Source organism: Mycolicibacterium helvum (assembly GCF_010731895.1).
In the GTDB taxonomy this organism is placed as follows: Bacteria; Actinomycetota; Actinomycetes; order Mycobacteriales; family Mycobacteriaceae; genus Mycobacterium; species Mycobacterium helvum.
Map to the genome: position 1 here is coordinate 1491209 of NZ_AP022596.1, position 461373 is coordinate 1952581.

General features: G+C 66.0%; 448 protein-coding genes, 1 tRNA gene, 4 pseudogenes and 2 riboswitches (2 of these 455 only partly in view). Of the genes and pseudogenes, 204 read left to right on the top strand and 249 right to left on the bottom strand.

What is annotated here, in order from left to right:
- Positions 1 to 342 carry the 3' portion of a menaquinone reductase MenJ gene (gene menJ / locus G6N38_RS06840; RefSeq protein WP_163746829.1) on the top strand. 942 nt of this gene lie to the left of the window's left edge, so 342 of the gene's 1284 nt are visible here — the last part of the coding sequence; its start codon lies off the left edge, out of view; it ends in the stop codon at positions 340 to 342.
- A gap of 149 nt (positions 343 to 491) precedes the next feature.
- Here the strand turns inward: menJ and G6N38_RS06845 are convergent, their stop codons facing one another.
- Together G6N38_RS06845 and G6N38_RS06850 are read right to left on the bottom strand one after the other, a co-directional pair.
- Complete coding sequence (locus G6N38_RS06845) at positions 492 to 1760, bottom strand: hypothetical protein (RefSeq protein ID WP_163746830.1); 1269 nt, start codon at positions 1758 to 1760, stop codon at positions 492 to 494.
- Positions 1761 to 2253: 493 nt separating this feature from the next.
- Positions 2254 to 2847: a TetR/AcrR family transcriptional regulator gene (locus G6N38_RS06850; RefSeq protein ID WP_407662950.1), complete on the bottom strand. Its 594-nt coding sequence runs from the start codon at positions 2845 to 2847 to the stop codon at positions 2254 to 2256.
- Between the two features lie 73 nt (positions 2848 to 2920).
- On the opposite strand from G6N38_RS06850, the gene G6N38_RS06855 reads away from it, so the two are divergent.
- Positions 2921 to 4486, top strand: coding sequence for a phytoene desaturase family protein (locus tag G6N38_RS06855; protein ID WP_163746832.1), 1566 nt, complete (start codon positions 2921 to 2923; stop codon positions 4484 to 4486).
- 11 nt (positions 4487 to 4497) lie between these two features.
- On the opposite strand, the gene G6N38_RS06860 is transcribed toward G6N38_RS06855, so the two are convergent.
- Positions 4498 to 5184 (bottom strand): demethylmenaquinone methyltransferase, encoded by a 687-nt coding sequence (locus G6N38_RS06860; RefSeq protein ID WP_163746833.1) that lies wholly within the window; start codon positions 5182 to 5184, stop codon positions 4498 to 4500.
- A gap of 56 nt (positions 5185 to 5240) precedes the next feature.
- Between G6N38_RS06860 and G6N38_RS06865 the strand changes: the two genes are divergently transcribed.
- On the top strand, positions 5241 to 6065 hold the full coding sequence (locus tag G6N38_RS06865; protein ID WP_163746834.1) for an SDR family oxidoreductase: 825 nt from the start codon (positions 5241 to 5243) through the stop codon (positions 6063 to 6065).
- 299 nt (positions 6066 to 6364) lie between these two features.
- On the opposite strand, the gene G6N38_RS06870 is transcribed toward G6N38_RS06865, so the two are convergent.
- Positions 6365 to 7504 carry a glycosyltransferase family 4 protein gene (locus G6N38_RS06870; RefSeq protein ID WP_163746835.1) on the bottom strand — a complete coding sequence of 380 codons (1140 nt, stop codon included), beginning with the start codon at positions 7502 to 7504 and terminating at the stop codon, positions 6365 to 6367.
- Positions 7505 to 7593: 89 nt separating this feature from the next.
- Here G6N38_RS06870 and G6N38_RS06875 point away from each other — a divergent pair, with 89 nt between their 5' ends.
- Positions 7594 to 8256 carry a DsbA family protein gene (locus G6N38_RS06875; RefSeq protein ID WP_163746836.1) on the top strand — a complete coding sequence of 221 codons (663 nt, stop codon included), beginning with the start codon at positions 7594 to 7596 and terminating at the stop codon, positions 8254 to 8256.
- Here G6N38_RS06875 and G6N38_RS06880 read toward each other — a convergent pair.
- The 7 genes from G6N38_RS06880 to G6N38_RS06910 form a co-directional block, all read right to left on the bottom strand.
- On the bottom strand, positions 8217 to 8741 hold the full coding sequence (locus G6N38_RS06880; RefSeq protein WP_163746837.1) for a DUF3592 domain-containing protein: 525 nt from the start codon (positions 8739 to 8741) through the stop codon (positions 8217 to 8219). The genes G6N38_RS06875 and G6N38_RS06880 overlap by 40 nt on opposite strands.
- Positions 8738 to 10414, bottom strand: a complete 1677-nt coding sequence (menD, locus tag G6N38_RS06885) for a 2-succinyl-5-enolpyruvyl-6-hydroxy-3-cyclohexene-1-carboxylic-acid synthase (RefSeq protein ID WP_163746838.1) — start codon at positions 10412 to 10414, stop codon at positions 8738 to 8740. Before menD ends, G6N38_RS06880 begins: the two co-directional genes overlap by 4 nt.
- Positions 10415 to 10455: 41 nt before the next feature.
- Positions 10456 to 11247: an alpha/beta fold hydrolase gene (locus G6N38_RS06890; RefSeq protein ID WP_163746839.1), complete on the bottom strand. Its 792-nt coding sequence runs from the start codon at positions 11245 to 11247 to the stop codon at positions 10456 to 10458.
- A complete protein-coding gene (locus tag G6N38_RS06895; protein WP_163746840.1) occupies positions 11244 to 11987 on the bottom strand; it encodes a DJ-1/PfpI family protein in 744 nt (247 codons plus the stop codon). The genes G6N38_RS06890 and G6N38_RS06895 overlap by 4 nt, the downstream gene beginning before the upstream one ends.
- A 12-nt stretch (positions 11988 to 11999) precedes the next feature.
- Positions 12000 to 12947, bottom strand: a complete 948-nt coding sequence (locus tag G6N38_RS06900) for a GlxA family transcriptional regulator (RefSeq protein WP_163746841.1) — start codon at positions 12945 to 12947, stop codon at positions 12000 to 12002.
- A gap of 62 nt (positions 12948 to 13009) precedes the next feature.
- Positions 13010 to 14155, bottom strand: a complete 1146-nt coding sequence (locus tag G6N38_RS06905) for an LLM class flavin-dependent oxidoreductase (protein WP_163746842.1) — start codon at positions 14153 to 14155, stop codon at positions 13010 to 13012.
- Between the two features lie 202 nt (positions 14156 to 14357).
- Positions 14358 to 15260: an SDR family oxidoreductase gene (locus G6N38_RS06910; RefSeq protein ID WP_163746843.1), complete on the bottom strand. Its 903-nt coding sequence runs from the start codon at positions 15258 to 15260 to the stop codon at positions 14358 to 14360.
- 78 nt (positions 15261 to 15338) lie between these two features.
- On the opposite strand from G6N38_RS06910, the gene G6N38_RS06915 reads away from it, so the two are divergent.
- Positions 15339 to 15893, top strand: coding sequence for a TetR family transcriptional regulator (locus G6N38_RS06915; RefSeq protein WP_163746844.1), 555 nt, complete (start codon positions 15339 to 15341; stop codon positions 15891 to 15893).
- Positions 15894 to 15902: 9 nt separating this feature from the next.
- On the opposite strand, the gene G6N38_RS06920 is transcribed toward G6N38_RS06915, so the two are convergent.
- A complete protein-coding gene (locus G6N38_RS06920) occupies positions 15903 to 16856 on the bottom strand; it encodes an o-succinylbenzoate synthase (RefSeq protein WP_163746845.1) in 954 nt (317 codons plus the stop codon).
- Entirely contained in the window at positions 16856 to 18421 is a 1566-nt protein-coding gene (locus tag G6N38_RS06925; RefSeq protein WP_163746846.1) for a long-chain-fatty-acid--CoA ligase, read from the bottom strand. The genes G6N38_RS06920 and G6N38_RS06925 overlap by 1 nt, the downstream gene beginning before the upstream one ends.
- A 94-nt stretch (positions 18422 to 18515) precedes the next feature.
- On the opposite strand from G6N38_RS06925, the gene fadD8 reads away from it, so the two are divergent.
- The 6 genes from fadD8 (at position 18516) to G6N38_RS06955 (ending at position 23781) form a co-directional block, all read left to right on the top strand.
- Positions 18516 to 20117 carry a fatty-acid--CoA ligase FadD8 gene (gene fadD8, locus G6N38_RS06930; protein ID WP_163746847.1) on the top strand — a complete coding sequence of 534 codons (1602 nt, stop codon included), beginning with the start codon at positions 18516 to 18518 and terminating at the stop codon, positions 20115 to 20117.
- 22 nt (positions 20118 to 20139) lie between these two features.
- Complete coding sequence (locus G6N38_RS30355; RefSeq protein WP_179968489.1) at positions 20140 to 20688, top strand: hypothetical protein; 549 nt, start codon at positions 20140 to 20142, stop codon at positions 20686 to 20688.
- Positions 20689 to 20774: 86 nt separating this feature from the next.
- Positions 20775 to 21464 carry an HAD family hydrolase gene (locus G6N38_RS06940; RefSeq protein WP_163746848.1) on the top strand — a complete coding sequence of 230 codons (690 nt, stop codon included), beginning with the start codon at positions 20775 to 20777 and terminating at the stop codon, positions 21462 to 21464.
- A gap of 136 nt (positions 21465 to 21600) precedes the next feature.
- A complete protein-coding gene (locus G6N38_RS06945) occupies positions 21601 to 22503 on the top strand; it encodes a 1,4-dihydroxy-2-naphthoyl-CoA synthase (RefSeq protein WP_163746849.1) in 903 nt (300 codons plus the stop codon).
- Between the two features lie 75 nt (positions 22504 to 22578).
- Entirely contained in the window at positions 22579 to 23379 is an 801-nt protein-coding gene (locus G6N38_RS06950; protein WP_163751851.1) for an SDR family oxidoreductase, read from the top strand.
- 15 nt (positions 23380 to 23394) lie between these two features.
- Positions 23395 to 23781 carry a VOC family protein gene (locus tag G6N38_RS06955; RefSeq protein WP_163746850.1) on the top strand — a complete coding sequence of 129 codons (387 nt, stop codon included), beginning with the start codon at positions 23395 to 23397 and terminating at the stop codon, positions 23779 to 23781.
- On the opposite strand, the gene G6N38_RS06960 is transcribed toward G6N38_RS06955, so the two are convergent.
- The 3 genes from G6N38_RS06960 to G6N38_RS06970 are packed head-to-tail and all read right to left on the bottom strand — an operon-like array spanning position 23778 to position 25663.
- Positions 23778 to 24089 (bottom strand): DUF3349 domain-containing protein, encoded by a 312-nt coding sequence (locus tag G6N38_RS06960; RefSeq protein WP_163746851.1) that lies wholly within the window; start codon positions 24087 to 24089, stop codon positions 23778 to 23780. The two genes, G6N38_RS06955 and G6N38_RS06960, sit on opposite strands and share 4 nt — an antisense overlap.
- A 7-nt stretch (positions 24090 to 24096) precedes the next feature.
- The gene (locus G6N38_RS06965; RefSeq protein ID WP_163746852.1) at positions 24097 to 24378 is read right to left on the bottom strand and encodes a hypothetical protein; all 282 of its coding nucleotides are present in this window, start codon (positions 24376 to 24378) and stop codon (positions 24097 to 24099) included.
- 28 nt (positions 24379 to 24406) lie between these two features.
- Positions 24407 to 25663 (bottom strand): inorganic phosphate transporter, encoded by a 1257-nt coding sequence (locus G6N38_RS06970; protein ID WP_163746853.1) that lies wholly within the window; start codon positions 25661 to 25663, stop codon positions 24407 to 24409.
- Positions 25664 to 25897: 234 nt separating this feature from the next.
- Between G6N38_RS06970 and G6N38_RS06975 the strand changes: the two genes are divergently transcribed.
- From G6N38_RS06975 to G6N38_RS06995, 5 genes are read left to right on the top strand one after another with little or no spacing between them, the layout of a single operon-like run.
- Positions 25898 to 26200, top strand: coding sequence for a DUF3349 domain-containing protein (locus G6N38_RS06975; RefSeq protein WP_163746854.1), 303 nt, complete (start codon positions 25898 to 25900; stop codon positions 26198 to 26200).
- Positions 26201 to 26250: 50 nt separating this feature from the next.
- Positions 26251 to 27396, top strand: a complete 1146-nt coding sequence (gene menE, locus G6N38_RS06980) for an o-succinylbenzoate--CoA ligase (RefSeq protein ID WP_220101383.1) — start codon at positions 26251 to 26253, stop codon at positions 27394 to 27396.
- A gap of 39 nt (positions 27397 to 27435) precedes the next feature.
- Entirely contained in the window at positions 27436 to 28305 is an 870-nt protein-coding gene (locus tag G6N38_RS06985) for an alpha/beta fold hydrolase (RefSeq protein ID WP_163746855.1), read from the top strand.
- Complete coding sequence (locus tag G6N38_RS06990; protein WP_163746856.1) at positions 28302 to 28703, top strand: TIGR03668 family PPOX class F420-dependent oxidoreductase; 402 nt, start codon at positions 28302 to 28304, stop codon at positions 28701 to 28703. The genes G6N38_RS06985 and G6N38_RS06990 overlap by 4 nt, the downstream gene beginning before the upstream one ends.
- 22 nt (positions 28704 to 28725) lie before the next feature.
- On the top strand, positions 28726 to 30081 hold the full coding sequence (locus G6N38_RS06995) for a hypothetical protein (protein WP_163746857.1): 1356 nt from the start codon (positions 28726 to 28728) through the stop codon (positions 30079 to 30081).
- A gap of 389 nt (positions 30082 to 30470) precedes the next feature.
- Here the strand turns inward: G6N38_RS06995 and G6N38_RS07005 are convergent, their stop codons facing one another.
- The 4 genes from G6N38_RS07005 to G6N38_RS07020 are packed head-to-tail and all read right to left on the bottom strand — an operon-like array spanning position 30471 to position 33552.
- Complete coding sequence (locus G6N38_RS07005; protein WP_163746858.1) at positions 30471 to 31577, bottom strand: molybdopterin-dependent oxidoreductase; 1107 nt, start codon at positions 31575 to 31577, stop codon at positions 30471 to 30473.
- A gap of 19 nt (positions 31578 to 31596) precedes the next feature.
- Positions 31597 to 32226, bottom strand: a complete 630-nt coding sequence (locus G6N38_RS07010) for a methyltransferase domain-containing protein (RefSeq protein WP_163746859.1) — start codon at positions 32224 to 32226, stop codon at positions 31597 to 31599.
- Position 32227: 1 nt separating this feature from the next.
- The gene (locus G6N38_RS07015; RefSeq protein WP_170314134.1) at positions 32228 to 32899 is read right to left on the bottom strand and encodes a TIGR04282 family arsenosugar biosynthesis glycosyltransferase; all 672 of its coding nucleotides are present in this window, start codon (positions 32897 to 32899) and stop codon (positions 32228 to 32230) included.
- Positions 32896 to 33552: a glycosyltransferase family 2 protein gene (locus tag G6N38_RS07020; RefSeq protein WP_163746861.1), complete on the bottom strand. Its 657-nt coding sequence runs from the start codon at positions 33550 to 33552 to the stop codon at positions 32896 to 32898. Before G6N38_RS07020 ends, G6N38_RS07015 begins: the two co-directional genes overlap by 4 nt.
- A 92-nt stretch (positions 33553 to 33644) precedes the next feature.
- Here G6N38_RS07020 and G6N38_RS07025 point away from each other — a divergent pair, with 92 nt between their 5' ends.
- Genes G6N38_RS07025 through G6N38_RS07035 form a run of 3 tightly spaced genes read left to right on the top strand, consistent with a single transcriptional unit; the run spans position 33645 to position 36034 of the window.
- Positions 33645 to 34349 carry a response regulator transcription factor gene (locus G6N38_RS07025; RefSeq protein WP_163746862.1) on the top strand — a complete coding sequence of 235 codons (705 nt, stop codon included), beginning with the start codon at positions 33645 to 33647 and terminating at the stop codon, positions 34347 to 34349.
- Positions 34350 to 34359: 10 nt separating this feature from the next.
- Entirely contained in the window at positions 34360 to 35358 is a 999-nt protein-coding gene (locus G6N38_RS07030; protein WP_163751853.1) for a sensor histidine kinase, read from the top strand.
- A 55-nt stretch (positions 35359 to 35413) separates the two neighbouring features.
- A complete protein-coding gene (locus tag G6N38_RS07035) occupies positions 35414 to 36034 on the top strand; it encodes a TIGR03085 family metal-binding protein (RefSeq protein ID WP_163746863.1) in 621 nt (206 codons plus the stop codon).
- Here G6N38_RS07035 and G6N38_RS07040 read toward each other — a convergent pair whose 3' ends face one another.
- The 7 genes from G6N38_RS07040 to G6N38_RS07070 form a co-directional block, all read right to left on the bottom strand.
- Entirely contained in the window at positions 36035 to 37168 is a 1134-nt protein-coding gene (locus tag G6N38_RS07040) for a nitronate monooxygenase (RefSeq protein WP_163746864.1), read from the bottom strand. It abuts the gene before it with no gap.
- Between the two features lie 106 nt (positions 37169 to 37274).
- Positions 37275 to 37808 carry an alkyl hydroperoxide reductase AhpD gene (gene ahpD, locus G6N38_RS07045; protein WP_163746865.1) on the bottom strand — a complete coding sequence of 178 codons (534 nt, stop codon included), beginning with the start codon at positions 37806 to 37808 and terminating at the stop codon, positions 37275 to 37277.
- Positions 37809 to 37810: 2 nt separating this feature from the next.
- Positions 37811 to 38398 (bottom strand): peroxiredoxin, encoded by a 588-nt coding sequence (locus G6N38_RS07050; RefSeq protein ID WP_163746866.1) that lies wholly within the window; start codon positions 38396 to 38398, stop codon positions 37811 to 37813.
- A 194-nt stretch (positions 38399 to 38592) separates the two neighbouring features.
- Positions 38593 to 39624 (bottom strand): NAD-dependent epimerase/dehydratase family protein, encoded by a 1032-nt coding sequence (locus G6N38_RS07055; protein WP_163746867.1) that lies wholly within the window; start codon positions 39622 to 39624, stop codon positions 38593 to 38595.
- Entirely contained in the window at positions 39621 to 40397 is a 777-nt protein-coding gene (locus G6N38_RS07060; RefSeq protein ID WP_163746868.1) for an S-methyl-5'-thioadenosine phosphorylase, read from the bottom strand. Before G6N38_RS07060 ends, G6N38_RS07055 begins: the two co-directional genes overlap by 4 nt.
- A gap of 41 nt (positions 40398 to 40438) precedes the next feature.
- Positions 40439 to 40852, bottom strand: a complete 414-nt coding sequence (locus G6N38_RS07065) for a MarR family winged helix-turn-helix transcriptional regulator (protein WP_246227965.1) — start codon at positions 40850 to 40852, stop codon at positions 40439 to 40441.
- Positions 40853 to 41037: 185 nt separating this feature from the next.
- Positions 41038 to 42210 carry a hypothetical protein gene (locus G6N38_RS07070; RefSeq protein ID WP_163746870.1) on the bottom strand — a complete coding sequence of 391 codons (1173 nt, stop codon included), beginning with the start codon at positions 42208 to 42210 and terminating at the stop codon, positions 41038 to 41040.
- 623 nt (positions 42211 to 42833) lie between these two features.
- Between G6N38_RS07070 and G6N38_RS07075 the strand changes: the two genes are divergently transcribed.
- Positions 42834 to 43703 carry a 1,4-dihydroxy-2-naphthoate polyprenyltransferase gene (locus G6N38_RS07075; RefSeq protein WP_163746871.1) on the top strand — a complete coding sequence of 290 codons (870 nt, stop codon included), beginning with the start codon at positions 42834 to 42836 and terminating at the stop codon, positions 43701 to 43703.
- A gap of 4 nt (positions 43704 to 43707) precedes the next feature.
- On the opposite strand, the gene G6N38_RS07080 is transcribed toward G6N38_RS07075, so the two are convergent.
- Positions 43708 to 44034: a DUF4229 domain-containing protein gene (locus tag G6N38_RS07080; RefSeq protein WP_163746872.1), complete on the bottom strand. Its 327-nt coding sequence runs from the start codon at positions 44032 to 44034 to the stop codon at positions 43708 to 43710.
- A 47-nt stretch (positions 44035 to 44081) separates the two neighbouring features.
- Between G6N38_RS07080 and G6N38_RS30200 the strand changes: the two genes are divergently transcribed.
- The gene (locus G6N38_RS30200) at positions 44082 to 44243 is read left to right on the top strand and encodes a hypothetical protein (RefSeq protein ID WP_170314156.1); all 162 of its coding nucleotides are present in this window, start codon (positions 44082 to 44084) and stop codon (positions 44241 to 44243) included.
- Here G6N38_RS30200 and G6N38_RS07085 read toward each other — a convergent pair.
- From G6N38_RS07085 to G6N38_RS07120, 8 genes are all read right to left on the bottom strand, one after another.
- Positions 44240 to 45415, bottom strand: a complete 1176-nt coding sequence (locus G6N38_RS07085; RefSeq protein ID WP_179968490.1) for a MinD/ParA family ATP-binding protein — start codon at positions 45413 to 45415, stop codon at positions 44240 to 44242. The two genes, G6N38_RS30200 and G6N38_RS07085, sit on opposite strands and share 4 nt — an antisense overlap.
- A 76-nt stretch (positions 45416 to 45491) precedes the next feature.
- On the bottom strand, positions 45492 to 46472 hold the full coding sequence (gene ccsB, locus G6N38_RS07090) for a c-type cytochrome biogenesis protein CcsB (RefSeq protein WP_163746873.1): 981 nt from the start codon (positions 46470 to 46472) through the stop codon (positions 45492 to 45494).
- Positions 46469 to 47998 carry a cytochrome c biogenesis protein ResB gene (gene resB, locus G6N38_RS07095; protein ID WP_163751855.1) on the bottom strand — a complete coding sequence of 510 codons (1530 nt, stop codon included), beginning with the start codon at positions 47996 to 47998 and terminating at the stop codon, positions 46469 to 46471. Before resB ends, ccsB begins: the two co-directional genes overlap by 4 nt.
- Positions 47999 to 48045: 47 nt before the next feature.
- A complete protein-coding gene (locus tag G6N38_RS07100) occupies positions 48046 to 48825 on the bottom strand; it encodes a cytochrome c biogenesis CcdA family protein (protein WP_163746874.1) in 780 nt (259 codons plus the stop codon).
- Positions 48822 to 49418 (bottom strand): TlpA disulfide reductase family protein, encoded by a 597-nt coding sequence (locus G6N38_RS07105; protein WP_163746875.1) that lies wholly within the window; start codon positions 49416 to 49418, stop codon positions 48822 to 48824. Before G6N38_RS07105 ends, G6N38_RS07100 begins: the two co-directional genes overlap by 4 nt.
- On the bottom strand, positions 49415 to 50023 hold the full coding sequence (locus tag G6N38_RS07110; protein WP_163746876.1) for a histidine phosphatase family protein: 609 nt from the start codon (positions 50021 to 50023) through the stop codon (positions 49415 to 49417). The genes G6N38_RS07105 and G6N38_RS07110 overlap by 4 nt, the downstream gene beginning before the upstream one ends.
- Positions 50020 to 51336 (bottom strand): glutamate-1-semialdehyde 2,1-aminomutase, encoded by a 1317-nt coding sequence (gene hemL, locus G6N38_RS07115; RefSeq protein ID WP_163746877.1) that lies wholly within the window; start codon positions 51334 to 51336, stop codon positions 50020 to 50022. The genes G6N38_RS07110 and hemL overlap by 4 nt, the downstream gene beginning before the upstream one ends.
- Positions 51337 to 51575: 239 nt before the next feature.
- Entirely contained in the window at positions 51576 to 51737 is a 162-nt protein-coding gene (locus G6N38_RS07120; protein WP_179968491.1) for a hypothetical protein, read from the bottom strand.
- A 22-nt stretch (positions 51738 to 51759) separates the two neighbouring features.
- Here G6N38_RS07120 and G6N38_RS07125 point away from each other — a divergent pair, with 22 nt between their 5' ends.
- Positions 51760 to 52140, top strand: coding sequence for a nitroreductase family deazaflavin-dependent oxidoreductase (locus tag G6N38_RS07125; RefSeq protein ID WP_163746878.1), 381 nt, complete (start codon positions 51760 to 51762; stop codon positions 52138 to 52140).
- Here the strand turns inward: G6N38_RS07125 and G6N38_RS07130 are convergent.
- The 3 genes from G6N38_RS07130 to G6N38_RS07140 are packed head-to-tail and all read right to left on the bottom strand — an operon-like array spanning position 52094 to position 53858.
- Positions 52094 to 52483: a hypothetical protein gene (locus tag G6N38_RS07130; protein ID WP_163746879.1), complete on the bottom strand. Its 390-nt coding sequence runs from the start codon at positions 52481 to 52483 to the stop codon at positions 52094 to 52096. The two genes, G6N38_RS07125 and G6N38_RS07130, sit on opposite strands and share 47 nt — an antisense overlap.
- The gene (locus G6N38_RS07135; protein ID WP_163751856.1) at positions 52480 to 53382 is read right to left on the bottom strand and encodes a metallophosphoesterase family protein; all 903 of its coding nucleotides are present in this window, start codon (positions 53380 to 53382) and stop codon (positions 52480 to 52482) included. The genes G6N38_RS07130 and G6N38_RS07135 overlap by 4 nt, the downstream gene beginning before the upstream one ends.
- 17 nt (positions 53383 to 53399) lie before the next feature.
- A complete protein-coding gene (locus G6N38_RS07140) occupies positions 53400 to 53858 on the bottom strand; it encodes a cupredoxin domain-containing protein (RefSeq protein WP_163746880.1) in 459 nt (152 codons plus the stop codon).
- A 130-nt stretch (positions 53859 to 53988) separates the two neighbouring features.
- Between G6N38_RS07140 and G6N38_RS07145 the strand changes: the two genes are divergently transcribed.
- The 3 genes from G6N38_RS07145 to G6N38_RS07155 all read left to right on the top strand — a co-directional run bounded on the left by G6N38_RS07145 (position 53989) and on the right by G6N38_RS07155 (position 55491).
- Positions 53989 to 54528, top strand: a complete 540-nt coding sequence (locus tag G6N38_RS07145; protein WP_163746881.1) for an RNA polymerase sigma factor — start codon at positions 53989 to 53991, stop codon at positions 54526 to 54528.
- Positions 54525 to 55238, top strand: a complete 714-nt coding sequence (locus G6N38_RS07150; RefSeq protein WP_163746882.1) for a Rieske (2Fe-2S) protein — start codon at positions 54525 to 54527, stop codon at positions 55236 to 55238. The genes G6N38_RS07145 and G6N38_RS07150 overlap by 4 nt, the downstream gene beginning before the upstream one ends.
- A gap of 76 nt (positions 55239 to 55314) precedes the next feature.
- On the top strand, positions 55315 to 55491 hold the full coding sequence (locus G6N38_RS07155) for a hypothetical protein (protein WP_163746883.1): 177 nt from the start codon (positions 55315 to 55317) through the stop codon (positions 55489 to 55491).
- Here the strand turns inward: G6N38_RS07155 and G6N38_RS07160 are convergent.
- The 5 genes from G6N38_RS07160 to G6N38_RS07175 form a co-directional block, all read right to left on the bottom strand.
- Positions 55488 to 56075: a TetR/AcrR family transcriptional regulator gene (locus G6N38_RS07160; protein ID WP_163746884.1), complete on the bottom strand. Its 588-nt coding sequence runs from the start codon at positions 56073 to 56075 to the stop codon at positions 55488 to 55490. The genes G6N38_RS07155 and G6N38_RS07160 overlap by 4 nt on opposite strands.
- Positions 56068 to 56931 carry an oxygenase MpaB family protein gene (locus G6N38_RS07165; protein WP_163746885.1) on the bottom strand — a complete coding sequence of 288 codons (864 nt, stop codon included), beginning with the start codon at positions 56929 to 56931 and terminating at the stop codon, positions 56068 to 56070. The genes G6N38_RS07160 and G6N38_RS07165 overlap by 8 nt, the downstream gene beginning before the upstream one ends.
- A 63-nt stretch (positions 56932 to 56994) precedes the next feature.
- Positions 56995 to 59106, bottom strand: coding sequence for a heavy metal translocating P-type ATPase (locus G6N38_RS07170; RefSeq protein ID WP_163746886.1), 2112 nt, complete (start codon positions 59104 to 59106; stop codon positions 56995 to 56997).
- A gap of 47 nt (positions 59107 to 59153) precedes the next feature.
- Positions 59154 to 59282: a hypothetical protein gene (locus G6N38_RS30985; protein WP_281357897.1), complete on the bottom strand. Its 129-nt coding sequence runs from the start codon at positions 59280 to 59282 to the stop codon at positions 59154 to 59156.
- Positions 59279 to 59932, bottom strand: a complete 654-nt coding sequence (locus G6N38_RS07175) for a GOLPH3/VPS74 family protein (protein ID WP_163746887.1) — start codon at positions 59930 to 59932, stop codon at positions 59279 to 59281. The genes G6N38_RS30985 and G6N38_RS07175 overlap by 4 nt, the downstream gene beginning before the upstream one ends.
- A 225-nt stretch (positions 59933 to 60157) precedes the next feature.
- On the opposite strand from G6N38_RS07175, the gene G6N38_RS07180 reads away from it, so the two are divergent.
- Positions 60158 to 61303 (top strand): amidohydrolase family protein, encoded by a 1146-nt coding sequence (locus G6N38_RS07180; RefSeq protein WP_163746888.1) that lies wholly within the window; start codon positions 60158 to 60160, stop codon positions 61301 to 61303.
- On the opposite strand, the gene G6N38_RS07185 is transcribed toward G6N38_RS07180, so the two are convergent.
- The 9 genes from G6N38_RS07185 to G6N38_RS07225 all read right to left on the bottom strand — a co-directional run bounded on the left by G6N38_RS07185 (position 61260) and on the right by G6N38_RS07225 (position 68346).
- Positions 61260 to 61547 (bottom strand): hypothetical protein, encoded by a 288-nt coding sequence (locus G6N38_RS07185; protein WP_163746889.1) that lies wholly within the window; start codon positions 61545 to 61547, stop codon positions 61260 to 61262. The genes G6N38_RS07180 and G6N38_RS07185 overlap by 44 nt on opposite strands.
- Positions 61544 to 62050, bottom strand: coding sequence for a transport-regulating membrane protein Mce1N (locus G6N38_RS07190; RefSeq protein ID WP_163746890.1), 507 nt, complete (start codon positions 62048 to 62050; stop codon positions 61544 to 61546). The genes G6N38_RS07185 and G6N38_RS07190 overlap by 4 nt, the downstream gene beginning before the upstream one ends.
- Positions 62043 to 62438 (bottom strand): hypothetical protein, encoded by a 396-nt coding sequence (locus tag G6N38_RS07195; protein ID WP_163746891.1) that lies wholly within the window; start codon positions 62436 to 62438, stop codon positions 62043 to 62045. The genes G6N38_RS07190 and G6N38_RS07195 overlap by 8 nt, the downstream gene beginning before the upstream one ends.
- Positions 62439 to 62458: 20 nt before the next feature.
- Complete coding sequence (locus tag G6N38_RS07200; protein WP_163746892.1) at positions 62459 to 62881, bottom strand: hypothetical protein; 423 nt, start codon at positions 62879 to 62881, stop codon at positions 62459 to 62461.
- Positions 62882 to 62942: 61 nt separating this feature from the next.
- Positions 62943 to 63932 carry a porphobilinogen synthase gene (hemB, locus tag G6N38_RS07205; RefSeq protein ID WP_163746893.1) on the bottom strand — a complete coding sequence of 330 codons (990 nt, stop codon included), beginning with the start codon at positions 63930 to 63932 and terminating at the stop codon, positions 62943 to 62945.
- A gap of 11 nt (positions 63933 to 63943) precedes the next feature.
- Positions 63944 to 65593 carry a bifunctional uroporphyrinogen-III C-methyltransferase/uroporphyrinogen-III synthase gene (locus G6N38_RS07210; protein ID WP_163751857.1) on the bottom strand — a complete coding sequence of 550 codons (1650 nt, stop codon included), beginning with the start codon at positions 65591 to 65593 and terminating at the stop codon, positions 63944 to 63946.
- Between the two features lie 16 nt (positions 65594 to 65609).
- The gene (hemC, locus tag G6N38_RS07215) at positions 65610 to 66581 is read right to left on the bottom strand and encodes a hydroxymethylbilane synthase (protein ID WP_163746894.1); all 972 of its coding nucleotides are present in this window, start codon (positions 66579 to 66581) and stop codon (positions 65610 to 65612) included.
- A gap of 5 nt (positions 66582 to 66586) precedes the next feature.
- Positions 66587 to 67954, bottom strand: coding sequence for a glutamyl-tRNA reductase (locus G6N38_RS07220; protein ID WP_163746895.1), 1368 nt, complete (start codon positions 67952 to 67954; stop codon positions 66587 to 66589).
- A 107-nt stretch (positions 67955 to 68061) separates the two neighbouring features.
- Positions 68062 to 68346, bottom strand: coding sequence for a glutaredoxin family protein (locus G6N38_RS07225; protein ID WP_246227758.1), 285 nt, complete (start codon positions 68344 to 68346; stop codon positions 68062 to 68064).
- A 30-nt stretch (positions 68347 to 68376) separates the two neighbouring features.
- On the opposite strand from G6N38_RS07225, the gene G6N38_RS07230 reads away from it, so the two are divergent.
- Together G6N38_RS07230 and G6N38_RS07235 are read left to right on the top strand one after the other, a co-directional pair.
- On the top strand, positions 68377 to 69306 hold the full coding sequence (locus tag G6N38_RS07230) for an HAD family hydrolase (protein WP_163746897.1): 930 nt from the start codon (positions 68377 to 68379) through the stop codon (positions 69304 to 69306).
- A 59-nt stretch (positions 69307 to 69365) separates the two neighbouring features.
- Positions 69366 to 69878 carry an FAS1-like dehydratase domain-containing protein gene (locus tag G6N38_RS07235; RefSeq protein WP_163746898.1) on the top strand — a complete coding sequence of 171 codons (513 nt, stop codon included), beginning with the start codon at positions 69366 to 69368 and terminating at the stop codon, positions 69876 to 69878.
- 30 nt (positions 69879 to 69908) lie between these two features.
- On the opposite strand, the gene G6N38_RS07240 is transcribed toward G6N38_RS07235, so the two are convergent.
- The 9 genes from G6N38_RS07240 to G6N38_RS07280 form a co-directional block, all read right to left on the bottom strand.
- Complete coding sequence (locus G6N38_RS07240) at positions 69909 to 70973, bottom strand: lysophospholipid acyltransferase family protein (RefSeq protein ID WP_163746899.1); 1065 nt, start codon at positions 70971 to 70973, stop codon at positions 69909 to 69911.
- Positions 70974 to 71003: 30 nt separating this feature from the next.
- Entirely contained in the window at positions 71004 to 72077 is a 1074-nt protein-coding gene (locus G6N38_RS07245; protein WP_163746900.1) for an SDR family oxidoreductase, read from the bottom strand.
- An 83-nt stretch (positions 72078 to 72160) separates the two neighbouring features.
- Positions 72161 to 72262, bottom strand: coding sequence for a 30S ribosomal protein bS22 (locus tag G6N38_RS07250; RefSeq protein WP_003402602.1), 102 nt, complete (start codon positions 72260 to 72262; stop codon positions 72161 to 72163).
- A 112-nt stretch (positions 72263 to 72374) separates the two neighbouring features.
- Positions 72375 to 72638, bottom strand: a complete 264-nt coding sequence (locus tag G6N38_RS07255) for a helix-turn-helix domain-containing protein (protein WP_163746901.1) — start codon at positions 72636 to 72638, stop codon at positions 72375 to 72377.
- 139 nt (positions 72639 to 72777) lie between these two features.
- A complete protein-coding gene (gene proC / locus G6N38_RS07260; protein WP_163746902.1) occupies positions 72778 to 73641 on the bottom strand; it encodes a pyrroline-5-carboxylate reductase in 864 nt (287 codons plus the stop codon).
- Between the two features lie 31 nt (positions 73642 to 73672).
- Complete coding sequence (locus G6N38_RS07265; RefSeq protein WP_163746903.1) at positions 73673 to 74470, bottom strand: thioesterase family protein; 798 nt, start codon at positions 74468 to 74470, stop codon at positions 73673 to 73675.
- Between the two features lie 15 nt (positions 74471 to 74485).
- Positions 74486 to 75331, bottom strand: a complete 846-nt coding sequence (locus tag G6N38_RS07270; RefSeq protein WP_163746904.1) for a sugar phosphate isomerase/epimerase family protein — start codon at positions 75329 to 75331, stop codon at positions 74486 to 74488.
- 7 nt (positions 75332 to 75338) lie between these two features.
- The gene (locus tag G6N38_RS07275; protein WP_163746905.1) at positions 75339 to 76355 is read right to left on the bottom strand and encodes an Rv0497 family membrane protein; all 1017 of its coding nucleotides are present in this window, start codon (positions 76353 to 76355) and stop codon (positions 75339 to 75341) included.
- A complete protein-coding gene (locus G6N38_RS07280) occupies positions 76352 to 77368 on the bottom strand; it encodes a Ppx/GppA family phosphatase (protein WP_163746906.1) in 1017 nt (338 codons plus the stop codon). Before G6N38_RS07280 ends, G6N38_RS07275 begins: the two co-directional genes overlap by 4 nt.
- A gap of 96 nt (positions 77369 to 77464) precedes the next feature.
- On the opposite strand from G6N38_RS07280, the gene G6N38_RS07285 reads away from it, so the two are divergent.
- Together G6N38_RS07285 and G6N38_RS07290 are read left to right on the top strand one after the other, a co-directional pair.
- Entirely contained in the window at positions 77465 to 78241 is a 777-nt protein-coding gene (locus G6N38_RS07285; protein WP_163746907.1) for a DUF3109 family protein, read from the top strand.
- 395 nt (positions 78242 to 78636) lie between these two features.
- Positions 78637 to 79983, top strand: coding sequence for a sugar transferase (locus G6N38_RS07290; RefSeq protein WP_246227760.1), 1347 nt, complete (start codon positions 78637 to 78639; stop codon positions 79981 to 79983).
- Here G6N38_RS07290 and regX read toward each other — a convergent pair.
- The 6 genes from regX to G6N38_RS07320 all read right to left on the bottom strand — a co-directional run bounded on the left by regX (position 79980) and on the right by G6N38_RS07320 (position 85983).
- Positions 79980 to 80666, bottom strand: a complete 687-nt coding sequence (regX, locus tag G6N38_RS07295) for a two-component sensory transduction protein RegX (RefSeq protein WP_163746909.1) — start codon at positions 80664 to 80666, stop codon at positions 79980 to 79982. The genes G6N38_RS07290 and regX overlap by 4 nt on opposite strands.
- On the bottom strand, positions 80663 to 81871 hold the full coding sequence (locus tag G6N38_RS07300; RefSeq protein ID WP_163746910.1) for a sensor histidine kinase: 1209 nt from the start codon (positions 81869 to 81871) through the stop codon (positions 80663 to 80665). Before G6N38_RS07300 ends, regX begins: the two co-directional genes overlap by 4 nt.
- A 133-nt stretch (positions 81872 to 82004) precedes the next feature.
- Positions 82005 to 82751 carry a phosphoglyceromutase gene (locus G6N38_RS07305; RefSeq protein ID WP_163746911.1) on the bottom strand — a complete coding sequence of 249 codons (747 nt, stop codon included), beginning with the start codon at positions 82749 to 82751 and terminating at the stop codon, positions 82005 to 82007.
- Positions 82752 to 82776: 25 nt separating this feature from the next.
- Positions 82777 to 83331, bottom strand: a complete 555-nt coding sequence (locus G6N38_RS07310; protein WP_163746912.1) for a type III secretion system chaperone family protein — start codon at positions 83329 to 83331, stop codon at positions 82777 to 82779.
- Positions 83328 to 84623 carry a D-inositol-3-phosphate glycosyltransferase gene (mshA, locus tag G6N38_RS07315; protein WP_163751858.1) on the bottom strand — a complete coding sequence of 432 codons (1296 nt, stop codon included), beginning with the start codon at positions 84621 to 84623 and terminating at the stop codon, positions 83328 to 83330. Before mshA ends, G6N38_RS07310 begins: the two co-directional genes overlap by 4 nt.
- A gap of 52 nt (positions 84624 to 84675) precedes the next feature.
- Positions 84676 to 85983: an ROK family protein gene (locus G6N38_RS07320; protein WP_163746913.1), complete on the bottom strand. Its 1308-nt coding sequence runs from the start codon at positions 85981 to 85983 to the stop codon at positions 84676 to 84678.
- A gap of 194 nt (positions 85984 to 86177) precedes the next feature.
- Here G6N38_RS07320 and G6N38_RS07325 point away from each other — a divergent pair, with 194 nt between their 5' ends.
- Positions 86178 to 86927: an SDR family NAD(P)-dependent oxidoreductase gene (locus G6N38_RS07325; RefSeq protein ID WP_163746914.1), complete on the top strand. Its 750-nt coding sequence runs from the start codon at positions 86178 to 86180 to the stop codon at positions 86925 to 86927.
- Here the strand turns inward: G6N38_RS07325 and G6N38_RS07330 are convergent.
- The 4 genes from G6N38_RS07330 to G6N38_RS07345 all read right to left on the bottom strand — a co-directional run bounded on the left by G6N38_RS07330 (position 86911) and on the right by G6N38_RS07345 (position 91615).
- Complete coding sequence (locus G6N38_RS07330) at positions 86911 to 88329, bottom strand: L,D-transpeptidase (RefSeq protein WP_163746915.1); 1419 nt, start codon at positions 88327 to 88329, stop codon at positions 86911 to 86913. The two genes, G6N38_RS07325 and G6N38_RS07330, sit on opposite strands and share 17 nt — an antisense overlap.
- Positions 88330 to 88401: 72 nt before the next feature.
- On the bottom strand, positions 88402 to 89382 hold the full coding sequence (locus G6N38_RS07335; protein ID WP_163746916.1) for a hypothetical protein: 981 nt from the start codon (positions 89380 to 89382) through the stop codon (positions 88402 to 88404).
- 163 nt (positions 89383 to 89545) lie between these two features.
- Positions 89546 to 90499, bottom strand: coding sequence for a hypothetical protein (locus G6N38_RS07340; RefSeq protein ID WP_163746917.1), 954 nt, complete (start codon positions 90497 to 90499; stop codon positions 89546 to 89548).
- A gap of 108 nt (positions 90500 to 90607) precedes the next feature.
- Positions 90608 to 91615 carry a UDP-N-acetylmuramate dehydrogenase gene (locus tag G6N38_RS07345; protein WP_246227966.1) on the bottom strand — a complete coding sequence of 336 codons (1008 nt, stop codon included), beginning with the start codon at positions 91613 to 91615 and terminating at the stop codon, positions 90608 to 90610.
- A gap of 122 nt (positions 91616 to 91737) precedes the next feature.
- Here G6N38_RS07345 and G6N38_RS07350 point away from each other — a divergent pair, with 122 nt between their 5' ends.
- Genes G6N38_RS07350 through G6N38_RS07370 form a run of 5 tightly spaced genes read left to right on the top strand, consistent with a single transcriptional unit; the run spans position 91738 to position 95323 of the window.
- Entirely contained in the window at positions 91738 to 92244 is a 507-nt protein-coding gene (locus tag G6N38_RS07350; RefSeq protein ID WP_163746919.1) for a DUF2505 domain-containing protein, read from the top strand.
- Between the two features lie 21 nt (positions 92245 to 92265).
- Entirely contained in the window at positions 92266 to 92778 is a 513-nt protein-coding gene (locus G6N38_RS07355; RefSeq protein ID WP_163746920.1) for a DUF2505 domain-containing protein, read from the top strand.
- Positions 92771 to 93556, top strand: coding sequence for a class I SAM-dependent methyltransferase (locus tag G6N38_RS07360; protein ID WP_163751859.1), 786 nt, complete (start codon positions 92771 to 92773; stop codon positions 93554 to 93556). The genes G6N38_RS07355 and G6N38_RS07360 overlap by 8 nt, the downstream gene beginning before the upstream one ends.
- 4 nt (positions 93557 to 93560) lie before the next feature.
- The gene (locus G6N38_RS07365) at positions 93561 to 94382 is read left to right on the top strand and encodes a carbon-nitrogen hydrolase family protein (protein ID WP_163746921.1); all 822 of its coding nucleotides are present in this window, start codon (positions 93561 to 93563) and stop codon (positions 94380 to 94382) included.
- Positions 94379 to 95323, top strand: a complete 945-nt coding sequence (locus tag G6N38_RS07370; RefSeq protein WP_246227762.1) for an LmeA family phospholipid-binding protein — start codon at positions 94379 to 94381, stop codon at positions 95321 to 95323. The genes G6N38_RS07365 and G6N38_RS07370 overlap by 4 nt, the downstream gene beginning before the upstream one ends.
- On the opposite strand, the gene deoC is transcribed toward G6N38_RS07370, so the two are convergent.
- The 6 genes from deoC to G6N38_RS07400 all read right to left on the bottom strand — a co-directional run bounded on the left by deoC (position 95320) and on the right by G6N38_RS07400 (position 99268).
- Entirely contained in the window at positions 95320 to 96021 is a 702-nt protein-coding gene (deoC, locus tag G6N38_RS07375; protein WP_163746922.1) for a deoxyribose-phosphate aldolase, read from the bottom strand. The genes G6N38_RS07370 and deoC overlap by 4 nt on opposite strands.
- The gene (locus G6N38_RS07380; RefSeq protein ID WP_163746923.1) at positions 96021 to 96413 is read right to left on the bottom strand and encodes a DUF2599 domain-containing protein; all 393 of its coding nucleotides are present in this window, start codon (positions 96411 to 96413) and stop codon (positions 96021 to 96023) included. The genes deoC and G6N38_RS07380 overlap by 1 nt, the downstream gene beginning before the upstream one ends.
- A gap of 23 nt (positions 96414 to 96436) precedes the next feature.
- Complete coding sequence (locus G6N38_RS07385; RefSeq protein ID WP_407662977.1) at positions 96437 to 96712, bottom strand: DUF2516 family protein; 276 nt, start codon at positions 96710 to 96712, stop codon at positions 96437 to 96439.
- Between the two features lie 54 nt (positions 96713 to 96766).
- On the bottom strand, positions 96767 to 97378 hold the full coding sequence (locus G6N38_RS07390) for a heparin-binding hemagglutinin (RefSeq protein WP_163746925.1): 612 nt from the start codon (positions 97376 to 97378) through the stop codon (positions 96767 to 96769).
- Between the two features lie 72 nt (positions 97379 to 97450).
- Positions 97451 to 97843 (bottom strand): helix-turn-helix domain-containing protein, encoded by a 393-nt coding sequence (locus G6N38_RS07395; RefSeq protein ID WP_163746926.1) that lies wholly within the window; start codon positions 97841 to 97843, stop codon positions 97451 to 97453.
- 90 nt (positions 97844 to 97933) lie between these two features.
- Positions 97934 to 99268 carry a DUF445 domain-containing protein gene (locus G6N38_RS07400; protein ID WP_246227765.1) on the bottom strand — a complete coding sequence of 445 codons (1335 nt, stop codon included), beginning with the start codon at positions 99266 to 99268 and terminating at the stop codon, positions 97934 to 97936.
- A gap of 98 nt (positions 99269 to 99366) precedes the next feature.
- Here G6N38_RS07400 and G6N38_RS07405 point away from each other — a divergent pair, with 98 nt between their 5' ends.
- A complete protein-coding gene (locus tag G6N38_RS07405) occupies positions 99367 to 100068 on the top strand; it encodes a TetR/AcrR family transcriptional regulator (protein WP_163746927.1) in 702 nt (233 codons plus the stop codon).
- Here G6N38_RS07405 and G6N38_RS07410 read toward each other — a convergent pair.
- The gene (locus G6N38_RS07410; protein ID WP_163746928.1) at positions 100061 to 100984 is read right to left on the bottom strand and encodes a DUF4344 domain-containing metallopeptidase; all 924 of its coding nucleotides are present in this window, start codon (positions 100982 to 100984) and stop codon (positions 100061 to 100063) included. The genes G6N38_RS07405 and G6N38_RS07410 overlap by 8 nt on opposite strands.
- 462 nt (positions 100985 to 101446) lie before the next feature.
- On the opposite strand from G6N38_RS07410, the gene G6N38_RS07415 reads away from it, so the two are divergent.
- The 3 genes from G6N38_RS07415 (at position 101447) to G6N38_RS07425 (ending at position 104963) form a co-directional block, all read left to right on the top strand.
- Complete coding sequence (locus G6N38_RS07415; RefSeq protein ID WP_163746929.1) at positions 101447 to 102820, top strand: hypothetical protein; 1374 nt, start codon at positions 101447 to 101449, stop codon at positions 102818 to 102820.
- Positions 102821 to 102951: 131 nt separating this feature from the next.
- Positions 102952 to 104073, top strand: a complete 1122-nt coding sequence (locus G6N38_RS07420) for a transporter substrate-binding domain-containing protein (protein WP_163746930.1) — start codon at positions 102952 to 102954, stop codon at positions 104071 to 104073.
- Between the two features lie 32 nt (positions 104074 to 104105).
- The gene (locus G6N38_RS07425) at positions 104106 to 104963 is read left to right on the top strand and encodes a polyphosphate kinase 2 family protein (RefSeq protein ID WP_163746931.1); all 858 of its coding nucleotides are present in this window, start codon (positions 104106 to 104108) and stop codon (positions 104961 to 104963) included.
- Between the two features lie 3 nt (positions 104964 to 104966).
- On the opposite strand, the gene G6N38_RS07430 is transcribed toward G6N38_RS07425, so the two are convergent.
- The 4 genes from G6N38_RS07430 to G6N38_RS07445 all read right to left on the bottom strand — a co-directional run bounded on the left by G6N38_RS07430 (position 104967) and on the right by G6N38_RS07445 (position 109358).
- Positions 104967 to 105842 carry a cyclopropane mycolic acid synthase family methyltransferase gene (locus tag G6N38_RS07430; protein WP_163746932.1) on the bottom strand — a complete coding sequence of 292 codons (876 nt, stop codon included), beginning with the start codon at positions 105840 to 105842 and terminating at the stop codon, positions 104967 to 104969.
- Between the two features lie 152 nt (positions 105843 to 105994).
- Entirely contained in the window at positions 105995 to 106855 is an 861-nt protein-coding gene (locus G6N38_RS07435; RefSeq protein ID WP_179968492.1) for a 3-hydroxybutyryl-CoA dehydrogenase, read from the bottom strand.
- A gap of 134 nt (positions 106856 to 106989) precedes the next feature.
- Positions 106990 to 108276: an isocitrate lyase gene (gene aceA / locus G6N38_RS07440; protein WP_163746934.1), complete on the bottom strand. Its 1287-nt coding sequence runs from the start codon at positions 108274 to 108276 to the stop codon at positions 106990 to 106992.
- A gap of 260 nt (positions 108277 to 108536) precedes the next feature.
- On the bottom strand, positions 108537 to 109358 hold the full coding sequence (locus G6N38_RS07445; protein ID WP_163746935.1) for an acyl-[acyl-carrier-protein] thioesterase: 822 nt from the start codon (positions 109356 to 109358) through the stop codon (positions 108537 to 108539).
- Between the two features lie 125 nt (positions 109359 to 109483).
- Here G6N38_RS07445 and ramB point away from each other — a divergent pair, with 125 nt between their 5' ends.
- Together ramB and G6N38_RS07455 are read left to right on the top strand one after the other, a co-directional pair.
- Positions 109484 to 110899 carry an acetate metabolism transcriptional regulator RamB gene (gene ramB, locus G6N38_RS07450; RefSeq protein ID WP_163746936.1) on the top strand — a complete coding sequence of 472 codons (1416 nt, stop codon included), beginning with the start codon at positions 109484 to 109486 and terminating at the stop codon, positions 110897 to 110899.
- Positions 110899 to 111435 (top strand): carboxymuconolactone decarboxylase family protein, encoded by a 537-nt coding sequence (locus G6N38_RS07455; protein ID WP_179968548.1) that lies wholly within the window; start codon positions 110899 to 110901, stop codon positions 111433 to 111435. Before ramB ends, G6N38_RS07455 begins: the two co-directional genes overlap by 1 nt.
- Here the strand turns inward: G6N38_RS07455 and G6N38_RS07460 are convergent, their stop codons facing one another.
- The 10 genes from G6N38_RS07460 to G6N38_RS07505 form a co-directional block, all read right to left on the bottom strand.
- Entirely contained in the window at positions 111436 to 111687 is a 252-nt protein-coding gene (locus G6N38_RS07460; RefSeq protein ID WP_163746938.1) for a hypothetical protein, read from the bottom strand.
- A gap of 114 nt (positions 111688 to 111801) precedes the next feature.
- On the bottom strand, positions 111802 to 112071 hold the full coding sequence (locus tag G6N38_RS07465; protein ID WP_163746939.1) for a tetratricopeptide repeat protein: 270 nt from the start codon (positions 112069 to 112071) through the stop codon (positions 111802 to 111804).
- Complete coding sequence (gene lpdA, locus G6N38_RS07470) at positions 112068 to 113462, bottom strand: dihydrolipoyl dehydrogenase (protein ID WP_163746940.1); 1395 nt, start codon at positions 113460 to 113462, stop codon at positions 112068 to 112070. Before lpdA ends, G6N38_RS07465 begins: the two co-directional genes overlap by 4 nt.
- Before the next feature lie 4 nt (positions 113463 to 113466).
- Positions 113467 to 114018, bottom strand: a complete 552-nt coding sequence (locus G6N38_RS30620) for a hypothetical protein (protein WP_246227768.1) — start codon at positions 114016 to 114018, stop codon at positions 113467 to 113469.
- Positions 114011 to 114289: a putative holin gene (locus tag G6N38_RS07480; RefSeq protein ID WP_163746941.1), complete on the bottom strand. Its 279-nt coding sequence runs from the start codon at positions 114287 to 114289 to the stop codon at positions 114011 to 114013. Before G6N38_RS07480 ends, G6N38_RS30620 begins: the two co-directional genes overlap by 8 nt.
- A gap of 29 nt (positions 114290 to 114318) precedes the next feature.
- Positions 114319 to 114867: a DUF779 domain-containing protein gene (locus G6N38_RS07485; protein ID WP_163746942.1), complete on the bottom strand. Its 549-nt coding sequence runs from the start codon at positions 114865 to 114867 to the stop codon at positions 114319 to 114321.
- Entirely contained in the window at positions 114867 to 116387 is a 1521-nt protein-coding gene (gene adh, locus G6N38_RS07490; RefSeq protein ID WP_163746943.1) for an aldehyde dehydrogenase, read from the bottom strand. Before adh ends, G6N38_RS07485 begins: the two co-directional genes overlap by 1 nt.
- Positions 116388 to 116400: 13 nt before the next feature.
- Positions 116401 to 117690, bottom strand: coding sequence for a GAF domain-containing protein (locus tag G6N38_RS07495; protein WP_163746944.1), 1290 nt, complete (start codon positions 117688 to 117690; stop codon positions 116401 to 116403).
- Between the two features lie 23 nt (positions 117691 to 117713).
- On the bottom strand, positions 117714 to 118508 hold the full coding sequence (locus G6N38_RS07500; RefSeq protein ID WP_163746945.1) for an acetoin reductase: 795 nt from the start codon (positions 118506 to 118508) through the stop codon (positions 117714 to 117716).
- Positions 118505 to 119557, bottom strand: a complete 1053-nt coding sequence (locus G6N38_RS07505; RefSeq protein WP_163746946.1) for a 2,3-butanediol dehydrogenase — start codon at positions 119555 to 119557, stop codon at positions 118505 to 118507. The genes G6N38_RS07500 and G6N38_RS07505 overlap by 4 nt, the downstream gene beginning before the upstream one ends.
- 118 nt (positions 119558 to 119675) lie before the next feature.
- On the opposite strand from G6N38_RS07505, the gene G6N38_RS07510 reads away from it, so the two are divergent.
- The 10 genes from G6N38_RS07510 (at position 119676) to G6N38_RS07555 (ending at position 129907) form a co-directional block, all read left to right on the top strand.
- Positions 119676 to 121496: an NAD(P)/FAD-dependent oxidoreductase gene (locus tag G6N38_RS07510; protein WP_179968493.1), complete on the top strand. Its 1821-nt coding sequence runs from the start codon at positions 119676 to 119678 to the stop codon at positions 121494 to 121496.
- Positions 121497 to 121521: 25 nt separating this feature from the next.
- A complete protein-coding gene (locus tag G6N38_RS07515) occupies positions 121522 to 123516 on the top strand; it encodes a prolyl oligopeptidase family serine peptidase (RefSeq protein ID WP_163746948.1) in 1995 nt (664 codons plus the stop codon).
- Positions 123517 to 123586: 70 nt separating this feature from the next.
- Positions 123587 to 123886, top strand: coding sequence for a DUF2563 family protein (locus G6N38_RS07520; RefSeq protein WP_163746949.1), 300 nt, complete (start codon positions 123587 to 123589; stop codon positions 123884 to 123886).
- Positions 123883 to 125400, top strand: coding sequence for a putative alpha/beta hydrolase (locus tag G6N38_RS07525; RefSeq protein ID WP_163746950.1), 1518 nt, complete (start codon positions 123883 to 123885; stop codon positions 125398 to 125400). The genes G6N38_RS07520 and G6N38_RS07525 overlap by 4 nt, the downstream gene beginning before the upstream one ends.
- Positions 125384 to 125713, top strand: a complete 330-nt coding sequence (locus G6N38_RS07530; protein ID WP_163746951.1) for a hypothetical protein — start codon at positions 125384 to 125386, stop codon at positions 125711 to 125713. The genes G6N38_RS07525 and G6N38_RS07530 overlap by 17 nt, the downstream gene beginning before the upstream one ends.
- A gap of 54 nt (positions 125714 to 125767) precedes the next feature.
- A complete protein-coding gene (locus G6N38_RS07535; RefSeq protein ID WP_163746952.1) occupies positions 125768 to 127129 on the top strand; it encodes a putative alpha/beta hydrolase in 1362 nt (453 codons plus the stop codon).
- A 43-nt stretch (positions 127130 to 127172) separates the two neighbouring features.
- Entirely contained in the window at positions 127173 to 127832 is a 660-nt protein-coding gene (locus G6N38_RS07540; protein ID WP_163746953.1) for a hypothetical protein, read from the top strand.
- 321 nt (positions 127833 to 128153) lie between these two features.
- Positions 128154 to 128615, top strand: a complete 462-nt coding sequence (locus G6N38_RS07545) for a DUF2563 family protein (RefSeq protein ID WP_163746954.1) — start codon at positions 128154 to 128156, stop codon at positions 128613 to 128615.
- 243 nt (positions 128616 to 128858) lie between these two features.
- Positions 128859 to 129563 (top strand): hypothetical protein, encoded by a 705-nt coding sequence (locus tag G6N38_RS07550; protein WP_163746955.1) that lies wholly within the window; start codon positions 128859 to 128861, stop codon positions 129561 to 129563.
- Between the two features lie 2 nt (positions 129564 to 129565).
- Positions 129566 to 129907: a hypothetical protein gene (locus G6N38_RS07555; RefSeq protein WP_163746956.1), complete on the top strand. Its 342-nt coding sequence runs from the start codon at positions 129566 to 129568 to the stop codon at positions 129905 to 129907.
- Positions 129908 to 129996: 89 nt separating this feature from the next.
- On the opposite strand, the gene G6N38_RS07560 is transcribed toward G6N38_RS07555, so the two are convergent.
- The 6 genes from G6N38_RS07560 to G6N38_RS07585 all read right to left on the bottom strand — a co-directional run bounded on the left by G6N38_RS07560 (position 129997) and on the right by G6N38_RS07585 (position 134501).
- Positions 129997 to 130836: a hypothetical protein gene (locus tag G6N38_RS07560; protein ID WP_163746957.1), complete on the bottom strand. Its 840-nt coding sequence runs from the start codon at positions 130834 to 130836 to the stop codon at positions 129997 to 129999.
- Positions 130837 to 130864: 28 nt separating this feature from the next.
- Positions 130865 to 131722 (bottom strand): polyphosphate kinase 2, encoded by an 858-nt coding sequence (ppk2, locus tag G6N38_RS07565; protein WP_163746958.1) that lies wholly within the window; start codon positions 131720 to 131722, stop codon positions 130865 to 130867.
- Positions 131723 to 131785: 63 nt separating this feature from the next.
- Positions 131786 to 132988 carry a hypothetical protein gene (locus G6N38_RS07570; protein ID WP_163746959.1) on the bottom strand — a complete coding sequence of 401 codons (1203 nt, stop codon included), beginning with the start codon at positions 132986 to 132988 and terminating at the stop codon, positions 131786 to 131788.
- A gap of 67 nt (positions 132989 to 133055) precedes the next feature.
- Positions 133056 to 133544: a phosphatase PAP2 family protein gene (locus G6N38_RS07575; RefSeq protein WP_163746960.1), complete on the bottom strand. Its 489-nt coding sequence runs from the start codon at positions 133542 to 133544 to the stop codon at positions 133056 to 133058.
- Positions 133545 to 133588: 44 nt separating this feature from the next.
- The gene (locus tag G6N38_RS07580; RefSeq protein WP_163746961.1) at positions 133589 to 134113 is read right to left on the bottom strand and encodes a mycothiol transferase; all 525 of its coding nucleotides are present in this window, start codon (positions 134111 to 134113) and stop codon (positions 133589 to 133591) included.
- Between the two features lie 10 nt (positions 134114 to 134123).
- Entirely contained in the window at positions 134124 to 134501 is a 378-nt protein-coding gene (locus tag G6N38_RS07585; protein WP_163746962.1) for a VOC family protein, read from the bottom strand.
- Between the two features lie 35 nt (positions 134502 to 134536).
- Here G6N38_RS07585 and G6N38_RS07590 point away from each other — a divergent pair, with 35 nt between their 5' ends.
- The gene (locus tag G6N38_RS07590) at positions 134537 to 136264 is read left to right on the top strand and encodes an N-acyl-D-amino-acid deacylase family protein (protein ID WP_163746963.1); all 1728 of its coding nucleotides are present in this window, start codon (positions 134537 to 134539) and stop codon (positions 136262 to 136264) included.
- Positions 136265 to 136373: 109 nt separating this feature from the next.
- The gene (locus G6N38_RS07595) at positions 136374 to 136706 is read left to right on the top strand and encodes a pyridoxamine 5'-phosphate oxidase family protein (protein WP_163746964.1); all 333 of its coding nucleotides are present in this window, start codon (positions 136374 to 136376) and stop codon (positions 136704 to 136706) included.
- A gap of 58 nt (positions 136707 to 136764) precedes the next feature.
- Here the strand turns inward: G6N38_RS07595 and G6N38_RS07600 are convergent, their stop codons facing one another.
- The 3 genes from G6N38_RS07600 to G6N38_RS07610 all read right to left on the bottom strand — a co-directional run bounded on the left by G6N38_RS07600 (position 136765) and on the right by G6N38_RS07610 (position 140181).
- Positions 136765 to 137637, bottom strand: a complete 873-nt coding sequence (locus tag G6N38_RS07600; RefSeq protein WP_163746965.1) for a type IV toxin-antitoxin system AbiEi family antitoxin — start codon at positions 137635 to 137637, stop codon at positions 136765 to 136767.
- 178 nt (positions 137638 to 137815) lie between these two features.
- Positions 137816 to 139441: a chaperonin GroEL gene (gene groL / locus G6N38_RS07605; RefSeq protein WP_163746966.1), complete on the bottom strand. Its 1626-nt coding sequence runs from the start codon at positions 139439 to 139441 to the stop codon at positions 137816 to 137818.
- Between the two features lie 182 nt (positions 139442 to 139623).
- Positions 139624 to 140181, bottom strand: a complete 558-nt coding sequence (locus G6N38_RS07610) for a TetR/AcrR family transcriptional regulator (RefSeq protein WP_163746967.1) — start codon at positions 140179 to 140181, stop codon at positions 139624 to 139626.
- Between the two features lie 100 nt (positions 140182 to 140281).
- On the opposite strand from G6N38_RS07610, the gene G6N38_RS07615 reads away from it, so the two are divergent.
- From G6N38_RS07615 to G6N38_RS07630, 4 genes are read left to right on the top strand one after another with little or no spacing between them, the layout of a single operon-like run.
- Complete coding sequence (locus G6N38_RS07615; protein ID WP_163746968.1) at positions 140282 to 141190, top strand: SDR family NAD(P)-dependent oxidoreductase; 909 nt, start codon at positions 140282 to 140284, stop codon at positions 141188 to 141190.
- 17 nt (positions 141191 to 141207) lie between these two features.
- Complete coding sequence (locus G6N38_RS07620) at positions 141208 to 141726, top strand: cupin domain-containing protein (RefSeq protein ID WP_163746969.1); 519 nt, start codon at positions 141208 to 141210, stop codon at positions 141724 to 141726.
- 44 nt (positions 141727 to 141770) lie between these two features.
- Entirely contained in the window at positions 141771 to 143468 is a 1698-nt protein-coding gene (locus tag G6N38_RS07625) for a DEAD/DEAH box helicase (RefSeq protein WP_163746970.1), read from the top strand.
- A 30-nt stretch (positions 143469 to 143498) separates the two neighbouring features.
- Positions 143499 to 144746 (top strand): amidohydrolase, encoded by a 1248-nt coding sequence (locus G6N38_RS07630; RefSeq protein WP_163746971.1) that lies wholly within the window; start codon positions 143499 to 143501, stop codon positions 144744 to 144746.
- Here G6N38_RS07630 and G6N38_RS07635 read toward each other — a convergent pair.
- Entirely contained in the window at positions 144736 to 145212 is a 477-nt protein-coding gene (locus G6N38_RS07635; RefSeq protein ID WP_163746972.1) for an SRPBCC family protein, read from the bottom strand. The genes G6N38_RS07630 and G6N38_RS07635 overlap by 11 nt on opposite strands.
- 51 nt (positions 145213 to 145263) lie before the next feature.
- Positions 145264 to 146079 (bottom strand): HAD-IIA family hydrolase, encoded by an 816-nt coding sequence (locus G6N38_RS07640; RefSeq protein WP_163746973.1) that lies wholly within the window; start codon positions 146077 to 146079, stop codon positions 145264 to 145266.
- 59 nt (positions 146080 to 146138) lie between these two features.
- Between G6N38_RS07640 and G6N38_RS07645 the strand changes: the two genes are divergently transcribed.
- Genes G6N38_RS07645 through G6N38_RS07665 form a run of 5 tightly spaced genes read left to right on the top strand, consistent with a single transcriptional unit; the run spans position 146139 to position 152037 of the window.
- Positions 146139 to 147062 (top strand): SDR family NAD(P)-dependent oxidoreductase, encoded by a 924-nt coding sequence (locus G6N38_RS07645; RefSeq protein WP_163746974.1) that lies wholly within the window; start codon positions 146139 to 146141, stop codon positions 147060 to 147062.
- Positions 147062 to 148285, top strand: a complete 1224-nt coding sequence (moeA, locus tag G6N38_RS07650) for a molybdopterin molybdotransferase MoeA (RefSeq protein ID WP_163746975.1) — start codon at positions 147062 to 147064, stop codon at positions 148283 to 148285. The genes G6N38_RS07645 and moeA overlap by 1 nt, the downstream gene beginning before the upstream one ends.
- 37 nt (positions 148286 to 148322) lie before the next feature.
- Entirely contained in the window at positions 148323 to 149018 is a 696-nt protein-coding gene (locus G6N38_RS07655; protein WP_163746976.1) for a phosphatidylserine decarboxylase, read from the top strand.
- 23 nt (positions 149019 to 149041) lie between these two features.
- Positions 149042 to 149860 carry a CDP-alcohol phosphatidyltransferase family protein gene (locus tag G6N38_RS07660; RefSeq protein WP_163751863.1) on the top strand — a complete coding sequence of 273 codons (819 nt, stop codon included), beginning with the start codon at positions 149042 to 149044 and terminating at the stop codon, positions 149858 to 149860.
- Between the two features lie 2 nt (positions 149861 to 149862).
- A complete protein-coding gene (locus tag G6N38_RS07665; RefSeq protein WP_163746977.1) occupies positions 149863 to 152037 on the top strand; it encodes an AAA family ATPase in 2175 nt (724 codons plus the stop codon).
- On the opposite strand, the gene G6N38_RS07670 is transcribed toward G6N38_RS07665, so the two are convergent.
- Both G6N38_RS07670 and G6N38_RS07675 read right to left on the bottom strand, forming a co-directional pair.
- Complete coding sequence (locus tag G6N38_RS07670) at positions 152034 to 152501, bottom strand: SRPBCC family protein (protein WP_407662951.1); 468 nt, start codon at positions 152499 to 152501, stop codon at positions 152034 to 152036. The two genes, G6N38_RS07665 and G6N38_RS07670, sit on opposite strands and share 4 nt — an antisense overlap.
- Before the next feature lie 120 nt (positions 152502 to 152621).
- Positions 152622 to 153203, bottom strand: a complete 582-nt coding sequence (locus G6N38_RS07675; RefSeq protein WP_163746979.1) for a TetR/AcrR family transcriptional regulator — start codon at positions 153201 to 153203, stop codon at positions 152622 to 152624.
- 406 nt (positions 153204 to 153609) lie between these two features.
- Between G6N38_RS07675 and G6N38_RS07680 the strand changes: the two genes are divergently transcribed.
- The 7 genes from G6N38_RS07680 to G6N38_RS07710 are packed head-to-tail and all read left to right on the top strand — an operon-like array spanning position 153610 to position 160674.
- Positions 153610 to 156507: a Na+/H+ antiporter subunit A gene (locus G6N38_RS07680; RefSeq protein ID WP_163746980.1), complete on the top strand. Its 2898-nt coding sequence runs from the start codon at positions 153610 to 153612 to the stop codon at positions 156505 to 156507.
- Positions 156504 to 156974, top strand: a complete 471-nt coding sequence (locus G6N38_RS07685; RefSeq protein ID WP_163746981.1) for a Na(+)/H(+) antiporter subunit C — start codon at positions 156504 to 156506, stop codon at positions 156972 to 156974. Before G6N38_RS07680 ends, G6N38_RS07685 begins: the two co-directional genes overlap by 4 nt.
- Positions 156971 to 158581 (top strand): Na+/H+ antiporter subunit D, encoded by a 1611-nt coding sequence (locus G6N38_RS07690; protein WP_163746982.1) that lies wholly within the window; start codon positions 156971 to 156973, stop codon positions 158579 to 158581. Before G6N38_RS07685 ends, G6N38_RS07690 begins: the two co-directional genes overlap by 4 nt.
- Positions 158581 to 159123 (top strand): Na+/H+ antiporter subunit E, encoded by a 543-nt coding sequence (locus G6N38_RS07695; RefSeq protein ID WP_163746983.1) that lies wholly within the window; start codon positions 158581 to 158583, stop codon positions 159121 to 159123. Before G6N38_RS07690 ends, G6N38_RS07695 begins: the two co-directional genes overlap by 1 nt.
- 26 nt (positions 159124 to 159149) lie before the next feature.
- Positions 159150 to 159395, top strand: coding sequence for a monovalent cation/H+ antiporter complex subunit F (locus G6N38_RS07700; protein WP_407662978.1), 246 nt, complete (start codon positions 159150 to 159152; stop codon positions 159393 to 159395).
- Positions 159392 to 159739, top strand: a complete 348-nt coding sequence (gene mnhG, locus G6N38_RS07705) for a monovalent cation/H(+) antiporter subunit G (protein WP_163746985.1) — start codon at positions 159392 to 159394, stop codon at positions 159737 to 159739. Before G6N38_RS07700 ends, mnhG begins: the two co-directional genes overlap by 4 nt.
- Positions 159736 to 160674, top strand: a complete 939-nt coding sequence (locus tag G6N38_RS07710) for an SAM-dependent methyltransferase (RefSeq protein ID WP_163746986.1) — start codon at positions 159736 to 159738, stop codon at positions 160672 to 160674. Before mnhG ends, G6N38_RS07710 begins: the two co-directional genes overlap by 4 nt.
- Before the next feature lie 86 nt (positions 160675 to 160760).
- Here the strand turns inward: G6N38_RS07710 and G6N38_RS07715 are convergent, their stop codons facing one another.
- The 6 genes from G6N38_RS07715 to G6N38_RS07740 are packed head-to-tail and all read right to left on the bottom strand — an operon-like array spanning position 160761 to position 164422.
- Positions 160761 to 161399 (bottom strand): LON peptidase substrate-binding domain-containing protein, encoded by a 639-nt coding sequence (locus G6N38_RS07715; RefSeq protein ID WP_163746987.1) that lies wholly within the window; start codon positions 161397 to 161399, stop codon positions 160761 to 160763.
- Between the two features lie 2 nt (positions 161400 to 161401).
- Entirely contained in the window at positions 161402 to 161737 is a 336-nt protein-coding gene (locus G6N38_RS07720) for a hypothetical protein (protein ID WP_163746988.1), read from the bottom strand.
- Between the two features lie 15 nt (positions 161738 to 161752).
- A complete protein-coding gene (locus tag G6N38_RS07725; protein WP_163746989.1) occupies positions 161753 to 162901 on the bottom strand; it encodes a glutamate--cysteine ligase in 1149 nt (382 codons plus the stop codon).
- A complete protein-coding gene (gene sodC, locus G6N38_RS07730) occupies positions 162882 to 163601 on the bottom strand; it encodes a superoxide dismutase[Cu-Zn] (protein ID WP_163746990.1) in 720 nt (239 codons plus the stop codon). The genes G6N38_RS07725 and sodC overlap by 20 nt, the downstream gene beginning before the upstream one ends.
- Before the next feature lie 10 nt (positions 163602 to 163611).
- Positions 163612 to 164073: a LytR C-terminal domain-containing protein gene (locus G6N38_RS07735; RefSeq protein WP_163746991.1), complete on the bottom strand. Its 462-nt coding sequence runs from the start codon at positions 164071 to 164073 to the stop codon at positions 163612 to 163614.
- Positions 164074 to 164113: 40 nt separating this feature from the next.
- Complete coding sequence (locus G6N38_RS07740) at positions 164114 to 164422, bottom strand: nucleoid-associated protein NapA (protein WP_047328743.1); 309 nt, start codon at positions 164420 to 164422, stop codon at positions 164114 to 164116.
- Positions 164423 to 164547: 125 nt separating this feature from the next.
- On the opposite strand from G6N38_RS07740, the gene G6N38_RS07745 reads away from it, so the two are divergent.
- Genes G6N38_RS07745 through G6N38_RS07755 form a run of 3 tightly spaced genes read left to right on the top strand, consistent with a single transcriptional unit; the run spans position 164548 to position 166877 of the window.
- A complete protein-coding gene (locus tag G6N38_RS07745) occupies positions 164548 to 165141 on the top strand; it encodes a peptide deformylase (protein ID WP_163746992.1) in 594 nt (197 codons plus the stop codon).
- Positions 165141 to 166043 carry an N-acetylglutamate synthase, CG3035 family gene (locus G6N38_RS07750; RefSeq protein ID WP_163746993.1) on the top strand — a complete coding sequence of 301 codons (903 nt, stop codon included), beginning with the start codon at positions 165141 to 165143 and terminating at the stop codon, positions 166041 to 166043. Before G6N38_RS07745 ends, G6N38_RS07750 begins: the two co-directional genes overlap by 1 nt.
- Positions 166044 to 166061: 18 nt before the next feature.
- Positions 166062 to 166877, top strand: a complete 816-nt coding sequence (locus G6N38_RS07755; RefSeq protein WP_163751864.1) for an exodeoxyribonuclease III — start codon at positions 166062 to 166064, stop codon at positions 166875 to 166877.
- Positions 166878 to 166890: 13 nt separating this feature from the next.
- Here G6N38_RS07755 and G6N38_RS07760 read toward each other — a convergent pair whose 3' ends face one another.
- On the bottom strand, positions 166891 to 167910 hold the full coding sequence (locus G6N38_RS07760) for an NADP-dependent oxidoreductase (protein WP_163746994.1): 1020 nt from the start codon (positions 167908 to 167910) through the stop codon (positions 166891 to 166893).
- Between the two features lie 176 nt (positions 167911 to 168086).
- On the opposite strand from G6N38_RS07760, the gene G6N38_RS07765 reads away from it, so the two are divergent.
- The 5 genes from G6N38_RS07765 to G6N38_RS07785 all read left to right on the top strand — a co-directional run bounded on the left by G6N38_RS07765 (position 168087) and on the right by G6N38_RS07785 (position 172646).
- Entirely contained in the window at positions 168087 to 169511 is a 1425-nt protein-coding gene (locus G6N38_RS07765; protein WP_163746995.1) for a hypothetical protein, read from the top strand.
- A gap of 126 nt (positions 169512 to 169637) precedes the next feature.
- A complete protein-coding gene (locus tag G6N38_RS07770) occupies positions 169638 to 170951 on the top strand; it encodes an ICP22 family protein (protein WP_163746996.1) in 1314 nt (437 codons plus the stop codon).
- A gap of 9 nt (positions 170952 to 170960) precedes the next feature.
- Positions 170961 to 171836 carry a DUF6159 family protein gene (locus G6N38_RS07775; protein WP_163746997.1) on the top strand — a complete coding sequence of 292 codons (876 nt, stop codon included), beginning with the start codon at positions 170961 to 170963 and terminating at the stop codon, positions 171834 to 171836.
- A gap of 89 nt (positions 171837 to 171925) precedes the next feature.
- The gene (locus G6N38_RS07780; RefSeq protein ID WP_163746998.1) at positions 171926 to 172207 is read left to right on the top strand and encodes a hypothetical protein; all 282 of its coding nucleotides are present in this window, start codon (positions 171926 to 171928) and stop codon (positions 172205 to 172207) included.
- 58 nt (positions 172208 to 172265) lie between these two features.
- A complete protein-coding gene (locus G6N38_RS07785; protein ID WP_163746999.1) occupies positions 172266 to 172646 on the top strand; it encodes a hypothetical protein in 381 nt (126 codons plus the stop codon).
- On the opposite strand, the gene G6N38_RS07790 is transcribed toward G6N38_RS07785, so the two are convergent.
- Positions 172606 to 174309, bottom strand: coding sequence for an MFS transporter (locus tag G6N38_RS07790; protein ID WP_163751865.1), 1704 nt, complete (start codon positions 174307 to 174309; stop codon positions 172606 to 172608). The two genes, G6N38_RS07785 and G6N38_RS07790, sit on opposite strands and share 41 nt — an antisense overlap.
- Before the next feature lie 403 nt (positions 174310 to 174712).
- Positions 174713 to 174821, top strand: a riboswitch (TPP riboswitch).
- Between G6N38_RS07790 and thiC the strand changes: the two genes are divergently transcribed.
- The 5 genes from thiC to G6N38_RS07815 all read left to right on the top strand — a co-directional run bounded on the left by thiC (position 174811) and on the right by G6N38_RS07815 (position 179713).
- Entirely contained in the window at positions 174811 to 176394 is a 1584-nt protein-coding gene (thiC, locus tag G6N38_RS07795; protein WP_163747000.1) for a phosphomethylpyrimidine synthase ThiC, read from the top strand. Its footprint overlaps the riboswitch before it by 11 nt.
- The gene (gene thiD, locus G6N38_RS07800; RefSeq protein ID WP_163747001.1) at positions 176391 to 177254 is read left to right on the top strand and encodes a bifunctional hydroxymethylpyrimidine kinase/phosphomethylpyrimidine kinase; all 864 of its coding nucleotides are present in this window, start codon (positions 176391 to 176393) and stop codon (positions 177252 to 177254) included. The genes thiC and thiD overlap by 4 nt, the downstream gene beginning before the upstream one ends.
- A complete protein-coding gene (locus G6N38_RS07805; RefSeq protein WP_163747002.1) occupies positions 177251 to 177892 on the top strand; it encodes an alpha/beta hydrolase family protein in 642 nt (213 codons plus the stop codon). The genes thiD and G6N38_RS07805 overlap by 4 nt, the downstream gene beginning before the upstream one ends.
- Positions 177893 to 177956: 64 nt before the next feature.
- Positions 177957 to 179435: a flavin-containing monooxygenase gene (locus tag G6N38_RS07810; RefSeq protein ID WP_163747003.1), complete on the top strand. Its 1479-nt coding sequence runs from the start codon at positions 177957 to 177959 to the stop codon at positions 179433 to 179435.
- Positions 179436 to 179452: 17 nt separating this feature from the next.
- A complete protein-coding gene (locus tag G6N38_RS07815; protein ID WP_163747004.1) occupies positions 179453 to 179713 on the top strand; it encodes a DoxX-related protein in 261 nt (86 codons plus the stop codon).
- On the opposite strand, the gene G6N38_RS07820 is transcribed toward G6N38_RS07815, so the two are convergent.
- Together G6N38_RS07820 and G6N38_RS07825 are read right to left on the bottom strand one after the other, a co-directional pair.
- Complete coding sequence (locus G6N38_RS07820) at positions 179691 to 180593, bottom strand: sterol desaturase family protein (RefSeq protein ID WP_163747005.1); 903 nt, start codon at positions 180591 to 180593, stop codon at positions 179691 to 179693. The genes G6N38_RS07815 and G6N38_RS07820 overlap by 23 nt on opposite strands.
- 54 nt (positions 180594 to 180647) lie before the next feature.
- The gene (locus G6N38_RS07825; protein ID WP_246227771.1) at positions 180648 to 181394 is read right to left on the bottom strand and encodes a helix-turn-helix transcriptional regulator; all 747 of its coding nucleotides are present in this window, start codon (positions 181392 to 181394) and stop codon (positions 180648 to 180650) included.
- A 302-nt stretch (positions 181395 to 181696) separates the two neighbouring features.
- On the opposite strand from G6N38_RS07825, the gene G6N38_RS07830 reads away from it, so the two are divergent.
- Together G6N38_RS07830 and G6N38_RS07835 are read left to right on the top strand one after the other, a co-directional pair.
- Complete coding sequence (locus G6N38_RS07830; RefSeq protein ID WP_246227972.1) at positions 181697 to 182881, top strand: APC family permease; 1185 nt, start codon at positions 181697 to 181699, stop codon at positions 182879 to 182881.
- A gap of 146 nt (positions 182882 to 183027) precedes the next feature.
- Positions 183028 to 184275 (top strand): uracil-xanthine permease family protein, encoded by a 1248-nt coding sequence (locus tag G6N38_RS07835; RefSeq protein ID WP_407662952.1) that lies wholly within the window; start codon positions 183028 to 183030, stop codon positions 184273 to 184275.
- Between the two features lie 30 nt (positions 184276 to 184305).
- Here G6N38_RS07835 and G6N38_RS07840 read toward each other — a convergent pair whose 3' ends face one another.
- Positions 184306 to 185796 (bottom strand): M28 family metallopeptidase, encoded by a 1491-nt coding sequence (locus tag G6N38_RS07840; protein ID WP_163747008.1) that lies wholly within the window; start codon positions 185794 to 185796, stop codon positions 184306 to 184308.
- A 57-nt stretch (positions 185797 to 185853) separates the two neighbouring features.
- On the opposite strand from G6N38_RS07840, the gene G6N38_RS07845 reads away from it, so the two are divergent.
- Positions 185854 to 186831, top strand: coding sequence for a permease (locus G6N38_RS07845; RefSeq protein WP_163747009.1), 978 nt, complete (start codon positions 185854 to 185856; stop codon positions 186829 to 186831).
- A complete protein-coding gene (locus G6N38_RS07850; RefSeq protein ID WP_163747010.1) occupies positions 186828 to 187523 on the top strand; it encodes a TIGR03943 family putative permease subunit in 696 nt (231 codons plus the stop codon). The genes G6N38_RS07845 and G6N38_RS07850 overlap by 4 nt, the downstream gene beginning before the upstream one ends.
- Here the strand turns inward: G6N38_RS07850 and G6N38_RS07855 are convergent.
- The 4 genes from G6N38_RS07855 to thiO all read right to left on the bottom strand — a co-directional run bounded on the left by G6N38_RS07855 (position 187514) and on the right by thiO (position 190311).
- Positions 187514 to 188284, bottom strand: a complete 771-nt coding sequence (locus tag G6N38_RS07855; RefSeq protein ID WP_163747011.1) for an SGNH/GDSL hydrolase family protein — start codon at positions 188282 to 188284, stop codon at positions 187514 to 187516. The genes G6N38_RS07850 and G6N38_RS07855 overlap by 10 nt on opposite strands.
- On the bottom strand, positions 188284 to 189042 hold the full coding sequence (thiG, locus tag G6N38_RS07860) for a thiazole synthase (RefSeq protein ID WP_163747012.1): 759 nt from the start codon (positions 189040 to 189042) through the stop codon (positions 188284 to 188286). The genes G6N38_RS07855 and thiG overlap by 1 nt, the downstream gene beginning before the upstream one ends.
- On the bottom strand, positions 189035 to 189232 hold the full coding sequence (gene thiS / locus G6N38_RS07865) for a sulfur carrier protein ThiS (protein WP_163747013.1): 198 nt from the start codon (positions 189230 to 189232) through the stop codon (positions 189035 to 189037). Before thiS ends, thiG begins: the two co-directional genes overlap by 8 nt.
- Complete coding sequence (thiO, locus tag G6N38_RS07870) at positions 189229 to 190311, bottom strand: glycine oxidase ThiO (protein ID WP_163747014.1); 1083 nt, start codon at positions 190309 to 190311, stop codon at positions 189229 to 189231. Before thiO ends, thiS begins: the two co-directional genes overlap by 4 nt.
- A riboswitch (TPP riboswitch) is annotated at positions 190306 to 190416 on the bottom strand. (Overlaps the previous gene by 6 nt.)
- A gap of 24 nt (positions 190417 to 190440) precedes the next feature.
- Between thiO and thiE the strand changes: the two genes are divergently transcribed.
- Positions 190441 to 191142: a thiamine phosphate synthase gene (gene thiE, locus G6N38_RS07875; protein WP_163747015.1), complete on the top strand. Its 702-nt coding sequence runs from the start codon at positions 190441 to 190443 to the stop codon at positions 191140 to 191142.
- On the opposite strand, the gene G6N38_RS07880 is transcribed toward thiE, so the two are convergent.
- Positions 191139 to 191720, bottom strand: coding sequence for an NUDIX hydrolase (locus G6N38_RS07880; protein WP_170314157.1), 582 nt, complete (start codon positions 191718 to 191720; stop codon positions 191139 to 191141). The genes thiE and G6N38_RS07880 overlap by 4 nt on opposite strands.
- A gap of 151 nt (positions 191721 to 191871) precedes the next feature.
- Here G6N38_RS07880 and glnX point away from each other — a divergent pair, with 151 nt between their 5' ends.
- From glnX to G6N38_RS07895, 3 genes are read left to right on the top strand one after another with little or no spacing between them, the layout of a single operon-like run.
- On the top strand, positions 191872 to 193191 hold the full coding sequence (gene glnX / locus G6N38_RS07885) for a protein kinase G-activating protein GlnX (RefSeq protein WP_163747016.1): 1320 nt from the start codon (positions 191872 to 191874) through the stop codon (positions 193189 to 193191).
- On the top strand, positions 193188 to 194159 hold the full coding sequence (locus G6N38_RS07890; RefSeq protein ID WP_163747017.1) for a glutamate ABC transporter substrate-binding protein: 972 nt from the start codon (positions 193188 to 193190) through the stop codon (positions 194157 to 194159). The genes glnX and G6N38_RS07890 overlap by 4 nt, the downstream gene beginning before the upstream one ends.
- Positions 194159 to 196411 (top strand): serine/threonine-protein kinase PknG, encoded by a 2253-nt coding sequence (locus tag G6N38_RS07895; protein ID WP_163751868.1) that lies wholly within the window; start codon positions 194159 to 194161, stop codon positions 196409 to 196411. Before G6N38_RS07890 ends, G6N38_RS07895 begins: the two co-directional genes overlap by 1 nt.
- Positions 196412 to 196459: 48 nt before the next feature.
- Here G6N38_RS07895 and G6N38_RS07900 read toward each other — a convergent pair whose 3' ends face one another.
- From G6N38_RS07900 to G6N38_RS07910, 3 genes are read right to left on the bottom strand one after another with little or no spacing between them, the layout of a single operon-like run.
- Positions 196460 to 197344: a cytochrome c oxidase assembly protein gene (locus G6N38_RS07900; protein WP_246227774.1), complete on the bottom strand. Its 885-nt coding sequence runs from the start codon at positions 197342 to 197344 to the stop codon at positions 196460 to 196462.
- A 55-nt stretch (positions 197345 to 197399) separates the two neighbouring features.
- Positions 197400 to 197834: an SRPBCC family protein gene (locus G6N38_RS07905; RefSeq protein WP_163747018.1), complete on the bottom strand. Its 435-nt coding sequence runs from the start codon at positions 197832 to 197834 to the stop codon at positions 197400 to 197402.
- Positions 197831 to 198166, bottom strand: a complete 336-nt coding sequence (locus tag G6N38_RS07910; protein ID WP_163747019.1) for an ArsR/SmtB family transcription factor — start codon at positions 198164 to 198166, stop codon at positions 197831 to 197833. The genes G6N38_RS07905 and G6N38_RS07910 overlap by 4 nt, the downstream gene beginning before the upstream one ends.
- Positions 198167 to 198261: 95 nt before the next feature.
- On the opposite strand from G6N38_RS07910, the gene G6N38_RS07915 reads away from it, so the two are divergent.
- The 3 genes from G6N38_RS07915 to G6N38_RS07925 all read left to right on the top strand — a co-directional run bounded on the left by G6N38_RS07915 (position 198262) and on the right by G6N38_RS07925 (position 201676).
- Complete coding sequence (locus tag G6N38_RS07915) at positions 198262 to 199005, top strand: DUF899 domain-containing protein (RefSeq protein ID WP_163751870.1); 744 nt, start codon at positions 198262 to 198264, stop codon at positions 199003 to 199005.
- Between the two features lie 101 nt (positions 199006 to 199106).
- Entirely contained in the window at positions 199107 to 200321 is a 1215-nt protein-coding gene (locus G6N38_RS07920) for a lipase family protein (protein WP_163747020.1), read from the top strand.
- The gene (locus tag G6N38_RS07925; RefSeq protein ID WP_163747021.1) at positions 200318 to 201676 is read left to right on the top strand and encodes an alpha/beta hydrolase; all 1359 of its coding nucleotides are present in this window, start codon (positions 200318 to 200320) and stop codon (positions 201674 to 201676) included. Before G6N38_RS07920 ends, G6N38_RS07925 begins: the two co-directional genes overlap by 4 nt.
- A 66-nt stretch (positions 201677 to 201742) precedes the next feature.
- Here the strand turns inward: G6N38_RS07925 and G6N38_RS07930 are convergent, their stop codons facing one another.
- From G6N38_RS07930 to G6N38_RS07950, 5 genes are all read right to left on the bottom strand, one after another.
- Complete coding sequence (locus tag G6N38_RS07930; protein ID WP_163747022.1) at positions 201743 to 202930, bottom strand: acetate kinase; 1188 nt, start codon at positions 202928 to 202930, stop codon at positions 201743 to 201745.
- A complete protein-coding gene (pta, locus tag G6N38_RS07935; protein ID WP_179968495.1) occupies positions 202930 to 204999 on the bottom strand; it encodes a phosphate acetyltransferase in 2070 nt (689 codons plus the stop codon). Before pta ends, G6N38_RS07930 begins: the two co-directional genes overlap by 1 nt.
- Before the next feature lie 187 nt (positions 205000 to 205186).
- Positions 205187 to 206875, bottom strand: a complete 1689-nt coding sequence (locus G6N38_RS07940) for a hypothetical protein (RefSeq protein ID WP_163747024.1) — start codon at positions 206873 to 206875, stop codon at positions 205187 to 205189.
- 99 nt (positions 206876 to 206974) lie between these two features.
- Entirely contained in the window at positions 206975 to 207736 is a 762-nt protein-coding gene (locus tag G6N38_RS07945; RefSeq protein ID WP_163747025.1) for a hypothetical protein, read from the bottom strand.
- Between the two features lie 99 nt (positions 207737 to 207835).
- The gene (locus G6N38_RS07950; protein ID WP_163747026.1) at positions 207836 to 209776 is read right to left on the bottom strand and encodes a hypothetical protein; all 1941 of its coding nucleotides are present in this window, start codon (positions 209774 to 209776) and stop codon (positions 207836 to 207838) included.
- A gap of 315 nt (positions 209777 to 210091) precedes the next feature.
- Between G6N38_RS07950 and G6N38_RS30625 the strand changes: the two genes are divergently transcribed.
- The 4 genes from G6N38_RS30625 (at position 210092) to G6N38_RS07970 (ending at position 214311) form a co-directional block, all read left to right on the top strand.
- Positions 210092 to 210979, top strand: coding sequence for a class I SAM-dependent methyltransferase (locus G6N38_RS30625; RefSeq protein WP_163747027.1), 888 nt, complete (start codon positions 210092 to 210094; stop codon positions 210977 to 210979).
- 314 nt (positions 210980 to 211293) lie between these two features.
- Positions 211294 to 212025 (top strand): FkbM family methyltransferase, encoded by a 732-nt coding sequence (locus G6N38_RS07960; protein WP_407662953.1) that lies wholly within the window; start codon positions 211294 to 211296, stop codon positions 212023 to 212025.
- Positions 212026 to 212122: 97 nt separating this feature from the next.
- Positions 212123 to 213259 carry a glycosyltransferase gene (locus G6N38_RS07965; RefSeq protein ID WP_163747028.1) on the top strand — a complete coding sequence of 379 codons (1137 nt, stop codon included), beginning with the start codon at positions 212123 to 212125 and terminating at the stop codon, positions 213257 to 213259.
- Positions 213256 to 214311 carry a cellulase family glycosylhydrolase gene (locus G6N38_RS07970; RefSeq protein ID WP_163747029.1) on the top strand — a complete coding sequence of 352 codons (1056 nt, stop codon included), beginning with the start codon at positions 213256 to 213258 and terminating at the stop codon, positions 214309 to 214311. The genes G6N38_RS07965 and G6N38_RS07970 overlap by 4 nt, the downstream gene beginning before the upstream one ends.
- Positions 214312 to 214320: 9 nt before the next feature.
- Here G6N38_RS07970 and G6N38_RS07975 read toward each other — a convergent pair whose 3' ends face one another.
- Genes G6N38_RS07975 through G6N38_RS08000 form a run of 6 tightly spaced genes read right to left on the bottom strand, consistent with a single transcriptional unit; the run spans position 214321 to position 220371 of the window.
- The gene (locus tag G6N38_RS07975; RefSeq protein WP_163747030.1) at positions 214321 to 214953 is read right to left on the bottom strand and encodes a YveK family protein; all 633 of its coding nucleotides are present in this window, start codon (positions 214951 to 214953) and stop codon (positions 214321 to 214323) included.
- Positions 214954 to 214955: 2 nt separating this feature from the next.
- A complete protein-coding gene (locus tag G6N38_RS07980) occupies positions 214956 to 215768 on the bottom strand; it encodes a glycosyltransferase family 2 protein (protein WP_163747031.1) in 813 nt (270 codons plus the stop codon).
- Between the two features lie 21 nt (positions 215769 to 215789).
- Positions 215790 to 216866, bottom strand: a complete 1077-nt coding sequence (locus tag G6N38_RS07985) for a glycosyltransferase family 4 protein (RefSeq protein ID WP_163747032.1) — start codon at positions 216864 to 216866, stop codon at positions 215790 to 215792.
- 37 nt (positions 216867 to 216903) lie between these two features.
- Positions 216904 to 218286: an O-antigen ligase family protein gene (locus G6N38_RS07990; protein WP_163747033.1), complete on the bottom strand. Its 1383-nt coding sequence runs from the start codon at positions 218284 to 218286 to the stop codon at positions 216904 to 216906.
- On the bottom strand, positions 218279 to 219673 hold the full coding sequence (locus G6N38_RS07995) for an oligosaccharide flippase family protein (RefSeq protein ID WP_163747034.1): 1395 nt from the start codon (positions 219671 to 219673) through the stop codon (positions 218279 to 218281). The genes G6N38_RS07990 and G6N38_RS07995 overlap by 8 nt, the downstream gene beginning before the upstream one ends.
- The gene (locus tag G6N38_RS08000) at positions 219670 to 220371 is read right to left on the bottom strand and encodes a YveK family protein (protein ID WP_163747035.1); all 702 of its coding nucleotides are present in this window, start codon (positions 220369 to 220371) and stop codon (positions 219670 to 219672) included. Before G6N38_RS08000 ends, G6N38_RS07995 begins: the two co-directional genes overlap by 4 nt.
- A gap of 474 nt (positions 220372 to 220845) precedes the next feature.
- On the opposite strand from G6N38_RS08000, the gene G6N38_RS08005 reads away from it, so the two are divergent.
- Entirely contained in the window at positions 220846 to 222204 is a 1359-nt protein-coding gene (locus G6N38_RS08005) for an ArnT family glycosyltransferase (RefSeq protein ID WP_163747036.1), read from the top strand.
- A 4-nt stretch (positions 222205 to 222208) separates the two neighbouring features.
- Here G6N38_RS08005 and G6N38_RS08010 read toward each other — a convergent pair whose 3' ends face one another.
- From G6N38_RS08010 to fgd, 5 genes are all read right to left on the bottom strand, one after another.
- Positions 222209 to 223183 carry a GDP-L-fucose synthase family protein gene (locus G6N38_RS08010; protein ID WP_163747037.1) on the bottom strand — a complete coding sequence of 325 codons (975 nt, stop codon included), beginning with the start codon at positions 223181 to 223183 and terminating at the stop codon, positions 222209 to 222211.
- A complete protein-coding gene (gene gmd / locus G6N38_RS08015) occupies positions 223180 to 224235 on the bottom strand; it encodes a GDP-mannose 4,6-dehydratase (protein ID WP_163747038.1) in 1056 nt (351 codons plus the stop codon). The genes G6N38_RS08010 and gmd overlap by 4 nt, the downstream gene beginning before the upstream one ends.
- Before the next feature lie 102 nt (positions 224236 to 224337).
- Positions 224338 to 225291 carry an NAD-dependent epimerase/dehydratase family protein gene (locus G6N38_RS08020; protein WP_163747039.1) on the bottom strand — a complete coding sequence of 318 codons (954 nt, stop codon included), beginning with the start codon at positions 225289 to 225291 and terminating at the stop codon, positions 224338 to 224340.
- Between the two features lie 28 nt (positions 225292 to 225319).
- A complete protein-coding gene (locus G6N38_RS08025; RefSeq protein WP_246227776.1) occupies positions 225320 to 226465 on the bottom strand; it encodes a glycosyltransferase family 4 protein in 1146 nt (381 codons plus the stop codon).
- A 59-nt stretch (positions 226466 to 226524) separates the two neighbouring features.
- Positions 226525 to 227535: a glucose-6-phosphate dehydrogenase (coenzyme-F420) gene (fgd, locus tag G6N38_RS08030; RefSeq protein ID WP_163747040.1), complete on the bottom strand. Its 1011-nt coding sequence runs from the start codon at positions 227533 to 227535 to the stop codon at positions 226525 to 226527.
- Positions 227536 to 227600: 65 nt separating this feature from the next.
- Between fgd and G6N38_RS08035 the strand changes: the two genes are divergently transcribed.
- Positions 227601 to 228335, top strand: a complete 735-nt coding sequence (locus tag G6N38_RS08035) for an MBL fold metallo-hydrolase (protein ID WP_163747041.1) — start codon at positions 227601 to 227603, stop codon at positions 228333 to 228335.
- Here G6N38_RS08035 and G6N38_RS08040 read toward each other — a convergent pair.
- The 4 genes from G6N38_RS08040 to G6N38_RS08055 all read right to left on the bottom strand — a co-directional run bounded on the left by G6N38_RS08040 (position 228317) and on the right by G6N38_RS08055 (position 232459).
- Positions 228317 to 229684: an NtaA/DmoA family FMN-dependent monooxygenase gene (locus tag G6N38_RS08040; RefSeq protein WP_163747042.1), complete on the bottom strand. Its 1368-nt coding sequence runs from the start codon at positions 229682 to 229684 to the stop codon at positions 228317 to 228319. The genes G6N38_RS08035 and G6N38_RS08040 overlap by 19 nt on opposite strands.
- Positions 229681 to 230793, bottom strand: a complete 1113-nt coding sequence (locus G6N38_RS08045) for an LLM class flavin-dependent oxidoreductase (protein WP_163747043.1) — start codon at positions 230791 to 230793, stop codon at positions 229681 to 229683. The genes G6N38_RS08040 and G6N38_RS08045 overlap by 4 nt, the downstream gene beginning before the upstream one ends.
- On the bottom strand, positions 230790 to 231893 hold the full coding sequence (locus G6N38_RS08050; protein ID WP_163747044.1) for an LLM class flavin-dependent oxidoreductase: 1104 nt from the start codon (positions 231891 to 231893) through the stop codon (positions 230790 to 230792). The genes G6N38_RS08045 and G6N38_RS08050 overlap by 4 nt, the downstream gene beginning before the upstream one ends.
- Before the next feature lie 80 nt (positions 231894 to 231973).
- Positions 231974 to 232459 (bottom strand): GNAT family N-acetyltransferase, encoded by a 486-nt coding sequence (locus G6N38_RS08055; protein WP_163747045.1) that lies wholly within the window; start codon positions 232457 to 232459, stop codon positions 231974 to 231976.
- A gap of 54 nt (positions 232460 to 232513) precedes the next feature.
- On the opposite strand from G6N38_RS08055, the gene G6N38_RS08060 reads away from it, so the two are divergent.
- Positions 232514 to 233377 (top strand): SDR family oxidoreductase, encoded by an 864-nt coding sequence (locus G6N38_RS08060; RefSeq protein ID WP_163747046.1) that lies wholly within the window; start codon positions 232514 to 232516, stop codon positions 233375 to 233377.
- Positions 233378 to 233483: 106 nt separating this feature from the next.
- Positions 233484 to 233702 (top strand): annotated as a pseudogene (locus G6N38_RS30630) (HNH endonuclease signature motif containing protein); the annotation flags it as partial.
- Here G6N38_RS30630 and G6N38_RS08065 read toward each other — a convergent pair.
- From G6N38_RS08065 to G6N38_RS08095, 7 genes are read right to left on the bottom strand one after another with little or no spacing between them, the layout of a single operon-like run.
- A complete protein-coding gene (locus G6N38_RS08065; RefSeq protein ID WP_163747047.1) occupies positions 233699 to 234142 on the bottom strand; it encodes a hypothetical protein in 444 nt (147 codons plus the stop codon). The pseudogene G6N38_RS30630 and the gene G6N38_RS08065 sit on opposite strands and share 4 nt — an antisense overlap.
- Before the next feature lie 2 nt (positions 234143 to 234144).
- Positions 234145 to 235356 carry an O-succinylhomoserine sulfhydrylase gene (locus G6N38_RS08070; RefSeq protein ID WP_163747048.1) on the bottom strand — a complete coding sequence of 404 codons (1212 nt, stop codon included), beginning with the start codon at positions 235354 to 235356 and terminating at the stop codon, positions 234145 to 234147.
- Complete coding sequence (locus G6N38_RS08075) at positions 235353 to 235766, bottom strand: rhodanese-like domain-containing protein (protein WP_163747049.1); 414 nt, start codon at positions 235764 to 235766, stop codon at positions 235353 to 235355. Before G6N38_RS08075 ends, G6N38_RS08070 begins: the two co-directional genes overlap by 4 nt.
- A 44-nt stretch (positions 235767 to 235810) precedes the next feature.
- Positions 235811 to 236248, bottom strand: a complete 438-nt coding sequence (locus G6N38_RS08080) for an Rv0361 family membrane protein (RefSeq protein WP_163747050.1) — start codon at positions 236246 to 236248, stop codon at positions 235811 to 235813.
- Positions 236245 to 237423: a formate-dependent phosphoribosylglycinamide formyltransferase gene (purT, locus tag G6N38_RS08085; protein WP_163747051.1), complete on the bottom strand. Its 1179-nt coding sequence runs from the start codon at positions 237421 to 237423 to the stop codon at positions 236245 to 236247. Before purT ends, G6N38_RS08080 begins: the two co-directional genes overlap by 4 nt.
- A gap of 21 nt (positions 237424 to 237444) precedes the next feature.
- Complete coding sequence (locus G6N38_RS08090; protein WP_163747052.1) at positions 237445 to 238563, bottom strand: AAA family ATPase; 1119 nt, start codon at positions 238561 to 238563, stop codon at positions 237445 to 237447.
- 50 nt (positions 238564 to 238613) lie between these two features.
- A complete protein-coding gene (locus G6N38_RS08095) occupies positions 238614 to 239927 on the bottom strand; it encodes an alkaline phosphatase family protein (RefSeq protein WP_163747053.1) in 1314 nt (437 codons plus the stop codon).
- Between G6N38_RS08095 and G6N38_RS08100 the strand changes: the two genes are divergently transcribed.
- The gene (locus tag G6N38_RS08100) at positions 239926 to 240249 is read left to right on the top strand and encodes a hypothetical protein (RefSeq protein ID WP_163747054.1); all 324 of its coding nucleotides are present in this window, start codon (positions 239926 to 239928) and stop codon (positions 240247 to 240249) included. The two genes, G6N38_RS08095 and G6N38_RS08100, sit on opposite strands and share 2 nt — an antisense overlap.
- 211 nt (positions 240250 to 240460) lie before the next feature.
- Here the strand turns inward: G6N38_RS08100 and G6N38_RS08105 are convergent, their stop codons facing one another.
- Positions 240461 to 240934: a MarR family winged helix-turn-helix transcriptional regulator gene (locus tag G6N38_RS08105; RefSeq protein ID WP_163747055.1), complete on the bottom strand. Its 474-nt coding sequence runs from the start codon at positions 240932 to 240934 to the stop codon at positions 240461 to 240463.
- Positions 240935 to 240994: 60 nt separating this feature from the next.
- On the opposite strand from G6N38_RS08105, the gene G6N38_RS08110 reads away from it, so the two are divergent.
- Positions 240995 to 243094: an MMPL family transporter gene (locus G6N38_RS08110; protein ID WP_163747056.1), complete on the top strand. Its 2100-nt coding sequence runs from the start codon at positions 240995 to 240997 to the stop codon at positions 243092 to 243094.
- A gap of 9 nt (positions 243095 to 243103) precedes the next feature.
- A complete protein-coding gene (locus G6N38_RS08115; protein ID WP_163747057.1) occupies positions 243104 to 244309 on the top strand; it encodes a cytochrome P450 in 1206 nt (401 codons plus the stop codon).
- A gap of 3 nt (positions 244310 to 244312) precedes the next feature.
- Here G6N38_RS08115 and G6N38_RS08120 read toward each other — a convergent pair whose 3' ends face one another.
- Genes G6N38_RS08120 through G6N38_RS08130 form a run of 3 tightly spaced genes read right to left on the bottom strand, consistent with a single transcriptional unit; the run spans position 244313 to position 246987 of the window.
- Positions 244313 to 245008: a hypothetical protein gene (locus G6N38_RS08120; protein ID WP_246227778.1), complete on the bottom strand. Its 696-nt coding sequence runs from the start codon at positions 245006 to 245008 to the stop codon at positions 244313 to 244315.
- Between the two features lie 18 nt (positions 245009 to 245026).
- Positions 245027 to 245692, bottom strand: a complete 666-nt coding sequence (locus tag G6N38_RS08125) for a PaaI family thioesterase (RefSeq protein ID WP_246227780.1) — start codon at positions 245690 to 245692, stop codon at positions 245027 to 245029.
- Positions 245689 to 246987, bottom strand: coding sequence for an adenylosuccinate synthase (locus G6N38_RS08130; RefSeq protein WP_163747058.1), 1299 nt, complete (start codon positions 246985 to 246987; stop codon positions 245689 to 245691). The genes G6N38_RS08125 and G6N38_RS08130 overlap by 4 nt, the downstream gene beginning before the upstream one ends.
- A 69-nt stretch (positions 246988 to 247056) precedes the next feature.
- On the opposite strand from G6N38_RS08130, the gene G6N38_RS08135 reads away from it, so the two are divergent.
- The 4 genes from G6N38_RS08135 to G6N38_RS08150 all read left to right on the top strand — a co-directional run bounded on the left by G6N38_RS08135 (position 247057) and on the right by G6N38_RS08150 (position 251385).
- Positions 247057 to 247665, top strand: a complete 609-nt coding sequence (locus tag G6N38_RS08135) for a peptidase M50 (RefSeq protein ID WP_163747059.1) — start codon at positions 247057 to 247059, stop codon at positions 247663 to 247665.
- Between the two features lie 36 nt (positions 247666 to 247701).
- Complete coding sequence (locus G6N38_RS08140; RefSeq protein ID WP_163747060.1) at positions 247702 to 248481, top strand: site-2 protease family protein; 780 nt, start codon at positions 247702 to 247704, stop codon at positions 248479 to 248481.
- 235 nt (positions 248482 to 248716) lie between these two features.
- Positions 248717 to 249613, top strand: a complete 897-nt coding sequence (locus G6N38_RS08145; RefSeq protein WP_163747061.1) for a cation diffusion facilitator family transporter — start codon at positions 248717 to 248719, stop codon at positions 249611 to 249613.
- A 5-nt stretch (positions 249614 to 249618) separates the two neighbouring features.
- Positions 249619 to 251385: an FUSC family protein gene (locus tag G6N38_RS08150; RefSeq protein WP_163747062.1), complete on the top strand. Its 1767-nt coding sequence runs from the start codon at positions 249619 to 249621 to the stop codon at positions 251383 to 251385.
- A 14-nt stretch (positions 251386 to 251399) separates the two neighbouring features.
- Here G6N38_RS08150 and G6N38_RS08155 read toward each other — a convergent pair whose 3' ends face one another.
- Positions 251400 to 251816, bottom strand: a complete 417-nt coding sequence (locus G6N38_RS08155; RefSeq protein ID WP_163747063.1) for a DUF3151 domain-containing protein — start codon at positions 251814 to 251816, stop codon at positions 251400 to 251402.
- Positions 251817 to 251907: 91 nt separating this feature from the next.
- On the opposite strand from G6N38_RS08155, the gene G6N38_RS08160 reads away from it, so the two are divergent.
- The gene (locus tag G6N38_RS08160; protein ID WP_163747064.1) at positions 251908 to 252639 is read left to right on the top strand and encodes an Rv0361 family membrane protein; all 732 of its coding nucleotides are present in this window, start codon (positions 251908 to 251910) and stop codon (positions 252637 to 252639) included.
- Positions 252640 to 252729: 90 nt separating this feature from the next.
- Here the strand turns inward: G6N38_RS08160 and fbaA are convergent, their stop codons facing one another.
- Positions 252730 to 253767: a class II fructose-bisphosphate aldolase gene (fbaA, locus tag G6N38_RS08165; RefSeq protein ID WP_163747065.1), complete on the bottom strand. Its 1038-nt coding sequence runs from the start codon at positions 253765 to 253767 to the stop codon at positions 252730 to 252732.
- Between the two features lie 136 nt (positions 253768 to 253903).
- Between fbaA and G6N38_RS08170 the strand changes: the two genes are divergently transcribed.
- A complete protein-coding gene (locus G6N38_RS08170) occupies positions 253904 to 254560 on the top strand; it encodes a VTT domain-containing protein (protein ID WP_163751875.1) in 657 nt (218 codons plus the stop codon).
- A 143-nt stretch (positions 254561 to 254703) separates the two neighbouring features.
- Positions 254704 to 254934, top strand: a complete 231-nt coding sequence (locus G6N38_RS08175) for a hypothetical protein (RefSeq protein ID WP_163747066.1) — start codon at positions 254704 to 254706, stop codon at positions 254932 to 254934.
- Here G6N38_RS08175 and G6N38_RS08180 read toward each other — a convergent pair.
- From G6N38_RS08180 to G6N38_RS08215, 8 genes are read right to left on the bottom strand one after another with little or no spacing between them, the layout of a single operon-like run.
- Positions 254931 to 256133 (bottom strand): vWA domain-containing protein, encoded by a 1203-nt coding sequence (locus tag G6N38_RS08180; protein ID WP_163747067.1) that lies wholly within the window; start codon positions 256131 to 256133, stop codon positions 254931 to 254933. The genes G6N38_RS08175 and G6N38_RS08180 overlap by 4 nt on opposite strands.
- On the bottom strand, positions 256130 to 256807 hold the full coding sequence (locus tag G6N38_RS08185) for an SRPBCC family protein (protein ID WP_163747068.1): 678 nt from the start codon (positions 256805 to 256807) through the stop codon (positions 256130 to 256132). Before G6N38_RS08185 ends, G6N38_RS08180 begins: the two co-directional genes overlap by 4 nt.
- A 10-nt stretch (positions 256808 to 256817) precedes the next feature.
- Positions 256818 to 257699 (bottom strand): AAA family ATPase, encoded by an 882-nt coding sequence (locus G6N38_RS08190; RefSeq protein WP_163747069.1) that lies wholly within the window; start codon positions 257697 to 257699, stop codon positions 256818 to 256820.
- Entirely contained in the window at positions 257696 to 258574 is an 879-nt protein-coding gene (locus G6N38_RS08195; RefSeq protein WP_163747070.1) for an XdhC family protein, read from the bottom strand. Before G6N38_RS08195 ends, G6N38_RS08190 begins: the two co-directional genes overlap by 4 nt.
- Position 258575: 1 nt before the next feature.
- A complete protein-coding gene (locus G6N38_RS08200) occupies positions 258576 to 260966 on the bottom strand; it encodes an aerobic carbon-monoxide dehydrogenase large subunit (RefSeq protein WP_163747071.1) in 2391 nt (796 codons plus the stop codon).
- Positions 260963 to 261439, bottom strand: a complete 477-nt coding sequence (locus tag G6N38_RS08205) for a (2Fe-2S)-binding protein (protein WP_163747072.1) — start codon at positions 261437 to 261439, stop codon at positions 260963 to 260965. The genes G6N38_RS08200 and G6N38_RS08205 overlap by 4 nt, the downstream gene beginning before the upstream one ends.
- A gap of 3 nt (positions 261440 to 261442) precedes the next feature.
- Entirely contained in the window at positions 261443 to 262342 is a 900-nt protein-coding gene (locus G6N38_RS08210) for an FAD binding domain-containing protein (RefSeq protein WP_163747073.1), read from the bottom strand.
- A 59-nt stretch (positions 262343 to 262401) separates the two neighbouring features.
- A complete protein-coding gene (locus G6N38_RS08215; RefSeq protein WP_163747074.1) occupies positions 262402 to 263571 on the bottom strand; it encodes an XdhC family protein in 1170 nt (389 codons plus the stop codon).
- A 23-nt stretch (positions 263572 to 263594) separates the two neighbouring features.
- On the opposite strand from G6N38_RS08215, the gene G6N38_RS08220 reads away from it, so the two are divergent.
- Positions 263595 to 264551, top strand: coding sequence for a LysR family transcriptional regulator (locus G6N38_RS08220; protein WP_163747075.1), 957 nt, complete (start codon positions 263595 to 263597; stop codon positions 264549 to 264551).
- A gap of 6 nt (positions 264552 to 264557) precedes the next feature.
- Here G6N38_RS08220 and G6N38_RS08225 read toward each other — a convergent pair whose 3' ends face one another.
- From G6N38_RS08225 to G6N38_RS08240, 4 genes are read right to left on the bottom strand one after another with little or no spacing between them, the layout of a single operon-like run.
- The gene (locus G6N38_RS08225) at positions 264558 to 265388 is read right to left on the bottom strand and encodes an oxidoreductase (RefSeq protein WP_163747076.1); all 831 of its coding nucleotides are present in this window, start codon (positions 265386 to 265388) and stop codon (positions 264558 to 264560) included.
- A gap of 1 nt (position 265389) precedes the next feature.
- Complete coding sequence (locus G6N38_RS08230; RefSeq protein ID WP_163751876.1) at positions 265390 to 266634, bottom strand: hypothetical protein; 1245 nt, start codon at positions 266632 to 266634, stop codon at positions 265390 to 265392.
- On the bottom strand, positions 266634 to 267785 hold the full coding sequence (locus tag G6N38_RS08235; protein ID WP_163751877.1) for a sulfotransferase family protein: 1152 nt from the start codon (positions 267783 to 267785) through the stop codon (positions 266634 to 266636). Before G6N38_RS08235 ends, G6N38_RS08230 begins: the two co-directional genes overlap by 1 nt.
- 28 nt (positions 267786 to 267813) lie before the next feature.
- Positions 267814 to 268257 carry a nuclear transport factor 2 family protein gene (locus G6N38_RS08240; protein WP_163747077.1) on the bottom strand — a complete coding sequence of 148 codons (444 nt, stop codon included), beginning with the start codon at positions 268255 to 268257 and terminating at the stop codon, positions 267814 to 267816.
- A gap of 62 nt (positions 268258 to 268319) precedes the next feature.
- Between G6N38_RS08240 and G6N38_RS08245 the strand changes: the two genes are divergently transcribed.
- Entirely contained in the window at positions 268320 to 269216 is an 897-nt protein-coding gene (locus G6N38_RS08245) for an SDR family NAD(P)-dependent oxidoreductase (protein WP_163747078.1), read from the top strand.
- A gap of 5 nt (positions 269217 to 269221) precedes the next feature.
- Here the strand turns inward: G6N38_RS08245 and G6N38_RS08250 are convergent, their stop codons facing one another.
- On the bottom strand, positions 269222 to 270085 hold the full coding sequence (locus tag G6N38_RS08250) for a class I SAM-dependent methyltransferase (RefSeq protein ID WP_246227789.1): 864 nt from the start codon (positions 270083 to 270085) through the stop codon (positions 269222 to 269224).
- A 167-nt stretch (positions 270086 to 270252) separates the two neighbouring features.
- Between G6N38_RS08250 and G6N38_RS08255 the strand changes: the two genes are divergently transcribed.
- Positions 270253 to 271560 carry a cytochrome P450 gene (locus G6N38_RS08255; protein WP_163751879.1) on the top strand — a complete coding sequence of 436 codons (1308 nt, stop codon included), beginning with the start codon at positions 270253 to 270255 and terminating at the stop codon, positions 271558 to 271560.
- 3 nt (positions 271561 to 271563) lie between these two features.
- Positions 271564 to 273675: an Rv1355c family protein gene (locus G6N38_RS08260; protein ID WP_163747079.1), complete on the top strand. Its 2112-nt coding sequence runs from the start codon at positions 271564 to 271566 to the stop codon at positions 273673 to 273675.
- A 1-nt stretch (position 273676) separates the two neighbouring features.
- On the opposite strand, the gene nhaA is transcribed toward G6N38_RS08260, so the two are convergent.
- Genes nhaA through G6N38_RS08275 form a run of 3 tightly spaced genes read right to left on the bottom strand, consistent with a single transcriptional unit; the run spans position 273677 to position 277248 of the window.
- A complete protein-coding gene (gene nhaA / locus G6N38_RS08265) occupies positions 273677 to 275491 on the bottom strand; it encodes a Na+/H+ antiporter NhaA (protein WP_163747080.1) in 1815 nt (604 codons plus the stop codon).
- Entirely contained in the window at positions 275488 to 276588 is a 1101-nt protein-coding gene (locus G6N38_RS08270; RefSeq protein WP_163747081.1) for a glycoside hydrolase family 76 protein, read from the bottom strand. Before G6N38_RS08270 ends, nhaA begins: the two co-directional genes overlap by 4 nt.
- 15 nt (positions 276589 to 276603) lie before the next feature.
- Positions 276604 to 277248: a TrmH family RNA methyltransferase gene (locus G6N38_RS08275; RefSeq protein ID WP_163747082.1), complete on the bottom strand. Its 645-nt coding sequence runs from the start codon at positions 277246 to 277248 to the stop codon at positions 276604 to 276606.
- Between the two features lie 682 nt (positions 277249 to 277930).
- Between G6N38_RS08275 and G6N38_RS08280 the strand changes: the two genes are divergently transcribed.
- Together G6N38_RS08280 and G6N38_RS08285 are read left to right on the top strand one after the other, a co-directional pair.
- Positions 277931 to 278683, top strand: coding sequence for a hypothetical protein (locus G6N38_RS08280; protein WP_163747083.1), 753 nt, complete (start codon positions 277931 to 277933; stop codon positions 278681 to 278683).
- A gap of 57 nt (positions 278684 to 278740) precedes the next feature.
- Positions 278741 to 280612, top strand: coding sequence for a putative bifunctional diguanylate cyclase/phosphodiesterase (locus tag G6N38_RS08285; protein WP_163747084.1), 1872 nt, complete (start codon positions 278741 to 278743; stop codon positions 280610 to 280612).
- 1 nt (position 280613) lies between these two features.
- Here the strand turns inward: G6N38_RS08285 and G6N38_RS08290 are convergent, their stop codons facing one another.
- Genes G6N38_RS08290 through ttfA form a run of 4 tightly spaced genes read right to left on the bottom strand, consistent with a single transcriptional unit; the run spans position 280614 to position 283510 of the window.
- Entirely contained in the window at positions 280614 to 281384 is a 771-nt protein-coding gene (locus tag G6N38_RS08290; protein ID WP_163747085.1) for a hypothetical protein, read from the bottom strand.
- A gap of 11 nt (positions 281385 to 281395) precedes the next feature.
- Positions 281396 to 281956: an orotate phosphoribosyltransferase gene (pyrE, locus tag G6N38_RS08295; RefSeq protein WP_163747086.1), complete on the bottom strand. Its 561-nt coding sequence runs from the start codon at positions 281954 to 281956 to the stop codon at positions 281396 to 281398.
- On the bottom strand, positions 281943 to 282719 hold the full coding sequence (locus G6N38_RS08300) for an SDR family NAD(P)-dependent oxidoreductase (RefSeq protein WP_163747087.1): 777 nt from the start codon (positions 282717 to 282719) through the stop codon (positions 281943 to 281945). The genes pyrE and G6N38_RS08300 overlap by 14 nt, the downstream gene beginning before the upstream one ends.
- Before the next feature lie 17 nt (positions 282720 to 282736).
- Positions 282737 to 283510 carry a trehalose monomycolate transport factor TtfA gene (gene ttfA / locus G6N38_RS08305; protein WP_163747088.1) on the bottom strand — a complete coding sequence of 258 codons (774 nt, stop codon included), beginning with the start codon at positions 283508 to 283510 and terminating at the stop codon, positions 282737 to 282739.
- 76 nt (positions 283511 to 283586) lie between these two features.
- On the opposite strand from ttfA, the gene G6N38_RS08310 reads away from it, so the two are divergent.
- Positions 283587 to 284402: an enoyl-CoA hydratase/isomerase family protein gene (locus tag G6N38_RS08310; protein WP_163747089.1), complete on the top strand. Its 816-nt coding sequence runs from the start codon at positions 283587 to 283589 to the stop codon at positions 284400 to 284402.
- Here the strand turns inward: G6N38_RS08310 and G6N38_RS08315 are convergent.
- Together G6N38_RS08315 and clpB are read right to left on the bottom strand one after the other, a co-directional pair.
- Positions 284399 to 285760: an alpha/beta hydrolase domain-containing protein gene (locus G6N38_RS08315; protein WP_163747090.1), complete on the bottom strand. Its 1362-nt coding sequence runs from the start codon at positions 285758 to 285760 to the stop codon at positions 284399 to 284401. The genes G6N38_RS08310 and G6N38_RS08315 overlap by 4 nt on opposite strands.
- Before the next feature lie 98 nt (positions 285761 to 285858).
- On the bottom strand, positions 285859 to 288405 hold the full coding sequence (gene clpB / locus G6N38_RS08320) for an ATP-dependent chaperone ClpB (protein WP_163747091.1): 2547 nt from the start codon (positions 288403 to 288405) through the stop codon (positions 285859 to 285861).
- Positions 288406 to 288585: 180 nt separating this feature from the next.
- On the opposite strand from clpB, the gene G6N38_RS08325 reads away from it, so the two are divergent.
- Entirely contained in the window at positions 288586 to 288888 is a 303-nt protein-coding gene (locus G6N38_RS08325; protein ID WP_163747092.1) for a hypothetical protein, read from the top strand.
- Here G6N38_RS08325 and G6N38_RS08330 read toward each other — a convergent pair.
- Positions 288885 to 289829: a putative antibiotic biosynthesis monooxygenase gene (locus G6N38_RS08330; RefSeq protein ID WP_163747093.1), complete on the bottom strand. Its 945-nt coding sequence runs from the start codon at positions 289827 to 289829 to the stop codon at positions 288885 to 288887. The genes G6N38_RS08325 and G6N38_RS08330 overlap by 4 nt on opposite strands.
- A gap of 352 nt (positions 289830 to 290181) precedes the next feature.
- Complete coding sequence (locus tag G6N38_RS08335) at positions 290182 to 290661, bottom strand: hypothetical protein (RefSeq protein WP_163747094.1); 480 nt, start codon at positions 290659 to 290661, stop codon at positions 290182 to 290184.
- Between G6N38_RS08335 and G6N38_RS08340 the strand changes: the two genes are divergently transcribed.
- Positions 290630 to 292228: a hypothetical protein gene (locus G6N38_RS08340; RefSeq protein WP_163747095.1), complete on the top strand. Its 1599-nt coding sequence runs from the start codon at positions 290630 to 290632 to the stop codon at positions 292226 to 292228. The two genes, G6N38_RS08335 and G6N38_RS08340, sit on opposite strands and share 32 nt — an antisense overlap.
- On the opposite strand, the gene G6N38_RS08345 is transcribed toward G6N38_RS08340, so the two are convergent.
- Positions 292225 to 292632, bottom strand: coding sequence for a hypothetical protein (locus G6N38_RS08345; protein WP_163747096.1), 408 nt, complete (start codon positions 292630 to 292632; stop codon positions 292225 to 292227). The genes G6N38_RS08340 and G6N38_RS08345 overlap by 4 nt on opposite strands.
- Before the next feature lie 61 nt (positions 292633 to 292693).
- Between G6N38_RS08345 and G6N38_RS08350 the strand changes: the two genes are divergently transcribed.
- The 4 genes from G6N38_RS08350 (at position 292694) to G6N38_RS08365 (ending at position 295839) form a co-directional block, all read left to right on the top strand.
- On the top strand, positions 292694 to 293362 hold the full coding sequence (locus G6N38_RS08350; protein ID WP_163747097.1) for a GAP family protein: 669 nt from the start codon (positions 292694 to 292696) through the stop codon (positions 293360 to 293362).
- A gap of 23 nt (positions 293363 to 293385) precedes the next feature.
- Complete coding sequence (locus G6N38_RS08355; protein WP_163747098.1) at positions 293386 to 294561, top strand: FAD-binding oxidoreductase; 1176 nt, start codon at positions 293386 to 293388, stop codon at positions 294559 to 294561.
- A gap of 108 nt (positions 294562 to 294669) precedes the next feature.
- Entirely contained in the window at positions 294670 to 294927 is a 258-nt protein-coding gene (locus tag G6N38_RS08360) for a hypothetical protein (protein ID WP_163747099.1), read from the top strand.
- Between the two features lie 9 nt (positions 294928 to 294936).
- Entirely contained in the window at positions 294937 to 295839 is a 903-nt protein-coding gene (locus tag G6N38_RS08365) for an aldose 1-epimerase (RefSeq protein WP_163747100.1), read from the top strand.
- 9 nt (positions 295840 to 295848) lie between these two features.
- Here G6N38_RS08365 and G6N38_RS08370 read toward each other — a convergent pair whose 3' ends face one another.
- From G6N38_RS08370 to G6N38_RS08395, 6 genes are all read right to left on the bottom strand, one after another.
- Positions 295849 to 296229, bottom strand: coding sequence for a heat shock protein transcriptional repressor HspR (locus tag G6N38_RS08370; RefSeq protein WP_163747101.1), 381 nt, complete (start codon positions 296227 to 296229; stop codon positions 295849 to 295851).
- Positions 296229 to 297413 carry a molecular chaperone DnaJ gene (gene dnaJ, locus G6N38_RS08375; RefSeq protein ID WP_163747102.1) on the bottom strand — a complete coding sequence of 395 codons (1185 nt, stop codon included), beginning with the start codon at positions 297411 to 297413 and terminating at the stop codon, positions 296229 to 296231. Before dnaJ ends, G6N38_RS08370 begins: the two co-directional genes overlap by 1 nt.
- A 34-nt stretch (positions 297414 to 297447) precedes the next feature.
- Complete coding sequence (gene grpE / locus G6N38_RS08380; RefSeq protein WP_163747103.1) at positions 297448 to 298092, bottom strand: nucleotide exchange factor GrpE; 645 nt, start codon at positions 298090 to 298092, stop codon at positions 297448 to 297450.
- Positions 298089 to 299939: a molecular chaperone DnaK gene (gene dnaK, locus G6N38_RS08385; RefSeq protein WP_163747104.1), complete on the bottom strand. Its 1851-nt coding sequence runs from the start codon at positions 299937 to 299939 to the stop codon at positions 298089 to 298091. The genes grpE and dnaK overlap by 4 nt, the downstream gene beginning before the upstream one ends.
- A gap of 270 nt (positions 299940 to 300209) precedes the next feature.
- A complete protein-coding gene (gene acpM, locus G6N38_RS08390) occupies positions 300210 to 300512 on the bottom strand; it encodes a meromycolate extension acyl carrier protein AcpM (RefSeq protein WP_163747105.1) in 303 nt (100 codons plus the stop codon).
- Positions 300513 to 300562: 50 nt separating this feature from the next.
- The gene (locus tag G6N38_RS08395; protein WP_163747106.1) at positions 300563 to 301915 is read right to left on the bottom strand and encodes an NAD(P)/FAD-dependent oxidoreductase; all 1353 of its coding nucleotides are present in this window, start codon (positions 301913 to 301915) and stop codon (positions 300563 to 300565) included.
- A gap of 73 nt (positions 301916 to 301988) precedes the next feature.
- On the opposite strand from G6N38_RS08395, the gene G6N38_RS08400 reads away from it, so the two are divergent.
- Positions 301989 to 302615, top strand: a complete 627-nt coding sequence (locus tag G6N38_RS08400; RefSeq protein WP_163747107.1) for a TetR/AcrR family transcriptional regulator — start codon at positions 301989 to 301991, stop codon at positions 302613 to 302615.
- Between the two features lie 242 nt (positions 302616 to 302857).
- Here G6N38_RS08400 and G6N38_RS08405 read toward each other — a convergent pair whose 3' ends face one another.
- The 4 genes from G6N38_RS08405 to G6N38_RS08420 form a co-directional block, all read right to left on the bottom strand.
- The gene (locus tag G6N38_RS08405) at positions 302858 to 303124 is read right to left on the bottom strand and encodes a F0F1 ATP synthase subunit C (RefSeq protein ID WP_163747108.1); all 267 of its coding nucleotides are present in this window, start codon (positions 303122 to 303124) and stop codon (positions 302858 to 302860) included.
- Between the two features lie 9 nt (positions 303125 to 303133).
- The gene (locus G6N38_RS08410; protein ID WP_163747109.1) at positions 303134 to 304384 is read right to left on the bottom strand and encodes a glycosyltransferase; all 1251 of its coding nucleotides are present in this window, start codon (positions 304382 to 304384) and stop codon (positions 303134 to 303136) included.
- Positions 304381 to 305010 (bottom strand): TetR/AcrR family transcriptional regulator, encoded by a 630-nt coding sequence (locus G6N38_RS08415; RefSeq protein ID WP_163747110.1) that lies wholly within the window; start codon positions 305008 to 305010, stop codon positions 304381 to 304383. Before G6N38_RS08415 ends, G6N38_RS08410 begins: the two co-directional genes overlap by 4 nt.
- A 143-nt stretch (positions 305011 to 305153) precedes the next feature.
- A complete protein-coding gene (locus G6N38_RS08420; protein ID WP_163747111.1) occupies positions 305154 to 305765 on the bottom strand; it encodes a TetR/AcrR family transcriptional regulator in 612 nt (203 codons plus the stop codon).
- Positions 305766 to 305945: 180 nt separating this feature from the next.
- On the opposite strand from G6N38_RS08420, the gene G6N38_RS08425 reads away from it, so the two are divergent.
- The 3 genes from G6N38_RS08425 (at position 305946) to G6N38_RS08435 (ending at position 310811) form a co-directional block, all read left to right on the top strand.
- Positions 305946 to 307058, top strand: coding sequence for a DmpA family aminopeptidase (locus G6N38_RS08425; RefSeq protein WP_163747112.1), 1113 nt, complete (start codon positions 305946 to 305948; stop codon positions 307056 to 307058).
- An 80-nt stretch (positions 307059 to 307138) separates the two neighbouring features.
- Positions 307139 to 308482, top strand: a complete 1344-nt coding sequence (locus G6N38_RS08430; RefSeq protein ID WP_163751880.1) for an APC family permease — start codon at positions 307139 to 307141, stop codon at positions 308480 to 308482.
- A 244-nt stretch (positions 308483 to 308726) separates the two neighbouring features.
- Positions 308727 to 310811 (top strand): CocE/NonD family hydrolase, encoded by a 2085-nt coding sequence (locus tag G6N38_RS08435; protein ID WP_163747113.1) that lies wholly within the window; start codon positions 308727 to 308729, stop codon positions 310809 to 310811.
- A 7-nt stretch (positions 310812 to 310818) separates the two neighbouring features.
- Here G6N38_RS08435 and G6N38_RS08440 read toward each other — a convergent pair whose 3' ends face one another.
- Genes G6N38_RS08440 through G6N38_RS08450 form a run of 3 tightly spaced genes read right to left on the bottom strand, consistent with a single transcriptional unit; the run spans position 310819 to position 313868 of the window.
- Positions 310819 to 312039, bottom strand: a complete 1221-nt coding sequence (locus G6N38_RS08440) for an MFS transporter (RefSeq protein ID WP_163747114.1) — start codon at positions 312037 to 312039, stop codon at positions 310819 to 310821.
- Between the two features lie 4 nt (positions 312040 to 312043).
- Entirely contained in the window at positions 312044 to 312796 is a 753-nt protein-coding gene (locus tag G6N38_RS08445) for a GAP family protein (protein WP_163747115.1), read from the bottom strand.
- A gap of 46 nt (positions 312797 to 312842) precedes the next feature.
- On the bottom strand, positions 312843 to 313868 hold the full coding sequence (locus G6N38_RS08450) for a TIGR03617 family F420-dependent LLM class oxidoreductase (RefSeq protein WP_163747116.1): 1026 nt from the start codon (positions 313866 to 313868) through the stop codon (positions 312843 to 312845).
- A 105-nt stretch (positions 313869 to 313973) separates the two neighbouring features.
- On the opposite strand from G6N38_RS08450, the gene G6N38_RS08455 reads away from it, so the two are divergent.
- The 3 genes from G6N38_RS08455 to G6N38_RS08465 are packed head-to-tail and all read left to right on the top strand — an operon-like array spanning position 313974 to position 316943.
- The gene (locus tag G6N38_RS08455; RefSeq protein ID WP_163747117.1) at positions 313974 to 315626 is read left to right on the top strand and encodes an alkaline phosphatase family protein; all 1653 of its coding nucleotides are present in this window, start codon (positions 313974 to 313976) and stop codon (positions 315624 to 315626) included.
- 37 nt (positions 315627 to 315663) lie between these two features.
- On the top strand, positions 315664 to 316521 hold the full coding sequence (locus G6N38_RS08460; protein ID WP_163747118.1) for an SDR family oxidoreductase: 858 nt from the start codon (positions 315664 to 315666) through the stop codon (positions 316519 to 316521).
- Entirely contained in the window at positions 316518 to 316943 is a 426-nt protein-coding gene (locus G6N38_RS08465; RefSeq protein ID WP_163747119.1) for a protease inhibitor I42 family protein, read from the top strand. Before G6N38_RS08460 ends, G6N38_RS08465 begins: the two co-directional genes overlap by 4 nt.
- 6 nt (positions 316944 to 316949) lie before the next feature.
- On the opposite strand, the gene G6N38_RS08470 is transcribed toward G6N38_RS08465, so the two are convergent.
- Complete coding sequence (locus G6N38_RS08470) at positions 316950 to 318689, bottom strand: acyl-CoA dehydrogenase family protein (RefSeq protein WP_163747120.1); 1740 nt, start codon at positions 318687 to 318689, stop codon at positions 316950 to 316952.
- A 138-nt stretch (positions 318690 to 318827) separates the two neighbouring features.
- On the opposite strand from G6N38_RS08470, the gene G6N38_RS08475 reads away from it, so the two are divergent.
- Both G6N38_RS08475 and G6N38_RS08480 read left to right on the top strand, forming a co-directional pair.
- Entirely contained in the window at positions 318828 to 321035 is a 2208-nt protein-coding gene (locus G6N38_RS08475) for a TPR repeat domain-containing protein (RefSeq protein ID WP_163747121.1), read from the top strand.
- A 182-nt stretch (positions 321036 to 321217) separates the two neighbouring features.
- On the top strand, positions 321218 to 321859 hold the full coding sequence (locus tag G6N38_RS08480; protein ID WP_163747122.1) for a hypothetical protein: 642 nt from the start codon (positions 321218 to 321220) through the stop codon (positions 321857 to 321859).
- A 3-nt stretch (positions 321860 to 321862) separates the two neighbouring features.
- Here the strand turns inward: G6N38_RS08480 and G6N38_RS08485 are convergent, their stop codons facing one another.
- Complete coding sequence (locus tag G6N38_RS08485; RefSeq protein WP_163747123.1) at positions 321863 to 322186, bottom strand: WXG100 family type VII secretion target; 324 nt, start codon at positions 322184 to 322186, stop codon at positions 321863 to 321865.
- Between the two features lie 138 nt (positions 322187 to 322324).
- On the opposite strand from G6N38_RS08485, the gene G6N38_RS08490 reads away from it, so the two are divergent.
- The 4 genes from G6N38_RS08490 to G6N38_RS08505 are packed head-to-tail and all read left to right on the top strand — an operon-like array spanning position 322325 to position 325070.
- Complete coding sequence (locus tag G6N38_RS08490) at positions 322325 to 322879, top strand: hypothetical protein (protein WP_407662979.1); 555 nt, start codon at positions 322325 to 322327, stop codon at positions 322877 to 322879.
- Between the two features lie 10 nt (positions 322880 to 322889).
- Positions 322890 to 323822 carry an LLM class F420-dependent oxidoreductase gene (locus tag G6N38_RS08495; protein WP_163747125.1) on the top strand — a complete coding sequence of 311 codons (933 nt, stop codon included), beginning with the start codon at positions 322890 to 322892 and terminating at the stop codon, positions 323820 to 323822.
- Between the two features lie 48 nt (positions 323823 to 323870).
- Positions 323871 to 324452: a hypothetical protein gene (locus G6N38_RS08500; protein WP_163747126.1), complete on the top strand. Its 582-nt coding sequence runs from the start codon at positions 323871 to 323873 to the stop codon at positions 324450 to 324452.
- An 18-nt stretch (positions 324453 to 324470) separates the two neighbouring features.
- Positions 324471 to 325070 carry a hypothetical protein gene (locus tag G6N38_RS08505; protein ID WP_163747127.1) on the top strand — a complete coding sequence of 200 codons (600 nt, stop codon included), beginning with the start codon at positions 324471 to 324473 and terminating at the stop codon, positions 325068 to 325070.
- On the opposite strand, the gene G6N38_RS08510 is transcribed toward G6N38_RS08505, so the two are convergent.
- Positions 325054 to 326553, bottom strand: coding sequence for a dynamin family protein (locus G6N38_RS08510; protein WP_163747128.1), 1500 nt, complete (start codon positions 326551 to 326553; stop codon positions 325054 to 325056). The genes G6N38_RS08505 and G6N38_RS08510 overlap by 17 nt on opposite strands.
- A 57-nt stretch (positions 326554 to 326610) precedes the next feature.
- On the opposite strand from G6N38_RS08510, the gene G6N38_RS08515 reads away from it, so the two are divergent.
- Complete coding sequence (locus tag G6N38_RS08515) at positions 326611 to 327051, top strand: hypothetical protein (protein ID WP_163747129.1); 441 nt, start codon at positions 326611 to 326613, stop codon at positions 327049 to 327051.
- Here the strand turns inward: G6N38_RS08515 and G6N38_RS08520 are convergent.
- The 3 genes from G6N38_RS08520 to G6N38_RS08530 form a co-directional block, all read right to left on the bottom strand.
- The gene (locus G6N38_RS08520) at positions 327023 to 328882 is read right to left on the bottom strand and encodes a dynamin family protein (RefSeq protein WP_163747130.1); all 1860 of its coding nucleotides are present in this window, start codon (positions 328880 to 328882) and stop codon (positions 327023 to 327025) included. The genes G6N38_RS08515 and G6N38_RS08520 overlap by 29 nt on opposite strands.
- A 92-nt stretch (positions 328883 to 328974) precedes the next feature.
- The gene (locus G6N38_RS08525) at positions 328975 to 329943 is read right to left on the bottom strand and encodes an IniB N-terminal domain-containing protein (RefSeq protein WP_163747131.1); all 969 of its coding nucleotides are present in this window, start codon (positions 329941 to 329943) and stop codon (positions 328975 to 328977) included.
- Positions 329944 to 330164: 221 nt separating this feature from the next.
- The gene (locus G6N38_RS08530) at positions 330165 to 330710 is read right to left on the bottom strand and encodes an Rv0340 family IniB-related protein (protein ID WP_163747132.1); all 546 of its coding nucleotides are present in this window, start codon (positions 330708 to 330710) and stop codon (positions 330165 to 330167) included.
- Positions 330711 to 330943: 233 nt separating this feature from the next.
- Here G6N38_RS08530 and G6N38_RS08535 point away from each other — a divergent pair, with 233 nt between their 5' ends.
- The 3 genes from G6N38_RS08535 to G6N38_RS08545 all read left to right on the top strand — a co-directional run bounded on the left by G6N38_RS08535 (position 330944) and on the right by G6N38_RS08545 (position 338476).
- On the top strand, positions 330944 to 332839 hold the full coding sequence (locus G6N38_RS08535; protein ID WP_163747133.1) for an Hsp70 family protein: 1896 nt from the start codon (positions 330944 to 330946) through the stop codon (positions 332837 to 332839).
- A 6-nt stretch (positions 332840 to 332845) separates the two neighbouring features.
- Positions 332846 to 335341 carry an isoniazid response ATPase/transcriptional regulator IniR gene (gene iniR, locus G6N38_RS08540; RefSeq protein WP_163747134.1) on the top strand — a complete coding sequence of 832 codons (2496 nt, stop codon included), beginning with the start codon at positions 332846 to 332848 and terminating at the stop codon, positions 335339 to 335341.
- A 159-nt stretch (positions 335342 to 335500) separates the two neighbouring features.
- Positions 335501 to 338476 (top strand): heterodisulfide reductase-related iron-sulfur binding cluster, encoded by a 2976-nt coding sequence (locus G6N38_RS08545; protein WP_163747135.1) that lies wholly within the window; start codon positions 335501 to 335503, stop codon positions 338474 to 338476.
- Positions 338477 to 338499: 23 nt separating this feature from the next.
- On the opposite strand, the gene G6N38_RS08550 is transcribed toward G6N38_RS08545, so the two are convergent.
- Positions 338500 to 339417, bottom strand: coding sequence for an acyl-ACP desaturase (locus G6N38_RS08550; protein ID WP_163747136.1), 918 nt, complete (start codon positions 339415 to 339417; stop codon positions 338500 to 338502).
- A 149-nt stretch (positions 339418 to 339566) separates the two neighbouring features.
- Positions 339567 to 339989: a hypothetical protein gene (locus G6N38_RS08555; protein WP_163747137.1), complete on the bottom strand. Its 423-nt coding sequence runs from the start codon at positions 339987 to 339989 to the stop codon at positions 339567 to 339569.
- A 187-nt stretch (positions 339990 to 340176) separates the two neighbouring features.
- Here G6N38_RS08555 and G6N38_RS08560 point away from each other — a divergent pair, with 187 nt between their 5' ends.
- Both G6N38_RS08560 and G6N38_RS08565 read left to right on the top strand, forming a co-directional pair.
- Positions 340177 to 341451, top strand: a complete 1275-nt coding sequence (locus G6N38_RS08560) for a pyridoxal phosphate-dependent aminotransferase (RefSeq protein ID WP_163751881.1) — start codon at positions 340177 to 340179, stop codon at positions 341449 to 341451.
- Positions 341452 to 341482: 31 nt separating this feature from the next.
- Positions 341483 to 342724 carry a YibE/F family protein gene (locus tag G6N38_RS08565; RefSeq protein WP_163747138.1) on the top strand — a complete coding sequence of 414 codons (1242 nt, stop codon included), beginning with the start codon at positions 341483 to 341485 and terminating at the stop codon, positions 342722 to 342724.
- Here G6N38_RS08565 and rfbA read toward each other — a convergent pair.
- From rfbA to dcd, 6 genes are all read right to left on the bottom strand, one after another.
- A complete protein-coding gene (rfbA, locus tag G6N38_RS08570) occupies positions 342675 to 343541 on the bottom strand; it encodes a glucose-1-phosphate thymidylyltransferase RfbA (RefSeq protein ID WP_163747139.1) in 867 nt (288 codons plus the stop codon). The two genes, G6N38_RS08565 and rfbA, sit on opposite strands and share 50 nt — an antisense overlap.
- Positions 343542 to 343546: 5 nt before the next feature.
- Positions 343547 to 343921, bottom strand: coding sequence for a nuclear transport factor 2 family protein (locus G6N38_RS08575; protein WP_163747140.1), 375 nt, complete (start codon positions 343919 to 343921; stop codon positions 343547 to 343549).
- A gap of 18 nt (positions 343922 to 343939) precedes the next feature.
- Positions 343940 to 344704: a maleylpyruvate isomerase family mycothiol-dependent enzyme gene (locus tag G6N38_RS08580; protein ID WP_163747141.1), complete on the bottom strand. Its 765-nt coding sequence runs from the start codon at positions 344702 to 344704 to the stop codon at positions 343940 to 343942.
- Between the two features lie 10 nt (positions 344705 to 344714).
- Complete coding sequence (locus G6N38_RS08585) at positions 344715 to 346043, bottom strand: UDP-glucose dehydrogenase family protein (protein ID WP_163747142.1); 1329 nt, start codon at positions 346041 to 346043, stop codon at positions 344715 to 344717.
- An 86-nt stretch (positions 346044 to 346129) separates the two neighbouring features.
- The gene (locus G6N38_RS08590; RefSeq protein ID WP_163747143.1) at positions 346130 to 347914 is read right to left on the bottom strand and encodes a DUF7159 family protein; all 1785 of its coding nucleotides are present in this window, start codon (positions 347912 to 347914) and stop codon (positions 346130 to 346132) included.
- Between the two features lie 155 nt (positions 347915 to 348069).
- On the bottom strand, positions 348070 to 348651 hold the full coding sequence (gene dcd, locus G6N38_RS08595; RefSeq protein WP_163747144.1) for a dCTP deaminase: 582 nt from the start codon (positions 348649 to 348651) through the stop codon (positions 348070 to 348072).
- 92 nt (positions 348652 to 348743) lie between these two features.
- Between dcd and G6N38_RS08600 the strand changes: the two genes are divergently transcribed.
- Positions 348744 to 348817, top strand: a tRNA-Gly gene (locus G6N38_RS08600).
- Positions 348818 to 348852: 35 nt separating this feature from the next.
- On the opposite strand, the gene G6N38_RS08605 is transcribed toward G6N38_RS08600, so the two are convergent.
- On the bottom strand, positions 348853 to 349521 hold the full coding sequence (locus G6N38_RS08605) for a site-specific integrase (RefSeq protein WP_246227793.1): 669 nt from the start codon (positions 349519 to 349521) through the stop codon (positions 348853 to 348855).
- A gap of 211 nt (positions 349522 to 349732) precedes the next feature.
- Between G6N38_RS08605 and G6N38_RS08610 the strand changes: the two genes are divergently transcribed.
- The 11 genes from G6N38_RS08610 to G6N38_RS08660 all read left to right on the top strand — a co-directional run bounded on the left by G6N38_RS08610 (position 349733) and on the right by G6N38_RS08660 (position 358929).
- Positions 349733 to 350332, top strand: a complete 600-nt coding sequence (locus G6N38_RS08610) for a recombinase family protein (protein WP_163747145.1) — start codon at positions 349733 to 349735, stop codon at positions 350330 to 350332.
- A gap of 409 nt (positions 350333 to 350741) precedes the next feature.
- Complete coding sequence (locus G6N38_RS31160; RefSeq protein WP_407662980.1) at positions 350742 to 351194, top strand: DUF4189 domain-containing protein; 453 nt, start codon at positions 350742 to 350744, stop codon at positions 351192 to 351194.
- A gap of 57 nt (positions 351195 to 351251) precedes the next feature.
- Entirely contained in the window at positions 351252 to 351707 is a 456-nt protein-coding gene (locus tag G6N38_RS31165; RefSeq protein ID WP_407662954.1) for a DUF4189 domain-containing protein, read from the top strand.
- 435 nt (positions 351708 to 352142) lie between these two features.
- Positions 352143 to 352331, top strand: coding sequence for a hypothetical protein (locus G6N38_RS08625; RefSeq protein WP_163747148.1), 189 nt, complete (start codon positions 352143 to 352145; stop codon positions 352329 to 352331).
- A gap of 14 nt (positions 352332 to 352345) precedes the next feature.
- A complete protein-coding gene (locus G6N38_RS08630) occupies positions 352346 to 353047 on the top strand; it encodes a hypothetical protein (RefSeq protein ID WP_246227795.1) in 702 nt (233 codons plus the stop codon).
- Positions 353048 to 353530: 483 nt separating this feature from the next.
- Positions 353531 to 353926, top strand: a complete 396-nt coding sequence (locus G6N38_RS08635; protein ID WP_163747149.1) for an XRE family transcriptional regulator — start codon at positions 353531 to 353533, stop codon at positions 353924 to 353926.
- Entirely contained in the window at positions 353923 to 354573 is a 651-nt protein-coding gene (locus tag G6N38_RS08640; protein WP_163747150.1) for an RES family NAD+ phosphorylase, read from the top strand. The genes G6N38_RS08635 and G6N38_RS08640 overlap by 4 nt, the downstream gene beginning before the upstream one ends.
- 143 nt (positions 354574 to 354716) lie before the next feature.
- Entirely contained in the window at positions 354717 to 355817 is a 1101-nt protein-coding gene (locus G6N38_RS08645) for a GGDEF domain-containing protein (RefSeq protein WP_163747151.1), read from the top strand.
- Between the two features lie 27 nt (positions 355818 to 355844).
- Positions 355845 to 356636 (top strand): SDR family oxidoreductase, encoded by a 792-nt coding sequence (locus G6N38_RS08650; RefSeq protein ID WP_163747152.1) that lies wholly within the window; start codon positions 355845 to 355847, stop codon positions 356634 to 356636.
- A gap of 157 nt (positions 356637 to 356793) precedes the next feature.
- Complete coding sequence (locus G6N38_RS08655) at positions 356794 to 357657, top strand: DUF4344 domain-containing metallopeptidase (protein ID WP_163751884.1); 864 nt, start codon at positions 356794 to 356796, stop codon at positions 357655 to 357657.
- A 171-nt stretch (positions 357658 to 357828) separates the two neighbouring features.
- The gene (locus G6N38_RS08660) at positions 357829 to 358929 is read left to right on the top strand and encodes a ferritin-like domain-containing protein (protein ID WP_163747153.1); all 1101 of its coding nucleotides are present in this window, start codon (positions 357829 to 357831) and stop codon (positions 358927 to 358929) included.
- A 45-nt stretch (positions 358930 to 358974) separates the two neighbouring features.
- Here G6N38_RS08660 and G6N38_RS08665 read toward each other — a convergent pair whose 3' ends face one another.
- Entirely contained in the window at positions 358975 to 359799 is an 825-nt protein-coding gene (locus tag G6N38_RS08665) for a glycoside hydrolase family 16 protein (RefSeq protein ID WP_246227978.1), read from the bottom strand.
- A 504-nt stretch (positions 359800 to 360303) separates the two neighbouring features.
- On the opposite strand from G6N38_RS08665, the gene G6N38_RS08670 reads away from it, so the two are divergent.
- The 4 genes from G6N38_RS08670 to G6N38_RS08685 all read left to right on the top strand — a co-directional run bounded on the left by G6N38_RS08670 (position 360304) and on the right by G6N38_RS08685 (position 365226).
- Positions 360304 to 361740: a hypothetical protein gene (locus G6N38_RS08670; RefSeq protein WP_163747154.1), complete on the top strand. Its 1437-nt coding sequence runs from the start codon at positions 360304 to 360306 to the stop codon at positions 361738 to 361740.
- A gap of 486 nt (positions 361741 to 362226) precedes the next feature.
- A complete protein-coding gene (locus G6N38_RS08675; protein ID WP_163747155.1) occupies positions 362227 to 362406 on the top strand; it encodes a hypothetical protein in 180 nt (59 codons plus the stop codon).
- A 2-nt stretch (positions 362407 to 362408) separates the two neighbouring features.
- Positions 362409 to 364145, top strand: coding sequence for a ubiquinone-dependent pyruvate dehydrogenase (poxB, locus tag G6N38_RS08680; RefSeq protein ID WP_163747156.1), 1737 nt, complete (start codon positions 362409 to 362411; stop codon positions 364143 to 364145).
- A 67-nt stretch (positions 364146 to 364212) separates the two neighbouring features.
- Positions 364213 to 365226, top strand: coding sequence for an alcohol dehydrogenase catalytic domain-containing protein (locus G6N38_RS08685; RefSeq protein ID WP_163747157.1), 1014 nt, complete (start codon positions 364213 to 364215; stop codon positions 365224 to 365226).
- Here the strand turns inward: G6N38_RS08685 and G6N38_RS08690 are convergent, their stop codons facing one another.
- A complete protein-coding gene (locus G6N38_RS08690; RefSeq protein WP_163747158.1) occupies positions 365227 to 365628 on the bottom strand; it encodes an Rv0313 family protein in 402 nt (133 codons plus the stop codon).
- 75 nt (positions 365629 to 365703) lie between these two features.
- On the opposite strand from G6N38_RS08690, the gene G6N38_RS08695 reads away from it, so the two are divergent.
- Positions 365704 to 366615 (top strand): hypothetical protein, encoded by a 912-nt coding sequence (locus G6N38_RS08695; RefSeq protein ID WP_163747159.1) that lies wholly within the window; start codon positions 365704 to 365706, stop codon positions 366613 to 366615.
- Here the strand turns inward: G6N38_RS08695 and G6N38_RS08700 are convergent.
- Positions 366502 to 367539, bottom strand: a complete 1038-nt coding sequence (locus G6N38_RS08700) for an NAD(P)H-dependent amine dehydrogenase family protein (protein WP_163747160.1) — start codon at positions 367537 to 367539, stop codon at positions 366502 to 366504. The two genes, G6N38_RS08695 and G6N38_RS08700, sit on opposite strands and share 114 nt — an antisense overlap.
- Before the next feature lie 3 nt (positions 367540 to 367542).
- The gene (locus G6N38_RS08705; RefSeq protein ID WP_163747161.1) at positions 367543 to 368778 is read right to left on the bottom strand and encodes a hypothetical protein; all 1236 of its coding nucleotides are present in this window, start codon (positions 368776 to 368778) and stop codon (positions 367543 to 367545) included.
- Positions 368779 to 368818: 40 nt separating this feature from the next.
- Here G6N38_RS08705 and G6N38_RS08710 point away from each other — a divergent pair, with 40 nt between their 5' ends.
- The gene (locus G6N38_RS08710; protein ID WP_163747162.1) at positions 368819 to 369412 is read left to right on the top strand and encodes a TetR/AcrR family transcriptional regulator; all 594 of its coding nucleotides are present in this window, start codon (positions 368819 to 368821) and stop codon (positions 369410 to 369412) included.
- A gap of 242 nt (positions 369413 to 369654) precedes the next feature.
- Positions 369655 to 369798, top strand: a complete 144-nt coding sequence (locus G6N38_RS30205; RefSeq protein ID WP_094477751.1) for a hypothetical protein — start codon at positions 369655 to 369657, stop codon at positions 369796 to 369798.
- Here G6N38_RS30205 and G6N38_RS08715 read toward each other — a convergent pair.
- Positions 369777 to 370634, bottom strand: a complete 858-nt coding sequence (locus G6N38_RS08715) for a DUF3159 domain-containing protein (RefSeq protein ID WP_179968497.1) — start codon at positions 370632 to 370634, stop codon at positions 369777 to 369779. The genes G6N38_RS30205 and G6N38_RS08715 overlap by 22 nt on opposite strands.
- Positions 370635 to 370722: 88 nt before the next feature.
- On the opposite strand from G6N38_RS08715, the gene G6N38_RS08720 reads away from it, so the two are divergent.
- Complete coding sequence (locus tag G6N38_RS08720) at positions 370723 to 371202, top strand: nuclear transport factor 2 family protein (RefSeq protein WP_163747163.1); 480 nt, start codon at positions 370723 to 370725, stop codon at positions 371200 to 371202.
- A 75-nt stretch (positions 371203 to 371277) separates the two neighbouring features.
- On the opposite strand, the gene G6N38_RS08725 is transcribed toward G6N38_RS08720, so the two are convergent.
- Entirely contained in the window at positions 371278 to 371940 is a 663-nt protein-coding gene (locus G6N38_RS08725) for a L,D-transpeptidase family protein (RefSeq protein WP_163747164.1), read from the bottom strand.
- 1826 nt (positions 371941 to 373766) lie between these two features.
- Here G6N38_RS08725 and G6N38_RS08730 point away from each other — a divergent pair.
- From G6N38_RS08730 to G6N38_RS08770, 9 genes are all read left to right on the top strand, one after another.
- Positions 373767 to 374936 carry a DUF5631 domain-containing protein gene (locus G6N38_RS08730; protein ID WP_163747165.1) on the top strand — a complete coding sequence of 390 codons (1170 nt, stop codon included), beginning with the start codon at positions 373767 to 373769 and terminating at the stop codon, positions 374934 to 374936.
- Complete coding sequence (locus G6N38_RS08735; protein ID WP_163747166.1) at positions 374933 to 375895, top strand: hypothetical protein; 963 nt, start codon at positions 374933 to 374935, stop codon at positions 375893 to 375895. Before G6N38_RS08730 ends, G6N38_RS08735 begins: the two co-directional genes overlap by 4 nt.
- Positions 375896 to 376001: 106 nt before the next feature.
- On the top strand, positions 376002 to 376301 hold the full coding sequence (locus tag G6N38_RS08740) for a DUF2563 family protein (protein WP_163747167.1): 300 nt from the start codon (positions 376002 to 376004) through the stop codon (positions 376299 to 376301).
- Positions 376298 to 376843 (top strand): putative alpha/beta hydrolase, encoded by a 546-nt coding sequence (locus tag G6N38_RS08745; RefSeq protein WP_163747168.1) that lies wholly within the window; start codon positions 376298 to 376300, stop codon positions 376841 to 376843. The genes G6N38_RS08740 and G6N38_RS08745 overlap by 4 nt, the downstream gene beginning before the upstream one ends.
- Entirely contained in the window at positions 376833 to 377384 is a 552-nt protein-coding gene (locus tag G6N38_RS08750) for a hypothetical protein (RefSeq protein WP_163747169.1), read from the top strand. The genes G6N38_RS08745 and G6N38_RS08750 overlap by 11 nt, the downstream gene beginning before the upstream one ends.
- Before the next feature lie 4 nt (positions 377385 to 377388).
- A complete protein-coding gene (locus G6N38_RS08755) occupies positions 377389 to 377739 on the top strand; it encodes a hypothetical protein (protein WP_163747170.1) in 351 nt (116 codons plus the stop codon).
- 169 nt (positions 377740 to 377908) lie between these two features.
- The gene (locus tag G6N38_RS08760) at positions 377909 to 379432 is read left to right on the top strand and encodes a putative alpha/beta hydrolase (protein WP_163747171.1); all 1524 of its coding nucleotides are present in this window, start codon (positions 377909 to 377911) and stop codon (positions 379430 to 379432) included.
- A 3-nt stretch (positions 379433 to 379435) separates the two neighbouring features.
- Entirely contained in the window at positions 379436 to 379780 is a 345-nt protein-coding gene (locus tag G6N38_RS08765) for a hypothetical protein (protein ID WP_163747172.1), read from the top strand.
- 207 nt (positions 379781 to 379987) lie between these two features.
- Positions 379988 to 381478 (top strand): bifunctional phosphatase PAP2/diacylglycerol kinase family protein, encoded by a 1491-nt coding sequence (locus tag G6N38_RS08770; protein ID WP_163747173.1) that lies wholly within the window; start codon positions 379988 to 379990, stop codon positions 381476 to 381478.
- Here G6N38_RS08770 and G6N38_RS08775 read toward each other — a convergent pair.
- Complete coding sequence (locus tag G6N38_RS08775) at positions 381432 to 382100, bottom strand: phosphatase PAP2 family protein (protein WP_163747174.1); 669 nt, start codon at positions 382098 to 382100, stop codon at positions 381432 to 381434. The genes G6N38_RS08770 and G6N38_RS08775 overlap by 47 nt on opposite strands.
- Before the next feature lie 39 nt (positions 382101 to 382139).
- Between G6N38_RS08775 and G6N38_RS30635 the strand changes: the two are divergent.
- From G6N38_RS30635 to cysC, 5 genes and pseudogenes are all read left to right on the top strand, one after another.
- Positions 382140 to 382265, top strand: a pseudogene (locus G6N38_RS30635) (hypothetical protein); the annotation flags it as partial.
- Between the two features lie 163 nt (positions 382266 to 382428).
- Positions 382429 to 383820: a sulfatase family protein gene (locus tag G6N38_RS08780; protein ID WP_163747175.1), complete on the top strand. Its 1392-nt coding sequence runs from the start codon at positions 382429 to 382431 to the stop codon at positions 383818 to 383820.
- Between the two features lie 67 nt (positions 383821 to 383887).
- Positions 383888 to 384691 carry a trehalose 2-sulfotransferase gene (gene stf0 / locus G6N38_RS08785; RefSeq protein WP_163747176.1) on the top strand — a complete coding sequence of 268 codons (804 nt, stop codon included), beginning with the start codon at positions 383888 to 383890 and terminating at the stop codon, positions 384689 to 384691.
- The gene (gene cysD / locus G6N38_RS08790; RefSeq protein ID WP_163747177.1) at positions 384688 to 385614 is read left to right on the top strand and encodes a sulfate adenylyltransferase subunit CysD; all 927 of its coding nucleotides are present in this window, start codon (positions 384688 to 384690) and stop codon (positions 385612 to 385614) included. Before stf0 ends, cysD begins: the two co-directional genes overlap by 4 nt.
- Positions 385614 to 387491, top strand: a complete 1878-nt coding sequence (gene cysC, locus G6N38_RS08795; RefSeq protein WP_163747178.1) for a sulfate adenylyltransferase subunit CysN — start codon at positions 385614 to 385616, stop codon at positions 387489 to 387491. The genes cysD and cysC overlap by 1 nt, the downstream gene beginning before the upstream one ends.
- Here cysC and G6N38_RS08800 read toward each other — a convergent pair.
- The gene (locus G6N38_RS08800; protein ID WP_163747179.1) at positions 387476 to 388243 is read right to left on the bottom strand and encodes a trans-aconitate 2-methyltransferase; all 768 of its coding nucleotides are present in this window, start codon (positions 388241 to 388243) and stop codon (positions 387476 to 387478) included. The genes cysC and G6N38_RS08800 overlap by 16 nt on opposite strands.
- Positions 388244 to 388272: 29 nt before the next feature.
- Between G6N38_RS08800 and G6N38_RS08805 the strand changes: the two genes are divergently transcribed.
- Complete coding sequence (locus G6N38_RS08805) at positions 388273 to 390174, top strand: ArnT family glycosyltransferase (RefSeq protein WP_163747180.1); 1902 nt, start codon at positions 388273 to 388275, stop codon at positions 390172 to 390174.
- Between the two features lie 55 nt (positions 390175 to 390229).
- A complete protein-coding gene (locus G6N38_RS08810) occupies positions 390230 to 391417 on the top strand; it encodes an alpha/beta hydrolase (protein ID WP_163747181.1) in 1188 nt (395 codons plus the stop codon).
- On the opposite strand, the gene G6N38_RS08815 is transcribed toward G6N38_RS08810, so the two are convergent.
- Complete coding sequence (locus G6N38_RS08815; protein WP_163747182.1) at positions 391418 to 392317, bottom strand: class I SAM-dependent methyltransferase; 900 nt, start codon at positions 392315 to 392317, stop codon at positions 391418 to 391420.
- 33 nt (positions 392318 to 392350) lie between these two features.
- Entirely contained in the window at positions 392351 to 393244 is an 894-nt protein-coding gene (locus tag G6N38_RS08820) for an oxygenase MpaB family protein (protein ID WP_163747183.1), read from the bottom strand.
- Positions 393245 to 393327: 83 nt separating this feature from the next.
- On the opposite strand from G6N38_RS08820, the gene G6N38_RS08825 reads away from it, so the two are divergent.
- Positions 393328 to 393948, top strand: coding sequence for a TetR/AcrR family transcriptional regulator (locus tag G6N38_RS08825; protein ID WP_163747184.1), 621 nt, complete (start codon positions 393328 to 393330; stop codon positions 393946 to 393948).
- On the opposite strand, the gene G6N38_RS08830 is transcribed toward G6N38_RS08825, so the two are convergent.
- Positions 393945 to 394523, bottom strand: a complete 579-nt coding sequence (locus tag G6N38_RS08830) for a VOC family protein (RefSeq protein WP_163747185.1) — start codon at positions 394521 to 394523, stop codon at positions 393945 to 393947. The genes G6N38_RS08825 and G6N38_RS08830 overlap by 4 nt on opposite strands.
- Positions 394524 to 394644: 121 nt before the next feature.
- Between G6N38_RS08830 and G6N38_RS08835 the strand changes: the two genes are divergently transcribed.
- The 4 genes from G6N38_RS08835 to G6N38_RS08850 are packed head-to-tail and all read left to right on the top strand — an operon-like array spanning position 394645 to position 400274.
- Positions 394645 to 395766: an alpha/beta hydrolase gene (locus tag G6N38_RS08835; protein WP_163747186.1), complete on the top strand. Its 1122-nt coding sequence runs from the start codon at positions 394645 to 394647 to the stop codon at positions 395764 to 395766.
- Positions 395742 to 396728, top strand: a complete 987-nt coding sequence (locus tag G6N38_RS08840; RefSeq protein WP_163747187.1) for a 2-hydroxyacid dehydrogenase — start codon at positions 395742 to 395744, stop codon at positions 396726 to 396728. Before G6N38_RS08835 ends, G6N38_RS08840 begins: the two co-directional genes overlap by 25 nt.
- On the top strand, positions 396706 to 398022 hold the full coding sequence (locus G6N38_RS08845) for an MFS transporter (RefSeq protein WP_163747188.1): 1317 nt from the start codon (positions 396706 to 396708) through the stop codon (positions 398020 to 398022). The genes G6N38_RS08840 and G6N38_RS08845 overlap by 23 nt, the downstream gene beginning before the upstream one ends.
- A gap of 53 nt (positions 398023 to 398075) precedes the next feature.
- Positions 398076 to 400274 carry an acyl-CoA dehydrogenase family protein gene (locus G6N38_RS08850; RefSeq protein ID WP_163747189.1) on the top strand — a complete coding sequence of 733 codons (2199 nt, stop codon included), beginning with the start codon at positions 398076 to 398078 and terminating at the stop codon, positions 400272 to 400274.
- Between the two features lie 5 nt (positions 400275 to 400279).
- On the opposite strand, the gene fadD2 is transcribed toward G6N38_RS08850, so the two are convergent.
- Positions 400280 to 401959 carry a long-chain-fatty-acid--CoA ligase FadD2 gene (gene fadD2, locus G6N38_RS08855; protein ID WP_163747190.1) on the bottom strand — a complete coding sequence of 560 codons (1680 nt, stop codon included), beginning with the start codon at positions 401957 to 401959 and terminating at the stop codon, positions 400280 to 400282.
- 66 nt (positions 401960 to 402025) lie between these two features.
- Here fadD2 and G6N38_RS08860 point away from each other — a divergent pair, with 66 nt between their 5' ends.
- Positions 402026 to 403231: a DNA polymerase domain-containing protein gene (locus G6N38_RS08860; protein WP_163747191.1), complete on the top strand. Its 1206-nt coding sequence runs from the start codon at positions 402026 to 402028 to the stop codon at positions 403229 to 403231.
- A gap of 96 nt (positions 403232 to 403327) precedes the next feature.
- Positions 403328 to 404359, top strand: coding sequence for a CopD family protein (locus G6N38_RS08865; protein ID WP_163747192.1), 1032 nt, complete (start codon positions 403328 to 403330; stop codon positions 404357 to 404359).
- Here the strand turns inward: G6N38_RS08865 and G6N38_RS08870 are convergent.
- From G6N38_RS08870 to G6N38_RS30990, 17 genes are all read right to left on the bottom strand, one after another.
- Entirely contained in the window at positions 404325 to 405062 is a 738-nt protein-coding gene (locus tag G6N38_RS08870; protein ID WP_163747193.1) for a siderophore-interacting protein, read from the bottom strand. The genes G6N38_RS08865 and G6N38_RS08870 overlap by 35 nt on opposite strands.
- A gap of 15 nt (positions 405063 to 405077) precedes the next feature.
- Positions 405078 to 405944: a type VII secretion protein EccE gene (eccE, locus tag G6N38_RS08875; protein ID WP_163747194.1), complete on the bottom strand. Its 867-nt coding sequence runs from the start codon at positions 405942 to 405944 to the stop codon at positions 405078 to 405080.
- Positions 405941 to 407314: a type VII secretion-associated serine protease mycosin gene (mycP, locus tag G6N38_RS08880; RefSeq protein WP_163751887.1), complete on the bottom strand. Its 1374-nt coding sequence runs from the start codon at positions 407312 to 407314 to the stop codon at positions 405941 to 405943. Before mycP ends, eccE begins: the two co-directional genes overlap by 4 nt.
- Positions 407311 to 408705, bottom strand: coding sequence for a type VII secretion integral membrane protein EccD (gene eccD, locus G6N38_RS08885; RefSeq protein WP_163747195.1), 1395 nt, complete (start codon positions 408703 to 408705; stop codon positions 407311 to 407313). Before eccD ends, mycP begins: the two co-directional genes overlap by 4 nt.
- A gap of 18 nt (positions 408706 to 408723) precedes the next feature.
- Positions 408724 to 409569 (bottom strand): ESX secretion-associated protein EspG, encoded by an 846-nt coding sequence (locus tag G6N38_RS08890; RefSeq protein ID WP_163747196.1) that lies wholly within the window; start codon positions 409567 to 409569, stop codon positions 408724 to 408726.
- Between the two features lie 3 nt (positions 409570 to 409572).
- Positions 409573 to 409860 carry a WXG100 family type VII secretion target gene (locus G6N38_RS08895; protein ID WP_108054962.1) on the bottom strand — a complete coding sequence of 96 codons (288 nt, stop codon included), beginning with the start codon at positions 409858 to 409860 and terminating at the stop codon, positions 409573 to 409575.
- Entirely contained in the window at positions 409860 to 410153 is a 294-nt protein-coding gene (locus G6N38_RS08900; protein ID WP_163747197.1) for a type VII secretion protein EsxS, read from the bottom strand. Before G6N38_RS08900 ends, G6N38_RS08895 begins: the two co-directional genes overlap by 1 nt.
- Before the next feature lie 13 nt (positions 410154 to 410166).
- On the bottom strand, positions 410167 to 411696 hold the full coding sequence (locus tag G6N38_RS08905; protein WP_163747198.1) for a PPE family protein: 1530 nt from the start codon (positions 411694 to 411696) through the stop codon (positions 410167 to 410169).
- Positions 411696 to 412007: a PE family protein gene (locus G6N38_RS08910; RefSeq protein ID WP_163747199.1), complete on the bottom strand. Its 312-nt coding sequence runs from the start codon at positions 412005 to 412007 to the stop codon at positions 411696 to 411698. The genes G6N38_RS08905 and G6N38_RS08910 overlap by 1 nt, the downstream gene beginning before the upstream one ends.
- The gene (gene eccCa / locus G6N38_RS08915) at positions 412004 to 416002 is read right to left on the bottom strand and encodes a type VII secretion protein EccCa (RefSeq protein WP_163747200.1); all 3999 of its coding nucleotides are present in this window, start codon (positions 416000 to 416002) and stop codon (positions 412004 to 412006) included. The genes G6N38_RS08910 and eccCa overlap by 4 nt, the downstream gene beginning before the upstream one ends.
- Positions 415999 to 417537 (bottom strand): type VII secretion protein EccB, encoded by a 1539-nt coding sequence (eccB, locus tag G6N38_RS08920; RefSeq protein WP_163747201.1) that lies wholly within the window; start codon positions 417535 to 417537, stop codon positions 415999 to 416001. Before eccB ends, eccCa begins: the two co-directional genes overlap by 4 nt.
- Before the next feature lie 61 nt (positions 417538 to 417598).
- On the bottom strand, positions 417599 to 419428 hold the full coding sequence (eccA, locus tag G6N38_RS08925; RefSeq protein ID WP_163747202.1) for a type VII secretion AAA-ATPase EccA: 1830 nt from the start codon (positions 419426 to 419428) through the stop codon (positions 417599 to 417601).
- Between the two features lie 97 nt (positions 419429 to 419525).
- Complete coding sequence (locus tag G6N38_RS08930) at positions 419526 to 419723, bottom strand: MbtH family protein (protein ID WP_163747203.1); 198 nt, start codon at positions 419721 to 419723, stop codon at positions 419526 to 419528.
- Entirely contained in the window at positions 419704 to 420996 is a 1293-nt protein-coding gene (gene mbtG, locus G6N38_RS08935) for an NADPH-dependent L-lysine N(6)-monooxygenase MbtG (protein ID WP_163747204.1), read from the bottom strand. The genes G6N38_RS08930 and mbtG overlap by 20 nt, the downstream gene beginning before the upstream one ends.
- A complete protein-coding gene (locus G6N38_RS08940; protein ID WP_163747205.1) occupies positions 420993 to 425294 on the bottom strand; it encodes a non-ribosomal peptide synthetase in 4302 nt (1433 codons plus the stop codon). The genes mbtG and G6N38_RS08940 overlap by 4 nt, the downstream gene beginning before the upstream one ends.
- A complete protein-coding gene (locus G6N38_RS08945; protein WP_163747206.1) occupies positions 425291 to 431722 on the bottom strand; it encodes a non-ribosomal peptide synthetase in 6432 nt (2143 codons plus the stop codon). Before G6N38_RS08945 ends, G6N38_RS08940 begins: the two co-directional genes overlap by 4 nt.
- 37 nt (positions 431723 to 431759) lie before the next feature.
- Positions 431760 to 432392: a phosphopantetheine-binding protein gene (locus G6N38_RS30990; protein WP_163747207.1), complete on the bottom strand. Its 633-nt coding sequence runs from the start codon at positions 432390 to 432392 to the stop codon at positions 431760 to 431762.
- A 161-nt stretch (positions 432393 to 432553) separates the two neighbouring features.
- Here G6N38_RS30990 and G6N38_RS08955 point away from each other — a divergent pair, with 161 nt between their 5' ends.
- The 6 genes and pseudogenes from G6N38_RS08955 to G6N38_RS08975 all read left to right on the top strand — a co-directional run bounded on the left by G6N38_RS08955 (position 432554) and on the right by G6N38_RS08975 (position 440076).
- Positions 432554 to 433273, top strand: coding sequence for a glycosyltransferase (locus G6N38_RS08955; protein WP_163747208.1), 720 nt, complete (start codon positions 432554 to 432556; stop codon positions 433271 to 433273).
- A gap of 40 nt (positions 433274 to 433313) precedes the next feature.
- Positions 433314 to 434243 (top strand): efflux ABC transporter ATPase subunit, DrrA-related, encoded by a 930-nt coding sequence (locus G6N38_RS08960; protein ID WP_163747209.1) that lies wholly within the window; start codon positions 433314 to 433316, stop codon positions 434241 to 434243.
- Entirely contained in the window at positions 434240 to 434980 is a 741-nt protein-coding gene (locus G6N38_RS30210) for an ABC transporter permease (protein ID WP_170314158.1), read from the top strand. Before G6N38_RS08960 ends, G6N38_RS30210 begins: the two co-directional genes overlap by 4 nt.
- The gene (locus G6N38_RS30215; protein ID WP_246227801.1) at positions 434977 to 435771 is read left to right on the top strand and encodes an ABC transporter permease; all 795 of its coding nucleotides are present in this window, start codon (positions 434977 to 434979) and stop codon (positions 435769 to 435771) included. The genes G6N38_RS30210 and G6N38_RS30215 overlap by 4 nt, the downstream gene beginning before the upstream one ends.
- 269 nt (positions 435772 to 436040) lie before the next feature.
- Positions 436041 to 437273 (top strand): annotated as a pseudogene (locus G6N38_RS08970) (glycosyltransferase); the annotation flags it as partial.
- 160 nt (positions 437274 to 437433) lie between these two features.
- Positions 437434 to 440076 (top strand): alpha/beta hydrolase, encoded by a 2643-nt coding sequence (locus tag G6N38_RS08975; protein ID WP_163747210.1) that lies wholly within the window; start codon positions 437434 to 437436, stop codon positions 440074 to 440076.
- Here G6N38_RS08975 and G6N38_RS08980 read toward each other — a convergent pair.
- The 4 genes from G6N38_RS08980 to G6N38_RS08995 all read right to left on the bottom strand — a co-directional run bounded on the left by G6N38_RS08980 (position 440073) and on the right by G6N38_RS08995 (position 446021).
- Positions 440073 to 441311 (bottom strand): cation:proton antiporter, encoded by a 1239-nt coding sequence (locus tag G6N38_RS08980; protein WP_163747211.1) that lies wholly within the window; start codon positions 441309 to 441311, stop codon positions 440073 to 440075. The genes G6N38_RS08975 and G6N38_RS08980 overlap by 4 nt on opposite strands.
- Before the next feature lie 4 nt (positions 441312 to 441315).
- Positions 441316 to 443109, bottom strand: coding sequence for a flavin-containing monooxygenase (locus G6N38_RS08985; RefSeq protein ID WP_163747212.1), 1794 nt, complete (start codon positions 443107 to 443109; stop codon positions 441316 to 441318).
- 168 nt (positions 443110 to 443277) lie between these two features.
- Entirely contained in the window at positions 443278 to 444810 is a 1533-nt protein-coding gene (locus G6N38_RS30995) for a hypothetical protein (RefSeq protein WP_163745675.1), read from the bottom strand.
- 353 nt (positions 444811 to 445163) lie between these two features.
- Positions 445164 to 446021, bottom strand: a complete 858-nt coding sequence (locus G6N38_RS08995; protein ID WP_163747213.1) for a sugar phosphate isomerase/epimerase family protein — start codon at positions 446019 to 446021, stop codon at positions 445164 to 445166.
- A gap of 135 nt (positions 446022 to 446156) precedes the next feature.
- Between G6N38_RS08995 and G6N38_RS09000 the strand changes: the two genes are divergently transcribed.
- The 3 genes from G6N38_RS09000 to G6N38_RS09010 are packed head-to-tail and all read left to right on the top strand — an operon-like array spanning position 446157 to position 449124.
- Positions 446157 to 446432, top strand: coding sequence for an acyl carrier protein (locus tag G6N38_RS09000; RefSeq protein ID WP_163747214.1), 276 nt, complete (start codon positions 446157 to 446159; stop codon positions 446430 to 446432).
- Complete coding sequence (gene mbtM / locus G6N38_RS09005; protein WP_163747215.1) at positions 446429 to 447979, top strand: long-chain-fatty acid--ACP ligase MbtM; 1551 nt, start codon at positions 446429 to 446431, stop codon at positions 447977 to 447979. Before G6N38_RS09000 ends, mbtM begins: the two co-directional genes overlap by 4 nt.
- Positions 447964 to 449124 carry an acyl-CoA dehydrogenase family protein gene (locus G6N38_RS09010; protein WP_163751889.1) on the top strand — a complete coding sequence of 387 codons (1161 nt, stop codon included), beginning with the start codon at positions 447964 to 447966 and terminating at the stop codon, positions 449122 to 449124. Before mbtM ends, G6N38_RS09010 begins: the two co-directional genes overlap by 16 nt.
- On the opposite strand, the gene G6N38_RS09015 is transcribed toward G6N38_RS09010, so the two are convergent.
- Entirely contained in the window at positions 449091 to 449690 is a 600-nt protein-coding gene (locus G6N38_RS09015) for a GNAT family N-acetyltransferase (RefSeq protein WP_163747216.1), read from the bottom strand. The genes G6N38_RS09010 and G6N38_RS09015 overlap by 34 nt on opposite strands.
- Before the next feature lie 66 nt (positions 449691 to 449756).
- Between G6N38_RS09015 and G6N38_RS09020 the strand changes: the two genes are divergently transcribed.
- Together G6N38_RS09020 and G6N38_RS09025 are read left to right on the top strand one after the other, a co-directional pair.
- Positions 449757 to 450218, top strand: a complete 462-nt coding sequence (locus G6N38_RS09020; protein ID WP_246227804.1) for an SRPBCC family protein — start codon at positions 449757 to 449759, stop codon at positions 450216 to 450218.
- A 1-nt stretch (position 450219) separates the two neighbouring features.
- The gene (locus tag G6N38_RS09025) at positions 450220 to 451980 is read left to right on the top strand and encodes a sulfatase-like hydrolase/transferase (protein ID WP_163747218.1); all 1761 of its coding nucleotides are present in this window, start codon (positions 450220 to 450222) and stop codon (positions 451978 to 451980) included.
- On the opposite strand, the gene G6N38_RS09030 is transcribed toward G6N38_RS09025, so the two are convergent.
- Positions 451977 to 453161 (bottom strand): cytochrome P450, encoded by a 1185-nt coding sequence (locus G6N38_RS09030; protein ID WP_163747219.1) that lies wholly within the window; start codon positions 453159 to 453161, stop codon positions 451977 to 451979. The genes G6N38_RS09025 and G6N38_RS09030 overlap by 4 nt on opposite strands.
- A 75-nt stretch (positions 453162 to 453236) precedes the next feature.
- On the opposite strand from G6N38_RS09030, the gene G6N38_RS09035 reads away from it, so the two are divergent.
- Both G6N38_RS09035 and G6N38_RS09040 read left to right on the top strand, forming a co-directional pair.
- Positions 453237 to 454355, top strand: a complete 1119-nt coding sequence (locus G6N38_RS09035; protein WP_163747220.1) for a VOC family protein — start codon at positions 453237 to 453239, stop codon at positions 454353 to 454355.
- Positions 454352 to 455290 (top strand): fumarylacetoacetate hydrolase family protein, encoded by a 939-nt coding sequence (locus tag G6N38_RS09040; protein ID WP_163747221.1) that lies wholly within the window; start codon positions 454352 to 454354, stop codon positions 455288 to 455290. The genes G6N38_RS09035 and G6N38_RS09040 overlap by 4 nt, the downstream gene beginning before the upstream one ends.
- Here G6N38_RS09040 and G6N38_RS09045 read toward each other — a convergent pair.
- The gene (locus G6N38_RS09045; protein WP_163751890.1) at positions 455281 to 455865 is read right to left on the bottom strand and encodes a TetR/AcrR family transcriptional regulator; all 585 of its coding nucleotides are present in this window, start codon (positions 455863 to 455865) and stop codon (positions 455281 to 455283) included. The genes G6N38_RS09040 and G6N38_RS09045 overlap by 10 nt on opposite strands.
- Positions 455866 to 456043: 178 nt before the next feature.
- Here G6N38_RS09045 and mhpA point away from each other — a divergent pair, with 178 nt between their 5' ends.
- Positions 456044 to 457594 carry a bifunctional 3-(3-hydroxy-phenyl)propionate/3-hydroxycinnamic acid hydroxylase MhpA gene (gene mhpA / locus G6N38_RS09050; RefSeq protein WP_163747222.1) on the top strand — a complete coding sequence of 517 codons (1551 nt, stop codon included), beginning with the start codon at positions 456044 to 456046 and terminating at the stop codon, positions 457592 to 457594.
- Here the strand turns inward: mhpA and G6N38_RS09055 are convergent.
- The gene (locus G6N38_RS09055; RefSeq protein ID WP_163747223.1) at positions 457538 to 457786 is read right to left on the bottom strand and encodes a hypothetical protein; all 249 of its coding nucleotides are present in this window, start codon (positions 457784 to 457786) and stop codon (positions 457538 to 457540) included. The two genes, mhpA and G6N38_RS09055, sit on opposite strands and share 57 nt — an antisense overlap.
- Positions 457787 to 457831: 45 nt before the next feature.
- Positions 457832 to 458440, bottom strand: coding sequence for a helix-turn-helix domain-containing protein (locus G6N38_RS09060; protein ID WP_163747224.1), 609 nt, complete (start codon positions 458438 to 458440; stop codon positions 457832 to 457834).
- Positions 458441 to 458551: 111 nt separating this feature from the next.
- On the opposite strand from G6N38_RS09060, the gene G6N38_RS09065 reads away from it, so the two are divergent.
- From G6N38_RS09065 to G6N38_RS09075, 3 genes and pseudogenes are all read left to right on the top strand, one after another.
- On the top strand, positions 458552 to 459895 hold the full coding sequence (locus tag G6N38_RS09065; protein ID WP_163747225.1) for an NAD-dependent succinate-semialdehyde dehydrogenase: 1344 nt from the start codon (positions 458552 to 458554) through the stop codon (positions 459893 to 459895).
- Between the two features lie 3 nt (positions 459896 to 459898).
- A pseudogene (locus G6N38_RS09070) lies at positions 459899 to 461100 on the top strand (acyl-CoA dehydrogenase family protein).
- 1 nt (position 461101) lies between these two features.
- Positions 461102 to 461373, top strand: partial view of an aldehyde dehydrogenase family protein gene (locus G6N38_RS09075; RefSeq protein WP_163747226.1) — the 5' portion only. It continues 1174 nt past the right edge of the window; 272 of the gene's 1446 nt are visible here — the first part of the coding sequence; the start codon lies at positions 461102 to 461104; its stop codon lies beyond the right edge, outside the window.

The following is a 461373-nucleotide window of genomic DNA, read 5'->3' on the forward strand; positions in this document are numbered from 1 at the left end:
AACCCGCTCAACGGCGAGGGCATCGATTACGGGCTGGAGACCGGGCGGCTGGCCGCCGAGATGCTGGGCTCCGGAGATCTGTCCCTGGCGTGGCCCGCGGTACTGCAGGCGCATTACGGGCGGGGCTTCTCGGTGGCCCGCCGGCTTGGGCTGCTGCTGACGCTGCCGAGGTTCCTGCCGCTGACCGGGCCGATCGCGATGCGCTCTCGCTCGATGATGGGCGTCGCCGTGCGGGTGATGGGCAACTTGGTGACCGACGAAGACGCCGACCTGGTGGCGCGGGCATGGCGGGTGGCGGGGCTTGGGTCGCGAATCCTGGACCGGCGCAAACCTTTTAGCTGAGTGCCTGGGGCGTTGAGTGAGCGAGTGGATCCGCGACGCACGGACAAGGCCGGTTGCGAGCCAGAGCATCTCGCGGAGGGTGCCGCCAAACCGGAATCGGCCCCTCCTTCTGCGTTGGAAGGAGGGGCCGATTGGTCTAGCCGATACAGTTACTCGCTGCCACCACCGGCGCCTGCAGTGCTGCCGGCGCCGTCACTGCCACTCTTAGTGGGCTTGCCCGACTTGCCGAAGCCGCTCTTGTGCCCGCCGCGGGTTTTCGGCCCGCTGGCGTCCGGTCCGTTTTGCGCGGAATCGACCTTGGTCGAACCGCTTTCGGTGTTGCCGCTGTTGAGGCCAGCAGTGCCGGTCCTGGCCTTGACGCCGGCGCGGACGGTAGTGCCGGGTGTCGGCGCGGCGGACGCCTCAGTATCGCCGGTGTTTGCCTCCGTCGATGGCGTGCTTGACGCCCCAGCGGCAGGGCTGGAGTTTCCTGGCCCCTCCTCACCGACGGCTGGAGTCCCTTCGCCGGTTGCTTCGCCAACCGTGCCGTCTGTCGCTGCGGCAGGTTGGTTCAGCGCCACGAGCCGCGCCTGTGACTGCTGCGGAGCGATCGCTGCCGCGATCGCCCTCGGCAGGTGCAGGAGCAGCGACGGGATGAGACCGGGGATCTGGTCGGGGATATCGGTGAACAGCCCTGGGAATGTGGTCCACTCATTCACGTAGTAACCGTTGAGCGCTGCGTCAGCGATGACGGCAGGCATGCTGATCAAAGTGCTGATGGCGGTTCCCAGGTCGCCAGCCTTGATGGCGCCCAGAACTTCGTCGGCGCTGTAGCCGAAAGCAAGGTTGACACCGAAGGCAGTCTGCAGAGCGCCCAGCCCGACGAACATGACCTGGGTGTTGACCGCCTCCAGCACCGCGGTGACGTTCTTCGAGATGTTGACGGGGATCTGCAACATGCCCATCAGCTGGGCGGGACCGCCGAGAAACATCATGATCAAAGTGGTGTTGAGGTTGGTCATGGCGTCGGCCACCTGGCCGGCGGCGAGGTCGTCGGCTATCAGCTTCAGCGACGGCAGCAGTGCGCCGTACCCGTCGCCGGTGGCCCAATCGATCATGCCCTTGACAAAGCCCTCGACGGATTGGCCGGCGCTCTCTGCATAGCCGATCTGGTTGTTGATGACCTGCCGCAATGCCGGCAACGGATCGGAGACCAGCTCGCTGCCGATGTGAGCCACGCTGTTGAACGTGTTCGCCACGAGATCGACCCACGGCACCAGCGGGTTGACCGCTGCGGAGAGTTCGACCGACAACGCGGCGATCTGCGACGCAGGCACCTGCACACTGGGCAACGTCGGCTGTATCGGCGCGGCGACGAGGGCGGTGGCTCCAACAGCGGCGACTCCGGCCACCAGATATGAGCGGACAGCTATCTGCATCGATCCTCTTCCTGTCAATTTGCTGTGAATCACGACACCGGGGACTGTAGCCAAGAGACTCCCGGAAAAAGCGCGATTCGATAAATGAAACGTGTTCCTTTCTGGTTGCACCAGGTCAGACACGTGACTCATTGAAGCTGGTAGACCCGACAACAAAGGCCGCCGCATTAGGTGATATGTTCTCGTGCCGATCTCGCCCCGCGAGGACCGCCTGGCGGCTGCAGCCCGATGTCGCGGATATCCAACCAGGGGTAGATGCCACTTTCCTGTGAAGATGGCCGATGGTTCAGCAAATAGTCAGTACTTGGCTCGTCAACTTGCTGGACTCGATCCGATTCCGATACTGCATCAGCGCGCGGCGCAGGTGCGTACCGGCGCAGGCAGCCGAGACGGGAGCCGGCAGCACAGGCGGGTGGCCGTCGCACCGCAGACCAAGACGCGTTTGCTGGCCGTTGGGCGAGTCAAGATCCGGCCATGGGACCCGAATCAGCAGTTAGCTCAGTGTCGCCAGCCCCGAACGTAATAGGTCCAGGCTTTCGGCGCTGACCTGGGACAGATCGCCCTCGCACTTGTCGCGACCCCACTTCTCCAACGCGACGATCAACGCCGCGGCCACCGTCGCCCCAGCCACCTCGGCGGCCAGGTCGACGTCGGGTACGTGGCGGTAACGGTCGCGGACGAAATCGGTGATCACCGCCGCGAACGACGCCTGCACCAGCCGGATATGTCCGGCGGCGCGGTCCCCGTCAATCAGGCTTGCGCGGGCCAGCGCCGCCTGCCGCACCACTTGAATGTCATGCGGGAAGCTGTCCATCGCCGCCAGCACCGCGTCGATCAGTGGTTCGTGGACCGGCCTGCGGGCCAACGCCTCCTCGAACCACTCGAAATGCGTTTCGTAGTCGGCGAACAGCACCGCTTCCTTGGTGGGGAAATGCCGGAAGAACGTGCGCTCGGTGACGCCGGCCTCCTCGGCCAGTTCGGTGACCGTGACATTGGCGAACCCGTCTCGGGCGAACCGGTCGAGCGCCACCCGGCGCAAAGCGTCACGGGTGGAGCGACGCCGCTGCTCGCGCAGGTTGCCGGACATGATCACCTGATCCTAATGACAAATTTGACAAAACTTGTTCAGATCGCGTCAGTACTGACATAAGGTACGCCGCATGACGGATTACGACGCGATCATCGTGGGGGCGGGACACAACGGGCTGACCGCAGCGGTGGTGCTGCAACGCGCGGGCCTGCGCACACTGTGCCTGGAGGCCAACACTTATAGCGGCGGGATGTCTGCGACCGTCGAGCTGATCGACGGGTTCAAATACGAGATCGCTGGATCGGTCCGCTTCCCCACCGCGCAGAAGATCAACAGCGAGCTGGGCCTGGACACCCTGCCGACCATCTCCTCGGAGATCATGTCGGTCAACCTCGGGGAAAACGGCGAGGAAGCGATGATCTTCCACAGCGACCCGATGGCGATGATGACCCACCTCAACGAGAAGCACGGCATGGACGCCGTGATGGCCATGGCCAACCTGTATGCCTGGAGCGCGGGCCCCGGCAAGGCGCTTGGCCGCTTCGATGCGCTGGCGCTGCCGAAGACCATCGACGAGATGTACGCCTGTGCCGCAGACGAAAGCGAGCGGCGCGCCATCCACGAGATGCTATTCGGCTCGGCGATGGACGTCGTCGACCGATTCCTGCCCGACAAGGAGAAGCACGCCGTGATCCGCGGAATGCTGGCCTTCCTGGCGGTGAACTCCACCTACCGCGGGCCGTACACCCCGGGCAGCGCAACATGTTTGGCGTTCGCGATGGCCATGCCCCCGGAGGGCGGCCAGATGACCACCAAACTCAAGGGCGGCATCGGTGTGCTCGCCGAGCATCTGCGCGACTTGTTCGTCGACGCCGCCGGCGAGATGCGCTACCGCACGAAGGTCGAACAGATCCTGGTCGAGGACGGCCACGTCACCGGGGTACGACTCAAGGACGGCGAGGTGATCACCGCGCCGATCGTGGTGTCCAACCTCGCGCCCGAGACAACGCTGCTGGATCTTGTTGGTGTCGACTATCTTCCGTCGTCGTTGGTGACCCGCCTCGGCGGTCGCGACCACCGGGCGTCGTTCATGCAAATCCACTTCGCGCTGGACGGACTGCCGCAGTACGCGGCACCGTATGACTACCTCAACCAGCCCGGCATGCAGATGTCGGTAGGCATGTTCGGCTCACCCGAAGAGCAACAGCGCCAATGGGAAAAGTGCCGCCGCGGCGAGGTACCGGACAACCCCGCACTGTCGATCCAGATGCCGACCGTCGGCGATCCCGAAATGGCTCCCGAGGGTAAGCATGCTGCCAGTGTGTACGCCTACGGGTTCCCCATCGAGGCCCCCCGCGAGCAGCACGGTCAGCTGAAAACCGAGATGGCTCAACAGGTTGTCGACAAGATCACCCGCTACGCCCCGAACTTCAAGGACATCCTGATCCGCGACATCACCTTCGCGCCCTACCACATGAACACCATGTTCGCCGCGCCCAACGGCGACTTCTGCCACGGCCTGCTGCAGCCCGAGCTGATGGGCGTGAACCGCCCCGGCCCCAAGGGATTCATCGACGAGCCGATCCCGATCGAGGGCCTCTACCTCGGCGGCGCGGGCTGCCACGGCGGGCCGGGCATCACGTTCATCCCGGGCTATAACGCCGGCTATCAGGTGTTGGCCGACGCCGGCCGCTAGCTCGTGAGAAGTTAGGGCTTGACGGCCGCGTGCAGCGCGACAATGCCACCAGTGAGGTTGCGCCAGCACACATCTGACCAGCCGGCAGCGCGAATCTGGGCGGCCAGAGCCGCCTGGTCGGGCCACGCCCGGATGGACTCGGCCAGATACACGTAGGCATCCGGGTTGCTCGACACCGCGCGGGCCACCCGCGGCAGCGCCCGCATCAGGTATTCCTTGTAGACGGTGGAGAACACCGGCACCACCGGGGTGGAGAACTCGCACACCACCAGCCGCCCGCCGGGGCGGGTCACCCGCGCCATCTCGCGCAGCCCCGCAGGGTGGTCGACGACATTGCGCAGACCGAAGCTGATGGTGACCGCGTCGAACACCTCATCGGCGAATGGCAGCTTGGTCGCGTCGGCGGCGACCTTCGGCACCGGCCGCGCGGCCCCAGCCCTCAGCATGCCGACCGAGAAGTCCGCGGCCACGCACCACGCACCGGAGCGGGTCAGCTCCACCGTCGACACCGCCGTGCCGGCCGCCAGGTCCAGCACCCGGTCGCCGGGCCCGATGCCCAGCGCCGATCGCGTCGCCCGCCGCCAGGAGCGGTCCTGCCCCAGCGAGAGCACCGTGTTGGTGATGTCGTAGCGGCGCGCAACGGCGTCGAACATCGACGCCACATCGCGGGGATCCTTGTCCAACGTCGCGCGGCTCACGGTGCCGACGCTACCCGAGTGGGAATCATGGGCCTGCTCACGCGTTGCAACCAGCCATGAGCGAAAAAGTTTGGTTCATCACCGGCACCTCACGTGGCTTCGGCAGGGAATGGGCGATCGGCGCCCTGGAACGCGGTGACAAGGTCGCCGCCACCGCCCGCGACACCGGCACCCTGGCCGATCTGGTCGACACCTACGGCGACGCCATCTTGCCGATCCAGCTCGACGTCACCGATCGCGAGGCCGACTTCGCCGCGGTCAAGCAGGCCCACGACCACTTCGGCCGGCTCGACATCGTGGTGAACAACGCCGGATACGGCCACTTCGGTTTCATCGAGGAGCTGTCCGAGAAGGACGCCCGCGACCAGCTGGAGACCAACGTGTTCGGCGCGCTGTGGATCACTCAGGCCGCGCTGCCGTATCTGCGCGCCCAAGGCAGCGGCCACATCATTCAGGTGTCGTCGATCGGCGGCATCACCGCGTTCCCGCTCGTCGGGATCTATCACGCGTCGAAGTGGGCACTGGAAGGCCTCTCGCAGGCGCTGGCGCAGGAGGTCGCACCGTTCGGCATTCACGTCACGCTCATCGAGCCGGGCGGCTTCGACACCGACTGGTCCGGGCCGTCCGCGAAGCGGTCGGTCGAACTGCCGGACTACGCCGAGTTACATCACCAGGTAGACGAGATGCGCGCCAAGCGCTGGGCCAAGCCCGGCAACCCCAAGGCGTCGGCGTCGGCGATCCTCAAGATCGTGGACGCAGCCGCCCCTCCCCTGCGGGCGTTCTTCGGCGAGTCACCCCTGCAGACAGCAAAGGCCGACTACGAGAGCCGCCTTGCCACCTGGGAGCAGTGGCAGCCGGTCGCCATCGAGGCGCAGGGCTAGTTACATCGCGTGCGCGTCGACGCGTGGTAATTGACGCGCACGACGCGCCATCCGTTCGCTGAGGTGAATGAGCCGATCCTCATGCCCGGCGGGCATGGTGTAAGCCAACTTACGGAGTTCGACGGCAAATTCACTGAGATCTTGGTGATACGACGCGTCATCCATCAGGGGTCCCCGGTCGTGGAGAAGTGGTCTTGTCATGTGCGATTAACGTTCCCCCGCTTGGCTTTCAGTGTGCTCCAGCCCAGAAGGGATGGAAAGGTCTCTCAGGAACAATTAAGGGTATGGTTCGGTGCCGTTCAGGCCGCGTGGCTACGGCGCCGGCGGCGCCCCTCGATCCGCACCGCCTCGTAATGACCGATTAGCTGGTCGCAGATCGCCGGCCACGTCCGACCGAGCACACTACGACGGGCGGCCAGTGAATAGCGAGCCCGCTCGTCGAGCAGATGGTCCACCGACTGCGCCAGCCGCGCCTCGAATTCGTCGACCCCCAGCAACAGTCCAGTGCGGTACGGCGCCACCAGGTCGCGCGGGCCACCCGCGTTGGGCGCGATGACCGGTAGACCGGATGCCATCGCCTCCTGCACGGCCTGGCAGAAGGTCTCGTGCTCGCCCGGGTGCACGAACACGTCCATGCTCGCGTACGCGGCGGCCAACTGCTCCCCGTAGAGGGCGCCGGTGAACACCGCCGATGGCAGCAGGGCCCGCAGTTTGTGCCGGTCGACGCCGTCACCGACGATGACCAGCTGCAGGTCGTCGCGGTGGGCCAGTACCGCGAGCCGTTCGACATGCTTCTCCGGCGCAAGCCGTCCGACGAACCCGACGATCGGCTTGCCCGCCGGTGACCAGCTCGCACGCAGCTCACCGTTGCGTGCCGATGGAGCGAAGCCCGTGATGTCGACGCCGCGGGCCCACTGATGCACGCGGGGGATGCCATGGGCTGCAAGGTCTTCCATCGCAGCAGTGGACGGCGCCAACGTACGGTCGACCCGGGTGTGCAGATGCCGGTTCCACGCCCACGCCGCGCGGGAGGCAGCGCCGATGCCATAGCTCTGGGCGAACCCGGCGATATCGGTCTGGTAGACGGCCACTGTCGGCACGCCGAGGAACCTCGCGGCCTGCAGACCGCCGTAGCCCAGCAGCGCCGGGGAGGCCAGGTGCACCACATGCGGGTCAAAGCCGCGCAGGACCCCCACCATGCGCGGCCGCGGCACACCCAACGGCAACGACGTCACCTTGGGGAACATCTTCGACGGCACCCGGTGCACCCGGATTCCGTCGTGGATGCGCTCGGCCGCCGGCTCACCGCGTGGGGTGTCCGGGGCGATGACGAGCGCTTCATGTCCGGTGCGCCGCAGATGCTCCAGCACCCGCAGCACCGAGTTGGTGACTCCGTTGACGTTGGGCAGGAAGGACTCGGCGACAATCGCAACGCGCACCCAACGAGGGTCTCAGGAGCGCCTGTCAGCAAGGTTGCGTCCAGGCATACACAACACGAAAAACAAGTGGAACGGGGTACCGTGCCAGCATGCGGTACTGGTCTGCGGTCGTGGCGGCACTGGTGATGTTAGTTGCCGGCTGCAGTACGGAAATCGCCGGTGTGGCACAGGTGGATCCGCGCGGGCCGGCGACCGCGGTGAGCAAGGACGGCTTCGGCATCGTGGCCGGCGACCCGGACGCGCGGGTGCATATCGAGATCTACACCGAACCCCAGTGCAGCCACTGCGCCGATCTGCAGAAGGACTTCGGCAATGAGTTGTCCCGCTATATGAACCTCGGCCAGCTCGTCGTCACCTACCGGCCGTTGACGTTCCTGGATGACAAGCCCGGCGGCTATTCCGATCGGGTGAGCAACGCGATGTTCCTGGCCGCCGGACCGGAAACATCAGCCAAGGCGTTTCAGGCTTTCGTGCAAGACCTTTGGGGCCACCAGGACTCCCACGGCAAGGGCCCCACCGACACCGAGATCGCCGATATGGCCCGGGACAGTGGTGTGGCGCCGACCGCCGTCGAGGCGATGCGGGCGGGCAAGAACGCACTGGATCTGGCCGAGATGGCCGATACCAACTTCGAATATCTCTACGAGATCGACCCGATCAACACCGGTACCCCAACGGTATTCGACATGACCAAGAACAAAGCCGTCGACATCTACGACAACAACTGGCTGTCCAAGTTGATGTCCACCTGAGCCAGCCGGCGCTCCAGCACCACCAATCCGGTCAGCACCAGCCCGCCGATCAGCCACGCCACCACCGCAATCGAGCCGGCCGGGATGATCGCGAGCGCGGCGGTACGGTGTTGCACCCGAACCAAATCCGGATCGCTACGGTCGTACTCGACGTAGATGCGCATCCCCTCGGCCAACTCCGAGGGGTAGAGCACCCCGAGCTCGGGGCGGTAGGTGACGCGGTCCGGGGTGACGAACTCGATCGTCGAGCGGCGCGGGCCGGCCGAGAGCACCTCGGCCTGCGCGACGCCCATGTTGCGTTCGATCTGGCGATCGTTGCGCCACGCGCCCGCCACCAGCAGCACCGACTGCAAGGTGACCAGACCGATCAGGATCCATACCGCACACTTGCTCCAGCGCAACAGCTTTCGCTGCGTGGTGTCGACGACGTCGGGATTACGCCGGGGCAAAGCCGATTTCAGCAGGGCGAGCGGGCGGGCGATCACAATGCCGCCCTGATCGCGGCATGCAGCTGCCGCAGCGACGACCGGTCGGCTTTGACCTCCAGCACCCGCATCCCTTCGTGCGGTTCGGCCAGCGCGGGACCCAGCTCGTCGACTTCGATCTGGCGGGCGTCGATGTGGTAGGCGCGGCACAATGCGCCGACGTCGACATCGTGCGGGGTACCGAAGATCCGCGCCGACACGTCGGAGAACCGCGGGTCACCCTGCTCGAGCAGCTCGAAGATGCCACCGCCGTTGTCGTTGGACACCACGATCGTCAGGTTCTTCGGCGTCGGCTCGGTGGGGCCGATCAGCAGCCCGGAGCTGTCATGCACAAAGGTCATGTCACCGATCAAGCCGATGGTCCGGCCGGATCCGATGTCGCCGGCCGTCCGGCTCCGCTCGTGTGCCAGGGCCGCGCCGATGATCGTCGACACCGTGCCGTCGATCCCGGCCACCCCGCGGTTGGAGCGCACGTTCACGCCCTCGGTGTTCAGCCCGACCAGCGCCGCGTCGCGCACCGGGTTGGACGCGCCGAGCACGAGCTGATCCCCCGGGCGCACCGCGTCGGCCACCGCCGCCGCGACATGCAGCCCGGTGGTCAGCGGGTGGGCGGCCAGCTGGTCACGCACCGCGGCCACCGCCTGTCGGTTGACCTGCGCGCAGCGCTGCAGCCACGCGGGGTCCGGGACACCGCTGGTCTCGGCCCGGGTTCCGGTGGCCTGCGAGTTGCCCGAGACATCGGGCCAGCGCGGGCCGGTGGTCAGCGCGAACACCGGCACCGTGGAGTCGGCCAGCAGCGCCGACACCGGCCGGTGCAGGGTGGGCCGACCCAGCATGATCACCTGGCGGGGCCGCAGCAGCGGCAGCGCGAGCGGGTGCAACGGGTTCGCCGCGTGCGGAGCGGTCGGCTCGGCGACCGTGGGCAGGGCAGCCAGGTTGGGGTGCACACCGGCACCGTGCCCGGCGATCACCACGGTGTCGGGGGTGAGGTCGATGTCCAGGGGCTGGTCGAACACCACCGGCGGGCTGTAGGTCCACGGCTTGCCGTCGGGCCGCCCTGGCGGAAATTGATCGCCGCCGGGGCCCGGATCCTTGGCACCGGGAACCAGCGGTTCGCGCAGTGGGATGTCGAATTGGACCGGGCCGGCGTTGGCGGTGCGAGCGCCGGTGGCCGCGGCGAGCACGCGGCAGGTGGCCGAGCGCCACTGCGCGTTGAGCGAGCCCAGATCGCCGGCTCCGGCACCGGTCAATTCGGGGGCCAGGCCCAGGCTGATCGACGTGCGGACCTGGGTGCCGAAGTAGCCGAGCTGCTCGAACGTCTGGTTGGCGCCGGTGCCCAGCAGCTCGTAGGGCCGGTTGGCCGACAGCACGATCAGCGGCACGCGAGCGTAATTGGCCTCGACCACGGCCGGTCCCATATTGGCCACCGCGGTGCCCGACGTCATCGCCACACAGACCGGAGCACGCTCGGCCACCGCAAGCCCAATGGCCAGAAAACCGGCGGTGCGCTCGTCGATGCGGACGTGCAGCCGCAGCCGGCCGGCGCGGTCGGCGTCGGACAGCGCGAAGGCCAGCGGGGCGTTACGGGAGCCCGGGCAGAGGACGACATCGCGGACGCCGCCGCGAATCAATTCGTCGACGACGACACGCGCCTGGGCCGTCGATGGGTTCATTACTACAGCGTGTCACAGCGCGTCATTTGCGCCCAAAGGACTTAGACGAGTGTGCCCGCGAAGAAGTCCAGCATCGCGTTGTTCACAGTGTCCGGGCGCTCCAGGAATCCGAGGTGACCGGTATGGCCGATCTGCACATAGCGGCCGTTGGGCAGGGCGTCGGCGACCTCCCGGCCCAGCGCCGCCGGGGTGAGCACGTCGTCGGCGAACCCGATCACCAGCACCTCGGTTCTGATGGACCGGTAGGCGGTCAGCCGGTTTTCCCTGGGATACACCTCGAGCTGCGCGGCCAGGCCAGGGGTGCGTTTGATCGGGAACGCGGTGAACATCTCCATCCAGTCCCCGATGGCCTTCTCGTCATTGATCGTCTTAGGCGAGAAGTTCTCCAGCACACGCACTTTCGCGGCATACGCGGGCGGCAGCTGGATCTGCGCCTTGGTGAGTTCGACGTCGGCGGCGCGGATGGATTTCCGGATGCGATCCAGACGCCCGCGGGTGCCCATCAGCACGGCCTGGCTGACCAGGTCGGGACGGACCAGCATCAGCTCCTGGGCGATATAGGCGCCCATCGACATCGCCACCACCCGGGTCGGGCCGCCGCCGGCGATCTGCTCGATGAGGGCGGCGGTGTCGGCGACCATCTGCTCGGTGCCGAAACCGCCGGCGTTCTCGGTGGCCCCGATCCCCCGGTTGTCGAAGGTGATGCAGCGATAGCCCGCCGCCACGAACGGCGGGACCTGGTGGATGTGCCACGTGCGCCCGGCGCCGCCGGTGCCGGCGATGAACACGACCGGATCGCCGGAGCCGTTTTCCTCGTAGGCCAGGTTGATCACCTCGCAGAGGCTACGCGCCCCCGTTTGCGCCTGCCTCGCGACCGGGCCGCTTCGATGGCGCCGGTCCACAACAGCGACGTCATGGCCTTGAGCTGGGTGGGGTTGGCCAGATCCCTGGCCATCAGCGCGGCGGCACCGGCCTTGGTGGTCGCCGAAGCCTTCGACATATGCCCGGAGTCGAACGGCGGCTGCGGGTCGTATTCCATGGACAACTGGATCACCTTGGCGCGTTCCTCACCGCCGATCTGGCCGGCCAACCACAACGCGAGGTCGATCCCCGCCGACACTCCCGCGCTGGTGACGATGTCTCCCTCGTGCACCACCCGCTCGTCGCTGACGGCCGTGACACCAAGGGCCCTGAGCGCGCTCAACGCCATCCAGTGCGATGTCGCCCGCTTGCCCCTGAGCAGGCCGGCCGAGGCGAGAATGACCGAGCCCGAGCACACCGAGGTCGTCCAGGTCGCCGTTTCGTGCGCGCGGCGCACCCAGTCGAGCAGCTTCTCGTCACGAGCATGCTCTATGGTCGTCATCCCGCCGGGAATGAGAATGACATCAGGAGAAGGGGTTTCGTTGAAAGAGTGGGTGGCGCCGACGATGAGCACACCGGAATCGGCGGTAATCGGCCCGGGTTCGTGCCACAGGAAGCGCACCTCGGCGTCGAGCAGCCAACGCAGCACCTCGTAGGGCCCGATGAAGTCCAGGGCGGTGAAACCGGGATAGAGCACGATGGCGATCTGCATGGGATTCTCCTGTCAGGAAAAGGTTCTGCGGTATTGGTCCGGCGATACACCGATACGCCGAATGAAATTGCGGCGCATGGTTTCCGACGTTCCGAACCCGCACCGCGCGGCGATGGCGACGACGGTGTCGTCGGTCTCCTCCAGCTGACGACGCGCAGCTTCGGTGCGGACGCGTTCGACGTAGGCGCCCGGCGCCTCGCCGACTTCGTCGGTGAACACCCGGGTGAAATGCCGCGGGCTCATCGCAGCGCGCCGGGCAAGATCGGCGATGCTATGGGCCGCACCGGGCCGCGACTCGATGGCATCCTGTACATCGCGGATGGGCTGGCGGCGCGCCCGCGGCATCCATACCGGCGCGGCGAATTGGGTCTGGCCGCCCGGCCGGCGCAGATACAACACCAGGTAACGGGCGACGGTCTGGGCGACCTCTGTGCCGTAGTCCTCTTCGACGAGCGCGAGCGACAGATCGATGCCCGCCGTCACACCCGCTGCCGTCCAGGTTTTGTCCGAGCTGCGCAGGAAGATGGGCTCGTGGTCGACCGTCACAGCCGGGAACTCGCGCGCCATCCGGTGGGCGAAGGCCCAGTGCGTGGTCGCGCGGCAGCCGTCGAGTAGCCCGGCCTGCGCAGCCAGGAAGGCGCCGGTGCAGACACTGACGACCCGGCGGGAGTTGTCGGCGGCCCGTCGGATCCAGGCCATCGTGGCGGGGTCGTCGCGGGCGGCGTCGACGCCCGCCCCGCCGGGCAGGATCAGGGTGTCGATATCCCGTGGCTCGGGCATCGCCTCACCCACGAAAGCCAGCCCGGTCAAGGTGGTCACGGGCTGACCGTCGTGGGAGGCGACGCTGACCCGGTACCCACCCTCGGTGAGCAGGGCCGCGCCGGTGAACACATCGTGTGGCCCGACCAGGTCCAACGCCTGCACGCCAGGAAAGCCGAGGATCACCACCGACCGCGCCATGAGTTCAGTGTTGACCTTGGGCCATCATGGCGTCTACGCCATGGACCCCACAGATCAGGACATCACAGTTTCTTGAGCCGGCGCGCGGCCTGCAACAACGGGAGCATCGACGCCACGCCCTTTCGGACGCTGCGCTGGAGCGGTCCCAGGTTGGCCAGCACCATGTACTCCACGCCGCAATCGCGCCAGTGGGCGGCCCGGTCGACGATCTCGTCGGGCGTACCGCACAGGAGACAGTCCCGCACCACCTCGGTCGGGATGGCTTTGACGTGGGACAGCGCAGTCTGCTCGTCCATGTCCTGAGGAAGGATGTCCTGCGCCCCGGCGAATCCGATGCCGAGTGGATGCTGTGCGCCGTGCCGGGCGAAGAAGTGATCCGGCGCATTGAGGGCCGCGGCCCGGATCACCTCGGAATCGAGCGCCTCATCGAGGTCGTCTCGGTTTCTGGCGGCCAATGTCATCAACCAGATCGCCGGCTTGATCGCCATCGGGTCACGCCCGGCGTCGGAGGCTGCGGTACGCACCGCCTCGAGCCGCTGCGCGTACTCCTCAGGAGTGTGCGGGAACGCCGGATAGAAGCCGTCCGCGTAGCGGCCCGCGGCGCGCAACATTCGCGGACCGTGCGCGGCGATCCAGATCGCGGGCCACTTGCCCTTGTATGGCGCGAGGTCGAAAAGCGCATTACGCAGCGGGAAGTAGGGCGAGTCACGATTCACCAACTCTCCTTGGGAATCCCACAAGGCACGGATTGTCGCCATGGCTTCCTCGAAGCGCGCCACCGGCCTAGACCACTCGACTCCGTAGGGTTCGTTGCCCTCTCGTTCGCCGCTGCCGATCCCAAGTATGGCGCGGCCACGCGTCAACAACTGCAGCGTGGCCGCGGCCTGAGCCGTGACCGCGGGATTGCGTCGGCCGGTGTCGGTCACACCCACGCCAAGTCGCAGTCGCGCGTGGTTGCGCGCGGCGATGTAGCCGAGCATGGTCCATGGCTCCAGATACGCGTCGCCGCGCGGCAAAAGATTGGCGCCACCGCAGTATTTCGGGTTGTTCCATAGCGAACGAGGAAATAGCGAATTCAAGTGGTCAGGCACCCAGAATGAGTCCAGCCGGGCCGCCGCCGCAGCTGCGTAGTTGGCTCTGGTGAGGAAATCGACCCTGGGGCGAGCCGCCACGATGGGGTCCATCATTCCGACGCGAACCGGTGACATGGCTTCAGTGTCCGTGGGCCCGCGAGAGCCGACTAGCGTAGTCGGCTACTGCATTCCTTCACTCCGGCGCGCCCTCGTCGATGACCTTCAGCGCGAAGGTGTCCGACTCACGGCGGACCAGTTAAACCGTGACACTGCCGCCGCGCCCGAGGGTCCTGTCGATGCCCTAGCCGGCGAACTCATCACCCGGACGCAGCACATCTCAAGCCGATGGCCGGTTGGCGTGGGTGGCGAAGTAGTGGCCCTGATCAAGGTCCTCGAGCAGACCGATCCCGGTGGGCTGCCAGCCGAGCCGCTGGCGAGTGATGGCGCTGCTGGCCGGGATGTCGAGTGCGAAAAATGCTCCGAGCCAACCGAAGTGCTCGATCGCGCGCTCGGGAGCGACGCTGGTGACGGGCAGGGCGAGGTGGCGCCCGATGGTCGCGGCGATATCGCGGGTGGGGACGCCTTCTTCGCCGATAGCGTGCAGGACGCTTCCGGTGGGTGCTTCAACAGCCAGCCGGAACAGGACAGCGGCGTCATCGCGATGGACTGCCGACCAGCGGTTAGCACCGTCCCCGACGTAGGCCGCCACGCCCGTATCCCTGGCGATATCGATCAATCGTGGGACGAAGCCGTGGTCGCCGTTGCCGTGCACCGTCGGAGCAAGTCGCACGATGGACACTCGCACCCCGCGATCAGCGAAGGCCAGCGCCGCCTGCTCGGAGACGCGAGGCGACTGCGGGTTGGCCGGCTGATCCTCGGTGAGGACCTGGCCCACCGCGTGCCCGGCCGTCCCACTCGTGATGACCAGCGGCCGGCCGGAGTCGGCCAGTGTCTCGCCGAGTGCGGTGATGGCCTGGCGGTCGAGTTCGCCCGCATCGGTGAAGTTGTCGAAATCGTGGTGAAACGCCAGGTGGATGACGCCGTCCGCGGCTTTGGCGCCACTGCGCAGGCTGTCCAAGTCCGCGAGATCGCCGCGGTGAACATCGGCGCCCACCTTGGCGAGCGCGTCGGCGGACGCATCGGAGCGGGCCAGCCCGAGCACCTGATGGCCGGCGCCAAGCAGTTCAGGCACCACCGCCGAGCCAACCCAACCGGATGCTCCGGTGACGAATAGTTTCATGGCACAACCTCCATGTCAGTCGCTGTCATCAGACTCTAACGGTGATGTCAGCAACTGTCATCCCGCTAAAATTCCCCCATGGGCCGCTGGGAGCCGGATGCACAGGGCCGCCTGCAACAGGCGGCCCTGGCGCTGTATACCGAGCGCGGGTTCGACCAGACGACGGTCGCCGAGATCGCCGAGCGGGCCGGGCTGACCGAGCGCACCTTCTTCCGATACTTCGCCGACAAGCGTGAAGTGCTCTTCGCCGGCCAGCGGCCGCTGCTGGAACATCTGACGAAAGGTGTTGTCGAAGCTCCTGATTCGGCCAATCCCCTATCAGCAGTCAGCAACGGTCTGCAGGCGACTGCGGAGTTCTTCGACGGCCGGCGGGAAGTATCGCGGCTGCGGCAAGCGGTGATCGACGCCAACCCCGCACTACAGGAACGCGAGCTGACCAAGCGCGCGGCACTGTCGGCCGCGATGGCCGACGGCCTGCTGCAGCGCGGCGTGGCCGAGCCGACCGCCCGCCTCACCGGCGAAGCCGGGGCTTCGGTATTTCACCTGGCCTTCGAGCAGTGGCTGGCCGCCGACGACCGCGACCTGGCGTACTTCGTGCGCGCCGCGATCGACGACCTCAAGGCCGGCGTCTAGCTCGAGGAGTCACAGCAGCGCATGGCATTCGCGGACGCGGGCGATCCACCAGTCGCGGCGCCCGGCCGGCGCGGCGAGCGCAGCGAGGCGCGCCGGATCGGGCGTCACGTCGCCGACGGGCAGGCCGCCGTCGACTGGCGCGATGTCGGCGACATCCTCGACAAACAGCCCGCCGGTGCCCAGCCCGCAGGCATGCTCCAGCCGGGGCAACGCACCCGCGGCGGCCAGCCCGGCCGCGATACCGACCGCGGTGTCCAGCGCGCTGGAAATCACCACCGGAATGTCGATCTCGGCGGCGATGCCCAACAGCGCGGCGACCCCGCCCAGCGGAGCCACCTTGAGCACCGCGATGTCAGCGGCCCGCGCCCGCACCACAGCCAACGGGTCGGCGGCCTTGCGGATGCTCTCGTCGGCGGCCACCGCGATCGCCACCCGCCGACGCACCTCAGCCAGCTCGTCCACGCTCTTGCAAGGCTGTTCGAGGTATTCCACCGGTCCATCGGCAGTGAGCGCGGCCGCGGCAGCCACCGCCTGCTCGACCGTCCATCCGCCGTTGGCGTCCACTCGTACGGTCGGGATCAGCGCACGGACGGCGTTCACCCGAGCGACGTCGTCGGCCAGCGACTGTCCCGGCTCAGCCACCTTGACCTTGGCGGTGCGGGCCCCCGGAAAACGCTCCAACACCTCGGGCACGTGCGCGGCGGGCACCGCTGGAACCGTGGCGTTGATCGGTATGACATCGCGTACGACGGGAGGTCTTGTGCCGTAGGCAGATTCAATTCCCGACGCCAACCAGTGTGCGGCCTCGGGTGGTTCGTATTCGACGAATGCGCCGAACTCACCCCAGCCCGTCGGCCCCTCGATCAGCGCCACTTCGCGAATCATGATGCCGCGAAACCGCACCCGCATCGGCAACGCGACCACGTGCAGGCGCTCCAACAGATCATCCAGCGCTACCGCCATCAGATTGCGCGGCCGCGGTTCTCCCAGTACGGCGTGCGCAGGTCGCGCTTGAGCAGCTTGCCGGTTGGATTGCGCGGCAGCGCCTCAGAGATCTCCACGCTACGCGGGCACTTGTAGTGCGCCAGCCGCTCCCGGCACCAGGCGATCAGCTCGGCCTCGGACGTCTCGCCACCAGAAGATAATTCAACGACCGCCTTGACCGACTCGCCCCACTTGTCGTCGGGAATGCCGAACACCGCCGCGTCGAGCACCGCGGGATGGTCGGTCAGCACCCGCTCGACCTCGACGGAGTAGATGTTCTCCCCGCCGGAGATGATCATGTCCTTGAGCCGGTCCTCGACGAAGATGAAACCGTCCTCGTCGACGCGGCCGACGTCACCGGTGCGGAACCAGCCGTCCTCGGTGATCGCCGAGACGGTGGCCTCCGGCTTGTTGTGATAGCCCTTCATCAACTGCGGTGTGCGGAACCATAATTCGCCGGGCTGGCCAGTCGGCACCTCAGCGAGCGTCTCGACGTCGACCACTCGCACCTCCACCTCACGGGCTGGGCGGCCGGCACTGAGCATTCGTTCCGGGCGCGAATCGTCGCGGTGCACCTCCGGGGAGAGCTGGGTGATCGAACCGCACACCTCGGTCAGCCCATACACCTGGATGAAGTCGGTGTCCGGCCATGCCTTCAGCGCCGACTTCAGCAATGCCGGCGGCATCGGCGAGGCACCGTAGACGAACGTCCGCAGCCCACTGAACAGTGCGACCGCATCCTCACCTGAATCCAGCACCTTGCCCAGCACCGCGGGCACCAGGAAGGTGCGGTTCGCCCCTTGCAGCAGCGCGCCGGCCAGCGAAGCGCCGTCGGCTTCGCGCGTCATGACGGTCGGGACGCCGGCGTGAATGCCGTACTGCACGTAGGCCGACCCACCAACGTGGAACAGCGGCATCGCCACCATGTTCTTGTCATCCGGGCCGAACTCGAAGGTGGCGGCATTGATCGTGTGCGCCAAGATATTTCGCTGGGACAGCACGACACCCTTGGGCCGGCCTGTGGTGCCCGACGAGTACATGATCAGGCAGGTGTCCTCAGGGTCGACCCCGGCGGGGCGCCCGGCCGGGGTGCCAGCGGCCAGCAGTGCTTCATACTGGTCGCCGTCCGCACCTTCGGGCGTCACCTCGATGACATCCTCGACATTGGTCAGCTTGGCGCGGATCTTGTCGACCGCCCCGATCAGCTCGGTACCGACGATCAACAGTTTGGCGCCGGAATCGTTGAGAACGTAGTCCATCTCGTCGCCGGCCAACCGGAAGTTGATGACAGCGGTGGCCGCGCCGATCGAGGCCGCCGCCAGCTGCAGCTCGATGCAGGCCGGGTGGTTCTTGTCCAGGAATGCCACCACATCACCGCGCCCGATGCCGCGCTCCACCAATGCCCCGGCCAGCCGGCGGATCCGCTCGTTCCACTGCGCCCAGGTCCAGCTGCGGCCGAGGTAGCTGACCGCTTCGCGGTCGGCCTTGTGCTGCGCCCAGTAAGCCGGCCGGTCGTCGAGAAAGCGCGGTTCGGGTGCTCGCATACCGGCCAGAGTGCCACGTCAGGTTGCCGGTGAGCCAGCCTTCGAAAACGGCACCCCTTCCATCAAATCTGGAACACGTTCTAGTGTGGACGCCATGAGTGACGAGCTGCTGCGCCATCCCATTCATTCCGGGCACCTGACGGTCGGCGCGCTGAAGCGCAATAAGAACAAGCCAGTGCTACATCTTGGCGACACCACGCTGACCGGTGGCGAGCTCGCCGACCGCATCAGCCAGTACATTCAGGCGTTCGAGGCGCTCGGCGCGGGATCCGGCGCGACGGCGGGGCTACTGTCGCTGAACCGGCCCGAGGTGCTGATGATCATCGGGGCCGGCCAGACCCAGGGGTACCGGCGGGTGGCACTACACCCTCTCGGTTCCCTCGATGACCACGCGTACGTCCTCAACGACGCCGGGGTGACGTCGCTGATCATCGACCCCAACCCGATGTTCATCGAACGGGCCCAAGGTCTGCTGGAGAAGGTGCCCGCGCTCAAGCAGGTCTTGACCCTCGGCCCGGTTCCCGAGGCACTCGGCGATTCGGCGGTGGACCTGATCGCCGAGGCCGCCAAGTACCCGCCGAAACCGTTGGTGGCGGCCAATCTGGCCCCCGATCATGTCGGCGGCATGGCCTACACCGGCGGCACCACCGGTAAGCCCAAAGGTGTGCTGGGTACCGCGCAATCGATCACCTCGATGACGACCATTCAGCTCGCCGAGTGGGAGTGGCCGGACAACCCGCGGTTCCTGATGTGCACCCCGCTGTCGCATGCCGGGGCCGCGTTCTTTGTGCCGACCGTCGTCAAGGGCGGCGAGCTGGTGGTGCTGACAAAGTTCGATCCGGCCGAGGTGCTGCGGGTGATCGAGGAGCAGAAGATCACCGCGACGATGCTGGTGCCGTCGATGATCTACGCGCTGATGGATCATCCCGATTCACACACCCGCGACCTGTCGTCGCTGGAGACCGTCTACTACGGCGCCTCGGCGATGAACCCGGTGCGGCTGGCCGAGGCGATCCGCCGGTTCGGCCCGATCTTCGCCCAGTACTACGGGCAGTCCGAGGCTCCGATGGTGATTTCCTATCTGGCCAAGAAGGATCATGACGAGAAGCGGCTGACCTCCTGCGGACGGCCCACCCTGTTCGCCCGCACCGCGCTGCTGGACGCCGACGGCAAGGAGGTGGCCCAAGGCGAGGTCGGCGAGATCTGTGTCTCCGGTCCACTGCTGTCCGGCGGGTACTGGAATCTGCCGGAGGAGACGGCCAAGGCGTTCAAGGATGGCTGGCTGCACACCGGCGATATGGCGCGCGAGGACGAAGACGGCTTCTGGTTCATCGTCGACCGGGTCAAGGACATGATCGTCACCGGCGGGTTCAACGTGTTCCCGCGCGAAGTGGAGGACGTCGTCGCCGAGCATCCGGCCGTCGCGCAGGTGTGCGTGATCGGTACGCCCGACGAGAAGTGGGGCGAGGCCGTCACCGCGGTGATCGTGCTGCGACCCGAGCACCCCGGCGACGACGACTCGGTGGCGCAGCTGACCGCCGAGATCCAGGCCGCGGTCAAGGACCGCAAGGGTTCGGTGCAGGCCCCCAAGCAGGTGATCGTCGTCGACTCGGTGCCGGTGACCGCACTGGGCAAACCGGACAAGAAGGCAGTTCGGGCGCAGTTCTGGGAAGGCTCATCACGCGCCATCGGCTAGGTCGGCGGCGCATACTTGACTGATGCTGTCCCGGGTCATCCCGCTCGAGTACCTCAAAGAGCGCGACCTGATGTTCTGGCTGCCGCCCGGCGGTCAGGACAATGATGTGTGGGCTGACACCTGGGTGATCCTCGCCGAGCTCGAATCGGCCCATGCCGCACCGGTTCTCGCACTCCTGCACGACGCGGACGTTGGCGCATACATCGCCGGCCGGAGCGGACTGAAAGGCGCCGCCGACCGCGGCGTGGCGCTCTATGTGGACCGGGAACAGCACAGCCGGGCTACCGATGTGGTGATGCAGTTCCTGCGCGGCAAAGACCAGCCGGCCGTACCGGTGAAGTCGGCAAAACCGGCCCCGAAGGTGCACCCCAAGGTCACGCCGCGAGCCGTCCGCATCCTGCTGATGGCGCTCCAGGTCGCGTTTGTCGCGGGTCTGTTCGCACTGGTGCTGTTGTGGGCTTACTACCGAGGTCCGTCCATGTTTCCGGGAGTGCAGCGCGCGCATCACCCCGCGCCGGCTTCGAACGCACCCGGTTTGACGCAGCCCACCTGGACCGATCCCGGCCCCTGAGCGATCTTTCGTCGAGAGCAACCTGAGGGCGGGAATCAGCCAGAACCCGCCATGGCGTTACGCTCGCGCACTGGCAGCATGGTGGCATGCCCATCAGCGCCGTACTGTTCGACTTCTCCGGCACCCTGTTTCGCCTCGAAGAGGACGACAGCTGGTTCACTGGCATGGAACTGATCGATGACGACGGCCGTCGCGCGGTCGACGAGCACCTGCAAGCCGAGCTGATGGAACGGCTCACCCATCCCACCGGCGGCTCGGTGACCAGGACCGAGGAAGCCCACCGAGCCTGGGTCAACCGCGACCTCGCCCCCGCCCTGCACCGTGAGGCCTACCTTCACACGCTGCGCGACGCCGGCCTGCCCGACCACCACGCCGAGGCGCTGTACCGGCAAGCCGTCGACCCCGCGTCCTGGGTGCCCTACCCCGACACCGTCGAGGCGTTGCGGTCGCTGAAGTCGCATGGCCTGCGCACCGCGATCGTCTCCAATATCGCGTTCGACATCCGCCCGGCGTTCCGGACCGCAGGCGCCGATGCCGACGAGTTCGTGCTGTCCTTCGAAGTCGGTGTGGTCAAACCGGATCCGCGGATCTTCCACATCGCGCTGCAGCGCCTCGGCGTCGCCGCCGGCGAGACCGTGATGGTCGGCGACAGCCAAGAGAACGACGGGGCCGCCCGCGACGTCGGCTGCGATTTCATTCTGGTCGACCCGCTGCCCGTCGCCGAGCGTCCGACCGGGCTGATCGACGCACTGCACGACCGCGGTATCGGGCTCTAGGCGTAGGTTTTTCCCATGGCCGACACCGAGCGCATCGGACCGCCCTGGTCCTCACCGGCGTCAACTTCATGACGAACACCGGCCGGAGCACGGTGTTCCGATTTGACCCACTGACCGAGAATGGAGTTCAAAACCCTTGACTGACAACCCGTTTGACGGATCGCAATGGCGCGCCATCGATGGCTTCGAGGATCTGACTGATATCACCTACCACCGCCACATCTCCGACGGAACGGTGCGGGTGGCCTTCGACCGGCCCGAGGTGCGCAACGCCTTCCGTCCGCACACCGTCGACGAGCTGTACCGCGCGCTCGACCACGCCCGGATGTCGCCCGATGTCGGCGTGGTGCTGTTGACCGGCAACGGGCCGTCGGCCAAGGACGGCGGCTGGGCGTTCTGCTCCGGTGGCGACCAGCGCATCCGCGGCCGCAGCGGTTATCAGTACGCCGCCGGCGAAACAGCCGAGACCGTCGATCCGGCGCGCGCCGGGCGGCTGCACATCCTGGAGGTGCAACGGCTCATCCGGTTCATGCCCAAGGTCGTCATCTGCCTGGTCAATGGGTGGGCAGCCGGTGGCGGGCACAGCCTGCACGTGGTCTGCGACCTCACCCTGGCCAGCCGCGAGCACGCCCGGTTCAAGCAGACCGACGCCGACGTCGGCAGCTTCGACGGCGGGTACGGCAGCGCCTACCTGGCGCGCCAGGTCGGGCAGAAGTTCGCCCGCGAGATCTTCTTCCTGGGGCGCCCGTACACGGCCGAGCAGATGCACCGGATGGGTGCGGTCAACGAGGTCGTCGACCACGCCGAGCTGGAGAACGTGGCCGTGCAGTGGGCCAAGGAGATCAACGGCAAGTCGCCTCAGGCCCAGCGCATGCTGAAGTTCGCTTTCAACCTGCTCGACGACGGGTTGGTGGGACAGCAACTGTTCGCCGGGGAGGCCACCCGGCTGGCCTATATGACCGACGAGGCCGTCGAGGGCCGCGACGCATTCCTGGAGAAGCGCGACCCGGATTGGACCCCGTTCCCGCGGTACTTCTAGCGATTTCGGCGGGCATAGACTCCAGCCGTGAATCCCCTGCGCCGCAGACTGACCGATGCCATCGCCCTGACCGGGATGCGTCCGCCGCTGAGCATGCCGACGGGTATCAACATCGACCTGCGCGGCAAGCGGGTGCTGGTGACCGGCGCGTCGTCGGGCATCGGCGCGGCCGGCGCCGAGTTGTTCGCCGCGCAAGGGTGCGATGTCGTGGTGGTCGCCCGGCGGGCTGATCTGCTCGGCGAGGTCGTCGACCGCATCACCGCCGCAGGCGGTGCAGCCAGCGCGATTGCCTGCGACCTATCCGATCTGGACGCCGTCGACGCGCTGGCGAACGACGTCGGCGCTGTCGACATCCTGGTGAACAACGCCGGGCGGTCGATCCGCAGGCCACTGGCCGAATCGCTCGACCGCTGGCACGACGTCGAGCGCACGATGACGCTGAACTACTTCTCGCCGCTGCGGCTCATCCGCGGGCTGGCGCCCGCCATGATCGAGCGCGGCGACGGCCACATCATCAACGTCGCGACGTGGGGGGTGTTCAGCGAAGCCTCCCCCCTGTTCGGCGTCTACAACGCCTCGAAATCCGCACTCAGCGCGGTCAGCCGGGTCATCGAAACCGAATGGTCGGGCCACGGCGTGCATTCGACGACGTTGTATTACCCGCTGGTGGCCACCCCGATGATCGCGCCGACCAAGGCCTACGACGGCCTGGCCGCGCTGACCGCCGAAGAGGCCGGGCAATGGATGATCGACGCCGCCCGGCACCGCCCGGTGCGGATTGCCCCCCGGATGGCCGTCACGGCCCGCGCGCTGGACATCGTCGCACCCGGTGTCATCAGCCGGGTGATGAAGCGTCAGCGCCTGCAGCCCAACTGAGGTAAACACAACGGCATGGAGATCCTCGCGAGCCGGATGCTGCTCCGGCCAGCGGATTACGCACGCTCGGTGTCCTTCTACCGCGACGCGCTCGGACTGGCCATCGCCCGCGAGTACAGCGGCGGCACCGTCTTCTACGCCGGCCAGTCGTTGATCGAGCTTGCCGGTCACGGCGCACCCGAACATCGCGGCGCCCCGCTACCGGTCTCGCTGTGGCTGCAGGTCCGCGATCTCTACTCAACCCAACAGGATTTGCGCGACCGCGGTGTGGAGATCGCCCGGGAGGCCCGGCGCGAATCGTGGGGTCTGCATGAGATGCATGTCAGCGATCCGGACGGGATGACGTTGATCTTCGTGCAGGTTCCCGAGGACCATCCGCTACGGCGCGATACCCGCGATTAGTGCGATTCGAGCGGCCAGCCCACCGAGGCCAGCCGACCCGCAACCTGATTCAGCTCTTCGGGAGTGGGTTCCTTCTCGATGACCTCGCGGACAGCGTCGCGGATCTGATCGTCGGTGACCGGAGTCGCGAAATCCGCTGCGCGCAAGATCGATTGGGCCGCCTGGATGACCTCGTCCTCCGACAAGGACCGCTTCAGGAGAGCTAGCAGGGGGTAGTAATCCTTGCGCGGAACACCTTCTGGGTAGCCCTTGTGCAACCAATCCAGGACGTTCTCGAGGAAGGGGGGCCGCTGCTGTTCGATAGTCATCTCAGCCTCACTTCTTGAGCATCGGGAAGAGGTCGACACCGAAGTGATGGATGATCGTGGCCCGGGTGATCCAGGCGACGGCCGTCACGATCACCAGGGAGACGAAGATGAACAGCAGAATCCCCAGGTACTTCAGCGCCGGGTTGGGCTTGTGGATCGCATGGTCGGCTTCTTCGCCGCCGGCGCCGAAGGAGTAGGCCAGCATGCCGCTGGCGAACAGCGCCGGCAGGCCCGCGCCCAGAACCAGGCCCACGACCAGCACCTTGAGAATGGACTCGAAATACGTCATCGACAGTGTCCTTTACTTGTCGCGGCGATCAGACCGAGGCTTTGGGCTCGGCGGGCTTGGCGTCCTTGGCGGCAGCCCGCACGTCGGCCGGCACCACCGAGTTGGTGGAGGTGTCCCAGTCGGCGTTGACGTTGTTGTGGTCCACCTTCTGCTGCTGGGCACGCCACCACATGTAGCCGGACAGCGCGACCAGGATCAGGAAGATCACGCCGTCGCCCATCAGCTGGGAGTTGGTGACGTCCTTGATGACGTAGGACAGCCAGTACGCCAGCGCTCCGACCAGAGCGGCGGCGGGCAGGGTGACCAGCCAGGCCACCGCCATCCGGCCCGCGACCGCCCAGCGCACCTCGGCGCCGGGCTTGCCGACGCCGCTACCGAGGATCGAGCCGGTGGCGACGTGGGTGGTGGACAGCGCCATGCCCGCGGCGCTGGAGCTCAAAATGATTGCGGCCGAGGATGCTTCGGCGGCCAGGCCCTGCGGTGACTCGATCTCGACCAGACCCTTGCCCAGCGTTCGGATGACCCGCCAGCCGCCGATGTAGGTGCCAAGCCCGATGGCCAGCGCGCAGCTCAGGATGATCCAGAACGGCAGGCCGTCCTTCTTCACATCACCGGTGAGGTGGCCGGTGGTGATGAGGGCGAGCGCGATGACACCCATGGTCTTCTGCGCGTCGTTGGTGCCGTGCGACAGCGCCACCAGCGAGGCGGTCGCGATCTGGCCCCAGCGGAAACCCTCCTCGCGTCGCCGCGCCAGCACCTTGCGGGTGATTCGGTACACCAGCCAGGTGCCGCAGGCCGCCACCACACCCGCGATCACCGGTGCGGCGATCGCCGGGATCAGCACCTTCTGGGTGACACCGCTCCAGTTGACGCCGTTGCTCCCGAGCGCGGCCAGACCGGCTCCGATGAGACCACCGAACAGGGCGTGCGAGGAGCTGGACGGAATGCCGAACAGCCAGGTCAGCAGGTTCCACAAGATGCCGCCGATCAGGCCGGCGAAGATGATGGTCAATCCCGTTGACGCGTCGATGCCTGACAGCAGGTGACCGGTCTTGGCGTCTTGCACCTTGAGAACCGACGTCGTCACCGTGACGGCAACCTCGACGGAGAGGAACGCGCCAACCAGGTTCAGGACGCCGGCCAACAGCACCGCGGTCTTGGGCTTGAGCGCACCCGTGGCGATCGACGTCGCCATGGCGTTGCCGGTGTCGTGGAATCCGTTGGTGAAGTCGAAAGCCAGTGCGGTGGCGATCAGCAACACCAGGATGATCATCTCCGTGCTCATGAGTCAGATTCTGGTGGTTGAAGGGCCCGTTTGACCAGCGGCCAAAAGTCCTCGAACTGCGTATTTGCGACTGTCCTGCAGCTATTCACTGGCTGTTAACCTGAAGGTCTTCCCCGGTTCGTCTGGGCCGACGGATCGGGGGTACAGGGTAGGGCGCGGCGCTTATGCGCCGATATTAGGATTCTCGTAGTCCATTGGGCGCCTTCACACGCCCCCCGCAAGGGAGATGCCACGGTGACAAAATTCCTCACCAAGATCGTGGCCTGGATCAAAGCCGGCTACCCCGAGGGGGTGCCCGATCCCGACCAGGTGCCGCTATTTGCCCTGTTGCGCAGGAGACTGGGCGACGACGAGGTCATCGTGGTCGCCCGGGAGCTTCTCGAACGCGGGGACTTCGACCACATCGACATCGCGGTGCTGATCACCGAGATCACCGACACATTGCCTACCCCCGATGACATCGAGCGGGTTCATGACAAGCTCGCCGCCTACGGGTGGCCGCTGGATGATCCGCGAGACAGTGAGGACATCGAATAACCACTCTGCGAGCACTCGCGATCCCACCCGGTCCGTCGGCGCAATCCGTGATGGCCGCCTTGGCCGGCGTCCTCGACGGACGTGACGCGCCCCTGGTCCCCATCCCTGCCGGCGACTTGCGTGAAAGTGAGTTGCTGACAACATCTCTGCGGGTCGGTGAGGAGATCGACGACGACGTCGCACTGGTGGTGTCGACGTCGGGAACCACCGGCACACCCAAGGGTGCGATGCTCACACCGGCAGCGCTGATCGCCAGCGCCGCGGCCACCCACGATCGCCTCGGCGGCCCGGGCAACTGGCTCCTGGCCCTGCCCGCGCACCACATCGCCGGGATACAGGTACTCGTACGCAGCCTGCAGGCCGGCACGGTACCCATCGAGCTGGACATCTCCGCGGGCTTCGATGCCACTGAATTGCCCACGGCCATCGCGCAACTCGGCTCCGGCCGGCGCTACACCGCGCTGGTCGCGACCCAGCTCGCCAAGGCCTTGCTCCACCCCGAGGCCACCGCGGCGCTGGGCGAACTCGACGCGGTCCTGCTCGGGGGTGGTCCCGCTCCCCGACCCGTCCTGGAGGGTGCAGCGGCCGCGGGTATCGCGGTGGTGCGCACATACGGCTCCAGCGAAACCGCCGGCGGCTGCGTCTACGACGGGGTGCCGCTGGACGGGGTGACGATCCGACTCGACGACGGCGCCGAGCCTGGCGAAGGCCGCATCGTCATCGGCGGGCCGACACTGGCGCTGGGCTACCGCAACCGGCCGGAGCCGGATCCCTTCGATGAACCCGGCTGGTTTCGTACCGATGACCTCGGCATCCTCGACGAGGCCGGCAGCCTGACGGTTCTCGGCCGGGTAGACGAAGCGATCAGCACCGGCGGGCTGACCGTCATGCCCGCACCGGTCGAGACGGTGCTGTCGCGGCATCCGGCGATTGCCGACTGCGCGGTGTTCGGCCTTGAGGACGATCGGCTCGGCGAGCGGGTGGCCGCTGCGGTTGTGCTCGTGACCGGTGTGGTCGAACCGACACTTCAGGACATCCGGGAGTATCTGACACAGTCCCTTGACCCGACGGCCGCCCCCCGTGAGCTGCACATTGTCAACGAGCTGCCCCGCCGCGGCATCGGAAAACTGGACCGCCGGGCGCTGCGCGAGCGGTTCGCCAACGGCGGCGACCTACCCGGCGGCTACGGCTGGTGAACAATGGTTGGCACAGCCACATAAAGGGGACAAGAAAGTATGGACGAGCTGAAGTTTCTCGACCTGCACGGTGACCGGGTGGCCTACCTGGACGAGGGCCAGGGCGAAGTGATTCTGCTGCTGCACGGGATGGCCGGCAGCTCGCAGACCTGGCGCTCCATGTTGGGCCCGCTGTCACGTAAATATCGGGTGATCGCCCCTGACCTGCTCGGTCATGGCAGTTCGGCCAAACCACGCAGCGACTACTCGCTGGGAGCGTTCGCGGTGTCGCTGCGCGACCTGCTCGACGAACTCGGGGTCACCCAGGCCACCGTGGTGGGGCAATCGCTGGGCGGCGGAATCGCGATGCAATTCGTCTACCAGCACCCCAACTACTGCCAGCGGCTGATCCTGATGAACAGCGGCGGACTGGGACCGGACGTCGGGTGGACACTGCGACTGCTGTCGGCTCCCGGAGCCGAGCTGATCATGCCGCTCATCGCGCCCCCACCGGTGGTGACCGCCGGTGAACGGGTGCGGTCATTGTTCGGCAAGCTGGGCGTTCAGTCGCCGCGAGGCGCGGAGATCTGGAATGCCTACAGTTCCTTCGCCGACGCCGAGACCCGGCAGGCGTTCCTGCGCACGCTGCGGTCAGTGGTCGACTACCGCGGGCAGGCCGTCAGCGCATTGAATCGGCTGCACGTCGCCGATGTGCCGGTCATGGTCATCTGGGGTGATCAGGACGCCATCATTCCCGTCGAGCACGCCTACGCCGCACACGCGGCGCGCCCCGACGTCCGGCTCGAGGTGCTGCCTGGGGTTGGGCACTTCCCGCAAGCTGAGCGGCCCATCGAAGTGGTCGAGCTGATCGACGACTTCATCTCCACGACTGCCGCCGCCGATATCGAGCAGCCCGCCACCCAGGTGTGACCAGCCCTGCCGCCCAGTTTGCGACCGCGAAGGTCGCCAGGCTGGCCACGGTCACTCCCGACGGTCCCCCGCATCTGGTGCCGATCGTGTTCGCCGTGGCCGAGTCCACCATCTACACCGCGGTGGACGGCAAGCCGAAAACCACCCATCGACTCCGGCGGCTGGCCAATATCGAGGCCAACCCACGGGTGAGCATCCTGGTCGACCATTACGACGACGACTGGTCGCAGCTGTGGTGGGTGCGCGCCGACGGGATCGCGACGATCCACTACGACGGTTCGGTGTGCGAACGTGGCTACGAGCTACTGCGTACGAAATACCACCAATATCACGATGTTCCGCTCAACGGTCCGGTGATCGCGGTGGACGTCGATCAGTGGTCGTCCTGGGGCGGCTGAGCCGCCCGTACGCTGGGGACTTGTGAGCATCGGTCGCAAGGATGCGGTCGCGGTCACCATCGGCGTACTGCTGGTGGTTGCTGCGTTCGTCATTCCGCACCTGCACCTGGGCATCGTCACGCCGCTGATCAACAGCTCGCCGGATGAGATCAAGAACTTCGCCGATACGGCGCCGATCTTCGGCTGGTGGAACGCCCACGTCGGCTGGGGCACGGTTCCGGCGATCCTGATCGGCGCGGCGGCCGTGGTGTGGGGAGCTTCGATCGCCACACGGCTGTCCTGGCGGTGGCTGACGTGGGTGACGTGGGCGACGTCGTTCTCGTGGGCATTCGCCCTGGCGATGGTCGACGGCTGGCAGCGCGGCTTCGCCGGCCGGCTCACCGCTCGCCACGAGTACCTGCGCCAGGTGCCAACAATCACCGACATCCCCGACGCGGTCCGGACGTTCGCTAGCCGCATTCTCGATTTCCAGCCGAATTCGTGGATCACCCACGTCTCCGGTCATCCGCCAGGCGCGTTGTTGACGTTCGTCTGGCTGGATCGCATCGGGCTGGGCGGCGGCGCGTGGGCCGGTCTGTGGTGCCTGCTGTTCGGGTCGTCCGCCGCTGCCGCGATCGTGGTGGCCGTGCGGGCCCTCAGCGGTGAAGAGACCGCCCGGCTGGCGGCGCCGTTCGTCGCCGTTGCCCCGACCGCTATCTGGATCGCGGTGTCCGCCGACGGGTACTTCGCCGGTGTGGCGGCCTGGGGTGTTGCCTTGCTGGCCTTGGCGGTTCGCCGGACCGTGCGCTGGCCGATGTTGACCGCGGTGGCGGCCGGTGGAGTGCTGGGCTGGGCGATCTTCCTCAACTACGGACTGGCGCTGATGGCTATTCCCGCGGTGGCGGTGCTCATCTGCGCGGTGTCCTGGCGTGATGCGGTTCATACGCTGGTTCCCGCGGCACTGGCCGCGGTCACGGTCGTTGGCGCGTTCGCCGTCGCCGGATTCTGGTGGTTCGACGGATACACCCTTGTCCAGCAGCGCTATTGGCAGGGCATCGCACTCAATCGGCCGTTCCAGTATTGGAGCTGGGCCAACCTTGCCTCGGTGGTGTGCGCGATCGGATTGGGCAGCGTCGCGGGGGTGGGGCGGGTGTTCGATATCCCGGCGATCAGGCGGCGCTCGGGGCTGCATCTGGTGGTGCTGGCCGCACTGACGGCCATCCTGTTCGCCGACCTGTCGATGCTGTCCAAGGCCGAGACGGAACGGATCTGGTTACCGTTCGAGGTCTGGCTCACCGCCGCCGGCGCCCTGCTTCCGGTCCGGGCCCAGCGATGGTGGTTGAGCCTCAACGTGATCGGCGCCCTGGTGCTCAACCACGTCATCCTCACGAACTGGTAGCACCCGGTCGCCGACCAAGTAGAGCAGTGCGGCGCCCCACACCACCGCCAGCGCGATCCAGAAACCGGCTTCATAATCGCGATCCAGCACACTGAGGTTATCCAGGTGCAGCCCCGGCTTGTCGTAGACCGGAATCGCCAGCAGCACCAGAACGACCGTCAGCAGCGCAGCCACCAGCACCGGCGTCCACCACTTACTTGGCAGCAGCCGTCGCCCGGCGAAGCCCAGGGCCAGGCACACCGGCGCGAACACCGCGTCGTGCAGGAGCACCCCGATCAGCGCCCACACCACAATGCGAACGATGACATCGCGGGAGTTGTCCGACACCAGCATGACCCCGTAGGCGCCCAGCGCCACTCCCAGAGCGACAAGGAACACTCGTGTCGACGTCACGTCACCACCTCGATTCTGGACAGCCATTTTGTCTGCAGCACACCGGGTCTCGTCGGCGCGATCAGCCTACATGGGTAGCCGTGGTCGAGGTCCAGGGTTTGACCGTTGAGCTTCAGCGCGATCAGTGTCTGCGCGTCCCGGGTGTGCCGCGCGGGCAGCACTGTGCGGGAGTACGGTCCCGGCGGTTCCAGCGAGATCATCCGGACATCGGAAGCCGGTTCACCGCCGACTTCTTTGAGTAGGTCTGCCAGTACCACCCCGGTCCACTCGGCGGCGGCGCTCCAGCCTTCGACACACGCGATGGGCAGCCGGTGGGTGGTCTGTGGCATCGCCGCAAGCTCGTCGAGGGTGAACGTCTTCGTGGTGGACCCGTTGACGACGGTGAGCCGATAGTCGGAGGATCGCGCGCTACCCAGCACGCCCGCGGCGAATGCCGACCGGTTGACCGGCACGCCCTGGGGTCCGTCACCCGATCGCGGCGCCAGCAACGAGACCTTACGCAGCCACGGAATCGTCTGTCCGGCAGTCATGATCGTAGCGACGCCAACGGCCAGCCCGGTTCCGACCAGCACTGCGCGACGGCTGGGGCCGCCGCGTGGCGCACCGGCCGGGAGCTGCTCGAGCGGCTCACCGAGGGCTCGGCGGATCACCGGCAACTTCACGCCGATGTGCACGATCACCGCGCCGGTCGCCACATAGGCCATCGCGTAGTGGCTGGTGGTGAAGAAGAACCTGAACGCATACCACTGCGCGATGTTCATAATTCCGGTCGAGAGCTGAAAGATCATGGAGCCCACCAGAACCAGGATCGACGCGCGCTCGATCTGACGGATCAGCCCGCCGATGATGGGCCGCTCGAACAGCTTGGGGTAGACCGACCACAATTTGACCACCAGCAGCGGAATCGCGGCAATACCCGAGATCACGTGCAGGCCCTGCGTCAGCTGGTACAGCCAGACCGGACGGGTCGGCCAGAAGAACCACGGCTGCGGGTGCTGAATGAAGTGGCTGATCAAACCCGTGGCGAAACAGATCGCGACCGCCACCCCGAGGGCGACCCCGACCCGGGCCGTCACCGCGGTACTACGTAAGGAAGCCATCATGGATTTCCCATCTGCGGCGTCACGCCAGAGCGAGTGTAGCCACGACACGTTCGCCGATCGGGTGAAACCCGACCAACGCCAGACCAACCTCCGCGGCCAGTCCAGCCGCGCAATCGACACCCACCGAAGCCCACCTGAACCAGGGCCCGACAGTTCGGGAGGATTCCAATCGAACCCAGCCGGCCCGTATTCCGGCCGTGCCCGGATCGAACTCGGCGACACAGTGACCGCCCACCCGCAACAGCTCGCTGGCCCGCCGCAGGATCCGGCGTGGGTCGCCGGCCAGGCCGACGTTGCCGTCGGCGAGCAGCACCGTCTGCCAACGACCGGTGCCGGGCAGCGGCTCGAACACATCACGCAGCAGGGCGGGGGCGCCGCTGCGCCGCGCCAGGCGAACCGCCGTCGCCGACTGATCCACCCCGAGAGCGGGAATTCCGCGGTGGATCAGATCGGCCACCAACCGCCCTGGGCCACAACCCAAGTCGATCGTCGGCCCGTCACACAGCGCCACAACCGCCGCGTCGAACACGGCGTCCGCGCCGTGGCCACCCAGCCAGCTGCGGACCGGAAGACGATGTACCCGGCCGTCGTCGTGGCGCAACCAACATCGCTCGCCGGTCAATGCCCTGTCGTAGAGCTGTCCCAACATTTCAGACCCCTTGGGTGGCTAGAGCGAACCGGCTCGATGCCGGGCATGCCGCGCGGACTGGCGGGATGTCGTCGACGATGTCGACGTCGTGGAGTTCTTGAACGAGGCGCACGGAAATGCCGGTGTGCGTCAATGCGGCAAGCGTTGCTGCCCCGGTGTCGGCTTGCGACATCGGCACGCCACGCACGCAGTCGGCGGTAGCGGCGTCGGCAACACCGAGCACCCACCATCCGCCGTCGCACGCCATTCCGAGCAGAGCCGGCACCCTCAGCAGCAGACGCGCACAATCGGTGAGCAGTTCGGCGCGCACCTGCGGGGTGTCCATCCCGATCTGCAATACCGGCCGGCGGCCGGTTATCGCGCTGGCGTCGGCGTGAGCGTTGGCCAGTCGGTCAGCGAAGCCGTCGCCGCGCTGTTCGACGACGGCGAACGCGGCGAGCCGGTCACGGATTTCACCAGCCCGGCACGCCCGCTCCAGATCTCCGGTCAGAGCGACCACGCGGTGCGTGACCGGCGTCGCGGCAGCGGCATCGAGCGTGTCCAGCAGGGCCGCGGCGGCGATGTCAGCGGCGGCCCGCTCGCCCAGCGTGGCGGCCAGTCGTGTCTTGGCCTGCCCGGGCACCGGAGCCTTGGCCACCACCAGCACGGTGATCGGTATCGGGTCGGGTGTCACGAGATTGCTTTCCAGAAGTCGACCGCCGCGGTGACACTTCCCCGCACCGAGCCGCTGACTTTCGACGTGCCCCCAGTGCGCGGGCCGTACTCCACATCGACCTCCACCACATGCCATCCCGCGGCCGCGGCGCGGACCAGTAATTCGAGCGGATACCCCGAACGGCGATCGGTCACTCCGAGCGCCAGCAAAGCATCTCGGTTCGCCACCCGTATCGGCGCGATGTCGTGCACTTCAAGCCGATGCCGGGTGCGCAGCCGCCAGCACACCGCCGCGGTTCCCAACCGCGCATGCCACGGCCACTTCAGGCCGCGCACCGGTCGGCGGCGTCCCGTCACCATGTCGGCACCGCGCTCCAGTGCGGCGACCATCCGCGGCAGGTCGGCCGGATCCAGCGAACCGTCGCCGTCGAGCACGGCGACGATCGGCGTCTGGGCGGCCAGCACCCCGGCGTGCACGGCCGACCCGTATCCCGGCCGGCTCTCGCCGACGACCTCCGCGCCGTGTCGCCGGGCCACCTCCGCAGTGCCGTCGGTGCTGTTGTTGTCAACGACCAGAGCGCGATAACCAGCGGGTATGGCGGCGAGCAGGGCCGGCAGCGAGTCGGCTTCATTGAGGCAGGGCAGCACCACCGTGACCGGGCCCTTGGGCATAGCGCCCAACCTAATCCGGATGTGCGCGCGGATGGATGACAAAAGAATGACATCGCTGCAGGTAGAGGCCGGTGTTCGTTAACCTCTCAGTTATGCTGGCCCGGGTTCTGATCGCCGACGACGACACCGTCGTGCGCGATGTGGTGCGACGCTACCTCGAGCGGGACGGCCTGGAGGTGAGCGTTGCCGGGGACGGAAGCGAGGCGCTGCGCATCCTGGGGACCGAGCGCATCGACGTGGCGGTGCTGGACGTGATGATGCCCGGGCCGGACGGATTGTCGCTGTGCCGGACGCTGCGCCAGGGCGGTGACTTCAGCGTCCCGGTGATCCTGCTGACCGCGCTCGGCGAGGAGGACGACCGCATCGCCGGCCTGGAGGCTGGCGCCGACGACTACGTGACCAAGCCGTTCAGCCCGCGCGAGCTGGCGCTGCGGGTGCGTTCGGTGCTGCGGCGGGCGCCGTCGCCGGTGGCACCGCTACCGCTGGAGGTCACCGTCGGTGATCTGACGGTGTCGACCGCGACGCGAACCGTCCACGTCGCGGGTGCACAGGTCGGCCTGACCAACCGCGAATTCGACCTGCTGCTGTTCTTCCTCACCCACACCGACACCGTCTTCTCCCGCGAGCAGTTGCTGCAGATGGTGTGGCACTGGGAATTCGGTGACTTGTCGACGGTCACCGTGCACATCAAGCGTCTGCGCTCCAAACTCGGCGAGCACCACCGCGTGCAAACGGTCTGGGGCCGTGGCTATCTGTGGCACTCCGCGGCCGGCGGCGGTGACCGTGCCACCGCATGACCTCGCCCGGATGGCGGTACTGGCACTGGCATGTTCGCTGCCGGTGGTCCTGCTCGGCGCCTTGGTGATTCGGCTGGCCCGATCCTGGTCGATGACGGTCACCATGGCGGTACTGGTGCTGATCCCGACACTGGCCACGCTGACCGGCGTGTTGGGCGCCAGCGGTTTCATGATCACCAGTACGTTCGCGTCGATCGCCGTCGTGTTGCTCATCGTGGCGATCGTGACGCTGCCTGCGGCGGTGATGCTGGCGCGCTATCAAGCCCGACGGACGGTGTGGGAAAAGGAAATTCGCGAGTCCGAACGGATGGCCGAACAGTCCCGACGGCAGCTGGTTGCGTTCGTCAGCCATGACCTGCGCACCCCGCTAGCCGGTATCCAGGCGTTGGCCGAGGCAATCGCCGACGGGGTGGTCAGCGGTGGCGAGATTCGGGCGCAAGCCAAACATATTGAGCACGAATCGGTCCGGCTCTCCGAAATGGTCGACGACCTGTTCGAGATGTCGAAGATCAATGCCGGCGCCGTCCACGCGCCATACGACAAGGTGGCACTTGACGAGGTCATCGACGACGTGATGGCCGCCCACAAGATCGCCGCCGAGCGCTCCGGGGTGAGCCTGGTGGCAACTGTGCCCGACGACCCGGTGCCCGTTATCGGGAGCGACCGCGCTCTGGTTCGGGTGCTGTCCAACTTGGTGGCCAACGCGATCGCACACACACCGTCGGGCGGGACGGTGACGCTGGCGCTGGGCACCGACGCGGACGGCGCGTGGGCCCGGGTGGATGACACCGGGGTCGGCATCGACGAAGCCGACCTACCGCGCGTCTTCGACGTGGCCTACCGCGGCTCGAATAGCCGTGTCCCGCGTGAGGATTCGTCGCTGCCGAGCGGTTCGGGCCTGGGATTGGCGATCGCGGCGGGGCTGGTTCAGGCGCACCGCGGGACACTGTCGGCGCTCAACACCGCGTATGGGGCTCGATTCGAGGTCCGATTGCCGCTGGCCGAGTAGTCGGTCGGTAGCCTGAGCAGGTCGGCAGTCGCCGTCAGTGGAAAGGGAGATCGACATGTCCGTAGCCCAACGCGAGCGCGCCGCTCTCGTCGTCGCCCTTCGCGACGTCGGACCCGATGCACCGACCCTGTGCGCCGGCTGGGATGCCCGAGACCTGGCCGCGCACTTGATGGTTCGCGAATACCGTGTCGATGCCGCACCCGGCATCCTGATCCCCCTGTTCGCGGGCCACACGGCGCGAGTCCAGGATGGTGTGGCTGAGCACACCGAATGGGACGACCTGGTGAACAAGGTGGCCGCCGGCCCGCCGCTGTATTCGCCGCTCAAGCTTGTCGATTCGGTGGCCAATGTCGCCGAGATGTTCATCCATCACGAGGACATTCGCCGCGCCCAGCCGAACTGGGAACCGCGGAACCTGGATTCGGACCTGGCCGGCAAGCTCCGCCGCACCCTGACGATGATGGCCCGGCTCACCCTGTCGAAGATGCCTGCCCGGGTGCAGCTGCGCACCCCCGACGGTGAGACAGTGCTCATCGTCGGCCGCGGCCCGGAGGTAACGGTGACCGGTAAGCCCGAGGAGCTACTGCTGTTCTCGACCGGACGGCTGGCCCGCGTCGACTACCGCGGCGATCCGGACATCGTGCAAGCGGTGCAGGCAGCGCCCAAGGGTTTGTGATCAGTCCTCGAGCGACCTGCAGAGCCGCTCGGCGGCGGCGAGATAGTCCTCGATGAATTCCAAGACCACCTCGCGGGCCGGCTTGACCTTGTTCATCAGACCCACGCCCTGGCCGACGAAGTACGTCGCCAGCGCCTGAGCCCCCGGATGGCCACCCTCGGCCAGCTTGTCGATCCGGCGCAACACCGGCTCGGCGATCATGTTCTGCAGCGGCAACGGCAACGGCTGCCGACCGCCCTCGTGCGGCGCCCAGGCGTCGGTCCAATCCGAAACCAGTTGGCGCGAAGGCTTTCCGGTGCGTCCCGCCGACCGGATCGTATCGCGCGATGTCGCGGCCAGGAACTTCTGCACGGTGTGCGGAGCGGTCTCGGCCTCCTCGGTGGTCAGCCAGACCGAACCCGTCCAGGCACCCGCGGCACCGAGGGCCACCGACGCGGCCATCTGCCGGCCCGTCACGATCCCACCGGCCGCCAGCACGGGCACCTCGCGGCCACCAGGAATCGCTGCTATGGCTTCCAGCACCTCGGGAATGAGCACCAGGGTGGTCACCTCACCGCAGTGGCCGCCGGCCTCGGTCCCCTGCGCGACGATCAGATCGACACCCGCGTTGACCTGCTTGATGGCATGTTCTTTGGCGCCGACGAGGGCGGCAACCGGAATGCCGGTCTGCTTGCCGGCTTCGATCATGTAGTCCGGCGGTACGCCAAGGGCGTTGGCCATCAACTTGATCGGATGATTGAGTGCGACTTCGAGCAGGCTCGCGCCGGTGTTCCCGCTCAGCGACGACCTGGCTACCCGCGGCTGATCGCTGATGTCGATGTCATGCGCGACCAGCAACTCATCGATGAAATTGCGGAAGTCGTCGGGGATGCGGTCAGCGAGCTGATCGAACGACAGGTTCTCGCCCTTGCCCTCGAACTTGGCGGGCACGATGATGTCGACGCCGTAGGGCTTGCCCTTCACCTGCTCGTCGATCCAGCTCAGCTCTTGGTCGAGTTGGTCGGGGCGGAACGCGGTGCCGCCCAGCACGCCGAAGCCGCCCGCGTTGGTCACCGCCGCGACGACATCGCGGCAGTGACTGAAGGCGAACAGGGGGAAATCGATGCCGAATTGGTCGCAGATCTCGGTCTTCACGAGCCCAGTATGCGCCGAACCGACTTCTCTACCAACCACCGGGTTGGGAATACCGAACCGAAAGGCCGGGGCCGCTGGGTGCAGCGGCCCCGGCCTCCAGACTCGGTCAGGCGGTGGCCAACGCCTGCGTAGAGATAAGAGCCTGCGCGACCCCGGAGACGATCGCGGCGACCCGGATGGCCTCGAAGATCACCGTCCGGGACACCTCGGCGTCCCGGAGCTCCTTCTCATGAGCCGCCAGGCACTGATCGCATCCGTTGATCGCCGACACGGCCAGCGACCACAGCTCGAAATCGGACTTCGGCACGCCCGGATTGGCGATGATGTTCATCCGCAAGCCCGCCCGCAGGTCGTCGTAGCGACCCTCGAGCTGGTGCTTGGTGCGGTAGAACACGTTGTTCATCCCCATGATCGCGGCGGCACCCAGCGCGGCGTGATACGCCTCTTCCGACAGCAGATCCAGCGCGTCCTCGGTGACCTCACGCAGCAGCTGTTCGGACTTGGTCGCCGCTGCGGTTGCCACCAGCGCACCCCACAGTTGCTGTTCGGTCAACTCCGTCGACCGGACAATGCTGCCGAGATTGAGCTTGAGGTCCTTGGCATACTCCGGCAGTGCTTCTTTGACGGCCTCGATGCCCATCGTCAGACCGCCTCGGCCAGCAGCTCGCCGGCGTCAATCGTCGGGTCGCCCTTCTTCCAGTTGCACGCGCACAGCTCATCGGACTGCAGCGCATCGAGCACCCGCAGCACCTCGTCGACGTTGCGACCCACCGACCCGGCGGTCACCGATACGAACTGGATCTCGTTGTTGGGGTCGACGATGAAGGTCGCCCGATCCGCAACGCCGTCGGCGTTGAGCACGCCGGTAGCCTCGCAGAGCTGACGGTTGAGATCCGACACCATCGGGAACGGCAGCTTCTTGAGATCCTCGTGCTGGGCCCGCCACTGGAAGTGAACGAACTCGTTGTCCACCGACACCCCGAGAACCTGGGCGTCGCGGTCCTCGAACTCGTCGTTGAGCTTGCCGAAAGTTGCGATCTCGGTGGGGCAGATGAACGTGAAGTCCTTGGGCCAGAAGAAGATCACCCGCCACTTGCCCGGGTTGTCCGAGCTCGCCACCTGGATGAAGTAGTCGTCGGGCTGCTTGGCGTCAACCTTGGACAGGTCGCCGCCGACGACTGCCTTCAGGTCGTAGGCCGGGAACTGATCGCCGATTGTCAATAGCGCCATGATTGTCACCACTCCTCGAGGTCTAAACTGGAACAATTCCAGATTATGCCAGGAGGAGCGCAGGTAGATAAGGCCCCCGCACCCGAAGGTGATCATTGTCACCAGTTCCGCAGACCGCCGCAACCTCGTTCAATCACCCACCGGGCGAAGACATTTAGCCCCGTGATGGGCGTCACAGTGAACCGGGCGACGGCTCACACCCGCAGGGGGGCGAACGCGAAGTCCCGCAGGCCGCTGTCTGGGTCGATCGCGGCCCGGAATCCCAGCAACCCGCTCGCACGGGCCGGGTCGGCGACGATGTGGCGGACATCGCCACTCCGGTACTGGCCGGTGACAACCGGCGCCAGCCCGCCACGGGCCGCACTGAGACGGGTGGCCACCGTCATGATCGAGATCGGTCGGCCGGAGCAGACGTTCACGGCCAGGAAGCCGCCCCCCTCCGAGCGGACAGCTGCGACATTGGCGGCCGCGATGTCGTCGACGTGGACGAAGTCGCGCATCTGCCCACCGTCCTCGAAAACTCTTGGTGGTTCGCCCTTTTCAAGAGATGACCGAAATATTGCTGCCACCCCTGAGTATGGGGTGTCACGCGGCATGCCGGGCCCGTACACGTTGTGATAACGCAGCGCGACCACCGAGCCGCCCGTCGACTCCGCCCACGCCAGCGCATAGTGCTCCTGGGCGGCCTTGCTGGCGGCATACAGGCTGCGCGGGCGCAGCGGCGTGTCCTCATCGACCAGCTGCCAGGACAGCTCCTCCCCGCCCAGCGGGCACCGATGCTCGAACACCCCGGCGTCCAGATCGGCGCGACTCCGCGGCAGCGGATCGACCACGCCGTGCACCGGGCAGCGATATCCGCCCTGGCCGTACACCACCATCGACGACGCCAGCACCAGCCGCTGCACTCCCGCGGCGAACATCTGCGCCAGCAGCACCGCGGTGCCGTAGTCGTTGTGTCCGGCATACGACGGCGCGTCGGCAGCGTTGACTCCGGCACCCACCACGGCCGCCTGATGACAGACGACGTCAACCCCGGACAGCAAGCGCGCCAACGCATCCGCATCACGCATGTCGACGCGGTGACAGTGATCGGGCAAAGTGGCCTCGCGACCGTGGGCGGCATCGAGCATGATGTCGGCCGAAACCACCTCGTGCCCGTCGGCTACCAGGGCGGCTCGAACCCGGCTCCCGATGAACCCGGCAGCCCCGGTGAGCAACACCCTCACGGCAGGTCGAACGGTAACTCGACGCCGTCGTGCGCAAGGCAGTGCACGCAGACCCGATCGGGCGGCACCTGGTCGATGGCCTCCAGCACCAACTTCTTGAACGGCCCCATGTTCTTCTCGAACTCGGCAAAGACGTCCACCGCACGCACGCCGGCGCCGACATCAACACCGGCATCCAGGTCAGTCACCAAAGCAATTGCGGCATAACATATTTCCAACTCGCGAGCCAAGACGGCCTCGGGATAGCCGGTCATGTTGATCAGGGAGAACCCCTCACGTGCGAACCACTGGCTCTCCGCGCGGGTGGAGAACCGGGGACCCTGCACCACCACCATGGTGCCGCCGTCGATCACCCCGGGCAGATCGGTGGCCGCCGCGCGCAACGTCGGACAGTAGGGGTCGGCGAACCCGACATGGATGCCGCCGGAGTCGAAGTAGGTGTCGTCGCGACCCCGGGTTCGGTCCACCAGCTGATCGGGCACGACCACTGCGCCGGGGCCGAGCGCGGGAGTGAGGCTGCCCACGGCGCACGGCCCGAATACCCGTCGCACGCCGAGGGCTCGCAGCGCCCACATGTTGGCCCGGTAGGGCACGGTATGCGGCGAGAATTCGTGGCTCAGACCGTGCCGCGGCAGGAACGCCACCTCATGCCGGCCCACCCGGCCGACGGTGATCGGCGCACTGGGCTCGCCGTACGGGGTGTCGAGGTTCACGCTGCGCGCATCGGATCCGAAGAAGGTGTAGAAACCGCTGCCGCCGATGACTCCGAGCATTTGTCCATTGTGGTGTATCGACGTCGGTGGGCTCTTCCGAGCTAGATATCTGGCAGGTCGCGGGTCGAATCGGCCGCCTTCAATCTGGCGCTGATCCGTCGGCATCCGTCCCCAAGGGCAATCGTCTGTCGCCTGCTCAGTTCATCGAGAAAATAGGTGCGCACCAACCGGGCATAGGTTTCCAGCGAAGCCGTGGTCAACTTGATGCCCTCTGTGGTTATCGTCGCGAGCACCCGTCGACCGTCGTCACTGCTGGCATCGCGACGCACCAGCCGGCGCCCCTCGAGACGTTGGATCTGCTGGGTCAACGCACTGGGGGTGACCATCAGCATCTCGGCGAGGGCGCCCATCTGACTCGGGCCGCTGCTCTTCAGATGCGCCAACAACTGGACATCGGCCAGACTCAACTTGTGGCGCCGCATCAGACCGCGGTTGACGACCGATAGCAGCGCCATCGCCACCGACTCGAAATGCAGCCACGCGCTTGCCTCGAGCTCGTCGAAGCCGAGGCTCAGATACCGCCGATGGGCAGCCCGATGGCGATCACCCGCGTTTGGTTCCCACTCAAGCCGCGGAAGCGGGTCCTCCACCCAGTGGGCAGAGGACCCGCTCTCGGCATCGTCATGATGCATCGAGTGGTCTACTCGGCTGAGCCCCCACCGCCGCCGTTGCCGGCATGCGGCCGGGCGCTCTTGGCGCCGGTCGACGACTTGGCACCCGTCGGCTTCTTGGCAGCGACGCCATTTTGGGCTTTGGTGTCCTTCTTCCCGGTTACCCGCGAGCCGCCGACACCGGCGGTCGCCGACGATCCGGAACTGGCCTCGGTCGCGTCAGAAGAGGCGGCCGAATCGGTGGAACCAGTCGACTCGGTCGCGTCGGTAGCCGGTGCCGCCTCGACGCTGGTGGCGGGCTTGGCGAGCCGCGCCGCCGCAGACGCGGACGCAGACACCGGAGTGATCGCGGTGGCGAGCGCCTTTGGAATGTTCACCAGCAGCGTGTAGAGCAGCCCGGGGTTTACGCCGTTTTCATCCGGCGGAGACAGAATTCCCTGGAACACCGAGCCACCTACCGACGTATAGCCGTTGATGAAGGCCCCCACCAACGTTGGCGGGATGTTCAATAAGGCCTGAGCGGCAGCGCCGAAGTCTCCGGCTCCGAGCGAATCGACGATTACCTGCCCACTGTCGCCGGCCGCCTGGATCACCCCTTCTATGGGGCTGAGGCCACCTACCAGAAGGCCGAACAGAGTGGTGATACTAGTGAGCGACTTGACCGCCGCAGTCAAGTTGTCGGTTATCGCACCGGGAATGTTCGTCAGAGGAAACAACGGCAGGCCAAGCCGGATGATCGCCGAGCCTATCGATTCGTTGATCGACGAGGCTGCCGCGGCCAGTTCACCGGCTGCGAGCTGTTGGAGCACCGTTTTGACATAGTAAGGCAGCGAGTATGGCTCCGAACTGAACAGGTAGAAGTTCAACCCCGCGGCGAAGTCGCCGAGCGCGGTCGCGGTGGTTTGGCCGTAACCGATCCAATTCTGCGCCACCTGCCGGACGACAGGCAGTGGGTCGGCGACCAACGCCGTACCGAGCGCTCCCGCATTGGTCACGGTCTGGGTCAAGACATTCACCCAGGCCTCGAAGGGGTTGGTCTGCGCCGCGAGTTCGACGGCAACGTTCGAAATAGCAGCCGGGACATTGACTCCCGACAATGGCAAAGCGACCGAACCGACTGGCTGAATCGGGGACAAGGCAATTGCACTGGCTCCTACCAGCGCTACCCCGGTCGCAACGGTGGAACGCACAGCTACGTGCATGTTTACTCCTGTCAAGGCACTCACTTGGACGCGGCAAACACTAGCTGAGCAGAAGCTGAGAATCGGCCGCATTCGGCGAAGTGCTTACGTCTCCGTCAGGGCCACGCGACCCCGCGCAATCATCGCAACTCAAAGACGCGCAGGTGAGCGAATGAATTCATCACAGCAGCAATCAAGATCGGGATGTGTGTTATTTTAGCGCCGCAACTATTCCCCCCAGGACTGAAACTTGTTATCGGTCCTTAATTAATTAACTGAACACATTCCAGAACCTGTCACCACCCGTTTTTCACCACCCTTAATAACAATTAGTTAAGTTTGCTGAACAATCATGTAGCTGACAGCTCGTCGTACGAATATGGCCATCCCGGCCAATCGCCCCTAGCTACCACCCCTGGCGATCCCTCGGCAAAGGCGGGGATGCCCACCCAGAGGTTCTTAGTAGCGTTCTGCGCCGCGCAGATCGGAACGGACGCCACGTCTGGCTAATCCAGGCCCACCCATCCGCAGGGCTTTGCAGCTACCCGGGGCGAGCCAACGTCGCGCGGATTCGGCAAACGCGGCTGCGCCTGGTGACTGTGCACCCCAAGTCGCTGCCGACCGCCCGTGCGACGATTGCGTGCATGGCGAGCATCGCGCAATGGATCGAGGGAGCCCGGCCCAGAACCCTGCCCAACGCGGTGGCGCCGGTGATCGCGGGCACGGGTGCAGCCGCCTGGCTGCACGGCGCCGTGTGGTGGAAGTCGCTGCTGGCACTTACGGTTTCACTCGCGCTGATCATCGGCGTCAACTTCGCCAACGACTACTCCGACGGCATTCGCGGCACCGATGACGAGCGCGCCGGACCGCTGCGTCTGGTCGGCTCCAAGTTGGCGACACCTCGGGCCGTGCTGGCCGCCGCGATCGTCAGCCTCGGGGTGGGCGCGGTTGCCGGGCTGGCGCTGGCCATCGTCAGCGCTCCGTGGCTGATTGCGGTCGGCGTGGTCTGCATCGCCGGGGCGTGGCTGTACACCGGCGGCTCGCGGCCCTACGGCTACGCCGGCTACGGCGAGGTCGCGGTGTTCGTGTTCTTCGGGCTCGTCGCGGTGCTGGGCACGCAGTACACCCAAGCGCTGCGGGTGGACTGGGTCGGCCTGACCCTTGCCGTCACGACGGGCGCGCTGTCCTCGGCGGTGCTCGTCGCCAACAACCTGCGCGATATCCCGACCGATCGGGTGGCCGGCAAGCTGACCCTGGCGGTCCGCCTCGGCGACAGCCGCACCCGGGTGTTCTACCAGTCGCTGCTCGGGCTGGCTGGTGTGCTGACGCTGCTTCTGATGCTGGCCACGCCGTGGTGCGTGGTCGGGTTGGTCGCGGCGCCGCTGGCGCTGCGCGCGGCCGGCCCGGTGCGCCGCGGCCTCGGTGGTCGTGAGCTCATCCCGGTCCTGCGCGATACCGGCCTGACCATGCTGGTCTGGTCCATCGTCGTCGCGCTGGCCCTGGGATTTGGTTAACCGGCTAGTCCTGCGGATTCTTAGGCCCGCGCAGCCGGGCTTGCAGCTGCTCGCGATCGCGGCGACGGCGCTCGTCGACCAGCGCGATGCTCGCGGTGGCGCGCTTGCGCAGTGGAGCCAGAACCCAGATTCCCAATGGCAAGGCAATCACGATCCCGAACAACAGGGCCACGATGAGTGGGAACTCGCGGATCCCGATCAGCTGCGCGATGTAGTAGATCGCAGCCGTCAGGGCGACCACCAACGCGATCCGCGCGCACGTGTAGATGGCGACGTCAAGGGCCAACTGGCCACCTGAACCCGAGGTCTTGTTGTCCGAATTGTCCGACACCGCGCCGAGCCTACCGACCCGCGTATATTCGGACAAAGGAGGTTTCCGTGCTGTACCTGCTCTTGGTCATGATCATCGCCGCTGCTGTCTACGTCGGATGGCGTGCGATTCGCGCTCAGTCGACTCGGACGAAGACCAGGGTCGTCGGTCCCGACGACGATCCGGACTTCCTGTGGCGGCTGAGCCACGGCGATAACAACCCGCGCTAACCGAACCGCTCGCCTGCGTCGGTGGCAGGGAACCCGTCGGCCACCACCGCGGCCAACCGGACAAGAGCCTCCCGGGTCTTCGGCTTCAACCGATCGAGCTCGACCTCGGCGCCCTCCTCGAGATGCGGGTCGAACGGTACGAGACACACCGCGCGGCAACGCCGGGAGAAGTGATCGACCACCTTCTGCATATCGACCTTGCCGGTCCGCGGGCGCACCGCGTTGATCACGCACACCGACCGGCGCACCAGATCCTCGTGACCGTGCGCATCTAGCCAGTCCAGCGTCGCCGACGCGCTGCGGGCACCATCCACCGAACCCGAACTGACCACGATCAGAGAGTCGGCCTGCGTGAGCACCGAGCCCATCGCCGAGTGCAGAAGCCCGGGCCCGCAATCGGTGAGCACCAGGCTGTAGAAGCGTTCGAGCACCGCCAGCGCCCGGTCATAGTCGTCGGCGCTGAACGCCTCCGACACCGTGGGATCGTTCTCGGAAGCCAGCACCTCGAGGCGACTCGGCCCCTGTGAGGTGTAGCCGCGCACGTCGCTGTAGCGCTCGATACCGTCGGCGTCGCGCAACAGGTGACGCACGGTCGCCGGAGTCTCCAGCGGCACCTTCTGGCTCAGCGTGCCGCGGTCGGGGCTCGCGTCCACCGCCACCACCCGATCACCCCGGATCGAAGCGAACGTGCCGCCCAGGGTGGCGGTGATCGTCGTCTTACCGACCCCGCCCTTCAGCGACAGCACGGCGACCTTGTAGCACCCCGACAGCGGGCGGTTGACTTGTGCGGTGAGGCTGTGGCGGCGCGCAGCGTCCGGCCCCTCACCGACATTGATCAGCCTGCCTGACAGCACGTAGAGCCACTTGCGCCAGCCTTGTGACGGGGGTGGCTTGACCTGCCGCAGCAGCGCACTGGTGGACAGGTCCGGATATGGCGTCGGCGGGATTGCAGGCCGGTACGACGGTTGTTCGGCTTCGTACTGATTGAACAGCGGAGCCGCGGCCTGGCTGAACAGCGGATCCATCGGGATGCCGATGGGTGGCGTTGGAGCCAGCCAGTCCGGTTCGGGCTGCGGCGTCGCAGTAGCAGGATCGGCGAACCGCTGCTCTGCGCGGAACACCGTTGTCGCATCAGTCAATTCGTGGCCCTGACGGGGTCCAGGATTAGACACGGACACTTCCCCCTGACATCTCGTTTCGGGTCGAGTGGATTTCGTGGTGTCCTTCCGACCCTAGCGCAACGTCAGATCAGCCCACTCCGGCGTAGGAGTGCAGCCCGGTCACGACCAGGTTGATGAAGAACAAGTTGAAAACCATCGCGACGAACCCGACGACGTTGATCCAGGCGGCCTTTTTGTCTCGCCAACCAGCCGTCGAACGGGCATGGAGATACGCGGCGTAGACCACCCACGCGATGAACGCGACGGTCTCCTTGGGGTCCCAGCCCCAGTAGCGGCCCCACGCCTCCTCGGCCCAGATGGCACCGAAGATGACCCCGAAGCCGAAGATCGGGAACGCGAAAATGGTGGTGCGGTAGGCGATCCGGTCGAGGGTTTGGGCATCCGGCAAGCGCTGCACGATGCGCGCGAGCGCGCCGTCACGCCCAGCAGCGGCCAGTGGCGACATCTTCAGCAGGAACAGGATGCTGGCCACGCCCGCCACCAGGAATACACCCGAGCCGAGGCTGACCACCGACACGTGGATCGGCAGCCAGTACGACTGCAACGCAGGCATCACGGGGGCAGCATTGGAGTACAGCCACTTACCAGAAACCGCCAGCAGGATCAGCACCGGCAGCAGCACGAACGCCCACAGCGCGCGGTACTGCGGCTTGCGCAGCACGACCGCAGCCGCAATCAAACCGCAGAAGCTGGTGAGGTTGATGAACTCGTACATGTTGCCCCACGGCACCCGGGAGGTGGCCAGCCCGCGCAACACGATGCAGGCGAACAACGCCGCAATGCCAACGTAGACCAACGACAGGCCGGCCTTGCCGATGCGTTCGTCGGCGGACCGTCGAGGCGTTTCGACGACGACACCGGGGCGGTCACTGTCGGCGGTGACGGCGGCTCCGGCCGATACTAGTTCGCGGGCCTCGACCTTGCGGCCGCGGCTGTAGGCGAGCTCGACGGCCAGCAGCAACAGCGCACCGACGAGAATGACGATCGACGACGTGAAGGCCCAGTCCGAATAGCGGGCCAGACCGATGTCGATGTGCTCGGTATTCATGCGCGATCCGCCTTCTCTTGCGACGGCTCCGGCAGGTCCGCCAACATCCGCTCAGTGAGCTTCTCGAACTCGCTGCCCCACCCGGAGTTGTCGGTGCGGGCCAGACCGCCCAGCTCGACGTTTACCGTACCGGCCTGCCCGCCGGTCGGGTAAATCCTGGCCCACACCCGGCGCCGGCGCACGATCAGTGAGACCAACAACCCGCCCATCATCGACATCGCGAACACCAGAACCCACACCTGGCCGGGATCGTGGGAGACCTGCAGGTTGACGAATGGGGTCGCGCCGTCGAACCGCACCACGGTGCCGTCGTCGAGCCGGACCTCCTCGCCCTGGCGCAGATTGGTGCGTTTGACCTTGGTGAGCCGCTTCTGCTCGATGAGCCGCGGGTCCAGGGTGAACAGCGACTGGGGACGGCCGGTATCCAGCCCGGTGTCACCGCGATAGATGTCGATGGCCACCGCGGGATCATTGGCCGCCGGAAAGCTCGACGACAGCAGGGTGCCGTCAAGCTCGGCAGTGGGTGCGAACAAGCCCATGATCGCCAGCTGATGCTTGCGCCGCTCGGAGGGATCGGGATACATGCCGCCCGGCGGGTCAACCCGGATCACGCCCGAGGACAGCAACGTGATCGGGTCGTCGGGCCGCCACTGCAGGGTCTGCGTGCGCCGCTGTCCGTTCGGGAAGGTGACGGTGAACGTCGGGGCGTAGCCGTGGCCCTGCATGTACACCCGGTCGCCGCCGATGCGCAGCGGATGGTTGACCTCGAGGCGGTACGGCCGCCAGGTGCCGTCGGCCAGGTCGGACCCGGCCTGATACTCGATGTTCGATGCGAACGACAGCGCCTGCCCGCTGGGCAAATAGTGGGCCTGGAAGTCGTTGACCCGCAGGCACATCGGATACAGCGACGTGCCGTCGACACTGTTTCCGGCGCGGAACGAGTCAAACGCGGCCGGTGAAGCCGAACAGAAGCCGGGGCCGCCATTGGCGACGACGATGACATTGCCTTCGTATCCGAACAGCTTGCCGACCGCGATCGCCACCAACAGGCCCAGCAAGGAGAAGTGGAAGACGATGTTGCCGAACTCCCGCAGGTAGCCCTTCTCGGCCGAGATCTCGATGCCGTCGTCGGTCTGGCGGGTGACGCGTCGCCAGCCCTTGAGGCGCTCGGAGATTGCGGCCGCCGCTTGTTCGGCTGTCCCCGAGACTTCGGCGGTGGCGTACTTGGGCAGTCGGGACAGGTTACGTGGGGCCGGCACCGGCACCGCGCGCAGACCTTTGGCGTGCTCGATCATCCGCGGGGTCAGACACCCCACCAACGAGATGAACAGCAGCGCATAGATGGCGGTGAACCAGAAGCTGGAGAACACGTCGAACAGCTGCAGCCGGTCCAGCCAGGGCCCGATGATGGTGTGTTCGGCGAGGTACTGCGTCACCTTGGACTCATTGAGGCTGCGCTGCGGCAGCAGCGCACCCGGCACCGCCCCCAGCGCCAACAGGAACAACAGCACCAGCGCGGTGCCCATCGAGGTCAGCGCGCGCCACAGGGTGCGGATCAATGCGACGACGGATTTCAAATCGGCAGCCTCACGTCGGAGACGAACGCGTCGCGCACCCAGGAGATGAAGTCGTTCCAGGCCCCGGTGACCAGCGCCAACCCGACGGCGATCAGCAGCACACCGCCGATGATCTGGATGGTCCGGGTGTGCCGGCGCAGCCAGCCAAATCCGTTGACCGCCCAGCCCGATCCGAGTGCCAGCAGCACGAACGGAATGCCAAGGCCCAGGCAGTAGGCGATCACCAGTGCGACACCACGGGCGACGCTGGCGCCGTCGGTGGCCGAGGCGACGGTGATCACCCCGGTCAGTGTCGGGCCCAGACAGGGCGTCCAGCCCAACCCGAAGACCGCGCCGAGCAGCGGGGCACCCGCCACCCCGGCGAGGCGGGTCGGCGTGAACCGGGCCTGACGCTGCAGCGCCGGGATGAAGCCGATGAACACCAGGCCCATGACGATGGTCAACACGCCACCAACCCGTTGCAACACCAGCTGATTGGTGATCAAGGAGGTGGTCATGCCAAGGACGGCCACTGTGCCGAGCACGAACACCACGGTGAATCCCGCGACGAACAGCAGCGCCGACCCGGCCACCCGCCAGCGTTGCGCCTTGATCGCGACCCGGCCGGTACGCGCGTCGAGGTCGTCCACCCCTACGACCGCCGCGAGATAGGACAGGTACCCGGGCACCAGCGGCACCACGCATGGCGACGCGAACGACACCAACCCGGCCAGCACGCAGATCCCCAGGGCGAGCAGCAGCGGGCCCGCGGCGGCGGTCTGCGCGAAACCCGTCACGGTGCCGCCGGTTTCGGCTCGGCGGCCAGCCGCTGCACCACGGGCAGCAGGTCCTCGGCCAGCAGCTCACGCAGGAACACCGCGGCCACCCGGTGCTCCCGGTCCAGCACGACGGTCGACGGGATCACCGTCGCGGGGTACTTGCCGCCGAAGGCGATCATGGTGCGCATCGCCGGGTCGTAGATCGATGGGAAGGTGACTTTGCGGTCGGTGACGAAATCCTGGGGTGCGGTGATGTCGTTGTCCCGCACGTCGATTCCGAGAAAGGCCACACCCAGATCGCGGGTCTGGACGTAGACCTTCTCCAGCTGGGTGATCTCGGAGCGGCAGGGCCCGCACCACTGGCCCCACACGTTGATCACAACAACCTTGCCCTCGAAGTCCTTCAGCGACAACGTCTTCGACGGGTCCATCAGTTCGGGACCGGAGATTGCGCCGGGTCTGCCACGGCTGGCCGGCGGATCGTAGAAGATGTCGGTCTTGCCACCGGGGGCGACGAACTCGAAGGTGCCACCTTGGGCGACCGCGTCGTCACCGGTGGAGCAGCCGGCCAACACCGTCGCCGCCACCAGGAGGACCAACAGCCGCTTCACCGCCCGGCTAGCTCCGTGTATCCCCAGCCGATGTAGTCATCCCCGTCGTAGTAGAACGAGGTCAGCGATGCCAGGTTGCACAGCCGCCGGGTCGGGAAATGGTGCAGCTGTGCGCCGGTCATCGCCCTGCGCAGGGTCTCAACGGGCAACTGATGGCTGACGCAGACCGCCTCATGGCCCACCCCTTTGACCCGCGCGCGGTCCAGCCCCCGCTTCATCCGCGCGGCGATCTCCCGGTACGGCTCGCCCCACGACGGCGTGCGCGGGTTGCGCAGGTGCCACCAGTTACGCGGGTCACGCAGGGCGCCGTCGCCGGGGGAAACCCGTTCGCCCTGAAAGACGTTGTGCGACTCGATGAGTTCGTCGTCGGTGTCGACGGCCAGGCCATGGTGAGCGGCAATCGGCGCGGCCGTCTCCTGGGCCCGCTCCAGCGGTGAGGCCACCACGTAGACGATGTCGCGCGCGGCCAGCCAGCCGGCCACCGCGTCGGCCTGGGCTCGGCCGCGCTCGGAGAGGTGGAAGTCGGGCAGGCGGCCATAGAGGATGCCGTCCGGGTTGTGCACCTCGCCGTGGCGCATGACGTGGACGATTGTGCGGTCTGTCATGGCTTCGCTTCCGCTGCAGCGCGTGCCGCACCCGGCAGGGCGTCGGCGATCCGCTCGAACGCGGCGTCGTCGAGCGCAGCCGAGACGAACCAGGTTTCGAAGGCACTCGGCGGCGCGTACACACCGGCGTCGAGCAGGGCGTGGAAGAACGCCGGGAACCGCCACGTCTCACTGGCCTTCGCTTCGGCAAAGTTGGTGACCGGCGAATCCGTGAAGAACACCGACAGGAAGTTGCCGGCCCGCGGAACCTGATGGACCACACCGGCTTGCGTCAGCGCATCGCCCAGCAGGCCGGCCAGCCGATCGGCGTTGGCGTCCAGTGCGGCGTACACCGCGTCGTCGGCGTTGCGCAGCGTGGCCAGCCCGGCGGCCACCGCCACCGGGTTACCCGACAGGGTGCCTGCCTGGTACACCGGACCCAGCGGAGCCAGGCGTTCCATCACGTCTCTGCGGCCGCCGAACGCCGCGGCGGGCAGCCCACCGCTCATCACCTTGCCGAAGGTGAACAGATCAGCGTCGACGGGATCGATTCCGTACCAACCACTTCGGCTCATCCGGAAGCCGGTCATCACCTCGTCGACGATCAGCAGCGCGCCGTGTTCGGCGGTGATGCGCCGCAGTGCGGCGTTGTAGCCGGGCAGCGGCGGGACCGCACCCATATTGCCCGGGCACGCCTCGGTGATCACCGCGGCGATAGTGTCACCGAACTTTGCGAAGGAGTCTTCTACGGCGGCGATATCGTTGTAGGGCAACACAATCGTGTCGGCAGCGGTGGCGCCGGTGACACCCGGTGAGGACGGCAGACCCAGGGTGGCGACCCCGGAGCCGGCGTCGGCCAGCAGCGCGTCGACATGGCCGTGGTAGCAGCCGGAGAACTTGATGACCTTCGATCGGCCGGTGAAACCGCGGGCCAGGCGCACCGCGCTCATGGTTGCCTCGGTGCCGGAGTTCACCAGCCGCACCCGCTGCACCGGCTTCGCCCGGGCGATGATCTCGGCGGCGAGCTCGGTCTCCCCTGGCGTGGGTGCGCCGAACGACAGGCCATCGGCAGCGGCGCGCTGCACCGCCTCGACGACGGCCGGATGGGCATGACCCAGGATCATCGGGCCCCACGAGCACACCAGGTCGATGAAGCGGTTGCCGTCGGCGTCGGTGAGCCAGTAGCCCTTGGCCGAGGTGATGTAGCGGGGCGTGCCGCCGACGGAGTTGAAGGCCCGGACCGGGGAGTTCACTCCGCCGGGGATGACTGCACAGGCGTCGGCGAACAGCCTGGCCGATGCCGCGGTCGAGGCGGCCTGATCCGTGCTGCTCATGGCCACCAGTGTCCCAGGCATGCGGGGATGCTCAACTACAGGGTGTAGCAGTTGGGCTTCCCCCCGGCGCGGCGACCCCCGAATCCCCGAGATTGCACCCACGCAGGGAGAGTTCGAGTACGCCTCTGCGCGGTGTCAATCTCGCGGGAAGAGCACCCTGGCCGGGGGAAACCGGGAGGTCAGAGGGGTCGGGCAGCTTGCCGATATGGCCATGGACGGTCTTGCCCGCTATCCACTGCCTAACTGACGTCGTCCACGTCGACGGTGATCACCGGGATCTTCTGGTCTTGCCCACTCGCGCGGGCCGTCACCGTGAGCGTCTCGCAACCCGAGACGGCGGTGGCCATCGCGACCTTGTTGAACACCGAGGCGGTGAACCACGGGGGCTTGAGGTCGGCCATGTCTTCAGAGTTTGATGGTCTGATGCAGCTGCCGCAATGGTTGGCCAGGTTCAACCGGTACGTCACCAACCCGGTGCAGCGGCTGTGGGCGGGCTTCATACCGACCATGGGCATCCTCGAACACGTCGGCCGGCGCTCGGGCGCGCATTACCGCACCCCCCTGACGGTGTTCACCACCGACGAGGGCGTCGCGATCCTGCTGACCTACGGGCCGAACCGGGACTGGCTGAAGAACATCACCGCCGCCGGCGGCGGACGGCTCAAACGTTACGGCCGGACGTTCACCGTCAGCAATCCCCGGATGGTGACGAAAGCCGCAGCCGCCCCGCATGTTTCGGGCCTCTGGCGGCCGATCTTCACGACGCTGCCGTTCGATAACGCGGTGCTACTGACCCGCGTTTGATCAGCGACCAGCCGCATAACACCACCGTGATCGCCTCGGCGAGCACGCTGATCGGCCCATGCGGCGCCTCCCAGCCTCGTTCGATGAATCCCATCACCCCGACGGTGCGCGACATGGCGAAGGCGCCGAGCGCGCCGAGGGAGACCAGCAACGCGGCCGCACGCAACCAGCCAGGCCCGCCGAGCGCGATCAGGATCGCCAACGACACGGAAACGCTTGTCAGGACGAGAAAGCCGGGGCCGATCGCAGGGACGTACCGATATCCGTGCAGATACAGGTAGCCATGGCTGGCGGCGCTGACCAGCAGGGCGGGCGCGATACCGACGTTGACGAACCGGGTCATTGCACCGTCTCCTCTTTCAGCGCCAGCATGGACTGGCCGCGGTTGTAGCTGACCTCGCGAATGCCGAGCGCATCATGCAGCTTGCCGGCAGGCACGGTGAGCGGCTTGGGCGCCGGCCCGTCGCCGGGATGCGGCAGCGGGTATGCCGTGGTGGTGCCGCTGTAGAACGTCACGTTGTCTTCCGTTTTCGAGAACAGCTGGTGGACATGACCGTTCAGGCAGGTGACCGAGGAGAACCGGCGCAGATAGCTCAGCGCCTGAGTGGCATCGTCGGTGCCCCAACCCCACGCCGGGTACATCGCGAACAACGGGATGTGGCTGAAGACGATGATCGGGGTATCCGACGGCAGTGGCGCGACGTCCTTCTCGATGAACTCCAGCTGATCGGTGCCGAGGTGGCCCAGATTCTTGAGGTTCAGCGTGTTGACCAGCCCGATGACGTGGACACCAGCGATGTCGAAGCTGTACCAGCCGTCGCCGCGGGTGCCCGCGCCGAACACGGCGCGGTATTTCTGCCCGGCATCATCGACCGAATCGTGCTCGCCGGGCACGGTGAAGACGTGGGGGGTAATGAGGCCGCCCATCATCTGGTTGACCTGATCGAACTGTGCCGGTGTGGCCAGATGGGTGAGATCGCCGGTGTGGATCACGAAATCGGGTGTGTAGCCCAGGTTGTTGATCTGGTGGATGGCCCGCTCGAAGGAGCCCACCACGTCGGGATTAGCAGTGCCGTTGAATCCGATGTGGCTGTCGCTGACTTGTGCGAAGCGCAAGGTGGGCCGCGTGTGGGTGGCCGCAGGGGCGTCGGCGACGTGGGAGAGCACCTCGCCGCCGACGACCGCTAGGCCGACCGCGGCACCGAACCAGGCACCGTGCCGCATGAGCTGACGCCGGCTCATCTGTTGCGGATCGCCGTTCACCGGGTCACCACCACGGTGCCGCGCATGAACGGGTGGATGCTGCAGATGTAGTCAAAGCTGCCCGGGGTGGTGAAGGTGAAGCTGTACGTGCCGTTGGCGTCCAGCCCCGGCGAATGGAACGAGCCGTCGTTGGCGACGACGGTGTGGGGCTCCTCGTCCTTATTGGTCCACGTCACGGTGTCGCCGACCTTCACAGTGAGGTTGGCCGGGGCAAACGCGAAGTTGGTGATGTCCACGGCCGTGCCGGCCACCGGCGGGGTCGGGGCGCTCGACGTGGTGGCCGACGGCATCGGCCCCATGCCGGGCATGGCCGACGACATTCCCGGCATTCCGACTGACGTGCCGCCGTTCGGACCGAAGTCGACCGTCGGTGCGGGCGTCTTCGCCGGCGCGGAGCACGCGGCGACGCCAACGGCGACCGCGGCGCACGCGAGCGCAGTGCGGGTGTGCTGCATGAAATCTGCCTCCTCGGCTGAACCAAGTCCGCAGCGCGGACCGTCTCATCAAGAGGTAGGGCGACGGTTACACCGACGGCCGTGTAACCCCGCCACCTATCTCTGGATGATGAGCGGAAGGCACACGACGATGGCGGCGGAGGACGATCGGCGCCCGAGACCAGACCTGCGTCTGGTCGCCGAAGCGCGCTATCCGGATTGGCAAGCCGTCTACGACGACAACGTGACGTGGGTGTACCGGATGATCTTCGGGCGGGTCGGAAATCGGGCCGACGCCGAGGACCTGACCTCGGAGGTCTTTTTGGCCGCGATGCGGCCGCTGCGCCTGACGGCAAGCATCGCCGAGGTGCGCGCCTACCTGCGGGCCACGGCGCGCACCGTACTGGCCGCCCACTGGCGGGCCACCCTGGGCACCGAGATCACCACCATCGAGGACCTGCCCGCCACCGTCTTTGGTCCGGCGGCGCCGAGCACCGCACCGCAACGCGTCGCCGCACTGCTGGACGCACTTCCGGACAACTACCGGCGGGTGCTGGAACTACGCTTCCTGCAAGGCTGTTCGGTGCGGGAAGCGGCCAGTTCGCTCGGCGTCAGCGTCGCGAACGCGAAAGTACTGCAGCACCGGGCACTGCGGCTGGCCGCGCAGATCAGCGAGGGGGCACTGCCATGACCCGCCGGGAACTGCGCCGCTACATCGACGACCTGCTGGCCGGTCGTCAGCCCAAGGGCTTCCACCCGGACGACTTCGAAGCCGCGCAGCTGCGCACCGCCATCGACCTGACCGCCGCCCGCCACGATGCGGCAGAGCCTCGGCCGGAGTTCGTATCCGGGCTCAAGGCGCGGCTGGCCGCCGAAATGTCTTCAGCGCCTGGGCCGGTCGACGATGTTGCACCGCCGGCCAAGACTGGACCGTCGGCCACCCGCCGGCAGGTGATCGTCGGCACCACGGCGGCCGCGACGGCAGCGGTGGCAGCGGTATCCGTCGACCGACTGGTGCTCCGTCCGACCGGCGACGAACCGCAGGTCGCCGATGCCGACATGGTGCCGGTCGACGGGTCATGGCAGACCGTGGCGGCGAGCTCAGAAGTGTCCGAGGGCACCATGCACGCGTTCAATCTGGGCTCGGTCAATGGGTTCGTCCGCCGGGTCAACGGCCGGGTGGAAGCGGTGTCGGGCGTGTGCACCCATCAGGGCTGCAAGTTGTGGTTCGACCAGAGCGTCGACCGGCTACGCTGCCCGTGCCACTCGACGTCGTTCTCGCCGGCCGGAATGGTCGTCACGCACGCTCTGCCCATCGCACCGAAGCCACTGCCGCACTTCGAGGTTCGCGAGCAGAACGGCGTGGTGGAAGTGCTGGCTCCACCCACTCAGTCGACCTGAGCTGTAACCTGCGCGCATATCTAAAGGTATGTACAGCAACATAATTGGAGCAGCACTTATCAGTATCGCCCACGTCGTGTCCGCTTCGGGAACCGGATCAGCCCCCGACATCATCAGCCAATTGCAGAGCCAGGGCTACGAGGTGCAGCTCAACGGCCAACCCAGCGGCGGGTTATCGCAATGCACTGTCACCGGTGTGCACCAGTCGATGCCCACCGCCTATGTGGATCTGGATTGCACCAGCAATGACTAGACCGGCACCGCTCGCAATGCTTCGGGCAAGCTCGGCAGGAAGTGCTTGGTGGCGAAAGCCCTTATTTCATCGGCAGTTTCGATCGGATCCGGGCCAGGAAGTAGGGCTGCCATGATCGTATACCGCCAGATATTGTCGGCCAGCTCATGCACGGCCCCCGGCCCGATCCGCTCGGCGAAGCCGGGCGGGAAGATCACCTGCAAGGCCGCCTCGATACGGTGCACCGCGGCCGCGTAATGCTGGCGCGCCAATTCCAGCGTCAGTGCCGGCTCGTCGTGCACCATCCTGTTGAGCACCCGGTGCTTGCGGCCGCGCAGGATTGCCTGGGTGAATGCCTCGACGTAGTAATTCGACTGCGGTCGTTTGGATTTGAGCTCTTCGGCGATATCGGAGAAGAGCTGGGCGTTCTCCCGGTCCACCACGGCGGACACCAGGTCGTCCTTGTTGGCGAAGCGCCGATAGATCGTCGTCCGGCTCACCCCGGCCCGACGGGCCACGTCGTCGAGGGCGACCCGGCGGATCCCATGCTGATCGAACTCGACGAGTGCGGCGTCGAGGATCGCTTCGGTCGACGGATCAGACATGCCCCGCCTGCGCGAAACCCGCTGCGGCATAGCGGTTGTAGCGGACGTTCATCGGAAGATGATCCCACGCCCAGTTGACCGGGCGCGAGCGCCAGAACGCTGCGAAGCGCTGATAGTTGCGCTCCTTGCGCTCGCTCCAGGGCAGGCCGAGAATCTCACGGGTGCGCGGCGGCATGCCACCGGTGGTCAGGAAGGCTGCAACGGGGTTGAAGATTGGTGCCACCAGCCGCCAGACAATCGGGTTGACGCCTTTGGGCCGCGGGAATCCCTTGGTGACGTAACCAACTCCGTAGGCGGCGGTCCGGTGTGCGACCAACACCTCGTCGATCATGCGATCCCAGTAGCGCTCGAACTCGGCGTAGTCGGCGGGCATCGGGCGATCGCTGACGCCGTAGCGGCGATACCACGTCTTGGATTCCAGGTACATCTGTTCCTTCTCGGCGCGCGTGAGCCGCTTGACGAAGGTGTCGGCGAAGTACAGGGCCTGGTCGAAGAAGGTGGCGTGCGCCCAGAAGTACGTGTCGGGATCCAGCGCGTGATACCGGCTACCGTCGGGCATATCGCCCTTGATGTTGTGATGGAAGTCGCGCACCCGGGCACCGGCGTTGTCGTCGTCGCTGCCGTAGACGGTCATGAAGATCGGCGGGAGTGAGCGTTTGATCCGCGCCGCGGTGTCGGCGAACCACACCGAATGGTCAAGCACGCCCTGACCGAGCTCGGCGAGCATGTTCTGCAGCACGGCCGGCCGAGGCCCGATGAGGAACATCCGGTTGTCCCCGAAGTAGCGCCAAACCAGCGACTGCGGGCCTAGTGGCAGGGCGTCGGTGGCGGAATGGGATTCGGCAAGATCCGTCATGTGCAACAGTGTTACAGATTTCGCACTTTGTACCAACCGCTTCGTGACGAGCGTCACGCGCCGTTAGGAAAAGCGCTTGAGGCGCAGGCTGTTGGTGACCACCAACACCGAGGAGAACGCCATCGCAGCGCCGGCGATCATCGGGTTCAGCAGGCCCAGTGCGGCCAGCGGGATCGCCGCCACGTTGTAGCCGAACGCCCAGAACAGGTTCTGCTTGATGATCCGCAGCGTGCGCGACGACAATCGCAGCGCGGTCGGGACCGTCCGCAGATCGCCGCGAACCAACGTGATATCGCCCGCCTCGATCGCGGCGTCGGTGCCGGTGCCCATCGCCATGCCGACGTCAGCGGTGGCCAGCGCCACCGAATCGTTGACCCCGTCACCCACCATGGCGACCCTTCGACCCTGCGCCTGCAGCCTCTTGATCGCGTCGGCCTTCTCCGACGGCAGCACACCCGCGATCACGTTCTCGGCGGCGATACCGACCTCGGCGGCCACCCGCGCGGCGACTGCCGGGTTGTCCCCGGTGAGCAGCATGGGGGTGATGCCCATCCGCTTCAGTTCGGCGATGGCCTCGGCGCTGGTCGGTTTGACCGCGTCGACCAGCCGGATCACCCCGCGCTGGGCGCCGTCGATGATGACGGCCACACTGGTGCGGCCGTCATCGTCCGAGGCGCGGGCCACCCGCACGGTCACCCCATCGACGACGCCACTGACCCCGGTCCCCGGATCGTTGACGAAGTCGGTCACCGCGGGCACCCGCAGACCCCGCTCGCCGGCGGCGGCCACGATCGCGGTGGCCACCGGATGCTCGGAGGCGGACTCGACAGCGGCAGCGGCCGCCAGCACGGTGTCCGCCCCTGCAGGGGACTCAGTCTCGACGGCCGCGACGGCCATCGTGCCGGTGGTGACAGTGCCTGTCTTGTCCAGGACGACCGCATCGATACCGGTGACGGTCTCGAGCACCTGCGGGTCCTTGATCAGCACCCCGAGCTGAGCGCCGCGACCGGTGCCGACGAGGATCGCGGTCGGCGTTGCCAGGCCCAGCGCACACGGGCAGGCGATGATCAGCACGGCGACCGCGGCGGTAAACGCCGCTGTGACCGGTCCACCGGCCAATAGCCAGGCGACCAGGGTGATCACCGCGATAACCAGCACCACGGGGACGAAGATCCCCGACACCCGATCGGCCAGCCGCTGGATCGAGGCCTTCCCGCCCTGGGCGTCGGCAACCATCCTGGCCATCCGGGATAGCTGAGTGTCGGCACCAACACGGCTGGCGCGCACCAGGATTCGGCCGTAGGTGTTCACCGCACCACCAAGCACCTCGGCGCCGGCTCCGACGTCGACGGGCACCGACTCACCCGTCATCGCCGAGGTGTCCAGCGCCGAGGCACCGTCCACCACGACACCGTCGGTGGCCACCCGCTCACCGGGACGAACCACGATCACGTCGCCAACTCTTAACTCGCCCACCGGGATTCGCACCTTGGTGCCATCGCGCACCACTGTGGCATCCTTGGCGCCAAGGGAGAGCAGCGCGCGCAGCGCGGCCCCCGCCGACCGCTTGGCTTTGGCCTCGGCGTACCGGCCGGCCAGCAGGAACACCGTCACCGCCGCGGCAACCTCGAAGTAGACGTGGCCGTGACCGTGCTCCGCGACACCGGTCACCACCGCGTACAGCGACCACAGGTAGGCGGCCAGCGTGCCGATGGACACCAGGGTGTCCATCGTCGAGGCCCCATGCCGGGCACTGTTGAGCGCGGCCTTGTGGAACGGGAGGCCGCCCCAGAACACGATCGGCGTCGTCAGCACCAACACCAGCCACAGCCAACCGGGGAATTGCCACGGCATCACCATCGACAGGGCCACCACCGGCACCGCCAGCACCGCCGAGCCGATAAGCCGGGGGCGAAGCTGCTCGGTCGGGACGTCGTGGTTCATGTGGTCGTGACCGTGGCCCGAATGGTCGACCACCGAAGCCTGATAGCCGGTGGATTCCACAGCCTGGATCAGATCGCGCTCAGAGACCTGCGGCCCGTGTTCGACGTGCGCGCGCTCGACGGCGAAGTTCACCGTGGCGTGCACACCCTCCAAGTCGTTGAGTCCGCGTTCGATCCGCGCAGCGCAGGACGCGCAGCTCATGCCGCTCAGCTGAAGGTCGGTCGTCGTCATGCCTTGATGATACCCCTAGGGGGTATGTTGTCCAGTGCTCTCCAAGCTCACCACAACAAGACACGGAGATCCTCGTCCGGCGGCTCAGGCTCGTCGGGTTCGGGCGGATCGGGATCCTCATCGGGATCGCTGGGCGGAGAAACCAACCACAAGTGCCGACGCTCACGGGCGGTCACAGCGACCGACTCTGTATCGCTTCGGCCAGCCCACACACCGGCGCGATGGCATGCCGCTCCAGTTGTTGCAGCCGACGCCGATCGGCAGTAGCCGCAAAGTCGGCCAGTCCAGGCAGCTCAGCGTGGACTGCCAGCAATCCACAGGCCAGCAACCACGGCTCGGCCGACTTTCCCGCGATCGCGTTCCGAAGAGCCCCAACGACACCACCGGCCAGAGCGCCGACCCGACATGCGTCATAGGGTTCCAGGGCCGCGGCGGGGACCTCTAGAACCGCAAGCCGGCCAGTGCGTAGCCAGCCCTCGGTGATCAGCTGGTCACGCACCAAGGAAACGGCGCTACCGTGCTGTCCGGCGATCAGTTGTGCCCAAGTCGCCCGATTGTGGACACCGACCTGGGCGAACGCGGAACCTAAGACCTGATCGTCAGGGCTGGCCGCTTTGCCCGGAACGGGGTGACCGTCGCGCTCCACCAAAAAACCCGTCAGGTAGAGCTCGGTCAACATTGCCGCACCCAAGGCCAACCCGAACAGCGTGGAATCGTGGCTAGCGAATCGACCCCGCTTGGGGTCGAAAGCGAGCAAAAACAGCTGGCCGTGAAGCGTCGCCGGAACATGCGAGACGTCGGATAGAAGACCGCCAATGCGCTCCATGCCCCCTCCTCGCTGCCCGCCTCTGCGTCGACTCAAATTCCAAGTTGTCGCAGAACAGGTTCGAGACTCACCCCCCAACCGGGCAACGGCACCGCCGCTCCGGCTGAAACAACTGTCCCGCAAGTACCGCAAAACGTCATGCGTATCCCACTACTTCACTTTTCCCCGAACCACGTGCACGCCGGTGGGACAATGAACGAGGGCAACGAAGAAACGGTGACCGGCATGACTCTGACGCACATCGAGCAGCGGTCCGAACCGACCGAACACATCGCCGTGCGGTGCGTGGATTCCGACGTCCACCCCGTACCGCGACGCGGGGTGCTGATCGACTACATACCCGAGCCCTGGCGCTCGAAATACTTCCTCTCCCACCCCGTCGGCGAACAGATCTACTACGACGCCCCCGACTACGCGCACGCGTTCGCGATGCGCACCGATACCTTCCCCGACGACGGCGAGTTCGCCGGTAGCGACCCTGACCTGGCATTTCGCCAGCTGATCATGGAGGCAGGCGCCGATATCGCCATCCTGGAACCGCTGGCCCCCGGCGCACGGCTCGCCCAGGCGACACAGGCCGCGGCGATCGCCACCAACCTCTGGCTCGACGAGCACTGGCTGGACAGCAAGACCAACTGGCACCAGCGTTGGCGCGGATCGATCTCGGTGGCCATCGAGGACCCCGACGGGGCGGCCCGCGAGATCGAGAAGTGGGCCGGCCACCCCTACATGTCACAGGTCCTGATCAAGGCTGAACCCCGCCCGTCGTGGGGTGATCCGAAGTACGACCCGATCTGGGCGGCCGCCACCACACACGACATCACGGTGAGCTGCCATCTGGGCCGCGGTAAGTATGAGAACCTGCCCATCCCACCGGTCGGTTTGCCCAGCTACAACCACGATTTCATGGTCAGCTACTCGCTACTGGCCGCCAACCAGGTGATGAGCCTGATCTTCGACGGAGTCTTCGACCGCTACCCCACCCTGCGCATCGTGTTCGTCGAGCACGCCTTCAGCTGGATCCTGCCGCTGATGTGGCGCATGGACGCCCTCTACTCCGCGCGCAAGTCCTGGCTGGACATCACGCGCAAACCGTCCGAGTACGTCAAAGAACACATCAAATTCACCACCCAGCCCCTGGACTACCCCGAAGACAAAACCGAACTGCTACGGGCCTTCGAATGGATGGAATGCGAGAAGATCCTGCTCTTCTCCTCCGACTACCCGCACTGGACGTACGACGACCCACGCTGGCTGATCAAACACCTGCCCGAGCACGCGCGCGACGCGGTGATGTGGCGCAACGGTGTGCAGACCTACAAGCTGCCTACGTCAGTTCCTGTACTGGAAGGTCAGACGCGGGTGTTCTGAGCGTCACGCCACGAGCGCGCCTGGCCCGCACCAGACCGGCCACGCCCAGCACCGCCAGCACGCCGGCCGCGGTCACCAGAGCCCAGGTCAACATCATCAGCGGCGGGTCGTAGGCAGCCGAGGTCGTCGACGGCTGACCGTCGGCGACCGGCGCCACGAAGACCACGCTACGGACCTGCAGGCCGGTGATCACCGCGCCGGCCAGCGCCAGCGCGGCCAGCACCAGCTGGATGACATGCCTCATAGGGTGCTCGCCGCCTTGCCCTCGACCAGATCGGTGAGGGCGGCCCGCAAGCCCCGGTGGTTTCGCGCCCACGCCTGCGCGGTGCGCTTCCCGGTGAGCTCGACGCCGATCCCGGTGCGGCCGCGGGGCACCCCGGACAATTCACCCAGCGCCCGCGAGGTCTGCCACTTCTCCAGCGGCTCACGAGATTTCACGGAATGCTCCGCCACGGGGAACACCCTCACGATGTCACTCAAGGGGGTGACCTCGGCGCCCTGCCGCAAGGCATTCCGGGTCAGCTCGACGCTGGTGTGGATCCGTGCGGCCTTGACCTGCAGGCCCAGGAACCCCGTCACCAACACCAGGAAGATCAGCGGGACCCAGGGCTGGAAGCCCACCCCGCCCTTGAACTGGATCAGCAGCATCGCGACCGCTGCCGCTGGCCCGGCCACCAGCCAGTACCAGCTGGCACCGCTCTCATAGAACAGCCGTTCCGGCTGTTCAAGCGGCTGATCCTCAAGCATTGGACTCCGGCTCGTCGCCCGATTGGTACCACTGCTGTGCGGCGGGACGCATCACCAAGACGGCCGCGATTATCACCAGGACCAAGATAAACAACCACACCAGACCACTGGTCATCACCGAAAAAAGCGCCAACAGCACCGACAGCGCGACCGACAGCGCGACCGCCGCGCGCCGGAACCGAGTGTCGCCGCTACGGGTACGCCCGGCCAGATAACTCAACAACGCTCCGCTGACAATCCACAGCACGCCGACGCCTCGGAAGAACACCGGCACCGCATCACGCGACAACAACAACAGCAGGCCGGCCATGATCAGCAGGATCGCCGCCGCCAGCCAGCACCAGAAGGCTATGGAAACGAGACGCGGCCTGGGTTCGGTTGCGGTCATGGTCGGGCCAGCCTATCGGGTCACTTGGTGAAGAACCCGTGCGCGTCCTTCCGGTGCAACAGAACGGCGCCGCCCATGATCAGCACCGAGCCGATGATGCCGGTGACGGCAAAGATCACCGCCTGCGCGGTCTCGCGCTCGGTACTGAACAGACTGGCCCCGGTGTAGATGACGGTGGCCACCCCGCCACCGGTCAGCACGGTACGCGTCCAGCGATACCCGGACCGCATCAAGAACAGGAAGGTCAGCACCAGGGCGGCCATCATCAGCGCGAACAGCACGGTGACACCGATGACCAGGACCGAGGCGTGCTTGCTCCCGGCGAAGTAGGCGTCGGCGAGGTAGCCGGTCACCATCAACGGCAGCGCGATCAGCCACAGCCAGAATCCGGTGTCGACATCATCCGGGCGCGCGGGAGCCTCGGGCGGCGGTTGGTGGGTCACGCCGCCACCTCGCAAGCGAGGGCGCGGCGTGTCCGCCCATGGTTCGCTCCGCACGCGTCGCTCACGCCAGCCAGCCCGCGACGTCGGCAGCCCAGTAGGTCAAGACGATGTCGGCGCCGGCCCGCCGGATGCTGGTCAGCGACTCCAGCGCGGCGGCCCGCCCGTCGATCCATCCGTTGGCCGCGGCCGCGCTGATCATCGCGTACTCCCCCGATACCTGGTAGGCGGCAACGGGTACGGGCGAGACATCGGCGGCCGCACGCACGATGTCCAGGTATGCCATCGCGGGCTTGACCATGATGATGTCGGCACCCTCATCGATGTCGAGGGTGATCTCGCGTAACGCTTCTCGCGCGTTACCACTGTCCTGCTGATAGGTCCGCCGATCCCCCTGCAGGCTCGAGGCGACCGCATCGCGGAACGGCCCATAGAACGCGGACGCGAACTTCGCCGCATAAGCCAGGATCAGCACATCGGTGAAACCCGCCGCGTCGAGCCCGTCCCGGATGGCGGCGACCTGACCGTCCATCATGCCGCTCGGTCCGACCACCCGGGCACCCGATTCCGCCTGTGCCACAGCAAGTTTGACGTACTGCGCGTTGGTGGCTTCGTTATCGACGCGGCCACGGGCGTCGAGCACACCGCAGTGACCGTGATCGGTGAACTCATCAAGGCAGGTGTCGGCCATCAGTACGGTGTCATCGCCGAGGTCCTTGGCCAGGTCACGCAGAGCGACGTTGAGGATCCCGTCCGGGTCGACACCGCAGGATCCCAGGGCGTCCTTGTCCGTCTCGCGCGGCACCCCGAACAACATCAGCCCACCGACACCTGCGCCGACGGCCTGCTCGGCGGCGCGGCGCAACGAGTCCCGCGTGTGCTGGTGAACACCGGGCATGGACGCGATCGGCTGCGGCTCGTCGATCCCGTCGACGACGAACATCGGGAGCACCAGATGCCGTGGCTCTAAGGAGGTCTCGGCAGCCAACCGGCGCAGTGCCGGAGTTGAGCGCAGCCGACGAGGGCGCTGTCGTGGATAGCCGGGCAAGGTCATGCCTTATCTGTTTAGCGGCGCCGGCTCTTCTTGCGCGGCGGCGGCAGCGCACCCTCGGCACGCAGCCGGGCGGCATGCTCGGCCAGCGAATCGACCAGCGCACCCACGGCCGCCGTCTCGGGCTGAACATCGACCCGCAGGCCGAACTCCGCGGCCGTCTCCGCCGTCTTCGGTCCGATACATGCCACGATCGTGCGGGCGTGCGGCTTACCCGCGATGCCGACCAAGTTGCGCACCGTCGAGCTGGAGGTGAAGCACACGGCGTCGAACCCGCCGGTCTTGATCATCTCGCGGGTCTCGGCCGGCGGCGGTGCCGCGCGCACGGTGCGGTAGGCGGTCACGTCCTCGATTTCCCAGCCACGGTCGCGTAGGCCCTCGGCCAGGGTCTCGGTGGCGATATCGGCGCGCGGCAGCAGCACCCGGTTGACCGGATCGAAAATGCTGTCGTACTCCGGGAATTCGTCGAGCAGGCCCAACGAGGACTGCTCGCCGGATGGCACCAGCTCAGGGCTCACGCCGAAGGCCCGCACCCGGTCGGCCGTCGATTCGCCGACGCAGGCGATCTTGACACCGGAGAAGGCTCGGGCGTCCAGGCCGAACTCGCCGAACTTCTCCCACACCGCACGCACCGCGTTGGTGGAGGTGAACACCACCCACTGATAGCGGCCGTCGACCAAACCCTTGACGGCCCTTTCCATTTGGGCCGGGCTGCGCGGCGGCTCGACGGCGATGGTAGGTACCTCGATGGGCAGCGCACCATGGCCGACCAGCCGGTCGCTCATCTCGCCGGCCTGGTCCTTGGTGCGCGGCACCAGCACGGTCCAGCCGTACAGGGCCCGGCTCTCCCACCAGTTCAGCTTCGCGCGGTGGGCCACGGTCTTGCCGATGGTGGCCACCAGGGTGCCGGTCAACGGGCCGGCCGGATCGCTGTTGCAGGCCAGGGTCGCGCGGTCGGTCAGCCCGTTCAGGGTGGTCTCGACCGATCGTTGCGCACAGGTGGTTCCGTGGGAGGTGACCACGCACGGCGTGCCGTCGGCCAGGCCGTACTCGATCAGCGTGCGGGCGGCCTCGGGCAGGTGCGAGGCGCTCGCGGTCAGGATCAGCGGGCCGGGGGCGGCGGCCAGCGCTGCCCAGTCGACCTCGCCGCGCACGTCGGCGACGGTGTGCGCCGACCCCAGCGGCAACCCCGCGTAGGTCGGCACCGCGCTGGTGGCGGGCAGGCCCGGCACGATCTCGAACTCGGCGTGGGTGCGGGCCACCGCATTCACCTCGGTGATCACCGAGTCGATCGACAGCGGGTCACCGGCGACCAGGCGCACCACATCGAAGCCGGTCTTGGCCTCGTTCACCAGGGTCTTGGCCACCTCAGCGGGGTCACCGAGCGCGGGGCGGATGTCGGGACCAACCAAGACGATCGGCGACGCGGTCTCGTTCTGGCCGTCGGCAGGTGCGCCGTCCGGCGCCGGGGCGGGACCAACCGCGGGTGGCAGGTCGATGCCGACCACTGCCAGCACGGCCTGCGGCACGTCCGGGTCGGTGAACACCAGCGCGGCATTGGCCAAAACGGTGCGGGCGCGCGTCGTCAGCAGGTTGGGGTCGCCTGGACCCGCGCCGACGAACGTGATGTGTCCCGGCTTCGCCTTACGTCCCCGACCGCTCACATGCCCAGTCATCGTTTCACTCCCGCTCCACCGCATCATCGCGGAGTTGTACCGACATGACTTCGCGCGCACCGAGTTCGAACAACTCCGCGGCCACCGAGAGCCCCAGCTCTACGGGTCGGCCGGGAGTGCCGATACCGGACGCACGAATCACGTCGGATCCGTCTGCTGCCGCCACGCAGGCGCGCAGCGACAACTCGTCGAAGACGCGGCCGTCGTCATCGATGGACTCGACCACTTCGGCGATCGCGCCCACCGGTGCGGAACAACCCGCCTCCAGTTCGGCCAGCAGGACTCGCTCGGCGGTGACCGCGGCGCGGGTGTCGGGATCGTCCAACTCTCCCAACAGCGCCACGAGCTCGGTATCGCCCGCGCGGCACTCGACCGCAAGCGCACCTTGAGCCGGCGCTGGCAACATCTGCACCGGCTCCAGCGTCTCGGTGACATCGCCGAGTCGTCCGATGCGGGCCAGGCCCGCCCGGGCTACCACGATGGCGTCGAGATCACCACTGCTTACCCTGTTCAACCTGGTATCTAGGTTGCCTCTTAGGGGGCGAATTTCCAAACCGAGACCCAGTGCTCTAAGCTGCGCCGCCCGCCGCACGGAGCTCGTGCCGATCACCGAGCCCGCCGGCAACTCCCCCAACACCATCCCGTCGCGGGCCACCAACGCGTCGCGGGCGTCCTCCCGGCGAGGGATCGCGGCGATGGCGAACCGGTCGTCGGATGCCGTCGGCAAATCCTTATATGAGTGCACAGCCATGTCCACGCGGCCGTCGGCGATCGCTTCGCGCAGGGCGGCGGTGAACACGCCCACCCCAATCTCGGCGACTGGTTTGTCAGATCGGTCACCCTCGGTGCTGATGATGACCAGCTCGGCGGGATGCCCTCGCTCGATGAGTTGATCTCTAATGGTCCCGGCCTGCGTTGTCGCCAGCAGACTGCCCCGGGTGCCGATCCGGATTACCGCGTCGTTACTGCCGGCCAACCGTACTACCCGGTACCGTCGGCTCGGCCTTGATCGAACTCCGTTGCCGGCAGGGGTAATTCGCCTGCAGCAACGGCGTCGACGGCCTGTGGATCGAGTTCAAAAAGTTCCCGCAACGCCTCGGCGTAGGCGTCCCCGCCGGGCGAACTGGCCAGCTGCTTGACCCGCACGGTCGGCGCATGCAGCAGCTTGTCGACCACTCGGCGAACGGTGCGGGCGACCTCGTCACGCTGGGAATCGTTCAGACCGGGCAGCCGGTTGTCCAGCCGCAACAGTTCGGCCTCGACCACATCGGCGGCGCGCTGGCGAAGTGCGGTGACGGTGGGGGTGACCTCGGACATCCGCTGGCCGGCCAGGAAGCTGGCAACCTCGGCGGCGACGATCTGACGGGCGGCTTCGGCGTCGGCTGCCGCGGCGCGGGCGGACGGCTCACGCTGCACGCGGTCCATGTCGATGACCGAGACGCCGGGCAATCCAGCCACGGCGGGGTCGACATCGCGGGGCATCCCCAGGTCGCAGAGCACCAGCGGGGGGGCGGCCTCGTCGCGGCGGGTGCTGGCCAGCGCATGGTGCACATCGGCCAGCGACACCACCGGGCGGACCGCGCCGGTACAGCTGACCACGACATCGGCGGCGGCCAGTGCGGCCGGCAGATGCTCCAGGGTCAGCGCCTGCGCGGTGGCGCCCTGCTGACGGATGCTCTCGGCCAGCCGCTCCGCACGGGGCAGCGACCGGTTGACGACGTCGATGTGGGTGATCCCGGCCCGCAGCAGGTGCGCGACCGACAGGCCGCCCATCGAGCCGGCGCCGACGACGGTGGCGCTGCATCCGGCCAATCCGTCCAGGCGCGAACCAGCGATATCGAGTGCGACCGACACCACACTGGCGCCCGCGGCGTCGATCGCTGTCTCGGAGTGCACTCGCTTGCCCACCGACAGCGCGCGCTGGGCCAGGTCGTGCAGGATCCGGCCGACGGTCTTGTTGGTCTCGGCATTGGCGTAGGCACGACGGACCTGGCCGAGTACCTGCTGTTCACCGATGACCGCGCTGTCCAGGCCGCTGGCAACGGCGAAGAGGTGCTCGACGGCGGCCTCGCTGTAGCGGACGTAGGCGTACTTGGTCAGATCGCCCATCGACATTCCGGAGTGCTCGGCAAGCACCTGCCCGATCGCCGACAGACCGCCGTGGAAGGCGTCTACCACCGCGTAGACCTCGACCCGGTTACAGGTGGACAGCACCATCGCCTCGGTCACCAGCGGCGACTGCAAGAGCTCATCGACGATCTTGACCTGATCGGACTCATCCGTGGACAACTGCTCAAGGACGGAAACCGGAGCGCTGCGATGCGACACCCCGAACAGCAGCACGCTCACGGCACGATCACCTGGCCCGCTCCCTTGCTGTCACGGAATGCTCCGTTAGTGAAACTTACTTCCACGGTAAACGCTGCGCAGGCGGCTGGCCAAATTCCGGCGGTCGTTCACCCGTCGTCGTCGACGACCGCGCGGCCGCGAGCGAGATCAGCCCGTAGCCGCGCAACGTCGACATCCCAGTAGCTGTGCTCGCGCCCGTTGAGCAGGACGACGGGCAGACGGTCGCCGAATTCGGCTCGTAACGCGCTGTTCCCGGCAGTCGCCGCGGCGTCGACGTCGGTGGCGGACAGCTCGAAATCAAGTTCGGTGGCCAGCTCCGCCAGCCGGTCGTAGACCTGCTCGCAGATGGTGCACCCGGCCCGGGTCAACAGCTCGACGTGTGCGCGGCTCACCCGAGCAAGTGTCGCAGTTAGGGTTGACCCATGGGGCCCGGGGACCACGACCAGGAACTTGCGGGAGATGCGAGCGCCGAACGCGCCGCCGACGAGTTGGTCGCCGAGCAGGTCAGCGCCGTGGCACGCGACGCCAGCATGGCCGCGCATCGTGAGCCGGGGCCGCAGGCCGCCGAGCCGGCCGAGCCGCCGCCCGCCGACCTCACCGCCGCGGCGTTCTTCGACGTGGACAACACGCTGGTGCAGGGCTCGTCGCTGGTGCATTTCGGTCGCGGCCTGGCCGCCCGCAAGTACTTCACCTACGCCGACATGGCCAAGTTCATCTACGCGCAGGCCAAGTTCCAGCTGACCGGCCGGGAGAACAGCGACGACGTCGCCGAGGGCAGGGCAAAGGCACTGGCCTTCATCGAGGGCCGGTCGACCGCCGAACTGATCGCGGTCGGCGAGGAGATCTACGACGACATCATCGCCGACAAGATCTGGCCCGGCACCCGGGCGCTGGCCCAGATGCATCTGGATGCCGGCCAGCAGGTCTGGCTGGTCACTGCCACGCCCTACGAGCTGGCGGACACGATCGCCCGGCGGCTGGGTTTGACTGGTGCGCTGGGTACCGTCGCCGAGTCCGAGAACGGGGTGTTCACCGGCCGGCTGGTGGGCGACATCCTGCACGGGGTCGGCAAGGCGCATGCGGTGCGACAGCTGGCCGTCCGCGAGGGGCTCAACCTCAAACGCTGCACCGCCTACTCCGACAGCTACAACGACGTGCCGATGCTGTCCCTGGTCGGAACGGCGGTCGCCATCAACCCGGACGCCAACCTGCGTGAGCTGGCTCGTGAGCGCGGCTGGGAGATCCGCGATTTCCGGACCGCGCGCAAGGCGGCCCGCATCGGCGTGCCCTCAGCGCTGGCGCTGGGAGCGGTCGGCGGGGCGCTCGCCGCGGCCGTCTCGCGCAGGCGCTAGCTCCGCTCAACGCGGCTCACCCCCGCCGCCACCGCAATACCCGCTGATAGGCTCCCCGGGTGTCAATCGCCAGCGACATCATCGGAACGCACTACCGGTACCCGGACTATTACCTGGTCGGCCGGGAGAAGATCCGTGAGTACGCCAAAGCGATCCAGTCGGACAATGAGCTGTACTACAGCGAGGAAGCGGCCAAGGCCGCCGGCTACGCCGACGTGGTGGCCCCGCTGACGTTCATTGCGATCGCCGGCCGCCAAGTGCAGTTGGACATCTTCCGAAACTTCGATGTCGGCATCAATATCGCCCGGGTCATTCACCGCGACCAGAAGATCCTTTTCCACCGGCCGATCGTGGCGGGTGACAAATTGTTCTTCGACTCCTGGCTGGATTCGGTGGTCGAATCATTCGGCACCGTCATCACTGAATTGCGCAGTGAAGTCACCGACGAAGACGGCAAACCCGTGATGACGACGATCGTGACAATGATCGGCGAAGCCGAGGGCGACGAACAGACCAACGCTCAGGTGGCGGCGATCGCCGCGGCGGCGTTGGGCAGGCAAACCGCGCGCTGATTGGCGGCGCTGCGAGCTGACCCGAGCCGCTCAGCCCAAGAACATGTTGCGACGCTTGGTCAGCAACTGGTACAGCGTCTGCTGGATGGTCTCGCGTACCTGGTCGGTCAACTCGAAGGTGACCATCGGGTCGTCGGCTGCCGATTCGTCGTAGTCGGCCGTCTCGATCGGCGTCCCAAATGCGATGTGCCACTTGGACGGAAGCGGCACCAGCCCGGCAGGGCCGGCCAGCGGGAACAGCGGTGTGATCGGGAAGTAGGGCAACCCCAGCACCCGCGCGAGCAGCTTCACGTCGGCGATCATCGGGTAGATCTCCTCGGAGCCGACGATCGAGCACGGGATGATCGGCGCCTTGGTTCGCAGCGCCGCCGAGACGAACCCGCCGCGACCGAATCGCTGCAGCTTGTAGCGATCCCGGAAGTGCTTGCCCAAGCCCTTGTAGCCCTCGGGGAACACCGCCGTCAGCTCGCCGCCCACCAGCAGCCGGTGCGCATCGACGGTGGACGCCATGGTGTGGCCGGCCTTGCGGGCGATCGGGCCCATCATCGGCATGTCGAAGACCATGTCGGCCGCCAGCAACCGCAAGTCCCGGTTGTTCGGATGGTGGTCGTGCACCGCCACCGACAACATCAACCCGTCGAACGGCAACGTCCCGGCGTGATTGGCGACCAGTAGGCCGGCGCCATTCTTCGGCAGGTTCTCAATGCCGCTGACCTCAACCCGGAACCAATTCTGGAAAAAGAAACGCAGCAAAGGCAGGACGAGCGCGTTGTTGAACTGCGGATCGAAACCGAATTCGTCAACCGTGTAATCGCCGGTGAGTCGCTTGGACACGAAATCAGCGATTGCCGAAATACGTTGGGCCAGTTCATTAGGAGCCTCGGCGGCGCCACCAATTGTGCCCGCGCCGCGGCGCGCATCGATTTCTCTGACGACAGCGGCAATATCTTCCGCCGACGCGCGGGTACCGGGGTCGGCCAGCAGCGAGGGATGTCGGCGCGCCGCCTCCGCGCGCTGGGCGGCCCGTCGGGCAGCCGCAGCCCGCGTTGAATTTGAGTGCAGCGGAATCACTTTCGCCTTGGAATCACCCGCCACGTCGGCTACCTTCTCCCCACCATCGGCCCATCAGCCGCCCCATCGCTGCGCAACGGCGACCGCGCGACTCTCCAGAGAGCGTACCCATTTCGGGTCGATGATCGGGGTCAAACCTCGGCCACGCACGTAATCGTCGAAGGCCTCTATCGTCGTCCATTTCGGCGCAAAGCCCAACTCGGAGCGCATTCTGGTGGTGTCCATGACGCGTCCGTAATTTAGCCAGTCCATCTGGTCACGGTTGAGGTCGGAAGGCCGGCCCGTCCGTCGCAACGAATACAGTGCCCAAACCCCGGAATTCGGCAACGGAACCGCAACCCGTCCGGAACGCCGGATCGCCTGCGACATCATGATCACGCCGTCGGCTCCGATGTTGAACGTGCCCGACTTGCCCGCCATCGTGGCGCGCTCCAGCGCCCCCAACGCGTCCTGCTCGTGCAGCAGCTGCAGTCGCGCGTCATGGCCCAGCACCGTGGTCACCAACGGACCGGCCAGATAGCGCGACAACGCGGTATCCATGGCCGGGCCGATCATGTTGGCCAGCCGCAGGATCGTGACGGCGATATCGGGCCTACGCCGGCCCAGCCCACGCACGTAGCCCTCGATGTCGATGCTGTCGCGGGCGAAGCCCTCACCCGGCGGCCGACGGCTACTGCTGTCCTCGGTGTAGACCACCGGGTCGTGCGCGTGCGACCCGTATACCTCGGAGGTCGACTTCAGGATCACCCGGCGCACCGACGGCGCCTTCTGGCAGGCCGCGAACAACTGCATGGCGCCCATGACGTTGATTTCCTTCAACGTGGCACGCCCACCCGAACGCGGGGCATAGGAGGCCGCCGAGGCATGCACGACCGTGTCGACTTCGCCGTTTCGAATCACCTTGGCGATAAACGGGTTTCGAATGTCGGCGCGGACGAACTCGGCCCGACCCATCCGGCGCAGAAGGTCTTTGCTCGGTGCAACAGCATCGACCGCGATGACCTTGTTGATCAACGGGTTCTGCACCAGCCGCGCGGTCAGGTACCCGCCGAGGAACCGGCAGGCCCCGGTGACCAGCACGACCTTCGGGTAGTGCGGGGCTTCGGTGTCGGTGCCGCCGGAATCCATCAGGACAGCCTATCGGCTTGCGACTGCACCCGGCATGGCTCAAGAGCTGCCGGGCTGGGACTGGCCCAGTGCCCGGCAGAGAGCTACTTACCGAGTTTTCTGCGCTGGACCCGGGTACGACGCAGCAACTTGCGGTGCTTCTTCTTCGACATGCGCTTGCGCCGCTTCTTGATGACTGAACCCATGAAATCCGTTACCTAAACCTTTGCAGTGCCTGCACCAGAGCAGGCTTGTCTATGTCCCGGACACCTTACCTAAGCAGGGATGCGGAACGGAAAACGCCCTCGGCCCAACGAGCTAGCCCGCGTCGAAGTACGACGTCTCCAGCAAGTCGTGGACGGCCTTGGCATGCACCCGGAACGACCGACCGACCCGCACTGCGGGCAGCTCACCGTTGTGCACCAGGCGGTACACCGTCATCTTGCTGACCCGCATCAGCGAGGCCACTTCGGCGACGGTCAGAAATTGAGCTCTGGCGGCCGGAGCACTATCGGCGCCACCGGCATCCCGCGCCGATTTTCCAGCCGAATCCCGCGCCGATGGCCCGTTCATAGACGTCATCGCAACCCAATCCGTCAGGCACGGGCAGTTCCAGCGGCTTCCCCACCGCTGGCACCCAGCCGTGCATACACGAGGAGAATAGCGTGGCGGGTGGGGTTACTGCGACGGGTGTGGGTAGATCCATCAGAAAATTGTTGAACTACTCTGATGTAATTCCTAGCTGCTCAGAGCGTGTTTTCGCGGCATCGATGGCAGCAGTGACGGCCGCCCGCACCCCACCACTCTCGAGTTCCCGCAGGCCAGCGGCGGTGGTCCCGCCCGGGGAGGTAACCATCGCGCGCAGCCGGGCCGGGGACGTGTCCAGCCCGCTGTCTACGCCGGCTGCGCGCTCGCTGTCGAGGCGTTCCAGGAGCATGGCCGCCGATCCGGCCATCGTCTGCACCGCAAGATCGGTCGCGACTGCTCTGCTGAGGCCATTCGCGACCGCTGCGTCGACCAATGCTTCGACGAAAAGGAAGAAATACGCCGGCCCCGAACCGGAGACCGCGGTGACGGCGTCGAGCTGGCTTTCCGGCACGGTCAGCACGTCGCCGACGCACTTGAACACCGCCGCGACGTCGGCGAGCTGCTCAGCTGTGGCAAACCGGCCCGCAGCGAGCGCGCTGACGCCCGCACCGACCAACGCGGGGGCGTTGGGCATCACCCGGACCACCGGCGAGCCAGCGGGCAGCCGGGACTCGTAAAAGCCGATCGTCACGCCAGCGACGACGGTCACGAAGACCTGTTCGATGGTGTCGCTCTCGGCCTGGGCGGCGGCGTCGGCGATGGCGGCGACGACCGACTCGGCGTCGCCGGGTTTCACAGCGACGATCACGAACGCCGCGGTTTCGACCGCCTCGGCGACCGTAGCCATCCGAACCGAGTACTTCTCGCCCAAGTAGCGGGCCCGTTCCGGCATCCGCTCCGACACCACAAGGTCTTTAACCTGCCGGCCCGCCCGAAGGAGCCCGGCAAGGATCGCCTCGCCCATACTGCCGCCGCCGATGATCGCGATTCTGGCCATGTCGGAAGACCCTAGCGGGCCTGAGCAAACGTTATTGGGCGGGCACCAAGGCCAGCTGACGGGTCTGCACGATGATGCGCCCCGCGCTGTCAACCACAATGTGGTCTTCGTCGAACCAGTCCTGACCGATCTGCGTCGTCGTACAGGCCACCCGCAGCCAGCCGTCATCGGGCCTGCCGCGTAGGTACGCGGTCATCTGCACCGTGGGAGCCCAGCCCCGGCGGTTCACCGCGTAGCAGACCGGCACCGAGATGTCGCCGCACATCAGCGCGAACAACACGTCCACCGGACCCTCCTTGGGCCGGACCCAGATCGTGAACACCGGTGCCCCGGCCTCGGTGACCGTCTCGGTCAGCTCCGGACGGATGTCGCAGCCGCGAGCCAGATTGTTGATCGCCGCGGCGGGATGGCCCGGGCCGATCGGCTCGATATGCGCGGGCGGCTCCACACTCATCAACGCCGTCACCGGATTGGCCGACAGCAAGGGCGCCACGTGGTGCTCCGGATCACCCAGCGTGACGACGGCCCGCACGCAGACTCGCTCGCCCTGGGATAGCGCCACATCGACCAGGCCGATGCGACGGCCGCGCTTCTGCACTCCGGTGATCAGCCGGACCGGTCCGGGGTCGGGCGCGGACAGAAAATCCGCCGACACCGCCACCGGTTCAAAGCCCTCATAGGCATACGCCTCGCGAGCCGCCTTGGCGCACAACGCCAACATCACGCCGCCGTGGATTTTCGGCCCAATTGTCCAGTGCTCGTTGAGATTTGCCTCGAAGCCGCCATCAAGCGGGTGCAACGCCATCACATCGTCGAACCGGGGGTACATCAATACCTCTCTCGTTCAGCGCAACAGGTGGGTGCGCGCGAACTGAAGCGACTCGACCAGAAGCTCCTCCCGCTCAGCTTTGGTGCGCGCACCCGAGGTGGTGACCTCGAGGATCACATGCCCGGTGAAGTCGCTGGCCGCCAGCATCTGGCATACCTCCGCGGTCGGCTGCGTCCCACGGCCGGGCACCAGATGTTCATCGGTCGACGCACCGTTGCCGTCGCACAGGTGCAGGTGCACCAGCCCGGAGCCCATCCGCTCGGCCATCTCCAGGGCGTCGGTGCCCGCCGTCGCGGTATGCGACAGGTCCAACGTGTAGTGGGCGTGGTTGCCGTCGAGCGGGTCGTAGGACGGCGCGAACGCCGAAATCCCAACGCCGGGACGGCCACCGCGCTTACGCATCCGTTCGATCGACGGGTCCCCTGAGCCGAAGAACCGGTCGGTGCGGAACGGGAACATATTCTCCACCGCCACCAGCACATCGCTGCGGCTCTCCAACTCGGCGACCTGCTCGCTGAATCCGTCGGCGTACCGGCGCTGCCACCGGAATGGTGGGTGCACCACCACGGTCTGTGCACCGAGCCGCTCGGCGGCCTGCACGCTGCGGGTCAGCTTCGGGATGGGGTTGGCCCCCCACACCCGCTGAGAGATCAGCAGACAGGGCGCGTGCACCGACAACACCGGCATGTTGTAGCGGCGCGACAGCTTGGCGATGGCCCCGACGTCCTGGCTGACCGTCTCGGCCCACACCATGAGTTCGACACCGTCGTAACCTAATTCGGCCGCGTACTCGAAAGCGGCCTCGGTCCTCAGCGGATAGACCGAGGCCGTCGACAGACCGACCTTGATTGCGGGGCGCACTGATGAATCAGGTCGATTGCAACAGCGCCAACGGGCCGAGTGTGACCAGCGCACCGACCGCAACCGCGATCAGAGTGCTGGCGATGTCCTCGGTTTTCCGGACGATTCGAACGGCCACCACAAGGCCAAGGATGACCAATACCGACAGCACGAGGGCGACGATGTTGTTCCACCGCCACAGCTGGTCGAAAGCGATGAACAACCCCGCGCCGAACACGACGGCCAGAATCGACTGGCCGACCACCAGAAGGGCGCGCCACAGCGTGGTGAGCCTGCCCTCGCGGGGATGCTCCTCGGCTGCGTCGGCAGCCACGTCGGTGGCCACCGCCGCCGCGCCGCGGTCGTGTCCGTCGTCTTGCTCGACGCCGCGCCGAGCCAGATCGTCGGCCACTGTCTGGCCACTGAACAACGTGCCACCGGAGGACCGCAGATACGACTGCAGCTCGGCGGCCTCAGCGACCTGTTCGTCAGGAGCCAGGTCCAGCGCCGGGGCCGCTTCGTCGAGTGGATCGAAGGCCATCTGTTCGGCGTCCGAGGCTTCAGCGGCCGCAGAAGCCCCAGCGTCGGCTCCTTGGCCCTGTTCGGGCCGGCGCAGGGGACGGGGGTCGTAGCTACGCTCAGGGCCGCGTTCACGCCGTGGGAGCGGGCTGTCCGCGCGCGGCGGTGGTGCGTCGAACGGTCGTGCCGGCTCCTCGTCCACCTCGTCGACCGCGGGGGCCGATCCGTTGGTGACCGGTACCCCGACGGCTTCAGGGACGACCGGCTGCGCATCGACTGGCTCGTCGTCGACCGGCTCCCCGGCCACCTCGACATCGGTGACCTCGACATCGCGCGCGATGGGAATCTCGCCGGTCCGAATGATCGGGATCTCGCCGGTCAGTTCGGCGACGGTCACCGCGTCACTGTTACCGCGCCGACGACGGCGCCGCCCGCCGACCGGCGGCGAGCCGATCGTTCCGTTCTTGGCAAGCAGCTCGGCGACTGAAATGGGCCGACTGTTCTCGCTGTCATCTGGTGCAGTCATCGTGTGCCTCTCGATCGGGCGCCAGTCGACCGATCAAAACCCTTGTGCCCAGCATCCCCCACGGAGGTTTCCACCAGGGCAGTTCCATCAGCTTCGCTGTCGAGTCGGCGCAGGATAATGCCCTCGCGCAGCGCCCACGGACAGATATCGACCGATTCCAAGGAGAGTGCTCGCATGCTTGCCTCCGCCACCAAAGCACCGGCCACGATCTGTGGCGCACGCTCGGCACTGACTCCCTCCAACTCGGCACGATCTGTCGTGGTCATCCTAGAGATGAAAGATATGAGCTGCCTCAGGCCATTGGCCGTCAGCGTTCGCTTGACCCTGGGCCCCGCCCCAGAGGGCGCCGCACCAGTGAGGCGGGCCAGCGAGCGGAACGTTTTCGACGTCGCCACCGCGAGGTCGGGACGGCCGGCGTCCAGGACGAACGCACTGGCCTCGCCGAGCTCGTTGTCCAGCCAGTCACGGAGCATGGCCACCCGGCGCCGGCCCGGCGGATCGTCGGGCAGCCACTCGCGGGTGAGCCGGCCGGCGCCCAGCGGCAGCGACAACGCCACCTCAGGCGCCTCGTCGACCCCGTTGGACAGCTCCAGCGATCCACCACCGATGTCGAGGTTGATGATCCGCCCGGCACTCCAGCCGTACCACCGCCGCACGGCCAGGAAGGTCAGCCGGGATTCGTTGGCGCCGGACAGGACTTGCAGGTTGACCCCGGTTTCAGCCAGCACGCGGGCAAGGACGTCCTCAGAGTTCTTGGCGTCGCGGACGGCGGACGTCGCGAACGCCATCAGGTCGGCGCAGCCAGAACTCGCCGCGATCTTGGCAAACTCGTCGACGGTGTCGACCAGCTTGTCGGAGCCGCGACGGGTGAGCTTGCCGGAGTCGTCGATCGCCTCGGCGAGGCGAAGCGCCGCCTTTGTCGAACTCATCGGAGTTGGATGCCCGCCACGGTGCGCATCGACCACCAGCAGATGAACCGTATTGCTGCCCACGTCGAGCACACCTAATCGCACGTGATCAAAACTAGCCTGACGGTGACGCGCTTCACGTGCGACATGGGGCAAAAGCCAACGAGAAGGCGGAGCGCAAGTGGGCTACCGTTGGGCGCTGTGACACAAGGGCACCCTGGCGAAGTTGAACTGGACTTCCCTCGTGAGTGGGTGGAGTTCTACGACCCGGATGATCCAGAACATCTCATCGCCGCGGATCTGACCTGGCTGCTGTCCCACTGGACCTGTGTCTTCGGAACCCCGGCCTGCAAAGGCACGGTCGAGGGCCGCCCGGACGACGGCTGTTGCTCACATGGTGCGTTCCTATCCGATGACGACGACCGCGCCAACCTCGACGACGCCGTCAAGCAGTTGACCGATGCCGATTGGCAGTTCCGGGACAAGGGCCTTGGCCGCAAGGGCTACCTGGAGAAGGACGAGTACGACGACGAGCCGGCCCTACGCACCCGCAAATACAAGGGCGCCTGCATCTTCCTCAACCGACCCGGCTTCCCGACCGGCATCGGCTGCGCACTGCACACCAAGGCAATCAAGCTCGGCGTCGAACCGCTGACGATGAAACCCGAGGTGTGCTGGCAGCTGCCCATCCGGCGCACCCAGGAGCGGATCACCCGGCCGGACGGCAGCGAGATCCTCAAGACCATGATCACCGAATACGACCGGCGCGGCTGGGGCGAGGGCGGTTTGGATCTGCACTGGTATTGCACCGGCGACCCGGCGGCACACGTCGGAAAAAAGCAGGTGTGGCAGTCCTACGGCCCCGAACTGACGGCGCTGATCGGTGAGAAGGCGTACGCCGAACTGGCGGCCATGTGCAAACGGCGCGGTGGGTTTCCGCTGCTCGCCATCCACCCCGCCACTCGCGCTGCGCAGTAGCCGCAGCGACTCGATCACGACAGTCTGACTCGACCGGCCGGGCGAACCCTACCCAGCTGTTAATTTGCTAGATCCGCATTCCCGTGCACAAAGTTTGTGGCGAATGTCATCTTGACCGGTGGTTGCCTAACAGGGTTGCTGAAGTTACGGTGCAGTTAACAACAGTTCTCTGATACCGGGGGATCACTTTCGCTGTGTTGGCTGAACAGTCTGATAACCACATCTCAGTTGGTAACAACTGGGTCTCAGATGTTCGCCAAAACTCAACCTCAGCGTTATTTGACGAGGACAGCGTCCCCGCCCTTTGGCCCGAGGCGCGCGCCTCGCAACGCGAGATACGACACGTCCGGCATTCCAAGCGAGTGATCTTCGGCGACGCCGCGATCATTTGCTTGATGTCGACAGTCGCGACGGTGCTGGTGTTTGCCGGCGAACCGGACGCCTTGCTGACCTACGCACTGGGCTCGGCAGGGCTGGCCGCGTTGTGGATGATCGCACTGGGTCTCAACGGCTACCGTGCGCGTCGGGTGGTCGGCCGTCGCGTCAGCGAATGCACGAGCGTCGCACTTGCCACCCTGCAGCTGTTTGGCCTGATCGCGATCGGTGCGCTGCTGTTGGACGTCGACATCTCTCGGAGTTATCTCGCGATCCTCTGTCCGGCCGGACTGATCGGTCTGCTGTTGAATCGCCAGCACTGGCAGCGAGTAGCGGCCGCCGAACTCAGCCGTGCCGAGCATCAGGTCTCGGTGCTCGTCGTTGGTAGCTCGCGATCGGCCGCCGACGTTGCCGCTACCTTCGTCCGAGACCCCAGTTCCGCATATCGCGTCGTCGGGATCTGCACCCCAGCGGGACCGACAGCGCGCGACCGCAGCATCGACGTCGACGGGCAGGCCATCCCCATCGTCGGGATCGACCAGGCCATTACCGATGCCGTACGCCGTACCGGGGCGGACACCGTCGCGCTGACGGCCACCGATCATCTGCACCCCACCGAGGTCCGCCGATTGATCTGGGAACTCGACTCGCTGAGTGTGGATCTGATGATCGCCCCTGGGCTGGTCGACATCGCCGACGACCGGTTGCACAGCCGCCCGGTCGCAGGCATGGCCATGTTTGAGGTCACCAAGCCCCAGTACGAAGGGGCGAATTCAGCCGCCAAGCGGGCCTTCGACATCGTGTTCACCGCGATCGCGATGATCGTGGTTGCACCCCTGTTCGCACTGGCGGCACTGGCCGTGCGACTGTCCAGCCCCGGACCGGTTTTCTACGTCTCGGAGCGGATCGGAATCAAGGGCACCACGTTCAAAATGCTCAAGTTCCGCAGTATGGTCGCCGACGCCGACGCGGACGTGTCGGCGTTGATCTCCGCCGACGGCACCAGCCCGTTGTTTTGGAAAGCGAAGGACGATCCACGGGTTACCCGGGTCGGCAAGGTCATTCGCAAATACAGCATTGACGAGCTGCCCCAATTCATCAACGTGCTGCGTGGCGATATGAGCGTTGTCGGACCGCGGCCGCAGGTCCGCCGTGAAGTCGACTCGTATGACTACCTGGTTCGCCGCCGGTTGAGCGTCAAGCCCGGGTTGACCGGTCTGTGGCAGGTCAGCGGACGGTCAGACCTCCAGACCGAGGATGCCGTCCGGCTGGACCTGAGCTACATCGAGAACTGGTCGCCGATCAAAGATCTGGTGATCATCGCCAAGACGATCAAGACCGTGCTGAAGGGCGACGGCGCCTACTAGCCCTCCAGCTTGTAGCCCAGCCCGCGCACCGTGACCAGGTGCACCGGGTTGGCCGGGTCCGCCTCGATCTTCGACCGCAGCCGCTTGACATGGACGTCGAGCGTCTTCGTGTCCCCGACGTAGTCGGCACCCCAAACCCGGTCGATGAGCTGCCCGCGGGTGAGCACCCGGCCGCTGTTGCGCATCAGGTACTCCAACAGATCAAATTCCTTGAGCGGCAACGTGATCGGCTCGCCATTGACCGTGACGACGTGACGCTCGACATCCATCCGGACCGGGCCGGCCTCCAGGATGGCGTCGCCGCTGCCGGAGTCTTCGGTGTCGCTGCCGCGGCGCAGTACAGCACGGATGCGTGCGATCAGCTCGCGCGCCGAGTAGGGCTTGGTGACGTAATCGTCGGCACCGAGCTCGAGCCCGACCACCTTGTCGATCTCACTGTCACGCGCGGTGACCATGATCACCGGCACGCTGGAGCGGGCGCGCAGCTGCTTACAGACATCGGTGCCGGTCATTCCCGGCAACATCAGATCCAGCAGCACGATGTCGGCCCCGGATCGGTCGAATTCAGCAAGGGCGGACGGCCCGTCACCGACCACGGTGGCCTCGAATCCCTCCTTGCGGAGCAGGAAGGCCAATGGATCGGCCAGCGATTCCTCGTCTTCCACGATCAACACATTGGTCATTGGCGTAGTGCCTCCTCGTCAATAGCCGATTGGTCGGCTGGTTCGTCATCGTCATTGTTGGGATAGGCGGGAATGGACAGGGTGAAGGTCGAGCCGGTTCCCGGCTGGCTCCACAGCCGGATACTGCCGTTGTGGTTGGCCGCCACATGCTTGACGATGGCCAACCCCAGACCAGTGCCGCCAGTGGCACGGGAGCGTGCTTTGTCGACCCGGAAGAATCGTTCGAACACCCGCTCCTGATCGGCGCGGGCGATACCGATTCCCCGGTCGGTGACCGAGATCTCGATGTTGTCGCCGCGGCGACGGCGGCTGATCGACACCTTCGATCCATCCGGTGAGTACGCGATCGCATTGGAGATCAGGTTCGCCAACGCGGTGACCAACAACGGCTGGTCACCCAACACCCGGAACCCGCTCGGCGCGTCGGTGGTCACCTTGATATCGGCGTTGTCGGCTGCCACCTTGTGGCGCGAAATCGCCTCGCTGACAACGGAGTCCACCTCAACACCATCGAGGTCTGGCAGCGGCTCGGCGCCCTGCAGACGCGACAGCTCAATCAGCTCATGGACCATATTGGCCAACCGCTGGGACTCGGTGAGGATCTTGCGGCTGAAGTGATGCACGGTCTCGGGGTCTTCAGCCGACTCCAGCAGTGCCTCGGCAAGCACGCCCATCGCGGCGACAGGTGTCTTGAGTTCGTGGCTGACGTTGGCCACGAAGTCGCGCCGGCTGGCCTCCATGCGAGCCTGCTCGGACTGATCGTCGACGTAGACCACGGCGAATCGCGGATCCTGCTTGCTCAGCAACTGGACGTGCCCGCGTACCGACAACCCCGAGCGCCCGGGCGCAGCCCGCTGCGGCTGCTGGGACAGGTCGACCTCGACGCCCTCACCGGTGGCCAGCACGCGCTGAGCTGCGCTCCAGGCCCGCTCGTCAAGCTGCCGATCACGCACGAGCCCCAGCTCCGTGGCGCGGTCATTGATGAACACCACGTCGCGATGCGAATCGACGACCACCATGCCGATCGGCGCCAGCGCCACGACATGCTGCAGCATCTGCGAGACGGTGATCCCAGCCTCGGTGATCGCGCGGCGCCGCCTGCGCGCCACTATGCGCGGGGTGAGTGCGGCCCCGATTCCGAAACCGAGACCGAGCGCTACCAGCGCCGCGACGGTGACCGATAGTGCCACCGAGACAACACTCACATGCAAAGCGTACGCATTGGGTGAACGTCATCCCAGCAGCGTGCGGCTGAATCGGGCTACGTCACACAGTTAGCGCGCATGTATTCCGCCGCCGTTTACCGGGCGTTTGCCAACCGGGCCGGCAATCGACCGCCTACTTGGCACCCTGGCTGGCCACCGCGGCAGCACCTGCAGCGGCGGCCTCGGGATCCAGGTACGTACCGCCGGCCACCAGCGGTTTCAGATCGGCGTCCAGGTCGTAGCGCAGCGGGATGCCGGTCGGGATGTTCAGGCCGACGACATCCGCGTCGGACATCCCGTCCAGGTACTTCACCAGCGCACGCAGCGAGTTGCCGTGCGCGACCATCAGCACCGTTTTACCCGCCTGCAGATCCGGCACGATCGTCTCGGTGAAATAGGGAACGAAGCGGGCCACCACGTCGGCCAGGCATTCGGTCAGCGGGCCCCCGCCGATGTCGGCGTAACGCGGGTCGGTGTCCTGGCTGTAGGTGCTGCCCGGCTCGATCGGCGGCGGCGGCGTGTCATAGCTGCGCCGCCACAGCATGAACTGCTCCTCGCCGTACTTCTCTTTCGTCTCGGCCTTGTCCAGGCCCTGGAGGGCACCGTAATGCCGCTCGTTGAGCCGCCAGTCACGGCGCACGGGGATCCACAGCCGGTCGGCGGCATCCAGCGCCAGGTGCGCGGTGGTGATCGCGCGGCGCAGCAGCGAGGTGTAGAGAACGTCAGGAAGCAGGCCCTGCTCGGCCATCAGCTTGCCGCCGCGCACCGCCTCGGCCCGGCCCTTGTCCGTGAGGTCGACGTCCACCCAGCCGGTGAACAGGTTCAGCGCGTTCCATTCGCTCTCGCCGTGCCGCAGCAGGATCAGTGTGGAGTCAGCCATGCCCGAAATCCTCTCACGACGGCGCTCAGTGGTCGCGGCCGTTCCCGTCTGTCTCATCGTCGATCAAGTGCTCGAACGCCTGAAGATTCTTCAGCGATTCACCGCGCGACACCCGCCACGCCCACTCCTTCTGGATGGACGATTTGAAGCCCAGCTCCAGCAGGGTGTTGAAATCCGTGTCGACGGCCTCGAGCACCTGCCCGAGTACCCGATCGAGCTCGTCGGCGGTCACCGCTTCCAGTGCCATCCGCCCGACCAGGTAGATGTCGCCGGTGTTGTCCAGCGTGTAGGCCACACCGTAGAGCCGGCGGTTGCGCTTGAGCAGGAATCGGTAGACGCCCTCGTGGTTCTCGTCGGGCTGGCGGCAGACGAATGCCTCGACGCGCACCGAGTGCTCACCGATGCTCAGCAGGGTGTTGGTCTTGAGCTTGCGCTCCCCCGGCAGCTCGACGATCAGACCCGGCAGCCCGCCGTGGGCGCCCGGGTGGCGGCTGTAGACCAGGCCGTGCTCGTCCAGCGCGTCCTCGATGACCCGCTGGACGCCCGGTTGGGCCCGATCCACCTTCGGCTGATCGCTCATGCCCGCACGCCGCGTCGCATCGACCAGCGCCTGCCGTTGCGTCGGGCCAGCGCATCACCGGCCGCGCTACGCCGCCGGGCGCCGGCGTAGTCGGTGATCGCCCGCGCATAGCTGGCCAGCAGCCCGTCGACGGTGTTGGCCCAGGAGAACTCTTGCGCGTGCGCCACCGCGGCGCGGCTCAGCTCGTCCGGGTCGCGCCGCAGCACGCCTGCGATCGCGTCCGCCCACCGAGCAGGGTCGTGGCTGGACACCAGCGCTCCGCTGACACCGTCGGCCACCGCAACAGGCAGCCCACCCACCGCCGCGGCCACCACCGGCGTGCCGCAGGCCTGCGCCTCGACCGCGACCAGTCCGAAAGACTCCGAATAGCTGGGCACCGCGACCAGATCGGCAGCCCGGTAGACGTTCACCAACTGCTCGCGCGACTGCGGAGGAAGGAATGTCACCCGGTCTGCGATACCCAATTCAGCGGCAAGACCCACCAAGACGTCGGGGGCGGCCAGCCCACTGCCGGACGGACCGCCGGCGATCAGCACCCGCACACCGGGCAGCTGCGCCGCCGCGCGCAGCAGCACGTCGGGTGCCTTCAGCGGCTGGATACGCCCGACGAAGGCCACCACCTGCTCGTCGGCCCGCAAGCCCAGCACGGCCCGTGCGACGCGCCGGTCACCAGGGGTGAACATCTCCAGATCGACGCCTGGATACACCACATCGATCCGTCGCGGGCCGGCATTGTGCAGCGAAATCAATTGGCGGGCTTCGTCTTCGGTGTTGACCACTAGCCGGTCGGCTTCGTCGACCACTTGCTGTTCGCCCACCGCGCGCAGCGGTGGTTCCGGCGAGTCGCCATCGGCCAGGGCCGCGTTCTTCACCGCGGCCAGCGTGTGAGCGGTGTGTACCAGCGGCACCGTCCAGCGGTCGCGGGCCAGCCAGCCGACCTGGCCGGACAACCAGTAGTGCGAATGCACGATGTCGTAGTAGCCGGGCTCATGGTTGGCCTCGGCGCGCAGCACGCCTGCGGTGAATGCACACAGCTGAGTCGGCAAGTCGTACTTGTCGAGTCCCTCGAAGGGGCCCGCGACCACATTGCGCACCAGGACCCCAGGGGCGACGCGCACCAGCGGCTGGTCCGCGGACGAGGTCGCACGGGTGAAGATCTCCACCTCGACCCCGCGCCGGGCCATGTGCAGTGCGGTCTGCAACACGTAGACGTTCATTCCGCCGGCATCACCGGTGCCAGGCTGGGCCAGCGGCGAGGTGTGCACCGACAACACCGCTACCCGACGCGGCATGCCGTCGGTCGAACTGTCAGTCAGTTCCCGGGCGTGCCGCACGCCTCCATCTTTACACCGCGGCTTCGCGGCGATTCTGCGCCCGTCTCAATGCGCCGATCGGGTCCGCGTACAACCCGCCCAACGACACGATGCCGGCACCGGCTTCCTGCACCCGGTTGCCGAACGCAGTCACCCGGATGTCGCGGGTCGGCAGCACCGAACGCTCGGCGAACGCCGCCTCGACCGCCTGCATGCCTTCGGGATATTCGGTGAATGCCTGGCCACCGACGACGAGGTCGTCGGGGTTGAGCATGTCGCGCAGCAGCGCAACCGCTTCGCCGAGGACACGGGCGCGTTCGGCCAACAGCTCCTTGGCACCCAGCGCCGCGGGGGTATCACCCTGCCGGGCGGCGCGCAGCAGCGTGGCCATCGAAGCGCCGGGACCCGAGGCGGGCACGATGCCGCGCTTGCGGGCGGCGGCCAGCACAGCCTCGTCGCTGACCGTCGATTCCAGTTGTCCGCTGCCGCCGAGCAATTCGGAGACCACGGGCAGTGCGGCGATGGTGCCCGGGCCACTGGACGGGCTGTGCACCCGCCCGCCGATCACCAGCGCGAAGCCGACCGTCTCGCGGGCGTAGACGTAAAGGCTGCTCGATGTCGGCGCCGGCGGGCGGCGCAGACCGAGCAGGACCTCGGCGCCGGCCATCGCGTCCACGTGGGACGCCACCGATATCGGCAGGCCCAACGCCTCGGCGAGCACGGGGCCCACCGGGGCCTGTGTCCAGCCCAGGCGGCTGTGGTCGACGTGGCCGGTGACGCTGTCGACCACACCACCGATCGCGACGCCGATCCAGAGCGGACGCCGGCGATGCCAACGACTCAGGTAGCGGCGGGCACTGCCGGCCAGCGAGGCCAGTGCGGCGGCCTGCCCGCCGCGCGGTGTCGGAGTCTCGACGGCGTCGAGGGTGCGGCCGAGCAAGTCGGTCGCGACGATGTTGGTCGTCCGCGCGCCGATGTGAATACCAAGGGTGAGGAACGGTTCGTGGTTGACCTCGACGGGAACCCGCGGGCGACCGATGGCGCCGGACACAGCGAGGTCGGCGCGCTCGCGCAGGATTCCCGCGTCCAGCAGGGCGGTGACCTGGCGGTTCACCGTGGCGATCGACAGGTTGGTGACCTGGGCGATCACATCTCGGCCGATGGCGCCCCGCTGGCGCACCGCGGCGAACACCGACGCGGCGGCGGCGTCGGGGATCCGCAGTGACGGGGCCACGATGTGGTGACGGGTGCGCAACGGATGCGGCCGGGCACCGATGCGGATCGCGTCATGGGCGGAAGTGCGGAGCGAATCACGGGAGGAAAGGGCGACGGTGCGCATAGGGGGTGTCCTTCTCGAGTCGGAGTGGGGGCTTATGCCACACCTGGCGACTTGAGCAGGACGAAAAAGAAGTGTCTGCCTCTGTCAGGCGCAGCGAATCGCGCGACAACAACACGCGGTGTGCGCGACCAGACAGCTGGTCAGACCGAAGCGGATCACGGGGAGAATTTAGCACAGTTACTAGAGTTGGCCCCATGACAACTCCAGATGCTCATTCCCGGGTCGCGGTGGTCACCGGCGCGAGCTCCGGCATCGGCGAGGCGACAGCCAGAACCCTTGCCGCGCTTGGGTTTCACGTCGTAGCGGTGGCCCGTCGCGCGGATCGCCTGCAGCGACTGGCCGACGAAATCGGTGGGACCGCCGTTGTGGCCGACGTCACAGACGATGCCGCCGTCGAGGCCATGGCCGCGGCTCTGACCCGGGTCGACGTACTGGTCAACAATGCCGGCGGCGCCAAAGGACTTGAACCGATCGCCGAGGCCAACCTGGACAACTGGCGCTGGATGTGGGAGACCAACGTCCTCGGGACCCTGCGGGTGACGCGGGCATTGCTGCCCAAGCTCGTCGAGTCCGGGGATGGGCTGATCGTCACCATCACATCGATCGCCGCACTCGAGGTCTATGACGGTGGCGGCGGGTATACCGCCGCCAAACATGCCGAGGGTGCTTTGCACCGCACACTTCGCGGCGAGCTGCTCGGAAAACCTGTGCGGCTCACCGAGATTGCCCCCGGCGCAGTAGAGACGGAGTTCTCCCTGGTGCGCTTCGGCGGTGACGAGCAACGTGCCGACGCGGTCTATGCCGGCATCACGCCCCTGGTGGCTGCCGACGTCGCCGAGGTGATCGGCTTCGTCGCATCCCGCCCGTCGCACGTCAACCTCGACCAGATCGTCATTCGGCCCCGGGATCAGGCCAGCGGCGGCCGGTTCAACCGCCGGTCGTAGCCGTACGCGTTGTCGTCGGACTCGACGTTGTCTCGGTCGTCGTCTGACTCGACGTCGCCGTCGGACTGGTCGATGTCGTCGTGGGAGTCGTCGTCGTGGGAGTCGTCGTCGTGGTGGTTGTGGTGGGCGTGCCCGACAGCGTCGGCGCATCGGTCGGGGTGGCCGGCGCGCTGGCGGGCATGCTGGTCTCCGGCGGCGTGTCGGACAGCGCCGACATGGCCTTCCATTGGTTCCAGTCCACCGCCCAGTCCCAGATGTCGCCGTCGGCGTAGGACAGCTGGATCGAGGTGCCGGTTACCTCGACCGGGTCGCCGTAGACGGCCGTGCCGAAGTACTGCTCGGCGTCGCCGGTGGACAGGTTGATGCAGCCGTTGGTGACGTTGGTGTTGCCCTGCGCGCCCGACGAGGCCGGGTTGGCGTGGATGAACTCACCGTTGTTGGAGATCCGCACCGCCCAGCGCTCGTGCACGTTGCTGTAGCCGGCGGCCTGATTGGTCATGTAGAAATCGGCATACTTCTCGCTGACAACGTGGATGCCGCTGCGGGTGACGTTGCGGGGCTGGTCGGCCTCGCCGTAGCTACAGGGGAAATCCATGATGACGCCTTCGTCGGTGATCACCTGGATGCGATGCGAGGTGGCGTCGGCCTTGACGACTTGGCGGCGGCCGATGTCGAAGTCGAGGGTCGAGTCGGCCGCGCCATAGGCGTCCTGGCCGAACTTCACCCCGTAGAGGCGGGCGTCCACGTGGACCTTGGTCCCGGCCGGGTAGTAGTCCCGCGTTCGCCAGTGCACCCGCGAACCCCCCACCTCGTCGGGCAGCCAGGCCCAACTGCCCTCAGCCGGCGGGGTCGTGGTGACGGTCAGCGCCTTTTCCACATCGGGCCTGTGCGCGTCGTCGATCGCGGCGTCGAACTGCAGGATGATCGGCGCCGCCACCCCGACGGTCTGCCCGTCGGACAGCTGGAACTGGCCGTTGACCTTGGTGGTGGGGTCGACCGTTGTGAACGACGCGGCGATGGGCAGCGCGTTCCCGTCCCGCCCGACCGCCGAACCTGCCCAGGTGTAGGAGGCGCCGTAGCCCAACGGCTCGGTGACGGTAAAGGCGGTGCGGTCACGGTTGAGTACCCCGGCGACGGGCTTGCCGGCGGCATTGGTCAGGGCGACGTGCTGGAGCCAGCCGTCTTTGATCTGGAGGCTGGCCGCAGTCGTTGGCAGGACGTCCTTGGCGTCGTTGGACGGTGTGAAGCTCAGCGACGGCTTGGGCGGAGGACCCGATGCCGCGGTCTGTTTGCCGGGCCCCTTCATGCAGGCGGCCAGTGCGGTGGGGGCGGCCACACCGAGGAACAGCGCTGCCAACGCACGTCGTCGATTGATCGGCGGCAGTCGGTCGGCTGGGCTCACGTCAATCCAAGATACGGAACCCAGTCGCCGTGCTGCCAATTGAGAGCGCTGGCGTAGCCGTGCGGCGGCGCCCTACGCGAGACCGAACAGTTGCAGGATCGCCGGGCCGACACCGCCGAACCGGGTGCCCGCAAAGGAGATGTCGACCGGGTCGACGGTCACTTCTGCCCCGGTGTTTTGATCCACGTAGCTGTAGCCCGCCCAGGTCACCGTTACCGGCTTAAGCGGAGCGAAGAACCCGCCGAACGGGATGCTCAGTTGCGCGGTTTGTCCCGTTGCGCCGAGGTCGATCGGCAATGTGAGCGACTGCTGGCCGAACAGAATGGCGTTCGTCAGCTTCGGCCCACCCTCGAGGAAGGCCTGCGCCGCCCCGACGAGGTTTCCGCTCTGCAGCGAGCTGAAGAACGAGGACGCGCTGTTGTAGGCCGAGACGGCGCCCAGCACCGCGGAGCCGGCCGAACTGACCAGGAACGCCACCGGCGCGGGCACGACCAGCGTCCCGTCGGTGAGAGAAATCTGGGCCTTGGGCGTGGGAGTCGAGGTGAAGGTCTCCAGCCCAGCCAGCGAGAACTTGGCGTTCCCCAGCGGGGTGCGCGCGTTCAAGGCCAGTTCCACCGGGCCACTGTCGCCGGCGTCGGGAACGGTCGTGTTGATCTCCACCGTGATGGGGCCGAACGGAGTGTTGACCGTCTGACTGGTCGTGTTGGTCTGCGACGCGGCCGCGAGGGCGGCAACGGGTTTGACACTGGCTGCTGGGCGCGCGGAAGAGGTCGCCGACGACGACGTGGCGGACGCGTTGACCGACGGTGCGCTCACGCGCTTGGTCGAGGCCACCCCCGGGCTGCGCTTCGGCCCGGCGTCCGGCTTGCTCGACGAGGCGGACGAGGCCGAACTCGAGGCCTGGTGACCGGCGCTATCCGCTTGGGCAACCCCCGCCGCACCCGCGAGGGCAGCACCGACGCCCAGCGTCAAAGCGCCCGCACCCAGCCAAGTTCGGACGCCCAGCGTGCGGCCGCGGCCGCGCGTCACAGTTTTCGTGGTCCCAGTGGCCATTTCGAAATCCCCCGTCGTCGCTGAAACTAACCCGTAAGCGGGCTCACACCCGCAATTTTGCGCGTTCTTCGTCACCCCGGTTAATTATCTTCGATATTGGTCGGTCGTGTCGCGGCGAGGACGCGAAATCTCCCGTACCGGGAATCGAACGTGCCCGGTCCGGTTACCGAACGAACAGGTTGACAAACGCGGGCACCACGCCACCGAATTTCGTGCCCGCAAATTCGAGATTCCCTCCGTCAACCTTGTAGGCGACCCCGGTTTCATCGACGTAGGTGTAGGTCGACCAGCTCACCGACAGCGGCCGCAGGGGTGCGAACCACCCGCCGAATGGGACATGCAACTCAACGGACTGCGCCTGTTGATCGATGGAGGAGACCAGCGGAATCGTCAGCGTCTGGTGGCCGAACAGCACAGCATTCGCGAAGTTGGGAGCGGCGGAGATGAGTGTCTGAAGCGCCCCGCCCAGATCCCCGTGGTGTACCGCGGAAGCAAACGAGTTTGCACTGTTGGACAACGACAGTCCGCCGGTCACGGCCGCGCCCGTGGCACTGACCAGGAATGCGACCTGCGGGGGCACAACGAGGTTCCCCTCATTGAGAGCGATCTCGTTCACCGGCGGGAGTCCGGCGATCACAGTCTGTGAGCCGGCCAGCGAACCTTCGGCGTTACCGATCGGCGTTGTTGCCTTCACGTTGATTGCTGCCGGACCATTCGTAAACGGGATCGGAATGGTCGCGCTCAGCAACACCGTGATGGGACCTATCGGGGTGTTGACGGTCGCGCTGGATTCACGGGTCTGAGATGTCGTCGGGCCGATGACGGCCAGACCGGCTGCGGCCGGCTTGCCCGTGGCCTGCGACGGACGCGCCGTTGCGGCCGGCTTGCGTGAGGCGGCCGCGGCGACGCCCACAGCACGCTTCGACCCTGCCGACGGGCCAGCGTCGTGCTTGCTCGCCGATGCCGAGCCCGCAGCGGAGTGATCGCCGGTGTCAGCCTGGGCGACCCCCGGCGCAGCCGCCAGGGCGGTACCCACGCCCACGGCCAACACACCCGCGCCCAGCCATGTCCGGACTGCCGACGGGCGACGCCGCCCGTGCTTCGCGCGCGTAACCACTTACGAACCCCCCGTGTCGTTTGCGCAAACCTTAGAACAGCGTGACGCGTGCCGCGCACCCGGATTCGTCGCCGGGTGCGATTCCAGGAAACACGCAGATCGGCGCGCCTACAGCGAACAACCGACGAGCACAGGTTCGGGCAGCAGCGAGATATCGAACACCTCGCGCACGCCGTCGCGGACGGTACGTGCCAGCGCCAGCACGTCGGCCGTGGTCGCGTCGCCGCGGTTGGTCAACGCCAGCGCGTGTTTGGTCGACAACCGGCACGGCACGCCGTCGGCTCCCGGATAGCCCTTGCCGAAGCCGGCCTGTTCGACCAGCCAGCCGGCGGCCAACTTGACCCCGTCCGGCGCCGGGTAGTGCGGCACCGGGGCGTCACGATGGGACTGGAGTTCGTCGAATCGGTCGGCAGGGACGACGGGGTTGGTGAAGAACGACCCGACGCTCCAGGTGTCGTGGTCGGCGGCGTCGAGCACCATGCCCTTGCGGGCACGCAAACCCAACACGGCAGCACGAACCTCGGCGGGCTGGGCCCGCTCGCCGGCGGGCACACCGAGAGCCGCGGCCAGCTCCGCGTACCGCAGCGGGGCCGAGCGTCCGGCGTCGTCGAGGGCAAACTCCACCTCCAGAACCACCGCATCGGCGGAATTCTTCAGGCTGCTGTGCCGGTACCGGAGGCCGAGTTCACCGGCAGCCACCCAGCGCACCTGGGAACTCCGACGGTCCAGCAGCCGGACGCGCGTCAGATAGTCGGCCACCTCGACGCCGTAGGCGCCGACGTTCTGCACCGGGGTGGCCCCGGCCGACCCCGGAATACCGGACAGGCATTCCAACCCGCCCAATCCGGCCGCCACGGCAGCGACCACCACGTCGTCCCAGACCGCGCCCGCCTCGGCGCGCAGCAGGGCACCGTCGACGTTGACAGCCCGGTTGGCCAGCCGCACGACCGTCAGCTCGGTGAGGTCGTCGGCGATCACGACATTGGAGCCGCCGGCCAATACCAGGACCGGACCGTCGGCCGCGCGGTCGACGGTGCCCAGAGTCGCCACGATCTGCTCGGAGGTGGTGCAGGTGATGACCTGGCGCGCGATTGGGCCGACCCGCAGGGTGGTCATCGGGGCCAGCGGAACATTCTCGGCAACCGCCGCGCCGCCGTAGCCCTTTCCCGGGTCGCTTCGCGCCTGCCCACCGGAAGAAATCCCTGCAACCACGGGCCATAACGGTAGCCTCACCAGCTATGCCTCGTTCATTCGACATGGCCACCGAGTACGAGGGCAGCGTTGAACAGGTGCACCAGGCATTCCGCGACGAGCAGTACTGGTTGGCCCGGCTGGCCGATTCAGGTGCCGACGACGCGACGCTCAACTCGATCCGAGTGACCCCCGACGGTGGCGTCGAGGTGACCACCACCCAGGTGCTGCGGGCCAACCGGTTGCCGGCGGTCGTCACCCAGTTCCACCACGGTGATCTGGTAATCCGCCGTTCGGAGAGCTGGACCGGACTGGTGGCCGGCCTGGCCGAAGCCACTGTCAGTGGCAGCATCCCCGGCGCTCCGGTGACCTTGACCGGCAGTGCACAGCTGGCGCCGTCAGAGTTGCGGGCGCACTTGGCTTTTCGGGCCACCGTCGAGGTGCGGATCCCGCTGGTCGGCGGCAAGGTGGAGAACTTCATCGGCAATCAGCTCGTCGACCTGCTGATCGCCGAGCAACGGTTCACCACCATGTGGATCGCCGAAAACGGCTGACGCCGCAGGTACGGTTGCAACATGTCCCGCCGCATGGACTACGTCATCGGACTCGACCAACCGGTGGCTGGTCTCTACCAGAGCTTCACCAGCCGTGCATATTGGGAAGACTTGATCGCCGAACACCAGCAGCACACCGATTCTGAGCTCACTCGGTTCAATTCCGACGAGAGCGGCACCGACATCGTGTTCACCCACACGGTGTCGCGCAGGGATATGCCGTCGCTGGTCGCCGCCGTGGTTCCGTTGCGGCTCACCATCACCCGCGAGCAGCACTTCGACCCGTTCGACGCCGCGAAGAACTCGGCCGACGGGCACTACCGGGCGCTGGTGCCCGCGGCCCCGCTGAACTTCGACGGAACCTACGTTCTGCAGCAGACGCCAGCGGGCAGTGAGCTCCGGCTGCGCAGCCTGTGCAAGGTCAACGTGCCGCTGGTCGGCGGCAAGATCGAGCAGTGGGTGTGCGACGGCCTGCGCGGATTGTTCGACAACGAACGGGATTTCACCCGCGACTGGATCGCCAGCCATTACTAGACCACCACGCCCGGTCGGCGTGCCGACCCGAGGCACCACCAACGCCAACCGGCTGCGGCGGGCCGACCGTTGGCTGGTGAACTCACCGCGCGTGCGCGCCGCGCTGGAATCGGCTGCCGAACCGGTGATCGTCGACCTGGGCTACGGGCGATTGCCGGTCACCACACTGGAACTGGCGGCGCGACTGCGGGCGGTGCGCCCCGACATCAGGGTGGTCGGACTCGAGATCGATCCGCAGCGAGTGGTGCCGAGTGTCGACGGTGTCGAATTCGGGGTCGGCGGTTTCGAACTCGCCGGATTGCATCCGGTCCTGGTGCGGGCGTTCAACGTCCTGCGGCAATACCCCGAGGATGCGGTGGACCAGGCATGGGCGCAGATGCGGGCGCGGCTGGCGCCGGGCGGGCTGATCCTCGACGGCACCTGCGACGAGCTTGGCAGGCGCTGCTGCTGGGTGCTGCTGGATCGGGACGGTCCGGTGAGCCTGACTCTGGCGTGCGACCCGCGGCATATCGAACGCCCGTCGGATCTGGCCGAGCGACTCCCGAAAGTCCTTATCCACCACAATGTTCCGGGCCAACCGATCCACACCCTGTTGTCATCGGCGGATCGCGCCTGGGCGGCTTCGGCCGGTCATTCGGTCTTCGGCCCGCGGGATCGTTGGCGAGCCATGCTCACCGAGCTGCGCACGGCCGGCCTTCCGATCGCAGCGCAGCGGCGCAATGCCCGCGATGCGGTGCTGACGGTGCCCTGGTCGACGGTGGCACCGCACGTAAGCTGACGGCATGCGGATTGCGCTGGCCCAATTGCTCTCGGACGCCGACCCGGCGGTGAACCTGAAGCTGGTCGAGGACTACACCCGCCGCGCCGCGGACGCCGGTGCCCGGTTGGTGGCGTTCCCCGAAGGCATGATGTGCCGCTTCGGCGTTCCGCTGGCGCCGGTGGCCCAGCCACTGGACGGTCCGTGGGCCGACGAAGTGCGCCGCATCGCCGACAGCTGCGGGATCACGGTGCTGGCCGGCATGTTCACCCCGGTTCCCGACGGCCGGGTCACCAACACGGTGCTGGCCGTCGGTGCAGGAGTGGATGCGCACTACGACAAGATCCACATGTACGACGCGTTCGGGTTTGCTGAATCCGAGGCGGTGGCGCCCGGCCGTGAGCCGGTGGTGATCACCGTGGACGGTGTCGGCGTGGGGCTCACACTGTGTTACGACATCCGCTTCCCCACCCTGTACACCGAGCTCGCGGACCGCGGAGCGCAGCTGATCACCGTTCACGCGTCGTGGGGCGCCGGGCCGGGAAAGCTCGAGCAGTGGACCCTGCTGGCCCGCGCTCGCGCCCTGGACTCGACATGTTTCGTGGCCGCGGTCGACCAGGGCTATCCGGGCGAGCAGCTGGCTACCGCGTCCAAGGCGCCGACCGGCGTTGGCGGCAGCCTGGTGGCGTCCCCACTCGGCGAGGTGGTGGCATCGGCCGGCGACGATCCGCAACTGGTGGTGGCCGATATCGACATCGATCGGGTCGCACCGGTGCGGGAAACACTCGGAGTGCTGCGTAACCGCTCAGAGTTCGCTCAGGCTGATAAGGCAGAATCGCCCAGGTGACACACCCGCCACAAGGTCCGAACCATCCCGTCGGCCCCGGCGACCCGACGACCCCGGCGTGGCCAGCGGCCCCGGGGCAGGGCACACCCACCGAGTACATCCCCCGGCCGGGCGCTCCGGTCGACCCGCCGACGCAGCAGTTCTCTCAGGTCCCGCCGCCGGTCCCGCCAGTCCCCCCGGTCCCGCCGGAGGAACCCGAGGAACCCCAGCGGCGGTTCCTGCGCGACCCACTGACGATCGCGCTGTCGCTGATCATCATCGTGGCAGTGGTGATCGCCGGGCTGTTGGGCACCGAACTCTACGTGCGCCACGTAGCCGACACCGTGGTGTCCAGGGCCGTTTCCTGTGTGGTGCAGGACCAGACCAAGGTCTCCTTCGGCATCCGCCCGTTCCTGCTGCAGCACCTCACGAAGCACTACAACGACATCTCGGTGCAGACCGCAGGCAACCAGATCCGCCAAGCCAAGGGCATGAAGCTCGATCTTCTCCTCGATGACGTCCAGATCAACCAGACGGCCAGCTCGGCCGGGACGATGGGCGCGCTGGACGCCAACATCACCTGGTCCAGCGACGGCATCAAGCAGACCGTGCAGGATGCCATCCCGTTCCTGGGCAGTCTGGTCAGCGGGGTGAAGACCTCGCCTTCGGACGGCACCATCGAGCTGCAGGGCGGGCTGGGCAGCGTGATGATCAAACCGGCGGTGATCAACAACGCACTGAGCCTGCAGGTGATGAGCCTGACTGGGCTGGGCTTCATGCTGCCGAAGGAATCGGTGCAGCCGGCGCTGGACGCGTTCATGACCACGCTGACCAAGAACCTGCCGATGGGCATTCACGCGGACAGCGTCTCGGTGACCGACAGCGGGGTCAGCGCGAAATTCATCACCCGCAACGCGACGATCCCCAACGGCCAGCAGGATCCCTGCTTCGCCGGGGTCTAGCTGGACAATCCGTCCAGGACGGACAATCCGTCCAGGACTGCGCGCGTCCCGGACAATCCGAGCCGGGTAGCACCCGCGTCGAGCATCGCCACCGCGTCCTCGGCGGTGCGGATACCGCCGCTGGCCTTGACACCCAGCCGACCGCCGACGGTGCCCGCCATGATCTCGACGGCAACCACCGAAGCGCCGCCTGCGGGATGAAAGCCGGTGGAGGTCTTGACGAAATCGGCGCCGGATTCTTCGGCGGCCCGGCACACAGTCACCAACGTCCGTTCGTCGGCCAGGCTGAGCAGAGCGGCGGATTCGACGATGACCTTCAGCACCACACCGGGCACCGCGGACCGGACCGTCGCGATATCCGCGGCCACCTCGGCGAGATTTCCGGCCAGCGCGGCCCCGACGTCGATGACCATGTCGATCTCGGCGGCACCGGAATCGACGGCCATCGCGGCTTCCCTGGCCTTGATGGCCGGCAGGTGCTTGCCGGACGGGAAGCCGGCGACGGCGGCGATGACGAGGCCTTCGGGATGGGCGCCAGCCGCCTTATGAGCGACCGAAATCATCGACGGAGACACGCAAACCGCGAACACCCCGAGATCGGCGGCCTCCGCGACGACCGCGGCCACGTCGGCCTCGGTGGCCTCAGGTTTGAGCAGTGTGTGGTCGACGAGCGCCGCGACCTCACCGCGGGAGTACATCAGAACGGCTCCTCGAGGCCGCCGGGATTGCAGCCCGTGGCCGTCATCGTCTCGTCGTCGACCACCGGCCGGAACGGCTCCAGGTTCCAGCTGGTCTTGCCGGGCTGCGCGAATTCGGCGAAGCGGAAGTGGCAGGCGAACTGGGCTCGCATGCCGGGCAGGTCGGCATCGGGAGCCAGGGTCAGCACCTCGCCCCAGGCCTCATCGATTTCCGAGGGGGGTTTGAGTAATTGCGCGGCCGCCTGCCGGCCGGCCGGGGTGGGATACACCCGCAGACTTTTCAAATCACCCCAGCTCACCCACGCAACGTGATCGATGAACGGCGGCGCGGGATTGGTGTCGGCCGCGGCGGGGGCGGCCAGACTCAGCCCTGCCGAGGCGATGACGAGCATCGCCGCCAGCCGACCTCGTGCGCTCAGCGCGATTTCCCCTGAACCTCGAGCAGCTTGGGCCGAACGTCCACCAGGTAGACACCGGAAGCCACGGCAGCAATCGCCACACCGGTGATGCCCAGGAACAGCGACAACAGCCCTGCGACCCCCAGGATCACCAGCCATACCGGCTTGGTGAGCTTCTCGGCCGCGGCGTAGGCGTCAGGCCGCTGCATCGCCGCATGGACGAACGCGTAGATAGTCACCGCGGTGACCATCCAGAACACCACGTCAAGAACAAGACCCGCCACACCTTGCAGCATCACGGCTACAAGAGTAAGCGGGTCTTGTCCCTGCGGTCGAACTAGCTGGTCTTACTTCTGGGTGACCTTCTTGGCCGGAGCAGCCTTCTTGGCCGGGGCCTTCTTGGCGGCGGCCTTCACCGGAGCGGCCTTCTTGGCCGGAGCGGCCTTCTTCGCCGGGGCCTTGGCCGGAGCCTTCTTGGCCGGCAAGTCGACACCGACCAGCTTGGCGGCACGTTCGCCGACCGCGCGAGTCTGCGACGACACGTTGCCCAGCGCCTCCTGGGTCAGCTCGACGGCCTGGTCGACGTAACCCTCGGCACGCGTGGCGGCTTCCTTGAGCTCGGGCTGGTTGCGCAGGCGCTCGAGGGCGGCCTCACCGCGCTCGACGAGGCTGTTGTAGGTCGCGGTGGCGGACTCTACGTAGCCCTCCGCAGCCTTACGCAGCTCTTCGGTGGACAGCTTGCCGCGCAGTTCCTCGGCACGCTGCGGCAGGTCTTCCTGCAGCTTGGTCAGTGCCGCGCGACGCTCCTCGACACGAGTGCTGGCCTCGGAACGGGCGTCCTCGGCGCGCTCGCGCAGGGTGGCCACGATCTCGTTGACGGTGGCCAGAGCCAGATCGGCGGCACCGACAGCAGCGAGCAGCGGGGCCTTCAGGTCCTCGACGTTTGGATTCTCAGCCATCTTGTGGCTCCTTTCGATGTTTCAACGTTCGAATCGGTTGTCAGTTAACGGATTTCAGAGGTAGCTGGTCTGTTACTCAGTCGACAGCTCCTCACTGGCAGCTTCGTTCTGCTGACAGAACGACGTATAGATGTCGAGCAGAACCTGCTTTTGCCGCTCGGTGATCACGGTGTCTCCGATGATCGCGTCGTGCACCTTGCTCGTCTCTCCAGGCTCGAGAATCCCAGCCCGGATGTAGAGCACCTCGGCCGACATCCGCAGCGCCTTGGCAATCTGGCTCAGTACTTCCGCAGAGGGTTTCCGTAGACCTCGTTCGATCTGACTGAGGTACGGATTGCTGACACCGGCCTTCTCGGCCAACTGCCGCACCGAGACCTGAGCCGCTTCACGCTGCGCCCTGATGAAGCCACCGATGTCGTGCGCGGCGGTGGCCACCACGGCCTGAAGATCGCCGTCTTGCGCCATGGTTCACCTCCCGTCGCGTTGGGTATCCGGTGCGTACAGATGCCACACTACGTCGGGGTGCTAACTTTTGCAAGCACTTGCTAGCGCAGGTCAGAACATGAATTGCGCCGCCGTGTAGATAATCAGGCCGGCCAGCGCGCCCACCACCGTGCCATTGATTCGAATGAATTGCAGGTCGCGGCCAACGTGCAATTCGATCCGTCGGCTGGCCTCCTCGGCATCCCAGCGCTCGATGGTGTCGGTGATGATCGTGGTGATCTCGGACCCGTATTGGCCGACCAGATGCTGGGCTCCGCGCACGATCCAGTTGTTGACCTTGTCGCGCAACTCGGCGTCGTCACGTAGTGATTCCCCGATACTCACGATCGAATCGGCGATACGCGCGCGAAGCGCACTCGATGGATCGTCGACACCGTCAAGCACCAAGCGCTTCAACGTCTTCCACGCGGTTTCGGCCGCTCGAGTGACTTCGTCGCGAGCCATCAGCTGTTCCTTGACCGCCTCGGCGCGGGCAATAGTCGCCTCGTCGTTCTGCAGATCATGGGCGAACTCGAACAGGAAACGTGTAGCCGATTGTCGCAGTTCATGATTCGGGTCGCGGCGCACCTTGTCGGTGAAGTCCATCAGTTCTCGGTGGATCCGGTCGCCAACCAACTGGTCGACGAATCGCGGTGACCAGGTGGGTGAGTCACGCGTGACGACGCGTTCGATGGTGTCACCGGCATTGATCGCCCATTGGAAGGCCCGGTCACACAACAGCTGGATCAATGCCTCCTGGCGGTGTTCGGCCAGGAGTTGCCCCAACACCCGGCCCACGGGCGGCCCCCACTGCGGCTCGGCGAGCCGTTTGACGATCGTGCGGTCGATCACCTGCTGGATGTCGTCGTCGTTGAGCAGTTCCACGACCACGCGCAGCACTGTGCCGGCTTCGCTGGCGACGCGGGCGGCGTGCGACGGTTCGGACAGCCATTTACCCAACCGGCCGGCCACCTCGGCGTCGCGCAGCTTGGTTTCCACTACCTCCGGTGAGAGGAAGTTCTCTCGCACGAAGGTACCGAGCCCCTCACCGAGCTGATCCTTCTTGCGCTTGATGATCGCCGTATGCGGAATCTTGAGCCCCAAGGGGTGACGGAAGAGCGCGGTGACGGCGAACCAATCGGCCAGTGCGCCGACCATCCCCGCCTCGGCGGCCGCCCCCACATAACCGACCCACCCCGGTCCTCCTTGGGCCTGCGCCCACCGACAGACCAGGAAGATCACCGTGGCACCGATGAGAAAACTCAGCGCGACAGCCTTCATCCGGCGCAGGCCACGACGCCGTTGCGCGTCCGCCTCCGGGTCGGCCCCGGCAAACGATTCTGCAAGCGACGTACCTACGCGGGCTGCCTCCGTCGGCAACGCCGGGAGGCGGTGTTTGGCTACCACCCCTCCATCATCCGCTATCCGGCGAGCCAGTTAATGTGACGCCGCCCATTGGTTAGACCGTAGAATCATCGAGAACGAGGGGAACGGACTCCGCGATAGTGGCACAGCAGATTAACCACGGGGTCGCCAAGACCGATGGTCGCAAGCGACGCTGGCATCAGCACAAGGTCGAGCGCCGCACCGAGTTGGTGGACGGTGCGCTCGAAGCTGTTCGCCAGCGCGGCCACGACGTCAGCATGGACGAAATAGCTGCGGAAATCGGTGTGTCCAAGACCGTGCTGTACCGCTACTTCGTGGACAAGAACGATCTGACGACCGCGGTCATGATGCGGTTCGCACAGACCACCCTGATCCCCAATATGGCCTCGGCGTTGTCGTCGAATATGGACGGTTTCGACCTCACCCGCGAGATCATCCGTGTCTACGTGGACACCGTCGCCAATGAGCCCGAACCGTACCGATTCGTGATGGCAAACAGTTCGGCCAGCAAAAACAAAGTCATCGCCGACTCAGAGCAAATCATCGCCAGGATGCTCGCGGTGGTGCTACGCAGGCGCATGCAGCGGGCCGGAATGGACACCGGCGGCGTCGAGCCCTGGGCCTACCTGATCGTCGGCGGCGTGCAGTTGGCGACGCACTCGTGGATGTCGAACCCGCGGATGACCAGTGCCGAGCTGATCGACTACCTGACAATGCTGTGCTGGAACGCGCTGTGCGGCATCGTCGAGGCCGGTGGCTCGCTGAACATGTTCAGCTCCAGCCCGCATCCGTCGCCGGTGCTGCCACCCAAGCTCACTTGAGATACGGGCCGAGCAGCGTGTCCCAGGAGCTGCTCAGCTTGGCGTACTCGTCCGCGCAGCCACCGGCGCGGTCCTTTGGCAGCGAGCCGTTGTTGACCAGATCGGCGTTGCCGACGGGGTCGGCCCCGTAAACCCAGCATTCGAGGTTGTACATGCGGGCGAGGTCCAGCGAGTGCACATCCGAGAGCTGGCCCTCGTCGATCGCACCGCCCTTCTGATCGCTGTATCCCTTGAATTCGCGGGCGAAGTCCTTGACCGCCTGCACCGACGCGGGATCGATCTTCCCGTCTGGCCCCGGCGCCAGCAGGATGTACGCGGCCAGCTGATCGGCGACATCCTCTTCTTTGCCAGTCGCCGGCAGGTCGTAAAGGTCGATCACCATGTGACCGGTCTCGTGGTAGAACGTGGCGATCTCGGAGTTGATCGCCGAGGCCTTGGGATCGGCATCCCCGGCCTTGGTGTAGATGTCCAGAGCGTCGGCCGCATCCTCGTAGCAGATGGTGATCGACTTGTCGCTTGGACTCCAGTAGGCGTTCGCCGTCCCGCACTGCTTACCGATCAACGGGATGTCGTGAGGCAGCTTCATGGAGTCGGTCATGCCGTCAGCGAGATCTTCCAGCAGGTGGTCGTTCTTCATGATGTCGCGACCGGTGATGGCCTCAGGTGAGGTCGCATCCTCGTAGGTCGCCGTCATCTTGCCCGGCCAGTCCTTGTCGTCGGTCGACGCGTCTGGCACCCCGTTGGCGTTGACGTCGGGCTGGCCGGACACCTCCGGTGGCGCCTGGGCGGTCTTGGCGACCACCGCCGCTTCCGACGACGGGCCGGACGACTTCGATGCATCGTCGTGTCCACAACCGGCGGTGACGGCTGCAAGCGACAGCAGCGCCATTCCGATCGAGCAGGCTCGCCCGCGCACTTGTCCCCCAGACTCACTAATCCAACGCCGGATGATGTTAACTGGAGCACGCGCGCCACGCTGGGCGAACGCGGAACCGGTCGGCCAGGGGGTTGGTACAAGCGCATACCAGATCTAGGGGGTTGTGCGGATGTGTCTCCCCGCCAACGGTGCTGCCGATTGATAGCGTCCTTTCCACGATCGCGGAACGCGCCGTGCCGCCGGCCCGAACGTGGGCAGTTCGGTGGCAATCCGCAACCATCTTGAGCGCCATGCCAATTCAAGGGCGAGTCTGCATGGGCCAGCCGATACGCCGTCGAAAGAGGTCAGCCGCTCCGTACGCCGCTGCTGCGAGGCAAACCACGAATGGAATGCGCCCAAACCATGTATGAAGGTCATTCAGGTTCAGATGAAAAGCGTTTCGATCACATAGGCATGGCTTCGACATCCGAGAAGCCAATCCGCACGTCGAGGGGAGTCAGGGTGGGAACCGATAGTTCCGCGTATCGCAAGCCGGCAGGGGTCGTTGCCGCAGTAGCTGTGTCGTTGTGCACGGTGTTTGCTGGCGCCCCCGTTAGCGCTGCTGATCCATACGACGGCGACGACGGTGGCGGCAGCAGCTACGACGGGGGCGGCGATAGCGGTGGCGGCGGGTTCGAGGAGCCCTCGGGTGGCGGCTTTGAGGCACCCTCCAGCGGGGGCGTGGAGGAGCCCAGCGGCGGCGCAGAGGAGCCCAGTGGGGGCGGCACCCATGACGAACCCGGTGGCACGCACGAAGAGCCCAGCAGCGGCAACGAACCCGCCGGCGGCGGCACGCACGAAGAGCCCAGCGGCGGCAACGAACCCGCCGGCGGCGGCACCACGCACGAAGAACCCGGCGGCACACCCGAAGAGCCCGGCGGCGGCAACGAACCCGCCGGCGGCGGGGCGAACGAAGTGCCCGGCGAAGGATCTGATACCGGGAACGGTGGCAACGCACCCGAGCCGACACCGCAGGGTCCACAAGCATCGCAACCAGATGTCAAGACAGCCTCGGAGTCGGAGGTGACGACCACGACGTCAACTCAGATGACGTCTGAAGAGGTCACCAGCTACCAGGAGTCGATCTCGTCGACTGTGAGCAGCTCGTCGCTGACCAGCGGACTCAGTTTGAGCAGCCCCGTGACACTGTGGAATTCGGGCTGGATCTCCTACGACCGGTTCTACCGTCCGGTGTTCACCAACCCGTACCGGACTCCGCTCAGTGTGGTGTACACCTCCGGCGGCCAACCTCAGGTCTTCACGGTTCCGCCGCTCCAGCGGGCCGCCCTGAACGTCCCCAGCACCGGCGTTTACAACTTCACCGCAATGACGCGCCCGGACTCCGGGCCGGCCACCAACCTTTCGGTGGGTAGCTTCTCCGGGGGCGGATACCAGCCGGCTCCCGGGCAGGCGCCGCCCCAAGCGCCGGCGTCCCTGAACACGCAGAAGAACGTGCTCGTCCAGGTGAAGTTCGACCGGGGGACGTCCACGCCATTCCGGGTGAAGACCCTGACCGATCTCGGCGCCGATCCAACCGTCAACGGCACCACCAAGGTGCTCCTCGACGAGGAGATTCCGGCGTGGGGGCAGTGGTCGAAGACCGATAAGGGCGACGCTCTGTTCGTCATCAACCAGACCCAAACCCTGCCCGGCATCAATCCGCCGGCACAGCAACCGCTGCCCGGTTACAACGTGAAACTCACCGCCGCCGAGAAGACATCCTGGGTCGACAGGAACAAGACGTTGCTGATCAGCGTCGCCGTCGGCGCGGGCGTGCTGGCCTTGGCTGGCGTCGGGTTCATCCTGCTGACGAGGCGCCAACGCGGGACTCAGTAAGGCCGGAAACCACCCGGTCCCCGCTCGCGACGAGGGCACAATGAGCTGACCGGTCCCGGTCAACGCGGGTTACGATCCCCCTGCCTGGTCGCGTTGCTCACCCATATATCACCTTCTCCGGGAGGCTTCATATGAGCAGGCGCTGCTACGCACTGGTGCTGGTGGCGATCGTGGTCGCACTCTGCGGTGGCGCACCGGCATTGGCGCCACCAGCGGCTGCGCAGGAACGGACGGTGTCGCTGGCCGTGTACCAGATGTCACCGTTCGTGATCGAGAATCAGGGGCAGTGGACCGGGTTCACGATCGAGCTGTGGGAGCAGATCGCTCAGCGTCTCGGCTGGAAGACGAGTTACGTCAACGTCGGTGACGTCAAGAACCAGCTGCAGGCCGTCGCCGACGGCACGGCCGATATCGCCGCCGGCGGTCTGTCGATCACCGCCGAACGTGAACAGCGCTTTGACTTTTCACAGCCGATTCTCGACGCCGGGCTGCAGATCATGGTTCCCCGCGGGGACCACTCGGACTCCACACCAGGACTGCGCAGTTTCCTGGACCTGCTGTGGTCCAAGTCCATGCTGGTCTGGCTGGGTGCGGCAGCGGTGGTCGCCCTCATTCCGGCCCACATCATGTGGTTGACCGAGCGCCGCCACCCGGAGTCAATGGTCGCCCGATCATATTTCCCAGGCATATTCCAGGCCTTCGCCTGGGGCTTCGGTGCGCTCGCGGCTGTGCCTCCAGGTGAACCGCAGAACTGGGTGGGCCGCTCACTGGCGATTCTGTGGGGCTTCGCCGGCATCATCTTCGTCGCGCTGTACACCGCCAACCTCACGGCAAATCTGACCGTCGAACAGATCGAGAGCCGGATAGCCGGACCGGACGACCTCTACGGCAAATCGGTTGCGACCGTGTCCAATACGACGTCCACCGACTACTTACAGGACATGGGCATCGGGTTCACCGCTCTACCCACCATCGACGATTGCTATCAAGCCATCGAACAGGGCACGGCAGAGGCGGTGGTCTTCGACGCGCCGGTCCTGCGCTATTACGTGACCCACCGGGGTGTCGGTAAGACCGAGATGACCGGCGCCAGATTCCACGATGAAGACTACGGTGTGGCGTTCCGGTTGGGCAGCGACCTGCGCAAGCCCGTCGACGGAGCGCTGCTGGCCATCCGCGAGGATGGCACCTACCAAACGATCTACCGGAAGTGGTTCGGCTCTGAAGTACACACATCCGGCGAGCGCAACTGATCCTCTCCCATCGCCGACTAATGTCGTCGGCTATGACCGATCTGCCCTCTGAATGGACCCACGAGCCGCGCAAGATCCTGCAGTTCCGCCCGGGTAGCAAGGTCGGCGACATCGACCCCAACTCCAGCCCTGGATACCGCGGCGCCAAGAACGGTTCAGAATCGGTGCAGGCCGAGCGCAACACCCGCTTCGCCGGCTTGCAGGAGATGCTCTACGCCAACGGCAAGGCCGGCGACAAGCGCTCTCTGCTGTTGGTGCTGCAAGGCATGGACACCGCAGGCAAGGGTGGCATCGTCAAGCATGTCGTGGGCGCCGGCGACCCAATGGGCATCCGCTACACCAGTTTCGGCGTTCCGACCGAAGAAGAGCGCGCGCACCATTACCTGTGGCGCGTCCGCAAGGCGCTGCCGACCGGCGGACATATCGGGGTATTCGACCGATCGCACTACGAGGACGTGCTGGTGGTTCGGGTGCACGACCTGGTGCCGCGCGACGTATGGGAACCACGCTACGACGAGATCAACGCCTTCGAGAAGGAGCTCGTGGACTCCGGAACCACGATCGTCAAGTGCGCAATGTTCGTCTCCCTCGACGAGCAGAGACGCCGGCTGGCCGAACGCCTCGACCGGCCCGACAAGTACTGGAAGTACAACCCGGGCGACGTCACCGAACGCCTGCTCTGGCCGGCCTACCAGCAGGCCTATCAGGCTGTGCTGGACCGGACTTCGACCGATTACGCGCCGTGGTTCGTCATCCCGAGTGACAAGAAGTGGTACAGCCGCCTCGCCATCAACGAGTTGCTGATCGAGGCACTCAAGAGCATGGGACTGTCCTGGCCGCCGGCCGGCTTCGACGTCGAGGCCGAGAAAAAGCGGCTGGCACAAGCCTGACGGTCAGCCCTTGACCAGGGTGAACTGACCGATGTTGGTGATGCCGCGGCGGAAGAAGTCCGCGCAGCCGGTCAGGTACTTCATATAGCGGTCGTAGATCTCCTGCGAGGTGATGGCGACCGCCTCGTCCCGGTTCGCGACCAGCTTCGAGGCCCACATGTCCAGCGTGCGCGCGTAGTGCTGCTGCAGCAGGTGGATGCGCTCGAGCACGAACCCCGAATCGGCTGCAAGCGCCTCGATGTCCTCGACCGCGGGCAGCCGTCCACCCGGGAAGATCTCCTTCTCGATGAACTTCATGAACTTCAGATCGCTGATGGTGACCTTGATCTGGTTCTCCCGGAAGAACTTCTGCGTGTGCGCCAAGATCGTGTGCAGCAGCATGCGGCCATCGCCGGGCAACAGGTCATAGGCCTTCTCGAAGAACAGCGGGTACCGCTCGACCTTGAACGCCTCGAAGGCACCGATGCTCACGATCCGGTCGACGGGTTCGTCGAACTCCTCCCAGCCCTGCAACCGGACCTCGATCGAGCGGGTGGTGTCGAGTGCGGCCAACCGCTTGCGGGCGAATTCCGACTGGTTTTTGCTCAGCGTGATGCCGATGACATTGACGTCGTACTTCTGCACCGCCATCTCGAGGGCGCCGCCCCAGCCGCATCCCACGTCGAGCAGCGTCATGCCGGGTTCCAGGTTGAGCTTGCCCAGAGCAAGGTCGAACTTGGCGGTCTGAGACTCCTCGAGCGTCATATCGTCGCGCTCGTAGTAACCGCAGGTGTATCCCATGGTCGGGCCAAGGAACAGGGCGAAGAAGTCGTCAGAGACGTCGTAGATCGACTGTGACTCCTCGTAATAAGGAGTCAGTTCCGCGTCTACATCCGCCATCAACAGATACCTTCCAGCTTTTTACTTCATGGTCTGATGCCGCGAAAGCAGTGGTGCTGCAACGGCACCCCCCGACCAAAACCAGGAGCCTAGTCAATTCGTCTCCGAATTGCACAAGGCGCGAGGCGGCGTCGAGCGTCAGGCGTCAGGCGTCAGTAGGTGTAAAAGCCTTGTCCGGACTTCTTGCCCAGCATTCCGGCCTCAACCATCCGGAGCAGCAGGGGCGGCGGGGCGTAGTGCGCGTCCTTGAGTTCGTCGTACATGGAGTCGGCGATGAGCTTCATGGTGTCCAGGCCGATGAGATCCGAGAGCCGCAACGGGCCCATCGGATGCGAGAGGCCGGCTACGACGGCGGTGTCCACATCCTCGATGGTGGCAACGCCTGCCTCGACCATCCTGATGGCCGACAACAGGTAGGGCACCAGCAGTGCGTTGACGACGAATCCGGAGCGGTCGCCGCAGCGCACCACCTTCTTTCCGAGGACCTCGCTCGCGAATTGCTCAACCCTGGCGATAGCCCCGTCGGAGGTGACCAGCGTGTTGATCAGCTCGACCAGCGGCAGCACCGGTACCGGGTTGAAGAAGTGCAACCCCAGTACCCGGCTCGGATTCTGGGTGGCCGAAGCGATTTTCATGATCGGGATGCTCGAGGTGTTCGACGCCAGCACCGCGTCAGGGTCGGTGATGATCCGGTCGAGTTCACCGAAGATCTTTCCCTTGACGGTCTCGTCCTCCACGACCGCCTCGATAACAAGCTGGCGATCGGCCATGTCAGCGAGGTCGGTGGTGAACCTCAGCCGGGCCAGCGCGGCGTCGCGATCCCCCTCGGTGAGCTTGCCCTTGCTCGCTGCCCGCTCGAGCGAGCCGGTGAGGCGGTTGCGCCCGCCGGCGAGGAGTTCTTCGGTCGGCTCGAAGACGACGACATCTGCGCCTGCCTTGGCTGCGACCTCGGCGATGCCGGAGCCCATCTGCCCCGCGCCGACCACACCAACTCGTTGAATGCTCAACTTCATCTCCTCACACATCAGGCCCCGCCCAATATAAGGACGGGGCCTGATGTCACAAACAGCGACTCTCGCGGCAGCGAATTAGTGGCTCCGGCTTATCGGTTCCACGTCACTCCTCGCGGCCCGGGGGCCGCGCATCATCAGTGGAACTGGCCCTCTTCGGTCGAGCCCGCGAGAGCTGTCGTCGAACTGGTCGGGTCCACGGTCGTGGCGATCCGGTCGAAGTACCCGGCGCCGACCTCACGCTGGTGCTTGGTTGCGGTGTAGCCACGCTCCTCGGCGGCGAACTCGCGCTCCTGCAGCTCGACGTACGCGGTCATCTGGTTGCGGGCGTAGCCGTAGGCCAGATCGAACATCGAGTAGTTCAGGGCGTGGAAGCCGGCCAGCGTGATGAACTGGAACTTGAAGCCCATGGCGCCGAGCTCCTTCTGGAACCGGGCGATGGTCGAATCGTCCAGGTGCTTGCGCCAGTTGAACGACGGCGAGCAGTTGTAGGCCAGCATCTGGTCGGGGAACTCGCTCTTGACGCCCTCGGCGAAGCGGCGGGCCAGGTCCAGGTCCGGGGTACCGGTCTCCATCCAGATCAGGTCGGAGTACGGCGCGTAGGACTTGGCGCGGGCGATGCACGGCTCGAGGCCGTTCTTCACCCGGTAGAAGCCCTCGGCGGTGCGCTCGCCGGTGATGAACGGCTGGTCACGCTCGTCGACGTCGGAGGTGATCAGCGTGGCGGCCTCGGCGTCGGTACGGGCGATGACGACGGTCGGGACGTCCGCGACGTCGGCCGCAAGACGGGCCGAGGTCAGGGTGCGGATGTGCTGCTGGGTCGGGATCAGCACCTTGCCACCGAGGTGGCCGCACTTCTTCTCCGAAGCCAGCTGGTCTTCCCAGTGCGAACCCGCGACACCGGCGGCGATCATCGCCTTCTGCAGTTCGTAGACGTTGAGTGCGCCACCGAAGCCGGCCTCACCGTCGGCGACGATCGGGGCCAGCCAGTTCTCCACGGAGGTGTCGCCCTCGACCTTGGCGATCTCGTCGGCGCGCAGCAGCGCGTTGTTGATGCGGCGCACCACCTGCGGCACCGAGTTGGCCGGGTAGAGGCTCTGGTCGGGGTAGGTGTGACCGGACAGGTTTGCGTCACCGGCGACCTGCCAACCCGACAGGTAGATGGCCTTGAGGCCGGCGCGGACCTGCTGGACGGCCATGTTGCCGGTCAGCGCGCCCAGCGCGTTGACGAACTCCATATCGTGCAGCTGGTTCCAGAGCACCTCAGCGCCGCGGCGGGCCAGGGTGGCCTCCTCGACGACACTGCCCTGCAGCGCGACGACGTCGGCCGGGGTGTAGGTGCGAGTGAGGCCCTTCCAGCGGGGATTGGTGTCCCAGTCGCGCTGGATTTCTTCTGCGGTCTTCGGCTGGCCAACGTTGGACATCGCCTACTCCTTCTCAATCGAGGTCGCCACCTTGACGGGAAGTGAACTGTTAACGTCAATGCAGCTTCGCTTGTGTGCTCCCACGAGCATGCCTCGCATCATTAGTGCAGTTCAAGCCAATATGAGTGCCAATTTTCGCCAACAGCACCGACGAGTTTGCGAAGTTTGCGAAGGTCGCCGTCACCTGAACCGGTTCAGAAGTTACCGACGGGTAGCACCTTTTCGCAGGTCAGTACGCTTGTACTGTTAAACCGCGACGCTCAGAGCGGGAAGATCGCGGCGAGAGCTTTGATCTCGTCGCCGACGACGTATGTGAGCGTTCTAACAGTGCGATCGGTCAGCTCCGGCCCGAACTTGTCGGTGGAGCCGGGCGGATACACGTGCAGCAGGATTTCGAGCTTGTCGCCCAGGGCCACCGGCGCATCGTGCTCGATGGTGATGCGCAGCGGGGCGTCGAGTAACTCGGGATGGGGCGCCAGGAACTCCTCGACGACCTTCCAGTACACCGAGTTGTTGACGTGGTCGAAAAAGTCGATATCGCTCACCCGAATCGGGAATTCGCGGATCTCGGTGGCATCGTGGCGCGCACCGGCGCTCAGGTAGGACTTCCAGCGCAGCCGATTGACTGCGGTGGTGCGTTTCAGACCGTCCAAGAAGTCATCGGAGATGCGGGCCGGCCCCTGCGTCTCCCGGTTGATGTTGATCCAGAAGGCCTCTGATTCAATCAACCCGCCCTTGCGGCCATCGATGCGGACCCGCATCTCACACCAGCGGTTCGAGGTGCCCGAGCACCAGCGGCGCATGCGGAGCATGTCCTGGAATTCGATGGGCCGGATCAGATCGACCATCGTGCGCCGGACGATCCACAACGGATGGGTTTCCTCGTGGCCCATCTCGCGTAACTGGTCCTGGCCGACGTCCTGGATATGACGGCAGGCCGCGTCGAGCCGCAGTCGGCCCACGCGGTCGATGTCGCCGACCCGAAGCGGCCATTCCCGGTCGAAGACGTCGGGGTTCGGATCGGGAACGGGCATCAGCACCTTCGCCAATCCGGTGTCTGCGGTGCGCCCAGGTGCGCTCATCTCGCCTCGTCCTCTCCCCATTCCCCGTCCCAGCGCAAGCATGCCAAAGGGCCCCTTGAATGCCAACCAGCCTGCGTTGCCAACGCTGCGAAGATGCTCTTCGCAGCCCTCGGTAGGCTGGGCAGGTGTCCAAGACGTTCGTCGGCTCCCGGATACGACAACTGCGCAGCGAACGCGGATTCAGCCAGGCCGCGTTGGCACAGATGCTCGAGATCTCACCCAGCTATCTCAACCAGATCGAGCACGACGTCCGTCCGCTGACGGTCGCGGTACTACTGCGCATCACCGAGGTGTTCGGGGTCGACGCCACCTTCTTCGCGTCCCAGGACGACACCCGGCTGGTGGCCGAACTGCGTGAAGTCACGATGGATCGCGACCTCGAGATCGACGTCGACATGACCGAGGTGGCCGACATCGTCAACACCCACCCCGCCGTCGCCCGCGCGATCGTCAACCTGCACCGCCGCTACCGGATCACCACCGCACGGCTGGCCGCGGCCACCGAGGACCGCTTCAGCGACGGCAGCGGCAGCGGCGCGATCACGATGCCGCACGAGGAAGTCCGCGACTACTTCTACCAACGCCAGAACTATCTGCACGAACTCGACACCGCGGCAGAGGATCTCACCATCCGGATGCGCATGCACCGCGCCGAGCTGCCGCGGGAGCTGTCCGACCGGCTCACCATGGTGCACGGTGTGCACATCATCCGCCGCGTCGATCTCGGCGACACTGTGTTGCACCGCTACGATCCGGCATCTCGCACACTGGAGATCAGCAATCACCTGTCATCCGGCCAGCAGGTCTTCAAGATGGCAACCGAGCTGGCGTATTTGGAGTTCGGCGACCTGATCGACCGGCTGGTGGACGAGGGCAAGTTCACCAGCGAGGAATCACACAAGCTGGCCCGGCTCGGGCTGGCCAACTATTTCGCCGCAGCCACCGTGCTCCCCTACGGCCAGTTCCACCATATGGCGGAAAACTTCCGCTACGACGTCGAGCGCCTTTCGGCCTTCTATCAGGTCAGTTACGAGACGATCTGCCACCGGCTCTCGACCCTGCAACGACCCTCGACGCGGGGCGTTCCCTTCTCGTTCGTCCGAGTGGACAAAGCCGGCAACATGTCGAAACGCCAGTCCGCCACCGGTTTTCACTTCTCCTCCGCCGGCGGGACCTGCCCGCTGTGGAACGTTTACGAGACGTTCGCCAACCCGGGCAAGATCCTGGTCCAGATCGCCCAGATGCCCGACGGGCAGAACTACATGTGGGTGGCACGAACCGTCGAGCGACGCGCGTCCCGATACGGTCAGCCGGTCAAGACGTTCGCGATCGGCCTGGGTTGCGAGGCCCGGCACGCCAGCCGGCTGGTCTACTCGAAGGGTCTGGACCTCTCGTCGGACAGCGCCACACCGATCGGTGCCGGCTGCCGGGTGTGTGAACGCGACAACTGTCCCCAGCGCGCCTTCCCCGCCCTGGGCCGAGCATTGGATCTCGACGAGCACCGCAGCACAGTGTCGCCCTATTTGGTCAAGGAGTCATGATGGGTCAACGTATTCCGCCCGGCGGCCGACGCGAGCTCGGCTTGATCAACTGGGGTATCGCCCGATTGGGCGCCCGTTCGATTCGCGCCCCACAGATGAACTTGTTCAACGTCCTCGGTCAGCACAAGCTGCTGTTCCTGTCGTTTCTGCCGTATTCGGGCGTTCTGCTGAATTGGGGCAAACTGCCCAAACGCGACAAGGAACTGGTGATCCTGCGGGTGGGGCACCTGCGCAACTCGGAGTACGAACTGCAGCAGCACCGCAGGCTGGCCAAGAGCCGCGGGCTTGATTCGGCGTTGCAGGACAAGATCTTTGCCGGCCCGACCGCCGAGGGGCTGACTGACCGACAGCGTGCCCTACTCACAGCGGTCGACGAGTTCATCCTCAACCGGGACCTCACAGATGACACGTTCGCCGACCTGTCGGCGCACCTGACCCGCGAGCAGGTGATCGAATTCTGCGCCCTGGCAGGGCATTACGATGCGATCGCCGCAATCCTGGCCACGTTGCGCGTGCCGATGGACTTCCCGGACTGACTACTCGCCGAAGTGCTTGGCCTTGACGGCCGGGGCCGCCTTCTCGGTGGCCAATGTCGCCGCCGCAATAGTCGTTGTCACGGTGTCGCCCTGCGTCATCGGGCCCGGCAGGATCGGCGCGGCCACCGGAGACACGTCGGGCGGGGCGCCCGTATCGGCTACGACGGCCAGCCCGCCCATCGCCACGATGGCGGCGCCCCCGGCCACCGCCAACAGGATTTTGGTACGCGAAGAACGCGTCGAATCAGCCATTTTTTCCCCCGTTTTCAGCACCGCGCTAACTGCAGCACAGGTGGTAGGGAGAGTGGACCAACATATGCTTGAGACAACCTGTAGCGAACCTGGCCAACGGCTGGCAGATGTCGTCTACAGGTAGGTGACCCCGAGCACGATCAGGGTGAAGATCACCGGGGACACCGGCACGCAGCCCAGAAACGCCGCCCACACCAGCCGTTTGCGCTGGTAGCTGCGCCACGCCAGGAATCCGATGACCGCGGCGAGCACCACGATCACCGCGGAAAGGACCAGCACCCAGAAGCTGACGTCCTCGCCATTGGTAGCGACGGAAATGCCGATCAGCCACAGGATGTGGCCGACCACAAGTCCGCCGATACCGGCGATCAGTGTCGGTCTCAAAAGTTGATCATGTGGCCGGCGAGACCGTGGAAGCATTCCTGGAGTGCCTCCGACAGCGTCGGATGGGTGTGCACGTTGCGGGTCAGCTCGTTGACGGTCAGATCCCACTTCTGTGCCAGAGTCAGCTCCGGCAGGAGTTCGGAGACGTCGGGTCCGATCAGGTGGGCACCAAGCAGTTCCCCGTACTTGGCGTCGGCAATGACCTTGACGAACCCGGTGGGGTCGGCCAGTCCGTGCGCCTTGCCATTGGCGGTGAACGGGAACTTCGCCACCTTCACGTCGTAGCCTTCGTCGCGGGCCTGCTGCTCGGTCAGTCCGAAGCTGGCCACCTGCGGCTGACAGAACGTGGCCCGCGGCATCATCCGGTAGTCACCAAGGGCCAGCGTCTCGGCACCGGCGATGGTCTCGGCGGCAACCACGCCCATCGCCTCGGCGACGTGGGCCAGCTGGAGCTTGCCCGTGACGTCGCCGATGGCGTAGATATGCGGCACATTGGTGCGCATGTAGTCGTCGATGCCGATGGCCTTGCGGTCGGTCAGGGCCACACCGGCCGCCTCGAGGCCGAAGCCGTCGACGTTGGGGGCAAAACCGATGGCCTGCAACACCTTATCGGCCTTGAGCGCATCGGTCTTGCCGTCCTTGCTGACCGTCACGGTGACGGAGGAGCCGTCATCGTCAATAGATTCCACCTTGGTGCCGGTGAGGATCTTCACGCCGAGCTTCTTGTACTGCTTCTCGATCTCCTTGGAGACCTCGGCGTCCTCGTTGGGCAGCGCACGCGGCAGGAACTCGACGATGGTGACGTCGACCCCGTAGTTCTTCAGCACGTAGGCGAACTCCATGCCGATCGCGCCGGCGCCGGCGATGATGATCGATGTCGGCAGCTCCCGCGACAGGATCTGCTTCTCGTAGGTGACGACGTTCTCGCTCAGCGAGGTGCCCGGCACCAGCCGGGTGCTGCTCCCCGTGGCGATGATGGCGTTGTCGAAGGTGACGGTTTCAGTCCCGCCCTCGTTGAGGGCGACCGACAGCGTGTGCGGGTCGGTGAACGTCCCGTAGCCGTGAATCTCGGTGATCTTGTTCTTCTTCATCAGGAAGTGCACGCCGGCCACCCGACCGTCGGCGACCTTGCGACTGCGGTCGAAAGCGGCACCGTAGTCGAAGGTGGCCTCGCCGCTGATACCGAACGTCTTGGCTTCCTTGGTGAAGATATGCGCCAGCTCGGCGTTGCGCAGCAACGCCTTCGACGGAATGCAACCGACATTGAGGCAGACCCCGCCCCAGTACTTTGGTTCGATGATGGCGGTGTTCAGCCCGAGCTGGGCGGCGCGGATCGCCGCGACGTACCCGCCAGGACCGGCTCCGAGAACGACGACGTCATAGTGAGTCACGCCGTCAGCCTATCGTCGGACGCGCGATCCATTCGAAGTAGTAGGCACCGTGCAGCAGGGCGGCGGTGGCCACCGAGGCCAGCGGCGCCGACATCAGGGCGATGGCCAGCGCCGTTACCGATGGCCGGTTCTGCACCATGGAAACCAGCACGCTGCCGACCGAGCAGAAGATCAGGTAGATCAGCACGAAGAACACCGCCGGAGTCTTGCTCAGCGATGTGTACCACCAGAAGTAAAAGCCCAGGCCGGCGGCCGCGGCCAGCACCCAGACTGCGGCCACGATGAACACGAACTGCCACCGCTTCACGAATTGATAGGTGCCCGTCGCCGGCGCCGCGGGCGGCACCATGACCGGCTCGGCGTGCAGCGACCCGTTGACCGGATGCAGGAACGCATCGGTCTCGAAGCTCTCCAACTCGCTGAACGCGATGGACGGCCCCGAGATCTCCGCCTCGGGTTCGTCGGTCAGCGACTTCAGAACCTCGGGATGCGGTCCGGTGTCGAAGATCGGCGCGTGATGCGGTTCTGTCGAAGGAAGGGACGTCTTGTCAGCCACTGGACACCACCTGAACCAGAACTAATGCCCCCAACCAGCCCGGTGCCATCGCCAGGATGAACGCCCCCGCGGTGGTGATCCAGCGCCGCCTGGAGAACAGGATGAGCAGCATTCCGATCACACTGGGGACTGCCACCACTAAGCCCACCACCAGATCGGGGCGGACCGGAGTCTTGACCAGCAGCGTGGCCGCGACGGCCGCGACCAGACCGGTCACAGTCCCGACCAGCAACGCGCTTGTGAGCAGCCATGCCCGAGGCAGGGGTATCACCCTTATGAGGGTACGTGCCCTCGAGCCGACTACGGCTGAACGGCGTCGGCGCGCCGACCAGGGATTGCACAGGCGTCAGCGGCCTCGGCGACCACGAGATCTGCCCGTTCGGGCAACCGCGCACCACGCTCGTAGTCGACGCCAGTCAGCGGTAACACACTGGCCAGCAACTCGTTTTCGGTGTCAGTGAAAGCCCGGCCCCGGCTCAGGAAGCGCATCCCCTCGGGTGTTTCCAGGCTGAAACCACCGCCGCGGCCGGGAACGACGTCAATGACCAGCTGGGTGTGTTTCCACGTCTCGAATTGCGGGCCGGAGATCCACACCGGGGCGCCCTCGAGGACCCCGAGCAGGACGTCACGATCGCCGACGATGAACTCCCCGTCCAGGTAGCACATCGGTGACGACCCGTCGCAGCAGCCGCCGGACTGGTGGAACATCACCGGGCCATGCCGCTCCTGCAGCAGGTGTAGGAGCTCAGCGGCCGCCGCGGTGATCAGTGACCGCGGCGGCGCCTCCGGCTCGCGATTTCGGCGCGCTTCCGATCGCTGCGCGGCGGATTGCGCGCCGAAGTCATTCATCAGAAGAAGCCTTGGGCCTTGTTGGAGTAGGAGACGAGCAGGTTCTTGGTCTGTTGGTAGTGATCCAGCATCATCAGGTGGTTCTCCCGGCCGATGCCGGACTGCTTGTAACCACCGAAGGCCGCGTGCGCGGGGTACTGGTGGTAGCAGTTGGTCCACACCCGGCCGGCCTTGATATCGCGGCCGGCGCGGTAGGCGGTGTTGCCGTCGCGGCTCCACACCCCCGCACCCAGCCCGTAGAGGGTGTCGTTGGCGATGCCGATGGCGTCGTCGTAGTCCGTGAACGCGGTGACCGCCACGACGGGGCCGAAGATCTCTTCCTGGAAGATCCGCATGGCGTTGTTGCCGGTGAAGATCGTCGGCTGCACGTAGTAACCGCCACTGAGATCACCACCAAGCTCGGCACGCTCACCGCCGGTCATCACCTTGGCGCCCTCGCTTTTGCCGATCTCGATATACGACAGGATCTTTTCCAGCTGATCATTAGAGGCCTGCGCCCCGATCATCGTCTCGGTGTCCAACGGATCACCCTGCCGCACGGCCTTGGTGCGGATGGCGGCCATCGCCAGGAACTCGTCATAAATATCGGCCTGAATCAAGCTGCGCGACGGGCAGGTGCACACTTCGCCCTGGTTGAGGGCGAACATCGTGAAGCCCTCCAACGCCTTGTCCTGATAGTCGTCGTTGGCAGCCATCACATCGGAGAAGAAGATGTTGGGACTCTTACCACCCAACTCCAACGTGACCGGGATCAGATTCTGCGAGGCGTACTGCATGATCAACCGCCCGGTGGTGGTCTCCCCAGTGAACGCGATCTTGGCGATCCGATTCGAGGACGCCAACGGCTTACCGGCCTCCACACCAAACCCATTAACCACGTTGAGAACACCAGCGGGCAACAGATCAGCGATCAACGACATCAAATACAGCACCGACGCCGGAGTCTGCTCGGCAGGCTTAAGCACCACCGCATTACCGGCCGCCAACGCCGGCGCCAACTTCCACACCGCCATCAGGATCGGGAAATTCCACGGGATGATCTGCCCCACCACCCCCAACGGCTCATGAAAGTGATAGGCGACGGTGTCCTCATCGATCTGCGAGAGGGAGCCTTCTTGGGCGCGGATCGCCCCGGCGAAATACCGAAAATGATCCACCGCCAACGGAATATCAGCATTCAGCGTTTCCCGAACCGGCTTACCGTTATCCCAGGATTCAGCGACGGCGATCTTCTCCAGATTGGCTTCGATACGATCAGCGATCTTGTTGAGGATCAGCGCGCGTTCGGCGGCCGAGGTCTTGCCCCAGGCCGGTGCGGCGGCGTGCGCGGCATCCAGAGCCAGCTCGACATCAGCCTCAGTGGACCGGGCCACCTCACAAAACACCTCGCCGGTCACCGGCGTCCGATTCTCAAAATACAAACCCCCCACCGGCGCAACCCACTCACCACCAATGAAATTCTCATAGCGGGACTGGAATGCCATGGCCGAGCCCGTGCCGGGGCGGGCGTAAACAGTCATCAAGACTCCTTCTCTAAGAGTTACTTTCGGTGTTACGAACAGCGCGAACCGCTGGTGAAATCGACGACGGCAACAACGTCGACATGTCCGCGGGATAGCGCACGGTCACGTCGATAGAACCGGCGAAACGATACGGCTGGGCGGCTAGCAGTCCGGCGAATTGTTTTCGCAGCCGCGATAGTTCGGCGCGAACGGTGACAACTCGGGTGCGGTCGCCGTACAGATCGGCGGCCAGTTCGGGGGCGGACCGCCCGCGGGGATCCCGCGCCAGAATCAGCAGGATTTCGGCGTGGCGCAACGAAATATCGTTGCGCCAGCACCCGAACTGTCCCGTCATAGCCAACGAGGGCCCGCCCACACCGGTCAGGTCCAGGCACACCTGCGCCAGCTTTGGCGCCTCGTCGTCCTGGGTGAGCCGAACCAGCCAGCCGCCAGGAAGCACGTCGACGTCACAGATACCAAGGGCGGGGATCCACACCCGGCCCGCAGCGATGTCCTCCGGCAGCAGGATGCGGTGGTGCAGCGGCAGTGAGTCGACCGCCGCCACCCAGCCCTCAGGATCGACCGCCAGAGCGGGGGCGCCGATGCGGGCCAGAATCGGGGCCGCGACGGTCCGCAGCCGGTTGAGAATGCGGTCGTGCTGCTCCCGCAGATGCGACTCGGCCAGCCGGGCGACTGCGTCGACCAATGCCACCGTCGTGGGGTGCACGGTCGCGGCGGGGCCGGATACGTCGACGACGCCGATCACGTGTCCGGTTCGTGGGTCGCGAATGGGGGCACCGGCACAGGTCCAGGAGTGGTGGGTGCGCAGGAAATGCTCGGCCGAGAAGACCTGCACGGCACGGTTGGACACCAGGGCGGTGCCGATCGCGTTGGTGCCGACCTCGCCTTCGGCCCAGTGCGCACCCTCGATGAACCCGAGGCGGTCGGCGTTGCCCAGCACCGCCGGCGAGCCGGAGCGCCACAGCACCCGCCCCTGGGAGTCCGCAACGACGAGAATGTTGGCGCCGTCGGCGACGATCGATTCCAGCCCGCGGGAGATCTCCTCGAGCACAGTCATCAGTCCCGATGCCCGCCGCAGCGTCTCCAGGCCGCCGGATTCCACCACCGGACGCGCGCGGCGGTCTGGGTCGACACCGGCAGACATCATCCGCCGCCAGGAATCGCCGATAACGTCCCGCGGCCGGGCCGGTGCCCGGTGGCCGGACATCGTCGCGTCATAGACAGCCGACATCAGCCGCGCGTACGTGCGTGGATCCTCCCCGACGGCGACGGCGGGTTCAGGCACAGACAGACCTTGCATTACTGCCGATTGTGCTCTGCATCTCAGCGGTAAACCAGACCGCCGTCGATGAGCCCGGCTTGTCCGGTCATGTAATCGGCGTCCGGCCCGGCCAGATACGAGACGAACCCGGCGACGTCGTCGGGGGTTTCAGCGCGGCCCAGCGCGATGCCGCCGACGAACTTGTCGTAGGTCTCGCCCTCGGCCGCCCCGGTCAACTCGGCGAATCGTTTGTCGATTTCCACCCACATGTCGGTGCCGACGACGCCGGGGCAGTATGCGTTGACGGTGACGCCGTCAACGGCGTGTTCCTTGGCGGCGGCCTGGGTCAGCGCACGCACAGCGAACTTGGATGCGCTGTACGGCCCGAGCATCGCGAAGCCGTCGTGTCCGGCGATTGACGAGGCGTTGATAACTCGGCTGATCTTTCCCTGATCTTTGTTCTTGAGTTGCTTGAACTTGGCCACGGCGGCTTGAGTGCCCCACAGCACGCCGTTGACGTTGATCGCCCAGAGCCTCTCGATCTGCCGAGGGGTGACATCGGCGATCGGGCCGACGAGGGCGATGCCGGCATTGTTGACCATGATGTCGAAGCCGCCCAGAGTGGCGGCGGCATGGTCGACGGCGGCGAATACCTCTTCACGTTCGCTCACGTCGGCCACGAAGATGGTTGCTTTGCAGCCGATTTCGGTGATCTCGTCGGCGACGGCAGCGAGACCGTCAGGCTGCACATCCACCAGAGCGATATCGGCGCCGTCCCGAGCGAGCCGCAACGCGATGCCGCGTCCGATGCCTCGTGCCGCACCGGTGACCAGAGCGACCCCTCCGTGCAGAGTCATGATTCTCCGTTCGGGTCAACCAGGACTTTCATCTTCGTGCCGGCGTGCAGCGCCTCGAAGCCCTCGTCGATCACGTCGTCGAGGGGGATCGTAGTGACCCACCCAGTGGTGTCGTAGGCACCCTTGGCCATCAGGGCGATGACGGCCTCGAAGTCTGCACCCGTGTAGCACAATGACCCCTGGATGCGACTCTCGTTCATGACCAGATTGAGAAGCGGTGTTTCCAAGGGCTTTTCGTAGATCGCCACGCTGACCATCGGCTTGCGTGAACCCACGCAGGCCAGCGCCGTCGCAACAGCCGGGGTGACACCGGCAGCGTCGAACACCGCATCGGCGCCGTCGCCGGCGGTGTGCTCGGCGATGAAGCCGGGGACGTCGAGCGCGGCAGGGTCCAGCGTCGCGGCGCCGAGCGCCTCGATGGCCGCGCGCCGGGTCGGGGACGGTTCAACGACGAAAACGTCGTCAAGTCCCTTGCCGCGCAACGCGAACCACAGACCGATCCCGATCGGCCCGGCACCGAAGACCATGGCGGTGTCGCCGGGACGGACGTCGCCGAGGGTGGCGGCGTGGTAGGCCACCGACATCGGTTCGACGAGGGCCCCGAGCTCGAGTGAGACGTTGTCGGGCAGCTTGTGCAGCATGGAAGTCGGCACCACCGTGTACTCAGCCATGCCGCCGTCGGACATCAGGCCGTGGAAGCCGATCTGTTGACACACGTTGTAGTTGCCGGCCAGGCACGGTGCGCAGTGGTCGCATTTGTAGATCGGTTCGACGGCGACGCGGTCTCCCACCGCCCATCCGGTGACGCCGTCGCCCACGGCGGTGATGGTCCCGGAGAATTCGTGGCCGATTGTCAGCGGCAGCTGTTGATGAGTAAGCGGGTGCGGCGCGGTGGGGACGAAGATCGGCCCGGCGTAGTACTCGTGCAGGTCGGTGCCGCAGATGCCGTTGAAGCCCACCTTGAGCTTGACCGTCCCCGGGGTGGCCTCGGGTTCGGCGACGTCATCGATCTCGACCTTGTTGGGTCCGTAATAGACAGCTGCTCTCATACGCCAGTTCTATGTGACGGCGACCACACCCGGAAAGAGTTGCAGGGGGTTGCAGCCGGCCGTTGCAACTGTTCGCAACCCTTGCCAGACCTTGGGACCCGGGTGTGGTGTGGCTCACATGACTACCACTCTCGAACCTCAGACCACCGACGACGTGACGCCGCAGCAGCGGGTCGACGCGTGGCTCGCCGACTTCGAGGCGGCACTGGCTGCTCGCGACATCGACCGGGCCACCGCCAAATTCGCCACCGACAGCTTCTGGCGCGACCTCGTGTCCTTCACCTGGAACATCAAGACCGTCGAGGGCCGCGATCAGATCGCCGGCATGCTGGCCGCGCGGTTGGCCGACACCGCCCCGTCGGGGTTCCGCACCCGTGAGGCGCCGACCGCCGAAGGTGATGTGACCTCGGCGTTCATCGAATTCGAAACCGCGGCCGGGCGCGGGACCGGGCATCTACGACTCAAGGGTGACCAGGCCTGGACGTTGTTGACCGCACTGCAGGAGCTGAAGGGGTTCGAGGAGGCCAAGGGGTCCAGTCGGGTGATGGGCGCTGTGCACGGTAGCGACCCTGATCCCCGGTCGTGGGCCGAGAAACGCGCCCAAGAGGAAACCGAGCTGGGCCGGACCACCCAGCCCTACACACTGGTGATCGGTGGCGGTCAGGGCGGGATCGCGCTGGGCGCGCGACTGCGCCAACTCGGGGTGCCTGCCATCGTCGTCGACCGCCACGAGCGGCCCGGAGACCAGTGGCGCAAGCGATACAAGTCGCTGTGCCTACACGACCCGGTCTGGTATGACCACCTGCCCTATCTGCCGTTCCCGCAGAACTGGCCGGTATTCGCGCCGAAGGACAAGATCGGCGATTGGCTGGAGTTCTACACCCGGGTCATGGAAGTGCCGTACTGGTCGAAAACAACCTGCCTGTCGGCCTCCTTCGACGAGTCGGCTCACCGCTGGACAGTCGAAATCGATCGCGACGGTGAGCGGTTGACGCTGTATCCGGCCCAACTGGTGCTGGCCACCGGCATGTCGGGTAAGCCGAGCGTTCCCACCTTGCCGGGCCAGGACGTCTTCGCCGGCGAACAGCACCACTCCAGCGCCCATCCCGGGCCCGACGCGTATGTGGGCAAGAAGGCCGTGGTGATCGGCTCGAACAACTCGGCGCACGACATCTGCAAGGCGCTCTACGAGAACGGCGTCGACGTGACGATGGTGCAGCGGTCCTCGACGCACATCGTCAAGTCGGACACCCTGATGGACATCGGCCTTGGTGACCTCTACTCCGAACGCGCGCTGGCGGCGGGGATGACCACCGAGAAAGCCGACCTGACGTTCGCGTCGCTGCCCTATCGGATCATGCACGAGTTCCAGATCCCGTTGTACGACCAGATGCGTGAACGCGACAAAGAGTTCTACGACCGGCTCGAGGCGGCCGGATTCGAATTAGACTGGGGCTCAGACGGTTCGGGGCTGTTCATGAAGTACCTGCGCCGCGGTTCGGGCTACTACATCGACGTCGGTGCCTGCGATTTGGTGGCCGACGGCAAGATCAAGCTGGCCCACGGTCAGGTCGATCGGCTCACCGAACATTCGGTGGTGCTGACCGACGGCACCGAACTGCCGGCCGATGTGGTGGTGTACGCGACCGGATACGGATCGATGAACGGCTGGGCAGCCGACCTGATCGGCCAGGACGTGGCCGACAAGGTCGGCAAGGTGTGGGGTCTGGGTTCGGACACCCCGAAAGACCCCGGACCATGGGAGGGCGAGCAGCGCAACATGTGGAAGCCCACCCAGCAGGAGAACCTGTGGTTCCACGGTGGCAACCTGCACCAGTCCCGGCATTACTCGCTCTATCTGGCGCTGCAGCTCAAGGCGCGCTATGAGGGAATCCCCACCCCGGTGTACGGGCTGCAGGAGGTGCACCACGTGAGCTGATAGCACTGCCCGCAGAATAGGGGGCATGGCTCACGACGACCCCTACCTCTGGCTCGAAGAAATCGCCGGTGAAGACCAGCTCGCATGGGTGCGCAAGCACAACGATCCGACAGTCGCCGAATTCAGCGGCGAGAGGTTCGAGCAGATGCGCGCCGAGGCGTTGGAGGTTCTCGACACCGACGCGCGGATTCCGTACGTGCGCCGGCGCGGTGAGTATCTCTACAACTTCTGGCGCGACGCCACGAATCCGAGGGGGCTGTGGCGACGGACCACGCTGGAGAGCTACCCGACCGAGGATCCCGACTGGGACGTGATCATCGACCTCGACGCACTCGCCGCCGCCGATGGCGAGAAGTGGGTGTGGGCGGGCGCCGACGTCATCGAGCCGGATCACACGCTGGCGCTGATCAGTTTGTCGCCAGGCGGCTCGGATGCCGCGATCGTGCGCGAATTCGACATGGTGAAGCGGGAATTCGTGACCGGCGGCTTCGAGCTGCCGGAGGCGAAGTCGCGGGTGTCGTGGGAGGACCACGACACTCTGCTGGTGGGCACCGACTTCGGGCCCGATTCGATGACCGAATCCGGCTACCCGCGGATGGTGAAGCGGTGGCGGCGCGGTGAGCCGCTGGCTGAGGCGCAGACGTTGTTCACCGGGCCGGTCACCGACGTCGCTGTGGGAGCGTCGGTCGACCGCACCCCAGGCTACGAGCGCACGTTGCTGAGTCGAGCCGTCGATTTCTTCAATGATCAGGTGTACGAACTGCGTTCGGGTGAACTGGTTCGGATCGATGCACCGACGGACGCGAGTCTGTCGGTGCATCGGGACTGGCTGCTGATCGAACTGCGCAGCGACTGGCTGACAGGCACCGCGTCATATCGGACCGGGTCGCTGCTGGCCGCCGACTACGAGCAATTCCTCGACGGGACAGCCGAATTAGCGGTCGTGTTCGAACCTGATGAGCATTCCAGTCTGCACCAATACTCCTGGACGCTCGACCGTCTGCTGCTGGTGAGTCTGGTCGACGTCGCCAGTCGGGTCGAGATCGTCACACCGGGATCCTGGACACGCGAACCCGTTGCAGGCGTCGGAGACAACACCGTCATCGTTGCCACCGATCCGGATGGCGACGAGATCTTCTTGGATAGCAGCGATTTCATCACGCCGTCACGACTGCTGCACGGCAGCGCAGGTGGTGAGCTGACCGAGATCAAACGCGCTCCATCGTTCTTCGACGCTGCCGACCTTGAAGTAGCACAACATTTCGCAACCTCCGACGACGGGACGGCGATCCCCTATTTCGTCGTCGGTCACAAGCACAACGGGGCGCCAGGCCCGACGCTGCTGGGCGGCTACGGCGGATTCGAGGTATCACGCACCCCTGGCTACGACGGCGTCCTGGGGCGGCTGTGGTTATCGCGGGGCGGCACGTACGTGCTGGCGAACATCCGCGGCGGCGGCGAGTACGGACCCGCCTGGCACACCCAGGCGATGCGGGAGGGCCGACACAAGGTAGCCGAGGACTTCGCCGCGGTGGCAAGCGATCTCGTCTCACGCGGAGTGACCACCATCGAGCAGCTGGGCGCGCAGGGCGGCAGCAACGGCGGCCTGCTGATGGGCATCATGCTGACCAAGTACCCGCAACTTTTCGGCGCGCTGGTATGCCAGGTGCCGCTGCTGGACATGAAACGCTTCCATCTGCTGCTGGCCGGGGCGTCGTGGGTGGCCGAGTACGGCGACCCGGACGAGCCCGAGGACTGGGCGTTCATCTCGGAATACTCGCCGTATCAGAACATTTCGGCCGACCGGGCCTATCCCCCGGTGCTGATCACCACCTCAACACGCGATGACCGGGTGCACCCGGGCCATGCCCGCAAGATGACCGCCGCGCTCGAGGAAGCCGGCCATCCGGTCTGGTACTACGAGAACATCGAGGGCGGGCACGCCGGGGCAGCCGACAATGCGCAAACGGCCTTCAAGTCCGCGCTGAGCTACTCATTCCTGCATCGGATGCTGGGCTGATCGAGTGAGTTGACCAGCCAACACTACGTAGTACCCTCTAGCTAACAGCTAACTCGCTAGGGGGTTCGCCATGCAGGTCGACGTGGAGGAGATGCGCTCCGGCGCGAACCGGTCGTACAACGCTGCCTCTTTCGCCATGGAGGGCGCTGACCAGCTGAGTCGCTCAAACGTCGGCGCTGGCATCTTCGGTGATTTTTCGGCCGCGGAGTCGTTTCACAGCGCACTTTCCGATGCGCACAGCAACCACATCCAGCGGCTACGCGACCACGAGAACCGGCTGGGGGTCGTTGGCGACAAGGGACACAAGACGGCGTCGGTGTTTGTCGAGATGGAAGAACGCAATGCCGAGGCCCTGCGTTCGGTGCTGTGACCGAATATCCGAGCCTCAAGCACATCAGCATCGGCGCCCTCGTCGGTGAGGCCGGCGGGGATCCGTGGAAGGTAGACCAGACGCTGCAGAGCGGCGATCCCGGGGCGATCAACGACCTCGGCCGGGCGTTCTACAGCGCGGGCGCCTGTACCGCCGAGACATACAAAGAATTCGAACAAGCACAGCAGCGATTCCGCGCGTCCTGGAACCGGGAAAACGGTGAGCACCCCATCAATGACAGCGCTGAGGTGCAGCGCGCTACGACCCGGCTGATGGTGCAGCAAGATCAGCTGCCCGCCATCGGCACAGATCTCGCCAATATCGCGGCAACTCTCGCTGAGACACAACGCTTTTCAGGCATGCAGGTAGAGAACCTCAACACCCAGCTGCACTACATCGACGCACTCATCGATCAAGCGCTGGCCCACGATCAGGACACCTCCGCGCTGGAAGACAACGCGATCACAGCAACCTCCGGAGTACTGCACCAAGTCGAGGCACTGCGCGACGACTACGGCACCAAGCTGGACGCGGCATTGACCGACCTGCGTGCCGAGCACGGCTACGACCCCGCCCCCATCGAGGATGTCGACGGTGACGGCGAGCCCGGCGCCGAACAGCGCGGCCGCGAATCCACCGACCACTACGACGCAAACCAGCGCGCCAAAGATGAGGCGCTGGCCAACAGCGGCGGCCCGATGACACCGGAAAAGGCCGACGCCGCAGCGCGTTTGCGTGACTTCACCACCGCAACCAATCCCAGCGCTGACGCGGACGCTCGTCGGCTGGCCGGCGAACGACTCGATGATTTCCGGATGGCTCACTTCACGGGGCCACTGCCGAAAGATCCCATCCTCGGCGGAGATGCCCGTACACGCGCACAGGGCAGGCTGGACTTGCAACGAAAGCTTGAGCAGGGCCTCTACGGACTGCCGCCGATGTCGGCCGACCAAGCCACACAGCAGCTTGATGATGGAGAGCGATTCGGCCGCGCACTGACACTCAAGCAGGCTGTGGATGCACTCGTAGCCCAAGGAATGTCACCAGAAGGTGCTGCTCGTACGGTAAGCAAGGTTGCGGGAGGCGTCCCCTGGTCTGAACTGATCAAACACGATTCAGGGCTAATTGCTGGTGCAGGAGCTGGCATTAAGGCCATGGCAGACAGCGCATCAAACGGTCGACACTACGTGCCCGACGTTCTCACTGCCGATGACGCCGGGGTACTGCTCAAGGTCGGCAAGCATCTCGGTACGGCGGGCACAGTAATCGACGGTGTGCTGACGCTGAATGACCTGGCTCACGGCGCCAAGCCAGGTGAAACGCTGGGCGGGTTCGCCGGTGGCGCAGGCGGGGGTGCATTCGGTGCATGGATCGCGACAGTCGGGGCCGGATCTGTGGTCGGCCCTGAAGGGACGTTCGTAGCAGCTGTCATCGCCAGCGTTGGGCTTGCTGCGGGAGGCGAATGGGCAGGCAAAAAGGTGGGAGGAATTTTTGATAATGCTTTCGGCAACTGATATCGCGCTACCGACCTGGTCTGTGGTCCTACTTGGATTCGGCAGCGCCATGATGCTCGGCGGTCTGGTTGCCGTGGTGGTGGCCCGTCAACCCAAATGGGAGCGGCGTTTCTATTGGGTCACCTGGCTGATTGGCGGTGCCGTCGGCTCGGCCTCGCTCATTCCGCGGGGGCTCGGGTTAGCCATAGCCACATACCTCGTACTCGCCCTGGTCGCCGTTGTGTGGGCATTCTTTCGGACCAACTACATCAAGCTGGGTGGTCGGATCATCGCCGCCACTCCCTCTGACCGTCAACCCGATTCAGAGCGCTGACGTGTTCGATGCCGCTGGCCGAGGCACAGACGTTGTTCACCGGGCCGGCCACCGATGTCGCCGTGGGACGCCGAGACATACAAAGAATTCGAACAGGCACAGCAGCGATTCCGCGCGTCCTGGAACCGCGGGAACGGTGAGCATCCCATCAATGACAGCGCTGAGGTGCAGCGCGCTACGACCCGGCTGATGGTGCAGCAAGATCAGCTGCCCGCCATCGGCACAGATCTCGCCAATATCGCGGCAACTCTCGCTGAGACACAACGCTTTTCAGGCATGCAGGTAGAGAACCTCAACACCCAGCTGCACTACATCGACGCACTCATCAATCAAGCGCTGGCCCACGACCAGGACACCTCCGCGCTGGAAGACAACGCGATCACAGCAACCTCCGGAGTACTGCACCAAGTCGAGGCACTGCGCGACGACTACGGCACCAAGCTGGACGCGGCATTGACCGACCTGCGTGCCGAGCACGGCTACGACCCCGCCCCCATCGAGGATGTCGACGGTGACGGCGAGCCCGGCGCCGAACAGCGCGGCCGCGAATCCACCGACCACTACGACGCAAACCAGCGCGCCAAAGATGAGGCGCTGGCCAACAGCGGCGGCCCGATGACACCGGAAAAGGCCGACGCCGCAGCGCGTTTGCGTGACTTCACCACCGCAACCAATCCCAGCGCTGACGCGGACGCTCGTCGGCTGGCCGGCGAACGACTCGATGATTTCCGGATGGCTCACTTCACGGGGCCGTTGCCGACCGACCCGATGGTTGGAGGCGACGCGCGAAGCCGAGCACGGACGCGGCTCGAGTGGCAACAAAAGCTGGAACAAGGAGCGTTCGGCACCAACCCAATGACACCCGACCAAGTGACGCAACTGCTCGATGACAGTGAGCAGCATGGACGGGTCCTGGTGACGCAGCGGGCTCTCGACATGCTTCAGCGCGAGGGTGTATCGAAGGAAGGCGCGGATGCCTTGATCTCCAAGGCCGCAGGCGGCATACCCTGGAACGAGCTCGTCCAACAGAACACTGACCTTATGAGCGGGTTCTCGGCCGGAGTTGGTGGATACGCCAAAGGCCTGCCGGTTAACGCGCATGACTTCGACAGAATGTCACTCTCAGATGTGAAGGCCATCTCAGAGTTCGGCAAGTACACAGGTCGAGCCGCCACAATATTCGACGCGGTACTGACGTACGAAGACATCAAGCACGGCAAGCCTGCCGGGGAGGCGATCGGAGAGTTCGCCGGCGGTACCGCACTGGGTGGGTTGGGTGCCTGGGGCACCGCGATCGCGGTTTCGTCCGTCGCCGGTCCCGAGGCTACCTTTGCGGCTGCTCTAGTAGCGGGTATAGCGACCGGCGAACTTGGTAAATGGATTGGAGGTGAAACGGGTGCACTATTCGACAAGTGAGCCCCTATCCGCGACCGCGCCCCATTTTCCTGCTTGGTCAACTGTGTTGTTCGTGGTCGCGCTAGCACTCATTCTGGCGACTACAGCAGGCATCGCCCGCGCAGATTCTGTTGAGGCCAAAAGACTTATCTACTGGCTGGGCTGGATGTCAGCGGTCGCGTGCGCAGCGGTGTCGTTACTACCACTTGGTCTAAAGACGACCGTCATCACCTTCGTGGGTTTTGCATTCGCGGTGGTTTTCTGGGCCTGGCTGACCACTCCGTACCTGAAGATCGGCCGGCGGACCTTTGCCTTGACGATGGCGGACAGACGTTCAGGTCAAGGCCCAGATTCCGGCGAGGACGCGCCCGCTCAGCTGCCGGCCAACCACTATCCCGGTCCAGTAACGGCAGGGACGGTCTGGTGGATCTTCGCCATCCTCACGACTGCCGCTGGCGTCGGCGTTTACCTCGGAGGCTGGCGATGGCAGACGATTACCGTTGCTGTCGTACTCACTGCGCTCGGGGCCATCTCGGGACTCGATGATGCGTCTCGCGCACTGGGCCCAGCCCGGGGCCAGCACGTACAGGCAGCTGTGATCGCTGTGGCCTCGATTCTGCTCTGGCTGGCCCCGATTGCCGCCTATGCAATCGGTTACACCATCGGGCTCCGACACGCTACGGGCAGAGACAGCGGCCCCCGTTCACTCGACCATGGCTCTTGAAACATGGTCGCACTGGCTGTTTATCGCTGGCTCCGCAGTACTCGCCGCAGCCTGGGTCGGCACCGCGTTCGTCATAGACCGTCAGCATGAGCGTTGGGTGTACTGGTTCGGCTCGGTGCTCGGCGGCGGCTTCATCTCCCTCAGCTGGGCGGACCGGGTGTGGAAGGTTGTCGTGGCCGGAGCACTCTCCATCGCGTCGTCACTGTCCTCCATGCGTACATCAAGACGCCCTACATCAGGATTCGAGGTCGCAATCATGCCTTCTCGATGCAGGACAGCGCTCCCGATCCATCTGAGATCGATCCCGACGAACCTCCGTCTATGTCACCGCGCGACAGCTATCCCGGCCGGGCCACCGCGTCCAAGACGTGGTGGTTGTTCGTCGCATGCGTCGGGTTCTTCGGCTTCGGTGGCGCACTAACGGGGTGGAATGCAAAGACCCTCCCCGCTGCAGGAGTGGTTTGTCTCGGAGCCCTCGCCGGCGGGATGGGACTGCGACAGGGAGCGAATACCTCCTATACGGCGGCGGACCACGCATATGAGGGCGCCCGACGACTCGACAGGGGCGGTGTTGACGACAGGGTGTTCGGCGACTTCGCGGCCGCGAAGGCCTTCAGCCGAGCTGTCTCGGAGACGCAAGCTCGACACGTCAGTCTCATCACGAAGCACTACGAGACGTTGGGATCAGTGGGTGACAAAGCCCACGAGGCGATGTCGACGTTCGCCGACATGGAAGGCCGCAACGCTGCGGATTTGCAGGCGGTTACGGGCACCGAATTCTGATCTACCCACTGCGCCTATGGTGACCGTTTATGGTGCCGCGGATGCGCCCGGTATTCGAGGGACTCCGTGCGCCGCAGTGGGCATCGTCGACCCGCCGCGAATGCCGCGAGGTAGTGAGCTCCATCTGATCCATGAGCTTGGCTGGACGCGTGAAGAACAGGACGCGGCAGGGCGGCACTCACCCGCCGAAGCGCTGACGCGGACGCTCGTCGGCTGGCCGGCGAACGACTCGATGATTTCCGGATGGCTCACTTCACGGGGCCACTGCCGAAAGATCCCATCCTCGGCGGAGATGCCCGTACACGCGCACAGGGCAGGCTGGACCTTCAACGAAAGCTGGAGCAGGGCCTCTACGGACTGCCGCCGATGTCGGCCGACCAAGCCACACAGGCACTGGACGAAGGAGACCAATTCGGCCGCGTCGTTGCTGTGAAGCAAGCGATGAATGCGCTTACCAGCCAGGGCATGTCCGAGGACGGCGCCAAATCGGTGATCAATGACTTGGTCCATAGAGCAAGCGATCTCACTGACTACACAGGACCGGCGTCCGCGGGCGTCGAAGCCTACGGCGAGCGGGTGCCCGGTGGGCGCCACGCGAAGCTGGAAGACCTGCTGTCACCGGCCGATGCGGAAAAGTGGGCACATATCGCCGGAAAAGTCGGACGAGTTGGCGACATTATTCAACTCGGCACCGCAATCAGCGACCGCATCCAGGGCGGAAGCAACGAAGAGCTGGGCAGTGCTGTCGGCGGATTCGCAGGCGGCTCTGCGGCCGCGTGGGGAGCCGCAGCCGTCGCTGGGTCCTTCACCGGCCCCTGGACGACGGCGGCGATCGTAGTGGCGGCCAGTGTGGTGGGAAGCGGTGCTGGCGAACAGGTTGGCGGTGGCATCGGGTCGCTTTTCGACCCAGCATTGAGGTCTGCTGGCGGTGGTGGAGGGAGTTGGTAGTCATGGCGCACACTTTGGGCTATGCCGGTTTGGCCGCAATAGTCGCGGGGGGAATTCTCAGCATGTTTCCGCTGTGGAGATCGGCGACTCTGTCGCCAGACTCGATCGAGCGCCGCGTCTACTGGACCGGGTGCGCAATTGGTATCACCCTGCTGTTCTGTTCTCAGATCCCCAACTGGGGCCAAGGAGTATTTTTCGCGCTCGGCACGGCTGTGGCCGTGCTGGCGATTGCATTCCAGTGGACCAACCACATCAAAATCAATGGCCGAATCTATTCGGCCTTCAACAACAACCGTCGTCCCGACCGGCCGCCAGCACCGGCTCCCGAGAATGCGGATGATTGATCGCTCTGTCTTCGCAGCTGTCCTTCATGGCCTTCGCGACCCGGTTGCCCGGCACCACGCCCAAGAGGACGACGGCGAATAGTCGTCCGCTAATTCGTTCTGGCCAGACTCACCAGCAGCGAGACGATCACCCCGATGATCACCAGGCCGCCCCCGACAATGAGGCTGATGTTCAGCCACTGATGCATGCTGTCCTGCGCGGCGCCGACCATCACCTCGGCGATCCGCCGGATATCACCAGACGAATTGTTCAACACCGCGTCCAGGCGTCGGCGGCCGAATTCGATTGCCGCCCAACCGGCAGCGCCCACCAGCAGAGCCGACACGCCGAGCCCCACGAGCATCTTGCCCCGACTGCGGGCCACGAAAAGGGTGAGCAGGGCGAACAGCCCGGCCACCACCGCGGCGCCGACGCTGACCCACGGGCCGAAGGTCGCGACCGGACGTAACGCGCCGGGCCGCAATGCCGCAGGCGCATTGTCAGTCAACGGGATTGGTAGAGACGACGGCAGCGTGACGTTGTAGTCGCTGAGCGTCTCTTTGAACGCGGCGTCCGAGAGCATCGGCGCGGCGTCGATCACCCACCGGCCTTGCGAGTCGACACTGGAACGGACCCGGTCGGTGAACAACCAGCGGTGCGCGAAGCGATTCGCCTGCGCGAACTGTCCTGGGAACGTCGAACTCGCGGTGTAAGCGGCAGCGACCAGACTCACCGTCCCGGTGTTCACGCTGGTACCCAGTCGGCCCACCTGCGAGGTCAGCTCCGAAGCCATCGCCGACTGCAACCCGGGATCGGCCGCCGCCTTCTGCGCCAGCGCTGCGTAGCCGTCCTCGTCGACCAGGTGTTGCTGCACCCAGGCCGCCGGCAGGGCGACCGCCAACAAGAGCGTCGTGACGAGCCACATCAGCAGCGTCGTCGCGAACCGCACGCGTCCTCCTCTACGGGGACGCGACGCCTCAGTCGGAGTGCGTTGCGCGGCCCACGATCAACGGGTCGGGCTGGCCGACCACCTCATGGTCTTTGTTGTCGTAGTTGAACTTACTCAGCACGTGGCGCATCGCGTTGATCCGCGCGCGTTTCTTGTCGTTGCTTTTGATGACGGTCCACGGCGCAATCTCGGTGTCCGTCCAGGCGAACATGTCTTCCTTGGCCGAGGTGTAATCGTGCCACTTGTCCAGGGACGCCAGATCGGTCGGCGACAGTTTCCACTGCCGAACGGGATCGACCTGACGGATGGTAAACCGGGTGCGCTGCTCGCTCGAGGACACCGAGAACCACAACTTCGTCAGGCTGATGCCGTCGTTGACCAGCATCTGCTCGAACAGCGGCGCCTGCCGGATGAACTCGGCGTGCTGCTTGGGCGTGCAGTACCCCATCACCCGTTCCACCCCGGCGCGGTTGTACCAGGACCGGTCGAACATCACGATCTCGCCGGCTGCCGGCAGATGGTTGACGTAGCGCTGGAAGTACCACTGGGTGCGTTCCTTCTCGGTCGGCTTCTCCAGTGCCACGACCCGTGCGCCTCTCGGGTTGAGGTGTTCCATGAAGCGCTTGATGGTGCCGCCCTTACCGGCAGCGTCGCGTCCCTCGAACACCAAGACGTGCCGCAGCCCGTGGGCCTGGCTCCACTTCTGCAGCTTCAGCAGCTCGATCTGCAGCAGCCGCTTCTGCTCCTCGTACTCGTTGCGGGACATCCGATGCTCGTACGGGTAGTTCTCCCGCCACGTGTCGACGGCCAGCCCGGCTGCATCAAGCAGCACGGGGTCGTCGTCATCGTCGTCAAAAACTGTGAAGCCGTTGCTCTCGAGTGACACGCGCGGAAATTATCAGCGGCAGGCAAACCCGGGGTGACGTCGCGGTGAACGGCGGATCGCAGTTCAGGCTGCGCCAGAATTACCCCGCGCGGACCCACCCTTGCCGCCCGTCGAACCGCCGTCGGACTTGGCGGCTTGACCCTGCTTCGCCGACTTGTGCTCCGGACCCGCCGCCTTGAGGCTCGGACGCACCCGCACGTGGGCTTTCGGAGTTTCCGCTTTCTGGTCGGCCGACGTCGTCGAAACATCGCTCGCAGCACTGTCTTTGGCTTTCGCCGCCGCCGACGCCGGAGTGGCCGAAGCCGCCGCCGCAGCCGAAGGGAACGGCGTCGGCGTGATCGGGGCCGGCAGGTTGCTCAACAAGCCGTCGACGGCGCTAACGAAGCCGTTGTAGAGGTTCCAGGCCAACCCGTCCTGGGCGCCTGGTGCGCTCTCCCCGATCGGGGACGGCAGGTAGAAGAACGGCTTGGCAATGTCGCGCGCCACGTTGCCCAGCAGGCCCGCGCCCAAGTTCGGATCGAACACGTTGTACACCAGGTTGCTCAGCAGCCCGGGAATCTCGGACGGGTTCTGGATGGCCGATTCGACCGTCGCTTCGAGATCACCGGGCACATAGGCGGCCCAGTAGGCGACGTCCGCGGCCAGGAACACCGGAAGCCCGAGGGTGCTCTGCACGGCGTACACCAAGCGGCCGGGGACCGTGCTGTACATGACCGCCAGCGAGTCGACGGCCGCGGTCGGGTCGGGCAGGTTGGCGAAGGCATCGTTGATGCCGTCGGCTAGGCCGTTGATCGCGTCCGAGACATTCGTGCTCAGCGGCGCAGGCAGAAGTGCGGCCAACTGCTGGAGCACGTAGGCGTTCGTGTACCAGGCGTAGGTGTAGTTGGGGTAGTTGTCCGACGGGTTGAGGTACAGCTGCGCGATGTAGCTGAGCACGCTGCCGATCGCGGCCGGATTCTGCACCGCGGCCAGCGCCGCGAACACCGGGTTCCACGGCACGCCCTGACCGAAATCGCTGTCGTCGGTGTAGAAGTTAAGTCCCAGAACACCATCCGTGGCGATCACGGCTGCGTTGGCGACGGCGTTAACCGCGTCTCCGAAGTTGTACAACACGTCGGTCACTACCGAGGTGTTCCGCACCGCGATATTGCTCAGCGTCAACGTCGCCTCAGGCGCGGCACCGACCATCGCGGGTGTGGTGGCGACCACGCCAGCGGTCAGCAGGGCTGCGGCGAGTTTGGTATGTGGACGCACAGTAATGGACATGGATCCCCCCGAATCTGTTGGTACGGCAATCACCGTTACGGCAGCATCGCATGCATTGACGAGCGCGTCAACGACATCGGTCGATGACAGCAAACCCGCTGCACACGATCGCGCTGCCGAGCAGCAGACCGCCGATGGCGTCGGTGAAGTAGTGGTAGGTCACCGCCTGGCCGAGCATCCCCAGCAGCGCCCAAACGATAGCCACGGCAACGATCCATCGCCGCGCACCCACGACCACGATCAGCACGCCCAGGGCTACCACCATCAGCGTCGTATGTCCGCTGGGATAGGCGAGCGCACCACCTTTCTCCCGGCCGAACCAGTCCTTGAACAACCGCGTAAACCACACGGCGACCACAGGAGTCGCCACGACGAGCACCGCCAGCAGCCATCGCTGACGATAGACGGCCAACGCCAGTGCGCCGATCAGGATCACCGCGATCGTGCGCTGATCGGTGAAGAACAGCAGCCAGCCCAGCCCGCTGCCGCGGGCACGCTGGAACCAGTCGTCGATCGGCGTCGACCCAGTGCCTACTGCCCAGCCGAGCAGCGCCATGGCCGCCAGACCGAACGGCGGCCACCACCGAACGACGTTGGTGGTCAGCGGGCGATGCCCCGCACGTACGCCGCCTGGCCGAGATGCTGAGCGCAGTCATCAATGATGCTGACCAACCGGACGCTCGCCGTCACTGGCGGATTCCAGTTCGTGTCGACCACCCGGGCGAGCTCGTCGGTGGTGACGCTGGCGATGTATTCCAGCGTCGCCTTGTGCACGGCGTGGTAGTAGCCGGCCAGCAGATCGGCGGGCACGCGAACCTTGCCCACATCGTCAGGGGTGTGCCCGTAGCCGTGCGCGTCACGCGGCAGGTCCAGTCCGAATTGGTCCACCCAGCCGCCGGAGAACCACACCTGATCGGTTCCGGCGATATCGGCAAGCTGGGCGTCCTGAACGCGGGCGCTGTGCCAGATCAGCCAGGCGATGCTGTTGGCCGTCGCGGTCGGCCGGAAGAACGAGACATCGTCGGTCAGATCGTCGGTGAGGTCGTTGACGTGTTCGATGATGCGGGCGAAGGCGTCCCGTAGCAGTTCGCGGGCGGCGTTCGCATCGGACAGTGAGTCAGTCATGGGGCTGACGCTACGCGCCGTGAAAAACCGCCTCGACGTTGTTGCCGTCGGGGTCTCGGACGAAGGCGCCATAGTAGCCAGGGTGGTATTCGGGCCACAGCCGCGGAGCGTGCAGTGACTCGGCACCCAAGTCCAGCGCGGCATCGTAGAAGGCCTTGACCGCGTCGACGTCGGCCGCGGCGAACGCGATGTGCACCTCACGGTTGGGGCCGGAAGCATCGTCGGCCGCGGCATCGGAGATCCAGAAGTCTGGCTTGCCGTCCCGGCCGTAACCGACGGCGACGTCGAAGTCCATCTGTCGCGTAAAGCCGAGGACACCGAGCACGGCGTCGTAGAACTCCTTGGACTTGGCCCAATGGCTGCAGTTGATTCCGAAGTGATCGATCACAGCGTCCATACTGTCAGCCGCCGTAATCTGAGCGCATGAGTTACGACTTGGTCATCCGCAACGGCACGATCGTCGACGGCTTGGGCGGCCAGCCCTACTCCGGTGACGTCGCCGTGTCCGGCGGCGTCATCGTCGCGGTGGGCACCGTTGACGGGGCGGGGGCCCGCGAGATCGACGCGACCGGACTGCTCGTGACACCGGGATTCGTCGACCTCCACACCCACTACGACGGGCAGGCGATCTGGTCGGATCGGCTCACGCCGTCGTCGGCCCACGGGGTCACGACGGCACTGATGGGCAACTGCGGGGTGGGGTTCGCGCCGTGCCGCGCCGAAGACCATGACGTGCTGGTGGACCTGATGGCCGGCGTGGAGGACATCCCCGGTGTGGTGATGGTCGACGGTCTGCCGTGGAACTGGCAGACATTCCCGGAATTTCTCGACGCCCTGGACTCCGGGCGGCGAGACATCGACGTGGCGGCACTGTTACCGCATTCCCCGCTGCGGGTCTATGTCATGGGCCAGCGCGGAGTGGACCGCGAACCGGCTACGGCCGAGGATCTGGCACAGATGCGGAAGCTGGCCGCCGAGGCTGTCTCTGTCGGGGCGCTCGGGTTCGCATCGTCGCGGCTGACGATTCACAAGTCCGAGAGCGGCAAGCCGATCCCGAGCTATGACGCCGCTCAGTCCGAGATCGAGGCGATCGCCCGCGGCGTCGACGACGCCGGTGGCGGCCTGATCCAATTCGTCCCCGATCTGGTTGCCGGTGACTACGAGCCCGCGCTGCGGACGGTATTCGAGGTGGCCGCCGAGGTGGGCCTGCCTGTCACGTTCACCCTTGCGGTCGGCAATGCCGGCGAGCCGTACTTCCTCGACGCGCTGACCATGGTGGAGAAGGCCAATGCCGACGGCGGTGATGTCACCGCGCAGATCTTCCCGCGCCCAGTCGGGCTGGTGATCGGGCTCGAGCTGAGCGGCAATCCGTTCGTGCTCTATCCCAGCTACCAGGAGATCGCGGGGTTGCCGCTGGCCGAGCGAGTCGCCGAGATGCGTAAACCCGAAGTGCGCGAACGTATTCTGGCCGACAAGCCGGGCGGCACTGGTCATCCGTTGATGTTTGCCGTGCAGGCGTGGGATTACATCTATCCCCTCGGTGAACCGCCGAACTACGAGCCCGACCCGTCGACGTCGATCGCCGCCCGCGCCCGGGCGCGTGGCGTGAGCCCGCTGGAAGAGGCCTACGACCGCGTGCTGGACGACGACGGCCACGCGATGTTGTTGGTGACACTGGCCAACTTCCGCGACAACTCGTTGGACACCGTGGCCGAGCTGCTGCCGCGCGAGGACGTCATCCTCGGGCTGGGCGACGGCGGCGCGCACTACGGCATGATCTGCGACGCCAGCTTCCCGACCTACCTGCTGACGCATTGGGTACGCGACCGCGCGACGGGACGGCTGAGCCTGGCCGCGGCCGTCCGGGAGTTGACGTCGGTGCCGGCCCGGGTTGCCGGGCTGGCCGATCGTGGCCGAATTGCGTTGGGCTACAAGGCCGATCTGAACGTTATCGACCATGCGGCGCTGACCCTGCACCGGCCGGTGATCGCCCGCGATCTGCCCGGCGGTGGACGTCGGCTCGACCAGACCGCCGACGGCTATGTGGCGACGATCGTCACCGGTGAGGTGATCACCGAGAACGGCGTGCCCACCGCGGCGCGGCCCGGGAAGCTGATCCGCGGGCGTCAACCCGCGCCGGTAGGCACATGAGCCGGGTTCAGCCACTGGCCGAGCCGTGGAGCCCCCAGGACGCCACCGATCCGCGGTGGAGCGCCGATGAGCGCACGCTCATCGTCGTGACTTGTCCGCACGTGAACCCATGAGCATCAAGGTCGATCTCGATCAGCTCGCCGGCACCCTGGGCGACTACCTGCTCGGCTACTTGATCACCGTGAGCGACGACCACCGCGCGCACACCGTAGCCGTGGATGCCCGGCTCAATGACGGCGTGCTGGATCTCGGCGCGGTCGGCAACAGCACCCGCCGCAACACGCTGGCCCACCCCGACGTGACGGTTCTGTGGCCGCCGCGCGAACCGGGCGGGTACACCCTGATTGTCGATGGGCGAGGCGAATTCGTCGCCGATTCGCTGCGGGTGATCCCACAGCGAGCGGTGCTACACCGACCGGCCGTGCCTGGTGTCCCGCTCTAGCCGCCGACTGTGGGGTTTCATCCGCAACACGCCGCTAACCGCGGATAAGAATGCACACTCACCATGTACGGGGACATCCGCGGGCAAGCAGGGCGGAACCAACTCGGTCGAGGAACACCCCCGGCTTGTTGTGCAGCATCGAACTCGTCACCCGGATGTCTACCCAACCCAGCTCCGGCAATCTGGCATACCGCTCGACATCCTTGGACCGTTGATTCGGATCGGTCCAATGGTGGGCGCCGTCGAAGTCGACTCCGACTCGCCACTCCGGCCAGCCCATGTCGAGCCGAGCAATCACACATCCATCCTCGTCGCAGACGCGTATCTGGGTGTCGGGGCGTGGAAAGCCATTGCGCACGAGTTGAATTCGGGTCAACGTCTCGTACGGCGACTCAGACCCGCCGTCGACCAACTCCAAGACCTTCTGCAGTTGCCTGAGCCCGCGAACACCGCGATGGCTAGCGATCACGTCGTTGATATCCCCGACCTTGACCTCCGTGGCCTGCATAAGCGCGTCGATTCGTTGCACCGCGGACGTGAAGACAAGTCGGCGCCCGAGGTCGAATGCCGTGCGAGCAGGCGTGGTTACGGGCAGTCCGAGAGTCTCTTGCGTTTCTCCGGGTAACAAATGGTCAGCGTGGACGACGATCCGTGCCGGCGGTCGGCGATTGGTGTGCACCAGTTCGGCGGCCGCGTCAGGCTCAATCCACTTGGCCCCCAATAGTGCCGAAGCCGACAATCCGGCGACTACGCCTCTGCGGCGGGACCACAGCCAGGCGGCCCGCGCGCGATCTACGGCTGAGATGTCGGCTCCGCGCGGAGCCCAGACGCCTGGATACAGGGCGGCATGGAACCGCCTGAGCTCGCGGAATGTGAGCGACTCAGCAGCCAGGGCCTCCGCCGCAAGGAACGGCCAGGCGATGGTCTGCATTCGCGAAGACTGACAGTGCGAGGCCGCGCGTGTGTTCCGCCGTCCACAGCAGGGCATCGAGTGTGCGGATCGATACGCCAACCGCGGCGTGTTGCGTATGAAACCGCACACTCGGAGAACTGAATAACGAAAAAGCCCCGGTGCGCTTAGCGCACCGGGGCTTCTTTCGTACTGGGACTTAGAAGTCCATACCGCCCATGCCACCGGTCGGGTCGCCCGCAGGTGCGGCGGCCTTCTCCGGCTTGTCGGCAACGACGGCCTCGGTGGTGAGGAACAGGGCCGCGATGGACGCTGCATTCTGCAGCGCCGAGCGGGTGACCTTCACCGGGTCAGCAACGCCGGCCTTGAGCAGGTCCTCGTACACACCGGTCGCGGCGTTGAGGCCGGTTCCCGACGGCGAGTTGGTGACCTTCTCGGCGACAACGCCGGGCTCGAGGCCCGCGTTGAAGGCGATCTGCTTCAGCGGAGCCGACAGCGCGACGCGCACGATGTTGGCACCAGTGGCCTCGTCACCCGAGAGCGACAGCTCGTCGAGAGCCGGAGCCGACTGCAGCAGAGCCACGCCACCACCGGCGACGATGCCCTCTTCGACAGCAGCCTTGGCGTTGCGCACGGCATCTTCGATGCGGTGCTTGCGCTCCTTGAGCTCCACCTCGGTGGCAGCTCCGGCCTTGATCACCGCAACACCGCCGGCCAGCTTGGCCAAGCGCTCCTGCAGCTTCTCGCGGTCGTAGTCGGAGTCGCTGTTCTCGATCTCGGCACGGATCTGGGCCACCCGGCCGGCGATGGCGTCGGAGTCACCGGCGCCCTCGACGATGGTGGTCTCGTCCTTGGTGACGACGATCTTGCGAGCCTGGCCCAGCAGGGAGACGTCAGCGGTCTCGAGCGAGAGGCCGACCTCCTCGCTGACAACCTGGCCACCGGTCAGGATCGCGATGTCCTGCAGCATGGCCTTGCGGCGGTCACCGAAGCCCGGAGCCTTGACGGCGACGGACTTGAAGGTGCCACGGATCTTGTTGACCACCAGGGTCGACAGGGCTTCGCCCTCGACGTCCTCGGCGATGATCAGCAGCGGCTTGCCCGACTGAATGACCTTCTCCAGCAGGGGAAGCAGATCCTTGACGGTCGAGACCTTCGACGACACCAGCAGGATGTACGGATCCTCGAGGACCGCTTCCTGACGCTCGGCGTCGGTCACGAAGTAACCCGAGATGTAGCCCTTGTCGAAGCGCATACCCTCGGTGAGCTCCAGCTGCAGGCCGAAGGTGTTGGACTCCTCGACGGTGATGACACCCTCGTTGCCGACCTTGTCCATGGCCTCGGCGATCAGGTCGCCGATGGTCTGGTCGCCCGCGGAGATTCCGGCGGTGGCCGCGATCTGGTCCTTGGTCTCGACCTCCTTGGCGCTCTTGAGGAGCGTCTCGGTGATCTTCTCGACGGCCTTCTCGATGCCGCGCTTCAGACCGAGCGGGTTAGCGCCGGCTGCGACGTTACGCAGGCCTTCGCGAACCAGTGCCTGGGCCAGCACGGTGGCAGTGGTGGTGCCGTCGCCAGCGACGTCGTCCGTCTTCTTGGCAACTTCCTTGACCAGCTCAGCGCCGATCTTCTCGTAGGGGTCCTCGAGCTCGATCTCCTTGGCGATGGACACACCATCGTTGGTGATCGTGGGAGCGCCCCACTTCTTCTCCAGGACGACGTTGCGACCCTTGGGGCCCAGCGTCACCTTTACCGCATCGGCGAGGGCGTTGAGGCCCCGCTCGAGGCCACGGCGTGCCTCTTCGTCGTAAGCAATGATCTTGGACATTGCGAAGTGAATCCTCCGGTTGGGGGTTACACGTTCTTGGGTCGGACACAGTGCCCGCGACGGACGACCGCAGCTGTGTTCTGCTTCGGTCTCACCGTCCCGACCTAGCACTCACCGGTCGGGAGTGCCAACCACATTCTTAGCACTCGCCTATGCCGAGTGCAAGAAGATGAATCAGCCGTTCACCCGGCGCGTAACCCGGCCACGATGACGTTCGTGATCCGGTCGGCCACGTCGTCGCCGTATTCCTGGCCACTCTTGCAGACGACCAGCAGCGCCTTGAGTTCGGCGACGCCGACGTCAGCCCGGGCGGCACCGGCCTGCTGCGCCGCCGCCAACATCTCTCCGAGCATGCCCAGGAATTCCGCTTCGGCTCCCGGCGCCGCCGAGTCGAGGTCGATCCCATAGCTCGCCAGCGCCTCGACCATGCCGTGGTCGGCCGCACTCGCGCGCACCACTTCGCGGAGGAACTCGAACAACGCGGTGGACGGATCGGCAGCCAGCAGTTCCCGGCCGCGTTCGACGACGTGGCGCACCCGTTCGCCGATGACCGCCTCGAAAAGCGCTTCCTTGGTCGGGAAGTGACGGTAGACGGTCCCCGCGCCAACGCCGGCCCGCCGGGCGATCTCGTCGATCGGCACGGCCAGCCCCTGCTCGGCGAACATGTCATAGGCGACTTGCAGCACCCGAGCACGGTTGCGCGCAGCATCGGCCCGTAGCGGCTTGCAGCTCAGACCCACCTAACACCCCTCACGCGTTGACAAAGCGGGGCGCACGTTCCGTATAGTCAAAGAAACCGGGGCGCACGCTCCGTTTATCGAGTTTAGACGAAGGAGAGCTGTGTCTTTTCAAAGGCCAACCTGGACCGCCGCCGACATTCCGGACCAGACCGGCCGCACCGCCGTGATCACTGGCGCCAATACCGGACTCGGTTACGAAACGGCGCACGCGCTGGCCGGCCGCGGCGCACGTCTGGTGCTCGCCGTGCGCAACCTCGACAAGGGCAAGGCCGCCGCCGATCTGATCGGCCGGCGCTACCCCGGCGCCGATGTCGCCGTGCAGGAACTCGACCTCACCTCATTGGAGTCAGTCCGGGCGGCCGCCGACCAGCTGCGCGCCAGCCACGACCGGATCGACCTGCTCATCAACAACGCCGGGGTGATGATGACCCCGAAGCAGACCACCGAGGACGGCTTCGAGCTGCAATTCGGCACCAACCACCTCGGTCACTTTGCCTTTACCGGCCTGCTTCTCGACCGCCTGCTAGCCGCCCCTGGTTCGCGGGTGGTGACCGTCAGCAGCACCGGGCATCGCTTCGGCCGGATCCGCTTCGATGATCTGCAGTCCGAGCGCAGATACAACCCCGTGACCGCCTACGGGCAGTCGAAGCTGGCCAATCTGTTGTTCACCTACGAGTTGCAGCGACGGCTGGCCGGGACCGATACCATCGCCACCGCCGCGCACCCCGGCGGATCCAGTTCCGAGCTGGCGCGCCACGTGCCCGGGCTCGTGCAGTCGGCATTCGGTTTGATCGAGCAGAGCACCGAGATGGGCGCACTACCCACCTTGCGCGCCGCCACCGACCCGACCGTATCGGGCGGCCAGTACTACGGACCAGGCCGATTCCTGGAGCTGCGGGGCTATCCGAAGCTGGTGTCCTCCAATGGCCGATCCCACGACGTCGCCGCACAGAAGCGCCTGTGGGAGGTGTCCGAAGCCCTGACGGGTGTGGTGTATCACCTCGGCTGACGGGCAGACTGAGGGCGATGTCACTCCACGTGCCGCCCTATCCCCCGCCTCGTTACGAGGGTGACGGCGACGTCAGCGCCACCCTGCGCAGGGCCGACACCCCGGCCGACTTCGAGTCGTGGGGGACCAAGTACACCTACCTGGCCACCCAACAATCCACCGGCGGAGAGTTCGGCCTGTACCGAGTCGACCTGGGACCGCAGGCTGGTGGGCCGGGCCCACATTTCCACAAGGCCATGTCAGAGTCGTTCTTCGTCCTGTCCGGACAGATCCGGCTCTACGATGGGCGGGACTGGACGGTGGGCGAGCAAGGCGACTACTTGTACGTCCCGCCGGGCGGTCTGCACGGCTTCGGCAACGTGTCCGACGAGCCGGCGTCGCTGCTGATGCTGTTCACTCCCGGGGCGCCGCGGGAGTTCTATTTCGAGGGTCTGCCACGGCTGGGTGAGTTGTCCGATGACGAGCGCCGGGAGTTCTTCGACCGCAATGACAACTTCTTCCCCGAACCGCCCGACGACAAAGATGCGTATCCGTAAACCGTTGCGCTAAGGTTCTTCTCGACCGGAGAGGAGTCCCAGGGGTGCGGGCAGTTGATGCGCCCAGCACCCAGGCATTGCGGGGCTGGCAGCGACGGGCGTTGGTCAAGTATCTGACCGCCAAACCTCGTGATTTCCTGGCCGTGGCGACCCCCGGCGCCGGTAAGACGACCTTCGCTCTGCGGATCGTCGCCGAACTTCTTGCCGAGGGCATCGTCGAGGCCGTCACGATCGTCGTCCCGACTGAACACCTCAAGATCCAGTGGGCACAAGCTGCCGCCCGGCAGGGCATATCCCTGGATCCGAAGTTCTCCAACTCCAACTCCCAGACCTCCGCGGAGTACCACGGCGTCGTCGTCACCTACGCCCAGGTCGCCAGCCACCCGACCCGGCACCGGGTGCGCACCGAGAACCGCAAGACCCTCGTCGTCTTCGACGAGATCCACCACGGCGGTGACGCCAAGACGTGGGGCGACGCCATCCGGGAGGCGTTCGACGACGCGACCCGGCGGCTGGCGCTGACCGGCACCCCGTTCCGGAGCGACGACAGCCCGATCCCGTTCGTCACCTACGAGACCGGCCCCGACGGCTTCGCCCGCTCGCAGGCCGACCACACCTATGGCTATTCCGACGCGCTCGCCGACGGTGTGGTGCGCCCAGTCATGTTCATGGCTTACTCGGGCGAGGCCCGCTGGCGCGACAGTGCCGGCGAGGAGCACGCGGCCCGCCTCGGCGAACCGCTGACCGCCGAGCAGACGGCGCGGGCATGGAAGACCGCACTCAACCCGGCAGGCCAATGGATGCCCGCGGTGATCGCGGCGGCCGACACCAAGTTGCGCGGACTTCGTGAGCACGTGCCCGACGCCGGCGGCATGATCATCGCCTCCGATCAGACCGCCGCCCGCGCCTACGCCGATCTGCTGGTCAAGATCACCGGTGAGGCCCCGACCATCGTGCTCTCCGACGACAAGGGCGCCTCAGATCGCATCTCGCAGTTCTCGGCGAGTACCTCACGCTGGCTGGTGGCCGTGCGCATGGTGTCCGAAGGCGTCGACGTGCCGCGGCTGGCCGTCGGGGTCTACGCCACCAGCGCATCGACGCCGTTGTTCTTCGCCCAGGCGATCGGCCGATTCGTGCGGTCCCGGCGGCCCGGCGAGACCGCCTGCATCTTCTTGCCGTCGGTGCCCAACCTGCTACTGCTCGCCAGCGAGATGGAAGCCCAGCGCAACCATGTGCTCGGTAAGCCACACCGGGAGAACCTCGACGAGGATCCGCTCGATGCCGAGCTCGCCAAGCAGAACCGCGACGAGCCCGACGAGGGCGAGAACAAGATCGAGTACCTGGGCGCCGACGCCGAGCTCGATCAGGTGATCTTCGACGGCTCGTCGTTCGGAACGGCCACACCCGCGGGTAGCGACGAGGAGGCCGACTACCTCGGCATCCCCGGCCTGCTCGATGCCGAGTCGATGCGAGATCTGTTGCGGCGCAGGCAGGAAGAACAGATCAACAAGCGCACCGCCAGCGGCGAGGTGCCGCGGCTGACCACCCACGGCCAGCTGCGGGATCTGCGAAGCGAACTCAACACCCTGGTGTCGCTGGCACACCACCGCACCGGCAAGACGCACGGGCAGATCCACAACGAACTGCGCCGGGTCTGCGGCGGTCCACCCGTAGCTGCGGCCACCAGCGATCAGCTCAAGGCCCGCATCGAAGCGGTGCGAAAGTTGTCGCGCGAAACCTGAACCCAGGCTCCGCGAGTAACGTCGCCGCGTGTGACGACCGTCGAACTCGCCGCCGAGACCGCAGACACCCTCGCGGATCTCTACCGGCAGCTGCACGCCGACCCCGAGCTGTCCTTCCAGGAACATCAGACCGCCGCGCGCATCGTCGACGCGCTCGCCGACACCGGCTGCGAGATCACCCAACATGTCGGTGGGACCGGCGTGGTGGCCGTCTTACCCAACGGCAACGGTCCGGTGATCATGCTGCGCGCCGATATGGACGCGTTGCCGGTGTCCGAGGACACCGGTCTGCCCTACGCCAGCACCAAAGTGGTCGTCGACGCGACCGGTAAGTCAATGCCCGTCGCCCACGCGTGCGGTCACGACATGCACGTCGCCGCCTTGGTCGGGGCGGTGGGCGAACTGTTCCGGCTCCGCGAACGCTGGGCAGGCACCGTCGTCGCGGTCTTCCAGCCCGCCGAGGAGCTCGCCAGCGGCGCGCAAGCAATGATCGACGCCGGGCTGTTCGAGCGTTTCCCTCGGCCGAGCATCGTCCTCGGCCAGCATGTCGGGCCACTGCCCGCGGGGACGATAGGACACGGGCAGGGACCGGTCATGGCGGCGACCGATTCGGTGCAGGTCACCTTATTCGGCCGTGGCGGGCACGGGTCGCAACCGGAGGGCACCATCGACCCCGTCGTAATGGCAGCGGCCACGGTGATGCGGTTGCAGGGCATCGTGTCCCGGGAAGTCCCGTCGAGCGAACGAGCCGTTGTCACCGTCGGGCGTTTGCAGGCGGGCACCAAGGAGAACATCATCCCGGCGACCGCCGAACTCGGCGTCAACATGCGCAGCTTCACACCGGAGGTTCGCGCTCAGGTCAAGGCGGCCATCGAGCGCATCGTCACCGCCGAGGCGGCGGCGAGCAACAGCCCGCAGCCCCCGCACTTCGATTGGAATGTCAGCGGACCGGTGTTGGTCAACGACCCCGCGGCGACGGCCAAGACAGTGGCCGCGTTCGAACGTGAATTCGGCGCCGAGCGGCTCATCCCGTTGCCGCCTATGGCAGCCAGCGAGGACGTCGGCGTCTTCGGCGAAACCCTTGGCGTGCCAACGGTCTTCTGGTTCTGGGGCGGCGTGACACAGGATGTGTTCAACGACGCACTCAGCAGAGGGGAGCTGCCGCCGATGAACCATTCGCCTGAGTTCGCGCCGGCGATCGAGCCGACGTTGACCACCGGCGTGCAGGCGATGACGACGGCCGCGCTGACGTGGCTGGGGTCAGCCCCTACGTCCTGACTTTGGCCAGCTTGGCGAGGTTCGCCAGCGAGTTGTCCAGATGCGAGACCGCGAAGGGCGGGAAGGTGATGTTCTCCCGGATCGCTGCAGTGGCGTTCGACCAGTCGTAGGTCAAGGTGAGGCGGGTCTGCTCGGCGCCGATCGGCTCGAGGTCGTAGCGCCAGGTCCAGCCGCCCAGCTCCAGACTGCCATCCTCGGCAGGCCCACCCGGCGCCCAGGCGATGACGCGGTCAGGCTCCAGCGCGACGACCTGGTTGGCCATCTCGTAGTGCTTGTCCGGATGGCCCTCGTGGAACATCGCGACCCGGAAGACCTGCCCGACGGCACTGAGCGGCTGCTCGTCGAGCGGATCCCGTACCCAGCCGGTGCCATCGATGTCCTTGTGGGTGCTCGGGTCGGCGAGTACGCCGAACACCGATGCGGCGGGCGCGTCGACGGTGGCATTCACAATCAGAATTTCAGTCATGCCTAGGTAGACCGGCGCGGCTACCAAAACTCATCGCGCTCCTGCCCGCCGCTAAAGCCCGAGCAACTCCGGCAGCCCGGCGACCGAATCGATGACGTGACTGGGCTGCATCGCGAATTCGTCTGTGGCCCAACGATCCAAGGTGTCCTGGCGGAACTTGCCGGTGCGCACCAGCACGCCGGTCATCCCAACCACCTGAGCGGCCAGCACATCATTGTTCAGGTCGTCACCGACCATGTACATCTCGTCGGGGTCGACGCCGAGCCGGGCCGCCGACGCCAGGAATCCCGCCGGCGCCGGCTTGCCGACCGCGGTGACCTTGCGCCCGGAAGTCTGCTCCATGCCGATCAGATACATCCCGGTGTCGATGCGCAGGCCCTCGGTGGTGGTCCACGCGGTGCTGCGGTGCATCGCCACCACCGGCACACCCTGGGCCATCCACTCGTAGACCCGGCTCAGCGTGCGGTGGCTGTACTCGGGGCCGGCCCCGCCGAGCAGGATGACGTCGGGGACATCGGGATCGATCCCGTCGTCGTAGACCACGGAGTCGACGATGTCGATACCTGGCATGTCATCGGTGATGTCGCCGTTGTTGACCAGGAAGCAGCGCGCATCGGGGTAGTTGGCCCGCACGTAGTCGGCGGTCAGCGCCGCCGCGGTGATCACCTCGTCGGGCCGCACCTCAATACCGGCGTGCGAGAGGGCCGCGGCGATCTGCTGACGGGTGCGCGTTGTGGTGTTGGTCAGATAGGAACAGGCGATTTGATGGTCGGCCAACACCGCGAGCGCGCCGGCCGCACCGGGAATCGGCGTCCACGAGGTCACCAAGACGCCATCGATGTCGAACAGCACCCCACCGATAGCCATACCGCGACAGTAAACGGCCACCGCTCGGATGCAACTTGGGCCGACGTATCGTCGGTGCCATGGGCGCACTCCGCTGGACCGAAGCAGACGTACCCGACCAGAGCGGGCGGGTCGCGATCGTCACCGGCTCCAATACCGGCCTGGGCTTCGATACCGCACGGGTGCTGGCGCAGCACGGGGCGACGGTGGTGATGGCGGTCCGCGACACCGCCAAGGGCGAAGCGGCGGCGGCCCAGATCCGTCAAACCGCACCGGCCGCCGACATCGCGGTGCACAAACTGGACCTGGGCTCGCTGGCCTCGGTGCGGGCGGCGGCCGCCGAGATCGGCAGTGCCTATCCCCGCATCGACCTGCTGATCAACAACGCCGGGGTGATGTACCCGCCCAAACAGACCACTGCCGACGGCTTCGAGCTGCAATTCGGCACCAACCACCTGGGTCACTTCGCGCTCACCGGTCTGCTGCTGGGCAACCTGCTGCCCGTCGACGGTTCGCGGGTGGTGGTGGTCGCCAGCATCGCTCACAACATCCGCGCCAAGATCGCCTTCGACGACCTGCAATGGGAACGCCGCCGCTACGAGCGCGTCGCCTCCTACGGGCAGTCCAAGCTGGCCAACCTGATGTTCGCCTACGAACTGCAGCGCCGGCTCGCGGCCGCGAACGCCAAAACCATTGCGGTTGCGGCACATCCGGGCGTGTCGAACACCGAGTTGATACGCCATGTCCCCGGCTCGTCGCTGCCGGGTGTCAAGACTCTCGCCGGCCTGGTGCTGAACAGCCCCGAGCTCGGCGCGCTGCCGACACTGCGGGCCGCCACCGACCCGGCGGTCGTCGGAGGCCAGTACTACGGTCCCGACGGGTTCCGCGAGATGCGCGGTTACCCGAAGCTGGTCGACTCCAGCCGACAGTCGCACGATCGGGATATCCAGCAGCGACTGTGGATGGTGTCCGAAGAACTGACCGGCGTGAGCTTCGGAATCTGATGCGCACGGTCGAGGAACACCAGCGCGTCGTCGCCGACCTGATCGCCGCGCGTGCCGCGCAGACCGTCGGGCTGGCAGATGCCGAGGGGCTGGCGCTGGCCGCCGACGTGAGCGCGCCGCTGTCGCTGCCGGTGTTCGACAACTCGGCGATGGACGGTTATGCGGTTCGCGCCGAAGACGTTGCCGGCGCCGACACCAATCCGGTGAAATTGCCTGTCGCCGAGGATATTCCGGCCGGACGCATCGATCAGCTGATGTTGGCCGCGGGCACCGCGCACCGGATCATGACGGGGGCGCCGCTGCCGGCGGGTGCGACGGCGGTGGTTCCGGTCGAGGCCACCGATGGCGGGGTCGACATCGTCGAGATCCGCTCGGCGCCCAAAGTTGGCCAGCACATCCGCCACGCCGGTGAGGACGTGACTGCAGGGACGACGGTGCTACAGACCGGGCACCTGGTCACCCCGGCGGCGCTGGGCTTGGCTGCCGCCCTCGGCCTGGGTTCGCTGACGGTACGGCCACGCCAGCGGGTGCTGGTGATGTCGACGGGTACCGAGTTGGTGTCTGCCGGCGCCGAGCTCCAGCCGGGCCAGATCTACGAGTCCAACGCCATCATGCTGGCCGCCGCGGTCCGCGAGGCCGGCGGCGAGGTGGTGGCGACCCCGACGTCCAGTGATGACGTCGCCCAGTTCAGCACCGTGCTCGAGGGCTACGCCGGGCAGGCCGACCTGATCATCACCACCGGCGGGGTCAGTGCCGGCGCTTACGAAGTGGTCAAGGATGCGTTCGGGGGCGGCTCCGCCGATGGTCGCCGGACCAGCGGCCCCGGTGTCGAGTTCGTGAAGGTCGCCATGCAACCCGGGATGCCACAGGGTGCGGGACTGATCAACGGTTGCCCGATCATCACGCTGCCGGGCAACCCGGTGAGCGCACTGGTGTCGTTCGAGGTGTTCGTCCGGCCGGCCCTGCGCGCGGCAATGGGACTGCCACATCCGCACCGGCCGCGGCGCACCGCGGTGCTGGCCGACAGCCTGACGTCGCCGAAGGGCAAGCGGCAGTTCCGCCGCGGGGTGTACGACGCGACCGCGGGCACCGTCACCACGTACGGCCCGCCGGCCTCGCATCACCTGCGCTGGCTGGCCTCGGCCAACTGCCTGCTGGAGATCGCCGAGGACGTCACAGAGATGTCCGCAGGCGAGCAGGTCCAGCTATGGGACCTGTCGTAGGCCAGGCCCCAATAACAGACCCGTAGACTCGTCGCCGATGGCCAGACGCCCCCGCACGTCCGAAGCAACACATCTGCTGGATCTGGTTCGCTCGACCGTGCCACCGATGCACCCAGCGGGCCTGCCGTTCGTCGGCGCCAGCCTGGCCGTCGCCGCCTTGGGGCGGCGCCATCGCTGGGTACGCTCCGCGGGCCTGGCCGCCGCCGGCGCCAACGCCGCCTTCTTCCGCCACCCCCGCCGCGTCCCACCGACCCGGCCCGGTGTGGTCGTCGCGCCGGCCGACGGCCAAATCTGCCTGGTCGACACCGCGGTCCCGCCCGCCGAGCTCGGCCTGTCCCCCGAGCCGCTGCCACGGATCAGCATCTTCCTCTCGGTGTTCGACGCACACGTCCAGCGCGCACCGGTCACTGGCGAGGTGATCGCGGTGCACTACCGGCCCGGGCAGTTCCTCTCGGCCGACCTGCCCGCCGCCAGCGCGGACAACGAACGCAACAGCATCGTCATCCGTACGCCCGACGGGGCCGAGGTGGTGGCCGTCCAGATCGCGGGCCTGGTGGCACGGCGCATCGTGTGCGACGTGCACCCCGGCGACACGCTGGCCATCGGCGACACCTACGGCCTGATCCGGTTCGGCTCCCGACTCGACACGTATCTGCCCGAAGGCGCCACGCTGCTGGTGTCCCCCGGCCAACGTGCGGTGGCCGGCGAGACGGTCTTGGCGCAGCTGCCGTGATCAAACCCGGGCGCCCGGCCGCCATGCGCATCCTGCCGAGTGCGACGACCGTGTTGGCCATCTGTGCGGGGCTGACCTCGATCAAGTTCGCCCTGGACGGGCGCCCGCACATCGCCCTGGCATTGATCGGGGCCGCGGCAGTGCTCGACGGTATCGACGGTGGCATCGCGCGGGCCCTGGACGCACAGTCTCGGATGGGCGCCGAGATCGACTCGCTTGCCGACGCGGTGAACTTCGGTGTCGCACCCGCGCTGGTGGTCTACGTGACATTGCTGCCGACCTCGCCGATCGGCTGGATCTTCGCACTGCTCTACGCCGTGTGCATCGTGTTGCGGCTGGCCCGGTTCAACGCACTTCTCGACGATGACACCCGGCCGGCCTACACGCGGCAATACTTCACCGGTATGCCGGCGCCGTGCGGCGCGGTCGGGGTGATCGGCCTGCTCGCGGCGATGCTGCAGTTCGGTCACGGCTGGTGGACCGCACCGTGGTTCGTCTGCTTCTGGTTCGCCGCGAATGCCACCCTGTTGATCAGCCGGGTGCCGACGCTGGCGCTCAAGTCGGTGAAGATGCCGGCCAATGCCGCCCCGATCCTGCTGATCCTGATCGCCGCCGCGGCGGCGGCGCTGCTGCTGTTCCCGTACATCCTGGTCCTGCTGATCATCGCGGGCTACATATGCATCATCCCGTTCACGATCCGCAGCCAGCGCTGGGTCGCCGCGCGGCCGGAGGCATGGAACGACGAACCCAAACAACGGCGCGCGGCGCGACGGGCGGACCGGCGCGGGCAGCCCAACCGCCGGTCGGTGGCCCGGCTGGGCTTGCGCAGGCCGGGCGGCTGAGCGTGTCGTCGAACCTGGCGCTGACGGCACGGCTGAACACCTCGGCGCTGGATTCCCGCCGCGGCGTGGTGCGGCTACACCCCGAGGCCATCGCCGCCCTCGGCATTCGTGAATGGGACGCGGTGTCGCTGACCGGTTCTCGCACCACCGCCGCTGTCGCCGGGATAGCACCGACGGATACCCCGGCGGGCACGGCGCTGCTGGATGACGTGACACTGTCCAACGCCGGTCTGCGCGAAGACACCACGGTGCTGGTCGCTCCGGTCGCCGTGTGCGGCGCGCGGTCGGTCACGCTGCGTGGCTCCGCCCTGGCTACCCACTCGGTGTCGTCGGCGACGCTGCGACAAGCGCTGCTGGGCAAGGTGATGACGGTCGGTGACACGGTGTCGCTGTTGCCGCGGGATCTCGGACCGGGGACCTCGACCACCCAGGCCAGCTCCGCACTGGCGTCATCGGTGGGCATCACCTGGACCTCGGAGCTGCTGACCGTCACCGGCACCGATCCCGCCGGACCGGTGAGTGTGCAACCGAATTCGTCGGTCACCTGGGGTGACGGTGTGACAGGGTCGGCCGGGCCGGCACTCGCCGCCGCCGTCAGCCCGCCGATGGTGTGGCCGCAAGAGCCTGCGGTGTCGATCGACGACCTCAAGGGCCAGCATGTGCAGGCCGGCCGGCTCACCGAGTGGCTGAAGCTGGCCCTCGACGAGCCGCAACTGCTGGAAAAGCTTGGCGCCAAACCGAATCTGGGCGTGCTGGTCACCGGCCCTGCCGGGGTCGGCAAGGCCATGCTGGTGCGCGCGGTATGTGCCGGGCGGCGATTGGTCGAACTCGACGGGCCCGATACCGGAGCGCTCGCGGCTCAAGATCGGCAGCGCGCGGTGGCTGACGCCGTCGGCACCGTTACCAGTGGCGGCGGGGTGCTGCTGATCACCGATATCGATGCGCTGCTGCCCACCCCGGCCGAACCCGTATCGGCGCTGATCCTGGCCGAGTTGCGCAAGGCCGTCGCCGCACCCGGGGTGGCGCTGGTGGCCACCTCCCAGCAGCCCGACGCGGTGGATCCACGGCTGCGCGCACCGGATCTCTGCGACCGTGAGCTGGGCTTGAGCCTGCCCGACGGCGCCACCCGCAAGGCACTGCTGGAGGTGCTGCTGCGCGATGTCCCCGCCGATGCTCTGACACTCGACGAGATTTCAGAGCGCACACCGGGATTCGTCCGGGCCGACCTGGCGGCGCTGGTGCGGGAGTCGGCATTGCGGGCGGCTGCCCGCGCCAGCGAGGACGGCAAGCCACCGGCCCTGACCCAAGAGGACTTCCAGGGCGCGCTGACGGTCATCCGCCCGCTGTCACGCTCGGCGACCGAGGAAGTATCGGTCGGGTCGGTCACCCTCGATGACGTCGGCGACATGGTCCAGGTCAAGCAGGCGCTGGCCGAAGCGGTGTTGTGGCCGCTGCAGCATCCGGACACCTTTTCCCGGCTCGGCGTCGAGCCCCCCAAAGGCGTGCTGCTCTATGGCCCGCCCGGCTGCGGCAAGACATTCGTGGTGCGCGCGCTGGCCAGCTCGGGTCGACTGTCTGTGCATGCGGTGAAGGGCGCCGAGCTGATGGACAAGTGGGTCGGCTCCTCGGAGAAGGCCGTTCGCGAATTGTTCCGCCGGGCACGGGATTCGGCGCCATCACTGGTGTTCCTCGACGAGATCGACGCACTGGCACCCCGGCGCGGGCAAAGCTTCGACTCCGGGGTCACCGACCGGGTGGTGGCGGCGCTACTGACCGAACTCGACGGCATCGAACCACTGCGCGACGTCGTGGTACTCGGTGCCACCAACCGCCCCGACCTGATCGATCCGGCACTGCTGCGTCCGGGACGACTGGAGAAGCTGGTATTCGTCGAGCCGCCGGATGCCGACGCACGCCGCGAAATCCTGCGCACAGCAGGAAAATCGGTGCCATTGGCGCCAGACGTCGACCTGGACGCACTGGCCGGCGAGCTGAACGGCTACAGCGCGGCCGACTGCGTGGCGCTGCTGCGCGAAGCCGCACTGACCGCGATGCGACGCTCTATCGACGCCGCAGACGTCACCGCCGCCGATGTGGCCCAGGCCCGCGCGACGGTGCGCCCGTCGCTGGATCCTGCTCAGGTGGAGTCGCTGCGCGCTTTTGCAGCGGGCCGCTAACTCCGTTCGGCGAGCGCGGCGAGCCGGTCGATCGAGGCCCGCAGTTTGTCCGCCGTGGTGGCGCTCGCCCGGTCAAATCGTTTCGGGTCGGTCAGATCGGTCCAGTCGTAGGTGTGCGTGACGACGGTGGTGGCATCGTCGACGGGCTCGAGCTGCCAGCGCCACAGATGACCCGGTGGCGTGTTGCCAGGCTCGGACGGCCGCCATGCGATCAGCCGGCCCTCATCGAACTCGACGACATGATTCTCCCGGTCGGCGCCCAGGGTGAGCGTCATCGTGAATACGTCACCCACGCCGCGGACCCGCTGACCCGGGGCGGCCTGCGCGAGGTTGTCGTTACCGTCCCATTCGGGTTGGCGGCCCGGGTCGGCGATCAGCTCGAAGATGGCGACCGCCGGCGCGGCGATGCGCCTGCTGGCGCTGACGATTCGATCCTGCTCGGCCATGACCCAATTCAACATCATCCGCTGACAGTCCTTTAGTGACATGTCGGAACTGGACGATATGAGCATCGCCACCGTTCGACCGGATATTCCTGGCCGCTCCTCCTCGGCGGGGCCGCCGGGCACCCGGGGCACCCAGACCTACTGCCGGTGGGCCGCCAACAGCGCACGCACTGACTCGGCGAGGTCCCCGGCCAGCCACTCGGGCACGTCGCCGACATGACGGCGCACCGCGGCATACGGCAGATCGACAACCGCACGCCGCATTGCGTCCAGCGATCGACGGTCGTCTACGCCGTACAACTCACCCGCCAGCTGTCGCAGCCGCGCGACCAGAGGGGCGTTGCGACTCACGATCGCGGCGTCCAAGTCGCCACCGCCGGCGTCCAGCAGATCCTCCGGCCGCACCGTCAACAACAGCCGGGCGTCGCTGGGGAACCCCCGGGCGAAATCGACCGTCGACAACGCCATCGCGACGGCCGCCTGCCCGGGCGAGTCCGCGGTCGCCGACATGGCCAGGGACTGGGACCGGTCCAGGGCTCGCAGCCACGTCGCGGCCAGGATGCCGTCACGGTTGCCGAACCGGTGATAGAGCGTGCCCACCGGCGCACCGCTGACCTTGGCGATCGCCGCGACACTGGCTGCCCGCGGACCCCCGGCGAGCACCAGCCCGCGCGCCGCATCCAGGATCGCGTCGGTTTCATGCTTCCGTGGTGGTGCCACGATCTAGTACGATCCTTCTATATGGAACGTTTGCGCTATATCGATGAGCATGCCATAACCGTTCCCGCAGACCGGGCAACCACCTGGCACGCGGCGATACGAACAACGTGCGGCAGCCCTGCGGACCTCACGACGTTCATCCTCGATGCGGCCGACCAGACACCGGCTCGTCGTGCGGATCGTCCTGAGACACATTGCCGCTCAAACTGTTTCGAAGCCAACACACCGAGCCTGAGCCCCTCGGCGGCGCGGCCGGAATATCTGCGAAAGGGTCAACCCCGTAGACTGTTGACAGGACATAGCCGAAAACCTTTGGCTGACACCCCGACCGACCGGTAGATCACCGACGCGCTGGCGCGCCCAATAGATCCATGACGCGCTGGCGCGTCCTATAGATCGGAGTGCCATGCTCGTCATCCTGATCGCGCATGCGATCGCCGCCGCCGTGGCGCCGGCGCTCGTGCACCGATGGGGACGGCTGGCCTTCTACCCACTCGCGCTCGTCCCGGCAGCGTCGCTGATCTGGGTGGCACTCAACTGGCCCGATGCCGGGCACCCCGCCCCGACTGTCGACATCCCGTGGGTGCCGCAGCTATCGATGGACATCACGCTGCGGTTCGACACGTTGGCCGCCGTCATGAGCGTGCTGGTGTTGGGTATCGGCGCGCTGGTGCTGTTCTATTGCGCGGAGTACTTCCACCACCGCGACGGCCACACCGAGAAGCGGCTGCCGAGTTTCGCCGCCGAACTCGTCGCGTTTTCCGGAGCCATGTTCGGCCTGGTCATCAGCGACAACATGCTGTTGCTCTACACGTTCTGGGAACTGACCACGGTGTTGTCGTTCCTGCTGGTCGGGCACTACGCCGAGCGTGCCACCAGCCGCCGGGCCGCCATGCAGGCCTTATTGGTCACCACCGCAGGCGGGCTCGCGATGCTGGCCGGCATCGTCATCCTCGGCCATACCGCCGGCACCTATCTGCTCTCCGAGCTGGTGGCGAACCCACCGCACGGCACCGCCGTCGCCGTCGCCGTTGTCCTGGTCCTCATCGGCGCGCTGTCCAAGTCGGCGATCGTCCCCTTCCACTTCTGGCTGCCCGGCGCCATGGCCGCCCCGACCCCGGTCAGCGCCTATCTGCACGCCGCCGCGATGGTCAAAGCCGGCGTCTACCTCGTCGCCCGGCTGGCCCCCGGGTTCGCCGACTCCCCAGGCTGGCGACCCACCGTCATCACCTTGGGAGTGGTGACCATGCTGCTGGCCGGCTGGCGCGCGGTCCGCGAATACGACCTCAAGCTGATCCTCGCGTTCGGCACCGTCAGCCAGCTGGGCTTCATCACCGTCATGGTCGGTGGCGGTGGCCGGGACATGATGCTGGCCGGGCTGGCCATGCTGTGCGCGCACGCACTGTTCAAGGCGACCCTGTTCATGGTCGTCGGCGTCATCGACCACTCGACCGGCACCCGTGACATCCGCAGGCTGGCCTGGCTCGGCAACCGGATGCCCGCGTTGTTCGTCATCGCCGCCGGCGCGACCGCCAGCATGGCCGCGCTGCCGCCATTCCTGGGCTTCGTGGCCAAAGAGGCCGACTTCGAAAGCATCGCGCACAGCGCGTCACTCGGCGCGTGGGCACCCGTGGTGCTCACCGGAGTGGTCATCGGTTCGGTTTTCACCACCATCTACAGCCTGCGATTCCTGTGGGGTGCTTTCGCGCGCAAGGGTTTCCAGGGCCCGACCAACCTGGTCGCCAACCTGCACCGGCCGCCGGCCGCCTTCCTGGTGGCGCCGGCGATCCTGGCGGGGGCCGGACTGTTCTTCGGAGTGGTGCCCAATTACCTGGACACCACGCTGGACGGCTACGCCGGGACCCTGCCCGCCGCCGGCGCCGAAGACGGCCACTACACGCTGGCGCTGTGGCACGGCGTCAATCTGCCGCTGGTGCTGTCAGCGCTGGTGCTGGCCGTCGGCGTCACCTTGTTCGTCAGCCGCGAACGCCTGCGCCGCGCCGGGGTAGGCACCTGGCGGCCCCTGGGCAACGCCGACCGGATCTACGACGCGGTCATCCGCGGCGCCGATCTCCTGTCCGTCCGGCTCACCGCGGTCACCCAGCGCGGATCCATCCCCGTCACCCAGTCGGTGATCCTCACGACGCTGGTGCTGTTCCCGGTCGCCGTGTTGGCCTTTGGCCCCACAAACCATCCGCAGTTCCGGCTGTGGGACTCCCTGGTCCAGCCGGTGGTGGGCCTGCTCATCGTGGCCGCCGCGGTGGCCGCCACCATCATGCGCAACGGGCTGGCCGCCGTGCTACTGGTCGGCATCACCGGCTACGGCTGTGGGGCGATCTTCGCCTTCCACGGCGCCCCCGACCTGGCGTTGACACAGTTCCTGGTGGAGACCCTGATGCTGGTCATCTTCGTGCTGGTGCTGCGCACGCTGCCCGCCGAGGCCGAGGAAGCCACCCGACACCGGTTGCCGCGCGCCGCGCTGTCACTGGCCGTCGGCGCCACCGTCACCACCCTGGCGGTGTTCGCGATGGCCGCCCGCACCGGCGTCGGAATCGCCGACCTGTTGCCCGATGCCGCCTACTACCGCGGCCACGGCGCCAATACCGTGAACGTGCTGCTGGTCGACATCCGCGCCTGGGACACCCTGGGCGAGATCTCGGTGCTGGTGGCCGCCGCAACCGGCGTCGCGTCGCTGGTGTTCCGCAACCGCCGGTTCGGTGCGGCGCCGCGGGTGTCCGATGCCGGCCAACCCGATATCGGCCTCTTGCCGGCGACGGCCTATAGCCCGGCCGTCGGCGATACCACCTGGCTGCGAGGCAGCGAACTGCGCGATCCACGCAACCGCTCCCTGGTGCTCGAGGTCGCCACCCGGCTGATCTTCCCGCTGATCATGGTGCTGTCGGTGTATTTCTTCTTCACCGGTCACAACACCCCCGGCGGCGGGTTCGCCGGTGGACTGACCGCCGGGCTGGCGTTGGTGCTGCGTTACCTGGCTGGCGGACGCTATGAACTCGGCGAGACGCTGCCCCTGGATGCCGGCAAGATCCTCGGTGCCGGACTCGCACTGTCAGCCGGCACCGCCGTCGGCTCAATGCTGCTGGGGGCACCCGCGCTGTCCTCGGCGGTGATCACCCTGCACCTGCCGCTGCTCGGCACAGTGAAGTTCGTGACCGCGCTGTTCTTCGACCTCGGGGTGTACCTGATCGTTCTCGGCCTGGTCCTCGACGTGTTGCGCAGCCTCGGCGCGCGCATCGACGAGGAAGTCGCCAGCGCGCGCCCCGCAGTGAAGGCGAGAGCGTCATGATTGTCTACCTGGTTCCGCTCATCATCATCGGCGCACTCACCAGTTGTGGTGTCTACCTGTTGCTTTCGCGCAACCTGACCCGGATGCTGTTGGGCCTGCTGCTGTTCGGCAACGCCATCAACCTGTTGATCCTGACCGTCGGCGGCGAGAGCGGGAATCCGCCCATCCGCGGTCGCACGAGTGGTACGGAGACGACGACGGCCGATCCCCTGGCCCAGGGCATGATCCTGACCGCGATCGTCATCGCGATGGGGATGGCCGCGTTCGTCCTGGCGTTGACCTACCGGTCATTCCGGTTGACCACCGCGGAGGAAGTGGACAACGACCCGGAGGACACCCGAGTGTCGAAGCTCTCCGACTCCGAGGCCTCCTCGGTCGACGAAGACGCCCCCCAGCACGTGCCCGACCGGGACACCGACGAGCCCGACGAACTCGACGCCCTGCCCGGCCACGAGGGGTCGCGATGACCCTCTCGGGAGTACTCATGCCGCTGCCGGTGCTGATCCCGTTGGTGTCGGCGGCGCTGACGTTGATCGCCGGCCGCCGGCCGCGGTTACAGCGGCTGATCGCTCTGGTGGCACTGACCGCGGTGCTGGCGGTGTGCGCGGTGCTGGTGTACCTGACCGACCGCGACGGCACCCAGGCGTTGCATGTCGGCGGCTGGGGTCCGACCGACGCGGGTCTCGGGCCGCTGGGTATCACGCTGGTGGCCGACCGGCTCTCCGCACTGATGCTGGTGGTTTCGGCGATCGTGCTGCTGGCGGTGGTGTTCTACGCGATCGGGCAGGGTATCCGCGACGGTGACGAACACCAGCCGGTGTCGATCTTCCTGCCCACCTACCTGGTGCTGTCGGCCGGTGTGTGCACGGCGTTCCTGGCCGGTGATCTGTTCAACCTGTACGTCGGCTTCGAGGTGCTGCTGACAGCGAGCTTCGTGTTGTTGACGATCGGGGCCAGCAAGGACCGGGTGCGCGCCGGCATCTCCTACGTGATGGTGTCGATGGTCTCATCGCTGATCTTCCTGATCGGCCTGGCTCTGGTCTACGCCGCCACCGGGACGCTGAACATGGCCGAGTTGTCACTGCGACTGCAGGACATCAGCGGCGGCACCCGAAGCGCGATCTTCGCCGTGCTGCTGGTGGCGTTCGGCATCAAGGCCGCGGTGTTCCCGCTATCGGCGTGGCTGCCCGACTCGTATCCGACGGCACCGGCACCGGTGACCGCGGTGTTCGCCGGCTTGCTGACCAAAGTCGGTGTGTACGCCATCATCCGGGCGCACGCCCTGCTGTTCCCCGCGGGCGGGTTGGACAATGTGCTGCTGGTGGCGGCGCTGCTGACGATGCTCGTCGGCATCCTGGGTGCGATCGCGCAGAACGACATCAAACGACTTCTGTCATTCACCCTCGTCAGCCACATCGGCTACATGGTGTTCGGCGTCGCGCTGGCCAGCCAACTGGCTATGTCGGGGGCGATCTATTACGTCGCCCACCACATCGTCGTGCAGACGACGCTATTCCTGGTCGTCGGCCTGATCGAGCGGCAGGCCGGTGCGTCGACGCTCCGCCGCCTGGGCGGGCTGGCCGCCGCTAGCCCGCTGCTGGCTTTCGTCTTCATGGTCCCGGCATTGAATCTCGGTGGTATTCCGCCATTTTCAGGCTTCATTGGGAAAGTGGCGCTGCTCGAGGCTGGTACCGCCAACGGCTCGGTGCTGGCCTGGCTGCTGGTCACCGGATCGGTGGTGACCAGCCTGCTGACGCTGTACGTGGTGGCACGGGTGTGGACCAAGGCATTCTGGCGGGCCAGGGTCGACGCGCCCGAAGGTGAGCTCGCGGACTCCGCGCCGTCGGTCCTGCTCGACGACTACTCGGCGGACATCGCCTACGACGACCGCGACGACGTCGGCCGGATGCCGATCGGAATGGTGGCTCCGACACTCGGTTTGATCGCCGTTGGGGTGGCGCTGACGGTGGCGGCCGGGCCCATCTTCGGCTACACCGACCGCGCCGCCAACGAAGTGCTGGACCGCAGCCAGTACATCACCGCGGTGCTGGGGAGCCCGGAGATGAGTCCGTGATGAGAACACTGACGCTACGGATCTGGACGTTGGTGTGGCTGACCCTGGTGTGGCTGCTGTTGTGGGGCACGGTTTCGGTGGCCAACGTACTGTCCGGGTTGGTCGTGGCGCTGGGGATCACGCTGCTGCTGCCGCTGCCGCCGGTTCCGGTACAGGGCCGGTTGCATCCCCTGTCGCTGCTCTGGCTGGTGCTGCACGTGGCGTGGTGGCTGGCGCAATCCTCGCTTCAGGTGGCGTGGCTGGCGATCCGGCCGGGGCGCCCACCGCTATCTGCGGTGCTGCGCGGCCACTTGGCGCTGAAGTCGGATCTGGTGCTGGCCCTTGCGGTCAACATCATGAACCTGACCCCGGGCACCATTGTCTTGGAGATCGACCAGTCCCGGCGGCTGATCTACGTCCACGTGCTCGACGTCGGATCCGAGCGCTCGGTGGAGCGGTTCTATCGCCAAATCGCCCAGCTGGAACGGCTGATGATCGCCGCGTTCGAGCGCGACTCCGAATGGCGGCCAGCGGCAAGCGAATCCGAGGAGGTCTCGTCGTGACGGTCGTGTGGGTGCTCTCCGGGGTGATGCTGGTCGCGGCTGCCGCGGTGACGATGATCCGCTTGCTGATGGGCCCCAGCACCTTGGACCGGCTGGTCGCCGTCGACACGCTGGTGGCGGTGACGATGTGCGGGGTCGGCACCTGGGCGGCCTACAGCCTGGACACCACTGTCACCTACAGCCTGGCGGCGCTGGCGTTGATCAGCTTCGTCGGCTCGGTCAGTGTGGCCCGGTTCCGCGTGCCCGATCTCGCCGGGAAGGACAAGACATGAGTGTCCTCGATCCGCTGGCGGGCGTGCTGGTGCTGCTTGGTTCGGCGCTGGCGTTGACCGCCGCCATTGGCGTGCTGCGCTTCCCTGACACCTTGACCCGCATGCATGCCGCGACCAAACCGCAGGTGCTGGGCCTGCTGCTGGTGCTGGGCGGCGCGACGATCCGGCTGTCCGGCAACGTCGACGTCGGCATGCTCGTGCTGACCGCAATGTTCACCCTCATCACCGCACCGGTGGTGGCGCACCGCGTGGGGCAGCTGGCTTACCGTGAACAGAACGTCGGCGATGATCTGACCGTGGACGAGATGCGCGACGACACCGACAGAACGAAGCCGAATCCGTGAGCCGAACCGACGACGACACCTGGGACATCACCGAGGGGGTCGGTGCCACCGCACTGAGTGTGGCCCGTGCGCGGGCCATCGAGACCGACGCCGAACGCCCGCTCTATACCGATCGCTACGCGCACTTCTTCGTCGAGGCGGCCATCGCGGCGGGCTGGCGCTCACCATTCCAGGACGGCCACCCGATGCGCGCGCAGGCCATGGCCGCCTACATCGCCTCGCGGACGAAATTCTTCGACGACTTCTTCACCACGGCCGGCGCCAACGGCGTGGACCAGGCAGTGATCCTGGCCGCCGGTCTGGACACCCGCGCCTGGCGGCTGCCGTGGATCGACGGCACGACGGTCTACGAGATCGACCAGCCGAAGGTGCTCGAGTTCAAGGATCGGGTGCTCGCCGAGCACCGGGCCCGGCCCGCGGCACGGTATGCGGCGGTGGCCGTGGACCTGCGACACGATTGGCCAAAGGCATTGCGCCAGGCTGGTTTCGACCCATCCACCCCAACAGCATGGTCGGCAGAAGGACTACTGCCATACCTGCCGGCAACGGTCCAGGACGCGCTGTTCGAACAGATCGACCAGCTCAGCGCGCGCGGCAGCAGGCTGTCCGTCGAGGCGTTCGGCGCGGTGTTCTACTCGGCCGAACAGCTGGCCCGGCGCCAGGCACGGATGGCCGAGGCACGCCGCGCGGCCGCCGAGGCCAGCGGATCCGGGCCAGCGAGAAGCGAAGCGGGATCGCCCACATCTGAGCCCGACGTCACGCGGCTCTGGTACATGGAGGCACGTACCGACGTCGCGCAGTGGCTGACCGAGCGCGGTTGGGAGGTCACCGCCATCGCCGCGGCTGACCTGATGGCGCACTACCAGCGCCCGGCGCCCGATGGCCTTGAGGACCCCGTGCCCGACACCGTGCTGCTGGACGCCAGAAAACGCTGACTTTGAGCTGCCGGCATCGATTCTGCGCCCAGTGCTACCGCACGCCCGGCAAACACACGCTCACCGCAGAATCGATGCGACGGCCGCTATTCGTCGTCGGCGATCTGGAATTCGACCATGGCCGTGACGGTTTCGATGGCATCGGTGAGCGCATCGACCCGCCCGGCCAATGTCGGTGCGGCCAGCACCGCGTAGCGGTCAGCCTGCCCCATCGGCACCCGGGCGGCCAGCTGGTAGATATGCAGCGACGGATCGTCGGCGATCTCGGACTCGACTGCAAGAGCATCGGGCCGCAATTGGCCGCCACGCGTGGAGACGATCCGCTCGAACAGCGCCAGGATCTTGTCGATCACCACCCCGATCTGCTCGGGCGTCACCGGCGGGCCGGGTTCGTCGGGCCAGGGTTCGACAACCGCCCGCGGATACGGGTCGTCGTTGAGCCACTCGAGCACCCGGATACGTTCACCGACAACTGTTTTCAGTTGATAGCGGCCCATCCCGTGGTCGACGTGCTCGGTGATACGCGCCAGCGCACCGACATCGCTGCGAGCATCCCCACCGCCGACCTCCCGGCCCTGGGTGATCAGCACAACACCGAATGCCGGGTCGGTCATCGTCAAGCAGTCCGACACCAGCTGCGAGTACCGCGGTTCAAAGATCTGCAGCGGCAACAGCTCTCCCGGCAACAGTGCCGACTGCAGCGGGAACATCGGTTGGGCGGCCATGACTAGCGGATGCCTTGCCCCATCACCACGTCCTTCACCGGCGCACTGGGGTCGACGAATCCGCACAACGCACCGGCAACACCCGCCCACAGTTCGGGGTTCATCGCGACCAGTTGGTTGCCACCCTTACCGATGGCCTTGATCACCTCACGTCGCGTGACAACGTCCATCGTCAGGTACTCGCGGCAGGTCGTGGTGAGCAGATCTGCGGGCACCATACCTTTGCCGGCCTCACCCGGTGTCGCCACCGGAGTGCCGGTGATCGCCTTGGCACACCCGCCGCCAGCCAGGACCACCACGGCAGCCAGCACCGCCAAACCCAGTCGACGAATCATCATGGGCGCCTCCAATCGCTAGATATCGAGCTCCCCGACCAACGAGTCAACCACCGCGCGCAGATCACCGCCGTTGTCCTCGGCCACCTTGTGCTGGCGCTGATAAGACGCACCCCGTCGCGGAATGTCGGCGATAGCCGCTAATTCGTCTGCGCAGTGCAAAGATTCGGCCACCGGCTGCAGCCGGGTCAGCAGGTCGTCGAGATCCTCGGTGACCAGCCGCTCGTTGCTGTCGGCGTCGAGGATGATGATGGCGTCCAGGCCGTAGCGCGCCGCGCGCCACTTGTTCTCCTGCACATGCCAGGGCGGCATCACCGGCAGCTGCTCGCCGGCATCCAAGCGGCGGTCGAGATCGACCACCAGGCAGTGCGTCAGCGCCACCAGCGCCGACAGCTCACGCAGGTTGGACACGCCGTCGAACACCCGCACCTCGATGGTGCCCAGGTGCGGTGACGGCCTGATGTCCCAACGGATCTCATTGACGTGATCGATGATGCCCGTGGTCTTCTGATCGTGGACGAAGCGCTCGAACTGCCGCCACGTCTCGAACTGGAACGGCAGACCGGCGGTCGGCAACTGCTGGAACATCATCGCCCGGTTGCTGGCGTACCCGGTGTCGTCACCGGCCCAGAACGGCGAGGACGCCGACAGCGCCAGCAGATGCGGATAGTGGTTGAGCAGTGAGGAGATGATCGGCATCACCTTGTGCGCCGAGGACACCCCGACGTGCACGTGCACACCCCAGATCAGCATCTGCCGACCCCACCACTGGGTCCGCTTGATCAGCTCGGCATAGCGCGGTGCGTCGGTCAGCTTCTGCGTCGACCAGGACGCAAACGGATGGGTTCCCGCGCAGAACAACTCCATGCCACGCTCGTGGACGATCTCCCGCGTGCTGCGTAGCGTCGACGCGAGGTCGGCCATCGCCTCGTCGACGGAGTCACAGATACCGGTGACGACCTCGATGGTGTTGCGCAGTAATTCCTTGTGGACGTGTGGGCTTTCGCCGACGTCGGCGATCACCGCGGCCGCCTCGTTGCTCAGATCCCGGGTTTCGGCGTCAATGAGAGCGAACTCCCATTCGACGCCGAGTGTCGGCCTGGGCGAGCCGGCGAAGTCGATGCGGCCGGGTTTACCCGCTGACGGCTTAGCCGGTGCCGACGACACCGCACGCCACCCGCTTGCCCGCGTCGCCGGTGGCCATGGTGGTTTCGTCCGGACCCGGCGCGCCACCGTTGATCTGCTGGTAGCGCTCCGGCGGAATGTTGGCGAAGTTGTCGGCATCCGCGTGGATGATGATCGCGGTGCCGTTGCCGCCGAGCAGGTCCTGCTTGGTGAAGGCGCTGGTCGTGGTCACCAACAACGCGGTGCCGTCCTCGCGGACCTGCAGCGAGGCCAGGTCACCGCTGGCCGGATGCCCGGTGTGCCCGCTGGCCTGGAAGTGGCCGCCGGCGGAGAGGAAGTCACCAGGCGCACCGCCGGCCGGGGCGACCGAGTTCGCCTCGCACTTGGCGACCGAGTGCAGGTGCAGGCCGTGGAAGCCCGGCGTCAGCTTGCCGGTGCCGGTGGTCTGCACGGTGACGGTGGCAAAGCCGTCCTGGAATTCGAAGGTGGCCGCGGCCACCTGAGTGCCATCGGCGGTTTTCAGCTGCGCGGTCAGGGTGTCGCCATGGCTGGCCGGCGCCTCCGGCGCACCGTGCGACTCTTCGCCCGAGGCGGCCGGCGCCGGGGACCCGGTCCAGATCGCCGGCGTAGTGCCGGGCTGCGATGCGACCGGCTCATTGGGGCTACAAGCGCTCAACACCGCGACAGGAACAACGAACAAGACGGCGGCGGCAGTTCTCAAGGGGCTCACAGGCTTGACCATGTGCCGAAGCCTATCCGGTCACCAAAACGATGACGCCCGGTGGCTGCTCGGCAATTTCTGGAGTTCTGGGTACCACCGGCGCGTCCAGCACTTTGGCGACCGCCTCGGCGGCGGCTTGCTCGCCCTCGGTTGTGCCGTAGTACACCGTGGTCGCAGGCAGCGGGGGCACCTCGAGGTTGCTGGTCTCGGTGACGTTCCAGCCGGCCTCACGCAGCCGGTCCCCGATACGGCCGGCGGCGCCTTCTCCCTCACCGACGTTGAATACCCGCACGTCAGCCTTGGGCGCTGGCGCCACCGACGTCTTGGTAGTCGTCGTGGTGACGGTGCGTACCGAGGTTTCGTCGCTGCTGCTGTCGCTGCCCGAACCCATGGCCTGGAAACCGACCAGCAGGAAGATCACGCCAAGGAACAGCAGCACCATCACCATGGCCCGCAATGGCAGCCCGGAGGAGTCGGGTACGCGGTCGTTCATCGCGCCCACTGTAACCAGGGGGACCGGCTACGAAGAAAAATCAGGGAACCTCGAAGCCGAGCCGGCGGGCCGCGCGCGCCTTCTGCCGGCTTGCCCGCAGCCGACGCAGCCGCTTGACCAGCATCGGATCGGCGGCGAGCGCCTCGGGGCGGTCAACCAGGGCGTTCAGCACCTGGTAATAGCGGGTGGCCGACATGGAGAACAGCTCCTTGATGGCCTCTTCCTTCGCGCCGGCGTACTTCCACCACTGCCGCTCGAAGGCCAGGACATCGTATTCGCGGCGAGTCAACCCATCGGGAAGGTCAGCGTCGTCATTGGACCGCTCGGCCCGTGCCATGGCGCCGTCCATTTCGATCTGCTGACCCTTTCGAAGACCCGAGGAGACATCCCTATGCTCGGCGCTCATTCAATCACGATTGAACCGGTTGGGACGGCAGCCAAGCCCGCGCGTCGGCTGACTTAAGCTTGCCGATCATGGCAGTGAGACCAATTGTGATTCTGGGTGATCCCGTTCTGCACACTCCGACCAAGCCCGTACCGGTCGGGGCCGACGGCTCGCTGCCCGAAGATCTGGCCGATCTGATCAAGGACATGTACGACACGATGGACGCGGCCAACGGAGTCGGGCTGGCGGCCAACCAAATCGGAGTCGGACTGCGGCTGTTCGTCTACGACTGCGCCGATGAGCGCGGCAAGACGACCCGCCACCGGGGCGTCGTCATCAATCCGGTCCTGGAGACCTCGGAGATCCCTGAAACGATGCCCGACCCGGACAACGATGACGAGGGCTGCCTGTCGGTGCCCGGCGAGTCGTTTCCGTGTGGTCGGGCGAAGTGGGCCCGGGTGACCGGCCTCGACGCCGACGGCAACGCCATCACCCTGGAGGGGCACGACCTGTTCGCCCGCATGCTGCAACACGAAACCGGGCACCTCGACGGGTTTCTCTACGTCGACAAGCTGATCGGGCGACATGCCCGGGCAGCCAAGAAGACCGCGAAGAAAAACGGCTGGGGGGGTCCCGGGCTCTCCTGGATCCCGGGCGAGGTGCCTGACCCGTTCGGTCACTGATGGCCGGCATTCCGCCCGTCGGCACCCGGGTCAGCATCCGCTACCGGCTGGCCGCGGGCAGTCCGCCACCGATGACTGACGTGATCGGCCATGTGCAATCCCTGGACCCGGTGGTGCTGCGCACCAAGTCCGGTGAGCTCGTCTCGATTGCCCCTGCCGACGTCGTGGCCGTGCGCGAACTCAGCGACCGGCCGGTGCGCGCCTCGGAGATCCGGGCGCTGGAGCATGCGGCGGCGCTGGCCTGGCCCGGTACCGAACAGAGCTGGCAGGACGGTTGGCTGCTGCGGGCTGGTGGCGGATACACCAGCAGGGCCAACTCAGCTGTGCCACTCGACTTCTCGGCGACCGTCGAAGCCCTACCCCCGATCCTTGACTGGTATCGGCAGCGGGGACTGCCGCCGTGGTTGGCGCTGCCGGAGCGGCTGCTGCCGATTCGCGCCGACGGCACCAAGCACACCCGGGTGATGGTCACCGATCTCACCGGGACTGAACCGGATCCGGCGGTGACACTGCACGGGAGTCCGGATGCGGCGTGGCTGGCCGGCTATGAACGCGACGTTCCGGCCGAGGTACTGACTGCGGTCGTCGGTGGCGAGGTGGTGTTCGCCTCGCTGGCGACCGCCGCGGTGGGTCGCGGGGCGGTGACAACCGCGCCGGACGGCACCCGCTGGCTGGGGATCTCGGCGGTGCACGTCAGTGCCGACCAGCGCAGGCGCGGACACGCCCGCCGGCTGTGTCTGGCACTGTTCGGATGGGGTGCACGCCAGGGCGCGAGCCGGGCGTACGTGCAGGTACTGAGCGAAAACAACGGCGCAATCCAGTTGTATCACTCGCTCGGCTTCCGGCTGCACCATCACCATCGTTACGTCGATGCCCGGTCGTTGACCGCACGTACGCTGTAGCCCATGCCTGACGACGTCCTGCGCCTCGCCACCTGGAATGTGAATTCGATTCGCACCAGGGTGGACCGGGTCGTCGGGTGGCTGCAGCGCGGTGACGTGGACGTGCTGGCCATGCAAGAGACCAAGTGCGCCGACGACCAGTTCCCCACCATGCCGTTCCTCGAAGCCGGCTACGAAGTGGTGCACTGCGGGTTCAACCAGTGGAACGGGGTGGCGATCGCCTCCCGGGTCGGCTTCGACGACGTCGAGGTCGGTTTCGACGGCCAGCCGTCCTGGAGCAAGGACGGGTTGGACGCCAAGGCTGAAGCCCGCGCGCTGGCGGCCACCTGCGCCGGGGTGCGGGTGTGGAGTCTCTACGTGCCCAACGGCCGCGCCCTGACCGACCCGCACTACCAGTACAAGCTGGAATGGCTTGCCGCCCTTCGTAACACCGCTGAGTCCTGGCTGCAGCGCGATCCGCGGCAGCCGATCGCCCTGGTCGGCGACTGGAATATCGCACCCACCGACGAGGACGTCTGGGACATGGCAGCGTTCGACGGCGCCACGCATGTCTCGGAGCCGGAGCGCATGGCGTTCGACGCGTTCGTCGAGGCCAGCTTCACCGACGTGGTGCGCCCGTACACACCCGGGCCGGGGGTGTACACCTACTGGGACTACACCCAACTGGCCTTCCAGAAGCGCCGCGGTATGCGCATCGATTTCATCCTCGGCTCACCGAGTTTGGCGGCCCGGGTGACGCACGCCGAGATCGTCAAGGACGAACGCCGTCCGGGCAAGAAGGGCGACCCGGCACCCAGCGATCACGCGCCGGTGCTGGTCGATCTGACCCGCTGAGGCGCAATGTTGCTCAGCCGCTTGACGGCTCGCTGACCTTCACCAGCATCTTGCCGATGTTGGCGCCGGTGAACAGCCCGTTAAGCGCGTCGACACAGGATTCCAGCCCGTCGAAGACGGTCTCCCGGTGCACCAGCTTGCCTTCGGACTCCCAGCGCCGCAGATCGGCGAAAGCCTCGTCGAAGCGACCCCACATGTCCAAGGCGTTGAACCCCTGCATCGACGCGGTCTTGGCCAGTAGGTTGACGTAGTTGGCTGGCCCGGGATGCTCGCCCGTGAGGTAGCTCGAGATGACACCGCACAGCACCACCCGGGCCTTGGGAGCCAGCCGGCCCAGCACCGCGTTCAGAATCGGACCCCCGACGTTGTCGAAGTAGACGTTGACGCCCTTGGGGCAGTGCAGCTTCAGTGCGGCGGGAATGTCGTCGTGCTTGTAGTCGATGCAGGCGTCGAAGCCGAAGTCCTCGACCACCGCCCGGCACTTGTCCGGTCCGCCGGCGATGCCGACGACGCGCGCACCGGCGATCTTGGCGATCTGCCCGGCGACCGATCCGGTGGCGCCGGCAGCCGCCGACACCACCACCGTCTCCCCTTCGCGCGGACGGCCGATGTCGGTCATGCCGAAATACGCTGTGGCGCCGGTCGGCCCGTACACGCTCATGATGGCCAGCTGGTCGGTCTCGCCGGGGATGGCCGTGCTGAACAGGTCGTCGCGGATGATCGCGTAGTCCTGGAAGCCGGTGAGGGTGGTGACGATGTCGCCTGTCGCGAACGCTTCACACCGTGATTCGACGACCTCGCCGATCCCTGCGGCGCGAATGACCTCGCCCAGCTGCACGGGCGGCAGGTAGCTCGGCTGGTCGTCGAGCCAGGTGCGGACGGCCGCGTCTAGGCCCACATAGGTGGTGCGCAGCAGCGCCTCGCCCTCGGCGAGCTCGGGTGCGACCGCGGTGACCAGCTCGGTGTCGGTGGGTTGCACCAAACCGGACGGGCGGCGGCGCAACAGGATCTGGCGGTTCGTCAGCGCAGGCACGAACAGTGAAGCTACCGAAGGCGGTACTGCTTTGGAGCCCAGTTGAGACAGTCCGCGATACGGCGGCATGCCAATCCGGTACTGTCCAGCAAACAGCTAAGGGGTTCCAACTTGGCGCCCCGGATGGTTTGATCGCAATGCCACGGTTGGTCGTGGCATCCCCGGGGGAGGTCTTGGTGCAAAGCGCGACCGAAGCGTTCTATTACAAGCCTGCAGCTTTCGCCGCAGCTGTCGCTGTGTCGTTGTCGGCGTTGTTCGTCGGGATCCCGGTGAGTGCCGCCGATCCCGATGATGGCGACGGAGGCAGTAGCTACGACGATGGCGGCGGCTACGACGATGGCGGCAGCTACGACGATGGTGGCGGCTATGACGACCCCGGCGTCGAAGACCCCAGCGATGTCGATGACGGCGGCATGGACGACGCACCCGATACCGACGATCCTTCCGACGAGGACGCACCGGAGTCTCCCGGCGAGAACTCCGAAGAGCCTGACAACACCCCCCAGCCCGCCGGCGAGGAACCTGACGGGCAAAACGAGGAGCCCAATACCGGCACGCAGGAGCCGTCCGAGGCCCCTGAGGAGCACCCGTCGGCCACTGAGGAGCACCCGTCGGCCACTGAGGAGCACCCGTCGGCCACTGAAGCCCCAGACCAGCACCCATCGGCCACCGAAAGCCCCGACGAGGATCCATCCGGCACGGAAAGCCCCGACGACGAGCCCGATGCGGAGCCGAAGCCGGATACCGCTGACGTCCCGCGCCAAGACGGCACCGCCGCCCATCGCGGCAAGGTCGTGGGCCCCAAGACCACCCGAAAAGGCGCCCGCTCCTACGGCAAAAAGGTCAAGTCGTCGGTGTCTCGGCCCGCCGGGTCCAAAGGTGGGCGCCTGAACAGCCCGGTCAAGAAGTGGAACTCGCACTGGACCACCTACGACCGCAACTACCGGCCGGTCTTTACCAACCCGTACCAAACCCCGCTGCACGTGGTCTACGACGATGGGGGCTCCCCGCGGACCTTCACCGTCCCGCCACTGCAACGCGGCGTGATCGATACCCCCGGCCCCGGCGTGTACAGCTTCACCGCCTCGACTCAAGAGGGTTCGGCCGCGCCGACCAACGTTTCGGTGGGCAGTTTCTCCGGCGGCGGTTTCAAGCCGGCACCGGGACAGGCACCCCCGCAGAAGCCGGCACCCCTCAACATCACCAAGAACCCTCTCGTCCAGATCACTTTCGACCGGGGCACCTCCGCGCCGTTCCGGGTGCGCTCGCTGACCGACCTGGGCAGCGATCCCGCCGTCGGCAACATGACGAGAGTCCTTCTGGACGGCGAGATACCGGCTTGGGGCAAGTGGTCAAAGGATGATCATGGCGCGGCCCTGTTCCAGATTTCCCGCACCCAGTTGCTGCCCGGCATCGATGCGCCGGCTCAGGATCCCCTGCCTGGCTATGACATCAAACTTGTTGCCGCCCAACATCCCACGTCCTGGGTTCAGCGGCATCGCACCATCGTGATCGTTGGCGGGGTCGCGGCCGGTGTGGTGGTCCTGGCAGGTATTGCCGGCGCATTGGTGATCCGGCGTCGCCGCGCCAGTGGTGGGTGAGTCGTTCAGCCACTGACGTTTCGGCCGCCCACCGACTTCACCCGCTGCGCACCGGCGACCTTCCAAATTCAGGTTGCAGGTGCTTTGATTCGGAAGCCAAGGCCGTCTCGCTCGGGGGAGATATCAGTGCGTTCCGCAAACGCGACCAGGTCGCGCAAAGCTGCCGGTTTCACCGCTGCCGTCACGGTGTCGTTGGCGTCGTTGTTCGCCGGAGTTCCGGTCAGCGCCGCCGACCCCTATGACGACGACAGCGGCAGCAGCTACGACGGTGGCGGTGGCGCGGCCGAACCGTCCGGCGGCGGCCAGGAAGCGCCCGACCCGGGCGCGGGACAGGAAGCACCCGGCGCGGGCGGTGTCGGGCAGGAAGCACCCGACCAAGGCAGTGGGCAAGACGCGCCAGGCGAGAGCGTCGGTGGCGGGCAAGACCAGCCCAGCGACGACAGTGGCAGCGCCCATGACGACGGCACCCACCAGCACGATGACGGCGGCGCGCACGAGGGCGGGGGCAACCAGGAAACCCCCGACGGGGGTGGCGGCACACAGACTCCCCCCGCGGGTGGGGCCACCATGGCGCCGACCGAACTCGACGCGCCGGCACCCGACGTCACGGCCGCCACATCGTCGTCGACGACACAGGTCAATACGTCAAGCTCCAGCCAAGAGGTCAGCACCTATCAGCAGTCACTGACCTCGACGGTGTCGACGTCGACGCTGAGCACCACCCTCGCGCTGAGCAGCCCGGTGTCGCAGTGGAATTCCAGCTGGCTGTCCTATGACCGCTACTACCGGCCGATCTTCACCAATCCCTACCGGATCCCGTTACAGGTCATCTACGACTACGGCGGCGGGCCGCAGACCTTCACGGTGCCGCCGCTACAGCGCGCGGTCATCGACGTTCCCAACGCGGGGGTCTACAGCTTCACCGCCGCCACCAAGCCCGCGTCGGGACCGCCGACGAACGTCTCGGTGGGCAGCTTCTCCGGCGGCGGCTTCCAACCGGCCCCGGGCCAGGCCCCACCCGAGAAGCCGGCGCGCCTGAACACCACCAAGAACGCCCTCGTCCAGATCAAGTACACCCGCGGCGCCTCCGAACCGTTCCGGGTCAGCGCGCTGACCGACCTTGGCAAGGATCCGGCGGCGAAGGACACCACGAAAGTCCTTCTCGACGAGGAGATTCCGGCGTGGGGTGAGTGGTCGAAGACCGCTGCGGGTGAGGCCGTGTTCGTGGTCAGCCAGACGCAGCTGCTGCCCGGCGTGAAGCGTCCCGGCCAGGATCCACTGCCGGGCTACAACATCAAGCTCGCCGCGTCCGAAGAGTCCACGTCCTGGATGAGCAAGAACCGGACCGTTCTCATCGTCTCCGCAATCGGGGTGCTGGCACTGGCGGCGGCGGTCGCTCTCATCGTCATACCCAGACGTCGGCGTACCACGGACCGCTAGGAGAAGCCCGTGTTCGAGACGTTCAAGCGCGGTTGGAGCATGGCCGGTGCGAGTTGGTCGGTCCTGAAGGCCTATCCGAAACTGGCGCTGTTCCCGGTGCTCTCCGGTATCGCACTGATCGCGGTGAGCGCTGTGCTCATCATCCCGACCGGGGTGGGGGCGCTCGCCGGTGCCGGGATGAACCTCTCCGACAAGGCGGTCGAGTCGGTCGTCTACGTCGCGTTGTTCCTGTGGTATTTCCTGTGCACGTTCGTGGTGGTGTTCTGCAATGCCGCGCTGATCTCGTGCGCGCTGCAGAGTTTCGCCGGCCAGCCGCCGACAATCGGTTCGGGATTCGCCGCCGCAGCCAAGCGTCTGCCGCAGATCCTCGGCTGGTCGCTGGTCGCTGCCACCGTCGGGGTGGTCTTGCAGGCCCTGCAGTCACTGCTGACCGACAAGCTCGGGTTCTTCGGGGATCTGCTGGCCGGCATCTTCAGCGCTGTGTGGGGAGTCGCCACCTATTTCGTTGTCCCGGTGCTCGTCACCGACGGGGTCGGACCGATCAAGGCGGTCAAGCGTTCGTCGGGCATCCTGCGCCGCACCTGGGGTGAATCCCTTGCCGGTTCAGGCGGACTCGGCCTCATCTCGTTGTGCTTCATCCTTCCGCTGATCCCACTCTTCGGCGTCGGGGTGATGCTGGCCGGCCGTGCCGGCGGCGGCGTCGCGAGCGGGGCCATCCTCGGGACGCTCATCGCGCTCTCGGTGGTCTATGTCCTGGCGCTGATCGTCGTCTTCACCGCGCTCGGTTCGATTTTCCGTGCCGCGGTCTACGTCTACGCCACCACCGGAGTCACGCCCAGCCAGATGGACGCCACTCTGCTGCAGTCGTCGTTTTCGAGTAAATAGTCGGCGTCGCTCCCGCGCGATCGTTGCCGGCAGGTGAACATTGGGCGATTCGAGTGGCGAGCCCCGATCACTGAAACCACCATCTTTAGATGGGTTCGTTTGTGTCGGTCTATGTCGATTGGGCAGCCACTGTGGAGCACGTGCGCGCCGCCGCCAAAGAGCTGCCGGTGCCCGACGGAGTGCTTCGCGTTGAGGTCGTAGAGGCCGGCGACACATTCGGCTGCCGGATCGCCGTCGACTTGACCGGCGATTTCGAACAACGCGACGGCCCCCGCCTTGCCCGGTCTTATGCGGCGCAGCTCTCCGAGGCGCTTGCGGTGCCGGCGTTCGCGCTCAACGATCTCATTCTGGTCGGCCGTTCGGATTGGTGAACCCGGGCCGTTCTCGGCTCGTCACGGTCTGTTCGCCCGGACATGCTGGGCTGGGCTGGTGAGTTCGGACATCGACATCCTGATTCCCAAAAGCACTGCACACCAGACGGTGACGTGCATCGACGCACTCATCGAGCTGTATCGCCGAGAACGACCCGCCGGCGGTTCACGGGTGGTCGGCGATCTCATCGAGCTCCGCGAGGTGATGTCGCAGAGCATGCGGGCTTCCCGCGATCGCACCGCCCGCGTGGCCGCTGTCACCCTGGTCAGGGTTTCCGATCGCCTCAAGGCCTGCGCCCAAGACGAGTTGGGACCCGACGAGATGCAGGCCGCCATGTGGCGCACCGCCGGGCGACTCCATCGATGGGTCGCCCAGGGTGCCGCTGCGCCGCCGGTGGCTACTCGGCCGTCGCCGGCGCGGGCTCCTGGCCCGCAGTGACCGCATCGGCCGCGTAGCGGCCGGGGTTGAACAGCGACGCGATCGCGCCGACCACCATCATCAGCGCGGCGGCGCCGAACACCACCACCAGCCCGGAGTGGAACGGCTCGGTGATCAGGTTCGGGAAGAACGTCTGCCCGGTCAGCACGTCGGCATTGACACCCGGCTGGTGCAGCGCGTTGTAGGGCGCCAGCAACTCGGCGATCGGGTTGTAGCCCAGGAAAGCCGCGAACAGACTGCCAACCGGCGGCAAATTGGCGACGTCATGGGCTACGGACGCCGGGATGCCTTGAGCCTGTAGGCCCTGGCTCATCGCGCCGGGCAGGGTGTGGGCCAGCCCGACGATCATCAGCGAGAAGAAGATTCCGATCGACAGCGACGAGCCCGCGTTGAAGAACGTCGCACGCACACCCGAAGCGGCTCCGCGCTGCGCAGCCGGAACGCTGGACATGATGGCCGCGGTGTTGGGCGCGGTGAAGATGCCGCCGCCGAGTCCGTTGAGGAACACCAGCACGGCAAAGACCCAGTAGTTGAAGTTGACCGGGATCATCAGCAGCGCAACGAATGTCAGGGCCATCAGCACCATGCCGCCCACGGTGAACGGCCGCGCGCCGAATCGGTCGGCGAACGAACCGGCAATGGGCGCGGCGGCGAGGAAGCCGAAGGTCGCCGGCAGCAGGTAGATACCTGCCCATAGCGGTGTGGATTCAAAGCTGTAGCCGTGCAAGGGAAGCCAGATGCCCTGCAACCAGATGATCAACATGAACTGCAAGCCGCCGCGACCCACCGATGACATCAGCCCGGCGAGGTTGCCCATACCGAAGGAAGCCGACCGGAACAACCGGATGTCGACCATCGGCTGCGCCACCTTCAGCTCGATGAAACAGAACGCCACCAGAAGCAGCAGGCCGCCGATGATCGAACCCAGCACCATCGGGTTGGTCCAGCCGGTCGTCGAGTCACCGTAAGGCTGGATGCCGTAGGTGATTCCGATGAGCAGCACCGTCAGCCCGACACCGAACGTGACCGTTCCCGCCCAGTCAATCCGGCCGGGGCTGCGCACGCCCAGTTCCTTCAGCGAGCGCACGCTCCAGAGGGTGCCGATGATGCCGATCGGCACGCCCACCCAGAAGATGGCCTGCCAGTGGATCTCGGAGAGCACGCCGCCGATGAGCAAACCCAGGAACGAACCGGCCACGGCCGCGACCATGTTGACGCCCAGCGCCATGCCACGTTGATTCGCGGGGAAGGCGTCGGTCAGGATGGCCGACGACGACGACATCAGCATCGCCCCGCCGACGCCCTGGACCACCCGCCAAGCGATCAGCCAGATCGCCCCGCCGTCGAGATGGAACGGGTCGAACGACAGCGCGACGGCCGCCAGCGTGAACACCACGAAGCCGATGTTGTAGATCTTCACCCGGCCGTACATGTCACCGAGCCGGCCGAACGGCACCACCAGCACGGCGGTCACCACCAAGTAACCCATCAGCATCCACAGCAGGTAGCTGACGTTGCCGGGTGCCAGCGGGTTGAGACCGATACCCCGGAAGATGGCCGGCAGTGAGATCAGGACGATCGAGGCGTTGATCGAGGCCAACAGGATGCCCAGCGTGGTGTTGGACAGCACCACCCACTTGTAGTGCGGATGATCGTGGTCCATCCGGCGCCGGCGACGGTCGGTTTCGGCCAGGGCAGGGTCAAGCTCGGTCGTCACGGGCGAATCTCGTTTCGTATGCAATCGTCTAGCAAATAGCAATGAGCGCCTGCCGGCGCAATAACACATATGTTAGCTATACAAATCATGGTGGGCCAATCCTTACTCCCGCGGAATGGGTCTTGGCATCCCGCCCGGTCCCACAGCGTCACCAGCGGATCCCTGGGCATGTAGCCGCCGCGGAACACCGGCCGATACCAGCGAGCCAGTTCGCTCCTGGTCAATCAACCGTCCAACAGCGCCTCTCGGCCCTCAAACACCTCCCGCTTCGCCATGGCGGGAGCCTGTCGTCGCGCACCGACATCGATCCGGCCGCACTGAGTGGCGATGGGTTACTGTGGCGATGGAACAACAACCACACGGGAGCGCACACCCAGTGCGCTGAGAGGGCGGCTAGGGCCGTCGACCGTAGAACCTGTCCGGGTAATGCCGGCGTAGGGAGTGAGCATGACTGATCTGTTTGTCGAACCCACCGTCACCACCGGCCCGATCACCGGCAGCACCAAGATCTACCGCGAACTCGACAACGGTGCCCGGGTGCCGTTTCGCCGGGTCGGCCTGGCAGGCGACGAATACCTCGACCTCTACGACACCTCAGGTCCGTACACCGACACCGATGCGGTGATCGACCTGCACGCCGGGCTGCCTGCGCGGCCTGGGGTGGTCGCCGATCGCGGGACCCAGCTACAGCGGGCCAGGGCCGGCGAGATCACCGCGGAGATGGCCTTCATCGCTGCCCGGGAGGCAGTGCCCGCCGAGCTCGTCCGCGACGAGGTGGCCCGCGGGCGTGCCGTGATCCCCGCCAATCACCGCCACCCGGAGGCCGAGCCGATGATCATCGGCAAGGCCTTCGCCGTGAAAGTTAATGCCAATATCGGCAATTCGGCCGTCTCCTCCTCGATCGGCGAGGAGGTCGACAAGATGGTGTGGGCCACCCGGTGGGGAGCCGACACCATCATGGACCTGTCCACCGGCGCCGACATCCACGCCACGCGGGAGTGGATTCTGCGCAACTCGCCCGTGCCGGTCGGCACCGTGCCGATGTATCAGGCACTGGAAAAGGTCAAGGGCGATCCGACCCAGATGAGCTGGGAGATCTACCGCGACACCGTGATCGAGCAGTGTGAGCAGGGCGTGGACTATATGACGGTGCACGCCGGCGTCCTAATGCGCCACATCCCCCTGACGGTCAAACGGGTGACCGGGATCGTCAGCCGCGGCGGTTCCATCATGGCCGCCTGGTGCCTGGCCCATCACCGAGAGTCGTTTCTGTACACCAACTTCGAAGAGCTGTGCACTATCCTCGCCCGCTACGACGTCACCTTCTCACTCGGTGATGGGCTGCGGCCCGGCTCGATCGCCGACGCCAACGACGCGGCCCAGTTCGCCGAGCTGGCCACCCTCGGCGAGCTGACGAAAGTCGCGAAAGCCGCTGGGGTGCAAGTGATGATCGAAGGACCCGGCCATGTGCCGATGCATAAGATCGTCGAGAACGTCCGCCTCGAGGAAGAGCTGTGCGACGAGGCCCCGTTCTACACGCTGGGGCCGCTGGCCACCGATATCGCCCCCGGATACGACCACATCACGTCGGCGATCGGAGCGGCGATCATCGCCCAGGCCGGCACCGCGATGTTGTGTTACGTCACCCCTAAGGAGCACCTCGGGCTGCCCAACCGCAAGGACGTCAAGGACGGCGTGATCGCCTACAAGATCGCCGCCCATGCCGCCGACCTGGCCAAGGGCCACCCGCGTGCGCAGGAACGCGACGACGCGCTGTCTCGGGCCCGGTTCGATTTCCGGTGGCACGACCAGTTCGCCCTGTCGCTGGATCCCGACACCGCGCGCGAGTTCCACGACGAGACGCTGCCCGCCGAACCCGCCAAGACCGCACACTTCTGCTCGATGTGCGGACCGAAGTTCTGCTCCATGCGCATCACGCAGGACATTCGCGACGCGATGGCCGCCAAATCCGAGGAGTTCGCCGCTCACGGCAACCGGGTATACATCCCTCTGGAAAACTCAGTGCCGTGAATTTCCTGCCCCTGACCCCGCCGGGCCAGCCCCCGGTGCGAGTCCTCACCATCGCCGGCTCCGACTCCGGCGGCGGTGCAGGCATCCAGGCCGACATGCGCACCTTCGCATTGCTCGGGGTGCACTCGCTGGTCGCCGTCACCGCCGTCACCGTGCAGAACTCGCTGGGCGTCAAGGGTTTTCACGAGGTCCCGACGGACGTGATCGCCGCTCAGATCGAGGCGGTGGTCGGTGATATCGGCGTTCAGGCCGCCAAGACCGGCATGCTGGCCTCATCGCAGATCATCGAGACGGTCGCGGGGACCTGGCGCGACCTCGGGCTGGCCGGCACCCCGTTCGTCGTCGACCCCGTGTGCGCCTCGATGCACGGCGACCCACTACTGCATCCCTCGGCGCTGAATACGCTGCGCACCGAGCTGTTTCCGCTGGCCAGCCTGGTCACACCCAACCTTGACGAAGTGCGGCTGCTGGTCGGCATCGAGGTGGTCGACGAGCAGACCCAGCGCGACGCCGCCAAGGCACTACACGCCCTGGGCTCGCAGTGGGCGCTGGTGAAGGGCGGACATCTGCGGGGTTCGGCGTACAGTCCCGACCTGCTCTACGACGGCACCGAGTTCTACGAGTTCGACGCGCCCCGGGTGGACACCGGCCACGACCACGGCGCCGGCGATACGTTGGCCGCGGCCACCGCGTGCGCACTGGCCCACGGGTATTCGATGCCCGAAGCGGTGGCCTTCGGCAAGGCCTGGGTCACCGAATGCCTGCGGGCGGCCTATCCGCTGGGCGCCGGCCACGGCCCGGTATCGGCGCTGTTCCGGCTGCAATCGCTCGGCGAGAAACCGGAGACGGATCGCGCGTGAGCCTCGGCCTCGACGACATCGCCGGCGTCGCTCACCGGCCGGCGGGCCCACCGGCAGGTGTCGTGATGCTGACCCACGGGGCCGGCGGCAGCCGGGAGTCCCCGCTGCTGATCCGGATCTGCGATGAGTGGGCGGCCCGCGGCTGGCTGGCGGTGCGCTACAACCTGCCGTACCGGCGGCGTCGGCCGAAGGGGCCACCGTCGGGATCGGCGGCCGGCGACCGTGACGGCATCGTCGAGGCGCTCACGCTGGCCCGCACGCTAGCCGACGGTCCGGTGATCGCGGGCGGGCATTCCTACGGTGGCAGGCAGACCTCGATGGTCGCCGCCGAGCACCCCGAGCTCGTCGACCTGCTGACCCTGTTCTCGTATCCGCTGCATCCGCCCGGCAAGCCCGACCGGCTGCGCACCGAACACTTCGGCGCCATCACCGTCTCGACCGTGTTCACTCACGGCACCTCCGACCCGTTCGGCAGCATCGAGGAAGTTCGCGACGCAGTCCGCGCAATCCCCGGGCCCGTCGAGATCGTCGAGATCACCGGGGCGCGCCACGATCTCGGGTCCACGTCACTCGATGTCCCGGCGCTCGCGGTCGATGCGGCCCTTCGAGCGCTGAGCGACCCACCTTCGGCGACATAGGTCCCGGAGACTCGGGCCAAAGGGCTTTACCTTACTCGCGAGTAAGATACGGTATTCTGGCTGCATGCCATCGACGCAGCTCGACGCGATCATCGTCGGCGCAGGTTTCGCAGGAATCGGTGCGGCAATACAGCTCAAACGCCTGGGGTTCGACAATTTCGTCGTGCTGGACCGCGAGGACGACTTGGGCGGCACCTGGTACGTCAACCACTACCCCGGGCTGACCGTCGACGTTCCGACCACCACGTACTCCTACTTCTTCGAACCGAACCCGAACTGGAACCGGCTGTTCTCCACCGGAGCCGAGATCAAGCAGTACGCCGACAATGTCGCCGACAAGTACGACGTGCGCCGCCACATCCGGTTCAACACGACGGTCGAGAGCGCCCGCTGGGACGAGGACGCCACGTTGTGGCGCGTCACGCTGGCCGATGGCGACACCTTGGCCGCGCGCTACCTGATCACCGCGACCGGGTTCCTGTCGCAGCCGTTCACCCCGGAGATCCCGGGTATCCACGCCTTCGAAGGCAAGATCATCCACACCGCCGACTGGGACGACGATTACCAGCCGGCGCACCGGAAGATCGGCATCATCGGCACCGGCGCCACCGCCGTCCAGCTCATCCCAGAGCTGGCCAAGGATGCCGCCGAACTCACCGTGTATCAGCGCACCCCGATCTACGTGGTGCCCAAGGTCGACATCAAGTTCTCGGCCCGGGCCAAGCGGCTCTTTGCCCGAGTGCCGGCAACCCAGCGGGCTATCCGCTCGATCACCGACTGGCTGTACGAGTTCATGATCTCCGTCGGGGTGCTGCGCTATATCCCGCGAGTCACCATCGCCGCCGCCGACCTGGCCAAGATGTGGCGATTCGCCACCATTCGGGACAAGGAGCTGCGCGAAAAGCTCACCCCGGATTACGACTTCGGCTGCAAGCGGCCGACGTTTTCCAACAAGTACTATCGCGTGTTCACCAAGCCCAACGTCATCCTGCAGACCAGTGGCATCGACCACGTCGAGGCGGACGGCATCGTCGCCAACGACGGCACGAAGGCTGCCATCGACACCCTGGTGCTGGCGACCGGCTATGACATCTGGGAGGCCAACTTTCCGGCCTTCGAGGTGATCGGCCGCGACGGCCGCAACCTCGGAAAGTGGTGGCGGGACACCCGATTCCAGGCCTACCAGGGAGTCGCGGTGCCGTACTTCCCCAACTTCCTGAGCCTCGCCAGCCCCTACGCCTTCCTCGGGCTGAACTTCTTCAACTCGATGGAATACCAGATGCGGCATATGGACCGGATCTTCGGTGAGCTGAAGCGCCGTGGGGCAACCACATTCGAAGTCACCGAGGAAGCGAACACCCGTTATCTGGACCGGATGACCGAGTTACTCGGGGACACTTTGTTCACCCAAGGAAACTGCGCATCGGCGCGGTCGTACTATTTCAATCCCAGTGGTGAACCGACTCTGCTGCGGCCGATGTCCACGCGCAACGCGGTACGCGAGGCCTCGACCTACCCGGTGTCCGATTACCGCATCAGTTGAACCCTGAGAGGACGTCGATGTCTGCAGAGCCGTTGATCAAGTTGACCGGGGTGGTCGTGGCCGTCACCGGGCTGTCGCACTTTGTGCGCCCCGAGCTGTTCGAATCGGCTACCAAGTCGGCGTTTCCGGACAACACCGTGGCGCACACCTACATCGACGGCGGCATCGAGACCGCGATCGGGTTGGCGTTGGTTGCCCCCAAGACCCGCAAGCTGGCGCTGGCCGGGCTGCTGGCCTACGGCGCCTATCTGGGTGTCAACGTCGCTCGTAATCGCTGATCGGCGCCGCGCTATCGGCCTTGCCGAATTGGCAGGCCCCGCTGGCGCGGAAGGGTTCAGCTAGCTGCTGCAGGTAGGCCGCGGGATAGTGCGGTTTGGCCGCCATCCCAAGGTCGTCGGTACTGAACCGGCGTCCTGCGTCGTAGGCGTACGTGCGGTAGAGGTGATCCCAGATCAAGGTGAACAGACCGAAGTTCACATCACCCACGCCGGCCCACTTCAGGTGGTGGAATCGGTGCCCCTCGTTGAGGGCGAGCACGGATCGTAGCGGCCCGACGCGGTAGTCGACGTTGGCGTGTTGAAGCAGCAGCTGCACAGCCACACAGACCGACAGCGCCGATGCGACGTGGACCGGGAGCCCCAGCAGAATCAGGGGCACCACTCCGGCGGCCATCTCGATCGTCTGATGCACCGGATGCTTCATCAATCCGTTGAGCCCATAGAACCGCCGGATGCTGTGGTGCACCGCATGCAGCCGCCACAACCAGCCGATCCGGTGGCTGGCCAAATGGACAGTGGTGATTCCGAAGTCCGCGATCAGAACCGCGAACAACAATTGCACGACGAACGGCCACCCCACCGGCCACCACGAGTGAAACGGCATGACCGCGGCCAACAGCGGGATGACGGCAACGCTGGCCAGAATGAACGTTTCGTTGACGACGGCGTGGATCGTGTCCCGCCCCGCGTCCTCGAGCCCAGAGTTCCACTCGCGACGGTAGGGCAAGAGTCGCTCAGCGGCGAAAGAGCACGCGACGGCGGTGATGATGAGTGCCACCGCCCACAGTTCGCTGGCGTGGACGGCACCCAAGTAGGCAGCAGCACCATTGATTCCGATCAGCATGAAGGGCACATAGCCCCATCGAACAAGCATCGTCATGGCAACTACCGTGGCCCACCACGGCACCGCGCTGCTTGTATGGATCGATCGTCTTCAAGCCCAGACGAGCTGCCCGCTGGCCTGACTGGGCGACAGGCCGAACATCTCGTGGCACACCCGATTGGCGTGTGCACTGTCGGTGAATCCCGCCGCATGGGCGGCGTCGGTCAGTGAGGCACCGGATCGCAGCGCGTCGATCGCCAGTCGCAGCCGCGCCCACCGCACATAGGTGGGGAACGACTGCCCCACGTGATCACGGAAGAGGCGGCTGAGCCGGCTTGGTGACAGCGCGACGCCGACGGCGACGTCCCCGAGCGTCACCGGTTCGGGCAGCCGCTGCGATATCAGCTCCACCGCCGCACGCACACTCGGGTGCCAATTGCCTTCCCCCAGTTCCGGTGTGGCCGCATGCGTCTCCTTCAGCTTGGCGAGAAGCGTTGCCGGATCCGGCAATTCGGTCTCGGTCCAATCATCGAGCGCCTCGCCGGCCGCAAACCACGTCCGGACGTCGTCGGTGACGTCGACCATCGTGCTGAGCTGCCTGCCGACAACCGTTCGCGGATCCACGAACAACAAGAAGCCAGAACACGGTTCGACGATACGGATGGAGTGGCTGCAGCCCGACGGTATGACCGCCCCAGAGCCGACCCATTGGCGACCTTGCGCGTCAGTGAGTTCGAACGAACCCGACCAGGCCCGAATCAGTTGGGTAGCCACATGGTGGTGCCCGCGCGCGTACGCCAGTGATCCGAAATAGCACAGGGCACCATCATCGACAGCCAGTGCTCCTGACCAGGGCATCGAGTGAGATTGCTGCGCGCACATGCACTCATTGTGGTGCATCCGCAAGGTCACAAATCCGACAAGTTTTACGATGACGTCAGATTTCTCGCTTACATTGATTCCGCACGGCGACGCGTAGTCGTTGGTTGTGAGGATGCCACGCGAAATATGGGTCGGGGGACCGTGCCGGACCGGCGTGAGTGCGGGCAACTACACGCACGCCGGTCCGCATTTCATGTTCGAGGCCTACTATCCCGCCGGTGAACAGCCTCCAGCGACGCCTCGGCACCACCGACGCCGTGATCATCGGGCTCGGTTCGATGGTCGGGGCCGGGATCTTCGTCACGTTGGCCCCCGCGGCCGCGGCGGCCGGATCGTGGCTGCTGGTCGCGCTGGCACTTGCCGGAGCGGTCGCCTACTGCAACGCGATGTCCTCGGCGCGGCTGGCCGCCCGCTACCCACAATCGGGCGGCACCTATATCTACGGCCGGGAACGGCTCGGCGACTTCTATGGCTACCTCGCGGGCTGGAGCTTCGTGGTCGGCAAGACCGCATCGTGTGCGGCGATGGCGCTGACGGTCGGGTTCTATGTGTGGCCCGCCTACGCGCACGCCGTGGCGGTCGCCGCGGTGCTGGCGCTGACCGTCGTCAACTACCGCGGTATCCAGAAGTCGGCGCTGCTGACCCGGATCATCGTCGCCGTCGTGCTCGCGGTGCTGGCCGCCGTGGTGGTGATCGTGGCGACCTCGGGCCGGGTCGACGCCGACCATCTGAGGCTCGGCGGTGGCAGTTTCCTCGGGGTGCTGCAGGCCGCCGGATTGCTGTTCTTCGCGTTCGCCGGCTATGCGCGCATCGCCACACTCGGCGAGGAGGTGCGCGACCCGGCCACGACCATCCCACGGGCCATCCCCGTCGCGCTCGGGCTCGCCCTCGTCGTCTATTCGGCCGTGGCCGTGACCGTGCTGGCGGTGCTGGGTCCGGACCGATTGGCCGCGGCCGCAGCACCATTGGCCGATGCGGTGCGGGCCGCCGGGGCCGGCGGCTTCGAACCGGTGGTACGCATCGGCGCGGCGGTGGCAGCACTGGGCTCGCTGCTGTCGCTGATTCTAGGGGTCTCGCGGACCACCTTGGCGATGGCGCGGGATCAGCATCTGCCGACCGGGCTGGCGAAAGTGCATCCGCGCTTCGGTGTGCCGCACCGCGCCGAGGTGACGGTCGGCGCGGTGGTCGCCGCGCTGGCCGCAGTGGCCGATGTCCGTGGCGTGATCGGCTTTTCGTCGTTCGCGGTGCTGGTCTACTACGCGATCGCCAACGCCTCGGCCTGGACACTCGAGCCCAATCGATCCCCGGGTCGCTGCGCTCCTGCCCGCCGCCGGGTTATCCCCGCCATCGGACTGGCCGGCTGCGTAGCACTGGCGGTCGCGTTGCCCGTGCAGGCGGTGGTGTCCGGCGCGGGAGTGCTCGCGCTTGGCGCTCTGATCTACGTGGTCCGTCGGTTGCGATAAGCCTCGACCGCGGGGGCAGGGTCATGAAGATGTGCCGGCGCCGGTAGCCGCGGAACTGGGCCAGTCCGGGCGCGACGGCCGTCCAGTTCATCCGTCTAGCATGCGCGAGGCGCCTGGATGCGGTTGAGTTTCTGACCGTGATCCCGATGAGCTGGACGCCAGTTGACAGTCGCGCCGACGAGAAGTTCGTCGTCGCCCCGCACGAACGGCTGAGCTGGTCGCGGACGTTGGGCATCGGGGCCCAACACGTGGTGGCGATGTTCGGCGCCACCTTCCTGGTTCCCGTACTCACCGGCTTTCCACCCGCCACCACACTGTTGTTCTCCGGTATCGGCACGCTGCTGTTCTTGGTGATCACCGGCAACCGACTGCCGAGCTACCTCGGCTCCAGCTTCTCGGTGATCGCCCCGGTGACGGCAGCGGTGGCCTCACATGGCGCCGGCAGCGCGCTGGGCGGGCTGATCGCAGTCGGTGTGCTGCTGATCCTCATCGGCGTGGCCGTGCACCTGGCCGGCACCCGCTGGATCGATATCGCGCTGCCCCCGGTCGTCACCGGCGCGATCGTCGCCCTGATCGGCTTCAACCTGGCGCCGGCCGCCAAGACGAATTTCGAAAAGGGCCCGGTCGTCGGCGTCGTCACGCTGGTGCTGCTGGTGGTGGTGCTGGCGTTCTTCCGCGGCATCGTCGGGCGGCTGGCCATCTTCTTGGCGGTGGTCACCGGTTATCTGCTCGCGCTGGCGCTCGGCGAGGTGGACACCTCGGGGATCGCCGCGGCCGGCTGGATCGGGCTGCCGCACTTCCAGACTCCGACGCTGAACCTGTCGGTGCTGCCACTGTTCCTGCCCGCGGTGATCGCGCTCATCGCCGAGAACATCGGGCACGTGAAGTCGGTGGGGCAGATGACCGGAGTCGACACCGATCCGCTGACCGGCCGGGCGCTGGCCGCCGACGGTGTCGCGACGGTGCTGGCGGGTCTGGGCGGCGGGTCAGCGACCACCACCTACGCCGAGAACATCGGGGTGATGGCCGCGACCCGCGTCTACTCCACCGCGGCGTACTGGGTGGCCGGTGCGACGGCGATCCTTCTGGCGTTGTGTCCCAAGGTCGGAGCGACGATCTCGGCGATCCCACCCGGCGTGCTCGGCGGTGCCACCATCGTGCTCTACGGGCTCGTCGGCGTGCTGGGTGTGCGGATCTGGCTGACCAACAATGTCGACTTCAGCTTGCCGATCAACCAGATGACCGCCGCGATCGCGTTGATCATCGGGATCGCCGACTTCACCTGGAGCATCGGCGATCTCACGTTCACCGGTATCGCGCTGGGGTCGATCGCGGCGCTCGTCGTCTATCACGGCATGCGGGCGCTGGGGGTACTGCGGGGCGCGCGGTCATAGCCGACCCGCGATCACGGCATCGAGTCCGAGTCACGACCCCACGATGAGGTGGCGGGTGCGGTCGTCGCGCAGCGGAATACCGTTGCGGCCGTCCATGTCCTGGGCATAGAGACCGACCGAGAAAGCCACTCCCCCGCCGAGAATGCCCAACGCGGTCTTGTCGATGTGCTCAAGGGTGTCGGTGCTCTTGTGGTAGTTCGGATCGAATGGCGCGTCGGCGGTCCCGCCCCACAGCTTCTGCTGATCGACGGTCTTGTTCTCCTCGGCTCCGGAGAACAGTCCACCGGAGGGCACCCCGGCCTGGGTGAAGGCATCGTAGTCCGACCGGCCGTCGAATGACGTGTCCTGGGCGGTCTTTCCAGCCGATTTGAGATACGCGACCAAGGTCCGTTCAATACCCGCCGACCCTTCGGGCACTCGCGGTATCCGGCCGGTGCGTCCCGGCGCCGTGGACTGGTCACCGTCATAGGTGAAGTAGCCGGGGTTGGGTGAGCCGATCATGTCGTAGTTGAGGTACAGCGCAATGTCCTTGAGCTGATCGACACTGAGCGATTCGATGTATTTCGTGGACCCGATCGTACCGAGTTCCTCAGCCCCCCAGAATGCAAACCGGACAGCGTTTTTCACCTCGCCGTTGGGGCCGAGTTGTGCGGCGGTCTCCAGCACCGCGGCCACACCCGATCCGTTGTCGTTGATGCCCGGCCCTTCGGGCACGCTGTCCAGGTGGGCGCCGACCATCACGACGTCACTGGCCGAGCCGGTCTTGGTCTGGGCAATGACGTTGCGCGCACTGACGTTCTTGGTGCTGGCTTCGAGCTTGAGCGTCACCGGACCGGGATTGGCCCGTAGCGCCGCCCCGTCGGCCTTCGTCACCCCGACCACCGGGAGTTTGACGTCGGTGTCCTCGCCGAGGGTGGCACCCATTTGTTGGCCGTCGACATTGTCGGCGACGACCAGCGCGACGGCCCCCAGCTTGGCGGCGATGGCCTGTTTGTCCTTGAACGGACAGCTACCCCGGTCCACGAGAACCACCGCTCCCTTGACCGGCAGGCCGTCGTAGTCGGCCGGGGCGCACCCGGGGGTGTCCTCGGCCGGCGCGACGACGAGCGGTCCGCTGACCCCCTGCGGCGGGGTGGGCAGGCTGAACTCCATGGCTCGGGCCGTCACCCCGGCGCCGCCGACCCGTAACTCAGGGCTACCGGACTGGAAAACCTTGGCCTGGAACTCGGGGGTTTGCACGTCGAACCCTTTTGCCCGCAGCACGCCCGCCACATAGTCGACGCTGGCCTCGAATCCTGGGGTACCGACCGCCCTGGTGCCGTTGTTGGCGTTGGCGATGTCCTGCAGCTTCTGCAGGTGGGCGGACATGGCGTCGGTGGTGACCTGCTTGCGTAATCCGTCGGCAAACTGGGCGGCGGGATTCGCCGCGCCTTGCTGGACGGAGTTGGCCTGGTGGTTGCAGCCCGCCACGGCGACCACGGCGACCGCGAGCGTCATCACGGCCAGGTGTCTGGTAGTCATCGCGCCCAGATTAGACGTCTCCGCATTTGCGCAGGTTCGGGTGGCACCATGTGCTCGATGACTGTGACCGCCCCGCGCCGCCGCCTGGTGACCTCAACCGAGGTCCTGGTGGCGGCGCTGGTGGGATGTGCCCTGGTAGGCAGCTGGATGCGCGACGGCGTGGCCGGGAATCCACGGCTGGCCACCGCCGGAACGGTGTTCGCCGGGGTATTTCTGCAGGCCGTGCCGTTTCTGGTGCTCGGTGTGGTGATCAGTGGCCTGATTGCCGCGTTCGTCTCCCCCGAGCGGCTGGCCCGGATGCTGCCCCGGCGGGCGCCCGCGGCGGTGCTGGCCGCCGGGGTGGCCGGCGCGGCGCTGCCGGGCTGTGAGTGCGGGTCGGTTCCGGTGGCCCGGCGGCTATTCGGTGACGGGACGACGGGCGCGGCGGCGCTGACGTTCATGCTGAGCGCGCCGGCGATCAATCCGGTGGTGCTGGTGGCCACCGCGGTGGCCTTCCCCGGCCAACCGGCGATGGTGGCGGCCCGCTGCCTGGCCTCGCTGGCCACCGCCGTGGTGATGGGGGTGCTGTGGTCGCGGTGGGGGCGGCCCGGCTGGGTGACCCGCAAGCTCCCCCGCCCCGGCGGTGACGAGCAGTCCCACTGGACGGTGTTCACCGAGGCGGCCCGGCACGACTTCTTACAGGCCGGCTCGTATCTGGTGATCGGCGCCGCGGCGGCGGCCACCCTGCGAGTTGTGGTGCCGCCGTGGATGTTCGAGCATGTGGCCGGTCATCTGGTGATCGGCGTCGTCACCATGGCACTGCTGGCCTTCGTGCTGGCCCTGTGCTCGGAAGCCGACGCGTTCGTGGCGGCCAGCCTCACCATGGTGCCGCTGGTACCGCGGCTGGTGTTCCTGGTGGTCGGTCCGGCCGTCGACGTGAAACTGGTTGCCATGCAAGCGGGTTTGTTTGGGCGCAGTTTCGCGCTGCGCTTCGCGCCGGTCACGCTGGTGGTTGCGACCGTCCTGGCGACCGCGGTGGGTCTGGTGCTGCTGTGAGGCGCGAAACCGAGAACACTCTGCTGCTGATCGTCGGGATCGCCCTGGTGATGGTCACCGTCACCGGGGCCTACACCCGCTACGTCAAACCGGCGATGCTGCCGTGGCTGGCGATCTCGTCGGCGGTGGTCATCGGGCTGGCGCTGGTCGCAATCACCCGGGATATCCGCAGCGGCGGTGCGAACCACGACCACACCGGACATGTTCACCGCAACGGCATCGTCTGGCTGTTGGTGCTGCCGGTGGTGTTGTTGATCTTTGTGGTGCCACCGGCCTTGAGTGCCAGGGCTGCCGCGCCGGCGACGGTGACCGGCGCCCGGTCGTTTCCACCGCTAGCGGCCGGGGCGGCGCCCGCGGTGTCGCTGCCCGAGGTGCTGATGCGCGTCGCGGTCGGCAAGGTGGGTGGCCTGGACGGCAGACAGATCACCACGACCGGGTTCACCATGCGCGACGGCGATCGAGTCGACCTGGCCAAGATCGTCATCATCTGCTGTGCGGCCGACGCCCAGCTGGCCCGGCTCCATCTGTCCGGTCCGGCGGCGTCGAGCGCGGCCGCGTATCCGGAGAACACCTGGATTCGGGTGGAGGGCACTGTGCCCGCGGGCCAGACCTATTCGGGCACCGAATCGATACCGACGCTTGAGGTGTCGAGCATCACCCGCATCGACCCGCCCGCCAATACCTACGGCTGAGCGAACCTGGTCACGATCAGGTCGGCGACTGCCTGCATACCGGCGGCGTTGGGGTGAAACGGCTTCGGCCGCCACGGCAGCAACGAGCCGGCGCCGATCGTCCACGGGTCGGCTGACCAGGCGTGGTGGTCGCGGCTCGCTTCGGCGGCGTGGACCACCTCGCAGCCGGTGGCCGCAGCAGCGTCGGACGTCTGCTGCGCCAGTCGGTCCGCCACGAGCCGCCCCAGATCGGCGACGTCACCGGGCAGCGGTGGGGCAGGTGTTCCTGACGGCGGCAACAGAGTCAGGTAGTCCACGAACATGATTCGCGCTCGTGGCGACCGGTCGCGCAGCACCTGACCGATTTCCCGCAGTGCCGCACCGATCTGATTCAGCGCCGCCTCGCGGGCGGCGGGGTCCAGGAGTTCGCGCAGCCGGTCGCCGAGCACGGGCAGGGCCCTCAGTATCGATGGCAGCGTCGCGGCGAACAGCAGCGGGACGTAGCCGACGTCGTTGCCGCCGATGGTGACGGTGACCAGTTCCTCCGTGCCGTTCAGCACATCGATCTGCGGTGACGCCCCGCGCTGGCGTTCACGCAGCACGTTGGCGGTGGTGGCGCCGGAGTAGGTGACGTCAACCAGGTCGAGGCCCAGGCGTTCGGCCGCCAGGTGTGGATAGTTGCGGGCTGAGCGGCCAGCAGCCAACGGTGAACCCGCTGCCCTGGGCGTGATCCCCGGCCCTGCGGCCATCGAACTACCCAGGGCCACATAGCGGCTGGTCATCAGGCCAGGCTCGGGCTCGACGCCTGCGCCCAGAACCTCTTGGGGATGCGCCCGGCGTGCCGCGCCAGCAGACCGGCAGTGACGGCGGCGGCCATGGCGGCGGCCATCGCAGGCGGATCGGCGGCGCGGGTCACCGCACTCGCCAAAAGGACCGCGTCACATCCCAATTCCATGGCCAGCGCGGCGTCACTGGCGGTGCCGATGCCAGCGTCCAGGATCACCGGCACACCGGCTGCCCCGACAATCATCTCGATATTGTGCGGATTGGAAATCCCCAGCCCGGTGCCAATCGGCGAACCCAGCGGCATCACCGCTGCGCAGCCGATGTCCTCGAGCCGGCGGGCCAGCACCGGGTCGTCGTTGGTGTAGGGCAGCACCACGAACCCGTCGTCGACCAATTGCTCTGCCGCGCGCACCAATTCGACCGCATCGGGCAGCAGGGTCCGCTCATCGGCGATGACCTCGAGCTTGACCCAGTCGGTGGCTAGCGCCTCCCGCGCCAGCTGCGCGGTCAGCACGGCCTCCGCCGCACCGCGACACCCCGCGGTGTTGGGCAGCGGGGTGATATCCAGCCGAGCCAGCAGATCCAGCACCCCGGTACCGCCATCGGCGTCGACCCGACGCATGGCCACGGTGGTCATCTCGGTGCCCGAGGCCACCAACGCTTCTTCCAGCACCGTCAGGTTCGGTGCGCCACCGGTGCCCAGGATCAGCCGCGAACCGAACGTGCGGCCGGCGATCGTCAGTTGCTCAGCCACCTTGCACCGCCGTCACCACTTCGACTCGGGCGCCCTCGGACACCGTCGAATTCCATTGCGAGCGAGGCAGCACCGTCCAATCGACGGCAACCGCGATACCTCGTTCGGGGAAGCCGAGGGTTTCCAGAAGTCGCCACACCGTGGTGCCGTCGTCAACTTCACGCTCCTCGTCGTTGACCATCACCTTCACGTCCGTGCTCCCATCAACTCGGCGGCGATCCGTTCAGCAGTCCACGGCGCCAACAGAAATCCCGATCGGCCATGTCCGGTGGCCACCAGTGTGCACTCGTCCAGCCGTCCGACGATCGGCATGTTGTCCGGGGTCATCGGCCGCAACCCCGCCGCACATTCGGCCAGTTCGTACTCGCCGAGTGCGGGCATCACCTCGCAGGCGTCGTCGAGCAGCTCACGCACACCGGCCACCGCAGGCGCGGTGTCACGGCCGTGTTCGTACTGCGTAGCACCGATCACGATGCCGTCAGCCCGGGGCACCAGATACACCGATCGGCCGTGCACCCTGGCCCGAATCACCCGCTGCGGCACCGGCATACAGCCGCGTCGCCAGCGCAGCCGCAGCACCTCACCCTTGACCGGACGGACCTGCAGGCCGGGCCACAGCGCGGGAGCATCGATCCCGTTGGCGACCACCACGGTATCCGCGCCGTCGCGGGCGTCATCGAGCCGCTCCACCGGCCCCGCCCACCGAACCCCGAGCTGCTCGCAGTGCGCCGCCAAGGCGGTCACCAGCTTGCGGTTGTCCACTGCCAGCTCGTCGGCAGCGATGAAACCGTGCCGAATTCCTTGGGCCAGAAGCGGTTCGATGTCTCTTGCGGTAGTCGTCACGGTGACCGGATGCCCCTGAGCCGACAGCCAGTCCGCGACAGTGCGCAGGTCCTGCGCGTCGGCGCGATCGACCCCGACGACCAGCGACTCACGTGCAGTCACCACATCGTCGGGCAGGCCGTCGAGGAAACCGTCATGCCACAGCCGCAGCGACTCCAGCCCCAACGCCAGCAGCTTCTCCTCGCCTGGCCAGCCCTCGCTGTGTGGGGCCAGCATCCCGCCGGCCACCCACGACGCCCCCGGCCCGGGAATCTTCCCCGAGTCGCTTCGCTCCTGCCCGCCGGGATTCTTCCCCGAGTCGCTTCGCTCCTGCCCGCCGGCAGGGGTCCTGTGTACCCGCACCGACAACCCGTCCAACGCCGCGCGACGGGCCACGGCGAGACCGATGACGCCGCCACCGATGACGGCCAGAGATTCCTGTGACATATCCCTTTCGCTTCCTTCGCCGGCATGACCCGGATCAGGTGGTGACGGTCTGGAGGAGGTTGCTCCACTCTCAGCCCCGCTCCCGGGGCTCCCGTGCCAACCGTCCACGCTAGCCGCTACGGTCGCGGTGTGCACGAACCTCAGATCAGGCTGGCGACCGCACGGCTGTACCTCTGCACCGATGCCCGCCGTGAACGCGGTGATCTGGCCGAGTTCGCCGACGCGGCGCTGGCCGGCGGCGTCGACCTCATCCAGCTGCGCGACAAGGGCTCCCCCGGCGAGCACCAGTTCGGGCCGTTGGAGGCACGCGGCGAGCTGGCGGCGCTGGAGATTCTGGCCGACGCGGCCCACCGGCACGGCGCACTGCTGGCGGTCAACGACCGCGCCGACATCGCCCGCGCCGCCGGCGCCGACGTGCTGCATCTGGGCCAGGACGACCTGCCGTTGGCGGTGGCCCGCGACATCGTCGGCCCAGACACCGTGATCGGCCGGTCCACGCACGCGATCGGTGAGGCCGCCCGCGCGTTGACCGAGGACGTCGACTACTTCTGTGTCGGCCCGTGCTGGCCGACGCCGACGAAGCCGGGTCGGGCCGCACCCGGTCTGGGCCTGGTGCGCGAGGTGGCGGCGACGGGACCGGACAAGCCGTGGTTCGCGATCGGCGGGATCGACGAGGCGCGCCTGCCCGAGGTGCTGGACGCCGGGGCGAGCCGAATTGTGGTGGTGCGGGCGATCACCGCGGCCGACGACCCCAAGGCCGCTGCCGCCCGGTTGCGTGCCGCGCTCGACCAATCCCCTGGTCGATGCGCTCCCACCCAGCGGTCCAGCTAGCCGACCTCAGCGGGCGCCGACGTGCACCACGCGAAGACACCGGACTGGATCTCGACGGTGTGCGGCACAGGTTGCTGGCATTCCTCGTGATCGTCCGAGCTCAGCATGGCGGTGATGCGCAGCCGTTCCCAACTGGCGGCGAAGCCGGGGTGCAGCGGCAACTCCACGACCTCGGCCTCGGCCACCCAGCGCAGCTCGGAACTCTCCCGGTTCGCGACGGTGGTCAACAATGCGGGAGCGTCGGCGACGACGGTGGTGTAACTCCAGTGGGTTCCGCCGGTGCCGAGGACCTCGGCCGTGACCACCGTCGCGCGGACCTGCACGTGCTCGGCGAGCAGCCCGGCTTCCTCGTGGGCTTCGCGAACGGCGGCCTGCTCGGGGGTTTCGTGGCTGTCGCGGGCGCCGCCGGGCAGCGCCCAGGTACCGCCCTGATGGCTCCACGGCGCGCGATGCTGAAGCAGCACCGCCGGGGTACCGTCGGGGCGGGGGGCTCGCAACAACAGTCCGGCGGCACCGTGCCGTCCCCAGTAGTGCGTGCCGGTATCGGATACCACCCAGCCGTCGCCATCCCCACGCACGCGTTCAGGATAAGCACGCCACGCCGAGAGTAGGTCGTTCGATCCCACCCCATCCGTCACAGGACCTCTTAGGATTGTCTCAGGAAATGCGCGGGGTATCCCGGCAAGGGCAGCAGCGAATCCGGGCAACAGGGAATGAGGTCCGCGAAAGGTGACCGTCGAGCTGGCGCACCCGTCGACCGAGCCGTTGGGGCAACGGACGCCGACCCTGCCCGCTCACCCCCGGTGGTGGTTCCTGCGTACCACCCCCGGGCGGATCCTGACCCTTGGCCTGATCCTGGCCACTCTGGGGATCCTCAGTGCGTTTGCCACCTCCACAACGATCACCAATCGGCAGACCCAGCTGACCACCGTCCTCAACCACACCGAGCCGCTGTCCTTCGCGGCCGGGCAGCTCTACACCACGCTGTCGGTGGCCGACGCCGCCGCAGCGACCGCGTTCATCGCCGGCTCGGAGCCGCGCGCCGTGCGACAGCGCTACGAGCAGGCGATCACCGATGCGGCGGTCGCGGTCACCCGGGCGGCCAGTGGGCTCACCGACGAGCCCATGATTCAGCTGCTGGGTCGGATCAATGCGCAGCTGGCCGTCTACACCGGTCTGATCGAGACGGCGCGGACCAACAACCGGATGGGCAACCCGGTCGGTTCGTCGTACCTGTCGGAGGCCTCGGCGCTGATGCAGCAGCAGATCCTGCCCGACGCGCAGCGGCTCTACGAGGAGACCTCGACGCGGGTCGACACCGAGACCACGGCCTCCACCCGGATCCCGGCGCCGGTGCTCATCGTGGTGGCCGCGACCCTGTTGTTCGGGGTGTTCGGGCACCGGTGGCTGGCCGATCGAACCAGACGCCGGGTCAACGTCGGCCTGATCGCCGGCGGCCTGGCTATCGTGGTGATGATCATCTGGGTGGGTTCGGCGCTGATCATCTCCACTGCAGGTAGCCGGGCTGCCAAGAACACCGCGGCCGAGTCGCTCAAAACGGTGACTAACCTGGCGATCACCGCCCAACAGGCACGCGCCGACGAGACGCTGTCGCTGATCCGGCGGGGCGACGAAGACGTCCGTAAGCGGTCCTACTACCAACGCGTTGAAGCCATGCACACTCAGCTCGCCGACTACCTGGCCCGAAACGACGCCATCGCCAAGGACGACCTCGCCAACGCCGACCAACTGCTGACGACGTGGCGGCAAGCCGACGAGCGGATCAACGCCTACATCTCGGTGGGCAACTACCAGGCGGCCACCCAGGTGGCCCTCGGCACCGGCGAGGACGACTCGACGCCGGCGTTCGACAAGCTCGACGCGGCGCTGTCCATCGGTATCCGGGAGAGCCGCAACCAGCTGCGCAACGACATCCTGTCTGCCCGCCGCGTGCTGTCGGGCACGACCGTCGGCGGCGTGGTGCTTTCGGTCGGCGCGGCGTTGGCGGTGGCGCTGGGTTTGTGGCCCAGGCTGAGCGAGTACAGATGACGAGAACTCGCCGGCTCCTCTGCATCGTGATCGCCGCGGCGATCACACTGTCCGGCTGCGGCAAAACGGAGTACATCGGCGCGCCGCCGGTACCGACACTGGCGCCGCCCACCCCGGCCGGCATGCAGGAACTCGCGCCCGAACCACCGCAACCGCCGGATCCGACCGAGAACGACTGCGACCGCACCGCGAGTCTCAGGCCCTTCCCCACCAAAGAAGAGGCTGATGCGGCGGTGGCAGGCATTCGAGCCCGTGGCCGGCTGATCGTCGGGCTCGACGTCGGGAGCAACCTGTTCTCGTTCCGGGATCCCATCACCGGAGAGATCACCGGTTTCGACGTCGACATCGCCGGCGAGGTGGCGCGTGACATCTTCGGTACCCCATCTGCCGTGGAGTACCGCATCCTGTCGTCAGCCGATCGGATCACCGCCCTGCAGAACAACACCGTCGACATCGTGGTCAAGACCATGACGGTCACCTGCGAACGCCGCAAGCTGGTCAACTTCTCCACCACGTATTTCACTGCCTATCAACGCATTCTGGCCCCGCGGGAGTCGGCCATCTCGCAGGCCTCCGACCTGTCCGGGCGCCGGGTGTGTGTCGCCAGCGGCACCACGTCACTGGACCGGGTGCGCCAGATCGCCCCACCGCCGATCATCGTGACGGTGGTGAGCTGGGCGGACTGCCTGGTCGCGTTGCAGCAACGCGAGGTCGACGCGATCAGTACCGACGATTCGATCCTGGCGGGTCTGGTGGCTCAGGATCCCTACTTGCACATCATCGGACCGAACATGGCCCAGGAGCCGTACGGGATCGGCATCAACCTGACCAATACCGGCCTGGTGCGGTTCGTCAACGGCACGCTGGAACGCATTCGTCGCGATGGCACGTGGAATACGTTGTACCGCAAGTGGTTGACGGTGCTGGGGCCGGCACCGGCTCCGCCGACGCCGAGGTATGTCGACTGATGGACGTCCCGGATCAGCCAGACGTCGACGTCGGAACCCAGCCGGCGACGCTCGACGACCTCGTCGTCGATTCGATGTCGACGATGCGGCCGATGGCCACCCAGGCGATCTTCCGGCCGAATTTCGACGACGACGAGGACACGGCCGGCGGCCTGCGTACCGAGCCTGAGGCCATGCACCAAGCGACGGTGGCCCGCAAGCTCTCCCCAACCCGTCGACTGGGCGGCGGACTGGTAGAGATTCCGCGCTTTCCGGAGATAGACCCGCTGACCGCGTTGATGGTCAATCCCGTTGTCGCCGAGTCGAAACGGTTCTGCTGGAACTGTGGACGCCCGGTGGGCCGCTCAACCAAGGACGGCGAGGCCGCATCGGAGGGCTGGTGCCCGCATTGCGGCAGCGCGTATTCGTTTGTCCCGCAACTGGTTCCTGGCGACATGGTCGCCGACCAGTACGAGATCAAGGGCTGTGTCGCGCACGGCGGTCTGGGCTGGGTGTACCTGGCCGTCGACCACAATGTCAACGAACGTCCGGTGGTGCTCAAGGGCCTGGTGCATTCCGGGGACGCGGAGGCGCAGGCCATAGCGATGGCCGAGCGGCAGTTCCTCGCCGAGGTGGTTCATCCGTCGATCGTGAAGATCTTCAACTTCGTCGAGCATCCCGACTCCCACGGTGAGCCGGTCGGCTACATCGTGATGGAGTACGTCGGCGGCAAGTCGCTCAAGGCACCGAAAGGCGAGAAGCTTCCGGTGTCGGAGGCGATTGCCTATGTGCTGGAGATCCTTCCCGCGCTGGGCTATCTGCATTCGATCGGCTTGTGCTACAACGACCTCAAGCCCGAGAACGTGATGGTGACCGAGGAACAGCTGAAGCTGATCGACCTCGGTGCGGTGTCGCGGATCAATTCGTTCGGCTATCTCTATGGCACGCCGGGCTATCAGGCACCGGAGATTGTGCGCACCGGCCCGACCGTCGCCAGTGACATCTACACGGTGGGGCGCACCCTGGCCGCGTTGACGGTGGAGCTGCGAACCCGTAAGGGCCGCTATGTCGATGGCCTGCCCGACGACGATCCGGTGCTCAAGAAGTACGACTCGTTCGCGCGGCTGCTGCGCCGGGCCATCGACCCCGACCCACGCCGCCGGTTCGCCAGCGCCGAGGAGATGTCCTCGCAGCTGCTGGGTGTGCTGCGCGAGGTGGTCGCTGAGGATACCGGTGTGCCCCGCCCCGGTTTGTCGAACGTGTTCACCCGTACTCGCGCAGCGTTCGGAGTGGAACTGTTGGTGGCGCACACCGACGTGTACCTGGACGGGCTGGCCCACGCCGAGAAGCTCACCGCTACCGAAATCGTTACTGCGCTGCCGGTTCCACTGGTGGATCCCACCGATATCGCGGCGACGGTCCTCTCGGCGACAGTGCTGTCGCAACCCGTGCAGACGCTGGACTCGCTGCGCGCGGCCCGGCACGGCGGCCTGGACTCCGAGGGCGTCGATCTAACGGAATCCGTCGAGCTGCCGCTGATGGAGGTGCGCGCACTGCTCGACCTCGGCGACGTCGCCAAGGCCAATCGCAAGCTCGACGAGCTGTCCGAGCGGGTGGGCTGGCGCTGGCGACTGATCTGGTTCAAGGCGGTCTCCGAGGTGCTGACCGGCGACTACGATTCGGCCACAAAACATTTCACCGAGGTGCTGGACATCTTCCCGGGCGAGCTGGCGCCCAAACTGGCGTTGGCGGCCACCGCCGAGCTGGCCGCAACGTCCGACGAACTGCCGTTCTATCGAACGGTGTGGCACACCGACAACAACTCGATTTCAGCCGCGTTCGGCCTGGCCCGTGCACAGTCGGTGGAGGGCAACCGCGAAGCCGCGGTCAATACGCTCGACGAAGTTCCGGCCGCGTCACGGCATTTCACCACCGCGCGGTTGACCAGCGCGGTGACGCTATTGTCCGGGCGGTCGGCGCACGAGCTGACCGAGGAGCAGATCCGCGACGCCGCGCACCGGGTGGAGGCGCTGCCCGATTCCGAGCCGCGGGTGCTGCAGATCCGCGCACTCGTGCTGGGCACGGCGATGGACTGGATGTGCGAGAACACCGCGAGCACCAATCACATTCTCGGCTTCCCGTTCACCGAACACGGCCTGCGCCTGGGCGTCGAGGCATCGCTGCGCAGCCTGGCCCGAGTGGCCACCAGCCAGGCACACCGATATGCGTTGGTCGATATGGCCAACAATGTTCGGCCCACCAGCACGTTCTAGCGCGACGCCGATGCAGAGCGAGGAACGAGCGATGAGGAGGAGTCGGGGCTAGGGGCGGAATCGGTCGCGCAGCTGGGGATCGTTCTCCCACCAGAGCGTCGGCACCGGGCCTTCCTCCCCCATGTCGTCTTCCAATTCGGCGTCCACCTGCGCGGCTCGCCGGCGCTCGTGGGAGCCGAGCTGGCGCATCAGGACCAAGACGAACGGGATGCTCAGCGCGTCGCCGGCGATCCACAAGATGCCCGCTCCGATGGATTGGTCGATTCGTGGGCTTGGTCCCCAATTGCGCTGCAGCGATGCGTAATAGTCGACGGCGATGAGCGGGCCCAGCCACAGCACTACGCCCAGCACCCCGTCCGCCAACGACTCCACGACGCTGATCCCGATCGATACCAGCGGCGAGAACCGTCGCGGCACCGGGTCCGTCTGCAGCCGGGCATAGAAGTACCCGAAGCCGACGACAACAAGCAGCAGCCGGGTCGCCGCCGCGGCCGGCCCATTCATCGAGGTGACGTACCAGGGCGTCAGGTACAGCAGCCACGGCGTGACCAGCATCGCGGCTGATGTCGCGAGCGGTGAGCAGACCACGCGAAGGACTCTCGAGCTCAGCGCAGACTCCACCGAGCGCTTGATCGGCGGTGCGGCCGCGCACAGCACCGCCAGCGGGCGACCCAGCGCCAGCAGGAAGGGCACGACGAGCAACAACAGCAGTACCTGCAGCGCGCGCACCCAGAACAGCACAGGTGCATATACACCCACGGCGCTGAACGTGGCCAGCGCCCACACCGCGATGCCCGACATGTAGCAGCCGGCCTGCCCACGCCCGACAGCGGCAGTGCCCTTGATGCGTTGATAGCAGACGAGATAGATCGCACTCGCGAGTGCGATCACGACCAGCGCGCTGCCGTCCAGCGTCCACGACCCGAGGACCACGGCTGCCGACCGTACGCCGATCAGCTGGGAAGTTCCCGTGTGGTTGCTGAGCCGATCAGTGAGCCAGTTTGCCTGCGAGTTGGTCGAACGTGGCGATCCAACCGGTGTGAAAAGACTCGAATTCGGCTGGCGGCAGCAGGGAATGCTCGATCGACATCAGTGTTTCCTCGCTGCCGACCGGTTCGAACGTCACATTGACGACGCTGGCTTGAGTCGGGTCTTCCCAGTCGGAGTTGCTCCACGTGAACCGCAGCAGACGCGGGCGTTCGATGGCCAGAAACTGCCCGCTGATGAGCACCCGGGCACCTGAATTCTCGACGTCGAAGCGCACCGTGCCGCCGACCCGAGTCTCGACAGCGACCTCGACGACACGTACTGGGTGCGGACACATCCACTCCCGCAACGCCTCTGGGTCGAGCCACTCGTCGAACACCACCTCCGGCGTTGCGGGCATGACGCGCTGGACGACGACGGTCACGGTATCGCTCATCGAGCCCGCCCTTTCTTGCGACTTAGACGCGCCGCAAGGGCATCGGCGCGCACCGACCAGAAGCGCGTCTGCTCGTCGATCCAATGTTGGGCGGCCGTAAGGCCCTCCGGCCGAAGGGATACCCAGTGTTCGCGCCCACGGACGTCACGCGCAATGAGTCCGGCCGATTCCAGCACGCCGATATGGCGTGACACGCCGGCAAAGGTCATCGGCAGCGGGGCGGCCAGATCGGTGATCCGGGCGTCGCCGTCGCGCAGCACCTCGATCAGGTGGCGCCGGGTCGGGTCCGCCAGTGCGGCATACGCACGATCCAAAACCTGATCTTCAACCATCTTGTTGACTATAGACCGCCCGGCGTGATTCGCTGAAGTCGGATATTCAACCTATTTGTTTAATATTGAAGGGGAGCACCGTGGCCGGAGCGTCGATGGACAAGCCTCACATTGTGTCGGCATCGCAGTGGGACGCCGCACGCCAGCAGTTGCTCGTCAAAGAGAAGGAGTTGACCCGAGCCCGCGACGCACTGGCCGCGCTGCGGCGGCGAATGCCCTGGACGCCGGTCGACAAGGCCTATGAGTTCGCCGGCCCGGACGGCACGGTGAGTCTGCTCGACCTGTTCGGCGGCCGTCGCCAGTTGATCGTGTACCGCGCTTTCCTGGACCCCGGGGTACACGGCTGGCCCGACCATGGTTGCGTCGGTTGTTCGTTGATGGCCGATCACATCGGCAACCTCGCGCATCTGAACGCCCGCGACACCACGCTGGTCTACGCCTCGCGGGGAGCACAGGCCGACATCCAGCGAATCAAGGCCAGGATGGGCTGGGACATCCCGTGGTACACGATGATGCCCCGTCCGGAGAGTTCCTTCGACGTCGACTTCGGCGTCGACCAATGGCACGGCACCAACGCCTTCATCCGCGACGGCGACCAGATCTACCGCACCTATTTCATCGACAGCCGCGGTGACGAGATGTTCGTCAACACCTGGCATTTCCTCGACATGACCGCATTGGGACGCCAGGAGATCTGGGAGGACTCACCACCCGGCTACCCCCAAAGCAAGCCTTACGAATGGTGGAGCTGGCACGACAACTACCCCGAGTACACACCGTCGCGCTGGTTCGGCGATCCCGACCCCGGCGCCGCCCACGATCCGCGGCCGCCGGCTTAGACCGAAGACCTGGCGCCCGACCAACGCCGACCCGATCCACGGTCTAACCAGGTCATCAAGGGTGAGACGTTCGATTACAGCCGTCGAGTAAATTGGCCGTCATGAGACGAGCGAAGGCGGCCTTGTCGGTAGTCCTGCTCGCAGTGCTCGCCGGGGCTGGCTGCAGCAGTCCCCCTGCAGCACCACCGCCGCCGCCCGCGCCGATCATCGCCTCACACAACTTCGGCGATGTGCTCTCCGCGGAGAACCTGTCGGCTTTCGATCCGTTGCTTGCGCCGATTGCGACAGCCCAGCGCTTCATCTACGCCTCACGATCGGGCATCAATGACAGCACCGCCCACGTGGGTGGTCTGCTGTTTGTGCCGAAAGGTCAAGTCCCCGAGGGCGGCTGGCCGCTGGTCGCGTTCGGCCACACGGTGACCGGCACCCTGCCCGGATGTGGCCCCTCGTTGTCACCGTCGCAGGTGAACTCGGCACCGGCAGTTCAGCAGCTGCTGCAGGCCGGTTACGGCGTGGTCATGTCCGACTACCAGGGGCTGGCGACCATCGACAAGGCCCGCGACGGAGACCAAGGCACATTCCACCCCTTCCTGGATTCCACGACGGCCGGTTACAACCTGATCGATTCGGTGCGCGCGGCACGCACCCTGACCGCGGCATCCGACCGTTGGCTCGCCTTCGGAATTGGCCAAGGCGGGCAGGCGGCATGGGCGGCCAACGAACTCAACGAGAATCAGGGCCAAGGAATGACGTTGCTCGGCACTGTCGCTGTTTCTCCTGTCGCCGATATCAACGGCCTTGCCGACGGCGCCGAAGCAGGCACTCTGCACCCTGTGCAAAGACTCGATCTGCTGGCCTACCTCGCCTCGTTGAAAAGCACATACGGCACCGATTTCAATCTCGATGACTTCCGTAGCGCAGCGGCTCAGCAGAAATGGGATGCCCTGTTGGCGTGCCAGGGTACGACGCCCGAGCAACGCGCCGCGCTGGCGAATCAGATCGGGCCCGACGATCTGCGTCCGCACAGCCCAGCGGCCACGGCAATACTTCGCGGTTATCTCCAAAAGACCAGCCTCCCACAGGGACCCACCGATGCTCCGATGCTGGTGATGTACAGCGGAAACGATCCGCTCATTCCACCGGCCTGGACCGAGAAGGCACTGGACCGCGCGTGCAAGATGGGTGACGTCATCCAGATCCGCCGATTGGCCGACGACGCCCCCGATCAACTCGATATGACCGAAGCCCTGGATTGGATGAGCCAACGCGTCAATGGCGCGCCCGCCCCCAATGATTGCGCGGTTCACACACCATGAGCCTGACACACGGCTGGGTGCCGGTCACACTGCAGATTCTCACCGCGGTGGTGTTGGTGATCGCGATCGGCTGGCGCAGCCGCCGATGGCGTCTCGTGGCGGTGCCCATCGCTGCGATCGTCGGTATAGCCCTTGCCGCGTTTGTCTATTGGTATATCGACGACCAGGGGCTGTCACAGGACCCGGCGCCAGCGATCCTCTGGCTGTGGATCGCGCTGACCGGCCTGGCCGCGGTCGTCGCGATTATGGGGTGGCGCGGCATCCGGTGGTGGCAGCGGGGCGCATCACTGCTCGCCGTACCGCTGAGCCTGCTCTGTGTGGCCTTGGCGGTGAACATGTGGGTGGCCTATGTGCCGACGGTGGAGGCTGCATGGGACCGGGTTCGCGGCGTGGAACCGGCACGCTGGGTGGACCAATCAACGCTGGCTGACATGCAGCGCCGCGGCGAGAGGCCGACCGAGGGAGTCGTCGTTCGAGTGATCACGCCCGACGCGGCATCGGGGTTTCCACACCGGCCTGAACTGGTGTATCTGCCGCCAGCCTGGTTCACGACGAATCCACCGCCGCAGCTGCCAACGGTGATGATGTTCAACGGGGAGTTCGGCTACCCCTTCGACTGGCTGTTGTCGGCCAACGCGCTCGGCATTCTCGACAAATTCACCGCGTCGCATCACGGTAATGCTCCGGTGATGGTGTTCCCGGACACCAGCGGTCAGTTCAGCAATGACACCGAATGCGTCAACGGACCCAGGGGTAACGCCGCCGACCACCTCATCAAAGATGTTGTACCGTTCGTGATTGCGAATTTCGGAGTGCGCTCCGATCCAGCCAGCTGGGGTGTTGGCGGCTGGTCCGCGGGGGGCACCTGTGCGGTCATGCTTGCTGTGCGCCACCCCGAGTTATTCAGCACGATCGTCTCCATCGACGGTCAGCTTGGCCCAAATGCCGGCTCCCACCAGCAGACCGTCGCCCGCCTATTCGGAGGTGACGAAGACGCCTGGGCGGCTTTTGACCCGAAATCCATTGTCACCCAGCATGGTCGCTACAACGGTTTGGCCGCGTGGTTTGGAATCTCGTCGGAGACACCGACGGTGTACCGCGATGGCAACGAGAATCTCGACCCGGCAGTCCTGGCGGATTGGGATACAAACTCCGAGGATCACGCAGTCATCGCCAACTCGTTGTGTTCGTTGATGGGCAGCTACGGCATTGAGTGCGCTGTCGTGGGCACCCCCTCGTCACACGACTTCGTCGGTGCGGCCAAGGTTTTCGCTGCGGCCCTGCCCTGGCTGGCCGGCAGGATCGGCACGCCGGGTGTCCCATCGATTCCGCTGCCGGGCGCACCCAACCGCTAGCCGGTCGGTGCCGATGAGCGCACGGACCTGATCACTTCACCACCACGTAATCCTGTCGCGAACCGACTAGAGGACTGCCAGACAGGCACGCGCGATCGCCAGTTCCTCGTTCGTCGGAATCACCAGCACGGTTGTCGGTGACTTGTCGGCCGAGATCAGGCGTGCACCCCTAGCGGGACTCTCGTTGAGGTGCTCGTCGAGTTCGATACCCAGCGGCGCGAGGCCCGTCAGCGCGTCGCGGCGCACCTGCGCGTCGTTCTCGCCCACTCCGGCGGTGAACGTCACCACGTCGGTGTGGCCGAGGACAGCCAGATAAGCGCCGATGTACTTGCGCAACCGATGGATGTACACGTCGTAGGCCAATTGCGCTGCTTCGTCGCCGGATTCGATCCGCTGGTGCACGACCCGGAAATCGATCTCACCGCCGAGTCCGTACATTCCGGCGTGCCGGTTGAGCATGGTCTCGATCTCCTCGACACCCATGCCGGCGGTGCGCCACAGGTATACGAGCACGCCAGGGTCGATATCGCCGGAGCGGGTTCCCATCACCAGCCCCTCCATCGGGGTGAGGCCCATCGAGGTATCGACCGGGCGCCCGCCCGCGATCGCCGATACTGACGCGCCGTTGCCCAGGTGCAGCACAATCTGATTGAGTGATTCGAGCGGAGCACCGAGGAACGCTGCGGCCTGCTGGCTGACGTACTGATGCGATGTGCCGTGAAAGCCGTAGCGGCGAATCTTCCAGCGGCTGGCCAACTCCCGGTCCATCGCATATGTCGCGGCGGCGGCAGGCAGATCATGAAAGAAGGCGGTGTCGAACACCGCGATGTGCGGCAGGTCGGGCAGTACCCTGCGGGCGACTTCGATCCCCAGCACCGCGGGCGGGTTGTGCAGCGGCGCAAGCGGTGAGAGCTCCTCCAGCTTGGCGATCACCGCATCGTCGACGACGGTGGGGCGGTACAGGTCCTGGCCACCGTGCACCACTCGGTGACCGACAGCGACCAGCCCCAAGTCGTCCAGGTTCTGACCGGCCTCAGCGAACAGATCGAACGCGGTTCGCAGCGCAGTCTCGTGGTCGGCGATCCGTCCGTCGCGGCGAATCTCATTGTTGCCGAGCGTCAGCGTGGCGGACGAGGATTCCTCGCCGATCCGCTCGACGATCCCGTGTGCCAGCGACGTGCCAGTTTCGGGTTGCACGAGTTGGTATTTCAATGACGACGAACCGGAATTGAGCACCAGAACGGTATCCGACATCACATCCCCTGGGCCTGGATCGCGGTGATCGCGACTGTGTTGACGATGTCTTCGACGAGCGCACCACGCGAAAGGTCGTTGACTGGCTTGTTGAGTCCCTGCAGCACGGGGCCGATCGCGATGGCGCCGGCGCTGCGTTGCACAGCCTTGTAGGTGTTGTTGCCGGTGTTGAGGTCAGGGAAGATCAGGACGGTTGCCCGGCCGGCCACCGCAGAACCTGGCATCTTGGCCGCGGCAACCCCTGAGTCGACAGCGGCGTCGTACTGGATCGGCCCCTCCACCAACAACTCCGGCGCCCGGAGCCGTACCAGTTCGGTTGCGGTCCTGACCTTCTCGACGCCACTTCCGCTACCCGAGTCACCCGTGGAATAGGACAGCATCGCAACCCGGGGATCGATGCCGAACTGGGCGGCGGTGCGCGCCGAGCTGATCGCGATGTCAGCCAGTTCTTCAGCGGTCGGGTCGGGCACGATCGCGCAGTCACCGTAGGCCAAGACCCGGTCAGCCAGGCACATCAGAAAGATGCTCGACACCGTGGACACATCGGGCTGGGTCTTGATGATCTCGAAGGCCGGCCGCACGGTGTGTGCCGTCGTGTGTACGGCACCGGACACCATGCCATCGACAATGCCGTTGTGCACCAACATCGTTCCAAAATACGACACGTCGTGCATGGTCTCGCGGGCCTGTTCCAACGTCACGCCCTTCTTCTTACGAAGCTCAGCGTACTGGGCGGCGAAGTCGTCGCATAGCTCGCTGGTACGCGGGTTGAGCACGGTGGCTTCGCTCAAGTCCACACCCAGTTCGGCTGCACGGGAACGGACTTGAGCCTCGTCACCTAGAATCGTCAGCTCCGCGACACCACGCAGCAGCAGCCGTCCGGCGGCGCGCAGAATGCGGTCGTCCTCTCCCTCGGGCAGCACGATCCGCTTGCGGTCGGCCCTCGCCCGTTCCATCAACTGGTAGGTGAACATCTGCGGCGTGGTCACTGTGGGGATCGGCAAGCTCAGCCGGTTCTGCAACTCGTCGATGTCCACATAGCGCTCCATCAGCGCGATCGCGGTGTCAATCTTGCGCTGGGAAGTCGCGGTGACCCGCCCCCGAGTGCCTGCCACCGCACTGGCCGTCTCGAACGTGCCGAGGTCGGTGGCGATGATCGGCAACCGAAGGCCCAGACCGGTCACCAATTCGGCGATCGAGCGATGCAGCGGCAGCCCACCGTTCAGGATGACCGCCGATAGCGACGGGAAGCCCTCGGCGGCATGCGCGCTGGTGACCGCCAGCACGACGTCGGAACGATCACCCGGCGTGATGACGGCGACGCCCTCAGTGAGTCGCTCCAGACAATGCTCGGCGGTCATACCAGCCACCAGCACCCCCAGCACTTCACGGCCGAGCAGCGAAGGGTCGCCATGTACCAGGACGCCGTCTACAGCCTGACTCAGGTCCGCGACGGTCGGGGCGACCAGCAGCGGCTCCTCGGGGATGATGTAGACGCGCGGTCCGAGGTTCGCGCAGGCCTCGGCGACCGCTTCCAGCTGCGTCGGATCGGCGCGGTTGGCGACCACGGCCGCCGCGTGTGCGTGCTGGGCGGCCAGCTCGGCCAGGCACAGCTCGATGACCTGAGCGACTTCGGCAGGAGTGCGGTCACGGGCACGCACTGACAGCAGCACCGGTGCGCCGAGGTTGGCCGCGATACGGGCATTCACGCTGAGCTCGGTGGGTGTAGCAACGTCGGTGTAGTCCGATCCGACGATCACCACCGCATCGCAGCGCGCGGCCACCTCGTGATAGCGGTCGACGATGTCAGCGATCGCGCCGTCGGGGTCAGCGTGCAACTGCTGATACGTCACCCCGACGCATTCCTCGTATGTCAGGCCCGCGTTGCTATGCGCCAGCAACAACTCCAGGATGTAGTCGCGATTCTCCCGCCGGGTGATCGGGCGGAAGACGCCGGCCCTGGGCACCATCGCGGTCAACCGGTGCAAGATGCCCAGTGCCACGGTGGACTTACCGGTGTCCCCCTCGGGCGACGCAATGTATATCGACGTGGTGCGAGCGGCGGTCACCCCACCAGCTTTCCGTAACCGAGATCGATGCGACACCTGGATACCTCCCAGCCGCACACTCACGCCCACCGTTACTCGGCGTTCGGCGAACGTACCCGGGGTATTGAGGCGGAGATGTTCACAGACATAAGGACGTCGTGAATCCTGGAAAGGCCGGCTGAGCTGGACACCCCGTCCGCTGGCGAACCTAATTCTTGACCGGCAGGCCGCTCGTCCTGTGTGCGGTGCCAGTCACTTCCAGAACGTCTTCTCCGCACACCGTCCAGCCAGGCCGCGTTGTGAAGAATGAGAAGTCCTCCTTGTGAAGGCCGATGGCTTCGGCAAAACTCCACTCCTTCTGTCCCGCAGGCACCCCCACGAGAAGCACCTTCCCTCCTCGCTCGCGGACGTCGCTGGCACGTTCGGCGATCTCGTTGAACACATCAGCCTTGCTTCTGCGACCGGCTATGACGGCGCCCTGCGTCGGACGGACTGCCCACGGACTATCTGGAACGGAGTTGAGCATCCAGTGATAGACCGAAATTGTGTTGCGGTGGGCAAGGTACGGAACAGTGAGAAAATAGCTTTCCCAGCCACTTGTGATCACCAGATCGTTTGGACCGGTAGCCCGGCCGATGCTCATAGTGACTTGATTTGCGCAATCCGGCCGCATCCTGGGCGCAATAGAGAAAAGTAAAGCCAGCAAGAAAACCACCATAAAGACGGCAACGAGACGCACCCCTTGAGTCCACGGACCATGAGTCTCTTCTGCGGATTCCTCGGGTGCGGTATTCGCAAACACGGCAATACCGATCAGCAGCCACCACGGCACAAGAGCCGGTGTCCAGAAAGACGGATCGGAAGCCACCCAATAGAATGCAAATGCTGAATAGACAGCGATCCAGGCCAGGAAAACGCCCAGCGTCCGCCGATGGTGATCGAGAATGAATCGTCTGCGTCTGACTATGAGGACGATCGAGAACAAAAATGCCGCAGAGATCGCCACAGTAGACAGCACCATGAGGGCGCGTTGCCCAGTTGCGGCCGCCGAGAACCAAGACGGCCACGATTCCTGCTGCATGCCCGGATATCCGCCGAGGTTCTTGACCACGGCGATCGCGCCTTTGACCGGCGTCGACAGGGATGGCTTGCCCCACAAACCCATCTCGGACAGGGCAAAATGCCAGTCGAGGAACCCCTGCAGAGACCGGACCCTGGCAACTATTACGGCGACGAGAACGTACAGAATCAGTGACGGACCGCCAGAGAACAAAATAAACAGCAACGATTGACGAGCGCGCAAGCGCCAGGTCATTTCTGTGGCCAACAGGTAACCCGCGAGGACCGGGACAACCAGCAAGATGCCAGTCTCGTAGGTGGCCAATGAAAGAAAAACCAAGGCCCCAAGTATTAGCGGGCTCGTCAAACGGGCCGGGTCGCGGTCGGCAACAATTGCATACAGGAGAAGCAGCGAAAACAAGAGTGGAAGAGTGACGGATTCAGCGTCCGTGCTGTATACCCAAACGCCGGCCGAGACCGCAAATATCGCCGCCACCCATGCGGACTGGATCTGGGACCGGGTGATCTTTACCCCGATCAAGTACATCATTCCGGCGGAGCCTGCACCCCCCACCGCACTGAGAACCTGCAATGGGAGTAATGCGCCGCCATCCCATCCGACGATTTGCCAGGCTCGGTAGAAGCCCAACCCGATCAGCGGATACAGCATGTGATTGGGTGCCAGTATCGATTCCAGATCGCCATTCTCGATCAACAAAGCGAACTGAAGACCGTCGCCAAAGTACGTCCTAGAAAGGGTGCACACGTACAGCACGAATAGTGCTGCGGTTATGAATGCGGCGATCTTGGCGTCGCTGAATCGAGTGCCACGAGTCACGTTCAGCGCCCCCGTTCAGCTCCCATGTCGTAAATGAGCGGAAGTCCGTTCCACACCCGGTCGAGCGCCTCTTGACCGGCCTCGCTCGCGCGCCGACGCTTACCGCTTGCGTGTGATTGCGTCTCGGATTCCGAACGCCGCACGAAGAGGACCGCTCTCCAGCCTCGTCGGGAGCCCGTAGTGCAGAACGATGTTTGCCCGCCACTGACCCACGGGCCACGGAAGTGCGGTATGCATCGTTCGGTAACCGTAGAAGATCAGGGCTTCACCGGGAATCAGCGGATAGGTCGATCGCTCCGGAGCCTTCTTGAATTGTTCGGTGGCCTTGGGATAAGGGTCCTTACCGATCCGCATTCTTTCTCGAACCATCGACGTCACACTGCGGCGAATTGGCCGGTCAGGCGGCAGGGTGCCGAACTGCCCGGTGCCGGCGTCCGGAACCGTCACGGGGATCATGGCCGTCACGGTGTTGGCGTCGTAGTGCCACAGATAGGGAATGACCCCGCGGGTGCCATCGTGGATTCGAAGCGCGCGCCGATCATAGGATTCGGTACTTTCGACTCCCGAAGAAGACTGCACGGCAAGCGTTCTGAGCATCGATTCCATTTCAGGATTCTCAGCTAATTGGCGGATCGCCGGACATTCCCACTCATCGAGGTCGAACAGGTCGTGATCTCCCGACCCGTGCCGCTCGACATAGGCTTCGACCTCTTTGCGGGCCGCTTCGATCCAGTCGGGTGAGATCGCTCCGCGGAGAATCGACATTCCTCGTACGTGCAAATCCTGCTCGATCTGCGATATCTGAGCTTGACTCACCGTAAACAAGTCTTTGTCGTCGCGACAACCTGCATCCGAACCCATAGTTGCCAAAGCATAACCTCCACCGCCTGCGTACAAGCAGATTCCGAGGCGGCTTCCACCATGCACCGACACTGCTGGGCGGGCGGCAGCGCAACGTCTTTACTCCACAGGTTCGGAACTGGATCGCGGCCGCCGACGTGCCCCGATCAGCAAGATCAGACCACCCGCAACGGCGACGGCCACCAAGCCGCCTGCCAGCCACCACGCCCAAACGCCAGCCCTCCCGGTCGACGGCGCACCAGGCAGGGCCGCCACGCCGACGGAGGGATTGGACACCGTGATCGGTTCGCTGCCCGGGGTGGAGACGACCGCTTGACCGCTCAGCCCGTCCCACCGTTCCGGTTTGGCCGACAGCCAGCGCAGCAATTCGTCGAGCTGCTCGGGCGCAGCGTTGGAAGTGGCAATCAGAATCGGTCGCTGACCATCGAATACGGTCTGCAGCGAACCAAAACGCGTTGTCGGGTTCAGGGTCAGCGTGGCCGCCTTGTGCGCGGGATCGGTGCCCCAGACGGTCACGTTGTTCTGCTTGGCATCGAACGGGGCCGTGATCGTCGGCACCGGCCAACCGCCGGCCGAAATGAGGATTGCCGCTTGATGGCTGTCAATGGCTTGTTTGAGGCTGACCACGGTGGTGTTCAGTGGTACCGCGCTCATGTGTTGAAGGCCCGCGATGATCTGGGTTGCGCGCACGGTGTCGCCGAATGCGTCATCACTGAGCCCGATTTGGATGCGCGGCATCAGAGCTTGAGGAAGTGATCCAAAACCGAGCGAGACCGACGGCGTGGTGGGGCTAGTCACGATCTGGGTGCTGCCGTCGATCCTGAGGATCATCGGGACGTAGTTGCCGCAACGCCCAGCGTCGGCAGTCGTCGTGTGCACTGCCACCCGGAGGGTCGTGATCCGCGTGAGCGATCCGGCCGGAATGTCCACCCAGTGGTCGATCGTGCCGCTGGCTTCAACTGGCCACCGGCCTACGGTCTCTTCACCGACCATGGCGGTCACTTCACCACCAAAATTGTTGGGAATCGGCGTATGTGAACCAATGAGGTGCACACGAACCGAGCCCAGCGAATGACCGAATCTGGCCTGACTCATGTCGATTGCCACTTCTGGCCACAGTCCAAGCGAGCTGAGCCCCGTTTGTTTCAGTTGTGTGAGCGTGGTCGAATCGCCCAGGAAATCCTGAGGGTCCGGCAACGGTCCTGTGACAACAGTGTCGGGGCTGAGTGCATATTGCAGCAGGGCATCCCCTAGCAGCCGCACCTGATTGGCAAGCTCATCGCCACGCCCTGAGACGAGCAACGCGGGCATATTGGTGGCACTCGGCTGCAGCGAGAGACCTTTGGTCGGGCCCTCTTTGATGATTATCTGCCGTTCCAGCGGCATGGACGGACCCAGGACGGTGGACGTCGGATCACCGAGGGGAACGACGACGACGCCAGGGTTTTGCGAGCCATAGCGCCGCTGGATGGCGGCGGCCAGCTGAATCGCCGCGTTGGACTCCGACTGCGACGGCGTCGCAGGCAGTGCGATGGTCAGCTTCCGCAGGACGGGTGGAAGGAAACCAGCGACAGTCGTCGGCGCGACTTCCGCGCCGGTGAATGCGACCATGCCATCGACAAGCCGCAATGGATTCTGAATGTCCCAGCAGTACCCTTCGATCGGCTCAGCGGTCACCGTCAACGAGACAGTCACCGAATTGCCGACGACCTCGGCACCGGCGAGCGGAATCACGAACCGAGCCTGGTCGGTCAGCGGCAACCCAAACCGGCTGACGGTGCGACCGTTCTGCGTGACCGCCATGCTGGCGTAACGGAGTTCGATCGGGATCTCGATCGTCGCGTCCAGCGCGACCGGGGCCAACCCTTGCGGGACCGGAAACGTCAAGGTGCTGACGGTGGTGCCCTGGCTCGATGAGAAGAACGAACCCGTCGCCGTCGATCCCAGATCGATCAGCGAAAGCGTGGGTGAATCGACCAGCGCCCCGGCCACACCAACTGGATCAGTCCCTTCGGGGTCAGCCGACGCTGGCGGCGCCATCCCGAAAAGGATTCCCAGGACCACGACAAGTGCGCCAAACCGGGCTGCATACACGTTTCGAAACATATCAAACTTCACCCTTTTTATTGCCGAGGCACCATTGACGACTTTGATCTGGCCATTGGCGGGTGACATCACGATGCCGAAAATATTCGGATCCTAATTCTCTGCTCACAGAAGCAAACACAAGGCGGCCCCGTTACGATCGCACTAAGGTGCCGTGATGACTGGCGACCGCAGATCACCTCTCTGTATGCCCGGATCCATTATGAGGAGCAGAATGTCGTTCGTGCCTTCACCGCCAAAGATGTTAGCGTGAGCGACCCCGAACACGACGGAGGCGGCGCCGAAGTCCCAGGGGGTTCCCGCTCGTCGATGAACGCCTTGGAGAGATTGTTGTCCATCTCGCCGGGGCTTCGGCGCGCGCTAGTCTCGGAGACTGGGCCCGGCCGGCTCCTCCGGCGCGCGTGGTACGTAGGTCCCCAGCAGTGCAATCTCTGCGGGAGCTGGGTTCGCTTCAGGGAGAGCTGGATCGGCGCCCAGCTGATCGAATACGGATTCCCCTACCCCATTGACGACTTCGAAACCTTGAATCACAGCCGGTACCTTTGTCCGGTATGCCGGTCCAACGACCGGGATCGACTTTACAAGCTCTACATCGACCGCTTCCTGCCACCGAACGGTGTCCGCCGAGTGCTCGAGTTCGCGCCGTCCACAACGCTGTCGGCATACCTGCGCGGCCGTGATGACCTCCGATACCGCACAGCCGATCTCATGATGGCCGGCGTCGACGACGTCGTCGACATCACCGATATGCCGATCTACCCGGATGGTTCATTCGACTTCTTTATGTGCTCACACATCCTCGAGCATGTCTCAGATGACAGCCTGGCCTTGAAGGAGTTGTACCGAATACTGGCACCGGGTGGGAGCGGCATCATCATGACCCCGGTGATGCCCGAAGGCAGGTTCGACGAGGACCCGACGGTCACCGATGAGGCAGAACGGTGGCGCCGCTTCGCCCAGGGCGACCACGTGCGCCTTTACGACCGGTCCACACTGTGCTCGCGGATCAAGCAAAGCGGCTTGGAGCTATCCCTCCTCGACCGGAACACTTTCGGCGACAAGACTTTCAAACGACACGCCATAGCGCTCGGTTCGGTGTTGTACGTAGTGCGCAGGCCGACGACCGACGCCGCCTGAGATTTCGGCGACATTCACGCAGTCTTAAATATTGGACTGCCCGCATTGGGTCGAAATGCCGCCACCGGCGTTTATCCCATCGGAGCGAAATCGGAAATAAAATGTCCGACGGTTTCCGGAATGGATATCGGATTAAATTTCATACGTTCGTCAGCTCGTGGGCTCTGCCGCACCGAACGGTCCGAAGCCGCTCCGACCAGCGGTTGCGGCCGATATCATCGCTGCTACACGACGATCCGACGTAGCGATAGCCCCACGGTCAGTTCGAGATTCGCCTCCTGGTGGAGCGCGCGACCGCATGTTATCGTCCGACAGTGGGTTTATTGCACAACGCTCGAATGCTCGTGCGGCGCGCCGGCATCGACGTATCGCGGTACCGCTCCGAACCGGATGACAACCGCAGGCTTGTAAATCAACTCGAATCACATCGCGTTGATGTGGTTCTTGATGTCGGCGCCAATATGGGGCAATACGCCACCGACGTTCGCGGGGCAGGATTCAAAGGACGAATCGTCTCGTTCGAGCCGTTATCGGGCCCGTTTTCCGTATTACAGAAATCCGCATCGGCCGACCCACTCTGGGATTGCCAGCAATGCGCCCTAGGCGAGCGCGATGGAACGATATCGGTAAATGTCGCGGGCAATGACGGCCAAAGCAGCTCCATTCTGCCGATGCTGGAAACGCATCAGGGCGCCTTTCCTGAAGCCAATTATGTCGGCACCGAGGAGGTAGCGATATACCGCCTGGACACCGTGGCCCCAAAAATTCTGCGCCCTACCGACGTAGCTTTTCTCAAAATCGACGTTCAAGGCTATGAGAAGTTGGTACTCGCCGGCGGTCAGTCAACAGTCAGTGATCGTTGCGTCGGCATGCAACTCGAGCTGTCCCTGCTCCGCTTGTACGGCGGAGACATGCTGATACGCGAGGCACTCGATCTCGTCTACTCGTTGGGTTTCACGCTGACCGGTTTGGTGCCCTGTGTCCGGGATGATCGGACGAGCCGGCTGTTACAGGCCGACGGCGTGTTCTTCCGTGAGGATGATTGATCGGGAACGCGTGCCGCCCCGCCGCCAGGCAGGGTCACTAGACTGCGGTTATGCGTCTTCAACGCGTCACGGTGAGTGATCGATCGGCCTTCGCTTGATGCGATCCCCGGTGGTGCTGCAGTTCTCGTCGATGCCACCGTCTGCACAGTACGGAGGCGCAGAACGGGTTGTCGGATCCTTCGCCGACGAGCTTGAGCAGGCTGGGTTCACAGTGCACAGCTCTGCACTGAAGCCCCGTAACGCCGACGATGCCGGGCCCGGCCATCCGATCGACAACATTTACTGGCCATTCGACGCCGAGCGGCCCGTTGCCGCGCAGCGCGTGCTGTGGCACGCCATCGACACGTTCGTCCTGGCAAGCAAAAGCGCGGTCAGAAAGATGGTGGACGAGCTACGACCGGATGTCGTGATCACCCACAATCTTCGCGGCTGGGGCTACGCGCCCTGGGTCGTGGCCGGTGAGCGTCGAATCCCCCTGGTGCACGTGGTGCACGACTACGGATTGATCTGCAATTCTTCGACGCTCTGGCACGCCAAGGTATGCACCGACATATGCACCGCATGCCGGCCACGGCTGACGATGACGCGTCGCCGCTGGCCAGGCGGTCAGCTGGTAGGCGTGTCGCGGGCAGTAGTGGCCGAGCATGCGCGGCGTGGACTCCCGGACTTCGACGACGCAGCCGTCATACACCCGACCGCCGCGGCCGGTGATCCGCAACCGAGCCGCCAGCACCGCTCCTCAGGCGTTCCGAACACAGTGGGTTACCTGGGCCGCGTCAGCGAACCCAAGGGTGTCGAAGTCCTGCTGGCCGCGGTCGACGACGGTGAGAAGAAACTGATCGTGGCCGGTAAGGGTGACCCCGGCTACGTCGATCGCCTGATGACTCAGACTCACGACAACGTCGAGTGGCTCGGGTGGGCCGATCCCCAAGTGCTCTACGACGCGATCGACGTCCTCGTCGTCCCCTCGGTGTGGCTCGAGCCGTTCGGTCTCGTCGTCGTGGAGGCGGCACGCGCCGGTGTGCCCGTGCTGATCGCCGACCGTCCAGGGCTCGTTGAAGCTGCCCGAGCTGCCGCTGCGCGCTATGCCACGTTCGCGGCCGACGACGTCGCGGCGCTACGGCAAGCGCTCAACCTGCCACTCAGCAGCTACCGCGTCGAACCAACGACGATCGATCAATCCAATATCGTCGAGCTGATCAAAGACCTGACATCGCAGGGTTGTGCGCAATGACGCGAATCCGACTGTGGGCGTTGCCGTTTGCCGTCTTCGGTCTCGTCATCGCGCTGTATTCAGGCGGTACTGTGCCGTCGTGGGGAAAGAGTCAGCCGAGCAAGATCGGCATGATGGTGCGGCTTCTCGACGCCGACCCCGCCGCCGTCAGCCGGGTGTTCGACCTGATGGTGAAGATGCACGTGAGCTGGGTCAGGGCGGACTTCTTCTGGCCGCTGATCGAACCCGAACGCGGTGAGTTCAACTGGACCTACTCCGACGAAATCGTCAAACAAGCATCGGCGCGAGGAATGAACGTCGTCGCCATCCTCAGCCACACCCCGGAGTGGGCGCGCGGCGCCGGAACGACAAGCGACCACCCGCCGGATCTCATGTCTGACTTCGCTAACTTCGCCCGTGTCACGGCTGCGCGCTACGCGCCGATGGGCGTGCACACCTGGGAAGTCTGGAATGAGCCGAACAGTGACTTCTTCTGGGCACCCGCACCCGACGCGAATCAGTACGGAAAGCTCTTCCGGGCGACCGCCGCGGCAATACGGGGGGTTGACCCGAAGGCCACACTGCTCACGGGCGGGCTCACGACCGGCGACGACGAAGCAGACGGCTCAACAATCTCCCAGATGACATTCGTTAATCAGTTGTACGCCAACGGAACCGCTCAGCTAGCGGACGCGATCGCCGTGCATCCGTATACCTTCCCGTCGTTGCCATCGGACACCGATGCAGAGGTGACCGGAGGGATCAATGAACTACCAGCGCTGCACCGGCTGATGGAACAACACGGGGACGGCGCCAAGAAGGTGTGGATCACCGAGTTCGGTGCACCTACCGGAACGGCTACCGCCGCGGTCTCTGACAACGACCAGGCCAACACGATCTTGCACGCCCGCGATCTGGTCGATCAGTGGCCATGGGCGGGGCCGCTCATCTACTACGAGCTGCGCGACGGTGGCACCAATCCCGCGGACGAAGGAGAGAACTTCGGAATGGTGCGCAGGGATTTCAGCCTGAAGCCAGCCGGTCAGGCCCTCATTGAGCGCGGTCCGTCGTAGTCGCTGGATTCAGCCGTGGGTGTCCTGATCGACAAGCCCAGCCCGGTGCCGCCCGCTGCGGCGATCTGACAACACTTGCAGGCCCACGGCACCAAACGCCCCGACGAGAAGGCCACCGGACGCGGCGACGGCGGCATTCAACGCAACTCTCCGGTTGGCCGGCACCGAAGGTGTTGTTGCTGGCGTCACTGGGGTGACGACCACATTGCCGTTCTCGATTCGGGTGATGTTGGATCCGAGTTCTTGCAAGACCGCATCCGCGACATGGGCTGCCTGAGACGGATCGCTGGACGTCACACTGATCCGCAGTATTGCCTGGTTGGGCACCGGTTCAGATGCGATTCCAACACTGGCGGTGTCGCGCACTCCGAGGCGGGTGTAGACCGGAAGCAACACTGGGGTGGTGGTGCCCAACTGGGCGTAACTGGTCATCCGTTCGGCGATGTATTGCGCACCATTGCCCAATGCCCACGACGGTCTGGTCTGGGGACTGCTGACGGAAACCACGCCCTCGGCCGTGGCGACGTATACCGGAGGGCGCAGCATGGTCAGGATTCCCACGACCGTCGCTGCGGCCACCGCCAGGCCAGCAACGATCAGCCATCTGCTTGCGATCGCCTTCAATACGGCCGCGGTATCCATCCCTACCCGCCAATCTCATTGGATGGGTTTGCGGTGGCATCCTTGCGCCCCAGCATGCCGCGTAGCGAGAGGCCGGCGAGCTGGATAAGCGCATAGGTGACCGCGAGAACATTATCTAGCACCCGGGATCGGGTGACCCTTACGCCACTCCGTCGACGGATCTGGTATTCGTCCCAATGGATCGCCCGCCACGACCGCGTCGCGCTGATACCGGTGTAATCGAAATTGCACACGAAATCCGCGAGTACAAGGGGCGGCGAGCAGTCGCCGGCTCGCACCATGAACAGCAGATCGGCCGCGACGGGCATCGTCTCGTCGTATCCGCCCAGGCGCCAAAAGAAGTCCCGCTTGAACGCAGCGGCCTGGTGCGGCAGAGAACGCCCCAGGATCGCGACGTTGAACATACTGAACGGAACCAACGCGAGCACGCTGTGAAGACTCTTGTCCGCCCCCACCACTCGGGCCAGACCGTAAAGCCAATCCGGGTGCCCCGCATCCGCTATCGCGGCGGCGACCCGCTTCAGGACGTCCTCATCGCCGAACACGTCACCGGAATGCATGAACCACAGGTATTCACCCCGCGCCATCTGCGCGCCCTTGTTCATCCCGTGATAGCGACCCCGGTCGCGTTCGCTCACCCACGCGCCATCGAAATTGGCCGCCAACCACTCCGCAGAGCCGTCAGTTGAGCCGGCGTCGATGACAATGTGCTCGAAGTCGCGAAATGTCTGCGATTTGACCGACTCCACCGTTTCAAGGAGTCCGTTCTTGTTCTGGTACGCGATCGTCACGATGGAAAAGAGCGGCGTGCTCACCGAGCGTCCTCCAAAGTCTGGTCAGCCACGTCCGGTGGCAGAGGGTGGGGCTTCGACATCGGCGACCGCCTCCGTTCCGAAGATCGTATGCGCCGCGCGCGCCCAGCTGAAGCGGTCGGCATTAGCACGAGCTTTCGCGCTGAGCTGTTCACGCAGCGTGGGCTCTGCGATAACGCGGTTGACCAATTCGACGCACTTGTCCATATCGTCGGGATCGAATCCCAGGCCGCCTTCGCCGGCCGCGTCCGTCATCGCGGAGCCAGTGGCAAATACCGTAGGGCAGCCCAACCTGCCTGCCTCGATGATCGGGATGCAAAAGCCTTCATATCGCGACGGTGCCACCAGCACCGCCGCATGGGCGTAGAGCTGCTCGAGCTGCCGGTCGTCGACACGGCCCAGCAGACGGACGTTGTCGCGCCGCTCCAACTCCACGTTCTTGAGAACATGCTGGGCGCTGCCCACCACGGCAAGCGGCACTCCAGCGTCACCGAGCGCAGCCACGGCAGCGGCGACATTCTTGTGCGGCGCCAGGTTTCCGACAATCAGTGCGTACGAGCCCTTTTCGAACGGCAGTGGCTCAGCCGGTTCGCTGGGCGCGTGCGCGTCGATATGGTCGGCCCCGCACGGCGCTACCTCGAAGCGGGCCTCTGGAACACCGAGTACGCAAGCAAGCTCACTGCGGCTGAACGGCGACACGGTCACCACGCGCTTGGCTGTTCGCGACAGCACTGCGTACATCAGCCGATACCAGATGACGAAAGCCGGACGGAAGTTGCCGGGGAACCGGAACGGCGTCGCGTCATGCATGACCAGCGTTTGATTTCGCTTCACCACCGGCGCAGGCCCACACAGCGAATACAGCTGCTTTCCACGCGTAAGCCAGGGCAGCACAACCTGTTCGAAAAACACCCCTCGAAATCGCGAGCGGACAATGACGAAGTTGGAAGCCCAGGGGGGTTCGATCGCATCTTTGGGCAGGACAAGAGTGATCTGTCGCGCCGCTGGGGTCGAACTGACGCTTCGCATCACCTGCGTCGCGTAGCGCTGTGTCCCCGAAGGCGACTGTGCCAGCCACTTACCGTTGACGAAGATGGTCACCGGAGCACCTCCGTCCGTCGTTGCGTCGCACAGCCACTCACGCACCACTGTCCAGCTCGACGGCGCCGTCGACTCGTTGACCTGTCGCGGGCCCGGGCTTGTCCGTGGTGGGTCTCCTCGTCCGCTGGACCAGCGGATAACACAGAAGGGTCGCTGGCACAGTCCAGACACTCCAGTCGGTGGTGTCGAGGAGCCAAGGCCGCTCACTCACCGACAGCACGAAGACCGGCAGCAGGACACAGCCGACCACGAGGCTGTAGGCACCGCGCGCATTCCACATCAGTAGCCCTATCGCTGCGACGAACAATAGGAATCCGATGACCCCAGCTGAGAACAAAACCTCCAGCCACTGGTTATGCACCGAGTACGCCTGTATCGCAATGAGTCCCGAGTCCCGCAGGTGCTCCATGCCGAAGGTGCCCGTCCCGTACCAGAAGGTGCCGGGATCCGTCAGCGCTTGGCGCCCCAGTATCCACAGATAGCCGCGGCCGGTGAAGGCGCTCGGATCCTTTGCGGTGAACGGCACGATCAATCCGACGAGGAAGGTCGCCGCCAATCCGAAGTACAGCCATCGCGTGCGGATCGGCGCGGCGGTGGGCCGTCTGAAATCCGGACGCAGCAGCATAAGCGCAAAGAACGTGACGAGACCCGCGATCGCGCCTGAACGACTGCCGGTCATCAGGATCATTGCGAGCAGGTAGGCGCACAGGGACACACCTTCCCATGACCGAAACGCGAGGTATACGAAAGGCATCCCGAGAGCGAGGAGCATCGCGAACGAATTCTCGTTGCCATGAATGCCGCCGTAGACGAAGCCGAGGATGCCGCATTTGTCCGAGGTACAGGGGACAGCGCCGAAACCACTGTTGCCGACAAACGGGAGAAAGGAGAAGCCACTGGCGAGCGCAACGAAGACGCAGAACGCCCCGGTGCCGATATGTATGCCGAGCCCGCGCGGAGCCACCGTGCAGGCAATTAGCACGACCAGATACACCATCTGTAGCGGCTGAATTGGGTTGTCGCCGTGGAGAATCGCCGACAAGAACGACACGAGCGCCACGACGACGAGCAACGCCGCCGGGACATCAACCGGCACGCCACCACGCTTGGACCGTACGTAGAAGACGGCTGCGGCGAGCAGCCCAAGTAGCAGGCACAGTCCGCGCCAAACCTGGTGCCACGCCCCTGGCCACGCCCAAGGAGCCGCATCGATGTTGACACTTTCCGCCTTGTTCCACACGCCGAGGTAGGTGACCACCACATCGACGGAAATCTGGGTGCACGCGGCGATCACGGCGGCCAACGTCGCGGTTCTCGACCACTCGTGTCGCCGGACCACCTTGCGCATCGCATTGAAGAACACGACCAGCGCGACAACGGATACCGCAACGATCATGTTGGAAGTTGCCGCGTCAACCATCGGCCAACTCCTCGCTCGCGGTCTTGGCGGTCAGGCGATTCGCGAATATCAGCCCCGGTATCAACTGGCATACCGCGACGGTCAACGCCGAAGCGAACACCGGACCGCTCGCTCCCAGTATCGGGGCGAGAAACCAGGACAGCGGGAGGTTTGTCAAGACCAGCGCGACAACGCATACAGCCTGAAAGCGGAGGCCTTCAGGCGAAATCAGCATGATGCCCTGCGCGCATTGCAGCGATTGCACAACGAGCAGAAGGGCGAACGCAACCAACAACGATGTCGGTGGCGTTGCCGCTCCGGTGCTCATCCATCCGATGACGTAGGGAGATAGCAGGAAAAACCCGATGGCAGCGATAGCCCCCGCTGCACCGAGGAGGGTCAGGCTGGTCAACCAGGTCCTGCGGCGGGTGGACGTTGCTTGCTTCTGGACGGCGAAGTGGGGCCACAATGCGAGCGCCGCCACCACAACCACCGACTCTATTGGCAGGTACAACTGTGCGGCGTAGGAGTAGTTCGACAGGCTGGTCAGATCGACGCGGTGGGACAGCACAATGCGGTCTGAGTACAGCGCAACGGGCAGGCCCAGCTGCACGACCACCCACGGCGCCGCGGTGGCGAATATCGGCAGACCGGGAAAACGACGAGGCTGAAATAGCTGCGGCAGAAGTCCTTTGACAAGTCCTGCGTCGCTTCGTCGCACCGCGAGGGCGCCGGCCACAAAACTTGCCAGTCCGCCGATCGGGATGGCCAGAGCGTAGGCGAGCGTCGGCGCGTGCGATAGGTAAAGCCCCACCGTTACGCCAAGCGCAACCGGAGCCGATACCGCGGCCAGCAGGGTGGCCTGGTGCATCCGTCCACTGCCCCGCAAGATGTTGGCGCCCAAGGAGAACGGCAGCCCGATAGCGAACGTGATGAGCGTGAGGGCGGCAGCTACGTCGACACCTACGCCGAACTGAACCGAATGAACGCCAAGCAGGGTCGGCCATGCATTCAGCAGAGCCAGGACGAGTGCGGCCATCCCCAACACCGTTGCCGAACCCAACGTTGTACGAATCGCGGTCAACGCTGTGCGCCGGAACTGCTCTGGCCCTGCCTCGTCCACTTGAGCACGCGCCGTGGCGACCGCCGGCCCCGCACCCAAGTCGGCAGCCTGAGCCAGTGGCAGGCTGAGCGTGGCGACCAGCATCACCACACCGAACTCTTCGACACCGACCGCCGAGGTGACCATTCGTGCGACCAACAGCTGCGAGAGCCCGGTGATCGGCAGCACGATCAGTCGCGCTCCACCCGACACCAACAGCAGCCGACCAATCGAGCGCAGCCCGCCGGAGGTGCCGCTCCGATCTGGATCATTGACCGGCTGCGTGGCTCCGGCGTCCGCTGTCACTGCGCGTACGAATTCGTATCCGCGTCGCCGACGACAAGTTTCTCCGGTCGCGGCGACCGACGTCGAGATTGGACCAAGTAGTAGACGCACACTGCGGCGCCGACGACCGTTCCGATGAGCAATCCGCCTACAGCCGCATGCCAACGTGGAGCAGGAGGGCTCACGATTGCCGGCTGAACGGGAAGGATCTGTATCGGGGATGCCGGCTGCGGCGGAGCGCCGCCTAGCTCGATGAAGCTGGCGCCACCTCGCTCGACTGAGACGACCGTACGCCCGAGGTTGTCCAACACCGAATTCGCGATCTGGGCAGCGGCTCGGGGTTCAGCATCATCGACCGCTATCTGCACGATCACCCTGTCCGGAATGACGGTGGCGTGAACGTGCTCGCGCAGCTGATCAACTGTGCCTTGGTGGGTGTCGGCAACCACCGCCCGCAGCACCTCGGTCGAGGTGGCCAGGGCAGCGTAGGTCGCTATTCGCTGCTGCACATACACGCCGCTGGCATACGGATTCGGGTCGACGGGATTACCGGGAAGAGGCGGGGTGAACGCGACGAACCCATACGCTTTCGCTGTATAGACGGGCGTTTTCCAAACCCCCCACAGGATTCCGGCGGCCAAGCCCAGCACCCCGCACAGTGGGATGACCATCCACCACCAGCGCAAGCGCTGGCCGTCAACGGCTTCGGGATGCCCCATCTCCCATACCCTTCACATCTTCGAACGGCGCGCGCCGCCCGTACGGTTCCTGGAAATACAAGATTTCCTCGAGGCCTGGCACCGCGCGCCCGACGGGTTACCCCCATCGTTGCTGTCAGTGTAATTCACTGGTCATTGCAGATAGCGCATCACGAAACTCGAGCCGCCCCTATCCCCGACCCCGCCAGGCGCCGAACGACGCTGGTGAATGTTGTCATTTCACGAAACGACAGGCGGCTCAACCCGTCTCTCTGATCGCGTCATCCGCCGAATTAAGAGGATGGCTTGGCAGGTGTCCGCTTTGCTTGCCACGTTGATTTGGGCGCTGTAATGTCGCACCGATCCGCGGGTGCCGGTATGGGGCGCGGCGCGCCTACCGACGATGACTTGGTGACGGTGAAACTACGTATCATCAGACCGAGCGGGACCGGCGTGAAGAGGCGACCATTCACAGCGTGACGGCGGGACCCGCTCATGGGCACTGAAACCCTCGGAAAGCGCCATATTTTCACCCCCACCAAGCCCGTGCTGCTATCGGTAGCAGTCATAACAGCGCTGGTAGCCCGCACCGCCGCTGTGTTGGTCATGGGCGACATTTCGCCAGGGGCAAATCTGTGGGAATACGGCGATCAGGCCGCCTGCGCGCTACAACACGGCGGAGATCTCTGTCTTTTCTACCCACAGTCAGGTTCTGATCATTCGCCCAGTGCAGCCAGCTACCCGTCGGCTTACATGCCACCACTGCTGAGTTACCTCTGGCTCGGCTTATTCGAACTCTTCGGAAATGGAGCCGTCGCTCGAGCGTGTTGGCTGGCCATCAACATCGCGGTGGCTCTTGGCTGTGTCGCATTGGTTTTCCGCCTCAGTCTCAAGCTCTGGCCCTCGAAATGGGCGGCATTCGCAGCGGCCATGATTCTCGCGCTTTACCCCACGTTCATCGTGGTGAGCGCCGTCTACCACCAAACGAACTGGGCGGTGTTGTTGCTCCTGATCGTCACGGCGATCGCCGTTGAGCTGCCAACTACGCAGCGCCCGTGGCTTTACGGGACATTGGGTGGAATCGCTTGTGGCCTAGCCGCTCTCAATCGTTCCGAAATGCTGGTTATCGGCCCCCTATTGATCGCCTTGGGGGCGCTGTGGAGACGAAACCTCGCCGCCGTTCTGAAAGTCGGGTTGGCAGGCGGCCTGACGACGATCCTGATATTGGCGCCGTGGACGGTACGCAATTATCAGCATTTCGGGGAGTTCATCCCCACTGCACAAAGTTCCGGATACAACCTTTGGAAGGGGTACAACACCTTCACCAACGGCTCCGGAAACCTCTCCGAGGACGTCAACGACGCCGAGGGCCAGCGTCTCCTCGTTATCAGCCGGTCCGCACCCCACGATGACCGATACGAGACGCACGTTCAGGACATCTACGAAGAAGCGTTCAAGACCGATCTCACCAACGCACCCGCAACACGCCTGCTACAGCTGACCGCCAATAAGGTGCTCCTGCTTTGGGGGTTCGACTGGACAGACCGCGAAATCACACTTCGACCCGCTTACCTGTTGCCGTGGCTCGTCGTGAACAGTCTGGCTGTGTTCGGGTTTGTCATGGCTGTGAGACGGCGCCGCTCAGTGCACAAAGCAGCAGCGAGCATCTACGCGGCAGCGTTCGGACTGCTGACCGTCGCGTACGCGCTTACTGCCGTGCATGCGCGGTACCGCATGCATATCGAGCCATTCCTCTTCATCTTGGCGGGGATAGGAGTCGAAGGGCTCTGGATCTGGCTTATGGCAAAAAAGCGCGGCCGCTTCGGCGATGGTTCGGGGCAGGTCGCCGACTGAGTGGTCAATCGCGCAACGCACCGACATTTTCTCGATACCACGCCACAGTCCGCTCCAGCCCTTCCCGCAAGCCGACCTGCGGAGTCCATCCCGTGTCTCTGAGTTTGGAGATGTCGAGCAATTTCTGTGGCGTGCCGTCCGGCTTGGTGGTGTCCCACTCGGTGTGACCGGAATAGCCGACGATCGAGGCGATGGTTGCGGCAATCTCGCTGATGGTGACGTCTGTTCCGCTACCGACGTTGACTTGGTCGGGACCGTCATAGTGCTCGAGAAGGTGCAGACAGGCGTCGGCCATGTCGTCGGAGTGCAGGAACTCGCGGCGGGGTGTGCCCGTTCCCCAATTCGTCACCGAAGGCGAGCCCGCCTGCGCCGCGTCGTCGTAGCGGCGGATCAGTGCGGGGAGCACGTGAGATCCCGTGCGCGAGAAGTTGTCGTTGGGCCCATAGAGGTTTGTCGGCATCGCTGAAATCCACGGCAGGCCATACTGACGACGGACTGCCTGTACCTGCAATATCCCCGCGATCTTGGCGATCGCATACGCATCGTTGGTCGGCTCGAGCGGACCGGTGAGCAGCGACTCTTCCCGAATCGGCTGCGGAGCCAGCTTGGGATAGATGCACGACGAGCCAAGGAACAGCAGCCGTTCCACGCCGACCTCGCGAGCAGCGTCGAGAACGTTGACTTGAATGCGGAGATTGTCGCTGAGGAAATCCACCGGGTATGTGCTGTTGGCCAGGATCCCGCCAACCTTCGCCGCCGCCAACACCACGTACTTCGGCCGTGCTTCGGCGAAGAAGGCCGAAACCGCGTCACGGTCCTTTAGGTCGAGTTCAGCTGAGGTTTTGCCGATGATTTTCTCGAACCCCGCGGCGCGGAGCTTGCGAACGACTGCAGAACCGACCAGCCCGCGGTGCCCAGCGACATAAAACGGTGCACCACGATCGAGCTCGGCGGGCCAATACTGCGATCGGACCGTCATCCGGCGACGATTCCTGTCCCGCCGGAGGTCCCCCAGGAGGCCAACCGCACCGTGTCGATCCAGGGCTTGCCCGCATGGGCGAGTGCCTCGACGTCGGCGTCGACCATCAGTCGAGCAAGCTCGCGGCCGTCGACCGTTGGCACCCAATCGAGTTTGTCACGGGCTCGCGAAGCGTCCCCGATGAGCGCATCGACCTCAGTGGGGCGAAGGTAACGCTCGTCAAATCGGACGTAGTCTTCCCAGCTCAGGCCAACGCGACCGAAGGCGATCTCCAGGAATTCCCGCACCGAGATACCTACGCCCGTCGCAAGCACGTAATCATCGGGTTCATCGACCTGAAGCATGCGCCACATACCCTCGACGTACTCGGCGGCGTAGCCCCAGTCACGTATCGAGTCCAGGTTGCCCATGTAGAGGTGATCCTGCAAACCAGCCTTTATGGCGGCGACTGCCCGGGTGATCTTGCGAGTAACGAAAGTCTCGCCGCGCCTTGGTGATTCATGGTTGAACAGAATCCCGTTGACCGCGAAAATTCCGTATGCCTCCCGGTAATTCTTGGTGATCCAGTAGCTGTACAGCTTGGCGGCGGCGTAGGGCGATCGTGGGTAAAACGGTGTGTTCTCATCCTGCGGGGGAGGTGTGGCCCCGTATAACTCCGACGAAGACGCTTGGTAAAAGCGGGTCTTGATGCCCGATAGCCGTACCGCCTCGAGCATGCGAACAGTCCCCGTCCCGGTGGTGTCGGCCGTGTGTTCGGGTTCATCGAAAGACACTCGAACGTGGGACTGCGCCGCCAGGTTGTAGACCTCGTCAGGATCGATCTTGGCGAGAAGCGTCACGAGGCGGGCGCCGTCGCTGAGGTCGCCATAGTGCAAAAACAACTTGGCCCCTGGCGAGTGCGGATCGACGTAAAGATGGTCTATGCGAGACGTGTTGAATGTCGACGCACGGCGGATGAGTCCGTGAACTTCGTAACCCTTGGCGAGTAATAGCTCAGCTAGGTAGGAGCCATCCTGTCCGGTTATACCGGTGATCAATGCTCGTTTCACCATAAATGCGTTGTCTTCCTATTGGATCCGCGACGACATAGTGCCCACCCCACTCAAGTAATAAGCCTACCGACCGACAGTCGGGATTCGTCACGAAAAAACGCGCTAGGTCAGCCGACCTTGCAGATCTGGAAGGAAATCAGGCGTCGCCCAAGTTCGTTGCAAGGTGGAGTCGAGCTCGTACTGCGGACTCCACCCGAAGATATCGTGAATGCGCGAGATATCGGCTCCGAGGTAGGGCCGATCGACGGCTCGCATCCGCTTCGGGTCTTGCCTGATCTCGAACGTCAAGCCCAGCACCGACCGCATACGCGCGAGGACCTCCTCAACCGAGTATTGCTGCCCGCTACCGAGATTCACCACCTCGCAGTCGACTCCCGCCGGGTTCTTGCCCATTGCCACGGCGGCGAATCCACCCGCTGCGTCCCGCACATCGATGTAGTCACGTTTCGGCCAGATATTGCCGAGGTCAATAGTGTCGACACCCTCGCGCAACTGGGCGACGATGGCGGGCAGCAGGTGTGGATTGGTTTCGCCCGGCCCAATCACGTTGAAAAGCCGCACGATGCCGGCCGAGATCCCGCGGTCAGCCGCAAATGCCCGCACATATGCCTCACCGTGAAGCTTGGTGATGCCGTAGATGTCGGCGGGTTCAAGCGGCGAATCCAGCTCACGATGGGCGGCCTCGTCCGGCTGATAGACCGCCCCGCTGCTGGCGAAGACGAAGCGGGTCCCGGGTGGACAGGCGGCGAGCACGTTCACCGTCCCGGTGACGTTGGTGGACACTGCATTTGCCGGGTCGGCATCGCATTCGGGGATGTAGTGAATGGCGGCAAGGTGCACCACCACATCGGGCTGGAAGTCCTCGATCACGGCTTTCACCGCTGCCGCGTCGCGAATGTCGACTCGCCGGAAACCCGGGCCCGCGACCTCGTCCTTCAGCCACTCAGGAGTGCCGTAACGCAATATGTCGACGATCAGTAAGTCTGCTTCGGCCCGCAGTTGCCGCACCAGCTCTTTACCGACGAAACCCGCACCACCTGTGACCACGATGCGCATGCTTATCCCTACGTTAATGACTGAACGGCTATTGCTTCGCCAGAAGCTCGTGAACGCACACTTCAAACGACCTCGCGATATCCGACCAGTCCAGCGTCTGCGCCCCGATCAGTCCCGCTTGTGAAAAACTCTGCCAACCAGCGTCGGCGGCCAGTAGGGCGTCCGCGAACTCGGTCGGCGTAGTTCCACATACCACCCCAACGCGATACTGCTCCACCACGTCTTTGGCGCCGTTCTCGGCAAAGGTGGGCGTCACCACGGGCAGGCCGCTGGCCATCGCTTCGGTGATCACCCGTGGAAATCCCTCGCGCATGCTCGGCATCCCGAGAACTGCTGCGCGCGAGAGAAGTTCAATCTTTCGTTCCTCGGTGACGGAGCCGAGAACCTTGATCCGATCCGCCACCGGGGATAGTCGGGCGCGCTCTTCGATCTCGGTTCTGGCGGGACCGTCACCAGCGATCACCAAGTCACCCGCGAATCCACGCTCGGCGGCGAGAGCGAAACCGTCGATGAGCAGGGGTAGGTTCTTGTGCGGCGCCAATCGACCGACGTAGAGCGCGCCTGAGCGGTCAGCACGCGCGGTGGGCTGGTAGCGCTGGACTTCAATACCGCTGGGCAAGACCGAGAACTCTTGTCCCGACTCGATTCTCATCGCTGCCGCGACGCCCTCGCTGACCGCGAAGTTCGAAGCCACCAAGCGGGGAAAAAGCCGTTGCGCCAACCGAAGTGGCACACCTTCGCGCACTTCGCACCAATGGATTCCGCCGTGACGACGCGCTCGCCTGGTCAGCATGGGAATATGCAGCAGCGGCCATTGATTGATCAGGTAAAAGTCGTACTTCTGGGTCTTCTCCAGACGCCGGACCCTGGCACTGAAGCGGACGATATCGGACCAGTTCCGCCTCAATGCCGGGATCAACGGCTTACGGTAGCCGCCGCTGCCTTGACAACGAAAGACACGGACCCCGTTGATCACCTCTTCGTCGGCAAGCCCGGCCTGATGGCCGATGCAGTAGACGTCCACCGAGTGGCCGCGCCGCACCATGGCTTGAGCCAGCTCTTGAAAGAACACTTCCTGGCCGCCGACGTTCGGGTAGTACAACTCAGTCACAAACGCGAAACGCAACGCCCCAACCGCGTCTGCAATTTTTGATTGTGAATCGCCCCCGATCATTTCGGAGGAATAATATCAGTGATCGATCCCGTAGCCGTTGGGAAATCGGCAATACCCGCCTAGCCGAGCTTGCGCAGCCGCGGCTCCAAATCCTTCTTGAACAGCTCCAAGAAGCGGCGCTGATCCTGCCGGGGATCGTGGAATACCAAGTGGTTCAAGCCCCAGTCGACGTAATCCTTGACCTTCTCGACGGCCTCGTCGGGATCGGAGGCCACGATCCACCGCTTGGCGACCTGTTCGATCGGCAGCGCATCGGCGGCCTTCTCCATCTCGATCGGGTCGTCGATGGAGTGCTTCTGCTCGGCGGTCAGTGACAGCGGCGCCCAAAACCGGGTGTTCTCCAGCGCAAGCTTCGGGTCCGGATCGTAGGAAATCTTGATCTCGATCATCCGGTCGATGTCGTCAGGGTTCTTCCCGGCGGCCTCGGCGCCCTCGCGCATCGCGGGAATCAGCTTGTCCTTGTAGAGCTCTTCGCCCTTACCTGAGGTGCAGATGAAGCCATCCCCGGCCCGGCCTGCGTACTTGGCCACCTGCGGTCCGCCCGCGGCGATGTAAATCGGGATCCCGCCCTCGGGAACGTCGTAGATCGAGGCGCCCTTGGTCTTGTAGTACTCGCCCTCGAAGTCGACGCGGTCGCCCAGCCACAGCTCGCGCATCAGGCGAACCGACTCGCGCAACCGCGCGTAGCGCTCCTTGAACTCGGGCCACTCCCCCTCGTAGCCGGTGGCGATCTCGTTGAGCGCCTCACCGGTGCCGATGCCGAGGAAGATCCGGTCCGGATACAGACACCCCATCGTCGCGAACGCCTGGGCGATGACCGCCGGGTTGTACCGGAAGGTGGGCGTCAGCACCGATGTACCCAAGACCAGCCGCTTGGTGCGCTCACCCACCGCTGTCATCCACGCCAGTGAGAACGGTGCGTGACCGCCCTCGTGACGCCACGGCTGGAAGTGGTCACTGACCGTCGCGCTGTCCATCCCGTGCGCCTCGGCCAGCACCGCCAACTCAACCAACTCACGCGGGGCGAACTGCTCCGCCGACGCCTTGTATCCCAGTTTCAGTTCAGCCACGCTCTCGTTTCTACTCCCTTCGGCGGCGCGGCGAACGGCCGAGTCCTAAGTTCTACACTCGCGACATGGCCGTGGCCCTGACCGCAATCACCGAACACGTCCATATGGCACAAACACCACTGGTCAACTGGACGGTGGTCACCGACGACGCCGGCGTCATGCTGATCGACGCCGGTTTCCCCGGTAGTCGCGACGACGTCCTTCGATCACTGGCCGAACTCGGATTCGGCCCGGCGGACGTCACGGCGATCCTGCTGACCCACGCCCACGTCGACCATTTCGGCTCGGCCATCTGGTTCGCCAAAACCCACGACACCCCGGTGTACTGCCACGCCGACGAGGTGGGCCACGCCAAACGCGAATACCTACAGCAGGCCTCTCCCGTCGATCTGATGCTGCACGCGTGGCAGCCGCGCTGGGTGAAGTGGTCGTTGGACATCGTCGGCAAAGGCGCACTGGTGCACGACGGCATCCCGTCGACCGGCGCACTCACCGAGGACGTCGCCGAGCGCCTGCCGGGACGGCCGCTGGCCATACCGACCCCTGGGCATACCGGTGGCCACTGCTCCTACATCGTCGACGGCGTACTGGTCAGCGGTGACGCCTTGGTGACCGGCCATCCGCTGGCCGCGCGCAGCGGCCCACAGCTCCTGCACCGGGTGTTCAACCACGACGAGTCGAGCTGCGTGCGCAGCCTGTCCGCGCTGGCGATGCTGGAAACCGATGTGCTGATCCCCGGCCACGGTGACCTGTGGATCGGGCCGATCCGCGAGGCCGTGCGTCAGGCCACGCCGCGCTGAGCAGCGCTGTCCGGCGAGCCAAGCCCAAGGTTCTCCCGCAGTGTCGCACCGCTGTACGCGGTGCGGAATGCGCCGCGTTCCTGCAGTAACGGGACCACGGTGTCGATGAACTCGTCCAAGCCAAGCGGGGTCAGGTGCGGCACCAGGATGAACCCGTCGCACGCGTCGGCCTGCACATGCCGGTCGATCTCGCTGGCGACATGGGATGCGGTGCCGACGAACTGCTGGCGGCTGGTGACGGCGATGACCAGTTCGCGAATGGACAGCTTGTCGGCTTGCGCCCGCTCCCGCCAAGCCGCGGCCAACGCCTTGGGGTCGCCGTGGCGCACCCGGCCCTGGGTGATGCTCGGGTCGTCGACGGGTTCGATGTCGGGTAGCGGACCGTCCGGGTCGTAGCCCGACAGGTCGCGCTGCCAGACCTGTTCGAGCATCGCGATCGCAGTCTGCGGGCTGACCTGTTGGCGGCGGATGAACCGTGCTCTCTCCTCGGCGTCGGCGGCGCTGTCGCCGAGGACGAACGTCGCGGCGGGAAAGACCTTGAGGTCGTCGGGATTTCGTCCGTGCGCCACCGCACGCGCCTTCACGTCCGCGTAGTAGCGCTGGCCGTCCTCCAGTGCGCCGTGCCCAGTGAACAGGGCGTCGGCGTGTTTGGCACCGAAGTCTCGGCCCTCGTCGGAATCGCCCGCCTGCAGGAGCACCGGATGGCCTTGCGGTCCGGCCGGCAGCGTCGCCACCCCGCGGACGTCGAACTGCGCCCCGCGGTGCGACACCGTCCGGATCTGGTCCGGATCGACGTAGCTGCCGGAGTCCGGATCGGCGACCACCGCGTCGGCGGCCCAGCTGTCCCAGAACTCGCGGGCGACGGTGATGAACTCCTCGGCGCGCCGGTAGCGATCGGCGTGGTCGAGAAAGCCACCACGCCTGAAGTTTTCGCCGGTGAATGCGTCCGACGAGGTCACCATGTTCCACGCCGCGCGACCGTCGGACAGGTGATCGAGACTGGCGAATTGGCGAGACACTTCGAACGGTTCGTTGAACGTGGTGTTGATGGTGCCGGCCAGGCCGATGTGCTCGGTGACCGCAACCAGCGCTGCGAGAATCGTGAAGGTATCGGGTCGGCCGACGACATCCAGATCGTGGATCCGGCCCCGGTGCTCACGCAGTCGCAGCCCCTCGGCGAGGAAGAAGAAGTCGAACAGCCCCTCCTCGGCTTTGCGGGCGAGGTGGACGAACGAGTCGAACTCGACCTGACTGCCCGATTCCGGGTCCGACCACACCGTGGTGTTGTTCACCCCTGGGAAATGTGCGGCGAGATGAATCGGTTTGCGCTGCTTTCCTTCTCGGATCATCCTGTCACACCCCAATGTTTGGCCAGTAGTTCGAATGAGCGCAGCCGATCGGCGTGACGGTGGGTGGCCGTCGTCACCACCAACTCGTCGGCACCGGTGACCCGCTGCAACGCGGTGAGCTTGTCGGCCACCTCATCGGCGTCGCCGACGAACTGCGTGGCGAGCCGGTCCTCGACGACGGCGCGCTGATCGTCGGCCAGCGGCACCACCGTGTCGGGATCCGGGTAGGGTTGCGCCCCGCCCTGTGCCCGAATGGAATACACCCATTGACCGAACGGCGCTGCAAGATGCCGCGCGGTGGCTGAGTCGTCGGCGACGACGACGTCGGCCGAGACCACCACATGCGGCTTCGACAGGTGCGGCGACGGGGTGAACGCCGCCCGGTAGGCATCAACGGCATCCAAGGCCGAGCTGGGGGTGATGTGGTAGCTCGCTACGAACGGCAGGCCCCGCGCTGCGGCCACCTCAGCGCTCTGCCCCTTGCTGCTGCCGAAGATCCACGGCGTCAGGCCCGACCCCTCCCCCGGCACCGCGTGCACCGGGTATCCGTCCACGGTGTGACTGCCGACGAGCAGCGCCAAAATGTCATCGACCTGCTCGGCGAAGTCCGGCGGGGCGGCCTCTGGCTGGGTGAGAACCGTTGACAGCGCTCGCATCCGGGGGCTGGCCAGCAGCGCCCGCACGTCGAACGGCGACGGCACCACCACCCCGTCGATTTCGCGCCACCCGACGTGGGGCCGGTCTGGCGGATCGCCTCGCTCGACTTCTGTTCGCCGCTGACCGGAGCGACCAAGTCCCAGGTCGATCCGCCCGGGGTGGAACTGCTCTAGCATTCCGAAGCTTTCCACCACCGCCAATGCCGTGGTGTAGCCCAGCTGGACCGCCGCGGCGCCGACCCTGATCCGTTCGGTGGCCGCGGCGATCTGACCGATCAGCACCGCCGGTGCCGAGCTCGCAACGGCGACGAAGTGGTGTTCGGCGACCCAGTAGCGCGCATATCCCCACTGCTCGGCATGGCGGGCGAGGTCGACGGTGTTGTGCAGCGCGGACGCCGCGTCACACCCGGCGCTGATCGGCGACAGGTCCAGAATCGACAGCGGGACGTTCACGACAGTCCTGCCTTGGCATAGCGGTTGACCGCTGCCGGTAAACCGAACCGTTCGCGCAGGGTTTCACCGTCGCGGTAGCCGGTGCGGAAGCGCCCGGCCCGCTGCAGTAGCGGAACCACCTCGTCGACAATGACAGGCAGGTCGCCGCTATTGACGGCGGGGCGCAGCCGGAACCCGGCCAGGCCGAGATCATGCCAGCCCAGCAGCAGATCGACCAGTTGCGTCGCGCTACCCTCGAATACCAGGGCATCGGAGCGGAACTCACTGTCACCGGAGAAGCTGACCACCACGTCGGCGATCGCCTTGGGATGCCCGCCCGCGGCGTCGACCTGGCCCAGGATCTCCCGGACGGAAGCCTCATCGCTCGGCGTGACGAAGACGAGATCGGCGGCGGCATCGGCGAATTCATAAACGGGTTGGCCGTGCGCGAGTGCGGCGATCACCGGCTGCCCCTGCGGCGGGCGCGGCGTGATCGACGGGCCCTTCACTGAAAAGTGCGATCCGGTGAAATCGATGTAGTGCAGCTTGTCGCGGTCGACGTAACGGCCGGTAGCGACATCGCGGATAACAGCGTCATCCTCCCAGCTGTCCCATAACCGTCGCACCACCTCGACGAAATCACCTGCTTCGCCGAATAATTCGCCCCCTTCGGGCGCGGATCGCCGCCCGAACGAGGCCGCCTCGTGGGCAGCCGGACTGACCCTTGGCTGCCAGCCGGCGCGGCCGTGCGACACGAAATCCAGCGTCGCGATGGCCTTGGAGACGTGGAACGGCTCGGTATGGGTCACGGTGGCCACCGGAATGAGCCCGATGTGGTGAGTAAGCGGTGCGATCCTGGCCGCGACCAGGACGGCGTCTGCCCGACCGGCCAGTCGGCGCGGGTCGATTTCCTCCCGCCGCCCCGACTGGGCGCTAAAACTGTCATCGACGGTGAGAAAGTCCAGCAAGCCGCGTTCGGCGGTGGCGGCAAGCCGTGCCCAGTACCGGCCCGAGGTCACCGGCGCAGCGCCAGGTTCGGCGGCCAGGGTGCGCCGCCAGGCCTGCGGATGCCACCCGTAACCGTCGAACGCGACGCCGAGATGCAAAGAGTTTTGCGCCATCACACAACTGTCTAACGCGTTCTGTGAGAACGCATTCCGGAATCCGGCGTTGCGCTCACCCTGATTTCAAATCCGCCCAGCTAAGCGCCCGATAACACTTTGACGAAGGCCACCGGAAAAACGTCCCCACGGCTGGGCAAGGGCTCGTCGAGTCGGGCGTAGCCGGCGCTGTCGTAGAGGGCTTCGGCTTCTGGCTGCCGGTTGCCGGTGGTCAGGTAGACCCGGCGATAGCCACGGTCGGTGATCTCAGCTTCCAGCGCAGCGAGCAGCATCGTGGCGTATCCCCGGCGGCGACTTCCGCTGTCGGTCCAAATTCGTTTGAGTTCGGCGGTGTCGCCATCGAAGCGGCAAAACGCCCCGCCGGTCACCGGTTGGCCGCCGAGCAGTCCGATCAGCATGCCGCCATCGGGCGGGGCGAAGGTCCCGGCCGGATGGCTGCGCAGCCACCTCGCGACGTCTGCTTCGGTGCCGTCATAGCGGGTGGCGTACTCGACGGCGAGCTCGGCGAGCAGCGGTTGCGCCAGCTCGTCGTCGGTATGAACTGGGACGAAGCGCAATCCGGTCACCGTGCCATTCTGCCCCCTTTCACCTAAAAGTTGACACCTGTAAAGTCGCGGTTCATGGACAACATCCGAGGCAAGACCATCGCGATCACCGGCGCCGCCCGGGGCATCGGTTTCGCCACCGCCCGGGCGCTGTTGCAGCGCGGCGCGCGCGTGGTGATCGGCGACCGCGACGTCACACTGGAGGAGTCGGCGGTCGCCCAGCTGAGCAAGCTCGGACCGGTCTCGGGCTACCCGCTCGACGTCAGCGATCCCGAATCGTTCGCGACCTTCCTGGACAAGGCCCGCGCCGATGGCGGCGGACACATCGACGTGCTGATCAACAACGCCGGCGTCATGCCGGTCGGCCCGTTCCTCGACCACTCGGAGCAGGCGGTGCGCACCGCCATCGAGGTCAACCTCTACGGCGTGATCACCGGCTGCCGGCTCGTGCTGCCGGAGATGGTCCGGCGCCGCGGCGGCCATATCGTCAACATCGCGTCGATGGCCGGCATGCTGGCCGTACCCGGGCAGGCGCTCTATGCCGGAACCAAGTTCGCGGTCGTCGGCCTGTCGACCGGACTGGCCGACGAGTACGCACCTCAGGGCGTCCAGATCAGTTGTGTCATGCCGACATTCACCAACACCGAGCTGATCTCGGGAACGCACACCACCGCGGCCACCAAACCGGTGCAGCCCGAGGACATCGCCGCCGCGGTCATCAAGGCTCTGGACAAGCCGACAACCGCGATCTCGGTGCCGAACTACTCGCGCTTCCTGGCCGCCGCGGTGATGTTCCTGCCGCCGCGTGGCCGGCGCTGGCTGTCGAAGAAGATGGGCACCGACCGGGTCTTCCTCGACTTCGACACCACCGCACGCGCGGCCTACGAGAAGCGGGCACAAAGCGCCACCGGCGTGGTGGAGAACCCACAGAAAGACTGAGCCGCCGCGACCCGAGTTCTGTTGTGCGGACGGGCTTTATCTCCAGTCTCGGGTCATCCAGAAGTTCTTCGGCGATCTGCCCGACCATGTCGGCCCGGTCGAGGTGGAGAAGGCCGCCTCAGCGGACCAGCGCATCATGTTGCCGGCCAAATACCGTGGCTGCACCGTCAACGGCAACAACAGCCAAGTCCACCACGCCGCCACAGACTGGAAACACGGCAGCACCACCCACTGGACCCACCACCCGACGTCCCACGACGCGGCGGCACCAACACCTACCACCACCGGAGAACGACTCCTGCCCAGAGACGACGAAAAGGACTAGCCCAACACAGGTATGGCGTCTCCCGGCCGGTAGTTTTCGATCGATTCGATATGCGCCAGCAGGACTTCCGGCTCGACGGTGTAGAGCTCGCCCTCGTCCTCGCCGGCCGTGCCGACGAGCATCGCCGTGACCCGTTCGGGAAAGTCGTCGTCTTCGCCGGACGCGGTGATCCAGATTCGGGTGACCGACTCGTGTGCGTCGTCGACGACCGCAGCGGCCGAGGGCTCGTAGAACCAGCTGATCAACGTCTCGGTGGAGAACTCGGCGTCGAACGTCCAGCCGCGGGATGTCAGCCACTCGTCGAACGTCTCGACCGCCTGCGCGAGCTCGACGTCGACGTCGTCGAGCGCGTCCTTCACGTCGTCGGGAATCCACCGCACGTCGCGGGTGGCCTGCCGCTTCTTGCGGCGGGCCTTCTTGGCGTCAGAGTTGCGTGACACCGCTAGCTCAGCGCGCGATCCAGGTCGGTGATCAGATCCTCGGTGCCTTCGAGCCCGACCGAGATCCGCACCACGCCGTCGCCGAGCCCGATCGAGGCCCGGCCCTCGGGGCCCATCGCCCGGTGGGTGGTGGTCGCCGGGTGGGTGATCAGCGACTTGGCGTCACCGAGGTTGTTCGAGATGTCGATCACCTGCAGCTTGTCGAGCACCTCGAAGGCGCGGTCCTTGCCGCCATCGAGCTCGAAGGTCACTACGGTGCCGCCTCCGCGCATCTGCCGTTTGGCCAGGTCGAACTGAGGATGCGATTCCAGGAACGGGTATTTCACCCAGTTCACGCCGGCCTGGCTTTCCAGGAACTCGGCGATGCGCTGGGCGGAGCGGTTCGAATAGTCCACCCGCACCGACATGGTCTCCAGGCCCTTGAGCAGCACCCAGGCATTGAACGCGGACAGTGCAGGCCCGGTGTGGCGCATCAGCTTCTGCACCGGACCGTCGATGTACTCCTTGTCACCCAGGATCGCACCGCCGAGCACCCGACCCTGGCCGTCGATGTGCTTGGTGCCCGAATACACCACCACGTCCACGCCGAGCGGAAAGCCCTGCTGCAGCAACGGAGTGGCAAAGACGTTGTCCAGCACAACTTTCGCGCCGGCCGCGTGCGCCATCTCGGATACCGCGGCGATGTCGACCAGCGATTGCATCGGGTTGGACGGGGTCTCGAAGAACACCGCCTGCGCCGGCGTGGACAGCGCCTGCTCCCACTGGGATAGGTCCTCGCCGTCGACGAAGACGGTCTCGACACCCCAGCGCGGCAGGATCTCGTTGCACACCACGAAGCACGAGCCGAACAGGCTGCGCGCGGCCACCAGTCGATCCCCGGCGCCCAGCAGCGCGCCCAGCGCGGTGAACACCGCAGACATCCCGGACGCGGTCGCGAAGGCGGCCGGTGCCCCCTCGATCAGCCGAAGACGTTCCTCGAACATCGAGATCGTCGGGTTGCCGTACCGGGAATAGACGTAGCGGTCGATATCGCCGGTGAAGGCCTTCTCGGCCTCGGCGGCCGATTCATAGACGTACCCGGACGTGAGGTACATCGCCTCGGCGGTCTCCTCGAAGCCCGAGCGCAGCAGCCCACCCCGCACCCCGATCGTCGCCTGACTGACCCCGTCGGGCAGCGGCGCGGGAATCCGCACCGAGGGAACCTGATCGGTCATGACTGCTTCCAGGGCAGACCCAGCGCCCGCCAGCCGTTGCTGCCGCGGTGGCCGTTCTCGTCGAGTTGCCCCTCGAAACCGTCAAGCATGTTGTACGACGGCGCAATTCCGGCGGCGGTGGCCGTCTCGGCCGCAGGGATGGAGCGATTACCGGAGCGACAGAGGAAGACAACCGGCCGTTCCCCGGGAGCGACGCCGGCGGCGATCAGGTCGGCGACGAAATCGTCGTTGCGCTGACCATTGCCGCGATTCCACTCCACGAACACCACGTTGCGACCAAGACTGGACAGATCGGGCACCCCGACCCACCGCCATTCGGCGTCGGTGCGGCAGTCCACCAGCACCGCCTCGGGGTTCTCGCTGAGCAGCTCCCAGCTCGCCTCAGGGGTGATATCTCCTGCATAGCTCACCCGCCCGAGTCTTCCATATCATCCTGGGACGAACTGAGTACTCCCTAGACCGGACCGGGCGAACAGACCGTCCACTCGCCGTTCTCCCGTACGAAGTTCATCGGCACCTTGATCACGGTGGCGGGCGCGTGGTCGAAATGGTAGACGACGGTGCCGGTGGCCTTATCGCCGTCGATCTTCACCTCGGTCACGTCGTCGACGTAACGCGCACCCTGTGCCGCCTTCGATTTCTGTTGGCGGGCAAGGACTTCGGCTTCGACACCCTGCTGCGTGGCGCAGGTGTACTTGCGGAAGTCCCCGTAGTTATCCCGCTGCAGCGCGTCGTTCTGGCCGACCGCGGCACGACCGACCTTCACATCCTCACTCATCGGCTTGTTACCCAACAGCCAGGCGACCCCCACCGCGGCGAGCACCACCAGCGCAATACCCAGCGCGATCAAAATAGGCATCGGGCTCGAGCCGTCGCCCTCCGGTTCGCTCATGGCTGCCACACCCGGTGCAACACCGTCGACACCTGCCGCACCCGATCGCGGGCGGTGGTGACGTCGGACCCGGTAGCCAGGGCAACCCCGAGCCGCGACCGTGCCGAACCGTCGTGGCGGCCCAACAGCCGCACATCGCTCTCCGGCACGACCAGGGCCTCGGCCAGCACCACGGGGTCGATCTCCGGGGTGTTCGCACTCTCATCGGCCCCGCCATAGGTGACCTCCGCGGCGCCCGGCGAAATCATGATGGTGTCGACCGGCAAGCCCAGGACCGCCCGGGCATACAGCTCGAACTCCGACAACCGCTGGGTGCGCAACGTGACCAGCCCGCTGTCGTACGGACGCACACTGACATCGGAGAAATACACCTCGTCACCCCGCACCAGCAGTTCCACCCCGAACACCCCGCGGCCGCCAAGCGCCCGCACGATCCGCGCAGCCACCGATTTGGCGGCGCCCAGCGCGGCCACGGTCATCTGCTGCGGCTGCCAGGACTCCAGGACACCGCCGTCGAGCTGGCGGTGCCCGATCGGCTCGCAGAAATGCAGCGCCGGACCTGCGGGGCCGTCGGTGCGCACGGTCAGCAACGTGACCGCGTAGTCGATCTCGACGACGGTCTCGGCCAGCACCCGGTTGTGCGGCACCCGGCCTCCGGCGGCGACGGCACGCTGCCAAGCCGGTTCGACGTCCTCGGGACGCAGCAGCACCGACTGACCCTGACCGGGCACCCCGATCACCGGCTTGACCACCAGCGGGAACCCAGCGTGCCCGGCGACCGCGGTCAGCTCCTCGACGGACCCCGCGAACCAGAACGGCGCGGTCGGCAGGCCCAGTTCGTCGGCGGCCAGCCGGCGCATCCCCTCCCGGTCCAGGCTCAGCTGGGTGGCGTAGACACCCGGCACCACCTGGGTGGTTCCGCCGTCCGCGGCGGCCCGCAGCGCGTCGATGGCCACCGCGTTGGTGTCGACGACGACGTAGGCCGGCTCGACGCGGGCGATGGCAGCGGTGAGTTCGTCGGGGTCGGTGATCTTGACGACGACTGCCTCGTCGGCGACGTCGTGGGCCGGGGCGTCGGCGTAGCGATCGACGGCGACCACCTCGGCTCCGAGCCGCTGGAAGGCCAGCACCAGCTCGCGGCTCAGCTCTCCAGATCCGACCAGCATCACACGCATGATGCCCAAGGATAGGTGGGCTCAGCTCCGTGCAGGCCAGTGCCAGGACGGCTCGTCGAGCAGACCCTGGCCAACGATCGCTGTCTGGCCCAGTTCCTTGGTGAGTTCGATGGCGTTCACGTCGCGCTGCTGGCGGCGCAACGCCGTCACCAATGCGTCGGCATGAGTCACGACGACGACCTGAGATCGCTCCGCGGACCGGGCGATCAGTGCGGCCAGCGCGGGCAGCAGGTCCGGGTGCAGGCTGGCCTCCGGCTCGTTGAGCACGGTCAGCTCGGCCGGGCGCGGGGTGAGCAACGCGGCGACCCACAGCAGATAGCGCAGCGTCCCGTCGGACAGTTCGGCCGCGGTCAGCGCCCGCAGCATCCCGGGCTGACGCAGGGTGACCTCGAAGCGGCCGTCGCTGCTGTCGATCTCCACCCGGCTGCCGGGAAAAGCGTCGTCGACCGCTTCGGCCATCCCCGCGGCGTCGCCGATTTCGGCGATGGTCTGCAATGCGGCCGCGAGATCCGCCCCGTCGTGACTCAACACCGTTGTGCGGGTGCCGATCTGGGGCCGGCGGGCGGGGGCTTCGCCGTCGGTGCGGACGTGGTCGTAGAACCGCCAGGACCGCACCCGTTCGCGCAGGGCCAACAGTTCCGGGGCGGCCTGCGGATCGCCCAGTTCGCTGAGCATGCTGTCGAACGGGCGCAGTGCGGCGGGGGTGGTACGCCAGCAGTCGTTGCTGTCGCGGATCCGGACCGCAGGACCCAAGCGCTCGGCGAGCAGAGCCGAGGGCCGCAACACCGGTCCGGCCCACACCGCCTCGGACTTGATCTCCGGATCCAGGTTGAACGCGGATCTGCCGGGGACGGGCATCCCGAAGTCGACGGCATAGCCGAAGTCCTCGCCGGCGAAGCCCAGCTTGAGGCTCGCCGGGCCCGCTTTCCCCTCCCCCGCCCACATCGTCGAGCTGAGTCCGCCCTCGCGGGCCAACGCGTTGACCGAGCCGTTGCGCGCCGAGTCAGCAAGTAGCCGCAGTGCCCGGTAGAGGCTGGACTTGCCCGAGCCGTTGGGGCCGGTGACGACATTGCAGCCGCGCAGCGGCACGACCAGCCGGCGAAGCGAGCGGTAGTTCTCCACGGCCACGGTGTCGAGCATGGCCCCAGCTAACCAGGAGGCGCCGACACACCCGCCTCGGCGGGCTCAGCTCACACGGCGATGGTGTCGAGACTCGGGACCGCAGTGGCGGGCTGCTCCGGTTGGGTGCCCGGCACGGTGGTGTACGGCCACAGGTCAGGCGGGATGATTTGGTTGCCCGTCACCCCGGTCAGCCGAGCGATGATCTGTGCCGGAATGTTCGTCAGCTGGTAGAGGACCGCGCCGATGACCTGGATGGGCAGCTTCAGCGGTCCCGACATGTCGGCGGTGAGTCCATTGAAAACGGTGTACACGAAATAGGGAACGATTCCTGCGATGGTCCGTAGATCCAGAGACACGTTGGTGGCGACGCTGGGATAGCCGTACATCGCGATCGCGTCGGTCAGTGCCTGCTTCAGTGCGGCCTCACCGGGAACCACCGGCTTGTAATCGTTTCCGGACCGATCCATCAGGGGCTTGCCCTGCGAATACGACGGCGGCGTCAACCCGAAGAGTGAGTCCACCGTGGGCGTGATGTCGATGTTGACATAGGTGTTGTTGATCGCTCCCGGCTCGAAACCGGGGCCGTTCGCGATCACGAAAGTGGTAGTTTCCCAGGGTGTTTGGAAGCCATGGGCCCGCATATCAGAGCCGAGTTTGATCGTCGGCCACGGGACCTGACCGTGGTCGGTGGTCACCAATACGGTCCACGGTTCGTCCGGGTGCGCGGTGTTCCAGGCATCGACCGCGCCCATGATGTCGCCGACGTTCTGATCGACGTTGCGTAGCGCGGCGGCGTACTGCGGCGATCCGGCGTCGTACTCATGCCCGGTGTCATCGACGCCGACGAAGTAGGTGAAATTGAAGCTGGAGACCCCGGGCGTGGTGCCGTTGATCGCGTCGACGGAGGCCTGACCCACCAGGTCGTCGGTGGCCAGCCAGCTGTTGTTGTACTTCGGGAAGAACATGATCTTGTCAGCCGGGATCGAACCGGCGCCGGCGATCTGGGCGATGTTCTCCCAGTCGGCAATCGCCGTGGTCTCGATCGACGGGTCGTACGTTTCGAGCTGGTTGAAGATCGTCGGCCACTTGTCGTAGGTCCACGGGGTGAACACGTTGTTGAACACACCCGCCGTCTCACCCCACACGCCCGTGAGGATCCCGGTCCACGAGGGGTTGGACATGGTGGTGTGCCCGACGATGGTCGACACGGCCGTGGTGCCGCCATTCATCAGGGCGAGCAGGTTCACGTTGGCGGGGTCGGCGAGGATCGCACTGAGATTCGTGCCGTCGATACCGATCACCAGCACGTGCGTCGGTGTACCGGCGGCCAGGGTGCTGACCGAACCGCCGTTGGCCGACGCGGCCGACGCGGTGGCGGTCATGACCACACCGCGACGACTGTGGCCGATCCCTGAGGACACCGTCGTCGAGCCTGCGCCAGAGGAAGCCACGGGAGCGATCCCCAGCGTCGACAACGCCAGCGAGAGCGCCTCCGCCGCTGGAGTTGTCGTCGTGCGCCCGGCGGCAGTGGGCTTGCGGGTGGCTGCCGCCGAGGCGGACGACTTCGCGGGTTGGCTGACGGCGCCGGTGGTGCGCCGAGTGTCAGTCTGTGGGCGGGTGCGTGCGCGCGGCCCAGCGCTGGACGAGCTGGACTTGGTGGCGCCCGCAGACGGGCCCGCATCGGAGCCGCCCGCGTCGGCATAAGCGACTGCGGTCGCGACCGACGACCCTAGGCCGAAAAGGCCTGCGGCGGCGACACCCACGCATAGTTGTTTGGCACGACCCATTGCCCGCTCCCGACCTCGTTCGAAACAACCGATGGCGACAGGTGCGGGCAACCCGCCGGGACCCGTTCGCCGGCAATATCTTTACTCAACGTGGGTGAACTCCGCGCCAACTCTGCCAAACCTGCGAGTCAGGAATCCAGGTCGGCGCGGAAGGCTGTCATCGCGGCCAGCACGGCGGTGAACACCCGGTGCGCGGCAGCAAGATCCTCGTCCGGGAGATCGGCCAGCTCGCGGTGGGTGTGCGTGGCCAGCGGGGTGAAGAAAGCCCGGCCCACTTCGATGCCGTGGTCGGCATAACGCAGGATCACTTTACGGCGGTCGGACGGGTCGGAGTCGCGGCGCAGGTGCCCCGATTCGATCATCCGCTCGACGAGGTAGGTGATCGCCGCACCAGACAAGCCCATCCTGGTGCGCAGTTCCCCGGCAGTCAGCGCGGCGCCGGCGTTCTCGGCGACCATGATGTGCACCAGCGCCCGGAAGTCGTTGGCCGAGAGCTGATGGACGCTGGCGAATGCCCGGCCGATCTGATCCGATTCGGCCGACAACGCCTGAACGTCGGCGACCATGGCCGACTCCAGCTCGGTCCGGCCGGCGTTATCCACCACTCCAGGATATCCGTTAAGTAGATGAAATGTTAAGAAATTGAAGCTATGTTGGACGTCATGCACCGAGGACTCGATGCCAGGCGGCCGCTGTGGGATCGCATCGGCGATCTCGTCAGCAACCGGCATTCCTGGCTGTTAGCGCTGCTCGTGGCGGTGATCGGCGGCGGGCTGCTGGGCGCCATCGGGCAGAGCTCCTCGGCCGAACAATCACCGGTGTCCCTGCCACCTAGCTCCGAGTCAGCCCAGGTCGCTGAGCTGCTCAAGGAATTTCCCGGCGGTGAGGCGGCACCGGTGATCCTCGTCGTCACCCGCGCCGACGGCGAATCACTGACGTCGACCGACCTGGCCGCGGCCGAAGCGGCGCGCGGGCGCATGGTCGCCGCCGCCGGCACCGGTGGCCCGCCGATCCCGGTCACCGCCGCCGACGACGGCAAGGCCGCGCTCGCCCCGGTACCGGTCTCCTCCTCATTGTCCGGCTTCGCACTCAGCGACGAAGTGAAGGCGCTGCGGGAAGCCGCCAAGACGGGGTTGCCCACCGACCTGGCGGTCAGCGTCACCGGTGGGCCGGCGTTCGGTGCCGACATCGCAAACGCCTTCGCCGGGGCCAACATCACCCTGCTGGCCGTCACCGGAGCGGTGGTCGCCCTGCTGCTGATCGTCACCTACCGCTCACCGGTGCTGTGGCTGGTGCCGTTGCTGGTGATCGCGTTCGCCGATCGGGTTGCCGCGGTGCTGGGCTCGGCCATCGCCGAGGCCACCGGCCTGGCCGCCGACGGTTCGACATCCGGTATCACCAGCGTCCTGGTGTTTGGCGCGGGCACCAACTACGCGCTGCTACTGATCTCGCGCTACCGGGAAGAGTTGCGCCACACAACGGGACATCGCCAAGCGCTGCGCACCGCGGTCCGATTCGCCGGTCCGGCGATCGCCGCCAGCAATGCCACCGTGGTGCTGGCCCTGCTGACGCTGCTGTTCGCGTCGTCTCCCAGCACCCGCAGCCTCGGGGTACAAGCCGCATCGGGGTTGCTGGTCGCCGCGGTGTTCGTGCTGCTGATGCTGCCGCCCCTACTGGCCTTGTTCGGCCCGAAGTTGTTCTGGCCGTTCATCCCTCGCGCCGGCGCCCAGGAGACCACCGACACCGGGGCCTGGCATCGGGTCGCCGACTGGGTGTCCGAGCATGCCGGGCGGGTCGCCGTCGCGGCCACCGCGGTGCTGGCCGTGCTGGCCACCGGCCTGTTGGTAACCCCGGTGGGGCTCAACCAGATCGACCAGTTCCGGGTGAGCGCGGACTCGGTGGCCGGTTACCGGACGCTGTCCGCGCATTTCCCCAGCGGGCTCACCGACCCGACCCGGGTGATCGCCAGCGCCGACAGAAGTGCGGCGGTCAACCAGGCCATCCTGGCCACCCCTGGCGTTGTCTCGGCCAACCCGGCGGGTCAGTCCGCAACCGGGCTGGCCCAGTGGCAGGTCGTCATCAATGCCGAGCCGGCGTCGGCAGCAGCTTTCGATACCATTGCCGCCCTGCGGGATTCGGTGCACCAGGCTGACCCCGCCGGATTGGTGGGCGGCTCGGACGCCCAGGCGCTGGACGCCAAGAATGCTGCGGTGCGCGACCGCTGGGTGGTGATTCCCGCCATCCTGATCGTGGTACTCGCAGTGCTGTATGCCCTCCTGCGGGCCGCCCTGGCTCCACTGGTGTTGGTGGGGGCCACCGTGCTGTCCACGATGGCCGCCCTCGGGCTGGGTGGCTGGGTCAGCGTGCATCTGCTCGGTTTCCAGGCGCTGGACAACACGACACCGCTGTTCGCGTTCCTGTTCCTGGTCGCTCTCGGGGTGGACTACACGATCTTCCTGGTCACCCGCGCCCGCGAGGAGACAGCGCAGTTCGGCACCCGCGGCGGGATTGTGCGGGCGGTGTCGGCGACCGGCGCGGTCATCACCAGTGCCGGCATCGTGCTGGCCGCGGTGTTCGCCGTGCTGGGTGTGCTGCCACTGATCGTGATGACTCAGTTGGGCATCATCGTGGGCCTGGGCATCCTGCTGGACACATTCGTGGTGCGCACGGTCGTGATCCCGGCGTTGTTCACGCTGATCGGGCCGGCGATCTGGTGGCCGGCATTCACCCGCAGCGAGATCGAGCGGGTCGAGGGCGCGTAACGTCGTGGCATGACGAATGCCGCCGCGCTGCCGCCACTGCATATGCGGCGCAACGGGTTCGACCCGACACCCGAGCTGCGCGAGATCCGCGAACGCAGCGGTGTGGTCACCGCCGTCAACGCGTTCGGCATGCAGGTGTACCTGATCACCCGGTATGACGACATCAAGGCGGTGCTCTCGGATCACGAGCACTTCTCCAACGCCAGACCACCCGGTTTCGTGGTGCCCGGCGCGCCGCAGCTGGCCGAGGACGAGCAGGCCAGTGCCCGGGCGGGCAACCTGTTGGCCCTCGACCCGCCCCAGCACAGCAGGCTGCGCAGGATGCTCACCGGCGAATTCACCGTGCGCCGGATGACGGCACTTGAGCCGCGTATCGCGGAGATCGTCACGTCCCGCCTCGATGCGATCGAACAGGCGGGCGCACCAGCCGATCTGGTGGCCGACTTCGCCCTGCCGATTCCCTCGCTAGTGATCTGCGAGCTGCTCGGCGTGCCGTACGCCGACTGGGACGATTTCCAGCGCCGCAGTGCCCGCCAGCTCGACCTGTCCATCCCGATTCCCGAACGCCTGGAGCTGGTGCGGGCCGGACGCGAGTACATGGGCTCGCTGGTGGCCGCGGCCCGCCGCGCGCCGGGCGCGGACATGCTCGGCATGCTGGTGCGCGAGCACGGCGATGAGCTCAGCGACGACGAGCTCATCGGGATATCGGCACTGCTGCTACTCGCCGGCCACGAGACGACGTCGAACATGCTGGGGCTGGGCACGCTGGCGCTGTTGCGGCACCCCGCGCAACTCGCCGCCGTCCGCGACGACCCGGACGCGGTCGCCCCGGCCGTCGAGGAACTCCTTCGTTGGCTGTCAATCGTGCACAGCAGCATCCCCCGGATCACCACGGCCGATGTCGAGATTGCCGGGGTCGACATCCCGGCAGGCAGCCTGGTGCTGGCGGCACTGGCGTCGGGCAACCGGGATGCAGCGCTTGTCGATGACCCCGACGCATTGGACATCAGACGAGATGTGTTAGGACACTTAGCCTTCGGACACGGTGCGCATCACTGCCTGGGGGCGCCGCTGGCCCGCATGGAGATGCGGATCGCTTTCCCCGCGCTGTTGCGCCGTTTTCCGGGCCTGGCGTGCGCTGCGCCGTTCGAAGAGATCGAGTTCAAACCATTCCACTTCATCTACGGCCTACGATCGCTGCCGGTGACCTGGTGAACCTCAGGACTCGTGCTCGTCATGGAGCCCCTCGAACACGCCCGCGCGGGTCAGCAGCAGCAGGCTGACGGCCAACACCCAGATCGGGAACCCCAGCGTCAACCACATGCTGATATCGCCGGCAATCAACAGCGAAACCGCGAGTAGATAGCTGGCATACACCAGCCAGCGCGGCATCAGACCGGTGCGCAGCCAGATCGTCGCCAACGACATCATGAACACCGCGCCCATCCGCAGGGCATAGGTCTTCGACAGCGCCAGCACGGTCATCTGCCCAAACAGGGCCACCTCGGCATGACCGGGCTGGTCGTGCCCCACCGCGCCGTTGGTCGCCGCCAGGCCCGCCCCGATCGCGCTCGTCACGAACATCATCGCCAGGAAAAGCAATCCGCTGCCCAGGAAGACCGTGGAGAAGAACCGGTCTTCGAGGCGGCCCAGGTTGTCGCGGACGACACCGATGAACCACAGGAAGCTGATCCCCGCGAATGGCATCAACATGGCGGCGATCTTCATCTTGCCGCCCGCCGCGTCCAGCCACTGTGTGCCCGGTTCCGCGCCCTCCGGCAACGACGAGCGGATCAGGATCAGGTTGGCGCCGAACAACAATGCGAACGCCACGCCGGCCACCGCGGCTGCCCGCGGCGTGGTCAGGGTTTTCGGTGTCGCCGAGCTTTTGGCGCCAATGATGGAGTCGGGCACGTCGTCATGGTGACAGACTCAGGGCTGCCCAGGCAGCAAACGCACCATCAAACCGTGCGATTCGGCGCAGAGCGTTCCATCTGGGTCTCTCAGCTCGGCGTTGACGAACGCCTTGCGTCCCTCAGCTTCCCGCAGCCAGCCACGCACCGTCAGGTCAGTGTCGATCGGCGTGACGTTGCGGTAGTCGACATGCAGGAAGGCGGTCCGGCTGATCGGGCGCCCGGTCGCATGGATGACCATCCCGAACACCGAATCGAACATCAACGGCAGCACACCGCCGTGCACGGCATAGTTGCCGCCGACGTGAAACCGGCTGAACCGGACGGTCAACTCGACAGCCTCGGCATCGAACTTGGTCACGTGGTACGGCGCCATCAGCAGGCTGCCGGCACCGGGCAGGCTGGGCACTCGGTTGGCCGGGCCGACCCCCTCCGCAGCCTCGAACGGGGCCAGCATGGTCACCAGTTCCTCGACCCGGTCGGCGGCCGCGCTCCAGGTATCCGGGTCCGGGTTGGCCGACACGGCCAGGTCTTGCGCGCGGCGCATCGCCGTCAGGAACCGGCCGAAACCCTCGCCGGGTTGGGCGACTTCGAATTTCGGGAAGCCGCCGTGCTTGTAGTAGTCAGGGTCGAGTTCGCGTTCATTACCAGTCCGCTGTTGACGCAGGCGCTCATCACCGCTCACGCTCGCGGCGCCAGGATATCGCGACGCACGATGGTCTGATCCCGGCCCGGACCCACGCCGATGCACGAAACATAAGCTCCGGCAAGCTCTTCTAGCCTCAGCACGTAGTCACGCGCCTTGGCCGGCAGGTCATCGAACTCGCGCGCCCCGGAGATGTCCTCCCACCAGCCGGGCAATTCCTCGTAAATCGGCTCGGCGCGGGCGATATCGCTCTGGGTCATCGGCATCTCGCTGGTGCGCTTGCCGTCGACCGTGTAGCCGACGCACACCGGCACCGTCTCCAAGCTGGACAGCACGTCGAGTTTGGTCAGGAAGTAGTCGGTGATGCCGTTGACCCGGGTGGCGTAACGGGCGATGACCGCATCGAACCAGCCGCAACGGCGCGGGCGGCCCGTCGTCACCCCGACCTCGCCACCAGTCTTGGCCAGATACGCACCGTTCTCGTCGAACAGCTCGGTAGGGAACGGGCCCGAACCGACCCGGGTGGTGTACGCCTTCAGAATGCCGAGCACGGTGGTGATGCGGGTCGGGCCGATCCCCGACCCGACGGCGGCACCGCCGGCCGTTGGATTGGACGAGGTGACGTACGGATAAGTGCCGTGGTCGACGTCGAGCAGCGTGCCCTGCGACCCCTCCAGCAGCACCGTCTCACCCGACTCCAGCGCGGTGTTGAGGATCAGGCGGGTATCGGCGATGCGGTGCTTGAAGCCCTCCGCCTGAGTCAGCAGCGCCTCGAGGACCTCGTCGGCGTCCAGCGCCTTGCGGTTGTAGATCTTGACCAGCACCTGGTTCTTGAGCTCCAGCGAGGCGCCGATCTTGGCGGCTAGCAGGTCGGGGTCCAGGACGTCGGCGACGCGAATGCCCATCCGGGCGATCTTGTCCTGGTAGCAGGGTCCGATGCCACGGCCGGTGGTGCCGATCTTCTTGCTGCCCATGTAGCGCTCGGTGACCTTGTCGATGGCCACGTGATAGGGCATCAGCAGGTGGGCGTCCGCGGAGATCAGCAGCCCCGAGGTGTCGACGCCGCGATCCTCCAGCCCCGCCAGCTCACCCAGCAGCACGCCCGGATCGACGACGACACCGTTGCCGATGACGTTGGTCACCCCCGGTGTCAGGATGCCGGACGGGATCAGGTGCAGCGCGAAGTTCTCGCCGGTGGGCAAGACCACGGTGTGCCCGGCGTTGTTACCGCCCTGGTAGCGCACCACCCATTGGACGCGTCCACCGAGTAGGTCGGTGGCTTTTCCTTTGCCCTCGTCGCCCCATTGGGCGCCGATCAGGACGATTGCCGGCATCGCGTTTCTCCTGCTTATTGTGGTGCAGCCGGTGACCTACCCTATCGGAGCACAGCACCAGGAGTGTCCTTGACCAACACCGAGATCTCCGTGTTGCGTTTTGGGGGCACCCGTCTGCCCCGTGCGCTGGCCTCGTTGCCGCGTCATGACGACCCCGATCCGGACGCGATCGATGCCGCCGTGAAGGGGGCGTCGAGGGTGGTGATCGTGGGTTCGGCGGCCGACCTGGCGACGGTGCTCACCCGACTGATGCGCACCGAACGCCTCGATATCGAGGTGGCGCTGGTGTCCCGGTGGCGCGGCGCCAGACGGGCATTAACCGGTGTGGCGCAACGTATTCCGCTGATCCGCGACGAGACAGGTACGGCGCTGATCGATGCCGCGTTCTGGCTTCCGCCCGGCGACGACCGGGTGATCTACGGTGAGGCCGTCGTGGACGACGACGTGCTGTTCGACGGTGAGGTGACGGCCGTGCGCATCGAGCCGACCGCCTCGATGCCGGGCCTGCGGGCGGCCGCACTGACCAGCCGGATGCGTCCGAGACGCTGGCTGACCGGCCGGGCCGTCCAGCTCGGCACCACCGGCGCTCGCGTCGTGCGCGACGGCGTCGAGCTGCCCAGGGAGGCGAAACGGTCGGCGTTCTATCGGCACACGACGGGCTGGCTGCGGGTCTCGTGACCCCAGGTCACACGGGGTGTCCGGTAGTTTCGTGAGGTGAACATCCGTCCGCTGCACCAGTCGGTGCGGCCCAGCCCCGTCTTTTTGGTGATCGTGGCGTTCACCGTCGCGGGCGGGGTGCTGGCCTGGCTGGCCGCCGCCTCCGTGCGGCCATTGGCGTACGTCGGGGTGTTCACCTTCGTCGTCGCCGGTTGGCTGGTGTCGCTGTGCCTGCACGAGTTCGGTCACGCGTACACGGCCTGGCGGTTCGGCGACCACGATGTCGCGATGCGCGGCTATCTGACGCTCAACCCGCTGAAGTACTCCAGCCCGCTGCTGTCCCTGGGCCTGCCGCTGCTGTTCATCGCCCTGGGCGGTATCGGATTACCCGGCGGCGCGGTGTACGTCCGCACGGCGTTCATGACCCCACGTCAACGCACGCTGGTCAGCCTGGCAGGCCCGGCAGCCAACCTGGTGCTGGCCGTCGCCCTGCTGGTAGTCACCCGGGTGTTCTTCGACCCGGCCCACGGGGTGTTCTGGTCGGCGGTCGCGTTCCTGGGGTTCCTCCAGATCACCGCCCTGCTGCTGAATCTGCTGCCGATCCCCGGCTTGGACGGCTACGGAGCGCTGGAACCGCACCTGAGCCCCGAGACGCAGCGCGCGGTGGCACCGGCCAAACAGTTCGGGTTCTTGTTCCTGATCGTGCTGCTGCTGGCGCCGGCGTTGAACCAGTGGTTCTTCTCGGTGGTGTTCTGGTTCTTCGACCTGTCCGGGGTGCCCGCACCGCTGGCATCGATCGGCGCACAGCTGACTCGCTTCTGGTCCGCCTGGGTCTGATTCGGACACCAAGGCGGAGGGCAGCGATCCCCTCCGTCGTTGCCCCCCGACTCGGTTTCATCCCCCGGTTGGCAAACTTCAACCTAGCGAGCCGTATGCGAGCTGGGCGCGAGTTCGCAGTATTTGGGACAAATATTTGGGTTCTGGGGACGAACGTCCTTTCCAAGACCCAACTCACACGAACAACGCGCACCAGCCCTTGCCACATATGCGTCTTTGTGCATATATTTCGGGCATGGGTTCAGGACACGACCACAGCCACGGTGGTGATGCGCGGGTAAGCCGGATGCTGATCGCCGCGGGCATCTTGACCGTGTTCTTCGTCATCGAGCTGACCACCGCGCTGATGATCAATTCGATCGCCCTGCTGGCCGACGCGGGCCACATGCTGACCGACCTGGTCGCCATGTTCATGGGGCTGACCGCCGTGCTGCTGGCCCGTCACGGTCCGGCATCAGCGGCCCGAACCTACGGCTGGCATCGCGCCGAGGTGTTCACCGCGGTGGCCAACGCCGTCCTGCTACTCGGCGTCGCGACGTTCATCCTCTACGAGGCGATCGAGCGGCTCGGCAACGCGCCGGAGATCCCAGGCGTCCCGATGATCGTGGTGGCTCTCGCCGGCCTGATCGCCAACCTCGCGGTGGTTCTGCTGCTGCGCTCGCAATCCCACGAAAGCCTCGCCGTCAAGGGCGCCTACATGGAGGTCGTGGCCGACACCGTCGGCAGCATCGGCGTGCTGATCGCCGGCATCGTGAACGTGACGACGCACTGGCCCTACGCCGACGTGGTGGTCGCGGTGTTCGTCGCGCTGTGGGTGTTGCCGCGCGCGATCGGACTGGCCCGCGCCGCCCTGCGGATCCTGTCCGAATCCTCACCCCAGCACATCGACGTCGAGGAGCTGCGCGCCGCGCTGGCCGCCGTCGATGGGGTCACCGAGGTCCACGACCTGCACGTGTGGACGCTGGTTCCCGGCAAGGACATGTGCACCGCTCATCTGACCAGTAGCGGGGACTCCGACCGGGTGCTCGACGACGCCAGGGCCGTGTTGGCCGCCCGCGGACTAGACCATGCGACGGTGCAGGTCGAGCCGCCCGGATGCGCCGACGACTGCCCCGGACAGACCGACTGGTGAGCTAGTTGAGCACCCCGCCGCGCTGGCCCATCGGCCTGCGCGCGGCGATCAGCACCGCGATCCCCGTCACGGCCGGCTGGGCCGCGGGGGCGATGAGTTCCGGGCTGATCGCCACCCTGGGGGCCTTCACGTCACGCTTCGGCGGCGACCGGCCCTACGCCAACCGGGGCATCGAGCTGGCGACGGTAGCGGTGTCATTGGCAGCGGCGGTCGCACTGGGCGACTGGTCGGCGCAGGTGCCGTGGCTCGGCGTCGCGACCGTGTCGCTGGTGGCCGTCGCGGCGGTGTGGCTGTGCAACGCACTGGCCGTCGGACCGCCAGGGGCGTACGTGTTCGTGGTGGCCTGCGCTGCCGGTATCGGTGTCTCGGCAGCCCACCTGGCGCCCTGGACGATCGGGATGCTGGTGCTGGCCGGCGGGGCGGTGGCCTGGATCGTGCAGATGGCTGGCGCGCTGGCCGGCTTCCGCCGGCCCGAGCGGGCCGCGGTCGCAGCGGCCGCCGAGGCCGTGGCCGGCTACATCGAGGCCGCCAACACCCTGCAGGAACGAGCGGCCCGCCACCGCGCGGCAAGCGCATTGCACAGGTCCTGGAGCGTGCTGGTCAACTACCAGCCGCTGCCGGCGCCACAGACCAGCGTCCTGCACCGGCTGCGTGCCGCCAACCACGCGGTGCACGTCCTGTTCACCGCGGCAGTGACCGCCGCCGCACAGGGCGCCACCCCAGCCGCGGAGTCCGCCGAACAGGCCCGCCGACTCGGTGCGCTGCAGCTGGCCCCGGAAACCGTTGCGACCAGGGCCGCCGACCGGATCCCGCTGGGCAGCCCACCGCTGGTGACCGTGTTGCGCCGCGCAGTCAGCCCCGGCTCGCATGTCCGCCACATCATGGCGCGAGTCGCGATCGGGGTCCCGCTAGCCGGTGCGGCAGCGATGGCACTGGGCGTCGACCACGCCTACTGGGCGATGGCGGCCGCGGTGCTGGTGCTGCATCAGGGCACCGACCGCAGCCGGACCTTGCGCCGCGGCGCCGAGCGGCTGCTGGGCACCTGGGTGGGCCTCGGGCTGGCCGGGGTCATCCTGTCGCTACACCCCCAGGACCTGTGGCTGGTGCTGCTGCTAGCGCTGTTGAATTTCGTCATCGAGCTCCTGGTGGTCCGAAATTATGCGCTGGCGACGGTTTTCATCACAACGACCGCGCTGACGATCTCGTCGGGAACCCATACCGTCGACATCGGCCACCTGCTGCTGGCACGCGGTATCGACACCATGATCGGCTGCGCGGTCGGGGTGACGGTCTATCTGGTGGCCGCACGCCGGCAAGAGGTCACCCGGCTGCCCGACGCCGTCGGGCGCACGCTCGAGGCGGCCGCCGACGTCTTCGGATACATCGCCGCCGGCGACACCGCCGGGCTGGCAGCCCGGGCGGCCCGGCGAGACCTGCAGATCGCCACGATCGGGTTGATGGAGGCCGACGAGGCGATGCTGGCCGGCTCGCCGCGCAACCGGGCGATCGCCGAACAGTTGTTGCCCGCGGTCGCGGCGAGCGAGCAGCTGGCCTACCGAACGATCGCGGCCTGCTGGACCATCGAGCACCGAGCTGACGGCGTCGAGTTCGGCCGGTCGCTGTTCGACGGCCGCTCAGCCCAACCGGACGTCCTGGCGCTACGGGCGCTGGCGGCCGCGGTACGCGGCGGTGACCCACCGCCCGAACCGGGGGATCCCCCGGCCTTCCTGGCCGACGTGATCACGCAGCTGCGCCGAGCGCTGGATCGTTAGGCCGGACTGTCTGGCTAGGCCAACCCGAGTTCGACCCTGGCCGCCGGATCGCAGTCGTCGAGTAGGTCAAGGCAGCGGGCGAACTCCTCGGTCTCCCCGATGTTGTCGGCCGCGCGTGCCAGGGCCGCAACACAGCGCAGGAAGCCGCGGTTGGGTTCGTGGCGATACGGGACGGGGCCGAAGCCCTTCCAGCCGTTGCGGCGCAGCTGGTCCAGGCCGCGGTGGTAACCGGTCCGGGCGTAGGCGTACGCGGTGACTGCCTTGTCGTCGGCCAGCGCTTCCTCGGCCAGGACGGCCCACGCTATGGATGCGGACGGATGAGCGGCGGCCACGATCGCCGCCTTCTCACCGGCCAGGAGCTCTGCTTCGGCCTCGATATCACCGGGCAGCAGCACAGGCGGAGGGCCCAGGAGATCACCAAACGATGTCATTGGCCCATTGTGCCGGTGCCACCGCCAGCGGATGGTCATACCCAACCGTTAGGGTCAAAGCACCAGCACTTCAGGAGGACGGCAGCACCCCATGTCGAACCCATCCGGGCCCGACCACGACGACGCGACCAACGCGATCGTCGGAAGAGACGACGAGCAGCCAACCCAGGAGACCGACGCGGCCACCGAGGTGATCGGGGCTGCCGACGCATCGCCCGAACGGCGTTACACCGCACCGGGATTCGATGCAGGCTCGACGCAGATCATCGACCGCACACCGGACCCCGAGACCGAGATCTTCTCAACCCCCACCGAGGTCTTCGCAGTCTCCGGACCGCCACGGACCGGCCCGCAGGCCATCCCACCGCGTCCGGTTCCGACACGCCGGCGCAGCTGGGCCCTGGTGCTCGCCGTGATCGCCGTCATCGCGGCGCTGGCCGCGGTCGCGGTCGCGGTCACCTTCTTGCTCACCCGCGACGATTCGGCCAAGGCGAGCCAGGAGGACCTGGTCCGCTCGACGATCCAGAGCTTCGATGCGGCGGTGCAAACCGGCGACCTGGCCGCGCTGCGCGGCATCACCTGCGGCCAGACCAGGGACAGCTACGTCAAGTACGACGACCAAGCCTGGTCGGACACCCACGCGCGGGTGGCCGCGGCCCGGCAGTACCCGGTGGTGGCCAGCATCGACGAGGTCGTCGTCAACGGCGACCACGCTGAGGCCAACGTCACCTCATTCATGGCCTTCGATCCGGCCACTCGGTCCACCCGCAGTTTCGACCTGCAGTTCCGCGACAACCAGTGGAAGATCTGCCAGTCCTCCTGAGCTTCAGACCCGCCGAGATCGACACCAGGGTCGCGCAAACGGATTGATCCGCAGCCCTGATGTCGATGTCGTGGACGCGACCGGGCGGATCTAGCCCGCGGAGACCGAACGGCCCGCGCTGTGCAGGTCGTTACAGGCCTCGACAACGCGCTCGGCCATCGAAGCCTCGGCCTTCTTGAGGTAGCTGCGCGGGTCGTAGACCTTCTTGTTGCCCACCTCGCCGTCGATCTTGAGCACGCCGTCGTAGTTGGTAAACATGTGCGCGGCGAGCGGACGGGTGAAGGCGTACTGGGTGTCGGTGTCGACGTTCATCTTCACCACGCCGTACTTCAGCGAGTCCTCGATCTCTGACTTCAGCGAGCCCGACCCGCCGTGGAAGACGAAGTCGAACGGCTTGGACCCCTCGGGCAGACCGAGCTTGGCCGACGCAACCCGCTGGCCCTCGGCCAGCACCTCGGGCTTGAGCACCACGTTGCCCGGCTTGTAGACACCGTGCACATTGCCGAACGTCGCGGCCAGCAGGTATTTGCCGTGCTCACCGGCGCCAAGGGCCTCGATGGTCTTCTCGAAGTCCTCCGGCGACGTGTACAGCTTCTCGTTGATCTCGGCTTCGACGCCGTCCTCTTCACCGCCGACCACGCCGATCTCGATCTCCAGGATGATCTTGGCGGCGGCCGCCTGCTTGAGCAGTTCCTGGGCGATCGACAGGTTCTCGTCAATCGGGACCGCCGAGCCGTCCCACATATGGGACTGGAACAGCGGGTTCTGGCCCCTGCTGACGCGTTCGGCGGAGATCGCGAGCAGCGGACGGACCAGGCCGTCGAGCTTGTCCTTGGGGCAGTGGTCAGTGTGCAACGCCACCGTGATCGGGTACTTCGCGGCGACCACGTGGGCGAACTCGGCGAGGGCTACCGCGCCGGTAACCATGTCCTTGACACCGAGTCCGGAAGCGAATTCGGCTCCACCGGTGGAGAATTGGATGATGCCGTCACTGCCGGCGTCGGCGAAACCCTTGATCGCCGCGTTGACGCTCTCCGAGCCGACGCAGTTGATCGCCGGGAATGCGAACGAGTGCTCCTTGGCGCGGCCCAGCATCTCCGCGTAGACCTCGGGCGTTGCGATGGGCATGGCACTTCCTCTCGACGCTGGCGCTGAACGAAGTCAGTATGTCAAGAAGCCCGTCGACCGGCACGGGGCGCTGATCCTTCCTAGCCAGTAGCCCCCGGTACCCTTGGGCGTCGTGACCACCACCACCCTGGCGCTCATGCCGGACTTTCTCGACCCGCTCAAGCTCATCGAGCAGTTCGGCACCTGGGCGTTGGTCGGCATTCTGGTCGTCGTTTTCATCGAATCCGGCGTGCTCTTCCCTGTGTTGCCGGGCGACACGCTGCTGTTCGTGGCGGGCATGCTGGCCGCCGGAACCGCCGCACGCGGGGCCGACGTGGCCGCCAGCTTCCAACTGTGGCAGCTGTTGGTGTTCATCCCGATCGCCGCGATTCTCGGCGGGCAGGTGGGCTACTTCGTCGGTCGCTTCCTCGGTACCGCGATGTTCAAGCCGAACGCGCGGATCCTCAAGCAGCGCTACCTGGACGAGGCCCACATCTTCTTCGAGCAGCGTGGGCCGTTCGCGATCGTGCTAGCCCGGTTCGTCCCCATCGTGCGGACACTGGCTCCGATCACCGCGGGGGCAGCGAAGATGAAGTACGGCGTCTTCACCCTCTACAACGTCATCGGCGCGATCCTGTGGGGGGTCGGCCTGACACTGCTCGGCTACGGGCTGGGCCAGTTCGAGATCATCCAGAAACTCCTCGAGCCGATCTTCATCCTCATCGCGGTTGTGTCGATCGCCCCGATGATCTGGGAGTGGTACAAGCGCCGCAAGGCCGCCAAAGCCGCGACCGAACCGGTCACCGAGTCGTAGCGAACTCAAAGAGAGTTTTGCTCACCGCGCCGCCACGCGCCGCCACGCGGCCGGCTGGCCCAGCAATTTGCCAGGTAGCACACAGCGTTTCTCACAGCAACCGCCGGTAATTTTCGCTGATCAAGCGAAAGGACACGGGGGATATGAAGCTAATTCTCAAGGGAGCGGTCGTAGTGGCCGGCATCGCGCTCGCCACCGCAGTGGGCCCGACGGTCGTTGCTGTGGCCAGTCCGACGACGACGTTTGCCGTCCAGGACGGCGACAGCGGCGTTGGTGGTGCGGCAATCGATACCGACGGCACCCAGGGAAGCTACAAGGCCGCTGTCGACGGGTCGATGAGCGGCCCGCTGATGGTCGCGAAGCCGCAGAGCTAAGAATGCTCGAGCCGCGCCAGCGCGGCGAACAGCTCCTGCAGCCCACTCAGTGAGTGCGCAGGCAGGAACACGTCGCAATACGGAAGCGCGGCAGCCATCGAGCCGGCCAGCGGCTGAAAACCAGGCGCCGCCGCGCGCGGGTTCAGCCAAACCAGATGGGCGGCCCGGCGTTTGAGCCGGGCCAAGGCGCGCTCGAGGATCTCGGGCGGGTCGCTGTCCCAGCCGTCTGAGGCGATCATCACCACCGCACCGCGCAGCACGGCGCCATGCGGGGGCGCCAGTAGTTCGCCGATCGAGGCCCCCAGGTGGGTACCGCCGTAGCGGTCGGACACCTTGGCGTTGGCTTTGGCCAGCGCGATCTCCGGCGAGCGGTGCGCCATGACCGCGGTCAACCGCGTCAACGTGGTCGAGAACGCGAACACTTCGGGATGAAAACCCGCCTGACGCAAGGCCGCAGCCCGCATCAGGTGCAGATAGATCGCCGCATACGGCTGCATCGACCGGCTGACGTCGCATACCAGCACCAGTCGGCGCCGCCGTCGTCGAGGCCGGGTCCGGGCCAGCACCACCGGTTCCCACCCGGTCTTCCGGGCGACTCGCATGGTGGCGCGCAGGTCGATCCGCTTGCCGTGCCGATTGGTTTCGGTGCGCAGCGTGCGCCGCGTCGGCCAGAACGCGACTGCTTGCTCCAGCCAGGTGCCGATCAGGCGCAGGTCGGCGTCGTCGAATTCCTCAAAGGGTTGCTCGGCGCGCACCACGATCCGGCTGGGTAGCACGTCGGGAATCCCGGCCGCATCGCCGCTTGTGTCGGCGGTGCGTAGCGACGGCGGACGGGTGGCCCAGGGCAACCCGCCGGCCGGTGGGCCGGTGCCATCGCGATGCCCGGCCGCAGGAATCGGGCCGGCCGCCACGCCACGCTGGGCGCGCAGCGTGATCGGATCGACCGGCAGGACGGCGTCGGCGAACACCGCCTCGAATACGGCATCGAAGGCCGGCAGGTCATCGACGCGGTTCACCAGGGCCAGGCGTGCCGCCCAGTACAGCTGGATTCGCGACGTCGGCACCAGCTCGCGCATCGCGGCGACGAACGCCGCAGGCCCACTGGCCGCAACCACCACACCACCGGCGCGCAGGCGGGCGACCAGGGCGGCCGCGAATGCGGCCAGGTCGACACCGCGCAGCAGCGCCGGCGAGGTCACTCGGTGCGCCGCCGGCGCACGAGCGCAATGAGGATCAACAGCACCAGGGCGGCCAGACCCGCCGCGGCATACTTCGAGACCGCGGTGCCGCCAGCCAGCTGCAGCAGGTCGATCGGCTCCGGCTCGGGTGCGGGGGCGGGTCGGGCTGCCGCGGTGGCAGCCGGCGCGCCGAGGGCGTCGGCCCCCGGTGTCGCCGGGGTGGCCACGACGCCCGCCGCAACGGGCTCGTTGCCCGCGGCCAGCTTGGCCTCCAGCGCGTCGACGAACTGTCCGAGGAGCTTCTCGGAGACCTGCTGCAGCATGCTGCTGCCGAACTGGGCGAGCTTGCCGACGATCTTCAGATCGGTTTCGACGGTGACGCGCGTCTGATCGCCGGCTTCGTGCAGCTGCAGGGTGACGACGGCGGCGGCGTTACCCGTGCCCCGCGCTTCCTTGCCCCGACCGTCGACGACGGCCCGGTGGATTGCCTCGTCGCGCTCCACGAAGTGCGCCTTACCGGCGAACTCACTGTTCACCGGGCCCACCTTGATTTTGACCTTGCCCAGGAAATCGTCGCCTTCCTGACCGGTCAGCTGCGCACCGGGCATCAGCGGGACCACCTGTTCCATATCGGTGAGGACTGCCCAGGCCTGCGCGATCGGGACGCTGACGGTGAACTCGTTGTCGATCTTCATGGGCTCTTCCTCATCCAGTGGCCAGTTCAGTGCGGTACTCCGTGAACGCATCGCGCACGGCTGCGCTGTCGTCTGGGGTTTTGGCCAGTGCACTCAAGCCTGCCAGTGCAGTCGGGTCGACCAGATCACCGACCCCGAGTGTGACCAGCGCAGCGACCCAGTCGATGGTCTCGGCGACCCCGGGCGGTTTGTCCAGATCACGGTCCCTGACCCGGCCGACGAACTGGGTGGCGTGCTCGATCAGTGGCGCCGTCGCACCGGGCACGCTGCGCCGCACGATCGCCGCCGCGCGGATCGGTTCCGGGTAATCGATCCAGTGGTAGAGGCAGCGCCTGCGCAGCGCGTCATGCAGATCGCGGCTGCGGTTGGAGGTCAGGACCGTCACCGGCGGACGCTGCGCGACGAAGGTGCCGAGCTCGGGCACCGTCACCGCCGATTCGCCGAGGAATTCCAGCAGCAGTGCCTCGAATTCGTCATCCGCACGGTCGATCTCGTCGATGAGCAGAACCGGAGGCACGGGTCCGCGATGACGCACACAGGCCAGGATCGGCCGATCCACCAAGTAGGTCTCGCTGTAGAGGTCGGACTCGTCGATCGCTGCCGCGCGGGATTCGGCGAGCTTGATGGCCAACAGTTGTCGCTGATAGTTCCAGTCATAGAGCGCTTCGGAAGCGGTTAGCCCCTCGTAGCATTGCAACCGGATGAGCGGTGTATCGAGCACCGCGGCAAGGGTTTTCGCGGCCGTCGTCTTTCCGACGCCCGGCTCTCCTTCGAGCAGCAGCGGTCGATTCAGCGCTGCTGCCAGATAGAACGCCGAGGCCGTACCCTCGTCGAGCAGATACCCGCATTCGTCGAACCGGCCGATAACGTCGTCGACGCTGGTGAATGTCACGCCTGCGCCGCCACGAATTCGCTTCGGCAGCCCGGGCAGCAGAACCAGTGGACCTTTTCGCCGGTCCGGACATGTGGGGTGGCGGCACCGATCACGACCGTCATCCCACAGACCGGATCCACCGCGGTCGCGGGTACGTCGTCCGGACGCGGGGCGACCGGCAGTCCGTCCCTGCGGATTCCGGCGATCACCTCCGCGGCGATCGACACGGCGATCTCGGCCGGTGTCTTGGCTCCGATCGGCAATCCCACCGGGGTGTGCACCCGCGCCCGATCGGACTCGTCGAGGTCCAGCACGTCGAGCACCGACGCCCCGCGAACGCGGCTGGCGACCAAGCCGATATACCCGGCCCCGGCATCCAGCGCGGCACGGATGGTCTCAGCTTCAGCCCCGCCATGGGTGGCGATCACCACGGCGGTGGCGCCGTCGAAATCTTTGGTGTCGTGGTCGCGGCGGACCTCGTAGCCCAGGACATCGCACACCTGCGCCAGGTTCTCGGCGATCGGTGTGCTGCCACAGATCCGGACCAGCGGAGCCGGAAACTGAGGAGTCAGAAAGATTTCCAGCGCCCCGCCGGACAGGCACGGGTTGACCACCACACAGGCACCGGGAGCGTCAGGAAAGTGAACATCGCCGTCGGGCAGCACCCGTAGCAGCACGCTCTCCCCGGCCTGCAGCGCGCCGAGCGCGGCCTTACGTACCGAGTTCTGGGCACACTCCCCGCCGACGAATCCTTCGATCGAGCCATCGGAGAGCAGGATCGCCTCATCACCCGCGCGCGCCGATGTCGGCGGTTGGGCGCGCACCACCGTGGCGTGAACGAACGGTTTACGTTCGTACAGCAGCTGTTTGGCACGTTCGGCGATGGTGGTCATCTCAGATAGGTGGGGTGGCCCGGCCCTGCATGGCTTCCCACACCCGAGACGGGGTCAGTGGCATATCGGCATGCCGGACACCGTACGGCGCCAGCGCATCCACCACCGCGTTGACCACCGCGGGTGGTGAGCCGACGGTGGCCGACTCACCGATTCCCTTGGCGCCGATGGGGTGATGCGGTGACGGTGTCACGGTGTGCCCGGTTTCCAGGTGTGGGACTTCGACGGCGGTCGGGATCAGGTAGTCCATCAGCGAGCCGCCCAGGCAGTTGCCTTCCTCGTCGAAGGCGATCATTTCCATCAATGCCATACCGATGCCGTCGACGATGCCGCCGTGCACCTGGCCCTCGATGATCATCGGGTTGATCCGGGTCCCGCAGTCGTCGACCGCCAGGAAGCGCCGCACCTTGACCACCGCCGTGCCCGGGTCGACGTCGACGACGCAGAAATACGCCCCGTACGGATAGGTCAGGTTCTCCGGGTTGTAGCAGACCTCGGCGTCCAGACCGCCTTCCAGACCCTCGGGCAGGTCCCCGGCGCCGTGGGCGCGCATCGCGATGTCCTGGATGGTCACCGCGGCCGAGGGATCGCCCTTGATGTGGAACGAGCCCTTCTCCCATTCCAGGTCGGCCACCGATGCCTCCAACATGCCGGAGGCGATGATCTTGGCCTTGTCGCGAATCTTGCGCGCCACCAACGCCGCTGCCGCACCCGACACCGGGGTGGACCGGCTGCCGTAGGTGCCCAGCCCGAACGGGGTCTGGTCGGTGTCGCCGTGCACGACATCGATGTCGTCGGGTGGGATGCCGAGTTCTTCGGCGACGATCTGGGCGAACGTCGTCTCATGCCCCTGGCCTTGCGTCTGCACCGAAAGCCGAAGTACCGCTTTACCGGTCGGGTGGATGCGCAATTCGCAGCCGTCGGCCATGCCGAGGCCGAGGATGTCCATATCCTTGCGCGGACCGGCCCCCACCGCTTCGGTGAAGAACGACATACCGATGCCCATCAGCTCGCCGCGGGCCCGCTTCTCGGCTTGTTCGGCGCGCAGCTGGTCATAGCCGATCATGTCCATGGCCAGTCGCATGGTGGCCTCATAGTCACCCGAGTCATACACCCAACCGGTCTTGGACTTGTACGGAAATTGCTCGGCGCGAAGCAGATTCGCCAACCGAAGTTCAGCCGGATCCATCTTCAGCTCAAAGGCCAGGCAGTCCACCAGCCGCTCGACGAAGTAGACCGCTTCGGTGATGCGGAACGAACAGGCGTAGGCGACGCCGCCGGGTGCCTTGTTGGTGTACACCGCGGTCATGTGGCAGTACGCGGCGTCGATGTCGTAGCTGCCGGTGAATACCCCGAAGAAGCCGGCCGGATACTTCACCGGCGCGGCAACGCCGTTGAACGCACCGTGGTCGGCCAGCACGGTAGAACGGATCGCCTGGATCTTGCCGTCACGGGTGGCAGCGATCTCGCCGACCATGATGTAGTCGCGGGCGAAGCCGGTGGAGGTCAGGTTCTCGCTGCGGTCCTCCATCCACTTGACCGGCTTGCCGAGCACCAGCGAGGCGACGATTGCGCAGACATACCCGGGGTAGATCGGCACCTTGTTGCCGAAGCCGCCGCCGATATCGGGCGAGATGATCCGGATCTTGTGCTCCGGCAGGCCGGCCACCAACGCGTATAACGTGCGGTGGGCGTGCGGGGCTTGGGTGGTCGACCACAGCGTGAGCTTGCCCGTCACCGGGTCCAGATCTGCCACCGCACCGCAGGTTTCCATCGGCGCGGGATGCACTCGCGGGTAAACGATTTCCTGCTTGACGACGACATCCGCTTTGGCGAAGACCGCGTCGGTGGCCGCGGCGTCGCCGGTCTCCCAGTCGAAGCAATGGTTATCGGCTTTGCCCTCCAGATCGGTGCGGATCACCGGCGACGAGGGGTCCAGTGCGGTGCGGACGTCGATGACAGGATCCAGTGGCTCGTAGTCGACGTCGATGAGCTCCAACGCATCTCGCGCCGAATAGCGGTCTTCGGCGACAACGAACGCCACCTCCTGGCCCTGAAAGCGCACCTTGTCGGTGGCGAGCACGGCCTGCACATCGTTGGACAGCGTGGGCATCCACGCCAGTCCCTTCTCAGCGAGATCGGCACCGGTGACGACGGCCTTGACCTTCGGATGGGCCTGCGCGGCGGTGATGTCAATGCTATTGATCGTGGCGTGCGCGTAGGGCGAGCGCAGAATGGCTAGGTGCAGCATGCCGGGCAGCTGCACGTCGTCGACGTAGTTGCCGCGGCCGCGAATGAACCGGGGGTCTTCCTTGCGCAGCATCCGGCCGTAGCCGCAGGGCTTCTTGTCGTTGTCGGCGGTGTCCTCGGGACGGCGCTCTACAGTAGTCATGCTTCCACTTCCTGGTTCGCATGCTCGGCAGCCCATTGGATCGAGCGGACGATCGTGGTGTAGCCGGTGCACCGGCAGATCTGCCCCGAAATGGCTTCGCGGATCTCGTCTTCGGTCGGATCGGGGTTGCGGTCCAGCAGGGCTCGGGCGGTGATCATCATGCCCGGGGTGCAGAACCCGCACTGCAGGCCGTGGCACTGCATGAAGCCTTCCTGCACGGGGTCGAGCGTGGCGCCATCAGCCAGCCCCTCGACCGTGCGGACGTCGTGGCCAGAGGCCATCGCGGCCAGCATCGTGCACGACTTCACCGGTTCACCGTCGACAGCGACAACACAGGTGCCGCAGTTGGATGTGTCGCAGCCCCAATGGGTTCCAGTGAGACGCAGTTGGTCGCGGAGGAAGTGCACCAGCAGCATCCGGGGTTCGATCTCGCCGTTGACCTGCTCGCCGTTGACGCTCATCGTGACATGCATCGGTCAGTTCCTCCTTTGTCCACGGGAGCCGGCCTCTGCGCGGACTCGTGCAACCGCCGTGCGCAAGGTCCGGATGGTCAGCTCGGAGGCCAGGTGCCGCTTGTAGTCCGCGGTGCCGCGTTGATCGGTGGCGGGCTCACAGGCCTGGGCGGCCAACCGGCCGGCTTCGGCGAATGTCTCCTCGCTCGGCGACGCCCCGATCAGCGCCGCGCGCACGGCGGCGAGGCCATCGGCTACGGCATTGACTGCCGTCAAGCCGACCCGGGCGGCGACGATCTGGTCGCCGTCAAGCGTCACGGCGGCACCGGCCGCGGTCACCGCCCAGTCCCCCACCCGGCGTTCAACCTTGGCGTAGGCGCTGGAAGTGTTGTGGCGCAGCGGTATCCGCACCTCGGTGAGGATCTCGTTGTGCGCCAGCGCAGTTTCGTACGGCCCGAGAATGAAATCGTCGATGCCGATCTCGCGCTGGCCGGACGGGCCGCGGGCCACGATCACCGCGTCGAGGATCTCGCACACGGTGGACAGGTCCTCGGCGGGATCGGCCTGGCACAGCGATCCGCCGACGGTGCCGCGGTTGCGCACCACCGGATCGGCGATGACCCGTTCGGCGTCGGCGAAGATCGGGCAGACCTCGTGCAACGGGGCGGACTCCAGGACCTCGCGGTGCCGGGTCATCGCACCCAGCCGAGCCAGGGTCGGCTCGACAGCGAGATAGCCAAGCTCACCGGCCAGGTCGTTGATATCGATCAGGTACTCGGGGTTGGCGATGCGCAGTTTCATCATCGGCAGCAGGCTGTGGCCGCCGGCGACGACGAACGCGCCCTCCCCCAGTCGGTCCAGCAGCCCGACTGCGTGGTCGACGCTGGTGGCGCGTTCGTACTCGAAGGGACCAGGAACTTGCATGTGACCGACCTCACGTCCGCCGAAGAGGACCCCAGTGTCGGCCTGCTATTTCAGGACCGTCAATAGCGACTTAAGTGATCGCTTAACTCCCCTGACAGTGGAGGGCTAACGTCGTCGTCGTGGTGAATCCGTCCGTCGAGAGCCGACAGGGGAAGTCCCCCGCCGCCCCAGCGGCGGGCGATGATCTCGGCGGCAATCGAGACCGCCGTCTCCTCCGGGGTGCGGGCTCCCAGGTCCAGCCCGACCGGGCTGGCGAGTTTGCTCAGCTCGGCATCGGTGAGCCCCGCCTCGCGCAGCCGTGCCAGCCGATCATCGTGGGTGCGCCGCGATCCCATCGCGCCGATGTAGCCGAGGTCCAGCCGCAGCGCCACCTCCAGCAGCGGAACGTCGAACTTGGCGTCGTGGGTGAGCACACAGACGACCGTGCGGGCGTCGATGGCCCCGGCCGCGGCCTGCGCGGCCAGGTAGCGGTGCGGCCAGTCGACCACGACCTCGTCGGCCGTAGGGAACCGGGCCGGGGTGGCGAACACGCCGCGAGCGTCGCACACGGTGACGCGATAACCCAGGAACGAGCCTTGCTGGGCGACCGCGGCCGCGAAGTCGATAGCCCCGAAGACCAGCATCCGCGGGCGCGGCGCGTGGCTGGCGACGAACACCTCCATGCCCTCGCCGCGGCGTTGCCCGTCTGGGCCGTAGGTCAGCACCTCACTACGGCCGGCTGCCAACAGACCGCGGGCGTCGTCGGTCACCGCGGCGTCGGCGCGGGCCGATCCCAGCGCACCTTCGACCAGGTCTGGTCCGAGGACCAGCCGGCGCCCCAGCCAATCCGGGTCGGGATGGGTGACTACGGTGGCGATCGCCACCGGCCGGTGCCCGGCGATGGCGTCAATGACCTGGTCCAGGTGCGGAAAGCTGCGCTGCGAGACCGGCTCGATGAAGATGTCGAGGATCCCGCCGCAGGTGAGCCCGACGGCAAACGCGTCATCGTCGCTGACCCCATAGCGCTCGAGGCGGGGCATACCGGTGGCGACGACGTCGGCGGCCGACTCGTAGACCGCGCCCTCCACACAGCCGCCCGACACGGAGCCTGCGACCGACCCATCCGGTGCGACGACCATGGCCGCGCCCGGCTGGCGCGGAGCCGACCGGAAGGTGCGCACCACGGTGCCCAGTCCGGCGGTTTCACCGGTTCGCCAGATCGCGGCCAGTTCCGCGAGAACGTCCTGCACGACTTCAAAAGTAGGCTGATTTAGTGACGCCGGCGCAACTTCGAGCCTTCTCGGCCGTCGTGCGGTTGGGCTCAGTGCATGCGGCAGCCGCGGAATTGGGCGTCTCCGATGCCGGCATCTCCATGCATGTGGCGCAGCTGCGCAAGGAGCTCGACGACCCGTTGTTCAGCCGGACGTCGGCCGGACTCGCGTTCACCCCAGGCGGCTTGCGGCTGGCTAGCCGGGCCATCGAAATACTCGGCCTGCAGCAGCAAACCGCCATCGAGGTGACTGAGGCCGCGCATGGCCGCCGGCTGTTGCGCATCGCCGCGTCGAGCGCGTTCGCCGAGCACGCCGCGCCGGGGCTCATCGAATTGTTCTCGTCGAGGGCCGACGATCTCTCCGTCGAGCTGAGCGTGCATCCGACGAGCCGGTTCCGCGACCTGATCGAGTCCAGGGCGGTGGATATCGCGCTCGGCCCGGCAGCTACCCAGGCCGGTGCCGCCATCACCGTGCGGCCGTTCCTGAAGTACCAGATCATCACCGTGGCCTCGGCGGGAAGTCCGCTGGCCACCGGTACTCCCGCTGCTGCGCTGCTGCATGAGCAGCAGTGGATGCTCGGCCCGTCAGCTGGTGGGGTTGACGGCGAGATCGCGTCAGTCCTGCGGGCTTTGGCGATACCTGAGGCGAGTCAGCGGATCTTTCAGAGCGATGCCGCCGCGCTGGAGGAGGTCCAGCGGGTCGGTGGGGTGTCACTCGCGGTCGGCTTCGCCGTCGGCAAGGACCTCTCCGCCGGCCGGCTGGTGCACGTTAAGGGGCCGGGCCTGCAGCTGTCCGGCGAATGGTGTGCGTCCACCTTGCCGGTGAGCGCCCGCCAGCCCGCGGTCACCGAACTGTTGAACTTCATCACCACCCCGCGCTGCACCCAAGCCATGATCCGCGGCACCGGCGTTGGGGTGACGAGGTTTCGCCCCAAAGTCCATGTGACGCTGTGGAGTTGAGCACCGCTAGTCCGGAAAATTGACGTCCTTGGTGACGGCTTCCCACTGGTCGATCGACGCCGACAGCGCAGCGATCTTGTCCCGGACCGCCTTGAGGACGTCGCGGCCGAGCAACAGACGCAACGGCGGCTCGTCGAGGCCTGCGACCATCAGCACTGCCTCGGCGACCTTGCGTGGATCCCCGGGCAGGTGGTCGGCGAAATCCTTGATCAGGGCTTTGCGGGTACCGACGTTGTCGTCGTAATCACCAATCGGCGTGGATGATTCCCACATCGACCGTTTGGCCCAATCGGTGCGGAAGGCGCCGGGCTCGATGGCTGTCACCTTGATCCCGAGTGGTTTGACCTCCTGGGCGAGTGCCTCGGTGAGCGCTTCGAGCGCGAACTTCGTCGACGAGTAGTAGGCGTTGGGCGGGTTGGCCACAAGTCCCGTCATCGACGAGATGTTGATGATGTGGCCAGACCCACGCTCTCGCATCGACGGCAGCACCGCCTTGATGGTGTCGACGACACCGAAGTAGTTGGTGTCGAACAAGAGTCGGACCTTGGCGTCCTCACCCTCTTCCACTGCGGACAGGTACCCGTTGCCGGCGTTGTTCACCAGCACGTCCACCCCGCCGAACGTGGCATCGGCCGCAGCCACCGCGTCATTGATCAGATCCTTGTCGGTGACGTCCAGCGCAATGGCCAGCGCACGATCACCGAACTCGTCGGCCAGATCCTGCACCGACTCGATCCGCCGAGCCGTCACCACCACATTGTTTCCGGATTCCAATGCGGCCCGGGCGATCTCGCGTCCGATACCGGTAGAGCATCCGGTAACCAGCCAGCAACCCATCTCAGATCGTCCCTTCTGGTAGCCGGCGAAGATACGCCTGGCGTCGGGCGGCCAGCTGTTCAGCCCGCTCCGCGGGGGTGACGCGCGCGATACCGGGCAGCTCGTCGTCGAGCCGGTCGAATGCGACGACCCGGCCGTGCGCACCGAGATCGGGTCGCGGGCCACCCTCGTCGAACTCGGCCATCCGTAGTGTCAGGATGCCCTCGCGCAGTCCGGCTGAGTCGATCCAGTTCGCCACGCCGGGGTCGACGGGCGAGATCACATAGGTGTAGCTGCCGTCGTCGTTGGGTACCGACTGTGCCTTGTTCAGGCTGCCGGTGCGGTCGACAATATCGAGCGTAGTGCCCCAGATATTGCTCAGCGGTACGGTGAAGTATTCGGCGCCACCGTCTTTGACATCGACCACGAATGTCTCGTCGGGACCGAGATCGAATCGGCCCATGACGTACACCTGATTCTTCATCGCCCCCACTTTGTCTGCCGACCAGGCCAGGTTGAAATTGTTGGCCGGCATCTTGTAGATGCCGTGGCTGAGTTTGCCGGTGAAGTTCGCGAAGTAGGCCATCATGTCCGCGGTGGCCTCGGCTTGTTCATCGCGGGTGCGGGCCGGTGTGGCAGGCGCCCCGCCGAGCCGCTCCACGCTGATGTGGTTGGGATCGTCGCTGCCCCAGTCCAACAGGACGTCCCGGATGTAGAACTCGTGTGCCTCCGCCGTGGTTTGCACGTGGTTGGTGCGCCCGCCGGCGGGCTTGGAATCGACCGTGATGGTATAGCTTCGGTCACTGTCGAGTTCCATGGTCTTGCCGTTGAGCACGGCCACGGTGCCCATGTTGGCGTCCCAGAGCGTGAAGTAGTTCTCCGTCATCCGGTTCTGGCCGACGCGGCCGCGAATCTCGTAGCGTTCGTCACCCGAGATCGGGATCACCCGGTAGACGGTGTCGGGATTGTCGATACCCCAACGTGATCCGGGGATTTGCCGGTCGGCGACCGGGTGCGCCAGCCGGGTGATGCAGCTGACCTTCGGCCGCAGCTTGTCCTGGTTGGACGACCACACCGCCGCGGAGAACATCACCTCCGCGAATGCCGCATCGAACCGCGCCCGCATGGCCTCGGAGGCCTTGGCGCGGCTCAGCCAGTTCTCGGCGACAGTCCGGTAGGCCGCCTTGACTGTTGGGTGTTCGGTCAGCTCGAGTGCGGCCAGCTCCTGCTCGTGCTGCGATGCTGTCGCCACCGCATCGTCGGCAATCATTGTTTGTCCTTTCGGAAGCGCTTGTTATACAAGGCAAATCGTTCGTCTACTTGCGCATCGGTCAGTCCGTAGGAGGCCAGGTCGTACGGTGGCCGCGCAACTTCGCGCGGTCGATTGGCCAGCCAGTCGGTCATCGCGGTGACGGCGGTGTCGGTCAGCGGCAGACCGACCGCGTCGTATATCCGGCTCACCTCGCCGATCGGATCGCCGACCGCGTCGTCGAAACCGATGTCGGTGACCCGCTCCGATTCGTCCGCCCAACTGTCCCGCACGGTCATGGCCCGGTCGTTGGTCCAGCCCATCCGTTCGAGCCACTGGCTGCCCACCCGATGGGTGTCCACCTCGTCGGCGTGCATGGCGTGCAGAGTCGCGTTCAGGCTGGCACCGGACGACACGGTGGTGCGCGGATTGCGGTGCATGTGCACGACGTGCACATCGGGGAACTGGATGCGCAGCGTGTCGAGGTACCCCAGGTGTGCTGGGGACTTCAGTACCCAGCGTCCTGCGGTGATCCCTCGCTGGCGCTTCTGCCACTGCAGGAATTGCAACATCCGGTGCAGGTACTCGTAGGCCGGCGTGAAATCCTGTGTGTCCAGCCACGATCGATAGCGGGGCAGGTGTGCGCCGGACTCCGGGACATGCGACAGGAACGCGTCGGCCAGGAAGACGATCTCCTCCTCGGCCTCCCGCGCGTACATCGGATGGATGGCGAACAGTTCCGGTGCCAGCTCCCGCGACTTGTTCTCCCGTGCTTCACTGATCGCGATCCGCGGGTCGTTCCCGGCGAAGTCGTAGTCCAGTTTGGCGGCGACCTCCACCACCTCCCAGCCGCGCGCGCAGTGCAGCCGGGTGTCGGCGGCGAGCAGACGCTGCAGCAGGGTGGTGCCGCTGCGCATCATCCCCACGACGACGATCGGCGCCGCAATGTGTTCGTCGAGGATCTCGGGATGGCGCCGGATCCACTCCTGGGCGCGAAGCCGCATCCGCAGGCTGTGCACCAGCCCCGACCGCAGGATGTGCGCGCCGATGACATTGAGCCCAGCACCGGGATAGTCGTCGAGCAGCACGGCCAGCGGTTCCTGGAAACCCCCCGGGCCCCAGGCGGTCAGGCCTTCCTTGCCGACCGCGTCGGCCAGGATCGCGTCCATCCCGAATGCGCCCGTGGTGGTCACCGGGTCAGAACTTCAGATGCTGACTCACGTCGCCCACCTGGTCGACGAACATGGTTCGAGAGTCGAACCACCATTGGCCGTCGACCCGGTGGAAGGTGTCGTGGTAGTGGCCGGTGACGATCACCTGCAGCGGGAGATCGGGCGTCGCCTGGGTGACGGCGTAGTAGGCCTTGCCGCGCGCGGTACCCGCGTCGTCGTCGACGTAGAGCTGCACATTGCTGGTGTTGTGCTTGGTCTTCGGCGTTCCGTCGTCGTAGATGCGGGTCGCCATGTCGTACATGTGGCGCACCCGCTCCGGCCCGGCGAACACCGTCTCGGGTGGGCCGTTCTCCACCCCGCAGATCCGGCCGTGGGTGAACAATGCGGCGACCCCGTCGAGGTCGCCGGCATCGAGCAGCTCAGCATAGGTGTAGATGAGGTTGGTGATCGCCTGCGCACTGTCACTCATAACAAGGGCGATGATCGCAGAGCGATTGCTTAGATGGTCTTGTTTGTCCAGAATTCCTCGTTATGCTCGCCGACGTGAGGCAATGGTCGCCGAGCCGGCTCGGCAATCTGACCGGTAAACGGATCATCGTGACGGGCGCGACCAACGGTGTCGGGCTCGGCACCACGCGCGCGCTGGCTCGCGCCGGCGCCCACGTCATCATGGCGGTCCGCAACACCGAACTCGGCGCGCAGCGAGCCGCCGAGATCGGTGGATCCACCGAGGTACTCAAGGTCGACCTGGCCGACTTGGCCTCGGTCCGGGCCTTCGCGGGCACGCTCGACGGCGACGTCGACATCCTCGTCAACAATGCCGGTGTGCTGACCGACCATCGGCACGAGACCGTCGACGGTTTCGAGGCAACGCTGGGCACCAACATGCTCGGACCGTTCGCGCTGACGAATCTGGTGTTTACCCGGGTGCGCTCCCAGATCATCAACGTCGCCTCCGACGGCCACCGCATGGCGACGCTTCGACTGGACGACATGCACCTGCGAACCAAATGGACCGCGCTGAGTGCCTACGGACACTCGAAACTCGCGATGATGTTGTGGGGCCTCGAACTCGACCGGCGCCTACGGGCCGCCAACTCCGGCGTCGTCACCCACCTGATTCATCCCGGCTGGGTCGCGTCCAACCTGGCGCAGACCTCCAATTCGCCGTTGATGTCGGCGGCCTACAAAGTGGTCGACGGGCTGGCCCAGCGGCTGGCCAACGACGTCGACCAAGGCGCCGTGCCAACGCTGTACAGCATCAGCGAGCCGATACCGCCGGGCAGCTACGTTGGGCCCAGCTCTCGATTTGGTCTGCGTGGTGAGCCGGCACTGATCTGCCGTTCACCAGCTGCGTGCGATTACGATGCCGCCGCCCGTGTCGTGCAGTTCGCCGAACAGGAAACCGGCACAACGCTTCCCGTGTAGCAGCCTCAAAACGGCTTTGCGGTGAAACCCCAGCGCAGCAACGCAGCCTCGCGGCGCGTTTGGCCCCGGAGCGGGGAATGGCGCTGACCGACGGGCGCAGGTTTGCCGTTCGCTCCGTACATCCAGTAGGCCTGCAAGTATGGCAACGGTGTCGCGTGGCCTGAGCTCAAGCCGGTGAGCCCCGCCGCCGCAAGCTGCGCCGACAGCTCTTCACGGGTGAACGCTGCCGCCTCGCTGGCGATCGCGTCCTGGCGCAAACCCATCGGCGAATCCGGATCCACGCACTGCAACATCGCCGGGCACGCCGACGGGTCCCTCAACCGGGCGAAATCGGATATCCACAAGGCAGCTCCGCTGTCACGTTGGACGGCAGCGATCTGCCGTAATGCGGCGCCCAGTACCTCGAAATCCGGCAGCTGATGCAACGTCCACATGCACGAGACAGCGTCCCAGCTCCCGGCGGCAAGCGATTCTGGTAGCGCGGTTATGTCCGCCTGCACCAGCTCCGCTCGCCCGTCGAGTCCCTCAGACACGAACAGCTGCCGAGCCGTGGCCAACATGTTGGGTGCCAGATCGACACCGGTGACGTGCACGTCTGGGCGCCGGCGCAGCACCGCGCTCAGCGCACGCCCGGAGCCGATGCCGAGATCGAGAAGGCGCCCGCCCGGCGGCAGCAACGCATCGACTGCACGGGCACACAGGTCGTACACGGCCTGCATCCCCGGGTTCGCCGCGCCGCCGGCGTGGAAGTAAGCGACGGCTTCGGCGTCGTCCATCACCATCGGTTCGGGAACACGTTCACGCCCGGGCGAATGCAGCCGCTCGCGCACGACGATGCCCGGCACCCGCCACAGCGGCCGAATTCCCATTCCTCACACCCTTCTGCCCGCGCCGACTCGCGCCCCACCATTAAACCCGGGGCCACTCGGTACACTGCGGTCCTCATCGAAATAGTGGGGGACGTAGGGAGGTTCGAGTGTCACAGGCCCCTGGCCGCGGTGGCCTCGCTTCGTTGCCACTGGCACCGGTGAACCCGATGCCTTTGCGTGAGCGGCTCAAAGCCGTCAAGGAGTTCAGCACCGGCACCGAGAGACTGCGCGATGCCGGCGGACCTGTTACCCGGTTCACTGTGGGCCCGCGCTGGCTGATGCCGCCGATGGTGCTCGTCACGTCACCGGGGGCACTGCGCGACGTGCTCAGCATCAAGGACGGCTCGGTCGACAAGACAAGCCCGGTCTTCGACGAGATGCGCCGGATCATCGGCGCCAACCTGGCCGACCTGCCGTTCGAGCCGTGGCGACCACGCCGGCGCACGATCCAACCCGTGTTCACCAAACAGCGTGTCCGCGAATTCGGCGGTCACATGGCGCAGGCTGCCGAGTCTGTTTGCCTTGGCTGGCCTGACGGTGGCGATGTTGATCTCGACGCCGAATCGCGGGCACTCACGCTGCGCGCCCTCGGCCGTTCAGTACTGGGCATGGACCTCGAAGAGCGCGCAGACGATGTCGCCGAGCCGCTTCGCGTCGCGCTCTCCTACGCCATCTCCCGCGCCACCCGGCCGGTGCGCGCCCCACGATGGCTCCCCACACCCGCCAGGCGACGTGCACGTGCCGCGAGCGCCAAACTGCATCGTCTTGCCGGCGACATCGTGAGCGAATGCCGGCGAGACCCGAACCGCGTCGCGCCGCTGGTCCACGCATTGATCGCCGCGGAGGACCCCGAGACAGGAAAGCGGCTGTCCGACAGTGAGATCTGCGATGAGATCATCATCTTTCTCTTCGCGGGTCATGACACCACTGCGACCACCCTCGCCTATGCGTTGTGGTCCCTCGGGCGCGACCCCGCCTGCCAGGACCGGGTGGTCGCCGAGGTGAGGGCACTTCCGGATCGACCGCTGACACCCGACGATTTGCCCAGCCTCAGCTACACCACCCAGGTGGTGCGTGAATCACTGCGGATGTGCCCGCCGGCTCCCACCGGCACCCGGATGGCTTGCCAGGACCTGGAAGTCAGTGGCTACCGCGTCGAGGCGGGCACCATGGTGGTGCTTGGCAGAATGGCAGTGCAGCGTGATCCGGCCCTGTGGGATGATCCGTTGCGCTTCAACCCCGACCGGTTCGGCCCGGATAACATCAAGAAGCTCGAGCGATGGCAGTACATCCCGTTCGGAGGCGGCCCCCGCTCGTGTATCGGCGATCACTTCGCCATGTTGGAAGTCACACTCGCCCTGGCGACGCTCACCCGGCGAGCCGAAATCACGTCCCTGGAAGCGGATTTCCCGCTTGCCCTGCATTTCACGATGATCGCCGGCGCACCGATTCGCGCCCGAATCCGAAAGCGTTAGCCCATGGCCGTTGACGAAACAACGAGCTTCACCGCGCAGATCATGCGCGATGAAGATCCCGAACTGGACCGGCTCCGCTCGGAGCCTGGTGTCGAGTTCATCGACCAACGCGCGGCACTCCTAGACAACCTGCGCGAATTACACCCGGCGCCCAGCGCCGAACTCCTCGATGAACCGACCGGGTGGGCTTACTATCCGTGGCGGCGCACAGTTGTTGCCATACTGGGGCCGAACGGCTTTCGGGCGGTTCGTACCGACCGCAACCGGAACCTCATCACCACCGAAGAACAACGCCGCCTCGGGACGGTCCGCATCGGTATTGCCGGACTCAGCGTCGGACATGTAATCGCACACACCCTTGCCGCCGAGGGGCTTTGCGGCGCATTGCGCCTCGCCGACTTCGACCACCTCGAACTGTCAAATCTCAACCGGGTTCCGGCCTCGATCCTCGACATCGGGATCAACAAGGCGGTGGTGACCGCACGACGGATCGCGGAGCTCGACCCCTACCTGCACGTCGAGGTCATGCCCTCGGGCGTGCGCGCCGATTCCCTCGATGAGTTTCTCGCCGATCTCGACATCGTGGTCGAGGAATGCGATTCGCTGGACATGAAGGTCCGAATCCGCGAGGCGGCCCGAGATCGGCGGCTGCCGGTGCTCATGGCGACCAGCGACCGGGGCCTGATCGACGTGGAGCGCTTCGATATGGAGCCGAACCGTCCCGTCATGCACGGAGTCCTCGGCGGGGTGGACTCCACGCAACTAGCCGCGTTATCGCAGCAAGACCGAATCCCCTACATGTTGCGCCATCTCGATGCCAGCCGCTCGTCGGCTCGGTTGACCGCATCACTGGTCGAGGTTGGCCATACCTTGTCCACCTGGCCACAGCTAGCCGGCGAAGTCACTCTCGGTGCCACTATCGTCGCCGAGGCCGCCCGTCGCATCGGGCTGGGCGAAGCACTGGGGTCCGGCCAGGTCCGCATCGACATCGGTTCTGCTCTCGACGATATCGTCGAACCGGCACTGGGCGACGCGGAGCCGGTGGACACCCCGGACTCGCCGCCGAGTGTCGACGTGCCCAGCGATGCGGCCGCCGTCATCGCCGACGCCGCCGTCCGCGCCCCGTCCGGAGGAAACGCCCAACCCTGGTACATCGAAACCCATTCGGATGCCGTGCGAATTCGGCTCGCGCCGCAGTACACCTCGATGATGGACGTCGCGTTCCGGGGCAGCGCGGTGGCGGTCGGTGCAGCCGCGTTCAATGCCCGTGTCGCCGCGGCAAAGTCGGGTGTTCTCGGTTCGGTCGACTGGACATCGGATGAGTCAGCGCTGCTTGAGGTTACGCTACGGCTGGGCCGCGGTGACGATGCCGACCTGGCCGCACTTTATGAGCCGATGCTGCGCCGGGAAACCAACCGCAAGCAGGGCACTCCGGCACCCATCCCCACCGAGACCATTGATTCGCTGCATGCTTGGGCTGCCCGGGAGGGAGCCGGCCTGCACCTGCTGACCGATCGCGGCGATATCGCAAGGGCAGCTGAGATTCTCGCCACCACCGACCGGCTCCGTTTCCTGACCCCCCGCCTGCACCGGGAGATGATCTCCGAGATGCGCTGGCCCGGCGATCAACCCGCCGACAGCGGTATCGACGTCCGTGGGTTGGAACTCAATCCGGGTGACTTCGCGGTGATGGAGATACTGCGACGCCCCGACGTGATGGCTCTGCTCGCGCAGTGGGACGCGGGCGAGGCGCTCGGCGACGACGTCGCTGACCGGGTACGGGCCACTTCCGCGGTGGCTGTGCTCACAACAAGCGGAGATCAGCTGATCGACTACGCCCGCGGTGGTTCGGCGGCAGAAGCAGTCTGGATTGTCGCCCAGCACAGTGGATTAGCCGTGCACCCCATTTCGCCGGTGTTTCTCCACGCCGTGCATCAGCACGAGCTCTCGGAGATGTCACCGTTCTTCGCTCCCCAACTGCTCGATCTCCGGTCACAGTTCACGCAGCTGGTGGGCATGCGTTCCGACGAGTCGCTAGTCCTGGTCCTCAGGCTGGCGCACGCCGGTCCGGCTTCCACCCGCAGTAGAAGACGCCCGATCCGTCGTCCAGATTAGGTCAGGTCGGCCGGGTGGCCTCCAGAGCTCGGATCAGGCTGGCCGAATCCCACGGCCCGCGATGACGGATACCGTTCACGAAGAACGTCGGCGTGGCGTTGAGATCCATCAGCTCGGCATCCTGCGCGTCGTCGTCAACCCGGTGTAGCACCCGAGGCGAGTGCAGGTCTTCGTCGAATTGGGTGATGTCACAGCCGACCTGGTCGGCGTAGCGGTATATGTGCTGCCATTCCAGGTGATCCTGGAACTCGAACATCATCGTCCCCATCTCGAAGAACTTGCCCTGCAGGGCAGCCGCTTCGCTGGCCCTGGCGGCGTCGATGGCCCTTGGGTGCGCCCGCTCCAGGGGCAGATGCCGCCACACGTAGAGCAATTGGTCGCCGAAGTGGGCACGCACTTCGTCGATCGATCCGGTGGCGCGACTGCAGAACGGGCACTCGTAGTCGCCGTATTCAACCAACGTCAGCGGCGCATCGGCCGGCCCGCGCACATGATCGCGGTCCGGATCGATATCGCGGACCAGCTTGTGCCCAACCGCAACCGGTGGGCTGAGCCGGTCGGTGAGCCGGAAGACTGCCCACCCCAACGTGAATGCGATCACCGAGGCCGCCAGAACACCGACGCGGGCCAAGTCGGCGGAGTGCGGGTCGGTGATCGCCAGATCGACGATGAAAAGCGAGATGGTGAAACCGATCCCGGACAGCGCGGCGCCGCCTGAAATCCGCCGCAACGTCAGCCCCGGAGAGAGCCGGCCGAGGCCGGTGCGCTGCACGAGCCACGTCGCCCCGGTAATGCCGATCAGCTTGCCGACCACCAGACCGGCCACCACACCCCAGGTCAGCGGTGACCGCATGGCCGCCATCACAGTGTCCGCGTCGAGTCGCACACCGGCATTGGCCAGTGCGAACAGGGGTAGCACCCCGAAGGACACATACGGTCCGAAGCCGGTCACCAGCCTCTCGTTGATCGAGATCGAGTCGCGCAGGCTGCGGGTCGCGGCGCGGGCGTACTCCGAGTTCGGCGACTGGCGGAACGCCCGGATGACATCGACTGCCGCCTCGACCCGCTGACGCTCGGGTGTGAACACCGGGATCACCAGCGCCACCGCCACGCCGGCGAGTGTCGGATGAACGCCACCGTTGAACAGTGCCAACCACAAGGCAACAGCCAGAAAGCAATACGCGACGCCCCGCACGGCCTCGGGGAGGTAACGCACTCCGATCAAGGTGGCCATCAGCACAACAGCGATCACCAATCCGACGATCCGGATCTGCTCCGAGTAGAACAGGGCGATGGCAGCCAGCGCACCGACATCATCGACGACAGCCAACGTCAGCAGGAAGGTCCGCAGCCGGGCCGGGTACTTGGGTGCGATGATGGCCAGCGCGCCGACCAAGAATGCGGTGTCGGTCGAGATGACCACTCCCCACGCGCTGGCATTGTCGCCGGATGGATTTAACAGCAGGAAGATCACTGCGGGCAGGGTCAGCCCGGCGATCGCGGCCACCACCGGTACCAGCGCGCGGGAGCGCTCCGTCAGTTCCCCGATGGTGAACTGGGCCTTGACTTCCAGCCCGACAATGAAAAAGAAGAACGCCATCAGCGCGTCGTTGACAATCTCCTTGACCGTCAGTGCGCCGTGGAGATTGCCGAAGCTCAATCCGACGTGTGTTTCCCAGAACTCGGAATAGCTGTGCGCCCAGGGCGAATTCGCCCACAAGATGGCCACGAGGGTGAAGATCAGCAGCAGTGCTGCGGCGGCGTTCTCGCCGAAACGCTTCGCTGTCGGGTCGCGACCCAGCCGGCTGCCTCTCACGCTGTCACCGTATGTGCAGCCTCCATCAACATCCACCCCGACAGCTGAACCGACAGATCGCGCTCGGGTGTCTGCGACGAGTTGACCGCGCCCTCGACGAACTGCGCCTGCCCACCATCGGCGGTCGGAATCTCGGTCGTGCTACCCCAGGAATGCCCGAACAACGGCAGGCCGTCGACAGTCTGGCGGTTGTCCCAGGCGGCTGCCGCCGAGGCAAGTACCACCTCTCGGGCGGCGTCCCTGGCCGCAGCGTTCTCGGCGGCCCCGTCAGGCAGGTCGGTGGCCGCAAGTGCCAGATACCGGGCGGTGATCCCGGAGAACAACCCGCCGTCTCCGCCGCCTGCCCCGTTGAGGATCCCGCCCGGTGCCATATGTTCGCCGATCGCCGCGATCAGCCGCCGCGCCCGGGCCGGGTGCCGGTCGTCATGGGTGCGCACGGCCAGCTCGGTCTCCAGGCCCAACACGACCCCCTGGCAGTAGGTGTACTGCGCGCGGACCAACGAACCGCCCTTGATGCCGTCGAACACAAGGTGGGTGTCGGGGTCGATCAACGTTTCGTCGATCCAGTCAGCCATCTGCTGGGCCCGTCGTAACCGGTCGCCGTAGCGTGCCAGGAAGATTCCGGCCGGACCGTTGGCCGGCGCGTTGAAGAACTGATCCTGCTTGCGCCAAGGGATTCCGCCGCCGTCTTCAGGCACCCACGACTTGACGAACTGTTGACAGAGGGTCGCCAGGGCGCGCGATCGATCAACGCCGACTACCTGTTCGGCGCGCTCCAGGGCCAGGGCCAACCAGGCCATGTCGTCGTAATAGCTGTTGGTCCAGCGGCCGTTGTTGCGCAGTCGGTGGCCGCGGATCTGCCGTTTGATCCTGACCAGCCGGTCGGGCTGCGGGTCGCGTAGCTGCGCATCGATCAGACAGTCGAGTAGGTGCGCCTGCCACCAGTAGTGCCAGGTGCCGAACCACCGGTCAGCGCGGGTCGACGGCCAGCTGACGACACCGAGCTGTGTTCCTGGCAGGTTCCAGAGCGTGCGCAGGTGGCGTTTCTCAATCGCGGCCTCGGCGCTGGCAGCGCGGTTGGCCCACAGCTGGTCCATGCGGCCAATCCTGCCCTACCACGCCTGAGAAAGATCGGCCCATTGCCGGATCCAGGCGTGCATCGCGATGCCGGCGGCGACGGCGGCGTTGACGCTGCGCGTCGAGCCGAACTGCGCGATCGACACGGTGATCTCCGCTCCAGACCAAGCGGCCTCGGAGATGCCGGGCCCCTCCTGACCGAACACCAACATGCAGTCGCGCGGCAGCGGCGTCGTTTCCATCGGCACGGCGCCCGGGATGTTGTCGACGGCGACGACAGTCAGTCCGGCACCGGCGGCGAAGGCCAATAAATCGTCGGTGCTGTCGTGGTGGCTCAGCCGTTGATAGCGGTCGGTGACCATGGCCCCACGCCGGTTCCAACGCCGGCGTCCGACGATGTGCACGGTGTCGACGGCGAAGGCGTTGGCGGTGCGGACCACCGCGCCGATGTTGGCGTCGTTGCCGAAGTTCTCGATCGCGATGTGGAGCCCATGCCGGCGACGATCGATGTCGGCGATGATCGCCTCCCGCGTCCAGTACCGGTACGCGTCGACGACGTTGCGGGAGTCGCCCTCGCGCAACAGTTCTGGGTCGTAGCGCGGATCGTCGGGCGGCTCGCCCGCCCACGGCCCCACGCCGGGGACACCGGTGCTCCACTCGGTGGGGCCGGCGTCAGTCACGGGTCACCCAGACCGCGGCAGGACATCGTTGATACCGCCCTGTATGCGCAGCGAAGCGGATGTCTTGAGTTTTGACCGGAGTGGCCGGCGCAGCCGTTGCAGCCAAGATCAGCAACCCAGATGTGCGCGCCTGGTCGGGCCAACGACTCCCCGATGCGAACCTGCGCAACTCCGCAACTGGATTTGCTGGACCGATGTGCGCACACAGCGATGCAGACCGCGCTGTCGGCGGCCACCAACACGGCTGACCGCCGGGCGAAATTCTGCCGTTCTGCGGCACCACGAGGGGATCGAAACGCCGGTGCGATACAGGTCACCCAACGCCCTTTCTGGCCCCTAGTTCACACTCTGGACGTACGATCCGGCTTTCCGCGCGCCGGTAATAACAATTCGGTCTCCGACGATGACGAGTGTAGGGTCTCCCGCTCAGCCAGCGGCAACGCTGCCCTTGACCTGGAATATTGTGCGCACAGGTGTTCACGGAGCTGGTCATTTCAGCCGGTGTTCGCCGTCGAACGTGCTGGCTACCCCCCGGTAACCAGGGCTTTTCCAGCCAACGGCTGGAGTCTTTGCGCCCTTCGGCGAGATACTGATATTTGCAAGTTCGAATAAATAGCGCCCGCACAACACCGACGCCCGCTGCGGAAACCCTAACCGCAAGGCGCCCGATAGATGGGAAACGATGAACGCTTCAGTGCTGGACTTCCCTGATCAGAAGCTCTACCACCTGCCTGAGACGGTTAGCTGGCGCGACACAGATACGGGTTGCACGATTACGTGCGCTCAACCCGACAGCGAACCTGAGCTATGGGACGACTACCTGCAGGGCGCCCTGCGCAGCTACGAAAAACACGGGGTCGAAGCTGCACTGGACCTCGACTCGTTCGCCGACGGTCACGACACCACGCTGTTCTACACCGCCGTCGACGACACCGGCCGGATGCTGGGCGGCCTTCGGGCGAAGGGCCCGTACTTCAGCGCCGACGAATCGCACGCGATCGTCGAGTGGGAGGGCCAGCCCGGCCAGGACACCGTCCGCAAGATGATCACCGACCGCCTTCCGTTCGGCGTGGTGGAGATGAAGTCGGCCTGGGTGAGTGACGACCCCGCCCGCAGCGGCGAGCTGACCCGCACTTTTGCCCGCACCGCGTTCCCGACCATGGAGCTGTTGGGCGCCCAGTTCATCTTGGCCACCGCCGCCGCCCACGTGCTTGACCGGTGGAGCACCTCGGGCGGTGTGGTCGCCACGAAGATTCCGGCCGCGGCCTACCCCAGCGAGCGCTACCGCACGAAGATGATGTGGTGGGATCGGCGCACGTTCGCCAACCATGCCGAGCCTCGGCAGTTGGCCAAAATCGTGAAGGAGATGCGCATGCTGGCGACGATCTCCGACGAGTTCAGCGACTTCGGTCTGCAGTACGGGAGTGGAAGCTAGGCATCAGCGCACAAACCGATACCATCTCTTAAGCTCTATTAATCACGAGATGGCACGATGACCACACAATCTGAGCCCGAGACTGCTGGCAGCAGCTTGGATAACCTCGTCACGCATGTCGCGACCCAGCTGATGGCGGTCGATGCCGCAACCTTGGCGACGGTCAGTCAGCAAGTGCTCGGTCAATTGTCGGCATCCTTCGGCGTAGACGTGAGTTTCCTCCGCTACAACGACCACACCATTCGTGCGACCCGGTTGATCGCCGAGTGGCCACCCCACGACCGTGACCCGGATCCGCTTGCACTGATCTACTTTGCCGACGCCGACCCTGTCTTCGGTGCTGCCGAGCATGCCAAAGAGCCGGTCTTCTTCACCCCCGAGCCGATCCCGGAAGACGAGTATCAGCGCCTGGTCGAAGAGGGCACGGGGATGGCCCTGACCTCAATGGCATCGGTTCCACTGTTGTCCGGCGACACGACAACCGGATGCCTGGGATTCATCAAGTTCGGCATCAAGGACTGGTCCCCGGAAGAACTGAACGCATTAAAGGCGATCGCCTCGTTGTTCGCCCAGGTGCAAGCGCGGGTGTTCGCCGAGGACCAGCTGCGTTATCTCGCGGAGCATGACGACCTGACGGGACTGCATAACCGCCGGGCACTGCTGGCCTACCTCGACGACCGGCTGCGGGCAGGCCGACCCGGGCCGGTCTCGGCGCTGTTCCTCGACCTCGACCGGCTCAAGGCGATCAACGATTACCTGGGTCACCACGCTGGTGACTGGTTCATCCAGGCGTTCGCCGAACGACTGAGCGAAGAGACCGGCGACGGCGATTTGATCGCCCGCCTCGGTGGTGACGAGTTCGTGGTCGTCCCTGCCGAGCCGATGGACGCCGACGCCGCCCTGGCACTGGCACATCGACTGCAGGCGGTGCTACGCGACCGGGTGACGATCGGGGGCGAGATGCTCACCCGGACCGTCAGTGCCGGTGTCGCACTGGGAGTTCCGGGCCGGGACACCACCTCGGATCTGCTGCGGCGCGCCGACCAGGCGGTGCTGAACGCAAAGAACGCGGGCGGCAACAAGATCGCGATGTTCACCGACGAGATGTCGCTGAAGAGCGAGTTCCGCAACGACATCGAGCTGCATCTCCAGAACGTGATCGACGCCGGGACGCTGATTCTGCATTATCTGCCCGAAGTCGACATGCGCACCGGGGAGATCCTGGCCACCGAGGCGCTGGTGCGCTGGCAGCACCCGACACGCGGCCTGCTGCTTCCGGATTCATTCATCAACGTCGCCGAATCTATCAATCTCGCAGGCGAATTGGGGCGATGGGTGATGCGGGCCGCCTGTTCGGAATTCAGCGGCTGGCATGCCCGCGGCATCGCCAAGGACGCGGTTATCCGGATCAACGTCTCGCCGGTTCAGCTGGTCACCGATGGCTTCGTCGAGTCGGTGGCCGACACGATCGCCGAGTTCAACCTCGACGCCAAGTCTGTGTGCCTAGAAATCACCGAAAGCGTTGTGGTGCAAGATATCGAGACCACCCGCATTACCCTCGCCGGCCTCAAGGACGTCGGGGTACAGGTCGCCATCGATGATTTCGGCACCGGCTACAGCGTGCTGACACATCTGAAATCGCTTCCGGTGGACACCCTCAAGATCGACAAGGGCTTTGTATTCGATCTCGGCACCAACCCGGAGGACCTGGCGATCGTGCGCGCGATCATCGCGCTGGCCGAGGCGTTCAACCTCGAGCTGGTGGCCGAGGGGGTCGAGTCGCCGACCGCAGCGATGACACTGCTCCAGCACGGCTGCCATCGCGCTCAAGGATTTCTGTTGTCCCGCCCCGTGCCTGGTGAGGCGATGGCCGAACTGTTCGCCAAAAAGGTTATCCCGGTGGACTTTTCCGTGCCACACAGGGGCTGAATCAGGTCGGGTACACCAGTTCGACGAGGCCGAACCTGCTGGCCGTGCGACTGACAACAGCGACTTGCGCTGCGCCGCTGGGCAACTCGGACTGAACCGGCCAATCACCACCGTCGGGCACAGACCCGATCGACAAAGCGACACCCACAGTCGCACGCACCAGCCGCGTTCCGTCTGGCGTCGCCAGCGCTGCGCCGGCGACTCGCCCCTCCTCGAAGACCAGCCGCTGCAAGGCGGTGCCGGCGTGATCGAGGAGGCCGCGCTCATCGGCTTGGCCGCGCAACCACTCAGCCAGTTCCGCACCCGGGCGGTCGGTTTCGGGTCGATAGTCACCCAGCACAGCCGCCCGGATCGTCTCGCCGCTGGAGCGCAGCGCGACCATATCGTCGGGTATCTGGCTGAAGATGACGCCGAACGGCGAGGCGACGCAGCGCGCTGAGAAGTCCCGCAGCCGCGAGCCGAAGAACGGCTCGATCGTGGCGCGGCGATCCTTGCTGACAACGACCGGTTGGGCATGAATAACTGCCAGCTCCGGGTCGCGAGCCACCGGTGGTCCCAGGTCATCGGTCATCGACTGCAAATAAGCGGCAGTATCGGGATCGATTGTCTGCGAGGACAACTCTGCATCGACGAACTCGACGTCAAGGTCGAGGTCCGTGCACCAAATGGCGTGAGCCAGCGCGCCCGGACCGGCACCGGCACAAATCACGTCGACGACATCGTCCCATTGCCATTCCGAAGCCTCGACGGGCTCGTCATCAATGCTCACCATCGTCGTCAGGTTCAGGATGTCGGCAGGCCGAGGTCGGACAGGCCCAGCACGCTGCGGTAGGGCACTCCCTCAGCCTCGATTGCCTCGGCCGCCCCGGTGGCCCGGTCCACTACTGTCGCGACACCCACGACGGTCGCGCCCGCATCACGCACCGCATGCACGGCGGTGAGCGCCGAACCCCCGGTCGTGCTGGTGTCCTCGACCACCAGAACCCGCTTACCCACCACGTCGGCACCTTCGATAAGCCGCTGCATCCCATGGCTTTTCAGCGCCTTCCGCACCACGAAGGCGTCGATCGGACGACCCGGCGCATGCATGATCGCGCTGGCCACCGGGTCAGCCCCCATGGTCAATCCACCGACCGCCGCGTAGTCCCAGTCGGCGGTGAGCTCACGCATCAGCCGGCCGATCAGCGGTGCGGCCTGGTGGTGCAGGGTGGCGCGGCGCAGGTCGACGTAATAGTCAGCTTCCTTGCCAGAGGACAGGGTGACGCGGCCGAACACCACCGACAGCTGGCGGACCAGCTCGGCGAGTTCGGCGCGATCAGCGGCGTTGACTTCAGGTGCGCCCACGGCTACGTCCTATTCCGTTGTTGACCGCGCGGACCACTCCGCGAGGCACCAGCCGGCCGACTGTGGTCAGCACCTTGTACTGCAGGCCGGGAATGCTGATGATCTTGCCTTTGGCCACATCGGCCAGGCTCTCTGCAACCACGTCATCGACGTCCAGCCACATGATGTTCGGGATTGAGGCCATGTCGATGCCGGCGCGCTCGTGAAATTCGGTGTGGACGAATCCCGGGCACACGGCGTGGATGCTGACACCCGTGCCGACCAGACCGTTGCCCAACCCCTCGGTGAACGACACCACCCACGCCTTCGACGCCGAATAGGTGGACCCTCGCCCCGAGAGCAGCCCGGCGACGCTGGCGATGTTGATCACCGTGCCCGCACCGGCCGCGATCATCGACGGCAGGGCCGCACGGGTGAACTGCATGACCGCGGTGACGTTGACGTCGAGCTGGGCCTGCAGCTGGGCGGGCTCGGCGGTCCAGAACTCACCGGCGGTGCCGAATCCGGCGTTGTTGACCAGGACGTCTACCCCGGCGCTCAGCCGGTCGACCACAGCGTCGCGGTCAGCGGCCTTGGTGAGATCGGCCGGCAACACCTCGACGTCGATGCCGTTGGCGGCCCTCAGTTCGGCGGCCAGGTCCTCGAGGCGCTCCACGTTGCGCGCGACAAGGACCAGGTTGTAGCCGTCGCGCGCGTAGCGGCGGGCATAGCCGGTGCCCAAGCCGGCGGTGGGGCCAGTGATAAGCGCAACGGGACGGGACACGCCAGGACCCTACCGGCTCAGCGCTGGAAGTTCGGAGCCTGTGTGCCATTCCGCGGCTGCTGCGGGCGCAGCGGCGGCGGAACCTCGGCCCGTCCCGGCGGGAGCTCGCCACGGCCGGCGGGCGCCAGCGGGCGCCCCGGCGAGGCGTTGCGACGCCCGGCGGACGGCGGCAGTGCCGGTTGCGCGGTCGGGGGCAGCACCCTCAGCAGGTCGTTGAACTGCCGCACGGTGCGCAGCCCCTCGTCCCACTGGGCGCGAGTCGAGGAGATCGGCATGGACACCAGCGTCCAGTTCTGCTCGTTCCACATGATCTCGGCGCAATCCGGTGCGGTGTGGGCGAAGGTGACCATCCGGCGGTCACAGGCCCGGCGGGCGGCGTCGAGGTTGGTCGAGTAGACCATCCGCGGGCCGATGGCGCCCAGCAGCCAGATGTCGCTCTCGCGCGGCTCGGCGATGCCCTTGAGCCGCAGGTCCATCACGACATTGGTGCCGACCTTGCGGTGGAGCGCGATCACGGTGGCGACATCCTCGAGGTCGAAGATGTACACCGCCTCGCCGCGGATCTGACCGAGCACCACATTGCGGGCGGTGACTTCGCCGACAGTCGACATCACGCCGCGCTTCCAGCGGTCGATGATCTCGGTGGACTCGGGTTCGAAATCGAACCCGTGCGACCGCGCCCAGGACTTACGGCGGCGGCCCAAACCACGTCGACGGCCAATGTCGACGTACAACAGCACCGCCGCACCCACGAAGCAGAGCGCGGACAGCGTGAACCAGAACGGAACCATTAGACGTAGCGTATCTGTTCACCCGCCCGAAGCGAGAACTCCAGCAGGTCACAAGCCCGTCACATAGCCTCCCGCCATGGCCTACGACGACTACCAGCTGATTCGGATCGCGAAAGACCGAGGGATCTGCCGAGCCACGCTCGACAATCCGCCGATCAATCTCCTGGACGTGCCACTGCTCACCGAGATCGATCGCCTCATGCGGGAGATCACGGCGGATGATCAGGTCCGGGTGCTGGTCGTCGACTCCGCCGACCCCGAGATCTTCATCGCGCATGCCGATGTGGCGTTGATCCTGGACTTGCCCACCGATGACGTTGGCCTGCATGACGAGCTGTCGCTCTTCCACGCGACGACGGAGCTGGTCGCGACCCTGCCGAAGCCCACGATCGCCGTCATCGAGGGTGTCTGCCGCGGCGGTGGCTGCGAGTTCGCCATGGCGTTCGACATGCGCTATGCCGCACTGGGCACCACTGTTCTCGGCCATCCGGAAGTGGCGGTCGGGATCATCCCCGGCGGGGGCGGCACCCAGCGACTGCCGCGACTGGTCGGCCGCGGACGTGCCCTGGAAACCATCTTGGGTGGGATGGACGTCGACGCCGCGACGGCCGAAGCCTGGGGATACATCGACCGGGCATTGCCGCCCGACGAGCTGCGGCGGTTTGTCGACAGACTGGCCGCGCGCATCGCGGGCTATGCCCCGACGGCGATCACCGCCGCCAAACGTGCGGTCGACACGGCGTTGGACGCTCATGTCGATCGGGTGAGCGGCTTGCTTATCGAGGACCAGCTGTTTCGGGAAACCCTCGCCCAGCCGGCCGCGCGTCAACTGCTCCAGGCGGTCATCGACGCCGGCGCGCAGACCCGCGAATTCGAACTGGGCACCGGCTAGTCCCCAGCCGGGAAAGTCGCGGCGGCGAGCTCGAGGATCTCCAGGCGGTCCGCCGCGAGCAGGAAGCCGCCGCCGATCGCCGCATCCAGCGCCGCGGTGAACCGCTCCAGATACTCGGCCCGCCCACCCGGGTACAGCCGGGCCAGCGTCTCGGTATCGAAAGGCTCACCCGAGCCGAAGATCGCCAGCAGCACGTTGTCGTCGGCGCTGGCGCCGGATGTGCGGGCACTCGGGACATCCACCCACGGGGTTCGCAGGCCGCCGGTCGCGACACCGTCGGCATCAAGGGCGATGGCGGGAGGGTCAGTGCCGGTCAGGGCGATCTGCGGCGCACTCGGCGCCGGCCGCCCGCTGCGCACCCAGTCGTGCAACCCGGCGATCGCCGCCTGCAGCACGTAGTGGTGTTGCGGGGCGAAGTTGATGAAGTGCGGCAGCTGCTGACCCATGAGGTTGTTGGTCGGCGCGTACGCCGCGACGATCTGATCCAGCGGCACAGCCCCGTTGTCGATGAATCCCACCCCGATCGTGTAGTTGTCGGCGTGCGCCGAGCCAGGGATCTCCCAGACCCGCAGGTGCTCGGTGTCCGGCACGCGGGCGTGGACGTAACCGAGCAGCCGCGCGCCGAGGAGGTCGGTTTCGGTGATCACGGTGAGCACCGGCACCCGCACATCGGCGCGGAAAGGTACCGGCAGAGTGTGGAAGGCACCGGATTCGTCGAGCAGGGACGTGCCGTCCAGCGGCGCCGCCGACCCGAACCGTGAGTGGATCAGGAAGCCGTCATAGACACCGGCGGCCGGGTCGACCTCGTTGACGTAGGTGGTCAGGAAGGTAGCCGACTGCGACTCGCCCGCCGCCAGCACGAATTGCGGTACGAGACCGTCGATCACGCCGGCGCGCACGGCCTGGCCGACCTGGGTGAAGATGTCGTAGGCGAAGTTGTCGCCCGGATGATCGAGTTCTGAATATCGTTGTGGATCCAGGGTTTTCAGGGAGGCATCGCCAACCAGACTGGGGCCGCCCTCGATCCCGACGCGCTGGGCGGAGACGGCGACGTACCCATACCCGGCCCTGGCGATCTCCCGGTGAGCCATGAACCAGACGGCCGGTGCGTCGATGCCGCCGCTGACATTGAGCCATTCGACGATCACCGTCCCATTCCAGGCGGCCTCGTCCAGTGGGCGCAGGACGACAATGCGGGTGGCGTAGGGGGCGGTCTCCACCGGCGCATACGAGAACGCCGTGCCCGCGACGAAGTACTCGTCGGCACGGTAGCCGACGGTGGCCAGGTCGTAGGCCCCGAGCAGGAGATTCGGTCTCCCGGGGACGGCGCTGATGACGGGATCGGTGGTCGACACCATCAATCAATAGCAGAGGCCGGGAGCCCGAAACACGAGCAGACGCAGACTCGCATCCGCGGGGCGGATTGTGCGATTCTGCGTCTGCTCGGCCTCGAGACTTAGCCCAGAACCAGTGATTCGCCGTCCGGGGCCACGTCGACCGGCACGACGTCACCGTCGTGCACCTCGCCGGCGAGCAGCAGCTTGGCGAGCTGGTCCCCAATGGCCTGCTGCACCAGTCGCCGCAGCGGCCGTGCGCCGTAGACCGGGTCGAACCCGCGATCGGCGAGCCACTTCTTGGCATCCAGCGACACCTGCAACTCCAGGCGGCGCTGGGCGAGCCGCTTCTGCAGCTGCGCCAATTGGATGTCGACGATCTGCACCAGCTCGTCGGGCTTGAGACCCTCGAAGATCAGCACATCGTCGAGGCGGTTGATGAACTCCGGCTTGAACGCCGCGCGCACCGCCGCCATCACCTGCTCCTCGTTGCCGCCCGACCCCAGGTTCGAGGTCAGGATGAGGATGGTGTTGCGGAAGTCGACCGTACGGCCCTGGCCATCAGTCAGTCGGCCCTCATCGAGGACCGCCAGCAGCACGTCGAACACGTCCGGGTGGGCCTTCTCGACCTCGTCGAACAGCACCACCGTATAGGGGCGCCGCCGCACCGCCTCGGTCAGCTGACCACCTTGGTCGTAGCCGATGTACCCGGGCGGGGCACCGACAAGCCTTGCGACGGAATGCTTCTCGCCGTATTCGCTCATGTCGATGCGGACCATGGCGCGCTCGTCGTCGAACAAGAAGTCGGCGAGTGCCTTGGCCAGCTCGGTCTTACCGACACCGGTCGGACCAAGGAACAGGAACGAGCCCGTCGGCCGGTTGGGATCGGCGACCCCGGCCCGGCTGCGCCGGACGGCATCGGAAACCGCTTGGACGGCCCGTTTTTGGCCCACGACCCGTCGGCCCAGTTCCTCCTCCATGCGCAGCAGCTTGGCGGTCTCGCCTTCGAGCAGACGGCCGGCCGGGATGCCGGTCCAGGCCGCCACCACGTCCGCGATGTCGTCGGGTCCGACCTGTTCCTTGAGCATGACGTTCGCCTGAGCCTCTGCCTGGGGCAGCGCCGCGTCGAGCTTCTTCTCCACCTCAGGGATGCGGCCGTAGCGCAGCTCGGCGGCCTTGGCCAGGTCGCCGTCGCGCTCGGCCCGGTCGGCCTCACCGCGCAGGACGTCCAGCTGCTCCTTGAACTCACGCACGATGTCGATGGCGTTCTTCTCGTTCTGCCATCTCGTCGTGAGTTCGGCCAGCTTTTCCTTCAGGTCGGCCAGCTCGGCGCGCAGCTTCTCGAGGCGGTCGCGTGACGCATCGTCGGTTTCCTTGGCCAGCGCCATCTCCTCGATCTCCAGCCGGCGCACCAGCCGCTCGACCTCGTCGACCTCGACGGGCCGGGAGTCGATCTCCATCCGCAGCCGCGACGCGGCCTCGTCGACCAGGTCGATGGCCTTGTCCGGCAGGAACCGGCTGGTGATGTAGCGGTCGGACAACGTGGCCGCCGCAACCAGAGCCGAGTCGGTGATCTGCACACCGTGATGCACCTCGTAGCGGTCCTTAAGACCGCGCAGGATGCCGACGGTGTCCTCGACCGACGGTTCGCCGACCAGCACCTGTTGGAAGCGGCGCTCCAGCGCGGCGTCCTTTTCGATGTACTTGCGGTACTCCTCGAGCGTGGTCGCGCCGACCATCCGCAGCTCGCCGCGGGCCAGCATCGGCTTGATCATGTTTCCGGCGTCCATCGCGCCTTCGCCGGTGGCACCGGCGCCGACGATGGTGTGCAGCTCGTCGATGAACGTAATGACCTGCCCGGCCGAGTTCTTGATGTCGTCGAGGACGGCCTTGAGCCGCTCCTCGAATTCACCGCGGTACTTCGCGCCGGCAACCATCGACCCCATATCCAGGGAGACGACGGTCTTGTCGCGCAGGCTCTCCGGCACGTCACCAGCCACGATCCGCTGGGCCAGGCCCTCCACGATCGCGGTCTTGCCGACGCCGGGCTCACCGATGAGCACGGGATTGTTCTTGGTGCGCCGGCTCAACACCTGGATGACGCGGCGAATCTCGTTGTCGCGCCCGATGACCGGGTCGAGCTTGCCTTCCCGCGCGCGGGCGGTCAGGTCGGTGGAGTACTTCTCCAGCGCCTGATAGCTGGCCTCGGGATCCGGGCTGGTCACCCGGGCGCTACCGCGGACCTTCACGAACGCGTCGCGCAGCATCTGCGGCGACGCGCCGTGACCGGTGAGCAACTTGGCCGTGTCGGAGTCGCCGGTGGCCAGGCCGACCATCAGGTGCTCGGTGGAGACGTATTCGTCGTCCATCTCTGTTGCGAGCTGCTGCGCCACGGTAATTGAGGCGAGCGCCTCCCGGCTCAGCTGGGGTTGCGAGGTCGCGCCGCTGCTCGTCGGCAGCCGGTCGACCAGCCGTTGCGCCTCGGCGCGGATCGTGGCCGGATCGACACCGACAGCCTCGAGCAACGGCGCAGCGATGCCGTCAGCCTGCGTGAGCAGAGCCAACAGCAGGTGGGCAGGCCTGATCTCCGGGTTACCTGCGGCACTGGCCGCTTGCAACGCAGCGGTCAGCGCCGCCTGAGTCTTGGTTGTCGGGTTGAAAGAATCCACGACACCTCCGTTTCAGTCAGGCCGAGCCCACGCGCAGACGGCAGGGCACGGCAAAATGCTTGTCGCCTTCTTCAACGCCGTCAATGTTGAGTCTGTTCCGCTCAACTTTAACTTTTTTGGACCAATTTTCGCTAGGGGCTTTCGACCCCGCTCTCCGGTACTCGAACATATGATCGAACGATGGCGGAGCGGGTGTCGATCGGCTACACCGGGCAACCCGTCCGGGACCCGTTTCGGTTGGTCCGCCCACCAGTCCCGGTCTTGGTTGATTTGACCGTGCTGTTCCCGCGCCAACCACACCGGACCGGCCACTACCACCCCCACGGCCTTCAGATGCACAAGGTCGTCAGGGGCACGCTGTCCTGCTGGGGGCTGTGCGAGCAGGGCGATTGGTGGGGCATGGTCACCTACGAGATCGCCTATGGCCCCAACCGCAAGGCGGTGACGCACTGGGTGCCGGCCTGGACGCTGCGGCGCATCTAAGCGCGCGAGAAGTCCCAGTACTGCAGCCACTGCACTGCCGCGAACAGACCCAGCGTCACCAGGTAGCCGAGGATCACCACGCCTGCACCGATGGTGCTGACGCGGGTTCCCGCACCGTCGATCGGGTCGAGCCAGCGCCGAAACCACCGCCCGGCCAAGGGCATCAACGCCCATTGCAGGGCAACGACGCTGACCACCTGGCTCAGCCACATCGCCAACCAGGGCGGGGCGCCACGGTTGTCGAGGATCGGCCCCAGGAACCGCGACAGCAGCATCACCGTCGGGTAGAGCACCAACAGGATCAGCATCGCCGTCTTCCAGTTCGGCGTGACCGCGGTGTGCCCGTTCTCGGTGCGCACCGTCGAACCGAACGTCGTCGTCGAGGACACCAGCGAGAATTCGCGGGTCAGACTCTCCCGCAGCGGCCCGAGCGCCTCCGACCGCTCGGGGGACTCCAGCCACGTCCCGAGTTGGCGCTCGGTGCGAAACCGCAGCACCGCAAATGCCTCACCGCCGGTGGCCGGGGCGAAGGTGCAGCACCCTTCAAAGCCGCTGAACTGCGCGCTCACCTCGACCAGTCGCGCCTCGGCCACCACGAATTCATCCACGCGGCCCGGCGCTACGGTGTGCCGGAAGAACCCAACCCCCGACGGCAAACCGCCATCTTCGCCGATCACCATATCTGCTGTGGCACACAGCATTCCACTCTGCCGACCGGTACTCAGCGAACGTTGACGCGCGGCGCTGTCCAGCCAGTGATGCAGGGCCCGCGCATTGGCGAAGGTGACCGCGATTCCCCAATCTAGGTGTGGATCGCGCAGCACGGAGATCCGGAAGTCGGTCGCCTCGGGGGCGGTGGCGCGCAACTCACCGGCCCACGCAGTGAAGGCCGCGGGGTGGGTCGAGGGATGAAAGATCGTGACGACGGTCGCTGCGCTCATGGGACACAAGGTATGCCTGGTATTCGGTGGCGACGGCGTGGCATACGGGGTGGGCATAGCCACCGTCGTCGTGGTCGGTCCGCATTGTTGGCCGCGCTCATCTCGACGTCGCGGAAAAGCCGATTCCCCGGTGTCTGTCCGTAGGATGCGAACTCCACCACATACCTACGTCTCTCGGTCAACGTCGCTCAATGCCGGTGGCGCAATTCGCACGCACCGTTGACCCACCCACAATTACCACCCGACTTCAGACCCGCGACACTAGTCGGCTCAGCTAACTGCCAGCTAACATCCGGTGCGCTCATCGAGCACTTTTGTAGACGGCGATGACCGGGGGGCTGGCCATGATGGGCTACCGCGACGAATTCGATCGATGCGACGGAGCCGCGAGTCGGCGCGCGCCCAACCCACGACTCTGGCTCAGCGCCGGAGCGATGACCCTGGGCATGGGCGCGGCAATGATAGGCGGCGCTGCCGTCGCGGCAGCCGATACCGCAGGCAACGACGGCTCGTCCTCGACCAGCAGCTCGGCGGCCGTCAGCTCGCGCCCGTCAACCTCGACAGTCGGCAAAGGGTCGCCGACCAAGCCCACCGGCCCGCGCGGCCGCGTCACCTCGTCCACAGGCTCGACCAAGCGGATATCGCCGAGCAACGCCGCCACGAAGCCGACCCGGCCGGGTAAGACCGACTCGTCGGACACCCTCACCGCCTCAAGCGCCGCCTCCGCCAGCCAGAGTGACGAAAGCAGCTCTGCCACAACGCCATCGGCGATAGCGCAAAACGCGACGACGAACTCCGGCGTGCAGTCCGCGGTCGTTGCACGGCGAGCCATCGCGGCCGCCGTACCAGCGCTGCCGACGCCGAACCAGATCCTGAAGGACCTCCAGCAGTTCGTCTACAACATTCAGGTGACCGTGACCAACCAGGTCAACGGCGTTCGAGACGGTCTCGAGACGTTGCGATCCGACGTCGAGCACATCCTGGGCTTCTCGCGCGAGGTCATCACCCAGGCGCTGCCCTACGGCAACCCGACGCTCAACAAGCAGTTCTTCGTTCCAGCGACGACCTACTTCTCGTCGTCGATTGCCACCGTCGCCATGGCGTACGCGCAACTCAGCGGGACCGCACCCAACCTCCAAGAGTTCATCGACTTGGCCGCGGTCACCCCCAGCACATCCAACCTCGGCAAGATGATCTATGTCAGCCCCTCATCGTTCGTCTCGTTCGCCGACAGCTTTGAACTGCTGCAGGACAAGAAGGTTCGGGTCATCATCCGCAACTACGGCTCCGATCAGTGGAGCTTCGCGTTCAACGCCCTCACCAATGGGTTGCAGGATCCGACCAAGGTGATGATCGTGACCATAGACGGCCCGGTCGACGGTAGTGCCGATAAGCAAGACAAGACGGTCATCGTGATCGGAGTCGACAACGTCAACGGCACGGTCACCATCAACGATCCGACCCGGTCCACCGACGGGCAAGGCCTGACGATGAGCATCGACGACTTTCAGAAGGCTTGGGGTGGCTCGAATTACCAGCTCGTCACCACCCAGCTGGCGAGTTCCCCCTCGACGCCACCGCCGCCACCGAGCACGACGAGACTAGTGTGGTCACTTCCCTCTCCTCAACAGTTCTTTGGCGGCATCGCGCAAGCCGTCGTGAACCAGCTTGAGGTCGCACAGGACAACCTGTCCAACCTGACCTTCGACGTGGCCCGTGTCCTCGGCGTCGCTAAGCCCGACGTCATCGCCCCGCCGTCGCCCTCGGACGCCCAGTACGGCGATTACACCGCCAACTATCCGTACTGGACCCGGCAAGGCTATTTCTACGAGCTGGGCTTCAAGGGCACCTGCACACTGATGGCGAGCGCCGCCGCCATCAGCCAGCTCAAGGGCATCACGGCACCGGACGACATTCGCGCCCTGGCACAGCAACTCATCGGCCAAGCGTCCGCGACCCCCAGCGGAATCAAATACGGAAAGATGATGTACGACCGGAACGTTGGCGGTATGAATTTCGAGGATGCCGTCACCTTGCTGAACGAGAACGGCATCAACGCTGACTACACGACGTACCTCAAGGGCCAGGACGAGGTAGCCAAACAAGCGATGTTCGCGGCACTGCAGCAGGGTCAGGCCGTCATCGTCGGCGCCAACGCCGATGTCATGTGGAATGCATACCAGCGGCGGTATTTCAATCAGTCGCCCGCGAACCTAGAGGCAGCCACTGCGGACCATGCCCTCCTCGTGATCAGCGTCGACCTGGCCAAGAACACCATCTACGTCAACGACAGCAGCGTTCAGAACGGACAGGGGTTCCCGATGCCGCTCGACGACTTCATGACTGCCTGGAAGACCGGCGGCTTCGAAATGATCACTGCGGAGCTGCAGAACCCCTAGGTACGCCCCGCGTTCGGGGGTGACGTCGTGGCGTACGGGTTGGTCATCGTGACCGTGGTCGTGGGCGTGGAGTAGTCCGTCTCCGGCGGCACCGTCAGTTCACCCGCGGTCTCGCTCGGGGACGGCGGCGCGGACGTCGGGTTCAGCTCGGTGGTCGAGAGCTGAGTCGACCTCGTCGTCGTGGTCCTCGTCGTCGTGCGGGACGTGGTCGTCGGCGTGGTGGTGATGGCGGGCGCGTATACGACCGGGCCGTCTTGGCGCTGGGAGCTCTCCGCGGTGTCCATGACCGCGTACACCAGCAACACGAGCAGCAGTATCGCTGCCACCCCGGAGACGTAGATCAGGGTGTTCTGCTGGCCGTCGTGGCCGCCATCACCCATTTCCTCGTCGGCATCCTTGCCCACGGGCAGAGATAGTACGGTCAGCCGTGGCCGCATGTTGTCCGACTATCGCCAGGAGGCATCTGTGACGACTGGTCTCGGCTCAGAACTGGCCGAATTGATCCCGCTGGCGCTCGTCATCACGCTGTCCCCGCTGACGATCATTCCGGGCATTCTCATGCTGCACACGCCCTCACCCCGGCCGACCAGCATGGCGTTCCTGCTGGGCTGGGTACTGGGCATCGCCGGACTCACGGCGGGGTTCGTGCTGGTGTCCAACGCCCTCGGTGGACTGAACAAACAGCCGACGTGGGCGCCGTACGTCCGCATCGCGATCGGCGCGGCGCTCATCGTGTTCGGGCTCTACCGATGGTTCACCCGCAACCGCTCGGCACACACGCCGGGCTGGCTGACATCGATGACCAGCATCGGCCCGGGTCGTGCCTTCGTCACCGCGGTCGTCCTGGTGGTCATCAACCCCAAGGTCCTGTTCATGTGCGCCGCGGCGGGCTTGGCGATCGGCTCGGCGGGCCTCGGCACCACGGGCGCCTGGACTGCCGATGCGGTCTTCACCGCCGTCGCCGCGTCGTCGGTGGCGTTGCCGGTGCTGGCCTACCTGGTGGCCGGCGAGCGGCTGGACGCACCGCTGACCAAGCTGAAGAACTGGATGGAAGCCCAGCACGCGACACTGGTCGCGGTCATCCTTGTCGTCATCGGTGTCATGGTGCTGTACAAGGGCATCCACGGCCTGTAAACGACGCGCCTAAAATCACGGCCGTGGGCCTCGAGGATCGTGACGCGCTTCGGGTGCTGCAGGCTGCCTTCGAACGCTCGGGGGATCCCCAGGCCGACTCCGAGGAACTGCTCCGCCGCATATACACCCGGTGGTTCGCCCTGGACACGCAGGTGCGTGACCTGTTCCCGCCGGAGCTCGCTCCCCAACGTGCGGCGTTCGGCCGCGCCATGCACTGGGTGTTCGGCGAGTTCGTCGCCCAACGTGCCCAGGCACCGGTGAGCTTCCTGGCGCAGCTCGGCCGCGACCACCGCAAATATGGTGTCACCGAACAGCATTACGACAGCATGCGGCGAGCCTGGTACTCCACGATGCGCAGCCATCTGATCGACAGCTGGACCGCCGCGGTCGACGACGCCGCCACCCAGGCCATCAACCTGATCACCGGCATCATGTCCGGCGCGGCCGACGCCGAGGACGGACCAGCCTGGTGGGACGGCACCGTCTTGGAGCACCAACGGGTGTCGCGCGATATCGCGGTCGTCCGCCTGCACCTCGACCGGCCGATGCCCTACCACTCGGGTCAGTACGTCAACGTTTCGATCCCGCAGTGGCCGCGGCGCTGGCGGTTCCTCTCCCCCGCCATGCCGGCTGATCCGGACGGCTTCATCGAGTTCCACGTGCGTTCCGTGTCGGGTGGCATGGTCAGCCATGCGATGGTGGCCGAAACCCGGCCGGGCGACCGGTGGCGGCTGTCCAGTCCGCATGGCGCGATGGAGGTGGACCGCGACGGGGAGGACGTGCTGATGGTGGCGGGCAGCACCGGGCTCGCGCCGCTGCGCGCGCTGATCATGGACCTGTGCCGGTTCGGCGAGAATCCCCGAGTTCACCTGTTTTTCGGCGCCCGCTATCCCTGCGAGCTGTACGACCTGCGGACCCTGTGGGAGATCGCCGCCTCCAGCCCGTGGTTGTCGGTGTCACCGGTGTCGGAGTACGCCGGTGATCCACCGTGGGCGGCCGACTATCCCGATGTCCAGCCGCCCCGCGGCCTACACGTGCGCCAGACCGGACGGCTGCCCGATGTGGTGACCAAGTACGGCGCCTGGGGTGACCGCCAGATTCTGATCTGCGGTGGCCCCGCCATGGTGCGTGCCACCTACGACGCTCTGGTCGCCAAGGGCGCGCCACCCGAGCGCATTCAGCACGACCCGTTGAGCTGACCACGACGGCGGCGACCCCAAGCCCCGAGTTCTGTGACTTTCGTCCCTTTCGAACCGCCTGGACCGGGACGACCATTTGTGTGTAGGGGGTGCTAGTGAGGGGTTGGGATGGCGGCTAACGGCCCGGCAGACCAGATTGTCGAGCGCGAACTCGAGGCCATCGCATGGGAATTCCTGTGCTCGCCATATACCGGGCGAACATACTGGGACTGGCCCTTGGAGCGGCGGCTCGACGCGTACCTCCGCCATCACGGCCGCGACGACATCCTGAACAATGGTGCCGCTTACGCAACGGTGGTGGACCGGGTGATGGCCAATCTGGGACGGGCCCGCCGCGACGGCGTTCTTTCCTCGCCGCATCGTTAGACTCCGACGATGGCCCAGCTGCCGTCCGTCGTTCTACGAGATCCTTCCTCACCGTTGACTGCCACATATCTGCCAACCGCGGGCATGATCTGCACCTCGCTGTCCGACGACGGCGTCGAACTCCTGGGGCAGCGTCGCGGCTTGAGCGCCTACTTGTCAGACGCGAAGACGATGGGCATTCCACTCCTGTATCCGTGGGCGAATCGGTTGAGCGCCAACGAATATGGCGTCGACGGCGGGGCGGTGACCCTGACTCCCGGCGTTGGTGGTGTCCGTACCGACGAGCACGGCCTCCCGATGCACGGCGTGCTCGCGGGCAACCCGAGCTGGCTGGTCACCGACCACTCCGAGAGCCGGCTGACCGCTGACCTGGACTTCGGGGCACAGCCGCGATTGCTGGCCAGCTTCCCGTTTCCCCACGTCCTTACCCTCGATGTCACGCTGGCCGACCGCGCGCTCACGGTGCAGACGACGGTCACACCGACCACCGCGGTGTCGGTGCCGCTGTGCTACGGCTTCCATCCGTACTTGACTATTCCCGGGGTGCCCCGATCGGAGTGGACGCTAGAGACTCCGAGACTCCGCCATCTGCCGGTGGACGGCCAGGGCATCCCGACCGGCGAGGTCCAGGAGTGGCCGGCCTTCTCGGAGAGACTGGGTGACAAGATATTTGACGACGGGTTCGACGAGGTTCCGCAGGGCGCGATGTTCGCCGTCGCCGGCGGTGACCGCCGCATCGAGGTGGTCTATGACCATGGGTTCCCGGCGGCACAGATCTTCGCCCCCGGCACCGATGATGTGGTCGCCATCGAGCCGATGGCCGCACCGACCAACGCACTGCGTACGGGCGCCTACAGCACGGCGACACCGGGCCAACCTGCCACCGCGGTGTTCACCATCCGCGTGAGCTAGCTTCGCGGACTATCTCCGCGGCTTCCAGACCACCAGCGCCGTGCTCTTCGGCACGACCGCAAGATCACGACGCTGGTTGGCGCGCAACGACTCCAGCTCGTCCATCATCTCCTCGACCCGCGACTGCAGGGCCTCGACCTGGTTGGTCAGTTCGATGATCCGCTTGATCCCGGCCAGGTTGACACCCTCGTCCTGGGACAGCCGCTGCACCTCTCGCAGGAGCTCGACGTCGCGTTCCGAATATCGCCGCCCGCCACCGGAACTGCGCCGGGGGCTGACCAAACCGAGCCGGTCGTAGGTGCGCAGGGTCTGCGCATGCATACCGGCCAGCTCGGCGGCCACCGAAATGAGAAACGTTCGAGTTTCTCGGGACTCATTGGCAGAGGCCATCAGCGATTACCCGCCCATCCAGCACGGGGGTCGAAGCCACTCACCCGCTCCGCTGTCGCATAGGCCTCCAGCGCCTCCAGCGCCTGACCCTCGAGGTTGGGCGGCACCGCGACCTTGACGGTAACCAACAGGTCGCCGTGGCCACCGTCGCGCTTGGGCACACCGCGCCCACGCACCCGCAGGATCCGGCCGTCCGCGGTGCCCTTGGGCACCCGCACTCCAACCTTGCCCTCCAGGGTGGGCACGGAAAGCGTTGTGCCCAAGGCCAGTTCGGTGAAGCTCACCGGAACCGTCACGGTCAGGTCGTCACCGTCACGACCGAACACCTTGTCCGGCCGAACATGCACGGTGACATACAGATCGCCTGACGGCGCACCGCGCAGCCCGGCTTCACCCTGACCGGCCAGCCGAATGCGCTGACCGTCCTCGACGCCCGGTGGAATCCGGACATTGATCGTGCGGGTCCGGGTCGTCACCCCGGTGCCGTGGCACTCGTCGCACGGGTGCTCGATGATCGAGCCGCTGCCCCGACAGTCGGTGCACGGCTCGGAAAACCCGAACGCGCCCTGGTTGCGGTTGATCACTCCGGAGCCGTTGCAGGTCGGGCACACCTTGGGGCTGGTGCCCGGGCGTGCGCCGCTGCCATGGCAATTCGTGCACGGCGCGGGGCTGGTCAGCCGCAGCGGCATGGCGACACCCTTGGTCGCCTCCAGGAAATCGAGATCGGTCTCGGTCTCCAGGTCTTTGCCGCGCCGCGGCCGGCTGGGCCGCGGCGGGGCTCCACGCCCGAACAGGCCACCGAACAGGTCACCGATGTTCGTGCCACCGCTCTGCCCGGCGGTGTCGAACAGATCGTTCAGGTTGAACTCACCGCCATCAGCGCCATAGCCACTGAATCCGCCGAAACCACCGCCGCTACCGTTGCCACGGCGACCGAAGCCGCCGCCGGCGAACATCCGGCGGGTCTCGTCGTATTCCTTGCGCTTGGCCGGATCGGTCAGCACATCCCTGGCCTCGCCGACCTCTTTGTAGCGTTCGTCGGCTGCGGCGTTGTCCGGGTTGCGGTCGGGGTGATTCTCGGCGAGCAGCTTGCGGGCCACCCGCTTGATCTCGTCCTCGCTGGCGTCGGAGGAGACGCCGAGCACTTTGTAGAAGTCCTTCTCAACCCATTCTCGTTGAACCATGCCGCGTCACCTCCTCTCACCCTTCGTCATATCGCTAGTTCGATTCTGCGTTCTGCGCACCGCTCTGGCCGCCGTTGACGGGCGTGTCGGCCGTCCCGGATCCGGTGGCGGGCGCGGCAGAGTTTTCTGGGACGGTGTCGACCACGCCGACGAGCGCGTGCCGCAGCACGAGGTCGCCGAGCGTGTAGCCCTTCCGCATCACCGTGCCGAGCACCGGCTTGGAGCCCTCGCCCTCGTGCTGCACGGCCTCGTGCAGGGACGGGTCGAACTCGTCGCCCTCGGCACCGAATGCGCTCAGGCCCAGCCCGGACAGGGCGGCCGTCAGCTTGTCGGCGACCGATTTCAGCGGACCGGTCTCCAGGTCGCCGTGGCTGCGGGCGCGGTCGAGATCATCGAGCACCGTGAGCAGCTGGCTCACCACCGCGGCCTTGGCCCGCTCGCCGGCAACCTGTTGATCGCGCAGCGCGCGCTTGCGGTAATTGGCGAAGTCCGCCTGCACCCGCTGCAGATCGGCGGTGAGTTCAGCGACCTTGTCGGCCTGCTCCCCGCCGGAGCCCGGGGCTCCCGGCTCCGACCCGCTGGGGGCCGGGCCGGAAGCCTCACGAACTTCTCCGGTCTGGGGGTCGATTCGGCGCTTGTCGGTGACAGTTACCGGTTCGTCCTCGCGACCTTCGCTCACTTGTGCTCCTGATCATCGTCGTCAACGACCTCGGCATCCACCACGTCGTCGTCAGACGGACCGCCCGACCGACCCGCAGCCTGATCGGCCTGGGTGGACTCGTAGATCGCCGAAGCCAGCGCCTGCGACTCCTGGCCCAGCTTCTCCATCGCGGACTTGATCGCCCCGATGTCGGTGCCGGCCAGCGCCGTCTTGGCGTCGGTGACCGCAGCCTCGACCTTGGTCAAGGTGTCCTCGGGGACCTTTGAACCGCCTTCGGCAGAACGCTGTTCGGAGACGAACTTCTCCGTCTGGTAGACCAGCGATTCGGCCTGGTTGCGGACGTCAGCCTCTTCGCGACGCTTGCGGTCTTCCTCGGCATGCGCCTCGGCGTCCTTGATCATCCGGTCGATCTCTTCCTTGGACAGGCCGGAGCCTTCCTGGATCTTGATCGTGTTTTCCTTGCCGGTGCCCTTGTCCTTGGCGGTGACGTGCACGATGCCGTTGGCATCGATGTCGAAGGTCACCTCGACCTGGGGCACACCGCGCGGGGCCGGCGGCAGGCCGGTCAGCTCGAAGGAGCCGAGCAGCTTGTTGTGCGCCGCGATCTCGCGCTCACCCTGATAGACCTGGATCTGCACCGACGGCTGGTTGTCGTCGGCTGTGGTGAAGGTCTCCGACCGCTTGGTCGGGATGGTGGTGTTGCGCTCGATGAGCTTGGTCATCACGCCACCCTTGGTCTCGATACCGAGACTCAGCGGTGTGACGTCAAGCAGCAGAACGTCTTTCACCTCACCCTTGAGCACGCCGGCCTGCAGAGCAGCACCGACCGCGACGACCTCGTCGGGGTTGACGCCCTTGTTGGGCTCCTGGCCACCGGTGAGTTCCTTGACCAGATCGGTCACCGCGGGCATGCGGGTGGAACCACCCACCAGCACCACGTGGTCGATATCGGACACCGAGATGCCGGCGTCCTTGATGACCTGCTGGAACGGCGCACGCGTGCGGTCGAGCAGATCCTGGGTGATCTTCTGGAACTCCGAGCGAGTCAGCTGCTCGTCGAGGAACAGCGGGTTCTTGTCGGCGTCGACGGTGATGTAGGGCAGGTTGATCGACGTGCTTCCGCTGGAAGACAGTTCGATCTTGGCCTTCTCGGCGGCTTCACGAAGCCGCTGCATGGCCATCTTGTCCTTGGTCAGGTCGATGCCGCTGGTGCCCTTGAACTTGTCCACGAGCCATTCGACGATCCGGTCGTCCCAGTCGTCGCCACCGAGGTGGTTGTCACCCGAGGTCGCGCGGACCTCGACGACACCGTCGCCGATCTCCAGCAGCGAGACGTCGAAAGTGCCGCCACCGAGGTCGAACACCAGGATGGTCTGTTCCTTGCTGCCCTTGTCCAGGCCGTAGGCCAGGGCCGCGGCAGTCGGTTCGTTGACGATGCGCAGCACGTTGAGGCCGGCGATCTGGCCGGCTTCCTTGGTGGCCTGACGCTGGGCGTCGTTGAAGTACGCGGGCACCGTGATGACCGCGTCGGTGATGTCCTCGCCGAGGTAGCTTTCGGCGTCCCGCTTCAGCTTCATCAGCACACGGGCGCTGATCTCCTGCGGGGTGTAGTCCTTGCCGTCGATCTCGACGGTCCAGTCGGTGCCCACGTGTCGCTTTACCGAACGGATGGTCCGGTCGACGTTGGTCACCGCCTGGTTTTTGGCGGGCTGGCCGACCAGCACCTCGCCGTTGCGTGCAAAAGCGACCACGGACGGCGTGGTACGGGATCCTTCGGAGTTGGCGACGACGACAGGGTCGCCACCCTCCAGTACCGCCACGACGGAGTTGGTGGTCCCGAGGTCGATGCCGACCGCACGAGCCATGATGAATCCTCCTGATAGTTACGTCTTTGGATCTGAGCGAACCAGGCTCAAGACTGCCCCCGCCGGTAGGCGGTTGTCAAGCCATAGTTGAGTCTAATTCACTCAAGTTATCAAGACGGTCAACGGCGAGGATTTCAGATTTGTTCCCGGGGACCCGTAGTTGCAGGAATCCGCATGAGATGTCGGACCGTCACTTCACTGTCGGGAACCGGGAGAACGCTATCCCCCGACCTATCGCGAGATGGGTGAACGACTATCGCCCTGGGATGGTCATTCGCCTTGTTTGCCGAACTGAGCGCGGATCGCTTCGGCAGCTTCGGGATTGTCTGCCGCCAGCTGCTGTAGGTACGCGACGACATCACCGACCGTTCGAAGGCTTGCAAGATCTTCGTCGGGGATTTTCACGCCGTACTTGTCTTCCGTCTGGACCGCGATTTCCACCATGGACAGCGAGTCGATGTCCAGGTCGTCGACGAAGGATCTTTCAATGGTCACTTCGGCGGGCTCAATTCCGGTGACTTCCTCGATGATTTCGGCGATGCCGGCGACGAGTACTTCTTGGGTGATGGTCATGAGCGTCCTTCTCGGTTGCATTGGTGCTATCAGGGTTTGATGGTGTGGGTTCAACGTCGCATGGCCAGGCGCTCTCGGAGGTGGTGCGCTGCGACGTGGCCGAGGAAAACCGGTTCGAGTAGACGTTTCGGTGGGTCGATGAAATTGGCTACGCGCATGAGGCGTTCGGTGATGACCATGTCGTCGGCTGCCGATTCGAGGATTTTGCGGCGGGCCCATCCGACCGCACGCTTCAAGACCGGAGCGGGTGACCGGTCGGCTCCCACGGATGCCTGATCTGCATTTGAGGTCCATACCGGTTTGGTGATGGCTGCGACGGCCGCGTAGAACGACTGCGGGTCAACGGGATTGGCGCGACGGAGTTGGGCACGCAGCGTATCTCCATGAAGAGTTGCCATGGTCATGCCTTGACCATTGATGGGATCGAGGCTGCACAGCGCATCGCCTAGAACCACCAGACCGTCCGGGTAGCGTGTCGCCTGGTCGTAACGCCGCCACACGCCTCCGGGATAGCGGTACGTCATCACCTCGGTGAGCGGTTGCGCGCGCCCCAGAGCCGGTTGGACGTGAGACGGGATGAAGTCCTGCGCGAGGATCAGCATGTCGGCGAAATCGGTTGGTGCGTATGCCAGGTCGCCGACGCGGCCGGCGATGGTCAACATCCATATGTTGTTCTCGCAGGCCACGAGGCCACCGCGTTGGGCTTTGCCCTCGGGTAGGACGAGAATCATCCGTTCCAGGAAGCTGTCCTGGTCTGGGATCGCGATGAGTTGAGTGTGGTAGATGCCGTCGGCGGTGAATGTCTGCTCTGGAGGTCGGGGGTAGCCGAGCCGCTCCAGCAACAGCGGTGTGCGGGTGGCCCGGCCGGTGGCGTCGACGATCAAGTCGGCGCTTAGCGTCTCCGAGCTTTTTGAGTCGCGGACGCCGACGCTGATACCGGTGACGCGATTCGGTTCGGTGGCGATGAGTTCGCCCACGTCCCGACCATCGAGGAACGTGACGTCGGGCATCGCTGCTACCCGCCGGCGTAGATGAAACTCCAGGAAAGGTCGGCTGGCCAGGTAGGTGACCAATGCCGTCGGGTCCGCCGCTGGACCGCTTCGATTGAAGGTGTACGGGCCTATTCGACTGTAGATCCGTCGCATGTCGGAGTCGTCAAGGACCACAGCACCGGCGTCCGTCAGGTCGGCTAGGAAGCCTGGATGTAGCTCCTCCAGAATCTGGGAGCCGCGACTGAGCAAGCTGTGCAGATGCCGTCCCTGCGGCACCCCACGTCGATCAATGGGACTGTCGGGCAGAAGGTCTCGCTCCACCACCGTCACGGAGGCGTACTGCTCGGCAAGCACCGACGCGGCTACGAGGCCTGCGATACCCGCGCCGAGGACAACGGCGTGATCGTTCACTTCGGCCTCCTAGAACCGCACTACCGACGGTTCGTCGATTACATACTGCAAGTCGGTATACGACTGTTGGTCGATGAGTATTATCGGGATGGTGAGCGACGTCAAGGTCAGTCGGCGCGAAAGATATGCCGCACAAACGTGTGAAGCCGTACTCGGATCAGCCAAGACGTTGTTCGTGTCCAAGGGTTTCGACGCGACGTCCGTCGATGAGATCGCCGATCTCGCACAGGCGAGCAAAGGGGCGGTCTACCACCACTTCCGTGACAAACAGGCCATCTTCACCGAACTGTTCCGCGCCAGCCAGGAAGCGGTGACGGCCAAGGTGATCGAGGCGATGCCTAGCGTGGCCGAAGAGCCGTGGGCAAAGGTGCAGACGGCAATCCGCCTGTTCCTTCACGGCTACGTCGCCGACGACGATGCCCGCGCACTCCTTCGGCAGGTGGTGAGCGTCTTGGGTTGGGATCGCGTACGGGAACTCAACGAACAGCAGACGCTGCCCTTTCTGCGCGCGACCCTCGAGAACTTCGTGGCCAACGGCTACGCCCGCCCGGTCCCGATCGAGGCCACCGTCGAACTCTTCTTCAGCATGTTCTACAACGCCGTCTTGTTCATCACCGACGCCAAAGACCCCGATAAGGCTTCAACCGAGGTCGAGACGGTCATCTTCTGTGCGCTCGAGGGGCTCAAACCCTCCCCATAGATGATGTCCCCACAATCTGGTGCGGGCCGAATGGAGGTTGGGCACGCGGCCCGCATCTCTGGTAGCTAATCTGAGGCTTTGACCTGATCGCCTGTTACGGATCAAAGGGTTCGCCGGCCTGTTGGCACGTCTGTCATGCTCACCCTTTTCCTGCAGCGTTACTTGCCCCCTAGCCACGTCTGCTGGTGGACAGTGGGGTCGACGCCGGAAGCCGAGTTCGTGCCTCGTAAGCGGCGGGGCACCTATAGCCCGGGTGTAGCGAACACGAAGAGTGCCATGAAGGCGACGTTGATGAAGAACGCGGCTTCTACGAGGCCGACCGTGATCAAGAATGGTGTGAACATGCGGGATTGGGCTTCGGGCTGGCGGGCGACTCCCGCGACGAGTTGCGCGCCGGCCATGCCGTCACCAATTCCGGCTCCGATCGCGCCGCCGGCCATCATGACTCCACCGCCAAGGAGTCCTCCGGCGGTGATGATCGCCTTGACGATTTCGGGATCTGCGGCCATGGCGTCCTCCTAGTGAGTGGATTGGTGGAGCAGGTTTTCGACAGTGTCGACTACGCGTGCGGCACCGTCCTCGCCAGTGATACGCGCGGCGAGTTGCTTTGTCTTATTCGCGATTTGGTGGTCGGTGACGGCCGCGCGGATGGCGTCGGAGAGCTTGTCTGCGGTCAGTGCGCGTTGCGGGATCGTCGCGGCACTGGCACCGAGGTCGCGTAAGCGCCGCGCCCAGAAGGGTTGATCTCCGACGGGCCCGGGTAGGGCGATGGTAGGGACGCCGGAGCGCAGGGCGGCGGCGGTGGTCCCGGCGCCGCAGTGATGGGCGACGGCGGCCATTTGAGGGAATAGCCAGTGGTGGGGTGCTTCGCCGATCGTGAGGACGTCGTCGCCGGATATCTCGAGGCCTGCCCACCCGGCTTGGACGACACCACGCGTACCCGCCTGCCCCAGCGCACCAGCAATGATGAGGGCCAGCTGTTCGGCACGCGGTGCGGTGATCACGGTGCTGCCGAGGCCAATGAACACCGGGGCTGGGCCGGCGGCCAGGAAATCGGTCAGCGCCTGCGGTGGCTGCCATCCCGGTGTCGGCGGCGGCCACCAGTACCCCACGACCTGCAGGTCGGCCCGCCAATCGGCCGGTCGCGGGAGGAAGGTGGGCGAATAGCCGTGCAGGATGGGCCAGTTCCCCAGAGTGCGCCGACGTCGTAGCGCCCGCGCCGAGATCTTGGGCAGCCCGAGGTCGCGACGGAACCCGGCGACGACCCCGCCGTAGAGGCGGTCGATGACCCACCCGGCGGTATCGGCCGCCGCCCGGTTACCCATGGCGCCCATGGACCAGGCGCCCAGCACAGTCGGCGGGTAGGCGGCCGTGGCCGACAGCGGCTGCAGTCGCACCCCGAGCGACGGAATTCCTTTGGCTTCGGCGAGCGGATGTCCAGCCAATTCCGACAATGGCGACAGCAGCAGGATGTCGGCGGGTATATCGCTCAACGCGTCCAGAATTAACTGACCTGTTTTGCGCACTCCTCGGGGCGTGAAGATCGCGGCGAGAGTCTCTCTTGAGGTCGCGTCGGCGTGATCGATACCTGGGGTGAAGTCAGCGGGTAGCTCACAAAATTCCAACCCACACTCCGTGATCAGGCCGGCAAACGGCGTGTACGCGGCCACCACGACCCGGTGCCCGGCTTTCTGCAGGGCCACCCCCACCCCTGCAAGGGGGGCGACGTCGCCATGGCTGCCGACGGCGGCGATCGCCACGGTGCTCATTGCCCGCTGCTCACGACGCGTCCGAAGATCTCGACCAGGTCTTCGCCGTAACCTCGTGCGTCATAACCGGGTTCGCGCAGAATTTTCTCCACCACGGAGTTGACGGCTCCGCGAACCGCCATCGCCGTCGATTCAAGGGGAAAGTCGCCGAACTCGCCGTTGCGCTGCCCGGCAGCCAAGATTGCCATGGGATCGAGCACGGTCAGCTGCTCAGCGACCTCCGGGCTAAGTCCGAGCTCATCGAAGCGCCGTCCGTCGCCAGGCGCAAAGTTCGTGGCCGTCGAGGTCAGCGCTAGAAGCGCAGCTCGGTGCGTGCCGAAGTATTCGATGCAGGAGCGGATGTAGGCGTTGAGCTTGCCTGTTGCGGTGGTCTCGGCATCCAGCGCCGGGGCCACCAGCGCAAGCATCGTTCGGTACATGTGCTCGACGATCGCGTCGACGAGGTTGTCCTTGCTCCCGAAGTGGTAGAGCACCGCACTCATCGCGATACCCACACGATCCGCAATCTTGCGGATCGACGCCTGTGGGTAACCCACCTCGGCGATCACTTCGATCGCGCAGGCCACGATCTGCGCCTTACGCGCAGTCCGGGTGAACGACTCAGGCCGCTCGTCCTTGGATCCCATAAACCGAACATAGATCGGCCAAACCAAGAATAGTAGAGGTGATCTAATATCAGATCATCTGATCAAAACTATATCCCTGGCAGTGACTTCTGAATCGGAGTTTCCAGATCGGGCGACTTCTCAGTCCGCCGCCACCACACCCGTCACTCCGCCGATGGCAGGCGCACGCCGGTCGCCAGTTCGGCGTACTCGCGCATCAATCGCAGGGCTGTCTGCCGGTCGAGCGCCGGGTCCCGCGCCACGATGCGATATCCGAGGTAGTCCTCTAACGACATCAACGTCATCGCGATGTCACGGGCAGGCGACCCGAGGCGAAACGCTCCGGCCCGCTCACCGTCGGTGAGCACGCGGGCATAGAGATCCACCTGCCGGTGATAGATCCCCTGGACGTCGCGACGCTGGTCCAGCTCGAAGCCTGCGGCGAGCACCGCCCGCCAAATAGACCGCCATTCCGCATCCTCCGGCCCCGCCGGGAGTCCCGCGGCGATGGTCAACGCCAGTTGCGTGGGGGCGTCATCGGTGCGCTCGACGACTGCGAGCCGCTCGTCATAGAAGCGAACGTCGGACCGCAGGGCCAACTCCGACAACAGTTGATCCATGTCCTTGAAGTAGTAGCGGACGGCATTGGCCGTCAGCCCAAGTTCGGCAGCAACGTCGGCGATCTTGAGGCTCGCTAGATCGTGTCGTTCGATCAAAGCAATTGCGGCATCAAGGATTTCACTGCGGCGCTCAACTCGTCGACTAGGCCGTGCCACCGGTCGTCCACTTCCTCTTGGCAGTCCAGCCGATTCGGCTCGTATGGGGCGAGGGTACTCGGCACCCCGCACTCACCTCGAGCGTGCCCCACACCCATTTTTGCGTTTCTCTTGCGAAATCCGCACCCGGCGCGCATTCTTTTCCAACTAAGAAAAGAACCCACTGATCTGGAGGAACACGTGCGGGCCCGAGATCTCGGCGTCGTCATCGGTGAACATCCCACCGGGCCGAACAACGCCATCACCGACGTCTCCGGGGTGCGTGTCGGACACACCACGTTGGATCAGGTGGGCCCGCCCGCCGTCCACACCGGGGTGACCGTCGTCGTCCCGCACGACGACATCTGGACCCAACCCCTCTTCGCGGGGGCACACCGACTCAATGGCAGCGGCGAGTTCACCGGCCTGGAATGGATTCGCGAATCGGGTGAGCTCACGTCAGCCATCGCCCTGACCAACACCCATAGTGTCGGAGTCGTCCGCGACGAATTGGTCTCCGCGCAGGTGAGTGTCCGTGGCGAGGGGCTCTATTGGTCGCTCCCGGTCGTCGGCGAGACCTACGACGGAGTGCTCAACGACATCAACGGCCACCACGTGCACCCCCAACACGTGCGGTCTGCGCTGGACTCCGCACGCGGCGGGCCCGTCGCGGAGGGCAATGTCGGAGGCGGTACGGGGATGATCTGCCACGGCTTCAAGGGGGGTATCGGCACCTCGTCTCGGGTCACCGACACCGCCGCGGGCCGCTACACCGTGGGCGTGCTGGTCCAGGCCAATCATGGCCGGCGCGAACGGCTCCGCGTCAACGGCGTACCCGTGGGCGAAGTGATCGGGCCCGACGTGGTGCCTCTGCCCGAGGTCTCCCCGCGGTATGAGGCGGGTTCAGGCTCGATCATCGTCATCGTCGCAACCGATGCACCCCTGCTGCCGCACCAATGCACCCGCCTGGCGCAGCGGTCAGCGCTCGCCGTCGGACGACTGGGCGGTAGCGGCGAACAATACAGCGGCGACCTGATGTTGGCATTCGCCACGGGCAACCGTGGCATTCCGCCCTATGCCTGGGACGAGGACCCGGCCACCGCGACGCCCGAAGTGCCACTGCGGATGGTCGCCCCGCAGCTGATGACCCGCCTCTTCGATCTGACGATCGAAGCGACCGAAGAAGCGATCGTGAACGCGTTGACCTCCGCCACCACGATGACTGGACACCACGGCATGACCGCATATGCGCTCGACCACAACCTGTTTCGCGATTCCCTCACGCCGACCCAGCAACAAATCCGTCGATCATAGGAGCCCCGGTGACAGAACGAACGATCCCAGCACAGGGCCGCCGCCTGACCGGAAGGCTCGGTACCGCCGGCATCGTCTTCATGGTCATCGCGGCCGCCGCGCCGTTGACCGTCATCGGGGGCAACATGCCGCTGGCGATGGGCATCGGAAACGGGGCGGGTGCTCCAGTGGGCTTTCTGATCGCGGCGCTGGTGCTGCTGCTCTTCAGCATCGGCTTCGTGGCCATGACACCGTACGTTCCCGAGGCCGGCGCCTTCTTCTCCTATGTGACCGTGGGCCTTGGTCAGCGCATGGGCAAAGGGATAGCGGTGGTCGCACTCATCGCCTACACCGCCATCCAGGTGGGAATCTACGGCTATATCGGGTGGGCAATGGCCGATACCGTCGGCTTCTATCACGGCCCTGAAATCCCTTGGCCCATATACTCATGCGCAGTTCTCGCGATCGTCGCAGTGCTGGGTTACCGCCACATCGAACTCAGCGCCAAAGTTCTCGGCGTCGCCCTCGTTCTCGAGATCGGCATCGTCGTGCTGCTCGACCTCGCGATCGTCTCGAGTCCCGGCCCCGCGGGCCTGACCCTGGCCCCGTTCCAGCCCGACGTCTTCACCCACGGGGCATTGGGTATCGCCGTTCTCTTCGCACTCACCGGTTTCATCGGTTTCGAGGCCACCGCGGTGTTCCGCGACGAGGCCCGCGACCCCGCGCGGACCATCCCCCGGGCGACGTACGCAGCCGTCCTCATCATCGGCGCCTTCTACGCGCTGACCTGCTGGGCCTTCGTCGTCGCGGTGGGTCCTGACCAGGTCGCCGCCGTCGCGCAGCACACCCTCGCCGGCGACGGCAACATGTTGTTGGACACGACCGAGGCAAGCCTTGGCCGCCTGGGTCGGGACGTCGTCAACGTCTTGCTGCTGACCAGTCTCTTCGCCTGTGTGTTGTCCTTTCACAACGTCATAGCCCGCTATCAGTTCGTGCTCGCCGGAAAGGGCTTGCTTCCCGACCGGCTCGCGACCGTGCATCCGCGGCACCACTCCCCAGCGTTCTCCTCGCTGGTGCAGACCGTCACGGCCGCGCTTATCCTCGGAATCCTCGTTGCCCTCAGGATCGATCCCCTGGTCGGAGTCTTCGGTTCGATGGCCGGAGTGGCGACCGTCGGCATGGTGCTGCTGATGACGGTCACGTCAGTAGCTGTCCTCACCTACTTCGTGCGCCATCGCGAACAGGCCGGCGGACGTACCTGGCAGACTCGCATCGCACCGGTACTGGCCTGTCTCGGCTTGCTGGCCAGCATGTGGCTGGTACTGACGAACTTCACGCTCGTCACGGGCGGCAGCGCGGCGCTCAGCACGGTGCTGGCGGCCGTCCCGTTCGTCGGGCTTCTCCTTGGCGCCCTGGTATGGCGACCGGGCACGGTCGATATCTGAAACCGCCCAGCGCGCAGAGTTACTTGACACGAACGTATCTCGGCGGCCGGCGGATCACGCCAGACGCGCCTCTCAAGAATCCGAAACTCAACGGCGGCGTGGATTTCCGAGAATGTGTCCCCGTTTTTCCATCGCCCGGCACGGGTTCGTCACTGACGCCGATTTTTGACGAAACCGTCAGAGTTTGACCGCAACTTGGACCAACTGCCAGACACATCGGGCAGGTCACGCTACCTATAGACGAATGGGAGCAGCGGCGCATGTGGGTCGGGTCGGCGGGTTAGCGGTAGCACTGGGGATCGGGGTCGCGATCGTCTCCGGAGCGGGACAGGCCGCAGCCGCCCCGTCGGATTCGTCGTCGTCCTCGTCCACCGCCCATCACGCCGGCTCGGCCCGCACCTCACCGGCCGCGCGAACCAAGACCGATTCGGCCACGGCAAGCAAGGTCGCGCAGCCGGTAGCCGTTCGGCCCGCCTTGGTCCGGGTCGGCGCGACAGGTGCGGTCACCAAAGCGCGTTCGGCGGTCGATGACAGTCCCGCGACCCCCGCCGACAACCCGGTGACGCTGGCGCTGGCGGCAGCATCCCGCCGGGAGTCGGTGGCCCCCACCCAGCGCACGCTCGCCACGCCCGCGACTCAGGCCACCGCCGCCGTCGCGCCCGCCACCCCCTCAGACGTCGTAGCGATCCCACAAACTCCTCCGCTGGCGTTCCTGCAGCACATACCCGTCCTCGGACCGGTCCTGTTCACCCCGATCGTGGCGTTCATCCACCAGATCCCGATCTTCGGTGACATTCTGCATCCGTTGCTCGGCTACCCGGTCCAGCCCGGCGCATCGCCGAACGCCGCGCAACCGCGGGACGTGAAGGTGGTCTCGTTCGACGGCACCGAAATCTACGTCCATTTCATGCCGGCCACCGGACTACAAAAGGGCGATCAGGCACCGACCATCTTGGACGGCCCCGGTCTGGGGATGCCCGGCCAGACCAGCATCTACGGCAGCTTCCTGGACGGCGTCCTCACCAATGCTCTTGGCATGCCAAGCATCCTGGACCTGCGCAATGCCGGCTACAACGTCGTGACCTGGGACCCGCGCGGCGAATACAGCTCGGGCGGCACATTGCAGATCGACTCACCGGACTACGAGGCAAAAGACGTCTCGGCGATCATCAGCTGGCTCGCCACCCAACCGGAGGTCGCGCTGGACGGCGATCCCGCCAACCTCGATCCCAAAATTGGCATGGTGGGCGCTTCCTACGGCGGCGGCATCCAATTGGTAACGGCGGCAACCGATCACCGGGTCGACGCGATCGTGCCGACGATCGCGTGGAACAGCCTCAACACCTCTTTGTACAAGGCACAGTCGTTCAAGAGCGGCTGGGGCACGATTCTTGCTGCCGCACTTGTACTCACGCTCGCTCGAACAAACCCGGCGATCATTCCGGCCACCATTTACGGCGACCTGACCGGAACACTGACGCAGGCGGAGCAGGACCTACTGGCCGAGCGCGGACCCAACTACCTGCTGGATCAGATCACCGCCCCCACACTGTTCATCGAGGGCACCGTCGACACCTTGTTCACACTGCAGGAAGCCGACGCCAACGCCCAGGTGCTCATCGACAACGGCATCGACACGAAGGTGTTGTGGTTCTGTGGCGGGCACGGCGTGTGCACCAACGATCTGTTCAACACCGGCGGCACGCTGATCGAGAAACGCACCCTCGCATGGCTCGACCGATACGTCAAGGGCGATACGACGACCTCGACCGGTCCTCAGTTCGAGTGGGTGGACCAACGGGGCCAATACCTTTCGTCGGCGTCCTATGACCTCACGCCGGGCGAGCCGGTCGTCGCGTCCAGCACCAAAGCCCGGGTCCTGCACCTGGTGCCGTTCCTGGGGGCCGGCGGGTTACTCAGAGTGCTGCCCATCGGGTCGTCGCCCGCGATCAATGCACTGAACCTCACGACACCTGCTGTCACGACGACCACCTATGTCGTGGGTGCGCCGCAGCTCAGCTTCACCTACTCGGGTACGGGCAGCGGGAACCACCTCTACGCCCAGCTCGTCGACAACTCCACCGGCCAGGTGCTCGGCAACCAGGTCACCCCCATTCTCGTGACGCTGGACGGAACGGAGCGCACGGTGAATGTTCCACTGGAGATGGTGGCGCAGACACTCAAGCCCGGCCAGAAGGTGACGCTGCAGTTGTTCTCCTCGTCCGCCTCGTACCGGGCAGTCGGGGCGCTGGGTGAGGTCACCGTGTCGAACATCGAGCTGTCACTGCCCACCGTGGACCCGTCGACGGTTTCCGTGGATTCGGTCTAACCAAGACCTACAACTGTGGATCACCCTTGCGGACGTAAAGCCGGGCCAGCGCGAACTGCGCGATAGCGAAAACCCCCAACACACCGCCCACGATCCCGAACGCCCCGTATACGCTCGCGCCCGATGAAAATGCGCCGCCCACAGCGCTATTGATGCCTACCGACACGGCCGTCCGGCCGAACTCCGATGCCGCCGTGACACCGCCGGCGTGTTCGAGCGGGGTCAACTCCTGACGCCAGCGGGTCAGGACCAGCCGGGCGCACACATTGCTGACACCGAACACGAACACCGCCACGACCATGATCGGCAGGTTCACCGGCATCCAGCCCACCGCGAGAACCAACGTTCCCAGCGCCCCGCCGACCACCCAACCGATCCCCGTTTTCTTGTGCCGTGTCACCGTGTACAGCAGCGCGCCGGCAACGCCACCCAGTGCGAACGCCGACCCGATGTGACCGACGGCGGCAGGGTGATGAAGCAGCCCCTTGGCAAAGAACGCACTGAGGATCTTGCGGAGTTCGTAGAGGTGGAACAGCATCAGCCCGACGACGACGAGCAGCAGATAGGGGTGGGCGACAATGTATTTCACCCCTTGCCAGGATCCTCCGTGCGGTTTGACGTCGGCAGCAGCCACCGGCGCCATCGTTGTTTTCGGGATCAGCAGATAGCACGCCGCCGAGACGACGAATCCGATCGGGATCACGATGTGCGGGACGATTCCGTCCGCCCAGACCATCAGTCCGCCGAGCATCAACGGCCCGGCCACCGCCCCCACCTCGAAGGCCACTTCGTAGCGAGAGTTGATCCGGTCCAACAGATCTCGGCGGTGTCCGACCAGTTCGAGGGGAACGGTGTGAATCGCGGTGTCCACATACCCTCGGACCAGTGCCTCGACCGTGTAGAGCCCCATCACGACGGGCAGGGTGGCGAACCCGAAGGCCATCGCGAGTGGGATGCCGGCCAGGATGACGCCGCGCAGGAGCGTCGAGAACACCAGGACGAGTCGGGCGCCCCACCGGTCGGTCGGCCAACCGCCCAGGAATGTGCCGAGCATGTGGACCCCGGTGCCGAACGCGGCGAAGAACGCGGCACTGCCTAACGATCCGGAGAGGTCGGCGACCAGCAGCGGCTGTGCCAGATGCACGGCACTGTTGACGATCTGGGTCAGCAGTAAACCGCTGAGCAACCCGCCGAGCCGGACCGGACTGGTATCGGTATCCAGCCTCATTCGGTCAGCGGCCTGGCATGTGGTCGAACGCGTTGTGCGCGACGAAGGCGGCCGCAGCCAGCAGGAGTACTGCGACGATCCAGCGTCCGTGCACCTTCATGATGCGCTCGTAGCCGTCCTTGATCCGCCCGGCGGCTCCCGGTCGTACGAGCTCGATGACCGTCGGCGCCAGCGCGGGAATAACTGCGATCACCGCGAACACGACAGCACCGAGCGTGCGTTCGCCACGAGCACCGATCTCCAGGATCTGATGACCGGCGGCAATGGCGATCGGGAAGACCTTGGGGTGCAGCCCGCACACCGCGAAGCCCGCCAGTCCGGCGCGGGTAATCCGTTGGCGTGCGGGCAGATCTGCTTTCGGATCCAGCCCGGGGAAACGTTGGACGAGCCGGGCCCGCAGCTCACTCGGTCGGCGCTCGGGCTTGGACACGTCGGCGATCGGCTTGTGCCGGATGGCGCCGAGCGCCCGCCTGACCCCGATTGCCAGCAGTGCGGCCGCGATCAGGATCCGCACGACAAAGCCCGGCCAGGAGGTGTGGTGGGCACTCGACGCACCGGGGTAGCCCGTCAGGGCGGCGATCCCCACACCGATACCGGTGGCGAACGCGATACCGGCGACGGCGCCGGCCGCGAAGGCGAACGTCGCCTGTCTGGGCACCACCTTGTCGCTGGCGACGACCAGTCCCAAGACCAGTGTCTCGGGGCTGAACAACAACGCGAGCGCCAAGGTGGCGATAATGGGTAGGTGTGTGCTCACGGGCACCGCCGCGCTGGCATGGCCGCAGGTTACCGCGCCGCCCGCACTACCGCGCGGCGCTCTGGGAAAGCTGGCGTGCCACCTCGCCATAGCGTTCGAAACGCTCGTCGTCACCGAGCGCGTTGTAGAGCACGATGCGGCTCGCCGTTCCCTGGTATCTCGCCGCGAGCGCGGCGGCCAGCCCGTCCCAGGTCGATTCGGTGGCGAACACGGCAATGTGGTCGTCGGTGATCTGGGCGGCCATCCCTGCGATATCGCCGGCCTTCTGCCTCTCCCGGATGCGGGCTGTGGTCCCCTCGAAGCCCGCCTCGTCCCAGATGAACGCGTAGTTGGGCGTACTGCCGTAGAAGCTCATGGAAAATCGCACCCGCTCGCGTTCGGCCGCGCGTTCCTCGTCGGAGTCGCCGACGATGGTCATCGCCGGCACGATCAACGCGATATCGGCCGGCGATCGGCCTGACTTCGCCGCACCCGCAGCCACTTTCGGCACCACGTGCCGCGCGATGTACCCGGGCTCGCCGATCGGGTGGACGTGCACGCCGTCAGCCACCTCGCCGGCCATCCGCAGCATCCACGGGTTCACCGCCGCGATGTCGACCTTTGGATCGGGCGCCTCGATCGGGCCAGCGCTCCACTGTGGGGTGATGAAGTCCAGGTTGTAGAACTCGCCGTGGTGATCAAGCGTGCCGGTACGAAATGCCGAGAAGCAAGCCTTGACGGCCAGCACATAGTCACGCAGTCGCGGACCCGGACGTTCGAACGCCGTGCCGTAGCGCCGCGTGACGTGAGTGCGGACCTGGGTGCCCAGCCCCAGCCGGAAGTGTCCGCCGGTCGCTTCCTGCAGTTCCCACGCGGTCGCCGCGGTGATGAATGGACTTCTCGGAAACGCAACGGCGACACCGGTCGATAGCTCCAGGCCAGGTGCGGCTTGACCGGCCACCGCGGCGTTGAGATAGGGGGTTCGTCCGGTCTCGGTGAACAGCATTCCCGAGAACCCGGCGGCCAGCGTGCGCTGCGCCAAGCCGCCGATCTGTCCCAACGGAAGAGCGGTGGTCATGACGTCGACATCCACCGAACGAATGGTAACTGGCGCGTGGAAACGCCATCCGCGGACTCATCCTGGCCCTAGTCTGTGATACGGCTGTGGAATAACTGGAAACGGATCGGGGACAACGACGTGGCGACGATCAAGCAGGTATGTCTGGGAGTTGCGATCGCCGGCGTGGTCGCCGGCACCGGCTCGGCGGTCGCGACCGCCGTAGCTGCCGCCGACTCGGGTTCCCCGGATTCAACGGGTGCGTCCGCGTCTTCGAGTTCGCCGTCGTCGTCAGCCACCACCCGGTCGCGCAAGCCGGCGCAGAAGGCCGGTGCCGGCGTCACGGGGCCCCGCCGCAGCGGCACGGTCAGCACGTCAACGCCCGCGGAGTCGGTGGCCAAACCGACCGCACGGCGGACCATCACACCGATGAAACTCGCAGCTGCACTGTCCCTTCCGGCGCCGCTTCCCGCACCGGCGCTGCCGCTGGCCCCGGCCGGCAGCGTCACCACCGGCAACTCCTACCGCGCCGCCCGCAGTGCCGGCACAACGGTCTTATCGGTCACCAACAACGTCGCCGATCCGACCAACGTCCATGTGCTGGTGATCGGGGTCGACGGCACCAACCTGCGCCGGGTCCTGGCCGGCGACAACCCGAATTTTGACGCGTTGATGGGCAACAGCGTCACTGGGGTCGCGAGCATCGTCGGCCACACCACGATCTCCAACCCGTCGTGGACCGCCATCCTGACCGGCGCGTGGGACAACCAGACCGGCGTGATCAACAACATCTTCACGCCCGACACCTATATGAAGTGGCCGACGGTGTTCAACCAGCTCGAGCACTTCAATTCCGCGATTGACACCATGGTGATCGCCGACTGGGATGTGATCACCGATATCGGCCAGGCCGGGCAGTACCCAGTCGACACATATTCGCTTGTCCCGCAGGTTCCCGGCGACACCAACTGGTCCCTGACCGATGCCGAGGTGACCGCGCAGACGGTTGCGGCGATCGGGAGCGGCGACCCGCCGAACTTCCTGTTCTCCTATCTGGTCCAGGTCGACGAAGCCGGACATCAATACGGCGGAGCCTCAGCGCAATACGCGGCCGCCATCAACCGGACCGACACCAACATCGGCGCGATCATGGAGGCGATCAACAACTCGACCGAGAACTGGACGGTCATCGTCGTCACCGACCACGGCCACCAGCCGCAGGTGGGTTTCGGGCACGGATTCCAGTCGCCCGACGAGACCTCGACATGGGTCATCGCCAACGGCGCCGGCTTCGACCCGGGCCGGATGAATCTGGCCTATTCGATCGTGGACGTCACGCCCACCATCATGTCCCTATTCGGCGGGCCGCCGCCGGCGGGCTCCCACGGGGTATCGCTGACCACGCTCGGAAACAGCAACGTACTTCCGGCCGATCTGGATCAGGCGCTCAACGACGCCATCGCACGCAACGGGTGGCCCGATATCGCCACCAATGTGGCACTGAGTGTGCGGACCATCTTCGCCAGCATCCCGTACTTCCTGGACGGCGGAATCACCACCATCAACGCCACCCTGCAAGGCATCGTGGATCAGAACATCTTCCTGATCAGCCAGCTGGCCGCGGTGTCCGCGGCGGTGGTTCAGGTGCTCGGCAACGTCGGCGTCTCGGCCACCAGCCTGATCGCCGAACTGGTCGCCTGGATGACCGGGGTGGACATCTTTTCGCAGGGCCATCCGCTGCCTCCGCCATCGGGGGCGGCCGAGCCGTCGGCGCCGTCCGTGCTGGTGGCCTAACCCCTCACGCAGACTCTGGTAGGCCATACTCGCTTCGATGGGTACCTACGCTGTCACCGGCTCGGCATCGGGCATGGGAAAAGCCGTCGCGGCGAGGCTGCGAGCCAACGGCCACACGGTGATCGGGGTCGACATCCAGCCGACCGACGTGGTGGAAGACCTCTCGACGCCTGCCGGTCGCCGAGCCGCAGCCGAGGCAGTGCGCAGCGCCTGCGGCGGGCGGCTCGACGGCGCGGTGTTGGCGGCCGGACTCGGGCCGACGCCAGGTCGCGACCAGCCAGCGCAGATCACTCAGGTCAACTATTTCGGTGTCGTGGAGTTGCTGCAGGCGTGGCGGCCTGCCCTGGCCGCCGGTGAGCGGGCGAAAGTTGTGGTTTTTTCCAGCAATTCGACTACCACCATTCCCGCGATACCCGGGCGCGCGATCCGCGCACTGCTGGCCGGCGACGGCGACAAGGCCGTACGGACGTTAAAGCTGTTTGGCCGCGGCGCATCCTCGATGGCCTACGGGGCCTCGAAGGTCGCGGTGAGCCGCTGGGTTCGGCGCCATGCGGTGACCCGCGACTGGGCGGGGGCGGGAATCCGTCTCAACGCCATCGCCCCGGGGGCCATCCTGACCCCGTTGCTGGAAAAGCAGCTGTCCACCCCGGCCGAAGCCAGGGCGATCCACTCGTTCCCGGTGCCGATCGGCGGTTTCGGCGACGCCGGGAAACTCGCCGACTGGGTGGTGTTCATGCTATCCGATGCAGCTGATTTCCTCTGCGGCAGTGTACTTTTCGTCGATGGCGGCTCCGATGCCTACTTCCGGTCTGACGACTGGCCTGGCCCGGTGCCGGCCCGGCGGCTAGTGCCCTACCTGCGCCGATTCACGAGATTCACGAGCTTTACGCAATGATCAGGCTGATCGCGCTGCTGGTGATGGCGCTGACCTTGGCCGGATGTGGCGGCATCAAGAAGCCCCCGGGAACCACCACCATCGACGTCTCGTATGACGATCTGCTGAAGAAGAAGCAGATTCGCCTTGATATCCCGCTCGGCGTCGGTGACACCCTGCGGGTCAACCTGGCGTCCAACCCATCCACCGGTTACCAGTGGGACGCGCAGGCCCAGATCAGCGACCTAGGCGTGATCGCGCAACGCGATCACTACGACTCCGGGCCCTCCGGCGTCCATCTGCCGGGTTCCCCAGGGACGGCAACCTGGACCTTCCAAGCATTGGCGCTCGGGAATGCCACCGTCTCCACCAACTACGGCCAGCCGTGGCCTGGCGGGACCAAGAACGCGTGGACGTTCACCGCTGTGGTGACGGTTCGCTGATCCCCGCTAGGGGCGCATCACGTAGGCGCCGTCGTAGGCTCGCACTTGCTGCCACACCCGGTCGAAGCGGTCGGTGTCGGTCGCCGGTTTGCGCACTGCCGCCAGCGCCCATTCCTGTTGAGCCGGAGTCGAACTTGCCTTCCCGTGCAGAGCCACCGCGTAGCCGGAGAAGTCCCTGACCGCAATATCGAAGATCTGGTCGATGACGTCGCTGTCGACTCCACGCAATTCGGCCTGTTCAAGGATCAGCTGACCGTAGACGACCAGAGTGAACAAGTGCCCGACGACGAGCATGAAGTCGAGGTCACGCTGCTGCTCGGCATCGGGCGCCGCGGTGGACAACAACGCCTGAAGGGCTCGCACCTGTTCGGCGAATCGTGCGACATTCGGTATCCCCGAAGCCTTCTCGAATACCGGAACCCAATCGGCGAATTGCACTTTCGAAGCGCCCTTGGCCGGGCCCTGCGCCCAGAAGAACACATCGTCGCCCGGGTCGTCACGGGTCCCCACCTCAGGATAGGAACCCGGGTTGAACAGGAAATTCGGCATGAACTTCAGGATCTGCGCCACGTTGACGTGCACGGTGCCCTCTAGCCGGGGCAGGGCGCCGATCAGATCCTTGACCTCGGCGAAGTAGGTATTACGTTCGAAGCCCTTGGCGGCCAGGACATCCCATAGCAGTCTGACGACAGTCTCGCCCTCCGAAGTCACCTTGGCCTTGGTCACCGGGTTGAACAGCAGATAGCGACGATCGTCGAGGCTGGCACTGCGGAAGTAGTCGATCGCGCGGTCGCTGAACAGTTTCATCGCGATCAGCCTCGCGTAGGCGTCGACGAAGCTGGCCCGCACATGCGGGAAATCGGTGACCGGATTGCCGTAAAGGATGCGGTTGTTGGCATGGGTGATCGCCTCGTAGAACGCGTGCTCGCACATCCCGATCGAGGCGGTGCACAGGTTGAACTTGCCGACGTTCACCGTGTTGAGTGCCGCCGAGAACGCCTCGGGTCCGGTGCACAGGATGTCCTCCTCATGCACCGGATAGTCTTGCAGCGCAAAGTTACTCACAAACATCTGACCGTGTACGACGTTGCCGATCAACTGGTAATCAGGATGCGCACTGTCAGCGACGAACCATACGTAACCGTCCGGGCCCTCAACGTCGGCCCGCCGGGAGAACACCGACACCATGCCGGCCACGTTGCCGTTGCCGATGTAGTACTTCTGGCCCGTCGCACGAAAAACGACGCCGTCGTCGTCGCCCTCGGTGGGTGTCAGGACCATGTCGGTGTTGTAAATGTCGGCGCCGTGCTCGCGTTCGGAGAGCGCAAAGGCCATCACTCCGCCCGCTTCGAGCTGCTCGGCGGCGCGTTGTTTGGCCTTGACGTTGTCGCTCTGCCAGATCGGGCCCAGCCCGAGGATGGTGACCTGTTCGGCGTACCAGTACGCCAGCCCGTAGAAGCCGAGGATCTCGCTGAGCGCGGCGTTGCGGGAGGTGTCCCAGCGTTTGTTGTCGTCGCCGAGGCCGAATTCCGACGGAGTGAGGAAGGTGGCGAAGATCCGCTCCCGCTTGATGAAATCCAGGAAGTCCGACACCCACTCCGCGTCGGCATCGTCTTGCAGCAGCCGTGTCTTGCCGCGCTCCTCAAACCAATCGATCAGGGCCCGCAGCTGACGCCGGGTGGCGGGATCGAATTGTCGCGGGTCATAGGTGTTGGGGTTGAACAACTGCCCGCCGGTGCTCGTCATGGCGTGCCCTTCCGTCATCGAAGCGTCGAATCTAGCGCGATCGCCGTCGCCGGATTGGCGGTTCACGGGATGCGGGTCTGAAGCGTGCCCTGTCAAGGTGAATTGCTAGAACCAGCCACTGCGGTACGTTTGCTGGCTGTGGGGATTTCGCTGACTGATCTGGAGGCGTGGGATCCAGGATCGCTTCGCGCGGTGGCCACGGCCGCGACTGGTCGAGCGAATCAGGTGCGCGATGTCGCCCACAATCAGCAAGACATCATCACCAAGCTGGTGTGGGAGGGAAATTCGTTCGAGCAGGCCTCAACCATGGCGATGGCGATCAGCAACACGATGCTTGCCCATGCCGATGAGTGCGACCAGGCGGCCCGCGATGTCTCGTCGGCAGCCTCAGAGGTCGAGTCCATCAAATCGGAGTGGTCGCGGATCCAGCACATGGCCGACCACTGGGGCATCGTGATCGACACTGCTACCGGCGAAATGCACTACATCATCCCCGACGATCCGGAAGAACGAGCCGAGGTCGAACGTCACGTCCAGATCGTGCATGACGCGATCGTGGACCTGCTGCGACGGGCCGACTCCACCGATCAGCATCTGGCCGCGGCGGTGAACAACGCGATCTCCGAGACTGCCGACGGCATCGGCAACGATCCCAACGTTTCGCCCGAAGTCGCCAAGGAGACCGTCGCCAAGGCACTGGCCGGTGACCAGGGCGCCGCCGCGGAGGTGAAGGCGGTGTTGGGCTCCATCAATGAGGGCCAGCGGGCCGGAACGGAACCACTGACACCGACGCAGGCATCGATCCTGAGTCAGATGCAAGCGCAGCAGGCCGGTATGTCGACGGACGCGCTCGGGGCGGCTGAGCAGAACATGGGCGACGCGAAGTCTGCCATGGGCGACTCATGGCAACTCATGAGTAATCCCAATATCCACTTCCCGAAGACCGATCCGGGCGGGGTCGCGAACCCGAACAATATGACCAGCGGCGGGATGAGCCAGCTGCCCCGCAGTGTGCAGGGCGTATTGCAGTCCAAGGGCATGTCGCAACTCGGCGAGATGACCAAGGTGACCGACATTGTCAAGGACGGCAACGCCGGGCTGCGGCAGGGCGGCACGGCACTGGATCGCGGCATGCTCAACAAGGCGACGGAGATGATGAATTCGCCGACATTCCACGGTACGCCGGTGGGCGGAAAGGGCGGCTATTCCGGGATCGCGGGCGACGGCGTTCCGGTGGCGAACGGCGTCCTGGCGACGGCGGGACAAGATCATCAAGCGGTTCATGACATCGTCCGCGACTCGGCGTACTCGGACAATTTCATGAAGGGCGCGCTTGGCACCGACTGGGGTGACAATGGCAAGGCGGTCGGCGACATGTTCGGCTGGACCGGTGACGCAGCCAACGGGCCGGACGCCAAGGTGGCGGCCGAGACGGCGTCGGCGTACGGAGCGTATGTCGGCGATCCCAAGCATGACTTCTTGCACATGCCTGGTAATCAGACGCTCGGTGAGTTGAATCCCGAAGCGGTGCGCGGGCTTTCGCACGGGCTTGCGCCCTACATTCCGGACATCGCTGAGGCGTCGGCCGGCCGCCACCAGGGGTTCGGTCTGTTGGACACCGATGAGACGAACATGCCTGTGGCAAAAAACATCTTCTCTGTGCTCAGCACCGACAAGGCGGCGTCGGATTACTTCAACGGCGCAGCCGGCCGCGACATCATGCAGGCACAACTCGACTATGCCAACGACTACAAGAACGGGGTCGACATGGCAAGCAACAATCATCGACTGTACGACTCGATGACCATGCAAGGCTTGGTCGATTCCGGAATCCACAACGCCACCGGCGCGTCGCATATCAACGAAGAAGCGATGGCTACTGCAGCGTACGAAGCGAAGAAGTCCGCGTATGAATTCGGCTTCGCCGGACTAGATGCCGCTGGGGTTCCGGGTACGGACCTTGTTTCGCAAGCGTTCGAAGATGCCCTTCTTGGCGATCCGCCCAAAACAAAAGGCTGGGATACACACTCGTTGCCCAACCTCGACCTTGGACAGGGCGAGAATCAGGTACTCAATGCTCTGGCACGAGCCGGCGTGCCCATACAAGGACTGGATGATCAATTCCTGGCTCCACCCGATCCCAATCATCCCGAGGCACCCCGCCGCATACTCTCGGCAGAGGAGTACGCCGCAAACAGGAGCGGAACGATTTCGGGCGGCGAGTACAACGATGCGATCCGACGGGCCCTGATCGCGACAACCGGTCGCGACCTCTATCACGATATCGACGTGCAGATGTCCAGCCGCTACAACGCCGTCACCGAAACGACGCAGCCACCGCAATGAGACGCCCGGAGATTCATCGACTGACCGCACTCGTCGCTGTCACAGCGACGGTCCTCTGCGGCTGCGACAACACAACTGTCGGCCAGTCGCCCAAACAGCCTGAACGCTGGCCCGCGATACTCGCGGATTCCACTTTTGTTTGGAGCGCCGAGCCTGGAATTGACCTTCTCACACAACCAATCGTGGCTGTGCGCGCGTACTCCGAGTCGCTAGTGCTCGCCGAAATCACAGGCAGCAATGACTACCTCTATCCGGGGTTCGACCACGCGGTAAAGAGTGAAAAGCCGGCGGACTACTCCCACTACAGCCTGCATCTCTGGCCCGAGCTCAGCTACCCGAAGAAAGATCCTGAAGTAGGGTCGAGCCGCCAACACGTTCTCCGAGTGGCGCAGGACGGCCAAGATGTGTCGGTGGTGATGTGCACTTGGGACTGGGGCCTTGCCGTGGAAAAGCCAAGCGGTCTGTACGCGACACTAGGATCATGGCGACCCCCGAGTGCTGACATCGGTGTCCAGCTGCTGCGTCTTGAGGCACCCGCAGGCAGCCCGGTACCCGATATGCCGCCTCAGAACGGGCCGTCCCGATACCCGTCGACCGACGTATTCGGGCAGTGGCGCATCGTAGGACGTCTCTCACGGTCAGCTCCGTCGGACACCCTCGGCCCCGGGACACAGTGGCCCGAGTATCACCAAGACCTCGACGCCTGCCAGGCGCTCGCCCCCGATACCGTGGAACGCCGTGAGTACCTCACCACTGGCGAACATCCCAAATCAGACTTCCCCACCCTACCCAGCGTCCCGGGCTGGCCGGTCGAAACCCAGTAGCGACTACATGGTGGAGGCGTCGGCCTGTTCGCCCACAGCCGTCAGCTTCTGCGAATTGCGCTCTTCCATGTAGCTGAACATCTTTGCACTGGTGTCCATGCTCGTCGCCTGGTGATCCAACGCCGCAGTGTGCTTGCCCGCCAACGCATTCCAGTGATCGGTCAACGACGACAGCGCTTGCGCAGAGAATCCCACCCAGCCGCTCTGCGCCCCGGTGACAGCACTCACCGACTGGCCGTGAGCCGCCGCCAACGCGGTCGACTGCTCGGCAACCTTAGAACTCCCGGCCGCCAACCCCTCGATGTCCACTTTCAGCACGCCACCCATCGCCCCAGGCTATCCCCGACCCTTCGCGTTTTCACTTCATAGCCGAGACGACCCCGCGAGTCACTCCAGTCCCCTCCGTCACTGAATGCGTACCCTGACATTCGACGGCAGGAGTTCGGCGTGCGGATATCCAACGGCATGAGGGCCGGTGTGGCGGTGGTGTGGCTGGTGGCCGCCGGCGCCGCGGCCGCCGGATGCAGCACCACCACCGACGGCGCGGCCAGGTGCCCCGGCGGCTGTGGGCCCGGTGGCGAACCGAGCTTTCCGACCAGCAGGCCGACCGTCGCACCACCATCGTCGGCCACCCCAACGCCCATCCCGACGCCCACCCAGACGCCGCCGTTTGGTGGCGGCCAGACGCTGGCGCCCAGCGACACCGGCTATGTCTACATCGAAACCAAGTCGGGCCTGACCCGCTGCCAGATCAACGCCCAGACGGTCGGCTGCGAATCGGACTTCAGCAATCCGCCCGCCGTCAACGGCGAACCGGCCAATGGTGTCGAGGTGACGGCCACTGGCAGTGTGCGCTGGATCGCCGGCAATCTCGGCGACATCCCGACCACCCCGCTCGATTACGCGATCTATCACGCAGTCGGCTGGACCATCGACGCCAGCTCCGACGGAACCCGGTTCACCAACGACGGCACCAGCCACGGGATGTTCATCAGTACCGAAGGGGTCAAGATTTTCTAAGCTGGTTCCCATGGACTTCCGTGTCTTCGTCGAACCCCAGCAGGGCGCCAGCTACGCCGACCAGCTCGCGGTGGCTCAAGCCGCCGAATCCCTCGGCTATTCCGCATTTTTCCGCTCCGACCACTATGTCGCGATGAGCGGCGACGGGCTGCCCGGGCCCACCGACTCCTGGGTGACACTGGCCGGCATCGCTCGCGAGACGTCGACGATCCGGCTCGGCACGCTGGTGACGTCGGCGACATTCCGCTATCCGGGGCCGCTGGCGATCTCGGTGGCGCAGGTGGACGCGATGAGCTCCGGCCGGGTCGACTTCGGGATCGGGGCGGGCTGGTTCGACGAAGAACACCTGGCCTACGCGATCCCGTTCCCGCCGCTGGGCGAGCGGTTCGACCGGCTGCACGAGCAGCTCGACATCATCACCGGGCTGTGGACCACACCGACGGGCCAGACCTTCGACTACGACGGCACGCACTACACCGTCAAGGACTCCCCCGCACTGCCCAAGCCGGTGCAAGATCCCCATCCGCCGATCATCATCGGCGGCAGCGGCGCCAAGCGCACCCCGGCGCTGGCCGCGCAGTTCGCCGACGAGTACAACCTCGCCTTCCCGAAGCTGGACTTCGTCGAACCCCAGATCGGCAGGGTCCGCGCCGCACTGCAGGCGGCCGGCCGCGAGTCTGAGGACTTCGTCTACTCGGCGGCATTCGTGGTCTGCGCCGGCCGCAACGACGCCGAGATCAGCCGCCGGGCGCAGGCGATTTCGCGCGAGGTCGACGAGCTGCGTACCAACACTCCGCTGGTCGGCACGCCCGCCGAAATCGTCGATCAGCTAGGGCCTTTCATCGAAGCAGGCGTGCAGCGGGTGTACCTCCAACTGCTCGATATGTCCGACCTCGACCACGTGGAATTGTTCGCCACCGAGGTTGTCCGCCAGCTCGCCTGATTGCGGAATGCTGCTTCTGCCCTGGCAAGGCATTTAGCATTGGTAGCCATGGGCAAGCAGGACCCCGCCGGGGACACCGATGAGGCGGTCACGCCCGTCGCCTACGGGGATCCGTTCGGCCCCTATCCTGAGGCGCCGTATCCGGGGTCGGTCCAGGACCCGGCGACCGACCCGGCCCTGCCGGTGATCACCGTCGACGAAGGTTTCGACCCATTCGCTCCCGACGCGTTCTGGTTCCCGGAACGGCCCTGGTATCGCAAGAACCAGGCGACGCTAGCGATGGGCGCCATCGGCGCGGCGGTCGTCGCGATCGTGGTAGCGGCGGCGCTGCTGGTGTCGCTGGATTCAGGTGATTCCGAGCGTTCCAAGAACACCCCCTCAGCGACCGTGACCAGCGAGCCAACGACCACCGGCTTGACCAGCTCGCAACCCTCCGAGCCGCCGCCCCCACCACCGCCACCACCGGAGACCCCGCCGTCGGAACAGCCCCAGAGCACCTGGCGTCCGCAATATCCGCAGCGCAACGGCGGCGACCGGCCCAACGTGACGACGCCGCAGACCAGGCCGCCGCAGATCAGCGTGCGTCCCACCCATCGCCCGGCGTTCCCCAACCAGCCCGGCGGGGGCTGACGGTTACTATCGGAACCCGTGGCACGTGACGGTTCCGACGACCCAAACTATTCCGACAGCGATCCGACGCAGTACGCGAATTATGGCGGTACCGGCGGCGAGGCCTACAGCGAGTACACGCAGGCCGGATACACGGCGTCGACCGGCTACGGCGATCACGCACCGCCGCCGCCCGAACCCACCCCGTGGTATCGCAAGCCGGCCGCGCTGGTCGGTCTTGGGGTGCTGACCGCGGTCGTTCTGGCCCTTCTCGTCTACGCGATCGTGAAGTTCACCGGTAGCGGTGGCTCAAGTCCGGCGATTACGACGACGACGTCACCGACGACGTCCAGCACCGGCGGTTCCGCCCCAGCGACCACGGCAACAGTCGCCCCGGGGCCCGGTGCCACGCAGACAGTGACCGAGTCCCCGACGGCGACGACCACCCCTTCTGCGACACCGACCACCACGACGACAACAGAGCCGGTCACGACGACCACGACCACCGAGGCCCCGACGACCAGCACAAGTACGAGTACCAGCGCGAGCACTTCGGTGAGCACGGTGACGGAGACCGTCACCACGCGGGAGCGGATCCTGCCGACGTTGCCGTTCCCGCGCCCTAACGGCGGTCAGTAGCGGCGTACATCGCGACCAGCGCCTCGGCGCTGCGCACCGCCGCTCGGCATGCCCTGGTGGTGAACGGGTCGTTGAGTGGATGTTCCGACCTGCGGCGCCAGCGTTGCGCCGCAGCGAAGGCGGCGCGCGGCCCGTCGTCCAGCGCTTCTGGGGTCAGGCCCAGCCGGCTCGCGGGATCGGTCCCCGAACCGCCGATGATGCGACGCAGGGAAATCATCTCGTCTTCAGTCAAACTCGTTGGGCGCGAACGAAGCTGGCTGAGTAGCCGGAGTTCGGAGAACGCATGAGTGTCGGCGAGCAGCGGGTCGATGTCGGCGAGGATGTAGGGCGTCGCGGTGATCGGATGCCGTTCGACGAACCGACGCAACGAGAGCAGCGCGGTATGCGCTTTGAGCAGTTCGGATCGCTGCGCGAACTGCTGGTCGATCACATCCCGCAGCGCGACCAGCCCGCTGCGCTCCAGTAGTTCGTCGGCCAGGCTGACGGAATCGCTTATCCCCGAACGGATTACGGCGATCGAAATCCGAATGCCGAACATGCCGAACCGGTCCAGCAGCTGAGCCCGGGTGTGCGCGTCGACTGGCAGCGCGCTGTCCTCGCGGACAAAGCGATCCACACTGAGCATCGCCTTGTTCAACTCACCTGCGTCGACGGCCGCCAGCTTCTCCAATGCGGCGAATTCGCTTTGCCGCAGGGTGCGGGCGGTCAGCGCCAGCAGTCCCGAAACCGGAACCACCGCCTGGCAGATGCCGGTCCGGTCCAGTTCGCCGGTGAACCGCTGTGCGACGTCCTTGGCGGACAGCATCGCATCGAGACGACCCGCGCCGATCTCGTCGGCCCGCGAGGCCACCCCGATGACACCGAGCGCGCCGGATGACCCACCGACCAACTCGCCGATCTGCTTGAGCAACGCGATATCGGCAGCGTTGAGCGTGCGCAACAGGAACACCACCGCGTCGACCCGAGGCACTCCGTCCTCGGGCACCAGCAGGCGAAGCGTGCGTTCGGAGACATCCCGCGACAGCGAGGACGTCCCGGGGGTGTCGATGATGGTGGCGTCGATCAGCTCGGCGGCCGGCCACTCGACATCAAGATCAATGATGTCGTTGGCGTCGAGGCGACCGAAGTCGAAGGTCAGGCCGGCCCACCCGGATGAACCGCGGTCGATCGGCACGTTGGAGCGCCGCCCGCCGACATGGTTGGCGGTGACCTTCGGGGTCGGGCCGTTGCGAAACCACGTGACGATGCGGGTGGCCTCGGTGGCGTCCGTGGGCGCGATGTTCTCCCCGACCAGAGCATTGACCAGAGTGGACTTGCCGGCCTTGAGTGTGCCGGCCAGTGCGATGCGAATCGGCTGGTTGAGCCGGCCGGCGATGCGGTCCAGCTCGCCCCACACGTCGGGCCGTTCGCGGTAGGCGGGCTCACCCTGGTAGGCACGACGGGTGCCGCCCAGGATGGCGCGAACCTGATCGCTGGTGCTCATCGAACGACGAGTCTACGGTTCGGCAGGCCCAGCGCATCGCAGCTAGGATCAGCCGCCATGCCCCAGCAGACGACGCCGTGGTATCGCTCCGCGGCCGCCACCTCGGCCGCGGGGCTGCTCGGGCTGGCGCTGGTCGCGATTCTGGTCTATGCCGTGGTGACGATGTCGAGCAAGTGGAACACCTCCGAGACCGAGACCGTCCCACCTCCAGGCACGTATGTGCCCCAAGCACCCCACGTCGCGAAGACCACCTCGGGCTCAACGACAACCTCCTACCCCACCGTGCGCCTGTCCACCACCGATATCGGGCTGCCCGGTGAGAGCACAACCAGCGGCACGACATCGCCGAGCGCGGAGTCCACGTCGGAGATCCCGCCGGCGGAACGGACGGCGCCGACCTTCCCCGGCACGTTCCCCACCCGCGTCACCAACCCGCCGGGACCCCGCACCACTCGGGCCGGCCCGCGACTCAACGAGACTCGGACGGCCTCGCCTTAGGCGATAGCGTTGTGGGAGAAAGTTTTTCGGCGTTGTCGATCACCTGGTTGAGGATGTTGATCTGGCGCTCGAGTTCTCGGATCCGGTCGTTGCGCTCGGCCTCCTCCATCCGCGCGGCGGCGATGGTCGACTGCAGCGACTCATTGAGCGAGCGGGTGGTCTGGTTGGCGATCCCGCGGTAGTGGTCACGCAGCTGGCGCTGCACGTTCTTGAGCCGGTCGCGGGATTCCTTGGACACCACGAACAGCACGTCGTCGACGAAGCGCCGCAGATTGGTCTTCGCTTCGTTGCGAACCCGCAGCATCCGGTTCTCCATGTCCTCCTTGTAGGCCTTGCGCCCCAGCAGCAGACCCGCGCCCAGCGACAGCGGGTTGAACATGCCCAGACCGGCCACCGAGGTGAGCATGCCGAACATCAGCACACCGCCGTAGGAGCCACGCATGCTGGTAATCGCCTTGTGACCCTTGCCAATCGGCTTGGACTCCAGGCGCGCCAGCGATTTCAGCCGGCCCACGCCGGCACCCATCTCGGCCGCGTTCACCTCCGGCATGTCGACAGCGTCCAGGCCGGCTTCGACGAATGTCCTGCCGACGTCGGCCGCCAGCGCCTCGGCCCGCTGATAGGCCCAGACGAAGTTGTCGCCGACGGCGTTGGCGACGGCGTCCTCCACCTCGGCGCCGATCTCGGCCCAGTGCTGGGTGGGGTCACAATCGTCGATGACACCCTCGATGTGCTGGGTGATGGCCCTGAATCGGGCCCGCAGGTCATGCTCGACGTCGGCGGTCAGGTCGGCGATGCCGTCGTTGAGGACCTGCTGCCACAGCGCGGTCTGCTGCAGCGCGTCCTGGGCTTCGGCCTTGCGGCGTTCCAGGTCCTCGGTGAGCCGGCGGACCTGGTCCGGGTCGTTCAGTGCGGACAATTCGGAGTTCACCGACATGCTGAGATGTTCTGCGGCGGCACGGATTTCGGCGACCACATGGTCACGCACCAGATCGTTCTCCCGGGACAGCACCTTCCCGGAGAGAAAGGCGACGATCGCCGGGAAGTTCGACTCCTCATTGAGCTCGGAGTCGTTGAGCTCGATTGCGTGGCTGCGCAGCAACGACGATGCCGGGATCAGCGGCAGCGCGACGCCGGCCCGCTGCAGATGCGCGGTGTTGGCGGCGACGATCTCGCGCCAGGACGGGTACAGGTCGGTCTTGGTGGCCACGATCGCACCAGCCGGACAGATCTCGTGCGCCTGGCGGATGAACCGCATCTCCGGTTCGGTGAATTCCTGGCTGGTGTCGCTGATCATCAGCATCGCGTCGGCATCGGGCAACAACCCGAGGGTCGATGACAGATGCGGCTGGCCGTGACCGCCCACCCCGGGGGTGTCGATAAAGGTCAGGCCGCCCTTGAGCAGCGGGCTGGGTGCACCGACCTCGACCCGCAGAACTTCCCGACCCTGCGCCTGCGGGGCCCTGCGCAGATCGTGGCGGATATCGTCGATCGGGATATCGATCTCCTGCGGTGGCACACCTTCGCCCACCGAGACGATCAATCGAGCCGACGGTTGCTCGGCGTAACTGACCACGGTGACCAGGGCGGTGGTCTCGTCGTCACCGACGCGGGCCACCGGCATGTTGAGCAGCGAGTTGAGCAGCTGGCTCTTGCCCTGTTTGAGCTGACCGGCGATCACCACCCGAATCTGCGGGTCAGTGATGCGCTCCTTGGCGACGGCCAGCCGCGTCACCAGGTCACCACGGTCATTCAGGTCGGCGATCGCGCTGGTGTGATCGATCAGCTCGACGATCACGTTGACCCGGCGCGGGTCCTGCGGTTGCGTCACATGCCCTCCCAGTACTCGCGGTTACACCGTATGCGGCCGAAGCGGCGGGGACCTCCACAGATCGGAGGAGATCCCCGCCGTCGCCGGATTGCTCAGAAACCCAACAGGTGATTGCCAGACGCCAGCGCCAGGTCGTGGCTGGCGTCGAGGTGGCTGTTGACCAGCGTGGTGTCGTGACTGGTATCCAGTGACGTGTGGCTGGATGAGCTGGATGAGTCGTGCGTCGAGCTGTCGTAGGTCTGCTGCGCCGAGTTGCCGGAGTGGTCGGTGACCGCGGTCGTGGTGTGGGTGTAGCTCGGCGAGCTGGTGTGGTTGCCAGTGTTGGTCGACGTCTGGCTGTCGATGATGGTGATACCGCCGCCACCGGCGTTGCCGCCCGAGGCGTGGCCGCCGCCGAGACCGATCAGGCTGCCGCCGGCGGACGCGCCGCCGCCGTTGCCGCCGCTGGCGTCGACGTTGTGGAGGACGGGGCCGCCGTTGTCCTTGATCACGGTGCTGCCGCCGGTGGCGGTGGTGCCGCTGTCGCTGACGTGGCTGTGCCCGACCGCGACGTTCGATCCGGTTCCGGCCAGCACGTCGCCGTTGTTGACGTCGTTGCCGTTGCCCAGCACCGCGCCGTCGCCGCTGACGATGTCACCGTGGTTATTCCCGTCGACGACCACGCCGCCTCCCGTGGCGGTGTTCGTGGTCTTGTTGCCGAAGGTGATGTCACCGAAACCGAGGTTGAACGCACCCTGCTGAGCGTTGGCGCCGGCGTCTTGGTGTGGGCTCAGCAGCGAGGTATCGGTCTGCGGAGCGAATGTCGGCGACGGCGCGTAGGTCGGCTCGTAGGTCGGGGCGAATCCGTATTGGTTGGACACCGCCCGCTGCAGGCCGACGATCGGGTCGCCGCCGCCGAGCGCCAGACCGGGCACAGCGGTGGCCGCGACGGTCGAAACCTGGGCGGCCGTGACACCGGCGAACCCGGCGTCACGCACGGTCTGATCCGGTGCGGCGACGAACGCACGTGCGGCGTCCTCGTTGCGGAACAGGTCGAGGATCCAGTCGAGGAGAGTGAGCATGGTCGAGACCTTTCGGGAAGGTGCTCGCCGGCCTGTCCGGCGATCTGCAGACGACGTTATGGCCGTCGGCGTCAGCCGAAAACGGGGTTGCAACCCCTCTTCACCGAGCCTCCACTAGGGCTCACCAGGGGTGCTCCCCTAGGGGATTAGGGGATCCCTAGGGGCGCCCCTGGGCATGAAGAAACCCCACGTCACGTAGACGTGGGGTTTCGTGGCGGAGATCAGAACAGGTCGAAGCCGGGGTGGTCCGTGCCATGGCTGTCGTCGACGTGGGTGTGGTCCCAGGTGGTGTGATCCGCCCAATCCGTCCCGGCGTCGCTGCCCGCGTCATGCTCGAAACCGATATCGGTGACCTGCGCCGAAGTGTCCGGCAGCGACGCGTCGATCAGACCGGAATCAGCGCCGGGATCGGTGATCAGCGCCGGATCCACGCCGGAGTGCTGGGCAACGTCGGTGATCACCGAGTGGACGTCGGCCACGGTTGTGGCGGGCAGGTGCGCATCGAAGGCGTCGAAGGCGGCCGTCGCGGCGCCGCTCGCCCACACGTTGCCGTCGCCGCCGGCACCGGAGCTGGAGCCGAACCCGCCCGCCGAGACCGGACCGGACAGTGAGTCGGCCACCATCGGAATCAGATTATTGACGTCAGCGCTGGTCACATCGGGCAGATGGGCGTCGGCGATGGCGCCGGCCGGGTCGGCGGCATACCGCGCGGCGGCGTCGGGATCCCGCACGAGCGACATCACGAAGTCGAGCAACGAGTTTGCCATGGAACGTCTTCCCTCCTACCGCCGATAGTCACAGTGGAATTCCAGCTGCTGCCCAGAATGCTATCCGGCAGCAGGTCAGCCGTGATCGGTGTCGAAGCCACCCGATGCGCGGCGGCATTAGGGGGTGTGACCTTAGGGGTTCCGGCGACGTTAGGGGATCGCTGCCGGGTTTTGGCATGGGCAGCACTTAAGGTGAAGACAGCCACCGACGCGGCGGCGAAGGGATGTGCGAATTGAGCGAATCGCTGGGTTTGTCGATCGGCGCCACCAACCTGGGGGCAGCGCGCCCGGGCCGGCAGCCGGTGACCCGCCGGTCGGTGCTCACCTTGTGGGCCAATCGGCCCGCCGAGGTCGGGGTCCCTTCCCAAAATCCGGAGTTGACCAGCCCCAACCTCACCGAGGCCGGCCAGGTGTTCCGCGGGTTCGTCGAGCGGGTGGGCGATCCGGTGCCGTTGGTGGCCGCCGACGGGTCGTCGCATCGCAGCGATGACCTGATCGCCGAGGCGCTCGAGGCGATGGTCCGCGCGACGGATGACGGCTCGCCCCCGTCCACCCTTGTGGTCGCGGTCCCGGCGTACTGGGGTCCGGGAGCGGTCGGATCGCTACGCGGGGCGCTGCGCACCAGGCCCACCCTGTCACCCAACGGCGTGCCCCCGACGCTGATCTCCGATTCGGCGGCCGCGCTGGCCGCCCTGAAGGCCGACCCCGGACTGCCCGACCGCGGAGTGGTCGCGCTGTGCGACTTCGGCGGCAGTGGCGCCAACATCACCCTCGCCGACGCGGGTGCCAACCTCCAGCAGATCGGCGAAACGGTGCGTTTCGCCGAGTTCTCCGGCGACCAGATCGACCAGGCGCTGCTGACGCACGTGCTCGCCGGCACCCGCGATGCCGCCAACATCGACCCGGCGAGCACCAATGCCGTCGGCGCGCTGACCCGGTTACGTGACGAATGCCGGCAGGCCAAGGAGCGGCTGTCCTCGGAGACCGCGACGGTGGTGCCGGTCGATCTGCCCGGATTCCGCTCCGACATCCGAGTCACCCGACCGGAATTGGAAGCCCTGATCGCCGAGCCGCTCGCGGGATTCCTCGATGCGCTCGGAGACGCGCTGGAACGCAACAGGATTCCCGCGGTCAATCTGTCCGCGGTCGCCACGGTCGGCGGCGGGGCGGCGATACCGCTTCTCACCCAACGACTTTCCGAAGAGCTGCGGGTTCCCGTGGTCACCACGCCGCTGGCCGGACTCAACGCGGCGATCGGCGCCGCGGTGATCGCCGCGAGCGGTGGCGCACCGGATGCGCCGACGGGCATGGCGGTGGCCGCCGCCGACGCACCGACAGGACTTGCCCCGACTGCATGGGCAGCGGGGACCGCCGGGGCCGCCGCCACAGAGTCAGCGACCGACGGTTCGCCGTCGGCGACATTCCGTGCGCTGGCATGGTCGCAGGACGACGCGCCCGGCTCCGAGCCGGTGCCGTATTCGGGCGAGGACTACACGTTCGACTATGCCCAGCAGGCGCAGGGCGCCACCGGCCAACGCCCGATGATCGAGTTCGAACCTGAGGACGCCGAGCCTGCAGTGGTGGACGCGCCGGTGCCGTGGTACCGCCGCCCACCGCTGCTGTTCGGCATCGCCGCGGTTCTCGCCTCGGTAGCAGTTGGCGGGCTGGCGATCACGCTGACCAGTTCCGACAGCACGCCCACCACGACGACCACCCGGGTGACGAAGCCCGGTGAGCAGCCCGCGGACGCGCCGGCCACGAGTGTCGTTCCGCCGCAGACGGTTACGGTTACCGGCTCGGACGGAAACCCGACTGAGTCGACGATCCCGGCGACCACCACCGTCGTGCCGACGACCACCACGACCACGCCCAGCACAACGACCACGACCACCACCCCGTCGACAACGACGACAACAACCACGACCACGACAACCACCACGACGACCACGACGCCTCCCACGACGACGACCACCACAACGCCACCACCGACGACAACCACCACGCAGCCGCCAACGACAACGACAACGGCCGCCCCGCCGACTACCACGGTCGCGCCACCGACGACCACGGTCGCCCCGCCGACGACGCACGAGGTCCTCACCGGCGTCACATCGCCACCGGCGAACTAGCCGATAGTGGCCGATCCAACTCTGGTGCAAAGCCTTTCGCCCACTGCGGCGAACGCGATCAGCGCACTGGGTTCGGCACCGGTCAAGCTGGTGGTGACCGGCGGCGTCGGCACCGGGAAGAGCACGCTTCTCGTCGCGGCGCGTGATGCCCTGCGTGACGCCGGTTCCGCCGTCCTGACCCGGCCGCCCGCACCCGGCGATCCCGCCGGTGCGGCCGTGGTCGTCGACGATGCTCATCTGCTGGCCGGCGCCGAGATACGTCAGCTCACCGAACTGGCCGGCGATCCATCCTCGACCGTCGTCGTGGCGGTGCAGCCGCGTGACCACGACGAGGAACTGCAGGCCCTGATCACCGCAATTGAGCGCGAGCGGCCACGGATCATATTGGCGCCCATGTCATCTGGCGAGCTGTCCCGGATGATGACCGATCCGTCCGGGCATCCGCCCCGCACCGAGTTGGTCACCAACATTCTCGTCGCGACGGCCGGTATCCCGTTTCTGGTCGACGCCGCGCTGGCGTCGACCCGCCCCTACTCGGCGGGATCGATCGCGCAGAACGCGCTGTACGCCCTCATCGACCGGTTACGCCGGCTCGGCGAACCCGAACTCGACGCGCTGCTGATCACGTCGCTCAGCCGTGACCTGGGTGCCGCCGATCTGGCTGCGGCGCTCGATGTTCCGGCCGAGGAAGCCAGGATCCTGATCGACCGGGCCCGTGCCACCGGACTGGTCGAGCCCGCGCACAGCCCGCACTTCCTGCGCTCGGTACACCGCGCGACAGCACAGATCCTCGGCAACGCCCGCCATCACGACGTCGAGACGGCGCTGCTGCGCTCACAGATCGCGATGTCGACGCTCTCAACGGACCTCGCGCTGCGGCTCGCCGAGCACGGCGTGCGTGACGAGCAGCTGGCTGACGTCCTCCGCCGCCAAGCCGGTGGGAGCCGTACCGATCCGGCCTCGGCGGCCCAGCTCTACCGCGCCGCGGTCGACGCCGGCGCGGTGGAACTGCGTGCGCAACTGGCCGATTCGCTGGCTCTGGCCGGCGAGTGCTCGGATGCCGCCAGCGCGGCCGACGATCTGCTCACCTCCGAGGACCCCGCCGAGCGGGCGGCCGCCGTGCGGGTGGCCGCCAGTATGGCGATGCACAACGGAAACTCAGCCCAGTCTGCCGATCTGTTCGGCTGGCTGGGCCCCTTCCCCGACGCGTCCGCGAGTGCCGCGGCGGCGATCGCGCTGACTGCGACCGGCGATGCCGCCGCGGCCGAACGTGCGCTGGCCGTGGACAGCGCCGGTCCCCCGACTGCGGCATCCCGCGCCGCGCGCAGCCTGGCCGAGGGCCTGATATCGACGCTGCAGGCGCCCTACTCGACCGCAGCGGTCAGACTCGGTGCGGCCATGGCCGCGGAGTACTCGGCGACTCAGGTTCTGCCGGACAGTCCTGCGGCGTTGGTCACGTTGGCGGCGTTACATGGTGGTGATCCGGTCCGCGCGCACAGTGTCATCGCCAGAGCGGTGCGCACCGACCGGGACGGCGAGGGCGCGCTCTATGGGCACCGGCACCGGTTGCTGCTGGCCTGGACGAAAATGCAGGACGGTCAACTGGCTGCCGCCGCCTCGGATATCGCCGGTATCGACGGTTCGTATCGCCGGGACGCGCTGTGGTCTGCGGCGCTGCGTACCGCGTTGGCGCGCCGCGGTGGCGACGCGGGCGCCCTGCACAAGCACTGGTATGCCGCGATGGAGGTGCTGGTCGAGTATTCGGTCGATCTGTTCTCCCTGCTACCGCTGGGCGAGCTGTGGGTGGCGTCGGCCAGGATCGGCCAGCAAGACCGGCTGATGCCCGCGCTCGAGCAGGCCTTCGGGCTGCTCGAGTCACTGGGAAACCCGCTCACCTGGTCGGTACCCCTGCGCTGGGCGGGCGTGCACGCCGGGATCCTGGCCAACGATCCCGGCGCGGTGGCCCCGCACGGGCAGGCGCTGACCGCCGCCGCCGCACACAGCCCGTTCGCTAAAGCGCTGGCGATGGCCGGACGCACGTGGCTGCGGGTGCTCGCCGGCCAGGTCGACGCCGACGAGGTCGCCCTGGCCGCGCGGGGACTGGCGCAGTTCGGCCTCACCGCCGACGCCACCCGACTGGCTGGGCAGGCGGCGCTGCAGACCTCCGACCCCAAGGTGTCCGGGCTGATGCTGCAGGTCGCCCGGGATTTGAAGGTCGCGGTGAGTGACAACGTTGGCGACGACGGGCAGCCCCAGACATCCGAGCCCGGTGGGACTGCGTCGGCAGGCGGGCGGGCGATGTCATCGCCGCTGTCCGACCGCGAGCGCGAAGTGGCCGAGCTTCTGTTGCTGGGCATGCCATACCGCGATATCGGCGCACAGCTGTTTATCTCCGCCAAGACCGTTGAGCATCACGTCGCGCGCATTCGGCGCCGGCTCGGTGCGGAATCCCGGTCGGAAATGCTGTCTATGTTGCGGGCGATTCTGACGACCGAGAGCTGAGAGCTCCGGCATACCCAAGGCTGACTCAGGCCAAGTTAGGTCAGCCTTTGTAGCGGGGCTAATGGCCGGGATGCAACTATGAGCTGGATTGGAGTCAAGTTACTGGTCGGTAACTTGCACTAAGTTACCGTTGGGTAACTTACTACAGGGAGGCAGACCGTGAGCGCTCTCGACTGGGGCAGGCTGGTGGTTGGCTTACTGGCCACCGCCATCGTGTTGGTCTTCGCCGCACGCCGCGTGCAGTTCTTGACCAACCTGATCCGGTCGGGTCAGCCGGTCAGCGACGAGAGCGGCCGCAAAGACGACATCCCGGCTCGGATCAAGGCGCAATTCACCGAAGTCTTCGGGCAGAAGAAGCTGCTGAAATGGTCGATCCCCGGCCTCGCGCATTTCTTCACAATGTGGGGCTTCTTCATCCTCGGCTCGGTGTATCTCGAGGCCTATGGCGTGCTGTTCAACCCGGAATTCCACATTCCGTTGGTCGGCCGCTGGAATGCACTGGGCTTCCTGCAGGACTTCTTCGCCGTCGCCGTGCTGCTCGGCATCATCGTCTTCACGATCATCCGGCTGCGCTCCGAACCCAAAGACTATGGACGCGATTCGCGGTTCTACGGCTCGCACACCGGCGGCGCCTGGCTGATCCTGTTCATGATCTTCCTGGTCATCCTGACGTTCGCGTTCTTCCGCGGCGCCTCGGTCAACGCCCTCGGTGAGGACTTCCCCTATGGCTGGGGTGCGTTCTTCTCGCACGGCATGGGCGCGCTGCTGGCACCACTAGGACACACCGCCAACGTGTGGATCGAAACCATCTCGCTGATGGGCCACATCGGCGTCATGCTGGCGTTCCTTCTGATCGTGCTGCACTCCAAGCACCTGCACATCGGCCTCGCGCCGATCAACGTCACCTTCAAGCGGCTGCCCAACGCCCTGGGCCCGCTGCTCCCGGTCGAATACAAGGGCCAGCAGATCGACTTCGAGGATCCCGCCGAGGACGCCATCCTGGGCCGCGGCAAGATCGAGGACTTCACCTGGAAGGGCTACCTCGACTTCACCACATGCACCGAGTGTGGTCGCTGCCAGTCCCAGTGCCCGGCATGGAACACCGGAAAGCCGTTGTCCCCCAAGCTCGTGATCATGAACCTGCGCGATCACCTATTCGCGAAGGCGCCCTACATCATCGGCGGCAAGCCGATGCCCAACGGGGAGAACGAGGCCGAGCAGCTCGTCTCCACCGAGGGTGGTTTCATCGAGTCCAAGCACGACGAGCATCACGCCGTCCCGGAATCCGGCTTCGAGCGCATCATGGGCTCCGGTCCGGAGCAGGCGACCCGCCCGCTGGTCGGCACCCTGGAGCAGGGCGGCGTCATCGACCCCGACGTGCTGTGGTCCTGCACCACCTGCGGCGCCTGCGTGGAGCAGTGCCCGGTGGATATCGAGCACATCGATCACATCGTCGACATGCGCCGCTACCAGGTGATGATGGAGTCGGAGTTCCCCTCCGAGCTCGGCGTGCTGTTCAAGAACCTGGAGAACAAAGGCAACCCGTGGGGCCAGAACGCCTCGGACCGCACCAACTGGATCGACGAGGTCGACTTCGACGTGCCGGTGTTCGGCCAGGACGTCGACAGCTTCGCCGGTTTTGAATACCTGTTCTGGGTCGGCTGTGCGGGCGCCTACGAGGATCGCGCGAAGAAGACGACGAAGGCCGTCGCCGAGCTGCTGGCCGTCGCGGGCGTGAAGTTCCTGGTTCTGGGCACCGGCGAGACCTGCACCGGCGACTCGGCACGGCGCTCGGGTAACGAGTTCCTGTTCCAGCAGCTGGCCGCGCAGAACGTCGAGGCCCTCAACGACCTGTTCGAGGGAGTCGAGCGGGTCGACCGCAAGATCGTGGTCACCTGCCCGCACTGCTTCAACACGCTGGGCCGCGAGTACCCGCAGGTGGGTGGCAACTTCACGGTGTTGCACCACACGCAGCTGCTCAACCGCCTGGTGCGGGACAAGAAGCTGGTTTCGGTCAAGCCGGTCGGGCAGGACATCACCTACCACGACCCGTGCTATCTGGGCCGGCACAACAAGGTCTACGACGCGCCTCGTGAGCTGATCGGCGCGTCCGGCGCCACGTTGACGGAGATGCCGCGCCACGCCGACCGCGGCCTGTGCTGCGGCGCTGGTGGTGCGCGCATGTGGATGGAAGAGCACATCGGCAAGCGGGTCAATACCGAACGCACCGAGGAAGCCATCGACACCGGCGCCTCCAAGATCGCCACCGGCTGCCCCTTCTGCCGCGTGATGATCACCGACGGTGTCGACGACGTGGCCGCCACGCGCGATATCGAGAAGGTCGAAGTTCTCGACGTCGCACAGCTACTGCTGGGCTCGCTGGACCTCAGCACCGTCACGCTGCCGAAGAAGGGCACCGCTGCGCGCGAGGCGGAAGCTGCCGCCGCGGCGGCACCGGCCGAAGCACCTGCGGCGCCCAAGTCTGAGCCCGAACCCGCTGCCGAGACCGCCACAGCCGCGCCGTCGGCGCCGGCCAAGGAAGCCGCGCCGGTCAAGGGACTCGGCATCGCAGGCGGCGCCAAGCGTCCCGGCGCCAAGAAAGCCGATGCGCCCGCTGCTCCGGCTGCCGAGGCGCCGGCCGCCCAGCCCGTCAAGGGACTTGGCATCGCAGGCGGCGCCAAGCGGCCCGGCGCCAAGAAAGCCGCAGCTCCTGCTGCTGAAGCGCCGGCCACTGAAGCTCCCGCAGCACCGGCCGCCCAAACACCAGCTGCTGCCGAGCCGGCTGTGAAGGGACTGGGTATCGCCGCGGGCGCCAAGCGGCCCGGTGCCAAGAAGGCTGAGGCACCGGCCGCGCAAGCTCCCGCAGCACCGGCCGCGCAAGCTCCTGCGGCTGAGGCGCCGGCCAAGGCCGAGCCCGTCAATGAGCCGCCGGTCAAGGGTCTCGGCATCGCTGCCGGCGCTCGTCGTCCGGGCGCCAAGAAGGCCCCGGCCGCGACACCCGCTCCCGCCGAAGCAGCGGCACCCGAGCCTAAGGCAGAGGCGCCCGAGCCGAAGGCGGAGGAACCCGAGGCCGACGCCCCGCCCGTCAAGGGCCTTGGCATCGCCAGGGGCGCACGCCCACCGGGTAAGCGCTAGGTCTGACGCCCTATGGGCGGGTGTCAGTTGACGACGGCAGCGGTGTTGCGGGCGCGTTTCTCCTCGTAGAATCGCGCCCGCTCATCGACTAGGCCCAAAAACCCGACCAGTTCCTCGCGGGCCCGTTCACCGATCGGGCCAAAATCGTTGCGGTCAAATATGTTCCAGAAACGCAGCACCGGCACCAGCACGTCGTCATGGTGGATGCGCAGATCGTAGATCCCCGCTTTGGCGATGGTGATCGCGTTCTTGGCGAAGTCGGTCAAGCCCTGACCGGGCATCGCGAAGTTGATCGCCTCATCGCGGATCGCAGTCATCGCGGCGTCGGGGTCGATATCGAGGGCGGCGCCCATCAGGTTGCGATAGAAGACCATGTGAAGGTTCTCGTCGGCTGCGATGCGGGCCAATAGCTGGTCGGCGACCGGGCAACCCGATGCACGGCCGGTGTTGCGGTGCGAGATACGGGTGGCCAACTCCTGAAACGACACGTACGCCAGCACAGCCAACGGCGTCTTGTCCCCGGAGTCGTATCCGGCAACCGTGTGTTCCATCCGAAGACGTTCCAGGACAACGGGATCGACGCCGCGCGTGACCACCAGATAGTCCCGGAGCGCAATGCTGTGGCGACCTTCCTCGGCGGTCCACTGTCCAACCCACGTGCCCCATGCTCCGTCGCGGGTGAACCGGGTGGCGATCTCGCGGTGATACGACGGCAGGTTGTCCTCGGTGAGGAGATTCACCGTCATGGCGACCTTGGCGACGGGGTCCAGCGGCGAGTCCTGCGGCTGCCAGTCTTCCCCGCCAAGCAGCGCGAAATCGCGCCCTCGGCCCCACGGAACGTAGTCGTGCGGGAACCACTCGCGCGCCACCGAAAGATGGCGGTCGATGTTCTCTGCGACGACAGGTTCGAGTTCGTGCAACACAGCCACTTGTGCGTCCATGGGTCATCCCCTCCAGGGTTGCCGGCGCGAGCGGTTCACTCAGTAACCTACGGTACCGTAGGTTACGGTACCGTAGGTTCACGCACGCAACAAGAGTGCCCACGCCGGCGACGACGTGGGCACTACCCCTAACTGGGAGTTGAGCCAGCTCAGCCGATCTTGGTCAGCTGGAACGGAACCTGGGTGATCTGCCCGCCCGGGCAGTCACCGTTGGAGTCCGCGGTGATCGTTCCCGCCATGGTGGCGGCGTCGATCGAGTAGGCGATCCGCACCGCCGCGTAACTGCCGTTGTCGCAGACAACCCCGTCGGGCTTGGTGACGGTGAAGTTCCACCGGCCGTCAGTGAAGGTGGCCACGCTGGTCCAGCCCAAGGTGCTGGTGAGGTTGGCGGTACATCCATTGACCACGGGATCGCAGCTGGACGCCGCCGTCACGACGGCGCCGTCGTCCCCACCCTTGACGGCGTAGGTGCCATTGATCGCTGCTGGATCGGCGGGCGCAGAAGCAGCAAAGCTCAGTGCGGCGGCGGCCGCCAGCACAGCTGCAGTCGTCAATGTGCGGGTGATCTTCACGTTCATCCCTTTGCGCCGTCGGGGCCGGTAGTGACGACCCAAGCTAGCAGTCAATTCAGCCCCAGAAGCCTCGCCCGCACAGCAGAGTCACAGTTGTATCCGAGGCGTCTTTCAATCGTGACTTCGGCCGATCACAGCAAAGCCATAATCGATCAGAACTGAAACCAAGTTGCGTCGGAATGGGAGAATCATCTGCGTGACTACCCACCAGTTACCGTGGCACGGCACGAGCCAGCACCCTCGGCCGCGCACGTTCACGCAGTCGACCAAGCTGCAGGACGTTCTCTACGAGATCCGCGGGCCGATCCACGAGCACGCTAACCGGCTGGAGAGCGAAGGTCACCGAATCCTCAAGCTCAACATCGGCAATCCCGCGCCGTTCGGCTTTGAGGCGCCCGACGTGATCATGCGCGACATGATCGCCTCGCTGCCCGACGCTCAGGGCTACTCCGACTCCAAGGGCATCGTCAGCGCCCGCCGCGCGGTGTTCACCCGCTACGAACTGGTCGAGAATTTCCCTCGCTTCGATATCGATGATGTCTACCTCGGCAACGGGGTCTCCGAGCTCATCACCATGACCCTGCAGGCGCTGCTCGACAATGGCGACCAGGTGCTCATCCCCGCGCCGGACTACCCCCTGTGGACGGCATCGACCGCACTGGCCGGCGGCACCCCGGTGCACTACTTGTGCGACGAGACCAACGGCTGGATGCCCGACATCGCCGATCTGGAATCCAAGATCACCGACCGCACCAAGGCGCTCGTCGTGATCAACCCGAACAACCCCACCGGCGCGGTATACAGCCGCGAAATCCTCGAGCAGATGGTCGAATTGGCCCGCAAGCATCAGCTGCTGCTGCTGGCCGACGAGATCTACGACAAGATCCTCTACGACGACGCCAAACACATCAGCCTGGCCTCGCTGGCGCCGGATCTGCTGACCCTGACGTTCAACGGGCTGTCAAAGGCCTACCGGGTGGCCGGCTACCGGTCAGGTTGGCTGGTCATCACCGGACCCAAGGAACACGCCAGCAGCTTCATCGAGGGCATCAGCCTGTTGGCCAATATGCGCCTGTGCCCGAATGTGCCTGCACAGCACGCCATTCAGGTTGCACTCGGCGGACACCAAAGCATCGACGATCTGGTATTGCCGGGTGGCCGGCTGCTCGAGCAGCGTGATGTCGCCTGGAGCAAGCTCAACGAGATTCCCGGGGTGTCGTGCGTCAAGCCCACCGGCGCGCTGTATGCCTTCCCGCGACTCGACCCCGAAGTGCACGACATCCACGACGACGAACAGATGGTGCTGGATCTTCTTCTGCAAGAAAAGATTCTGGTCACCCAGGGCACCGGCTTCAATTGGCCGGCCCCGGATCACTTCCGGATCGTGACGCTGCCGTGGGCACGCGATCTGACCAAGGCCATCGAACGGCTCGGCAACTTCCTGGCCAGCTACCGCCAGTAAACACTCAGGCCAGCCGCTCTACCCTGTCCGGGTGACGCATTCGCATTCACACAGCGGCCCGGCTCCGTTGAGTCCGCTGGCGGCCCGGATCGTCATGGTCGCGCTGGCCGTGATCGGTTTGGCGACGGTCGTCGGCGCGGTATTACTGTGGCCGAGCGGCTCGAAGGTCGACATTCCCCTGCCGTTCCAGAACGGTCAGGGCGGCGCGGTCACCACCGAGGGTGGTCATGTGGTGTCCAGCAGTCTGGCTGACTGTGGCAGCCCGTCGGCCGGCCAAGTGCTCACCGCATCGCCCACCCCGGGGATATCCGGCAGTGGCACCTGCGTGCAGACGGTGGTGGCGATCGACAGCGGACCGAACCGGGGCGCGTCCACGATGCTGGAGTTCTCCCCCGGACCGGGTCAGCCGAACCTGTTGGCGGGCGACACCATTCGTATCTTCCGGCAGGTCGATGAGCAGGGCACGACCAGCTATGGGTTCTACGACTACGAACGCACCTGGCCGCTGATCGCCCTGGCGGCGGTGTTCGCGATCGTCATTGTGGCGGTGGCGCGCTGGCGTGGGCTGCGAGCGCTGGTCGGGATTGTGGTGGCGTTCGCGATTCTGGTGGTCTTTCTGCTCCCGGCGTTGCGGGACGGCGCCCCAGCGGTTCCCGTCGCGCTGGTCGCCTCGGCGGTCATCCTGTTCGCCGTGATCTACCTGGCGCACGGCGTCAGTCTGCGCACCAGCGCGGCCCTGCTGGGCACACTGACCGCCATGCTGTTGGCGGCGGGGTTATCTTGGGCAGCAATCGAACTCGCACATCTGACCGGCTTGTCGGAGGACCAGAACAATGAGGTCGCGGCGTACATGGGCCACGTGTCGATCCAGGGCTTGCTGCTGGCCGGCTTCATCATCGGCTCGCTGGGCGTGCTCAACGATGTGACGATCACCCAGGCCTCGGCGGTCTTCGAGCTCGCCGCCGGTCATGACTCACGCAGACAGATCTTCGCGCGCGCCATGCGCATCGGTAGCGACCACATCGCCAGCACGGTGTACACCCTGGTACTGGCCTACGCCGGTAGTTCGCTGCCGCTGCTGCTGTTGTTCAGTGTCGCCAACCGCTCACTGTTCGACGTTTTGACCAGTGAGAGCGTGGCCATCGAGATCGCCCGCTCGGCGGTGGGCGGTATCGCGCTGGCATTGTCGGTGCCGCTGACCACCGCGATCGCCGCGGTACTGGCTACCCCTGGTCAAGCAGCTTCAGCAGGTAACCGCCATAGCCTGACTTGACCAGCTCCGCGGCGCAGCGGGCCAGCTGCTCATCGTCGATGAAGCCCATCCGCCATGCGACCTCTTCGGGGCAGGACACCTTGAGTCCTTGGCGGTATTCGATGGTGCGTACGAAATCGCTTGCGTCCAAGAGTGAATCGAAGGTGCCGGTGTCCAGCCAGGCGCTGCCGCGCGGTAGCACTTCGACCGTCAACCGACCCTGGTCCAGATAGGTCTGGTTGACTTCGGTGATCTCCAGTTCACCGCGCGGTGACGGCCGCAGCCCCCGGGCGATCTCGATGACGTCGTTGTCGTAGAAGTACAGCCCCGGCACCGCGTAGTTCGACTTGGGGTGCGCCGGCTTCTCCTCCAGCGATAGCGCGGTGCCGTCGGCGGCGAACTCGATCACACCGTAGGCCGACGGATTGGCGACCCGGTAGGCGAAGATGGCCGCGCCCTGGATATCTCGAAATCGGCTCAGGCTGGTCCCGACGCCCGGTCCGTAGAAGATGTTGTCACCCAAGACAAGTGCGACGGTGCCGGTGCCGATGTGGTCAGCCCCGATCAGGAACGCCTGCGCCAGCCCGTCGGGCCGATCCTGAACGGCGTAGCTGATGTTGACGCCGAGCCGTGCTCCGTCTGCGAGTAGCCGATGGAACGCGGGGGCGTCGTGGCCGGTGGTGATCACCAGGATGTCGCGGATACCCGCCATCATCAGCGTGCACAGCGGGTAGTAGATCATCGGCTTGTCGAACACGGGCAGCAGCTGCTTGCTGGGCCCCATGGTGATCGGATGCAGCCGCGTGCCTGACCCGCCGGCCAGGATGATCCCACGCAAGTTGGTCAGGCCTGCAGATCTTCGTCGGACATGTCGGTGGCGGCCAGCGCTGCCGCCAGGTCATCGTGGCGGAACGCCGACGTGACGTGGTCGTGAACCACCCGGAAGGCCGACGCCGCGGTGCGTACGTTGGCCGGGTCGGTGGTCGAGGTCAGCCGCTCTTCGACGACAACGACACCGTCGCGGTAGTAGATCTCGCCCACTTCGATGGGGCCTGCCGAATCCTGTGCCCAGTCCCGCAGCGCGGCATGGCCCTGTGCGGCACCATTCGCGTCCCCGATCTCGATGTCGTCGCTGGACAGCGAGACCAGGGTGTCGAGGTCCGCGGTACTCAGCGCGTCATGCCAGGCCAGAACGGTGGCGATCTCCGAAGTGCTCATTTCGCTAAAACTACCGGTCTAGAAGGGTGTGCGGGCCAACCAGGTGTCCCAGACACCTGCGTCGCCGAATACCTCAAGGCCTTCCTGGGCGGCGGTGCGACGACGCACGACGGCCAACAGCAAGCTGCGCGCCGGCCCCCGCAGCGCGGCGGTGGCCTTGCCGTGTTCGTGGTCGAGGGCGATGCCGTCGGGGCGCCCGAGGATGGTCCACTCGCCGGCCTCGCCAAGGTCGGGCTCGGTGGCGTGCAGGTGTACCGACTGCCCGTCTCCGAGCGGCCGGTCGCCGCCGGCGGGACCTTCCTCGTCGGCCTGGATGACCACCCGCTCCAGCCATTCGGTGATGGCGTCGGCAGCCACAGCGGGGTCGACGTCATAGTCGACGCCCAACGCGATGGCGGCGTCGGCCCGATGGACCACGACCTCGTGCAGCCGCCGGCGGATCCACCAGTCGGCGGGCCGCGGTCCCAGGAACGTCCAGACCGGGGTGTCGGCGCCGGTTTGTGTGACGGCATCGATGAGCTGGCGCGGTCCGGCCTGCAGCCAGTCGATCTCGGCGTCCCGGCCCTCCGGCGGCTTGCCCCCCGCGACGGTGCGCGGGTCGATGTAGTCCATCGACTGTTCGGCGACGATCTGGGCGCACCACCGGTCGCCGCGCCCGACGTGACGCATCAGCTGCTGGAGCGTCCAATCAGGGCAGGTCGGCACCGGGATCGATAGATCGGCGTCGCGCAGAAGGTCGGCGAATGCCGCGTTTTCGGCGATCAGTGCGGTTGCGAAGTCCACGAAGGAGAACCTACGTCACCACCGGGCGGCCCAGCGCGTAAATCTTCCATCCGGCCGTCTCCCAGCGTGCGGTGTCGAGGCAATTGCGGCCGTCCACAATGACTCTGGCCCGAACATGCTGCGCCAGTTCGTCCGGGTCGAGGTCGACGAACTCCTGCCATTCGGTCAGCACCAGGACGGCATCGGCACGATCGCACGCCTCCAAAGCCGAGGTCGCGTAGGTCAGCGTCGGGAACAGCCGCTGCGAGTTCTCCATCGCCTTGGGGTCGTACACGTTCACGGTGGCACCGTTGAGCTGCAGCAGGCCGGCGACGTTGAGCGCCGGGGAATCCCGCACATCGTCGGACTCGGGCTTGAACGCCGCGCCGAGCACCGCCACGTTGGCGCCCAGCAGCGAGCCGCCGCACGCGGTGGTGGCCAACTCGACCATCCGGGTGCGGCGTCGCATGTTGATGCTGTCCACCTCACGCAGGAACGTGAGCGCGTGGTTGGCACCCAGCTCGCCGGCGCGAGCCATGAAGCCCCGAATATCCTTGGGCAGGCAACCGCCGCCGAAACCCAGTCCCGCATTGAGGAATCGACGCCCGATACGGGGGTCGTGCCCCAGCGCGTCAGCCAGGACACGAACATCGGCCCCAGCGGCCTCGCACACCTCGGAGATCGCGTTGATGAATGAGATCTTGGTCGCCAGAAAGGCATTGGCCGACACCTTGACCAGTTCGGCGGTTTGCAGGTCGGTCAGCAGGAAGGGTATTCCTTCAGCGAGCAGCGGTGCGTACATCTCCCGCAGAACCGGCTCGGCGCGCGTCGAATCAGGCTGTACACCAACGACGATGCGGTCCGGGTGCAGGGTGTCCTGCACGGCAAATCCCTCGCGCAAGAATTCCGGATTCCAGGCGATCTCGACATCCACGCCATCTCGGGCCAGTGATTTCGCGCGCCGGCTCAACTCGGCGGCGGTGCCGACGGGAACCGTTGACTTGCCGACGATCACGGCGGGCCGGGTCAACCGGGGCACCAGCTCGTCAATGACGGCGTTGACGTGGCGCAGATCCGCGCCGTATTCGCCCTTTTTCTGTGGGGTTCCGACACCGAGGAAGTGCACATCGGCAAAGTCGGCGGCCGCGTCGTAGTCGGTAGTGAACTGCAATCGGCCAGCAGAGAGGTTGTCCCGCAACACCTTTGCCAGTCCCGGTTCGTAGAACGGGATGTCGCCGGACGACAGTTTGGCAATCTTGCCGGGATCGATATCGATCCCGACGACGTCATGGCCGAGTTCGGCCATGCCCGCGGCGTGAGTTGCTCCCAGATAACCGGTGCCAAAGACTGTGCATCGCATACTGCCCTCTATAGGCAGCCCCGATGTTGGCACCGCATCGCGACACTGAGCGTGAGGCTAACGGCCGGTGAATTCAGGCCTCGCGGTCACTGCCCGAAGCTCGGGAACGGCCACAACGGGCTGCCACCTGAACCCCGGCCTGAGCTGCCGGGCCCGCCCGAGCGGGAACCGCCTTCAGACCCTGAACTCGAGCTCGACCCACCCGATCCGTAGCCACCGCCAGAGCCGTACCCACCGCCGGAGCCGTACCCGCCGCCGGAACCCGAGCCATAACTGCCCGATCCGCCGGCCGCGCTCGGACTACTGGGCGCCTCGGTCACCACCGGCGACGACGGATAGCCCGGCGACGACGGGTAGCTCGGCGACGACGGCGACGAGGGCTCCTGTGACGGCTGAGACGGCTGATTCGACGGCTCCTGCGACGACGGATTCGACGGGTAGCTCGGCGACGACGGGTTCGACGGATAGCTCGGCGATGACGGGTACGAGGGATAGTGCGGCGCCCGCGGCGGCCGCAGGAACGGCGGCAACAGCGGTGGCAGGACGATCACTGGCGGCGCGATGATGGGGGCCGGAATAACCGGCGCGACCGGGGCGGGGGCCGGGGCCTCAGGAACCGGAGCGGGCGCGGGCGCCTCGGGAGCGGGAGCAGGCGCGGGGGCTGCGGGTGCGGCGGCAGGCGCGGGCGCCTGCGGCGCCGGGGTCACGTAGACCGTCCTCGGCGCCTGCTGCACGACGGGGACCGGCTCCTGGATGGTGTCGGGGACCGACGGCGGGGACGGGGGCAGCTGCGCCGCTTCGGGCGCCACCGCAGCCGGCGTCTGGCTGCTCGGCACGATCACGCTCTCCGCCGGATTGGGCCGCTGATTGACCGTTGGTCGGATGCTGACCGCCAGGGAGATCACCAGAGCCACCACGCCGATCACGAAGATCGACGCCAGCGCGCTGCCGACCAGCAGGAACGGTTTGTGCTCCGGCTCATCGACGGTGAAATCCGGATCGGCGGGGATCGCGTCGTAGCCGAGGTCGTCATCCAGCTCATCGAGCACTTCGCTGTAGCCGAGCGGTGCCATGTAGCCGGCGGCGGCCAGCTGGGTGCCGGCTTCCGACATCTCGGTGGCCGCGCCGGCGGGATAGGCCTTGCCGGCGGTGGTCCCGTCAGGATCCTGGGCGTAGCCGAGACCGACGGTCGAGGCCTCATAGCGGGGCGTGGCAGCGGACGCCAGCGCGGCACCGCGAGCCAGGGCCAGTTCGGCTTCCTCGGGGGCGTGCACCGGCAGTGTGGTGCCCAGCGCGAGCTGCGACTTCACCGCGGAGACGTCGACGCCGGCGCCGAGGACGAACAGACCGTGCGGCGGCTGGTCGAGACCTTCCAGGCCAGCGATCATGCGCTGCAGTTCGGCGACCGCGTCCTGAGCGTGCAGGCTCTCGGTCTGGACCTTGACGATCGCGCCGCCGGCGGTCTCGACCACGGCCACGGTCGCGGTGTCGCGGTCGAGCAGCATCAGGGCCGTCCGGTCATAGCCGACGGTCTGGCCGACCGCCTGGGCCAGTGCGCCGGCGGCATGCAGTTCAGACACCAGGACGACGTCATCGATCTTGTGCGCTTTGAGCGCATCGCGCAGATCCGCCGCCGCGGCGTGGTCGGTCCAGGTGACACCGGTGGACACCAGGCGGTGACCGCCTTCGGTGGCGCTCTCCCGGGTGCCGAGAATCGCCGCGACAACTTGCTCGGCGGCGGTTGCCGAACCTTCGCCGGTAGCGATGTCGAAGGTGTCATTGTCGACGGTCACGCCGTCCGCTTTCTCGCCCTCGACCAGCACCATGCGGACCGTCGATGGTGTCATGGACACACCAAGTGCGATGTCCACTACCCCTCCAAGGTTGTTTGCTGGGTCCCCCGACCCGCTGCTGCGCTCCACCCTGCTAGAGCCGCCCGACTAGAAAGTTCATCGCCGCAGCTAGCGGCTCTGTTACAGCCGAACGGGTTAGCTGGTAGCCGACAGCTGACCCTGGAGTTCCGAGGTTACTCGCCGGGCTTGGACTGGATGAAGTTCTGATACGAGCGGGACGGAGTGGGGCCTCGTTGGCCCTGGTATTTCGAGCCGACGCTGGCGCTGCCGTACGGATTCTCGGCGGGGCTGGTGAGCCGCAGCAGGCATAGTTGGCCGATCTTCATGCCCGGCCACAGGGTGATCGGCAGGTTGGCGACGTTCGACAGCTCCAGGGTGATGTGGCCGGAGAATCCCGGGTCGATGAAGCCCGCGGTGGAGTGCGTCAGCAGGCCCAGCCGGCCGAGCGACGACTTGCCTTCGAGGCGCCCGGCGAGATCATCGGGCAGCGTGCAGCATTCCAGCGTCGAGCCGAGGACGAATTCGCCCGGATGCAGCACGAACGGTTCGCCGTCCTCGGGCTGGACCAGGCTGGTCAGCTCGTCTTGCTGCTTGGCGGGGTCGATGTGGGTGTAGCGGGTGTTGTTGAAGACCCGGAACAGGCTGTCCAGCCGGACGTCGACGCTCGACGGCTGCACCAGGGCGTCGTCGAACGGGTCGATGCCCAGGCGTCCATCGGCGATGGCGGCGCGGATATCACGATCGGAGAGCAGCACGCGACGAGCGTATAGAAGTGCGGCAGAAAGCGGCCGACCTGCCGGAGTTTGTGAAGGTTGGCGGCGGAGTTGCTATCCTTCGTCAGCACCAGGCCGATGTAGTTCAATGGCAGAACATCAGCTTCCCAAGCTGAATACGCGGGTTCGATTCCCGTCATCGGCTCCATGTTGAGCAGCGGCGACGCTGTTCGAACTGTTCGACTAGCCGGTGTCAGTGTCACGGGATGTCACAACTCGGTTCAAACTGTCACTGGCGGCCCTCAGCGCATCATCTTGGGAGTGGGCGTACAGCTTCATCGTGAGCGATGCATCCTTGTGCCCGATCCACGCGGCGATGACGGCCACCGGTACTCCCGACAGGTGCATCAACGTCGCGCAGGTGTGCCGGGCCGCGTGCAACTTGATATGGCGCACACCAGCGGCTTTTACTGCGTCACGCCAGTATCGCGACAGCACCGCTGGGGAGTAGGGCTCGCCAATCTCGTTCGACACCACATAGTTCCACGCGCCGCCGTCGCGGCCCATGGCGAGGCGTGCGGTGGCCTGCTGCGCCTTCGCAGCCTTGAGCGCCGCCACCAGCCGATCCGGCAGCGGAAGGGTCCGCCGCGACATAGCCGATTTTGGATCGTTCTCCGTCGTCTTTCCGCCCGCCGACACACGATTGTTGGTGATGCTCAGCGTTTTGGCCGCGAGGTCCACGGCAGTCCATCGAAGCCCCGCGATCTCGCCGCGGCGCAAGCCTGATAGAGCAAGTTCCCAGGCGTGGGCCAGTCGGTCATCAGCGATGGCAGCCAACAACTTGTGCACCTCTGCTTCTGTGTATGTATCGACGGTCTTGTGCGGCTTGCTTCGAGATTCGAAGGAGGACACCTTCGACAGCTTTACCGCCAAGGTCGAGCAAGCCTGACTGTAAGTTGCGGGCAGTGAAAGCCCCGCCGGACCGTCTCAATACTAAAGAATTGAGACGCCATCGGCGGGATCGCCCGTGAACGCGGAACCTCCACGTCATGCTGTCTCAAAAAATGTTCCAAAAACCGTGTCTCACATTGACGTGTTGTGCGACTTTTGCGACACTAGTTGCATGCCCACCCCAACGCCGTCCGCCGCGACCGGAACTCTCCTGGGCTATGCCCGCGTCTCCACCGGACATCAGTCGCTCGACCAGCAGACCGACGCACTCACGGGATCGGGTGTCGACCCGGCCCGCATCTATTCAGACAAGCTCTCCGGCACCTCGACCCGTGAGCAGCGGCAGGGCTTGGCCGCGCTGATCGACTATGCCCGCAAGGATGACGTGATCGTCGTCTTTGCAGTCGACCGCTTGGGTCGCTCCGCATCTGAAGTTATGTCCACCGTTGCCGACTTGCTCAATCGGGGCATTATCATCCGCGCCCTCCGCGAGGGCGTCGATTCGTCCACCCCCACCGGTCGCGCAGTGTTGGGCATCATGGCTTCGTTGGCGGAACTCGAACTGGAGCTGGGCCGGGAGCGTCGCACGGCGGCTCGTGAGGCGCGACGAGCACGCGGTCAGGCCATTGGACGACCTAAGGCTCTGGATGCCCAAAAGGCGGCGCTCGCGCAGCGGATGCATGTCAGCGGTGAGTCTGCGACGACCATCGCGGCAGCCCTTGGTGTCAGCCGCGCCACCGTCTACCGCGTGTTGGCCGAAGCTGACGAATAACCCCGGCGGCCTCTGTTTCGCGCCTGGCATCTTGCTTGGCCGCCACAACCTCTTCTCATCGATGTGATCGCCTGCTTGTTAACGAATGCATAGCGCACTGAAAGTGTGGCGGTGGTGGGATTTCTCCAGAGGGGTCGGCGCGTCCGGGGCGGGTCCTCACTCCGTGCAAGTGTCTATTGCCGACCCCGGCGTTTTCATCTGGTCCGCCCAGTCGTGTCCTTTTCGCCACTCGCGTTGGAAACCCCGCCATTGAGCCCCCTGGGGAGGGTCCGCCCTCGGTGGTCAGCCACTTGGGAGGTCGAATTGCCTCAACGCCTTCACAGTGAACCGCCAGCTACCGCTAATATTCGGCGGTGACAAGGCGATGAAGCCCTCCCCGGCCTGCAATTCACACCTCAGAGGACAAACCATGATTTGTCGATTTGCCATCACCACCGCAGTGGTTGCTTCGGGCTTTCTCGTCGCACCAGCAGCTCACTCGACTCCACTCGTCGCAGCATCTCCATGCGCACCGGGGACGTACGTAAATCCGGATGATTTGAGTGCATGCATACCGAACGCACCAGGCAATGACTACGTAGCATTGTCAGCGTCGGTCAGCGCAGGACGAACGTTTTGGGGCACAGCACCCAGCGAACGCGAAGCGGATCGTGTCTCTATTGCCCAGTGTGTTGCGTCGACCAATTCCGCTTGCGAGATGATCGCACGTACGCACAATGGCTGTATCGCAGTCGCATATAGCGACGGTGCCACCCCCGCTAGCGAGGCAGGAATCGGCCTCACGCCAGATGCCGCCTCGGCCGAATCGTTGGCGCGGTTGCACGGTGGACAGGTATACGACGTCAAGTGTTCCGCACCGTAACCATCACCGCCGACCGCGACTCGGGCCGCCCATTCAGGCCAGATCAGAGGACAAACCATGATTTGTCGATTTGCCATCGCCACCGCAGCGGTTGCTTCCAGCTTTCTCGTCGCACCAGCGGCTCACTCGACCCCGGTCATCGCAACACTCGAATGCCCACCGGGGACGTACGTGAATCCCGACGATCTAAATGCGTGCCTACCAAACACGCCAGGAAACGACCACGTCGCGTTATCGGTCTCTGCCAGTGCTCAGGAACTTTACTGGGGCAGAGGATCCAGCCCACAAGAAGCCAGCCGTATCTCGATGGCCCAATGCGTCGCAGCGACCAACTCCGCTTGCGAGATCATCGCGCAGACGCAAAATGGCTGCATCGCACTTGCATACGACGACGATCCCATGGCCCAAGCAGGGATCGGCCCCACACCGGAAGCCGCTTCAACCGATGCATTGAGTCGCCTAAACCATCATGGAGAAGGACATATTTGGGCCTCCTACTGCTCCTCGCCCTAACGTCGCCCCGACCGCGACATCCATTTCGCGCGCCGGCTGTCTCTGTAAGGCGTGCCTCTGTCGCGGCGTGACGCCGAAGACACGGCCATCATTCATGATCCGGGGAGCGCGAAATTCGTCCGCAATCCGTCCGCAGTAGCTTCGACAGCCTCCTCAACTCGCCAACGCTGACAACCCCTTGACCTGCTGATTCTTAACGTTCCCAACGCGATCAGCAGGCGCAAACGCCCAAGTGGTCTCGTTCGCATCGAGAAGGTCGCTCGCAGCCGAGAAATCCCAGTTCAGAGGCCAAAATGCTCTCTGAACGAGCATTCTTGTCGGCACCATGGGGCAATCTATCCTCATGACAGGCGCAAGAATCAACAACGCTCTCCGCGCCCCGGATGCAACACTGGCAATGTCGCCGCTGCTAACGACGGGTACCAGGGGGAACACATGACCAAGATTGAAACCCTCACTGACGACCAGCTCCGTGACCGGCGCGAAGAGATACTTTCAAAGCTCGGCATCACGCTCCCCGAGCTGCGCAGGCGTGCCATGCACTACGCACTCGTTGGCGACGAGTACGACGCTTGGGAGCAGCTCTCGTCGATAGCATTCCTTCTCGGGGAGACGGTTGCGTAGAACGGCACGCACCGATGTCCTTGTCGCACGACGAGTTCAACGAGCAGGTATTCAACTTCACCAACGACGTCGAGCGGGCGATCACCGCGCTCGCAGACGAAAACTGGTCGATTGACGCCGAATTAGCCTCGGAGAACAGCGACCGGCTACGGGCGGTTGTCGACGCCAAAGTTCAGCTGTGCGAACCAGTCCGCCGCGACGCCAGGCTGGCCGAACTGGTCGTCGTCTACAAATTGTGCGTCGACTCGTTTAGCCGGTATATCGCGGTTGAGCACTCGTCCTTCATGCTGAAGGCGGTGCTTGACCGAACGCCGATCATCCGGTGGGACTATGACAGGTCGCCGAACAACAAACCCAGTTCACACATGCAGATCACGGCCCATCGAGGCGCACTCTCGCATCTCTTGTCCAGGCTGGATCACCCGACGCCGCACAGTATCGAGTCGCTGCACCTGCCCATGGGCGGGGACCGCTTCCGACCCTGCCTCGAAGACATCGTCGAGTTTCTCATTCGCGATTGCGGATTTGATGGGCAAAAGGGTTGGAAGACCACGGTGAAAGACGGTCGAGCGAAGTGGCGACGCATTCAGGCCAGGGCGGCAGTACGAGACGCTCCTGGCGAAGCAGCTGCCGCACTGGAGGATCTGGGCTTCACGGTGATACCACCAGCCGATGGCGCACCGGACGAACGCATCGACAAATTGACCGGGTGGTGATGTCACCACGGTGTCACAAGTGGCCGAAATTAGCCCGGACTCCGGTGGACACACGCGGACGTGATTCAGCTGGTGAAGCCACGTCGACGGACAGTCAGCGACAGCGGAGGATGCCTCAAATCGACTTCCCAAGCTGAATACGCGGGTTCGATTCCCGTCATCGGCTCCACGCCTAGCTGGCTATTCGGCGAGAGCCGGTCGAACTCGGCGACAGCGAGCCCGTCACCTTGCCCAGAGGTCGACAGCTGCAACACTTCTTGCCCTTGTGGCCCGGCGATCTTTCCGGTGGCGCCGGCTCCACCAGGGCGGAATGCGGCGGGATCGCCGGCGTTGCATCGGGCACCCTGCGTGCTTGCTCTTGTTGGGACTGAAACCGATCCGCCGCCAGGCAGCATCGCTAACGTAGGTGTTGTTTGCGGTGGTGTTTGCGGTGTTATGCATGGTAGTTTTTGGTGAAATGCCATGTATTCGGAGGTGATCACGATGGCTGTCTTGACGGCCAGCGATGCCGAACGGCTTGACTGCGAGGCCGCAACGAATTCGATTCGCGAGATCGCAAGCTATCTGCAGGAGACGGTCGGCCAGCGCATCGCTGCAGCGCTCGCGGGACTTTCCGACGCAAAACAGATCGGTCGATACGCCCGTGCGGGCGGCCCGGAACCACACGACGTGACTGCACGCAGGCTGCGTGAGGGCTACAAAGTTGTCCGAATGCTTGTCGATGCATACGACGAGAAGACCGCTCGGGCCTGGTTATTTGGCACGAACACACGCCTTGACGATCGCGCGCCGGTCGAAGTCCTCGGTGAGGCTTCCGCCACGGCTGATTTCGCGATGGTCGCGCAAGCCGCCAGACAGGTCGCTAGCTTTCAGGCGTGACACAAGTCGGCGCCGAAGGACGGCTGTGGCGAGTTGGCTACCACGCAAGTCCACTCGGATTCACACCACTGGAGCTCTATAGCTTCAACCATCGCTTCGACGACGTTGACCGCCGCTTTCGCACCCTTTACCTGGCCGAGGCCACCGAAACCTGCCTACGCGAGGTGCTAGCAGACTTCCGGCCCAACCATGCGGCAAGGCTTAGGCACATCGAGCGATTCGGACCCGAGGCGGCCGAAGACTTTGTTTCGGAGACGGTGACAGCGAGTTGGCGTCGTCAGAACGTGCTTGTGCCGGCGCTGCTCAGACCCAACGGTCCGGTGATTGACCTCACCGACACCGCGGTCCGGCAAGAGATCGAGAACAGACACGCCGCGCTGTTGGTCGACAACGACATGGAACATCTTGACCTGCACGAAATTACGACAGGTCGGCGCATCGTCACCCAGACGATCGCTGGCGACCTTTACGACCAGGGCGTAGCCGCCGTGAGGTTTTTGTCGCGGCTTGATGCGCAACCTTGCGTCGCGCTCTTTGAGGGACGTGGCGATGTGGACCTCGCGGGAGAGGTAATCCTTCTTACGGACCCTGCTCCAACGTCACTTCTCACAGTCACGGCTGAGTGGGATCTGACCTTGGAGGATTGAGCAGGCCGCGACGCCCGACACCGACGGATCACGGCCCACTCGATTCCTCCGGCGCGAATGCCTGCGCCGCCCGCACCGCAACACACTACGATGTTTGCTGGAACCCAACAATCACGGTGACGGGGACGGAGGTCGGGCGGCACATGAGCGAGTTGATGTCGTGGTGGCGCCGGCCCGATCAGTACGACCAGCTGAGTTCATACCTGCAGGCCCGAGGGATGGCCACGGCGATGCGCTTACGTGTCGCCGGAATTGCAGCGTCCTTGAGCGTCGTCGTCGCGTCCTCGATCTGGAGCCCGCTGGGGCCGCACGGCACTGCGGCAACGGTCTTAGCTCTGGTGGCCAGTGCGGTAGGTGCGGGCGGCGCTGCGCTGTGGCTGTCGCGCTGGCCTTCGCGCACCCAAGCGATCGCATTTGCCCTGGCATCGACGACGGCCGTGACGATCGCGGCGCTCGTCCAATCCAATCCGGTGGCCTGCCTACTGGGGTGCACTGCCTTGGCCGCCCTGGCGGTACACGTCGCGTTCTTCTACGCCGCACCCGTAGTGGCCTACAACATCGTCTGTGCCACGGCGGTCGCCTGCATCGCGGCGGTCCGACTAACTCCGACCATCGGTTTCGGCAGTGCTCTTGCCGCCTGGTGGCTGATGGTGTCCGTGAACCTGGCCGCGCCTATCGGCTTGCACATGACCAGTCGCGTCATCGGCCCCGACGTATTCCTTGCCGACCGTGACCCGTTGACCGGGCTGTGGAACCGGCGAGCATTCCTACTGCGCGCCGAACAGCTGCTGCTCGATTCCCGCGGAGGCAATCCGCCGTTCGTGTTGGCCATCATCGATCTCGACCGCTTCAAACAAATCAATGACCGACATGGCCACCTGATCGGCGACCAGGCTCTGGCCTCGGTCGCCAGGGCCCTGCTCGAGTGCTGCGACAGTCAGGCGATCGTGGGAAGGCTTGGTGGCGAAGAATTTGCCGTCGCCGCGTCATTGCGCAACCTTTCGCCAGAAACACTGGCACTGACCATGTGTAAGGCCGTCGCCGCCCTACCCCATCACGTCACCGCGAGCGTCGGGATCACCAAGCTCGACGCAGCCCCCGATTTAGCTGTGGCAGATGCGCCACTTCTATTGGCCCGCTTGATATCCGACGCCGACACCGCGATGTATGCGGCAAAGACCGAGGGAGGAAACCAAGTGCGGTACAGCGAGCAGGCAGGCGCGGACGACAATAACCCGCGATGAGTCCACCGATGCGGTAGACATGTCCCCGTGAAGGTCGATGGATCGGTCGCGGTGGTCACTGGAGCGGGCTCAGGCATCGGCAGATCCATTGCAGCGGCGCTGGCGGCAGCCGGCGCCTCGGTGGTGGCCGGTGACATCGACGCCGCTTCGGCCGCCGAAACCGCCACGCTGATCGGGGGTACCGGGGCGGCCGCAGACGCATCCAGCACCGACGGCATCGCGACCTTGCTCGACACCGCACGCCAGTCGTTCGGCCCGGTGGACATCTACGTCGCCAATGCGGGCATCACCGGCCAACCCGGCCTCGGCGATGACGAAACCGCCTGGGACCAGATCATCGATATCAACCTACGCGCCCACATCCGCGCAGCTAAAGCTGTTGTGCCGGAATGGGTTGAGCGCGGCAGCGGACATTTCGTCGCCGTCGCCTCGGCCGCCGGTCTGCTGACCCAACTCGGCGCGGCACCCTACAGCGTGACCAAGCACGCCGCCGTCGGCTTCGCTGAATGGTTGGCCATCACATACGGCGACAAGGGAATCGGCGTGAGCTGCGTGTGCCCCATGGGGGTGAACACTCCACTACTGCGCGGCATGTCCGACTCGCCCGACGCGGAAATCCGGGTGGCCGGCGCCGCCGTCACCAGTGCCGGAGCGGTGATCAACCCGGACAGCGTCGCCGCCCTCGTGGTCCAAGCCATCATCGATCAGACGTTCCTGGTGCTACCCCACCCCGAGGTACTGACCATGTATCGGCAGAAGGGCGCCGACTACGAACGGTGGATCGCCGGAATGCGCCGCTACCAACGCACACTCGGATAACGTCACGCCGTACGACCCGGTTGATCGGGAGATCGACGTGCCGGGCGCCGAGCCCGATTTGCAACGGGTAGGACGCGAATTGACCCAAGAAGCCACGCCCAGCCGCTCAATCTGCGACCGTGTCAATAATCAGATTGCTAGAGCGAAGGTTGAGCCCATGCGCACTCGAATTCTGCCGCTGCTGACTGTTGGTTTGCTGATCGCCGGCTGCGGCGGCGGCGCCGAGGAGAAGGCCGATTCGTCCGGCAGTTCCGCCGCCGCGGAGACCTCAAAAGCCAAGGGCCCCGACGACACTGCGACAGCGGGTGCCGACGGGAAGATGACGGTTGTCTACGACGACGCCACCAGCCCTGAGGCAATCAACGGCAAAAAACTGCTGCAGGACAACAAGGTGCTCGAAGACCTTGCGGCCGATATCAACCAGTCGTTGAAGTTACCCATCGACATCCCCTTGCACGGATCGCAGTGCGATCAGCCGAACGCCTTCTGGAGCCCGAGCAGCAAGACCGTCACCATCTGCTACGAGGATGCCGACCTGAGCCAGAAGATCTTCGTCAAGGCTGGCGACAAGGATCCCGACACCTCGGCCATCGGCTCCGAAGACGCGACGTTCTATCACGAGGCCGGCCACATGGCGGTCACCCTGTACAACTTGCCGATCACCGGCAAGGAAGAGGACGCTGCTGACCAGCTCGCCGCGTACATCCTCCTGACCCCCGGCGACAACGGCAAGGTCGATTCCGAGTCCGTCCAGGCCGTGAAGGATTTCGCTCGCACCTTCGCCGCGTATGCAGAGCTGAAGACCCAGATGGGCGCGGCCGACAATATGGCCGACGTCCACTCCTTGGACCAACAGCGCGTGTACAACCTGCAGTGCTGGATCTACGGATCAAACCCCGAGGCCAATGCCGACATCGTCAGCAGCGGTGGGCTCCCTGAGGACCGCGCCAAGGGATGCCCCGACGAGTGGAAGCAGCTTGCCCATGCGTGGTCGACGCTGCTCGACGAGCACTGGAAGTAACGCCCCAGTCATCCCCCGACTTTGGACAGATCCTGCTGGATCGTATCTGCGTACCTATCTACTGCAATCGCTCCGCTCCGGACTCTCACCCTTGACGGCACTGCCAAATACGGCGCAGTGTGATTCTCGTCATATGACACGTAGTCGTATGAGGGCGAAAGGCGGCGGCGCATGACCACCAAGGACATGTACACGAAAGTGCCGGACCCGTACTCATGGAACGTGGCCAGCGGTGGCGACGCACGCTTCACCTGGGAGTACGACGAGGGGCGCGCCCGGCTGCTTTCCCTGTATCAAAAGGGAAAGGACAAGCAATGGGATGGCCAGTCCCGCATTGACTGGACCCTGGACGTCGACCCGATGAACCCGATCGGGGTGCCCGACGAGTTCCATCCGCTGTTCGGCAGCCCGGCGTGGGAGTCGGCAGACGAAAAGCGCCGCGCCGAGCTGCGCCAGCACAACCAGGCCTGGAACTTCTCGCAGTTCCTGCACGGCGAGCAAGGGGCGATGGTGTGCGCGGCGAAGATCGTCGAGGTCGTCCCAGACATGGATGCGAAGTTCTACGCCGCCACTCAGACCATGGACGAGGCCCGGCACGTCGAGGTGTTCTCGCGGTTCCTCCAGGAAAAGATCGGTCTGGTTTACCCGATCAACACGCACCTGACCTCCCTGCTGGAAGACACCCTGCGCGACTCGCGCTGGGACATGCCGTACCTCGGCATGCAGGTCCTGATCGAAGGGCTCGCGCTCGCCGCCTTCGGCGTGCAGCGTGATCTGGCGCCTGAAGGCTCGCTGGCCAAGCAACTACTCGCCTACGTCATGCAGGACGAAGCCCGACATGTCGCCTTCGGCCGAATCTCCTTGAAGGACTACTACTCCGCACTGACCGATGCCGAGCGGGACGAGCGGGAAGAGTTCGTCGTGGAGGCGTGCTACCTGATGCGCGACCGGTTTCGCGGCGAGGAAGTCTTCGAGACGCTCGGTTTGAACGTCAAGGAGTGCGCCGAGTGGGTGGACACCTCACCGCTGATGATCCAGTTCCGCTCGCACCTGTTCAGCCGCATCGTGCCGATCGTCAAGGACATCGGCTTGTGGGGCGACAAGGTGCAAAAAGCCTTCCGGGACATGGGCGTTCACGATATGGCCGGCTTCGACATCGAGGCGCTGATGAAGGCCGACGAAGATCAGGCCGAGGCGCTGGACAAGACTCACGCTGAGATGGCCAGCCGGGCCCTCGAAGTCGACGAAGCGATCGCTGCGGGGATGACCTAATACCGCACATTCGCCCCGGCCCCGCACCGCCTTCTGCTGACGGCCCTACCAGACCCGCACGTAGTCGACGAGCATCTGTGCCGGATAGTTGCCCTGCCGCGGATCCCCACCGCCCGAACCACTCACGGCCAGATTCAGCACCGGGAACATCCGGTAATCGGGGAAGTTGAAGGGCCAATCGTCGAGGGAGTACGCCGGGACAGTGAAGTACGGCTCGGCTCCGTCGACGTAGTCCTGCCAGAAGTACATCCCGGCGTCGTTCCAGGTGACCCGCCAGGTATGCCAGTTGCTGTCCACCCCAACCGGCTGTGTCGCGAACGACGTGCCATCCAGGCGGGCGTGCACGGTTGTGCCGGAAGGCCATTCACCGTTGCCGTACCACTCGACCAGATCGACTTCGCCACCCACTTCGGGATGGTCGTTCATCAGCCACCAGGCCGGCCAGGCGCCCGCGGTCAGGCAGTCGAACTTGATCCGGGCTTCCCACGTGGTTCCGATTCCGCCCCACCAGTTTCCGAGAACCTTGCCGCTGACGAACTTATTGTTGTCGCGCGTCGCACGGATGACGAGATTGGACTTGCCGTCTAAGAAGACGTGCTCGCGATCGTCGCGATACTGCCCCATGTTCTCGGGCCGGTCCCAGAACACCGGATTCTTGATGAGCTCGCGCTTCTGGGCGATGCGCCACTTGGCTCCATCCGGGGCCGAGCCCGCCGGACCGTCGAACTCGTCATGGAACAGGTAGGCCGGGGCCGCGGCATTGGGCGCGGGTGCTTGCGGACGGGTCGGCGTGGCTCCCGCGATCGGCATGGGCAGGGCTGCAGCGACAGCCCCGAATCCCGCCATCAGCATCAGACTTCGACGATCAATATCAGGCACCGGTAAACCATAGAGGCGAAACCTCGCGGCCGATGTATCTGGGTGCGTTGTACAGTCACCTTTGCCCTTAACCATGTGTTGGGGACCCGCAGAAAGCCTCGCTGATCTGCACAAACACACCAGCGCAGGTCACCCGGCGAGCCAGCAAAGAACTGTGCTGTGTCGCGACGACGGCGGCTACCAAGCCGCACTGACCACCTGGTCCAGATCGTCACCACCAACGACGCCGCCACCCCCAACAGCCACCCGAACGGTCGTCATTCCGTGTTGGCGGTTCAGGCAACAACGGCAGCGCCCGACGGCGACGGCGCAAACACACGGTGACCTCGGCCTCCAGTGCGTATGCGCTGACCGCCGCGGGTTCGAGTCAGCGAGCCGAGTAACCGACCCGTCGGACAAGGGCAAGCATGGGCACCCGCACCATTCATCGTTTGGGGTGGTCCTTGACCTGCCCGCTCGTCTACTATGCCCATGAACCAGCGAAGGGGTCAGCAAATGGGGTCGAATAAGTACGTCGGTTATGTCGGCGGTGTCGCTGTTGCAGTCGGGGTGGGAGCAGCCATTGCCGCTGCCGGCCAAGGCGTAGCAAGCGCGGATACCGGCAAATCCGATTCGTCGAGCGCGTCCGACTCGGCGAAGACCGACGCGGGACCAAAGAAGTCCACGACCGGCACCACCAAACGCCCCAAGCCGGTATCGAAGGTGAACGACAAGCCAAGCAGCGCAGCCGCTTCCGACACCAAGTCCGTCGCGTCGACGCCGACGAGTGCTAAGACCATCGCAGCAGATTTCGAGGCCGTCCAGGTCAAGAAACTGCAGGGCCTGTTCACCGGCCACGCGGCCCCGAGGCCGGCCGCGGCCACCCCGTCGACGACGCCGGAGACCGCTGCCGCGGTGACGACCGAAACCACCGCCGCGGCGACCGCCGCCGCCACCCCAACGTTTACCTGGAACTGGAACCCGTTCCGGTGGATGCCGCCGGAGCCCGCGCCGCAGGACATGCCCGGCCCGATCTGGACCCTTGAACAGTCCTTCATAGCCGTGTTCCCGGACCTGGTAAAGCCAGTCGCCCGTGAAGGATTCGAGTTCGGCTACCGCCTCACCCAGATGGTCCCGTGGGTCAACGTCATCGTCCCGATCACGAACATCGTCGCTGAGCTACCCGACGCGTTGGCGGGCGACAAGGCCGCCGCCCAGCGGGTGATCAACAACCTGATCGTCACGATCAATCCGGTCGCGGTGTTGTACTACGGCTACAACGAGGTCGCCGACTTCCTCAACCTGGAAGCGCCCGCCCTGCAGCTGCAGAGCTGGTTCATCGCCTCGTTGTGGAACCTCTTCGACCCGTTCGCATTACTGCACAACCGCGGCGAGTCCGGGTTGCCGCTCTCGACGACGACTCCGCCGCCGGACCAGGTAACTCCGGAGGCTGCGGCCACCACCACGCTCGCCGCCGCGGTGCAGCCGTCGGCCAGCGACGTCACCCTGCCTGAATCGTCCGACCCGTTCCGGGCCGACGATCCCAGGCCCTACGGGATGCCCACTACGGTGTACAACACCGAAAAGGCCTTGGTCGCAATCTTTCCCGCCGATGTGCAGCCTGTTGTGCGCGAGCTTTACGAGGCCAGCTGGCGGATGTCGCAGATCGTCCCCGGCCTGAACGCCGCGGTGCCGATCGCCGAGTTGCTGCCCGCTCTGTACCAGGGCGCGCTCGGCAATCGGACCGCCGCGCAGACGGCGATCAACAACGTGCTGCTGACCACCACGGCCCTGTCAATTCTGTATTACGGCTACGACCAGCTCGCCGACCTATTGAACGTCGAAGCAGAAGCGCAGGCACTCAAGGTAGAGGTCTACGCCGCGGTGTGGGACCAGGCTGATCCGCACGGCTACCTGCACGTGCCGGGCCAGTCGGGTCTGCAAACCGTCTGAGTTCAACCGAACTCACGCGGCGCCACCCGTATATGAGCTGGAGCCGTGCCCGAACGGGACTGGGTCATTCCAGTTGCCAACGCCATACGGCACGGACGGGTCAGTCCCATAGGGCACCTGAGGGTCCGGGCCAGTTTGAAGGCACTGATACGCCGTCGGGCAGGACGGCGATGTGTCGGCGGCTTCGGCAACACCGGCCACAGCCAGCCCAACGGCTGTCAGGGCACCGGCAAGGGTTGCAACGACTGCGGATTTCCTCATGATCGACTTCCTTCGTCGACTCGAACTGCCTGATACCTCCAGTTATCCGCCCCAGTGCTGTCAGCGTCATTGGAGCTGGCCCCCAACAGGCTGTTCCAGCGAGCAGGTAGTACGTTTCGACCGGCCACCTGGTGGGGATACCAAGTCGGCACAACTCGACGCATGGGGGAATCGATGAACAGTGGGGATAGCGCTGCGGGCGAGGTTCTCCGTACTCTAGGACTCGTGTTGAACCTCGCCGCGATCGTGGCGTTCGCGCTCTTCCTGAGCACGTTGGGGACCACTGGTCCCGGCGCATCGGCAGCAGCGGCGGGTGTCACCGTCGTCGCTTTCCTGGCCAGCCTGCTGTGCTTTGCCGCCGATCGCCGGCGCTCAGAGGCCGAGTTGACCGTCGCCGAGATCTAGCGATGCCGACCGTCGCTCAGCACATCCTTGCGGCGTTGCAGGCCAGTGGCGTCAGCCGTGTCTACGGGCTACCCGGCGATAGTCTCAACGGGTTCACTGATGCGATCCGGCGTGGCGAAGGGGTCACCTGGGAGCACGTGCGCCACGAGGAAACAGCGGCCTTCGCCGCGACCGCCGACGCGGCGTTGACCGGACGCCTGGCAGTTTGCGCCGGCAGCTGCGGACCAGGCAACACGCATCTGATCAACGGCCTCTACGACGCACAACGCACCCGCGTGCCGGTGTTGGCGATCGCCGCTCACATTCCGTTGAACGAGGTCGGCACCGGCTATTTCCAGGAGACGCATCCGCAGGAGTTGTTCCGCGAATGCAGCGTGTACTGCGAGTTGGTCAGCACGCCAGAGATGGCCCCGCGCCTTGTCGAGATCGCCATGAGAACCGCGATCGAGGAGAACGGCGTTGCGGTACTGGTGATTCCGGGCGAGGTATTCCTGGCCAAGGTGCCCGATCACGCGTGGAACTCTGCTCCGGTGCTACCGACCCGCTCGGTACTACGCCCCGACGACGACTCGCTGCGGCGCGCGGCGGACATTCTCAACGGGGGCTCGCGGGTGACCATCCTCGGCGGGGCGGGAACAGCCGGCGCGCACACCGAATTGATTCGACTGGCCGATACGCTGAATTCCCCTGTCGTGCACTCCTTCCGCGGCAAGGAGCACATCGAATACAGCAACCCATTCGACGTCGGAATGACCGGGCTTCTCGGTTTTGCCTCCGGGTACAAGGCCATCAAGGAAGCCGATGTCCTGCTGATGCTGGGCACCGACTTCCCATATTCGCAGTTCTATCCCGAAGACGCGAAGGTCATCCAGGTCGATATCCGGGGTAGTCATCTCGGGCGTCGCACCCCGGTCGATCTGGGGTTGGTCGGTTCGGTCAAGGACACGATCGACGCGCTGCTGCCGCTGTTGTCCCGCAAAGTCGACCGGACGCACCTGGACAAGTCGCTCAACCACTATCGCCGCACCCGCAAATCTCTGGACGCGCTGGCGGTCAACGACCGCGATCGCGCCCCGATACGTCCGGAATATGTTGCCGCAGTGGCGAATCAGCTCGCCAAGGACGACGCGGTCTTCACCTTCGATGTCGGCTCTCCGACAATCTGGGCGGCGCGCTACCTGACGATGAACGGCCACCGTCGGATCAGTGGGTCATTCACCCACGGGACGATGGCCTGTGCGCTGCCACATGCGATCGGGGCGCAGACCGCCTACCCGGGACGACAGGTGATCGCCCTGGCCGGCGATGGCGGGCTGACGATGCTGTTCGGGGAGTTGCTCACGCTGGTGCAGAACAATCTGCCGGTGAAGGTGATCGTCTTCAACAACTCGTCGCTGAACTTCGTTGAGCTGGAGATGAAGGCGGCCGGGGTGGTCAACTTCGGCACCGAACTGAAGAACCCCGATTTCGGTGCCGTCGCCCAGGCGATCGGACTGTTTGGACGCCGGGTCGAGCATCCCGCCGATCTGAAGCAGGCAGTGGCCGACGCGCTGGCCCACGACGGTCCGGCCTTGGTCGATGTCGTCGTTGCCCGCCAGGAATTGTCCATTCCGCCGGCGATATCCGCCGAGCAGGCCAAGGGATTCACGCTGTACGCGATCCGCACCATCCTGGCCGGCCGGGCCGACGAGTTGCTGGACTTGGTGAGTACCAACGTCGCCCGGCGCATTCTCGATTAGGGATTAACTCCTCGGCGTTCTGAGTTAAGCTCAGCATACTCAGCATGCCGACGGAACCGAGGAAGCGATGCCCACTCACCGCGCCATACACGTGAAATCAGCCGGGGAACCGCTGGAGCTGGCGGAGGTGGAAACCCCGTCGCCGCCCGCGGATCACGTACGGATCGCCGTCAACGCCTGCGGTGTGTGCGGCACCGACCATGCCTTCGTCACCGGCGCCTTCCCGAATCTGTCCTGGCCCCTCACCCCCGGCCACGAAATTGCCGGCACGGTCGCCGAATTAGGCTCCGGTGTCGAGGGATTCGCGGTCGGTGACCGGGTGGCGGTGGGCTGGTTCGGCGGGAACTGCAACAAGTGTCTGCCCTGCCGCAAAGGCCAATTCATGCAATGCGTCAACCTGGAGGTACCCAGCTGGAACTATCCGGGTGGCTACGCGGAGTCGGTCATCGCGCCGCGCACCGCACTGGCCCGGATCCCCGACGGGTTGTCATTCGCTGAAGCCGCACCGATGGGGTGTGCGGGGGTGACCACCTACAACGCGCTGCGCCAGACGAAGGCGGTGGCCGGGGACCGCGTCGCCGTCCTGGGCATCGGCGGGCTCGGCCATCTAGGCATTCAATGGGCGCGCGCCATGGGTTTCGAGACCATCGCGATCGCCCGCGGGGCGGGCAAGGCGAACGACGCGAAGGAGCTGGGCGCCCATCACTACATCGACTCGACAGCCGGCGACGTGGCGCAGGCGCTGCAGGCACTCGGTGGCGCCCAGGCGGTGCTGGCCACCGCGGCCAACTCGGCGGCGATGGCGGCCACCGTCGGCGGGCTGGCGCCTCAGGGTGAGCTGGTGATCGTCGGGGCTACCTTCGATCCACTGCCGATCGCCCCAGGTGATCTGCTCTTTGGCAACTACAGCGTGGTCGGACATCCGTCGGGCACCTCAGCCGATGTGGAGGACACCCTTCATTTCGCATTGTTATCCGGGGTGCGGGCCCGCATCCAGGAGCTGCCACTGGCCCAGGCCGCCGAGGCCTACGCGGCGATGGACGAGGGCCGGGCGCGCTACCGCATGGTCCTGACGATGTGACTACTCGGCCTCGTCGGGTTCGTCGTCGGCGTCGGTGGCTGCATCCAAGACGCTGACGTCGATGCCGTAGGGCAGGAACCGCACGTTGCGGCTGATGTCGGTGTTGTGTTTGTTGGCGCGCAGCGCGTCGAGTTCGTTCTGGTAGACCTGCTCGACGTGTGCCTTGCCATCAGGTCCCGTGATGTAGATGGCCCACACTCCGTCGCCGGCCTCTCCCGCGGTCTCCGGCTGCGACCGGGGCCGCGAACGGCGGGTGAACTCGTCGAACAGCACCCCGAATCCGGCGTTCTCTCCTGAGCTGTTCAGGAATCGGCCGAAGGCATCGCGAAGGCTTTCACTGGCCTCCCGCACCACGCGATCGATATCGTCGGGATCGAACCCGAACGGTCCGTTGTTCTCCATAGCTGCCAGTGTGCGCGTAATTCCTGGTCCCGTCGACAAGCTGAACTTCGCGGCCAGCGAAACCGTGTCCCCATCATGTCTGCCTCCGCGCGAACTCGGTTCCTCAGCAGCTCAGCGGCCACCGCGATCGTGGCGCTCTCTATCGCTCCCCTGGCGCTGCCGGTCAAAGCCCGCATCGCCACCGTCACCGCCCCGGATATCGAATTAGCTGCCGCTCCGATCGGCGTGATACCCCTGGCGTTCCTAGGGAATCAGCTGACGTTCTGCAGCCTGATTTGCCCGTTCATCGTGCAGGGTGCGGTGACAGTTCCGATCGGGGTGGCTGAGGCCCCAGCCGTGTTCCTCCAAACCTTGCTACAGAGCGGCAATTTCGCGGGATCGCTCGGTGCGGCGGTGTCGGCTGTGACAATCCCGGCCGACGCAGCCGCTGAAGGCATCATCGGCAATGATCTGACTTTGGTGCTGCCCAAGGCGCAGAACACTCTTGAGGTCGCCGTCGTACAGCTCATGAACGTGATCTCCGGCCAGACGACACCGGGTGCGGCGCGCAATACGATCCTGCAAGCGCTCAATCAGCCGCCCGGGACGCCAACGATTCCGGTTGGCGCGCACGGGCTCCTGCAGGTCGCCACCGTCGAGGCCATCAACGTCGCCTCCGCAGTGGCGTTCCAGGCAGGTGAGACGCTGCTGCTGGGTGTGGTCCGGTCCGCCAACGCGGCTGCCACCACTCTGGCGAGCACCCATGATGTGCGTGCGGCGATATCAGCCGGGCTGGAATCGGCACGCTCGACGCTCACCGTGGCACGCGACCAGGTGACCACCGCGGTGAGCACTGCGATCACCAATATCAGATCAGCAGCCGGACAGCCGGTTTCAGCGGCGGTAAAGACTCAGCGGCAGGTCGGCCATGGTGACAAAGCCGGCAGCGGCGTTGCACACCGCAATAGTGGCGTTCACAGCCTGCATCGCGGTCGCCACGCTGGCTGAGCGGACATGCTCGGCGAGCGGAACGTCTCGGCGAAAGCTGGCCAGTGTCATCAGATGTGCTTGCATCGACGGTGCGCCTTCGATGGTGACAGTCCAGCCGTGCTGGGGCGTCGGCCAGTGTTTAGGTTGTGGCTCCCCGACAGTCCAGAGAGTTTCGACCTCCACAACCGGCTCGCCGTTGCTCAAGCCGGACCATCGCCAGTGTTGACCGGCGACCGTGCCGGCGCGCAGGGTACGCCCGCACACGTCGCGATCGACACTGGCCCCAATCACCTCCAGGTCGGTGGTGACCTCGTCAACACCGAGGCCCAGCGCGTCCCCAAGTAGCCAAACCTGTTCCTGGAAAAGCTGACTGGTGAATCGCAGCCCATCACTCTGGGCGTCGACGTCGGCCAGCGGGCTGCCGAAGTGCATCTGGTCGAAGGTGATCTCCACGCTGTCGTAGACCGACCAGTCGGCGCGCTCCTGCACCTTGACGTGCTCGATGGTCCGTGACATTCCAGTCAGCGCCAACGGGACGACGACACCGAGGTTGCCCGGGTTCAGTCCGGTGCCGTGCAGGGAGCTGTTGCCGTCGATGCAGGCCTGCTGCAGTCGTTCGCGGTCGCGGCGTTCCATCCGCGCAGGGTGGAACGCGAACGCGGTGGTGATCAGGTTGGCGCCGGAGGCCAGGATGGTGGCGGCTTCGTCGACCGACGGGTGGCGCGGGGCGTAGACGACGGCATCGACCTCGGCGGTGTCAACCTCGATGGCCGCGGTGACGCCGATCGGTTCAGCTCCGGCCAGCACGCCGGCGTCGGTCCCGGCCTTGCCCTCGGAATAGACTTTGACCCCAACCAATTCCAGATCGGGATGGCCGAGGATGCCGCGGATAGCTTCGACGCCCACCGCCCCGGTGCCCCATTGCACGACGCGGTAGGCCATCAGCTACACCACCGTCAGTGGAAGGGAACGCCGCTCTTCGAACTCGAACGTGACGCCCTGGCTGAACTTGGTGACCTCCACCTCGGGCGAATCCTTGACCACCGTGTCGGTCTTCTCGAATTCAGCGGTCCAATCGTCGGCGGTGCCGGAGATCCGCACCACGATATGTGGGTCGACGGCGGTGGCGATGGCCTGCAACGGCCCTGGGGATGCCGGGGAGCACAGCGAGACCCACGACGCGTCGGCATGTGACGGCGACGGGTGGACGTGGAGGCGGCCGCCTTCGACTTCGGCGACGACGTAACCGATGGGGTTGAACAGCGGGTGCAGTTCGAGCACCTTGGCAAGTCCGTCGAAGTCGTTGGGCAGCTTGAGGGCTCGCTTGATCCTCTCGGTCGCCACTCCCGCGATGCCGATGAGCTGCTTGGTGCAGATGTCGGTGGCCAGCTCGGTGTTGTCGCCGGCGCGGGCGCGTACCGCGATACCGAACGACAGGTTCAGCAGGTGCATCTGCAGCACCACTTCGTCGGCGATGCGCACCAGGGCGGAGTGGGAGAACGCCCCGAAGTCGACGTCAGACAGCAGCGGACCCGAATAGTCGCTCTGGCCTTCATCATTCGGATCGATTGGCGCGAGGTCCCAGTTGGCGGCATTGGTCTTGGCCACGACGTCCAGCGCCGGGATGCTCGTCACCTCGGGATAGGACTCGTCGATGATCACGGTCCACGCACAATGCGGCGAACGATCCGCGGGGACACGCGGCGGCCGGTGGATCGGGCGCACCTGCGCTTTGGCGTTGGTGGCCACGGCGGTGGCGTCGAAGGTGGGGTCCTCGATGTCATGGCACATGCCCTTGACGTAGTCGGGGCCCATCGGCTCGACGTCCAGCAGGGCGCCGCAGTGGTCGAGGTGGAACTCGCCGTGCCAGCGGTCGTGGACTGTGTAGCGGAAGTCCATGAACTGCGGCGGGGCGCCGATGTCGAGCTGCAGACCCTTGAAGATGGTGATGATGTCGGTGCCCTCGTACTTCAGGGCCTTCTGCATGCGCTGGGTGTAGAGCGGGCTGGCGCCGGCCCACTCCTCGATGGCGATCTGCAGCATCTCGGGCCGGCCGAAGGACTGAATACACCAGGCCATGCCGGAACGATCGATCATCTGCCCAATCAGGAGCAGTTCGGGTACGAGGATGGCAAGTTCCGCCCGGGACAACTGGGCGTAACGGCTGAGGGGCTGGCTCATAGCCGAAACATAGTCATGTCAATGTTATAAAGTCAACGATGTGAAGGCGCTCGGCACTCCTCCCACCCGACAAACCCAGGCGCCACGCAAGCGGGGCGATGACACCCGGGCGATGATCATCAACGAGACGGTCCGATGCGTGGTCGAGGAGGGATTTCCCGCCGCGACCGCCAAGCATGTCGCCGAGCGCGCCGGCGTCACCTGGGGCGTCATCCAGTACCACTTCGGCGACCGCAACGGTCTGCTCATGGCTGTGGTCGACGAAGGCGTGGCCGGGTTGCTCAAGAGTCTCGGCGAGGCCGACGTCGCCGATCTGGGGTTACGGGAACGGATTGAGGTCGTCGTCGATACAGCGTTCCGCTGTTACAGCAGCCCGACATCTTTGGCGGCCTTCGAGATTCTGCGGGCCACCCGAGGCACGCACGGCGACAGCGCGAAACGGCACCTCCTGGAGATCAATTCGGCGATCAATCAGCTCGGCCGACTGATCTCCGATGATCCCGTTGTGGCGGAGGTTATTTGGTCGTCGCTGCGCGGCATGGTCCTGGTCGAGATGATCGTCGACTTGCACTTGGAGTGGCAGCGCGAGCGTCAGCTACTGGTCGACATGGTTACGAAGTACCTGCAGGGCTGAGCCCGCGCACAGCCGGCGGCCCCTGTCACACCCAACGGTGCGACGTGTCGACCGTCACACGTCGTTCGACATCCGAGCTGGGAAAACGTTGCGCTGTAGGCAATCTCACACGGCCAAAGTTGATTTACACGAAATTAACAAGAACGATCAAGGGGTTCCTCTGGTCAGGCGATCCCTGATTGGTGGACGTCGATAGCAAATACGCCTCTGTAGAACCGGGGGCCATCAAGGAGTTGAGAACAGTGTCGATTGCGCAGTTTCGCAACGATATGAAGCGGGCCATGACCCGTCGCCGCCTGTACGCGCGCATCAATGCGCTGCCCCCTTCAACGGTGCGCGAGGAGCTGGTGGCCATCGCCCAGCGCTACGAAGACGCCGGTCGCTGACCGTCTTCTTCCTTTTCCGGGAACAGTTTTCGCATGATCGCACCAGCGACAATGCCGACGACGATCAGGGCGATACCCACCCCAGCGGAAAGTGAATCGCTGACCCACCCGGCGATCCCGATGCCGATGACAAAGCCGGGAAGCCAGTCCAGCAGCTTGCCGAATGACGGTGGGGTGTCCGATGATTCGGCGGTGGCGGCCAAGAATCTCGCCCGCGCGTAATCGGGATAGAACTCGGTGATGGCGACGGCGACCAAGGTGACCGCCAATTGCACGATCCAGCCGGTCCAGAAGTTGTCGCCGTCGTGCAGCACCACATCACCGAACGAGCCAACGAGCGTGTTGATCAGGAAGGCGCCGGCCCACACCGCGGTCAGGATGTAATTGACGCGGACGAACAGCGGGCTGTTCCAATGCTCGGGGTCGACGGTGTCGCGCGCGTAGGCAATCGTGAAGGGCTTCCGGATCACCAGGGTCACCAGAATGTAGGCGGCCAGGGAGCCGTTGGTGATCTCACCGGCCCACAGTTCCATGGTGCTGATCAGCGTCGGCGAGCCGACGATACCCAATCCGACGAAGACGGCGAACACCACCGCACCGAAGACTTCAAGGGAATGGACCTTGATGCCTCGGCGGCTGCCCGCCCACATCACGATGAGGGTGAGGGTCAGTGCGGCAGCCGCGGACTGTCCGAAGCGGCCGGGTCCGGACATGATTCCCATGAGGACCCACGGGGCGATGCCGGAGAACGGCGAGCGCAGGAACCCGTCGATGAAGTTGGTGTTTTGCACCGTCGCATCGGGGCCGGCTGCCTCGGGCTGGTCGGGTCCCGACATCGGCCGCTCCTGATCGTTGACATGCCCCCCGGGCTGGGAACATTGTCACCGGGACAACTCGCCCCGTCGACACTTTCGGTGTGCTGCAATGACCGGCATGGCTGATGCGGACGCAATCGAAGCAATCAAACAGGTGAAGTACCGGTACATGCGGGCGCTGGACACCAAACACTGGGATGACTTCGCCGACACCCTGACCGAGGACATCATCGGTGACTACGGGTCCTCACTGGGCGAGGAGCACCACTTCACCAACCGTAAGGATCTGGTGGAGTTCATGGAGAGGTCGATGCCGGCCGGTGTGCTCACCGAGCATCGCGTCACCCATCCGGAGATCTCCGTCGACGGCGACGAAGCCGAGGCCATCTGGTACCTGCAGGACCGGGTGATCGTGCCCGAGTACAACTTCATGTTGATGGGGGCGGGGTTCTACCGCGACCGCTACCGCAAGACAGCTGACGGCTGGAAGATCAGCAAGACCGGTTACGACCGCACCTACGAGGTGACGCAGTCGACGGAGAACCTGAACTTCACGGCAACGCCGGGCAAGGCTGTCGCCACCACTTAGCGGCCGACCGCCGAGCGTGCGGCCTGTCGGTGAAGATCGTTGACGTTGTCGACGACAACCCCCACCCTCGGCGCGTTACTTAGCGACGGCGATCAGCGCACCGGGTTGTAGCCATCGCATGATCTTGACCAGGGTGTCGTCGTCGAGGGAGACGCAGCCAGCGGTGGGGCCGCCGTCGGTGGTGTGGACAAAGAAGGCACCGCCGTTGCCGGGGACGCGGGCCTTGTTGACGCCCATGACGATGGCGTGGGCGTACTGCGGGATGAAGAGGTTCTCGGTGCCGCTGGCCGGGTTGGTGTCGAACGCGCAGTCGGCCTTCTTGCAGACCTGCATGGTGTTGTACGTCGGGCTCTTCATGTCGCCGTCCCACCAGTGGTCCGGAGTCACCTGGACGTACTGAAGGCCGCCGCCCGGGTTCGGCTTGGTGCCGAACGCGAAGTCGAGGGTGAAGATGCCCATCGGCGTTTTCGATTCGCCGTCGTGGGATTGCGGAACCATACCGTTGGCGCCGACGTGGGTGGGGACACCGACGAGGACAGGCTGCCAGCCGTTGGCGCCGCGCTGCCAAACGTCCATCTTGGCGGTGGCGCCGCCGGTGCTGACGACGGACAGGACCTGGGTGGCGTTGCCGACGTTGGCCTGGAACCACGGGGTTTCGGCGTGGCTGGGCGGGGCTGACGACAGCGCCAGGAGTGCCGCGCTGAACGCAGCACAGATCGAAACGACGGTTCGGCGCATCGATTCATGGTGTCTGTCCGGCTTCGTGCCGGTCAAGTCAAGGTTGAGCATCGGTTGGGTCTGGGCCAGCTAACGATGCGTGGACAGCTGGGGTGATTTGACGTCAATCTCAGGTGCACGTGAACTGCGTGTACGGGCTGGTCGGAGCGGGTATTGCAGCTGTTGGTGAATAGCGCTCCGGCAAACGCAAGGGATACCATTTTTGACATGTCACAAGCGCCGTACGGACCCGGGCCTGCAGGACCAGCTCCGTGGCAGGGACCATCGCCTTCGAGTGGACCGTCGCGGGTGCCGACCATAATTGCCATCGTCATCGCAGTGATCGCGATTGCGGTCGCCATCGGTGCGTGGTTCCGGCCGATACCCAAGCCTGAGGCTCCCGCGGCCAAGACGTACAGCGAGCAGGAAGTGGCTGACGCGAAGAAGGCTGTTTGCGATGCGTTTGACCGGGGTCAACGAACATTAGATGTCACTGGAGGCAAGGTGGGCGCAAATCCCAGCGACTCATTTACCGTGGCCGTGAATTCCCGAGTTGCGATCGGAACTATTAGTACCTATTGGAGATCGACACTTCAACAGCACCCCGCCACCCCTACTGATTTGGCAAATACTCTAAGTTCGCTTGCCGATCTATACGAGAATATATTGCTCACGCAGCTAGCTGAAGGAAACCGCCCAGATCTCGACGCTCTGTACGCGTCAGCTGACAACTCCGTGCCGAAAATGACCCAGGCATGTAAATGACAGACCTGCCTCCCGGCGAATGGTCGGCCTTGCTAGTCGGGCATCAGTGGCCAGGGCTGTCCACCCTAGGTGCGCTAACAACCGCATCTATGAACCGCGCTAACCTAGGCTCTCAACTCGAGGCTTACGCGCAACAGCTATCTAACACGCTCTGGGGCCCCCTCGCAGGGCAAGAGGGCGTGACGGCTGAAGACACACGCGAGGCATTCCAACGAGGGATAGCTTCCGCCCGCGAACTCGGTCAAAGGAATTTAGACAAAGGCCGCGCTTACGGATCAGCGAGAGATGCTGTGAATGAATTGCGAATCGAGCTTTCGACTACCGCAGCGGACGGGAACGCGGAGATTCAAAGAATCCAGCAATCGAAGGATCCTGCACCGCTTAAACTGACGAGCATCATTAAGGCAGTAATTCGCGCGCAGACTGAGGCGAATACCAAGGCAGGCAAGCACGCGGAAACCATTTTCAATGCAGTGCAGGACATGTTGAAGGCCTCAGGGGAAGACATACCCGCCAGAGAATTCGCAAAATCCCAAGGCCTCGATCTCAGCGGCCGCTTCAACTCCCCGAATGAGGATGCGATTAGCAGTGCGGTTAAAACCCATCTTGATGGAACGAAGGGCGAACCGAACTCGATCGCCGGTGACGGAAACGCGATGAGCCACTTCAACAACAGTGGCACGCAGGAACTGCAGACAGGTAGCTCGGGTCTGCCGGCGCCCGCCTCGCAGGGAGGCAACCCACTCAGCGGCGGCGAGGAACCGGGTCCTGCCGTAGCACCAGCGCCTGCAGCCGCCAATGTGCCTCCTACCAACTCAGCAGCGAAGGCCTTCGGAACGTCCGAGACAAGGCCTTCGTCTGGTTCGAATGCTGCGGTGCCTGGCGTAGGTGCTGGTTCACCTTTGTTCGGCGGTTCTCCAAATCTCCCGACAGCGGGTACAGGGACGGGTGGTTCCGCGCCATCAGCAATTGGATCAACTGGCAGTCTGACCCAGTCCTCGCTCCCCTCCGCCCCAACCAACCCCCTCTCCCCTGAAGGCTTCGCCCAGAACTTCAATTCCGGTGCGCAGACGGGCAATCCGATGGCGGCTGGCACTGAAGGACTGTCCGGCAGCGCCGCGCACGCCATGCAGCCGCAGGCGCCAATCCACCCCGAGAGCATGGCCGCACCGCCGGCGTACACATCGCCGACAGCCGGAGCGCCGCTCTTCGAAACAGCCCACCCCGCAACCAACTTCGATACCGCCCAGGCGCCCGTCGCTCCCCCGGCCGACACCACTCAGCCTTATGTCGCCGCACCCACCTCCCAAGCAGCCCCTCTCATGCCATCGACCGCCGCCCCTGCGGCACCCGCAGGCCCACTGCCCGCCTACGGCGCAGACCTTCGCCCAGCCGCCGCCACTGCGCCCGCGAGCCCCGCCCCCATGCCGTCGGCCGCCGCCCCGGCGTCCGCACCCGTGCACCCCTCCAACGCCAGCCCGCTCAATCAGCCGGCCGTCGTCCGCCAAGCACCCACGACACCAGGCCCGGTCGCCCACGCACCCACGGGCGTTACCGAAAGTGCCGTCGCCGCGGCCGGCACCGGCGCGGTGGCCGGAGCCAGCGCCGCGCAGACCCAAGCCCAACAGCGCCTGCAGCGCCTCCTCGACGCTGTCGCCCGTCAAGAACCCCAGCTGCGCTGGGCAATCGGCGAACGCGCAGACGGCACCACCGTCCTGACCACTGACCTCGCCAGCGGCTGGATCCCGCCACACGTCGAGATCCCTACCGGCATTAAAGTGCTCGCCCCCCGCCTCCGCACCCGGACTCTCGAAGCGCTTCTCGGCGAGACCACCCTGACCACCGCCTACGCCCCCGGCCAATACCTGCCGCCCGCCGAGGACACTGAACCCACACAAATGTCCATCCGCGCACGTGACACCGACGAGGTCGTCGAACTCGGCTGGGAACTCGCCCAAGCCACCAAATGGCGTGACGGGCTACCCCGTCTGGCCCACACTCTGGCCAAAGCCGCATCGACCGGCACGGGCTATCTGGACTCCGAAGTCGAGCTGCTGCGCGAACATCTCGCCACCGTCGCGGGCCAAGTCCTGAGTGACTACCCCGATCATTCCGACGTCGCTAAGGTCGGAAACTGGCAGCTGCTGGCGACCATCGACGCGCTCATCAAGAACGAAAAGACCGCCGCCAATTACCACTTTGCGTGGTTCCAGGCCTTGAACCTGGCACTGAAGGGAGAGGTGCACCCATGAGTGGTGGACAGCTCAACGCAAACGCGAGCGACTACCTCGCAGCCAACGGCATGAACCTGGCGCCGCCGCCCATCACTTCTGATCCGCTGGTCGCCGGCGTGACCCCCATCGAACAGCTGCTGCGAGTACTGGGACTGGCCGCCAATCTCGGTGACCCCAAAGACAACAGCGAGAGCACCGAAGAACACGCCAAGCGCGATTCCAAGACCGCCGAAGCGGCAGCCAAATTCCCCGCACAGGACGAGCAAGCCGGCGCGGAGATGAAAGGTGTTGCCGGACAAGGCCAAGCAGACCAGATGGCCCAACAGCTCCCCCAGATGGCCTCCCAGATCGCCGGCGCTTTAGCCGGGGCGATGGGAGGCGCGCTGCAGCCCCTGGCCCAGATCCCCCAGCAGGTCGCCCAAGGCGCCCAGCAGGCCATGCAGGCGGGCATGGGCATGATGCAGCAGGCCGGTGGCGCCTCAGCGCAGCTCGACAAGGCGAGCCTGACCGATCCCCTGGGCGAATTCGGCGAGACACCAGGCGAATTCGGCGCCGGTGGTGGGGGATCGGCTGGCGGCGGTGGCGGCGGAATCGGCGGCACCACACCGACCGCGATGCTGGGCCCGCCTCCCGTTCCCTCGGCCGGTACATCGCCGTCGTCAGCCAATACAGCGATGCCGCCGCCACGGATGGCCACGCCGGCCTCAGCTCCTGCCGGCGGTATGGGCGGCATGCCCATGATTCCGCCCGGCGCGATGCACGGCGCCGGCGGCTCAGAGAAGGATGCCAAGCCCGACACCAAACGGGTGTCCGTCCCGACAGTGAAGAACGGTGCACCGGTTCAAGGTCGCATCACCACACCTCCACCGGCCCCTCAAGTCACCAAGAAGGTCGACGGCAAGCCAGTCGCCACCAAACGCATCCTGCTGCCCAACAGCAAGCCCGACGACGAGTCTGCTGGCGACCCCAAGTCCTGAGCGAGCTACTCGTTCTTGCATCGCATGGTGGGCTAATGGAGTGAATTGACCAGCAAGCGAACCGTAGTACCCTCGATCTAGCAGCTAACATGTCAGGGGGTGTGCGGTGCAGGTCGATGTCGGTGAGATGCGCGCGGGCGCAAACCGGTCGTACAGCGCGGCGGCGTTGGCGATGGAGGGTGCTGACCAGCTGAATCGGGTCGGCGGCGGCGTCAGCATCTTCGGCGGTTTCCCGGCGGCGGAATCGTTTCATGGTGCGCTGTCCGAGGCGGACAGCAATCACATTCAACGATTGCGCGAGCACGAAGATCACCTGGGGGTGCTCGGCGACAAAGGACACAAGACCGCGTCGGTGTTCCTCGCCATGGAGGAACGCCACGCCGAGGCCTTGCGTTCGGTGCAGTGACCGAATGCCCGAGCCTGACCCACATCAGCATCGGCGCCCTCATCGGAGAAGCCGGGGGCGATCCGTGGCAGGTCGACACCCTGAATACCGAGTTGCACTACCTCGACGCACTCATCGATCAGGCACTGACCCATGATCAGGACACCTCGGCGTTGGAGGACAACGCGATCTCGATGACCTCCAGCGCGCTGCATCAGGTCGAGGCCCTTCGTGATGACTACGGCGCCAAGCTGGAGGCGTCGTTGACTGACCTGCGCGCCAAAGACGAAGCACTCGTCAACAGCAACGGCCCCATGACCCAGGAAAAAGCCGACGCCACAGCACGTTTACGCGACTTCACCACCGCAACCAACCCAGCCGCCGACCCCGACGCCCGACGGCTCGCCGGCGAACGCCTCGATGATTTCAGGATGGCGAACTTCGTCGGACCACTCCCCAAAGATCCCATCCTCGGCGGGGATGCCCGCACGCGAGCCCGCAGCAGGCTAGACCTGCAACGCCAACTGCAGCAAGGGCGCTACGGCCTGCCCGATGTCGGCTGACCAGGCCACGCAGGCGCTGGACGACGGGGAGCAATTCGGGCGGGCCACGGCGGTACGGCAGGCCATCAAGGCTCTCGTCGGCCAGGGAATGTCTCCAGAGGGAGCGGCAGAGGTAGTTAAGCACCTCACCGAGTACGGCGGCCTGACGATGACAGGCGCCGAGCGATACGGCGATAGCGTTCCGGGAGGACGGCACGCGCTACCAAGCGTTCTGTCCGCCGAAGATGCACGAGCGCTCAGCAGAATCGCTGGGCATATCAGCAAGGTTGGCGACGCGATTCAACTCGGACTTGCGGTGAACGACTGGGCCCACGGCGGAAGCAATGAGGATCTTGGTGCGGCAACGGGTTCCGTCCTGGGAGGCGCGGGCGGAGCATGGGCGGCTGGCACCGCTGCTGCCATGTTCACCGACCCATGGACGGCAGCCACGGTCGCGGTCGTCGGAGCGATCGTGTGCGGCAAAATGGGCGAGCAGGTAGGTGGGGGAATCGGCGGTCTATTTGACCCCTCCTACGCCGGAGGCGGAGGGAAAAGCTGGTGAGAAAATGACCCCGCAGAGCAACATGCTGTTGGTGTGGCTGGCGTTCGCCGCAGTCGGGATTGGCCTACTCGGCAGTACACGCGCGCCGTGGAAATCCCACACGTTGTCACCAGATTCGATTGAGCGACGTTTCTACTGGATTGGATGCTCTACCGGATGCGTCCTGCTCTTTTTCTCCCAGATACCGGATTGGTCTCGTGGCCTCTTCGGCGGGGTGGCGGCAGGGCTGGCATTGACCGCGATCGCGTTTCTCCGCTCGAACCATCTCAAGGTGGGCGGAAAGATATATGCCGCCTTCGATTTTCTGCGCCGCCCGGATCGTCCACCGGCGCTCGGCACCAAGGATCCGCAGTGAGGCCCGGAAGTGCACGTCGGGCATTAGGCATTCGATGTGGTCGAAGACCATCCGAAGGTCGCTATCCGATGCGCACAGCAATCACGTTCAGCGGCTTCGGGAGCACGAAAATCACCGCGGTGTTCCTCGCCATGGAGGAACGCAACGCCGAGGCCTTGCGTTCGATGCAGTGACCGACTATCCGAGCCTGACCCACATCAGCATCGGCGCCCTCATCGGAGAAGCCGGGGGCGATCCGTGGCAGATCGACGAGACGATGCAGAGCGGGGATCCCGGTGCGATCGCCGATCTGGGCCGCGCGTTCTACAGCGCCGGCGCCTGCACCGCCGAGACCTATGCCGAATTCGCCCAGGCCCAGACGCGGTTCCGGGCGTCGTGGAATCGGGACAACGACGAGCACCCGATCAACGACAGCGCCGAGGTGCAACGCGCCACCACCCGACTGATGGTTCAACGCGACCAGTTGCCCGCGATCGGCGCGGACCTGTCGACCATCGCCGCTAATCTTGCTGAAGCCCAACGGTTTTCCAGCCTGCAGATCGACACCCTGAATACCGAGTTGCACTACCTCGACGCACTCATCGATCAGGCACTGACCCATGATCAGGACACCTCGGCGTTGGAGGACAACGCGATCTCGGTGACCTCCAGCGCGCTGCATCAGGTCGAGGCCCTTCGTGATGACTACGGCGCCAAGCTGGACGCGTCGTTGACTGACCTGCGCGCCGAACACGGCTACGACCCCGCCCCCATCGAGGATGTCGACGGCGACGGCCAACCCGACACCGCGCAGCGCGGCCGAGAATCCACCGACTACTACGACGCCAACCAGCGCGCCAAAGACGAAGCACTCGTCAACAGCAACGGCCCCATGACCCAGGAAAAAGCCGACGCCACAGCACGTTTACGCGACTTCACCACCGCAACCAACCCAGCCGCCGACCCCGACGCCCGACGGCTCGCCGGCGAACGCCTCGATGATTTCAGGATGGCGAACTTCGTCGGACCACTCCCCAAAGATCCCATCCTCGGCGGGGATGCCCGCACGCGAGCCCGCAGCAGGCTAGACCTGCAACGCCAACTGCAGCAAGGGCGCTACGGCCTGCCACCGATGACAGCTGACCAGGCCACCCAGCAGCTCGACGAGTGTGAACAATTCGGACGCGTTGTAGCCGTGAAGCAGGCGATTTTCGCTCTCACCAGTCAAGGCATGTCCGAGGATGGCGCCAAGCTGGTGATTCGCGACTTAATTCATCGAGCACGCGACCTGGCGAACAGCGCCAGTCTTCCTCTCAAGGGCGTCGAAACATACGCAGATGGAGTGCCTCAAGGGGGCCACGCCAAGCTGACTGATCTGCTGTCGCCGGAAGACGCGAGAATATGGGGCCCCATCGCGAAGTACGCCGGCACGGCGGGAGACGCGTTGCAACTTGGGATCGCAGTGAACGACTTTCGTCACGGTGGGGACAACAAGTACGAAGAGCTCGGTAGCTCCACCGGCGGCGTTTTCGGCGGCGCGGCGGCCGGATGGGGTGCGGCAGCACTGGCTGGGTCGTTTACTGGTCCATGGACGACGGCCGCAATCGTCGTCGCAGCCAGCTTCCTCGGCGGCCTGGGTGGCGAAAACCTTGGTGGCAGGATCGGCAGTTATTTCGATCCCAGCATGGCTGGCGGCGGCGGAAAGAGTTGGTAGGAAATGCAGCAACTGTTCGGATGGACCGCCCTTGTCGCCCTCGCGACAGGCACGACGCTCAGCATGTTTCCGCTCTGGAAATCTGCGACCCTCTCGCCCGACTCGATTCAGCGCCGGGTGTGGTGGACCGGCTGCGCGGTGACCTCGATTTCATTGTTCTTATCTCAGTTGCCGTACTGGCAAGGTGGGCTCTTCGCGGCAATCATGACCGCAGTAGCCCTGTTCTTTGTTGCCGGCTTCTGGACCAACTTCATCAAGATCCACGGCCGCGTCTACGGCGCGTTTAGCCACAACCGCCCTGACCGATTGCCCGCGTTGGCTCAAGTTGACGAAGACCAGGATGAGTGAGTCCTTGCGCTGCAAGGCACAGCGGTTCAATAGCGTGGGCCGCATACACACCAGTAAAGCCATCGGGTCCGCAATGAGGCTGGAAGATCACTTCGGACATTCGGCATCCGCAGTGATCGATGGCCCGGCGGACAGTGCACTGTGCGACGGTCGGCAAAGCCGGTGTCGGCTGGCGAGCCGAAGTCCCTACGCGGCTACGTTGGGTTGATGACATCGCGAAGCTTGCTCGAGGGTCAGGGCATCCGACAGATCACCGGCGGGCTGGGGACGCTGGACCGCGAGGTGTTCGAGGCAGTCGCCGAATCACCGACCGCACTGCTCGACAAGGCGATGCCACTCCTGACCCGCGCCGCCGATCACTCCAAGCTGTGGTTCGCCATCGCCGCTGCCCTGGCCGCGACGGGATCTCCCTCGGCACGGCGCGGTGCCGGCCGCGGGGTGGTCACCCTGGCCGTCACCAGCCTGGTGACCAATCAGGTCGCTAAACGCGCGTGGAAGCGCCCCCGGCCCAACACCACCAGGGTGCCGCTGGTGCGGCAGGCCCGCAGGATGCCGACCTCGAACTCGCTGCCGTCCGGACACTCGGCCAGTGCGGCCGCCTTCGCCGTGGGGGTGGGCCTGGAGAATCCGCCGCTGGGGCTGGGTCTGGCGCTGCTGGCGGGCCTGGTGGGTCTGTCGCGTGTGGCCACGGGGGCGCACTATCCCGGCGACGTGTTCGCCGGCTTCGGTATCGGGGCCGCGATCGCGGTGCTGGGCGGCCGGCTGGTGCCACCCATCGTGCCGGCCAAGTTGCCGACAACCGAGCCGCTGACCATCGAGACCCCCGAGCGCCCCGAGGGCGACGGCGTCGTCCTGGTGGTCAACCCCGCCTCCGGCAGTGGGAACGGCGCACGAGTCATCGACGAGGTCCGCGAGAAGCTCCCGAAAGCTGAGATCGTCGAACTCGGCGAGAACGACGACCCCGAGACCGTGTTGCGGGCGGCCGCCGAGCGCGCCGAGGTGCTCGGTGTGGGCGGCGGCGACGGCACGGTGGCGTCCGCGGCAGCGGTGGCCGTATCCGCAGGGCTGCCGCTGGCGGTCTTCCCCGCCGGCACGTTCAACCACTTCGCCAAGGACATCGGCTGCGACACTGTCGAGCGCACCGTCTCGGCCATCCGCTCGGGCAGCGCGTCCTATGTCGATCTGGTCTGTCTCAACGACGACCAGATGGTGATCAACACCGCGAGCATCGGCGCCTACCCGCGGTTCGTGCGCACCCGGGAGAAGCTCGAGCACAAGATCGGCAAACCGCTGGCAGGCATGTACGCGATGCTGCACACGCTGCGCAGCGAGACGCCGGTGCGCATCCGCTACGACAACAAGACGCTCGAAACGTCGTTGTTCTTTCTCGGCAATTCTGTATATCTCCCATCAGGTTTCGCGCCGTCGCGGCGCACCCGGATGGACGACGGGCTCATCGACATCCGCATCCTGGAAACCGGTCGGCGGTGGAGCCGGTTGCGTATTCTCACCGCACTCGTGCTGGGCCGCCTGGAACGCAGTCCTCTTTACCACGAGATGCAGGTACCGGAATTCTCCTTCGAGGCGGTCGACGGACCGACCCCGCTGGCGCGCGACGGTGAGGTCGGCGACACCTATGACCACGCGAGCTTCACTGCCCGGTATCGGGTGCTACCGGTCTTTCGTCCACTGAAGTGATCCCGCGAGGCGGCGCCAGCCGCAGGCACAGCAGGTAGTAGAGGTAACCGAGCGCCCATCCGGCCACCACGTCGGAGGGGTGGTGCACGTTGAGCACCACCCGAGCCGAGCCGACCAGGACGACCAGCACGCCACCCAGCACCGCCAATGCTGTCCGCCATCTGGGGGCGAGGCTGGCCCACAGCACCGTGAGCAGGGCCAGCACACCGACCACCACGCCCAGAGCGTGCCCGGACGGAAACGACGTCGACGAGCCGTACACCAGCGCCGTCGACGGTCGTGGCCGGCCGGCAAGGTACTTGGCACCCTCGGCGAGAGCCCCCATCAACCCGATGCTGACCACCAGAAACACCGCCGTCGCCACGTTACGGCGAATCAAAGCGACGATGACGAGCACGAGCGCGATCACCCGAAATCCGTTCGGCCCGAACACGGTGCAGAACACGTCCCAGAACGACACCCACCCCGGGTGCGCCACGCCGATCTTGTGGAATGTCTGTAGCGACTGAGTGTCGACGGTATCCAGCCAGGCCCAGTTCTGGGCATAGCCGACCCACATCGCCGCGTACACCAGCACGGCGACGACAACCGATGCGACCAACCAGGATTTTCTCGACGTCATCCCTACTTCAGTACCACGTGATCCGGCCCGGTCTTGCGGGTGGCCGTATTCCTGCGCCGGTGGTTTGGAATCGGCAAGCTTCCGCGCGAGATGCGCGAGCAGTTCGAGGGCGAAGGCATCATCTATCTGGCGGAGTATGTCCCGGTGAGTCGTCGGTTCAGCGGCCAGCTATCGCTGACCGACAAGGTGGACATTGCGAGTACCGCACAATCCGTAACTAGCGCCGATCGATTCCGGCTGTGGATAACCCTTGTACGGTGTGCCGGGTGTAGGCACGGTCACTCGGCGGGGCAAGCTAGACCCCACGAACCGAACGGAGGCATCCCGCGTGAGCCAGCCGCACCGCGACAACCTGCTGATCGTCCACTGGCATGACCTGGGCCGTTGCCTGGGCGTCTACGGATATCCAGGGGTGTCGAGCCCACGCCTGGACCAGCTCGCCGCCGAGGGCATCGTGTTCACCCGCTCCCATGCCACCGCTCCGCTGTGCTCCCCCTCGCGCGGCTCGCTGTTCACCGGCCGCTATCCGCACAGCAACGGCCTGGTCGGCCTGGCCCACCACGGCTTCGAGTACCGCGCCGGCGTCCGCACGCTACCCCACATCCTGCACGAACATGGCTGGTATTCAGCGCTTTTCGGAATGCAGCACGAAACGTCGTTCCCAGTTCGGTTGGGGTACGACGAGTTCGACGTATCCAACTCGTACTGCGAGTACGTCGTCGAGCGGGCGCAGGAATGGCTGACCGAAAGCGCGCCGATAGAGCGGGGCACTCCGTTCCTGTTGACCGCGGGCTTCTTCGAAACCCACCGCCCCTACCCCCGCGACCGCTACGAACCCGCCGACAATGCCGACGTCGACGTCCCCGACTTCCTGCCTGACACCCCAGAAGTGCGTGGTGACCTCGCCGAGTTCTACGGCTCGATTGCCGTCGCCGACGCCGCGGTGGGCCGACTTCTCGACACGCTCGCCGAAACGCGGCTCGACAATGACACGTGGGTGGTGTTCCTGACCGACCACGGCCCGGCGTTCCCCCGCGCGAAGTCCACCCTCTACGACGCCGGCACCGGCATCGCAACGATCATCCGCCCGCCGCGCCGTCTACAGCACAGCCCACTCGTCTACGACGAGCTGTTCAGTGGCGTGGATCTGCTACCGACTCTGCTGGAGCTGGTCGGCATCACCCCAGGCGGGGATATCGAAGGGCTGTCCCATGCCGGTAATCTTCTTGCACAGCAAGGCAATCCGGTCGAGATTCGCGATCACGTCTATACCGAGAAGACCTACCACGACTCCTACGATCCGATCCGGGCGATCCGCACCAAGAAATACAGCTACATCGAGAACTACGCGCCGCGACCACTGCTCGACTTGCCGCTGGACATCGAAGAAAGCCCATCCGGCCAGGCGGTCGAGCCGTTCATCAGCGGGCCCCGCCCGGCACGCGAGTTGTACGACCTGGAAGCCGACCCCGCCGAGTTGACCAATCTGCTCGACGCCGACGAGACCGGCGAAGCCGAGAAGATCGCCGAAGATCTTGCGGTCCGGCTCGATGAGTGGCGACGCAAGACCGGCGACGTCATACCCTCTGAGTTTGTCGGAACGCGGATCGCGGCCCGCTATACCGAAACGTACTTTCAGATTAATGGCCTGACCCTGACCAGCCGTTCCGCCATTGCTTCGGAGCGCGGGCTCGACGATGAAGTTGGTTCGCAGCAATAGTTTTCGTCACTCGGAGTTTATATTTCTGACGGCGGCGTCGCCGTCCAACTGCCATTAGGCTCAGCGCATGTCCGCTCAGCCGACCGCCTACCTCGTGCTCGCTTCCCAACGCAGCGGCAGCACGCTGTTGGTCGAGTCGTTGCGCGCTACCGGGGTGGCCGGTGAGCCCCAGGAGTTCTTTCAATATCTGCCCACCACCAGCATGTCGCCGCAGCCCAGGGAGTGGTTCGCCGATACCGACGACGAGTCGATCCTGCGGCTGCTCGACCCGATCATCGAAGGCAAGCCCGACCTGGCTCCCGCCGAGATCTGGCGGGACTACATCCGGACCGTCGGCCGCACACCCAACGGCATCTGGGGCGGCAAGCTGATGTGGAACCAGACATCCCTGCTGCTCAGCCGGGCCAAGGATCTGCCGGATCGGTCTGGATCGGGCTTGCTGTCCGCCATCCGTGACGTCGTCGGCAGCGAGCCGGTGTTGATCCATGTCTATCGCCCCGACGTGGTGTCGCAGGCAGTGTCGTTCTGGCGTGCGGTGCAGACCCGGGTCTGGCGTGGCCGCCCCGACCCGGTGCGGGATGCCAGGGCGGAGTATCACGCCGGGGCGATCGCCCATGTCGTGCGGATGTTGCGCGCACAGGAGGAGGGCTGGCGCACGTGGTTCCTCGAAGAGGACGTCCAGTACCTCGACGTCCCCTATCCGGTGTTGTGGCGCAATCTGACTGAGGTCGTCGCGCAGGTTCTCGAAGCGATGGGCGAAGACCCCCGGTTGGCACCGGCACCCGTCCTGGAACGCCAGGCCGATCAACGCTCCGATGATTGGGTTGACCGCTACCGCGCCGACGCGGAAAGAGAGGGCCTGCCGACATGACCGCGGATACAAGCACCGTGGACACCACCCACGTCGACGAATTGCGCTTGTTAGAGGCCGAATCCGTCCACATCATCCGCGAAGTCGTTGCCGAGCTACAACGCCCGGTGCTGCTCTTCTCGGCCGGCAAAGATTCGATTGTTCTCTTGCGGCTTGCCGAGAAGGCATTTCGGCCGTCAGCGCTGCCCTTCCCGGTGCTGCATGTGGACACCGGGCACAACTTCGACGAAGTCGTCGAGTTCCGCGATCGCCGGGTCAATGGCGAAGGGCACAAGCTGATCGTCGCGTCGGTGCAGGAGTCGATCGACACCGGCCGGGTTGCCGACCCGGGTCAGGGCGAGTCCCGCAACCGCCAACAGACCCGCACCCTGCTCGATGCCCTGGAGGCGGGCGGATTCGATGCCGCATTCGGCGGCGCGCGACGCGACGAGGAGCGGGCCCGGGCCAAAGAACGAATTCTGAGCTTCCGCGACGAGTTCGGCCAGTGGGATCCCCGAGCGCAGCGCCCCGAGCCCTGGTCGCTGTACAACGGCCGGATCAAAAAGGGCGAGCAGGTTCGGGTGTTCCCGCTGAGTAACTGGACCGAGCTGGACATCTGGCGCTACATCGAGTTGGAGAACCTCGAGATCCCCTCCATCTACTTCGCCCACGAACGGGAGGTCTTCGAACGCGACGGCATCCTGCTCGCGGTGTCCGACTACGCCCAACCCCAGGGTGACGAACGCTCCGCGGTCGAGTGGGTCCGCTATCGAACGGTCGGTGATCTGACAATCACTGGAGCCGTTCGTTCCACAGCCGCAGGAATCGCCGGCGTGATCACCGAAATCTCCGCGGCGACGGTATCCGAGCGCGGCGAAACCCGCGCCGACGACCGCACGTCGGCGGCCGCCATGGAAGACCGTAAACGCGAAGGCTATTTCTGATGACGACGGCGACACGTCAGCTGCTGAGGATCACCACCGCTGGTTCGGTGGACGATGGAAAGAGCACACTGATCGGCAGGCTTTTGCACGACACCGACAGCCTGCCGCTCGACCATCTTGAGGCGGTCACCGACGAAGAAGGTGTCGCCGATCTGGCCGCGCTGTCCGACGGTCTACGCGCCGAACGTGAGCAGGGCATCACGATCGATGTTGCCTACCGGTTCTTTTCGACCGACACCCGCAGTTACATCCTGGCGGATACCCCCGGTCACGAGCGCTACACCCGCAACATGTTCACCGGTGCGTCCAATGCGCACGCGGCGATCCTGCTCGTCGATGCCCGCGCAGGCGTTCTCCGGCAGACCCGACGGCATGCCCGAATCGCCAAGCTCGTCGGCATCAAGCACTTCGTGGCCGCCGTCAACAAGATCGACCTGGTCGGATTCGACCAATACCGGTTCAGGGAAGTCGAAGATCAGTTGCGGCAGTTGGCCTCTCGCCTTGGCGGCCTCGATCTGACGGTCATCCCGATCGCTGCCAAGCACGGCGACAACGTCGTGCACCGCTCCCCCGAGACACCGTGGTACGAAGGTCCAACTCTGCTTGATTACCTCGAGCGTGTGGAGCTGACGGCACCGCAGGCCGAGGCGAGCTGGCTTCGGCTGCCGATCCAGTGGGTGTCCCGGCCAACCGCCGATCAGCGCCGGCGCTACACCGGACGGCTGTCGGGCGGCACGCTGACGGTCGGCGACCCTGTCGTCGCACTTCCGTCCGGTACCCGCTCGGTGGTGACCGCCCTTGACGCCCTGGATGACGAACGTACGATAGCGGTTGCGCCGCTGTCGGTTTCGGTGGAGCTGGCCGACGATATCGATGTGGGTCGCGGCGATGTCTTGGTCAGCGGTCTCGACGAGCCACACCTGCCGACACTGGCGCGCGAACTCGATGCCACTGTCTGCTGGTTCACCGATACACCGCTGCGTGCCGGGGACCGGGTTGCGCTCAAGCAAGGCACCGGAACTGTGCGGGCCACTGTCCAGGCCTTGCACACGCGACTGGATCCGGAGACTCTCGACGAGCTGGACGGCCCAGTTGAGTTGGCCATCAACGACATCGGCTCGATCACCCTGCGCACCAGTTCGATCGTGGTGGCCGACCCCTACGTCGAGGACCGCGACAACGGCGCGTTCATCCTGATCGACGAGTATTCCAACGACACCGTCGGCGCCGGCACGATCCTAGAAGCCCGCGAGGTCAAGCCGGGGGAACAAACCCGCAACGACATCAAATGGCATCCGTCGTCGCTGGACCGCGACTATCGCTGGACAGCAACACAACAGCGAGGCGCGACGATCTGGTTCACCGGTCTCCCGGCCTCAGGCAAGTCCACGCTCGCGGTGGCTGTCGAGCGTGCTCTGGTCGAGTCCGGCCAGGTGGCTTATCTGCTCGACGGCGACAACATCCGCCACGGGTTGTCAGATGATCTGGGCTTCTCGGCCGGCGACCGCGCCGAGAACATCCGCCGAGTCGGCCACCTGACGAGGTTGTTCGCCGACTCCGGGGTCATCGCTCTCGCGTCGCTGGTGTCACCGTTGAAGTCGGACCGCGACATCGCCCGGGCCCTGAACAACGCAGCCAAGCTGCCCTTCATCGAGGTGTGGGTCGCGACGCCGGTAAGCGAGTGCGAGAAGCGCGATCCCAAGGGCCTGTACAAGCGGGCACGAGCCGGTGAGCTCACGGGGTTGACCGGCGTGGACGGCCCCTACGAGCCACCCGATTCCGCCGATCTGGTGGTCGACACCACCGGGGCGGATATCGATGACCTGGTCAAACAGGTGCTCACCGTGCTCGATGAGAAAAGTCAGCCGCCCACCTGAGCGACCACGAAGATCCGGCGGAACGGGAAGTACGTGCGGCCGTCGGGTTGAGGCGGGTACGCCTCGTCCAGCAGCGGGATCAGTTCTCCGCGGAACTGCTGCCACTGAGCGTCGGTCAGCTGGTCGCGCACCGGGGTGAGCGCGGTGCCGGTGATCCACGTCAACACCGCGTTCTCTCCGCTGAGTTCGTGGAGGTAGGTCGTTTCCCAGGCATCGACCGCGCAGCCGGCGCCGGTGAGCAACTCGGCATATCGCATGGGGGTTTCGACGATGTCCGTGGTTCGGAACCTGAAGTCACCCAACACCTTTGACCACGGATCCTGTTCGGCCAGCCGGCGTATGGCCGCGTGGGACGGCGCATCGAAGTTGCCGGGGACCTGAACCGCGATCCAGGCACCGGGCTCCAGCAGGCCTGCCCAGCTCACCATCAGCTCGGTATGCCCGGCGATCCATTGCAACGCCGCATTGCTGAACACGACGTCAGTGCCCGGTGGCGGTGTCCACGCCGCGATGTCTGAAAGCTGGGCGTCGATACCGCGCTCGCGGGCGGCGGCCACCATCTCCGGTGAACTGTCCACGGCCTGCAGCACGGCATCCGGCCAGCGCTGGGCAAGCTGCTCGGTGAGATTGCCGGGCCCGCAGCCCAGATCCGTCACCCGACGCGGAGACTCGGCCCCAATGCGCGCGAGCAGATCGAAGAACGGCCGTCCGCGCTGATCGGCGAACCTGAGATACGTTTGCGGATTCCACATGTCGCCACTTCACCACATCGGCGTCGATCATGAAATCCACAGCGAGTTCCCAGCTGCGGCAACGTCGCCGGGTCAGCACTGTCGTGCACGGTGGTCCGGTGACCGCCACCGCCCAACTCATCGACGCACCCGCTGCGCCAGGGCCTACCGCCCGCCCGCGCACCGTTGCACGATGGCCGGCCATAGCGTTGATCTGCCTGCTGACCGTTACCGCCGCCCTCTACCTCTGGGATCTGTCGATCAACGGCTACGGCAACACCTTCTACGCGGCAGCCGCTCAGTCCGGGGCCAAGAGCTGGACCGCGTGGTTCTTCGGCTCGCTGGACCCCAACAACTTCATCACCGTCGACAAGCCGCCGGCTGCATTGTGGGTGACCGGCCTGTCGGTGCGCCTCTTCGGGATGAACAGCTGGGCGGTACTTGCGCCCCAAGCGCTGATGGGTGTCGGGGCGGTCGCCGTGCTGTGCGCCACCGTCCGCCGCGCCGTCGCCGACCCCACCCGCGGGGCGGTCGCGGGCCTGATCGCCGGCACCGTCCTGGCCCTAACCCCCGCTGCCACGTTGATGTTCCGGTACAACAACCCCGACGCGCTGCTCGTGTTGCTGATGGTCACGGCGGCCTATTTCCTGATGCGCGCCATACCCGGCGCGTCGTGGCGATGGCTCGCGCTCGTCGGCGCCGCATTGGGGTTGGCGTTCTTGACGAAGATGTTGGCCGGACTGATGGTGTTGCCGGCCTTCGGTCTGGCGTATCTGCTGTTCGCGCCGACGAATTGGTGGCGTCGTGTACTGCATCTACTGGGAGCCGCTGTGGCACTGGCGATCTCCGGTGGCTGGTGGGTGGCGATCGTCCAAGCGTGGCCGGCCGACTCGCGTCCCTACATAGGGGGGTCGACGAACAACAGTGTGCTCAATCTCGCGCTGGGCTACAACGGCGTCGATCGCATCGTCGGCGGCGGCAACAAGGTGTCGCACGGGCATCCCGGCGGGTGGAGCACCCATGCCGGGGTGCTCCGAATTCTTTCTGCGGAAATGGGTTACGAGGCTTCCTGGCTGCTGCCGGCGGTCGTGGTCGCGATCGCGGCGGGTGCGTATCTGGCCGTCCGTCGCCGGCTCAGCCGGATGGAAGCAGCCGGTTTTGTGACATGGACGGTGTGGTTCGCCGTGTGCACGGTGGTGTTCAGCTACATGACCGGCATGGTCCACCCGTACTACACGATCGCCCTGGCCCCGGCGGCGGGCGCGCTGATCGGGCTGGCAGCGGTGTTGAGCAGGTCGGCAGCGGTGACGATGGTGCTGGTCGCCGCCGGCTGGGCCATCGTCTTGCTGCACCGCGCCGGATTGGGCCCGGCGTGGTCACGCTGGCTCATCGGGGCCGCTGCCGTAACAGCGGTGGTGCTGCTCGTCGCCGCACTGACGAAGTGGCCGAGGCTCACGCCATTCGCGCTGGTGATATCGCTGTTCGCGAGCCTCACTGGCACCGCGATGTTCTCCGTCGCAACGGCCGCCACCCCGCACACCGGATCGATCCCGAATGCTGCCCACACCGCGGACGTATGGCCGACGGTCGGATCCCGGTTCGCGAAGACAATGACGATGGGCGCCAGCTCCGACAATGTCGATCCGCAGTTGGCCGAGTTACTCAGTGCCAGCAAAACCATGTGGTCTGCAGCTACCTCGGGGTCACAGGCCGCGGCCTCGCTGGAGATCGCCTCGGGCACAGCCGTGATGGCGATCGGTGGATGGAGCAGCGATCCGGTGCCCACGTTGGCGCAGTTCGTCGATGACGTACACGCCGGGAAGATCGCCTATTTCGTGGAGAGCGGACGAATGCGCAGCCACGATCGCAATGGCGGGGAGATCGCCGACTGGGTACAACAGCATTACCAACCGATGAAGGTGGGCGGCGCGACGGTATATCGCCTCGTGTGAGACGCCGGTCCAGTTAACATCCCGGGAGGACGTGCCCACCCGAAAGGCCGCGACAATGACGTCGAATGTCGACATGCCCATCCCGATGCCCGATGTTGCGGGTGCCGACGCCGGTTATGAGGGTCTACCCGACCGCTCCGACCTGACCGCACTTCAGCGGCTCATTGTGGATTCCTCGGCGGTCGCCGATATCGGTCTGCGCACGGCGATCGCGTCCCTGGTCGGGGTTTCGATGCTGCCGACCGTGGCCAAAAGCATCGTCCGCCGCTCAGATCTGCACCGGGAGCGCAGCAACCTCGAGTTCTACGCCGAGCTCGCCGCGCGCCAAGACCCGGTGGCGTCGTTTCCCGCGCCCACGGTGCTGCCCACCGTGTCGACCCGCCCGGCGAACCCGTTGGCCCAGTACATCGCCCACGGCAACGTCGGAAACATGCGGTTCGAGAGCAGCTTTGAACCGGTCCACCCGAAGATGCGCAAGCAATGGAAACAGCTGGAGCGCAACAACATCGTCTGGGCCCAGCATTGGCGCCATGACGACGGGCCACGGCCGACCTTATGCGTGATCCACGGCTTCCTGGGTTCGCCCTATCTGTTCAACGGGTTGTTCTTCTCACTGCCGTGGTTCTACCGGACCGGATACGACGTCTTGCTCTACACCCTGCCGTTCCACGGCCGTCGCGCCGAAAAAGGTTCCCCGTTCAGCGGTTACGGCTTCTTCTCCCAGGGCATGGCCGGATTTGCCGAGACGATGGCCCAGGCCGTCCACGACTTCCGCTCCGTGATGGACTGGTTGCGTGACACCGGGGTGGAGCGCATCGCCCTGACCGGAATGTCGTTGGGCGGCTACACTTCAGCGCTGGTCGCCTCGGCTGACGACCGCCTCGAAGCGGTGATCCCGAATGTCCCCGTGGTCACACCTGAGCGGACCTTCGACGAGTGGTGGCCGGCCAACAAGCTGATCCAATTGGGCCGCACCTTCGGCACCATCAGCCGCGGGGACTCGGCCGCCGCGTCGGCGTACCACTGCGCGTTGAACTACGCCCCCCTAGTGCCACGCGACCGGCGCCTCATCATCACTGGCCTCGGCGATCGGCTGGCCCCGCCCGAGCAATCCGCGGCGCTGTGGGAGCACTGGGATCGTTGTGCGCTGCACTGGTTCCCGGGCAACCACATCCTGCACGTCAGTCAGCCGGAGTATCTGCGCCGCATCAATCGGTTCCTGCGCCCGTTCATGTGGGACTAACTAGCTCTTGATCGCACTGACCAGCGTGATGCTCGCCAGCATGTTGGCTGCGTCGCCATCCGCAGAATCGACCGACCGGCCGACGGCCTTCAGGTAGTCCAGCAGCGTCGTGTCCTGCGCCGTCCACCCGCGCTCGCTGAACCACTGTGCGGCAGGAGCATGCTGTTCGTTGTACACCAGCTGCCACCACTGACCCCGCTCGTTGTCGACGGCCTTCGCCTCCTGGACCTTCGCGCGGAAGGCGTCGCGATCCATCGGCTTGCCCTCCTCGACGGCAAGGTGGCTGCCAGAACTGGCCAGCGCGTCGATGCCGGTGAACAGCTGCTCCTGCGCGCTGGCGGGTAGGTAGATCAGCAGCCCTTCAGCGATCCATGCCGATGGCTGGTCGGGTTGAAAACCACCGTCCCGCAATGCCTGCGGCCAGTCGTCTCTAAGGTCGACCGCGATCTCGCGGCGCTCGGCCTTAGCGGTGGCGCCGTGTGCGGCGACGGCATCGCGCTTGAAGTCCAGCACCTGCGGCTGGTCGAGTTCGTAAATGGTCGTGCCGGGCGCCCAATCCAGTCGATAGGCGCGGGAGTCCAAGCCCGCGGCGAGCAGAACGATCTGGCGCACACCAGCCTGAGCCGCCCGCCGGAAGTACGCATCGAAGTAGCGGGTCCGGGCGGCTTGGAACGTGACGAAGTGCTGGCCGAACTCGGCGGACTTCAGCGGGTGTTCGGGCGCCTCGCCGTCCAACAGCGCGGCCCAGGGACCACCGACGGCGCGGCAGAACGTCTCCGCAAAGGGATCGACGGCCAGTGGATCGGGTTTCTGCGCCTCCAGTGCACGGGCGGCCGCGACGAACAACGCCGTCGAGCCGACGCTGGTGGTGATGTCCCAGGTGTCGTTGTCAGTTCGCACCGTCGCGACGATACGCGCAGAGTCTGACACGGCTCACACCAACGGCCGACCAGTTCGGATTCGCCAATCCACGTCCCGCAACAGCAGATTGAACGGGAACTCACGGATGAACCGCGGTGTCAGGTTGTTGAAAAACCGGATGCCCGCCATCAAACGATCGAATCTGCGCTGCTTGTCCGCATTCCACTCAAGCTGCATCTCCTCGCGGAAGCGCTGCGGCAGAAATCCGGTGGTGATGAGCAGGTTCAATCGCTCGAGGGCTTGTTGTCCGGGCAGCCGAACACCGCGCAGCCGCGATACCGCAAACGGGTACAGGTACTCACGGATCGTGTCATCGATATGCACCTTGTCCAGCGACTCCTGCCAGTACCGGTCGAACGCCGCCCGGTCCGCCGGCCACATCTCGGCGGGCACCTGCAAGGTGGTAGCCAGCGCCATGCTGTCGCGGTAGTGCCGGTCTGCCGTCTCGTCGTCCATCTCTCCGATGAAGACTCGGGCGATGTCGACCCCACCCTTGTAGAGGCAGGCAGCCACCCAGAGTTGGAGGTCCTTGTCGAACGCGTTGTACTGCACCGGGCTATCGGGGGTGGAGTGCACCTGGGCATGCGACTTGTTGACCGCGCGCCGGTAAGCCTTCTTCTGCTCCGCGCTGCCTCTGGTCGCCACCGCAAGGTAGGTGAACGTCGTGCGCGCCCGCTTGATCGGGTGCCGGTCGGCGCGGCCGCTCTCGACCCGGCTTTCCATCACGCCGTAACCGACGCCGGGCCTGGCCAGCTCCATGATCACGTTCGCCGGGCCGGCCAGCAGCGCCACACCCATCAGCCCATCGTCGAAGCCGGGTCCCAGCCTGCGGCGACGCCGCGACGGCATCGGCGGCGCACTCACTGCGCGATCGACGTGATTGATGACCGGTTCGCGGATCGCCACTGTGCGCCACCTATCGGATCAAATCTGAAAACGAATGTTTCCAAATATTGCCGCCCTGGCCACAGCAATGTCAAGATGGGCTAATGACGCAGGCACGCCCGTATGGCGGCGTTGACGCCGCTGATCGGCTCGCCCGGCGTCGGGCGCAGCTGCTGCGGGCCGGGCTGGAATTGCTGGGTAGCGACGTCGACCCGGCTGAGCTGACCGTTCGGGGCATCTGCCGGCAGGCCGGCGTTGCCACCCGCTACTTTTACGAGAGCTTCATCGACAAAGACGAATTTGTGGGGGCGGTTTTCGACTGGGTGGTCGCCGAGCTGGCTGCCACCACCCAGGCGGCAGTCGCCACCGCCCCGGTCGACACCCAGAACCGGGCAGCGATGGCCAATATCGTGCGGACCATCGAGCTCGATCCCCGGGTTGGCCGGCTCATGTTCAGCTCGCAGCTGTCCAATGCCACGGTGGTTCGCAAGCGACAGGAGTCCGGCGCGCTGTTCGCGATGCTGTCGGGCCAGCACGTCGAGGCGCTGTTGCAGCGTCCGGCCAACGACCGGATCAAGGCCTTCGCGCACTTCGTCGTCGGCGGGGTCGGCCAGACGATCAGTGCCTGGCTGGGCGGCTCCATCAAACTGACCGCGGATGAGCTCGTCGATCAGCTCACCGCCATCATCGACGATCTCGGTGCGCCGCGACTGTTCCGCGACTAGCCAGCCGGTATCGGCAACCTGCGGTCGGCGGCGGTCTTGGGCTGCGTCGTGGCCTCGTTGTCAGTAAATTCTCTTGTCCAGCAGGCAAACTCGAGAACGATTCCGTCTGGGTCCAGGAAGTAGAACGACCGCACGTACACCCCGGGATGGAGCTCGCGAGTGGACTGCCGGGGGCTGTTGTCGTGGTTGAGCACGGGCCCGACCCGCACACCTTTCTCCTTGAGCCGACGGCGGTACTCGTCGAATTTCTCGGCGGGCACATGGAACGCGAGATGGTTCATCGACCCCACCGCGCTGACGATCGAGCCCAGCCCGGGCAGCGCCGCGGGCGTGGTGTTGCCCACCGTGCCATCAGGAGCCTCGGCGAACCAGAAGAACGCCACGCAGTCACCATTGCCGGCGTCGAAGAAGAAGTGCTGCCCCATGTTGTCGGGCAGGTCGAGAGACTTGATCAGCGGCATACCCAGCACATTTGTGTAGAAATCTTTCGTGCGCTCCATGTCGGCGCAGACCAGCGCGACGTGGTTGATACCACCAAGCTCGAATTCCGGGTTGGTGTTGTGCGGCTTGATCATGACGTGCCCCCAGAGATACTGGTCAACTCTCGCAATCGAACCTAACACCGGATTCAGACGTGCACATCGACGCTGGCGAATATCGTCTCCTCAGCGATCAACTCGTGAGGAGGCCACCGATATGCCCACCCCCGGAGTCCTTCGTGAGTTCATCGGGATGCCCTCCCCCACCGCGCGGCGGGCCGGCGCTGGTGGACATCCCTGCCAGGGCCTCTACCACCGCGGGGTGGGCCGCAAGCCCAAGGTCGCCATCATCGCAACCCACTACCAAATCGACTTCTCCGAGCATTACCTCGCCGACTACCTCGCTACCCGCGGTGTCGGCTTTCTCGGCTGGAACACCCGCTTCCGGGGATTCGAGAGCAGCTTCCTGCTGGACCATGCGCTGGTCGACATCGGCGTCGGCGTGCGCTGGCTGCGCGAGGTTCAAGGTGTGGAAACAGTGGTATTACTGGGCAATTCCGGCGGTGGATCACTGATGGCGGCCTACCAGTCGCAGGCCGTCGATCCCAATGTCACGCCGTTGGAAGGGGCACGGCCGGCTGCGGGGCTGACCGAATTGCCGGCGGCCGACGGCTACATCGCCAGCGCCGCACACCCCGGCCGCCCCGACGTGCTCACCGCCTGGATGGACGCTGCCGTCGTCGACGAAAATGACCCGGTGGCCAGCGATCCCGAACTCGATCTGTTCGACGAGAACAACGGTCCGCCGTTCTCCCCCGACTTCGTCGCCCGTTACCGGTCCGCTCAGATCGCCCGCAACCACGCAATCACCGACTGGGCCGAGACCGAATTCAAGCGAGTGCAGGCCGCCGGTTTCAGCGACCGTCCGTTCACCGTAATGCGGACCTGGGCCGATCCCCGCATGGTCGACCCGTCCATCGAACCCACCCGCCGCCAACCCAACCTCTGCTACGCCGGCGTGCCGGTGAAAGCCAACCGCTCCGCCCGCGGCATCGCCGGCGCCTGCACCCTGCGCAACTGGCTGGGCATGTGGAGCCTCAAGACCGCCCAGACCCGCGCCGAACCCCACCTCCGCCGCGTCACGGTCCCTTCCCTGGTGATCAACGCCGACCAAGACACCGGTGTCTTTCCGTCGGATGCCCAGCGGATCTTCGACGCGCTCGCCAGCACTGACAAAACCCAGTGCTCGATCGACACCGACCACTACTTCACCACCCCGGGGGCGCGCAGCGAGCAGGCCGACACCATCGCGAAATGGATCGCCAAACGGTGGCGGTGAGAGTCCTGGCGCACTTCCTCCCCAGTGAGGCCGTGCTGGATATTGTTGCACCCGAAGCGGATTGGTTGGACGTCCGGTGGTGCCACGAAGACGACGACCAGACGCTTCGCCGCGAGCTGCCCGAGGCAGAGGTGATCTGGCATGTGCTGCGGCCATTGTCTGGCGCGGATCTACGCCTCGGACCGCGGCTGCGCCTGGTGCACAAGCTCGGCGCCGGCGTGAACACGATCGACGTCGAGGTGGCGACCGAACTGGGCATCGCGGTAGCCAACATGCCCGGCGCTAACGCCCCCTCGGTCGCCGAAGGCGCGGTCTTGCTGATGCTGGCAGCCCTGCGGCGGCTCCCCGCGCTGGACCGCGCCACCCGACAGGGTCGCGGCTGGCCGACGGACGCCAGCCTCGGTGAGACTGTGCGCGATATCGGCAGTTGCACTGTGGGATTGGTGGGCTACGGCAACATCGCCAAACGCGTCGAGCAGATTGTGCACGCGATGGGCGGCACCGTCCTGCACACCAACACCGCGGACGACGGCACCGACTCCTGGCGTCCGCTACCCGATCTGCTCGCCGCGAGCGACATCGTCAGCCTGCACCTTCCGTTGACGCCAGCCACCGACAAGCTGATCAACAGGGCGGCGTTGGCCGCGATGAAGCCACACGCGTTGCTGGTCAACACTTCTCGCGGCGGTGTCATCGACGAGCCCGCACTCGTCGACGCGCTGCGCGATGGCGGACTCGCCGCTGCCGGACTCGACGTGTTCACAGAAGAACCCATCGAGCCCGACAATCCGTTACTCGGACTCGACAATGTCGTGGTGACACCGCACGTCACCTGGTACACCGTCGATACTATGCGCCGCTACCTCATCCAGGCCGTCGACAACTGCCGTCGTCTGCACGACGGCCGCGATCTGGTCAACGTCGTCAACGGGAGGCCGGATGTCAAGCGCATCCACCACTGAGAAGTCGCTAGAGACGCGCACACTGCGCAAGGTCATCATCCGCGTCGTGCCGTTTCTCATGGCGCTGTACTTCGTCAACTACCTCGACCGCACCAACCTCGGCATCGCCAAGGCCGACATCAGCGAGCACCTCCAACTCACCGCGAGCATGTTCGGGCTGGCCTCGGGCATCTTTTTCATCGGCTACGTACTGGTCGAGGTGCCGTCCAATCTGGCTCTGGAGCGCTTCGGCGCCCGCCGGTGGCTGGCCCGCATCGCAGTGTCGTGGGGAATCGTCGCGGTGGCAATCGGATTCGCGCCCAACGCCGCCACCCTGCTGACGTTGCGGTTCCTGCTCGGCGTCGCCGAGGCCGGACTGTTCCCCGGGGTGATCTTCTACCTCACCCGCTGGTTCCCCGGCGCCTACCGGGCCCGGATCGTGGCCATGTTCATGATGGCCAGCCCGATCGCCGCGGCGATCGGAACGCCGGTATCGGCGTGGCTGATCCAAGCCGGAGAAGGCCTGTTCGGGTTGGCCGGGTGGCAATTCATGATGATCGGCGTCGGCCTGCCTGCCATCATCCTTGGCGTCACCTGCTGGTTCTATCTCACCGACCGGCCGGCCGACGCGCACTGGTTACAGCCCGACGAACGGCAATGGCTGATGGAGGTGCTGGCCGACGAGGAGCGCGATCTTGCAGGCACTTTCGACTTCCCGCTGCGACGGGCGCTCACCAGTCCGCGGATCTGGGCGCTGTCACTGGTCTACTTCGGTGTCGCCTACGGGCTGTACGCTCTGGCGTTCTTCCTACCGTCGATCATCACGGGGTTCACGAAGACGTTCGGCGTGCACCTGTCGATCGTGCAGGTCGGCTTGATCACCGCGGTGCCCTACACCCTCGCCGCGATCGCGATGTACCTGTGGTCACGTCATGCCGATCGCAAGCGCGAACACGTCTGGCACGTTGCCATCCCAATGGGGCTGGGCGGCTTAGCGATTCCCATTGCGCTGTATCTGCACAGCCCGCTGCTGGTGATGATCCCGGTGAGCATCGCCGCCATGGGAGTGTTCAGCGCGATCCCCAGCTTCTGGGCGCTGCCCGCGCAGTTCCTCACCGGTGCTGCCGCCGCAGGTGGGATCGGCCTGATCAACTCGGTCGGCAACCTTGGCGGGTTCGCCGCGCCCTACGCGACCGGTGCGCTCAACCAGTTCACCGGCAATGACAAGGCCGGAATGTGGGCGGTCGGAATCATCATGCTGGTGTCGGCGGTCGTGGTGGTGGTCCTGCGCGCAACCCCGCAACGGGACAAGTAGTCCGACAGGTAGCGTGGCTACCAACCCACCGGTTAATAGGGAAGGCACCCACCATGCCCATCGCGATCACACCCGAGCACAACGACCTCGCAGATTCGGTGAAATCCCTGGTTACGCGGGTGGTACCCGCGGAAGTCCTGCACGAGGCCCTCGAGACGCCGGTGCCCAACCCGCCGCCCTACTGGAAGGCCACGGCTGAGCAGGGGCTGCACGGCCTGCACCTCGCGGAGGCGGTGGACGGCCAGGGCTTCGGCCTGCTGGAGCTGGCGATCGTGATCGCCGAGTTCGGCTATGGCGCGGTACCCGGGCCGTTTGTGCCGTCGGCGATCGCCAGTGCGCTGATCTCGGCCCACGATCCCGACGCCAAGCTGCTCAACCAGCTGGCCTCCGGCGAACTCATCGCGACGTGCGCGTTGGAATCCGGGTTGACCGCTACCCGGCAGGACGACACGCTGGTCATCCGAGGCGAAGCGCGCTCGGTACCCGCCGGCGCCCAAGCATCAGTCCTTGTTCTGCCGGTCGCCATCGACAGCGGTGTCGAGTGGGTCATCCTCGACGCCGACCACCTCGAAATCGAACCCGTGAACTCGGTGGACCTCTTGCGCCCAGTGGCCCACGTACGCGCCAACGCCGTCGAAGTCACCGGCGAGCAGGTGCTATCCGCTCTGTCCCAGCCGGCTGGGCGGGCGATCGTCACCACACTGCTGTCCGCCGAGGCCGTCGGCATCGCCCGCTGGGCCACCGACACTGCGGCGGCTTACGCGAAGATCCGCGAGCAGTTCGGCCGCCCGATCGGCCAGTTCCAGGCCATCAAGCACAAGTGCGCCGAGATGATCGCCACCACGGAGCGGGCCACCGCGGCTGTCTGGGATGCCGCGCGCGCACTGGACGAAGCCGCCGAAAAGGCTTGGAACAACGAACAAACCGCCTATGAGTTCGCGGCGGCGGTGGCCGCCAGCCTGGCACCGGCCGCCGCCCAGCACTGCACGCAGGACTGCATCCAGGTGCACGGCGGTATCGGCTTCACCTGGGAGCACGACGCAGGCGTGTACTACCGCCGCGCGCTGGGTCTGGTCGCGGCGTTCGGGCGCGCCAACGAGTATCAGCAGAAGGTGTTCGACACCGCGACCAGCACGGGCATGCGAGCCATCAGCATCGACCTCGACCCCGAGACTGAGCAATTGCGCAGCGAGATCCGCGCCGAAGTGGCTGCGCTCAAGGCAATTCCACGAGAGGAGCGCAAGGCGGCGATCGCCGAGGCCGGCTGGGTACAGCCGCACCTGCCCAAGCCATGGGGCCGGGCGGCCAACCCGATCGAACAGATTTTGATCGCCCAGGAGTTCACCGCAGGACAGGTCAAGCGTCCGCAGATGGGTATCGCGGCCTGGCTGATCCCGTCGATCGTGGCGTTCGGCACCGACGAGCAGAAGCAACGCTTCCTGCCGCCGACCTTCCGGGGCGAAATGATCTGGTGCCAGCTGTTTTCCGAGCCGGGCGCCGGGTCCGACCTGGCCAGCCTGACCACCAAGGCCGTCAAGGTTGACGGCGGCTGGCGGATCACCGGCCAGAAGATCTGGACCACCGGCGCACAGTACGCACAGTGGGGTGCGCTACTCGCCCGGACCAATCCCAGCGCGCCGAAGCACAGTGGCATCAGCTACTTCCTGCTCGACATGAAAAGCGCAGGGGTCGAGGTCAAACCGCTACGTGAGCTCACCGGCCACGCGATGTTCAACACCGTGTTCATCGACGATGTCTTCGTCCCCGACGAGCTGGTACTTGGCGAGGTGGACCGTGGCTGGGAGGTCAGCCGTAATACCCTGACCGCGGAGCGGGTTTCGATCGGAAGCAGTGAGCCCGGATTCCTGGCCAACCTCGACGGGTTCGTCGATTTCGTCTCTGGTGGTCACTTCGATCAGATCGGTCATCACCGGGCCGGTGAACTGATCGCCGAGGGTCATGCGGCCAAGCTGCTGAACCTGCGCTCGACCCTGCTCACGCTGGCCGGTGGCGATGCGATGCCATCGGCGGCGATCTCGAAACTGCTCTCGATGCGCACCGGGCAGGGTTACGCCGAGTTCGCGGTGTCGTCGTTCGGAATCGACGGTGCCATCGGCGATCCCGGAGCGCTACAGGGCAAGTGGGCACAGTGGCTGCTGGGCAGCCGGTCGACCACCATCTACGGCGGGACCTCGGAAGTGCAGCTCAACATCATCGCCGAGCGGCTGCTCGGCCTGCCCCGGGACCCCTAAGGGCGCTACTGCAGCTCGATCTGGCGTAGCTCCCGCTTGAGTATCTTGCCTGTCGGGTTACGCGGCAGCTCGGCGAGGAAGACCACCTCGCGTGGAACCTTGTAGCGCGCAAGGTGTTCGCGCACATAGGTCTTGACCGCTTCCTCGCTGAGTTCGGCTTCCTCCCGCAGCACGACGAACGCGCGCAGTCGCGCGCCCCAGTCGGGGTCGTCCACGCCGAGCGCGGTTGCCTCGACGACGTCGGGATGTCCGCTGATGAGATCTTCGACCTCGGCCGGGAAGACGTTCTCACCGCCGGAGACGATCATCTCGTCATCGCGCCCGCTGACGAACAGCAATCCGTTGTGGTCGAAATAGCCGACGTCACCGGAGGACATCAGTCCGTCGATGATCTGCTTGTGACCGCCACCGGTGTAGCCCTCGAACGGGAAGGTGTTGCCGACAAAGATCCGGCCAACCTCACCCTGCTGCACTTCGTTGCCGTTGTCGTCGAGAATCTTGATCTTCACGCCTCGGACGACGGGACCGACGGTGGCCGGATTCATCTGCAAGTCCTTCGGCCCGGCGATGGTGGCCAGCGCGACTTCGGTTGAGCCGTAAAGGTTGTAGATCACCGGACCCAGATCCTTCAGCGCGCGGGTGGCCAGCTCCGCGCCGAGCTGGGAGCCCGAGACGAACACGATCCGCAACGACGACAGGTCCGGCTTGGTATCCATGCTCTCCAGCGCGTCGAGCATGCGCGACAGCATCACGGGCACCACGACCATCGCGGTGACCTTGTGTTTGGGAATGTCCTCCAGCACGGTGACGGGCTTGAACTTTCGATGCAGCACCAGCGTCGAACCCAGCGTCAGGGCGATGGTGGCGTGCAAATAGCCCAAGGCGTGGAACATCGGCGATGGCAGCGCGGTGACTTCGCCGGCGCGGAACGGCACCGACGACAGCACCCCACCGATCGGCGCCAAGCTCGGTGGTGCGTTGCGCGTGGCCCCCTTGGGCGTGCCGGTGGTGCCGCTAGTGAGGATGATGACCGACGCCCGCTTGGTGACCTTGGGCGCTGGCTCCTTGCTGTGGTGTGCGATGAAATCGGCCAGCGTTTCGTCGGCGCTGCCCGACGGCTGCTCCGCCTCGGGGTTCGTCCCCAGTGCGCGCAGCTTGCCCAATTGCGGCTCGGCCAGCTTCACGGCCTCGGAGTACTCGTCGTCGTAGATGATCAGCTTGGCGCCCTCACGTTCCGAGACGTCTCTGATCTGCGGCCCGGAGAACTCCGTGTTGAGCATGATGAGGCGGGCGCCGACCCGCGCGGCACCGTAGTTGGCGATCACGAACCAGCGATGGTTACGGGCCAGGATCGCGACCCCGTCGCCGCCCTTGACTCCCTTCGCCAGCAGCCCGTTGGCCACCGCATGCGCGGCGTCGTCAAGCTCCTTGAAGGTCATCGAGCCTTCGTCGTCGACGATCGCCAACTTGGTTGGGGTACGGCGGGCGTTGAGAGCCGGAACCATCCCGATCTCGCCCCAGCGGCGGATGTCGGACACCATCGAGACGAGGTTCTGCGGTGGCTCGAGCCGGAAGGCGCCCGACTCGATCATCTTGAACAAGTAGTGCAGCTCAGAGGAACCACGTTCGGCCAACTGCTGCGCCTTGGCCAACGCCTGGGCAGGCAGATCCATCAGACTGGGCATGCTTCCAACCCTAAGTGACGTGGGTCGCACCCAGGACGGAACGGCCAGGCTAATTACCATGGCCTGATGGCGGACATCATGGAGATCGGGGGCCGTCAGGTCAGCGTCAGCCATCCCGACAAAGTGGTGTTCCCCGCGGCCGGCGGGCGCGATCCGGTGACCAAGTTGGACCTCGTCACCTACTACCTGGCAGTCGCCGACGGCGCGCTGCACGGCGTTGCCGATCGGCCGATGATCCTCAAGCGGTTCGTCAAGGGCATCACCGAGGAGGCGATCTTTCAGAAGCGCGCCCCCGAGAAACGCCCCGACTGGATCGACGTCGCCGAGCTGCGCTACGCCAGGGGGACGTCAGCCAAGGAAGCGGTACTACACGATGCAGCCGGGCTGGTGTGGGCGGTCAATCTCGGGTGCGTCGATCTCAATCCGCACCCGGTCCGCTCGGGCGACCTCGACCATCCCGACGAGCTTCGGATCGATCTCGATCCGATGCCCGGCGTCACCTGGCCCCAGATTCTGGACGTGGCGCAGGTGGCGCGCGAGGTACTCGAGGATCACGGGCTGACGGCCTGGCCTAAGACCTCGGGATCGCGCGGCTTTCACATCTATGCCCGGATCTCGCCACGCTGGCCGTTCAAGCAGGTGCGGCTGGCCGCTGAGACCGTGGCCCGCGAGGTCCAGCGCCGCGCACCGGAGCTGGCCACCAGCCAGTGGTGGAAAGAGCAACGCCAGGGCGTGTTCGTCGACTTCAACCAGAACGCCAAGGACCGCACCGTGGCATCGGCCTACTCGGTGCGGGCCACCCCGGACGCACGGGTGTCCACGCCTCTGACTTGGGACGAAGTGCCCGGCTGCCGGGCCGAGGAGTTCACCATTGCGACGGTCCCGGCCCGGTTCGCCGAACGCGGCGACCCCTGGGAATCGATGAACGACGCCGCCGGCTCGTTGGACGCGCTGCTGAGGCTGGCCACCGAACTCGGGCCGGCGGAGAAGCCGCCGAAGGGCAACAAGCCGCTGATCGAGATCGCGCGCACCAAGACCCGCGATGAAGCGATGGCGGCCCTGGATGTCTGGCGTGCCCGCCATGTGGACGTTGCGCAGGCACTGCACCCGACCGACATCCTGGTCGACGGCATGCGGGGGCCGAGTTCGATCTGGTATCGCATCCGGATCAACCTCGAACACGTGCCGGAGGCGCAACGCCCACCGCAGGAGGAGCTGCTCGCGGATTACAGCCCATGGGAAGGGTATTCGGGTCGCCAGGGCCAACCCTGACCGCGCACGTCACTGCACAGTTCGCGGAAAGGGTGAACAAAGCGGGGGACTCTACCGTGTTGGTCAGTAACAACGTTCGTTAGTGAGGATGTCACCGTGCCCGGCACAGCTCCGCCGAACCCGGCGGCCATAGCGGTTGTCACCCAGGTGATCTACTACCTGAGTCTGGCCATTCCGCTGGGAATCGGCATGACCGTCGGCGCTTTGGCAATTCCCGAGCGCCACGGCGGCCTCGTGTCACGACAGGCCCGCAGCCTTGCGGTGCCGGCCGCGGTGATCGTCGTCGCCGGCGCCACATTGCAATTCCACGCGACGACCCACGTCACCGGCTGGACGCTCGTCGAGTTGGCTGTGCTGCTGTCGGCCGCCGGTGGGCTGCTGGTGCTGCGGCGGATGCCGTCGCGGCTACTGGCTCGGGCCATCGGCACCGCTGCGATCCTCGCGGCAGTGATTCCCAGGGTCCCGTTGGCGTCGACCACACTGAGCCGGATCGCGACCAACGCCTTGGTGACAGCGCACCTGCTCTGCGCCATGACGTGGGTGGGCGGATTGACGGTCTTGGCCGCGACGGCATTTGCCGGGCGCCGCATTATCACCCGGGCCGGGGACGACGACCGTGTCGCCGCAGACTGGGCCCAGATCTGGCAACGGTTCAGTATGGTGGCCTTGGTCGCCGTCGGCGCCCTGGTCGTCAGCGGGACCTGGCTGACGTGGACCCACGTTGGGGCACCGAGCCAATTCTTGACGACTCCCTACGGACGATTCCTCGCGGTCAAACTCGTCCTGGTGCTGGCCCTGCTCGGTGCCGGTATCTACAACGTACGGGTCCTGCTACCCAGAATTCACGCCCTACAGCGCGATGGCGACACCCGCGGCGTCTTTCTCCTTGCCGCACAACATTTTCCTTCGGTGGTCGCCGTTGAGGCGCTGGTATCGATCGGTGTTCTCACCGTCGTTCCGTTTCTGCGCGGCTCGGCCCGCAATCAAGCGGGCTGGCCCAGCGCAGCCCCGTTCGATCTGGGCACGTTCGGCGCCGGAGTCGCGTTGATCGCCGTCGTCGCCGCCATCATGTGGGCAGGCGCCCGACGTTCGTTCAGGCCCCTTCAGCCCAGTAAGCCTGTGCCTTGATCGACGCTCGGGGGATGCGGTACTCCTCGCGCAGAATCTTGGCGACCGCGCGGGTGGTGCGGTTGTCGCATGCGACCCAACCGAAGTGGTCCGCGGCGTCATAGGCGGCGCCGCTGACCGCCGCGGCCAGCGCTGCGCCGGAGTCGCGGCGGTCGATCCAGATGACCTCGGCGTTCTGGGCGACCGGCAAGTATCTGTCGTCGTCATGGCCGGCGGCGAGGAACACCGTGGCGGGGGTCTCCCCGATCGAGTCCAGCAGTGAGTTGATTGCGGGCAATGACGCTGTGTCACCGACGATCACGTAGCCGGCCGGCGGCGGGGTGGGCAGGGCAAAACTGCTGCCGAGCACGGTCGCCCCGATCGTGTCACCGGGTTGGGCCGCACAGGCCCAACGCGATGCGATACCGTCGTGCAGCGCGAATTCGATGTCGACGGTGTCCCCCGCCGGGTCAGGGTTCACCAGTGTGTAGCCCCGCTGGTGAAGTTTCGAGCCGTCGGGGAACCACATCCGGATCCACATGGTCGGATGAACTACTCGGCCGGCCAGCAGTCCACCGGCAGAGAAGTTCAACCGCAGGTAGTGCTCGCTGATCTGCTCCCGACCGGTCACGGTCAGTTCGTATTCGCCGGCGCCGAAGAGCTTGAGCACGGCTGCCTGCCAACCCCTCGACGGCCTGTCGTCCACGCGCTTGTTGTCAACCATGGGAGTTCCCCTCCGTCAATTGACCAGGCGTGCAGCCGATAACGGGTGTAGCGCAGCCAGCGCACTGGCCTGCCGCCCCGGGATCGGCACCAACCCAGGTGGGGGTGTGCTCGGCTGACTTTCGGTGCGGATCGCCGCGCCAGCCCTGATCCGGTCGAGCGGCGACGTTCCAGCGATCTCCACCACCGTCCAGGTCTCGGCGGCGACCGCCGAGCTCACATCCGCCAGCGCCTCGGGAGTCTTGGCAGCGTAAGTGGTCAGGTAGCCGCGCGCGTCGGTGACCGACTGCCACCGTTCGCGCGCACCCGCCACCACCAGGTCCGGCACCTCGTCTGGGGAGGCGATCGTTGCCATCCAGCCAATTTCACGCAGTTGACTGATAAGTCGGCGAGCTGCGTTCTCAGCGGTCTGGCGCAGGGGTATCTGCGCCGACCTGCCCTGAAGGGCACTCAGATTCCGCGCGCCGCTGAAGGTCAGTCCGATCCATGTCGTCACCTCCGCCTGGGTGCTGCGGGTGGTGACCCGCACCGAGTCGCACCGCAATCCATAGCGATCGAGGTAGCTGGCCAGCAGACCAGGCGGTAGTTCACGATCACGGCTCTCGACGCGCACCAGCACCGTGGTGATCGCGTCGGCACCCGTCCAATGCAGGTCAGCCGGCGCCGCCTGAATCGCCTTGCGGTGCAGCAGCACCCGCAGGCGCTGACCGACGATTGTGGTGAGGTAGCGGCCACGCCACCAGAACAGCGACACCAGAACCACCGCGGCGGCGACTCCCAACACCCACTGGTCGTTGGTCGACCGCCACGGGTAGGTCAGCACCGCCGAAACGACCGCCAGCAGAACGACGGTGAGTCGCCCAGCGCCAGGCATCCCGCTCATTCCAGTTCCTCCTTGCGTCTACGTGTGACGGCAGCGACAGCGACCACGGCAGCCGCGAGCACGCCGGTCCCGACGAACGCCACCGTGCGCGGTGTGTGGTCGACCGTCGGTGGCGGCGCCGGCGCCGCAATGCGTTTGGTGGCCGGTGCCGGCGCGTTGTCACTGCCGGAATCGATGGTCCAGGTCAGCGCTGCGACCGGAGCGAGAGTTCCGGCACCGACGAGGTTCGACGGATCCTGCGCGCCGTTGTGCGCGGTCGACGTCAGCCGCCGCACCACCTCGTCGGCGTGCATTCCTGGGTAACGACTGCGGATCAGGGCCGCCGTGCCGGCCACGTAGGCGGCGGCGAAACTGGTGCCGTCCAACGGCGCCATCCCGCCGCGGCCATCGGGCATTCCGTTGGCCAACCCGCCCATGGCGTCATTGCTCACCGACACGATGTTCTTCCCTGGCGCAGCGATGCCCACCCACGGTCCGGCCATCGTGAAGTCGGCAGGTTGTCCGTCGGCGGTCAGCGCTGCGACAGACAGCACGTACGGCTGCCACCAGGACGGCACCGACACCGACGTCACACCGGCCCAGTTGCGTGGATCGTCGCGGCGCGCCGGATCGCCAACCGGGTTCGATGCGCACTGCATTCCCGGCGTACCGACCGTGCTAGCGCCGGAATTGCCCGCGGCGGAGACGATGACCACGTCCTTGTCGATCGCGGCATAACGCAAAGCCGCACCAAGCGTCTGCTGATCGCCCAGTCGGTCGGGCGCCAAGCAAGCGGCCGTCGAGATGTTGATGACGGTGGCGCCGAGGTCGGCGGCACGGACCACAGCGCGGGCCAGCGTATCGATCTCCACACTGGCCTGCACCGACGCGGGGTCTTTCCCGCCGGCGTTGGGCGAGAATCTGGGCGAGGTCTGCCGAATCGACAACAGTCGCGCTCCCGGTGCGACGCCAGTAAATCCATCGGGACCGGGCTGACCCCCGATGATCCCGGCGACCAGCGTGCCGTGCCCGTCACAGTCGGTCAGGCCATCGCCGCCAGAAAGATAGTCACCGCCGCCGATCACATTGGGTAGCCGTGGGCCCGGCTGCACGCCGGTGTCGATCACCGCCACCGTCTGGCCATCGCCGCGCGAATATGATTCTGCCCCAGTGAGATTGAGCATTATCTGATTGGCGCTCACCGCACCGACATCACTGCCGGGACGTATCCCGGTCGTCACACATTCAGAGCGCTGGCTCATCCCCGCCGTCGGCCCGACGGTGCCCTGCGGCGGCTGCGCCCCGGGGTCGGCTACGGGCGGGCTGACGGCACCGGCCACCGGAGCGGTGACCAGCAGCACCACCGCGGCAACCGCGGCGGTCCGCATCATCGATCGAGGACCCATGTGAAGATGCCGACCAGATAGACCGCCACCGGGATCACCGACGCGTCGAGTCCAGCGGCGAGGAATCCCACCAGTCGGCGTACCGGCAGCGAATACCGGTCCGCCGAAGCGATATCCGGGTTGACGGCCACCACCACCCACGCTGCGGTCAGCACACCAAGCGCCACCACAGCCCACAGTGCCGCGGCAAAGCGCTGATCCAGGAGGTAGGCGGCCAGCAGACCACCTGTGACTAGGAAGGGCTGGGCGAGCAGCCAGCCCTTGCAGGCAGCGGTGTCCCACACCCTGGCCCGCAACACCGCCGCAGCCGCAGCGGCGGCCACCAGATACCAGCCCCAGGCTCCCGGACCTTCGGTTCGTCCGGCCACCACCAGCGACCCGGCCGATCCCAGCAGTACACCGGCCGCGATGAGGCCGGTCTGGTGGGCCTCGCCGACCCGCACCCGGCGAGGAAGGTCCGCCACGACCCGCGCCGCCGGGCTGGACGGGGTCGGGTCACCGGGTGCCGGAATCACCGGTAGCGGAAAGCGTGCCCACGTCGCCGCGAGGCCCGGAGCCGACACCGTGATCAGCAACGCCAACACGATCAACATGCAGCCAGAAGTCAACACGGGCACCTCCCACAGCGCGGCCACGGCGGCAACCAGCAGTGCACCGACACCGACAACCGCTGTGGCAGTGAGCAACCCGACGCCATCCTCGGTCTGTGTCAGGACGATCAACGACCACGCGGCTACCCCCGCGGCGGCCAGCATCACATGCGGGGCGCCCCAGAGTCCCGGCACGGCCAGCCAAAATGCCGACGCGATCGGCAGCAGGGCCGCCACCGATACCTGCGTGGCGAGTCGGGCAGAACGCGCACGCAGCGCCAGACCGGCAACCGCGGTGAGGACCGCCAACGCGCTCACGGCGTAGAGGCCGATGACCGAAGCAGTCGCGGCACGATGCGCGACAGCCGCCGCGGACAGCGCCACCACGAACATCGCGGCGGCCAGCCGAGCCCCCAGCTGCAGCCGGTGCGGACCCCAGGGCCGCTTACGCGCCGCGGAGAAGATCACGGCAGCGTCGGCGATGTCCTCGACCACACCGGGCGGCGTTGGACCCGCCGGAACATGCTGTAAGGCAAGTAGATCACCGTCAACCACGCCGACCGTGTCCAAGCTCGCGTCGACGCTGAACGGCGCGCCGCCGATCGGCGCCAGGGTCATGACCGTGGGGGCCGACACATCACCGTCGGAGTCGGGCTGCGGCACCAGCCGTTTCACCGCAGGCAGGATCTCGCGCAGCGGGAGTTCGGCGGGCAACGCCACGTCGGTGATCCGGCCGTACGCCAGAACGGCGACGCGCACGATCGGCAGCACCGGGGTTTCGGTCATTGTTGTTCTCTCTCTTGATCAGATTGTGTTGCTGGAGAAGTCGCGCGTCAGCGTGGCTGCGGGGAACCACCGGCCGTCAGGCAGCGTCTCGGTGAGCCGGTCGAGCGCCAGCGTGATCGCGAACGACGTGCCGGGCGCGAATGTCGACAACCACTCACCGTCGGCGGCGCGTTCCGGTCTCACCAGCACGCGCCCTGCCTCGGCGTCGATGATGCCCACGCCGACCTCGCTGAGGCTGTGCACACCGTCGACCGCGCAGCCGGCGCGTACCTCGACATAGCTGCGCACCCCGGTGAAAACCGACCGCACCACCGGAACGGCCGAAACCGGGAGACCCAGGTGGTCCAGAACAACGCCGAGATCGTCTCCGGCACGCAACCTTTCGTCTGCCCGCACCCCCGCCCGGGTCGGCAGCACGAATTCGGCGAACCGCGCCGGTGGGCGACCCCGCAGGCCCGCCGTGACGACCGGGACCAGCAGGGCAGGGTCGCTGATGTCGAGTTCGGTGAAGGTCACCAGCTCACCACTGCGCAACGCCACGACGGTGTGGTCCCCGTGGCGGGCCACCAACCCACGCAACAGGTCGGTGCCGCCGCCCCGCACGTAACGGAGCTCCAGCCATCGTTCCGGCGCGCATACGGTGCGTATCCACCGGGCCACCAGGGGATCCACTGATCCGCAGTCCGACATCACTCGCGTACGAATCAGTTCCGCGCGCAACCGGGCAACTATCGCCCCCGTTTCGCGCGGGTCGGTCAGGGGTGGCGTGATCGCCAACACCCAAGGGAACGAACCAGCCTCAACGCTGTCGGCAACGAGCCAAGCAGCGTCGGCGGTCAGCTCGACCGCGTTATGTGCGGGCAAGTCTCAGCCCCACTTGGCGCCTTCGGCTTGGTCACGTGCCTGCATCGACAGGGCGTTACTCTCATGCGTGGTGGCCATCGCCCGGTAGGCACGCACCAGCTCCTCCATCGCCAGGTTCCACTGGGCCTGCCAGGCCTGGTACGTCACGCCGGTGTCACCTTGCCAGGCACCCTGCAGAGCGGACTGCTCAGTGGCGATGTCGGCACCGACCGCCTGCAGCGTTCCGGCGTAGCCGGCCATGTCGCCGGCGTGCGCCAGCATGGCCGGGTAGTTGTACATGATCTGAGACATCAGAACCCTCCGTATGTCGTTGCTGCGGCGGCATCTTGAGCCACATAGGTGGCGCCGGCTTCGCCAAGGTTCACCTGGGCGATGTCCAGCAGCGAGTTGACCTTTGCGGCAACCTCGACGAACCGCGCGTGCGCGGCCTGGAAAGCCGCCGACGACTCCCCCATGTGGAAAGCCTGGGCAGACATTGCGGCCTGCTCGGCTTGGGCGATCGTGCTGCGCATCAGAGCGGTCTTCGCGCCGAACGCGGCCTCTGCGGCCACGAGCTGCGGTATGTGGGCGTCCAGCATGCTCACTGTATTTCTCCAATCATTCTCGGTGGGTTTCTGTTTCGTCCGGATTGGCATCCCAGGTTGCCGGAAGCATTGGCGCAGTGGGACGCTCGCTCAACGGGTCGGTGGCGAACTCGGTGAGCCCCGCGGCGGTGACACTGCGAGGTCGGGCTTCGGTTCCGGCGAACCCGATCGGTCCCGCACCCCGGTCTGATGACGAGGTGGTCGGTTGCGGGTCCGGTTCGGCTGGCGGCCGGGTGCCACTGTCGAGGTCCATGTACTCGTCGCGGTGGGCGCGGTCCTTGACTCGTTGGGACCGCCGGCGGCGAGCCCGCTCCTTGGCCTGCACCGAGGACAATGCGGCAGCCGCGGGAGCGGTTTCAGGGACCAGCGCCTTGTTTCCGCTTCCCTCGATCAAGGTCGGGCCGGGTCCGTCGTCGGGGTCGGCGGCGGCGACGGCATAGAAGATGCCCTGTGCTGCGGGAACGGGGGCCGTCGCGGACGCGGCGGGTGCTGCGGGGGCGGCGGAGGTGGCCGGTGCAGGCGCTGCGGGGGCTGGTGCGGTGGGTGCCGTCGAGGAGATCGGCCAGAGGCTCTGCTGCGGTTGGGCCGGCAGCGCAACCGGTTCGGGAGCGACATCGGGTGGCATGTTCGGCTGCAACGCCAGCAAGCCCAGCAACGGCAAGCCAGCAGCCGCCAGCGCAGGAATCAACAGCGGTGAGGCGAGCGCCAACCCCCAGGTGGTCCAGCCCAGGGGCTGCACGATCACCTGATAGGCAAGCGCGGACAGTAGCGGCCCCCACGTTACCCACGCCTGGGCCGGATTGGTCAGGAAGTCGACGATCATCTGCTGGATGCTCTGCACCGGATGGGTGAGGAAGTCCCAGATCAGATCACCACCCGTAAACTTCTTGATGAACGCCTCGAGCAAATCAACGATGATATTCGAATTGCTCAGCGCGGATCCGGATTCGCTGGCCTGCGGTGCCGCGGTCGAGGCGGCCATCGCCGACATCGCCTCTGATCCTGGCAACACGATCGTCGGAGCAGGCGCAGTCTGCGGCGCCGCGGCCAGCACGGTGCCGGCAACGGCCTGATAGACGCCCATCGCGGTGGCGGCCTGGATCCACATCCGGACGTAATCGGCCTCATTGACGGCGATCGGGATCGTGTTGATACCAAAGAAGTTGGTCGCCATCAGCACGCCGTGCACGGTGTGATTCGCGGCCAGTTCGGGCAGCGTCGGCATGGTGGCCAGCGCGGTGCTGTACGCCGCGGCAACGGTTTGATGTCGAGCGGCCGCACCGGCGCTGTTCACGCTGGCCTGCTCCAGCCACGCGAGATAGGGCGCGTGCGCCGTCACGTACTGTTCGACGCTGGGACCTTGCCATGCCCCGGCCTGGACCGCAGCCAGTATCTGCGTGAGTTCTGCGGCCGCGGCCGTGTATTCGGCGCTCAGCACCTGCCACGCCGAGGCAGCGGCAAGCAGCTCACCGGCGCCGGGTCCTGCACTCAGCAGTGCCGAGTGCACTTCCGGTGGTGAAGCAAGCCAGATGGGCGCAGTCATCAGCCTCCCCGTGCGATCAGGTAGGTCGTGGCCGCCGCGGCATCGGTGGTGGCGTAGCCGGTTCCCGACTCGCCGATCGCGATACCCGACCGCCCCAGTTCGGTGACGCCTTGAGCAGCCACGGCGGTGTGCTCGAGGCCTTGGGCGCTGAACCCCGCGGCGGTCTGCAGCGAGACGGGGTCGGCCGCAGGGGGCACCACCGCGGTGATCAGTGGCGTGGCGGCAGCGTGCGCGGCGGCCAGTCGCGCGGTCAAGGCCTCAACCGCGGCGCTGGCCGAGGCCAGTCCCTCCGGAATGACACGTAGAGTCATGATGGGTTGTCCTCTCCGAACCGAGCGCGAGATGCGCTGTGCGCGTGGGTGAATGGATTCACGAGCTGAATGTGATCGACTACGTCGCTATCGCCGAGCAACATTCCGCGTCCGGCCGGCAACCTGGTGAACCGGTGCCCGCGGATCTTGGCGCCGTCGGCGGGATTGCCCGACAGCATTACCACCGTCGACTGCAAGTCGCTCATTCGGCGCAGCAGCGGGTTGGTCATCAGCGCGTGCGCCGATCCACCTGCCCGGCCGGTGACGACGACCCGTAGCCCGAGGTCGCTTGCGGCCGAGAGCAGTCCGAGCAGCGGCGTCCATGGACGGTGGCCGGCGTAGGGACCGCTCAGCGCCGGGCCGTCGGGGATCTGGTCGACATCGTCGACGATCAGATAGTGGGTGTGCGTTGAACCGGCCTGGGCGCGGTAGTTCCAGGTGGCCAGTTCGGCCGCGGGCGAGCCCGCCGGCGGCCGGCGGCCTTCGATCAGTGCCGCAAGCCCCATCACAGCCGGGGTGACCCGGTCGATGTTCGCGCTGTACTCGTTATCGGCGAACAGCGGCTCGTCGACGAGGTGCAGGCGCCGGTCGAAGACGGTGAACGCGACGTCCGCGGCGGTCGAGTTCTCCCGGATGGTACGGATCAGATGACGCAGCAGCGTGGTCTTGCCGGACTTACTGTCACCGAACACCATCAGCAACGGATGCTCGGCGAAGTCGTGGACCACTGCGGCGAGATCCTGCTCGCGTTGCCCCAGCACGACCCGTTCGCCGCCGCGATACAACGGCGCCACCTCGGCGGCCTCGAGATCGGCGGGCAGCAGCCGCACGGGCGGCGCTTGCAGTCCCGGGTACGCGGCATTGATCGCCGGAATCTGCGCCATATCGGGTTCGGCGAACAGGAAGTGCTCCCCCGCCATGGTCAGCCCGCGGCCCGGCTGGTCGTGCGGCACCGATTCGGCGGGCCGGCGCAGACCGTCGGTCGTCCGCACATTGCTGTCGCGCGGATCGGGCAGGCGCAGCTCCAGGCGCAGCCCGAGACCGTCGCGCATCGCCAGGGGCACCTCCAGCCAGTTCGGTGTGGTGACCACCAGGTGGATGCCATGTGCCAGACCAGTATTGGCCAGTTCGGTGACGACGGCCAGCAGCGGGTTGCGGGTATTGAACTGGTCGGTGTTGTCGCGACCAAACGCGTACAGGTTGTCGATCACCAGGAACACCTCGCCGTACTCGTCCTGGTAGCCCCCCTGACCGCCGGCATTGCGCTGCCGCGAGCGCAGCAGCTGCTCCAGTTCGCCGAAAGTGCGCCGGATCCGCTCGGGTTCCAGTGGCGAGGCGACGCTACCCACATGGGCCAGGCCGTCCAAGCCGCGCAGCCGCCCGCCGCCGTAGTCCAGGCAGTAGAACGTGACATCGCGCGGCGAGTGCAGTGCCGCGGCCGACAACACGAATGTCAGGAGAGCTGTGGACTTTCCGGACTTCGCACCACCGTGGATCAGCATATTGCCCGCCGAGGACCCGGCCTCGAAGATCAGCGGGTCGCGGCGCATCTCGAAGGGTCGATCGATCTCGCCCAGCGGCCAACGCCACTGCCGCGGCGTCACCGCGGCGCCCGCCAGCACCCCGTCCAACGGAAGGGATTCATCAAGCGGTGGCAGCCACAGCGCCGGCGCCTTCGGACCGTACTGGGCCAGCTGAGTGCCGATGGTGGTGATCAGCTTGCGGGGTGGCAGCCCCGCCGGCGCGACCTCGGCATCGGACAACACCACGATGTCCTCGGCCAACGCGGTCGGACCGGCCGTGAACGTAACCGGTTCGGGAGTCGCAGGCACCACGTAGGACGTGACGGGGCGTGGCGGATCGTAAATTCCGTCGACGTAGGTGCTGCGGAATTTGATCGGCGCGGCTCCAGGTGAGGGCACTAGGAAACCGACTCCCTTGTGCTCCTTGCCCGACTCGATGTGATAGGCGTCCTCGACGCCGATGATCTGCCGGGACGCCGCGGCGCTGGCCACTTTGAGGCCGATCCGGTAGGAGGTGTTCTTGTCGATATCGCGGATGCGGCCGATGTCGAGCGTCTGCGAAGCGAACAGTATGTGGATCCGGAACGAGCGACCCTTGCGGGCGACATAGTCGAACAACTCAGCGTATTCGGGGTGCTCGGCCAGCATCAGGGTGAACTCGTCGGCGACCACGAACAGCGTGGGCAGCGGCGGCAGGTCGATCCCCGCCTCTTCGGCAGCCGGGCGAGCGGCCTCGTACTCGGTCACCGAGCCGAAGGCGCTGCCCTGGACACGCCGTCCGAAATCGCGGAGCAGACCCTCCCGGCGAGCCACCTCACCGCGCAGGGTGTCGGCGAACCGGTCGGCCAGAGACTTCTTCTCGGCCATATTGGAGATCACGGCAACTACCTGAGGGAAGTTGCGGAAGATGTCGGCTCCGGCCTCGCCCTTGAAGTCGACGTAGATCACGATCAGTCGGTCGGCGGAGTGCGTTGTCAACAGCGACAAGAGGATCGACATCAGCGTCTGGGACTTGCCCGACCCGGTCATGCCGATCATCAGACCGTGCGGCCCCATCCCGCCTTCGGCCTCGTCCTTGAGGTCGAAGTACAGCGGCACTCCGGTCGCGGTGACACCGATCGGCACCCGCAGCTCCTCGTCGCGCGGCCGCGGTGCCCAGACATCAGCCACGTCGAGTGCAGACGCGTCAGGAATGCCCATCAACGTCGTGAAGCTCGCGCCCCTGGTGGCCGGTGAGCGCAGTCCGGCGTGGGTCGGGTTAGAGTCCCAGCGCGCCAGCCCGCGGGCCAGGTGGACCGCTTCGGCTGGTGACATCCGGTCGGCGCGGTCGACATACGGCTGCCAGCCACCGGATTCCCACCGCTGGATCGAGCCGTCGGTGACCTGAAAGACGGGCCGTTCCGGATCGGGGTACTGACCAGTGCGCGGCACGGAATCGGCTGCAGCGGTGTAGATCACTGTGACGCCGGACAAGCCGGTCGCCAGAACCGAGTCTTCCGGGGTGTGGTCCGGATCGTCAATGACGATCAGCAGGTGGCGCAGCGGGTCGCCCGCGTCGACGCCGAACAACGGACGCTCGGCCAGTGCCGGCCCGATTGAAGCGATCAGGTCATCGGTGTTGGCCGCCAGGTACCGAGCCGGCCCGCAGCCGTCGAGCTGTCCGGGAATATCGCTGTGCGGCAGCCATTTCAGCCATGACCAATCCGGTGATTCCAGATCGGGACTGGCCAGCGCAATGCCGAGGGAGGCGGCGTCCTGCCAGGTGACGGCCTGGCTCAGCCACGCCCGCAGCGCCGCTCTGACCTCGGCGGCGTCACCGACCACGGTAATTCGCGACACCGCCTTCAGGTCGATACCCCGCGGCGCATCCCGAACAACGCGCTGAGCGTCCAACAGCGCGCGTAATGCGCTGTGCGACACCGGCTCCAGGTCCACCTCGTCCGCGGTGTCTTTGACTCGCAGCGTGGTGTCCAGCGGCACGGTGTGCAGCCCGGCCCGCACCACCAGGAAATCACTGTCGTGCGGATCGCGCTCCCATTGCCGTCGGGATCCGGGGATCGCGGACAACGCCGCAGGGTCAGGGTGCGACCACAGCAACGCGGCCCGCTGTGCGGTCGCCTCGGTGCGCACGTTGTCCCTGATCACCGACAGGTAGCGCAGGTAGTCAGCGCGTTCGGCGTCGACTTCCTCGGTGCGCATCTTGTTGTCGGTACCGCGGTAGAGCGCGGTAGCGGCCAACAGCAGGACGAAGGGGAAGAACAGCGTCTGTGGCGAGATCAGCCGCATTCCGGTGGCGACCATCGCGACGATCATGCCGACGATCAGAAAGACGATGAGGAACGGCAGCGCACGGCGCAACAGCGACGGTGGCACCACCCGGGGCAACTCTGGCGGGGGCTCGATCACGATCGCGCCCTTGTGGGTCTTCGGGCCGGGCATGCGCCGGCCCGCCTCGAAGATCAGCCGGCTCATCGGGACTCCTGCGCCAGGGCGGGTCCGACAGCGTCGTAGGCGACCAACGCATCGGATTGGGACAGCGCCGGGCCAGGCGCAAAAAGGGTCAATGCCGACCACGGGACCGGTAGCGGCGGCTGGGTCAGACCCAGTGCGGCGAGCGACTTTTCGGCCATCTGACGATCGCCGCCGATCCCGTACCGCACCCCGGTATCAGAGACCCAGAACAGTGACCCGGCCGGCGGCGAGGCAGGCTGCTGACCGACGGTCTGCACGAAGTAGCCGCGGCCCGGAGGCAACGCGACCCGGGTCGCCGTGCCCGGGTTGGCGCCACCGACGAGATCCACCGACCGCAAGCCGCTGGGCAGCGGCAGCATCGAACCCGATAGCAAGGTCAGCGAACTGGTGGTAGCCCCATCGATTTTCGTCCACTGCGCGCAGGTCACCGGCGCGTCGGCGGCGGCGACCAGTTTCACCGGGGCGGCCGGAAACGCGGCCACGTCCAGCAGCGACGAGACCGGCAGCCGGGCAATGTCATCGGCATCGAGATGAGGCGGCTGCGCCAGCCCGTAGGAGTTGGAGTTACGCAGGACCGCAGCCAGCACCGGGCTGATCGGTTGTAGACCATCGGGCAATACCGCGTAGTTCATCGGGGTGGCGTCATTGCCATAGGCGATCACGACGGCGCCGATCGGCGCCGCAACCGGCAGCGGATAGCCGGTAGGCAGGCCGGCATCGGGAATCTGAGGTACCCGTAGTGCGGGAGCTTCCGGCACCGCGTTGAACAGGCCCGGCGCGATCGAGCGGGGTGCGGGTGAGGTGGCAGGCAGGCCGAGCGCGTCGGTGACTGCCCGGTCGGCGAGGTCGATGGCGCTGCGGCGACCATCCCACAGCAGCCAGGCTCCGTCGGCGCCCTCGGTCAAGATCGCACGACCGGCAGGCAGCGCATCGGCACGCGCGCCGCCGCGATCCACCGGTCCAGCGATCACCGTGATGCCTGCGGCATCAGCCGGTCCACCGGCACCGTCGCAGACCGTCCATGCGGCATCGCGAGATGGGTTCTGCACCATACGTTCCGGAGCGCCGGGTATGCCGATCAGGCTGCCGCGGGCGATCTTGTCCAGCTGCTCACCGCTGACGGTGGTCGGGTCCACCGGCTTCCCAACGGCCAGCCGCGCCGAGGTCAGGTTGAGGACCGGATGTAACCGGTCGTCGAGGCGAACGTAGAGCGCAGACGTGGCACGGTCGGCCAGCACCGGGTCACTGCCAGGCACGCCACCCGGACGCAGCACCGAGAAGACGAGACAGCCCACAACCGCGGTCACCGCCAGCAGAACCCCCATCAAGACCGCGCGGGACTGGCTGCGCAACGGGTCGACCAGCATCCGGGTGTCATGTAAAGCGAGCCCGGATGCGATGCGGCGCATGATGAATCGCCAGCCGGTCACCTGATGACGGGTGATGAAGCCGCGCCGGTAGGTGACCCGCTCGGGGTTGTCGTTGGCGGGTGTACGTGACGAAAAGGACCGGCGATCGTCGCCTGCCTCGCTCATGCGACCCCCTCGCAGGCTCGGGCACCGCGTGTCCGCTCTTGATTCGCTCCGCAAGCGTCGCTCATGCGGGCACCGTCAGGCCAAGACCACGCAGCAGCGGCACCACGGAGCCACGCACGTCTGCTGCCGTGATGGTCATCATCTGCTCGTCGGTGAAGTCAGCACCGCCCAGGTCTGTGTGGTCCAACCTGAATTCTCTTTCCTCCTCGGAGCGTTCGACGACATTGCGGACGAACCGGCCATTGCCCGCAATATCGAGGCTGCGCCGTTCCACCCCGGTCGAGTCGGGGGTCGTCGAATTGGCCAATTGAGTGAAAAGCTCCTCGAGGTTGCGCCGTGCCGCGGGCTCGAACACGCTGTCGCGATTCGCGGCCATCGTCACGGCGATCTCAACAAGCTCCTCGGCCGAATAAGACGGAAAGACAATGCTGCGGGTGAACCGCGATCGCAGGCCTTCGTTGGTGTCCAGGAACCGGTCGAGGTCGGCGCGGTAGCCGGCGATGATCACGACCAGCCGGTCGCGGTCATTTTCCATCCGGGCCAGCAGAGTGTCGATGGCCACCAGACCGAAGTCGTTCTTGGCGCCCGTGGCGACCAAGGCGTAGGCCTCGTCGAGGAACAGCACCCCGTCCAGTGCGCTGTCGATGATCGCGTTGGTCTTGGCCTCCGTCTCGCCGATGTGCTGACCGATCATGTCGGCCCGGTGCACCTCACGGACGTTCTCCCGCTTGAGCAATCCCAGACCGCAATAGATCTTGGCCACCACCCGCGCGATAGTCGTCTTGCCGGTTCCGGGCGGACCCGCGAACACCAGATGATGGGTCCGCTGGGCGACGGCAAGGCCACGCTCTTCGCGCCGCAATGCCATTGCCACCGAGCTTTTCAGCCGGGAAACCTGATCCTTCACCTCATCGAGGCCGATGAACTCGCCGAGCTCGCGCTCAGCCTCTTCGAGCAACGCTGCTTTGCGCTCGCGCGCCTCCGGGTCGATGAAATCCTCTGCGGTGGGCTCTGTTTCGATATCCCATGGATCCGTTCGAGCGTCGATGCGGGCCGCGGTGGTGGTGACGATGCCAAAGGTCGGATCGGACAACGCGTGCTCGACCTGCTCGTTACCCGGGTTCGCCGCGTACAGCTCCTGCAGCACATCGGCGGCGGTGTCTTCGTCACCATAGGCGCGCAAGGACAGCGCCTTGGCCAACGCACCGTCGAGGGCAGCCACGTCAACCGGTCCTTCGGGCTCCTCGAGATAGGACAGCGCTGGGGCGAACATCCCCAGCCGGGCCAGGGCCACCCCGAGGGAGACCTTGGTAGCGTGGGCGAACAACGGGTCCAGGCTGGGGTCGTTGACCACCGGGGTCAGCAGCTTGACGACGTCCGACCAGCGCTGCGCGCGAGACCGCAGGGCCACGTCGACCCAGCGCGCTTCATTCCATTCCGGCCGTCGGGTGCGGATCTCGGACACCACCTGGTCGGCGGCGTGGAATTGTCCGTCGATGCCGAGTGCGGCCGCGTGCGCCAGCCGGAAGTCGTCGGCGGCGGTGGCGCGGAATCGCAGGTACAGCCCGGTATCGTAGTCGAACCCCAGTGCCCCGGCGGGCAGCTCGATTCGCCGCTGCAGCACACCGCTGGTGTCGACGGTACGGACGATTGCGTCGAGCACATCCAGCGAGGTGCAGCCGGTCGCCGCCAGCCCGATCCAGGCATCGCACTGGTCGTATGCCACGCGGGTAAGTTCGGTGAACGCCCGGCGAGCGGCCGCCATGTCGGCCGGCCGGCGCCGGTCGTAGACCGGCAGGCCAAGCGCCTTGCAGCAGGTCGCGAACCTGCTCACCAGGTCTGCGTCGAGGCGCGCTGCGCGCACTCTGGGGGTCACCACTGCGTTGTCCATGAGTATCGTTCCGGGGCAGCCGTTAATGCCACCCCTTTCTCCTTAGGATTGCCTAACCTGAGAAAGCTAGCATTGCCCAGGGTGCGTGTCGAGGCCCTCAGCGCAGACTCTTCGGGCGCATGTCGGACCAGTTCTGTTCGATGAACTGCACACACTCGTCGCGAGCGGCGTCGCCGAATACCAGCCGCCAGCCAGCTGGGATGTCGGCGAACGCCGGCCACAGGCTGTGTTGCTCCTCGTCGTTGACGAGCACATAGAAGCGGCCATCCTCGGCATCAAAGGGATTGGTACTCACGATTCCTCCTGGTCGTTGAATGTGCGGGCCGGGCGGCGGGTCCCCCGCCAAGAACACGGTCGGACAGCAGGCCCAGGCAGCTGAGGTTGGGAAAACCCGGGCCCTGGTTGAGCCCGGACAGGTTGGGCAGGAACAATTTCGGCTGAACCCCGGTCAGCGCGAGGTCGGCGCCGATCGCCTGTTGCAGCCGGTCACTGCTCAGCGGGCCGTTCAACCTGACCTCGAGCAGATCCAGTACGTCCTGTCCTAGCAGTGACAGGAACCAGAGCGAGTCGGCCCCCGAACCGTCGATTACGAGGTCGAACCCGTGCACCGTCTCCAACCGCTCGCCGTGCCGGTCGGTGTGCAACGTGATCCGGATCCGGTCATCGGCGGCGACACCGTGCGCCACCCGGCCGCGCAGGTGCCGGATGCGGTCGTCGGCCAACAACGAGTCCTGGACGCGTGCGGAGAACACGCCGCGGTCGGTGCGGGCCATCACATCGCGCCGTTCGGCCAGGGTCAGCCCGGCCCACTCCGTCGGATCGCTGAACATTCTGTTCTCGAAGAAGCTCTCACCCCTGGTGAACAACGTCGCCTGCGGCGATATCACTGTGATCGTCGAAACCCGGTGTTTGAACAGCTCGTTGAGCATCGACGCAGCGGTTTCGCCGCCACCGATCACCGCGACGCGTTCGGCATCGATACGTTCGTTGTCGGCAGACAACTGCCAGAACTGGGCAATCGAGAGGACCTGTGGATGCCCGGGCAGCACCGATCGATCGGGCTGGCCGGGACCGGTGATCATCACCGCATCGGCGGTCACGGTGTCATCGCGGGTGTGCAGTACCCACGACTCGCCGTCCAGCGACAGCCGAATGACCTCGCCGTCAACGATATTCAGCGCGGCGGCAGCACCCACCCAACGCAGATAAGCGGCCCAGGTCTCGTGGGTCGGCGCCGGCTTGCCGCGATCTACCCACTCGGCGAAACGTCCGGTCGTCACCAGGTATGACTGCCAGCTCAGCCGCATCATCCGCTGGTCCAGCTCGGCGTTGCGGCCGGGCAGGATCGCCGAACGGTACGGGAAACCGACATCCTTTTCCGGACTGGTACCCAACCGGTGTTGACCGTCGGTCCAGCCGCCGCCCGCGCGCCAGTTCGCGGCGATCGCGGTGCGCTCGACCGCCACGATGTCGGGCGTGTCGACGTCCATTTCCCGCAGCATCGCGGCCTTGGCCGCCACCGCAACCGCTTTGGCCCCAGCACCCAGAATTGCCAGCCGTGCGGTCATCGGAGACCCTCCGCCCATTCTTGCAGGATCTCCTGCCAGATCGATTGGAGCGCAGCCACATCCGCATCACTGAAGATGTCTGGCAACGTACGCCATTGGGTGACCAATTTCCCGCCGGCCACAGCGACGACGAGGGTCAGCTCGTGGCGCACCGCGACGTTTGGTTCGGCCATGATCGGGACATTAGCGAGCAGTCCCCGGTCCAGCAGCGAGCCGGCATCGAGGTCAAGCCGGCCAAGGTAGTTCAGTAACACCTGCGGTCCGCGGAATCCGCGGAGTCGCTCGGCGGTGTCGGAACGTAGATAGCGCAGCGCCGCGTAATCTGTTGGTAATCCAGCAATCTCGGGTATCGCCTGGCCAGGCCGGATGCGCAGCGGATAGATGGCGCTGAGCAGACCGACGGTATCGTCAGCGCCGGTACGGCCGTGGGTTTCCAGCGCCACCAGCGGAATCGCGCCACCTTGGCCGCGCTGATCGCGCCAGCGCGTGATCATCCGCGCGCACGCGCCGGCCAGCACGTCCTGGATCGGTGCCTGTGCGCGAAGCAATGCGCTGGTGATATCGGTCTCGGTAACCGTCACCGTGATCGCGAGGTCGCCGAAGCTATCCACCTCCGGGCGAATCCGCCTGGCCCCCAGCATCGGATCGTCACCCTCGAGTTGTTCGGCCCAGAACTCGACGGTGTCCAGCTCGGCCACCCGCTGGGCCAGGGTGTGGGCCCACCGGCGGTAGCTGACCCGCTCTCCACCCACCAGCTCAAGTACTCCCCCGGTCGCTTTGCTCGTGCCCGCCGGCGCGCCGGATGTCGACCAGTTCGCCGTCAGCTCCCCCAGCACGATGCGCCATGACGCGGGGTCCATCGCCAGCACGTGGACTACCAGGAGTAGGACGCCCGCATCGCCGGGCTGGTGTAGCCACCGTGCCTCGGCCAGGTACCCGCGCTCAGGATCGAGTCGGTCGACCGCGACGGCGGCGTGTTCGGTGACGGCGTCGCCGAGTTCACCGCAGACTTGCACCTCGGTCAGCGGAATGGTCTGAAGGTCACTGGGGAGGAACGTCATTGTCGCCAGGTCGAGCCTGCTGCGGAACATCTCGTGACCGGCGGCGATGCCGTCCAGCAGCAGGCGCAGCCGGTCAGCCGTGGCGTCCGCCGGCAGCGTGATTGCCTCGATCTGCGCCAGCCGTCGGGGGTCGCCGTACTCGTAGAGCCAATGTGCAGCCGGCAGGGCGGGGATCGGCCCCTGCGGCTCCGGTCCGGCGGTCAGCTCCTCGGCGGTGTCCCGGTCCACAGCGGCGGCCAGTTCACGAATTGTGCCGCACTCCAGGACCAGTCGCGCCCGCAGTGGCAACCCGTGCCGGCGCGCGGCTTGAACCAACGATAGGGCGACGATGCTGTCGAGTCCCAGCTCCAGCAGGTCGGCGTCGATATCGACCTCGGTGAGGCCCACGAGCTCGGCGACGGCTTCGCCCAACGTGATTTCCGTCGGGGTGCCGGCCAGCTCCGGGGTGTCATCGGGAGTTGCTGCGGCAGCCAGGGCCGCCTCGTCGACCTTGCCGTTGGCGGTCAGCGGGATGGCGTCGACGACGACCAGCCGGTGCGGCATCATGTAGCGCGGCAACCGGTTTCGTAGCAGCGATCGCAGCTCGGGCACCGCCACGTCACCGGCGACATACGCGATGAGCCTGTGGCCCGCGGCCTGGCGGTGCACGGCGACGTGAGCGTGCCGCACGCCGGCCACTTCCTCCAGCACCGCCTCGATCTCACCCGGCTCGACGCGATGGCCGCGGACCTGGATCTGGGCATCGGCGCGACCGACGAACGCCAGCGCGCCGTCACGATCCCGGCGCACCAAGTCCCCGGTGCGATACATCCGGCCGCCGCCCGGCGCCGCAACGAACCGCGTCGCAGTCTCGGCCGGACGGCCGAGGTAGCCGCGGGTCACCTGCGCACCGGCCAGATACAGCTCGCCCACGACACCGTTGGGCACGGGTTGCAGCCACGAGTCGAGCACCACCGCGCCGGTCGACCGGGTTGGATATCCGATCACCGGTGCCTCGTGGTCGGCGATGGCGGCGACGACAGCCTCGACGGTGGTCTCGGTTGGGCCGTAACAATTGTGCGCGGCCAATAGCGCGTGGGTGCAGGCCTTCCGGATATCGGTCCAGTCGACCGACCCGACCGCTTCGCCGCCAAGGGCGAGCACGGACAACGTTCCGCGGTCCAGCAATCCGGCGCGACGGAGGTTGGTGAACAGTGACGGGGTGACGTCGAGCATATCGATCCCGTGCCGGTCGATGATCTCGACGAGTGCTTCGGCATCGCGGCGATCGGTCTCGTCGATGAGGTGCACGGCGTGACCGAAGAGCAGCCCGGCCAGCGGCTGCCAGGCCGCGTCGAACGCGAACGACCACGCGTGGCCGATGCGCAATGGCCGGCCGAGACGCTCGGAAGCCGGCCGCAGCATCCGCTCGACGTGATCATCGATGTAGGCGAGCACAGCCTGATGGGTTCCGATGACGCCCTTGGGTTCTCCGGTGGTTCCCGAGGTGAACACCGCGTAGGCGGCCTGACCAGGCGCGGCCGGCGTCGAGTATCGAGATGCGGTGCGGGCCGCGGCCATGACGTCCTCATCGATGACGACGGCCGTACCGGTCTGAGCGAGAATCGACTCGACCCGCCCGGCCGGCATACTCTGCTCCAGCGGCACGTACATTCCGCCCGCCTTGAGCACGCCGAGCATCGCCACGACATAGTCGGCGCACCGGGGAAGCTGGATCGCGACCGCGGTTTCGCCGCGCACCCCGGATTCCGCCAGCAGCCCAGCGAGACGATCCGATTGTTCGTGCAACTCTCCGTAGCTCAGTTGACCGCCTTCCCAGTACAGCGCGATCGAATCACTGTGTGCTACCGCGGTTTCCGCGAACCTGTCGGCCACTCCCACCCGGGACCCAGCGGCGTGACGCTCGGGTGTGTTGATCGGGCGCGCTTCGCCGTCGAGCAGGATCGCGACCGCACCAAGCGGTCTGTCCCACATCTCGATCAACCGGCTCATGGTCTGCAGGACTCGCCTGCCGAGTGTGTCGGCGGAGGTCGCGCCGAGCGCATTGTCGGTGACCTCCACCAACAGCGTCAGTTCGGCGCCGGTGCGGTGCGCGGCGATGGTCACCGGGAAGTGGGTCAGGCTCTCCATCGCGGCGGGCCGGAAGCCCACCTGTCCGGCCATGAACTCACCGCCGCCCACCACGTCCCCGGGGGGGAAGCTCTCGTAGACCAGCAGGGTGTCGAACATCTCGCCCACCCCGGCGAGAGTGCGCAGCTGGGAATGCGTCAGATAGCTGTGGTCACGGAGCTGGGCGGCTTCCCGCTGCAGGGTCGAACAGTGCTGGGCAACAGTCGCGTTCGGGTTCAGGCGCACCCGTAGCGGAATCGTGTTGATGAACAGCCCGACCATTGTCTCGACACCGGCCAGCTCCGGGGGACGCCCGGATACGGTGACCCCGAACACCACGTCGTCGCGATCGGTCAGCCGGGACAGGATCAGCGCCCAGGCCATCTGCAGCAGCGTGTTGAGGGTGACACCACGGGATCGCGCCGCCGCGGCCAGCTGCTCGGTATCGACGCCGGGCAGCGTCAGCTCGGTGCGCTTGGGCGGTCCGACACCGTCGCCCCCGAGCGCCGGCGACAGCAGTGTCGGTCCCGGCATCCCCTCGAGGTGCCGGCGCCAGACGAGTTCGCCGACACCGGGGTCTCGGTCGGCGAGCCAGCCGATGTAGTCGCGATACAGCCGCGGCGGGGGCAGTATGTCGGGGTTGCCGCCGCCGCGGTACAGCGTGAGCATCTCGCCGATGAACACCGGTAGCGACCAGCCGTCGATCACGATGTGGTGGGCGGTGACCACTAACCGCCAGCGCTGGTCGGGCAGCTCGATGAGCAGGAAGCGGATCAACGGGCCGTCGTGCAAGGTGAACCGTCTGCTGCGCTCGTGTTGTTCGAGTGCTGCGGCCTGATCGTCCTCCGCACGCACCTGCTGCCACGGCAGTTCCACTGCCGACGGCACGATCTGGACCGGCCGCGGCAGATCCTGATGCCAGAAGCTGGCGCGCAGATTCGGGTGGCGCACCAGCATGGCCGAAGCGCAGTCCCGCAGCAGGTCGACGTCGAGCGGGCCGAACACGTCTGCCGTCATCGCGATGACGTACGGGTCCTCGGCGTCGGGTCCGATCAGCGTGGCGTGCGAGTACAGGCCCAACTGAAGCGGCGACAATGCCAGCACGTCGTCGATATCGGGAGTGGTCACGACGGATGTGCCTTCGACCACGACGATTTCAGCGCATGCAGATCGCTCGCCGACAGCCCCGACACACTCATCGCTTCGTGCCGCGTGTCCGCGCGATCGTCGACCTGGCCGGTCTGCGGCCGGTCATCGATCGCGCCGGCCAGTGACGCCACCGTCGGGTACTCGAAGATCATCCGGGGGTCGACGCTCAGACCGGCCGCCCGCATCCGCGCGGCCAGCTGCACCGACAGGATGCTGTCGCCACCGAGGGCGAAGAAGTCGTCGTCCCGGCCGATTCCGGCCACATCGAGCAACTGGCCCATGGCGGCCGCAACCGCGCGTTCGGTGTCAGTTCTGGCCGGCTCACTCGTCCCGGTGGTGTGTACCTCGGGTCGGGGCAGCCCGGGCCGGTTCAACTTTCCGGATTCGGTCAACGGCATCACGTCGAGCACCGAGATCGTCGATGGCGTCATGTAACCAGGTAGTGCCGCGGCCACCGACGCGCGGACCGCCGCGACGAACGCCGCCGGGTCGGCCACCGGCGCGTCCGGCACCACGTAGCCGGCCAAGCTGGCCCCGCCCGGTCCGTCCCAGGTGCGTGCGGCCGCGACGGCAACACCGTCGACGGTCCTCAGCGCGGCTTCGACTTCGGCGAGTTCGACCCGGAATCCGCGGACCTTCACCTGGTGATCGGTGCGGCCGACGAATTCGAGTCGGCCATCCTCGGTCCAACGGCCGCGGTCGCCACTGCGGTAGAAACGTGACCCCGGTTCGGCGGCATAGGGATTCGGGATGAACCGGGTTGCGGTCAGCCCCGGCTGCTTCCAGTAGCCGCGCGCAATCTGCTCGCCCGCGTAGTACAGCTCGCCGACGACGCCGACCGGCACCGGCTGCAGCGCATCGTCGAGCAGGTAGACCTGCGAACCCTCCATCGGCTTGCCGATCGTTGGCGTTGGCAGATCTAGCGGGCCACGGATCAGCGCGCCCGATGTCTCGGTGGCACCGATAGCGTTCAGCAGTTCGACGGTCGGGCTGTCACCCACGCACGCGACGAGCCGCTCCAGCAATGAAACGTTGACCGGTTCGCCACAGGTCACCAGCCGGCGCAGCGCCCGGACCGCATCCGGGGTGCTGTCGACGAGGGCCGACACCAGGCTGGCGACTCCGGTGACCTGAACCACCGAGTGCCGTTCGATCAGCCCGGCCAACGCCTCGGCGTCGCGGTGCTCGACGTCGTCGGCGACGATCAGCGTGGAACCGGCCACCAGCCCTGCCAGCGTCTCGATGCACCCCTCGAGGAAGGTCATCGGGGCTTGGGCCAGCCTGATGTCATCGCCGGGCACCGGGTAATGCTTCACCTGCCAGGTCAACCGCGTGCTCATCGCCCGGTGGGTACCCACCACACCCTTAGGCTTGCCGGTGGAGCCCGAGGTGAACATCAGGTACATCGGGTCGTCCGGGCGCGGCGGGGCAAGCGGCGCAACCGGATCGGTTGCGTCCAACTCGGCTCGAATCGCCGGATCGTCCATCGAGATCAGCGTCACGCCGTCGGCTGCGGGCATCGTCGCACCAGCTTCGGCGGTCACGACCACGACCTCCGGTGCGACATCGTCGAGCATGAACTGCTTGCGCGCCAGCGGATAACTTGGATCCAGCGGGAAGAACCCGGCACCGGCCTTCATGATGCCGACCAACGCGACGACGAGGTCGATCCCGCGGCGCATCGACATCCCGACCAGGGAGCCCGGCCCGACACCGTGGCGCACGAGCAGGTGCGCGAAGCGATCCGAGCGATGATGCAGCGCAGGGTAATCCAGTGACTGGTCGCCGCATCGCAACGCGACCCGGTCTGTGCCCCAGGCCCGGCCGGCCTCGAGCAGTTCCGGCACTGTCCTGGGCCGATCGGCGGGCGACGCGGCGCCTCGGCTCTGCGCGAGCACCTGATCCAGTTCGGCGGCTCCGAGCAGGTTGACATCGCGCAACGTGGTGTCGGGGTCGGTCGCGAACGCTTCGATGACCTGGTTCAGCCAGAACGCGAAGCGTTGCATCGTCGAAGAGCGGTAGAGCTCGGTGCGGTAGATGACGTGGCCGCGGTAGCCGTCGTCGCCGACGAAAAAGTTCACGCTCAGATCGGCGTGTGCCACATCGAATGTCGGCTCCAGCGCGGTGAACCTGGTCTCGCCGTCGGGTCCGGCCTCGAGCAGCTGATTCTCGGGCAGCTCTTCGCGAACGTGCACGACGACCCCGAACAGCGGGTTGCGTGACAGCGACCGCACCGGGTTGACCGCATCGACCACCCTGTCGAAGGGAAGGTCCTGGTTGGCGTAGGCGCCCAGTGCCATCTCACGGGCACGCAGCAGCGCTTCGCGCAGCGTCGGATTACCTGACAGATCGTTGCGCAGTACCAGGATGTTAACGAAAAAGCCGACCAGGCAGTCCAATTCGGTGTCGGTACGCCCGGCCACCGGGGTACCCAGCGGGATGTCTTTGCCGCCACCGGCTTTGCTCAGGACAACGGCGACCGCGGTCTGCAGGAGCATGAACTCGGTGATGCCCAGCTCGCGGCTGAGCGCGGTGAGCCGGTCCCGTACGGCGCGGTCGAATCGCAAGGGGATGGCCGCGCCGAACCCGCCCGCGATCGGCGGCCGGGGCAGATCCGGTCGCAGCCCGGTGTCCTCGGGCAGCCCGTCGAGCTGGCTAACCCAGTACTGCCGTTGAGCATCCATCAGTTCGTCATCAGAGAGCAGCTCGACCTGCCAGGCCGCGTAGTCGCGGTACTGGATGGGTAACGGCTGCCAGGACGGGCCTGTCCCCTCGCGCCGTGCGCGGTATGCGGTAAGCACGTCGGTGAACAACACACCAGCCGACCAGTGGTCGGCAGCGATGTGATGCACAACTATCGACAGCACGCACTCATCCGGCGTGCTCAACACCGCGACACGGATCGGCAACTCCAACTCGAGTTCGAAGCGGTGGGCCCGTTCGACCTCGAGTTGCGCTGTCAGCCAACCCCCGTCCGGTCCGACGAGGCGCCGCACCTCAATGGTGTCGGCATTCTGCACGACCTGATGAGGAATGCCGTCGATCTCGCGGTAGACGGTGCGCAGGATCTCATGGCGGCAAACCGCGTCGCCGACCGCGCCCGCCAGCGCGTCGATGTCGCACGGCCCGGTCAACCTGGCCGCGAAGGGAATGTTGTTTACCGGGCTGGGGCCGTCGACGCGGTATTGGAACCAGCTGCGCAGCTGGGCAGCTGACAGCGGGGACTGCTCGGCATCGGCATTGCGGGCGACGAGCTGCGGCCGTGCCGAATTCCGCCGACCGTCACGCAGATCGTCGATCAAGGCCGCGAGTTCCCCGGGCGTGCCGTGTTCGAACACCTCGCGCACACTGACCTCGACCCCACAGGCCTCGCGGACCGCCGCAACCAGTTTGGTCGCCAGCAGTGAGTGTCCGCCGAGACTGAAGAACGAGTCATCGCAGCCGACCTCGCCGGCTCCGAGCAATTCGGTGAACAGCGCGACGACGGCGTGTTCGGTCTCGGTCACTGGTGCGCGATAGTCGACGGCCGGTCCGATCTCGGGTTCGGGCAGTGCAGCCCGGTCCAGCTTCCCGTTGGCGGTTACCGGGATTTCGTCCACGACGACGTAGGCGGCCGGGATCATGTAGTCGGGCAGGGCGGCGGCGACGCGAGTCTTGATGCGGTCGACGTCGACGATGTCACCGGCGACCGGTGTCACGTAGGCGACCAGGCTCTTCCCGAGATGCGGTAGCTCGGCAGCGATCACGACTGCGTTGCCGACGCCGGGATCCACACTGATGGCAGCGGCCACCTCGCCGAGCTCGATGCGGAACCCACGAATCTTGACCTGCTCGTCCGCACGGCCGACGAACTCGAGGTCACCGTTGCGGTTGCGCCGGGCCAGGTCGCCGGTGCGGTAGAGCCGGCCACCCGGGTTGAACGGGTCGGCGACGAATCGTTCGGCCGTCAACACGGGGCGGTCATGGTAGCCGTGCGCCAGTTGGGTCCCACCGATGTAGATTTCACCGATCACGTCCACCGGCACGGGACGCAGCGCATCGTCGAGCAGATAGATCGTGGTGTTGATCTTCGGCCTGCCGATGGGCACGACGCCGGTGCCCTGCCTGCCCTCGACCTTGTAGCGCGAGGCGTTGATGATCGTCTCGGTGGGCCCGTAGAAGTTGTGCAACAGTGCGTCGAACGTGGCGTGGAACTTGTCGGCCAGCTCGCCGGGCAGGGCTTCGCCGCCGATCGGCACCCGGCGCAGTGTGCGCCACTGCTCCACTCCGGGCAGCGACAGGAACAGTCCGAGCAGCGACGGTACGAAGTGCATCGACGTAATGGCTTCGCGCTGAAGCAGATCGGTCAGATAGCCGATATCGCGCAAGCCGTCGCTGCGCGGTATCACCAGGCGTGCCCCTTGGGCAAGAACCCCGAAGATCTCGCCGATCGACACGTCAAAGCTCGGCGACGCCACCTGTAGCAGCCGGTCGTCCGTGCTGATCTGATACTCCTGGGCGAACCACCGGAAATAATCGGCAACGGGCCGGTGCGGCACCGGAACACCCTTGGGCAGGCCGGTCGAGCCCGACGTGTAGATCAAGTAGGCGGTGTTGGCCGGTCCGAATGGCCGGGCCAGATCCGACGGCGCGAGGTCATCCAGCGGCAGACCCTCAGTTCCCGTGATCGGTTCGCGTATCACCAGTTTGGGATCCGCGTCGGCGAGGATGTACTCGATTCGGTCGGCTGGATACTCGGGGTCGACAGGCAGATAGACCGCGCCCGCCTTCGCGATGCCCAGCGCGGTGACCACCAGCTCCGGCGATTTGTCCAACAGGACCGCGACCCGATCTTCGGCGCCGACACCCTGCGCGATCAGCCAGCGTGCGTGCTGGTTGGCTGTCTCGTTGATCTCGCGATAACTGTAGTGGCGACCTTCATAGACGACGGCTGTCGCATCCGGCTGCCGCGACGCGCGATCGGCGATCAGGTCGCCGAGTGTCATTGCCGGGCAGTCGAAGTCCTCGCCACGAGCCATCTGCTCGAGCCAGGCGGCATCGGTGTCATCGAGTAGGGCCAGGTCGGCCAGCACCCGATCGGGTTGGGACAGCGCGTCGTCGAGCAGCACGGTGAAACTGTCGAGAAGTTGCCGGGCCAGGTGAGAGTCGAGCACCTCGGTCAGGTACTCGACCTCCACCTCGATCTCGCCGCCGGTGAACTCCACCATGAAACCCAGCGGCAACTGGGCGAACTGGCCGCGGAACTCGGCCCGTCGGCAGTGCACGCCGGGCGGGTTGAAGCCGTCACCGTCGGACTCGCGCATGCCGAAGCCCACTCGCGCCATCCGCTCGACGCCATAGCGACGGTCCGGGTTGAGCTCGCGTACCACCCGATCGAGGTTGATCCGCTGGTGGGCGAATGCGCCGACCGCGGTGTCCCGTGCCGCTGTCACCAGTTCGTGAAAGGTGTGCCAGCGGTTGGGCCGCATGCGCAGCGCGATGGTGTTGCCGTAGTAGCCGATGACGTCATCTGAAGTGCGGTTGAGAACCGGTGCGGCGACCAGGAAGTCGTCGGCATGGGTGTAGCGGTGCAGCAGTGCCGAGAATGCGGCCAGCAGCACCATGTACGGCGTCGCGCCGGCCTCGTTCGCCAGTTTGGCCACCGCGTCGGCGGTGTCGGCGCTCAATCGCGTCGTGCACCGGTCGGCTCGCCATGCCGACGGTACCGCCGATCCCTTGGGGCCGGGCAACTCCAGCGGTTCAGGTGGGTCGACGAGCAGCGCACGCCAGTACTCCACGTCGGCGTCATCGGTACCCGATGGCGAGGCCGGGGCCTGCGCTGGCGGTTCGAGTATCTCGTCCTGGTAGGCACCAGTGAGGTCAGCAAAGAATACCCGCCACGAGGCGTCGTCCCAGGCGATGTGGTGGGCCGCCAGCAACAGCACGTGCTCGCTCCCGCCAACCTGGGCCAGGGTGATCCGCAGCGGCGCCTCGGCGCTGAGGTCGAACGGAGTGGTGAAGGCGCGCTGAGCGAGCACCTCCAGCCGCAAGCCGCGGGCCTGCGGGCTGAGCTCGCGCAGATCATGCTGGGCCCAACCGGGTTTGAGGTCCACCTGCACGCGTGTGCTGGGTTCTCCGTCGGGGCCGGTGTGGTACGTGGTCCGCAGTATCGGGTGACGGGCGGCGACGACGTCGACCGCGGCGTGCAGTCGGGCTGCGTCGAGTTCACCGATCAACCGATACGAGACAGCGACATTGAGCAGGGCGCCGGTGGGGTCGATGGACTGGACGAACCACATGCGGCGCTGACCGTCGGTCATCGCCGCTGGATCGGGTGCGGCCGCTGGATCCGCCAGCAAGCCACGCTGGGCGAGCTTGTGGCGCAACAGCTCCAGGCGCTGCTGGTCGGCGGCAAGGGTGTCAGTCATGGGATCTCCTCCGGGGTGATCGTCGAGCGGGGCCGCGTCAGCCCGGCAGCCGCAGCGCTGCCCGCTCACCGGCGGTGGTGGGCGCCATAGCCACCTCAGCGGTGTCCATGCCGGCCACTTCGAGGTACAGCTCCGCGATCTCGTCCAGTCGCTCAGCGGGTTCGAGTTCGCGCAGGCGGTTGGCCGAGCCTGCGACGGTGCGGGTGGCAAAGATGTCGGCGACGCTGACGCCCGAGACGTCCAGCCGTTGCCGGATCCGCGCCACCACGGTGGTGGCCAGGGCGGAATCGCCACCCAGACTGAAGAAGTCATCGTCGGCTCCCACCCGGCTCACACCGACGTCAGCGGTGATGATCGAGGCCAGCACGGTATCGAGCGCTTCAGCCAGCGCTGCCGCGGAGCGTCCCGTGCGGGGACGGCTCACCACCGGACCGTCATCGCTGATCCGACACTCGTCGCGATCGAGTTCGATCGATGCGCGGGTGCCAATCGCCAGAGTCCAGGAACCGTCCCGCTCGTAGACCAGATAATCGGCGCCGACGCGCTCGGGAACGGCTGCGGCCAGCTGCGCAACGACGTCTGCCGGAACCACGCCGGGCGGTAGTTCTGTCCACCAGGCCGCTTCGATCGGCGAACGCGGTGCCGCGATCACATCCGTCACATCGGTCATTCGTTGAGGGTAGCCTAACCTGTGTTCCGGGTTGGGTCTCCGGGTGGCCTCCCGATAACCCCACGTCGGGACCGTGTGCGCCACCGGATGTAGCTCACCACAGGAGCGATATGAAGGTTAGGCTTCGCTGATTTGTTCCGATTCCGGAGGGTGAGACCGCGATGATCTCGTTCGTCGTCCCGACCCTCAACGAACAACAGACCATCGAAAAGACCCTGGAGTGCCTGGCCTCCTATTCAGGCGAGCACGAGATCATCGTGTCCGACGACAACAGCACCGACGACACCGTCGAGATCTGTCGCAGATACGCCCACACGGTCGTCCGCTACAACCTGCCCGAGAAACAGACCATCGCCCAGGTCCGAAACCGGGGAGCCGCCGTCGCCCGGGGTGACTACCTGGTGTTCGTCGACGCCGACGTCCTGATCCCGGATATCGACGATTTCTTCCGCAGCTCGTACGCCCGGTTCCAGTCCGACAGCCGGTTGGTGGCGTTGACGGGCCATTACCGGGTGGTGCCTGAATCTGCCACCACCGCCGACCGATTCGTGTTCACCATGCTCGGATTGCAGTTTCTGCTGCAGAACAACATCCTGCGGGTGGGCGCGGCCAGCGGAAAGTTCCAGATGGTGGCCGCCGACGCCTTCGAGACGATCGGCGGGTTCAACGAGAAGCTCGTCGCCTCTGAGGACATGGATCTCTTCCGACGGCTGTCCCGGGTCGGAAGGACCTATTTCGCACGGGATCTGACCGTTTACCACTCCGGCAGACGTGCCAAAGCAATCGGCTGGCGCAAGCTTCTGTGGCAGTGGTTCAGCAACTCCGTCTCGGTGTTCTTCCTGAACCGATCGGTCAGTAAGGAATGGAAGGTGATCCGCTGATGACGGATTCCGACTGCGCCGGAAAGATCGGGCTCACAACGTGATCGAGCTGGAAAGCCTCAGTAAAGCCTACGGCGGGGTGTCCGCTCTTACCGACGTGAGCTTCAGCGTGCCGACCGGCTCTGTGCTGGCACTGCTCGGTCATAACGGCGCGGGCAAGACGACCGCGGTGCAGATTCTGTCGACGTTGATACCCCCGACGGGTGGGCGGGCCATGGTGGCCGGGTACGACGTCGTCGAACAGGCTGGTCGCGTTCGGGACAGTATCGGTGTCACGGGGCAGAGCGCCAGTCTCGACAACGTGATCACCGGGCGGCAGAATCTGACCCTCTTTGGCCGGCTGCGCGGCATGCGGCGCAAGGAAGCTCGCCGACGAGCTGACGAGCTTATCGGCCAGTTCGAGCTCGACCACGCGGCCGACCGGCCCGTCTCGACCTATTCCGGTGGGATGCGGCGCCGCCTCGACATCGCCGCGGCGCTGGTCGTAACACCCCAGGTGCTCTTCCTCGACGAGCCGACCACTGGTCTGGATCCCCGCAGCCGCCGCCAGGTCTGGGAGCTGGTGACCGAGCTGGCCGCCCAGGGCGTCACCGTTCTGCTCACCACCCAATACCTCGAAGAGGCTGACGTACTGAGCGATTCGATCGTGATCCTCAACTCGGGGCGGGTCGTGGCACACGGTACCGCCGAAGAACTCAAGCGTCAGGCCGGCGCAACCTACTGCCAGGTCACCCTCGTGCGTCCCGCCGATATCCCGCGCGTCGTCGCTGCGCTGGCCGATATCGACGATGTCGACGCCGACGCCGAGACCAACACCGTGTCGGTGCGCGCGCGCGACGGCGTCGGCACGCTCGCCGAGGTGATCCGCCGCACCGACCAACTGGGCGTCGGACTCGTCGACATCTCGCTGCGCAAGCCGACTCTCGACGAAGTGTTCTTGCACCTGAGCACGGCGACACTCACCCCATGACCGCGATCACCGCGCTGACAGAGCGGATAGTGCACACCGCCGTGCGCGATTTCGACCTGGCGCTGGGCGTTTTGGTCCCAGTCGGCACCTTGGTGGGGCTCAACGCCGCATTGCACAACATCATCGACACCGGCCAGGTGAGCTACGCCAACTATCTGGTGCCGGCCATCATCGTGCAGGCCATGCTGCTGGGGGCGGTGACCACCGCCGATCGGGCCGGCCGGGAACAAGCCTCAGGTCTCACGATCCGGCTTCGGACACAGCCCATTTCACTACTTGCCCCGATGATCGCGCGAATGTTGTACTGCCTTCTTCGCGGGATCCTGTCGCTGGCCGCAGCTCTCGCGACGGCCTATCTGCTGGGATTCCGGATGAGCGGCGGCGTCGCCTGCACCGTGGCGTTTGTCGCCATCCCGTTGTGTCTGACTCTGGCATTGTCCCTGGGCGCCGATGCTACCGGCACCTGGCTCCGCAGGATCGGCGGAAGTCAGCTCCTGCTGATGCCGCAGCTGATTCTGATTCTGGTCTCGACGGGACTGGCTCCCGCCGAAGCGTTTCCGAACTGGGTCCAGCCTTTTGTCCGCTACCAACCGGTCTCCCAGGTGACCGACACCATCCGCGGACTGGCCGTCGGCGAGGTCGCGGGAAACCAGCTGGCGGTCACCGTTGGGTGGTGCCTGGGCCTTCTCCTTGTTTTCGGGCTGATCGCCGTTCGCATGCAGAGGAGGCCGGTGTGAGCACGGCTGCCTCAACACATCGGCGGATCATGCCCGCCATGATCCTCGCCGAGCGCATGTTCATGCACTGGCGGCTGCATCCGATGGTGCCGCTGCAGTCCGTGCTGGTGCCAACGCTGTTGCTGTTGACCTACTACCTGGTGATCAGCAAATCGATGGTGCATTTGACCGGATCCGACAACCTCGCCACGCTGGTGCCGATGTGCATCGTGGCGGGCACCATGATGGGCACGCTCGGCGCCGGCTTCCACATCCCTGGCGAACGCGAAAGTGGACTGCTGAGCCGATTCTGGGTGATGCCGGTGCACCGAGGCAGCTTTCTGGCCGGCACCCTGTTGGCCGAAGCCGCGCAGACGTTGGCCGCCAGTTTCGTTCTCCTGTTCGTCGGGATGGCGCTCGGGTTGCGGTTCGACGGGGCGTGGCCCGCTGTCATTCCGTTCCTGCTGCTGCCGGTCCTGGTCACCCTCGTCTTCGCCACCATCGTGGTGGCCGTCGCGGTGCGCAATAACAGCGCCCCGTTGCTCACGCTGCTCGGGGGTGCGGCGATCGGGATGGCCTTCTGCACCGGTGGGGTTGCACCCCTTGAGCATTTCCCCGACTGGATTCAGCCGATAGCGCGCGTCCAACCACTCGCCCCCGTCATCGATGCCATGCGCGCACTCGCCGAGGGCGAACCAGCGGGTGACGCGCTACTGGCCGCGTTGGCATGGCTGGCCGGACTGGGCGCGCTCTTCGGCCCGGTAGCCGTGCGAGGCTATCGGACGGCGGCCCAGTCCGGTGGCACAGGTTAGTGGACCGTTGACTGGTATTGACGTTGTCGAGGCGATTTCGACACAAGTGACCGCCGTCCTCGGTAGCCCCAGACGTAGCCCCCACAGCCGACTCCAAGCCAGCCATAATGGCCACAACCAAGCGCCGGACGACCGTCCGGCCCAGGGCGGGGAGCCGCCGTGCTCGAGCGCGCCATAGCCGGCGGCGCGCCCGAGTAGGTAACCAAACAGCAAGGCCCGGCTGATTTTCGGTGCGCGCTTACGCCCGCCGGGAGGAGGAAACCGACGCGATGAAGTTCGCGATAGCCGTGCACGGCACCCGCGGCGACGTTGAACCGTGTGCGGCGGTGGCACTCGAACTGATTCGCCGCGGCCACGACGTATCGATGGCAGTCCCACCCAATTTGGTCCCCTTCGTCCAGGCGTGCGGCATCGCGCCGGCGCTGCCCTACGGTGTCGACTCCCAGCAACAACTTGAGGCGTCGATCTTCCGCAAGTCCTGGGGGGTCCGCAATCCGCACCGGGAATGGCGTGAGCTCGAGGAGTATTTGAGCCAGGGCTGGGCGCAGATGAGCGCCACCCTGGTCAGCCTGGCCAGAGATGCCGATCTGATCCTGACCGGCACCACCTACCAGGAGGTGGCCGCCAACGTCGCCGAGCACCTCGACACACCACTGGCTGCGTTGCACTACTTCCCATTTCGCGCGAACAGCGTGATGTTCCCCCGCGTGCCCGGCTGGCTGGCCCACACGATCTGGCCGGTCGCCGAGTCACTGTATTGGCGCCTGATGAAACGTGCCGAGAGCGCGCAACGACACGAGCTGGGGTTGCCGCGAACGCGAAAGAGGGCGATCCGCCGCATCGTCGAGTTGAGCGCGGTAGAGATCCAGGCCTACGACCCACTGTTTTTCGACGGCCTGGCGCAGGAGTGGGCCGGCCGCCGGCCGTTGATCGGGTCCCTCACGCTGCAGCTGGACACCGACGGCGACGCGCAAACCGAATCATGGATCCGCGAGGGGTCACCGCCCATCTATTTCGGATTCGGCAGCATGCCGATCGAATGCCCCTCGGCGGCGGTGGCGATGATCACGAAGGTGTGCGCCGAGCTGGGCGAGCGGGCGCTGATCTGCTCTGGGGTATGGGATATCCCCGACACCTCGACACCACAGGTGCGCATCGTGCGCAACGTCAATCACGCCGCGGTCTTCCCGAAATGCCGGGCTGTGGTTCACCACGGCGGGGCGGGTACCACCGCAGCGGGGCTACGCGCGGGGATGCCCACGCTCATCTTGTGGATCAGTGCCGAGCAGCCGCTGTGGGCCAAGCAGGTCTCAAAGCTCGGTGTCGGTACCTCCGAACGCTTTTCGGTCGCCACGCCCGAGTCAATCCGGACCGGGCTGCAGACCGTGCTGGCGCCTCGGTACCGGTGGCGCGCCGCCGAGATCGCCGAGAAGATGACCACCCCGCAGGACAGCGTCGCGGCAGCCGCCGACCTCCTCGAGGCCGCCGGACGTGACGGACGCACTGTGGCTGGACAATCACGGGTGGCGCGAACCGGTCGAGTCGATCCCGTCCGCCGCCACGAGCATGACATGTATCCCACGGCATTGGGCATCGGACCACGCGACGTCCTAGCCGACCGGACCCATCAGCAGGTGATCCGGTTCAGCGCCGTACACCAGGGTGACCGTCGGATCCACGTTGCCGAGTGATTCGAGCACGGCACGGTTGTTGCGGATCGGCCTGCCACTGGTTGCCGCAGGGGCCGTCGCCGTCACGGCGACTCAGGTCTGGCAGCGTCGCACCCTGCGCCCGACCAGCGACGTCGGCGTAACGCCCGACTGCACTGCGCCCCCGGGCCCGGTCCCGCCCGAACGTCCGCTCGAATATCGCTCCGTGGCAGCACACTTCGAATCGACGGCAGCCCGGCACCCCGATCGGGTGGCGCTGCATACCGCGACGCAGGCGGTCACCTACGGTGAGCTGTTCACCGCAGCATGCGCCGTGCGGGAAGACGCTGTGCCGCGCGGCGAATCACCACGTGCTGCCGTCATACCGGCTGCCCTCACACCTGCGACGGTTGCCACCATCCTCGGCCTCATCGCCTCCCGAACCATCGTGGTGATGCTCGACCCGGAGCTACCCCGCAACCGCGCGGAGACGATCGCGGCCATCCTCACCGACCACGACTACGAGGTGGTGCCCGTCGAGGTATCAGCAGATGGTCGATGCGACGCGCGGTCCGCGACCAGCACGCTCGGCGCCGACACCGACACCGACGACGTCACGAGCATCCAATTCACGTCGGGTTCCACCGGGTCACCGAAAGCCGTGCTGCACACCAACGGCCTGTGGCTGGCTGACGCTCAATTGTTGAACGACCGGTTCGGCCTCGCCGACGGCTGCAAGGTGGCGCTGTGCATGCCGATCAGTTTTGCCGGCGGACTCAACGTCCTGATCGGATCGCTGCTGGGCGGCTCTGAGATCATCGCCGTGGACCCACGCGAACACAGCGCCCGGGAGGCGTTCGACCGCATCAAGGAGTCCCGGGCCCAGGTGATCACCTGCACGCCGTCGTTTGTGGACGCCCTGCACAGGGCGGCCGAGGGCGGCACGTTCTCGGACGTCCGACGGATCGTCACCACCGGTGAGCCCATCCAGGCGCGCCACGTCAGGCTCGCCAGGGAATTGGCGCCCACCGCGGTGATCACCAACTGGGTCGGCTCGACCGAGACGCTGGCCATCGCCAGTCATGACATCCCGCCAACGGCACCGCTGCCGCGCGGTGTGGTTCCGGTGGGAATCGCCGCGCCACACAAGAAGATCGACGTCAACGAGGACGGGATCGTATCCATCACGTCCCGGTACCTGGGTCCCGGCTATCTGGACGCCTCAGCATCCGCAGCCACCTTCACCCGCAACGGCGACGCGACGACGTATGTCGGGGGTGATGTCGGACGCTGGGATGAACACGGCAACCTGGTGCTCTCGGGCCGCGCGGACAACACCGTGAAGATCCGTGGTTACCTTGTCGAGCCGGCCGAGATCGAAGCAACGCTGGCGTCTTACCACGATATCCGCGAAGTCGCCGTCGTGGCCAATTCTGCTGGCACACCGTCGCTTACCGCCTACGTCGCGCCCAGCACCACCGAACGGACGCCGTCAGCTGCTGAACTGCGCGCGCGGCTGCATCGGGACCTGCCGCCGTGGATGGTGCCGGCCAGTATCGAGATACTGGCGATGCTGCCACGCGGTGACCGCGGCAAGGTCGACCGGATGGCGCTGCCGACACCGACGAAGGTTGCGTTCGAAGCACCCCGCGGCGTCCACGAATCGGTGGCCGCCAAACTGTGGGCGGAAGTGCTGTGCGTACCACGCGTTGGCCGCACCGACAGCTTCTACGCGTTGGGCGGTGATTCGCTGTCGGTGGCACACATGCTGGTCACGCTCCGAGAATCGCACGGCATCGTCCTTAAACCCACCGATCTCGCCAGTGCACCAACGCTTGCCGCGTTCGCAGAGAAAATTGCCACGACCCAGCAGCGCGCCCCGAGAACGGCCGACCCACGGCAGCTGAAGCCGACCACAACGCCGCTGCGGCCATTGTCTGCCGAGACTGCAGACACTCCCCTGTTCTGCTTCACCGGCGCGGGCGCCTCCGCGTTGTGCTTTGTTCCGCTGGCGGAGCATATCGGGAGCCAGACCGCGGTTTACGCGTTCGAACCAAGCGGGCTCGCCGGACGCGCGATGCCCGATTGGTCGATAGCGCGCGCCGTGCAACGACATTGGGCCGACCTACGCCGCATTCAGCCGCACGGGCCCTACACGCTGGTGGGCCATTCGCTCGGTGCGCATATCGCACTGGAGACGGCACGTGCGCTGCAGGCCGACGGTGAGAGTGTCGACCTGGTCGTCATGCTGGACCCCTGGCTGTCACCCCGGGTGGCGTGGGACGCACGCCAGGATCTGCCGGACGCGACCGTGACGCTGCAGACCGATGACGCCAACGGGCTCGGGACGTGGTGGGAGCGGCAGAAGACGGTTCCGCTGGCCGGACTGTTTTCCGCCGACTACGACCGCAAGACGCGGGCCATCGAAGAGGTCGGTATGATCGCCGCATTCCGGCACCGGCCCGCACCATGGGCTGGTCGAGCACTGCTCATCCGCAGCCATCTCAACACCGACGATCCGCGGCTGTGGCAGCGAATCCTTACCGGCCAGCTGGACTCTCAGGTTCTGGAGTGCGATCACCACTCGATCGTCCGAGCACCACATATCGGCGATGTTGTCGACTTGATCGTCGCCGCCCGCAGATCGGGTGCCTAGGCGGCTTCAGCGACTTCCTTCGTTTCCCGGGTCTCGGTGACCTCGGTTCCCAGTGCTCGATACAGCGGCGCGGTCGCCGCGGTCGTGGCGATCGCCAGCCCGCACAGCATGGCGAAGGCGAACGGACTGATCAGGCGCGCCTGGAAACCGACCGAGGCGATGGCGATCTCGGTGACACCGCGGCAATCCAGCAGCACACCCAACTTGGCCGACGACCGCCACGGCCACCTGTTGATCGCCCCGAATACGAAGCCCGCCGACAGTTTCGAGCCGAAGGCCACGGTCGCCAGGACCGCTCCGCACCACAATCCCTCCCAGCTCGCCAGGTCATGCAGCGCCTGCAACGGAACTGACATCGCGATACTGACGAAGAACGCCGGCCACAACACATTGACGACCGAGGTGAAGCCTCGGCCCGAGGACGCTTCGGCCAGGGCCGCAGGGAAGGAGAAGCCCGCAATCACGGCGCCGATCGCCGGATGAAATCCCAGGAGTTGCGTCGCGGCGGCGCCGATGAGTGCGGAGACCGCCATCATTCCGGCGAGCGCGCCGCCCTGACTGAGCGATGTGATTCGAGGGACGATCCGCGGAATGACGAACACAACCACCACTAACAGCACTGCACCGACCGCGAGGGTCCTGGGTGACATCGCGGTGGCGTGCGAGATAACCACCAAGGCAGTCACCAAGATCCAGGCAAACCCGTCGGTGGCGACCGAGATGCGCAGCGCCACCTGTGCGACCGGCAATAGCCCGATACCCAGGTCTTTGATGATCAGCACCAGGACCGGTACCGCCGTGATACCCAGCGCGATGCCGACGAACACCCAGCCGTAGGTCTCGTGGTGATCTGGTACACCGAGGCGACCGGCGAACAGCCACGCCGCCAGTACCGACGCGGTGATCGGAATGAGTATGCACGGCGCAGCGCGCCAGCCGATCGACGTGTCACCCAACTTGCCGAAACGCCGTAGTTCATTGCCCGCGGAGAACATCAGCAGTAGCAATCCTGCGGTTCCGACGGCGTCGAGAAGTTGTCGCGATGTCGTCGGAATGAGCGCCCCGCGAACGGATGCCGGGCAAGCGGCCAGCGCGGTACCCACCCCGATCCCAGCGACGATCGACCCGAGAACTCGGGGCTGGCCGAACCTATTGAAGAGGTTTCCGATGATCATCGAGCCGATCACGATCACGGCCAGGATGGTCAGCCCCTGTAGGGCATCACCGAGCGGCACCGGCTCAACCGACGGTTCTGCTCGACATCAACGCAGGCTCAGACGTATCCGACGAGGTGTAGGTGCCGCCCAGAAGCGGGCTGTCCGCCCACTTGGTCAAGGGTGTGCCCATCAAGTGTTTCGGGTGGACGGACGGGGGCGTCAACTGCAGGATCACATGACGTAGCGCCATGTCCCGCCTATTCTCGACGGGTTCGGAATAGAGGTCGGCCAAGGCTGCCCGACCAAGGTTGTGCGGCCCGACGATTCGATAACCGGACTGGTTGAAGCTGCCAAACCAGAGCTGAATGAACAACTTTGGGTTGAACAGCATCTTGCGCATCGGAACGAGGCAGCCGATCTCACGGGCGAGCGAATCCAAATACATCACCTGCGACGGAATGGACTCGGTCTGGCGGGGACTCAACGCCGTCCAGTGCTCTTCCCACTCCCTTTCGCGGCCGATGACTTCGTCGAGGTCGTCGGGCAGTTGTTGCGTACCGCTGCACACCCGCGCGAAGTAGCGGGCCTGCATCTCCGCGCAGATGGGTATTCCGCCCGAGAACGGCCGGACGAACCCGATAAAGGCCACCGTCCCTTGATGTTCGGGATGAAGGAAGTGCTTGTAGAGGTTGCGGACATTTCCATCTTTGACCTGGAGGTCTCCAATACCGAAGTCGTGCTCGAACCCGGTGCACAGGACGACGGTGTCGAATTCACCGGCTGCCGAGTCCGCGAAGACGACCCGGTTGCCGACCGACGATGCGATTCCCGCGTCGTTCAACGTGACTCGGCCATCGGCGATGGAAGGAATGAAACTGACGTTCTTGCAGAAGATGCGTCGTGGACTCCAGCTGCCCTGAGGATGGGAGCGACGATTCCAGGTCTCGATCAGCTTCCAGTTCACGTCGTTCTCGAGCGTGTCCACATCGAGTCTCGCGGGATCGATGGGTTGGCCCATCGGATTGACAGCCGGCTCGGCACCCTTCCTGTTCGCACCGAACGCGCCGAGCACCGACGCGGCGAACCCATAGATCACCGACATAACCAGGAAGAGCGCCTTCGCGAGTGCGTCTCGCCCCCAGAATGATTCGAGCTCAAGTGGGTAGGTGGTGGCGCGCCGGTACATCTCATGGTGGTGCGCCCGGACGGTACCGTGATCGGTCGTTCGGTTGCGGTCTGAGACTCGTGGCAACAGGTAGGTATAGGACCGGATGGACAGCGTGCAAGCACTCGCGACATCGCCGATCTGACGGACGATATCGGCACCGGACTCCGCCAGACCGACGATGAGGACACGCTTGCCGCGGAAGCGGTCGCTGTTTCGATACTCCGAGGAATGCACGATCTCGCCGGTGAAGTCCTCGAGTCCGGCAATGGCCCGGTTGGGCGTCTTGAACGGCCCGGAGCACACCGCCACCGCGTCGAACGGCTCCTTGGAGTCGACGCCGTCGCGGCGCACCGACACGACCCAACGATCGGAAACCCGTTTGACATTGGTGACTTCGCTGCCGAATCGGATGCGCTCGCTAAGCCCGAACCGATCGGTGTACGCGCGGAGGTAATCGAAGTACTCGCCCCGCGAGTAGAACTTCCGTTCCCCGCGGAACGGGTAGTCCGAGTAGGCCATCAGCTTCATCGAGATGGTCAGATACAGGTCGTCGTAGGCCTTCATCGTGTCGCCGTCACCGTCGTAGCGAAGCCAGATGCCGCCGATATCGGGGTTCTTGTCGAAGCAGACGACGTCGTGGCCCTCGTCGAGGAGCTGCTTGACGGTCGTGAGCCCACACGGACCTGCCCCGACGACGCAGACCTTCATGAATACCTCCGACATACCTACGTGGACCAGCGCACCCCGCAGAAATATTAGGGGAGGCTAACTTGATTTGGGGGGCTACCCCTTGCCGTGAAACGGCAACGGGTACGGGCCCCGGCTGTACACAGCCGGAACCCGTACCCGCGTCAATGCGTGACGAGCCGTGGAACGCTAAGCGCTGTTGCTCGAGGTGCCGTCGTTGCCCTGGTTGCCGGTACCGCCGCTACCGCTGCCGCCCGAGCCGCCGTTGCCGCCGGTGCTGGACTTGCCCGCACCGCCGGTGGCACTGCCGCCGCTGCCGCCGTTGCCACCGACACCGGTGCCCGCGCCGACCGACGTCCCGCCACTACCACCGGTACCGCCGTTGCCACCGCGGGCGTTTCCGCCCGTTGCGCTGCCGCCGTTGCGGCCCGCGCCACCGTTACCGCCGATGGCGCCACCGTTACCGCCGTTGCCGCCGCGACCGCCGGTGGTGTTGCCGCCCTCGGTCGATTTCGCGCTGCCGCCGGTGCCGCCGCGACCGCCGAGGCCCGACAGACCGCTGCTGCCGCCCGCGGCACCCGCGCCACCGGTGGCACTGCCGGCTTCCGAGGTCGCGCTACCACCGGAACCACCGTTGGAGCTGCGAGCCAGGAAGCGGCTGCCCCCGGTGCCGCCGGCGCCACCGACCGCCTGGCCGTCCTGGTAGGCAGTGGCATTGCCACCCTTGCCACCATTGCCAACAACGTCGGGTGTGTTGCCGCCGGACAGAATGGCGTAACCGCCCGAGCCGCCCTTACCGCCGGTGGCGGTCTGGCTGCTGGTTCCGCCCGTTCCGTCGGCCAGGCCGACCGATGCGGAACCGCCCGCACCGCCAGCACCTGGCCCGTACTCGGCGGGAGCGCCTTCAGTCGGCAGACCCCACAGCGAGGTGCCGCCATTACCGCCGTTGCCGCCGGTGGCATTGCCGTTCACCGACGAAGCGGCACCGCCCGCGCCACCATTGCCGGCCTTGCTGGCGCCCGTGCCGCCCGCCAAGGCGCTCAGCGCCGCGAGGGATCCGCCATCGCCACCCTTACCGCCGTTGCCGCCCACCGCATTTGCGTTATCGCCCGCGGCGCTGGTGTTGGTGTCCGTGCCACCTGCGCCGCCATTACCGCCATTGCCGGAGAACAGCCCCGCGTTGCCGCCGTTGCCGCCGTTGGTGGCCGCCGAGACGAGCGTGCCGTCCTGGTTGTAAACGGCATTCACGCCGGCAGCGCCGTTACCGCCGTTGCCGCCCAACCAGCCTGCGTTGCCGCCGTTTCCACCGTTGGCGCCGGCGCCACCGTTGCCGAAGAGCAGACCACCATTGCCACCGTTGCACGCGGCGCCCACGCAATCCGAGGCGGCGTCGACGCCGTTACCGACCAGCCAGCCGTTGACACCAACAGCAGTGGCCAGGACCGACTTGGAGGCGTCAGCCTTCACCAGGCTGGCGGCGCTGGGTGCCGACGAGCAACCCGGATCGGCAACGCCGCCCTTGGTCTCGCAGGAGACGAGTCGAATCTCGTTCACCTGGACGCTCTGAGCCGAAACCGCCGTCGGCTCGTCAAGCACGGTCGCGGCCGCGGCCGCCGCCAACGCGAAGAGTCCGACCAGCGCCGCCCCGGCGACCCCCGTCGTCGTCACGTGCTTCTGAGTGGAATGCGTTGCGGCCCTGCGATATCCGACCTTCGCGTTCATACAATCCCTTTGCAATTTACGGCCTGGCCGCTAGGGCAGGCGCTGGTTCTGTGCGTTTCCTGAGAGAAAGGCAGCATCATCTTTGGATCCACTTCCATCCGGGTCAATACCTACGTCTGGCGACCAGACCGCGTTTTTGCTCGCTTTCCATCGCCACCGGCCCCGGCGCCAGACTGATTCCTCGTCCGAAAGCCCGAGGTCAAGGAGGGTAAGTGACAGGCCATCGCGCCACCTCGGAGTGGAGCCGACGGCCGCTGGAAAAAACTTCCAAAGACTCCGATTCCCCACTTTCGGGTCAGCTCACGTCTTCGCAGCAGAAGAGCTTGCTGCATAACAGGTTCCGCTAGACGATCTCAGGCCAGATGGCGGCAGTCGGCGTATGCCAGTTCGAGGACCTCACGCGCGCCCCGCAGCGCCGCACGGCTGCGATCGATGGCGGGCGCCTGCCACAGCACCGGCGACTCGACGCTGACCGGGATGTCGCGCGGTAACGCACGCAGCATCGCCACCAGGTCGATGTTCCCGGCGCCAGGGAAAAGCCGCGCGTTGCGACCCTGGTATCGCAACGCCTCGACGGTCGTGGGCCGCTCGGGCACGCCGTCACAGATCTGGACGTAACGAATCCATGCGGCAGGCAATACGTCGAGATCGGCGGGAGTGTTCATCGCCCGGTCGTAGTGCAGGGCGTCGACCAACAGCCCAATATTGGGATGCGCGGCGCGCGCGACGATCGCTGCGGCTTGCTGCAGGTTCGCGACATCCGTCCACGGCATCGGTTCAAGGTTCGGTGTCAACTCGTAATCGGCTGCCAGATCGGCGAGTTCGGCCAGATGATCGGCGAGGCGCGCGTGATCGGGATCGTTACCCGTAACCAGGATCTGGCTGGCGCCAAGGTAGGCACCGGTCTCGATGAAGGCCGCGAAGTCGTGCCGAATCCTGGTCTGAGGTGTCAGGCGCAGCACTTCGATATCGATCAAAGCCAGCCCGGTGTCGTCGAGCCTACGGCGGGTCTCGCGAACCAGCGGGGTCATACCGATCGTCGGGCGCAGGGGCTCGGCCTCGGTGGCCCGGATCAGGCGCAGGCCGACGGCGTCGAAACCCGCCTGCGCGGCGCAGTCGACCATCTCCGCCGGCCCGAGCTCGAGCACCGTGAGCGGCGCCAACGCGATCGGGTGTGTGGCGTCGGCGACGTCAACTTTGGGTCCAACCATGGATACTCCTCGTCCCCAACACCTCCCGTGGTCGCCGGCGGTGCCATTGTCGGACAACCGGGCCGGAAATTGGGGGCTACCTGTGGTCATGGTAAGGGTAGCCTTACCATATCTCATGACGTACTGTTCCGAGCCATGGACTCATCGATGATCAGTGGCGAGCTTGCGAGCATCTTGCGTGAAGATCTCCAGATCGACGTTTCACGGTTCACCCCGGCGTCCCACCTGATCGATGAGGTCGGACTCGATTCGGTGGCCTTCGCAGTCGGCATGGTCGCCATCGAGGAAAAGCTCGGCGTCGCGTTGTCAGAGGAAGAGTTGCTGAACTGCAACACACTCGGCGACCTCGACACCGCGATCCGGAACAAGAAAGCTGCCGGGTCGGCGACATCGGTGGAAGCACGGGGATGAACGCGCTGGCAGCGGCACTCAGTGAGTCGATGACGTCGTCGACGACCGACCTGGTTGTCCTCGACCGCGAGACCGACACCTGGCAACGACACCCGTGGTCTGAAGTGCACACCCGCGCCCAGCAGGCCGCGGCACTGATTGACGAAACCGGCGGCGGCGCAATTGGTCTAGTCGGTGAACCGACGATCGAACTGGTCGCCGCCCTCTTCGGGGCGATGATCTCCGGCCGAAGCGTGTCCATCCTGCCGACCATGACCCGCGGCGCCGATCCGGCTCAGTGGGCGACCGCCACGCTAGGACGCTTCCATGACATCGGCGTTGGCGCGGCTTTCAGCCACGGCGCAGAACTGAACATGTTGCTCGAGGACAACTCGTCGGTGAACGTGCGCGATGTCGCCGAGATCAACCGTTATCCGGCCGGCACGGTCGTGGCCGCGAACACCGACGTCGCGGTTCTGCAGGGGACGGCCGGATCTACCGGTTATCCCCGCACCGCCATGCTGTCGCCCGACTCGGTGCTCAGCAATGCCCGCGGATTGATCCAGCGATTGGGTGTGAACGCCGCCGGCGACACGGGCTGTTTGTGGTTACCGCTCTACCACGACATGGGGCTGACCTGCCTGGTCACCTCCGCGCTCGCGGGTATCCAGCTCTGGCTGGCACCCACTGCGGCGTTCGCGGCATCGCCGTTCCGCTGGCTGAAGTGGCTCTCCGAGAGCCGCGCCACAATCACCGCTGGCCCGAACTTCGCCTACAACCTGATCGGCAAGTACGCCAGCCGAGTCAGCGATGTCGACCTCAGCAGTGTTCGGATCGCGATCAACGGTGGCGAGCCGATCGACTGTGATGGCTTTGCCCGATTCGCAACCGCCATGGCGCCGTTCGGGTTTCACGCGTCCGCTGCCGCGCCCGCCTACGGTCTGGCCGAGTCCGTCTGCGCGGCCACCATGCCGGCCGCCGGGACCGGACTCCTGATCGACGAAGTCGACGGCCCGACGGGCCGGCAGCGGCAGGCACTTCTCGGGCCGCCGATCGAAGGTATGGAGATCCGTAGCGTGCCGGTCGACAACGCCCCGCCCGGCATCGGGCAGATCGAGATTCGCGGAACCTCGCTGATGAGCGGCTACCTCGGCGAGGATCCGATCGATCGCGAGAGCTGGTTCCCCACAGGAGACCTCGGCTATCTGACGGATGACGGCCTGGTCGTCTGCGGGCGCGCCAAAGAGATCATCTGGATTGCCGGGCGCAACATCTTCCCCAACGAAGTCGAACGCGTCGTCGCCGAGATTCCCGGCGTACGTGAGGGTGCGGTGGTAGCCGTAGGCACCCCGCCCGGTTCGCCGCGTCCGGGACTGGTGGTGGCCGCCGAATTCCGCGGCCGCGACGAAGCCGCTGCGCGCGCCGCGGTGACCCAACGGGTGGCCGCGGTGTGTGGTGTCGCACCGGCCACCGTCATGCTGCTGGCACCCGGGGCACTGCCCCGGACATCGTCGGGCAAGCTGCGCCGCCTGGAAGTGCAGAGCCAGCTGGAATCGGTGAATGCGTGACCGAGTTCGCCGAGTTACTGGACACCACCTTCGACAGGCAGGTCGAACTCTGGACCGCGGATGCCGAAGCCAGCGAAAGGTTCCCGCGGCAGCTGATCGAGCACCTCGGCAAGTCTGGGGTGTTCCGGCACAAGTGGGGCGAGCCCACCCAGACCCATGCCGACCTCGGCAAGCTCATCGCGCTTGCATCCGCCCTCGGCGAGCTCATGTCGGCCGGCATCGCCGTCGGAGCCAGCCTGCACGACTCGGCAATCGCGATTTTGCGCCGCTTCGCAAGATCCGATTACCTGCGCGATATCTGCGAGCAGGCCATCGACGGCGACGCCGTGCTGTGCATCGGCGCATCGGAGGAATCGGGCGGGTCGGATCTGCAGATCTGTGAAACCACAATTCGCCAACGCAACGGCGGATTCGACGTCCGCGGGACCAAGAAGTTCGTCTCGCTGTCCCCCATCGCCGATCACATCATCGTGGTCGCCCGCAGTGTCGACCACGACGCCGGGAGCCGGCACGGCAATGTCGCACTGATCGCGGTACCGACCGCGAACGTCGATGTGCAGCCGCCCTATCGCAAACTCAGTGCCGGACCGCTGGAGACCGCGGCAGTCCACATCGACACCTGGGTACCCGAGGACGCACTCGTGGCGCGCTCCGGCACCGGGCTGGCCGCGATCAGCTGGGGTCTTGCCCACGAACGTGTCTCGGTAGCTGCACAGGTCGCGGCGTCATGTGAGCGAGCCATCGGAATCACTCTGGCACGCATGATGACCCGCAAGCAGTTCGGTCAAACACTCTTCGAACACCAGGCGCTGCGGCTGCGGATCGCCGACCTCTCCGCGCGCGTGTCCCTGCTGTGCCACGCCCTCGACGGGTTCGCCGCGGGAGGCCGCCTCGACCTGCGTACCGCCGCGGCGTTGAAAGTCAGCGCCGCGCGACTGGGCGAGGAGGTCGCCGGGGAGTGCCTGCACATCTTCGGCGGCTCGGCATTCCTGGTCGACGAGACACCGCTGGGCCGATGGTGGCGCGACATGAAGCTGGCGCGCGTCGGCGGTGGTACCGACGAAGTGCTGTGGGAGTTGGTCGCCGCCGGGCTCAAGCCCGACTTCGACGGCTACGCCAAGTTCGTCGGCCGCTCGAACGAATAGAGCGCCATCCGCCGGTTCGACATGTCGTGCTCGCCGAGGAACTGGCAGCCGACGAATTCGCACAGCCGCCGCGCGGACGTGTTGCGATGGTCGGGGTCGAACATCACACGGCGACAGCGCGGTTCGATGGCGAACAGGCTGGCGATGATGCGCGGCAGCAAGCGGGGCGCCAAACCCCGGTTGACAACCCCCACGTCGGCGATCGCGGCGTGCAGCCCGAGGTCCCATGGGTCGACGTCATAGCGAGGAGCGATCGAATCCTTTGCAGCCCGATAGATCTCGAGATACGCACCGTCAACACCGTTGAGGCTGGCGATGAGTGGCAGCGAATAGGAGCCGCCGAGTTGAGCCAGGAGATGGTTGCGCCAGCGCTCGACCGGCCAGTCGTATTCCCATGCCTGCGCCAGGTGCGGCCGGTTCATCCACTCGGCGACCATCGCGGCATCGGACTCGGTCGCGGCCCGCAGCGCGTACGGCGGATCGACGCTCGGAACCGGGGGCGCCGGCACCGCCGCCACCTCATCGGACAGGTCGGTCAGCGCGCGGGCAAGAACAAGCTCGGTCATCGTTGGGGAGCGTAGCGCAGGGACCCGCGGCAGCGGTGAGTCCGATCCCCGACATCGCGACCGCGGGTGCGGTTGAATGAACCGGTGGCCGAGATTCGCCGCACGCGCGCGGTAGCGGCCGAGCCGCAGGCAATTTGGAATGTCCTGGCAGACTTCGGGGCCATCAGCGGGTGGTCCGACAAGGTGGACCATTCCTGTTTGTTGAGCCCCAAGGCACAAGACCTGGGTGTCTCCACCACCCGGCGCGTTCAGGTCGGCCGGAACACTCTCGTCGAGCGGATCACCGAGTTCGACCCGCCGAGCACGCTGGCCTATGACGTCGAAGGCTTTCCCCGTTGGTTGCGGGTGAACAATCGCTGGACACTCACACCGTCGGCCAGCGCAACTGCAGTCTCGCTGGTCAGCACCATCACGGTCGCCGGCCCGCTGGGACGGATCGTCGAAGGTGTCGTGACCCCCGCCTGCGTCAAGACGCTCGACGGACTGCTCACCGGACTGGCGAGAAAATTGGAGGGCCACCGTGTCTGAAGTGTCTGACCGCCCCGACATCATCATCGTGATGACCGACGAGGAGCGTGCCACCCCTCCCTACGAATCGGGCGACGTCCTCGCCTGGCGGCGGCGGGCATTGACCGGCCGGCGGTGGTTCGACGAGCACGGGGTCAGCTTCGGCCGCCACTACACCGGCTCGTTGGCCTGCGTACCGAGCCGGCCGACGATCTTCACCGGGCAGTATCCCGACCTGCACGGCGTCACCCAGACCGACGGCATCGGGAAGTCCTTCGACGATTCACGGATGCGGTGGCTGCGGCGCGGAGAAGTTCCGACCCTAGGCAATTGGTTTCGCGCCGCGGGCTACGACACCCACTACGACGGTAAGTGGCACATTTCCCACGCCGATCTGACCGACCCAGCGACCGGCCGGCCGCTGGCGACCAATAACGACGACGGTGTCGTCGACCCCGTCGCGGTCCAGCGTTATCTGGACGCCGACCCGCTGGAGCCGTTTGGTTTCTCCGGCTGGGTCGGTCCCGAACCGCACGGAGCCGGACTGGCCAACAGCGGATTCCGTCGCGATCCCCTGATTGCCGATCGGGTGGTGGCCTGGCTGCAGGACCGCTACGCTCGCAGACGCGCCGGTGACGCCGCCGCACTGCGACCGTTCCTGCTCGTCGCGAGCTTCGTCAACCCGCACGACATCGTGCTGTTTCCGACCTGGGCGGCCCGAAGTCCGCTGTCGCTCTCGCCGTTGGATCCCCCGCCGGTGCCCGCGGCGCCCACCGCAACCGAAGACTTGCGGACTAAACCGGCCGCGCAGATCGCCTTCCGTGAGGCCTACTATTCCGGGTACGGTCCAGCGCCGGCGATCCAACAGGTGTACGACCGCGGCGCACAGCGCTATCGCGACCTCTACTACCGGCTGCACGCCGAAGTGGACGGACCGATCGACCGAGTGCGCCGTGCGGTGACCGAGGGCGGATCGGCTGATGCCGTGCTGGTGCGCACCGCCGACCATGGCGATCTGCTCGGCGCCCACGGTGGACTGCATCAAAAGTGGTTCAACCTCTACGACGAAGCAACACGGGTGCCGTTCGTGATCGCGCGGGTCGGTACGCGTGCGACCCAGCCGCGCCTGGTCAGCGCACCGACCTCCCACGTGGATCTGGTTCCGACCTTGCTCGGCGCCGCCGGCATCGACGTAGCCGCCGTTGCCGCAACACTTTCCGAGTCGTTCTCGGAAGTGCATCTCTTGCCGGGCCGCGACCTGATGCCGATCGTCGACGGGGCACCCGATGACGAACGCCGCGCCGTGTACATCATGACCCGCGACAACATGCTCGAAGGTGACACAGGAGCCTCCGGTCTGGCGCGGCGACTCAAACAGACCGTGAATCCGCCTGCACCGCTGCGCATCCGGATTCCGGCTAATACTGCGGCGAACTTCGAGGGGCTCGTCACCCGGGTAGACGATCACCTGTGGAAGCTCGTGCGTTCATTCGACGACCCCGGCACCTGGACCGAACCCGGGGTTCGGCACCTGGCCGCCAATGGCCTGGGCGGACAGACCTACCGAACCAGCCCGCTCGACGATCAGTGGGAGCTCTACGACCTGACCGACGATCCGATCGAAGCGGTCAATCGATGGACCGACCCGGAGTTGCACGACGTGAGGGCGCAGCTGCGGACGCAGCTCAAACAAGTACGCGCGGACGCGGTGCCCGAACGAAACAACCCGTGGCCGTATGCCTCGCGGCGGCCGCCGCCAGCGCGGCGCCGGTTATTCCCTTAGGCTGCAATCAGTTTCAGTGGCAGCCGGTCGTGCCGGCGAATGATGTTGTTCATCGCCCATACGGGTGGACCGAGCTGGTCGATCCGGGAAACGCGCGCTACCAGCGCGCGTAGCATCGCCGCCGTCTCCAGCCTGGCCAGACCCTGCCCGGCACAGGCATGGGCGCCCTGACCGAACCCGATGTGACGTCCGGCATCACGGGTGATGTCGAATACCTCGGGTTGGTTCCACTCGCGCTCGTCGCGGTTGGCTGATGCATACAACACCAACACCCGCGCGCCGGCGGGCAGGACCATCCCCGCGATGCCGGTGTCCTCGCGGGTCTGGCGGGCAAACGCGCGTAGTGGTGTCTCATAGCGGATCACCTCGTTGATGGCGTTGGGGATCCGGTGTGGTTCGGCCCTGAGCAACTGCCACTGATCGTGGTGCGCGGCGAACAGGTGTAGCGCATTGGAGATCGCGCTAATCGTGGTATCCAATGACGGTGCGATGTAGTCGACCAGCAGCGGCGGACATTCCTCAAGCGCCAGGTTGCCTTCGTCCGCGGCGGCCAGCAGTTCATGCGCCATGCTGCCGTCGAGCACCGTACGCCGGCGAACGACGCGACGGGCGAACCGCAACATTTGCGCCGTCCCGACGACCGACCTGACCGCCTGCCTGTTCAGCGGGCCGAGTGCATCGAAAGTCGCTCCGGCCCAGTCGATCAGGTGTCGCCGTTGGTCACGGGGCCAACCCACCAGATCCGGTACGACAGCCAGCGGAAGCGCCGAGGCCAACTCCACGCCGTCGATCTCGCCGCGAGCCACCGCGGCGTCGACGACCTCCTCGGCAAGCCGGTCGACAGTGTCGGCGATGGACCGCAGCGCACGGGGTAACAACCGGTGCGCCACCAGTTTGCGGCGCCGCTCATGTTCGGCACCGTCGCTGTTGAGCGTGGTGCCTCGGGAAAACCGGTTACTGATCCGGTTGAGCGCAACTCCGTTGCCAGAGATGAATGCCGCGTCGTCGCGTAACACGGCTTTGCACTCGGCGTAGCGAGGCAGCGCGTAGACGCGCTGGCGGGGCAGCCACACGACCGGCCCGATCTGGCGCAGCCGTCGATAGTGCGGGTAGGGATCGCTGATCGCACTGCGGGCATAGATATCGGCTCGATATTCCGCGGCATCGCGAAGCTGGCGCATTCGTCCGCCCCTCACCTTGACTGAGCATTCCGTCGTATGTGACGATTTCGTCATACAGTAACTCGGGAGGTTGCGGTGGGCAATAGCGCTGACGTGCACAGCGACCAGGGCGCGCTGCGCGGTGAACATCCGGGCCGGTCGCGTAACCCGGTCATCAAGGTCCTCGACCTGGCCTGGTTGGAGTTCGAGAAGCCCGACCTTGCCGCCGCCGAAACCTTTGCGCAGGCATTCGGCTTTCAGCCGGTCGCCCGCACGGCCGACGAACTGCAGTTACGCGGTGCAGACGCCGGGGCCCCGTGCGTTCTCATCCGCCGGGGAGCGCAGACCCGGTTCTGCGGGATCGCGTTCAAGGCCCACGACGACGTCGATGTCCACACACTCGCCGAGGCGAACGGCGCCCGGGCAAAGGCCCTGCCGGAATCACTCGGCGGGCTGTCGGTTCAGCTCACCGATCCCGGCGGTATCCCGGTGAAGGTCGTGGCCGGATTGAACGAACTCCCCGAACTGCCCGCCCAACGCCCGCATGTCTTCAACGTCGGCCGACAACCCACCCGCGTCAACGCCACCCAGCGGCCGCCGCGAGCGCCCGCGGTTGTCCAGCGACTCGGCCATGTCGTCATGCAGTCGACGAAATACCTCGAAGCGCTGAATTGGTATCTCGACAACCTCGGGCTCATCGTCAGCGACTTCCTCTACTTCCCGGGCCAGCGCGGTCGCGGACCCACCATGAGCTTCATCCGCTGTGACCGCGGTTCCGTCCCCGCCGATCACCACACGCTGGCCCTGGCACTGGGCCCGGCGAACCGCTACGTACATTCGGCGTATCAGGTCGGCGATCTCGATGCGCTGGCCGCGGGTGGCGAATATCTCGGCGCACAGGGCTATTTCCGATCGTGGGGCATCGGCAGACACATCCAGGGCAGCCAGTTGTTCGACTACTGGCGAGACCCGGACGGATTCCTCGTCGAGCACTACGCCGACGGTGACGTGTTCGACAGCACCCTTGAGCCGGGCTGGGCACCGTTCACCGCGTCCGGCCTCGCCCAGTGGGGGCCGCCGGCCACCGCGGACTTCCTCGGGACCAGTCCCAAACACGCACGCCACGAGGTGGTCTCGATGATCACCGGCCTGCGCGAGAAGAACGAGTTCGACATCAAACGCCTTATCGGCTTGCTGAAAGTTGCCACCTCATGAGCATTTCCATCCTCCGCACCGCAGACGCATGGTGGGCTGCCGCCCCCGCAGGCGCCGTCAGGATCGCCACATCGGCGCGCACTACCGCAGAGCTGCTGGCCGACCGCCCGGCCATCGATGCGGCCGCGCACGGCACCGACACTGTCGACATCAAAGAACTCGACCTGCGCTCACCGGTGACCACACCGTGCCGGGTGGTGGCCCAGATGACGAACTTCACCTCGCACGTCCGCGACTCCGGCATGGACCCGAAGACCGTTCCGCTGACCTTCTTCCGCAAATCGTCGGCATCCATCAGCGGGCCGTTCGCACCGGTGCGAAAGCCTGCACACGTCAAGTTCCTCGACTACGAGGTGGAGATCGGGCTCGTCATTGGCCGTGACATGCCAGTCGGCACAACGGTTTCCGCGGAAACGCTCAGCGATTACGTCGCGGGCCTGGTGGTGACCAACGACGTGTCGGCACGCGACATCCAGCTGCCACAGACCCAGTTCTACGAGGCCAAGTCGTATCCGACCTTCACCCCGGTCGGACCAGCCTTGGTGTTGATCGATGCCGGCGAGCTCACCCGGTTCGACGAGCTGCGGCTGCGGTTGACCGTCAACGGCGAGGAACGCCAGAACACCCTGGTCGGCGGGGACATGCTCTACCGCCCGCTGGAGGCACTCCAATCGCTATGCCGTTTCCAGGATCTCGCGGCCGGCGACCTGATCCTGACCGGGACACCCGCGGGCACGGCGCTCAGCGCACCCCCGAAACCCATCGAGATCATCGGTTCGCTGTTGCCGCCGGCGATCAAGTGGAAGGCGTTCTTCAAGCGCCAGGCCACCAACCCGAAGTACCTGCACGATGGCGATGTGATTGAGGCAACGGTGCGCACCGACGACGGTGCCATCGACCTCGGCACCCAGCGGATGACGGTGACCTACTCCTGAAAAGTCACGGCCGGCAACGGCAATGTGCAGACTTCGTGAGCATCCTGGGCCGACATGCCGAACAGCCGCAGGACGTCCTGGGTGACGGCGTCGGCCGTGGCACCGGCATCCCGGTCGGGACGCACCTGCAGCAGATACCCCAGACCCAGCAGCGCGCCGGCGGCCACCGAAAGGGTCAACTCCGGATCCTCGACATGGAAGCGCCCGGCGGCGACGGCGGCCTTGATGTCGCGCATGGCCCGCGGAGCCAGGCCACGATCCGAGGACAGCAGCGCCCCCCAGTTATCCAACAGGATCCGGCTCTCCTGTGGGCGCTCCCGGAAGAACCGTCCAGACAGCCGAAAACTGCACGCGAACACGGCAGCCGGGTCCTCGATATCGGCCGTGAGCTGATCCAACACGGCGCCGTGCTGGTCGAGCACATCACCCACCGCGGCCTCGAACAGCTCCTCTTTGCTCTCGAAGTGGTTGTAGAACGACCCCATTCCGACGTCGGCGGCCTGGGTGATCTCCAGAACCGGCACGTTGTGCCTGCCCGCGGCGATCATCGACTGAGCGGCCTTGATCAACGCCATCCGAGTCCGCTGCTTGCGGCGCTCCAGCCGGTTGATCGGCACTTCGGTCACGGGTCCCCCAACGTCAGGTGTTAGGCGGATACTACCGGTTCTCACTTCTGATGATTTCCTCAGTTAAGGGTTGACCATAAGTGTCGGCGTATGTGACGATTTCGTCAGTTACTTGGAAAGGGTCGCTATGAGCTGCACTCATGCACCTCCGGTGGTGATCGTCGGCGCCGGGCCGACCGGGATTACCGCTGCCACCCTGCTCGCCCAATACGGCGTGCGCAGTCTCGTACTCGATCGTTATGCCGACGTGTATCCGCAACCTCGCGCCGTGCATCTGGACGACGAGGTGTTCCGCATCGTGCACCGGCTGGGGATCGCCGAGGAGTTCGCCACCATCTCCCGGCCCGCGCTGGGCCTGCGACTGCTGGATCCTCAGATGCGGGTGCTGGCCGAGTTCAGTCGGGATCCCGCGCGCGCACCACACGGATACCCGCAGGCCAACATGTTCGACCAACCGGAGTTCGAGGCGCTGCTCCGCACCAATCTCGCCCACCACCCACTGGCCACGTTGCGGGGCAACGTCGAGGTCACCGATATCGCCCAGATCGCTGGCGGCCGTGCCCGGATCACCTATACCGACCGTGCCGACGGCCGCGAGCATGCCGTCGAGACCGACTACGTGCTGGGTTGCGACGGGGCCAACAGCCTGGTCCGCGCACGAATCGGATCGACCATGCGCGACTTGCGATTCGAACAGCGCTGGCTGGTGGTCGATGTGGCGACGACGACGGACCTGGGCCAGTGGGCTGGTGTGCACCAACTGTGTGATCCGCACCGGGCCGGCACCTTCATGCAGATCGGCGATGCGCGCTACCGGTGGGAGTTCCGGTTGCGGCCCGGCGAGAGTGCTGACGACTTCGACACTTTGGAAACACTCGCCCCGCTGCTCGCGCCATGGACAGCGGCAACGAGTATCGGCGAACTCGAGCTTATTCGGGTCGCCGAGTACACCTTCCGCGCCCAGCTCGCCGACCGCTGGCGGCGGGCCAACACTTTCCTACTCGGCGATGCCGCTCACCTGACGCCCCCGTTCGTGGGCCAGGGCATGGGTGCGGGGCTACGCGATGCGATGAACCTGGCCTGGAAGCTGGCGGGTGTGATCGACGGAACGCTTACCCCCGGCGCATTGGATAGCTACGAGCAGGAGCGAAAGCCGCACGCACACAAAATGATCGGACTCGCATTGATGGTCGGCCGAGCCATGACCTCTGGCGGTGGGTTCGGCAATATGTTGCGCCGCAATGTCATTCCGCATATCTATCGGTTGCCCGGACTACGGGAGCGGGTGATCGATTCTCGGACACCACCGCTACACCGCTCGGCACTGGTCCACCGGTCGCAGCTAGCGGGTCGGCTGGGCGGGACAATGTGCCCCAACGCCGTGGATCCAGCTGGCGGGCGCCTCGACGACCTGTTGGGCAACGGCTTTGCCATCGTGACGATACGGACACCCGACGCCGCCGAGGTTAAGGTCGCCGAACAATACGGCGCCGCAGTCCATGTGGCGAAGCCCGGCAGCGAACTAGCGGACTGGCTTTGCAATGGACATGCCGGTGCGGCGATCCTCCGGCCTGATCGGACCGTGTTGCGCGCCGGCCGTGATGTCGAGGGGCTCGTACGCCTACTCGGGCGCTATCTGGTGGCTGTCAACGAAAACCAGCGTGCCGGCATCCAGTAGGACCGCCCAGCGCCGGGCCGCATCCGAAATGTGCACATCACCGACATCGACGGCATGGCCCGCCAAGTCGCCGAAATCCTCAACGACGACACCGCGTACCTCGTCGTCGGTGTCGACATAGACCCGAACGCGTTGACTGACGGCGATCACTTCGTCGCTGTCAGCGCGCTTTCCCGCTGTCTTCTTGACCACCCGAACACCTTCCCCGGCACATACAGTCAGGCCAGTACAGCACGTTCACGGCCGATACGGACCGGAATTTCGCGGTATTGGCGGCGCGATCGACCACAGAACTTCGCTTTCGTCCTGCCCCGGGTTGTCCCAGGAGTGCACGGCCTTCGCCGAGAACGTGTAGCAGTCGCCGGTTTTGAGAACCGATTCCTGGCCGTCGACGGTGAGGCGCAGGCACCCGCGAAGAACGAAGACGAAGATGGTTTCGGACTCCAATATGTAGGCACCACCCGTGCCGCCACCGGGCCGCAACACCGACCGCATCACCTGAAGGTTGCGTTCGGTCTCCGGTGTCAGCAGGTACTCGCGGATTCCGCTGCCGCCCATCTCCACTGGCGCACCGCCACCGCCGCGTACGACTGCCGAGTCCGGGTAGTCGAACAGGGAACCCACTGACACACTGAGGATTTCGCACACCTTGAGAAGGTTGGGCACCGAGATCGTGGTCTGGCCGCGTTCGACCAGGCTCAGAAATCCCTTGGTCAGCCCGGCGCGATCGGCGACCGCCTCCAATGTCAGTTCCCGTTCTTTGCGCAGCGCGCGGAGCTTCGGGCCGAGTCGATTCATCCAGCCGTCAACACCGGCCAGAACACTGGTGGACGCGTCCTGCGACATCGGGACACCTCCCCTTCACCAGATCGATCGGCCACCGGGCCTTGCGCCACCAAAGTTTAGCGGTATATAACTTTCATAAGTTTTACACCACTAAACCATCAGGACGGAATAATGAGTCTGTACGCCGTGGTCGACCCGAAATCCGGTGAAGTGGTGCGGGAGTACCCGACCGCGACCGACGAGCAGATCGAGCAGGCGCTGGCCGCGGCGGCCAAGGCGTACCGGGAATGGTCGAAGACGTCGACGCTGGCCGACCGGGTGGCCCTGATCCGGCGGGTGGCCGCACTGCACACCGAGCGCCGCGAGAAGCTCGCCGAGATCATCCATCGCGAGATGGGCAAGCCGCTCGACCAGGCCATCGGCGAAGTGGACTTCAGCGCCGCGATCTACGAGTACTACGCCGACAACGCCGAGAAGTTCCTCGCCGACGAGCCAATCCAGCTGCTCGACGGGGACGGCAGTGCGGTCATTAAGCGTGGCCCGGTCGGCGTCCTGCTGGGCATCATGCCGTGGAACTACCCCTACTACCAGGTCGCTCGGTTCGCCGGCCCCAACCTGACGCTGGGCAACACGATCGTGCTCAAGCACGCCCCGCAGTGCCCCGAATCCGCCGACGCGATCCAGCAGATCTTCGACGACGCCGGCTACCCCGCCGGCGCCTACGTCAACGTCTATGCGACCAACGAGCAGATCGCCGACGCCATCGCCGACCCACGGGTGCAGGGCGTATCGCTGACCGGCTCCGAGCGCGCTGGCGCCGCGGTCGCTGAGATCGCCGGCCGCAACCTGAAGAAGGTCGTGCTGGAGCTCGGCGGTTCTGATCCGTTCATCGTTCTGTCCAGCGACGACCTGGACGCAACCGTCGAGGCGGCGATGGCGGGCCGCTTCGAGAACACCGGACAGGCCTGCAACGCGGCCAAGCGCTTCATCGTCGCCGCCGACCTCTACGACGAGTTCCTCGACAAGTTCACCAAGAAGGTGGTCGAGGCCGCCGACGGACTGGCCCCACTGTCCTCGCTGGGCGCAGCCCAGCGACTGGGCGAGCAGATCGATCGCGCGGTGGCCGACGGCGCCAACCTCGTCTCCGAGGGCAAGCGCGACGGCGCCTATTTCCCACCAGGTGTGCTGACCGGGGTCACCCCCGATTCGGCGACCTACCGTGAGGAGCTGTTCGGCCCGGTGGCGATGGTGTTCAAGGTGAACTCCGAGGACGAAGCCGTGGAGCTGGCCAACGACATCCCCTTCGGGCTCGGCTCGTATGTGTTCACCACCGACGAGGACCAGGCCAAGCGCGTCGCCGACAAGATCGACGCCGGAATGGTGTTCGTGAACGTCGTCGGCGCCGACGGGGTCGAGCTGCCGTTCGGCGGGGTGAAACGCTCCGGGTTCGGCCGCGAGCTGGGCCGGTTCGGCATCGACGAGTTCGTCAACAAGAAACTGATCCGGATCGGATAACCCATGAGCGCCGCTACTGCGCCGGTCCAGAAGGATCTTTACAGCCCGCTGGAGCTGTTTGCGACCGATCGTCTGCTTGACGCCGACGAACGGGATATCGCGGCAACTGTGCGCAAGTTCGTCGATACCAAGCTCCGCCCGAATGTCGGGGACTGGTTCGAATCTGCCACGCTGCCAAAAGAACTCGGTAGGGAGTTCGGTGCGCTGGGCTTGCTGGGTATGCACCTGCAGGGGTATGGATGCGCGGGTACCAACGCGGTGAGCTACGGGCTGGCCTGTATGGAGCTCGAGGCCGGTGACAGCGGTTTCCGCAGCTTCGTGTCGGTGCAGGGCTCGCTGTCGATGTTCTCCATCTACCGTTACGGCTCCGAGGAGCAGAAGAACGAGTGGCTGCCCCGGCTGGCCACCGGCGAGGCAATCGGGTGCTTCGGGCTGACCGAACCCGACTTCGGCTCCAACCCGGCCGGGATGCGCACGCGCGCCCGCCGCGACGGCCGCGACTGGGTCCTCGATGGCACCAAGATGTGGATCACCAACGGCAATCTCGCCGATGTGGCCACGGTGTGGGCTAGAACAGGCGACGGCGACGGCGATATCAGCGGCTTTCTGGTCCCGACCGACACCCGGGTTTCACCGCCAACGTCATCCACAAGAAGCTGTCGTTGCGCGCCTCGGTGACCTCCGAGCTGGTACTGGACAATGTCCGGCTGCCGGCCTCGGCGCAGCTACCGGAAGCCACCAGCCTGGGTGCGCCACTGTCCTGCCTCAATGAGGCACGGTTCGGCATCGTGTTCGGTGCACTCGGTGCCGCACGTGACAGCCTGGAGACCGCGATCGCCTACACCAGGGAGCGTGAGGTCTTCGACCGGCCGCTGTCGAGTTTCCAGCTGACGCAGGAGAAGCTGGCCAACATGACCCTGGAGTTGGGCAAGGGCATGCTGCTGGCCGTCCACCTCGGCCGGATGAAAGACGCCGAAGGTGCCCGCCCCGAACAGATCAGCCTGGGCAAACTCAACAATGTCCGCGAGGCGCTGGCCATCGCCCGCCAGTGCCGAACCCTGTTGGGCGGCAGCGGGATCACCCTCGAATACTCTCCGCTACGACACGCCAACAATCTCGAATCGGTGCTCACCTACGAAGGCACCTCCGAAATGCACCTACTCTCAATCGGACGCGCCCTGACCGGACAAGCAGCGTTCCGCTGAGATGACCAGCCCGAACGAACTCCGGCACTTGATCGCCGGGCAATGGCGCGACGGCGCCGGCGACATGGTGACCAGCGTCAACCCCGCGCGTCCCCGTGTGGTTGTCGCCGAGGGACATTGCGCGACGGTTGCCGATGTCTCGCACGCGGTCGCCGCGGCGGGTGAGGCACTCACGAGCTGGGCCGGCACGCCCATACATCAGCGCGGTGCGGTGCTGCTGGCTGCCGCCGACGCAGTCGAGCGCAATGCGCCGTCCTGGGGTTTGGAGCTGGC

Bases quoted from the DNA above. Each gene is read 5' to 3' on its own strand.
- G6N38_RS06845 (WP_163746830.1), bottom strand. From the start codon at position 1,760: ATGCAGATAGCTGTCCGCTCATATCTGGTGGCCGGAGTCGCCGCTGTT.
- G6N38_RS06850 (WP_407662950.1), bottom strand. From the start codon at position 2,847: ATGTCCGGCAACCTGCGCGAGCAGCGGCGTCGCTCCACCCGTGACGCT.
- G6N38_RS06855 (WP_163746832.1), top strand. From the start codon at position 2,921: ATGACGGATTACGACGCGATCATCGTGGGGGCGGGACACAACGGGCTG.
- G6N38_RS06865 (WP_163746834.1), top strand. From the start codon at position 5,241: ATGAGCGAAAAAGTTTGGTTCATCACCGGCACCTCACGTGGCTTCGGC.
- G6N38_RS06875 (WP_163746836.1), top strand. From the start codon at position 7,594: ATGCGGTACTGGTCTGCGGTCGTGGCGGCACTGGTGATGTTAGTTGCC.
- menD (WP_163746838.1), bottom strand. From the start codon at position 10,414: ATGAACCCATCGACGGCCCAGGCGCGTGTCGTCGTCGACGAATTGATT.
- G6N38_RS06895 (WP_163746840.1), bottom strand. From the start codon at position 11,987: ATGCAGATCGCCATCGTGCTCTATCCCGGTTTCACCGCCCTGGACTTC.
- G6N38_RS06900 (WP_163746841.1), bottom strand. From the start codon at position 12,947: ATGGCGCGGTCGGTGGTGATCCTCGGCTTTCCTGGCGTGCAGGCGTTG.
- G6N38_RS06905 (WP_163746842.1), bottom strand. From the start codon at position 14,155: ATGTCACCGGTTCGCGTCGGAATGATGGACCCCATCGTGGCGGCTCGC.
- G6N38_RS06910 (WP_163746843.1), bottom strand. From the start codon at position 15,260: ATGAAACTATTCGTCACCGGAGCATCCGGTTGGGTTGGCTCGGCGGTG.
- G6N38_RS06915 (WP_163746844.1), top strand. From the start codon at position 15,339: ATGGGCCGCTGGGAGCCGGATGCACAGGGCCGCCTGCAACAGGCGGCC.
- G6N38_RS06920 (WP_163746845.1), bottom strand. From the start codon at position 16,856: ATGGCGGTAGCGCTGGATGATCTGTTGGAGCGCCTGCACGTGGTCGCG.
- G6N38_RS06925 (WP_163746846.1), bottom strand. From the start codon at position 18,421: ATGCGAGCACCCGAACCGCGCTTTCTCGACGACCGGCCGGCTTACTGG.
- fadD8 (WP_163746847.1), top strand. From the start codon at position 18,516: ATGAGTGACGAGCTGCTGCGCCATCCCATTCATTCCGGGCACCTGACG.
- G6N38_RS30355 (WP_179968489.1), top strand. From the start codon at position 20,140: ATGCTGTCCCGGGTCATCCCGCTCGAGTACCTCAAAGAGCGCGACCTG.
- G6N38_RS06940 (WP_163746848.1), top strand. From the start codon at position 20,775: ATGCCCATCAGCGCCGTACTGTTCGACTTCTCCGGCACCCTGTTTCGC.
- G6N38_RS06950 (WP_163751851.1), top strand. From the start codon at position 22,579: ATGCGTCCGCCGCTGAGCATGCCGACGGGTATCAACATCGACCTGCGC.
- G6N38_RS06955 (WP_163746850.1), top strand. From the start codon at position 23,395: ATGGAGATCCTCGCGAGCCGGATGCTGCTCCGGCCAGCGGATTACGCA.
- G6N38_RS06960 (WP_163746851.1), bottom strand. From the start codon at position 24,089: ATGACTATCGAACAGCAGCGGCCCCCCTTCCTCGAGAACGTCCTGGAT.
- G6N38_RS06965 (WP_163746852.1), bottom strand. From the start codon at position 24,378: ATGACGTATTTCGAGTCCATTCTCAAGGTGCTGGTCGTGGGCCTGGTT.
- G6N38_RS06970 (WP_163746853.1), bottom strand. From the start codon at position 25,663: ATGAGCACGGAGATGATCATCCTGGTGTTGCTGATCGCCACCGCACTG.
- menE (WP_220101383.1), top strand. From the start codon at position 26,251: ATGGCCGCCTTGGCCGGCGTCCTCGACGGACGTGACGCGCCCCTGGTC.
- G6N38_RS06985 (WP_163746855.1), top strand. From the start codon at position 27,436: ATGGACGAGCTGAAGTTTCTCGACCTGCACGGTGACCGGGTGGCCTAC.
- G6N38_RS07005 (WP_163746858.1), bottom strand. From the start codon at position 31,577: ATGATGGCTTCCTTACGTAGTACCGCGGTGACGGCCCGGGTCGGGGTC.
- G6N38_RS07010 (WP_163746859.1), bottom strand. From the start codon at position 32,226: ATGTTGGGACAGCTCTACGACAGGGCATTGACCGGCGAGCGATGTTGG.
- G6N38_RS07020 (WP_163746861.1), bottom strand. From the start codon at position 33,552: ATGCCCAAGGGCCCGGTCACGGTGGTGCTGCCCTGCCTCAATGAAGCC.
- G6N38_RS07025 (WP_163746862.1), top strand. From the start codon at position 33,645: ATGCTGGCCCGGGTTCTGATCGCCGACGACGACACCGTCGTGCGCGAT.
- G6N38_RS07030 (WP_163751853.1), top strand. From the start codon at position 34,360: ATGGCGGTACTGGCACTGGCATGTTCGCTGCCGGTGGTCCTGCTCGGC.
- G6N38_RS07035 (WP_163746863.1), top strand. From the start codon at position 35,414: ATGTCCGTAGCCCAACGCGAGCGCGCCGCTCTCGTCGTCGCCCTTCGC.
- ahpD (WP_163746865.1), bottom strand. From the start codon at position 37,808: ATGGGCATCGAGGCCGTCAAAGAAGCACTGCCGGAGTATGCCAAGGAC.
- G6N38_RS07050 (WP_163746866.1), bottom strand. From the start codon at position 38,398: ATGGCGCTATTGACAATCGGCGATCAGTTCCCGGCCTACGACCTGAAG.
- G6N38_RS07060 (WP_163746868.1), bottom strand. From the start codon at position 40,397: ATGCTCGGAGTCATCGGCGGCAGCGGTTTCTACACCTTCTTCGGATCC.
- G6N38_RS07065 (WP_246227965.1), bottom strand. From the start codon at position 40,852: ATGGCGCTGCTATCGGTCGTCAACCGCGGTCTGATGCGGCGCCACAAG.
- G6N38_RS07070 (WP_163746870.1), bottom strand. From the start codon at position 42,210: ATGCACGTAGCTGTGCGTTCCACCGTTGCGACCGGGGTAGCGCTGGTA.
- G6N38_RS07075 (WP_163746871.1), top strand. From the start codon at position 42,834: ATGGCGAGCATCGCGCAATGGATCGAGGGAGCCCGGCCCAGAACCCTG.
- ccsB (WP_163746873.1), bottom strand. From the start codon at position 46,472: ATGAATACCGAGCACATCGACATCGGTCTGGCCCGCTATTCGGACTGG.
- resB (WP_163751855.1), bottom strand. From the start codon at position 47,998: ATGGGCACCGCGCTGGTGCTGTTGTTCCTGTTGGCGCTGGGGGCGGTG.
- G6N38_RS07110 (WP_163746876.1), bottom strand. From the start codon at position 50,023: ATGACAGACCGCACAATCGTCCACGTCATGCGCCACGGCGAGGTGCAC.
- hemL (WP_163746877.1), bottom strand. From the start codon at position 51,336: ATGAGCAGCACGGATCAGGCCGCCTCGACCGCGGCATCGGCCAGGCTG.
- G6N38_RS07120 (WP_179968491.1), bottom strand. From the start codon at position 51,737: ATGGCCGACCTCAAGCCCCCGTGGTTCACCGCCTCGGTGTTCAACAAG.
- G6N38_RS07125 (WP_163746878.1), top strand. From the start codon at position 51,760: ATGCAGCTGCCGCAATGGTTGGCCAGGTTCAACCGGTACGTCACCAAC.
- G6N38_RS07130 (WP_163746879.1), bottom strand. From the start codon at position 52,483: ATGACCCGGTTCGTCAACGTCGGTATCGCGCCCGCCCTGCTGGTCAGC.
- G6N38_RS07135 (WP_163751856.1), bottom strand. From the start codon at position 53,382: ATGAGCCGGCGTCAGCTCATGCGGCACGGTGCCTGGTTCGGTGCCGCG.
- G6N38_RS07140 (WP_163746880.1), bottom strand. From the start codon at position 53,858: ATGCAGCACACCCGCACTGCGCTCGCGTGCGCCGCGGTCGCCGTTGGC.
- G6N38_RS07145 (WP_163746881.1), top strand. From the start codon at position 53,989: ATGGCGGCGGAGGACGATCGGCGCCCGAGACCAGACCTGCGTCTGGTC.
- G6N38_RS07150 (WP_163746882.1), top strand. From the start codon at position 54,525: ATGACCCGCCGGGAACTGCGCCGCTACATCGACGACCTGCTGGCCGGT.
- G6N38_RS07160 (WP_163746884.1), bottom strand. From the start codon at position 56,075: ATGTCTGATCCGTCGACCGAAGCGATCCTCGACGCCGCACTCGTCGAG.
- G6N38_RS07165 (WP_163746885.1), bottom strand. From the start codon at position 56,931: ATGACGGATCTTGCCGAATCCCATTCCGCCACCGACGCCCTGCCACTA.
- G6N38_RS07170 (WP_163746886.1), bottom strand. From the start codon at position 59,106: ATGACGACGACCGACCTTCAGCTGAGCGGCATGAGCTGCGCGTCCTGC.
- G6N38_RS07175 (WP_163746887.1), bottom strand. From the start codon at position 59,932: ATGGAGCGCATTGGCGGTCTTCTATCCGACGTCTCGCATGTTCCGGCG.
- G6N38_RS07180 (WP_163746888.1), top strand. From the start codon at position 60,158: ATGACTCTGACGCACATCGAGCAGCGGTCCGAACCGACCGAACACATC.
- G6N38_RS07185 (WP_163746889.1), bottom strand. From the start codon at position 61,547: ATGAGGCATGTCATCCAGCTGGTGCTGGCCGCGCTGGCGCTGGCCGGC.
- G6N38_RS07190 (WP_163746890.1), bottom strand. From the start codon at position 62,050: ATGCTTGAGGATCAGCCGCTTGAACAGCCGGAACGGCTGTTCTATGAG.
- G6N38_RS07195 (WP_163746891.1), bottom strand. From the start codon at position 62,438: ATGACCGCAACCGAACCCAGGCCGCGTCTCGTTTCCATAGCCTTCTGG.
- hemB (WP_163746893.1), bottom strand. From the start codon at position 63,932: ATGACCTTGCCCGGCTATCCACGACAGCGCCCTCGTCGGCTGCGCTCA.
- G6N38_RS07230 (WP_163746897.1), top strand. From the start codon at position 68,377: ATGGGGCCCGGGGACCACGACCAGGAACTTGCGGGAGATGCGAGCGCC.
- G6N38_RS07245 (WP_163746900.1), bottom strand. From the start codon at position 72,077: ATGGATTCCGGCGGCACCGACACCGAAGCCCCGCACTACCCGAAGGTC.
- G6N38_RS07250 (WP_003402602.1), bottom strand. From the start codon at position 72,262: ATGGGTTCAGTCATCAAGAAGCGGCGCAAGCGCATGTCGAAGAAGAAG.
- G6N38_RS07255 (WP_163746901.1), bottom strand. From the start codon at position 72,638: ATGACGTCTATGAACGGGCCATCGGCGCGGGATTCGGCTGGAAAATCG.
- proC (WP_163746902.1), bottom strand. From the start codon at position 73,641: ATGGCCAGAATCGCGATCATCGGCGGCGGCAGTATGGGCGAGGCGATC.
- G6N38_RS07265 (WP_163746903.1), bottom strand. From the start codon at position 74,470: ATGTACCCCCGGTTCGACGATGTGATGGCGTTGCACCCGCTTGATGGC.
- G6N38_RS07275 (WP_163746905.1), bottom strand. From the start codon at position 76,355: ATGACTGCACCAGATGACAGCGAGAACAGTCGGCCCATTTCAGTCGCC.
- G6N38_RS07290 (WP_246227760.1), top strand. From the start codon at position 78,637: ATGTCGACAGTCGCGACGGTGCTGGTGTTTGCCGGCGAACCGGACGCC.
- regX (WP_163746909.1), bottom strand. From the start codon at position 80,666: ATGACCAATGTGTTGATCGTGGAAGACGAGGAATCGCTGGCCGATCCA.
- G6N38_RS07305 (WP_163746911.1), bottom strand. From the start codon at position 82,751: ATGGCTGACTCCACACTGATCCTGCTGCGGCACGGCGAGAGCGAATGG.
- G6N38_RS07310 (WP_163746912.1), bottom strand. From the start codon at position 83,331: ATGAGCGATCAGCCGAAGGTGGATCGGGCCCAACCGGGCGTCCAGCGG.
- mshA (WP_163751858.1), bottom strand. From the start codon at position 84,623: ATGCCGCGTCGGGTAGCGGTGTTGTCGGTGCACACCTCGCCGCTGGCC.
- G6N38_RS07320 (WP_163746913.1), bottom strand. From the start codon at position 85,983: ATGCGCACCGTCGCCCTTTCCTCCCGTGATTCGCTCCGCACTTCCGCC.
- G6N38_RS07325 (WP_163746914.1), top strand. From the start codon at position 86,178: ATGACAACTCCAGATGCTCATTCCCGGGTCGCGGTGGTCACCGGCGCG.
- G6N38_RS07335 (WP_163746916.1), bottom strand. From the start codon at position 89,382: ATGGCCACTGGGACCACGAAAACTGTGACGCGCGGCCGCGGCCGCACG.
- G6N38_RS07345 (WP_246227966.1), bottom strand. From the start codon at position 91,615: ATGACCACCCTGCGGGTCGGCCCAATCGCGCGCCAGGTCATCACCTGC.
- G6N38_RS07350 (WP_163746919.1), top strand. From the start codon at position 91,738: ATGCCTCGTTCATTCGACATGGCCACCGAGTACGAGGGCAGCGTTGAA.
- G6N38_RS07355 (WP_163746920.1), top strand. From the start codon at position 92,266: ATGTCCCGCCGCATGGACTACGTCATCGGACTCGACCAACCGGTGGCT.
- G6N38_RS07365 (WP_163746921.1), top strand. From the start codon at position 93,561: ATGCGGATTGCGCTGGCCCAATTGCTCTCGGACGCCGACCCGGCGGTG.
- deoC (WP_163746922.1), bottom strand. From the start codon at position 96,021: ATGTACTCCCGCGGTGAGGTCGCGGCGCTCGTCGACCACACACTGCTC.
- G6N38_RS07380 (WP_163746923.1), bottom strand. From the start codon at position 96,413: ATGCTCGTCATCGCCTCGGCAGGGCTGAGTCTGGCCGCCCCCGCCGCG.
- G6N38_RS07390 (WP_163746925.1), bottom strand. From the start codon at position 97,378: ATGGCTGAGAATCCAAACGTCGAGGACCTGAAGGCCCCGCTGCTCGCT.
- G6N38_RS07395 (WP_163746926.1), bottom strand. From the start codon at position 97,843: ATGGCGCAAGACGGCGATCTTCAGGCCGTGGTGGCCACCGCCGCGCAC.
- G6N38_RS07420 (WP_163746930.1), top strand. From the start codon at position 102,952: ATGAGCAGGCGCTGCTACGCACTGGTGCTGGTGGCGATCGTGGTCGCA.
- G6N38_RS07425 (WP_163746931.1), top strand. From the start codon at position 104,106: ATGACCGATCTGCCCTCTGAATGGACCCACGAGCCGCGCAAGATCCTG.
- G6N38_RS07430 (WP_163746932.1), bottom strand. From the start codon at position 105,842: ATGGCGGATGTAGACGCGGAACTGACTCCTTATTACGAGGAGTCACAG.
- G6N38_RS07435 (WP_179968492.1), bottom strand. From the start codon at position 106,855: ATGAAGTTGAGCATTCAACGAGTTGGTGTGGTCGGCGCGGGGCAGATG.
- aceA (WP_163746934.1), bottom strand. From the start codon at position 108,276: ATGTCCAACGTTGGCCAGCCGAAGACCGCAGAAGAAATCCAGCGCGAC.
- G6N38_RS07445 (WP_163746935.1), bottom strand. From the start codon at position 109,358: ATGAGCGCACCTGGGCGCACCGCAGACACCGGATTGGCGAAGGTGCTG.
- G6N38_RS07455 (WP_179968548.1), top strand. From the start codon at position 110,899: ATGGGTCAACGTATTCCGCCCGGCGGCCGACGCGAGCTCGGCTTGATC.
- G6N38_RS07460 (WP_163746938.1), bottom strand. From the start codon at position 111,687: ATGGCTGATTCGACGCGTTCTTCGCGTACCAAAATCCTGTTGGCGGTG.
- G6N38_RS07485 (WP_163746942.1), bottom strand. From the start codon at position 114,867: ATGAATGACTTCGGCGCGCAATCCGCCGCGCAGCGATCGGAAGCGCGC.
- adh (WP_163746943.1), bottom strand. From the start codon at position 116,387: ATGACTGTTTACGCCCGCCCCGGCACGGGCTCGGCCATGGCATTCCAG.
- G6N38_RS07495 (WP_163746944.1), bottom strand. From the start codon at position 117,690: ATGCAAGGTCTGTCTGTGCCTGAACCCGCCGTCGCCGTCGGGGAGGAT.
- G6N38_RS07500 (WP_163746945.1), bottom strand. From the start codon at position 118,508: ATGACTCTGCACGGAGGGGTCGCTCTGGTCACCGGTGCGGCACGAGGC.
- G6N38_RS07505 (WP_163746946.1), bottom strand. From the start codon at position 119,557: ATGAGAGCAGCTGTCTATTACGGACCCAACAAGGTCGAGATCGATGAC.
- G6N38_RS07510 (WP_179968493.1), top strand. From the start codon at position 119,676: ATGACTACCACTCTCGAACCTCAGACCACCGACGACGTGACGCCGCAG.
- G6N38_RS07515 (WP_163746948.1), top strand. From the start codon at position 121,522: ATGGCTCACGACGACCCCTACCTCTGGCTCGAAGAAATCGCCGGTGAA.
- G6N38_RS07520 (WP_163746949.1), top strand. From the start codon at position 123,587: ATGCAGGTCGACGTGGAGGAGATGCGCTCCGGCGCGAACCGGTCGTAC.
- G6N38_RS07530 (WP_163746951.1), top strand. From the start codon at position 125,384: ATGCTTTCGGCAACTGATATCGCGCTACCGACCTGGTCTGTGGTCCTA.
- G6N38_RS07535 (WP_163746952.1), top strand. From the start codon at position 125,768: ATGTCGCCGTGGGACGCCGAGACATACAAAGAATTCGAACAGGCACAG.
- G6N38_RS07545 (WP_163746954.1), top strand. From the start codon at position 128,154: ATGTCACCGCGCGACAGCTATCCCGGCCGGGCCACCGCGTCCAAGACG.
- G6N38_RS07550 (WP_163746955.1), top strand. From the start codon at position 128,859: ATGGCTCACTTCACGGGGCCACTGCCGAAAGATCCCATCCTCGGCGGA.
- G6N38_RS07555 (WP_163746956.1), top strand. From the start codon at position 129,566: ATGGCGCACACTTTGGGCTATGCCGGTTTGGCCGCAATAGTCGCGGGG.
- G6N38_RS07570 (WP_163746959.1), bottom strand. From the start codon at position 132,988: ATGTCCATTACTGTGCGTCCACATACCAAACTCGCCGCAGCCCTGCTG.
- G6N38_RS07575 (WP_163746960.1), bottom strand. From the start codon at position 133,544: ATGGCGCTGCTCGGCTGGGCAGTAGGCACTGGGTCGACGCCGATCGAC.
- G6N38_RS07580 (WP_163746961.1), bottom strand. From the start codon at position 134,113: ATGACTGACTCACTGTCCGATGCGAACGCCGCCCGCGAACTGCTACGG.
- G6N38_RS07590 (WP_163746963.1), top strand. From the start codon at position 134,537: ATGAGTTACGACTTGGTCATCCGCAACGGCACGATCGTCGACGGCTTG.
- G6N38_RS07595 (WP_163746964.1), top strand. From the start codon at position 136,374: ATGAGCATCAAGGTCGATCTCGATCAGCTCGCCGGCACCCTGGGCGAC.
- G6N38_RS07600 (WP_163746965.1), bottom strand. From the start codon at position 137,637: ATGCAGACCATCGCCTGGCCGTTCCTTGCGGCGGAGGCCCTGGCTGCT.
- groL (WP_163746966.1), bottom strand. From the start codon at position 139,441: ATGTCCAAGATCATTGCTTACGACGAAGAGGCACGCCGTGGCCTCGAG.
- G6N38_RS07620 (WP_163746969.1), top strand. From the start codon at position 141,208: ATGTCACTCCACGTGCCGCCCTATCCCCCGCCTCGTTACGAGGGTGAC.
- G6N38_RS07635 (WP_163746972.1), bottom strand. From the start codon at position 145,212: ATGACTGAAATTCTGATTGTGAATGCCACCGTCGACGCGCCCGCCGCA.
- G6N38_RS07640 (WP_163746973.1), bottom strand. From the start codon at position 146,079: ATGGCTATCGGTGGGGTGCTGTTCGACATCGATGGCGTCTTGGTGACC.
- G6N38_RS07645 (WP_163746974.1), top strand. From the start codon at position 146,139: ATGGGCGCACTCCGCTGGACCGAAGCAGACGTACCCGACCAGAGCGGG.
- moeA (WP_163746975.1), top strand. From the start codon at position 147,062: ATGCGCACGGTCGAGGAACACCAGCGCGTCGTCGCCGACCTGATCGCC.
- G6N38_RS07655 (WP_163746976.1), top strand. From the start codon at position 148,323: ATGGCCAGACGCCCCCGCACGTCCGAAGCAACACATCTGCTGGATCTG.
- G6N38_RS07660 (WP_163751863.1), top strand. From the start codon at position 149,042: ATGCGCATCCTGCCGAGTGCGACGACCGTGTTGGCCATCTGTGCGGGG.
- G6N38_RS07670 (WP_407662951.1), bottom strand. From the start codon at position 152,501: ATGATGTTGAATTGGGTCATGGCCGAGCAGGATCGAATCGTCAGCGCC.
- G6N38_RS07680 (WP_163746980.1), top strand. From the start codon at position 153,610: ATGCTCGTCATCCTGATCGCGCATGCGATCGCCGCCGCCGTGGCGCCG.
- G6N38_RS07685 (WP_163746981.1), top strand. From the start codon at position 156,504: ATGATTGTCTACCTGGTTCCGCTCATCATCATCGGCGCACTCACCAGT.
- G6N38_RS07690 (WP_163746982.1), top strand. From the start codon at position 156,971: ATGACCCTCTCGGGAGTACTCATGCCGCTGCCGGTGCTGATCCCGTTG.
- G6N38_RS07695 (WP_163746983.1), top strand. From the start codon at position 158,581: ATGAGAACACTGACGCTACGGATCTGGACGTTGGTGTGGCTGACCCTG.
- G6N38_RS07700 (WP_407662978.1), top strand. From the start codon at position 159,150: ATGCTGGTCGCGGCTGCCGCGGTGACGATGATCCGCTTGCTGATGGGC.
- mnhG (WP_163746985.1), top strand. From the start codon at position 159,392: ATGAGTGTCCTCGATCCGCTGGCGGGCGTGCTGGTGCTGCTTGGTTCG.
- G6N38_RS07715 (WP_163746987.1), bottom strand. From the start codon at position 161,399: ATGGCCGCCCAACCGATGTTCCCGCTGCAGTCGGCACTGTTGCCGGGA.
- G6N38_RS07720 (WP_163746988.1), bottom strand. From the start codon at position 161,737: ATGATGATTCGTCGACTGGGTTTGGCGGTGCTGGCTGCCGTGGTGGTC.
- sodC (WP_163746990.1), bottom strand. From the start codon at position 163,601: ATGGTCAAGCCTGTGAGCCCCTTGAGAACTGCCGCCGCCGTCTTGTTC.
- G6N38_RS07735 (WP_163746991.1), bottom strand. From the start codon at position 164,073: ATGAACGACCGCGTACCCGACTCCTCCGGGCTGCCATTGCGGGCCATG.
- G6N38_RS07740 (WP_047328743.1), bottom strand. From the start codon at position 164,422: ATGGACGGCGCCATGGCACGGGCCGAGCGGTCCAATGACGACGCTGAC.
- G6N38_RS07745 (WP_163746992.1), top strand. From the start codon at position 164,548: ATGGCAGTGAGACCAATTGTGATTCTGGGTGATCCCGTTCTGCACACT.
- G6N38_RS07750 (WP_163746993.1), top strand. From the start codon at position 165,141: ATGGCCGGCATTCCGCCCGTCGGCACCCGGGTCAGCATCCGCTACCGG.
- G6N38_RS07780 (WP_163746998.1), top strand. From the start codon at position 171,926: ATGGGTTCGTTTGTGTCGGTCTATGTCGATTGGGCAGCCACTGTGGAG.
- G6N38_RS07790 (WP_163751865.1), bottom strand. From the start codon at position 174,309: ATGGACCACGATCATCCGCACTACAAGTGGGTGGTGCTGTCCAACACC.
- thiC (WP_163747000.1), top strand. From the start codon at position 174,811: ATGACTGATCTGTTTGTCGAACCCACCGTCACCACCGGCCCGATCACC.
- G6N38_RS07810 (WP_163747003.1), top strand. From the start codon at position 177,957: ATGCCATCGACGCAGCTCGACGCGATCATCGTCGGCGCAGGTTTCGCA.
- G6N38_RS07815 (WP_163747004.1), top strand. From the start codon at position 179,453: ATGTCTGCAGAGCCGTTGATCAAGTTGACCGGGGTGGTCGTGGCCGTC.
- G6N38_RS07820 (WP_163747005.1), bottom strand. From the start codon at position 180,593: ATGACGATGCTTGTTCGATGGGGCTATGTGCCCTTCATGCTGATCGGA.
- G6N38_RS07825 (WP_246227771.1), bottom strand. From the start codon at position 181,394: ATGCCCTGGTCAGGAGCACTGGCTGTCGATGATGGTGCCCTGTGCTAT.
- G6N38_RS07830 (WP_246227972.1), top strand. From the start codon at position 181,697: ATGGTCGGGGCCGGGATCTTCGTCACGTTGGCCCCCGCGGCCGCGGCG.
- G6N38_RS07835 (WP_407662952.1), top strand. From the start codon at position 183,028: ATGAGCTGGACGCCAGTTGACAGTCGCGCCGACGAGAAGTTCGTCGTC.
- G6N38_RS07840 (WP_163747008.1), bottom strand. From the start codon at position 185,796: ATGACTACCAGACACCTGGCCGTGATGACGCTCGCGGTCGCCGTGGTC.
- G6N38_RS07845 (WP_163747009.1), top strand. From the start codon at position 185,854: ATGACTGTGACCGCCCCGCGCCGCCGCCTGGTGACCTCAACCGAGGTC.
- G6N38_RS07855 (WP_163747011.1), bottom strand. From the start codon at position 188,284: ATGACCAGCCGCTATGTGGCCCTGGGTAGTTCGATGGCCGCAGGGCCG.
- thiO (WP_163747014.1), bottom strand. From the start codon at position 190,311: ATGTCACAGGAATCTCTGGCCGTCATCGGTGGCGGCGTCATCGGTCTC.
- G6N38_RS07890 (WP_163747017.1), top strand. From the start codon at position 193,188: ATGACGAGAACTCGCCGGCTCCTCTGCATCGTGATCGCCGCGGCGATC.
- G6N38_RS07895 (WP_163751868.1), top strand. From the start codon at position 194,159: ATGGACGTCCCGGATCAGCCAGACGTCGACGTCGGAACCCAGCCGGCG.
- G6N38_RS07905 (WP_163747018.1), bottom strand. From the start codon at position 197,834: ATGAGCGATACCGTGACCGTCGTCGTCCAGCGCGTCATGCCCGCAACG.
- G6N38_RS07910 (WP_163747019.1), bottom strand. From the start codon at position 198,166: ATGGTTGAAGATCAGGTTTTGGATCGTGCGTATGCCGCACTGGCGGAC.
- G6N38_RS07915 (WP_163751870.1), top strand. From the start codon at position 198,262: ATGGACAAGCCTCACATTGTGTCGGCATCGCAGTGGGACGCCGCACGC.
- G6N38_RS07920 (WP_163747020.1), top strand. From the start codon at position 199,107: ATGAGACGAGCGAAGGCGGCCTTGTCGGTAGTCCTGCTCGCAGTGCTC.
- G6N38_RS07925 (WP_163747021.1), top strand. From the start codon at position 200,318: ATGAGCCTGACACACGGCTGGGTGCCGGTCACACTGCAGATTCTCACC.
- G6N38_RS07930 (WP_163747022.1), bottom strand. From the start codon at position 202,930: ATGTCGGATACCGTTCTGGTGCTCAATTCCGGTTCGTCGTCATTGAAA.
- G6N38_RS07945 (WP_163747025.1), bottom strand. From the start codon at position 207,736: ATGGGTTCGGATGCAGGTTGTCGCGACGACAAAGACTTGTTTACGGTG.
- G6N38_RS07950 (WP_163747026.1), bottom strand. From the start codon at position 209,776: ATGGCGCCGCCAGCGTCGGCTGACCCCGAAGGGACTGATCCAGTTGGT.
- G6N38_RS07965 (WP_163747028.1), top strand. From the start codon at position 212,123: ATGCGATCCCCGGTGGTGCTGCAGTTCTCGTCGATGCCACCGTCTGCA.
- G6N38_RS07970 (WP_163747029.1), top strand. From the start codon at position 213,256: ATGACGCGAATCCGACTGTGGGCGTTGCCGTTTGCCGTCTTCGGTCTC.
- G6N38_RS07975 (WP_163747030.1), bottom strand. From the start codon at position 214,953: ATGGATACCGCGGCCGTATTGAAGGCGATCGCAAGCAGATGGCTGATC.
- G6N38_RS07990 (WP_163747033.1), bottom strand. From the start codon at position 218,286: ATGGTTGACGCGGCAACTTCCAACATGATCGTTGCGGTATCCGTTGTC.
- G6N38_RS08000 (WP_163747035.1), bottom strand. From the start codon at position 220,371: ATGGGGCATCCCGAAGCCGTTGACGGCCAGCGCTTGCGCTGGTGGTGG.
- G6N38_RS08005 (WP_163747036.1), top strand. From the start codon at position 220,846: ATGGGCACTGAAACCCTCGGAAAGCGCCATATTTTCACCCCCACCAAG.
- G6N38_RS08010 (WP_163747037.1), bottom strand. From the start codon at position 223,183: ATGACGGTCCGATCGCAGTATTGGCCCGCCGAGCTCGATCGTGGTGCA.
- gmd (WP_163747038.1), bottom strand. From the start codon at position 224,235: ATGGTGAAACGAGCATTGATCACCGGTATAACCGGACAGGATGGCTCC.
- G6N38_RS08020 (WP_163747039.1), bottom strand. From the start codon at position 225,291: ATGCGCATCGTGGTCACAGGTGGTGCGGGTTTCGTCGGTAAAGAGCTG.
- G6N38_RS08025 (WP_246227776.1), bottom strand. From the start codon at position 226,465: ATGATCGGGGGCGATTCACAATCAAAAATTGCAGACGCGGTTGGGGCG.
- G6N38_RS08035 (WP_163747041.1), top strand. From the start codon at position 227,601: ATGGCCGTGGCCCTGACCGCAATCACCGAACACGTCCATATGGCACAA.
- G6N38_RS08040 (WP_163747042.1), bottom strand. From the start codon at position 229,684: ATGATCCGAGAAGGAAAGCAGCGCAAACCGATTCATCTCGCCGCACAT.
- G6N38_RS08050 (WP_163747044.1), bottom strand. From the start codon at position 231,893: ATGGCGCAAAACTCTTTGCATCTCGGCGTCGCGTTCGACGGTTACGGG.
- G6N38_RS08060 (WP_163747046.1), top strand. From the start codon at position 232,514: ATGGACAACATCCGAGGCAAGACCATCGCGATCACCGGCGCCGCCCGG.
- G6N38_RS08070 (WP_163747048.1), bottom strand. From the start codon at position 235,356: ATGACCGATCAGGTTCCCTCGGTGCGGATTCCCGCGCCGCTGCCCGAC.
- G6N38_RS08080 (WP_163747050.1), bottom strand. From the start codon at position 236,248: ATGAGCGAACCGGAGGGCGACGGCTCGAGCCCGATGCCTATTTTGATC.
- purT (WP_163747051.1), bottom strand. From the start codon at position 237,423: ATGCGTGTGATGCTGGTCGGATCTGGAGAGCTGAGCCGCGAGCTGGTG.
- G6N38_RS08090 (WP_163747052.1), bottom strand. From the start codon at position 238,563: ATGCTCGACACCGTGGCCGTGGAGAACTACCGCTCGCTTCGCCGGCTG.
- G6N38_RS08100 (WP_163747054.1), top strand. From the start codon at position 239,926: ATGACCACACCGCGACGACTGTGGCCGATCCCTGAGGACACCGTCGTC.
- G6N38_RS08095 (WP_163747053.1), bottom strand. From the start codon at position 239,927: ATGACCGCCACCGCGTCGGCCGCGTCGGCCAACGGCGGTTCGGTCAGC.
- G6N38_RS08110 (WP_163747056.1), top strand. From the start codon at position 240,995: ATGCACCGAGGACTCGATGCCAGGCGGCCGCTGTGGGATCGCATCGGC.
- G6N38_RS08115 (WP_163747057.1), top strand. From the start codon at position 243,104: ATGACGAATGCCGCCGCGCTGCCGCCACTGCATATGCGGCGCAACGGG.
- G6N38_RS08130 (WP_163747058.1), bottom strand. From the start codon at position 246,987: ATGCCGGCAATCGTCCTGATCGGCGCCCAATGGGGCGACGAGGGCAAA.
- G6N38_RS08145 (WP_163747061.1), top strand. From the start codon at position 248,717: ATGGGTTCAGGACACGACCACAGCCACGGTGGTGATGCGCGGGTAAGC.
- G6N38_RS08155 (WP_163747063.1), bottom strand. From the start codon at position 251,816: ATGACATCGTTTGGTGATCTCCTGGGCCCTCCGCCTGTGCTGCTGCCC.
- G6N38_RS08160 (WP_163747064.1), top strand. From the start codon at position 251,908: ATGTCGAACCCATCCGGGCCCGACCACGACGACGCGACCAACGCGATC.
- fbaA (WP_163747065.1), bottom strand. From the start codon at position 253,767: ATGCCCATCGCAACGCCCGAGGTCTACGCGGAGATGCTGGGCCGCGCC.
- G6N38_RS08170 (WP_163751875.1), top strand. From the start codon at position 253,904: ATGCCGGACTTTCTCGACCCGCTCAAGCTCATCGAGCAGTTCGGCACC.
- G6N38_RS08175 (WP_163747066.1), top strand. From the start codon at position 254,704: ATGAAGCTAATTCTCAAGGGAGCGGTCGTAGTGGCCGGCATCGCGCTC.
- G6N38_RS08185 (WP_163747068.1), bottom strand. From the start codon at position 256,807: ATGAAGATCGACAACGAGTTCACCGTCAGCGTCCCGATCGCGCAGGCC.
- G6N38_RS08195 (WP_163747070.1), bottom strand. From the start codon at position 258,574: ATGACCACCATCGCCGAACGTGCCAAACAGCTGCTGTACGAACGTAAA.
- G6N38_RS08200 (WP_163747071.1), bottom strand. From the start codon at position 260,966: ATGACTACTGTAGAGCGCCGTCCCGAGGACACCGCCGACAACGACAAG.
- G6N38_RS08205 (WP_163747072.1), bottom strand. From the start codon at position 261,439: ATGCATGTCACGATGAGCGTCAACGGCGAGCAGGTCAACGGCGAGATC.
- G6N38_RS08210 (WP_163747073.1), bottom strand. From the start codon at position 262,342: ATGCAAGTTCCTGGTCCCTTCGAGTACGAACGCGCCACCAGCGTCGAC.
- G6N38_RS08225 (WP_163747076.1), bottom strand. From the start codon at position 265,388: ATGGGTTGCTGGCTGGTTACCGGATGCTCTACCGGTATCGGACGCGAG.
- G6N38_RS08235 (WP_163751877.1), bottom strand. From the start codon at position 267,785: ATGGACGCGATCCTGGCCGACGCGGTCGGCAAGGAAGGCCTGACCGCC.
- G6N38_RS08240 (WP_163747077.1), bottom strand. From the start codon at position 268,257: ATGAGTGACAGTGCGCAGGCGATCACCAACCTCATCTACACCTATGCT.
- G6N38_RS08245 (WP_163747078.1), top strand. From the start codon at position 268,320: ATGCTCGCCGACGTGAGGCAATGGTCGCCGAGCCGGCTCGGCAATCTG.
- G6N38_RS08250 (WP_246227789.1), bottom strand. From the start codon at position 270,085: ATGGGAATTCGGCCGCTGTGGCGGGTGCCGGGCATCGTCGTGCGCGAG.
- G6N38_RS08255 (WP_163751879.1), top strand. From the start codon at position 270,253: ATGCCTTTGCGTGAGCGGCTCAAAGCCGTCAAGGAGTTCAGCACCGGC.
- G6N38_RS08260 (WP_163747079.1), top strand. From the start codon at position 271,564: ATGGCCGTTGACGAAACAACGAGCTTCACCGCGCAGATCATGCGCGAT.
- G6N38_RS08270 (WP_163747081.1), bottom strand. From the start codon at position 276,588: ATGGACCAGCTGTGGGCCAACCGCGCTGCCAGCGCCGAGGCCGCGATT.
- G6N38_RS08280 (WP_163747083.1), top strand. From the start codon at position 277,931: ATGAACGCTTCAGTGCTGGACTTCCCTGATCAGAAGCTCTACCACCTG.
- G6N38_RS08285 (WP_163747084.1), top strand. From the start codon at position 278,741: ATGACCACACAATCTGAGCCCGAGACTGCTGGCAGCAGCTTGGATAAC.
- G6N38_RS08290 (WP_163747085.1), bottom strand. From the start codon at position 281,384: ATGGTGAGCATTGATGACGAGCCCGTCGAGGCTTCGGAATGGCAATGG.
- ttfA (WP_163747088.1), bottom strand. From the start codon at position 283,510: ATGGTTCCGTTCTGGTTCACGCTGTCCGCGCTCTGCTTCGTGGGTGCG.
- G6N38_RS08310 (WP_163747089.1), top strand. From the start codon at position 283,587: ATGGCCTACGACGACTACCAGCTGATTCGGATCGCGAAAGACCGAGGG.
- G6N38_RS08315 (WP_163747090.1), bottom strand. From the start codon at position 285,760: ATGGTGTCGACCACCGATCCCGTCATCAGCGCCGTCCCCGGGAGACCG.
- G6N38_RS08325 (WP_163747092.1), top strand. From the start codon at position 288,586: ATGGCGGAGCGGGTGTCGATCGGCTACACCGGGCAACCCGTCCGGGAC.
- G6N38_RS08330 (WP_163747093.1), bottom strand. From the start codon at position 289,829: ATGAGCGCAGCGACCGTCGTCACGATCTTTCATCCCTCGACCCACCCC.
- G6N38_RS08335 (WP_163747094.1), bottom strand. From the start codon at position 290,661: ATGGCTCGCCGTGCAACGACCGCGGACTGCACGCCGGAGTTCGTCGTC.
- G6N38_RS08360 (WP_163747099.1), top strand. From the start codon at position 294,670: ATGGCGGCTAACGGCCCGGCAGACCAGATTGTCGAGCGCGAACTCGAG.
- G6N38_RS08365 (WP_163747100.1), top strand. From the start codon at position 294,937: ATGGCCCAGCTGCCGTCCGTCGTTCTACGAGATCCTTCCTCACCGTTG.
- G6N38_RS08370 (WP_163747101.1), bottom strand. From the start codon at position 296,229: ATGGCCTCTGCCAATGAGTCCCGAGAAACTCGAACGTTTCTCATTTCG.
- dnaJ (WP_163747102.1), bottom strand. From the start codon at position 297,413: ATGGTTCAACGAGAATGGGTTGAGAAGGACTTCTACAAAGTGCTCGGC.
- dnaK (WP_163747104.1), bottom strand. From the start codon at position 299,939: ATGGCTCGTGCGGTCGGCATCGACCTCGGGACCACCAACTCCGTCGTG.
- acpM (WP_163747105.1), bottom strand. From the start codon at position 300,512: ATGACCATCACCCAAGAAGTACTCGTCGCCGGCATCGCCGAAATCATC.
- G6N38_RS08400 (WP_163747107.1), top strand. From the start codon at position 301,989: ATGAGTATTATCGGGATGGTGAGCGACGTCAAGGTCAGTCGGCGCGAA.
- G6N38_RS08405 (WP_163747108.1), bottom strand. From the start codon at position 303,124: ATGGCCGCAGATCCCGAAATCGTCAAGGCGATCATCACCGCCGGAGGA.
- G6N38_RS08410 (WP_163747109.1), bottom strand. From the start codon at position 304,384: ATGAGCACCGTGGCGATCGCCGCCGTCGGCAGCCATGGCGACGTCGCC.
- G6N38_RS08415 (WP_163747110.1), bottom strand. From the start codon at position 305,010: ATGGGATCCAAGGACGAGCGGCCTGAGTCGTTCACCCGGACTGCGCGT.
- G6N38_RS08430 (WP_163751880.1), top strand. From the start codon at position 307,139: ATGGTCATCGCGGCCGCCGCGCCGTTGACCGTCATCGGGGGCAACATG.
- G6N38_RS08435 (WP_163747113.1), top strand. From the start codon at position 308,727: ATGGGAGCAGCGGCGCATGTGGGTCGGGTCGGCGGGTTAGCGGTAGCA.
- G6N38_RS08440 (WP_163747114.1), bottom strand. From the start codon at position 312,039: ATGAGGCTGGATACCGATACCAGTCCGGTCCGGCTCGGCGGGTTGCTC.
- G6N38_RS08460 (WP_163747118.1), top strand. From the start codon at position 315,664: ATGGGTACCTACGCTGTCACCGGCTCGGCATCGGGCATGGGAAAAGCC.
- G6N38_RS08465 (WP_163747119.1), top strand. From the start codon at position 316,518: ATGATCAGGCTGATCGCGCTGCTGGTGATGGCGCTGACCTTGGCCGGA.
- G6N38_RS08470 (WP_163747120.1), bottom strand. From the start codon at position 318,689: ATGACGAGCACCGGCGGGCAGTTGTTCAACCCCAACACCTATGACCCG.
- G6N38_RS08485 (WP_163747123.1), bottom strand. From the start codon at position 322,186: ATGGGTGGCGTGCTGAAAGTGGACATCGAGGGGTTGGCGGCCGGGAGT.
- G6N38_RS08490 (WP_407662979.1), top strand. From the start codon at position 322,325: ATGAGGGCCGGTGTGGCGGTGGTGTGGCTGGTGGCCGCCGGCGCCGCG.
- G6N38_RS08495 (WP_163747125.1), top strand. From the start codon at position 322,890: ATGGACTTCCGTGTCTTCGTCGAACCCCAGCAGGGCGCCAGCTACGCC.
- G6N38_RS08500 (WP_163747126.1), top strand. From the start codon at position 323,871: ATGGGCAAGCAGGACCCCGCCGGGGACACCGATGAGGCGGTCACGCCC.
- G6N38_RS08510 (WP_163747128.1), bottom strand. From the start codon at position 326,553: ATGAGCACCAGCGATCAGGTTCGCGCCATCCTGGGCGGCACCCGTCGT.
- G6N38_RS08515 (WP_163747129.1), top strand. From the start codon at position 326,611: ATGCCCCAGCAGACGACGCCGTGGTATCGCTCCGCGGCCGCCACCTCG.
- G6N38_RS08525 (WP_163747131.1), bottom strand. From the start codon at position 329,943: ATGCTCACTCTCCTCGACTGGATCCTCGACCTGTTCCGCAACGAGGAC.
- G6N38_RS08530 (WP_163747132.1), bottom strand. From the start codon at position 330,710: ATGGCAAACTCGTTGCTCGACTTCGTGATGTCGCTCGTGCGGGATCCC.
- G6N38_RS08550 (WP_163747136.1), bottom strand. From the start codon at position 339,417: ATGGACGCACAAGTGGCTGTGTTGCACGAACTCGAACCTGTCGTCGCA.
- G6N38_RS08575 (WP_163747140.1), bottom strand. From the start codon at position 343,921: ATGAGCACTTCGGAGATCGCCACCGTTCTGGCCTGGCATGACGCGCTG.
- G6N38_RS08585 (WP_163747142.1), bottom strand. From the start codon at position 346,043: ATGCGATGCACAGTCTTTGGCACCGGTTATCTGGGAGCAACTCACGCC.
- G6N38_RS08610 (WP_163747145.1), top strand. From the start codon at position 349,733: ATGCCCACCCCAACGCCGTCCGCCGCGACCGGAACTCTCCTGGGCTAT.
- G6N38_RS31160 (WP_407662980.1), top strand. From the start codon at position 350,742: ATGATTTGTCGATTTGCCATCACCACCGCAGTGGTTGCTTCGGGCTTT.
- G6N38_RS31165 (WP_407662954.1), top strand. From the start codon at position 351,252: ATGATTTGTCGATTTGCCATCGCCACCGCAGCGGTTGCTTCCAGCTTT.
- G6N38_RS08625 (WP_163747148.1), top strand. From the start codon at position 352,143: ATGACCAAGATTGAAACCCTCACTGACGACCAGCTCCGTGACCGGCGC.
- G6N38_RS08630 (WP_246227795.1), top strand. From the start codon at position 352,346: ATGTCCTTGTCGCACGACGAGTTCAACGAGCAGGTATTCAACTTCACC.
- G6N38_RS08635 (WP_163747149.1), top strand. From the start codon at position 353,531: ATGGCTGTCTTGACGGCCAGCGATGCCGAACGGCTTGACTGCGAGGCC.
- G6N38_RS08645 (WP_163747151.1), top strand. From the start codon at position 354,717: ATGAGCGAGTTGATGTCGTGGTGGCGCCGGCCCGATCAGTACGACCAG.
- G6N38_RS08655 (WP_163751884.1), top strand. From the start codon at position 356,794: ATGCGCACTCGAATTCTGCCGCTGCTGACTGTTGGTTTGCTGATCGCC.
- G6N38_RS08660 (WP_163747153.1), top strand. From the start codon at position 357,829: ATGACCACCAAGGACATGTACACGAAAGTGCCGGACCCGTACTCATGG.
- G6N38_RS08670 (WP_163747154.1), top strand. From the start codon at position 360,304: ATGGGGTCGAATAAGTACGTCGGTTATGTCGGCGGTGTCGCTGTTGCA.
- poxB (WP_163747156.1), top strand. From the start codon at position 362,409: ATGCCGACCGTCGCTCAGCACATCCTTGCGGCGTTGCAGGCCAGTGGC.
- G6N38_RS08685 (WP_163747157.1), top strand. From the start codon at position 364,213: ATGCCCACTCACCGCGCCATACACGTGAAATCAGCCGGGGAACCGCTG.
- G6N38_RS08690 (WP_163747158.1), bottom strand. From the start codon at position 365,628: ATGGAGAACAACGGACCGTTCGGGTTCGATCCCGACGATATCGATCGC.
- G6N38_RS08695 (WP_163747159.1), top strand. From the start codon at position 365,704: ATGTCTGCCTCCGCGCGAACTCGGTTCCTCAGCAGCTCAGCGGCCACC.
- G6N38_RS08700 (WP_163747160.1), bottom strand. From the start codon at position 367,539: ATGGCCTACCGCGTCGTGCAATGGGGCACCGGGGCGGTGGGCGTCGAA.
- G6N38_RS08705 (WP_163747161.1), bottom strand. From the start codon at position 368,778: ATGAGCCAGCCCCTCAGCCGTTACGCCCAGTTGTCCCGGGCGGAACTT.
- G6N38_RS08715 (WP_179968497.1), bottom strand. From the start codon at position 370,634: ATGTCGGGACCCGACCAGCCCGAGGCAGCCGGCCCCGATGCGACGGTG.
- G6N38_RS08720 (WP_163747163.1), top strand. From the start codon at position 370,723: ATGACCGGCATGGCTGATGCGGACGCAATCGAAGCAATCAAACAGGTG.
- G6N38_RS08725 (WP_163747164.1), bottom strand. From the start codon at position 371,940: ATGCGCCGAACCGTCGTTTCGATCTGTGCTGCGTTCAGCGCGGCACTC.
- G6N38_RS08730 (WP_163747165.1), top strand. From the start codon at position 373,767: ATGGCGGCTGGCACTGAAGGACTGTCCGGCAGCGCCGCGCACGCCATG.
- G6N38_RS08735 (WP_163747166.1), top strand. From the start codon at position 374,933: ATGAGTGGTGGACAGCTCAACGCAAACGCGAGCGACTACCTCGCAGCC.
- G6N38_RS08750 (WP_163747169.1), top strand. From the start codon at position 376,833: ATGTCGGCTGACCAGGCCACGCAGGCGCTGGACGACGGGGAGCAATTC.
- G6N38_RS08755 (WP_163747170.1), top strand. From the start codon at position 377,389: ATGACCCCGCAGAGCAACATGCTGTTGGTGTGGCTGGCGTTCGCCGCA.
- G6N38_RS08765 (WP_163747172.1), top strand. From the start codon at position 379,436: ATGCAGCAACTGTTCGGATGGACCGCCCTTGTCGCCCTCGCGACAGGC.
- G6N38_RS08770 (WP_163747173.1), top strand. From the start codon at position 379,988: ATGACATCGCGAAGCTTGCTCGAGGGTCAGGGCATCCGACAGATCACC.
- G6N38_RS08775 (WP_163747174.1), bottom strand. From the start codon at position 382,100: ATGACGTCGAGAAAATCCTGGTTGGTCGCATCGGTTGTCGTCGCCGTG.
- stf0 (WP_163747176.1), top strand. From the start codon at position 383,888: ATGTCCGCTCAGCCGACCGCCTACCTCGTGCTCGCTTCCCAACGCAGC.
- cysD (WP_163747177.1), top strand. From the start codon at position 384,688: ATGACCGCGGATACAAGCACCGTGGACACCACCCACGTCGACGAATTG.
- cysC (WP_163747178.1), top strand. From the start codon at position 385,614: ATGACGACGGCGACACGTCAGCTGCTGAGGATCACCACCGCTGGTTCG.
- G6N38_RS08800 (WP_163747179.1), bottom strand. From the start codon at position 388,243: ATGTGGAATCCGCAAACGTATCTCAGGTTCGCCGATCAGCGCGGACGG.
- G6N38_RS08805 (WP_163747180.1), top strand. From the start codon at position 388,273: ATGAAATCCACAGCGAGTTCCCAGCTGCGGCAACGTCGCCGGGTCAGC.
- G6N38_RS08810 (WP_163747181.1), top strand. From the start codon at position 390,230: ATGACGTCGAATGTCGACATGCCCATCCCGATGCCCGATGTTGCGGGT.
- G6N38_RS08825 (WP_163747184.1), top strand. From the start codon at position 393,328: ATGACGCAGGCACGCCCGTATGGCGGCGTTGACGCCGCTGATCGGCTC.
- G6N38_RS08830 (WP_163747185.1), bottom strand. From the start codon at position 394,523: ATGATCAAGCCGCACAACACCAACCCGGAATTCGAGCTTGGTGGTATC.
- G6N38_RS08835 (WP_163747186.1), top strand. From the start codon at position 394,645: ATGCCCACCCCCGGAGTCCTTCGTGAGTTCATCGGGATGCCCTCCCCC.
- G6N38_RS08840 (WP_163747187.1), top strand. From the start codon at position 395,742: ATGGATCGCCAAACGGTGGCGGTGAGAGTCCTGGCGCACTTCCTCCCC.
- G6N38_RS08845 (WP_163747188.1), top strand. From the start codon at position 396,706: ATGTCAAGCGCATCCACCACTGAGAAGTCGCTAGAGACGCGCACACTG.
- G6N38_RS08850 (WP_163747189.1), top strand. From the start codon at position 398,076: ATGCCCATCGCGATCACACCCGAGCACAACGACCTCGCAGATTCGGTG.
- fadD2 (WP_163747190.1), bottom strand. From the start codon at position 401,959: ATGCCCAGTCTGATGGATCTGCCTGCCCAGGCGTTGGCCAAGGCGCAG.
- G6N38_RS08860 (WP_163747191.1), top strand. From the start codon at position 402,026: ATGGCGGACATCATGGAGATCGGGGGCCGTCAGGTCAGCGTCAGCCAT.
- G6N38_RS08870 (WP_163747193.1), bottom strand. From the start codon at position 405,062: ATGGTTGACAACAAGCGCGTGGACGACAGGCCGTCGAGGGGTTGGCAG.
- eccE (WP_163747194.1), bottom strand. From the start codon at position 405,944: ATGAGCGGGATGCCTGGCGCTGGGCGACTCACCGTCGTTCTGCTGGCG.
- mycP (WP_163751887.1), bottom strand. From the start codon at position 407,314: ATGATGCGGACCGCCGCGGTTGCCGCGGTGGTGCTGCTGGTCACCGCT.
- eccD (WP_163747195.1), bottom strand. From the start codon at position 408,705: ATGACCGAAACCCCGGTGCTGCCGATCGTGCGCGTCGCCGTTCTGGCG.
- G6N38_RS08895 (WP_108054962.1), bottom strand. From the start codon at position 409,860: ATGTCTCAGATCATGTACAACTACCCGGCCATGCTGGCGCACGCCGGC.
- G6N38_RS08905 (WP_163747198.1), bottom strand. From the start codon at position 411,696: ATGACTGCGCCCATCTGGCTTGCTTCACCACCGGAAGTGCACTCGGCA.
- G6N38_RS08910 (WP_163747199.1), bottom strand. From the start codon at position 412,007: ATGACTCTACGTGTCATTCCGGAGGGACTGGCCTCGGCCAGCGCCGCG.
- eccCa (WP_163747200.1), bottom strand. From the start codon at position 416,002: ATGAGCCGGCTGATCTTCGAGGCGGGCCGGCGCATGCCCGGCCCGAAG.
- eccB (WP_163747201.1), bottom strand. From the start codon at position 417,537: ATGAGCGAGGCAGGCGACGATCGCCGGTCCTTTTCGTCACGTACACCC.
- eccA (WP_163747202.1), bottom strand. From the start codon at position 419,428: ATGGACAACGCAGTGGTGACCCCCAGAGTGCGCGCAGCGCGCCTCGAC.
- mbtG (WP_163747204.1), bottom strand. From the start codon at position 420,996: ATGACCGCACGGCTGGCAATTCTGGGTGCTGGGGCCAAAGCGGTTGCG.
- G6N38_RS08945 (WP_163747206.1), bottom strand. From the start codon at position 431,722: ATGACTGACACCCTTGCCGCCGACCAGCAGCGCCTGGAGCTGTTGCGC.
- G6N38_RS30990 (WP_163747207.1), bottom strand. From the start codon at position 432,392: ATGACCGATGTGACGGATGTGATCGCGGCACCGCGTTCGCCGATCGAA.
- G6N38_RS08955 (WP_163747208.1), top strand. From the start codon at position 432,554: ATGATCTCGTTCGTCGTCCCGACCCTCAACGAACAACAGACCATCGAA.
- G6N38_RS30210 (WP_170314158.1), top strand. From the start codon at position 434,240: ATGACCGCGATCACCGCGCTGACAGAGCGGATAGTGCACACCGCCGTG.
- G6N38_RS08985 (WP_163747212.1), bottom strand. From the start codon at position 443,109: ATGAAGGTCTGCGTCGTCGGGGCAGGTCCGTGTGGGCTCACGACCGTC.
- G6N38_RS30995 (WP_163745675.1), bottom strand. From the start codon at position 444,810: ATGAACGCGAAGGTCGGATATCGCAGGGCCGCAACGCATTCCACTCAG.
- G6N38_RS08995 (WP_163747213.1), bottom strand. From the start codon at position 446,021: ATGGTTGGACCCAAAGTTGACGTCGCCGACGCCACACACCCGATCGCG.
- G6N38_RS09000 (WP_163747214.1), top strand. From the start codon at position 446,157: ATGGACTCATCGATGATCAGTGGCGAGCTTGCGAGCATCTTGCGTGAA.
- mbtM (WP_163747215.1), top strand. From the start codon at position 446,429: ATGAACGCGCTGGCAGCGGCACTCAGTGAGTCGATGACGTCGTCGACG.
- G6N38_RS09015 (WP_163747216.1), bottom strand. From the start codon at position 449,690: ATGACCGAGCTTGTTCTTGCCCGCGCGCTGACCGACCTGTCCGATGAG.
- G6N38_RS09030 (WP_163747219.1), bottom strand. From the start codon at position 453,161: ATGCGCCAGCTTCGCGATGCCGCGGAATATCGAGCCGATATCTATGCC.
- G6N38_RS09040 (WP_163747221.1), top strand. From the start codon at position 454,352: ATGAGCATTTCCATCCTCCGCACCGCAGACGCATGGTGGGCTGCCGCC.
- G6N38_RS09045 (WP_163751890.1), bottom strand. From the start codon at position 455,865: ATGGCGTTGATCAAGGCCGCTCAGTCGATGATCGCCGCGGGCAGGCAC.
- mhpA (WP_163747222.1), top strand. From the start codon at position 456,044: ATGAGCTGCACTCATGCACCTCCGGTGGTGATCGTCGGCGCCGGGCCG.
- G6N38_RS09060 (WP_163747224.1), bottom strand. From the start codon at position 458,440: ATGTCGCAGGACGCGTCCACCAGTGTTCTGGCCGGTGTTGACGGCTGG.
- G6N38_RS09065 (WP_163747225.1), top strand. From the start codon at position 458,552: ATGAGTCTGTACGCCGTGGTCGACCCGAAATCCGGTGAAGTGGTGCGG.